Raw genomic sequence first — 397056 nt, forward strand, 5'->3', positions numbered from 1 at the left:
ACGCAAATTGAAATCATTCGATGTTTTGGGTCAGCGCCAGCATGAATTGGCCCAACAAAAGCAGGACAAATTGCTGCAAAAACAAAACGATGAGTTTTCCATGAATCAGTATTTTCGCAAACAATCGCACGAATAATCGAGGTGTCTATGGCCGCATCCCTCTTAGACAAGGTTTCCTCCCCTGCTAACCTCATGGGTAACAGCAAGGGGGCGTCGCCCTCAACCGACAGCCCCACGAGCGAATCATTTAGCCAAGTGTTTCAACAAACTCAGCAGCCCGCCCCGAGCCAGCAAAGTGATGCCCCTGCGCGTGACGTGAGCGGCCCCAGCACCGCGCAACTGAAGGGCGAGGCGCGTGACCTGAACCCGAACAAGCGCGGGGCGCAGCAAAACACGAATGCCAGCACCTCTCCCAGTGAAGAGAGAGGGCAAGCACCCACCCAAGAGCAATTGATGGGGATGGCCCCCATCGGCAAATCTGCGCAACTGGAAAAGGTGGCTATCGATCTGAATCAATTACTGGGGTTGGCTGAAGAAACGCCACGGCAAACAGATACCGGCGAGAGCGTCAACAATGAGGCCTTCACTAGCGCCTTAGCCCCTGGTGGCGCTGCAACGGCCTTGATGGCTGCCTTGTCGCCCCAAACTGTGTCGCCAACGTCATTAACAGTCTCGACAGATAAGGCTGCAACGGATACCCTGACTGCCGAGCGAGGCAATCTACGCCCTACTGTATCGACGACACTCGACTTCGCCAAGGTCAAGACTGACCCTGCGGCCAATCTGACGTTGACACCGGAAAGTGGGCTGGCGTTTCGCCTTGAACCACAAGGCAAAACAGAAACCTTAACCAACTTAGGGGCGCTGAGTGAACTGGGCAATAGTGGTAAGCCAGTGATAGAAAGTGCAGCCCCGAGCAATAATGGCACAGCAAGCACCGTCAATCCCGCAGCCTTGAACCCAGCGCTGGCAGCCCAGGCAAACGCCCCCCAACAAGGCTCTACCCCGCAATTGGCTCATTACAGCATCAGTCACCCAGTCTATAGCCCCCAATTTGCGAATGAAGCCGCACAAACCCTGCATGTAGCGATTAACACCAAGATTCAGCAGGCGGAAATTGCGGTAAATCCACCCGATATGGGTCCCATTCGCATCCAAATCCAAGTTAACGGGAATGATGTCAACCTCACCATAGCGGTCCAACAAGTTGAAGCGCGTCAGGCGATTGAAGACTCTTTACCGAAACTGCGCGAGCTGCTGGGCCAGAATGGCATGGACCTCGGTCAAACCGCCTTACAACAGCAAACAGCCGGTCAATATCGTCAGGATAATCAGCAGCCCCAATCTGGAAATGGTTGGCGTAACGCAACGGCTGAGGATAGTGCCATCGCTCCAGTAGCGGGCACGCTGTTAACGCAACGCTCGAGTAACCGAATGCTGGATTTGTTTGCATAAACTGAATTTCAACCCAAAACCGTCGTTAATTGCTTGAACGGGCGGTCAGAGACTGCTCCATACTTTGATTAACGTTACGGAGAAAAGCATGGCAAAAGAAGAAGTCACCCCTGAAGCAGGCGCAGAAGCCGCGCCCGCGCCCAAAAGCAAGAAAAAACTATTCTTGATTTTAGGCTTGGTCATCGTCCTGATTGCTGGCGGTGCCGGGGGCTTTTTATTCATGCAGAGTAAAAAAGCCAAGGAAGCGGAAGCGAAACAAGGTGCCGCCAAGCAAGATGCAGAGGGAGGAGAGGAAAAAGGGGATGGTCATGCAGCCAACGACCCGAAACATCCCCCGGTATTTGTTCAAATGGACAAGTTTGTGTTTAACCTTGCCAGTGCGCCACCAGACAAAACAGGGGTGGGCCAGGTGGAGATGCAAATTCGGGTGGAAGATGCCAAAGTCAGCGAAACGATTAAAGCTTACATGCCCTTGATTCGTAACAATATTTTATTGCTGCTCACCAGCAAGGCCTACGACGATGTAGCGACCATTGAAGGTAAAAAAATCTTACAGGAAGAGCTGATAGAGGCAATTCGCCAGCCCTTGCCCAAGCGCGCTGATAAAGGCAAGGACAAGAGTCGGGGAATACAAGCGGTAACCTTTTCAGCGTTCATTATGAACTGAATTCAGCACGTTAAAGGTGGCACATTATGGCGGGTGATTTTCTCTCACAAGACGAAGTTGATGCCCTGTTACGCGGCGTCACCGGCGAAGATGAAGGTGGCGAAGAAGCCATCAGTGAGGAAGGCGTCCGCCCGTATAACCTGGCTCGCCAGGAACGGATTGTCCGTGGTCGGATGCCGACCATGGAAATTATCAATGAACGCTTTGCCAGGCTGTTCCGCGTAGGGCTGTTTAACTTTATGCGCCGCAGCCCCGAAATCTCAGTAGGGCCAGTACGGGTACTGAAGTACAGCGAGTTTATTCGTAACCTAGTCGTCCCTACCAATCTGAATCTGGTTCAGATTAAACCCTTGCGGGGAACCTCACTGTTTATCATTGATCCGAGTCTGGTATTTGCAGTAGTGGACAATATGTTTGGAGGCGATGGTCGATTTCATACCCGTGTTGAGGGCCGCGACTTTACACCAACGGAACAACGGATTATTCAGAAAATGTTAAGCGTCATTTTTGAAGATTACGGAAAATCCTGGTCACCCGTTTATCCCATTAATTTTGAATATGTGCGCTCTGAAATGCACACTCAATTTGCCAACATTGCTACGCCGAGCGAGATTGTGTTGGCAACCAGTTTCAGCATTGAACTAGGGGCTGCCGGCGGTCAATTGCATATTTGCATTCCCTATGCCTCCGTTGAACCGATCCGCGACATTCTGTATTCCAGTATGCAGGGCGATCATATCGAACCCGATAAACGCTGGATGCGTATGTTAAGTAAGCAGGTGCAATTTGCAGATGTCGAGTTGGTTGCCAAGCTTGCCACGGCGAAGCTGACGGTCCATGATATTTTGAATATGCAAGTGGGTGATGTGATCAGTTTGAATGTGCAACCCACCATTAATGCCGAAGTGGATGGCGTACCGCTATTTGAATGTAAATATGGCGTGATGAATGGTCAGTACGCAATCAAAGTCGATAAGATGCTCGCAATTAATCAAAAAGAAAATCAGCTAGGAGAAGATCATGTCTGAAGAAAATCAAGACGCCATGGCCGATGACTGGGCTGCTGCGCTGGCGGAGCAAGCCGCTAGTGATGGTGATGATGCAGGCGGAGGCGAACCAGACCCATTTGCAGGCTCACCGAGTGCGGCGGCTTCAATTTTTGAAAATTTTGGCAGTGGGCCGTCAGTGGCCAGCAGTAATGTCCAGACTGCGAATGATATCGATATGATTTTGGATATCCCGGTTCAACTTACGGTTGAATTGGGGCGGACCAAAATCCCCATCAAGCATATTTTGCAATTAGCCCAAGGCTCAGTCGTTGAATTAGACGGGTTGGCGGGTGAACCGATGGATGTGCTCGTCAATGGCTGCTTGATTGCCCAAGGGGAAGTGGTGGTGGTGAATGATAAGTTTGGGATCCGCCTGACTGATATTATTACCCCTTCCGAACGAATCCGTAAGTTGAATCGCTAGTCACGCGACGACGACCGCTCTCGCTTTTACCGATTGATATCGCCCATGACCGTGTCCACGATTGCTGTAGTATCCCGATCCCGCCTGTTAACCCAAGTGTCGGTGCTGATCGGTTTATGGGGCCTTGCTAGCTTGCCAGCCTGGGCCGCTGGGCAACCCGCCAGCCCTGCGCCTACTTTCTCGCCACTGGCCAGTCTGGGGCAATTGATTTTTGGACTCGCGCTCGTCGTCGGCCTCATCTTTGCCGCGAGTTGGCTCATGAAAAAGGTGGGCTTACAAACAGCCCGTACCGGGGGCTTCTTCAAGCCATTGGCGCACCTGGCCGTGGGGCAACGCGAGAAAATCATGCTGATTGAAGCGGGCGAACAATGGCTGATTATCGGCGTTACCGCACAACAAATCACCCCTCTCGCAACGCTGCCAAAAGGCGATGCAACGCTCTTACAAGCTACCGCAAGCAATTCGGCAAACGCCGGAAATGCAGTGGCTTTTGCCCAGTTATTACAGAAATTCCGGCAGCGCTAGCACACTACAATCAATTCAATATCATTGAGAGTCAATGAGGTTGGTTGATGCCACAGACTATTTGGGAAGCATGCTGCAAAGCCCCGTGGGCGGGTTGGCTGAAATGGGGGAGCCTGATCCTGCTCTTTATCTTATTTGGCCAGGACACTGCCTGGGCGCAGACTAATCCGCTCGCAAACATTACCAGTACGCCCGGCGCAGGCGGCAGCACCAGTTACAGCGTATCGATTCAAACGCTACTGGCAATCTCAGCGCTCACATTTTTACCGTCGGTGTTGCTGATGATGACCAGCTTCACTCGCATTGTGATTGTGTTATCTCTGTTGCGGTTAGCGCTGGGCACCCAAAACTCACCCCCCAATCAAGTCATTATTGGCTTAGCACTGTTTTTAACGCTGTTTATTATGGGGCCAGTGTTCGATAAGGTGTACAGCGACGCCTATGCCCCGTATGCAGAAAACAAAATCAGTTTCAATGAAATGTTAGACAAAGCAACCCCGACAATTAAGGGATTCATGTTGCGGCAGACACGGGAAAATGACCTCGCCCTTTTCAGCAAGCTGGGGAACTTACCGCCCGTCAAGCAAGCCGAGGAGCTGCCTCTTAAAGTGGTGGTACCCGCTTTTGTGACCAGTGAACTAAAAACAGCATTTCAAATCGGTTTCATGATTTTTTTACCCTTCATCATTATTGACATGATCGTCGCTAGCGTCTTGATGTCGATGGGGATGATGATGTTATCGCCGGTGCTGATCTCGCTGCCATTCAAACTCATGCTGTTTGTGTTGGTGGATGGCTGGAGCCTGTTAGCCAGCTCACTGGTAGCCAGTTTTGCCGTCTAGGAGAGCCGTATCATGATGAACACCCAAGCCGTTTTATCAATGGGGCAGCAAGGCTTAGAAGTGATGCTCTTGGTCTCTGCGCCCATCTTATTGACCGCCTTGGCAGTAGGCCTGATCATCAGCATCTTTCAGGCAGCCACCCAAATTAACGAGGTCACCCTCTCCTTTGTGCCAAAAATCATTGCGATCTTTGTGGTCATGATCATTACCGGTCCGTGGATGCTCACCACCATGATTGACTACATCCAGCGCTTATTTGGGCAAATTCCCTTCATGATCGGCTAGCACCCCATGTTTCAGGCCAGCAGCGCAGAAATCAATGGCTGGGTCGTCCAGTTTGTCTGGCCATTTTTTCGCGTTCTCGCCCTATTTACGACCGCCCCCCTGCTCGGTCATCGCGCATTTCCACGTCGCGTCCGGCTCGCTTTGGCCCTGGTTATTGCCGTGTTGATTACCCCCAATATTGCCCCAGCCCCAGCTAGCTCGCTGACCAGCGCTTATGCCTTGGTGTATCTTCTGCAGCAATTCCTGGTGGGCGTCGCCATTGGTTTTTCGATGTTGCTGGTATTCGCAGCCATTGAAACAGCCGGTGAATTTATTGGGCTGAATATGGGGCTGAGTTTTGCGACATTTATCGATCCAATGAACAATCGCCCCACGCCCATTGTCGGTAGTTACCTGGGGGTGATGGCATCGCTGACGTTTTTGGCGCTGGACGGCCACCTGCTGCTCATTGCCGCGCTGCACGAAAGCTTTCAGATTGTGCCACTTGCCCTGCCCGCTGACGGCAAACTCAATCCCATGCAGGTGATTGACTTGGTAGCCTTACTCAAGGCAGCTGGCGATATTTTCCGCATTGGCCTGCAAATTTCTTTACCCGTGATGGCAGCCATCTTGATTACCAATATTGCGATGGGGTTGCTGGCCCGCACCGCACCGCAACTTAATATTTTTGCGGTGGGCTTTCCCATTACCTTACTCGTTGGCTTTGGTTGCCTATTGTTGGCGCTGCCTTATCTGCGCGTTATCTTTGAACACATCCTAAGCCACCATTTTTTACATTTGCTGCGCTCAACTTCGGGCGGCTAACGTCGTTAAACAGCCTAGTTCTATTCGCTTTCGGCCGCCTATATCTATCCCAATCATGTCTACCAGCATGCCTATGCCCCCCAGGCCAACTGTCTCACTACGCGTCTTGATTGCGGATGACAATAATTTTGGTCGCCTGATGCTGAAGGAATGCCTGGAAAAAAGTGGGCATCATGCGATTTTGGCTGAAGACGGGCAACAAGCCCTCGAGTTATTTGAAACCGAACACCCAGATGTGGTGCTACTTGATGTCGTCATGCCGCGTATGGATGGGTTTGAGGCGGCTAGAAGGATTCGCCAGCATAGTCGGGGGCAACACACCCCGTTGCTCTTTCTCTCTGCCTTGGATGACCAAGCCTCGAAAATAGAAGGGTTAACCTACGCCGATGGCTATATCGAAAAACCCATTCAATTTGACATGCTCTTGGCGCGGCTGAATTCTTTTTTTCGGCAGATTCATATCAATCGGCAATTGAATCAACAAAAAATGGCCTCCGAAGCCGCCTTGCAACAACTTGAAGAAGAAACCGAAATGGGGGCCTATGTCTTGTCGCGAATACTGGCTTCAGCACGCGCCCCAGACGACTTGGTTCAATATTTGGTCAGCCCGGCTTCGCGGTTTAGTGGCGATGTGGTTCTCTACGAACATTCGCCACAGCAAGAAATTTATATTCTACTGGCCGATGCGGTTGGACACGGCATTTCCGCTGCACTTAATGTTTTCCCGTTGTTTCAGGTCTTCATGAGCATGGTGCGCAAAGGCTTGCCATTGCTCGAGATTGTTGAGGAGATGAACCAGACCCTTTGCGCCATTATGCCGGTTGATCGCTTTGTCTCAGCGATTGTGCTGCACATCCACCCCCCCACGCGCAGCGTGACACTCTGGAACGGTGGCTGCCCACCCGTGCTACTACTCGATGAACACGGAACCATACAACGGCAAATGCCCCCTGAGTGTCCCCCGTTGCGCCTGGCAGATAGAGAAATGATTCGACATAGTATTCAGACACTGACCTTGGAAGCCAGTCAAAATCTGATTTTGTTCTCTGATGGGCTGGTTGAGATTGGCCGCCGGCCAGCCAGTGAAGGGCTCAGCCTGATCCAACAAACGCTGCATGGCTCCCGTGATGGCACGCGATTTGATAAGCTGGTCAACTATTTGCAAGCTCCTGGCGAAGGGCTGACAGCACATGACGATGTTTCCATCGTTGTCGTGCGTGGTGCGCAGCTCAATCTCAGCACTAAGTGCTGACCAAAGCCCTCTCTAGGATTTCCCACTGCCCGTTTGTGCCCGCTGCAAACGATCCCAAACTGCTGCCCACTCGCTGGTTTGTGGGGGAGCTTCAAACAGTAAACAGGTACAGGCCGTTTCATCAAACCGATGCAACACAGCGTATAGGTCATGGGCATACGCTTCGGCAGCTACAGGGGCGGCTTCCCAATGACTGGCTTCAGGCACCTGCGTGATACTCCAAACCGCCGCTTGCGCACGTTGCGGATGGGTTTGAATATCCGTAATAGGTAGGACATATAAAGGTTTGCGTGGCGCGTAATGCGCGGCCAAGTTACCAGAAACCCGCTGCGTCATCTGGCTCGGCTCGGTACACGGTAGGCCTGTTAGGGCACTAATCGCCGCCGCTGTAATCGCACCGCGACGCAGGAGTTGCGGTTGCGCTTGGGTGCAATCAATAATCGTTGATTCAATCCCAATCTCGCATGGCCCACCGTCTAGAATCAGATCGACTTTATTCCCCAAGTCATGGGCAACGTGCGCGGCCAAGGTGGGGCTGATGCGCCCAAACGTATTGGCTGATGGCGCCGCAATCCCAGCTTGTGGATTGTATTTGGCAAACGCCTGCAAGAGCCGCAGCGCGACAGGATGATTGGGGCAACGCAAACCGACAGTAGTTTGTCCGCCAGTAACCGCTAATGGCACCCAATCTTGTTTGGGCAGAATGAGCGTGAGCGGGCCAGGCCAATAGTGTGCAGCCAGTTGCTGCGCGTAGGCCGGAATGGCTTGCGCCCATTGCGTTAAATAATCCGTAGAAGGAATATGGACAATGAGGGGATGATCGGCCGGACGCCCTTTTGCAGCAAAGATTTTAGCCACGGCGGCGGGATCAGCGGCATTCGCACCGAGACCATAGACCGTCTCGGTAGGCAAAGCAACGAGCCCACCGGCTTGCAGGCATTGCGCAGCCTGCGCGATGGTGGCGTCATCGACCAACGGCAATGAACGCGGTTGACTCATCCAGCAACAGCCGCAGATTCAATACCCAGCGCCTGCGCAATTTCGAGGGCACGGGCCAAGGCCTCATCACGGGTGCTGCCAAGCACGTTGATATGCCCCATCTTACGCGCACGCCGAGCTTCGCTTTTGCCATACAGATGCAGCTTGGCTTGATTGTATTTCAGCGTTTGCGCCCAGTCAGGCTCGGTAGCTTGGGTTACCTCGCCTTTAAACCAAACGTCGCCAAGAATATTTAGCATCACTGCAGGGGTATGCAGGCGGGTACTGCCTAATGGTAAATTGGCCAGGATACGCGCTTGCTGTTCAAACTGGCTGGTCACCGCTGCATCCAGGGTGTAATGCCCGCTGTTATGGGGGCGCGGCGCCATTTCATTCACCACCAAGGAATTATCTGCCAGCACAAAAAACTCCACGCAGAGCACGCCAATGTAGTTCATGTGTTTGACGATAGTCAGTGCCGCTTGCTTAGCCTGCGCCGTCATTTCGTCACTGACCGCGGCAGGAATTAAGCTGGTGGCGAGAATGCCATGGCGATGGATGTTTTCTGCGACGGGATACACCACCATTTCGCCATTACGTGCCCGTGCCACAATCACCGACATTTCTTGTTTAAGGGGCAGGCGTTTTTCTAACACGCACGGCACCTGACCCATGCTGGCAAATGCAGCTTTGGCTTCGGTCACATCAAGAACGCGAGCCTGCCCTTTACCGTCATACCCGAGCCGACTGGCTTTGAGAATCGCCGGAAACAGGTTGGGATCGACAGCGTCAAAATCCGCAGGGGTTTGAATCACGGCATAGGGCGCGACAGGGATGCCACAGGACTGTACAAAGGATTTTTCGAGTACCCGATCTTGCGCCACCTTCACGGACTCCGCTGCTGGACTCACTAGACAATAATCGGCGAGGGTTTGCAAGGCTTGCGCCGGTACATTCTCAAATTCGGTCGTGACCGCCGCGCACAATTGCCCCAGTGTGGCAAGCGCCTCCGCATCCAAGTAGTCAGCTTGAATATGTCGATCCGCCACCGATCCAGCGGGACTATCATTGGCAGGATCCAACACCGCCACTTTGTAACCCATGCTTTGTGCAGCCATACAAAACATGCGGCCTAATTGGCCACCGCCTAATAAGCCGAGCCAAGCGCCAGGGGGGATCATTGAGGTGTTGGACTGATTCATATCATTTACAAGTTTTTAAACTATGCTGCATACCCTACCAATTCAAACGATGGCAGAGGTCATTCAGCAATCGGCAAAGTCATCGCGCGTGCAGCCTCGGTCTGCTTAGCGCGAAAGGCGTCAAGTTTTTTTGCCAACTCGTCATCTGTGGTCGCCAACATGGCAATCGCACTCAAAGCCGCATTGGCCGCCCCGGCTTCACCAATCGCAAAGGTGGCGACGGGGATGCCTTTGGGCATTTGTACAATCGAGAGTAAAGAGTCTTCACCGCGTAAATACTTGGAAGCAACGGGCACACCGAACACGGGCACAATCGTTTTTGCTGCGATCATGCCTGGCAAATGCGCCGCGCCACCTGCGCCCGCGATAATGCCGCGCAAGCCACGGGCTTTTGCGCTCTCGGCATAACGAAACATGTCATCGGGCATACGATGTGCCGAGACCACTTGTGCCTCATACGGTACGCCAAATTCTTTCAGCATATCCACCGCATGCTGCATGGTGGCCCAGTCACTGTTCGAGCCCATGACCACGCCAATAAGGGGAGTTTGAGTCATCATCGCACCGCAATTGAAGTTAAATTTGTACCACTGATTGAAATCTGTGTCGCTGCTACTGCACCCGATACCGTACTGACGTTATTAACGACATAAACCAAGGTGGAACTGGTGGCATACAAACGATCATTGGCGGTATCCAGCGCGATCCGATAAATTGCGGGAACGGGAAACGTAATCGTTTTAGCGGGGACTGCTGCGCCGTTCACCGTACTGGCATTGTTATAGACATGCACGCCGCCCGCATCACTGACATAGAGGCGGTTATTGGCAGCATCGATTGCTAGCCCGCCGTATGTATTCTGTGAAGAAAGCGTGATCGTTCGACTGGGTGCGGTTACGCCATTCATCGTCGCTGCCCCGTCGAAAACAAAAACAACATATAGCGGGCTGCTCGGCTGTGATGCAAGAACATAAGCGATATTTCTGCCCACATCAACAACCAGACTAAAAAGCGAATAACCGGTCGCGAACCCCGTAACTTGACGATTCGGGGCAGCTAGACTTGCCGTGCTGGCATTATCAAAGACTCGGATTCCTGCCGAGATATCAGCGGAATAGAGTCGGTTGTTGATCTGATCTAAAAAAACTGAGATATAACCCGTTGCGCCATTGGCGACAATCCGGCTCGGTGCAGTATTACCTGTCGCTGTACCGATATTGTTAAACACAACGATGCTTGATCCATTGGCAACGTAGAGACGATCATTTGGGCTATCCATAAACATGTCGCCCTGGTAAGACAAGAGTTGAGTCGCGGCGCCACTGAGTAAGCGATCGATAGCCAGTGTACCCACACTCGGGTTCCGATTCACCACAGAAGCAATCGTGCTAGAGGTCATGTCCCGAATAAAGACATTGCTCGCCGTCGCACCACTGCTGCTACTAGAGCCAGACGAGCTACCGCCACCTCCACCGCCACAGGCAGCAAGCACAGCCACCATGCAGGCTATAACAAATTGTCTCATCTATCACTCTCCAGTTACTTGATACGTTGTATCAAACGAGGGTCCGCCCTGTAATACGCTGTAGTGCTTCACGGTACTTATCTGCGGTTTTTTCAATAATCTCGGCAGGCAGTGCTGGCGCAGGCGCTGTTTTATTCCAGTGGCCCTGTGCGCAGACGTCTTCAAGATAATCACGCACAAACTGTTTATCGAACGATGGCGGGGAAATCCCCACTTGGTAAGAATCGGCAGGCCAATAGCGCGAGGAATCTGCGGTCAGCACTTCATCCATCAAATGCAACACGCCTTGTTCATCGAGACCAAATTCAAACTTGGTGTCGGCAATGATAATGCCATGTTGTGCGGCAAAATCGGCAGCCTTGGTGTACAGCTCAATACTGATCCGGCGAATCTGCTCAGCCAGCGGTTGACCAATGCGTGACACCATATCCGCAAGGCTGATGTTTTCATCATGTTCGCCCAAGTCGGCTTTTGCGGCAGGGGTGAAAATGGGTTCAGGTAATTTCTGGGCAAGTTGTAAACCTACAGGCAATTGAATGCCACACACGGCGCCCGTCTCTTGGTAATCTTTCCATCCTGAACCAATCAGATAGCCCCGTACTACCGCTTCGACCAAAATAGGTTTGAGCCGTTTGGCCACGACAGCACGGCCCTGCACCTGCGCAATTTCATTTGCCGCAACAACTGTTTCCGGGGCAATGCCCGTTAAGTGATTCGGGACCACCTCGGCCAATTGGGCAAACCAAAAGTTGGCCATTTGGTTGAGTACCTTACCTTTATCGGGGATGGGTTCATTCATCACCACATCAAAGGCCGATAAGCGATCGGTGGTGACAATCAAAATTTTGTCATCACCCACAGCGTAGTTATCACGGACTTTGCCACGGCCCAGCAGGGGCAAGGAGGTGAGCGTAGATTGATAGAGCGCCATATAGGGTCTTTCAAATAAAAAAGGCGTGCTGGCGATTCAGCACGCCATGGTGTAAGACAACTTAATTAACCACTTGTGCCAACTCACCTTTGGTATATTTCTCGGCAACCACGCTGAGGCCCAGGGGTTTGATTTTGCTCGCTTGGCCAGCACAGCCAAACTGCTCATAGCGCTGTTTACAAATCGCCTTGGCCGCTTGCATCGCGGGTTTGAGGTATTCGCGGGGGTCAAATTTACCAGGATGCTCAACAAAGAACTTACGAATCGCGGCGGTCATCGCCAAACGGATATCGGTGTCGATATTGATCTTACGAACCCCGTATTTGATCGCGGTTTGAATTTCTTCCACGGGTACCCCATAGGTTTCTTTCATGTCGCCACCATATTTGCGAATTTCTTCGAGCAAATCTTGCGGCACACTGGATGAACCATGCATCACCAAATGCGTATTCGGGATGCGGCGGTTAATTTCTTTAATGCGCTCAATCGCCAAAATGTCGCCTGTGGGCTTACGCGTAAATTTGTAAGCGCCGTGGGAAGTACCAATGGCAATCGCCAATGCATCCAATTGGGTTTGTTTCACAAAGTCAGCAGCTTGTTCAGGGTCCGTCAGTAACTGATCATGCGTCATGGTCGCGTCAGTCCCATGGCCATCTTCTTTGTCCCCTTTCATGGTTTCGAGTGAACCGAGACAACCCAACTCACCTTCGACGGTAACACCAATCGCGTGGGCCATCCGCACCACATCTTTGGTCACCGCGACGTTGTAGTCATAGCTCGCAATCGTTTTGCCATCGGCTTCTAAAGAACCATCCATCATCACGCTGGAAAAACCGAGGCGCATGGCTTGAATACAGACTGCGGGGGACTGTCCATGATCTTGGTGCATGACGACAGGGACGTGCGGATAGCTATCGACCGCAGCTTGAATCAGGTGCTGTAAAAAGGTTTCGCCTGCGTATTTGCGCGCACCCGCAGAGGCTTGCATGATGACCGGGGCATCCAACTCAGACGCGGCAGCCATAATGGCTTGCACTTGTTCCAAGTTGTTCACGTTGAAAGCGGGAATGCCATAGCCATTTTCAGCAGCGTGATCGAGCAATTGGCGCATGGATACTAAAGGCATAATGTTCTCCTAAACAAAAATAGTTAAATAGCTCTCATTCAAAATTAGCGATGACCCACCTGAACAATCTTCAGCGAATTGGTGCCACCAGCCTGGCCCATGGGTTCGCCCACCGTCAAGACGATGGTGTCACCGTGCGCCACTTGTTCTTTTTCCAGCAACAACAGCTCGGCTGCACGCAACACAGCATCACGATCAAAAGACTGGGATAAATTCAGTGTGCGAACATTCCGATAGAGTGCAAGCTTGCGCTGGGTTCCTACATTTGGGGTCAATGCATAGATTGGCATCGGCACATCATGGCGGCTCATCCAGAGGGCGGTTGAGCCAGATTCAGTCAAGGCCACTATCGCTTTCGCTTGTAGGTGATAAGCGGTAAACAGTGCGCCAAACGCAATCGATTGATCGATACGGGTAAAACGGGCATTCATGAAATCATTGTCGAGCACGGAAGCATAAGATTTCTCTGCTTCAAGGCAAATGGCAGCCATCGCTTCCACGGTTTCAATCGGATATTTCCCCGCCGCAGTTTCAGCCGAGAGCATCACCGCATCTGTCCCATCCAAGACCGCGTTGGCAACATCAGAGACTTCGGCACGCGTCGGCACCGCATTGACGATCATGGACTCCATCATTTGGGTTGCTGTAATCGCCAGTTTATTATTTTCACGCGCCAGTTTGATCATGCGTTTTTGCAGTGCTGGCACCGCTGCATTGCCGACCTCAACCGCCAAATCACCCCGAGCAACCATAATGCCGTCGGATGCCTGCAAAATTTCATCCAAGCGGGGAATCGCCTCAGCGCGCTCAATCTTGGCAATCAGCCCAGGCTTATGACCTGTGCCTGTCGCGGCAATCGTTGCAAGCTGCCGCGCCATTTGCATGTCAGTGGCATTTTTCGGGAAAGAAACGGCGATATAGTCGGCCCCTAAAGCCACGGCCGTTTTGATATCTTCCATGTCTTTTGCGGTCAAAGCCGGCGCAGATAAACCGCCGCCTTGTTTATTGATTCCTTTGTTGTTAGAGAGTGTGCCGCCAATTCTGACCCGGGTATGAATTTCACTGCCCTGCACTTTTTCAACCACCAGTACAATCAGGCCATCATTCAACAACAAAACATCGTTAGGAACCACGTCTCGCGGTAGCTCTTTGTAGTCTAGGCCAGCGCGAGTTTGATCGCCCAGCTCACATTGGGCATCAAGAATAAAGGCAGCCCCGGGTTCCAGCTCGACCTTGCCATCAGCAAATTTACCAACGCGGATTTTGGGCCCTTGCAGGTCAGCCATGATCGCGATTTCGCGCCCCACCACCTTGGCAGCTTCCCGCACGCGATTAGCGCGATCAATATGATCTTGCGCTTTGCCGTGCGAGAAATTCAAGCGCACCACATCGACCCCCGCCGCAACCATACGCGTGAGCATTTCCAGCGTATCGGATGCAGGCCCGAGGGTCGCTACTATTTTGGTCGCACGAGGCATGACACTCTCCTGATTAAGCTGCGGTAGCACGGCGAGCGCGGCACGCCATTACTGCGCACGCGCTTCTAAGATGGACACAGCGGGCAAGGCTTTACCTTCTAAAAACTCTAAGAATGCGCCACCGCCGGTAGAAATATAATCGACTTGCTTTTCAATGCCGAACTTGGCGATGGCCGCGAGTGTATCGCCGCCGCCCGCAATCGAAAAGGCTGAAGAGTGGGCAATCGCCGCTGCTAGCATTTTCGTGCCGCCAGCAAACTGGTCATACTCAAATACCCCAACCGGGCCATTCCAAACCACTGTGCCTGCGCCAGCGATAATGGCGGCAAGTCGGGCAGCTGTTTTGGGGCCAATATCTAAAATCATGTCATCCGCAGCGACCTCGCCCGCAGCGACTTTATTGGCCCGCGCCAACGCGGAAAATTCATTGGCAACCACCACATCTTCAGGAATCGGCACGTCTGCACCGCGTGCTTGCATGATGGCAATGATTGCTTTCGCTTCGTCAATCAAATCGGGTTCCGCCAAGGATTTACCAATCGGATGCCCAGCCGCCAGCAAAAAGGTATTGGCAATCCCGCCACCAACAATCAATTGATCCACTTTCTCTGCCAGCGACTTCAAGATAGTCAGCTTGGTGGACACTTTAGACCCCGCCACAATCGCAACGAGCGGGCGCTTCGGTGCATGCAACGCTTTCCCTAACGCATCTAATTCCGCCGCCAATAAGGGGCCAGCACAAGCAACAGGCGCATATTTGGCAATGCCATGTGTGGTGGCTTCAGCCCGATGCGCTGTCCCAAAGGCATCATTCACATACACATCGCAAAGCGTTGCCATTTTTTGAGCGAGTGCGTCATCATTTTTCTTTTCGCCTTTATTACCTCGACAATTTTCCAGCAACACCACTTCGCCGGGATTCACGGTAAACCCGCCATCCACCCAATGTTGAATCAGCGGGACTTTTTTTCCAAGCAATTCGGCAATCCGTGCTGCAATCGGCTGCAGCGAGTCTTCTAGCTTGAGCTCTCCCTCTGTTGGGCGCCCCAAGTGAGAGGTGACCATCACGGCGGCCCCGCCTTTCAACGCTAATTCAATTGCGGGTAATGAGGCCCGAATGCGGGTATCATCGGTAATCCGGCCCGCGTCATCTTGTGGCACATTTAAGTCAGAACGAATCAAAACACGTTTACCCGCGACATCTTGTTCAGCGAGACGGAGGAATTTCAACATCAGTGTTCCCTGTTTAAAATTATCGAGAATGGCAAGAATCTACGGCTAGCCGTGCAGGCAACTGCAGCCAGAGAGGGCCGTTACCTTAATCCTCAATTATACCTTGAGCCACCTAGACCATGAAGCCCGCCCTCGCCACCAGCGATGCACCAGCCAATAAGCCGAAGCGCGCACCCCAGCCACAACAGGTGCAAGCAGGCAATGGCTGTCGTTGGTTAATTTGGGGTGGGTTAGGGGTTGTGACGGTCATGGGCTATGTCTTGGATTGGCGCCCTACCCTGATTTACCGTCATGCACTACAAGATCAGTGGTGGCGCTGGATAACCGCCCATTTCACGCACTTTGACATCGATCACTTGACCCTGAATTTGGTTGGCACCGCTCTAATCGTCTGGGCCTTTGGAGCCATTGTGTCGTGCCGTGTTTATCTGTGGAGCATGACGCTTTCGCTACTGGCAGTTGACCTCAGCCTCTGGTATCACAACGCAGACTACTATGCCGGATTTTCAGGCGTCTTTTATGGTGTTCTGGCCGCTGCGGTGCTCTGCTTGGCAACCCGGCCCGAGCCACGCTTAAAAAAAACAGGCCAGCTTTTGCTTGGCCTGCTCGTTTTGCGCATGCTAGTAGAAGTGGGGTCGCTTAACCCGATTACCCACGCCTTTAGTATTTTTCATCCGGCCCATACTTGGGGGTGTCTAGGCGGCGTTATTGGCTGGCTTATGGCGCACAGGAAACACAACGGTGCCATGTAGTGCAGGCTCATCAACGCTGAGCCTGCCCCGCGAAACATCACGCTCATTCGGCGCGATAACGGCGAATCATGAACCGAACCATCGCCGCGAGCACCAGCATAGCCAGCAGAGTTTCCCATGACAAGCTGCCGCCGCCCCCACCACTGCTGCCACCGCCAGCACTCGGCGCAGGCGTGCCAGCGGGGTTGACCGTAATATTTACCGTTTGAGTCGCACTATTGGCGGTCCCATCCGTCGCGTAGTAACTCAGGGTGTAACTGCCGGCTGTCACCCCCGTGGTATTCCAGCTAAATGCCCCAGTTGTCGTGTTAAAGACCGATCCGGCAGGCTTAGCAGTGTCTACATAGGTGACCGTGTCGCCATCCACATCTGTGGCAGAAACCGTAAAACTCAGTGTATTTCCCACATTCACGGTTTGCGTAGCAGTTGCTGCTGGGCTGGGCGCAGAGTTAACCCGGACTGACGTCGTTGCCTGCGCGGTAAACCCATAACTGTCGGTCACCGTTACGCGAAAACCATAGGTTCCAGTCCCAGGGGCTGTAAAGGTTGGCGACGCAGCGGTCGTAGAACTCAAGGTCACCGCAGTGCCACTAGTCTGAGTCCATTGATAGCTGCTAATGGTTTTTCCCGCATTACCGGCACTGGCGGCCGCACTTAAGGTTACCGTGCCGCCAGGTGCGACCACCTGGTTACCCCCGGCGCTCGCGGTTGGCGGCGGCGTCAAGCTGTTCGCTTGGGTCAAACTGGCCGACGCGTCTAATAAACCACTGCCGCAGTTATTGGCATTGGCCCCACCAGGTGCGCAGAAGGTACCGGCGGGATGCGGCCGGGCATTTGATTGTAATAAGGATAGAACCTGGGCCGGACTGGCATTCGGTAACACCGACTTAATTAAGGCCGCGACACCAGCAACATGTGGTGTGGCCATACTCGTCCCCTGGTAATTGCCATAGGTGTCACCAACTGGATTAGTCGTACCACTATCGAGCGTGGAATAAACGCGGAATCCTGGCCCCAGAATGTTAGAGCCATTTCCACCGCCTGGCCCGCTGATTTTCACGGTGGTACCATAATTCGCATACGAGGCATTGTCACCATTGATTGCGTGGGCCGTAACGGCAATTACCCCATTACAAGTTGCTGGGGTTTTGACCGTGTTACCATCATTGCCCGCTGCCACGGCAATCACACGACCAGAATTTACTATGGCGGTCACTGCCGCCTGCATCGCCGCATCGCAGGTGGTACTTGAGCCACCCAGACTCATGTTCAATACTTGGGCGGGGTTGCTGTTGGCGGGCACGCCAGCAACTGAAAACCCTGCAGCCCAATACATGCCATCGATAATGTCTGCGAAGGTTCCGCCGCATTTACCCAGCACGCGCACCGGTAAAATTTTGACGTTCGGGGCGACCCCAATACCGCCGGTTGTGTTGGCTACCTCGGCGATAGTTCCTGCAACGTGCGTTCCATGCCAGCTACTATTGGTTACGGTACAGCCAGCAAAGGTACCCGCAGCGCTCTCCCCTGCTGTAATCCAGTCGCCCGGGTCAGCCGGGTTATTATCGCGGCCATCACCATCATTCGCTGTCGCCGTACTCGTAATAAAATCATAGCCAGCCAAGGTGTTGGCGACTAAGCCAGCATGCGGACGAATCCCTGTATCAAGCACCGCGACCACCACACTGGTGCTACCCAAGCTGATATCCCAAGCAGTAGGAAGATTGGCACCGCCGACGGTCGTATTCCCTGAGAAACTCGCAGTTGGGGCAAAGTAGTGCCATTGGTTGGTGGCATAAGCTGCATCCGCTGGGGTATAGGTAGGACGCGCAATCAGATTAGGAACCGCATACTCAACCTCGGGCAGTTGCGCCAGTCGTGACGCTGCAGCGACCCAGTCACTGTAGCTGAGTGTGGTTTTACTATTCCCAAACACCATTGCCCCGGCAGCCATATCACGCTCAAAGTTGAGTGCGATACCTGCCGTACTCAACAAGGCATTCATGGCAGCAGGACTGACTTGCCGTGAAGCTACGGCCTGGGTAGAGACGCTTTTGAGTTTAACTATTAGCCCTGCCGCTTCAGGACCTTCGGAGGCTAAATTTACTTTCCCTTGTGCAGTCAAGTCTGCCGCCCGTGCTACTCGCGCTGGATTGGCAAATAATTGCGTCATACTGGCTAAGCCAACGGCCATCACTAACAGGCCCGCTTGCCACTTCAATCTTTTAGTCATCTTACCCCCTGCTTTTAATTAACCTATGAGTCGAACCACCTACCACCATCCATTTATTTACTCGGCCAAGCACGGCCATTTTTCACTGCATATTCAATTCCCGGGCTTTTTGCCAATTGCGCCATCACTCCGTCTAGATCCGAGTTGGCAACCGTAATCCCGTACAAATAGTTATCCCCTGCCATTGGCCGAATCAGATAAATTTTGGCCACAATGGCTGAATCAAGATTCGCGAATAACTTCTTATCGCGTGGATTCGCTGGGTTGGTCCTAAACTTAACAATCAGCTCTTGCCCTTTATGTTGGTCATAGTCAGCGAGGGGGAGCTGGGGTAATTGATTCTGAGAGGAGTGGTCATCCCCTACAGCACTACACCCACTGACGAGCAACCCCATGACGAACATCAGCATTCCACCTCGGCGACATTGTTGCAGCAGACCTATCATGAACACTCCCCAGCTATCAACCTTACTCATCATCGTTGGCATTTCTCAGTGTCTCACTCATACACTACCGGTGAATGACAGCGACACGATCACGTTAAGACAACCCCATGCTTACATCAGTTAGCCATAGGATTGTCGCACGCATGAGACTGTTACTTAGCAGACATCAATGCAACGGTGGTATCCAACATGCGGTTGGAGAAACCCCATTCGTTGTCGTACCAGCTACCCACTTTCACCAAACGGCCAGACACTTTGGTCAGGCTCGCATCAAACGTGCTGGAAGCGGGGTTGTGGTTGAAGTCAACCGACACCAAAGGTTCTTCGGTGTAACCGAGAATACCTTTGAGCGCGCCTTCGGCAGCGGCTTTCATCAGGCCATTCACTTCTTCAGCGCTGGTGTCACGGCTGGCGATAAAGCTCAGGTCAACCAAAGACACGTTAATGGTGGGAACGCGGATCGCGTAGCCATCCAGACGGCCATTCAATTCAGGCAAGACCAAACCAACCGCAGCGGCCGCACCGGTTTTGGTCGGGATCATGGATTGGGTCGCAGAACGGGCACGACGCAGGTCTTCGTGGTACACATCGGTCAACACTTGGTCGTTGGTGTACGCATGAATGGTGGTCATCAAACCGGTTTCCAGGCCAATCGCTTTGTGCAAAGGCTGTACCAGTGGGGCCAAGCAGTTCGTAGTACAGCTCGCGTTTGAAATCACGGTATCGGTGGCTTTCAACACACCGTGGTTCACACCGTAAACAATCGTGGCATCCACATCTTTACCGCCGGGCGCAGAAATCACCACTTTTTTCGCGCCGCCTTTTAAGTGGGCAGAGGCTTTTTCTTTGCTGGTGAAGAAACCGGTACATTCCAGCACGACGTCCACACCCAAGTCACCCCATGGCAATTCGGCAGGATTGCGGTTGGCCAACACACGAATCTTGTCGCCATTCACCACCATGTATTCGCCTTCGACGCTAACGGTGCCGGGGAAAGGACCGTGGGCGGTGTCATATTTGGTCAGGTGGGCGTTGGTTTTGGGATCGCCCAAATCATTGATTGCCACGATTTCGATATCGTGTTTTTTACCCCCTTCGTAATGAGCACGCAGCACATTGCGGCCAATACGACCATAACCATTAATTGCGACACGGATTGCCATGTTTCTCTCCTAGATAAAAATAAATTAATTCGATTCTCATTTCAACACTTGTTGAGCAGTAGCCACGACATGCTCAACGGTGAAACCAAAATATTTAAACAGCACGCCAGCAGGGGCGGACTCACCGAAGGTATCAATGCCGACGACCGCCCCTTCTAAGCCCACATATTTACGCCAGAAATCGCTGACCCCGGCTTCAATCGCGACGCGTGGCACACCAGGCAGCAGAACCGCTTTTTTCCAATCGGCCGCTTGGCGGTCAAACACATTCGTACACGGCATGGAAACGACGCGCGCGGCAATCCCTTGCTCGGCGAGTTTTTCCGCTGCGCCTAAAGCTAACGCGATTTCAGAACCCGTGGCCAACAAAATCAGTTTGGGGTTAACCGCATCGCGCAGAACATAACCACCGCGCTTCACCGCGGCGATTTGCGCCGCGTCACGGCTGACAAACGGCAGATTCTGGCGCGAGAAAATCAAGGCACTGGGGCCCTCTTTCCGCTCAATCGCCTGCACCCAGCTCACCGCTGATTCCACGGTATCGCACGGACGCCACACATCAAGTTGGGGAATCAAACGCAGGCTAGATACATGCTCGACCGACTGGTGCGTCGGACCATCTTCACCCAGACCAATCGAATCATGCGTAAAGACAAAAATCGAACGCTGCTTCATCAATGCCGCCATGCGCAAGGCATTGCGACTGTAATCGGAGAAGGTCAGGAAGGTACCGCCATAAGGAATGTAGCCACCATGCAGCGTAATCCCGTTCATGATGGCACTCATGCCAAACTCACGCACACCGTAGTTGATGTGATTCCCTGCTACAAAGTCTTTACCGTCTGCAGAGGCACGCACGGCAACGGAACCGGACCAGTTGGTCAAGTTAGAGCCGGTTAAGTCAGCGGAGCCGCCCAAGAATTCGGGCAGCACCGGGCCGAGTGCTTCAATCGCGTTCTGGCTCGCCTTACGCGTTGCAATCGTTTCAGCCTTGGTATTGATGGCCGCCAAAATCGCTTCTACGCTCGCCGACCAATTGGCAGGCAGTTCGCCGCGCATACGGCGGATAAACTCGGCCGCCTCAGCGGGGAAAGCGGCTTGGTAAGCCGAGAACCGAGTATTCCATGCGCCTTCGGCATGGGCGCCGCTGCTCTTCGCATCCCACGCAGCATACACCTCCGCTGGGATTTCAAAGGGCGCATGCGGCCAGCCAATCGCGGCACGGGTTTCGGCAATCGCTTTATCGCCCAAGGGGCTACCGTGGACTTTATCGCCACCCTCTAAACCGGGAGCACCTTTACCTATTAAGGTTTTACAGCAAATCAGCGTGGGCTTGTCGCTGGCTTTCGCCTGTGCAATCGCCGCGGACACCGCGGCCACATCGTGCCCATCCACATTCGGAATCACGTGCCAGCCATAGGCTTCAAAGCGTTTCGGTGTGTTATCGGCAAACCAATACTCGACTCTGCCGTCAATCGAAATGCCGTTATCGTCGTAGAGCGCGATCAGCTTGTTCAAGCCCAAGGTGCCAGCCAAGGAACAGGCTTCGTGGGAAATCCCTTCCATCAAGCACCCATCGCCCAAAAACACATAGGTAAAGTGATCAACGATCGTGTGGCCAGGTTTATTGAACTGGGTCGCGAGGAGCTTTTCTGCCAACGCCATGCCCACCGCGTTGGTAATCCCCTGTCCCAAAGGCCCTGTCGTCGTTTCCACGCCGGGGGTAATTCCAACTTCAGGATGTCCGGGGGTTTTGGAATGCAGTTGACGGAAATTTTTAATTTCACTCATTGGCAGGTCATAGCCCGCCAAGTGCAACAAGGCATAAATCAGCATTGAGCCATGGCCATTGGAGACCACAAAACGGTCCCGATCAAACCACCCAGGATTGGCTGGGTTATGTTTCAGGTGATCGCGCCAGAGCGCAACGGCCATTTCAGCCATCCCCATCGGCATACCGGGGTGGCCCGAATTTGCGGCTTGCACCGCATCCATCGCGAGAGCACGGATCGCATTGGCCATATTACGGGTTGATTGGGGGGAGAAAACAGCAGGCGCATTTAACGCGCCGGTCGCAGCAGAGTTCATAATTGAGGAAAAGTAAGCGCTACAGACGGATTTTCATCTCTCACGGACAGCGGCTAAAAGACGCTGGACGCAGACAAAAAGCAGCGCTGTAGAGCGCATCAAACAAAGGCTGATTAAAAAACAAACACAAACGTACACAATTTTATCAGAAACCCCCTATTGAAACCGCGAATTCTGCTCTCTTCCATAGCAATTTATGCACAGCGGCTTAAAATTAACTGAACTTCACCGACTTTTACCAGTCTTGCTAGCAAGTCGCTGCGAATCATGTTGCAGCACGCTTTTGTCCGCTCACCAATTCTGAGACCTATGTTGCCTGTCAAGCTCCATCCCCACACTCAATTACCCCGATTATTCACGGTAGCGCTGTGCCTATTGCTTGGTTTGATAGTCGGCTGCGCGCAGCAAAGTAATCTCAGATACAGTGGCCCAGCCAATGCCCCAACAGAAAAGATCATCTCCCTCACTGACGATAACCAAGACGGCATGCCAGAAGGGTGGCGCAAGCTGCTGATACGGGCCGATAAAACTCGGACTGTCTTCACGCCAATCCGTAAAGACGGTATGGATGTGGTGCAGGCCGATGCTGAAAGCTCAGCCTCGGGGTTGCACTTTAACCTTCGCGTTGATTCACAAGCGTCACCTTGGATCGGCTGGCATTGGAAAGTGGCTAATCTCATTACGCAGGCGGATATTACTCAGCGCAGCAAAGAAGATTCTCCCGTACGACTGATATTGGGTTTTGATGGCGATAAAACCAAACTGCCCTTCAAAGAGCAGATGTTGCTCAATATGGGCAAAGTCATGGCGGGCCATGAAGTACCCTATGCCACGCTGGTGTATGTCTGGGATAACCAACAACCCCAAAACACCCATATTCCGCATGCCGTCACAGACCGCATCAAAATGATTGTGGTGGAATCAGGCGATAGCAAATTGGGGCAATGGCAGCACTACATGCGCAATTACGCCGCCGACTATGAAAAAGCCTATGGTGAAAAACCTGGGCCCCTGATTTCAATTGGGATCTTGAGTGACACCGACAACACCGGGGACACGGCACGCGCTTGGTACGGGCCATTGAGTATTAGCCAGCAACCGCTGCGCTCACCTCACCTGCCCTAAGCTCACCGTTGAGTTGTGCCAACGCAGCGCGAATCACCGTTAGTTGATGGCCACCAGGGGCGTTAAGGTGCAGCGCCACCAGCTATGTTGCGCGGCGGCGGCATGAATCGCCTCTAACCATGTCTGCATGGTTTCCGCCTCTGGTTCCAACAGCTCAAAACCAATACGGGGATACAAGCTCGGGGGTGTTTCAACCCAGACTGGCATTAGGGTGAACGCAATGGCAGGGCCACTCAGGTTAGCCTCAGCCTCAGCCCACACCGTTAGCCGATAACGCGCTTGATCAATAGTAGTGTCACTGGGTAATAAAACTTGCACCCCACCCCGGCTCGCATCGACCAAAATACCCGGAATCGCAGCCGAATCCGCTGCGGGCTGGAAAAACCATAACGGGAAATTTTGGTGTTCGGTATGCAGTAAAAAAAACTGAACGCGATTGTTGCGGCGCTGCTCAATCTGCCTGGAAAGTGAATCGTTACTCATCACGTCACCTGATAAAGTCGACAAGCGTATCAGCATCCCAAAAAAAGATGACTGCATCATGACAAGTCATGCTGCAGTCATTTCATCGGCGCTGGTGTCGTTTAAGCAGGCCCAGGGCAATTACTGCTCAAAAAACTCTTTCACTTTGTCAAACCAGCCTTTGCTTTGCGGGCTGTGCTTGCCGCCCCCTTCGGTCGTTAAACGCTCAAACTCGCGCAACAAGTCTTTCTGTTTTTCAGAAAGTTTAACTGGGGTCTCAACCACCACATGGCAAAACAAATCACCGGGGTAAGCTGAGCGTACGCCTTTAATCCCTTTACCACGCAAGCGAAACGTTTTACCCGTTTGCGTGCCCTCTGGCAAATCAAAGCTGGCTTTGCCATGCAAGGTAGGCACCTCAATCTGCCCCCCCAGTGCGGCAGTGGCAAAGGAAATGGGGATCTGACAATGTAAATCGTCACCATCACGCTGGAAGACTTTATGTTCTTTTAAGCGGATTTCAACATACAAATCACCGGCTGGCCCGCCATTAATACCTGGCTCGCCATTACCGGCTGACCGAATCCGCATCCCATCATCGATACCAGCAGGAATATTGACTTCGAGGGTTTTGGTTTTTTTGATGCGCCCCACGCCATCACAAGTTTGGCAGGGATCAGGAATGATCTTACCGGTACCATGACAATGCGGACAGGTTTGTTCGATTGAGAAAAACCCCTGCTGCATGCGCACCACGCCGCGACCACCACAGGTCGTACATGTGGTGGGTTTGGTGCCGGGTTTCGCCCCGCTGCCATGACAGGTGTCGCACTCTTCCCAGCTCGGCACACGAATCTGTGCTTGCTTGCCTTGCGCCGCTTCTTCTAGCGTAATTTCCATGGTGTATTTGAGGTCGGCGCCGCGATACACCTGTGGCCCGCCACGCCCACCAGCACGAGCCCCGCCCCCGAAAATATCGCCGAAGATATCGCCAAAGGCCTCTGCGAAGCCGCCCCCGCCAGCAAACCCACCCGCAGCATTGGGGTCAACGCCCGCATGGCCATAGCGGTCATAGGCTGCGCGTTTGTCTGCCTCCGAGAGCATCTCGTAGGCTTCCTTAACCTCTTTAAATTTATCTTCCGCTTCTTTATTATCGGGATTGCGATCCGGGTGATACTTCATCGCCAACTTGCGATATGCTTTTTTGATATCGTCATCGCTGGCATTTTTCGCCACGCCCAATACTTCGTAATAATCTCGTTTAGCCATGTTGTGTCCGCAAAGGCAACATTCTTAAAACAAAAACGCAGAGCAGCCTGTGGCTGCACTGCGTTTCAATCTACGACAGGGGTTACTTGTCGTTTTTCACTTCCTTGAAGTCAGCGTCAACCACGTTGTCATCGGCTGGTTTAGCCTCAGCAGTACCGGGGGCGGCACCTGCTGCTGCACCGGCCGCCGCTTGCTGCGCTTGCATTTCCGCGTAAATTTTTTCACCCAGCTTTTGTGCCGCTTTACTCAAAGCGTCGGTCTTGGCATCAATCTCTGCCTTATCGCTGCCTTTGGCCGCTTCTTCCAAGTCTTTCGTAGCCGCTTCAATCGCTTCTTTTTCGCCCGCTTCTAATTTGCTAGCGTGCTCTTCCAACGCCTTGCGCGTGGAATGTACCAGCGCTTCCGCGCCATTACGCGCTTGCACTAATTCAAGCAATTTCTTGTCTTCTTCAGCATTGGCTTCGGCATCTTTCACCATGCGTTGAATTTCCTCTTCGCTCAAGCCCGAGTTGGCCTTGATGGTGATTTTATTTTCTTTGCCAGTACCTTTGTCTTTGGCGCTGACGTGCAAAATACCGTTCGCATCAATATCAAAGGCCACTTCAATTTGCGGTACACCGCGCGGCGCGGGTGGAATCCCTTCCAGATTAAATTCGCCCAGCAACTTGTTCGCCGAGGCCATTTCGCGCTCGCCCTGGTAAACCTTCACGGTCACCGCAGGCTGGTTATCATCCGCCGTGGAATAGACTTGCGCAAACTTGGTGGGGATGGTGGTGTTTTTCTGAATCATCTTGGTCATCACGCCGCCAAGGGTTTCAATACCCAAGGAGAGGGGCGTGACATCCAGCAAGAGCACGTCTTTACGATCACCGCCCAATACCGCGCCTTGAATCGCTGCGCCGACCGCTACCGCCTCATCGGGGTTGACGTCTTTACGTGGCTCTTTACCAAAGAATTCTTTAACCTTTTCCTGCACCTTGGGCATGCGCGTCATGCCGCCGACCAGAATCACGTCGTCGATATCGCTGACTTTCACACCCGCATCTTTAATCGCAACCTTGCAAGGCTCAATCGTGCGCACAATCAGCTCTTCGACCAAAGCTTCCAACTTGGAACGGGTGAGCTTCATGTTCAAGTGCAGGGGCGCACCATTTGCCATGGCGATGTAGGGCTCGTTAATTTCGGTTTGCTGGCTGCTCGACAATTCAATCTTGGCGCGCTCAGCACCGGCTTTAATCCGCTGCAAAGCAATGGGGTCTTTGCTGAGATCGACGCCATTGGTCTTTTTGAATTCTTCAATGATGTAATCAATGATGCGTTGATCGAAGTCTTCGCCACCCAAGAAGGTATCGCCGTTGGTGGACAACACTTCAAACTGTTTTTCACCATCAACATCAGCAATTTCAATGATGGAAACGTCAAACGTTCCGCCACCTAAGTCGAATACGGCAATCTTGCGGTCACCGCTTTCCTTTTTGTCCATGCCAAACGCCAATGCAGCAGCAGTCGGTTCATTGATAATACGTTTGACTTCCAAGCCCGCAATCCGGCCCGCATCTTTGGTCGCCTGGCGTTGGGCATCATTGAAGTAAGCCGGCACCGTAATCACGGCTTCAGTCACTTCTTCGCCAAGGTAGTCTTCGGCGGTCTTTTTCATTTTGCGCAGCACTTCAGCGCTCACTTGCGGAGGCGCCAATTTTTTATCGCGCACGCCGACCCAGGCATCACCGTTATCGGCTTTAAGAATTTCGTAAGGCATCAAGTCGATGTCTTTTTGTACTTCTTTATCTTCGAAGCGGCGGCCAATCAAGCGCTTAACCGCATATAAGGTGTTTTTGGGGTTGGTCACCGCTTGGCGTTTGGCAGGCGCACCCACCAAAATCTCGCCGTCTTCCATGTAAGCAATAATCGAAGGGGTTGTACGCGCACCTTCTGAGTTTTCGATTACTTTCGTTTGATCACCTTCGAGTACCGCCACGCAAGAGTTGGTCGTACCCAAGTCAATCCCAATAATTCGTCCCATTTCACTATCCTTTCAATGCAATTTTCACTCATGCCCTTGAGGTAAGGGCACAGAACACTTTTTCAAGGCCCTGTTTAGACTAGGGTTTAAAGCCGCTTACTATGCGTGGCCGTGCTCAAGCCTGCGCCACCGTCACCAAGGCGGGACGCAACATACGCTCGGCAATCACATAACCTTTTTGGAACACGTTCACCACGTGATTGGGGGCTACGCCCTCCGGCGCAGGGACCGCGCTCACCGCCTGATGGCGATTCGGGTCAAATTTTTCACCAACCGGGTTAATTTCCTGGATTCTGCCGCGCTCGAAAGCACTGCTCAGCTGTTTCAAGGTCAGCTCGACCCCTTCACGCAGTTTGGCGGGGTCCCCAGATTGATCAGCCAATGCCGCCTCTAGGGCATCGCGCACAGGTAATAAGGCCTCTGCAAAAGATTCAATCGCGAACTTATGCGCCTTGGCCACATCTTCCGCACCACGCCGCCGAACATTCTCGGTTTCCGCTTTCGCACGCACGAACAAATCATAGTTCTCTGCGGCTTTGGCTTGCGCTTGAGCCAATTGCTCTGTCAGTGTGGGGGCCGTCGAGACAGACGCCTCAGCGCCATCAACAGCAGGCTCCAGCGACTCGGCAGGCGTCGTTAAACCGACATCAATTTCTTGCTTTTCATTCATAAATAGCTGCAGTTAGAGAATTTTAAATACAATTAACATCAAGAGCCGCCGGATTACTAGCGCTCTATTCGAGCGAGAGCAAGTATTGTTTCCGACTGTGAGGACATTTGGTGACACATACCGACTTTTCAAGCGATTATGCATAAAAAGCATGGGGTGTGGATTGTGCCTATCGGCAATTCAGGTACAGTCTGCTACCCTGCGGGTTAACCCTAGGCTCTACCGTGTTAGTTTCGCCTCAAAAAGGCCTATCTAACAGCAAACGTGTTAAACAAGCGGCTAACCATATCATTTAACACGCCCGTTTCGGTAATGAATTTTAGTTTCTTGCTGAATCCCTCAGCGCTTGAGGCGGCATGGGGAGAGCCAGAACCCCAATTATTTATGCTTTTTTTGCATCTCGATCGGCCAATTCCTGATCAGATGTTTTCTTGGAGTCATGCATGTCTGTCCAGCAGTCGAGTTTAGAACAACAAGCCTTAAGCTATCACGCCCAAAATTACCAAGTAAATAATCGTCCCGGCAAGCTCGAAATCGCCGTGACCAAGCCAGTTAACGGCCAAAGTGATTTAGCCTTGGCCTACTCCCCTGGTGTCGCTGCACCTTGTGTCGAGATTAATAAAGACCCGGCCAAAGCCTATGAATACACCGCCAAGGGTAACCTGGTTGCAGTGATTAGCAATGGCACCGCTGTTTTAGGCCTGGGCGATATTGGGGCGCTGGCGAGCAAACCCGTGATGGAAGGCAAAGCAGTATTGTTCAAAAAATTTGCTGGGGTCGATTCGTTCGACATCGAAATCGATGAAACGGACCCCGACAAGCTGGTTGAAATCATCGCCGCACTCCACCCCACTTTCGGCGGGATCAATCTAGAAGACATCAAGGCACCGGAATGTTTTTACATTGAGAAAAAACTCCGTGAGCGTCTAACGATTCCCGTGTTTCATGATGATCAGCATGGCACGGCAATTGTCGTTGCAGCCGGAATGCTCAATGCGCTCCACCTCAGCGGCAAAGCGATTGCAGAAACCAAGCTCGTTTGCTCAGGTGCTGGGGCAGCCGCGATTGCCTGCCTGGATATGCTGCTAGATGTTGGGATGAAGCGTGAAAATATCTACGTTTGCGATAGCAAGGGCGTTATTACGACCAGCCGAACCGATTTGAACGCCGAGAAACAAGCTTGGGCGAAAGACACCCCGGCCAAAACCCTCAGTGACGTGATTGAAGGGGCCGATGCCTTCCTGGGTTTATCTGGCCCTGGCTTAGTCACGCAAGCCGACATTAAAAAGATGGCAGCGAAACCGATTGTGTTTGCCCTGGCCAACCCTGAGCCTGAAATTCGGCCAGAGAAGGTGAAGGAAGTCGCCCCCGATGCAATTTGCGCCACAGGCCGTTCCGACTATCCCAACCAGGTGAATAACGCGCTGTGTTTCCCCTATTTGTTCCGGGCCGCGCTCGACACTGGCGCAACACAAATCAATCAAGCCATGAAACGCGCGACCGCCACGGCGCTGGCTGAAATGGCCCGCACTGATGGTCACTTTGGCACAGACTACATTCTGCCCACGTTGCTTGACCCCCGCTTGCTCACCGGCGTCACCACCAAAATCGCCCAAGCGGCGATTGACAGCGGGGTGGCCAAGCGGGTACTCAATCTCGCTGACTATCAGAACGCCCTTAACAGCATGGCGCTGTAACGGGAACGCGCTAGGGCGATCTTCCTACCGCCCATGAAGCCAAAACGAAGTAAATCAACCGACTGCGCCCGAATCAACAGGCGTAGTCGGCATAATCACATGCCGCATTAATCGCTGGCGCCCAACTCAAGCGCAGCAGTACGTTGTGTGCTAAGTGCGGCCATGTCTGGTGCCCCCGTATCCCAACCTTGCAAGTGCCGCTGGCAAATATCAGCCAGTGCGTTTAACCAAGCCGGGTTGTCATTCAAGCAAGGAATATAGGCGAAGTCTTTACCGCCCGCGTCAAGAAACGCTTGCTTCACCTCTAAGGCAATTTCTTCCAGTGTTTCCAAGCAATCGCTGACAAAGCCAGGGCAAATAACTTGAATATTTTTGACCCCTTGTTGCGCTAGGCTAATCACCGTCGGCTCGGTATAAGGTTGCAACCACTCCGCTTTACCAAAGCGTGACTGAAAAGTGACGACATACTCTGCTTTGCTTAATCCCAAGCGCTCGGCCAGCAATCGTGCAGTTTTATGGCATTCGCAGTGATACGGGTCGCCACGCAACAGTGTGCGTTTGGGCACGCCATGGAAACTCATCACCAACTTTTCAGCCCGACCCCGCTGCTGCCAATATTGACGGATGTGTGCCGCCAATGCGTCGATGTAACCGGGATCATCATGATAGTGCTTGACGATCCGCAATGCCGGTTGATTCCGTGTCCGCAATAGTAAGCGTGCCACTTCATCTACCGCGGTCGCGGTCGTACTACCGGCGTATTGGGGATAGAGTGGCATCAGCAAAATTCGATCACACCCCTGTTGCCGCAACTGTTGCCAAACGTCAGCAATACTCGGATCACCGTAACGCATGGCGTGCGCCACTTCCACCTGGATGCCTCGCTCGCCCAAATACCCGCGCAAGTAGCGCGCCTGTTGTTCGGTGTGATAGCGCAGGGGAGACCCATCGGGAGTCCAAATGCTGGCATATTTTGCAGCCGACTTCTGTGGCCTGACGCGCAAAATAATCCCATGCAAAATTGGCCACCAGATCAACCGTGGAATCTCGACCACGCGAGGATCAGCCAGGAACTGCGCCAGATAGCGTCGAACTGCCGCTGCTGTCGGTGCAGCCGGGGTTCCCAAGTTAACCAAAAGAATGCCAACTCGGCTCGGCTGTCCATGCTGGAAAGAAGGTTCTGTCAAAAGCGCCATATCGCAAGTTCATCGTGAAAATCGTGAAAAGGGAGATTAGAAAACCGACATTAAACCACCACTGCCTGTCGTTGAAGAAAACGGTCGAGTGACTGTCTTGCTTGCTGCCGAATGCGCCGCTGTAGCCAAGGGGTCCAGCCAGCGCAGCGACCAATCGGTCCCAAGGCCTGGGCGGCCCAACGAGCGACCGAGAAAGCATCATCATGATGCAAAATCAGTCCTTCCTTAAATGCAACCTCTGTCGTCACCTCATTCACCACCAGCCGCCCGGTCGGCCGGTAGCGGTAACGGGCGACCCATTCTAGCGTGCCGTAGCGCGCATCGCACTGCACATCGGAATAGAGCAGCATGAATTCTTCGGCACTTTGGCACAACATGTGCCACATCGCCACAACCTCGGGGGCGGACAAGGTCCCAAATATGGGGTCATGAAACTGCGCGTCAGGGTGATAACACGCGCTCATGGCAGCGGCATCACGCTGCTGAAAGGCTTGGTAAAACCGGGTTAAGAGCGCTTGATGCGCATTCACCTGAGTTTGCTCAGCTTGCCCTGCAAGGCTTGCCGCATAGGTCAATTCGCGCCATTTTGCTTTTGCTAGCGTCGTCATCTTACGCTTCTCGCATCGCCTTTAGCCCACTTGCCCTGGAGAAGATTTATGCCCAGCACCGGGATACCCCGCGAGGCTCGAATAATCCGCATAATCACTCAGGGCATGGGTCAGTAACTTAGCCGTGATATCGACAATCGGAATAACCCGTTCATACGCCATGCGCGTAGGGCCAATCACGCCCAGGGTACCCACAATCTGACCATCAACTTCATAAGGTGCGGTGATCACGGACAACTGTTCAACTGGCACCACATCTGATTCCCCACCTATAAAAATTTGCACCCCTTGGGCATTGCTACCGGATTCCAACAACTGTAGAAGCTTGGCTTTTTGCTCAAACAGGTCAAATAAACGCCGCAGACTCTCTACATTGGCCGTCAATTCGCCGACATTCAGTAAGTTACGCTCGCCTGCAATCAGGACTGTCTCTTGATGCCGATGCAAGGTTTCACTGCCAACCACCACAGCGGCCTGCATCAATTGCATCATGTCCTGACGCAGAGACATTAACTCGCCTTGGAGGCGATCGCGTATGGCTTCAAATGGCAACCCAGCAAAATGCTGATTCAAATAATTGGCGGCTTCTACCAACTGCGCCGGGCTGTATGGCTGTTCGGTCAGTAACAAGCGGTTTTGTACATCGCCCTCTGGGGTCACAATAATCAGCAAGATTCGTTTGTCTGCGATCGGCAAAAATTCAATATGCTTGAACACCGGACTTTGCCGGGTAGCAACGACCACGCCTGCGAATTGCGACAGGCTAGAGAGTAGCCCTGCTGCCTGGGCCATCACATTGTGCGGGGTATCGGGCTGTAGCGCCGGCAAATCTTGGCCTAGACGTGCCAAAATCGCTTCTGCCTGTGGGCTTTGGCGGGGGTCTACGGTTAACAAAGCATCAACGAAGAGGCGGTAGCCGCGGGCAGTTGGCACTCGCCCGGCTGACGTATGCGGGCTGGCAATCAAGCCCATCTCTTCCAGATCCGCCATGACATTCCGAATGGTCGCAGGCGATAGATCCAATCCGGAGAGTTTCGATAAACTACGTGACCCAACTGGTTGACCATCGGCAATGTAGCGTTCGATCAACGTATTTAACAAAATGCGAGCACGAGGATCAAGCATGACAGTTAAATCCAGCAACAAAAAAGATCAGCATAATAATCAGGCATTCTGAGTTGACGTGTCGCTCACCCATGCAAGCAACAGATCACGTTACCAACTTTACCAGTAAAAAGCCAAGCGGAGCCTGCCGCGTGATAAAAGTTTATGCTTTAATGGTTGCTGCATGCAAACCCCCTTTTGGAATATGATGCGACCTACTTCTTCCCTGCCAGCCCAAGCCAAGTTAGCGTTGATCGGCAAATACAGCCGCAGTCTTGCCAGCACTCCCAACGCGGGTATGCCGGACATTGCGCACCCCATTCACGAGATCGCTAGCTACTTGCAAGCAGCAGGACATCAAGTCTGGCTCGATGAGAAAACCGCCGAGCAAACCCACCTCCCCCATCTGCCGCATGCTGATTTGGTCACGCTAGGCCAAACCGTTGATGCCGCGATCGTTTTGGGGGGAGATGGCACCCTGCTTGGGATTGCCCGACAATTTGCCCCCTACGACATCCCTTTGATCGGAATCAATCAAGGACGTCTGGGGTTCATGACAGATATCCCGTTGCAAGGCTGGCAACCTGACCTGCAAGCGATTCTGGCTGGGCAAGCGATTGAAGAACGACGGGCCCTACTAGAAGCCGAAGTCTGGCGCGCGAACGAGAGCTGCTTCAAAGCGCTGGCTTTGAATGATGTGGTCGTCAGCCGGGGGGGCACTGGGGGCATGATTGAGGTCAGCGTACTGGTAGACGGCGAACCCATGACAACCCTGCGGGCAGATGGGCTGATTTTGGCGACCCCAACCGGCTCGACGGCTTACGCGCTCTCTGCGGGCGGGCCTATTTTGCACCCGCGCCTTGCTGGGATTACCCTAGTTCCCGTTGCGCCCCACTCGCTCACCAATCGCCCCATCACACTCCCCAATGATGTGGCCGTAGAAATGATTATTCGCAGTGGCCGCAACATGAGTGTCCACTTCGATATGCAATCCCTCACCGAGCTACAAGATGGCGACCGAATTACCATCAAGCGCGCTCAGCACAGTATCCGTTTACTGCACCCGCCAGGGTACGATTATTTTGGCATGCTGCGAGCCAAGCTCCATTGGAGTATCAACCCCCTGCTCGAAGGCAAGGCCAGTTAACTTATTTTCGTTACCGCTTTATGTTGCTCTCGCTCCATATTCGTGATTTTGTCCTGGTTGACCAACTCAGCCTTGATTTCCATGCCGGTTTTACGGTGCTTACCGGGGAAACGGGTGCCGGCAAGTCGATTTTGCTCGATGCCCTTGGCTTAGCACTCGGTGCTAAAGGTGAGGCAGGCATGATTCGTCAAGGCGCCGATAAAACTGAAATCAGTGCCGAGTTTCAGCCCACGCCCCAGAGCCGTGACTGGCTGCAGACACAATCCATTGACGAAGAAGAGACGCTCATTCTACGGCGCACCCTGGATCACAGCGGGCGCAGTAAGGCGTTTGTAAACGGTTCTGTCGTGACCCTAACACAACTGCGGGCACTCAGTGAGCGACTGGTTGATATCCACGGGCAACATGCCCATCAATCACTCTTGAAGCCAGAGGCACAGCGTGCCCTGCTGGATGAACACGCCCAACAAGGTATGCTGGTCAAGCAAGTGGCACAACACTACCAAACCTGGCAGCGGCTGGCACAGCAACTCCAACACGCGCAAGAAAATGCGAGCCAATTGCGACGCGAGCGAGAACAGCTCGAATGGCAAATCGCCCAAATCAGCCAACTGGATCTGGCTGAACAAGAATGGGAAACCATCCAACTTGAGCAGCAGCGGCTGGCCCATGCTGCACAACTGCTCGAAGCGGCAACACAAGCAACCGCCGTGCTGACAGAAAATGATGAAGCGGTCATTGATCAACTGCAAGCACTGATCCAGCGCCTACAGCAAGCAAGCCGTTATGACAACCGTCTGCAAGCCTCGATCGAACTGCTGGAAGCGGCCCGCATCCATGCGCAAGAGGCCAGTTACGCCTTAACCGATTACAGCCAGCAAACAGAGCTTGATCCGCAACGCTTGGTCGCGCTTGAACAGCGCATGCAAGCCATCTATGACTGCAGCCGTAAACTGCGCCTCGCCCCCGAAACGCTGTTGGCCCAACAAGCAGTCTGGCAAACCCAATTGGCAGCGCTCCATGCCAGCAGCGATCTTGACGCCCTGACGCAAGCCGTAGCTGCCGCAGAAGCCACCTACCGGCAGCACGCCCAACAGCTCTCGCAGGCACGTGCGACTGCTGCCGCCACATTGGCACAAGCGGTCACCACCGCGATGCAGACACTCAACCTCAACGGCGGGCAGTGTGCTATTCACTTAGCACCACGCAAAGAACCTGCTGCACATGGCTTGGAAGATATTGAATTTCTCTTTGCTGGCCATGCTGGCGTGGCGCCACGCCCTCTGAGCAAAGTGGCTTCTGGCGGTGAATTAGCCCGGATCAGCCTAGCGCTCTCCGTGATCACCAGCGAGGCAACACCGGTAGCTACGTTGATTTTTGATGAAGTCGATAGTGGCATTGGCGGGGCCGTCGCCGAGGTGGTTGGGCAGCGATTGGCGCAGTTGGGCGAAGTTCGACAAGTACTCTGTGTCACGCATCTGGCCCAAGTTGCGGCGCAGGGTCAGCATCACTTTATGGTCAAAAAGACCACCACAGACGGTCAAACGCGCAGTCAGATTCAGGTATTAACTCGCACAGAGCGGGTAGAAGAAATTGCCCGTATGCTAGGCGGGGTTAACATCACCCCCACCACCCGCCAACACGCGCAAGAAATGTTGCAAATTGACTAATCGCTGGTCTTCACCGCACCTGTCTAGCCAACTCGATTATAGCCAGCCTCATTTACGCCGAGGATGATGCTCACAGTCCGTTTTTTGGCAAACGCCGTAGAGCGATAGTGCATGGTCTTGCAGCGCGAAGCCGCGCTCGGTTGCGATTTTTTGTTGCCGCTTCTCGATTTGCTCGTCAAAAAATTCTTCAACGCGGCCGCAGGTCAAGCACACCAAATGATCATGGTGCTCCCCCTCATTCAGCTCGAACACCGCTTTGCCCGATTCGAAGTTGCTGCGGGTCAATAGCCCCGCTTGCTCAAACTGGGTCAACACACGGTAGACGGTCGCCAGGCCAATATCCATATTTTCTAGCAAGAGTCGTTTATAGACATCTTCCGCACTCATATGACGCTGCGTGGTCTGCTGGAAGATTTCCAAAATTTTTTGGCGGGGTAGCGTGACTTTCAAGCCACTGCTTTTAAGGTCATGTGAATGCGAATTCGGCATAGCGGACAGGGACAGTTGGGTAATCTGGCTAATCCAATCAGTGCACATGTCATATGTTAAGCCATGCACAGCGATTGGGCCAGAACGAGCAGGCAGCGGGACACTGAGTAGAATCGCCTTCAGCAACGTCCATAGTGCCTCGTATTTCCTTTATCATAACGCTTTTATCTCGCCTCTGCAGGTTTGGGCATCGCATGAATCTTTCTTCTTTTGCTTTTTTCCGGCCTCGCTGCCTTGGCTCGACGGCACTGCCTGCCGCGCCCGTGACTGAACAATCTCTCGTTCGGCGCTGCGCCCAAACAATAATGTATTCCCTCGGTGGCTTACTGATGCTAGCGGTCGGCGGCTGCAGTACGGTTGATCAGTATGTGCCGCGTTTCATGAAAACCTACCGAATTGACGTCCAACAGGGCAACATGATTTCGCAAGAGATGGTCGCCCAACTCAAACTCGGCATGACCCCTGACCAAGTGCGCTTTATCCTGGGCACCCCGCTGGTGACCGACCCTTTCCGCCCGAATCGCTGGGAATATGTGTTTCGTTTGCAGCGTGGGACCGGGCAAGTTGAGCTACGCAATTTTGCAGTCGTGTTTGAGAATGATCGGTTAACCCGCTTTGGTGGTGACACGCAACCTACCGAAAATAAAGGCCAACAAACCATTGTTACCGTTGGCCGCACCCCCCAAGACGTTAAAGTCGAGAAACTACAAAATGCGCTCGACCCACTGGCCACAGATCCGGCCAACGCCGAGCAAGCTGATACACGCCCCAAGCCTAGCATACCTGCTTATGCTGATGTCAGCGCCCGTCCACCGGCCAACGCGCCGGTGACTGCGGCAAGTGAGTCCGTACCAGAAAGCCCACCACTCCCCAGCAGCCAGGCCAGCCAAGTCATCACCACCACCACCGGAAATGCACAACAACCGCTGGCGCTGGTCTTGGATGCGGCGGATGAACGGGCTCTGCGTGAAACCTTGGAAGCTTGGCGACAAGCCTGGATCAACCGACTCCCTGGTCCGTACCTCAGTTTTTATAGTCCGAGTTATCAAGTCGGCAATATGAGCCGTGCAGAATGGGAGCGCGGCCGACGCGAACGCCTGACCAGAGCCAGCCGCGTCAATGTCACGATTAGCCAATTGACTCTGCAACTTTTGAGTCAACAACCGGACAAGCAAGCCAAGCTCGTCTTTCAACAAACCTATGAATCGGATTTACAGCGTGAGCGCGGGACAAAAACCTTGCTCATGCGAAAAGCCTCGGGTCCAGAAGGCCGCTGGTTAATCGAGTTTGAACAATTTACCCCACAATAAATCATGAGCAAATTGAAAATTGCCATCGCAGGCAGCACTGGCCGCATGGGCAAAATGTTAATTGAAACTGTGCTGAATAGCAGCGAGGCTGAATTAGTCGGGGCCTTAGACCGACCCGGCAACCCGGCGATTGGACATGATGCGGCAGCCTATCTGGGCAAAAACAGTGGCGTGCGCATTACCGATAATTTAGCGGAAGGGTTGGCGCAGGCGGATTTTCTGATTGATTTCACCCGCCCAGAGGGAACCCTCGAACACCTGGCTTACTGCCGACAACATGGAGTCAAGTTGATCATTGGCACTACCGGCTTTGATGACGCCGGGAAAGCAGCAATCGCAGCGGCGAGTCAAGAAATTGCGATTGTCTTTGCCCCCAACATGAGTGTCGGGGTCAACGCCGTCTTCAAACTACTCGACGTCGCGGCCCGCATTCTCAATGAAGGCTACGATATTGAAATTATTGAAGCGCACCATCGATATAAAGTCGATGCGCCTTCGGGCACCGCACTGGGCATGGGTGAGGTGATCGCGAACGCACTCGGGCGCGACCTCAAAACCTGTGCGGTCTATGGGCGCGAAGGAATCACCGGAGAACGTGATCCGAATACGATTGGCTTTGCGACGATTCGTGGTGGTGATGTCGTTGGCGATCACACCGTTTTATTCGCAGCGCTCGGTGAGCGTGTCGAGATCAGCCATAAATCCTCCAGCCGCGTGGGCTATGCGCATGGCTCCCTTCGCGCCGCCCGTTTCCTGCGCGACAAGCCCACCGGCCTTTACACCATGCAGGACGTGCTGGGCTTAAGTGCGGAAAGTGCCGATTAAGCAACCTGCCTCACCTTGGTTGCGGGGCGGGCAACTGCTTGTCGTTGTCTTGCTGCATGGTGGTTTACTCATTCATTTAGATCAGTGGCTGCACTTGGCTCGGCAAGCTGCGCCGCCGCCCTTGCAAGTTGTGCTCCTGCAAAATGAACCCGCGCGACTTGCCCCGTATTCCGCGCTGACGGCACCGGCTACACTACCGCCAGCCATCGCGCAGCAATCACCGCCGCCCCTTCGCTCAAATGCCAGTGCAACGCCCACTCAGCGCCCTGCGAACGCGCCTTCAATGCCAGTAACCCCCAGCACGCCAGCGCAAGCTCAGGGAGCTGAATCTGCCGCCCCAGCCAGCCCTGTGAGCAGCCCAATGAACAGCCCCATCAGCAACGCCACTGCGCCCAGCAACAGCGCGCCCGCTCTATCTGCAAACAGTAACGCAGCGATTGCGCCCCCGGTACCAAGTGGGGTTGCGAGCAACGCACCCGCAGCAGCCAAGGCTGGAGGGGCAAGCCAAGGCGTGGTATGTTTACAGGGAGAGCGACCGATTTACCCCGCGCTGGCAATCCGCAATGAACAAGAAGGGCGAGTGGTGCTCACCGTTACGGTAGGCAGTGATGGCAAAGTGCAGCCGGCGTTGACCAAAGTGCATGCCAGCAGCGGCTACGCCAGCCTTGATCGGGCGGCCCTCAACAGTATTAACGGCGGTAACTGGTTATTCAGCCCCGCCTGGCGTGATGGCGAAGCAGTCAGCGCAGTTGTCCTCATCCCCTTTCCTTTCGTGCTGAATGAGGAGGGGCAAGAGCGTCCCACCCAGGTTGGGGGCGCAAGCTGCAAACGTATGCTGAATCGGGGTTGATCGAAACAGCGCCTATTAATAAGGGAGTTCACACCTATGGATAACAATCTCGGACTGAGCCACTTCTGGCAGCAGGCGGATAGCGTTTCACACAGCGTCGCCTATTTACTGCTGATTCTCTCAATCGTCAGTTGGTACTACATTCTCGGCAAAGCCTGGCTGAGTTGGCGGGTGCGGCGGCAAAGTCAGCAAACTTTATCCCACTTTTGGGCGGCCAGTAGCATGCCTGATGCGTTACGACAAATTCAGACCAGCGATGCCGATGGTCTGTTCAGCGACTTAGCACAGGCAAGCGCACAAGCTGCACAATTGAGTCAGAGCAGTGCGCCAAGCTTGAACACCCAAATTGATCCCTCTGAATTGATCACACGTAGCTTACGACAAGCCATCAACCGCAACGCGGCGCGGCTAGAGTCAGGACAAACCTTACTGGCATCAGTCGGCAGCACAGCGCCGTTTATTGGTTTGTTTGGTACCGTCTGGGGTATCTACCATGCCCTGCTTAGTATTGCCGGTAGCGGGCAGATCATGATTGATAAAGTCGCTGGGCCTGTCGGTGAAGCCCTCATCATGACCGCAGCGGGGCTTGCTGTCGCGATTCCTGCCGTGCTTGCCTACAATGCCTTTACCCGGGTTAATCGGCTGATTCTGGCTGACCTGGATGGCTTTGCGCATGATTTGCATGCCTACTACACCACCGGCCAGCAACTCTCACGCCCGCTACGGCCTGCGCATGAGGGCGCTGATTCCCCCGCGAAAATTGGAGCGTAATTATGGCGTTCGGTGGCTTTGAATCAAATGCTGGGGGACAGCCGATGTCGGAGATCAACACCACCCCGCTGGTGGATGTGATGCTGGTTCTCTTGGTTATTTTTATCATCACGGCGCCACTCTTTACGCATGCCGTCAAGCTTGATCTGCCCGATGCCAAAGCCGCACCTGCGGCGGAGCAGCCAGAAACGATCCGGCTCTCGATTGATGCCAACGGGCTCTATTACTGGAACAATGACTCCCTCAGTCTGACTGATATTGCTGAGCGCCTACAACAAGCCAGCCGCCGCCAACCGCAACCGGAAATCCATTTGCGGGCCGATCAAGCCGTGCGCTATGAAAAAGTTGCGCAGCTCATGGCCGCCGCGCAACAAGCCGGCATGAGTAAAATCGGGTTTGTAACGGAACAAAAAACGGCCAAATAAGATGCGGTTTGCTCACTTACGTTTTTTCCTTGCCTTAAGCACTTCTTTTTGGGTGGGAAATTGGGTGGAAAAGGCGGTGGCGAGTGAGGCAACAAATGCCTTGCTGGTGTCGGCCGCGGCCAGCCTCAGCCCAGCCTTTCAGGCGCTTGCCCAGGATTTTGAACAGCAGCATCCTGGCACCCAGATTCGCTACAATTTCGCTGCCTCGGAAATTTTGATTCAGCAAATCATGCGTGGCGCACCGGTCGATGTGATCGCCACCGCCGATCAAGAATCGATGGACAAAGCACAGCAGCAAGGCCTCATTCGCCCCGCCAGCCGAGCAAACTTTGCACGCAATCAACTGGTGTTGGTGGTGCCTGCCGTTGTGCCCACCAGCAGCCCGAAGATCGAACGGCTGGCGGATTTAGCACACCCCAACGTAACCCGTATCGCCCTCGGCCAGCCCACCACAGTGCCCGCAGGGCGCTACGCCAAGCATGTGCTAGAAACCGCCCAATTATGGCCAACCCTTACCCCAAAAATCGTCTATGCCCAGCACGTCAGGCAAGCGCTGGATTACGTCGCCCGAGCGGAAGTCGACGCGGGATTCGTCTACCTCACCGATGCCTTAAGCCAGCCCAACCGGGTACGCATCCTTCATACTTGGTCGCATGATCCGCAAATCACCTACCCGATTGCCCAAGTACAGCAAAGCCAGCAAGCGTCGCTCGCCGCACGCTTTATTGCCTTTGTGCGTGGCCCCCAAGGCCAGCAGCGCTTGCAGCAGTTTGGCTTTTTAATGCCAACAGCGTCAGCTCCCTAAATCAACATGATCACGCAACTCGCGCCAGCCTTCCTGCTCTCGCTTAAAGTCGCTAGCTGGGCCTGTCTGATTGCGCTGGTAATCGGCGTACTACTCGGCTACACCCTGGCGCACTGGCGCTGGCGCGGGCAAGCCCTGCTCGACAGCCTACTGCTATTACCGATGGTCTTACCGCCCACCGTATTGGGGTACTACCTGCTGGTTGTGCTCGGGCGGCAGGGGTGGCTCGGCCAATGGCTGGAGTCCTGGTTTGGCGTGAGGCTGATTTTCACCTGGCAAGGCGCCGTGATCGCGGCCAGTGTGATCGCGTTACCACTGGTCTATAAGTCGGCGCGTGCCGCCTTTGAAAGCGTCGATACCCAATTGGAACAAACCGCACAAAGCCTGGGCTTGTCGGCGTGTGCCGTCTTTTTCCGCGTCAGCCTGCCGCTCGCCAGCCGTGGCATTCTCGCCGGTGGCTTGTTGGCCTTTACGCGTGCCTTTGGCGAGTTTGGTGCCACCCTGATGATTGCCGGGAGCATTCCTGGCCAGACTCAGACGCTCTCTATTGCAGTTTACGAAGCGGTGCAAGCCGGGCAAGATACCCTGGCGGCCTGGCTGGTCGCGCTCATGTCATTGACCTGTATTAGTCTACTGCTGCTGGCGCAGCGACTGATGCCCCGCGCGTTACGGCAAATCTGATCCCCACCGATAAATCAGCGCCATGATGTTTGAACTCACCCTAAAAAAGTCATTTCCCGCGCACGACGATAGTACGGCAGCAGGGTTTTGCCTGGACATTCACCTGACCAGTGACCAGCATCGCGTCGTGTTAACCGGCCCTTCAGGTGCAGGAAAAACAACCCTCATCAAACTTATTGCCGGCTTACTCAGCCCCGACTGCGGCAAAATTTGCCTGCGTGAACGCGTGCTCTTTGATAGCAGCAGCACCCCTGTGCTCAATCTCGCCCCCGCTGCGCGCCGACTCGGCTATGTCTCACAACACTATGGTCTTTTCCCACACCTGACCGTACAGCAAAATATTGCGTTTGGCCTCACCACGGGTTGGCGTAACCCACCTCGACACCCTTGCCCACCCGCCGTAGGCCACTGGCTTGAGGCCTTGGCCCTAACCCCCCTAGCCCAGGCTTACCCAAACCAACTTTCAGGAGGGCAACAACAACGGGTTGCGTTAGCGCGGGCCTTAGTCATACAACCAGATGCGCTACTGCTGGATGAGCCTTTTGCCGCACTCGATCATGACCTGCGCGCTCAAGCCCGTGCCGAGCTTGATCGATTACAACGCCAATTAGCTCTACCGCTGTTATTGATCAGCCATGACCCCGACGACCTCGCCCAGTTTGGAGAGGCGGTTTATCGCCTGCAACAGGGTCGGCTTCATGCCGGGTAGGCGAGGCTTGAGGGCTGATGTTATTGAGTCTCAAAGCGTGTTGGCATGGGCTCCCCACCAAACGAGGCAATATGACGGTAGGATTTATATTGACATAGTTAATGCCATGCTGATTAGCGCGCCGGCGATTAGCAACCCCAACATGGGTAAGCGCGTGCGCCAAACCAATCCGGCGCTTATCGCAGTAATGCCCCAATAAGGCCAATCGGTCTGCAGCTCGTTGTGCGCGGTCGCAATCACACAGCCCGTGGCAATCAGTAAGCCGATCACAACGGGCGTTAACCCTTGTTTGAAGGCACGCACAGCGAGGCTGTGGCTGTGGCGCTGTAGCCAGCTTGCCGTGTAGTAAGTCAGGGTCGTGCTGGGCAGCAAAATACTACCCAGGGTAAACAAGGCCCCCAGCAAGCCCCACAGAGGGCCGCCCGCATTGCTGCCTATTTGCCACCCGAGCAAGGCGACAAATAAGATGTTTGGCCCTGGTGCTGCTTGCGCCAAGGCAATGGCACTGGTGAACTGGGCATCGGTGAGCCAGGTTTGTTGATCGACCAAATAGCGGTGCATATCAGCGACGGTCGTAATCGCGCCGCCTACCGACAACAGGGACAAGCCCAAAAAATGCAGGCAGAGCCAAAGCCAGTCATGGGGGGCTAAAGTAATCGGCGTCATCATTGTCCGCGCCCGTTGCGATCGCGGCTATCGCTATCGCCTCCCGCTCGCTGGGGCCCCTGAGTCAATGGCGAGCGCGTCGCTTGCTGCTGTTGATGCAGCCGCCAATATGAGGCGATATATAACAAGCTCCCTAAGCCAAGCAACACAAAAAATAAAGGCCAACGCAGCACGGCTACAGCCAGCCATGCCAAGACCATCAGCACGCTTGCCCAGCGCCACCCTAGCGGATGCTGATGCAGCGTTGGCAGCAGTTTCAGGCCAGTGGCAATGATCAAGCCTGCGGCCACCGCCGACATGCCGCGCAAGGCGGCTGCGACCAAGGCATGTTGGGCAAATTGGGCGTAGAGGAAAGCGAGGATCAGCACCAGACAAAACGGCACGCTCAACATGCCTGCCAGCGCGGCGGCCGCCCCGCGCCAACCAAAATAGCGCCGCCCCAACACCAACGCCAGGTTAACCACGTTAGGACCGGGCAAAATCTGGGCGACCGACCATTCCTCAACAAACTCCTGCTCTGAGAGCCAGCGTTTTTCTTCCACCAAGACTCGATGGACCACCGCCAAGACCCCGCCAAAGCCTTGCAACGCGAGCCAGGTAAAGGTGACATAGACAGCCCAAATCGAGCTTGGACGTGGCGCGCCGGCAGCAGTGGGCGCGTTTGAATCAATCTGCATCAGTTGCCTGCAAGGCCAATTGAGCGGCTTGCCGATAGTGCCCCAGCGCGGTCAGTTCGTTCTCAGCCGCAGAGGGTGAGTTAGTTTTTTCTGCTAGCTGGCCGAGGGCCAAATGTAGTCTGGCCTGCACCTGGGGCAGGTGTGCCAGTTTCAGGGCATGCTCAAGATAAGACTTGGCTTTGCCCCACAGCTGCAAGGCCAGGCAAATGTGCCCCAACGCCGCCAACAGGGCTGTATCGGTCGGGTGGGTGTGTTGCCAGGTTTCTGCCTGTGCCAATAGGTGACGAATCAGGGGCGTGGTGGCTTGCGGGTGGGTAGCGCAATCGCTGTAGAGGGTTAGGAGATCGGCTTGCCAATCATGCGCGAGCGCGGTTTCTAGGGTTTCTATCGCTGCCGGAACCATTCCCTCTCGTAAAAAAGCACGCGCCGCTAACGCAGCAATAAGGGGCTGCTGGCGTTCTTGCAGCGGGAAATCTCGCCATAGAGCCAGTAAATGCTCACCATCTTGTTTAGACTCAGTCAATAGTTTGCGGCACGCATTGAGGCGCATTTGCGCGAGGGCGACAGGATGCAAGGCTTCGCGTTTGCTTAGAATGCGCAGTTGTTTCAAGACAGCGAGCCAATTTCCTGCCAGTTGCTGCGCCCGCACGGCAATCCGTAGCGCAGCAATATGGCGCGCACCGCTGCGCTGTAGGGCCGCAATCGTGTCGAGTGCGCCTTCTGCATCGCGCTGATCAAGCTGCATTTCAGCCCGGGTCATTAATATTGCGGTGCGTAAGGGCGTCGCAGGCTCCACCAGCATATTGAGTTGCTCAAGAATGTGGGTGGCGCGCGTGTATTCCTGCATCCGCTGGGCTGCGCGTGCCGCTAAAATCTGTGCCAATGGTGCCCAATCTGGTAACACGGTAGCACTTTGTGCCAAGCGCTCGGCCCGCGCAAAACGCCCTTCATAAAAGGCTTGCAAGGCCTCCCGCATGGCTTGCAAAGCTTGTTTTTGCAGGCGCGTCTGCCGCCACAAACGAGCTTGCTGTGGCCAGCGGCGGGCTGCCGCCAACATACGGAGCAGGGCATAGAGCGCTGCAAATAAAACGATCAGCAAAAGCAAAAACAGGTTCAGCGATAAATCAATACGTTGCGGTGGCACGAGCAACACCACATTGCCATGATTGCACTGGGTGAGCAGGGCCAACAGGATGGCCAAGGTTGCGAGCAGCAAAAAACGCAATAAAGGTTTCATCGCTTGCGCCTGTTATTTTTGAACCTTGGCCGGGGTCACATTGCTGCCGAGCTTACGCACCGTCGTCAGGCTGTCACTCAGGGTCGGCAATTGAATACTGAGCGTCGTACTACCGAGGCCCTGCAATTGTTGTGCGACCAGTGTCACACTTTTTTGCTGACCATCAAAGTAACGCTGCAACCAGTCTTGGGCCTGGCGAATATCGGCACGGAAGGCCTCTTCGTTACGCGACATCAGCGCCAGTCGGGCATTCAGCAAACGTAGTTTGAAATTCTCGCGCACGAAATAGGCCTGATTCGGGCTGAGTAGCAGCGCCTCTGGGGTATCCACTTCGCGCACGCGAATCAGTTCACGTAATTGTGCCCAGATTTTTGCCGCCGCCGTTATCACGGTATGCTGTAGCCGTAACCAGGCTATCTGCCAAGGGGCTTCCCCCTTGAAGGTGATCTCAGTCTCGGGCACTGGGGCTGGCGGCGCCGCCAGGGCGGCAGCGCTGTTGCTGGTCTTGCCCACCACGGGCTCAGCCACGTCATGCTGGCTATCCGCCAGTAGGGGCAGTGCATCGACCGCCAATACCAAGTTATCCAACTTGACCGCCATGCCCGCTAGATCTAACTGTGGCAAGAGTTTGAGTCGATCCATGTCTTGCGCTAAGGCTTTGCGCAGCGGTAGGTATTGCGGCCGATCAACCCGCGCCAGCCGGGTATCTGCCGTCTGCAAGGCAGCCAGTGCGCCGGCGACATTGCCACTGAGCTGTAGCTGTTGATTGGCGACTTGAAGAGTTTGCTCAATTTCCGTAAGCAACCAATCATCGCGGCTTTGTGACAGATCGCGGTAGAGCTGCTCAAGGGCTAACTGTTGGCTCTGCGACGTCGCAATCCGCTCTTCCATTTGCGCAATACGGTTCTGGATATCGCGCACTGCATTGCTGGCTTCTTTGGCAAACAAACGCGCCTCTTGCGACACCGCATCATTGTCTTGCACACGCCGGGCCAACTCACGCTGCACATGGTCAAGCGCATTGATTTGATAAATGCTGGCCCCCACCAACAGTGCCAATACGCCAAATAGCAAACGCCGACGCCAAGCGGCTGAAAAAGGCAAGCCACGGGTTTGTCGAATGATGTATGGCGCGGTCGGCGCAGCGTCCGGTGCCCGTTCGGAATCGGGGGGGGCGCTTGTGGCAGCTGAGGGAGTAGTGGAATGCGGGGAATCAGTGGAAGTCATACGATGCACAGTAAATCGAATATCACCCCATTCTAATCGCTGATCTATGCGGAATCGCGCCTGGCTTGCGCCAGAGAATCGATTAATCCGCTATCGCCTGTGCCACACAGGTGAATGTCGAGAAAACCCAACGTTTTGGCCCGTTCGGCGATGCGCGGGTGAGGCACCCAAACCGGCTGGCGCCGCGCCCAAGACAGCGAGATACCGCCCATCTCAAGCATGCTGATGAGATTACTGGCGCCCTCACTGCTGCTGAGCACCCAGGCCAGGGGCTGTTGCACCGCTTGCCACCCTCGCAGGGTGGTTTGTTGGGGGGCGGTTAATGGCGGGCAGCGACGCGCATAACAAGCGACAACATCCACCACTGCCCCTGCCGTTTGTAATTGCCGAGCAAGCCACTCACGCCCGCCCTGTCCGCGCAGGATTAACACACGCTGCGCCGCCCATTTCCCGCTCACGGTGCGCGGCAGGTAGTGCTCGTTCAGCACTTGCCAGAGCGTTTCCGAGTCATAGCGAGCGGTCTCGGCTGGCGCGTTGGAAGTTGCGCCCTGCGGGGAAAACACTGAGACAGTCGGGGCTAGGCCCTCGGTTTGTAGGGTTTGCAAGCTACCCGGCCCCAACACCGCAATCGTCGTGGTCGCCGGCCAAGTTGTGAGCAAAGTCGGGGCTGCAGTCACAGACATCAAAATCGCATTTGGGCTTACCCAAATCACCAAATCATAGGTCGGTAAAGCCGCCAAGGCTTGGGCTAGCTGTTGTTGCGCCGGCTCATCAGCCAAGCCCGTAATTTCTAGTGTCGGCAAGGCCCAGGCAGCGTAGCCAGCCGCTTGCAGTCGGGCCACACTGTGGATCGCCTGCGCCAACGGGCGGGTGACGACCAGGATCGGCAACGGCGTCAACGCGGGCAGGTGACTCATGGGATGCTGCTGGCGCTGGGCTGGGCGGTATTATCGGCCTGCAAGCAAGCCTCTAAAATTGGCGCCGCCCCACCGGCCAGCAAGGCTGCGGCCACACGTTGCCCCAAGGCGTCGGCTGCCGTCAAATGGGCCTGCCAAACCGCCTGATCAGGCAGGCAAGGCCAAGTATCCAACATCACTGACGCTTGCTCTTGAATGATGCTTTGACCAGTTGGCGCGGCCACCAAACCACGTAAGATCAGTTTCGCGCTGCCCTGACCTTGGGGCAATAGCTGTGCATAAGCGGCCAACGGAACCTGACAACTACCGCCCAACAGCCGCGCCAGTGCGCGCTCGGCAGAGGCGCACAGCGTCGTTTGGGGGTCTTGCAGCGGCGCGAGCCAACGCTGAATGTCGGTACGCTGCCGCAAACACTCGATGCCCAAGGCCCCTTGCGCGGGGGCGGGCAAACTCTGCTCGGTCGGTAAAATGGCGCGAATGCGCTGCGCCAAGCCGAGCCGCTTAAGCCCCGCCGCCGCTAACACAATCGCCTGGTATTCGCCGCGATCGAGTTTTGCCAGGCGCGTATCCAGATTGCCCCGTAAGGGCTCTATGCGTAATGCGGGAAACTGATGGGAAATTTGCGCAGCACGACGCATACTGCTGGTGCCAACAATCGCGCCCGCCGGTAGCTCGGCCAAACTGGCGTAATCGTTAGACACCAAGGCATCACGCGGATCAGCCCGTTCCAGAATCGCTGCAAGGCTAAAGTCTGGCTCTAATTGCATGGGAACATCTTTTAGCGAATGCACCGCCAGATCAGCCGCGCCCGCTGCTAAGGCCACTTCCAGCTCTTTGATAAACAAGCCTTTACCTCCAACCTTGGCCAGGCTTCGATCAAGAATCTGGTCGCCGCGCGTGGTCATGCCAAGCAACTCGACCTGACAGTCCGGATAAAGCCGCTGGAGCCGCTCGCGCACATGCTCCGCCTGCCAGAGTGCCAGCCGACTCTCACGAGTCGCAATGATCAACCGCGAGGGGGAGGCCTGTGACGCATCGGACACAGGAGAGGAAAGAGCATGCAGCGGCGTAGAGAAGGACATGATGTTGGTAGCGAAAACAGACAAACGCTAGTTTACTGGAGCTCGGCGCTATTTCTGATCGTCAACAAGGAGAATGCGGCATCAGCGAACCATCAATGGCTCTACAACTGGGCTAAGTTAGTCAACTCGATTCACTGCAATCGTATTTTTACCCGTTATCAAGGCTGTTTTAATAAGGTTTTCACTTGTGTCCATTGGCGACGGCTGATGGGTAATCGCTCACTGACGCCATTCAGGATGACTTCCCACGAGGCTTCACTGGTTCGCTCATGATCGCCCCCTTCGAGAAGGGGGGCCAGTTTTCCTTTAACCACGCCACTCATGGCGGCTTTCGCGACCAAGGCATTGCGGTGGATCCGAATAAACTGCGCTTGAAACTCCTCTTCCAGTGCGGTGAGCGATTCCTCTAGCAAATACGCTGCTTGTGCCGTACGCACCGTGACATATTTCAACTCGGCTTTGAAATAGATCACGTCGGCTATGGGCACCAGAATAAAGCGACCGCGTTGATGAATCGTTAAGTGTTGGCGGATGGTTTTTTGTAGGGCCGTTTGTAGGGCTGTCAGCTCGCTAGGCGATGTTGGGCTGGCGGTTTCTGGCTGGTCTGTCACAACCGTCATACGCGAGGCTTGAACCCGCTGCAGTGCCGTTAGCAGACGTTCGGCGCGAACCGGTTTCAATAAATAATCGAGGGCCTGTAAGTCAAACGCGGTGAGCGCATGCTGATCATAGGCAGTAATGAAAATGATCGCGGGTAAATGGGGATGATGGCCACGGGCGGCGGGCTCAGCCTGTAAGCGCCAACGATCTAGGATATGACGCGCTAATTCGAGCCCATTCATCGCCGGCATTTGAATATCTAACAACACCGCATCAACCGACTCTTGGCTCAAGCAGGTCAGGGCTGCTGCTGCAGTATTGACTGCCGCAACGACCTGAGTCGGTAGGCTGACTGCAATATCGTCGAGCATGAATTGCAGCCGTTGCAACGCAGGCTGTTCATCATCCACCAACAGTAGGCGTAATGGCTTGGTAGCAGGAGGGAGCGTGGTCATGGTTAAATCAACTCAATCACAGTGGGATACCCGCAGTCTAGGCAGCGACACTACGCGCCATGTTGGGCCGGTTTGCGCGGAATATGCCGCACGGGAAAAGTGAGTCGTACCTGAAACTGGCGACCTGATGGATCGCCACCGGCTGGCGACTCAACAATCGTCGTATTTAATACGGCCTCAACATCATAAAGCAGTGCTAGCCGCGCACGAATATTGTCCAGCGCCAGATGATTACCTTTGGAGGTATGGTCAGCATGGTAAGGATTGGTAATTTCAATGCTCAGCCGGCGCTCGTGGTGGTGAATCTGGATCAGAATCATGCCGCCGTCAATCGCCGGCTCGATGCCATGATGAACAGCATTTTCTAGCAGGGGCTGCAACAATAGGGAAGGAATCATGATGTCTGGCGACAGCGCAGTACTATCGGGCAATCGCCACTGTACTTGCAAACGTGTGCCAAGCCGTAATTGCTCGACCGCCAGATAGCGCTGGCATAAGCTGATCTCGGTGGCGAGTGGCAGCAGATCATGGCGCTCACGCATCAACTCACGGAATAAATCAGCCAGATCTTCCAGGGTTGCTTCAGCACGACGCGGGTCAGTACGAATAATCCCCAAAACAGCATTGAGGCTGTTAAACAGAAAATGGGGACGGATTCTTGCCTGCAACGCTTGCAGGCGGGCTTCGGCAATGGCCGGGGAAAAGGCCCGCGCCCGTAACTCAAAGTAATGTTGCAAGGCCAGGCCCATCAGGGCTGCAGAGAGGCCACGCCAGGCGTGCAATAGCGCGGGGGCCTCATTCAACCATAGCAGGCTTTCAATCAGAAAACCGCACCCAATCGCCAAACTGGCAGGGACAGCAAAGGCCGCCCAGCGCTGTAGCCACACATTTGCGGGAACCAAGCGCCGCACTAAACACAAACAAACCAAACTCAAAAACGTAACAGGCTGCAGCCAGACGGCCAGTTGGGTATATTGCGCCACCGAGCTATCAAACCCAAACCAGGGCCATAAGCAGGCCAAGAAAGCCAGGCCATTGACACACAGCAGTACCCGAATCACCACCCCTAAACTACACCAGTCTGGTGCATAAACATCATGCTGTTGTGGCGTTACCGGAAAGCGAAGAAGGCGAAGGGGCTGTTTTATAATCTGGTTTAGCTGCATGTCTGTTTGCCTTACGCATGTGACTGGCCGGTTGTCTCGACCCCTTGGCCGCACAACTGACACGCGATTTCATTACTCACCCATTCATTCACTGGCAGCGTCAACCCGCTGCCTGGGTAGCCCAAAGGTAGCCGAACATGACCACCACCCCTGCTGATTCCAACGCTGATTCCCAATTCAACCGCAAAGCCGAAGCATGGTCAGCCCGTTTTTCTGAGCCAGTCTCCGAGCTTGTCAAACGTTATACGGCTTCGGTCTTCTTTGACAAGCGTTTAGCCGAATTTGATATTCAAGGCTCACTGGCACATGCAGAAATGCTACACAGTGTCGGTTTATTATCGGCCCAAGACTGGGAAGCAATCCAACAAGGCATGGCCGCCATTTTGCAAGAAATCCAGCAAGGGCAATTTGAATGGCTGTTGGATCTAGAAGATGTCCACCTCAATATCGAAAAACGCTTGATCGAAAAAATTGGCGATGCAGGTAAACGCTTACATACCGCACGCTCGCGCAACGACCAAGTGGCAACCGATATTCGGCTGTATCTACGGGCACAAGTGGATGATCTGCTGTCGCTCTTGCGCGACGTTCGCACGGCCTTGTTGAATCTGGCTGAACGCCACGCTGCCACCATTTTGCCGGGCTTCACGCACCTCCAGGTCGCTCAGCCGGTCACGTTCGGCCACCACCTGTTAGCCTATGTAGAAATGTTTACGCGTGATAGTGAGCGCCTGCAAGATTGTCGCAAGCGCATCAATCGCCTCCCCTTGGGGAGTGCGGCGTTAGCCGGGACCAGTTATCCGATAGATCGCGCCCGTGTCGCGGCGACCTTGGGGTTTGCAGAAGTGTGTCGCAATTCTCTGGATGCCGTTTCCGATCGTGACTTTGCGATTGAGTTTTGTGCGGCGGCCGCGCTGATCATGACCCACATTTCCCGACTCTCCGAAGAACTGATTTTGTGGATGAGCCCACGGGTTGGGTTTATCGATTTACCCGACCGTTACTGCACCGGTAGCTCAATCATGCCGCAGAAAAAAAATCCTGATGTCCCCGAACTCGCGCGAGGCAAAACAGGTCGTGTCACCGGCCACTTGTTGGGCTTACTCACGCTCATGAAAGGCCAGCCCTTGGCTTACAACAAAGATAATCAGGAAGATAAAGAGCCCCTCTTTGATACCGTCGATACCGTGCGCGATACCTTACGCATTTTTGCCGACATGATTCCAGGTATCCAGGTGCAAACCGCCGCCATGGAAGCAGCGGCGCGGCAAGGCTATGCAACAGCAACCGACTTGGCGGATTATCTGGTCAAACAAGGTTTGGCCTTCCGTGATGCGCATGAAGCAGTTGCCCATGCCGTGAAAGTCTGTGTGCAGCGCGGGGTTGATCTCGCTGAACTGTCGCTGGCCGAACTCCAGGCCGCGAGTGGATTAGCCAACGCCGCCGCGTTGATTGATGAGCGTGTCTTCAGCGTTCTCACCCTAGCCGGCTCGGTTGCCAGCCGTGATCACGTGGGCGGCACGGCGCCGAATCAAGTCCGTCAAGCCATCACGGCTGCGCGCCATCTATTGCAACAAGAGGCTCAGTAAACCCCACCTGTACCGGAGGCTTTTGGGTGAAAGGCAAGCGACGCCAGCGACGCCCAGTGGCCGCGCTGGCATGCCACTGCGCCTACGCGCTGGGGGCGGTACGCTCGGCCAAGCCTTTGGGGAGGGGAAAGGCGACTTGTTCTTCGACGCCAGGCAATTTGCGGATACTGATCGACCCAAACTCACGCAGGCGTTGTAATACGGCTTCAACGAGCACTTCGGGCGCTGAAGCCCCGGCCGTAATACCGACCCGGCCCTTGCCCGTGACCATCTCGGCTTGGAGGGCCTCGGCATTTTCAATCAGATAGGCAGGGACTTGCAGTTTTTCCGCAACTTCGCGCAAGCGATTGCTGTTAGAGCTGTTCGGGCTGCCAATCACCAGCACCACATCTACCTGCGGGGCCATGATTTTGACGGCATCTTGGCGGTTTTGTGTGGCATAGCAGATATCTTGTTTTTTCGGCTCGGCAATCGCCGGGAAACGCGCTTTGAGTGCGGCAATGACTGCCGCGCAGTCATCCACACTCAGCGTCGTTTGGGTCACATAGGCCAGCTGTTGGGGGTCTTGCACTACGAGGCGGGCGACATCGTCGACCGTTTCGACCAAGTAAATCCCGGCCGTTGCTTGCCCCATTGTGCCCTCAACCTCCGGGTGCCCAGCGTGGCCAATCATGATGATCTCTTTCCCTGCGGCCCGCATCTTACTGACTTCAACATGTACCTTAGTCACCAGTGGACAGGTCGCGTCAAACACCGTTAACTGGCGTTGCGCTGCTTCCAGCCGAACTGCCTGCGGCACACCATGCGCGCTGAATATGAGGGTGTTACCCGGTGGCACATCGGCCAGCGCTTCAATAAAAATGGCTCCTTTGGCACGCAAATCTGCCACGACATACTGATTGTGGACGATTTCATGGCGGACATAGATCGGTGCGCCAAACTGCGCCAGTGCGCGCTCGACAATTTCAATCGCACGATCTACCCCAGCACAAAAGCCGCGTGGCTGGGCAAGCAGGACCTCGGTCAACGCATGGGTCTCAGGTTGCATTAGAGTACTCCTATGATCTTGACATCAAAACGTAAGGCTTTGCCAGCCAGGGGATGGTTAAAATCAAACAGGGCATAGTCAGGGGTTAAAGTCTTTAACACCCCCGCGTAACGGCCACCATCAGGGCGGGGGAAATCAACAATGTCACCGGGTTGGTAGTCGGTGTCGGTGGGGCTGTTGGCGGTCAAAGTCGCCCGTGAAATTTTCTGTATCAGCTCAGGATTACGCGGCCCAAACCCTTCCTCAGGGCTCAGCTCAAAACTGGCTTCATGGCTTTCAGTCAAACCCAACAAACGGGCTTCCAAGCCAGGTGACAGCTGGCCCATGCCCATTTGAATGGTGGCCGGCTTGTCGTCGAAAGTCGACACAATTTCACCGAACGCCTCTTGCTCATTCAATAACAGGCGGTAATGCAGGGTAACGTGAGAATCGGCTTGGATGGTAGACATGATGAGCTTAACCGCAAAAATAGACAAAATAGGGCTGATATTCTAAGCTAAATGCCTCTTTCCTGCGGAATCCTTCCATTATGGCAATCAAAGACTGGCCAGCCGATGAACGGCCTCGCGAAAAACTGATTCAGCATGGGGCGCAGGCCTTAAGTGATGCGGAACTGTTGGCGGTCTTTCTGAGAGTCGGGGTTAAAGGTCAAAGTGCGGTTGAATTGGCGCGCACCTGCCTGCAGCAATACGGCAGCTTGCAAGGGCTGTTTGCCGCCGATCTGCAAAGCTTGGGCCAGATTCATGGCATGGGTAGTGCGAAATATGCCCAACTACAGGCGGTGTTAGAAATGGCCAAGCGAGCGCTCGCTGAAACCCTGCGCAGCACCCCCATACTAGGCTCACCACAGCAAGTACGCGATTATTTGCGTCTGCATTTGGGGCATGCCCCACGCGAAGTGTTTGTGGGTCTTTTCTTGGATAGCAGCAATCGTTTGATTGCGTTACAGGAGCTAGCTCACGGCACCCTGAATGAAGCCACCGTTTATCCACGGGAAGTCGCCAAATATGCCCTGCAACACCATGCCGCGGCGGTGATCTTTGCGCATAACCATCCCGGCGGGCAGTTGCAAGCCAGTCGCGCCGACATCCAGTTGACGCAGACTTTGCGCGACGCTTTAGGTCTATTGGATATTCGCGTGCTGGACCATTTCATCATCACCCGCCACGGCACCCTCTCGTTGGCAGAAAACGGCCAGTTATAACGCAGAATTGGTAGGGGCGCTGGTTTTCGTTGCCAGTAGCGCCCGGGCTTGTTCGCACCAGTACGTCATCGCGGCATAGTAGCCTTCCCACACACAGCCATTGCAGCCACGACCACAACAGCTGGTTGGCTGTTCCGGCGGGTCCCGAAACGTAATACCCTGTTTAGTCAATTGAACGCTTAACTCGGCGATCCATTGCTTGGCCTGATCAGCGCTTGCGGGTAAAGGGTGATATGAGTTTTGAGTCATCTGTCATATTTTAAGGCTTAATTCCCAGTACAAGACTACACGCTGGGCACCCCCTTGCAAATGAGAATGATTATCATTATTATAAAAAGACCTCATTTATTTGGAGTTACACATGCCAATCTCTCATGACTTAATACCGCCGGACATAAATGAACACCCTCCCGAAACACTGGTGCACAATGGATTGTGTAAAGTCAGTGCATGTAGCCATTGCGGGGTGGTACAACTGATGCTTCAGTATCTGACGCTACGTTTTGACGAAGCAGCCTTCTCCCAATTGGTTGCCACCTTGGTGCTCGCTGAAAAGAAACAGGAGGCGCGCCGCCAAGCTCAGGCAGCCGGGTCAATTCAGCCCAGCAAATCAGCAGACTCAGCGCAAACTGAAGGGCTCCATACTCAACGCTTACCCACCCATCTGCACTAAACAGGCCACAGCATGAAACAAGCCACTGTCATTGAACTGCCAAGGCGACAATCAGCAGCTATTCGGTATCAACTAGCCGCAATTCCTGCACATAGAAAAAAAATCTGGGATCTCAACACGGAATCTCATGCCAACATTATTGGTAACTGTATTCCACTGGCGCAGCTTAGAAAACTTGTGAATAAAACACTGGGGGGCACCTCACTTGCGGATGACTATGAGTTACTGGTAGGAACCACGTCAGCTTGCCGCAGTAGAAACCGTATTTCCGAGTCTTTACAACAATACTTTGAGCGACAGCACAAAGAACTCGTGAAGCGCTACAAAACCCTGCAAACACCAACGCAACTATTGGCCGGATGGGCAGAGTCCATTCAAAAAAATGAAGTCATGGGTGCTATTTGGGCGATTCTTACCCACCCGAGCGCAGATACCCCAACCCAAGAAAAAATCACGCGTGATATGTTGGTCTTGCAGCACCGAGCTGCCGAGGAGCATCGCATGAATACCCAACTCTCTCAATCACTCCAAGTTGAAAATTTAATGCTCGTCAAGCAACTAGCGGAAATTCAACAACGTGTTAGCCATGATATGCAAGCTCTTCACCAAAAGCTTGAACAAGTGCGCGCCGACTGCATGAAGCTTCGTGCCGAAAACCTTGGTAAGGCGACCATGATTGCAAGCTTGCAACAAGAAATACAGACATGGAAGAGCAGCGCAATTTCTCGCAGCAGTTGGCTTAGTCAACAGGAACAATATCAAATCAAAATACGAGCCCTAGAACAGCGGCTCCATGAGCGCGCCGCTATTAAGAACAGCCAGCGCAAAGCACCAATTCCGGTCACTCTTGATGCAGCACCTGAACAGCCTACTACTTCGACAGTGGTAAAGCCTCTAAGACATTCACCCAACTTAGAACACAAACATATTTTGTGCGTAGGTGGACGTAATGGCAATATAACCAACTATCGCCAAGTGATTGAGAAAACAGGAGCATCATTCAGCCATCATGATGGCGGCCAAGAACAAGCACTCAGTGCACTCGATCACAGCCTCCAAGCAGCGGATTTAATTATTTGCCAAACTGGCTGCATCAGCCACAATGCCTATTGGCGGGTAAAAGAACATTGCAAGCGCACGGGTAAGCAATGTGTTTTTATTGAAAGTCCAAGCCCAAGCAGCCTAGAAAAAAAGCTTGAATCACTCACCCACTCTATAAAGGAAATAGTATGAAGATCACCCAAGATAGCGCACTCACTCAACGAGCCATTGACGCGCTAAATCAGATCATGGAAATTGAATTAGCCGGTGTGGTGCGTTACACCCACTACTCTCTGATGGTGTATGGCTATAACCGCATTCCGATTGTTTCTTGGTTGAAAGGAAATGCGGATGAAAGCCTTGCACATGCGCACAAGGCCGGGGAATTAGCGACACTACTCGGTGGTCATCCTTCACTCAAAATCGGCACCTTACTCGAAACCGAAAAACACGACATAGGAGACATTTTGCGCGAAAGTTTAGAGCATGAAAAAAATGCCTTGGATGCCTATTACAACTTGCTAAAAATCGTAGAGGGTCAATCCGTCTTGCTTGAAGAATTTGCGCGGGAGATGATTGTGAATGAAGAATTGCATTTAGATGAAGTAAACAAAATGCTGCGCAAGCCCGGCGATACTGCTGCATTTAATGCCTGAACAACTATGCAACGACACTGGGGCATCATTGACTTAAGTGGCGTCTAATTGGCCAATTAATAATCTCGGTTAAGTTGCATAGTTCAAAAACAATAACTGTGTTATGAACATCGTAGAAAGTCATTTATGGTTAGTGATTATGCCGTTGCAGCAAAAATAAGTAGCGTAGCCCAGTAGTAAATAGCGCTCGTTCTCTCACCCACTCACGCCACCATCACGGGTGGCTTTTTTTATGTGTGATTGGCGCCAACAAATTATTGCAAATGATAATCATTATCGTTATAATCACCCGACAAATAAAAATGAGAATCATTATCATGAATTTCAAGCTAAGGAATACAACCCGCAAAGCCTTATGCAGGCTGATGGCTACGGTTGTAATAACGGTAGGAGCAACACTCTGCCACGCGCAAGAGGCGATTAGCATCGTCATTAAAAATCACCGTTTTGAGCCAAATGTCGTCCGCGTGCCAGCAGGGCAACGAGTTCAGTTATTGATCGACAATCAAGATGACAGCGCTGAAGAGTTTGAAAGTTACAGCCTGCGGGTAGAGAAAATCATCCCAGCAAAAAGCAAAACAAAACTCAGCATTGGTCCGCTTAAACCCGGTAAATACGTTTTTTTTGGCGAGTTCAATCCGAGCACAGCCACCGGCCAATTGATTGCGGAATAATCATGCTCGCAATTGCGTTAATCCTTTTCCGAGAATCCTTAGAAGCAGCCCTCATTATCGGGATTATTGCCGCCGCCACCCAAGGACTCAATGCGCGTGCACGCTGGATAAGCGCGGGCATCGGTCTGGGTGTGCTGGGTGCATGCGTGGTGGCCTATATGGCGGAACACTTAACTCGGCTAGCGGATGGGATGGGCCAAGAAGTCTTTAACGCCCTCGTACTAACGGCTGCAGTAGTCATGCTCGCTTGGCACACTATTTGGATGAGCCAGCATGGCCGGGAACTCGCACAGCAAGCCAAGCAAATCGGTCACGCCATTCAACATCAACAGCAAGCGATGACAGCTTTACTCAGCGTCATTGGCTTGGCGGTTCTGCGTGAGGGATCTGAGGTCGTTCTATTTTTGCATGGCTTACACGCCAGCCAATCCATCGACACCGGCGCTTTGTGGCTGGGCGGTGGATTGGGTTTAATGGCTGGCAGCGTATTAGGTTGGGCGATTTACCGTGGGCTACTGGCCATTCCTCTTAGCTGGTTCTTCAAGGTCACCACCGCCTGGATCGTGCTGTTGGCCGCCGGTATGTCAGCCCAAGCCACACGCTATTTGATTCAAGCTGATTGGCTGCCAAGTCTGGCTGACCCACTCTGGGATGTGTCTGAATGGTTGTCGTTAGATAGTTTGCTGGGCCAAACTCTTCACTTACTGGTTGGTTACGACCCTCAGCCAACTGGCATGCAAATGGTTGGCTATGTGCTAACGCTCGTGCTGATCACTGCAGGAGCCGCATGGAGCCAGCATCGCGTGAACCACCTTACCTGCACTGGCTGAAAAATGTTAAAGCCAACCCTTGGTCATGATGAATCAGCCGGATCAACGCAATCAAATCGTCCGGTTTGGATTCAAATACGCGCTGGGTATGCCTGCGTAGAGGCCCGCAGTTTATTAGGTGACGCTGATGAACTCCAGATTATTCATGGCGAGCGTACTTATATCCTGCGCCGCACACGCCAAAACAAATTGATTTTAGTGGCTTAATTTTGTATCAGCAAAGCATTACATGTCTTTCTCAACCTCTTCAAAGTTACCGTTACTCGACCGATCATGGACTTGCTCTAGCCGTCTAGAAAAATGGCCGGGGGGCTTATGCTTTGCGGTTGTTCTGCATGGCCTAGCATGGGTTCTTTTTTTACAGTACCGCGCCCCACTTGCGTCACTCAATGCTGACATTCCCGTGATGGAAGTCGTGGATGCGGCACTCCCTGCGGCCCCCACTCCGCCTAGTCGCCAGCCAAAAGTTACGCCAGCCCTCAAACCCGCCCTCGCGCCTGCCTTAGTAAGTAAACCGGTGCCTGCCCAAGTATTACCGGATACGCCTAGCCCAATACCTTTAGCCAGCGCGACGCCGATAAACAGTCAAGCGAACAACGCCGCAACCGCCCCCAGCAATGCCAGCGCAAGCCATACATCGAGCAGCCAAAATCCGAGTCTTCCCAGTGTTAGCCAAGCACCTGCAGCGCAACCCAAGGTGGTAACCCAAGGTATTGCTTACTTAGTCAAGCCAGACCCGCAATACCCACCGCTCGCACGCCGTGCGGGTGAAGAAGGCACCGCATTGATTCGTGTGCTGGTGAACACCGAGGGCCGCCCAGAAGAAGCGAATGTGCAACAAAGCTCTGGCTTTAATCGTTTAGATGAGGCTGCTCGCAAGGCCGTGTTGGCGGCCCGCTTCCGTCCCCATCAAGAAAATGGGCAAGCTATTCGGGTTTGGACCCTAGTGCCGATCAGTTTTACGTTAGAAAATTAACTTGTTTAGAGGATGTTATGGAAAACGCTTTTTCAATCACTCAGCTATGGTCACAAGGCGATGGGGTTAGCCATTTTGTCGCACTCGCTCTGTTGCTGATGTCGATCCTGAGTTGGACTGTCTTATTAAGCAAAACTTGGCTATTTATGCGGGCCAATCGCCATGCCAAACAAGTCGATCAGACATTCTGGCATAGCCCAAGTTTAGCCGTAGCCCTTCAGCACCTGACCGGGCAGCGTAGTAACAATCCTTATCTGGCGCTCGCACTAGAAGGTCAACAAGCCGTTGAACATCATGCGCATGCGCAAGATGATCTACATGGAGCCTTAAGCTTGAGCGACTGGTTGACGAGTTGTTTAAAACGCAGCATTGAAGAAAGTAGTGCGCGCTTGCAAAGTGGTTTAGCGGTATTGGCGTCGATTGGCAGTACCGCACCCTTCGTTGGTTTGTTTGGCACTGTGTGGGGGATTTATCACGCGCTCATGAAAATTGGTACGAGTGGAGAAAGCAGTATTGAGAAAATCGCCGGCCCGGTTGGCGAAGCATTGGTCATGACCGCACTGGGATTAGCGGTCGCTATTCCTGCGGTCTTGGCTTATAACGCGCTGATTCGTGCGCACAAAGCCCAACAATCAAAATTGAACCACTTTGCCCATGACCTCCACGCCTATTGGATTACGGGGGCACGAGTTGTGCGCGAGGTTAAACAAGTAGTCAAAGCAGCAGGGTGAGGCAAGCATGAGTTTTCAAAGCGCATTCAACACCGAAGAGAATGAAATCGCCGAAATCAATATGACCCCGTTGGTCGATGTCATGTTGGTGTTGCTGATTATTTTTATGGTGACACTTCCCGTCATTCAGCATGCAGTGAAACTAGAGCTACCACAAGCCAGCAACCAAGCGAACCCAGTGAAACCAGAACAAATTCAATTGGCAATTGATTTGGACGGTATTGTGCATTGGCAAAGCCAAGCTGTCACGCAGACTGAGTTAGTCGCATTGATGAGCCAAGCAGCAGGGCATGAACCCTTACCTGAATTACATCTGCGGGCAGATAAAAAAGTCGCTTATGAGGCGGTCGCGCAAGTGATTAGCTTGGCACAAAACAATGGGTTACGAAAAATTGCTTTTGTTACCGCGCCATATTCACCAGCAAAATAATTCTATTCCTAGCAAATAATCCGTCGTTTATTTTTCAATAGCCAGCCACTTCCGTGTTCTTTTGCATGCGAATAGCCAGCCAATTAACCAGAGAAACATCATGGCTAAAAAGAAGTCGCGCAATCGCGCATCACAGCCCATTATTACACCCTCAAAACCTGCTGCCTTACCTATTGGGGCTATGTTGCTCGCTGGCATGATTGGCGGTGTTCAGGCACAAAATTCAGCCACGAATACCACAAAAGACAGCGAGACTACCCTCCCTAAAATCACGGTAAAAGATAAAAAAGATCGAGAGAGTAAGAGCTATCAAACTGAAAAAAGTCGGATCGGCAAAGTCAATCAAGAGGTTAAAGACATCCCTCAAAGCATTACCATCGTCCCAGAAAAGCTGATTCATGACCGCCAAGCAGATACCTTCAAAGAAGCCTTGCGTAATGTGGCTGCGATTACCTTTAACGCGGGAGAAGGTGGACGTATCGGCGACAATATCACCATTCGAGGCTACTCTGCTGTGGGCGATTTGTACTTAGATGGCATGCGTGACCTAGCCCAATATAATCGCGAGACATTTAATTTGGAACAAATTGAAGTTCTAAAAGGCGCGGCCTCTATGCTGTATGGCCGCGGCTCAACCGGCGGCTTAATTAACCAAGTCAGCAAATCACCAGTGTTTTATGACAAGAATGAAGTTAAATTCACCGTTGGGAGTAACAACTACAAGCGTTTGACAGTGGATACAAATCAGGTGATTAATGATGATGTAGCAATTCGCTTAAACGCCATGAAAACCGATACAGATAGCTTTCGCAATGGGGTTGAACAACATCGCCAAGGCATAGCACCCAGCATTAAGTGGCGAGTAGGTAACAAAAATGAGGTACAACTTTCCTATTTCTATTTAGAAGAAGACAACATTCCAGATTTTGGGGTACCTTATTTCCGAGGGGCACCGGTAAATGTGCCGGTCAGCAATTTTTATGGATTAAAAAGCGATTATGAACAAAATCGCACCAAGATTGCCACCGCCAGCTATTTACATCGTTTTAGCAACGATACTGAAGTTAAAACCATCCTACGTCAAGGTAATTATCACCGCGACTTGCGCGTGAGTGTGCCCCGGCTATCTGGCAACCCTACTGTCTTAAATGACAACACTTTAGTCGCACGTAACCGTAGCTCACGCGCCGCGAATGAAGATTATTTAACGAGCCAAACTGACTTCACCACCAAGCTCAGTGGCTTAGGTTTGAAACATCAAATTTTGGCGGGGATTGAGCTCAGCCGTGAGAAAGGCAGTCGCTGGAACAATACCAGCAGTGCGGCACAAACTCCAAATACACGACTCTATTATCCAGATAACAATCCAATATTGCCTGCCAATTTGGATGCCTCTTTCCAAGTAACTGGCGTTGTGCATTATGAATCCTTAACAACGGGGATATATGCACAAGATACGATTCAGTTTGCCAAAGATTGGAAAGTGGTACTCGGTGCGCGGTACGACAAATTTAAGGCGACCTATGATCGCCCACAACCACAAGGTGATTTGCAACGAAAAGATGGTGTATGGAGCTATCGGAGCGGGTTGCTGTATCAACCCACCGAGGCACAAACGTATTACCTCGCTTATGGCACCTCGTTTAGCCCCTCTGCCGACTTGTATTCACTTGATGATCGCGGCGCCAATACGCCCCCCGAGAAAAACCGCAATATGGAGTTGGGGGCAAAATGGGAATTACTCGAAGGGGATCTCAGCTTCCGCTCGGCCATTTTCCGCACTGAAAAAACCAATGAGCGCAATACCGATTTAGCGGTGTCGATTGAACAAAATCTATTGAGTGGCAAACGTCATACTGATGGGATTGAGTTTGAATTGAATGGCAGGATTACGCCTAAATGGGATATTTTTGCTGCCTCCGCTTTTATGCGGGCCAATATTGATGCCGCTACAGGCCAGCAAGCCAATACGCTTAACAAAACCCCCGTGAACACACCAAGTTACACCCATGCGCTATGGAGCACCTATAAGATGGGCGGGGGGTGGAAAGTCGGCTTAGGCGCGGAACGTGTTGGCAACCGTCAAGTAAACACCACCAACACAACGCAATTGCCTGCGTACACCCGCTACGACGGTTTAGTTGAATACGCCTATCAACAATACAGCGTTAAACTAAACGTCTTTAATTTACTGAATAAAGATTATTACGAAGGGCTTTACACAGGTCACACTGTGCCAGGAACCAAGCGGGCCGCACAAGTCACTTTTGGCGTTAAATTTTAAGGAAGTTCATGTTACTCGTCATCCCTCAAGTACTCAGCGCCGACCATGTGCGCGAATGTCGGCAACTGGTTGAGGCGGCTACTTGGGTGGATGGCAAAGTCACCGCCGGCACCCAATCAGGCCAGGTCAAGCACAATCAGCAACTGCCTGAAGATGACCCCAACGCCATGGCGGCACGGAATATCATTTTGCAATCACTGGGGATTTGTGCGCCCTTTATTACGGCTGCCCTGCCCCGCAAAATTTTCCCACCTTTGTTTAATCGCTACAGCGGCCAACAAAACCAATTTGGCAATCACATTGATAACGCGATTCGCACCTCAAGCAGTAATGGGCAATGGGTCCGCACCGATTTATCGGCGACCTTGTTCTTAGCGGAACCGGATGAATATGAAGGCGGTGAGCTGGTGATTGAAGACACCTATGGCAGCCAGCGCATCAAACTCGCTGCCGGAGACATGGTGCTGTATCCATCGAGTAGCGTCCATCGCGTGGAACCTGTTACCCGTGGAGCACGTCTGGCTAGCTTTTTCTGGATTGAAAGCATGGTGCGCAGTGATGAACAACGGCGTTTGCTCTATGACTTGGATATGGCAATTTTAAGCTTACGGGCACAATCCCAAGCTGGAGACAGCACAGAAGTGGTGCAGCTCACAGGTTGTTATCACAACCTACTGCGGATGTGGGCAACGACCTAATCAGCCTGCGTTGGAATCGGCTCCAAGTGTTGATAGCCAGCCAGGAAGTCCTCAATGGACTCAAACGGCCAACCTTCCCCATTAATCGCAAAAACATATTCCTGGTAGCCATTGCGGCGGCGAATGTCATGTAACTTGACCTTGTGCCGCTCGCCATTTGAAGTCGTGGCTAAAAAGCGCTTACCAACCGTCACTTGCTCGGGTTTAATCATCTGCTCCACCTTGATATTGAGTTATTGCCCATTGAGCCTCTGTGTGCTCCTTTGTACATAGTCTGCAAATTTTCGTTCGATGCAACAAGGGCCATCTGGCCCACTAAGCCAAAATGTCAGGGTGGAAAAAATCTAACCGATTAAAATCAAGGCAACTTGGGTGCCAACGTACAATATCTGTCAGGTCAGGGCAACAACTGTCTATCCGAATGGCCTTTCCGGTAAAATTGCGGGTTTCGCCATTTAAGTAAAGCACACCATCATGCTGACTTTCCAGCAAATCATTCTGCGATTACAAGAATATTGGGACAAACAAGGTTGCGCCCTACTACAACCCTATGACATGGAAGTGGGTGCGGGCACCTCCCACACCGCTACGTTCCTACGCGCCCTCGGCCCAGAACCTTGGAAAGCCGCTTACGTACAGCCGTCACGCCGCCCCAAAGATGGCCGCTATGGCGAAAACCCGAATCGTCTCCAGCACTACTACCAATATCAAGTCGTGCTCAAACCCGCGCCCGCCAACATTCTGGAGCTCTACCTCGGCTCACTGGAAGCACTGGGCTTTGACCTGAAAAAGAATGATGTGCGTTTCGTCGAAGACGACTGGGAAAACCCCACGCTCGGTGCTTGGGGCTTGGGTTGGGAAGTCTGGCTGAATGGCATGGAAGTCACCCAGTTCACCTACTTCCAGCAAGTCGGTGGCATTGACTGCAAACCCATCACAGGCGAAATCACCTACGGTTTAGAACGCCTCGCCATGTACTTACAGGGCGTAGAAAACGTGTATGACTTGAAATGGACGGACACCATCAGCTACGGCGATGTGTACCACCAAAACGAGGTCGAGCAATCGACGTATAACTTTGAGCACAGCGATGTGGACTTCCTGCTGCAAGCCTTCGGCGCGTATGAAAAACAAGCCCAGCACCTGATGCAAGCGGCGCTAGCTTTACCGGCATATGAGCAAGTACTCAAAGCCGCCCATACCTTTAACTTGCTGGATGCGCGTGGGGCCATTTCTGTGACCGAACGGGCCGCCTATATCGGCCGCATTCGTAACCTCGCGCGCAGCGTGGCGCAAAGCTACCTCGATAGCCGCGCCCGCCTTGGCTTCCCCATGGCGCCTAAAGAATGGGCTACGGAAGTCTTGCAACAACTCGAACAAAAGAAAGTTGCTTAATCGCCATGTCACAACAAGCCAATCTACTCCTTGAACTCTTTGTAGAAGAGTTGCCCCCCAAAGCCCTGTTTAAATTGGGTGAAGCCTTTGCTGGCGCCCTGAGCCAAAGCTTGCAAGCGCAGGGGCTATGCGATTTAAACGTGAGCGCGGTCACGCCGTACGCCACGCCCCGTCGCTTAGCCGTGCATATCAGCCAAGTCGCCGCGCAAGCCGCTGACAAGGCCGTGAATCAAAAGCTCATGCCCGCTACGGTTGGCTTGGATGCCAATGGTCAGCCCACGCCCGCGCTGCTGAAAAAATTAAGTGCCTTAGGTGCGGATGCCAGTGCCGTGAGTGCGCTAACCCGCGAACACGATGGCAAAGCCGAGGTGCTGTTCCTCGCTACCACCGTGAAAGGGGCCAGCTTGTTGGAAGGCTTGCAAAAAGCGCTGGATGAAGCTATTGCTAAACTACCGATTCCCAAAGTGATGAGCTATCAACTGGCAGATGGCTGGAGCAATGTGAATTTTGTCCGGCCCGTGCATGGCTTAGTGGCCCTGCATGGTGCAGAGATAGTACCTGTCCAGGCCTTCGGCTTAACGGCCAACCGTCTGACCCAAGGCCACCGCTTTGAAGCAGCGCAAGCCACGATTATCATTGAACACGCTGACAGCTATGCAGCGCAATTGCGCACCCAAGGCGCAGTGATTGCCAGCTATACCGAGCGTCGCGCAGAAATCAGCCGCCAATTACGAGCGGTGGCGAAAACGGCGGGCGCGAATTTACAGCCGATTGATGACGAAGCCCTGCTGGATGAGGTTACTGCGCTGGTCGAACGCCCCAATGTGCTACTGGGGCAGTTTGAAGCGGCATTCTTAGCCGTGCCGCAAGAGTGCTTGATTTTGACCATGAAGGCAAATCAAAAATATTTCCCGCTACTGGATGGGCAAGGCAAACTGACCAATCAATTTTTGATTGTGTCGAATATCAGCCCGGCTGACCCCAGTGCCGTGATTGGCGGCAATGAGCGCGTGGTGCGCCCGCGCCTCGCCGATGCCAAGTTTTTCTTCGACCAAGACCGTAAGAAAACCTTGCAAGCCCGCGTCACGGGTTTAGATAAAGTGGTGTATCACAACAAACTGGGCTCACAGGGTGAGCGGATTCAGCGTGTTGCGGCTATAGCTAAAGCAATTGGTGAGCAACTGGGTAGTGCCGATTTGGCGCAACAAGCCGCCCAAGCCGCTACGCTCGCCAAAGCCGATTTGCTGACCGACATGGTGGGTGAATTCCCAGAGCTGCAAGGCATTATGGGCCGCTATTACGCCCTGAATGATGGCTTGAGCACTGAGATTGCCGATGCGATTGAAGACCACTACAAACCGCGCTTTGCTGGCGATGAACTACCACGCAATCTCGTCGGCGTCTGTGTCGCACTCGCTGACAAGCTCGAAACACTGGTGGGCCTGTTTGGAATTGGGCAAATTCCTACAGGGGATAAAGATCCGTTTGCTTTGCGGCGGCATGCGTTGGGGGTGATTCGGATGTTAATGGAACGTGAACTACCGCTGGCACTGAATACCCTGTTACAGCAAGCAATGCCCGCATTTGGCAACCTCATTCAAAACAACGTCAATGAGTTAGAAAAGTTCATGGCTGATCGTTTGGCTGGCGTGTTGCGCGAACAAGGCTATAGCGCGCAAGAAGTCGATGCCGTCCTCGCCCTGCAGCCACAAGTATTGCAAGATATCCCCAAACGCTTACAAGCCGTTAGAGCATTTGCGACCATGGATGAATCCACCGCCCTCGCAGCCGCGAATAAACGGATTGGCAACATTCTGAAGAAGAGCGAAGACATTGGGAGTGTCGTGGACACAAGCTATCTCAAAGAACCCGCTGAACAACAGTTACACGGTGCTTTGCACAATGTGCAACCGCTGGTCACTAGTTTCTACAATAACGGGGAATACACGGCCGCCCTACGTGAACTGGCGGTACTGAAAGGCCCGGTCGATACGTTCTTCGATCAAGTGATGGTGAATGCCGATGATCCCGCCCTCAAGGCGAATCGTTTAGCCTTGTTACAGCAACTGTATCAAGCCATGAACCGCGTTGCCGACTTGGCAAAATTAGCGGCTTAACCGAGATTCTCCGCTGAGCCGACGCCATGTACAGCAAACTGATTATTCTTGATCGAGATGGGGTGATTAACCATGACAGCGATCAATACATTAAACACCCTGACGAGTGGGTACCGCTACCGGGTAGCTTGGAAGCAATTGCCAGACTCACCCAAGAAGGCTATCGCGTGATTGTGGCGACCAATCAATCGGGTATCGGTCGTGGCCTGTTTGATATGGCGACACTCAATGCCATGCACGACAAAATGCATCGACTGGTGCAAGGCCTTGGCGGCAAAATTGACGCAGTTTTTTTCTGCCCCCATACCAGCGAAGCGCAGTGTGTCTGTCGCAAACCCAAACCAGGCTTGTTTCAACAGATCGAGGAGCGCTATGGCGTGAGCCTCAAAGGGGTGGCGGCAGTAGGCGACTCGCTGCGGGATTTACAGGCGGCCACGGCGCTGGGATGCCGGCCCTACTTAGTTCGCACCGGGAAAGGCCGGAAGACTGAAGAGACCGGTGGGCTACCCCCGCATACCGAGGTTTATGAAGACCTGGGTAGTACGGTAGAAGCGCTTTTGCAATCGCCCCACACGCCAATTCAGGTGAAGCCATGAGAACAGCTTGGTTATTGAGCCGTTCACTGGTCTTTCTGTTGGTGCAAGCAGCCTTGACAGTGCTGTTTGGCAGCTTGGCGTTTTTGACTTGGCCATTGCCGCCAGTTTGGCGGATTCGCCTAATTGCGGTTCCCTGGACACGTTCCGTGCTTTGTGCGCTGCGGCTTATTTGCGGTATCAGGGTGCAAGTAATTGGCCGCGAGAACTTGCCCGATGCCCCTGTGATTGTGTTATCCAAACATCAGTCCGCCTGGGAAACGCTTGCTTACATGGGATATTCACCACGACCACCGTGTTTCGTATTCAAAAAGGAATTGCTGTATATCCCTTTTTTCGGTTGGGGGATAGGCTTAATGCGGATGATTGCGATTGATCGTAGCCAAGGGCGGAATGCCTTTGAACAAGTCGTTCGTGATGGTCTACAACGTTTGCAAGAAGGGCGCTGGATTATTATGTTTCCCGAAGGAACCCGGATTCCGGTCGGGCAAACAGGCAGCTATAAAACGGGGGGGGCCAGACTCGCCATTCGGACCCAAATGCCAGTCTTACCAATTGCGCATAATGCCGGAGAATGCTGGCCCAAAAACCGTTTTATCAAACAACCGGGCTGTATTACCGTCTCAATTGGTCCTTTGCTGTCAAGCCGAGATAAAACGCCTGAAATGCTTAATGCCGAGGTGGAAAGCTGGATTGAGGCAGAAATGCGTCGTTTAAACCCGGAACGTTACCCGCCTAACACGACCTTGCTCAAACAGGCGACGACCATCAGCCTGGCCACAGTCGATAAAACGACACGTGCATGACCGCGTATTGGCGCATCGTGCAATCACTGTCGTTAAAGCGTGTCCGTGACACACGAATTCCATATGCTTTCAGCTATACTGACTGCTTATTTTGACACTCACTGACCGTGCTATCACTGCTGCTCCCCTTTCTACCCAGAGCGCGTGCTGCTCGCGCCGCTACGGCGTGTGTTAAGCCGTGGCTGCTGGCCCTGCCGTCAGTTGCGCAGGTAATGCGTATGAGTATTAAACGGCGCGCATCCCGCCAAGCATTGCAGAGCGGCGCGGCGCCAACTCAAATCGCACTGCCCTTTGATGCTCCCTTGCCCATCCCTCAAGCCAATGGGCCAGAGCGTTACATACGGCTTGGGGAAGAAGTGATTGCTTATCGCATTCGTCGCGCCCGCCGCCGCTCTATTGGTTTTGTACTAGATGGAGAGGGCCTGCAGGTTAGCGCCCCCAAATGGGTCACCCTCAGTGAGATTGATGCTGCACTACAGAGTAAAGCACGCTGGATTCTCGCCAAACGGGCCGAATGGTCTGAGCGGCAACGGCGTAACCCGCTGCCAACCATCAGCTGGCAGTCTGATAGTGTCTTGCCGTTTTTAGGTGGACAAGTGCGGTTATCGCTAGGTACGGCCATGCAGGTTTGGCTTGAACCGAGTACCGCTGACCAGTTAGCCACCTTGCATTTACCCCTGGGCCGGGAAGCGAGTCAACAACAAGTGCGCGATCGGGTCCACGCTTGGTTACAACAAGAAGCACGCCGAGTCTTTGCAGAACGGATCAGCCATTACAGTGAAAAATTGGGGAGCGGCCCAATCGCCTGGACGCTCTCTTCAGCCACCATGCAATGGGGTAGCTGCACCGCCGATGGCAAAATTCGTTTGAACTGGCGCTTGGTTCACTTTCCATTAAGTGTGGTTGATTACGTCATCGCCCACGAGTTAGCGCACCTGAAAGAAATGAACCACGGCCCTGAATTTTGGCAGACCGTGGCCTCTCTTTTCCCGGCCTACGTGGAAGCCAAAGAGGCGCTTAAATATATTCAGCCTGAAACCCTCTATGAAGCTTGATACCTGTTTATGAGACTCTTGCACACGATGTTACGCGTGGGTGATCTGCCCCGCTCAATTGCGTTTTATACCCAAGTGATGGGCATGCGGCTATTGCGGACGACCGATCGTCCTGCCCAACGCTACAGCTTGGCGTTTATAGGCTACGCCGATGAAAGCGAACAAGCCGTGTTGGAGTTAACCTACAACTACGGCGTTGCGGAGTATGAGTTAGGTACCGCCTATGGTCATATCGCGATTGGGGTATCCGATGTTGTGGCAACTTGCGCACGCATTACCGCCGCTGGGGGGCAGGTCACGCGCCCACCTGGCCCTGTTCAGGGTGGCAATACCATCATTGCCTTCGTGCAAGATCCAGATGGTTATAAAATCGAGTTAATTCAAATCGAGGAGTAAGGTCGTGGGTTTATTAGACGATTTACGCCGCCAGGCCAATACCATCAATGAACAATTACAGGATGAAGAGGCCATTCGCGCGGAGCGGATTCGGCGTGTCGATAGTTGTATGGCACAGATCTATAACTACCTAGTTGACCTGGGTAAAAACCTCGACGTCATCAAACCAACCAGCGCTCAACGCCTGGAGTTTGCGCCCAGTGTTGTTTTTGCCGACATGAAGGTCAGTGATTTCTTTGTCGATAGCCGAAAAACCCGCCACCTTGAACGTGATGTCTTCAATGACATCGTCTTTGCGTTCAATTATCGGGGCACCCAGCAATTTATGGTGAAGAAAGAACTCCCCCTCGAAATTGATCGACTTAGTGATCAGCTCAAACAACTGGGGATTCGCTTTGAACGAGACGACATAAAAAATGAGCGGCGGTTACTTTCTCACTCGAATTTCAAGTTGCATGCCGACATTCGAGCAGGTGCAAAGATTTTGGCTGACTATGAACATGGCGAGGTCTTGTTTAAAGTAAAAAATTTGGAACGCCTTGGCGTCGTCGATCTCTTATTCAAAACTGAGACAATTAACGACTCTAAACTGGAAGATTTCGCCCATCTCATCCTGGGCCAACCTAATGCGTTTCGCCAGCAAACCGCGCCAATGCGCCTCAATCTGCCCAAAGGATAAAAATCTGTTTAAGCTAGCCTGGCCTGTTGCCAGGCATGGGTAACGGCAACATAGACGGGCAAACCGATTTCCTCGGCGCGCGCCTGCATATCCAAGCCACAAGCCGCATAATCGACCCCAGCTAGTAATTCTGAGAGCGTGTTTTTCAACACTTTGCGGCGCTGACTAAAGGCCTGCGTGACCAATTTGGCAAAAAGCGTGCGGTCCAGATTCTCACTACCGGGATACTCCCGGGGTTGCATCCGCACAATCGCAGAGTCGACCTGTGGCGGCGGATTAAAGCAGTGCGGCGGAACATCAAATAAGTGAGTCATGTCATAGTCAAGCTGCAGCATCACGGATAGCCGGCTATACGCTTTAGTTCCAGGCTCCGCCACCAAGCGCATCACCACTTCTTTTTGCAGCATGAAATGCTGATCAAGAATATGCGCACGGTATTGCTGCAAGTGAAATAACAAGGGGCTGGAAATGTTGTAGGGTAAATTGCCAATAACGCGTAAGCCCAGTCCGGCAGCCTGAGCCAGTTCAGCAAAATTAAAGGCCAAGGCATCGCCAGCATGAACCACCAACTGAGACGTAGGATACTGCTGGGTCAACCGAGCCACCAGATCTCGATCCAATTCAATCACATGTAAGGGCTGGATATCGGCGAGTATCCGCCGCGTGAGCGCGCCCAGCCCGGGCCCAATTTCAACCACGAGTTGCCCTTCACGAGCATCAATCGCACGGGCAATCTGGTCGATGATGCCCTGATCAACGAGGAAATTTTGCCCAAAGCGTTTACGTGCGTGGTGCCCTTGCACGGGGCGCGGCGTGGGAGTGTAGCGGTTAGCAGCGTTCATTCAGCCTGCTGGGCGAACTTGTTTTGCGCCAGTTTAAGGGCCAGCTCGGCCGCAGCCAACATACTACTGTGGTCTGCTTTACCACTGCCTGCAATGTCTAGTGCCGTGCCATGATCAACGGACGTGCGAATAATCGGTAAACCGAGCGTGATATTCACTGCTTGCCCAAAACTTGCATATTTGAGCACAGGCAATCCCTGGTCGTGATACATCGCCAAAACTGCATCACAGGTTTCTGTGTATTTGGGCGTAAACACCGTATCGGCAGGGAGTGGTCCCAACACCTGAATATCCTCTGCTTGGGCCGCTTTCACAGCAGGGCGAATCACGTCAATCTCTTCTCGCCCAAGATACCCATCTTCACCGGCATGCGGGTTAAGACCCGTAACGATAATACGTGGTTTACGCAGGGCGAACTGCTGCCGTAGGCTGTTGTGCAAGATACGCAGCGTGTCGAGAATACTGTCATAAGTCAAGGCATTAGGGACTTCTTTTAACGCCAAGTGCGTCGTCGCTAAGGCGACTTTCAATTGCTCACTGGCTAACATCATCACCACCCGCTTTACCTTGCATTGCTGCGCCAGATATTCGGTGTGGCCAGAAAACTTGATGCCGGCCTCATTGATGACACTTTTTTGAATAGGGGCCGTGACAATCGCGGAGAAACGTCCCGCTTGTGCGCCCTGAATAGCGGCATCCAGGCTTTGGAGGACATACCGTGCATTGGCAGGATTGAGTTGACCTGGCTGACATGAGGTCCCCAACGGTTGGTGCAGTACTTCGATACTCTCTAAGCTAGCAGCTTGTTGTGGCTGGTAATCACTTAAACGCAAAGACAACCCCAAGCGACGTGCGCGTACCGTTAGCATGCCACGGTCGGCGATCAACACAAATCGCACATCTGGATAGGCCGCACGTAGTACCTCGACCGCACGCAAGCTAATCTCTGGGCCGATACCTGCGGGTTCGCCACAGGTGATGGCAAGTGTCAGTGACATGACATCCCCAATTAGTTTATTTCTTCTGCTCTGAACTCAACAAAGGTTTTATCTCGCAATTGCCGTAACCACTCCTGGTACTGCTCATCACTTTTGCGCTCCCGCAAAATTTGTCGCGCAACCAAACGTAAACGGTCTGCACCCATCTGTTCCTGCTTACGTTCGAGCACCTGAATGATATGCCAACCGAAGGGGGAGCGAACAGGTTGACTTATTTCATCTACCGCCAGCTTATCCATAGCCTGCTCAAACTCTGGCACGGTATCGCCAGGATAAAGCCAACCCAACTCGCCGCCCTTGCCGGCAGTGCCATCGCCAGAGTAAAGCCGCGCTAATTCGACAAAATTAGCGCCATTCGCTAGACGATTCCGCAGTTCTTGCATGCGCCGCAATGCTTCTGTTTCGGACACCAGCTCACTGACTCGCATCAAAATGTGGCGGGCCCGCGTTTGTTGGACGGCAGGCCCATTGAGGGCGCCATCGGCCGCGCGCCGGCCTACCAGCTTCACGATGTGGAAGCCTGCCGGGCTGCGTAATAGCGAGGTCAATTGTCCGACTTGCACATTAGCAACCGCATCCACAAACAGTTGAGGAACCCGCTCGATATGTCGCCAACCGAGATTGCCACCTGTCGCCAAGCCTTCTGGACCATCGGAATAGGTTGCCGCGAGACGAGCAAAGTCCTGGCCTTGATTCAAATCGGCGATGATCTTTTCCGCCAACGCTTGCTTTGTAGCGATTTGCTCTGGGCTTGCATTGTCAGGCAAGCGAAGAAAAATCTGCGCCAGATTTAATTCACTGTTGGCTGCATTATTTTGCTCAGCGATGAAGTTATCGATTTCCCCATCGCTGATTTGGATCTTGGCATCCACTTCCCGTTCGCGTAAACGATTGAAAACGATATCTTCTCGTACCTGCTGTCGAAAAGCAGCAAAACTAAGGCCATCGGCTTCGATACGATTGCGCAATACCTGTAATGACACGTTATTTTGCTGGGCAATACGGCTAATCGTACGGTCGATGAGGGCATCTTCGGCTTGAATGCCGAGATCCTTCGCTAATTGAAGCTGCGCCTGTTCTAAAATCAGGCGTTCCAACACTTGCTGCTCGAGGGTCTTGCGATCAGGGAGACGAATCCCTTGCGTGCGCATCTGCTGTTCGTAGCCGCGCACGCGCAAATTCAATTCATTTTGCGTGATGACGCTGTTATTAACGACCGCAACGATACGATCAATCGGCTGAATCGGTGTCGCAGCATAGAGGGCAAAAGAGGCCAATGAAAGACACAAGCAGGCCAGCAACTTATTATTCATAATGGGTAAAGCGGGAAGAATTGGAGTCACGGTTGTTTAGGATACTATATCCCGGAATGTTACGACGTAAGATTTCACTCGGATTGCTGCCAAGGGCTCCAAAACCACTCAATTCCAGCTGTAAAAAGAAAGAGGTGGTTGAGGTATTCGCGGCACTGGCGAAACGCTGGCCGACGGCGCGAATGATCCAGCATCCCCCGTTATATTCAACCCCAAGCACATTTTCGACAGATTGACGATCAAGCAAAGAATAATTCACCCGGCCAACTGCATACAGACTCTCGGTTAAGGGCCACTGTCCGGCAATATCGACCTGTCGCAGTTCGGCCTCGCGATAGCGGTAGGTCGCCGCAATACTTTTTCCCCGCGCTGGAATATATCGAATACTGGTGTTATAGCGACGGGCGCTGTTATCTTGAGCATTTAACTGCAATCCGCTGTCTAAATAAGTGGTTCGGCTTAATTGGCCATAACCCGCGAAAAGTAGGTCAGATTTGCGCTCATTACTCGGTGACCCCCCGGGCAGGGTTACCACCGGTGATTGAAAATTGAAACGTTGCGCAATCGCCAACCGCAAACGCTCTTGCCCGGTACTATCCGTAATGAAACGGGTCGTCAATGCGGTGGTGAGTTGATCCGCATCGGCGACCCGATCTTGACCAGAAAATGCATTTTCAGCGAAGATCTGCGCAAAATTAATATCCGCCAATGCGCTGTCAAAGTTCGGTAAATTACTCTGATTACGGTAAGGCGCACGCAAATAAAATAAGCGGGGTTCGAGTGTTTGGCTGACTCGATTACCAAATAATGAGGTTGAACGCTCAAATATCAGGCCACTATCCAAGCTATAAATTGGTACCTCGCGCTGCGCATTGCTTTGCGCAAGATTAAGGCCCGAATTGGCATCAAGGGCATAATAAGTGGTATGGAGGCTGACTTTCGGCACCACAAACCCATAAGAGCGGGTTAACGGATAACTGAGGGACGGAATTGCCAGGTAGCGCTCACCCGTCTGTAACGTAGAGTGAGAAAAGCGGGTCGCTTCAACGGTTAAACCGGCATCCAAACCAAACCAGTCAACCCATCGCTGCTGACTGCCAACTTGAGGCAGCCGCGCATACGGTGGCGTAATCGGGGTCGAGGCATTTTGGAGCGTTTGAAAATTCGACAGCCGCAAGTAGGAAGTCCCGGTCGGATGCAAATAGCTTAAGCCAAGATCACGGGGCAAGAAACTCTGCGAACTCGCCGCCAAGGTGCGCGAGAAATCGGTGAAATAGGTGTCATCGGATACTTGATTGAAATTGCCTGTCAGCGTCAAGCGGGGCGCTAATAATTCCGCATGCTGCCAGCTGTAGCTGTAACGCGCTCGCCCCTGTTCTTGATCCTTGGGCAAGTACTCAGCACGTAACTGCCCCATGCGATTCTGCTCACCCAGATAGCGGAAATCTGCGCCCAATTGCTCACCGCGCCGGGTGTAATAGCGGGGTAATAGGGTAAGGTCACGATTCGGGGCGAGATTGATATAAAACGGCGTGGTGAGTTGAAAACCACTCCGTGAAGAACTGGAAAAATAAGGGGCTAAGAAACCCGTGCGACGCTGCTCGCCCAAACCGAAACGGTAGCGCGGCAAATACAAAATCGGCACATCTTTGAAATAGAGCGTCCCTTCTTTGCCGCTGGCCTGCTGCTCAGCGGCATCTAAGGTCAACTCCTCGGCACGCACATACCAGTCACGCTTATTGGCTGGGCAAGTGGAATACTCGGCCTGCTTCAGCTGCGTTTGCTCTTGGTTCAAAAAAGTGAGGCTGCGCGCTTGGCCACGCCCGTTATTGGCCGGCAACACAAATTCAGGGCGCTGTAACTCACCTTGGCGGGTATCCAGTTTGAGGCTGAGCTGATCCCCTGTAAAAAAATTGCCATCCCGATAGAGGCGCACTTCGCGCTCTGCGTACAGCGTATCTGTAAACGTGTTGTAACGGATTTCGGCGGCTTTTAAGACGGTTCCCGGCATCCGCATTTCAGCCTGGCCCACCGCCTGCAACTCTTGGGTTGGGGAACCGGTAATCTGCTCGGCCATCAAGAAACGGGTTGTCTCCTCAGCAGATAGCGGTGGCAATAGGGTCGTGGATAATTTCAACGATACCGAACCCACAGGTTCTGCTTGCCAAGACGCTGGGGGACTTTCGCAAGCCGTATTGTCACCCTGCGACGCCGGGGTATCCGTGATCGCGTTGCGCAACTGCGTCGGCGAGGCCGCCATGACCACGGGCACGATCATGATTCCCGCGCCCCCCGAAGACAACGTCAATCCACCCAACAGGGTCAGTTGACGCAGCATTGAACTTGGCAACAGGGAGAAAAGCGCACGTATTCGCATGCAAAGAGTCAATCAGTACAATCCTGCGCCACCCCCTGAGAGATCGGCCACAGAAATCGTATTGAGAATATAAAGCGGCTATTATATGGGCATTCAATCGCTGCTGATTCCATCATGAAGTCAATTCTCGCTCCTAACGCCGCGCCTGCTCAAAACACGCGCACTGAAACCGCCCCTGTCAGCCCTCAAACCAATCCAAACGAGTTACCCGCCATTGATCAAACGGCAAGGTTGCAACTGGTGAGAGACTGGATCAACACGCTCAGCCCGACTTATCAACTCCTTCCAGACAGCCTCACGCCCGCTTCCGCCGATGCCAGTTTTCGCCGTTACTTTCGGGTGCAGAGTCAGGCCACACCGAGCAGTTATATTGTGATGGATGCACCGCCCTCGCACGAAGATAGCCGACCCTTTATTCATGTTCGAGATTGCTTTGCCGCAACCGGTGTCTGCGTCCCTGAGATTTATGCGCAAGATCTCCACCAGGGGCTTTTGTTATTGAGCGATTTTGGTCAGACCACCTACCTGCAGGCCTTGCAATCACAGCCGGTTGAGGTTGCCCATCCCTATTACATGGCGGCAATCGATTCCCTGATTACGCTTCAGCAACACAGCCAAGTGGACCAGCTACCGAGCTATAACCGTGAGTTACTGTTGCGAGAAATGCGTCTCTTTCCGACCTGGTTTCTGAGCCAACATCACCGCTATGCACTCAGCGAACCAGAACAAAACGCCTTGGAAACCATTTTTGAAACGCTCGTCGCACAAACACTCGGACAGACCCAACGCTATGTGCATCGAGACTACCACTCACGTAATTTGATGGTTCGTAGCAATGAAACTGCGCCAGGCATACTTGATTTTCAAGATGCAGTCTACGGCCCCCTAACCTATGATCTGGTTTCCTTGCTGCGTGATGCCTACATCGCTTGGCCCGAGGAACAGGTCATTGATTGGGTCATCCGTTACTGGGAACAAGCCAAACGCGTCGGGTTGGCGGTTCCGCTCGATCCCAGTCAGTTTTACCAAGATTTTGAATGGATGGGCTTGCAGCGGCACTTAAAGGTCTTAGGGATTTTTGCCCGCCTTTACCACCGCGATGGCAAAGCGGGCTACCTGAATGATTTACCCGTGGTCTTGCGCTACGTGCGCAAAGTGGCTGAGCGCTACAGCGCTTTCTTTCCGCTGCTAAAAATCTTGGATCATCTGGAAAATGTCCAAGTCAGCTATACCTTTTAAGACCATGCTGCCAGCCATGATCTTAGCGGCAGGGCGCGGAGAACGGATGCGCCCCTTGACCGACCACAGCCCCAAACCCTTACTGGTCGCGGGAGGGAAACGCCTGATCGAGTGGCAAATTGAGCGATTGCATGCTGCCGGAATTCGCGAGATTGTGATCAACCATGCGTGGCTGGGCGCGCAAATTCCAGCAGCACTGGGGCAAGGCGAACGCTACGGCGTTGCGCTTCAATATTCCCCAGAAAATCCCGCCCTCGAAACCGCAGGCGGTATCGCTAAAGCTTTTTCGCTGATCGCCCACGATTATTTGTTGGTGACCAACGGCGATATTTACTGTGATTATCCTTATGCACAACTGATTCAGCGCCTGCCCGCGCTCGAGCATAGCCGTTTATTAGCCTGGCTGGTCTTGGTAGACAACCCGCCCCATCATCCGCGTGGTGATTTTGGCTTGAATGAAGCGCAGATTACCCTACCAGAGCGTGAACAAGCACACCCAACCAACCCCACATACACGTTCAGTGGCATTGGCTTATATCACCGCAAGCTATTCGATTCACTGGCTATCGACACACCCGCACCCTTGGCGCCGCTGTTACACATGGCCATCAAAACCAATCAGCTCGGCGGCGAGTATTACCAAGGGGTGTGGCACGACATTGGTACACCGGCGCGCCTCGCCGCACTCGATGCCCAATTGACTGGACAGCCTGACATTACCTTGCCGAATTGATGAAAGAAACCCAGGAGAAGGTCACATGCCGATGAATCCGACCCCACCGATTACCCGCTATGCCGAGCGCCGCGAACGCTTACGTCAACTGATGCTGGCGCAAACGCAAGGCAAGCCTGCGGTTGCCATCATCTTTACCGCCCCGGAGGTCATGCGTAACCGCGATGCGGATTATCCTTATCGTCACGATAGTTATTTTTACTATTTGAGTGGCTTTACTGAACCTCAAGCCTGTTTGGTGATTCGAACCCATGCGCCGGATGGTCAGCAACACCATTTGTTTTGCCGCGCTAAAAACGAAGAACGGGAAATCTGGGATGGGTATCGGTTTGGCCCTGATCAAGCCCAGCAGTCTTTTGGTCTTGACCAGGCGCACACCATTGAAACCCTGGATCAGCAACTGCCTGGCTGGCTGGCGAACCAGCAAGCCGTGTTTTATGCCTTGGGCAGTGATATCGATCTGGATCAACGGGTGCAAGGTTGGCTTGATCAAGTCCGTCAGCAGAGCCGCGCTGGCGTCTCCGCCCCGCATACCCTATTTGATGTCAGAACGCTGCTGGATGAAATGCGGCTGTTCAAGGATGCCGATGAAATCGCCTTGATGCAACGTGCGGCCGATATTTCAGTGGCAGCACATCGGCGCGCAATGGAACTCACCCGTCCCGGTTTATTTGAGTATCAAATTGAAGCAAGCTTGCTCCATACCTTTCGTTACCATGGCGCCAGTGCCCCTGCCTATGGCTCTATTGTTGCCAGTGGGGCCCATGCCTGTGTTTTGCATTACCGCAATAATGATGCCTGCCTGCAAGCGGGGGATCTGCTGCTGATTGATGCGGGCTGTGAGTTTGGTAGCTATGCGGCAGACATTACTCGGACTTTCCCGATCAACGGTCGCTTTAGCCCCGCCCAGCGTGAGCTCTACGAGATCGTACTGGCCGCACAGAGTGCAGCCATCGCCGCAACCTACCCAGGCCAACCCTTTAATGCGCCGCACGATGCCGCCCTGGAAGTGTTAATCAGCGGTCTGCTTAGCCTAGGATTATTGCAGGGCACGGTGCCGGAGATTCTTGCAAACGGGGCTTACCGTCAGTTTTATATGCACCGCACCAGCCATTGGCTCGGCATGGATGTGCATGACTGTGGCGAGTATCGCGCGGCAGCGACCGATGACCAGAGTGAGCGCCCTTGGCGCGCTCTCGCGCCTGGCATGGTGCTGACGATTGAACCCGGGCTCTATGTCCGTCCGCACCCGAATGTTCCCGAGCGTTACTGGAATATCGGCATTCGGATTGAAGATGATGTGTTGGTAACCGCCACAGGGTGCGATGTAATGACTGCCGCCGCGCCAAAAACAGTGGCCGACATTGAAAGCCTGATGCAGGCAGCGTCCACGGCTGCGGCACTCCCCTGATGGCGACCACCATACCCCCGCTCGATGGCGAACACCTAACCGCCCCCCTCTCGACGCCTGAGGTGGATATCGCGATCATCGGGGCAGGCCCTGTCGGCAGTACCCTCGCGTTACTGCTACAAGCCTTACTACCAGAGACCTGCCGGCTCGCGCTGATTGATGCGCAAGCCCCGTCGCAACGCCAGCAAGACCCTCGGACACTGGCCTTGGCTGAAGGCAGTCGCTTGATTTTGCAACAGATCAATGCCTGGCCTCATGACAAAGTGATGCCGATTCGGCAGATACACATTTCACGCGCAGGGCGGCCGGGCCGCACACATCTCAGTGCGAACGAGATGGGCGTCCCGGCACTGGGGTATGTGGTGGGGTACGGGGCTTTGCTTGAAGGCCTGCTGCGCGTGTTGCCACCGCCTCAAACTTGGGCGGAAATCAACGCTACAGCAAGCCCCTTAAGTGGTGGGCTGTATCATCTACGGCCTTATCAGTGTCGCGTCGTCAACGAAGGCGGTGCGGACCAACCCCTTACCCTTCATCTACAAATACCAGGGAGCGAAGCGCCGGGCCATACGTTACGAACCCAATGCCTGATTCAGGCTGAAGGGGGAGTGTTCAGCCCCAACACACCCGCATCCTCAGCCTCGCGCCTGCCGCGCATCAGCACCGCTGCCCTCTCGGCTTGTTTGAGCAAGCTGACGAGGGGCGCAGAAATAGCCGATGCCCCCAGACAACGCGCCTCCAATCAGCATGCCGTGCTGGCAGAGGTGGTCGCCCCAGATCTCGGTCGTGATGATAGTCGGCGTTGGCAAGCCTATGAGCGCTTCACCGCAGAGGGGCCCCTGGCGTTATTGCCAAAGCGGGCTGACACTGGCGACACGATGGCGCACTACAGCTTGGTGTGGTGTTGCCTGCCGGCGCGAGCCACGCAGCTCAAAAATATGGATACCGCTGCATTTAACCAAGCGTTAACCACCGCATTTGGGTCACGCTTAGGCCGGCTGACACTGAGCAGTACACGACATACCTATCCTCTCGGGGTCAGTTATTACCCACAAATCCAACAAGGGCGGCAAATCCGGATCGGTAACGCCGCACAGACGCTACACCCGGTCGCCGGTCAAGGGCTGAACTTAGGGTTACGCGATGCACTGGAATTGGCGCAAGCGTTACGCCAAGGATGGTCAAGCGAACCAGTCGCCCTCTGCGCTGCGCTACAACAGCTTGCCCAGCAACGCCGGGTTGATCGCCAGCTCACGCTTGGCTTGACTACCCTCATGAGTGAACTGTTTACGCTGCCAGGACTGGCTCAGCTTGGCAGCCATGGGCTGCTGTTGTTAGATCAATGGTCAGTGCTACGCCGCCCCTTCGCCGCACACATGATGTATGGACAGCGGCAATAAAAAAACCATCTGCTAGTCTAAAACCAAGGCATCGAAAAACGCCATTGGGTACCGAGGTTTATGCTTAGAGGATAAAATAGCGGCCTGTATTACGTCTGCCTATTTATGTCTACGGCTTTTGCCCCCACCTCGCACAAGGATGTGAGCTGCCCACTGCAAGTCGGGTCAGTCCAGATTCCAAACCGTTTATTTGTCGCCCCGATGGCCGGGGTGACGGATCGGCCATTCCGCCAACTCTGCAAAGAGCTCGGCGCAGGCTATGCCGTTTCTGAAATGGCGGCGAGTAATCCGCGTTTATGGGCGAGCGAAAAAACGGCCCGCCGCCTAAACCATGAGGGAGAGGTCGACCCTATCGCCGTGCAGATTGCCGGGAGCGATCCCGAGATGCTGGCAGAAGCCGCTCAATTTAACGTTGATAAGGGTGCACAGATCATTGATATCAATATGGGCTGCCCGGCTAAAAAAGTCTGCCGTGTGGCCGCAGGCTCAGCCTTACTGCGCGATGAGACGTTGGTTAAGCAAATCCTCGAAGCCGTGGTCAGTGCTGTTCCCAACACACCCGTCACCCTTAAATTCCGCACTGGTTGGGATCGCGAGCATAAAAATGCCTTGAATATCGCACGCCTGGCAGAGCAGTGTGGGATTCAAATGCTGACATTACATGGCCGTACCCGCGCCGATCTTTATACGGGATCCGCAGAATACGAGACGATTGCAGCGGTGAAGGCCGCCGTCAAGATTCCGGTCGTCGCGAATGGTGATATCACCAGCCCTGAAAAAGCGCAGGCTGTATTGGCGGCCACTCAAGCCGATGCCATCATGATTGGGCGTGCCGCCCAAGGCCGGCCCTGGATTTTTCGCGAAATCGCCTACTACTTACGCTATGGCGAGACATGCCCAGCCCCCACGATTGAAGAAGCGCGTAGCGTGCTGCTGGCCCATCTCAAGGCGCATTATCAATTTTATGGCGAGGTGCTGGGCGTACGGACCGCCCGCAAGCATATAATCTGGTACACCCAGCACTTGGTCGGTGGTCAGGCTTTTATTGATCAAATGAACAGGCTGGACACCACAGAAGAACAGGAAGCCGCCATTGATGCTTTTTTTGCAGACCAAGCTGCGGTGCGGACACGGCTGGCCTACTGTGAGTGAAGCCCGATACAGTCGCTGATGAAACCGCGTTATCGGCTGTATCGGCAAGGTGTTATCAAGATAACAATAAGGTGGATCAATCCGCCAGAGGCATGACAATAGGAAAAAGTCGGGTGAAAATGAGCAATTTATTGCTTATTTTTTGGCTATACTAGCGCCTGCACTACGGGCATACATATTTATTGGGTGAAGATATGAGTACAAACAATATTGCAACAAGCATTACCGAAGCATTGGAACAATATTTTCGTGATCTGGGTGGTGAAAAACCCCATAACGTTTACGACATGATGGTTGATGCAATGGAAAAACCGCTGCTGGAATTTATTATGGCGCGCACTCGCCACAATCAATCACAGGCCAGTATCATCCTGGGCATCAACCGCAACACGCTGCGCAAAAAATTGCAGCATCATGGCATGCTATAACTGACCCAATGTTACAGAGAGACGTGTTAGGGGAACCTGACACGTCTTTTTTATTGTCTTTCTTTTTTGTTTTTTGGATAGTCTAATGAGCCAAGTCACTGCCTTACCCCGTTCTGCTGATCTCAAATTACCAATCAAACAAGCCTTGCTCAGCGTATCGGATAAAACCGGGATCGTTGAATTCGCCCAAGCACTTCATGCACGCGGGGTTAACTTGCTATCAACCGGTGGCACGGCAAAACTGCTAGCAGAAAAAGGCATTCCCGTCACCGAGGTCGCAGATTACACCGGCTTTCCTGAAATGCTGGATGGGCGAGTCAAAACCCTGCACCCTAAAATTCATGGCGGCATTCTGGCTCGTCGCGACATCCCCGAACACATGGCGGCACTCGAAGCACATCAGATTGGTACGATTGATTTGCTGGTCGTCAATCTCTACCCCTTCCAGCAAACCGTCGCTAGAAGTGACTGCACGTTTGAGGATGCGATTGAAAATATCGATATCGGCGGCCCTACAATGCTGCGTTCCGCCGCGAAAAACCACCGTGATGTAACGGTTGTGGTAGACCCCGCTGACTACCCCACCGTACTCAACGACATGCAAGCTCACCAAGGCGCGGTTAGCAGCAGCACTAAACTCGCTCTGGCGAAAAAAGTGTTTGCCCATACGGCGGCCTATGACGGCGCGATCACCAATTACCTGACCAGCCTAGATGCAGAAAATATCAAAGGGGAATACCCGCAAGTCTTGAACTTCCAATTCCAAAAAGTGCAAGACATGCGCTATGGTGAAAACCCGCACCAGAGCGCGGCGTTTTATCGCGATAGCCAAACCATTCCCGGCGCACTCGCCAACTACACCCAACTGCAAGGGAAAGAACTCTCTTACAACAACATCGCCGATGCCGATGCAGCGTGGGAATGCGTGAAAACCTTTGATGCCCCGGCCTGCGTCATCATCAAACATGCCAACCCTTGCGGCGTGGCGGTAGGAGCCGGTTGCCTTGATGCCTACAGCAAAGCCTTTAAGACCGATCCGACCTCTGCCTTTGGCGGCATTATTGCCTTCAACCGTGCGCTGGATGGTGCCGCTGCCGAAGCGGTGGCCAAACAATTTGTCGAGGTCGTGATTGCCCCGAGCATCAGCGCCGAAGCCCGCGCGGTGTTCGCCGCTAAACAAAATGTGCGCTTGCTTGAGGTGCCGATTGAAGACGGGGCTAACCGCTTTGACCTCAAGCGCGTCGGTGGCGGTTTACTGGTGCAAACGCCGGATATCAAAAACGTCTTGCCGACTGAACTTAAAGTCGTCAGCGAGCGTCACCCCACCGCACAAGAAATGGTGGACTTGATGTTCGCTTGGCGGGTAGCGAAATATGTGAAATCGAACGCCATCGTTTTCTGCGGCAATGGCATGACCTTGGGTGTGGGTGCGGGGCAAATGAGCCGGGTCGATAGCGCCCGCATCGCCAGCATCAAAGCCCAAAACGCCGGTCTGTCTCTGGCCGGCTCGGCCGTCGCGTCGGATGCCTTCTTCCCCTTCCGCGATGGCCTGGATGTGGTGGTCGATGCTGGCGCGACTTGCGTGATTCAACCCGGTGGCTCGATGCGTGATGAAGAAGTGATCGCGGCGGCCAACGAGCGCAATGTCGTGATGCTGCTGACTGGTACGCGTCACTTCCGCCATTAAGCACGAGTAAGCGTTCTTCTTAATCCCTTTCATACAGAGTGAATGCGCCATGTTAGATACCGACTACACCCCAGGCGAAGGCTCGATTTCATTTGGCACACATCGTTATAAAGCCAATCTCGATAAAATCTCGCCAGAGAGCCGCGCCACGCTCGCGCAAAGCGCAGAAGGCTGCTTGCTAGGAGTGTCGTTAGGAAGTGCCAACTTTGAAGGCGCGCGGCTGGAAGCCTGTATCGAATGGATTAGCGAGCGCTATTCAAGTTGCGGGATTGTGGTTGGCGATACCGTATACCGCCTCACCCTGGCACTGCTAGAAGGGCTGGATGAAGAAACGGCACGGACCCGTGCCCTCGCCGCGGGACAGCAATTTTTGGAAACCTATGCCCCGCTGTTTCGGCAATATGCCGGAAAGTGTACGTTCAGCTTTATTCCTTTCTCGCAGTTAGAAAGCCACGCCAAACTCCCTGAATATCACTCAGCCCTCCTGCATATGGCTGTCGCTGACGCCAATTTTGCGGCCTCAATCGACGCCTTTGCACAGCTTTACCTGAATCGCGGCGATAAACTCGACGTTAACCCCTTTGCTGTCTCGCTAGAGCGGGCGGCCGAGATTGCCAAATCTTACTTGCTTGAGGAATCCGCACTCTTTGCCGTTCTCGCTGATATGGGCTGGCAAGTCGTCGCTTACCCAGGCTCGATTGATAGTATTGAAGGCCTGTGTGCAGGACGCTTCCAAGGCACCCCCGCCCCCCTAACCCAGCTTTCTTTTGCCGCGCTATCGTTGCGTAAACGTGGTCTCTACTTCACCGATGGCTCACAAAAGGTTGTGCGCCGCAGTGGCGATAGCTCCCTGGAAACCACACGACCAGGCATGGAGTTTTTGGCTGAATGTGACGACGCGACCTGGAACAAGCTATTCAAGCTCATGAAAATTCAAAAATTCGCCCCACGCGAAACCATTCTCGCCGCAGGTGATGAAGACCGGCGTTTATTTTTATTGGTAGAAGGGCGAGCAGAAGTCACGATTGAGCGCAGTGATGGTTCGCGTCAGCAACTGGCGATTCTCGAACAGGGTACCGTTGTCGGGGAGCAAGCCTTTTTAGATGGCTTGCCGCGCTCTGCTCAAGTGACGGCCCTGAATGAATGCGTTGCCCGCACGCTGAGCCAAAAAGATTTTCGGACCCTCAAACAGCAATCGCCTGAGCTTGCCATTGAAGTTTTAGCTGATATCGGTAAGACCATTTCCTTGCGTAGCCGTCGCTTACTCTCAGAAGTCCAGTACTTTGCCTAAGGCAGAAGACGCACGCCACAGCCCCGCTCCCTGCCGACAAAAAATAACGCCAGCCTTTTGGGCTGGCGTTACTAGCTAAAAAAATACCCGCTGATTGCGGGTATTTTTATTTGGCGTCCCCACGGGGATTCGAACCCCGGTTATCGCCGTGAAAGGGCGGTGTCCTAGGCCTCTAGACGATGGGGACAGAAACTTGTCTGTCGATACGTGATGTAAAACGTATCAGCCTATTGCGTATTTGTTTGGTGGAGGTAAGCGGGATCGAACCGCTGACCTCTTGCATGCCATGCAAGCGCTCTCCCAGCTGAGCTATACCCCCAAACGATGCTGGAACTGCAAAGAGGTGAGATTATAGAAAGTGGGGGGCGGTTTGTCAACACCCAGCCCTCATTTCAATTGCAGGCGCTGTAAGACTTCCGCCCGCCCGAACAAATGCAATACCGCATCAATCGAAGGGGTTTGCAACTGTCCCGCCACCAGCAAGCGCACCGGCATCGCCAGCTTAGGCATTTTAAGGCCATGCTTAGCCAGCACTTCTTTGAGGGCAGCGGCAATCGCGGGCACGCTCCACTCGGCGCTTTGCAGCGCAGCGGCAAAATCAGCCAGCGCCGGCTTAATCTCATCGGTGAGGTGCTGCGCCAGCAACTCTGCCGGGGCTTGGCGCGCGCCGTAAAAAAGCATGGCTTGCTGCGCAAGTTCATTGAGGTTGGCGCAGCGGTCTTTCAATAGCGCAATCGCGGCCGCTACATCTACCCCACCGTCTACCCCCGCAATGGTGCCGCCGAGCGCGGTAATGCGCGGGGCCACTAAATCGGCCAGACGCTGGTTATCGGCTTGCTTGATGTAGTGGTTATTGAGCCAGGCGAGTTTTTCATGGTCAAACTGTGAGGGCGAGCTGCTGAGATTGCCGCCATCAAACCAGCTCACAAATTGTTCGCGGCTAAACACCTCATCGTCACCATGCCCCCAACCCAAGCGCGCTAGGTAATTATTAAGGGCTTCGGGCAAGTAACCGTCTTCGGCATATTGCATAACCGAGACCGCGCCATGCCGCTTAGAGAGCTTTTGGCCATCCGAACCATGAATCATCGGCACATGGCCATAAACCGGGATGGTGGCACCCAAAGCCTGGAGGATGTTGATTTGCCGAGGCGTGTTATTCACATGGTCATCGCCGCGAATGACATGGGTGATGCGCATATCCCAGTCGTCCACCACCACGCAAAAGTTGTACGTCGGGACACCACCTTTACGGGCGATGACTAAATCATCCAGCTCTGCATTGGCGATGCGAATTTCGCCTTTCACCAAATCGTGCCAAACCACCTCGCCGTCTTGGGGGTTCTTGAAGCGCACCACGGGCTCTATACCGGCTGGCACGGGCGGTAAGGTTTTGCCGGGTTCGGGCCGCCAAGTGCCGTCATAACGGGGCTTGTCGCCGCGGGCTTTGGCCGCTTCGCGCATGGCATCCAGCTCTTCAGGGGTGGTGTAGCAGTAGTACGCGGTGCCGGCATCTAGCATATGCTGAATAACCGCTCTGTAACGGTCGAAGTGCTGGGTTTGGTAGAACGGGCCTTCGTCGTGGTTCAGCGCCAGCCAAGCCATGCCATCAAGAATGGCTTGCGTGGCTTCAGGGGTGGAGCGCTCTAAATCGGTATCTTCAATCCGCAAAATAAACTGGCCGCCAAAATGGCGGGCGTAGGCCCAAGAAAAAAGCGCGGTGCGGGCACCACCGACGTGTAAATAGCCGGTTGGGCTAGGGGCAAAACGAGTGCGGACAGTCATTGATTTTTTCGCGGGTAAAGTAAAACAATTATTTTACCGGTTTTGGCAGGCAAGCCCCGCCACTAAAACCTATAGGCAAGGGAGTAGTCCCTTAAGGACAGATTTGTGGCATAATCATGGACTTTTCCGCTTGGGGTTGGGCTTGGTGTCCTACTTCGGCTGATGAATTCTGATATGGCTAGCTGCGTGTTTTTTATTCAGCAAGACGTATCAGGCAATTAACACTCAACAGGCAAGTGGTGCAGATACGCTAAAGGCAGTGAGCAAACAGGCGCGCACTGGCTACCCAACTTAGGACTAAACATGAAAAAAGACATTCATCCAGAATACCGCGACGTGGTGTTCGTCGATTTATCGAACGATTTTAAATTTATTACGCGCTCGACCATCAATACCCGTGAAAAAATCACGTTCGAGGGTAAAGAGTATCCGCTGGTAAAACTGGACGTGACGTCTGAGTCTCATCCTTTTTACACCGGCACGCAAAAAATCGTCGATACCGCCGGTCGGGTTGAGAAATTCCGTCAGCGCTTTGGCTCACGCACAGGCGTTAAAGCCTAAGACCGGCTCTGACGACGACGCGAACGCGTCAGCAAAAGTAGAAAGGGGCACTTGGTGCCCCTTCTTATTTTGGCTTGGTGAAACCCTTATCACCATGCCGAGAACGTAAAAATAGTGAGAGTCTGCAAAGATTCTGCCCCGCCTCGCTTACTATTCTAAAATTCCGCTTGCCTGTTGCTGTTCTCATGAGACTCTTGTATGAATGCCAGTAGTTACATCACGCACTCACAAGCCAGACGGCTGCCATTCTGGGTTTTGGCCGCCTTGGTGCTCATGTATGCCGTCGCCGGATTTATTGGCCGCGACCCCTGGAAAAGTGATGATGCGGCGAGCTTTGGTGGCATGCTCACTTTGGCCGGTGGCAATGCCCTCGATTGGCTACAACCCCATGTGATGGGCGCCCCCATAGTGAATGAAGGCCCTTTCTTTTATTGGTGGGGGGCCTTTTTTATTGCGCTGTTCGACACCTGGCCCACGTCCCTGCTAGGGCTCGGGCTGGGCCCAGCCCATGCTGCACGCATCGGCAGTATTGCCTTGATTTTATTGGGGATTACCTGGATCTGGCGCAGCGCCTTTGTCTTGGCAAGGCGGCCTGAAGCACAACCGAATAATCCGTTGGGTACCGCGCCACAGCCCTTGCAATATGGGCGCATGCTGGCGGATGCAGCGGTCTTGCTACTGCTGGCGAGTATTGGCATGGTGGTCCGGTTACACGAAACCACCACGGAAGTTGGGCAATGGGCGCTCGTCTGCCTGGCGCTCTATGGCATGGCGTGTGGGCTGGAACGCCCCTGGAAAGGCGGCATTTTGTTTGGCTGTGCGCTGGCCGCCAGTATGCTGGCGCAAGGGGTTTTGGTCACCCTGTTGCTGTTGGCGATGTTGTTGTTGACCCTGCTTGTCAGCCCACGCTTGCGTTTTCATTGGCAGGGTTTAGTCGGCTTTGGTCTGCTTATTCCTGGCGTTACTGTCGCGGTGTGGGTCAGCCTGGTGTTGTTTATCGCCGATGGTGCGGCGTATCTACAGGCATGGTGGCAAGCGAGCGTACAGACCTTTCGCTGGGGTTTACAGGCCCCTGGTCAATGGAAATTTTTATTCACCAATGCTTGGCTGTTTACCTGGCCTTTATGGCCACTAGCGTATTTTGCGGTCCGTGCCTGGCGTCATGATCTGCGGCGCCCCGTCATCGCCTTACCCCTCTGTAGCGCACTGGTCGCCGCCCTGTGGCAATGTTTAGGTAATGGCCCCAGTGATGTGCAGTTACTGTGGCTGTATCCGCCACTCGCGTTGCTGGCGGCGTTTGGGATTCCTGCCCTAAGCCGCAGCACGGTCAATCTGATTGATTGGTTTGCCGCGATGACCTTCACGTGTTGCGCGATGCTGCTGTGGGTCGGCTGGAGTGCTGTTGCTTTTGGCCTGCCTGCAGCGCTGGCAAAAAGTGCGCAGCGTCTGGCACCGGATTTTCAGGGGGGCTTTGTTTGGTGGGAATTTGTTGCAGCCTGTCTGCTCACGCTCACTTGGCTCTGGATTATCGTCTGGCGAACACAACGGCGGCCCCAAGCTTTGTGGCGTGCCGTCGCCCTGAGCATGGCGGGCTTGCTCCTGGTATGGAGCCTGGCAACAACGTTGTGGTTACCCTGGGTAAATGCGACCAAAACGTATCGCGTCGTGGCGCAACAACTGGCCGCACAAATCCCTCCCCATCTTGCCGCCAGTGACGCCTGTATTAACACCGTTGGCCTGGGTTTGGCCCAGCGTGCTTCCTTTGCCTATTTCGCCGCACTCAAGTTTGCCCCGATTGATTTACAAGGTGAACAAGTCAGTTGCCGCTGGGTATTGCTACAAGATAACCCCCAAGATGGAAATGACGATACCCTGCCTGACGTGCAAGCAGGCCGCTGGAAAAAGGTCTGGGAAGGACGACGCGCATCAGACCGCCATGAGCGCTTTCGTCTGTATGAGGCGGTGCAAATGGAAACGCGGAAACAGCGCTTCCGTCGGCGTGTTTAGCGCTCGCCTGTTTGACCAAACGCCGCTAACCGTTGCCTGAGATGCCACCCCTTTCTGTCACGCACACCGCACGCCAGATCATGCACTTGGCCTGGCCGCTGTTTATCGGCCAGCTTGCGGTGATGCTCAATGGCCTGCTTGACACTGCGATGGCCGGCCACTATGCCGCCGTTGATTTGGCCGCAGTCGGCATTGGCAGCAGCATCTACATCAGCGTGTATATTGGACTCATGGGGATTCTGCAAGCCTTGGGGCCGATAGCCGCAAGGCACTACGGCGCACAAGCGCTACCGGAAATCGCGCAAGATGTCCGACAAAGTTACTGGGTTGCCTTGCTGCTGAGCGTGCTGGGTTGTGCTGCCTTGCTCACGCCTGACTGGTGGTTACAACTCATTCAGCCAGATGAGCGCGTCGCGGATAAGGTCCGGGATTATTTGTATGGCGTTGCCTATGGCTTACCTGCCGCTCTGCTGTTTCGCGTTTATTACGCGCTGAATACCGCCGTCGCCCGCCCCCGTGTGGTCATGGCCATTAATTTATGTGGCTTGGCGATCAAACCCCTGCTCAACTGGCTGTTAATGTATCAAGCAGATTTAGGTGGCCCCGGTGCGGCACTCGCCACCAGTGGCATTGCTTGGCTCTCGGTGGGCTTGTTTCTGCTCTTTGCCCGCCACGACACGATGTATCGCGAATTAGACTTATGGCGACTGAGCCGACCAGCCTGGGGACGGATTCGCGCACTGCTCGCACTCGGCATTCCGATTGGAATGAGTTATGCGATAGAGGTAACGTCATTTACCTTCATGGCTTTGTTTATCGCCCGCTTTGGGGTCGAGCAAGCAGCCGCGCATCAGATCATTGCTAACCTCTGCGGTATTTGTTACATGGTATCGCTTGCGATTGCCAACGCCAGCAGCGTGCTAGTGGCACAAGCGTTGGGAAGTCAGGAGAGCCATCAAGCACAACGCTTCATCAAAGTTGCCCTGGGCTTGGGTACGCTAGCAAGTGCAAGCTTGATCCTCACGCTGTGGCTGGCACAGGCCCCACTTGTGCAGCTTTATACCAATGCGACCATGGTGCAAGAACACGCCCTAAGCCTATTACCCTTGCTACTGCTATATCTCTGCTTCGATGGTCTGCAATGTATTTTAGGTTTCTTGTTGCGCGCCTATCGTTGTACTACCCTACCCATGTTGATTTATGGTTTCTGTTGCTGGGGGATCGGATTAGGCGGGGGCTATTTCTTGGCTTTTCATACCCAGCAGTGGTCAGGTGCTGCAGGTTTCTGGTTATCTGGCGCCATCAGTTTGCTGCTCACTGCCTTATGTTTATTTGGCGTAATGCGACGCCGTGTCTATCAACGATCTTAACCATTTATCAACCCGTCTGTAGGCCTATCAATAACCCCAGTGGCACAAAGATCAGGGAAGCAATATTCCCAATCAAAACAATTGAGGCCACTTTCTCAGGCTGCTGCTTGTAACGCTCGGCAATAATGAAGTTCAACACAGCCGGGGGTAAACTGGCAAATAAAAAGACCAACCCATGCTGAGTGGGGGTCAAGGGCAGTATCCATGCGCAGGGTAACGCGATCAATAATCCCACTAGGGGGCGTGCCACGGCGCCCAGCAGGCCAACTTTCCAGTCTTTGAAATCCCCATCGACCAGTCGTACCCCGAGCGCCAAGAGCATCAAGGGAATGGAGGCATCACCAATCATTTTGATTGGCAAATAAATCGCACTGGGCAGGGTTATGTTGAAGCTTGCGCATAACAGGCCGGCAGCCGTGGCCAGGATCATCGGGTGGGTGAGTGCGCCCCATACTGATACACCTGCATTCACCATTTTATTGCCGACGGTAAAGTGCAAGAAATTAGAAACGACAAACATGGCAACGGCTGGCCCTAAACCGATTTGACCATAGGCCAACACCGCCAAGGGCAGGCCCATGTTGCCGCAATTATTGAACATCATGGGGGGGACAAAGGTACGAATTTGCTGCCGAGTCAACAATGCAACAGGCCAAGCGAGTAGGCCAGAGCCCAATACAATGGCAAAGGCGGCTGCCAGTAACGGGAGGTTTTCCGCCAAATTAAAATCTTTGCTGGCCAACGCGCTGAACACCAGCAGAGGGCATAGCAATTGCACATTAATCAAATTGACCCAAGTCCAGCCAGCGCGATTTTCTGGCCCTACCTTTCGACCATATAACCAACCAATCACTACGATCACCAACACCGGAAAAATAATGCTGGCAATGCGCAGAAAAATGTCGGTCGCGGGTGTCATGGCCAAGTTTACTCAGCGAGGGCGAGCGGGGGAACTTTCAGGAAATGTTGGCGGTAATATTGCAATTCTTCAATCGATTCGTAAATGTCAGCCAGCGCCGTGTGCTTGGTCCGTTTGACAAACCCTTTTGCCAGTTCAGGGGTCCAACGTTTGCACAACTCTTTCAGTGTGCTGACATCGAGGTTGCGATAATGAAAATAATTTTCGAGTTCGGGCATATAACGAGCCATAAAGCGGCGATCCTGGCAGATCGAATTACCACACATCGGTGACTTACCTTTGGGAACATAGGTCTGAATGAAGGTGATCAGTTGTTGTGCCGCCTCTGCCTCACTCAACGTCGATGCCTTGACTTTCGCAATTAAGCCAGAGCGACCGTGCGTATTCTGATTCCACTCATCCATCCCCGCCAGCACGTTGTCTGATTGATGAATTACCAAAACCGGGGCTTCAGCAACCGTATTCAAATGCATATCGGTGATGACAATCGCCACCTCCAAGATGCGGTCTGTCTCTGGCTGTAAGCCGGTCATTTCCATATCCACCCAAAGTAAGTGGTTTTCGTTCGGACGTGGTTGCGCGGCGAGTGGATTCCCTGCGTGTGACATAATCTATTCCTTCTAAGAGAATGACATTGTCGCACAAAGCGAAATAGGGAAAGATGACCGATGTTGAATGCGCAGCTTTTTACGTGGATTGTGGCTTTCTTTCTGCTGAGCAGTGCGGCATGCCGAATCTGGCTGGTGACTCGCCAACTGCGTCATGTGATGCAGCATCGCGGCCAAGTGCCCACCGCCTTTCAAGCACAAATCAGTCTGGCTGATCACCAAAAGGCCGCTGACTACACCCGCGCCAAACTCAGGCTGATCTTGATCGAGCTCCCCATTGAAGTCGGTTTATTGCTTGGCCTCACTTGGTTTGGTGGCTTAGAAAGTCTGAATCAGTGGCTCATCGGGCAGTTGGGGCCTGGCATGCTCAGTGCGCTGGGCTTGTTTGTCGTTATCACTGTGCTAGCTGGGTGTGTCAGCCTGCCGCTGCAGTGGTATCGGCAATTTCACCTCGAACAAGCCTTTGGCTTTAACCGCATGACACCGATGCTGTTTGTGCGCGATCTGGGCGTCAGCAGCTTACTCACCGCTTGTTTGGGCTTGCCCTTGCTGTGGCTCTTGTTAACGCTGATGCAACGCCTTGATCAAGATTGGTGGTGGGCCGCGTGGCTGACCCTCAGTCTGTTTCAATTTTCATTATTATTGATTTACCCCCGCTGGATCGCGCCCCTCTTCAACCGCTTTACGCCGCTGAGCGATGCCGACCTCAAAGCCCGCATTGAAGCGCTGTTAGCACGCTGTCAGTTCAATCATCAGGAAATCCTAGTGATGGATGGAAGCAAACGCAGCAGTCATGGCAATGCCTACTTCACCGGTTTTGGCCGGCACAAGCGGATCGTCTTTTTCGATACACTGCTCAACCGCCTGGCGCCAGGCGAGATTGAGGCCGTTTTGGCCCACGAACTGGGCCATTATAAAAAGCGCCATCTGCATAAAGGCCTGATCGTGAGCCTGAGTTTGAGCTTGCTGTTGTTCTATGTCTTGGGCTGGTGCCTGAACCAGAGCTGGTTTTATACGGGCCTCGGGGTCACGCCCCCGTTGTTGATGGAAGAAACGACTGCGCTGAATCGATATGCATTAGCGCTGATCTTGTTTTTTCTGGTGCTGCCGGTATTCACTTTCTTTTTTAGCCCCATTTTTAGCGTGCTGTCACGGCGTCATGAATTTGAGGCCGATGCCTTTGCCTGCCAACAGGCACGCGGGGAAGATCTCATCAGTGCCCTGCTTAAGTTATACCAAGATAATGCAGCAACCCTAACGCCCGACCCGCTTTATTCGGCGGTGGTGGATTCTCACCCTCCGGCGCCAGTCAGGATTGCGCATATTCAAACCCAGCTTCGCTCGTAGCGCGCTTTTCTCGCGAGGCAGAGGGGATGAGAGGAATAAGAGGGGCTGGCCCAGGCAGCGCGATGCAGCACACCAAGCTGGTGGTCACCCCCTTGGCAACCATGAATTATTGGCAGTAGCCAACATCTCTTGGCGCGCTGTTCTACAATAAGGCCAGCCGCCGTTGAAACCTGAGACTATCTGGAGACCATCATGACCGTACCGTTGTCGAGAGCCGAACTGCTCACCCGTACCAGTACCCATCAAACCAGCCCGGCCTATTCCGTGGCTGCCATTACTGAGCAACTGGAAACGTTACCCGGTTGGTGCTACGAAGCGGGCTTTTTACAGCGAACCTATCGTTTCACCAACTATTACGAAACAATCACGTTTCTGAATGCGTTAGCGTATGTTCTTCATCGCGAAGATCATCATCCTGAGCTGCTCGTCACCTACAATAGTTGCGTTGTCCGCTTCAACACCCATTCAGTAGAGGGCATCTCGATCAATGACTTCATCTGTGCCGCAAAAGCCGATGCGGTGTTCGGACAAACCTACCGCTAACGGTGTCTGCGATGTCTCAAGGCCAAGGTCAGGTTCTGGCTTCCTATGGCCGTCATTATTTGGTTGAGCTGGATACTGGCTCAACCTTAATTTGTTATACACGCGGTAAGCGCAATGATGTCGCGGTTGGAGATCAAGTCACCGTCACGGTCAGCAATGCCTCACAAGGGGTGATTGAGGCTATCCAGCCGCGCGCAAGTTTGCTCTATCGCTCGGATGCCTTTCGCACCAAACTGTTCGCTGCGAATGTGTCGCAACTGTGGATTGTTATTGCCACAGAACCGCATTTCTCCCCTGAGCTGGTGCAACGAGCAATCTTGGCCGCGCAAGCTGCGGCTATTCCTTGTGCGATTATCCTGAATAAAATTGATTTGCCCGCACGTCTCCGTGCTACCCGGGAACAACTGCAAGAACAGGGCATCCCTGCGCTACAGATCCCGGTCTATGAAATCAGTGCCCATGACGCAAAGGCAACGCAAGAACACCTCTTGCCCAAGCTGTACGGCCAGACGACCATGCTGATGGGGCAGTCTGGCATGGGTAAATCAAGCTTACTCAATGCACTGATTCCAGATGCGCAATCACGCACGCAGGCGATCTCAACCGCGCTGCACAGCGGCCGCCACACCACCACGTTTACCCAGTTATATCGGCTTGCTAACTTTCGCTTGATTGATTCGCCGGGCTTCCAGGCATTTGGCTTGGCGCATTTGGATGATGAAGCACGCTTGGCGGCCTTCAGTGAGTTTCATGCCCACATCGCACACTGCCGCTTCTACAACTGCACACACCATGATGAGCCAGGCTGTGGGGTGCGTGCCGCCGTGACCCAAGGCGAAATTAATGCAGCGCGCTATGCCTTGTACCGTCAATTAACCGCCGAATACCAGTCAGCGATCCAGCAACGGCAAGGATGGTAGTCAACAACCCATTCGGGAAGACAACAACGCTCAGGGCGGGCTCAGGAGCTAACTCAGCAAGTGCGCCAGTGACAGTAAACCTAATAGGCAAAGCCACATCACCACCGCCCGCCAGACCAAGCCCACCCCTGTGCGCAAGCTGTAAACGGTGGGCGTAGCGCCCCGCCATACTGGCTCGGGCGGGGAATCGGCCTCACCGATCAAGGTCTCGCCAGCTTCTGCCTTGAGTAGCTGGCCACTGTCAGAAGCCAATTCCAATCCCATCGCCCCGGCCCCCGCCGCCAAGAGAATGCCCCCTGCGTGGGCATTGCTGTATACCGTCGGTGGCGTCACCTGCCCGCTGCGCGGAAAGAGCGTCTCGGCATAGCGAGCTGCTTGGCTTTTCCAGCAATACAGCGCGTCTTCGAAGTTGCCAACAATCGCAAAGGTAAACGCCGAGCTACGTGCAGGTAGCCAGTCAATCCACTCAAACGCATGTGCAGCAAACCGGCCAAATTGCGAAGGTTGCACGAGCGGGGCATGGGGGTCTAATTTCGTCATGTGCGCGCGAGTATTCCAGCGGCGCGCTAAAAACTCGGCTAAACGATACAGCACGGGGCCAATCGGGCCAGGTAACAAAAGAAAACACAACATCACGCCGAGCACGTGGCGGTGCGAGGCTAATAGCGCCTCACGCAGCGCATGGCGGGAAATTTCGTTGGCTGAAAGCATCTCCCAGTCGGATAAAGGCCGCTCCAACTGGACCAGCCAACTCTGCAACTGTTGCCGGGCTGTATCGAGGTCGCCCGCTGTGAGAGCCGTCTGGATGGCACTGTAACGATGACTAAATTGACGAAATCCGAGCGTGAAATAAAGGACAGCCAACGTCCATGCCCATGCCAGCGGAGCCCACAGCCACTCGGCGAGCAAGTAGAGACTGTATGTGGGGATTAGGATCCCGAGCATAAACCACCACCAGGCGACGCGACCATGGCGCATCAAGCCGATATCCATATGCTCTTCGAGCCAATGTGCCAGCCATTCCACACCCCGATAAATCCAGTTGCCTCGGCTGTCTGGCCGCAAGGGATGCCACTGCTCAATCACAAAAGCCAAGATCAATACGAGAAAGCTCATAATCGATCACTCATCTTGGGTCTCCGCAAAGACAACCATCCCGAAAGTAAGGGCCGGCATTATTTGCCTGCCTCACTCGCTGGGGGCCAATAAAAAACGATACAAATTGCGCAACATCGCTGCCGTTGCTCCCCAAATCTGATACTGCCGTACCTCTCCTGGAGTTGGCTGCGGCGACGTCGCTTGCCAAGGTATCACAAAATACTGCCGACTGATCCAATTTGCCGGGTCACGCGGATAGCGAAACTCGGCACGCCGCAACTGATGATGCTGTGGGTTCATGAGATAAGCCAACGGCACCGTAAAGCAATGATCAACTTCACGGGGGTCTGGTCGCAACGGGGGCAAGGTTGTGATGACACCAACAACCGGATGAACCACAAATCCCGTACCAGTGTGATGAATGGGCAACTGCCCGAGGATTTCGACTGCGCTCGCACTTAACCCAATTTCTTCTTCTGCCTCGCGCAGGGCAGCCGCCATTTCCGAGGCGTCATCCGCCTCGACTCGGCCTCCTGGGAAACTAATCTGGCCCGCATGATCGTGTAAATGACTAGCCCGCTGGGTAAAGAGCACATGCAGCCCATCGGCTTGTTGCACGAGCGGCAGTAAAACGGCAGCAGGAACTGGCTCAGCCGCGAAAGGGAGGGCGGCGGGTAAGGACAGCGCCGGTTCTGTTTGCCATAACCCTGAAAGTCGAAAACGTGCGCGTAACGACACCGCATCAAGATGGCTTGGCGCGATCGCGGGTAGCGGCATGCCATGCCTATCGTGGTTATAGTCAGCGGCGGGAATCAGGATGCCGTCACTGGGGTTAAAGAGCTCAGACATGTTTGAGGGCTAACAAACAAAAACACCCCGATTTTAGCCGGGGTGTGATTCGTAACCGTATCGAGTATCGGTTATTCAGCTGCTGCCGCTTTGGCTGCGCGCTGGGGCAGTTTTTCTTTAATACGCGCAGATTTACCAGAACGCTGACGCAGATAGTACAGCTTGGCACGGCGCACATCGCCACGGCGTTTCACTTCGATTGACGCGATTAACGGGGAATAGAGTTGGAAAGTCCGCTCCACACCCTCGCCGGAAGAAATCTTACGCACGATAAAGCTTGAATTCAGGCCACGATTACGGCGTGCAATCACAACCCCTTCATAAGCCTGAACCCGTTTGCGGTTACCTTCCACCACATTAACGTTAACCACCACAGTATCACCGGGGGCAAACTCGGGCACCGACTTGTTCAGACGTGCAATTTCTTCCTGCTCTAAAATTTGGATTAAGTCCATGTTTTCTCTCCAAAACCATCATAGTCAAGATCAGACTCTCACTTGCCAGAGGATGGGTTAACAAAATCAACCCTTACTTAAGGGTTGGGCTTTATGGCACTGCTTTGCAGCGCCAAAAATCGTTCATCCGCCTGTGTTAGCTGCCCCGCTTCACGGGCACGCGCTAAAATATCAGGTCGTTTGGACAGCGTACTGAGTAAGGCCTGCTGACGGCGCCAGCGGGCAATATCAGCATGATTCCCAGACAATAACACCGGCGGCACAGCTTGCCCTGCATAAACTTCTGGACGGGTGTAATGTGGGCAATCCAACAAGCCCCCCGTGGTTACATCGGCAAATGAATCTTGCGCAGCCGATGCGGCATCATTCAATACATCTGGCATTTGGCGAATTAGGGCGTCGAGTAACGCCATTGCCGCAATCTCACCGCCAGACAACACAAAATCGCCCAGGCTGATTTCTTCGTCGACCACCGTATTCAGCAATCGCTCATCCACCCCTTCATAGCGGCCACAGAGTAGAACCAAACTTGGTTCGGCCAACAATGACACGACACGCGCATGATCTAATCGCCGCCCTTGCGGGGATAGATAAATCACTCTTCCGGCGGGAAGGCCAGCCACACGCTGGTCGTGCTGCGCGGCGTCAATCGCCTGCGCCAAGGGTTGTGCCAGCATCACCATGCCCGGCCCACCGCCATAAGGACGATCATCAATGGTCTTATAGCGGTCGCTTGCAAACTGCCTGGGATTCCAAGTCTGTAACTGCCAGATACCTCGTTCATGAGCGCGGCGGGTGACCCCGCATGTCGTTAGCACCCCAAACATCTCTGGGAACAGCGTAATGACATCGTACCGATACGTCATTAGGCTTCCACGGCTGGTTTGCGCACACGCTGCTTGGGCTTAGGGGGCGCGCTATCAGGCTCATCCCACTCAGACTGCCAATCAACCAGCACGTCACCGGCCTGTTGATCAATCTTTACTACATACGCAGAAACAAACGGAATCATACGTTGCACAGAGCGCTGCTGATCTTGTACCACCAAGACATCATGCGCCCCGTTATCAAATACTTCTTGCACTTGGCCTAATACGACCCCTTGCAAGTTACAGACGCGCAATCCCTGCAAATCGAACAAATAGTATTCGTCTTCCGCTGGCGCGGGGAAGGTCGCACGTGACAACCAGATTTCAAGGCCACGGCAAGCTTCTGCAGCGGTTCGATCGGCTACCGTTTCCCACTGTGCAACAATCGCCCCGTTGTGCCATTTTGCTGTATTAACCGCAATGCACTTGGCTGCTTGCTCAGTTTCAGCCGGAAACTTAACCCACCATTCGGTATTGTTCAGCAACGCATCGGCATCGCTAGAGTAGGGGTGGATTTTGAGCCAACCCTTAATCCCGTATGCGGTCGAGACATGCCCAACTAATACCGCATCGCATGGCCACGCTGCCGACATACCGTCGCACCAGTTGAATTGAATTAAGCCGCTTTAGCGTTGAACTCTTTTAACAGGCGAGCCACAGCAGGCGACACTTGAGCGCCATTTTGCTGCCAGTAGGTAACACGATCCATTGCCAAACGCAGTTTCTCGGTGCCTTCTGTAGCAACAGGGTTATAAAAACCCACACGCTCAATAAACTTACCATCGCGGCGGCTGCGCGAATCGGTTGCAACAACATTAAAAAAAGGACGCTTCTTGGCGCCACCGCGTGCTAAACGCAAAATAACCATGGTTATCTCTCGAAAAAAGTCAGCATAACCGCATAATCTCAGCGGGGAACTCGCGATTATATGCTGAATCAACCCTGTTGAGCAAGAGGGGGCGGAGTGGCGCCAACCAGTCTAAGAGGTAACCCGAATAGCTAACCTTGGCCTGGCAGCCTAGGCTAACCAACTCGCGCCCGACGTTTTCGCCAAAACGGGTAACTAAATACGGCCACCAGCAACCCGATAAAAGCAGCATTGCCCCACCCAGCATAAGGAGTCCAACCGGTTCGGCCTTGAACGACTCCTTCCGCCGTAGCGGTAATAAACGGCAAGAGCTTTTTGGTCACTTGGCCATCGGCCTGAATAATCGCCGTCATCCCGGTATTGGTTGCACGTAACATGGGTTTGCGTAATTCCAGCGCACGCATTTGCGAAATCTGCAAATGCTGAGGCAAGGCATAGGTGTCACCAAACCAGGCTAGATTGCTTAAATTGAGTAAAACCGTGGCATGGCGGCCACTCAGGCGTAATTCTTCACCAAACAAATCTTCGTAACATATATTGGTCGCGATGCGCTGTTTAGCCACATTGAAAGGGGGCTGTTGTGGATCGCCACGGCCAAAATCACCCAGCGGCATTTGCATCAGATCGACAAACCAGCGGAAACCCCACGGAATAAATTCGCCAAAGGGCACCAAGTGATGTTTATCGTAGCGAGCATCAAAGCGAACCGTGCCGTTACTTGCCCCGGGGCGGAACAAGACCGCACTATTGGTGTAATACCCCGGTGGCTCTTCGAGGGGAATGCCGGTTATCAAATGACTTTGATAGGCATTGGCAAAGCGCTGCAGACGCCGTTGGTAGTCGATGGGCAAGTCTTGCCAAAACAAAGGAAAGGCAGTTTCTGGCAGCGCAATTAAATCGGCCGGTTTCTCCTCGATCAACCCAAAATAGGTGCCTAATGAAGTATTTAGCCGATCGACACGGAATTTAGTATCTTGGGGAATCCCCCCTTGCAGCAACCGTACCGTTATCGGCGATTCATGGGCTCGGGTCCAAGGAATCCAGTGCAACACGAGGCCAAGCACACCCGTGAGTAACATCATTGCCCCATACCACTGCCGACGCGGATGCGCTGCTGGGTGCTGGCGCGCTTGCCAGTAGAGAGCAAGTAGTGCCGCTAAACTGGCACTCAACCAGGCCAAACCATATACCCCCAGAATTGGGGCATAGCCGCGTAAAGGACCAACCGTGTGTGCATAGCCCGTGTTGAGCCAAGGAAACCCCGTAAACAGAGTGCCGCGTAACCACTCCGTCAGTGCCCATAGAGCACCAAATAAGAGTGCTTGATACGCCACTCCCTGTGAGCCGTGCAAGCGGGCTAAAAAACGTGACCAGAGTGCCGCAAAGAGGGCCGGATAGAGGCTTAAGTAAAGACAAAATAAGAAGGTGGCGGGGGCAGCAATCCACACCGGCATTTGTCCATAGCGGTAAAGACTGATAAAAATCCAGCTCACGCCCGCACCAAACCAAGCCAGACCAAATACCAACCCTAATAGCCAAGGGGGTGGCACAGCTGGAGCCTGATCGCGCGGCTGCAATAGCCAATACAGCCCCCCCAGGCTGAGAGCTTGCAGATACCAAGCCTCAAGCGGCGCGAAACTCGCACTGTGGAGCACCCCCAAGATCAAGGCGCACGCCAGATGAACTAAATAAGTTTGCACAAAATCCTATCGTCTAAACTTGCCTAAATGGTCAGTCAATACTGCGGACCGACGCTCACACTGGCCGTATTGTATGCGATAGCAATGCGCAGATAGACGTGGCGACTTGAGGCGATGCGGGCTTCTTATGCCAGTGGGGGCTCGTTTTCGTCATCCAAGGAGGGGGCGGACCGGGTTTTTTCAGCGAGCAAGAGATGTACTTGTCGCGCATCGGCTCGCAACACTTCAAACTGAATATTGTCGAGTAAGATTTTTTCACCACGACGCGGCACTCGCCCTAAATGATCGCTGATCAACCCACCGACAGTATCTACATCCTCATCGCTGAATTGTGTTCCAAAGGTCTCGTTGAAGTGGGTAATTTCAGTTAAAGCACGAACTCGATAGCGCCCATCACTCGCCAAAAGAATATTGTCAGCTTCTTCATCAAAATCATATTCATCTTCGATGTCGCCGACAATTTGCTCCAGGACATCTTCAATGGTCACCAAACCAGCGACCCCGCCATACTCATCAACCACCAGCGCCATGTGATTGCGGTTAATCCGAAAATCGCGCAACAGTACATTGAGGCGCTTCGACTCGGGAATGAACACTGCCGGACGTAACATACCGCGAATATCAGTCTCTTGATCGATCAGGTAACGCAACAGATCCTTCGCCAATAGAATGCCAATCACTCTATCGCGATTTCCTTCGTAAACCGGAAAGCGAGAGTGTGATGTTTCTAGCACCATCGGCAACCAAGCTTGCGGCTCAGCTTCAATATCAATCATATCCATTTGCGCACGGGGAATCATGATATCCCGTGCTGCTAAATCGGATACCTGCAACACTCCCTCCATCATCGACAGGGCATCAGCATCCAATAAATTACGTTCGTGCGCATGGTGCAAAACTTCCATGAGTTGTTGCCGGTCTTCCGGCTCGCGCATCAGGAAATCGGAAAGGCGCTCCAGTAATGAACGCGCTGCTTGAGGCTTGAGAGGTTTTACGCGACCAGGGGGCGTGGCCTGCGCGGTATCGGTTTGAGGGGTCGGCACACTGCTGTGTGCCGAACTAGGAAGAGGATCAGGCATGATGGCCAAAAAGAGTTGCGATGGCCGAAGGATACACGAAATTAAGCGGTGGCTCTATCTTGACTATCGACCAGCGAGCAACCGATATCCGCACCAACATCCTCACCTCGCATACGGATTGGCGTACCCCAAGCGCGCCAGTAGTTCCACCTCTAGCGCTTCCATGACCTTGGCTTCTTTGGGTTTGATGTGGTCGTAACCCAGGGCATGTAACACGCCATGCACCACCATGTGGGCATAGTGCGCAGCAAGCGGCTTACCTTGCTCACTCGCTTCACTTGCGATAACGGGTGCGCACAAAATAATATCTGCCGTTAAGGATTGGGTAATCGGGTCGAGACCATATTCAAAGGTCAAGACATTCGTTGCATAATTTTTCTGGCGAAAAGACTGGTTCAGACTCGCCCCTTCTTCATGATCAACAATCCGTAAAGTTAGTTCAACCGAATGAGCGCAATTTTCCAGCGCGCAGCGTGCCCAGTGACGCAAGCGAGTGGCGGCTGGCAAACCTTTGCGCGAGAGCCCATACTGCACGGCGATAGACCATGTTTGATGATGCTTGGCCCGCTGAGAAGACATCAGCCGCCTTCAGTTAGATAAATTGCTCAAGCCAGATTGCCAGGCGCTCGGCTGGCCATGGCGCTGCTGCGGTCGTAATAGACCAGGAATACCCTGACGGCTGGGCAGATAGCTGGCAATCAAGGCCGAGACGGCTCAGATAGACAAGCGCCGCAACCCAGCGGGCCTCCTCAAGCGTTGGCGCAATATCGGTTGTCTGGGTAAAAAAGACCACCAGGGCGGCTGGTGTGCGTATTTTTATGTGATTGTCCGTGACCTCAAAGTGGTTAGGGAAGAATGCCGCCAGCGCTTGTTGTAATTCGACCGGGGTTGTTGGTAAATTCTTTTGCTGTAGCGCTTGCAACTCCGCGCTAATCTGCTGTACGAAGTGGCCGCTGCGAGCGGCTTCTTGTGCTAACCAATCCGTATAATTTTGAGCATGCCAACTGGGGGCCAGGGGTTGGACACCTACCTGCTGCGTTAAGCTCAGTAACCATTCCAGCATCGCACCGGGCGTCGTCGCTGCCAGGCCCTGCAAGGTCACATATAAATCAACAATGCGATTGGCAATCAGTTGTTTTTGCTGCACCTGGAGTTTTTCACGCCGTAACAAATCATGATCACGTTGCAAGCGCGCTAAGCTCAGGGCCTGTTTTAATTCCATACGCAACGTGGCGATATCCCAGGGTTTTTGTAAATAGCGATGAATCTGCCCTTGATTCACGGCCTGAATCGTGTCGCTCAATTCAGAATATGCCGTCGTTAGAATTCTGACCTTTGCAGGATAAGCTTGCTTTGCATACTCCAGCAACTCATTGCCATAGGCACCTGGCATCCGTTGGTCACTCACAATCACCAACAGGCTATCGGCATGCGCATCGAGCAAGGTTTTCGCTTCTGCCACACTGGTGGCGGTAATCACGCCAGCTAGCGACTCAACTGCCCGCTGAAAATATTTGATTGCGGTTAATTCATCATCAACAAAGAGAATTTCAGGGAGGGTTTGAACGACGTCACTCATGGCAGCGATTCCTTAATGGCTGGGGTGCTCGGGGGAAGAAAATGAAAAAGGACCGGAAATACCTGGGCTTAAAGCGGCAAAAGCCATGGTCATAATCGTCTGTGAGGCTTTAGACTCTAGCCATAACTGACCGCCGACAGCTTCCATAATATGGCGGGCAAAAACCAAACCACGCCCATGTTCAGCGCTTTCCAGTAACGCTTGCTTGCGTTGTGTGGCTTGGTTTTGAGCGCCGCTACTCGGCACCGCAACGCCCTGTATGGCCTGCTGAAAACGCTGAATAATCGGGGCGGGAATACCTGGGCCATTGTCTTCAATACGAATGAACGGTCGATCAGAGACCCCGACCACAATCTGAATTTTGGCATCAGTCCGGCCTTCTAGGGCCCGAATCGCATTACTCAATATGGATGACACCACCATACCGACGCATTCGGGTAAGCGCAATACTGAAAAATCTTGCTCACAGCGATAATCGAGTTGCTCTCGTTGCCCAGCGGTAAAAGGAAATGCATCTAACACTGCACAGACAATCTGATCTGCAGTTTGCAAATACTGCCGATCGGGTAATTGATGGCTCTTTGCTAATGATTGCCTAAAACTTTCTAGCGTCGCCATGCAATAGCGCGCATTGAGTTCAAGTTGCTCTGCACTATCGGTTAAATTCGGCAGGCCTCCCGGGAGATTTGCCGGGATTGGCAATCCCCCCAATTTTTCAGCTTGCGAATTGAGCCAGCTTTGCCAGCGCGGCAGAGCGGCTGCGTTCAAGGCAATCGAGGCCAGTGGGGTGTTTAACTCATGCATCAGAAAAGCCAAGATCTCCTGTACCATCTGCCAGCGCTGTTGCTGCTGTCGAATTTCCTGAACATGACGTAATGCATTAATCGCGAGCGTTCGCATCGAATCCAGATGCACCGGCTTTTCCACAACGCCAAATAGCTGCGTTGAGGCCATGCATTTCAAGAGCGCCTCTTTATCGGCATAAGCGCTCACCAAAATGTAAGCAAATTGACGCGGAAAACGCCGCTCAACCTCTTGCAAAAACTCGGCGCCAGATTGCCCCGGCATCCGATAATCGGTGATGATCACGGCAAAGTCCGTTGCCCGCTGCTGCAAAATCGCCAACGCGGTTTGCCCTTGCGTAACCGTTTCGACATGGCAGATATCACTTAATAATTTTTCAAGATACTTCCCAGCCAGGGGCTCGTCGTCCAGGTAAAGTATTTTGGGCAATGCGTGCCGGTAATCTAGAGCGGTCATGCTGCCCTCAAGGTCATGGGGTTAGCTTGCGAAGGATCTGGGGACGCTTTGTCTTCAACCACGCGCAAATCAAAATACATTCGGGTCCATTGCCCTTCTTCACTCTCAACCTGTAGCGCCCCGCCATGCTGTTGAATCACGCTGTAGCTCATACTTAAGCCCAAACCCAGGCCCTTACCCACCTCCCGCGTGGTGAAGAATGGCTCGAAAATGCGAGACAGGTTTGCGGGGGCGATACCCGTTCCATTATCAATCACACTTAATTCAAATTGGCGACCCCGATAACGCCCAACGATATCCAATCGTGGGGCTTCACGCTGCGCTTTGCGAATCGCCAGCACCGCGTTACTGATTAAATTGATCAACACCCCAATCACAGCCGTTTCATCGCCATAGACCAGCACATTGTTGGGCATATCTTGCTCAACATGAATCCCTTTCAGCTCATGCCCCATCAGGCGGAGTGCGGATTGAACGCTGCGCTCCAGATAGAAATAATTTGACATGATATCGACATGCTGTGGTCGATAGGCAAAGGTTTTCAGGTCACCAACAATGTGCTGTATTCGCTGTAAACCCTCCAATGCATCCGTTAAACACTCTTTAGCGGTGGGGATGGCCTGAACTTTTTCATCTTCTAACGCCAGCGAAATCGCCATTGAAGAAAAGTTGACGGGGTTGTTTATTTCATGCAATAGCCCTGCCGAAAGCGTTCCTAAGGCTGCCATTTTTTCTTGCTGGAGAAGCTGCCCTTTAACTTCGGCTAAGTCTTTGTTCGCTTTTTCGAGCTCAGTATTCGCCGCTTGCAGCACGCGATTTTTTTCTGCTACCTCAGCGCGCAACGCAAATAGCTGTATGCGAGCACGCTCATTAAAAAAAGCACAAATTGAGCTAACCGCTGTTGTAAATGCCAGCAAAATCGTATTAACCGCAAATTCTCCGACAAACGATAAGCTATTGTCTGCATACAGACACGCCAATACATAGGCAATCAAAGAGAGCAGCCCAAAGACCAGGCTTTGCCATACCTGAAATGGCAGCGTGCCTGAGGCAATAATCGCGAGGCTGAGACCGGCATAGTAGACAGATTGATAACCTTCCGTGACGGCGATCATGCAGGCAATCATGATCTGCGGGAGATATAGCCAACCAAGGGTTAATAACTGAGGGGTATGCTGTCGAGTGGAATATTTCAACGCCACTACAAAACAAACCATTCCACAGGCTGTCAGGCATCGCCATACGGCGAAGGTCCCCATCTGTTCACGGTAAAGTGAAAAGTCCAGAGAAATTCCAAGAAGGACCAGCAGAATGCCAATGTAGGCGCAGTTGATACTAAAACTGACCCGATATTCACGAATTTCGCTGTCGTAGCTGGCTATCTGCATACGCGATCAGTTCACCGTAAATTCACCAAAGACATTAACTCCCGTGTGATCCGCATAGACTTTATGGGTATGGGTATGCTCAGGAATCAAGGTAGACATGCCTTGTTCGTCGCGATAAATGAGATACCACTCAAGCAAGCTTTCCATAACAAACACTTTTTCGGGGTTGTTGCTATGTACATTTGTAAATAAAACTTGCCCGCCAGGCACAGCGCATTTTGTGAAATAGGTCAGTAATTTGTGACACACCTTGTCAGAGAGGTAATCAAACAAACCTGCGCAATAGACAGCATCGTATTCACGTCTTAACTCATGAGGATGTGGACTGCGCTTGAGCAATTGATGAACAGACTCATGCAAGTAACTCACTTTAATTGGGCGACCTGATTTTTGCAGGATGCCAGCCATCGTACTGCGTGTCCATTTAAGCGTCTCTTCACTGAAGTCGAGTAGCTCAAAGTTAAGTAACTCAGGACGGTGATGAGTTTGGATAAAGCGCTGCACCTCAACGGCTGGGCCACACCCCACGTTAAGAATTCTGAGTGGCCGCCCATTTTGCTCTGCTCTAACCGCTAAGCGCTTCAAGAAATCGACCAGAATATCAATCCGGTTACGGTGAGCCTGCGCAACGGCGGCCTGTAAAAAAGCACTGTTGATAATTTGAAAATAGGTGTTTGGCCCCTGCCGAGGATCGGCCAGCAACTGGTTAACCATTTCATAATCACCCGCATAGCCCAGTGGCTTCGTGTAGGTGCGAAATACAAATGGTGCTCTCAGCATCAAAGGATGCAACGCTCCCTGTGAAAACGCATGATGCTGGGAAATCAGTTCTTTCGGGACCTCTCGTGCTTCACCCTCAAGGGCTGACAAAAATGCATTAGTACGTTCGATGAACGGGCTTGCGAGTTCAAAAAAGTAATCTTGTCTTAGTTGATTATTTTCTTTGGGCAAATTATTGGATAAATCAACTTGCTCGACCCAGCGGGCCATATCGCTTAGAAAGGCGCGCAGCTCATTAACAATGAGTTGATATTTAGGTCGAATCTGGAAACCCTCAGACCATTGGCCAATATACTTACGAACCTCTTTCCCCACATTTTCAGCAGACAGCTGATCATCAGCAAGCTCTTGCCATTCATCGATCAAGGTCACCGACACCACCGCGGTTAGGCCGGTGTTTACCATGCTAATGACCACCGCCCGGCCGCAATAAACGGGCTGCTCTTTGATACGGATAGTCAGCTCCGCCAGCACTTCACTCACCTGGACAATCGAGTAGGGGTTATAGACTTCCAGAACCAAGGATTTTCGTTGCAATTGCATCAAGGTCGCGCGAACCGACTCGCCTTGTGAATTGCGAAAAGTAATAAGGGAATCAACCAGCGAACGAGACATAGGAGCCAGCCTAACGAAGGAAGAAGTAAAACGATTAATAGGGTTGCCAGACGGTCGCAACCAAACGGCATAAGCATACGCCGTGGAAAATGTCGTCTCTCATTCAAATCAATTTACTGCGGGCTCTAGTTGGCACTCAATCAGTTTTAACATTTTACCCATCGTTAAGCCGATAGGCGATAGGGCATGTCTATAGGCTGTCTGATTAATGCTGCAAACCTGTCAGGAATGACAGGCCGACTGGATTTAACGGCCACTGTCTAGGCATTGGGCGAGGCTTTGTCCGATTTTTGTCCATGTGCCGCATATGCCTCAACGATACGCGCGACGAGCGGATGGCGCACCACGTCTTGGCTGGTGAATTGGGTAAAGGCAATCCCACGCACTTGGGCCAAGATTGCCTGCGCTTCGATTAACCCACTTTTCATGTGCCGAGGTAAATCAATCTGCGAGATATCGCCTGTCACCACCGCTTTAGAACCAAAGCCAATGCGGGTTAGAAACATTTTCATCTGCTCAGGGGTTGTATTTTGCGCTTCGTCTAATATGACAAAAGCATGATTCAGGGTGCGACCACGCATGTATGCCAGTGGCGCAATTTCAATCGTCTGTTTTTCAAACAGGCGTTGCACGCGGTCAAACCCGAGCAAATCATACAAGGCGTCATATAGTGGGCGTAAATAAGGGTCCACTTTCTGCGCGAGGTCGCCCGGTAGAAAGCCCAAACGCTCCCCCGCTTCTACTGCGGGGCGCGTCAAGACGATTCTTTTTACGCTATCACGCTCCAAGGCATCTACGGCACAAGCCACTGCCAAATACGTTTTACCCGTTCCGGCTGGGCCGATACCAAAAGTAATATCGTGCGCCAGTATTTGCTCAAGATAAGTGCATTGATTCGGGGTGCGCCCTTTCAAATCGGTACGACGGGTACGCAACAACGGGGCGGACGAGGCCGCCGCAGCGGTAATCTGGGGCGTCGGGGCTTCGCCATAAACACCATCAAGCGTTACTCGTACTGGTCGAATCCGCTCTGCCGCTAGGCCGTCAGCCGATAAGTCCGCCATTTGCTGGATTTCCACTAAGCCCAACTGAATATCGTCCACTTCGAGTGAATTCGGGTGCAGCGCTTCAGCGCGACGTGCAAAATAGCTTAAGACACGTTGCGCTTTTTCTGCTTTTTCGCTGGCGCCACTGCATATCACGCGGCTTCCACGACGCGCGAGCGAGACATCCAAGGCATTGGCAATTTGTTTTAAATTTTCATCCAATGGCCCGCACAGGCTTGCCATGATGGTGTTTTTACCCGCGTAACGCCATTCCAATTTAATGTCGGCGAGTAGTGCAGAGGATTTGGTTGTCGACAACGGAGACCCTTATCAAGGTTAAGACGATAGCGCTGCGGTGGCTGCAGCGGCGCTGAAATCAGTCGAATCATTTTCGGCACGCAATAACACCTCGCCGCGCAGGGTATTGGTTAAGGCTTGCGTGATTCGCATGGGCACCATCTGCCCAATCAGGCGGCGTGGGGCCACGAAATTCACGACACGGTTATTCTCTGTACGCCCAGCCAACTCTGCGGGGTTACGGCTCGACAGCCCCTCAACCAACACCCTTTCAACGGTACCGACCATCGCTTGGCTGATACGCTGGGCATTCGCATTAATGTGGGCTTGCAAGCGCTGTAAGCGGGCGAGTTTTTCTGCCGGCGGTGTGTCATCCGGCAAATCTGCAGCTGGCGTGCCAGGGCGCTTGCTGTAGACAAAGCTGAAAGATTGATCGAAATCCAACTCCGCCACGACCTGCATGGTTTTCTCGAAGTCAGCCTCTGTTTCCCCCGGAAACCCAACAATAATATCGGTTGATAATGAGAGTGTCGGGCGAATTGCCCGCAACTTGCGGATGATGCTTTTATACTCCAACACGGTATAGCCGCGTTTCATGGCGGCTAACACACGGTCAGACCCAGCCTGTAATGGCAAATGTAAATGGCCTACGAGCTGGGGAATACGTGCATAGGCGTCAATCAACCTTGGGGTAAATTCTTTTGGGTGCGAGGTCGTAAAACGAATGCGTTCGATTCCAGGCAGCGCCGCAACTAACTCTAGTAACAAGGTAAAGTCTGCTGTATCCCCTTCTGCCGTTGCGCCGAGATAAGCATTCACATTTTGGCCCAACAAGTTCACTTCCTTTACTCCTTGCTGGGTCAGTGCCGTAATCTCTGCCAATACATCTTCCAGGGGCCGCGAGACCTCTTCACCGCGGGTATAGGGCACCACACAATAGCTGCAATATTTGCTGCAACCTTCCATGATCGATACAAAAGCACTTGGCCCCTCCACCCTGGCGGGGGGCAAGTTGTCGAACTTCTCGATTTCAGGAAAGCTGATATCTACCTGCGATTTACCGCTACGGCGCTTTTGTTCGATTAGATCAGGAAGGCGGTGCAAGGTTTGCGGGCCAAACACCACGTCCACATACGGCGCGCGTTGCACGATCACCGCGCCTTCTTGGCTGGCCACGCAGCCACCCACGCCAATCACCAGATCGGGGTTGCGCTGTTTGAGGTGTTTAATGCGGCCCAAATCCGAAAACACCTTCTCTTGCGCTTTTTCGCGCACCGAGCAGGTATTAAACAAAATGAAATCGGCTTCTTCCGGGTTGTCGGTTTTTTCCAGTGGCTCGGTGGCGTTTAAGACATCCACCATTTTGTCCGAGTCGTACTCGTTCATTTGGCAACCAAAGGTTTTGATATAAAGCTTTTTCGTCACAGCAGTAGCAACCTTAAGATAAGTCTTTGAAGCAAAAGCGTATTTTACCTGCTTCATCTCTCTTGTGCTGACTCAATCGCCAGAATCCTCGCGGGAGCCTTATCAGCCACTTGCTTTATGCAGCCAGAAACGAGGCAATGTGTAAGGTCTGCCCGGTTTACTCGACCAATCGGCATCACAATCGCCCTCTGGTAAAAAAGCCCCGGCCATGCAACGCACACAACGATTACGAATTGCCGCCATGCTCATACTTGGTCACGCCTACCTGCCGGCCATAGCGCAGACGAGTGCAGCCTGTGCGAGCAGCAGCCCGCTGCAGCGTGTGCCACTGGTAGAGCTCTATACCTCAGAGGGCTGTAGCAGCTGTCCTCCAGCGGAAGCCTGGCTGGCCGAAGTAGCGCCGCGTTATCGCGGCAAGATCGTTGCGTTGGCCTGGCATGTGGATTACTGGGATCAACTGGGCTGGCGCGACCCCTATGCAAACAAGCGTTTCACCGCGCGCCAACGAGAATTGGCCCAACAGAATCGTTCGCGCTCAATATATACGCCAGGCTTATTCATCAATGGGATTGAGTTTGGCCCTGATGCCAGCCCAGAATCCTTTCACGGATTAATTCAGCGCTGGCAGACCAGAAACAGCGACTACCAACTACACCTTAGCTGGCAAACACCCCATCAAGCTACCATCAAGATTCAGCCTGTAACAACAGGGCAAATCACGCCAAGTAATCCGCCGCTGGTTCACTTAGTTTTATTTCAAAGCGACCTGCAACAAACCATTAGCCAGGGTGAGAACCGTGGCCGCACGCTTACCCATCACTATGTCGTACGACATTGGTTTGAACCACAACGCCTTGAACAGGCCACCTTAACCCGCACCATTCAACTCAATGACGCATTGTTATCGCCGTTAGCGGCAACGACCAGCCCCTATGGCTTAGCCGCGTTTTTACAAGACCCCGTGAGCGGTCAAATTCTACAAAGCTGGTCGCAAACGGTTTGCTCAAGAAAAGGAACTTAATCATGCCACCACTCACCCGTCGCGAGTACTTACAAATGCTGTTGCTAGGAGGCTTAAGCTCCAACGCTTATGCCAATCCAGCACGTCCGGTCGCCAATAAAAAAGAGCCTTATCGATTACTCGGCCAGACGCTGGAAGGAAAGCCCTGGTCACTGCAAGCCCAGCGTAATCAATTTACACTCATTACCTTTTGGGCGACCTGGTGCCCAACCTGTCGCAAAGAATTGCCCCTACTACGCAGTTTTTATGAAGACAATCAGCGCAAGGGTTTTAACCTGTTGGCGATAAGCCTGGATGAACGACGCGAAGATGTGGCCGCCTATCAACAAGTGCTGTTTCAAGTCATTCCGGCATCACAGCGCTTTCCGATTATGTGGCGCAAAGAATGGGGGCATCAAGATACGTTCGGGCCGATTACAGGCACGCCCAGTCACTTTATGTTCCGCAAAGACGGTAGCTTGTTTCGCTTTCGCCAAGGCGCTTTGCAACCGGAAGATTGGGATGATTTTTGGACAGAAATGAACAGCTAGTCAGGCAACTGTTCAGCGCTTAAGGGGTTGGCGCTTAAGGAGTTGGATTTTGGGTGGGGCACATTATCGCTTTTCGAGGAATCAGCCATGTTGAGTTCGCGTTTCTTGCAGTCAGGGGATCAGTCATGCAGGGTTCGTCTGCCGCCACAGCGGCGCATTTATCATGCGCTATTCACAGCGATTTGTTGCACACTCTTGACAACATTTGCAAGTGCGGCACCCTTCAAGACATCGCTTTCCCTCAATGATCAGGCCGTATTGGCGCAACAACAGGGTCAGCTCAAGCGTGCCCGTCTGCTGTTTGAGCGTGCCGCAGCCGCTGGTGAGGCCCTGGCTGCTTATAACTTGGCGATTATGCGCTTGCAAGGCGAGGGGGGCACCAAACAGCGTCAGCAGGGTTGGCAAATGCTGGAAGCCCTTGCTGCAACGGAATTAGGTCAACCCACGCAACTCGCTCAATTTGCCCTGGGCCGACTCTACGAAAATGGCCGCTATGGCCGACAGTCATCTCTGCAGGCGTTGGAATATTACCGACAAGCAGCACGACAAGGCCATGTTGAAGCGCAGGTGAGTGTGGCGCTATTATATTTTTCGGGTGCCCCTGCACGGGGCGAAATCCCTGGCATTCCCGAGGATCTGCGTCTGGCCGCGTATTGGTTTGAACAAGCAGCACAGCAAGGTGACGTCGCTGCCCAATATATTTTAGCCAGTATGTATGAGCATGGACATGGGGTTACCGGTAATCTCACAGCAGCCTATCGCTGGTATCATGCTGCCGCCTTGCAAGGCGATGTGGCGGCTATTGCCAAACTCCAACGCTTAGCCGTGAGTGAGCGCACAGCTTCCCATTAAGCCAGCCCCCTAAAACCCCACCGCCTGCCCATCCCGTCGGCTATCGCTTGCGGCCACATAGCCTGCTGGAGTTTTCCAGATGAACTGACCCGAACCAAAATCCATATACGGATCGACCACATCCACTACTTGATGGCCGCGTGCTTTTAAACCCGCTACCAGTTCAGCGGACATCGTATTTTCTAACTCTAGCAGGGCGTTGGGGCTGTCTTTTTGCCAGACCCCGCAGTTCACTTTCCAGCGCGGTGCATCACAAGCGGCTTGTGGGTTTTGTCCGTAATCTAACATCCGCACCAGCGTTTGCACATGGCCTTGGGGTTGCATGTTCGCACCCATCACACCAAAGCTCATCACGGGCGCGCCGTTCTGGGTTAAGAAGCCGGGAATGATGGTGTGGAAAGGCCGCTTGCCGGGGGCAACGACATTCGGGGAAGCGGCATCGAATGAAAACGCGTGGCCGCGATTTTGCAAACTCACGCCCGTACCCGGTACAACCACACCGGAGCCAAAGCCCATGTAGTTAGATTGAATCAAGCTGACCATGCGGCCCTGCTCATCCGCCGTGGTAAGATAAATCGTGCCGCCTTGCGGGGGCAAACCAGGACGATAATTTTGTGCCCGATTCACATCCAGCAATTTTGCCCGCTCAGCCAGGTAGCTGGGGTCGAGCAACTGTTGGGGGGTGATGCGCATGGCTTCCGGCGCGGCGACGTAGTGATACACGTCTTCAAAGGCCAGCTTCATCGCTTCAATCTGCAAGTGCTGGCACGCCACGCTATCTGGCGCATATTGGCGCAAATCGACATGATTCAAAATACCCAGTGCAATCAGTGCCGCGATGCCCTGCCCATTCGGTGGGATTTCGTGCACGGTGTAGCCGCGATAGTTTTGGCTAATGGGCGTGACCCATTCGGGTTGATACTGCCGCAAATCATCCACGCTTAAAGCCGCGCCATGGGCTTGGGCATGGGCCACCAGCTTCTCAGCAATTTCACCTTCGTAAAAGGCGCGGCCCTGGGTTTGGGCGATGAGCCGCAGGGTACGCCCGGCATCGGGCATGGCAAATAACTCGCCCACTTCCGGCGCACGGCCATGCGGCATGAAAGTTTGTGCAAACCCCGGCTGGTCTTGCAACAGCGGCACTTGTCCCGCCCACTTGTATTGCACGTTCGGCGAAACCGCATAGCCGCGCTCAGCCAACTCAACAGCGGGTTGCAGTAAGGTATCCAGCGGCAAACTGCCATAGCGCCCGTGCAGCGCCATCCACCCCGCCACCATGCCAGGCACCGTGACGGTATCCCAACCCCGGATCGGCTTGCGCGCAGGGTCTAGCGAGTATTTACGTTCAAAGTAGTTCAAATGCCATGCCGCTGGCGCGGTGCCGGAGGCATTGAGACCTTGCAGGGTTTGTCCATCCCACACAATCGCGAACAGATCGCTGCCTAAGCCGTTGGACACTGGCTCGGTGATGGTGATGGCCGCAGCGGCGGCAATCGCCGCATCTATCGCGTTACCGCCTTGTTGCAACATACGTAAGCCGGCTTGCGCGGCCAGTGGCTGCGAAGTTGCGACGACATTAGGCGCAAAAATCGGGGTGCGGGCAGTAGGATAGGGAAAGTGCCAGTCAAATCTCATCGGCGGCTCCTGCAATCATCGTTAAGTAGATTCATGTTGGCGATCGCCATCATCATAGCCGAAGTGTTTTCTGGGTGATATTAGGGATTATGTGTAAAAATGGCAGAAGTGTTTAACTTCTCTCGATACGCTTATGTCTCATACGCCACTGCCGGCCGCCGCCCTCGCCCAACTCTTTACTACCGCCCGCACCCATAGTCACTGGCTGGACCGCCCGGTGAGCACAGCCACGCTGGAAGCGTTATATGAACTCTGGCAGTTTGGCCCAACCAGCGCGAATTGCTCACCCGCACGGATTGTTTTTGTGCAATCTGCCGCCGCCAAAGAAAAACTGCGGCCAGCCCTGGCGCAGGGGAATGTCGAAAAAACCATGCAAGCCCCTGTCACGGCCATTATTGGCATGGATTTGCAATTTTATGAACAGCTTCCCCAGCTCTTCCCCCATGCCGATGCGCGTAGCTGGTTTACGGGTAATGATGCGATCATTCATGCCACTGCATTTCGCAATAGCAGCTTGCAAGGGGCCTATCTGATGCTGGCAGCACGGGCGCTGGGCCTAGACTGTGGCCCCATGAGTGGCTTTGACGCTGCACAGGTCGAAGCCGCCTTTTTTCCTGATCGCTCAATCAAGGTAAATTTTTTGTGTAATTTGGGTTATGGCGATGCCAGCCACTTACACGAGCGCTTGCCGAAATTATCTTTTTCTCATGTTTGCCGCATCGTTTAACGATTGGGATCAAGGCAGTCTAGCTTTACTCGGTTAACGGATTGCGCTTGTGAACCTTAACAGCGCAGCTTAGCGTTCACGTTAAAATCGTTTGATATAAGGTGCCTAGGGCTTGCCCCATATTTTCCAGTGAATACGCTTGCGCCAACTGGGCGGCGCGCAGCCCCCGGTTCGTCAAAGTATCGCGTGACAGGCTGGCTGCGAGAAATAAGGCTTGTGTTAAAGCAGCCTGATCCAGTGCCGGCACAATCCACCCGATATCTGGTGTCAGCACTTCGGCAGCACCACAGGTCTGAGTTGTAATTACCGGCAAACCACAAGCCATTGCCTCTAGCGCAGCATTGGGAAAAGGGTCATACAGAGTCGGTAACACAAAACAATCCGCCAACTGATACCAAGCACGCACATTTGCTTGCGGCCCCAGCAGATGAATTTGCGCCTGCTCACGGGCACGCTGTTGATATTGTTTGAACTGCCGATCTTGCCCTATCACAATCAAGTGTGCATGCGGCGGCAAGGCGGGCCAGACTGTCATGAGACGTCCAACGCCCTTGCGTGCGTAACCGGAACCCACAAATAAAAAGACATGCGCCTCGGGCGGGATATTGAGCGCCGTCAAGTACTGCTGTCGCAATGCCGCTTTTTGTGCAGGCGATATCGGGTAAAAAACGTTGCTGTCAATCCCGTTCCGAATCAAGGGTAATTGCGCCAAGGGCAAACCAAAACGTTGTTGAATATCGCGTTGCACGAGCTGGGAATTACAGATTACAGCGCGCAGGGTGGGATGGGTAAACAGTGCCCTCTCGGTTTTCACCAGATAATGGTGAAAGGGATTGAGCTGCTGCGACCACAGACGGCGCTTACCCGCGGCTTCCGCACAGAGCTCAAGCCAAGTGGCATGTACACCATCCCCTGCCCGATAAAGGTCAAAACCGGGAATACGCTCATGTGTTTGTACCAGTGCCGGGGGCTGGCGGTTGACGGCCGCATGAACCGCCTCAGCAAATTTTTTTTCCCGCCCAACTTTGGTCAGGTAACGCGGCTGGCACAGAACGATACGATCTGGCGTTGGCTCTTGCTTATCGACGGCTGGCGCATCAGGCGCAGGGGCCCACTCACGGGTATAGAGCGCTACCCGATGACCAATCCCATGCAAGGCCAAAATGGTCCGCTGAATGATGCGCTCTGCGCCGCCAAACGGGTTGTACCGTTGCCGGACCAAGCCGATGTAGGGCGCGTCACTTGTCGCCACTGGCCTCATGATTGGGCCAACAGGTCATCGAGCGCTCGCATCACACGTGAAACGGGCAAAGTAGCCAGACAATCACTGACTTTGCCACCACCACAACCATCAATGCCACAAGGACGACAGGCATACTCTTGACTGGTAATCAACCGGTGTGGGCTCTGCCACGGGCCCCACTCCAGTTCACCCGAAGGGCCAAATAAGACCACTGCCGGGGTTTGTACGGCTGCTGCGATGTGCATGGGCGCTGAATCAACCCCAATAAAGGCTTTCGCACGGGCAGTTAAGGCTGCCATTTCACGCAACGTCAACTGCCCACTCAAATTCAAAAAGCGTTTTTCGAGAATATGGCGTGGGGTTTCCAGCTGATCCAAGATCGCATCAATCATGGCAGATTCTTTACTATCCGGTGCGGCAGTTAAGACAATCCGCTCACCCCGTTCGAATAACTTATCCAGTAGCAAACTATTTTTTTCCACCGACCAACATTTAAAAAACCAGCGTGAAGCAGGATGGACATGGATAAATTGTTTCTCGTCAAACTGGACAGCTGCTAAGGTAGTGGTAATGACATCGGTTGCACGCTCGCCAGGAACGATTTGTAACCGGCGCAGCGGTGCTGGTTGTTCGCTTAAATTGGCCCCTAAACGGCGCAGTACATCAAGATGTTTTTCAACCGTATGACGACGGGCACCGGCTGGCCCGATGGGCTGCGGCACCAAGTGGGTAAACGTACGCTTCCAGAGCAAGGTGACATGGCCGCCCTTGTAGGTTGCCGACCAGCGTGGCTTAAGGCTGCGGACGAGCCACATACCACGATTGTTTTCCGTTAGATGCAAAATCAAGTCATAGCGCTGCTGTTTCAGGCTATGCCAGAGCTTGTACTCGCGCCGCAAACGTGTAAACCAGGGTAATTTCTTCCAGCGTTTATCGATGCCATGAATCATGCGCAAAGCGGGGTTACCCATCAACATCGGCATGGTGTCGGTATAGACCAAAGCATCAATATCAAGCTGTGGATTGAGCTGTTTTAGGCTGCTCAGCAGCGGGGTAGTCAACAAGACATCGCCGTGATGCCTGAGCTTGATCACCAGGACACGCTTGACTTTGCGCCAGTCGATGGCATCCTTAGGGTGCTGAAAATTCCAATCTGAAGTGTGCAATGACGCCATGCGTGTTATCTCAGTATTTTAATTGCACCGCATTGTCGCCCAATTTACTGCGTAAATGAAGCAGCAAATCGTCATGCGGCCGAATCCGCCAAGCCGGTCCTAGCTGGAGTTCACACAAGGCTTGTCCATTATGAAAACGAACGAGGACAGGACAGCCTTCCTCGGCATTGTTTGTCAGGGCGGCGCAGTGGGGTTGCAGCCAACTCTTTAACTGCGCGGGGGTCGTGGGGACTTTGCCCGCTGCGTCGAGTTCTAACAGCAGTCCGCGTGCATAGTTGGCACGGGCAGCAGCGACATCCATCACTTTATCCACCACGACGCGCATGCCACCACTATAGGTATCTTCACTCACCTTGCCCTGAATTACCACCAACTCGTCTTCACGCAAGTAAGCGCGGTACTTATCGTAAGCATCAGCAAAAATAGAGACTTCCAGTTGGTCGCTACCGTCATCGAGCAAGGCAAAGGCCATCTTGCCACGTTTGCCCATTTGCGTGCGCACGGTGACGACGATGCCTGCCAAAGTTTGCGGGTCGCGTGCTGGGCGAATATCGGCCAGTTTGGCCCGCGCAAAACGCCGAACTTCGGGGGCATAGGCCGAGAACAAATGGCCGCTGAGATAAAAACCGAGGGCAGTTTTTTCTTGCTGGAGTTTTTCGCGTTCACTAAAACGCGGGGCGCGGACATATTCATGGCCATTGTGGCTGGGGCCATCATCCTCGCCGCCACCATCAAACAACCCCCCCTGCCCGGCGCTGCGTTCCGCTTGCTCGGCGGCGGCCATCGCCCGCTCAACGGTCGCGAGCAAGGTGGCCCGGTCATCATTCAGCGTATCAAAGGCACCACCGCGAATGAGTGCTTCAATCGTGCGGCGATTGACTTGGCGTTTATCGACGCGAATACAAAAATCAAACAGATCGGTAAACGGTTTTTCTTCACGGGCAGCGATAATCGCATTCACCGCATTTTCACCGGTGCCTTTAATTGCCCCCAAACCATAACGAATGGTACGCGCATCGACTGGTACAAAGCGGTATTCCGAGGCATTCACATCCGGCGGTAATACAGTCAGGTCACAACTGGTGAGCGCATCTTCGACAAAGATTTTGACTTTGTCGGTGTCGTCCATATCGGATGACAACGTGGCCGCCATAAACTCCGCCGGGTGATGCGCTTTCAACCACGCGGTTTGGTAGGCCACCACCGCATAAGCGGCGGTGTGCGACTTGTTAAAACCGTATTCGGCAAACTTCTCCATCAAGTCGAATAACTTGGTGGCAAGATTAGTATCGAAACCGCCTTTTTGCGCGCCTTCGGTAAAGATGCCGCGATGCTTGGCCATCTCTTCTGGCTTTTTCTTACCCATGGCACGGCGTAGCAAATCCGCGCCGCCGAGTGTGTAGCCACCGATCACCTGCGAGATCAGCATCACCTGTTCCTGATACACGATCACGCCATAGGTGGGCTTGAGTACCGGTTCGAGCGCAGGGTGGAAATAATCGGCTTCGGCTTTGCCGTGTTTCCGCAGAATAAAGTCGTCCACCATGCCCGAGCCAAGCGGGCCGGGGCGATACAACGCGAGCACCGCGATGATGTCTTCAAACACGCTGGGCTTGAGCTTTTTGAGCAGCTCTTTCATGCCGCGCGATTCCAGCTGGAACACCGCGGTGGTATTGCCATCACTCAGCAAACGATAGGCGGCCGGATCATCAAAGCCATTCAACGCATCCAGCGTCCAATCGGTGGGCTGCGAACCGAGGCGATGGATGTAGCGCACTGCCCAATCGACAATCGTTAAGTTACGTAGACCCAAGAAGTCGAACTTGACCAAGCCAACCGCTTCGACATCGTCTTTATCGTATTGCGACACCACCGAATCGGTGCCTGGGGCGCAATACAGTGGGCAGAAATCGGTCAGCTTGCCGGGCGCAATCAACACCCCACCGGCGTGCATCCCGATATTGCGGGTGAGGCCTTCGAGGGGGCGCGCCAGTTCGACAATTTCACGGGCTTCATCTTCGGTATCAAAGCGCTCTTTGAACTGCGGCTCGTCTTTCAAGGCCCGTTCCAAATCCCACGGATCGGTCGGGCTGTGCGGGATGAGTTTGGACAAGCTATCGCAATAGCCATAGGGCAAATCCAACACACGGCCACAATCGCGAATCACCGCCTTCGCCCCAAGCGTACCAAAAGTAGCAATCTGCGAGACCGCATCGCGGCCATACGCTTCTTTCACGTAGTCAATCACGCGATCACGGCCGTCCTGACAGAAGTCAATATCAAAGTCAGGCATGGAAACACGTTCAGGGTTTAAGAAGCGCTCGAACAGCAAGTCATACGGCAGCGGATCAAGATCGGTAATGCCCAGGCTAAATGCCACGAGTGAACCCGCGCCCGAGCCACGCCCCGGCCCCACCGGCACGCCATTGCGCTTGGCCCAGTTAATAAAGTCCTGCACAATCAAAAAGTAGCCGGGGAAGCCCATTTGAATAATGGTGTCACATTCCAGCTTAAGGCGGCTTTCGTATTCTTCCCGTTTCGCTTCACGGTCGGCGGGATTGGGGTAGAGCTGTAATAAGCGTTTTTGCAAACCCTCATTGGAGAGATGACGCAAATAGTCATCCAGCGACATCCCATCTGGCGTGGGGAACAGCGGCAGCTTGGGTTTGCCCAATTCCAGCGTGAGGTTGCAGCGCTTGGCAATTTCCACGGTGTTTTGCAGGGCACTCGGCACATCCGCAAACAGGGTGGCCATTTCGGCCTGCGTCTTCACGTACTGATCGGCGGTAAAGCGTTTATTGCGACGCGGATTAGAGAGAATTTCGCCATCGGCAATACAGACCCGCGCCTCATGCGCCCGGTAATCTTCGGGCTGTAAAAACTGGATGGGATGGGTGGCCACCACGGGCAAGTGGAGTTGCGTCGCCAGCGCTACCGTATCGTGCACCGCCACTTCTGCCCCAGCTTGGCCATAGCGCTGAATTTCGAGGTAAAACGAGGCGCGGAATTGTGCGGCCCAGCGTTCGGCGGCCGCCTTCGCACCGGCTTGATTGCCCGCCGCCAAGGCCATGCCGACCTCGCCATGCTGCGCGCCGGACAGGGCGATCAGGCCCTTGCAACCCATCTCCTCAAACCAGCTAAATTTAATCTCTGCGCGGTCACGCCAGGTGTTTTCGAGAAAGGCGCGGCTTAGTAGTGCGCACAGTTGCAAGTAACCACTTTTGTTTTTGACCAGCAACAGCCCGCGAAAAGGTTTATCGCGGTCCGCTTCGTTGGTAATCCAAACATCTGCCCCCACAATCGGCTTGACGCCTTTACCACGTGCCGCACGGTAAAACTTGACCATGCCAAAGAGGTTGGACACATCCGTTAAGGCCACGGCTGGCATATTGTCAGCCGCCGCTTTTTTGACCAAATCGCCAATTCGCACAATACCGTCCACCACCGAAAACTCGGAGTGGCAGCGGAGGTGGACGAACTGGATGGGGGCGGGGGATTGAGAGGCAATCATCGTCTTATTTTACCGTTCAATTCAGGGATCGGACTGGCAATTAGGGGAAAACCGTGAAGTCGCTTAAAATACGGCCCTCTGAATCATCATCTGTTTTCTTACCGAGCCCGCCATGAGCAGTATTGTCAACATCTCCACCTACAAATTCATCACTTTGACCGATCGTCCTGAATTACGCGAACGCATTCTGGCGCAATGCCATGCGCTAGATTTGCGCGGTACGGTGTTGCTGGCGGAGGAAGGCATCAATATGTTTTTGGCGGGGTCGCGCGCGGCGATTGATGCCTTTTTCGCTTGGTTCAAACAAGATGAACGCTTTGCGGATATTCAACCCAAAGAAAGTTTGACGGACTACCAGCCCTTCAAACGGATGTTGGTGCGGCTGAAAAAAGAAATCATCACGATGAAGCACCCGCTGATCAAGCCGGAATTAGGCCGCGCGCCCAGCGTGCCCCCCGCGAAACTCAAGCAGTGGTTAGATCAAGGTCATGATGATGATGGCAAACCGGTGGTGTTGCTTGACACCCGTAACGATTACGAAGTGAGCTACGGCACCTTTGAAGCGGCCAAGGAATACAACATTAAAACCTTTGGCGAATTCCCCGACATCATTGCGCAAAACAAGGATGAGTTTGCCGATAAAACGGTGGTGAGCTTTTGCACCGGCGGCATCCGCTGCGAGAAAGCGGCGATTTACATGCATGAACTTGGGTTGACCAATACCTACCAACTCGAAGGCGGTATTTTGAAATACTTTGAAGAAGTTGGCGGAGACCACTGGAAGGGTAATTGTTTTGTGTTTGACCAGCGGGTAGCTGTGAACCCCAAATTAGAAGAAGCCGAAAAGGTCCCCTGCTTCAAGTGTGGCGCAGCACTGAATGCGGAAGAGCGCCGCTCACCGATGTATGTGGAGCATCACTATTGCCCGCATTGTTTTGATCCACAGAAACACCGGCTCTCGCACAAAAACTTGCAAGACCCTTCAACACAACGCTGACCCTATTCTTATTGGTGATGACGTATCAGTCACGAACAATCAGGCAACGTTGGGCACTCGGCTTCGTCATTGGCATTTTGTACTGTGTCGTCGGGTGCCAATCTACCAGCGAGACCACTAAGTATCTGACGACCTATGGCGTGCCACTGAATTTAGTGACGCATACCTTTCAGTTCAGTGACGGTGGACAGTCAAGCTATTATGAGATGCAGCTTGGCCCCCTGCTCGCTCAACAGCCAGTCATTTTTGTCCTCGGTGGAGCAGGTTGCGCCCGTGGAGAAAGTGCATTGCGGCACTTTTTTGATTCAGTCCAAGGATCGATTCAGGTCTGGATGCTCGAAAAGCGGGGGGTCGCCAATAGCCAAAGCCCGAACTGCAGTAACGAGTACCATCGCCAAGCGTATGCGAAACAAATCGTGGGGGATCAGATCGAGTTTATCCAAGCTCAGCTTCGTAAACTACCAACGGTTGCTTTACGTCCTGTGATCTTGCTGGGAATTTCAGAAGGCGGCATGATCGCCCCGGCAGTGGCTCAATCACTGCATGAAGTCACGCACTTGGCCCTGGTTGGCGCCGGTGGACTCCCCTTGCGCCAAGAGTTACAACTACTGGTTAATAAGCATCGTGAGTCGATTGACGTGCCAACGATTGTTAATGCGATCCAGACCCATCAGGATAACAGCACGATCTTACTGTGGGGCAACAGTGTACGCTGGTGGGGTAGCTTTCTAGATTACAGCAGCGTGCCCTATGTCGCTGCCCTCAAACAACCAATGTTAGTTGCCATGGGCGAGCTAGATACCAGTGTCCCGCTCGAATCCGCGATGTTTTTGCGCCGACAAAGCTACCGGTTAGGTAAACGGAATATTGAGTTGCTGATGTACCCACGCGCGAATCACTTTTTAGCGAGTCCTGTGCAAGACTACCGCAATGATTTCCTACGTACCCTCTTACTGTGGGTGCGGGAAGGCCGAATTACAACGCCATACGCCAAAGCGTATAGTGATCCGGTGAGTCGTTAAACTCTCTTCACTTTCCTCGTAGGATGAGTGAATCCGCATCGTTGAGACTAAACCTGAGACAGGCGACGGCGTGAGCGAAAGCGTTCACGATAATCCGTAGGGGTTAATCCCGTATGCGTCCGAAATAATTTGCGAAAAGAGCTTAAATCGCTATAGCCGACTCGCTCCATAATCAAGACATGAGATAACCCGGTACTCGCAAGCAAAGCTTTCGCTATTCGCTCATGCTGTAGATAACTCAAGGGCGTCATTCCCAAGACTTGTTTAAAGCGACGCATCAGTGTGCGGCTACTCACGGCGCATGCCGCAGCCAAGGCATCGAGATTAAATGGCTGTGCCAAATGCTTGGCCAGCCAGCGCTGCGCTTTGGCCACCACAATATCTTCAATATTACTCACTGCGGGCCGACTCATAAACGCCGCTTGCGGGGCGTCGTTGGGTGCCACTAAGAGCATGCGGCTCAGAATTGTTGCGGCCTCTGCCCCGGCAAAATGCGTCATTAACTCTAAGAACAAATTAAAAAATGCCGTGCCTGCCGCCGCTGTCCAAATGCGGTTTTCAACATGCACCAACTTTTCCAGACAAAACTGTGCGTTGGGCGTATGCCGTGCATACCAATTAGCCAACCACCAGCAACCCGTTGCTTGGGTTTGATTGAGCAATCCCGCTTGCGCCAGCAGTGTGGTGCCCGTGCAGCTGCTGGCGATGATGCTGCCCGCGGCGTGCTGCTGACAGAGCCAATCCCCGAGGGTGGCTTGCTGCTGTACGATGGTGGCGAGTTGTTTACCCGTGTCATACCAGAGTGGGGGAATAAAAATCAACGCGGGAGCCGCCCTCGGTGCCTGTAATTGCAAGCTAACGGCATGATCTGCCGCGCGAAATGGAATGTTTTTCAGGCGTGTTTCCATCCCCACCAGCCGAATATCAAACGGCCTGTATTGTGCTTGATACATAGGACTGGTTGCATCGGCAAAGAGTTGATTCGCTAGATTTAAAAAATCTTGCATCATCAGCGCCGCCGAAAAACTCACCCCTGGATAAATAAAAATATCGACCTGGCGTGCTTTAGCCGATGGCGGTTTAGGTTGCTTAGATGGCGACATGCGTGGCTCCGAGTAGCAGACAGTGCAAAGAGAGGACAAAGAGAAGGCAAATCCAGTCGATATGGCAGCAAACAGTACAGCGTTAATGTAGGAAAGGATTTCGACTCGTTAGTAATCAGCATAGTGCTTCTTGTCCGCTAAGTCGATTGGCAATAATGACATTATCAATGTCATTATTGCCACTACGCCCCTGCCCTGTAAATAGCTAATCTAAGTCCATCCGCTATTAATGAGAAAGACCGAGATGCTAAAAAGATTCGTCAAGCTTTCCTCGCGCTACATACAGCTAGCAGGTTTAAGGGTGGGCCTCAAGGCCAGCGCGGTGATCAGCCCACGCTTAGCGCAACATTGGGGCATGCGTATATTTGCGCAGCCAGCGGGGCCACGCCGGATTCGCTATGACTACAACCAATACCCCCCGTTTCATTCGCTACGCTGGTGCTTCCAGCCTCGCCATCGGCAACAGCAACAAACCCTACAGGCGTATGGCTGGGGACAAATCGACACGCGCCCCACCATTCTCCTCATTCATGGCTGGGGGGGCTGGGGATTGCAAATGGGGCCTTTTGTGAATGCGTTATTGCGTCAGGGCTTGGCCGTGATTACCGTCGATATGCCGGCGCATGGCCATAGCATGGGACGCTTGGCAACCTTACCCTTGTGGAGTGAGGCGATTGAACATCTCTTTACCTTGCAACCAAATCTCGTGGGCGCAATTTGTCATTCATTCGGTGGTGGTGCCTTAACGTATGCACTTACACACCATGCCAGATCATTAAGCAGTTTGCGGCGGATCGCCTTACTAGGCGCTCCTGCCGATATGGAATTGTCACTGATGCGCTTTGGCCAAGCCTTGGGTCTGTCAGCCAGTCATACTGCAGCGATTCAACGTGGTTGGGAAGAGAAATTGCATCTGCCTTTTTCCACCATGCGTGTTGAGGCCGCGGTCGTGCCCAAACAAGTTGCGGCATTATTGGTGTATGACGAAGATGATCCGGTCGTTGGCTTGGATGAGCTTGCACGCTATCAACGTCACTGGCCCCACGCACAATCGCTAATGACAAAAAAATTGGGTCACCAGAAAATTCTGCGTGACCCAACGGTGATTGAAGCCGTGACTCAGTTTATTTCAGGTTCCGATCCATGTACGATGATGCACACGGATGCGCATTAAGGCACGCTGATCACCCCCATGCAAACTGAGAGTGCTGCCTTTATTTGAGTTTGACGGCGGTGGTAGCCACGCGCTGCCCAAATAATTTGGCAGTTTCTAAATCGCCAGGGAGTGGCCCTTCTTCGGGACTGGAATCGGACGGAGATTGCGCCATTAGCCCCGCAAAGGAACCCAGGTAATTCACATCATTCCTTTGCGCAGCTTTACTATTGCTGGGCATGAGGCCGGTACCGACCCAAATGGCACTGTGTTGCATCGCCAGCGTAAAGAAATAGTGCAGGGTAGAGAGTTTATCGCCATTCATTGTGGCGGAGTTGGTAAAGCCCGCCATGACTTTGTCTTTCCATTTTTGTGTAAACCAGGCTTTGGAGCTGGCATCCGCAAACTTTTTGAATTGCCAGGATACCGTGCCCATGTAAGTAGGTGAACCAAAGACGATAGCATCAGCCGCATCAAGCTCAGCCCATGCCGCTTCAGGCAAATTACCCTCAGCATCAATTGCATAGAGCGTGGCTTGCGCCCCTGCTGCCGCTGCGCCAGCCTGTACGGCCTCGGCTTGTTTTTTGGTATGGCCATAGCCAGAGTGATAAACGATTGCAACTTGAGTCATTTAAAGCTCCTTTATTGAGAGACAGGTTCAACACACACACTTACCAATTTCATCACCAGCGGACGAACAAGATTGATTGCGACCAAGGCAATCGGAAAAGCTAAGAGATAGGCATGTAACCAGCGCCCAACAAACCCAGCACCCAAGCCGGTGTTGAGCGCCGTAATGGCGGCCGACATGATGAGCGCCATCAGTAAAGCCATCCAAAATGCAAAGACATAACCCGTGTACCGAGAGGGAATTTTTTTCATCGCTATTCCAAATCTATTCCAAATCAAACAGCAACACTTCAGCGGCGCGCGCCTGATCAAGCACAATGTCGGTCTCTGCCCCAATCAACAAAGCATCTCCCGCTTGAAGTGCTTGGCCATTGACGTGCAACTCACCGCGTGCCACGTGAACGTAGGCGCGCCGTCCTGCGGCTAAGGGCCGGCTGAGCATTGCGTCGCCCTCTAAATACGTACCGTACAAATAGGCTTGTGCTTGAATGGCGACGGCCCCGAGTTCCGCCGCAACCTCACGCGGTGCGGCCAGCACGCGCCACTGCCCGCTTTTTTCAGCTTGCGTAAAGTGTTTTTCTTCATAGCTAGGATCGCCGCCACGCACATTCGGCTGAATCCAGATTTGTAGCAGATGCGTTTTACGATCTTTAGCGTGATTAAACTCAGAATGCTGAATCCCGCGTCCGGCACTCATGCGCTGGACATTACCGGGGGTAATCACCGAGCCGTTACCCATGCTGTCGCGATGTGCCAGCTCGCCTTCGAGCACATAAGTGATAATTTCCATATCCCGGTGGCCATGCGTAGGAAAACCCATGCCCGGCGCAATCCAATCTTCATTGATCACCCGTAGGGCGCCAAAATGCATGTGCGCCGGATCGTAATAGTCGGCAAAGGAGAAGCTATGGTAGGACTGTAGCCAGCCATGGTCGGCATAGCCCCGTTCGGCAGATAAACGCACTCGTTGCATGTTGATTACCTCCACTTACGGTTAACGTGTTCAGCAGTATGCTACGGTATAAATTTGGGATAAAGATTAAAAACAAGCGGTATTTATCCCAAAAAATAGAATAATTTTGATGCAGACGGCGAGGGCTCAACTTGCCCCAGCGTAACCGGCAACGGATTCCCTTGTTCCACTAAGCAAAAAGTATCACCACACGATACCGGCAGGTGCACCTGTTTCTACTCTGTTTTTTTTAGTAGGCAACCCTTATAAAAATGCCGATAGTACGCACATCGACACATTATTTTGCAATTTACGCCGTGTCTCCCTGTTCGTCCTGGAGTCGATCATGAAATCCGCTTCTCAACCTGCTTCACAGTCATATCAACGCGTCGCCTTTTACCGGCTGACAATTTTGTCTTTTTTAGAGTGCATGACACCCGCTTTTGTGCAAAACCTAGCGCGCCTCTATCATGACGACGAGGCCCTCAGAAGCTGGCTATGGAACACTTGGCACGCAGAAGAAGTTGGGCATGGCAACTGGATCCGCAGCTATATTCGACAAACTTGGCCCAACTTTGATTGGGATAGCGCTTATGTCGAATTCGCTACGCAATTTGCGCTGCGCTTGCCCCAAGAAGAGAAACCATTAAGTGCCGCCAAGGAATCACTCGCCCGCTGCGGGATGGAAGCGCAAGCCAGCATCGTTTATCGCAGTCTGGCTGAAAACGTCGATGACGCACGCTTGGCAGACCTGCTGAAACGTATTGCGGATGATCATCTGCGGCATTTCAATGTATTTCGCCGTGCCTATGAGCGCTACAATCAACAAGAGTCGCTCTCGGTTTGGCAACGCGTCAGTATTTTGGTGGAGCGCACCCGTAAATTGCAACGGGTAGATCTTGCACTCGCTTTTAACGCTATTCATACCCACTGGCATGGTGCAATGCCTTTCTCAGCGCTAGCCCCCAAGGATTACTACCGCTTGAGTACCCGCGCCCTCTACCAAAACCTGGTGCGTGAAGAAACCCGTCATTTGTTGGGTAAATTCTTCCACTTGGAGAGCTGGGCCCAACGCCAAGCCTATAAATTTACCAGTTGGCGGCTGGCGCAGAGCGCCCTCGGCGCATAAGGTTGTCAGGGATTCAGCCCGCTCGCCCGCGATTAAGTCGCTACAATGCGGGCTATGTATATCGGTCGTTTTGCTCCCTCTCCGACAGGACCTTTGCATTTTGGTTCACTGGTTACTGCGGTTGCCAGCTATTTAGATGCCCGCAGTGAACAGGGGCAATGGCACCTGCGGATTGAAGACCTCGATAGCCCACGTACCCAAGCTGGGGCCAGTAGCGAGATCCTGACGACACTCTCTGCCTTCGGCATGCGCTGGGACGGCCCGGTGATCTATCAATCAGTTCGTAATACGCAACGCCCCTCCCCCTACCAGCGGGCCTTTGACACACTACAGCAGCTCGGTGTGATTTACCCTTGTGCCTGCACTCGTAAGGAAATTGCTGATTCGCAACTGGTCATGGCATCTCGTGCGCATGGTAGCCCCAACCCCATTTATCCCGGCACATGCCGAGCAGGATTAGGGGCAGGCAAAGCACCGCGCGCATGGCGATTAAAAGTCCCAGATGCCCCCATTCGTTTTACCGAGTGCGAACTCGGCTTGCAGGATGAAAACCTGACTGAAACTACTGGCGATATTGTGTTATTGCGTGCGGATGGAATTTGGGCCTATCAATTAGCAGTGGTCGTTGATGATGCTGAACTCGGGGTCACAGAGGTTGTTCGTGGCCAAGATTTACGTTGCTCCACCGCCCGCCAAGTGTATCTACAAACCCTCTTGGGGCTGCCAACGCCGCGCTATCGACATATCCCGCTGGTCTATGCCCCATCCGGGGAAAAGTTGAGCAAGCAAACGGGGGCGACTCCACTCAATCCAGTGACGCCGCTGGTACAGCTCAATCAAGCCTTGATCCATCTTGGGATGCTGCCTATTCCGGCGCTAGAACTGGCTTCACTTTCACCGGCGCGACAGCTTGCGGTCTGGTGGGAAAAAGCCATTTCCCAGTGGGGTCTGACCAAGCGTGCTCCCCGACAAAAGAGTCTTTCATCATGAATCCACACGCTCAACCCAACACTAACTTTGATCGTATTTTTACGCAATGCCGGCGGATTGCTGTGGTCGGTCTTTCTCCGAATCCCGCCCGTCCAAGTCATTACGTCAGCCGTTATTTACAGTTACAGGGATATCAACTGATTCCAGTGAATCCGGGACATCGGCTGCTATTGGGTGAAGTGAGTTACCCCGAGCTTAGCGCTATACCAGAAGCACTGGATTGGGTGCTGTGTTTTCGCCGCAGTGAAGAAATGCCCGCACTGGCGTCCGTAGCTATAGCCAAGCAAGCCCGATGCTTCTGGATGCAAGTCGGGATACAACATGACACTGCCCGCTCGAGCTGTGAACAAGCAGGCGTCTGGGTGGTTGAGAATCGCTGTGCGATGGTTGAACATCAGCGCTGGCAAGCCGGTCGTTAATTAACAAATCTTAGGCCCGTGGGCTGCGGCGTGTTTTGGTGCGTCAGTTAGGAAGGCTTTTTAGCGCTAGACCGCCCGCCCAGCCCGCCGAAAAGCGCCGCCCGTGGTTTGAGATGGGGCTCACTACCTGGGCGAGTTGCGCGCCCAGTTGCGGCAGAAGGGGGTGATTCGGTGGCAGTCTCTGGCGCAACGGTCGTGCTTGGCTGATAAGGCTGGAGAAACCAGGGATCAATCGTTGGCTGTTGGCGGCGCCGGGCAGAAGCCTGTGAAGCCGCGATACCCTCACGCGCTTCTTCACGACGACGATGCAATTGATAGGCAGAAGCCGGCAGGTTACGCCGCTCAAGCGGGCGTTTGATCAGCTTTTCAATCTCGCTCAATAACTTCTCATCATCGGGCGTGACCAAGGAAATCGCTTCACCTTCATTACCTGCCCGGCCGGTACGCCCAATCCGATGGACATAATCTTCTGGCGAGAACGGCAAATCACAGTTAATCACGCAAGGCAGCTCAGAAATATCCAAGCCACGCGCCGCGACATCGGTTGCCACCAACACCGCCACGCTACCCGCTTTAAACCCATCCAAAGCTTTCATGCGTTCGATTTGGGATTTATCGCCATGAATCGCTTCGGCTGCAATGCCCTCTCGCTGCAATTCGCGGGTTAAGCGGGATGCGCCAATTTTAGTATTCAGGAAGACAATCACTTGGGTTAGGCCAAATTCGCGAATCAAGTACGATACCGCCGCCCGTTTGTGTTCATCCCCCGGAATGTCATAGGCCATTTGCTTGACGGTATCGGCGGTGGCGTTACTGCGCGCAACCTCTATCGTGACCGGGTTTTGCAGAAATTTCTTGGAGAGTTTTTTGATCTCGTCTGAGAAGGTAGCCGAAAATAACAGGGTCTGGCGCTGCTTCGGCAGGAAGTCCAAGATGCGCTGTAAATCAGGCATGAAGCCCATGTCTAACATGCGATCGGCTTCATCCAAGACGAGCATTTGCACTTGGCTCAGATTCACATTTTTCTGCCCAACGTGGTCGAGCAAACGCCCAGGCGTCGCAATCAAAATCTCCACCCCACCGCGCAAGGCCGCCGTCTGCGGTTGCATATCCACCCCACCATATACAGCCGCGCTCCGCAGTTGGGTAAATTGACTGTATTGCCGCACATTATCGGCCACTTGATCAGCCAGTTCACGCGTGGGGGTCAAAATCAATGCCCGCACCGGATGCCGGGCTGGCGACATGCTGCTATTTTGCTGTGGCAGCAGGTTTTGAATAATCGGTAACGAAAAACTGGCGGTCTTACCCGTACCCGTTTGCGCCGCGCCCATCACATCACGCCCCTGCATCACCACGGGAATAGCTTGCGCTTGAATCGGGGTTGGTTGGGTATAACCAGCGGCACTGATGGCCTGCTGAATGCTGGCATCCAGGCTGAAATCGCTAAATAGTGGAGGGGTATTGGTGGTCATAAATGTGGGAAGTTAGATCGGCATTATCCTCTAATTTAGTCTGCATTACAAAATTTAAGCAAACCCAACTCTATAAGCTCTGCTAATACTTGGCCCTGAAAAAGCAATTTTTCTTATTTTATGGCGCCGACTAACCTTCAAGCATCCGTGGCCGTTGTGTCTAACTACTTGGAGTGATCATGTCAAATTACAGGAAAGCTCAGCGCTCTTTTTGGGTATCGGTCTGTTGTCTGGGCCTATCGAGCCTGGCTCTGGCTGGCGACAGGCTCGATCAAATCCTGGAAAAAAATGAAATTGTGATTGCTCACCGGGAAGCCTCAGTACCGCTTTCCTATTTAGATAACGGTAAACCGATAGGCTACAGCTTGGATATTTGCCATGCTGTCGTTGAGTCTCTCAAGAAACAATATAAGCGCCCGAATCTCACCATTCGTTACTTGGTTGTTACCTCACAGACCAGAATTCCTGCCATTGCCGAAGGAAAAGCGGATCTGGAATGTGGCTCGACAACCAATACTGCCGAGCGCCGACAAAAAGTTGACTTTACGATTCCTCACTTTATTTCAACAGCAAAATTTCTGGTGCGTAAAGCTGATCGTATCCAAAAGATTGAAGATTTACGGGGGAAAACGGTTGTCTCCACACAGGGAACAACCAATATCAAGACCTTACATAAACAAAATGACGAGCGGGTACTTAACCTCAATATTTTGGAATCCAAAGATCATGCTGAAGGCTTTCGTTTCCTGGTCGAGAAAAAAGTTGATGCGTTCGCCATGGATGACATTTTGCTCTATGGCTTACGGGCCAGTGCAGCGAACCCAGATGATTACGAAGTGATTGGTAAACCCATGACGATTGAACCTTACGCGATCATGCTGCCGAAAAATCAAAAGCGCCTCAAAGCCGTGGTTGATGGGGAGATCGCCCGGATGATTACCAGCTTTGAAATCTATACCTTATACAAAAAATGGTTTGAATCACCCATTCCTCCCCGTGGCATTAATTTGAATGTTCCCATGTCCTTCTTGCTCAGAGACTCGTTCAAATTTCCCACCGATAAAGTGAATGACTAATTGTTGTTGCTATTGAATCAATCTGTTCTGTTATGAGAAATACACTATCCGGTCTTGCGACACCGATTGGCATTATTGGTGGTATGGGGCCCCATGCTCACCTTGATTTTGAGAAATATTTACTCGGTACAGCCGAGCATGACCAAGATTACCCGAGTTATGTCCTCGTCAATGCCAGCTACGTTGCAGACCGAACCACTGCTTACCATGCGACCAAGGCAGGCCAGTTACTCAGTCAGGCAGATAACCCACTCTATGGTCTGCGGGGTGCGGTCATCACGCTCTTGCGCGCGGGCTGCCAGAAAATTTGTATGGTTTGTAATACCGCCCATCTTTGGTTGTCACATTTGAAGGAAGAATTCCCTTATGTCGAATTTATCTCGATCATTGACACCTCTGTGCAGGCCCTGAAAAAACTGGGCGCAGAAGAGGTGATTCTGTTAGCGACTGAAGGCACCATCCGGAGTGGCCTCTACAGCAACGCACTGAGCGCAGCAGGCATCGTGACGCACATTCCCTCAATTGAGTATCAGATAGCGATTAATGAAGGTATCTATGGCGACCCGAGCCAGCACATTGGCGGGGTAAAAACCGGCGATATTCAGGCTGCCAACACCCGTTTCACCCGTGTTGCTTACGCCATGCTCAATGAGATTGCGCAAAGAAAACATAAATCCGTGCAGGAGGTCATTGCCAGTAAGCGGGTTTATTTGGGTTTCTTTTGCACAGAAATCGGCGTTGCTATCGATGATCCCACATTACGTGCTATTGCGGTCGATTCAACCGAGGTATTGGCAGCCGCAATGCGCCAACTGGCTTTAGAAAACAAGGAGTCATAATTGAAATACATTACTGATGAAATGGTACAAAGTAGCATTTCTATGCCAGAAGCCATCACGGTGATGCGTGATTGTTTTACAGCGCTAGGACGGTGTGAGGCAACAAACTTAGACCGGCAGCGAGCCGAGAGCCAGGGACGTTACCTGTCTGTCATGGGCGGGATTTTACACAGCCAAGGTGTCATGGCCGCCAAGGTCTATCCGACAATTCGGGGGCAGTTTAATTTTGTTATTCCCCTGTTTGACAGTGAAAGTGGTGAATTATTGGCCGTGGTTGAAGGTAATGCCTTAACCGGTCTGCGCACCGCTGCAGTCACCAAAGTTGCGATTGATGCCCTCGGTGGTGCAGGCTTAACCAAACTAACGCTGTTTGGCACTGGGATACAAGCCTACGCGCATGCGCGTGCCTGTATTCCAAATAGTGCGATTGAGCAAGTCGAGGTAGTCGGGCTAGAGCACGTTGACACCTTCGCAGCACGCTTACAGCATGAGTTTAATCTCCCTGTGACCGCCGCAGAGGCGGCTACCGCTATTGCCTCTGCGGGTCTCGTTGTAACGGCAACGCGCAGTACGACGCCATTATTTAATGGCGATCATATTCAGCCAGGGACCTTGATTACTGCGATTGGCTCCTCGAAACCAAACTGCCGCGAACTTGATGACACTGCGCTCGCCAGAAGTACCGTGATTGGTGTCGAATGGGCCAGCCAAACCTTACGTGAAGCAGGCGAATTTGTCATGAGTGAGCCGGCGCAGTGGCAGAGCAAGGTCCAGGAGCTGGGGGCCTTGATTAGCCGCCCACTGCCCCCGATTCAGCATGAGATTCGGGTTTATAAATCTGTCGGTATCGGTCTTGAAGACGTTGCCCTAGCTGCCTATATCTACCGAAAATTAATGGCCTGATCACGCCATGACTGTTTGTTGTACTTAGCGGGTACCGTCCCTAACTGCTCACCCAGTGCAGCCCGCCGGCCCAGTGTTTGCTGGGCTACTTTTTAACCGAGTCTATAAGTTTTCCTAATACGAATACTAAAAAAAACGACTTTTTATATCTCGCTGGCCTCGCTATAGTCATTTCACACGGCTCTTTCGTGTCTTACTAAGTGTGGAGATGACAATGAAAAAATTTGGTTTACTAGTTGGTTTAACGGCGACGGTAAGTTTTGGCGCTCACGCCCAAGACAATAACACCCTGAAAAAAATTGAGGAACGCGGTTACATTACCGTGGCTCATCGTGAGTCCTCGATTCCATTCAGCTATCTGGCTGATGGCAAGCCCGTTGGTATTGGCGTTGATGTCACTAACAAAATCGTCGATAAAATCAAAGCCCAACTGAAAAAACCCAATCTTGAAGTCAAACTACAACCCGTGACGTCACAAAACCGTATTCCATTACTCCGTAACGGGACGATTGATATTGAGTGTGGCTCTACTACCAACAATAGCCAGCGGGGCGAGCAAGTGACATTCGCAGTCAACTACTTTTACACAGGGACTCGCTTGCTGGCCAAGAAAAGCAGCAACATCAAGTCCTTTGAAGACCTGAAAGGTAAGACCATTGCCTCCACCACAGGCACAACCAACGTGGCTGTTTTGCGGGCCTATAACCAAGATAAAAATCTCGGTATGAATGTGATTTTTGGTAAAGACCATGATGACTCCCTGCTCCTGGTTGAGAGTGGCCGCGCCGTTGCGTTTGGAATGGATGACATTCTCCTGGCTGGCCTGATTGCCAGTTCCAAAGCCCCTGCAGAGCTAGAGATCACAGGTGAGTCACTGCAAGTAGAGCCTTATGCCTGCATGGTTCGTAAAGACGATCCTGAAATGAAAAAATTGGTTGATGGCGTCATTATCGATCTCATGAAATCAGGTGAATTTGAAAAGCTCTACAAAAAATGGTTTCAATCCCCGATTCCACCCCGTGGGGCTAACCTGAACTTCCCAATGAGTAAAGAGTTACAGGAAAACCTTAAGAAGCACAGCGACAAACCTGCGACTTAACATCATTCGTCTCCTTGCGGCGGGGACTTGTGCCCCGCTTTTTTTTATGAGTTCATCCATGAAAATAGCTGTGATTGGTGGCGGTATTATTGGCCTGACAACCGCACGTGAATTAACATTGGCGGGCCATGACGTCACGCTGATCGAACAAGCATCACAAGTAGGGCAAGCCACCAGCTATGCAAATGGTGCTCAACTCAGTTACGCCTATGTTCAGCCTTTGGCAAACCCAGCCACTTTTCTCGCTATTCCACACTATTTATTCAGTGCGCATAGTCCACTACGCTTTAGTCCCAGTTTAGACTGGCGACAGTGGGCGTGGTGCCTCGAATTTCTCTGGGCTTGTCGTCCAGGCCAATCTGATCGAGCCACCTTTGCGCTACTACAAATCGCCAATCTAAGCCGGAAGGCATTCGATCAATGGCACACCGCAGGACAGGATATTCACTACCAAGCCAATGGGAAACTAGTAATTTATCCGAGTGCAGATAGTCTTGCTGGCGCCCAGAAGCAGCTCGACTTACAACGCCAACATGGGTCTGAACAAACCCTGTTGAGCAAAGCAGAGTGCTTGGAGATAGAGCCTGCTCTGGCGCCTTATCGCGACCACTTTGCTGGAGGTGTCTGGACACCAGGAGAATGCGTTGCCGATTGTTATCGCGTCTGTCAACAATTAGCCCATGAATTGAGTGCTGCCGGGGTCGCGATTCAAACGCAACAGACCGTCTCACGCCTACAATCCCGTGCCGATGGCGTATTACTTCAAATGGGGCAACACGAGCAACGCTATGACCATGTGGTACTGAGTGCAGGGCATCAAACGGTACACCTTGCACAACAGCTAGGCCACTACCTGCCGATTTACCCACTCAAAGGCTACAGCATTACCCTGCCAAGCCGGTGTTTACAACACATGCCCAAGCGCAGCGTAACTGATATCCAACGTAAAGTGGTTTTTGCACCGATTGGTGATCAATTACGTATTGCAGGCATGGCTGAGCTTTGTGGCGCAGATCGATCTATTCCAACCACGCGTATCGAAACCCTCTACGAGGCGACAGATGCGCTCTTTGGGATACGCACTCGCCCTCAAGACGATGCGCGTTGGGCTGGCTTACGGCCAGCTACCCCTACAGGCTTACCTATCATTCGGCAATTGAGTCAACGGGTTAGTGTGAATGCTGGTCATGGCGCGCTGGGCTTTACCCTGGCATTTGGTGCGGCAAGAATGTTGGCTGGCTTACTCAAAGCATAAATTAAGCAGGGGGGAGTTGCGCTAACACTTCCTCTGCTGCTGTTTGCATACACTGTGCGAAGAAACGCGATAAGGTAACATTGTTAGAATCACCGGCCATCACAGCAGATAAATGGACGGCAGGAGTAGGCACTAACGGCAATACTTTTAACGTCGGATGGTGTTTACCTGCCGCCGTAAAGACATCGACAATCGCGGGACCAAAACCATGCTCAGCCAACACCAGCGCAGTGTGATGGGTCTGTACGGTTGTACCGCCGCTAAATAAAACGTGATGGTTATCACCGAGCTCATTCAAGACTCGACCAATCGGGTCAGTGTGGTAAATACGGATGACAGGCTGTTGATGAAGATCCTCAAGTGCAATCGCTTGTTGTTGATACAGATTGGGATAGGCCTCTGGCACGGCCACCACGAGATGCCCACTCGCGATAGCCTCAACTTGAATAGCGGGATGTGAAGGCATCCCATACACAACACCAACATCCCCATCGCGCAACGCAATAGCGGTCACCACATCATTTGAATGCAGGGTACGGACATGTGTCGGGACATCAGGATAGCGCACCCGGAAACGTTTTAGGGCGATTGGCAGCAAATGGACCGCCAAAGACGGAACGATAATCACATTCAGCTCTGCATGGCGGCCTTGTTTCAGGTTACGAGCCAAACTGCGCACTGATTCTAATTGCTGGTAAAGCCGTTCGATTTCAGGATACAGCGTCCGGGCCTCATGGCTCGGGACCAATCTATTTTTGACCCGATTAAATAAGGGAAAGCCTAACTGGAGTTCTGCATGCTGGAGGGTCTGGGTAATGGCTGGCTGAGTCACATTCAAAACCCGCGCTGCGCCACTCACGGTACCGGTGACCATGATGGCATTTAGGACTTCAACATGTTTGAGCTTCATCTACAGTCTCGATTATTAGCTTTGCCCATTCTAGCCTGCCTACTTTTTTTATAGTATTAGTTTTTTAGTAGGCTATCTATAAAAAAACAATAGTCACCAATAAAAAAGGGCTTACCTTTACAGGTAAGCCCGATATCTGGTGGGCCCAGTGGGGCTCGAACCCACGACCAAAGGATTATGAGTCCTCTGCTCTAACCGACTGAGCTACAGGCCCGAAAACCGCCACGCATAGCGTGGCGGTTAATAAGCTTAATTGCCTTCGAGGAAGGATTTTAATTTATCGGAACGCGATGGATGACGCAATTTACGCAAGGCTTTCGCCTCAATCTGGCGGATGCGTTCACGTGTAACATCAAACTGCTTACCGACTTCTTCGAGAGTATGATCGGTTGACATTTCAACGCCAAAGCGCATGCGCAACACCTTAGCTTCGCGCGGCGTCAGTGAGTCCAATACCTCTTTCACGACATCACGCATCGAGGCATGTAGAGCGGCATCAGATGGCGCCAGAGTATTGCTGTCTTCAATGAAATCACCCAGATGAGAGTCATCATCATCACCAATTGGAGTTTCCATTGAAATCGGCTCTTTCGCAATTTTGAAAATCTTGCGAATCTTGTCTTCTGGCATTTCCATTTTGGCCGCCAAGGTTGCGGGATCTGGCTCTTGCCCGGTTTCCTGCAAAATCTGGCGCGAAATACGGTTCATCTTGTTGATCGTTTCGATCATATGCACCGGAATCCGAATTGTCCGTGCCTGATCGGCAATCGAGCGCGTGATCGCTTGGCGAATCCACCAGGTTGCATAGGTGGAAAACTTGTAACCGCGACGATATTCAAACTTGTCTACCGCCTTCATCAGGCCAATATTGCCCTCTTGAATCAAATCTAAAAACTGTAAACCGCGATTGGTATATTTTTTGGCAATCGAAATCACCAGTCGTAAGTTGGCTTCAGTCATCTCGCGCTTGGCTTTGCGAGCCTTGGCTTCGCCCATCGCCATTTGTTTATTGACTTCTTTTAAGTCTTGCAGTGGCAGGACGACGCGCTGCTGCAAATCGACTAATTTCTTTTGCAATTCATGGATCGCCGGCAAATTGCGCCCCAATACTGCACTGTACGATTTACCCGCACTGACAAAGCCATCAGCCCACGTCAGGTTAGTTTCATTACCCGGGAAAACACGAATAAACTCTTCTCGCGGCATGCCACATTTGTTGACCACCACGTTCAGAATCCCTTTTTCTACGGCCCGAATTTCGTCTACCTGTGAGCGTAGCAAGTCGCAGAGTTTTTCAACGTGCTTGGCCGTAAAACGGATTCCCATTAACTCATTGGAAATCGATTCTTGTGCTTTCAGATAGCCCTTCGATTTGTAGCCCTCTTTTTCATAAGCTGCGCGCATCTTGGCAAACTGGCTGGCGATGGTTGCAAATTTTTCCAACGCGCCCGCTTTCAATTCTTCGAGTTGTTTGGCGCTTAAACCTGCGCCACCGCCGCCCTCTTCGTCTTCCTCTTCTTCAACCACATCCGCTTCAGGAAAGTCTTCTTCGGCAGCAGCATCCAATTCCTCTGGCGCATTCGGATCAATCAAGCCGTCTACGATATCGTCAACGGCGACTTCGCCTTTGGCGATCTTGTCTGCCATTTCTAGGATCTCATTAATGGTCGCAGGGCAGGCCGAAATCGCCTGGATCATATGCCGCAGGCCTTCTTCGATCCGTTTTGCGATTTCAATTTCACCTTCGCGGGTAAGGAGCTCCACAGTCCCCATTTCGCGCATGTACATCCGAACCGGATCTGTCGTCCGGCCGAATTCAGAGTCAACAGTTGACAGTGCCGCTTCCGCTTCTTCTTCTGCGTCCTCTTCGCTGGCTACTGTCGGTGCGTTATCGTTCATCAATAACGTTTCAGCATCGGGGGCTTGCTCATAAACCGCAATACCCATGTCGTTAAATGTGCTGATAATCGCTTCGATAGCTTCTGCTTCAACCAAATCATCAGGCAGATGATCATTGATCTCAGCGTAGGTGAGAAAGCCACGCTCTTTGCCTAGCTTGATCAAGCTTTTCAGTTTGGAACGGCGCATCTCCAACTCTTCTTCAGAGCTGGTCGTTTTTGCACTCATTTCAAACTCTTTCATCAAGGCGCGTTCTTTGGCTTTGCGCCCGCCTTTGGGCTTCTCTGCTTTTTCGACTTTTTCGCCGCTCTCTTGCGCAGCGCGGTTCTCCGCTGCCGCATCTTCAACGACAGGGGCTGCAGATTTGGCGCTGGATTTCGCTTTAGTAACGGCAGGCGTGTTTGCTACGGTGACTTTTTTTTCTGGCATTACGACAACTTTTTTCTCTTGGGTTTTTGTCGCTGTCGCAGCGGGTTTCGCTGCAACAGCGGTTGAAAGTGATTTACTGCTGGTGTTAGGCTTGACTGCACGAGCTGTCGCAGCGGAAGAAGCCCCTTTATTCGTGCTGGCTTTGTTCGTAACGGGTGTACGTGAAGCCGTGGTTTGCGTCGACTTGGCAGCGCCAGCCGATTTCGTTGCCGTGCTGGCAGGTTTTTTGACGTCAGTTGGGCGATTGGGTTTGGCCGTCACCGCTTTAGTTACCGCTTGAGACTGTTCACCCCGCACTGATTTGGTTGTTGAGGGTTTGGCCGCTGTGGTTTTACTACTAGCGGCCTTATCATGCTTGCCGCCCACTTGCTTGCTGCCCTTGCTACTCAGTTTTGCGGTTTTACTGGTTGCCATGAGTGACCTCAGTTGATGACGAACAGGTTGAATGTGCCACGATCAAGTCAGCTCGCGGCACCAGCGGTTAAAATAGAACTCGACATTATAGCAACTCAATGCCGGCTATACCAGAGGTATCCCCAGGTGATTGCTTAAACAGCAGGCGGCGCCATGCGCTTCAACGCACTGATTTGTTGCTCCAGCTGACGAAAACGCTGGACTGCCTCGGCATCAAGCTGTTGGCTTGAGGCCAGCGCTTTCGCTAATTGCTCGCGCGCCGCTTCCAATTGCTGACGCTCTATATTTCGTAACGCCCCGCTAATTTCTGGCTCCAATTCGCTCTCAGCTAACGTATCCGCACTTGCTGCTTGCAGGAGAAAGGGCTGCCAATCTATACCTGCGGGCTGATCAGACAGATGCTGAGAAAGACTGGCTAAGGTCGGCGAAGTGGCTGACGAGAGCCCATCCACCACTGCTAATAAAGCCGCCAAAGCCGGGTCTTGCAGCATCACACTCCGTTGCGGGTGCGTCAGGCGAGCAAACCAATCGGGATGCCCCAACAGCAGCACCACGAGGCGTTCGATGTTGCTCGATACCAAACGACGACTGACTGGCTTGCTTGATCGACGGGCAGCCCCTGGACGGACGCCGTTTGGCTTAATACCAACCAGGGCTTCAATTTCAGCGGGAGCACTGTCAGTAATCTGTGCCAGATCGCGCATGACTTGTAACCGCAGGGCACCTGCTGGGAGCGCAAGTAATAAGGGTTTGGCGTCATAGAGCAGATGAGCTCGCCCTTCAGCATTACCAACATCATGCTGATTTTGTAAATGACTGACTAAAAATCGAGATAGCGGCAAAGCCTGGCTCAGTTGGGACTCAAAAGCCGCCACGCCCTCTTCACGCACATAGCTGTCCGGGTCATGCTCGGGTGGCAGAAATAGAAAACGAATCTGCTTATTATCAGCCGCATGGGGCAGGGCCGCTTCCAATGCGCGCCAAGCAGCTTTGCGCCCAGCCTGATCCCCATCAAAACTAAAAATAACCTGATCCGTCTGACGCAATAATTTTTGCACATGGATGGGCGTCGTCGCCGTTCCTAGCGTTGCAACAGCATTCGGGAACCCGAGTTGAGCAAGGGCCACCACATCCATATAGCCTTCCACGACAATCACAAATCCGCGCTCACGAATCGCTTGCCGGGCCTCAAACAAGCCATACAACTCACTGCCTTTACTAAACAGTGGCGTTTCAGGGGAATTTAAATATTTTGGCTCGCCGCCATCCAGCACGCGCCCGCCAAAACCAATCACTTGGCCACGCAGGTTACGGATCGGGAACATTACCCGCCCACGAAAACGGTCATAACGTTTGTTGTTATCACCGGCAATGACCAAGCCGGCTTCAACTAACAAGGGCTGTTCGTAATCACTAAACACTTGCGCCAAAGGCCGCCAGTCGTCCGGGGCATAGCCCAAGGCAAAGTGGGCCGCAATTTCGCCCGTAAGGCCACGCCCTTTGAGGTATTGCACGGCTGCTTGAGCGGCGCGCAACTCCTTGCGGTAAAACTGGCACGCGGCAGCCATGATTTCTAGCAAACTGGTGGACTGCGCTTTATCTACTTTGGGTCGCCCTCCTGAATCACGCTCTAGACGCACCTCAGGCACGGTCATGCCAACACTTTGGGCGAGATCCTTAACCGCCTCGACGAAACTCAGGCCCTGGTATTCCATCAAGAACCCAATGGCATTGCCATGGACGCCACAGCCAAAGCAGTGATAGAACTGTTTGGTCGGGCTGACGGTAAATGAGGGGGATTTTTCATTATGAAACGGGCACAGGCCCATGAAATTGGCACCGCCCTTTTTTAGCTGGACGTAGCGCCCCACCACATCGACAACGTCAACGCGGTTGAGCAAGTCCTGAATAAAATCAGCGGGAATCATAGGGAAACGTTAGCGATAAAGTAGCGGAGCGGCAATGCTAGCCATTACCACCCGCAATCCTAGCGCGTTTAGGCCAGTTTTTCTTTGACGAGTTTAGATACCAAGGCCATGTCTGCCTTGCCGGCCAATTTGGGTTTCAGTACCGCCATTAACTTGCCCATGTCTTGCGGACCGGCTGCGCCCGTGGCGGCAACCGCGGCACTGACTTCTTGCGCAATCTCGTCGGCACTAAGTTGTTGTGGCAAATAAGCGGAGAGCACGTCAATTTCGAACTGCTCTATCGCCGCCAATTCAGGACGGTTGGCTTGCTGATATTGCGTGAGCGAATCGCGGCGCTTTTTAATTTCTTTTTCCACCACCGCCACCACATCAGCATCAGTGAGGTCAATTCGCTTATCGACCTCGATTTGCTTCAATGCCGACTGTAACAAACGAATCGCACCTAATTTCTGCGTTTCTTTCGCACGCATTGCCTGTTTCATGTCGTCATTAATGCGGACCCGCAGGACACTTCCTACTGGTTGGGCAGTCTGGCTATCGGTCATGACCCCTCCTAGAAAAGCAATATTATAAAAAACACAAAAACCCACGTTGTTTTACCAACGCGGGTTTTTAATTCTTGATAAACCGTACTACTCAGTGAACTGGCAGCGTTTTTGCGAACACACCCCCAGACCAAGTAAGATCAATACATTTTTTTCGGCAACATTTGACTGCGGACGCGTTTCCAATGACGCTTCACAGCAGCCGCCAATTTACGTTTACGTTCAGCGGTGGGCTTTTCGTAAAACTCGCGTGCGCGCAGTTCGGTCAGCAGACCTGTTTTTTCAATGGTGCGCTTAAAGCGACGCATTGCAACTTCAAATGGCTCGTTTTCTTTCAATTTTACGAGTGGCATGAAAACTCCAGAAGGCCTAAACCTAAATACATCAAACAAATCGTTAGTCACCAGCTAAAAGCAGTCGTTGCTAAACTTTTTACTGCGATCTCTAACGGCGTGGAAAAGTCAGCCCATGAATATAGCATAAAGGTCACCGTTTATCAAACGCGATGCCTTCTACAGCACCCATCATCAAAAACCCGGATTAATTGATTAAATATCAATCAAATTTACCATGAATCGGGCGTTAGAGGTCATTTTCGGTCTGTTTTCGAGGGTTTACTCAGGTTTAATCATTCAACCCCATGGACGATACTGACGTTAACTTAGCTAAGAACCTAAGCCGTGAGCCACCCGGCCACGCCGTTCTCGATCAGGAGGTGCATCATGGAAAACGCGCTTGTAACTCTTTCCCCTTCAGCCTCTACGCCGCCAGAGCACTTGGCAATGCCGATTGCGGGCTTCAAAGAGGTGTATCGCTTGAGTGATGTCGAGAACGCCCTAATTGATCTGCCCAGCACGGCCAATGAAGGACTCCGTAGCACCTACGAGAAAATGTTAAAAGCAGGCGGAACCCGCTTTTCTGTCAAACCCGCACACATGCCGGATATGTCTTCGCTGTACCATGAACTCCCGAATTTCGAAGAGGTGCTGGATGACATCCGGAAGCAACTTAGCTTATGTATCGAGACGGATGACCCACTGGAACTCTCTCCCATGCTGTTATTGGGGGACCCTGGTATTGGAAAAACCCACTTTGCGAAACGGTTGTCACAAATTTTAGGAACTGGTTATGGCTTCGTCTCGATGAGCTCGCTCACCGCTGGTTGGATTTTGTCAGGTTCATCCTCACAATGGAAAAACGCCAAGCCCGGCAAAGTGTTTGAACAGCTCGTTCATGGCACTTACGCTAACCCCTTAATGGTCGTTGATGAAATCGATAAGGCCGCCAGTGATGGTCAGTATGATCCGCTAGGCGCGCTCTATAGCCTACTCGAACATGATACTGCCAAGGAATTTACAGATGAATACGCCGAGGTCGCCCTTGATACCAGCGATATGATCTGGGTCGCCACGGCCAATCGCCTCCATAGCATTCCCGAGCCGATTTTGAACCGCATGAACGTGTATCATATTCCAGCACCGGACCATACAGCCGCATGTGCAATTGCACAGAGTATTTATGCCGATATTCGTGGTAGCCATACCTGGGGTGAGAAATTCCCAGAGGAAATGGGCGATGGCGCGAAACACAAAGTTGCTGAATCATCCCCTCGCGAAATGCGACGGCTGATTTTAAATGCCTTTGGCAATGCCAAGATTGCTGGGCGTAATGAAATGTTGCCGGAAGATATTGAGTTTGAACGGAGCAGTAAAAAGCAACGAATTGGTTTTTAACGACGTTGGGTGGACACTGATGTCGAGTCCAAAGCCGCCACATGAAAGTGTGGCGGCTTTTATTTTGCTGTCGCACTCAGGGCTAGGGCTGCAGTGACAGCCGAGGCCCACGCCCACTGGAAGTTGTAACCACCCAGCCAGCCCGTGACATCCACTGCTTCGCCAATAAAGTACAAACCCGGCACCGTTCGCACTTCTAAGCTCTGCTGTTGTATGTCACGGGTATCGACACCGCCACGCGTCACCTCCGCTTTGCGATAACCCTCGCTCCCCTGGGGGCGAATTCGCCAATCGTTCAAAGCCGCGCCCACCGCACGCAAAAGCTTATCAGCAACATCCGCAATTTTACTCTCGGCTAAACTGGGGCTAACTTTATCTAGCCACGCCGTTGCCACGCTACGGGGCAACAATGCCCCACATTCACTCATCAGTGCATTTAAAACAGTTTGCTTGCTTTGGCGTTTGAGTTTGAGTAGCAATTCAGCCGCATCCATCTCGGGCAACAGATTGATGCTCAGATCATGGCCTGGTTGCCAATAGCTAGAGATTTGCAAAATCGCGGGGCCGCTCAGGCCACGATGTGTGAATAATAAGTCTTCACGAAACTGGCCTTTCTCTTTGCCGACGGCGGTATGCACTTCTACTTCTAAGGCTGCACCAGAAATCGCCGTAAAGGGCGCCCAGGTATGCGGATCAAACGTCAGCGGCACCAGCGCCGGACGGGTTTCCACCACGCGCAAACCGAATTGCTGTGCCAACTTAAAGGCAAAGTCGGTTGCACCGATCTTAGGAATCGATAAACCGCCGGTCGCGATGACCAAATTCGCACAGTTAAATTCGCCTAGACTGGTGCGTACCGTAAAACGCTGCCGGGCATCCCCATCGTGTTTTTGTATTTCGTCAACCGTACAGCGCTGACGCAATTGCACTTGGCCCCGTTCACACTCCGCCCACAGCATATCAATGATGTCCTGACTAGATTCATCACAGAATAGCTGACCTTTGTGCTTTTCATGGAACGGAATACGATGCTGGCCCACCAGCTGCAAAAAATCTTGTGGGGTATAGCGGCTCAAGGCCGAGCGACAGAAATGCGGATTGGCTGATAAGAAATTCTCTGGCTTGGTATGCAAGTTTGTGAAGTTGCAGCGTCCGCCACCCGAAATACGAATTTTCTCGGCCAGCGTCGCGCTGTGATCCAGCAGCGCCACGCGCAGGCCACGCTGCCCCGCCACGCCTGCACACATGAGGCCGGCCGCGCCAGCACCGATTACCACCACATCAAATTTCATCGCATTCACGCCTTATATCCGCGCCGCTTGCACAATCACTTGCACTTGTTGCTGGATAGCAAATGGCACGGGCCGCTGACCCGCCAATACTTCGTTGATCCATGCCGCCGTGACGGCCGCGCTGCGATCACTCGGTGCATCCGGCAATGTGGTTAAGGGTGCAAGATCAGCCGCGATCACTTCATTTGCTTGGCCATTCACATACAAGGTTTGCGCTTGTGGGCGACGGGGGTTGGCCACGACTTCCCCCTCGGTCGCGCGCAAAACAATCGTGCGTTCATCTGTCGGCTGATGGTTTTTAAAATAGTCGGCATGCAGCAGCGCATATTCCGGGTGGGTATAGCTCACCAAGCGCACCGCCGGCTCGGCAAAGGGTTGCAAGAGTTTGCACAGCGTATGCGAAGAATTGCGCACGCCCATTACGCGGCGGAGCGCCACTAGTTCGGCCAAGGCAGGATTCAACGTCTCTAACACGCACACCGTAAGATGCTTTTGCGCGAGATGGGTTTGAATTTCGGTATGACTCGTTGCAATCGGTGTTCCCAGTGCCTGAAAAATTTCGTAGCTGGTCGTGCGGGTTGGAAAACTCGCCACCCCATGCACCAAGGTTGGTACGCCCTGACGTGCCAGCAATAAGGCCAGCAACGGTACTAAGTTAGGTTGATGGCGCGCACCGTTATAGCTCGGCAAAATCACCGGGCGAAATTGACTGGTGGGATTGATCAACGTCCAAGATTGATTTTGCTGATGCTGGCGCAGCGCCTCCAGAAAACCCGCTAATTCTTCTACGCTCTCGCCCTTAATCCGTAAGGCAACGAGGACCGCGCCCAAATGCAGGGGACTCACCCGCTGCTGCAAGATGGCTAAGAGCAAGTCACGCGCCTGCTCACGCGACATCGCGCGTGCGCCATCTTTGCCACGAGCAATTTCTTTGAGAAGGGGGGCGCAGTCGAAAAGCGTCATGGATAGTCTAGCCAAGCCTAGCTGCAAAGTTGAAGGAAGCGACGATTATAGGCTAGCAATCATCCGCTTCAACTCGGGCACACACGAACCGCAATTCGTACCGCATTGCTTTTTGGCTTGGAGTAGGCTGAGTACTTCATCGGCAGACCCGGATAGGGTTGCCAAAGTTTGTTGAATATCGGTTTCAGACACATTAAAACAGTTGCAGACAATTTTGCCGCGCGCTTGGAAACCGGCTGGGGGTGTCGCACTGGGCAGCAACAACAAGCGCCCGAGCGTTTGTACGGATTGTTCCCCTTGCAAATATTCTTTCAACCACACTTCGGCAGAGATATCCCCCGCCAGCGCAACCGCACTGAGGATAGGCGTACCATCTACGTTGCGGCTGACTTTGATGCGACGAGTGTGACCGCGTTTACGGTCATCATATTTCATCACATCACCACCGACCAAACCGAGTTGTGCTTCGATCTCAGCCAATAGTTCGCTCGTTGCCGCTTCATACCCTGCGGCGCGTAAGAGCACGCCGGTTTGTTTTTCCCGACCAAACAGTACACAACTGGCATAAGGGAATTGGGCTAGTTTGCTGCGCAGTGCTGCTTGCACGGCCAGCGCAGCATATTGCGGCAACCACGCAAAGGCGACATAGCGCCATGGCAATTCGGCTTTGAGTAACTTCACCGCCGCATTTTTCAGTTCAGGCTGTTTGGAATAGGCATCGAACACCGGCAAGGTCAGGCTATTCACCCCCAATGCAGGTTGACCGCTGCCGGTATGTCCAGACACGAATTCCGCGCCCCAGTGCATAGCGACGAATACCTGACCGGGCTGCAACTCTGCACTGGCTTGCGCGGGCAAAATTTGCGTCCCGCGCCGCGAAGTCACTTGCAGTAAATCACCATCTTTCCAAGCACGGCGCGCCATGTCGCCGGGGGCCATTTGAATACAAGGTTCGGGCGCATGGCTATACAGTTGGCCCACGGTACCTGTGCGGCTCATGCCATGCCATTGATCGCGCAAACGCCCAGTATTCAGGCGGAAGGGGTAACGTGCATCCGCAGGCTCGGCAACCGGCTGGTATTGCGCGGGGAAGAATTTAGCTTTGCCGCTGGCCGTAGGAAACACGCCGTCTTCATACAAGCGCGCTTTACCGCTACTCTCCCCAGTAGTGAGAGGCCATTGTTGCGGACCTTGTTGTTCGAGCATGTGATACGACATACCCGTGATATCGAGATCGCGTCCCCGCGTGCTTTCGCGATGTTCGTTCCAAATACTTTCAGCATTCGGGTACGGGAACAAAGTCGGGAGGCCGGGGCGTAACTGTTGTTCTAACACATGGGCGAATTCAACGGCGATTTGCCAGTCATGCCGGGCGTCGCCAAACGCGGGGATAGCCGGACGTACACGACTAATGCGGCGTTCGGAATTTGTCACGGTGCCATCTTTTTCGGCCCAAGTGGTGGCAGGCAGCAGCACATCGGCATATTGTGCGGTCGCCGTCGTGCTATAGGCTTCCTGCACAATCACCAGCTCGGCTTTTTTCAGCGCGGCATGAATCAGGCTTTGATTCGGCATGGATTGTGCGGGGTTGGTACAGGCAATCCAGAGGATTTTGATTTCGCCTTTTTCCACCGCATCAAACATTTCCACGGCCGTCTTGCCGGGTTTTTCCGGCACGCTGGGCAAGCCCCATAACGCGGCGACTTCGGCCCGATGTTCTGGATTGGCGAGATCGCGATGCGCGGAGAGCAAATTCGCCATGCCGCCGACTTCGCGCCCGCCCATGGCATTCGGCTGGCCAGTTAGGGAGAACGGCCCCGCACCAGGTTTGCCAATTTGGCCGGTTGCGAGATGCAGGTTAATCAGTGCGGCATTTTTGGCGGTGCCAACGCTCGATTGATTGAGGCCCTGACAGTACAGGGAAAGTGAAGCCTTGGATTGCCCAAACCACAGCGCGGCTTTTTGTAAATCGCCCACGCTAATACCGCAGGTATCGGCGACAAACTGCGGCGTGTAGTCGCGCACAATCCGCTTGAGTTCGGCAAAGCCTTCAGTGTGGGATTCGATATAGGCGGTATCGACTAAATCTTCCCACAGCAGAATATGCAGCATGCCGTTGAACAATGCGACATCGGTACCGGGTTGAATGGCTAAATGCAAATCTGCTTGCTGGGCGGTATCGGTGCGGCGTGGATCGGCCACGATCATTTTCAGATTGGGATTGGCTTTGCGCGCGTCTTCGATGCGGCGAAATAAAATGGGATGGGCAAAGGCGGTGTTCGAGCCCACAATAAACAAAGTCTCGCACAGGGCCAAGTCTTCGTAGCATGCTGGCGGCGCATCCGCCCCCAGCGTTTGCTTGTAACCCGCGACGGCGGAGCTCATGCACAGGCGGGAATTGGTGTCGATATTATTCGTGCCAATGAGTCCCTTGGCAAGTTTATTGAAGACGTAATAATCTTCCGTGAGTAACTGGCCGGAGATATAAAAGCCCACGCTATCCGGACCATGCTCACGAATAGTCGCGGCAAACACATCGGCCAAGTAGGCATAGGTTTCATCCCAACTTGCTGGCTGCCGTGGCGTATCCGCACTCAGGCGGGTTTTACGCAAGCTAGGTTGTGCGACCCGTACCTGTTGTTGCAGCATGGGCTGCGCAGTGAGATGTAGGGTACTGCCTTTGGTACATAAGCGGCCAAAGTTAGCGGGGTGATCAGGGTCGCCCCGCACGCCTAGCACTTGCTGCGCATCATGTTCAATAATCACGCCGCAGCCCACGCCGCAATAGGGGCAGGTGGCTTTGGTTTCTTGCGAATGGCTAACGTTTGTCATCAGTACCTAAATGAATGGTAGGGCAAGCGCCATGAATTTGCTAACTCGCCAATTCACTCTGATCTAACAACACTTGATCGTTGTCTATTTTCACCGCAAAGGTTTTGGTTTGTCCTTCATCCGGCGCAACCGCACAACCTGATTCAAATTCAATATTCCAGTTGTGCAAGGGGCAAACCACTTTGCGACCACAAACAATCCCTTGCGACAGCGGCCCGGCTTTATGCGGGCATTTATCTAACAAGGCGAAGACTTCGTTTTCAGTATTACGAAAGACGGCTACGCTATCTAAACCGGGGCGTTCAATGACCCGCGCGCCGAGCACGGGAATGTCGTCTACTTTACAGATGGGAATCCAATTAGCCATGATTAACTTTCAATTCTTTGCACACTCAACACTGTCTTGCTTAGGCGCTCACCACAGGAATGCCCTTCAGGCTTTGGAACTGACGTAAATCGACGCCAGCCCGTTCAAAGTCCTTCCAAGGATCAGGCGCATCTTCCAAGGCAAATAACAGGCGTTCGTACAATGTTTCCCGGCCTTCTTCATCATCCAGAATCCGCTTCTTGATGTAATCTAAACCAACGCGCTGCATGTAATGGACGGTGCGTTCTAAATACCAACCTTCTTCGCGATAGAGTTGAATAAACGCGCCAGCGTATTCCATCACTTCATCATCAGTTTTGACTTTGCAGAGGAATTCGGCGACCTCGGTTTTAATCCCGCCGTTACCGCCAATATAAAGCTCGTAACCAGAGTCCACGCCGATCACGCCCACATCTTTAATCCCGGCTTCGGCACAATTACGCGGGCAGCCTGATACGGCCAGTTTTACTTTATGCGGCGACCACATCCCAAATAACATGCGCTCCAATTTCACGCCCATGTCCATGGCGAGCTGCGTGCCAAAGCGGCAATGCTCGGCCCCCACGCAAGTTTTAACGGTGCGAATCGATTTGCCGTAGGCATGGCCGGAAGGCATATCTAACTCTTTCCAGACGGCAGGCAAATCTTCTTTTTTCACACCGAGCAAATCAATCCGCTGCCCTCCCGTGACTTTGACGGTTGGAATTTTGTATTTGTCGGCGACATCGGCAATCCGGCGCAATTCGCTGGGGTTGGTTAAGCCACCCCACATGCGCGGCACGACCGAATACGTGCCATCTTTTTGAATGTTGGCATGCGCGCGTTCATTGATGAAACGTGATTGCGGATCATCCACCGCCTCTTTGGGCCAAGTAGAAAGCAGGTAGTAATTAACGGCGGGGCGGCAAGTGCTGCAACCATTCGGCGTGCGCCAGCCCATGCCTTCATACACCTCTTTATGTGTGAGATATTTTTTATCGCGAATCGCTTGCCGGACTTCTTCGTGGCTGTGGTCGGTACAGCCACACATTGCTTTTTTGCTCGGGGCAGCAGAATAATCCGTGCCCAAGGTGTTCATGAGCAATTGTTCAACCAGGCCGGTACATGAACCACAGGACGCGGAGGCTTTCGTGCACTTGCGTACTTCATCCAGCGTAAACAGCCCTTGGCCTTTAATGGCCTTCACAATCGCGCCTTTACTCACGCCATTGCAACCGCAGACTTCATCACTGTCCGCCATCGCAGCGGCTTTGTTTTGCCCTTGATGACCGACGTCGCCAATATTATTTTCGCCAAACATCAGGCGGTCGCGTAATTCTGCAACCGGCGTACCTTCGCGCAGCAGCTTGAAATACCAGCTACCGTCGGCGGTATCACCATACATGCAGGCTCCAACTAACTTGTCGTCTTTTAACACCAATTTTTTATACACGCCACCGATGGGATCGGAGAGGGTAATTTCTTCGGTGTCCTCTCCGCCCATGAAATTACCGGCGGAGAAAAGATCAATCCCGGTCACTTTGAGTTTGGTGGAGGTGACCGAGCCGGTATAGCGGCCAATCCCATATTCAGCGAGGTGATTCGCACAAACCTTGGCCTGCTCAAACAAGGGGGCGACCAAGCCATACGCAATGCCGCGATGGCTGACGCACTCGCCGACTGAATAAATACGCGGATCGTAGGTTTGCATGGTGTCATTCACCACAATCCCACGATTGCAATGCAGGCCCGCGCTTTCGGCGAGCGCAGTGTTGGGGCGAATACCAACGGCCATACACACCAAATCCGCAGGCACTTCGAGGCCATCTTTAAAACGGATGGCTTTGACACGGCCCGCGTCATTGCCAATCAGGGCCTCGGTATTTTTACCCAGCAAGAATTTAATGCCCTTAGCTTCTAAGGCTTGCTGCAACATCTTGCCGGAGGTTTCATCCAGTTGCCGCTCCATGAGCCAAGGGTGAATATGCACTACCGTCACATCCATGCCGCGAATCGCTAAGCCGTTCGCTGCCTCCAGCCCCAACAAGCCGCCACCAATCACAATGGCGTGCTTGTAGTGCTTGGCTGTTTCAATCATGGTATTGGTATCGTGAATATCGCGGTACGCAATCACGCCTTCTAAGTTATTCCCAGGAACGGGCAAGATGAATGGGTTAGAACCCGTTGCCAACAATAGGCGATCATAGGCCGCTGTCGTACCGTCTTCGGCAATGACTAAGCGATTTTTACGATCAATCTGGGTGATTTTTTTTCCTAGGTGCAGGGTGATGCCATTTTCTTCATACCAGTTCACATCATTGAGCATGATGTCTTGAATGGTTTGCTCACCCGCTAGCACCGGCGATAAGAGAATGCGGTTGTAATTGGCATAAGGCTCCGCCCCAAAGACGGTAATCTCATATTTATCGGGAGCAATTTTGAGCAGCTCTTCCAAGGTGCGCACACCCGCCATCCCATTACCCACCATCACTAAACGAGGTTTACTGGATACGTTCATGCAGCCTCCTGAGCAGGATGGGCTTGCTTGCGGTACAGGAAATCCAATACGGCGGAGCGATAGCGGGCATAGTCGGGATCTTGGGCCAAGGTGACGCGGTCACGCGGTTTGGCCAACTTGACTTCGACAATTTCGCCAATCGTCGCGGCGGGACCATTGGTGAGCATGACAATCCGGTCAGAAAGCAACACGGCTTCATCCACATCGTGCGTGACCATGACGACGGTGCTATTAGTCTTGGCCACAATTTTGAGTAACTCATCTTGCAAGTGGGCACGCGTGAGCGCATCCAGTGCGCCAAAAGGTTCATCCATCAGCAGCACTTTGGGTTCCATTGCAAGAGCACGTGCAATCCCTACGCGCTGCTTCATCCCACCCGAAATTTCGTGCGGGCGTTTGCCACTGGCATGGGCCAACCCCACCAACCCCAAGGCAGCGGTGGTGCGCTCTTTGAGTTTGGCTTTGCTCTCGGTACTGCCAAAGACGCGCTCTACACCCAAATAAATATTTTCAAAGCAAGTCAGCCAGGGCAACAAGGAATGGTTTTGGAACACCACGGCGCGCTCAGGGCCGGGGCCGGCGATCTCACGATTCGCGCACAGCAAGGCGCCTTCGCTGGGTTTGGTCAAACCGGCAATCAGATTCAGGAGCGTTGATTTGCCACAGCCCGAGTGACCAATCAGGGTGACGAACTCGCCCTTTGCCACGGTGAGGTTAATGTCGCGCAGGGCGTGGAATTTTCCTTTTTTGGTGTTGAACACCATTTCCGCTTTTTGAATTTCAATGAACTTTTCCATGCTGCACTCCTTAGTTTTTCACGTCTTCGTAACTGAAGGCTTTGGCAACCGCGATCAAGGCTTGCTCCAACACCAAGCCCACAATCCCGATAATAAAAATAGCGATAATGATGTGTTGTACATTCAGGTTGTTCCATTCATCCCAGACCCAGAAGCCAATCCCGACGCCACCGGTGAGCATTTCCGCCGCGACGATCACAAGCCAGGCGGTGCCAATCGCCAAGCGCACGCCCGTGAGCATGTAGGGCAACACCGAGGGAAATAAAATTTTTGTAATGATTTTGTATTCAGACAAATTCAGTACCCGTGCGACGTTCATGTAGTCCTGTGGCACTCTCTGCACGCCAACGGCGGTGTTGATGATCATGGGCCAGATCGAACAAATAAAAATCGTCCAGATAGCGGCGGGGTTCGCGGCTTTGAATACCAACAAACCAATCGGCAACCAGGCCAGTGGCGAAACAGGGCGCAACAAGCTGATGACAGGGTTAATCATGCGGCTGATAAATTCAGAACGGCCCAACAAGAAACCCATCGGAATACCCACCAAAGCAGCCAAACCAAAACCCATGGCCACGCGCTTGAGGGATGACAAAATATTCCAGCCTATCCCTTGATCATTCAAACTTTTTTGATAGAAAGGATCGCTAAACAATTTCACCGCAGCCTCCCACGTAACCAGCGGCGAGGGAATATCGGTGCTTTTAATTGAAACAATGGCCCAGATACCAATCAACAAGGCCATACCAAAGAAAGGAGGAAAAATCGCCATGAAAACGGTTTTGGCGCGTTCACGTTGTTGTATGCGCTTGGCTTCTCTGGCAAGCAATTCAGCTGAAGGCGTAAAGGGAGTCATACTCGGTTCCTGGCAGGGAATATTGGCAGGTTCATTCGCCAATAAGTGGGGGGTCGAAGGCGGTACAAACAGGGTTGAACGCTGTGCCTCATGATGGTCTTCATACGAACTGGTGAATGGATTTAACATGGCGCTCATGTGTTACTCCTGAAAGCGAGATGACACTCCGCCATCTTGCACCCTGCGGCTAAATTAGGCTGCGTTGATTTTGAAACTCTCTGCATATTTCTTGGGGTCTTTGCCGTCCCAAGTCACGCCATCAATCAGCTTGTGCGTGCGGAAATCGCTCTTCGGTACGCTCACCCCAGCCATGCTCGCGGCTTCCTTATAGAGTGCGGTTTGATTAACTTGCTTGGCAATCGCCAGGTAGTCCACATGATCTTTGAGCAGCCCCCAGCGTTTGTGCTGGGTCATGAACCACATACCATCTGAGAGATAGGGGTAGTTCACGGCACCATCATTAAAGAATTTCATGTGGTTCGGGTCATCCCAAGTTTTGCCAAGACCATTTTGGTAGCGGCCTAAAATGCGCTGGTTGATTGCATCTACCCCGGTGTTTACATACGCTTTATCCGCAATGGTTTCCGCCATTTTGTATTTGTTAGACAGGCTGGCGTCGATCCATTTGCCGGCTTCCAAAATGGCAGCCACCATCGCCCGCGCCGTGTTGGGATTTTTCTTCACAAAATCGAGCTGCGTGCCCAAGACTTTTTCTGGATGATCTTTCCAAATATCTTGTGTCGTCGCGGCGGTGATCCCGATGCCATCCATAATCGCGCGGTGGTTCCAGGGTTCGCCGACACAGAAACCATCCATATTGCCGACCCGCATATTGGCGACCATTTGTGGCGGCGGTACGGTAATAACCTTGGCCTCTTTCATGGGGTTAATCCCATAAGTCGCAAGCCAGTAGTAAATCCACATCGCATGGGTGCCCGTCGGAAAAGTCTGCGCAAAGGTATATTCGCGTTTGTCGGTTTGCATCAACTTCGCCAACCCCGGACCATCAATCGCGCCTTTGTCCGACATTTTTTTAGAAAGCGTAATCGCTTGGCCGTTGTTATTGAGGCTCATTAACACCGCCATGTCTTTTTTCGGTCCACCTACCCCATTTTGCACGCCGTAGATCAGGCCATACAGCACGTGTGCCGCATCCAGCTCACCGCTCACCAGCTTGTCACGCACAGCCGCCCAGGAGGCCTCTTTAGAGGGAATGATTTTGATGCCATACTTTTCGTCGATTTTCAGTACCGAGGCCATCACCACCGAAGCGCAATCGGTAAGCGGGATGAAACCAATCTTCACCTCTTTTTTCTCAGGTGCATCGGAACCCGCTGCCCACGCCACATTGCGGACCGCTTGCGGAATCATGCTTACCGTACTGGCGCCGGCTGCCAGCACCGCCGTTTGCAGCAAGGTGCGACGCTTGGGATTAAAGTCGCCAGCGGGTAAGTTAATCTGTGTGTGACGATCCGACATGATGAACCCTCCAAAAAGTAAAAAGAAAAACGGCGACCAACAACACACCCGCAAGCAGGCAAATTGTTGGACGCCGTTGTCCGTGTGTGCATCGCTGCACTGAATTCGATTGGCTGGAGATAACGCTGACTCATTGAGCCAAATCAGTTACCCAATCCACACGCATGCAGTTGATATCGCCATTGATATGCTGCTAACGCTTAGATGCTAATTAGCAATTGGCATGCCAGGTTAAAAATGATTGTTTTTGAAGGGAGAGTCGGGTCTTGAGCTTGATTGATTGGCGGATTCCGCACTGATTTGGCGCGCCGCACCAAAATGGACGATACCCAGCTGCAATAGTCCAGCCAGACAACCTCAGATCAGATCAGCCACATCAAGTATGCGCTGCGCTAATTCGGCCAAGCGCATCCCCTTTTCCATGGCCTGTTTACGCAAGCGTTGATAGGCTTGTTCTTCGGTGAGTTGGTGGCGGTTCATCAGCACCCCCTTGGCGCGCTCCACCACTTTTCGTTCCGAGAGTTTGGTTTTGGCGTCATGTAATTCTGCCAAGAGCGATTGCTCATGCTGAAAGCGCGCCATCGCGACTTCCAGTACGGGTTGCACGCGTTCGGGCTGTAAACCTGCCACCACGTAAGCGCTCACCCCGGCGGCGATGGCTTGCTGTGCTGTGGCTTGATCGTGGTCATCGGTAAACAAGACAATCGGGCGCGGTGCATCACGCGTCGCCATCACCACGTGCTCTAGCGCGTCCCGCGCATCGGACTCGGCATCCACCACAATCATATCTGGCTGTAATTGGGCAATTCGTTCCGCCACAAACGCATCTGCGGGCAAGCTGGCAATGATGTTATAGCCCGCTTGAAGCAGACCGATCCGCAGCAAGCGGGCGCGCTCCGCCTGTTCCCACGCAGCGGGATCGTTGGCGTGCTCAGGCGGCACGACAGAGTTGATAACGACGATGCGTAGGCTGTAGAGATTGGGAGTCATACCGAATTTAGCTGCAAGATTCGGGCCAACCCACTCACAGCCTAGCCATTCTTTTGGGCAAACTCGTTGAGATAGGCAACGAGGGTTTCTACCCCACTCAAAGGCATGGCGTTGTAGATAGAAGCGCGCATGCCACCGATTAAGCGGTGGCCTTTCAGCTGCACCATGCCGCGCTCTTTGGCACCTGCGAGGAAAGCTTCATCCAAGCGCGCATCGGGCAAGGTAAAGGGCACATTCATGCGTGAGCGATCGCCTTTATTCACTTTGGTGCTATAGAAAGGCAGTCGGTCCAACGCATCGTAAAGCAAGTTAGCTTTTTGAATATTGCGTTTTTCCATCTCGGCCACGCCACCTTGTTGCTTGAGCCACTGAAACACCAAGCCCGCCATATAAATGGAATAGGTCGGGGGCGTGTTCAACATGGAGTCATGATCGGCATGCACTTTGTAATTGAACATGGGCGGTGGCGTGGGCACCGCATGGCCGATTAAATCTTCCCGAACGATTACCAGTACCAAACCTGCTGGGCCAATATTTTTTTGCGCACCCGCGTAGATCAGGCCGTACTTCGATACATCGATTTGTTTCGACAAGATGTGGGATGACATATCAGCAACCAAGGGCACTTTGCCCGTATCGGGTGTCCAATGGTATTCCACACCACCTAGGGTTTCATTGGTACAAACATGCACGTAGGCCGCATCTTTTTTCAGTTTCCAATCGCTTTGCTTGGGAACAAAGGTATGTTGTCCTTTGGCGTTCGCGGAATCAGCGACGACATTCACTTGGCAAAAGGCCCGCGCCTCTTGCGCCGCCCGTTTTGACCATTCGCCGGTAATCACATAATCGGCCTTGCCTTTGCCACGCAAGAGATTGATGGGCACCATTTCAAACTGAGTAGTGCCGCCGCCTTGCAAGAATAAAATTTTGTAGCTATCCGGAATATTCAATAAGTCCCGCAAGTCTTGCTGTGCTTGGGCATGAATGCTCATGTAATCGGGGCCACGATGGCTCATTTCCATCACGGACTGGCCGGAACCACACCAATCGAGCATTTCTGCTGCCGCTTTACGCAACACGGGTTCGGGTAAGGCAGCAGGGCCAGCACTGAAGTTATACACACGCGACATAAGACATACTCAACAGACGAGATAACAATAGACATAAGTGTAGCAGCGCTATACTCTCGTCCCATGAAAATTCTTGGTATTGAATCCTCCTGCGACGAAACGGGCCTTGCCCTCTACGACACCGAACGCGGTTTGCTCGCGCATGCCTTGCACTCCCAAATCGCCATGCACCAGGCTTACGGCGGCGTGGTCCCCGAGCTAGCCTCACGCGATCATATTCAACGGGTGCTGCCGCTCTTAAATGAAGTACTCAGCAGTGCACAATGCGACAAAACCGAGATTGATGCGATTGCCTGCACCGTCGGCCCCGGCCTCGCAGGGGCCTTACTGGTAGGGACGGCCTTTGCTTATGCGCTGGGTTATGCCTTGGACAAGCCAATTATTCCAATTCACCACTTGGAAGGGCACTTGCTCTCACCCTTGCTTGCGGCCAAAACCCCGAGCGAGCGCCCCGCCTTTCCCTTCATTGCCCTCCTCGTGTCCGGCGGCCACACTCAACTGATGCAAGTGAACGGCGTGGGTGACTATGTGCTGCTGGGCGAAACGCTGGATGATGCGGCTGGCGAAGCCTTTGATAAAAGTGCCAAGCTGATGGACTTGGGTTACCCCGGTGGCCCCGCACTCTCGCGCTTAGCTGAACAGGGCACACCCGGCCGTTTCAATCTGCCGCGCCCGATGCTTCATAGCAAAGATTTAGACTTTAGCTTTAGCGGCCTCAAAACGGCTGTCTTGACGGTCGTCAAGCAGGAGTGTCAGCGAGGTGAATTGGATGAGGTCACGAAGGCGGATATTGCCCGTGCCTTTCAAGAGGCAATCGTTGAAGTACTGGTGAGTAAATGCCTGCAAGCCCTCAAACAAACCGGGCTGAAAGAATTAGTGATTGCGGGCGGCGTCGGCGCAAATAAGCAACTGCGCGCCGCCCTCAACACCGCTTGTGCCCGCCGCAAAGTGCAGGTGCACTATCCCGACTTACAATTCTGTACCGATAACGGCGCGATGATTGCCTTTGCGGGCGCGCTGCGTGTCCAAGCAGGGCTAGCAGATTTACCGTTGCATCAGGATTACCGCTTCACCGTCAAACCACGCTGGAACCTTAGCTCGCTATAATTTCAATTTTGAGTACATACCGCTAGCTGCAATGTGTCATCAGATTGATCTTCGCCGTATTTTTCTGTTGTGTCTTTACTGGCTCGGCGTCATGCCATTCATGGCGCAAGGTAATTGTGATTCGTTGTCGGTCTCACCTCCGGAAAAAGTGGCGATTGCCGCTGACACAGCGCTGCTGGTTGTTCATCCAAGTGCAACCTATGATGCTCGCTATGCGGCCAAACGTGGTGTTGATGAGGCCGTGCGTTACGCAAAAACCCACCATATCCCCATTATTTACCTGATCGATGATTCGCCACGACAGTATTACTACCCTTTAGATTGCAGTCCGGATTACGCCGTTTATTCTCAAGGGGGTGAAGTGACCTTTCCCCTGCAAGTCAATCATCTCTATGTCGCAGGTGGCCATCTAGAATTATGTCTCTCTGCCGCCTTACACGACATTCTCTTCCAATGGTCGCAACGTGAATCAACGACACACAAAATCACTTACTTTATGGATGCTATTTATTCCAATGGGCGACATGTCATCGAGGACTTACCCTACTACAAAGAGGTTGCACAATTTATGCAAGTGATTAGCTATGGTCGGCCTGCCGGAGAGCATTGGCCCAAAATTTCTTTACTCGAAACCATGGGCGCCATCATCAATCCCTTGCATGAAATAGACTATCTACAACGAGTACTGCCCCGCTGGGACACGACCTTCAAGAAAAGGGAGACGATCCATTTGCGCCTGAATACTTTTCCCCCAGTAACCTTACGCCCGGGATCCTATGCCTGGAAAACGCCCACGCTGACGTTCGAATTTATCGATTCAGCCATTAATTTATCTGGCGAAGTGATTGGCGAATAAAAAAGGCTTACGGTAAACCGTAAGCCTTTTCAAATACTGGTGGGTCGGGCGAGACTCGAACTCGCGACCAACGGATTAAAAGTCCGCTGCTCTACCGACTGAGCTACCGACCCGTCACTGCAAAGACCGATATTATACGCATTTTGCGATATGCTCGTCAAGTGACGCGCTTTTCACCGTTTGAGAGAGATTTAACGTTATGCGGGGCTTCTGAATGGCAATCATCCTTCCCAATAAAACCTATGCTGCTTGGCTTGCCATGATCACCGGCTCGTTTGGCTTACACCGATTTTATCTAGGGCTCCCCTACGGCTGGCTCTATCCATTCCCCTTACTCGTAAGCTTTCCTTTTTTACTGGGTAACTCGGCATGGTTAACGCATCCCGCCTTGCTCGCACCCGCCTGCGTTGTTTTACTGTGCCAGCTTGAAACGCTGCGGATCGCGCTAACCCCAGATGAAAAATGGGTTGCTCGTTTTTTGCCTCATGAGCGCAGCGCAAACTCACCGACGCCGACAATGCGCACAGGCTGGGGGGCGATTTGGGCGGCCATTATTGCGCTCATGCTAGGGGCTGGGCTGCTCATGGCACTCCTGGCAATTCATATCCAGCGCTGGGTCATGGGGACGGTTAACTGATCAACGTGCCGTTGATGACATAGTCTAGGCAGCGCGGCCCCAATGCCGGCCATAGCGCCAGAGCATCAAGCCCACCAGGATCATAGGAAGACTTAGCCACTGACCCATTGATAACCCGAACTGCAGTATTCCTAGATAAGCATCAGGCTCACGGGCGAACTCGGCAATAAAGCGAAATATGCCGTAGCCGGCAATAAAAAACCCTGTCACCGCCCAAGGCGCACGTGGTTTTTTAGAGTACCCCCATAGCAAAATAAACAAGAGTATTCCCTCCAGCGCAAATTGGTACAGCTGGGATGGATGGCGCGCAAGACCATCGCCAGCTTGCGGGAAAATCATGCCCCAAGGGCCTGTGGTCACCCGCCCCCACAATTCGCCATTAATGAAATTCCCCATACGGCCTGCTGCTAGGCCGAGCGGGGTAAGGGGGGCGACAAAATCACCGATCTTCGCGGGCGGCCACTGACGCTGGCGAGCAAATACCCACAGCGCGACCACCACGCCCAAAAAGCCCCCGTGAAAGGACATACCGCCCTGCCATAAGGCGAATATCTCCAGCGGATGCTGCAAGTAATAAACTGGTTTATAAAACAACACGTATCCCAAACGCCCACCCAACACGACCCCCAGCGCCCCATAAAACAAAATATCTTCCACATCACGCGCAGACAGGCCTGCACTGGCAGCGCGTCGTCGGCCTAGCCATAAGAAAAGGCCAAACGCGAGGAGATACATCAAGCCATACCAATGAATTTTTAAGGGGCCTAATGCCAAAGCGACTGGATCAAACTGTGGGTGAATAAAGGGCGAAGTCATCTTAGGAAGCGTGTTAGGAAATGTTGAATACTGATTGTAAAACGTACCGGAATGGATGATGCGAGGCTCTGTGCCATCGCTTCTCGCTCAGGGTCATTTGAAGCTTGGTACAGCGGACGGAGCTCCTCAAGCCGAGCGCTGTAAACAATAATGGCTTACGCAACCCGGATAAACTGACTACTTGCGTGATTTGGTTTTCCAAGAGTCCTTGATGCGCTTTTTACGCCCCTCTTCATATTCATCTTTCGCGTGCGCTTTTTTATCGAAGCCAAACATCGGTTCAAAGACTTCCCACCACGCAAACGCCAATCCAAACGGAATCAAGACCTGCCACCAACTCAAGTCTCGAAACCAGTCCTGCTCCAGATACTTTAATAAAGCCGTTACAATACCGATATACACAAACCACATAGGTTTCCCTTTCATGGCAAACGCTGCCTGTGCCGAGGCTAATTCGTGCTCGCGTCAGAATACCGTCAGGCAAGCAGGCTTATGATAGCCGCTAACCGTTATCGATTCTTTGTTTTATCTTAACAGGAGAACTGTATGCGTCATCTTGCTTCCCTCGTATTTCTGACTGGTGCGCTGATCGGCACTGCCCATGCCAGTGAACAACTGGCACAAAGCAAAGCCTGCTTGGCCTGCCATGCGGTTGATCAGAAAAAAGTTGGCCCTGCTTATAAAGAAGTGGCGAAAAAATATGCCAAACAAAAAGATGCGGAAGCCTATTTAGCTAAAAAGATTCGTGAAGGATCTACCGGTGTGTGGGGGCAGATTCCCATGCCAGCGAACGCCGCAGTGAACCCACAAGAAGCACAAACCCTGGCAAAGTGGATTCTTAGCTTGAAGTAAGCTAAACAGCCTCATAAAAACGCCCTGCCTCAACCAATTAAGCAACGACGGAGGCAGGGCATTTTTATGTGCGAGGCTTTAGCCCGCGAGTTGCGTTTTTACCCACTCTGGTACTGCCGCCAGCGCCTGTGGCAGATTTTCTGCTTGCGTGCCCCCAGCTTGGGCCATATCGGCGCGTCCACCGCCTTTGCCGCCAACCTGTTGCGCGACAAAGTTAACCAACTCACCCGCTTTCACTTTGGCTGTGGCATCGGCCGTCACGGCGGCAATCAGACTAACCTTGCCACCATCGACGGCCGCCAGCACCAGGGCGGCGCTGCCGAGTTTATTTTTGAGTTGATCCGCGCTTTCACGCAAAGTTTTGGCATCCGCGCCGTCTAATACGGCGGCCAAGACTTTGAGACCATTTACCTCCACCGCTTGCGCGGCCAAATCGGCACCTTGGCTGCTCGCCAGTTTAGATTTCAAACGCGCGAGTTCTTTTTCCAGCGCTTTAATCTGCTCTTGCGCATGGTTAATCTTGGCAGGCAGTTCAGCCACCGGGGCTTTGAAGGCACTGGCGGCGGCTTGCAACGTGGTTTCCATTTCCTGCACCACGGCCAAGGCACCCGTACCCGTCACCGCTTCAACACGACGAATCCCGGCAGCGACGCCACCTTCGCTAATGATTTTGAACAAACCAATATCGCCGGTACGTTTCACGTGCGTCCCGCCGCAGAGTTCACGGCTAGAACCAATATCCAGTACCCGCACTTCATCGCCATATTTCTCGCCGAAGAGCATCATCGCGCCGAGTTTCTGGGCTTCTTCAATCGGCAGGACACGGGCTTGCGTATCCGCATTCGCTAATACCTCAGCATTCACCAATGCTTCAACTTTCGCTAATTCGGCTTCGGTCAGTGGCGCGTTGTGTGCAAAGTCAAACCGCGTCCGCTCCGCAGTTACCAACGAGCCTTTTTGTTGCACATGGCTGCCCAGTACTTCGCGCAGCGCTTTGTGCATCAAGTGCGTGGCGCTGTGGTTGCGTACGGTGCGGGCGCGTTGCTCCGCATCCACTTTGGCGCTCAGCACATCACCGACTTTAATTTCGCCTTCCACGATGCGGCCATGATGGCCAAACACATCGGCTTGAATTTTTTGCGTATCTTCCACCAGCACACGGCTGGTCGCATTGCGCAGCTCACCGCTGTCACCCGCTTGACCACCGGATTCGGCGTAGAACGGGGTGTGGTCCAGCACAATCACGGCATCATCACCGGCTTTGGCACTGGCAACAGATGCGCCTTCAACATATACGGCGGTGACTTTCGCGCTGTCATGGACTAAGTGCTCGTAACCGTGGAAAGTCGTGGCGGTGCCGCTGTATTCCAAGCCTTGCGCCATTTTGAATTTACCGGCAGCACGGGCTTGTTCGCGCTGGCGATTCATCGCCGCATTGAAACCCTCTTCATCGACTTTTACGCCACGCTCCCGGCACACATCGGCGGTCAGGTCGAGGGGGAAGCCGTAGGTGTCATGTAATTTGAACGCCGTTTCGCCATCTACCACGGCGACGTTATTCGCCAGCGCACTGTCCAAAATTTCCATGCCATTCGCAATAGTTTGGAAGAAGCGTTCTTCTTCTTGTTTCAGCACCTCGGTAATCCGCTGTTCGCCTTGGCGCAGTTCGGGATAGGCTTCGCCCATTTCTTTTGCCAGCGGAGCCACCAGTTTATGGAAGAAGGGGGTACGGGCACCGAGTTTGTAGCCGTGGCGAATCGCACGGCGGGCAATCCGGCGCAGCACGTAGCCACGACCTTCGTTACCGGGAATCACGCCATCAGCCACGGTAAAGGCACAGGCACGAATATGATCGGCAATGACTTTCAGTGATGGGCTGTTGCTGTCAATGTTCTCACCGCCAGCACTTGGTGTGGCCGACGCGACCGCACTTTTCGCTGCCGCGAGCAAGTTCACAAACAAATCAATTTCGTAGTTGGCATGAACATGCTGAAGCACGGCGGCAATCCGCTCTAACCCCATGCCCGTGTCCACACTCGGTTTGGGCAGTGGGTGCATCACGCCCTGTTCATCGCGGTTGAACTGCATGAACACGTTATTCCAGATTTCAATGTAGCGGTCGCCATCTTCATTGGGGCTGCCGGGGGGGCCGCCAGCAATCTCGGGGCCATGATCGTAGAAAATTTCGGTGCAGGGGCCGCAGGGGCCGGTGTCGCCCATCATCCAGAAGTTATCGCTGGCGTAGCGTGCGCCTTTGTTGTCGCCAATCCGCACAATCCGCTCGGCGGGCACGCCGACTTCTTTGTTCCAAATCTCATAGGCTTCGTCATCTTCGGCATATACCGTGACCCAGAGTTTTTCTTCAGGCAATTTGAATTCTTTGGTCAGCAATTCCCACGCGTATTGGATGGCATCACGCTTGAAATAGTCACCAAAGCTGAAGTTGCCCAGCATTTCAAAGAAAGTGTGGTGACGCGCGGTGTAGCCGACGTTTTCCAGATCGTTATGTTTACCGCCGGCCCGGATACATTTTTGCGAGGTCGTGGCGCGAGTGTACGGACGCTTATCAAAGCCGAGAAAGACGTCTTTAAACTGATTCATCCCGGCATTGGTAAAGAGCAAGGTCGGGTCATCGCCCGGCACCACAGGGCTGGAAGACACAATCTGGTGGCCTTTGGAGGCAAAGAAATTGAGGAAGGTTTGACGGATTTCTGCAGCTTTCATGGCGCGCAATCGGATTCAATAAAGGTAAACCGTCATTATACGGGCAACCCGGTGCGCAGCATTACTCCCGCACAAAGCACAAGGCCTCGCCGAATTCAGGCGAGGCGTTGTTAGAAGCGTAGAAACGGACCGATTAATTGTGCTGGCGATCGTGTTTTTGGCGATAAATCGCACGGCTGTCGCGGTTTTCTTCGCGGCGCAATTCGCGACGCTCTTGGCGTGTGACCACCCCATCGGCTTCCGCCTTAGCCTGATGGCGATCTAGCCGTGCTTCGCGGCGCTCTAAACGCGCGGCTTCGCGATTAGTCAGGGCACCACTTTGCTCACCTTGCTGTATCCGTCGCTCCTGATTCGCTTCACGTTTATCAATGCCAGGGGTTGCAGTCTGGGCAAGAACAGCACCGGTGCATACAATAGATAACATCAAGACCTGACCCAATTGCGTAAAACCAGATACGTTCATTCTTTTCTCCTAGAGGGTGTTATTTAAGTGGCATGGCAACGCGTCGTGGGTCACCATGAGAGCACTAACGCCAAGGCCCCAGACTGGTTGGCGCAGCAGTTGTAAAGTTTTGTAATCAAGGCCGATAGTCCTGAAACAAGTCCAGCCGATCAGTACAAAATGCGTCCACCCCCCAACCTTGAATTTCACGCGCCCGCGCTGGGCGATTGACGGTGTAGCAAAACAGCCAATAGCCCGCTGCTTTGATTGCCTTGGCAAGATGCGGGGTTAAAAATTTATGATTGCAATGCAGCGCGACGCATTCCATGGTTTCGAGCTGCTGCTGCCAGTTAGCAGGGATCACATCAAATAATGCACCACGGGGTAAATGCGGCGCGGCTTGTTGCGCGGCAGAAAGTGCGAGAGATGAAAAAGAGGAGAGCAACGGTAAGGCCAGCGTATCGTGGCCAGCAACCGCTTTAGCGACCGTTTGTGCGACCACTTTACCGGTTTGCGTCTCATAACCTGGAACGGGCTTGATTTCTACATTCATCCAGATCCCCTGTTGCTGGCAATAGGCGATGACATCGACCAAGGTGGGAATCGGCTCACCCGCAAACTCAGCCGCTTTCCACGCCCCCGCATCGCGCCCCTGCAAGATAGCCCAGGGAAAATCGGCAACACAGCCTTGCCCAGCAACCGTTCGCCCCAGGAACGGATCATGCATCAAAATCGGCACCGCATCAGCCGTCAGCATGGCATCGTATTCCACCGCACGGTAGCCCAATGCATAGCCGGTTCGCATGGCTGCCAAGGTATTTTCCGGGGCCAGGGTGCCCGCGCCACGATGTGCCAGAACAACAGGATAAGGCCATGATTGAAAATGCATGCGCGTCTCTCTGGTAAGCTGAAATAACGCCGTTATACCGTGAAGCTGATTTTTTGAATAGGGCCAGATGAATAAGACAGAGTACGACATCGCCATCATCGGCGGCGGGATCAACGGGGTTGGCATTGCCCGCGATGCCGCAGGGCGCGGCCTGAAAGTGCTGCTTGCAGAGCAGCATGATCTGGCCCAGCACACCTCATCGGCCAGCACGAAACTGATTCATGGCGGCCTGCGCTATCTGGAACACATGGAATTTATGCTGGTGCGCAAAGCCTTACTGGAACGTGAGGTGATTTTACGCAGCGCCCCCCACATTACCTGGCCACTGCGTTTTGTCATGCCGCACGATCCTGCCATGCGACCAGCGTGGATGATTCGCGCCGGTATTTTTCTCTATGACCACTTAGCACCACGCGACTTACTGCCGGACTCGGAAGTGGTTAATCTGCGGCACCATGAGAGCGGTGAACCACTAAGCCAAGACTATCAACGCGGCTTTATCTACTCAGACGGTTGGGTCGATGACGCCCGCCTGGTGGTCTTGAATGCGCTCGATGCCAGAGAAATGGGGGCCGATATTCGCGTGCAAACGAGAGTCATTGGCGCAGAGCGGTATCCTGAGCATTGGACCTTAACGCTCGCCGCGGGCAGCGAACAACAGTCGATTCAGGCCCGCGCAGTGGTCAATGCTGCCGGCCCCTGGGCCGCACAACTCCTCGGGAAAACCTTACAGGTTAAGAGCCAATACCACTTACGGTTGGTGAAAGGAAGTCATATCGTTGTCCCTAAACTGTATGACCACACCTACGCTTATCTTTTTCAAAACCCCGACAAGCGGATTATTTTTGCGATTCCTTATGAGCAACAGTTCACGCTGATCGGCACGACGGATGTGGAATTTACCGGTGATCCCGCGAGTGTCCAGATCAGCCCTGCCGAGATCGACTACTTATGTGCCATGAGTAATCGCTATTTCAACAAGCAGCTCTCGCCTGCCGATATCCGCCATACCTATGCTGGTGTTCGCCCCTTACTGGAAGATGCGCAAGATGATGCCAGCGCGGTCACGCGGGACTACGCCCTGGAACTAGATACCGCAGGACCGCCACTATTGACCGTGTGGGGCGGCAAAATCACGACCTATCGTAAACTTGCCGAGCAAGCCGTGCGTCACCTTCAACCCGCGCTAGAAAATCATGCGCCGGACTGGACCCAGCAAGGGACCCTACCAGGCGGCGCCTTTGAACAGTTTGACAAATTTTGCGCTCAAACCTGGCGTCATTACCCCTGGATGGAAGATGCCCTACTACTCAGATTGTGCCGCGCCTATGGCACTCGCATTCATAAAATTTTCGCCGGTTGCGAGACTGAAGCAGCCGCCGGCCAAGTAATCGCCCGTCATGTCTACGCACGCGAACTCGATTATCTGGTCCACCACGAATTTGCGCGCACCGCTCATGACATTCTGTGGCGTCGAAGCAAGCTGGGCTTGCACTTAACCCCTACCGAGCAAGCAGCAATTGATACTTACCTGCAATCAATTCTCCCCCATTCTCAGCCTTAAGTGCTGCCCCTCAGGAGACACGGCATATGGCAACCCCCCACTTTATTGCGCTTGATCAAGGCACCACGAGTTCACGCGCGCTGCGCTTTGCCTACGACACGCAAAGCCAGCAAGTTCAGCTGCTGGCTCAGCAACAGCAAGAGTTTAATCAGTCGTTCCCGCAGAGTGGTTGGGTCGAACACGATCCGCTAGAAATTTGGTCCAGCCAGCTAGCTTGTCTGTGCCAAGTGTTAAGTAGCCACCAAGCCGAAAAAGTCGCTGCCATCGGCATCACCAATCAACGCGAAACCTTGGTTGTATGGGATAGAGCGACCAGCCAACCGATTTACCCAGCGATTGTCTGGCAAGATCGGCGGACCAGCCCTTGGTGTCAGCAACAGCGCGAATTAGGGTTAGAAGATCTGGTTCGCGCTAAAACCGGGTTGGTACTCGACCCGTATTTCAGCGCGAGCAAATTGGTGTGGATCTTAGCGCATGTGCCAAACGCACGGGCAGCCGCCAATCGAGGCGACTTAGCATGTGGCACGATAGATAGCTGGCTACTCTGGATGCTAACAGGCGGTAAAGTCCACGCAACAGATGTGACAAACGCCAGTCGCACGATGCTATTCAATATTCACACTGGAGAATGGGATCAAGATCTGCTCAAGCAGTGGCAGATTCCGGCCTCATTGCTGCCGCAAGTCCAGTACTCGGCAGCCCACTATGGCACCACAGCAACGAGCGTGGTGGGGCAAGAAATTCCCATCTGTGGGGTAGTTGGCGATCAGCAAAGCGCCCTCTTTGGGCAGCACTGTCTCGCCCCAGGTGATGTTAAAAATACCTACGGTACTGGCTGCTTTATGCTGCTACATACCGGGCCCCAAGCGCGCTACTCCAAGCATCATCTCTTAACCACCCGTGCCGCACAATGGGATGCGCAGCCACAATTCGCGCTTGAAGGCAGTGTCTTTATGGGGGGCGCGGTTGTCCAATGGCTGCGTGATGGGCTGGGTATCATTAAAGCATCCGGCGATATTGAAAAACTGGCGAATGCGGTCAGTGATAGTGGGGGCGTTGTGCTGGTTCCCGCATTTGCGGGGTTAGGAGCCCCGTATTGGGATGCTGAGGCCCGGGGGGCCGTATATGGCCTGACGCGCGGCACCACCAACGCCCACCTCGCACGAGCGGCGCTAGACGCGATTGCGTTACAGTGTGTGGACCTCATGCAAGCCATGCAGGCCGATTTGGCCGAGGGTGAAACGATTAGCGCCCTGCGAGTGGATGGTGGCGCCACCCATAATCACCTACTGATGCAGCTGCAAGCAGATTTACTCCAACTCCCGGTTTTACGGCCCACCATCAGCGAAACCACGGCGCTCGGCGCGGCGAGTCTGGCTGCGGTAGGCAGTGGTTGGCGTGCGGCGGCGACACCGTGGCAACTGACTATGGAGACCGTTACCCCCCGCCAAGACCCGCAGCGGCAGCAAGAGATGGCAACATTGCGAGCACGCTGGTCACGTGCAATTGCAGCGACTCAGGCCTTTAGCCAGACGGCTACCGGTTAGGTCGATTCCCCAACAATATCCGGATCAAAAGAAGGGCCAACGCCATTCACCCACTATTTTTGTGGCTATTACATCTCATGCGCAGTGGGATTTTTGCCCTAAAATCCGAACGTAGTTATTTGTTATTAACCCTGAGGACAACATGGAACACACCCTACCCGCATTACCTTATGCTCTGGATGCCCTGGCACCAACCATTTCAAAAGAAACGCTGGAGTTTCACTACGGCAAACATCATCAAGCCTATGTGACAAACTTAAACAACCTGATTAAAGGGACTGAGTTTGAAAATGCCAGCTTGGAAGAAATCGTTAAAAAATCGACTGGCGGTATTTTCAATAACGCTGCCCAAGTTTGGAACCATACGTTTTACTGGTTTTGCCTAGGCCCAAATGCAGGTGGCGCACCCACGGGCGCACTCGCTGAGGCGATTAACGCTAAATGGGGCAGCTTTGATGCCTTCAAAGAAGCGTTCAGCAAATCGGCTATTGGTAACTTTGGCTCTGGCTGGACTTGGCTGGTCAAAAAAGCTGATGGCAGTCTCGATATCGTCAATACCAGCAATGCAGGCACGGTACTCACCACAGCGGACAAAGCTCTCTTGACGTGTGACGTCTGGGAACACGCTTACTACGTGGATTACCGCAATGCCCGTCCTAAATACGTAGAAAGCTTCTGGGGCTTGGTGAACTGGTCTTTTGTCGCCGAGCAGTTTGCCTAAAAGAGCAGGTTGGTTAGTCAGTCAAAAAGCAGCCTATGGGCTGCTTTTTTATTTCGGAATACCTTGGACTTTCTGGCCCGCTTTGACACCTTGCTGCCGAAACCAACCCTGGTTCATTTCCAACACATAACGGACGGGTTTTTTTGAACAATGGCTGTCATCTTTCAGGGGCTGCATATCCGCCAGATTAACAATCGTGCCATCATCATCAATAAACGCCGCAGTAAGCGGTAAGAGGGTATTACGCATCCAGAAACATTGTTGTCCCTTTTCTGGAAAAATAAAAATCATTCCCTCATGCGTGCCGAGGTGCTGACGCTGCATCAAGCCAATTTGGCGCTGCAGATTTTCAGTCGCCATCTCCGCCTGAATTTGTCGCCCGCCGACAGTTAGCGTCACCTGCGGTAATGTTGGTTGCGGTATCTGCGCTGGTTGCGCCAGCACCACAGCACTTAACAGAGACAATACGGCGAAAAGCCAACGGCTGCCAACTCTGGCGAGATTCATACACAGTGGTCGCATCGATTTATTTCTGCGGTTGGGCGGGTGCGGGTGGCGGTGGTGGTACCCGATCTTTACTGCCTGCTGGGGGCGCACTCGGTGCCGCAGGTTTCACAGTGGTCGAGGTAGCGCCGCTGTTGGTCGGGTTGGCAAAAGCAGCCACACTGAGTGCGCTGGCCAGCAAAAGACATCCGAATTGACTGCCTGTTGATCGTTTCATACCGCTACTCCTTTCGTTCTAAACTGACCTCAATCTCACTGATTGACGCTGAGTGACTTCTCTATCTTAATTTTGTATCTTAATTTTCTATGTTAGCGCATCTGACGGCAATTGTACGCACACCCCTGGCTGTGGTGCCACAGCAAATAAATCGACATTACCAATCGCGACGCGGATCAACCGCAAAGTTGGCAAGCCCACAGCGGCTGTCATCCGCCGCACCTGGCGATTTTTTCCTTCGGTTAGCCGCAGCGCCAGCCAACTGGTAGGAATGCTGGCACGATAACGAATGGGTGGGTGCCGGGCCCACAGATGACTTTCTACCCAAGCTGCCTCCAGGGCTTCAACTTGTGCGGGGCGCGTTAATCCATCTTTCAGCATCACACCCTGAGCCAGTTGTTTGAGCGCCGCCGCGCTGGGCTGGCCTTCCACTTGAACCCAATACGTTTTCGGTAATTTTTGCCGGGGGTGAGTGATTTTGTGTTGCAGGGCGCCGTCATCTGTCAGTAAAAGTAAGCCTTCACTGTCAGTATCTAACCTGCCAGCAGGGTAAACAGCGGAATAAGGAATCCCACTCGCCAGCGTAAGTTGGCCCGGCGCTCCCGTGAATTGGCACAACATGCCGTAAGGTTTATTAAAGGCAATTAACATAGCCTTAAGCTACCACGCATATTGCCGAGAATGACATATCGCGCATCGTTATTTTGGTGCATAATCTCATATGTCTTATATAAGACTTAATGCTTGCCTGATTCGCTGAGCCAATCCTTGTGCCCATGAATCAAGCATGGAGAAAAGTCAGTTTTAGTGTAAAGATGCGATGTATAGCGGCATACTGGCCGCTCGCGCATTATTGTTCGATTACCAACCTTCACTGGGAGCGTTTCATGTATCAACATATTCAAGTGCCTACAAGTGGTCAGAAAATTACAGTCAATCCTGACTTCTCATTAAATGTTCCTGACCAGCCTATCATTCCCTACATTGAGGGCGATGGCACCGGTGTTGATATTACGCCGCCAATGATTGAGGTGGTCGATGCAGCAGTCGCCAAAGCTTACGGCGGCAAACGGAAAATTTCCTGGATGGAAATCTACTGTGGTGAAAAATCTACCAAAGTGTATGGCCCTGATGTTTGGCTGCCGGATGAAACCCTGCACGCACTGAAAGATTATGTCGTGTCGATCAAAGGCCCACTCACCACCCCAGTTGGCGGCGGGATTCGCTCACTCAATGTTGCCTTGCGCCAGCAACTCGATCTCTATGTCTGTATGCGACCCGTCCGCTATTTCACTGGCGTTCCTTCGCCGGTGAAAGAACCAGAAAAAACCGATATGGTGATTTTCCGTGAAAATTCAGAAGACATTTACGCGGGGATCGAGTGGGAAGCAGAATCAGAAGGGGCGAAAAAAGTCATTGATTTCCTGATCAAAGAAATGGGCGTGAAAAAAATCCGTTTCCCTGAAACATCCGGGATCGGCATCAAGCCTGTTTCACGCGAAGGCACCGAACGCTTGGTGCGCAAAGCCATTCAATATGCGATTGATAATGACAAACCCAATGTCACCATTGTCCATAAAGGCAATATCATGAAGTTCACCGAAGGGGGCTTCCGTGATTGGGCTTATGCACTGGCAAAAAATGAATTTGGTGCAGTTGAGATTGATGGCGGTCCATGGTGCAAATTTACCAACCCCAAAACCGGCAAAGAAATTATTGTCAAAGATGCGATTGCTGACGCATTTTTACAACAAATCTTATTGCGTCCCGCCGAATACAGTGTGATCGCCACCCTCAACTTGAATGGTGATTATATTTCTGATGCCCTTGCAGCCCAAGTCGGCGGGATTGGGATTGCCCCTGGAGCGAACCTCTCTGACTCCATCGCAATGTTTGAAGCAACCCACGGCACAGCACCCAAGTACGCAGGGAAAGACTACGTGAATCCTGGTTCACTGATTCTCTCGGCAGAAATGATGCTACGCCACATGGGGTGGCTAGAAGCCGCAGATTTAATCATTAAAGGCATGGATGGTGCCATTCAGTCCAAGCAAGTCACCTATGACTTTGCCCGCCTGATGGAAGGCGCCACGCAAATTGCCTGCTCGGCTTTCGGTAAGCAAGTAGTCAAATTTATGTAAGCCACCAAAAATAAACCCTGCCTGACGGCAGGGTTTAGGGCTTCGGTAATAAAAAACCCCCAATCAAAATTGGGGGTTTTTTATTGGCTTACTGCTGTGCCTGAATGTTCGTGGCTTGTTTGCCTTTGGGGCCAGTCGTGATTTCAAACGTCACTTTCTGACCTTCCTTCAGTGTACGGAAACCCGCAGACTGAATCGCGCTAAAGTGCGCGAACAAATCTTCACCGCCCTCATCGGGTGTGATGAAACCGAAACCTTTAGCGTCATTAAACCATTTGACGGTACCTGTTGCCATGCTACTACCTTCCTTCTGTTAACTAAATAATGTGTGCCAATCAGTCAGGCTTTACTCAAAAAACCTAACACCCACTAAACAACCGGCGCAATGCCGTATTACTTCAGTAGGCTTGTGACTGCAGCCCACCTCCAGGATCTTTAATAAAGCCAAATAACCTTACTGAATAGATACCTTTTGTGATTGTTCAGCGATGCGGCGACATTGTCAAGTAAAGTTTCTCGTAAATCACACTAACAGAGAGCTAGCTAGGGCCATTAGACGGATTCTGACTTGAGATTCCTCCCTATGGACCGATATTCCCCATAAGACAGGTGATTGATAGCCGACTATGGCATTGAGCACTCGCTTGCGGCTTAATTAATGTGCAGTTAGGGGAATAACCTGATGAAACAAGCGGTCCTTACGCCGCTGAGCAGAAATGAATGCGTTTAGAATGTACTGATGAATGCTGCTTACATTGAATTGCAAACCTCAACGGGTTGGGTCAATCAGGCCAGTCCTGAGCACCACCATGAGGCCGTCCTGGAAACTGAAAAAGTTGCGACACAGCCACCGCCTTTATGGCAGGTTGTGTTGTTGAATGACGACTATACGCCGATGGAGTTCGTGGTGTACGTGCTGGAGAAATTCTTTGGCAAAAGTGCGGAACAAGCCACGCAGATTATGTTGAAAGTTCACCATGAAGGAAAAGGCGTGTGTGGGGTGTATCCGAAAGACATTGCCGCAACCAAGGTAGAGCTTGTTCGCGAATACGCACAGTTGCATCACCACCCGCTGCAATGTGATATGGAAGTTGTCGATTAAGTCAGAGATAACGAAAGAAACGGAATTTATTTTCTTAAGTCTTGTCTGGTGTTTTATAACTGCACTATGTGGTGCGGTCGCAAGGGAGTAGTCATGATTTCGCAAGAACTGGAAGTAAGCCTACACATGGCTTTCGTTGAAGCCAGACAGCAACGCCACGAATACATTACCGTGGAACACCTGCTGCTGGCGCTGCTGGATAACCCCTCAGCGACCAATGTTTTGCGTGCTTGCGCGGCAAATATTGATGACTTACGCAAAAGCCTGACCAACTTCATCAAGGACAACACACCGGTGATCAGCGGTCAGGATGAAGTAGATACCCAACCGACGCTGGGCTTTCAACGTGTCATCCAGCGCGCCATCATGCACGTGCAATCGTCTGGCCAAGGCAAAAAAGAAGTTACCGGGGCCAATGTTCTGGTGGCGATTTTTGGTGAAAAAGATTCCCATGCCGTCTACTTCCTGCACCAGCAAGGCATCACCCGGCTGGACGTGGTGAACTACATTTCCCATGGCATCACCAAAATGACTGGTGGCACCCCCGCTAAGGCCGAAGGCGATGCGCCCGCTGAGCAAGAAGGGGAAGCCCCTCAAGCGACTCCGCTCGATCAATTCACCCAACACCTGAACGCCCAAGCCAAAGACGGCAAGATCGACCCGCTGATTGGCCGCGAAAGCGAAGTCGAGCGCGTGGTGCAAGTGCTCTGCCGCCGCCGCAAAAACAACCCCCTATTGGTGGGTGAAGCGGGCGTGGGTAAAACCGCGATTGCCGAGGGCTTGGCCTGGCGCATTGTGAAAGGCGATGTGCCGGATGTGCTGCTGGAAGCGCAGGTCTACGCCCTCGACATGGGTGCGTTGTTGGCCGGCACCAAATACCGGGGTGATTTTGAGCAACGCCTCAAAGCCGTGCTCAAGCAGCTCAAAGACAACCCCCATGCAATTCTGTTTATTGATGAGATTCACACCCTCATTGGCGCCGGTTCCGCATCTGGCGGCACCTTGGATGCGTCCAATCTGCTCAAACCCGCCCTCTCGTCCGGGCAAATGAAATGCATTGGCGCCACCACTTATACTGAGTTCCGTGGCATTTTTGAAAAAGACCACGCCCTCGCCCGCCGCTTCCAAAAAGTCGATGTGGTTGAGCCGACCGTGGAGCAAACCATTCAAATTCTGCGTGGCCTCAAAACCCGCTTTGAAGAGCATCACGGCATTAAATATTCGGCTGGCGCTCTCACCACCGCCGCCGAACTCGCCGCCAAATACATTACCGACCGCCACCTCCCAGACAAGGCGATTGATGTGATTGATGAAGCCGGTGCCGCGCAACGCATTCTGCCCAAATCTAAGCAGAAGAAAACCATTGGTAAAGGTGAGATTGAAGAAATCGTCGCCAAAATCGCCCGTATCCCGCCTGCCAGCGTCAATACCGATGACCGGCAGCAGCTCAAGCATTTGGAGCGCAACCTGAAAAACGTCGTGTTCGGGCAAGACCCCGCGATTGAAGTACTGGCCAGCGCCATCAAAATGGCCCGTTCTGGTTTAGGCAAGCCCGATAAACCGATTGGCGCCTTCCTCTTCTCCGGCCCTACGGGCGTGGGCAAAACCGAAGTGGCCAAGCAACTCGCCTTCATCATGGGCATTGAGCTGCTGCGCTTCGATATGAGCGAATACATGGAACGGCATGCCGTCAGCCGTCTGATTGGCGCACCTCCTGGCTATGTGGGTTACGACCAAGGCGGCCTACTCACCGAAGCCATCACCAAAAAACCGCACTGCGTCTTACTGCTCGATGAAATTGAAAAAGCCCATCCCGATATCTTCAACATCCTGCTGCAAGTGATGGATCACGGCACGCTCACCGATAACAATGGCCGCAAAGCTGACTTCCGCAATGTGATCATCGTCATGACGACCAATGCGGGTGCCGAATCGCTGACCAAGCGCGCAATTGGCTTTGCCGAGCCTTCCGTCAGCGGCGATGAAATGGTGGAGATTAAGCGCCTGTTTACGCCGGAGTTCCGTAACCGGCTGGACAGCATCATCTCCTTCAAGCCGCTCAATGAAGACATCATCCTGCGCGTGGTGGATAAATTCCTCATGCAACTGGAAGAGCAACTGCACGAGAAAAAAGTCGAAGTCATCTTCACCGATGTGCTGCGCAAATTCCTCGCCAAAAACGGCTTTGATCCCCTCATGGGTGCCCGCCCCATGCAGCGGATTATTCAAGACACCATCCGCAAAGCCTTGGCTGATGAACTGCTGTTTGGTCGCTTAACTGACGGTGGCAATGTCACCGTGGATGTGGATAAAGAAAATGGCAAAGAGGAAAAGGTCGTACTGAGGTTTGCCGAAGCAGCGTCGGCGAAGCCAGAAGAGACGGCGGATGTGTTAAGTTGAGCACAATCGAAAATCAAAAAGGCCCACATTAAATGCGGGCCTTTTTGTTATGAGAAGCTGTCTAAAATATCAATAGGGTCTGCCCCTGTTTGACAGGGCAATAGGTGAGCCCATTGGTCTTACACAAAGTGTTTTTCGCTAGATTGGCATTCTCATTAAAAGCGTGCGCAACACTCTGCCTCCCATCGGCTCGTTTTCGAACACATCTTTGGGTGTTCTTTTCTCCAATGCAGAACATGGAGAAGAAAACCAAATCGTTGCATTCTTCCCCATCTTAACAGCAAGAATTGCTGCTAACTGTTTATCAGGAATGACAGCCAAATATTGACTCTTGTCATCTTGAGCGTCCAAATTATCAGCAAAGACTGATAGATAGTTTACCCAAGCTTCATCGCCAGGATATTCGTTTTTTAAAATTGAAATAGCATCCATTAAGGTTCCTTCTTGCATATCAATGGGATCAGACATCGATTGATGTAAATTTGAGCTGCGCATTAGTAGACTCTCCCTCTGATATAAGTTAATTTTTCCCTGTACTCCCAAACCCACCCTCGCCGCGTTCACTCGCACCGAACTCATCCACCAAATTAAAGCCCACTTGCAAGACCGGCACAATCACCAGTTGCGCAATGCGCTCTAAGGGGTTGAGTTCAAAGGCCGTCTGGCCGCGATTCCACACCGAGACCATGAGTTGTCCCTGGTAATCGGAATCGATCAAGCCCACCAAGTTACCGAGCACGATGCCGTGTTTATGACCGAGACCGGAACGCGGCAAAATCATCGCTGCAAAATGCGGGTTAGCTAAGTGAATCGCCATACCGGTTGGAATGAGGTGAGTACTACCCGGCACAATCGTTAACGGCGCATCAATGCACGCCCGTAAATCCAAGCCCGCACTGCCGGGGGTGGCGTAAGCGGGAAGGTTCTCACGTAGGCGGTCATCTAAAATTTTGAGGTCAACGGTTTGCATGTCGGTTTATCCTAAGCGTTGGCTAATGGCTTCAATCAATTGCTGAGCTAGCACCTGTTTGCTGGCACGTGGCAAGCGCTGCGTGCCAGCGGCGTCACATAACAGCAATTCGTTATCGTCTGCGCCCAGCGCGGTTTGGGCAACATTGCCTACAATCAGCGGAATATTTTTCTTGGCGCGTTTGGCTTGCGCGTACTCGGCGAGGTTTTCACTTTCGGCCGCAAAGCCCACGCAGTAAGGCGGATTGGGTAACGCAGCGATGGTCGCCAAAATATCGGGGTTCTCGACAAACGCTAAGCTCGGCAAGCTGCCCGCTTGCTTTTTGATTTTTTGCGCACTCGGCTCGGCCACGCGCCAATCGGCCACGGCAGCCACGGCAATAAACACATCCGTATCGGCAATATGGGCTTGCACGGCAGCGAGCATCTGCTGCGCGGTTTGTACATCCATCCGCTGCACACCATAGGGCTCGGCAAGCGCGGTGGGGCCACTCACCAGCACCACATTTGCACCGGCTTGCTGGGCAGCTTGCGCGAGGGCATAGCCCATTTTCCCAGACGATAAATTGGTGATGCCGCGCACGGGATCAATCGGCTCAAAGGTCGGGCCAGCGGTGATGACGACGCGCTTACCGGCTAAGTGTTTGGGCGTGAAGAAAGCGGTGAGTTCGGCCAGAATTTCCGCTGGCTCAAGCATACGGCCCGCACCGACTTCGCCGCAGGCTTGTTCACCACTGGCGGGGCCAAGTACGCTAACGCCATCGGCACGTAACTGCGCCGCATTGCGCTGCGTGGCAGGGTGTTCCCACATTTGTTTATTCATGGCGGGTGCAACCAGCAGCGGGCAGGTACGGGCGAGGCAAAGCGTGGTCAGTAGATCATCCGCTAAGCCATGGGCGAGTTTGGCCATCACATCCGCACTCGCGGGGGCAATCAGCACTGCATCGGCCTCACGCGTGAGGTTGATGTGCGCCATATTGTTAGCGGGGCGCGCATCCCATTGATTGGTAAACACGGGATTACCCGAAAGCGCTTGAAATGTAATAGGAGTGACAAACTGGGTAGCGGCCTCGGTCATGACCACATGCACCGCTGCGCCTTGCTGCACCAGCAAGCGCGTCAGCTCTGCGGCTTTATAAGCAGCCACGCCGCCCGTGACGCCGAGGACGATGGTTTTACCTTGTAAGCACATTTCGCCTCCGTGTTTGTTCTGATGGTACTACCGATGGAAACTCTGGGAAATTCGGGGGCAGACTCGAATTTCTGGCGAAGAAATTGGCTCTGCCCCTGGTTTCCCAACACAAGCCCTCCACTATCTAGCTTTACGTACCCGGCTGATTTCGTCCCACACCAGCAACGCAGCGCCGACACAAATCGCGCTATCGGCCACATTGAACGCGGGCCAATGCAGATTGCCCCAGTAAAAATCCAGAAAATCGATCACATAACCAAAGCGGATGCGATCAATCACATTCCCAATCGCGCCGCCCAAGATCAGCGCCAGGGCTCCCGCAAATAGCCGCTGCGTGCTGTGCTTGTAGAGCATCCAGATAATGATCAACGACACCACCACCCCGAGTGCGGTAAAAAAATCGCGCTGCCACCCCCCAGCATTCGCCAGGAAACTGAAGGCGGCACCAGGGTTGTGCGCCAAGACCAAATTAAAAAAACTGGTGATTGGTTTGACTTCATGCAGCGTGAAAGTGCGGACGATGAGAATTTTACTGAGTTGGTCCAGCAGAATAATCAACGCCGAAATGGCTAACCAAGTGCCGAATGATGATTTACTTTTTGCCATGAGCTTGCCTATGCGAAGAAACGTTGTTCACCATCACCAAATAGATTACTGACGCAGCGTCCACACAGCGTCGGGTGTGCGGTATCGCTCCCGACATCGTCACGGTAGTGCCAGCAACGCTCACACTTGCTATGGGGGCTGGGCTGAACAGTTACCCCCTCCTCTGCTACCGTAGCCACGCCTACAACAGTGGCTGCAGAGGTAATCAGGACAAATTTCAAATCATCTTCTAGTGACTGCAAAGCGACCAGTTTATTGCCACTGGCTTTCACTTCAACCGCCGCTTGCAGCGAGGAACCAATGCTGCCAGCAACCCGCACTTCTTCGAGCTGTTTGGTGACGTCACCGCGCACTTGGCGCAACAGTTCCCACTTGGCAATCAATTCCGCGCCATTGCTGACGTCAGGCAAGGTGTAGAAGACTTCGGTGAAAATCGTTTCACTGGCATTGGGAGAAAACACTTTAAAGGCTTCTTCTGCGGTAAATGACAACACCGGGGCGAGCAAACGGAGCAGCGCGTGAGTGATGTGGTACAGCGCATTCTGCGCGGCACGGCGGGCCGGACTATTCGGCGCGCTGGTGTAGAGGCGGTCTTTGAGAATATCAAGATAGAACCCGCCTAAGTCTTCCGAGCAGAAGGTTTGCAAACGGGCGACGATGGGGTGAAATTCATAGCGGTCATAGTCACGCAACACATCCCGTTGCAATTGTGTGGTCAGGGCCACGGCATAGCGGTCGATCTCCAGCCATTCGCCCACCGGCAGCGTATGTTGTGCGGGATCAAAGTCACGGGTATTCGCCAGCAGGAAACGCAGCGTGTTACGGATACGGCGATAGGCCTCGACGACGCGTTTGAGAATTTCATCAGAAATCGCTAAGTCGCCGGAGTAATCGGTGCTGGCAACCCACAGGCGGAGAATGTCCGCGCCGTATTTGTCCGACACTTCTTGAGGTGCAATCACATTCCCGAGCGATTTACTCATTTTGCGGCCCGTGCCGTCCACGGTAAAGCCGTGCGTGAGCAGGGCTTTGTAAGGCGCACGGCCATCAATCGCACACCCCGTCAGCAAAGAAGAGTGGAACCAACCGCGATGCTGGTCGGAGCCTTCCAGATATAAATCGGCGGGATAGCTGTGACTGTGGGCATGTGAGCCGCGCATGATCGTCAGGTGCGTGGTACCAGAATCAAACCAAACATCTAGCGTATCTTTATTTTTTTCGTAGTGCTCGGCCTCTGCCCCTAATAGGGCGGTGATATCTGCTGTTTGCCAAGCTTCAATTCCCCCCTGCTCCACCAATTTGGCCACTTGCTCTAGTAACTCAGGGGTGCGCGGGTGTAACTCACCGGTGGCTTTGTGCAGGAAGAAAGGAATCGGCACACCCCATTGCCGCTGGCGTGACACACACCAGTCCGGGCGATTGGCGATCATGCTTTCCAAACGTTGCCGGCCCCAGGCGGGGTAAAACGCGGTATCGGCAATCGCTTGCAAGGCGCTTTGGCGCAGTGTGGGGGAGGCAGAGGTTTCCTGGATCGTTGGCGTCACATCCATGCCCACAAACCACTGCGACGTGGCGCGATAAATCAGCGGGGTTTTATGCCGCCAGCAATGCATGTAGCTGTGCGAAATTGTACTGCTGTGGAAAAGGGTGCCGGCAGCTTGCAATGCTTCCACGATCACGCCGTTGGCTTTCCACACATTCAAGCCGCCAAATAAAGGCAAGTTATCGCTAAAGCGACCATTTCCTTGCACGGGGGTGAGGATGTCGGCCGTCTTCATGCCATAGCGGCGGCAAGAGTCAAAGTCCTCCACCCCATAGGCAGGGGCGCTATGAACGATCCCGGTACCGGTGCCGAGTTCTACATAGTCACCCAGATACACGGGCGCAACGCGATCAAAGCCAGGATGGGCGCCCGCGAGCGGATGCTTAAACTTCACTAACTCCAGCGCCTTACCTTGGCAGGTGCCGAGCACCGTGCCGGTTAGGCCATATTTTTCCAGGCAAGCGGCGCGTAACTCAGCGGCCAAAATCAGTAACCCTTTTTCGGTTTGGACTAACTCATACACATAATCAGGGTGGATATTGAGTGCCTGGTTACCGGGGATGGTCCACGGCGTGGTGGTCCAGATTACGGCGTAACCGGTACTGCTCGGCACTGTACTCAACCCGAATGCAGCAGCAATTTTTTCAGGTTCCGCAAAAGGAAAACCAACGTCAATCGCAGGCGAGGTTTTATCTGCATATTCAACCTCAAACTCAGCCAAGGCGGAACCGCAATCAAAGCACCAATTCACCGGCTTGAGTCCGCGGAAGACGTAACCCTTTTCCAGCAACTTGCCGAGTGCGCGAATTTCATCAGCTTCGGCTTTATAGTTCATGGTTTTATAGGGGTCATCCCAATCACCCAAAACCCCAAGCCGCTTGAAATCTTTTTTCTGACGCTCGATTTGCTCCCCCGCATAAGCACGCGATTTGCGTTGTACTTCCTCGGTCGGCAAGCCTTTACCAAATTGTTTTTCAATCTGGTTTTCAATCGGCATGCCGTGGCAATCCCAGCCAGGCACATAGGGCGCATCAAACCCCGCTAACGTGCGCGATTTGACGATGATATCTTTGAGGATTTTATTGAGCGCATGGCCAATATGTAGATCGCCATTGGCATACGGTGGTCCGTCGTGCAAGGTAAACCGTGGCCGGCCCTGGCAAGCAGCACGGATTTTTTGATACACGCCCTTCTCTTCCCATTCTGCAACCCATTGCGGCTCGCGCTTGGGCAAATCACCCCGCATTGGAAAAGGGGTATCAATCAGATTCACTGGATATTTACTCGCCTCTTTACTTTCGGCTTTGTGGTTACCCGGATTTTTATTGGTTTGATTCATCATTTTCTCAATACAACAGAATTAGAGTTGAGCTGCATTTTGCGCTAACCAAGCCTGTGCCGCCGTCACATCGTTCGTAATGGCTTGTCGCAAAGTGGGTAAATCCACATATTTTTCTTCATCACGTAACTTATGCAAACACTCGACTTTGACGCAACGACCGTAAGCATCGCCCCGCCAGTTAAACAAGTGGACTTCTAGAATGTAACGCCCCGCTTCTTCCACCGTCGGGCGGCATCCTAAACTGGCTACGCCGTAGATCGGGTGCTCGCCCAGCCCCAGCACGCGCACCACTAAAATACCCTGCAACGCCGGTTGCCAATGCAGGCCCTGGACTTTCGCAGCCGACAAGCGCAAGTTTAAGGTAGGAAAACCCAGTGTACGGCCCAGTTTTTGACCATGCAATACATGACCGGAATAATAAATGGGATGCCCTAAAAAGCTTTTAGCCTGCGATAAATTGCCAATCTGGAGTGCTGTGCGTACCGCCGAACTGGAAATGCGTAGACCGTTTTCAGTCACAGTCGGTAGCGTATGCGCTGTAAAGCCGTGGTGTTGCCCCAAATGGCTGAGCAATGAATAATCCCCTTGTCGCCTAGCGCCAAAACGAAAATCATCGCCAATCCAGATTTGCTTTACATTCAATTGCTGCACTAAGATCTGCTCAACAAAGGCAGTCGCTGACATAGCCGCTAGTGCCTGATTAAAACGCAACAAGAACACCCGATCGGCACCGGCCTCCTGTAACGCCTCCAACCTGTCTCGCAAGGTCTGGATGCGATAGGGTGCAGGCTGCGTTGACGTTGACAGGATTCCCACTCCCCGTTGCGCGAAGAATTCACGCGGGTGCGGCTCAAAAGTCAGCACGTCATGGCTGACGCCAAGGACCTGTGCTTGGGCTTGCGCGGCGGCTAATAAGGCTTGGTGGCCGCGGTGAACGCCATCAAAATTACCGATACTGAGGACGCGCGGCGTCGCCGTGTTCGGCGCAGTAAGCCGATCTGACAAGTGCAAACGAATCGGTGAACGAAGAGCAGCAACCATAAAAGAGCGCGGTGCGAAACGGCTTAGTCGAGGCGAAGCCTTACATTATAGGGCTTTATGGCCACTTTCTGACAGCTAACGAGGCAAGGTCGCTTTCTACGCCAAGTCTACGCCAAGGTTAAGTCGCTGATTTACTTGAAAAAAGCTTATTTTTATGGTTATAATTGCGGTCTTCGGTTTGTGTCTACCCATATTTCTAGCATTTCATGCCTAGTAAACACCTCTCCGCAAGGCCATTGTGACGGGGCTTCTACATCAAAAAGCCATCATGAACACGGCTGGGGTTGTGAATAAAGGGTCAGGCAGTTTCGTTAATTATTTACACCAGAATTTACAAGGAGTGTGCGATGGCACGCGTCTGTCAAATAACGGGGAAAGCCCCCATGGTCGGAAACAACGTTTCCCACGCCAATAACAAAACTAAACGCCGCTTTTTGCCAAATCTGCAAAACCGTCGTTTTTGGGTCGAAAGCGAAAACCGCTGGGTTCGTTTACGCATTTCTAACGCTGGTTTGCGTTTGATTGACAAGAAAGGCATTGACGCCGTTCTCGCTGATCTGCGTGCTGCTGGTTCTATCTAAGGAGCATCTCATGCGCGACAAAATCAAACTCGAATCCACGGCAGGTACCGGTCACTTCTACACCACCACGAAAAACAAGAAGACCATGCCCGAGAAAATGTTGATCAAGAAATTTGATCCCGTTGCTCGCAAGCACGTCGATTACAAAGAAACGAAAATTAAGTAATCCACTTTTCGTTTTCCACAACCCCCAGCGATGCAAATCCTGGGGGTTTGTTATTTTCAGCCCTAAAATGCTGAATCGCACTCTCTGAAACTTCTTATACCGATAGCAACAAAAAACCCCAACCGCACAAGGCGAATGGGGTTGATGTGTCATGCGGAATCAAGCGGGGAAAGGTTAACCTTTCCCATGCCGCACATTACATAGCGTACTGTCGCAAACGCAAAGCAATATCACGCAAATAATGCTGATTGCTCTCTTCTGCCTTTTTGCACCAGGCTTGCAAGCGCTGCAGGAGTTGATCACGGTTATCGCTTGAACGCGCCCAGAGTGCATACAACTCGCGCTTCATCTCATACCAACGTTGTAGCGCTGGGCTATCGGCCAAAACAGCGCTCAAGGTACGACGCTGCCCCTCTTCGAGCTGCGATTCATCTTGATGCAACCATGCATTGAGGCTGGCGAGAACTTGTTTGTCAAATTTTGCCGAAGCTCTTAGCTTGGCGATCTCCGCCGCATAAATCGCCTTCAGAGAGTGTGCGTATCGTGTCATTAAATCGTAGCGATAAGTCAACACTGCTTGCAGGCTATCTAAATCACATACAGGTTTGGCACTGGTCAATTTAGGGGTTGGCGCAACCTTTTTCACGGTAGCTAAGCCTAGTATGGCCATGATGCGGATATACAACCAGCCAATGTCAAACTCGTACCATTTATTTGATAACTTGGCGGAAGCGGCATAGGTATGATGGTTATTATGCAGTTCTTCACCACCAATAATGATGCCCCATGGCAATAAGTTGGTGCTGGCATCTGGGCAGTCATAGTTACGATAGCCCACGTAGTGGCCCAAACCGTTGATAATGCCTGCGGCGGTAATCGGAATCCACAACATTTGAACGGCCCAGACAGTGAGCCCGAGAGGGCCAAACAAAATTACGTTCAAGATCAGCATGATCGATACCCCCAACGCACTGTGTTTTGTGTACAGATTGCGTTCGATCCAATCATCTGGCGTACCGTGCCCATAACGATCCATCGTTTCCTGATTTTTGGCTTCCGCACGGTAGAGTTCAGCGCCGCGTAACAGCACCGTCTTAATCCCACGCGTCTGTGGGCTGTGTGGATCTTCTTCTGTCTCGCATTTAGCATGGTGTTTACGGTGAATAGCGGCCCACTGTTTGGTAACCATGCCGGTCGTCATCCACAACCAGAAACGGAAGAAATGTGAGGGGATTGCATGTAATTCCAACGCCCGGTGCGCTTGGCAGCGATGTAAGAAAATGGTCACCGCCGCGATGGTGATGTGGGTCAAAACCAAAGTCACGAGCAGTACCTGCCAAGCAGATAAGTTGAGCACCCCGTGGGCGATAAAATCAGGAATCAGCATGAGACATCCAATATGAAAGAAAACAACAATTTGCAATTTTAATGCACGACGTTCTGAATGCCTAGCAATTTTCCTTGACCTAGGTCATATTCGTTATGAATGCGTAAAAACATGGCAGCCATATCAGGCCAAGAAAGGCTCGCTAGCGCGATGCCCAGGGATTCAGGGGTTTACTGGGGGTAGGTGAATTTCACGCTGTGGGTAGGGCACTTGAATGCCGCAGCGCTGGAAATCAGCCCAAATTTGCAGCGCAATCGCCGAGCGTATCGCCAGCGAGCCTTCTTCTGGATCCGCAATCCAAAAGCCGAGCTCTAGTTCAAAGCCATCCGCCGCAAAATTAACCAGATGGGCGGCAGGGGCAGGGTCGCGCAACACACGTGGCTGAGCCAGTGCCGCTTGCTCAAGCAGCGGCATCACCTGCGATAACTCACTCTGATAGGCGACCTGCAGGCGAATCGCTAACCGCACGCGCTTGTCAGTGTAGGAATGATTGAGCACAGGATTGGCAATCAACATTTCATTGGGAATGATGGCTTCGGTCCCATCCAAAGCCCGCAAGACCGTAAAACGGGTCTTGATTTGCGCCACCTGTCCATGAAATTTATCCACCGTAATCAAATCGCCAATACGCAGACTTTTTTCAAAGAGAACCACAAAACCACTGACAAAATTACTGGCAATACGCTGCAAGCCGAGGCCAAGGCCAACCCCCAAGGCGCCGCCAAAAACCGACAGGACGGTCAGATCAATGCCAGACAACGACAGCGCCAGCAACACCGCTAGCACTAATAGCAGCGCCCGCACGACGCGTGCCAGTACAACCCGTAAACTATTATCCAACTGTGCCATATGCAGCAGACGCTGCTCAATCGCTGCGCCTGCCCATAAGGCTAGCAGGAGTGTCACGATCACCGACAGCAAGCCCTGCAATAACAATAAGAGCGAGACTTTATTTTTACCTAAAGGTACGCGCAGCGCTTCGAGCCAATCGAGGACCTCTGGCAGTAAATTGCTAAGATGCAATGCAACGCCCAACCACACGAGCAGCGCTATCAATTTCTCAAAGCTTGCCAGTAAGCCACTGGGCGCAAAGGCTTTCCGAATCAAATAGACACAGAGGCGAATGACTGCGAGGGAAAATAGCAGCGGCAATGCCAAATGTAATAAGTTGACATGGTGGAATGGCTGTAAGACCAGCCGTGCAAGCCAGACCATTAACACGCCACAGAGCGGAAAGGCCAACCGTTCAGCACCCCCTGCGCCCACTCGCCAAGCCAGCGAACTCGGTGTGGTTGCCGGTAACAACCAAAAACGGATGAGTCGGCTGAGGCCAAATGCCAGCAGCAACGCCAACGCCAAGGTGGCCACCTGCCATAGAATATTTGGCTGCTGCAAATCCATCCAAAGCTCGGCGAATAGATTAGGCATAGGGCGTATTAATTTTTCTGCAGGACCGCAGCAAAGAAGGCATCCGTTGCATGCTGTTGCGGCCATAGTTGCAAATAAGGCCCGTCATCAACCGGTAACTCGATTTTTTGCTGCTTGAGAATCGGCGTCACTGGCTGCACCGTAAAACCACTGTGTGCATGCAAAAATTGCTCAACCACCGCCTGATTCTCTGCCTGCAGGACGCTACAGGTCGCGTAGACCAGCACGCCGCCGGGTTTCAATAACTTCGCCGCGGCGGCCAAGATACGCTGTTGTTTATCTTGCATTTCTTGCACCGTCTGCTCCGTTTGACGCCATTTCAAATCAGGATTCCGACGCAAAGTGCCCAGCCCGGAGCAAGGCGCATCGACCAACACTTTGTCTAGCTTCCCGGCTAAACGCTTCAAGCGCTGGTCACCCTCATGTTCAATCCGGATTGGCGTCACATTTGATAGACCGCTCCGCGCCAGTCGTGGCTTCAATTTCGCGAGACGGTTTTCAGAAATATCACAAGCGTAGAGCCGCCCAGCAGAGCGCATCAGCGCGCCCAAGGCCAATGTTTTACCGCCTGCGCCAGCGCAAAAGTCGAGGACCATTTCCCCGCGTTTGGGTGCCAATAAATGAGCCAACACTTGACTCCCGGCATCCTGGACTTCGAACCATCCTTGCTGATAAGCCTCTAGTTTTTGTAAAGCAGGCCGTCCTTGAATCCGGATCGCATCTGGTAACCATTCTAGCGCGTGCGCCGTAATACCGGCTGTCTGTAATTGGCTTAGCACACCGTCCACCTCAGCCCGCATGCGATTCACGCGGATATCTAACGGTGCCGATTGCAGGCTGGCGCGTGCATAAGCCAAGCCAACTTCACGGCCATGATCAGCTATCAAACGCTCCAATAACCATTGCGGTAGGTTAGTCTGCTGTAGCAGCGGCAATGAATCACGATTCACCGCGCTAACTCGATGTAACCAGGCGCGCTCCTGCCCTGCCAACAAGGTGTCAAACGCAGCGGGTGACGTGATTTCACATAACCCTAAGAGGGCGAAACGATGCCGCAGACTGCCGTCCATGCCATCTGAAAAATGCTGAAACAAGGTGCGCCAACGCAATACAGCGTAAGCGGCTTCGGCAAGCAAAGCGCGTTCACGGGTGCCCAGTTTGGGGTTGAGCTTAAAGTAACGGTGTACCACCGCATCGGCGGGGTATTGAAACTTAAGCAGCTCACGCAGCAACTCTTCCAGGTGAGAAACCACATAGGTTGATACCCGCACCTCCCGCACCACTGGTACTGGCGCTGGCGCCACTGCCACTTCAAGCGGTGCTGTATTGTCTTGGCTCATGCTTGCTCCTGCTTGATCAGTGAAAAGATGCCGCTCGGGCGGTCCCCGGTGTCACGGGGGAGAAGCACGACGCGGTTATCTACACGCTGTAAACGCCCTTCGATAAACCATCTGACCGCAGCCGGATACATCTGATGCTCCAGCATCAATATGCGCGCTGCCAACGTGGTGGCCTCATCATCTGGCATGACAGGTACCACGGCCTGCGCAATGATGGGGCCATGATCCAGGTCTGCCGTCACGAAATGGACGGTCGCGCCATGTACCCTGACCCCCGCTTCTAGCGCCCGCTCATGGGTATGTAAACCGGGAAACGCGGGTAACAAAGAAGGATGGATATTGAGTAGGCGATCGGCGTAATGTGCAACGAAAGCGGGGGTCAAAATTCGCATAAAACCCGCCAAGACCACAACAGCAGGGGAAAATTGGTCAATCACCCTCATCAGCGCCTGGTCAAACTGTACCCGATCTGCAAATTGGCGATGCTCAACGACTGCGGTGGGAATACCCTGCGCCTGCGCGAAGCTTAGCCCCGCCGCATCGGCTCGATTACTGATAACAGCAGCAATTTTGGCGGGCCAATTTTCTTGTTTGCAGGCCCGCACAATCGCTTCCATATTCGAGCCACGGCCCGAAATAAGAATCACAATATTTTTCATGTTGAGAGTGTAGCACTCTCTATCAGGGCTACTGAACCGACACCGAACAGTGACACAGCCCCCTCTTGCCCCGACTGCGAGGCAAAGGGAGCTATTTGCTGCTAGTTTTAATGCTGAGACGCGACGGATCTAACGTTAGGCCCCCGCGGTCAAGATCGGCCAAGTATTTTTCCCCGAGCGCCTTGGCTTCATCCTGATCCACAATGCCGCTCAGTACTAAGGAATAGTTAACGCCTTGGGTATCACGTTGGGTCGCCAGGCTAAAGGGATAGCCACGATCTTTACTCTGCTCTAGTACGGTCAGCGCCTCGCGCAAACTGGAATAAGGGCCTACCTGTAGGCGTGTGGCTCCATGTCGCTGCAAAATGCCTTTCCCGGTCTGCAGTTCCACTTCAGCCGCCCAGGTGGCCAATTGTTGGTCCGGCACGATACCAATCGGTAAGTTCGGCTTACCAACAGGCGCAATATAGAATTGGTTTTGCCCTTCAAGCGTGTGGGACTGTTTTTCACCATTAAATTCTCTGTCTACTGAAATTTTTCCTTCAATCAAGCAGACGATTTCTTTATCTGGCGCATTTTTACCCCATAAGTCGGTCCCCCTGATACCCGCTGTCACGGTAGCAAAACGGATATCCAGCTCACGCCGTGTTTTTAACTTCGCCAAACTATCTGTGGTGAAGCGAAAGGCACCTTTTAAGACCGTCACCGCCCCCTGCAACAGGGCGGGCGTAGCGGCATTGGCTGGACCCGTTTTTAACACCAAGCCCTCTAACTTTAATTCGGCTTGAGCCCCCAAGCGAACAGCACTGCCATCACTTAAACGTAGCAGTACGCGGGCATCTTGGCCAGTATGCAAGCGTTCATTGCCTTGGAGCGCCATACCCGGTTGCAAGGGTTGTTTACGACCTTCCCGTTCAACCCACGCTGGGAGCTGAATGCCTTCCACGACAGCAATTTGCTTACTGTTGGCCAGTCCAGGCTGCGCGTGACTGGGCAGACTTAGCACGCAAACGAGTAAGCTGATTGAGTAAATGCTGGATCGAACAGCCAGCGTGTTACTGAGATAATGAAACATTACCCTCTCCCTAAAATTTAGCCTGCAAAAATTGGCTGGTGGCTTATCCGGTGGGCCACATAACAGGTCCGGTTGTCACTGCACACACATTCCCAATGCATGCTTTACGATCGACAAAGCATAATGGATGTATTGTTATCTAACTGTGACCGAACACACAGCATGAACGCTATAATTTCACATCTTTGTGTGATTTATTCCCGCATCTTGCCCTGAACGCAGGAAAAGTGCAAAACAATGACGATGACGCCATGACAACTCAAGAAAAATACACGCCCGCCCAGATCGAGCAAGCCGCACAACAACACTGGGAAAACAAGCAAGCTTATCGGGCAATGAAGGATGATCCGCGCTTTCCTAAAGGCAAGTTCTATTGCGTCTCAATGCTGCCCTACCCCAGCGGCAAACTGCACATGGGCCATGTGCGTAACTACACGATCAATGATGTGATGTATCGCCAGTTGCGCATGCAGGGCTACAACGTACTGATGCCGATGGGCTGGGATGCCTTTGGTATGCCCGCCGAAAATGCAGCGATGAGCAATGGCGCACCACCCGCTGCCTGGACTTACGACAACATTGCCTACATGAAAAAGCAAATGCAGGCGATGGGCTTGGCGATTGACTGGAGCCGTGAAGTCACCACCTGTAAGCCAGACTACTACCGCTGGAACCAATGGTTATTCTTGAAGATGCTAGAAAAAGGCATCGTCTACCTCAAAACCGGTACTGTGAATTGGGACCCGATTGACCAAACCGTGTTGGCGAATGAACAAGTGATTGATGGGCGCGGCTGGCGCTCGGGTGCCTTGGTCGAAAAACGTGAAATCCCGATGTACTACATGCGCATTACCGACTATGCGCAAGAACTGCTGGATGACTTAGAAGGCTTGGGCTGGCCAGAACGCGTCAAACTCATGCAGCAAAACTGGATTGGTAAATCCGTGGGGGTTCGCTTCGCCTTTCCGCATGAGATCAAAGACAGCCAAGGTCAATTGATTCAGGACGGTAAGCTATATGTATTTACCACCCGCCCCGATACCATCATGGGCGTCACCTTCTGCGCCGTGGCGGCTGAGCATCCGCTCGCCACGCTGGCCGCACAAAACAACCCTGCCCTCGCTGCGTTCATTGAAGAATGTAAGCAAGGTGGTGTGGCCGAAGCCGATATGGCGACGATGGAGAAAAAGGGCATGCCCACCGGCTTGACCGTGACCCATCCGCTGACCGGTGACAGTGTCCCCGTCTGGGTCGGTAACTATGTACTGATGAGTTACGGCGATGGCGCGGTGATGGGCGTGCCCGCGCATGATGAACGCGACTTTGCTTTTGCAAAGAAATATGAATTGGCGATTCAGCAAGTCATTCAAGTACCGGGTGAAACCTTCTCTACCGAGGCTTGGCAGGAGTGGTATGGCGACAAAGAAAAGGGCGTATGCATTCACTCCGGCGCCCTCGATGGCAAACCCTATGCCGCCGCATTAGACCATGTGGCCGACACCCTGCAAGCAAAAGGCTTGGGCGAGAAGAAAGTCCAGTTCCGCCTGCGTGACTGGGGCATTTCACGCCAACGCTATTGGGGCACACCGATCCCCATTATTCACTGCGACGATTGCGGTGCGGTGCCGGTTCCCGAAGACCAACTCCCCGTCGTGCTGCCCGAAGATTTAATCCCCGATGGTAGTGGTAACCCCCTGAAAAAATCTGCGGCCTTCTTGAATTGCACCTGTCCAACATGTGGCAAACCGGCGCAGCGTGAAACCGACACCATGGATACCTTTGTCGATTCATCTTGGTACTTCAGTCGCTATGCCTCACCGCATGCGGCTACCATGACCGACGACGAAACCAATTACTGGATGCCGATGGATCAGTATATTGGCGGGATTGAACACGCCATTCTGCATTTACTGTATTCGCGCTTCTGGACCAAAGTGATGCATGAACTTGGTTTGGTCAATTTCAAAGAACCCGCACAAAACCTGCTCACGCAAGGCATGGTGCTGTATGACTCGTTCTACCGCGAAGCGGAGAGTGGGAAAAAGACCTGGTACAACCCGAATGAAGTGGATATTGCGCACGATGAGCGCGGCCGCATTATTGGGGCCAAACTAAAAGCGGATGGCCAGCCCGTTTCTTTAGGTGGCGTAGAGAAAATGTCCAAGTCGAAAAACAATGTGGTTGACCCCCAGTTGTTGATTGACCAATACGGCGCGGATACCGCTCGTCTGTTCACCATGTTTGCCGCACCGCCTGAGCAATCGTTAGAGTGGAATGATGCCGGCGTGGAAGGGGCGAGCCGGTATTTGCGGCGGCTGTGGGCATTTGGACAGAGCCAGCACGGGCAGCTGAACTTTGCTGCAAACGATTTTGCTGCGCTCAGCAACGAGCTTAAAACTTTCCGCCGTGAAGTGCACACCACGCTGAAACAAGCGCAGTTTGACTACGAGCGTAAGCAATACAATACGGTAGTCTCAGCAGGCATGAAGCTACTCAACGCGCTGGAATCTGCGGCGAAGCAAGCCGATGCTGCAACCTCGTCTGTCGTGACCGAAGCATTGGGGATTTTGCTGCGCGTCCTCTACCCCGTCGTCCCGCACATCACGCATACCCTTTGGCAGGACTTGGGTTATGCCCAGGCTTTCAGTTGCGAAATTCTGGATGCGCCTTGGCCGCAAGTCGACCCTACAGCCCTAGAACAAAGCGAAGTTGAACTGATGATTCAAGTCAATGGCAAGCTCCGTGGCAGCCTCACCATTGCAAAAACAGCCGATAAAGCGAGCATTGAGGCGGCGGCGTTGGCGAATGAGACGGTGCAAAAATTTACAGCGGGCCAGCCGATCAAAAAAATCGTGGTGGTTCCGGGCAAGCTCATTAACGTTGTTGTTTAAGGAATTGCATCATGCATCTTGCCCTGCCACCCTGGCGCGCTTGTCGGTTCGTCACCACTGTCGTGCTGGTGTCATCCTTGATGCTGAGCAGTTGTGGCTTTAGTCCGCGTGGCCAAAGTGCTGTGCCCTATCAAACACTGGCGCTGACAGCGTTTACCGGGTCACAGTTAATCGGTGAGCTGCGACGAAATTTGCGCAATAGCAGCCGTGTTGAGCTGCGGCCCTCGCGGGAAGAGGCAGAAGCAACACTACACATCGCCAGTGAAACGCGTGAAAAACAAATTCTCACCGTAAACCGTGATGGGCGACCACGCGAATATGTCCTGCGTTTGCGCGTTCAGTATCAGATCGTTGATGTCAAAGGTCGGCCTTATGTGCCCATGACAGAGTTGATCCAGCAGCGTGAAATCTCGTTTAACGAGGGTGCTGTGTTGGCTAAAGAGTCAGAGGAAGCGCTGTTGTTCCGTGACATGCAAAGCGATATGGTGCAGCAGTTATTGCGCCGCTTAGCCAGCGCCCCTACCCGCTTGACCTTACCAGACTAACGCCGCCACCTCGCTTATGCCAACTCTGCGCCAAGAACAACTCGGCCTCCATTTGCAACAACCGCTGGCTGGGCTGTATGTGGTGATGGGCGATGAGCCCTTATTGGCGCTTGAAGCCACAGATGCTATCCGCCAAACGGCCCGTCAACAGGGCTACAGTGAACGCGAAGTGTGGAGCGTGGAACGTGGGTTTGACTGGCAAGCGTTATGGCAGAGTTGCCGCAACCAGTCTCTGTTTGGTAATCGTAAGCTGGTGGAATGCCGCCTCCCGAATGGCAAGCCAGGCAAAGAAGGTGGACAAATCCTGGCTGCGCTGGCTGGCGAACTGGCCAGTAATCACGATAGATCGTGCTGTTTATTGATTACCCTACCGCGACTAGACAAAGCCAGCCAAGAAACGGCCTGGTTCCGGCAGTTACAGCAACAGGGCCAGCTTATTTCCCTGACGCCGCCCGATCACCGCCAGTTAATTGACTGGCTCGCGCAACGTTTGGCGCGTCAGCAGCAACATGCTAAGCGCCCCGTATTGCAATGCTTGGCTGATAAGGTCGAGGGAAATCTGTTAGCGGCGCATCAAGAGATACAGAAAATGGGGTTGTTGTTTCCTGCTGGAGAGATCACCCTCGATAACTTACAAACGGCTGTCTTAAATGTAGCCCGCTATGATGTGTTTAAACTCAGCGAAGCGATGCTCACGGGCGATCGCCCACGCATGTTGCGTATGCTTGCTGGCTTACAGGGTGAAGGTGAGGCGCCGGTCCTGGTGCATTGGGCGATGACAGAAGATATCCGGCAATTGATTCGCTTTATCCAAGGGCGGCAGCAGGGTCAAGCAGTCGCCCAACTGGCACGTGAACTCCGGTTATGGCAGGGCAAAGAGCGTTGGATGGAGCAAGCGGCCCGTCGCCTATCGATGGAACAGGCGTATGCCAGTCTGCACTATGCCGCGCAAGTGGAGAAGCTGATCAAAGGCTTGCGACCACCGGGGTTGAATCAGAACATTTGGGGCGAGCTGACCCAATTAGCGATGCGTATTGTCAATCCGGCGCTGACGCTATCGGTCTAGCGTCGTTCTGCCCTGAGTCAAAAGCAAATCGCCAAACCCTGCTACACTGCAAGTCTAATGGAATATGAGTAAGCGTTTTATTATGGATATTGACCTTTATATCAACACCCTTGGCCGCCAAGCACGGGCGGCCAGCCGTGCGATGGCCACCGCCAGCAGCGCGCAAAAGAACGCAGCCCTGCGGCATATCGCCGAGAATATCCGGCAGCAGGCAGAGGCGCTGAAAGCAGCCAACCAACAAGATTTGGCGCAAGCCCAGAAAAATGGCTTAGAGCCTGCTTTGCTTGATCGCTTGACACTCTCGGATCAAGCGATAGCGACCATGGCTGAAGGCTTGGAACAAATCGCAGCGCTACCCGACCCGATTGGTGAAATCACCCAACTGCGGCGACGCCCCAGCGGTATTCAGGTGGGGCAGATGCGCGTACCGCTGGGCGTGATCGGTATTATTTATGAAGCACGCCCAAACGTCACCGTCGATGCCGCAGGGTTATGTATTAAATCGGGCAATGCCACCATTTTACGGGGTGGCTCAGAAGCGCTCCATTGCAACCAAGCCTTAGCGTTACTCGTTAAGCAAGGCTTGGCCAGTGCCGGCTTACCGGACCATGCGGTTCAGGTGATTGAGACGACAGATCGAGCTGCCGTCGGGGCGTTGATTACGCTGACTGAGTTTGTCGATGTCATCGTTCCTCGAGGTGGAAAAGGCTTGATTGAAAGAATCAGTCGTGAAGCCCGGGTTCCCGTGATTAAACATCTGGACGGGATTTGCCATGTTTATATTGACGATAAAGCCGATTTGGACAAAGCGATTCGGATAGCCGACAATGCCAAAACCCACCGTTATGGCACCTGCAACACCATGGAAACCCTGCTGGTTCACCGCCATATTGCAACCCAGGTGTTACCCCCCCTTGCCAAGATTTATCAGGAAAAAGGGGTCGAACTACGGGGTTGCGCGGCAACGCAAGGGGTTTTAACCGGCATCAAGTCGGCCCAGGAAGCCGACTGGCATACCGAATACTTGGCGCCGATTTTATCGATCAAAATAGTTCATGATCTGGATGCGGCAATCACACATATCAATCATTACAGCAGCCAACATACGGATGCGATCGTAACGGAAGACTACACGCGGGCCTTACGCTTTCTGCGTGAAGTAGACTCGGCCTCCGTCATGGTCAACGCGTCGACTCGCTTTGCAGATGGCTTTGAGTACGGACTGGGCGCAGAAATTGGCATCTCCACCGATAAGATTCATGCCCGGGGTCCGGTTGGTTTAGAAGGGCTGACCAGCATGAAGTATGTCGTACTGGGGAATGGTGAAATCCGTCAGTAAACCCACACCAGAGTACCCCATCGCGCAGTGACGGTAGCGTAGCAGCCAAGGCGAGGTAATTCAACGATAGAAGAAAAAAAGAGCATGCGTTTGCATGCTCTTTAACGTGGTTTGTTTGCTGCTAGTAATTACGCTGTGCAGCCACAAACCTCTGTACAACGGCTTAATTGTGTAAACCGGCTCGTTCGGTTGTCCCCTAGGTTAGCACCCTCTTTTGTATTCAAATCATCCAGCTACACCTAGACAAGATATAGATTAAGTGTTTCCTTGACTACCGTGTCAAAGGTTCTTGATTGAATGGGCCAGACGGCCTAATGAAAATCGTTTAAGAAGAGAACAATGTCGCATTTCCCACATCCCAGCGGGAAAGCGTATAGCGAGCGAGTGCCTTTTGTTAAACTTGAGTAATGAGCGAAACGTCTTCTTCACAACATTCTTATGCTGAGGTTTTATTTGGTGCGTTAGAGCGCCTGCAAGACGTCACCACACCCAAAGCGCTCGCCAACTGGGTTGAGACGGAATTACGCGCCATTTTCCCGTTTGGTGCCTGCGTGATTGCGCTCGGGCGCGTTCATCCAGATATTAGCCTGTCACCGATTTGTAGCACCCCGGCATTCCCTGAAAGCTTGCTGCGCAGTTTCCGCGTTCTCACGGATGGCAGTGCTATTCCCTTGCTGCAATCTTGGTTAAGCCAGCAAAAAGCCCTGCTGTTAGATTTGACCGCAACATACGCTGGCTTTGCACCACTCTGGTTAAATGTGCTACGCCAGCACGGTTACCGTCAAACAGCCATGCAAGCCAGCTATGACTTGCGGGGCAGGCGCTTGGTCTATGTGTGTTTTCTGGATGTGGGCATCAAAAATCCTGAGGCAACGCGCCGCATTCTCAATATCATGATGCCGCATATTGCCCAAGCGGTTGGCCAAGTGTATCGCAGCATGCGCCGCAAACAGTTGGCTGCCGACAGCACTGCAGAGGTGACGCTCTCACTGCGCGAACGGGAAGTCCTCAAGTGGATTCGTGAGGGCAAAACCAATCGCGAAATTTCCGACATCATGGGCTTATCTTTCAAGACCATTAAAAACCACGTCGAAAACATCCTTGAAAAACTCGGGGTTGCTAACCGTGCTGAAGCCGTAGCCAAAGCCGTTTCTCAAGATTTCTTGGAAAGCCGGTTGGATTTGCCGACCCAAGGCCTACAGTTTCATGAGGCGACTGACGACCACGACCCTAACCCCAAAAGCGTCTGAGCCCGGTAGCCGCAGATTAACTTGCTGATTGCTGCTGCACCCGCACCGCTAGAGTGTTATCCGCAAATTGCAACTGCAGGTGGGCTTCTCCCTGCGCGGCTGCAGCGGTCGTGATCAGACGACCGCGGTCATCGTAAACCAAGACATAGCCACGTCGCAAAATATGCTGTGGGTTGAGTAGTGTTAAGGCCTGCTCTTGCTGCTGTAAACGCTGCTGATGGCGCTGCCAACCCGCCTCAATAGCCGCCTGCCATCGAGCAGTCAGCGTCTGCAGCGCTTGCCGCTGGGATTGGGGGCCTGGCACACGCTGCCAGTATTCCTGGAATCGTTGCAACCGGAATTGCTGGCGCTGGTAAGGCACGGTGAGGGCTGCGGGTAACCGTTGCTGATACGCCTGCAAGCGCCAGCGCCAACGCTCGGTAACCCGACTGATTTGCCCCAGCTCACGCTGATACCCATCTAATCGCTGCTGCCATTGCTGACACTGGCGCTCCCAACTGAGTTGTAGCTGGCGTTGCGAGGTAGTGCATTGTTGCTGAATTTCACGTAAAGCCAAGCAACATAGCTCGGCCGCCGCGGTTGGCGTTGCAGCCCGCTGGCTGGCCGCGAAATCTGCCAGCGTAAAGTCAGTCTCGTGACCAATGCCAGTGATCACTGGAATCGAACTTGCGGCCAGTTGGCGTGCCAAGTCCTCATCATTAAAGGCCCATAAATCCTCAATGCTTCCGCCCCCTCGTACCACGAGCAACACGTCGATCTCAGCGCGCTGTTGAATCGTTTTTAGCATGCTGCATAGCGCACTGGCAGCTGGCGCCCCTTGCACCGGAACAGGATAAAGCACAACGGGTAGATGCGGTGCCCGCCGCGCCAACGTACTTAACACATCGCGCAGCGCCGCTGCTTGGGGTGAGGTCATCACCCCCACTCGGCGGGGGTAGCGAGGCAACGGTTTTTTTTGCTCAGGCGCAAACAAACCCTCCGCAGCAAGCTTTTCTTTGAGGCGGATAAATTCGGCATACAAATCCCCAACACCGGCGCGCCGCATGGACTCGACACTCAATTGAAACTCGCCACGCGGCTCATACATGGTTACCGTAGCGCGAATTTCAACCCGCTCGCCATCACGCGGTACCCAATCCACCCATTGCGCCCGCCCCTTGAACATCACAGCCCGGACTTGTGCTTGCGCATCTTTTAAACTGAAATACCAATGCCCACTGCTGGCACGCGTAAAGTTAGAGAGCTCGCCGCGCACCGTCAGGAGTGGGAAGGTACGCTGCAACAGCCCAGCAACGCTGCGATTCAGTTCGCTCACGGTCAAGACGGTCGGGGGGAGTCCGGCTACAATCGAAGGGTTTTGTGTCATCATGCCAGCATTATGGCAAAACTTGGGGTCAGATACAGGTAGTCGTATGCATATCATTATTCTTGGCGCAGGTGTCATCGGCACGACGACCGCCTGGTATTTACGGCAAGCAGGGCATCATGTCACGGTGATTGAACGACAAGCTGCGCCTGCACTTGAAACCAGCTACGCGAATGGTGGCCAAATTTCAGTCTCGCACGCCGAACCCTGGGCCAACCCTTATGCGCCCTTGAAAGTATTGCAATGGCTGTGGCAACCCGCGTCTCCCCTGTTGTTTCGCCCCCGCCTAGACTTCGCGCAATGGCAGTGGATCGCCCAGTTTTTCGCGGAGTGCCGGGGGTCACGGTGGCGTCAGAATATTCAGCAACTGGTGATGCTAGGGTTGTATAGCCGCGCCTGCTTGGGTGAGTTACGCGCACACACCGGGATTCAGTATGAAGCCTTGCAGCGTGGCATTTTGCATTTTTATACCTCTCGTAACGTCTATCAGGCCAGCGCTAAAACAGCAGCGCTCATGCGTGCCGCTGGTTGCGAACGCGAACTGATTTCGGTAGCGGAAGCGATTGCGATTGAACCTGCGTTACAGACTATCGCGCAGCGGATTGTCGGGGCATCGTACACGGCGCATGACGAATCAGGCGATGCGCGGTTATTCACAGAACGCCTGGCAGCTTTAGCCGGGCAGCAGGGTGTGGTTTTTCGTTATCACACCACGTGCATTGGTTGGTTAGCCACAGAAAATCAAGGTACCCAAGAAATTAAAGGCATTCGCGTACAGACTGGCGAGCAAATTCATGACCTGCGTGCGGACGCTTATGTGCTGAGCTGCGGGAGTTATAGCCAGCAACTCGCCGCACAACTCGGTTTGGCGCTCAAGATTTACCCAGCGAAGGGCTATTCCGCGACCTTCCCGATCCTTGAATCGGCCGCCGTTCCCAGTGTGAGTCTGACTGACGATGAATACAAGATTGTCTTTTCCCGCCTGGGGAACCGACTGCGTGTTGCTGGTACCGCAGAATTTAACGGCTTTGAAACAAGTCTAAATCCACGGCGTTGTGCGCCCTTGATCGCCCGCACCCAAGAGCTGGTGGGAGCAGCCGTTGACTACCAACAAGCTGAATTTTGGACTGGCTTGCGCCCAGCAACGCCGAGTAATCTTCCCTACATCGGCCCCACCCCGATTACGGGTTTGTACCTGAATACGGGTCATGGCACCCTCGGTTGGACACATGCCTGCGGCTCAGCAGCGCTGCTCACCAGCATGATTGAACGGCAACCGTTAGCCATTCCCTGGATCGCCCCCCAATTCTGACCAACCTTAATTAGACCAGTGCAACCACACTGGCTGCCCCGTCAACAATGCTGGTGCGTAAGGCTTGGGTCTGTGGCAACAGGTGCTCTGCAAAAAAGAGGGCGCTTTGGCATTTGGCTTGTAAAAATCCTGCGTCGCCCTGCCCGGCTTGTAATTGGGTTTGCGCCGCCAGCCAGGCACGCGCCAATTGCCACCCGCCAAGCGTTAGCCCGGCTAACTTTAGATAAGGCACCGATCCGGCAAACACTGCGTTGATATCCGTTTTAACGTGACTGACAATAAACGCAACAACGTCGCGGAGTGCCAATTGCGCCTCATGCAAACGCTTCGCCAGGCGTGCCGCCTCAGGATGAGGATGGGCTTTGAGCAGCGTTAAGGTAACCTGAATTCTGGTCAATACAAGTTGGGCGACGGCGCCGCCGTCTTTCGCAGTTTTACGTCCGACCAGATCATTCGCTTGAATCGCCGTGGTGCCTTCGTAAATCGTCAAAATCCGCGCATCACGATACCACTGCGCGGCCCCCGTTTCTTCAATGAAGCCCATACCACCATGCACTTGAATACCGAGTGAGGTCACCTCTACCGACATTTCGGTACACCAGCCTTTAACAATCGGCACAAGGTATTCGTAGAGGGCCTGCTGTTCCGCTGCTAAGGCAGTATCGACCGTATGGTGGGCGACATCCGCATAGCTGGCCGTGACATACGCCAAGGCCCGCGCCGCTTCGGTTTGGGTGCGCATCAGCAACAGCATACGACGTACATCAGGATGATGAATAATCGGCCCCGCTGCAGGTAAAGAAGCATCGACCGGGCGACTTTGAATCCGGTCTTTAGCATATTGCAGCGCTTGCTGATAGGCGCGCTCCGCCACCGCTAAGCCCTGAACGCCGACGGCAAAGCGGGCGGCATTCATCATGATGAACATGTACTCCAGGCCGCGATTTTCTTCACCCAAGAGATACCCAACAGCCCCTTCCTGTTCAGTGGTGCCGCCATATTGCAGTACACAAGTGGGGCTAGATTTAATCCCGAGCTTGTGTTCGATAGAGACGCACTGCACGGCATTCCTTGCGCCGAGCGAACCGTCTGCATTCAGCAGGACTTTCGGCACAATAAAGAGTGAAATCCCTTTGACCCCCGCCGGAGCATCTGGCGTGCGGGCCAGCACAAAATGAATAATGTTTTCAGCCAGATCATGCTCGCCGTAGGTAATAAATATTTTCTGGCCGCTGAGGCGGTAGGTGCCATCCATTTGCTTGACTGCTTTACTGCGAATCAACGATAAATCCGAACCGGCCTGCGGCTCGGTGAGGTTCATCGTACCCGTCCACTCGCCATTGATAAGCTGGGGCAAATAGCGATTGCGTTGCTCTTCCGAACCCGCCGTCATGAGCGCCTCAATCGCCCCATCCGTCAGCAAGGGGCAGAGCGCAAAAGACAAGTCAGCACTGTTCAACATTTCATTGCAAGCGGTACCAACGACTTTCGGTAAGCCTTGGCCACCAAACTCCACAGGGTGTTGCAAACCTTGCCAGCCGCCCTCGGCAAATTGTTTGAAGGCTGCACGGTAGCCCTTGGCTGTCGTTACTTTGCCCTCGGCAAAAAAGCTGGGCGCTTTGTCTGCCTCACGCGCCTGCGGGGCTAACACTTCCCCCGTGAACTTGGCGCTTTCTTCGAGAATCGCTTCCACGGTATCGGGTGTGGCATCCCCATAGCCCGGTAAGCCGTTGATGGCGTTTAAGTCAGCCAATTCATTTAGAACAAACAACATGTCTTTGACGGGGGCAGCATACGCAGTCATGCACAACTCCTTGGTGGGAATAGGATCACTTAAGCGATTCCTAAACAATCATTATTATTCTTTTTAGCAGACGGGCAATAATAAAAAAGCAGACCGAAGTCTGCTTTTTTTAACGCTTACAACGCCGCGGTGAGCTGCGGCACAATCTCGAAGAGATCGCCCACAATCCCATAATCCGCCACCCCAAAAATCGGGGCTTCCGCATCTTTATTGATGGCCACGATTACTTTGGAATCTTTCATCCCGGCCAGGTGTTGAATCGCGCCGGAAATCCCAATCGCAATATAGAGCTGTGGCGCCACGATTTTGCCGGTTTGCCCCACTTGCCAATCGTTCGGGGCAAAGCCTGCATCCACCGCGGCACGGGACGCGCCCATAGCGGCGGAGAGCTTATCCGCCAAGGGTTCGAGCAGCTTGAAGTTATCGGCGGAACCCATACCCCGACCACCGGAAACGATCACTTTGGCGCTAGTGAGTTCAGGGCGATCCAGTTTCACCACTTCGCGTTGTACAAAACTGGCTTTGCCACTATCGGCTACCGCACTGATGTTCTCCACCGCAGCGCTACCGCCGCTGGCGGCCACGGCATCGAAGGCGGTGGTGCGCACCGTCATCACTTTCACCGCATCGCTGCTTTGGACGGTGGCAATCACGTTACCGGCATAGATGGGGCGCTTGAAGGTATCCGCACTTTCTACGCTGATGATGTCGGAAATTTGCGCCACATCCAGCTTCGCCGCCACGCGGGGCAAGACGTTTTTACCAGAGGTCGTGGCGGGGGCCAAAATGTGAGTAAACCCACCGGCCACGGCCAGCACTTGTGCCGCCAGGTTTTCTGCAAGCTGTTCAGCTAATGCTGGGGCATCGGCCACCAGTACTTTTGCGACACCGGCGACTTGCGCGGCGGCTTGAACCGCGCCACTGCAATTGCTCCCAGCCACCAAGACGGTAATGGGGCCACCGAGTTTTTGCGCGGCAGCAACCGTGTTCAAGGTCGCGGGTTTGAGGGTGGCGTTGTCGTGTTCTGCAATCACTAAAATAGTCATGTTCGATTCCCCCTCAGATCACTTTAGCTTCGTTTTTGAGTTTGTCGACTAAAGCGGCCACATCAGCCACTTTAATCCCGGCCTGACGTACCGGCGGCTCGCTCACACTAAGTGTTTTCAGACGTGGGGTGACATCCACCCCTAAGTCTTCCGGCTTCAAGGTATCGAGCGGTTTTTTCTTGGCCTTCATAATGTTCGGCAAGGTCACATAGCGCGGCTCATTCAGGCGCAAATCGGTTGTCACCACCGCAGGCAAGCTCAACGACAAGGTTTCCAAACCGCCATCGACTTCGCGCGTCACTTGGGCTTTGCCATCGGCCACCACCACTTTAGACGCGAAGGTGGCTTGCGGGAGATCGGCCAAGGCCGCCAACATTTGACCGGTCTGGTTGCAGTCATCATCAATCGCTTGTTTGCCGAGAATGACGAGTTGGGGTTGTTCTTTGTCCACCAAGGCTTTCAGGAGCTTGGCGACCGCGAGGGGCTGTAAGTCAGCGTCGGTTTCAACCAAGATGGCACGATCCGCGCCAATCGCCAGCGCAGTCCGCAGGGTTTCTTGTGACTGGGCCACGCCACAGCTGACGGCAATCACTTCGGTCGCCACACCGGCTTCTTTCAAACGCACCGCTTCTTCCACGGCGATTTCATCGAAGGGGTTCATCGACATTTTGACATTCGCTATATCCACGCCGGAACCGTCGCTTTTGACGCGGACCTTAACGTTGTAATCCACGACCCGTTTTACAGGTACCAAAATTTTCATACCTTGCTCCTCTGTGTTGCGCGCTTTTTCATGAAAGACATTGAGCGCACGAATAAACTCGACGACATACCAACCATAGACATTGCTTTGACAATCGCAGATCGACGATGCCCTCGATGCGCAAAAAGACACGATCAATGCAGCCATCAACATCGTCAGGGCCGTGATAACTCAATCTGTAGGCGGTTAAGCCGATATCTCTGCTTGGCTGATCATTATAGCCTTGCTGAAAAAGCCTATACTGCGTTTTTTAGCTAGGCAGCTTCTGTTCTAACGATACCCTAAGGCAGCTAATTTGGGCAGTCTGCTGCAAGAGGTCCGATTTTTACAACGCGCAACACCACGCCCCACTGGTTGGTGGCGGTATATTCTTTTTCTGAAAGCGCCGTATGCAAGCACTCTTTGAACCCGTTTTAACGCAAATTAATCAAATTGTGTTGGGTAAAGCAGAAACTGTACAACTGGCCTGTGCCTGTTTGCTGGCTGGGGGCCATCTTTTACTGGAAGATCGGCCAGGTGTCGGTAAGACGACCCTAGCACACACCCTTGCGAAAGCGTTGGGATTGGAATTTAAACGAGTTCAATTCACCAATGACTTACTGCCGGCAGACTTGCTAGGCATTTCTATCTATGAACCGCCGTCTGTTCAAGAAGGAACAAAAGGGCAATTTATTTTCCACCCTGGCCCGGCCTTTACCCAAGTCTTACTCGCGGATGAAATTAACCGGGCCACTCCAAAAACGCAATCCGCGATGCTGGAGTTGATGGAGGAGCAACAAGTCACGATTGATGGTCAGGCTCGCCCCGTACCCCAACCTTTTTTTGTCATCGCCACCCAAAATCCGCAAGACTCCGTCGGTACGTTTGCGCTCCCAGAATCACAATTGGACCGTTTCTTGATGCGACTCTCCCTCGGGTACCCTGACCGTGCCGCAGAGCGCTTGCTGTTGGCGGAACAACGCGGCCGCGAGCGTTTATCTAGCGCCACGGGCGTGCTGAGTACGGCAACGCTACTCGCGTTTCAGCAACAGGTACGGGAGCAATACGTGAGTCCAGCGATACTCGACTATGTGCAAGATTTACTAGCCGCGAGTCGCGCTCAAGCCGATTTACTACAAGGCCTCAGCCCGCGGGCGGGCCTCGCCCTGCTACAAGCTGCACGGGCCTGGAGCTGGCTGGCGGGACGTGACCATGTGCAACCAGAAGATATCCAAATGGTCTTTCCCTATGTGGCAGGACACCGCCTGCATACCCGCCAGGGGCAACAAATTTCTGCCACGCAGCTGCGCCAGCTCTGGCAAGGCGTCTCCCTTGCCTAGGTGGGCCAGAATGGCAGGATTGATCTCTCACTCTGCGACGCTACGCCAGCGACTGAGGCAACGGCTCAGCAGTATGGTGCGCGGCTGGCAGCCTGAAGACGGTCCCCTGATATTGCGCCAAAATCGGATTTACGTCCTGCCCACCCGGGTGGGCTGGCTGTTTTTATTGACCCTCATTGCATTGCTATTGGCGGCGATTAACTACAACTTGGCATTGGGCTATGCCATGACCTTTCTCTTGGCGAGCATTGGTTTAGCCAGTTTATTTCATACCTTTCGTAACCAAGTTCAACTGGAATTTTCAGCCCTCCCCCTCAACGCACCAGCGATGGCTGAACAACCGCTGAGGCTCACGCTGCGCTGCCGTAATCTGCAGGGCATCCCACGCTTTGCCATGCAAGTGCGCGTACACCAACCAGCCGCGTTGGAAGCTGCGCTCAGTCCGGTCATCCTGTCCTTACAACCCCATAGTGATAGTCTCTTTTCCCTTGCCGTTCCCGCTGGGCCGCGTGGTTATTTCCAAGCTCCGCGCTTGGTGATAGAAACACGTTATCCACTCGGCCTATGGCGAGCCTGGAGTTACTGGACACCGATTGTTGCAGGCCTGATCTACCCGCAGCCTGAAACACCCTCACCGCCCTGGCCCAATCAAGAAGCAATCCTCAGCAGTGACACGCCAGCAGGGGGCGCCAACCAATTGGGTGACAGTGATTTAAGTCACCTGCGGACCTATCAAAGCGGCGATTTACCCAGCCGCATTGACTGGAAGAGCAGCGCTCGACTGGGCTTACGGGGCAGCGATACGCCAACCTGGTATGTCAAGGTTTTGTCTGGTCAGCCCCAAGCCGAGCGATGGTTCACGTGGGAACAAACCCAAGGTTTAACGCTGGAGGCACGCTTGGCGCGCCTCACCGCGTGGGTACTGAGCAGTCAAGCCGCCCAGTGTGCGTGCGGCTTACGCTTGCCGGGCTATGAACTAGCCCCGGCAGGTAGTGCGCAACACTATCAACAGTGCCTCTCCGCCCTCGCCTGCTATGGTCTGCCCGCCAAGGAGTACCACCATGGCTAAAGAGGCTACGGCACGCAGCGCTTGGCAAAATTGGCAACTAACCTGGGCGCTACGCCCACACCGCGAACAACTGCAATTTCTACTCTTGCTGATTAGCGGCATGATTGTGCTGCCGCATCTACCCTATTTGCCGTGGTGGATCAGTCTTGGCTTTGGCGCGCTGCTGGGGCTGCGGCTATGGCAGTTGCTAACCCGGCGCGCCAGTTTTGGCCCATGGGCCAGAAGTCTGATGGTGTTGCTGGCCAGTGCGGGGATCTGGCTCACGTATCGAACCCTGATTGGCCAGGAAGCAGGAACCGCCTACTTGCTACTACTGCTGGCACTCAAACTACAAGAACAACACACTCGCTTCGGCCGAGGTAAGCGACCAACAGACTCCCTGCGCGATCTGTATCTCACGCTTTTTTTGGGTTTATTCCTGCTTTTGGCCGGCTTTTTTAATTCACAAAGTTTGCTGCTAGCGCTGTACTTATTGCTGTGTATTGTGGTGATTCTCATCATCCTGATCTACGCCCATCAACTGCCTGCCAGTGCTGAAATCAGCACCACGGTTAGCGCGAGCACGGGCCTATCGGATGTGGCGCGCCGCGCACTGGTGCTGTGTCTGCAGGCAATCCCGCTGATGATCGTTTTGTTTTTTCTGTTCCCTCGCAGTGGCGGCCCCCTGTGGGGCATCCCCCGTGATCAAGCTAGCGCCAAGACAGGCATGTCGGCCTCGATGCGGCCAGGTGATATCAACCAACTGATTCAAAATCCCAGTATCGCCCTGCGGGCGGAGTTTGTCGACGGCAGCGTGGCCATACAGGCGCAGCGTGCCCAGCTCTATTGGCGTGGCCCCGTGCTGGATAACTTCGATGGCCGCAGTTGGCGCAGCACAGAGAGCCTGGCCGCAACCACGCGTGAACTGCCAGATATTCGCCTACCCGCCAACGCAACGCGCAGCGTATCGTACCGTGTCACCCTTGAACCACAAGGGTATCAATGGCTTTTTCTGCTGGATTGGCCAGATCGCTTCCCGCGAGTGGAACGGCAGGTCGGGCAACTTGGCTTCTCCCCCAGTGGGGTCAGTCGTTTTCAGTTACAAGCCCGCGGCGGCCAGCCGCTCCCGCAAGTGGGCCTCGAACGACTGCGCTACGAAGCCAGCAGCAATCTCTCGGCACAGCTCAACGACCAGCCCGACACTACCTGGCGCGAACGCTGGCTGCAATTACCCCCTGGGTTTAATCCGCGCACCCTGGAACTGGCCCAAACCTGGAAACTTCAGGCCCTGCGACAACGCGGCGGGGATGCGCCCGGTGCAGAGGAATCTCAAGCCATCGACAGCCTGCATCACACCCTGATTCAGCAAGCCTTGCGTTATCTGCGCGAACAAGGGTTTGTTTATAGTCTCAGCCCGCCGCTGCTGGGGCAGCACAGTGTCGATGAGTTTTTATTCCAGACCCGCAGTGGTTTTTGTGAACACTACAGCAGCGCCTTTGTCGTGCTTATGCGGGCACTCGACATCCCCGCCCGCGTGGTGACTGGCTACCAAGGCGGGGAACCGAATGAAGTCGATGATACCTGGGTCGTACGCCAGAGTGATGCTCATGCTTGGACGGAAGTGTGGTTACCGCTCAGTGGTTGGACGCGGGTTGACCCTACCGCAATGGTCGCGCCAGAGCGCTTGAATATTGGCGCCAGTGCGCAACAACGCCAGCAGCAAGCCGGGTGGCGGCACTGGCCCGGGTTAAGTTGGGTGGAAGACAGTGTGCGGGCTGCAAGACTACGCTGGGAAGCCCTCAACCATCGCTGGAATCAATGGGTGTTGCAATACAACCGCGAGCAACAACAAAGTTTGCTACAACGACTGGGGCTGGCGCAGCAAGACTGGCGACGGCTCTCGGCCTATGTGTTGGTTGCACTGGCGGGGGGCATGGGCATTCTGGCGAGCTGGATTTTATTGCCATGGCGCCAGTGGTGGCAGCGTGGTGCGCACGTGATTTATTTTTATTGGGTTGTCTTTATTCTGCGGCAACCCAGCCTGATTCCGCCTGAGCGCTGGCTGGCTCGACTATACTTACGGTTTGAACAGCGGTGCTTGCATTTATTGCTGGCCCAGTCCGGCCTTCCAGTTTGGGCGTATTCGTTACGGCGCGGGCAGCGGCAACACTATCAACGGCAGGGGCATGAAGGCTGGGCCACTTGGGGGCAACGTGTACTCATTCCCTTACCTGGCCCGACTCGGGATGCGGCGCAGGCAATTTTGGCGCAGCTGTTGGCCTTGCGATACCGCCCCCTCGGCCGTCAGGCTGAATCCACCGCCGCTACAACACAGGCTTTACTCGAACTCGAAACATGCATTCATCGTTTGTCGCTCTCCTTACCACATGCCAAAGTATGACTTCTTCAACACCCTGCAAGCGGACTCGTGCTGCCTCACTAAGCCTGCACAGTGCGGGGCGCGGCTGGCTCGAAACCACCGCGAGGCAATTCAACAAAAAAGCCAAAAGAAGCGCCATGTTGTTGCTTATGCTGTGCTTGGGCACCCCATTGGCAGTGGCCAAGTCTAAGCCAGTGGTCGCACCAGTAGAGCCTGTGCGCAATTATGCGCAGCATCCCGAGGCGCAAGCCTTCATTGCCGAGATGGTACAAAAACATGGCTTTATCGCCGCCGAGCTTCAGCAACTCTTCAAGCAAGTCTATTTCGTGCCGACTGCCGCGCGGCTCATGACACCAACAGGCAGCACCAAGCCAAAAGTCTGGCGCGATTACCGAGCGCGCTTTATTGAACCGCTGCGGATACAGGCGGGCGTCAAATTTTGGCAGGAACAGGCGCCGTGGCTGAGTCGGGCCGAACAAGAGTTTGGGGTTCCTGCCAGCATCATCGTGGCGATTATCGGCGTGGAAACGATCTATGGCCGGAATCCCGGCAAATTTCGGGTGCTAGACACCTTGGCAACACTGTCCTTCGACTACCCCAGTGGGCCAACTATCAAATCCCGCGCGTCTTTTTTCCGTCAGCAACTTGAGGAATATCTCTTGCTCGTGAGCGAGGCGAATTGGGATGTCTTCAGCCTGCGTGGCTCCTACGCCGGGGCAATCGGTATTCCGCAATTCATGCCCAGCAGCTACCGCCGCTTTGGGGTTGATTATGATGGTGATGGCAAGGTGGACCTACGCAACAGCCCTGCAGATGCGATTGGTAGCGTGGGGAAATTCTTGCGTGAACACGGCTGGCAACCCGGCCAAACAATCTACAGCGGGTTAGCGCAAGCGCCTACTGCTGCCCAGCTAGACACCCTGGCGCGATTCGCGGCAAAGGGCATTGAACCCAGTTTGTCGCCACAAGAAATAGCGGCGCAAGGGTTAGAAAGCGCCCACTTACAGCCAACCCTGAATTATGCGGTGATTGATCTGCCCCAGGGAGTAGAAACCCCAGACTATGGCTATGGCGCGCGGAATTTTTATGTGATTACCCGCTATAACCGCAGTAGTTTTTATGCGCTGTCGGTGGTTGAGCTGGCAAATGCGATTGAGCGCAGCCGGACAGCCGGTAATCCCCAGAATACAACTGCAACGGCAATTAAATGAGCGCGATAACAATCGCCAAGCAGAGTAAGGTTAAAATAAGCTATGGGTATTGAAAACCGCCAACTCCCCCGTGCCAATGTTGTCTGGCGTGCTGCGTATCTGGTCGCAGTCGGGAAGTATTCGCCCTTAAAAATTATCAATATTTCTGAGGGTGGCGTCGGCGCGGTGACGGAATCCCGTTTCAATCTCGGCCAGCAAATGCAGTTGGTACTCGAAATACCGCATCCAGATGGCTCACCACGCTGGATTCATGCGCCCATCAAAGCCGTGGTCGTCCATACAATTTTAAGCGGCGAGAGTTACAAAATCGGGGTCAAATTTACCGAAATTGATATCAACCATAAAGCGGTCATCAAAACCTGGGTTAGTAAACTGAATAACCCCATGGTGTAAACACCTTACGACGCTCAGGCTGGAAACACCCCTGTTGACAGGTAGCGATCGCCACGGTCACAGACAATAAATACGATCGTTGCTTGCTCTACCTGCTCCGCAATGCGCAAGGCCACACAGAGCGCCCCTGCTGCTGACACACCGCAGAAAATGCCCTCTTCGGCAGCCATCCGACGTGCCATGATTTCGGCCTCACGCTGGCTTACAGTCAAGATCTGATCCACCCGGTCGCGCTCAAAAATAGCGGGCAAATACGCGTCTGGCCATTTGCGAATACCGGGAATCTGAGAGCCGTCCTCGGGTTGAGCGCCAATAATCTGTATCGACGGATTTTGCTCTTTAAGATAGCGCCCAGTTCCCATGATGGTGCCGGTGGTTCCCATCGCACTTACAAAATGGGTAATGGTGCCGCGTGTATCGCGCCAAATCTCTGGCCCTGTTCCCTGATAATGAGCCGCCGGATTATCGGGGTTACCAAACTGATCCAAGATCACCCCTTGGCCTTCATCACGCATTTTCTCGGCCAAATCACGGGCATATTCCATCCCGCCTTTTTCGGGGGTCAGAATAATCTCTGCACCGAAGGCGCGCATGGTCTGGCGACGCTCAATGCTTAAATGCTCGGGCATGATCAGTACCATTTTGTAGCCGCGCATGGCAGCCGCCATGGCCAGTGCGATCCCGGTGTTACCACTGGTGGCTTCAATCAAGGTATCACCCGGCTTGATCTGGCCACGCGCTTCAGCGTGCTTAATCATAGAAATCGCAGGGCGATCTTTGACCGAACCCGCCGGATTATTGCCCTCTAGTTTGCCCAAAATCAGATTGCCACGCTGTTCATTGGCAACGCCAGGAATCCGTTGCAACCGAACCAATGGCGTCTGCCCAATGGTGTCCTCTATGGTCAAATACATAAGCGGTTCATTCTTTCTCTATGAATCAACAATCAGGGCAGAGGCTGGAGTGGAATGATGGTTTCACACGCCACGCATAAGCCGGCTGCTTCCAGTTGCTGACGCGTTTTGGGGCCAATGCCTTTCACCCGCTGCGCCAGCGCTTCGATTGAATCAAAAGGCCCCTGGGCAGTACGATTCGCAATAATCCGGGCTGCCAGCGCGGGGCCAATCTGGCGTATTACTTCTAATTGTCCCTGATCGGCGGTATTCACATTCACCCGCATAACCACGCTCGTCGACACCGGCGCGCTCACGGTTTGTGCGCTAACCTGTGCTGACAGGCTGAGTGCCAATGCCAACCATACCGCACCGCGCCCATCTTTGCAGGGCTTGCGGCATCGGGCCAGCCGCATACTCATGCGGGTTGACGCGCGCACAACCATTGCACGTAACGGCTGACGCCGGCTTGAACATCGAGAAAATTAGCCTGGTAGCCACCCTCGGTACGCAGGCGAGTCATGTCCGCTTGGGTGAAACTTTGATATTTTCCTTTGAGTGCATCAGGAAAAGGGACGTACTCGATTAAGCCTTGTGCGACCAATTCGCTCAAGCTTAGCGCGGGTTTACCGACCGCAACACGTAAGCTATTGACGACTGTTTGCGCCACATCATTAAACGGCTGGGCTCGCCCAGTGCCCAAATTAAAGATACCGGAAAGATCTGGGTTATCGAGGAAATGCAGGTTGACCTTGGCGACATCTTCAACCGAAATGAAATCGCGCATTTGGCCGCCATTCACGTAGCCATCATAGCCTTCAAATAATTTCACTTTACCTTCGGCACGAAATTGATTGAAGTTATGAAAAGCGACCGAGGCCATGCGGCCTTTGTGCTGCTCACGCGGGCCATAGACATTGAAATATTTCAAACCGACGATCTGGCTCTTAGCGTGGCCAAGGTGACGCCGCACCACTTGATCAAACAAGAATTTGGAATAGCCATAGACGTTCAGCGGCTTTTCATACTGGCGATCTTCTTTGAAAATGGTGCCCGCCCCATAGGTCGCTGCTGAGGAGGCGTATAAGTAGGGGGTTTGTGTCCGCAAACAGTAGTCGAGCAGCGCATGCGAATAACGATAGTTGTTTTCCATCATGTAGCGGCCATTGGTCTCCATCGTATCCGAGCAGGCGCCTTGATGCAAAATCGCCCGAACCGCCCCAAATTGCCCCCGCTGCAAGCGCTCAAGAAAGTCCTGTTTATCCAGATAATCACTGATCTCCGCGTCAACGATATTCAAGAATTTATCTGCTCGCGTCAAATTATCAACGGCCAAGATATCGCATTCACCCCGCGCATTCAGGGCGTGTACGAGGTTACTTCCGATCAACCCGGCTGCGCCAGTCACAATAATCGTCATCGTTTGATCTTCCTTTGTCCGTTCTTGACTTACGCTAGTGCAAACAACTCGTCTGGCTGAATGACTGCTGTACCAAGCTTACCAACAACAATACCGCCCGCTTTATTTGCCCAGTGTACACTTTCCACCAAAGACACTTGGCTACCCAACATCACCGCCAAGGTCGCAATCACGGTATCACCGGCACCGGAGACATCGAACACTTCCCGCGCCTGCGCTGGCACATGCACCACACCAGCCTCACTCAAGAGCGTCATTCCCTCTTCTGAGCGGGTCACTAACAGCGCATCCAAAGTCAGCTCTTGTCGCAATTGACTTGCTTTCGCATAAAGCTCGGCCTCCGTTTTCCAGGTGCCGACCACTTGTTTTAACTCAGCACGGTTGGGCGTGAGTAACGTGGCCCCACGATAGCGCTGATAATCATCGCCCTTGGGATCAACCAAAACAATCTTGTTGGCAGCACGCGCCAGGGTGATCATGCGGGCAATATGCTGCAAGCCTCCTTTGCCATAGTCAGACAACACAACCACGTCATAGTGCGGCAGCAGCTTTTCAAATTCCGTTAGTTTGTCGAGCAAGATATCGCGACTAGGGGACTCTTCAAAATCAATCCGTAATAATTGCTGCTGTCGTCCTAGCACCCGCTGTTTAATCGTGGTGGGTAGCTCTGCATCTTGCTGCAAATAGGCTTGCACGCCAGACTCGCTCAATAACTGCTGAATCCGCTGAGCCGCTTCATCTTGCCCAACCACGCCCATCAGCGCCGTTTGCCCGCCCACCGCGTGGCTCAAGGCGGCTGCGTTGCGCGCCACGTTCGCCGCGCCACCAAGGCGATCTTCAGTACGCCTTACACGAACAACGGGGACGGGGGCCTCAGGCGAAATGCGGTCAACATCGCCAAACCAGTAGCGGTCGAGCATGATGTCGCCCACGACTAAGACGCGGGCCTGGGCGAGTTCGGGTTTATTCATACAGACAATTCGGGACAAGCGTTATCACACAGTGGAGAGATTGGCCAACAAGCACCTTCATCAACTTAGCGCCCTATCGCAAAATACGCAAACCCTTCGCCTCTGACATAAGCCGGGTCAAACAAATTACGGCCATCAAAGATCACTGGGGCTTTCAAGGCAGCTTTAATCGCAGCAAAATCGGGGCTACGGAAATGCGACCACTCGGTCATGATGACCAGCGCATCGGCGCCTTCCAGGGCTTGTTGCGCCGATTGTGCCAGGGCAATTGCGGCGCGCTGTGCGGGCTTACCGGCAAAGTCGAGTTCCAACACCCGGTTGGTTTCTTCCATCGCTACCGGATCATACGCAGTTACGCGGGCGCCACGCTCAACCAGCGCTTGTAACACCACTCGGCTTGGGGCTTCGCGCATATCATCAGTATTCGGTTTGAACGCCAGCCCCCACATGGCGAAGTGTTTGCCGCTCAAATCATTACCATAGTGTTTTTCGATTTTACGTACGAGCACACTTTTTTGCGTGTCGTTGACCTCTTCCACCGCATTCAATAGGGTTGCGGCATGGCCATGCTCTTGGGCAGTCCGAATCAAGGCTTTGACATCTTTGGGGAAGCAAGAACCGCCATAGCCCGTGCCGGGGTACAGAAAGTGATAGCCAATCCGAGGGTCAGAGCCAATCCCACGACGTACCAGCTCAATGTCTGCACCCAAGGTTTCGGCCAAATTAGCCAGCTCATTCATAAACGAGATGCGAGTCGCCAACATCGCGTTGGCCGCATATTTCGTCAGCTCCGCAGAGCGTACATCCATAAACAAAGTGCGGTCATGGTTGCGTTGAAACGGCGCATAGAGTTGTTGCATCATCGCTCTGGCGCGTTCGCCGACCTCCCCTGTGGGAATACCGACGACAATCCGGTCGGGCCGCATAAAGTCCTCGACGGCCGCACCCTCTTTGAGAAACTCAGGATTCGAGGTAACCGCAAAATCCAGCGCTGTGCCGCGTTGTGTTAACTCGTCGGCAATCGCCGCATGCACTTTATCCGCCGTGCCAACGGGCACCGTCGATTTATCAACGATCACCTTAAACCCGGTCATATGCTTACCAATATTACGGGCAGCCGCGACGACATAGCGCAAATCCGCAGAGCCGTCTTCATCCGGCGGCGTGCCCACCGCAATAAACTGAATATCGCCATGCGCCACACTGGCGGCGACATCGGTGGTAAAGCTCAGCCGGCCTGCCAAGCGGTTGCGTTGTACGATTTCGAGTAAGCCTGGCTCATGAATCGGAATACCGCCCTGATTCAAGATTTCAATCTTGCGCGCATCCAGATCCAAGCACAGCACCTGATTACCCACATCCGCCAGGCAAGCGCCCGTCACCAAACCCACGTAGCCGCTCCCAACCACTGTAACTTTCATTCGCGTTTCCTTATTTACTTGCCGTCATGACGCCAACCGGCTGAATCATGGATTTTAATCTCTGCGCCCGCTCATTGCGCTGAAGCGAGCGTATCCCAATGTTGACAACCTGGGCACTGCCAATAATGACGTACCGATTTAAACCCACAATGACTACAGACATATTGCGGTTGCCGCTGCGCTTCTTTTGCCAAGGCTTCGATGCAACGAGGCAATAACGTCGATACGGCCTCACTACCAGCCGCCGTCATGCCAGGCAATTGCGCTTGCAAAATTCGTAAGATCTGTGCAGCACTCGGCTTGCTGGCCAGCGCCGCCTGGATCAGCGCGGCCTGCTGTTCCTGTAACAGCGGGTGGCGCAACATTAAATCAAGCAATTCAACATAATGATAGGTCTGCTGCCACTCCACTAATTGCGTCGCCCAGGTGGCTTGAACTGGCGCCGCGTCAAAGCCCGGCAAACGCTGCCAGTGCTGCCACTCGCGGGGCAGCAAGGTTAAAAGCTGAGGGGTTAATTGGACCAACTTTTTCCAAGCCGCCAAGACGTCGGGCCATTGACCTTGCTCGGCTGACTGTCGCGCTTGTATCAACCAGGGACGAGCAGAATCCGGTGCCAGTTGTTGGGCCAAGGTGATTTTTTCTTGTCGCTGCGCCGGGCTCAGGGTTGCCCAAGCCTGCTCCAGCAGCTCACAGGCCAAATGACTCAAGCGTAGCTGGCTGTAACGGGGAGACTCCGGTGTTGACGCGCTGGCAGAAGCATCGCCCTGTGCCGCAATACTCAAGCCCATTTCCAAAGCCCGCGCGTAATCACGGGTGCTCTGATAAATTTGCATTAGCGCCCGTTTGGCTGGCACCGCATAGTGACTCTCTTGCAGCGCCAACATACAAGTTTCAGCGCGGTCTAATAGGCCCGCTTTGATAAAATCCTGCCCCAACTCATATTGCGCATGTTCACGCTGCAAAGCCGACAAATCGGGACGATCGAGTAAGTTTTGATGGACTCGTAAAGCGCGATCAGGCTCACCGCGCTGTCGAAATAAATTACCTAAGGCCAGATGCAGCTCCACCATTTCTGGCTTTAACTTCACCACCTCAATAAACGCATCGGCAGCTAAGTCGAATTCATTGTTTAACAAATGATTTAGGGCGCGAAAATAGGCCCGAGGCAAGGCTTCTTGCTCGCGCTGGCTATGTCGCTTATCCAAGTGACCCGCAAGCCAACCCAACAAAAACAAGAGCGGCAAAATTAATAACCACCACCACTCAAACGCCATGGGGATTCCCTTCCTGGATATCGGTGCGGGCCGCTGGCGGCACGAGGGCGGGCTCAGTGGCTGACGGTGGTACCGGCTGTTCCGCCTGCGCCTGCCATTTGCGGCTGGTGCGACGCCAGTGCCAGAGACGCGGCAGTAAAGCCAGAATACCGAGCGCAACCCCCAATACAAAAAAGCTGAATAACACTAAGGCCAGCGGTGCTTGCCAGTGCCAGATAGAAAAAAAGGTGAGCTGAACCACTTGTGTGTTTTGCAAGGCAAACACAAACAAGAGAAAAAAAGCGAGTAGTTTACTCAGCGTTAGGAACCAGCGCATGACACGCTTTCTGGACAGTGTACACAGGCCATCTGCAACTAATTGCCCCCGGCGAGCAAATCGACTTTCTCTCGCAACTCTTTACCGGGCTTGAAATGAGGAACCCGCTTGCCAGGAACGCTGACTTTTTCTCCTGACTTCGGATTACGGCCAATCCGCGGTGGCCGGTGATTAATCACAAAGCTGCCAAAGCCGCGTATCTCTACCCGTTCACCGCGTGCCAAGGCTTGTGAAATCGCTTCTAATAAGGTGCGAACGGCATCCTCCGCGTCCTTCGCCAGGAGGTGGGGATAACGTTCAGCCAATCGAGTGATTAATTCTGATTTTGTCATACTGAAAAAATACCCCCCAACCCGGCTTGTAGACCCAGATGGGGGGTAAGTCAGTTTCTTACCTTTAAGGTCAGCGTCGATTAACGCTGCGCGTTGTCCAACTTGGCTTTCAACAGTGCGCCCAGGTTAGTGGTGCCTGTGGCGGCTTGATTGTCAGCCATTTTACGCATCGCTTCACTGGTGTCTGCATTGTCTTTCGCTTTGATCGACAGATTGATCGAACGGCCTTTGCGATCAATGTTAACAATCATCGCTTCAACGCTATCGCCTTCTTTCAGGACATTACGTGCATCTTCCACACGATCGGTCGAGATTTCAGAAGCACGCAAGTAGCCTTCTACCTCGTCAGTGATCTGAATGGTTGCGCCTTTGGCATCCACCGCCTTAACGGTTCCAGTCACGAGTGCGCCTTTGTCATGCGTGGCGGCGAAGTTATTGAAAGGATCGCCTTCCAACTGTTTCACGCCGAGGGAGATACGCTCTTTCTCAACGTCAATCGCCAACACAACGGCAGTCAGCTCTTCGCCTTTCTTGAAGTTACGAATTGCCGCTTCGCCAGTGTCGTTCCAGGACAGGTCAGACAAATGGACTAAGCCATCGATACCGCCAGGCAAGCCGATAAACACGCCGAAGTCAGTAATCGACTTGATCGCGCCAGTGACTTTGTCACCTTTCTTGTGACCAGCCGCAAACTCATCCCAAGGATTAGGCTTGCACTGCTTCATGCCGAGGCTGATACGGCGACGCTCTTCATCGATCTCCAAGACCATGACTTCGACTTCATCGCCCAACTGAACGATTTTGCCGGGGGCGACATTCTTGTTAGTCCAATCCATTTCAGACACGTGTACCAAGCCCTCAATGCCTTGCTCGATTTCAACGAAGCAGCCGTAGTCGGTGAGGTTCGTGACTTTACCGAACATGCGGGTGCTCGTGGGGTAACGGCGGCCCAAACCAACCCAGGGATCATCACCCAGCTGTTTGATGCCGAGTGATACGCGGTTTTTGTCTTGATCAAACTTCAATACTTTGGCTTCGATTTCCTGACCGACTGTCAACACCTCGGAAGGGTGACGGACACGGCGCCAGGCCAAATCGGTAATGTGTAACAGACCGTCGATCCCCCCCAGATCCACGAACGCGCCGTAGTCGGTGATATTTTTAACGATCCCTTTAACCACGGTACCTTCACCGAGGTTAGCCAATAATTTCTGACGCTCTTCACCCATGCTGGCTTCAACCACAGCACGGCGTGACAGCACGACGTTGTTACGACGGCGATCGAGTTTAATCACCTTAAACTCCATCGTTTTGCCTTCATAGGGGGTCGTGTCTTTGATCGGACGCACATCCACCAGTGAACCGGGCAAGAATGCACGGATACCGTTAGTCAGAACAGTGAGGCCGCCCTTGACTTTGCCATTGACCGTGCCACTGACCAGTTCGCCTGATTCCAGCGCTTTTTCTAGGCTCAGCCATGCAGACAAACGCTTGGCTTTATCACGGGACAAAATGGTGTCGCCATAGCCGTTTTCGAGCGAATCAATCGCCACACTCACGTAATCGCCGATGTTGACATCCAACTCGCCAGCATCGTTATAAAATTCTTCTACCGGAATATAGCTTTCCGATTTCAATCCTGCATTCACCACCACAAAGTTGTGGTCAATACGCACGACTTCACCCGTAATCACTTCACCAGCGCGCATTTCTTTGCGGGCTAAGCTTTCCTCAAACAAAGCAGCAAATGATTCAGCACCAGAAACGGGGGCAGATACAACTGTAGACATAATCAGACTTTCTCTCCACTCAAGCAGGCCATCGGCTGCCGGCGGGTGTTAACAATAAAAAAGTTAAAAAACCAGCACACCATCACAACGCAATTTGCAACGCAGGAAGGGACTGGACCTTGTTTCGCACCCCGATGCCAAACGCTAGGCATCAAGCTGCGCAAACTGGGCCAGAATAAATTCGGCCGCATCTTCGGCTGACATTGCACTCGTATCTAGCAGCACCGCCCCAGGCGCCGGCACCAATGGCGCCACTGCCCGCGTGCGATCCCGCTCATCACGTTGTTGCAAGTCCAGCAAAAGGGCATCTACGTTAGCAGAAATCCCTTTATTAATCAACTGGTTATAGCGTCGCCGTGCGCGCTCTTCGACGCTTGCCGTCAAAAATACTTTCAAATCTGCTTCCGGAAAGATCACCGTACCCATATCTCGGCCATCTGCGACCAGGCCAGGCGGCTGGGCAAAAGCCCGCTGGCGGGCCACCAACGCCGCCCGCAACGGCGCATGCACGGCAATCGCCGACGCCAAATTACCGACCTGTTCAGCCCGAATCGCATCACTGACTTCTACGCCATTGAGCCAAACCCGGTAATCGGCAAACTGCACCTGCAAATTTGCCGCCAAATCAGTCAAACTCGGCACATCATCCGCAGCCACCCCTTCTTCCAAGGCCGCCAGCGCTGTAAGCCGATAGAGCGCGCCACTGTCTAAAACATGAAAGCCCAGCTTATCGGCAACCCAATGTGCCACGGTGCCCTTGCCGGAGGCCGTGGGGCCATCTATGGTAATAATCCAAGACATTCCCAAACCCTTTGCCAATCAGGCACTAACTTGCAAGTGAATACCCACTTGCTGCGCCAGCTGCGCAAACCCTGGGAATGAGGTCGCCACATGCTGACAATCATGAATCTGCATCGCCGTCTTGGCACACAGCGCCGCTACCGTAAAGGACATGGCAATCCGATGATCGCCCTGCGCGTGAATGGTGGCGCCCTGATACTTTGCTGTCCCCACCGGCTGGTTAGGTTGGCCCAAACCGACAATCCGCATCCCATCGGGCAGTGGCTCTGCCTCAACCCCCAGCGCCCGTAAGCCATCGGCCATGACCTGAATCCGGTCCGACTCTTTCACCCGCAACTCGGCGGCGCCCGTCAGGAGCGTGGTGCCAATCGCATTAGCAGCAGCGACAAACAACACCGGAAATTCATCAATCGCCAGCGGTACCAGGTGTTCGGGAATCGTTATGCCGCGCAACACCGAAGAGCGCACGCGAATATCTGCCACCGGCTCGCCGCCGACTTCACGGACATTCTCCAGGGTCAGGTCCGCACCCATGAGCTGCAAAATATCAATGACCCCGGTCCGGGTGGGGTTGATACCCACATGCTGAATCAGCACCGAGGCATTCGGCGCAATGGCAGCCGCCACCATAAAAAAGGCGGCAGAAGAAATATCGGCAGGCACATCAATTTGCGTTGCCTTGAGCTGCCCCCCGCCCTGTACGCTGATTTGCTTACCCTGGGCACTCTGCTGTTCCACGACGGCATAGCCGAAGGCCCGCAGCATCCGCTCCGTATGGTCACGCGTAGGGGCGGGCTCGGTTACGACCGTTTCCCCTTCTGCATATAAACCTGCGAGCAGCAAGGCTGACTTAACCTGCGCACTGGCCATGGGCAAAGTGTAGTGAAGCCCTTTCAACGTCGGTACTGGGCGAATTTGCAGGGGTGGGCGATCACCCTCTGCTGTGTCGATTTGCGCCCCCATCAAGCCCAGCGGCACCGTCACACGGCGCATCGGGCGCTTGCTCAAGCTGGCATCACCAATCAAGGTCACGGCCAGGTTTTGCCCGGCCAGTAAGCCTGCGAGCAGGCGCATGGCGGTACCAGCGTTGCCGCAGTCTAGCGGCTGAGTAGGTGCTTGCAGACCGTGTTTCCCCACCCCATGAATCACCACACGCCCTTGGGTTGGGCCTTCGATTGGCACGCCCATGGCGCGAAAGGCTTGCATGGTTGAAAGCGCATCTTCGCCTTCCAGAAAGCCCGTTACCTCGGTAGTGCCTTCGGCAATCGCCCCAAACATAATGGCGCGGTGAGAAATAGATTTATCGCCCGGCACGCGAAACGTCCCAGTAGCGGTGCCACCTGGCTGCACCAGATAGCTCAAATTATCGTGAGAATGCGACATAAAGCAGCCAAAAAGAGAGTCCAGCAGCCACCGCAGCGACAAATCGCGCCAGCAATGCGGTAAAACTACTGCAAAGATTGAATCAGTTCGTTATTCTAACTGTCCCGGCTGACGCTTTTTCCGTCATTCCCTTGTTTTTTGGATAATTGACCATGCCCTTTGAAGTCTTTGAGCTAACCCCAAAAGGGGAGCAATATAGCCATTCTTTAGAAGTGCGACTTGACCCGCGTTTGCGGGCTATTTTGTTACAGGTAGATGGCAAACGCACCATTGAGCAACTGAGCAGCTATGCAAAAAAGTTTGGCCTGGGGGCGGATGATATTTGGCAGCTCGAAAAAGCGGGCTTGATCGTCGAGCGAAAATTAATTCCCGACCCGACCCCCGTTGCACCATGGGGTGATTTTACCGATTCCATCATGTATGACGGTGTGGTTGAAGAAACCGGCTCAGCCGACTTTTACAACACCATCACCGATACCAGCCTGATTCATCATCCCGGCGCTCAGCAAAACACCGCAGCCAAGCAGCCCGCACCCAGCCCCGCCAAACCAGAGAAAATGGCGGGCTTGAGTATCAGCGAAAAACTCACGGACCTCGCCGAAGCCTTTTTCAACAAACTGCCTGATCACCTCAAACCGCATCACACCATCAAATTGCATCCGCGTATCTTTAATCGGATAGAGCTGATGCACCAACACGCCAAAGATACGATTGATTATCTCGACAAGCTGTTGCTGTTAACCGAAGATACTAATCGCCAAGGGTTTTCATTTAATGTGGTGATTGAGCTGACCAACCTCAAAGAGCATTTAGAAAAACACGGCAAATTTTTCTGAGTGCCAAGAGCTTTTGCATGGCAATGCCTCATACCGGCTGCACCACCCCGGCAAGCGTGGCGCAGCCGAGTGCATGAAGATTACAAATGCCAAGTGCGGCGAGCGCCGCTGATTTCGGTAAACCGTGCTTCTAAGGCAGCGCTATCGCCAGCCTGCAATAAATCGATTAGCTCACCCAAGCTGGCTTGAAAAGCCTGCGCACATTGCAATACATTCGCCCGATTCGCCAAGCTGATATCAACCCACATTTTCGGCTCACTGCCCGCAATGCGGGTGAAATCACGAAAGCCCGTGCCTGCTTGCGCCAGTAGAGTGGCGGCATTGGGCGCTTGCAAAATCTGCTGCATATAGGCATAAGCCAAAAAATGCGGAAAGTGGCTGACCTGCGCAAACACGGCGTCATGCTCATGCACCCCGAGCTCACTCACCTGTGCGCCGCAGGCTTCCCACACCGCACGGGTCAGCGCTAGCGCGGCGCCATCGGTTTCGGGGGTCGGGGTAAGAATCACCCGCCGCCCGACAAATAACCCTGCCTGGGCGGCTTGCCAGCCACTTTGTTCGCTGCCCGCAATCGGGTGGGCAGGCACAAAGCGCGGGTAACGCGCCCCAAGCGCCAAGCGGGCAGCCGCGTCCACATCTTGCTTGGTGCTGCCCGCATCACTGAGCACAACTTGCGCGGAAAACCCTGGGGCCAGCGTTTCTAGCACGGCCTGCGTGGCTGACACGGGGGCAGCCAGCAACAGAAAATCAACGTCAGTCACACTCGCAGGGCTAATCGGGCGGCAGTCATCCACCACCCTTGCCGCCTGTGCGGGGCTCAGGCGCGCTGGCTCACGGGCTAACCCAACCACCTCAAGCGTAGGCACAGCCTGCTTGATTGCCCGTGCAAATGAGCCGCCAATCAGGCCCACCCCCAACACGGCAACGCGCTGCAAGCGGGCGAGGCTCATTGCCCAGCCCCTTGCGCAATCTCTGCCAGCGCCGCCAGAAAACGGCTATTTTCCTCAGGCAAGCCAATCGAGACGCGCAGCCACTGCGGCAAGCCATAGTTAGCCACGGGCCGCACAATAATGCCGCGCTTTAACAAGGCCTGATAAACCTGCGCGCCGGCATTGGCGGCACCAGCGGCGAGGCTGTCCACATCAAACAAAATGAAGTTTGCATAGGAGCGGATATACGGCAGCCCCAACGCCGCCAAGCCGGCCCCGACTGCTTGTAACCCGGCCTGATTGAGCGCATAGCTTTGCGCTAAAAACGCCTGATCTTGCAAAGCAGCCAACGCGGCAGCCTGCGCCAAGGCATTCACATTGAAGGGCTGACGCACTCGGTTTAATAAATCGGTGATCTCTGGCTGTGCCAGGGCATAGCCAATGCGCAAACCCGCCAAGCCATAGGCTTTAGAGAGCGTGCGCGAGACGATCAGGTTTGGATATTGGCGCACCCACGCCACGGTATCAAACCGTAACTCGGGCGGCAGATACTCGGTGTACGCTTCATCCAGCACCACAATCACCGTGGGCGGCACCGCTGCCAAAAAGGCCGCCAACTCTGCGGCGGGAATAAACGTGCCAGTGGGGTTATTTGGGTTCGCAATAAACACCAGATGGGTGTGCGGGTTGTTTTTGATGGTGCGCAGCATGGCCGGTAAATCGTGCCCAAAGCGATTTGTGCCGCTGGTGAGGGCAGGCACCTCAATGCACTCTGCACCCGTGGCCTGTGTGGCCAGCGGGTAAACGGCAAAAGCATGCTGGGCATAGACCGCCGCCCGCCCCGGTGAGAGCACCGCCCGCGCGGCCAACTCCAAAATATCATTTGAGCCGTTGCCCAGGGTAATCCAGCTTTCTGGCACGGCGGTTTGCTGGCTTATCAGCGCTTTCAGTGCAAAGCCATTGGCATCCGGGTAACGTCCTAAATCATGCATGGCAGCCTGCATTGCCTGCTGCGCCTGAGGGCTCATGCCCAAGGGGTTTTCATTGGAAGCCAGCTTCACAATCTGCGCTTCATCCAGGCCATACTCCCGCGCCACTTCACTGATTGGCTTGCCGGCCTGATACGGCGCAATCGCCCGAATATAGGTTGGTGCTACATCTAAAAGCGACATCGTTAGATTCCTTTTGCCTTAGCTCAATGTTTTTACCGGATACGAACCCAGCACCTTGCAATACGCCGCCTCTTGTTGCAGCTCGGCGAGCGCTGCCTGCACCTGTGGCTGCGCTTGGTGGCCCTCTATATCCATAAAAAAGTAATACTCCCAACTGCCTGTGCGGGCTGGGCGAGATTCAAACCGTGTCATGGAGACCTGATGCTTGGCCAATGGCGCGAGCAACGCATGCACCGCACCCGCTTTATTTGCCACTGACAAAATCAGCGAGGTATGGTCTTGCCCGCTCGGCTCGGCCTGGTGCTGGCCAATCACCGCGAAGCGCGTGCGATTATGCGGATCATCTTGCACATGGCGCGCCACAAACTGCAAGTTATAGCGGGCTGCCGCTTGCTCGCCGGCAATGCCCGCGACCGTTGCATCGAGGCTGGCTAGGCGTGCGGCCTCGGCATTGCTTGCCACGGCCACCCGCTCAAGCTGCGGGTAATGCTGGTTGAGCCAACTATTACACTGCGCTAACGCCTGCTGATGCGCACAGACTTTCTGCACGCCTTGCATGGTGCCGCTCTGCGTGAGCACATTATGATGAATTGGCAAGGCGATCTCGCCGCTGATTAACAAAGGCGACTCTAGGAATAAATCCAGCGTGCGGTTCACCACGCCCTCGGTTGAGTTTTCAACTGGCACCACACCAAAATCGGCGGTGCCTGCCGCTACGGCCCGAAACACTTCATCGATGGTGGCACACGGCACCAGTTCGACCGACTGGCCGAAATGCTTAAACACCGCTTGCTCAGAAAAAGTGCCTGCGGGGCCTAAATAGGCCACAAACATCCGCTGCTCTAAGGCGCGGCAAGCCGACATAATTTCCCGAAAAATGGTTTCAATATGCTCACCGTGCAGCGGGCCAGGATTGCGCTCGCGCAAGCGGGCAATCACCTGCGCCTCACGCTCGGGGCGAAACACGGGCGCTTGTGTGGCCGCTTTATGTTGGCCGACCTGCTCAGCCACCTGCGCCCGCTGCGCCAGCAAGCGCAAAATATCTTGATCAATCGCGTCTATTTGCACGCGCAATTCAGAAAGTTTGGTTTGCCAACCATCGCTCATGGAGTGTACTCAGCGAATTAAGGAAGATAGAGGATTGTACAACCTCAAAACTAGGCCAGAAAAGACGAAAGCCGCATATAGCGGCTTTCCATTTGGTGCATCTTTCAGCTTGTTAGCGTCTAGAGCGCATATCTCAATGATTTAGAAGTTGCAATGTAAATTAGTTTTGGGTAAAAATCAAGCACACAAAAAAACAATTCATTGATTAATCTTGGGTACAACATAAAGGCAGATGTATGAAAAACAAAATGCAATACCGTTTGGCCCTTGATTTAGGCACCACCTCACTTGGCTGGGCCATGCTTCGTGTAAAACCCAATCCCGAAGGCCGTTTAGAGCCTTTTGCCGTCGTAAAAGCAGGTGTGCGAATCTTTTCAGATGGCCGCAACCCGAAAGATGGTTCCTCATTAGCCGTGACCCGCCGCGAAGCGCGTGCCATGCGCCGCCGCCGCGACCGCTTACTGAAACGCAAAGCACGTATGCTGCAACAGCTCACTGCCTTTGGCTTTTTCCCCACCGATCTGGCCGAGCGCAAAGCACTGGAAACGCTCAACCCCTACGAACTCCGCGCCAAAGGCCTAGATGAACCACTCAGCCCTTATGAGTTTGGCCGGTCGCTCTTCCACATTAACCAACGCCGTGGCTTTAAAAGTAACCGCAAAACCGACAAAAAAGAAAACGATAGCAGCGCCCTCAAAGCCGCCATTCGGCGTGTGGCGAGCGAAATCGACGGCAATCAGGCGCGTACCGTCGGCGAATGGCTCTACAAGCGGATGCTCAATGGTCAGCCCGTAAGAGGTCGGTATCGCGAAACCAAGGTACAAAAAGAAGACGGCAAAACCAAAATCGATAAAAGCTACGATCTCTACATCGACCGCGCCATGGTAGAGGCCGAATTTGAAGCGCTCTGGGCCAAGCAAGCCTCGCTAAATCCCGCCGTCTACAGCGAGCAAGCCAAGGCCACGCTAAAAGATGTTTTACTGTTCCAACGCAATTTGCGCCCAGTTAAACCTGGCCGCTGCACACTGATTCCCACTGAAGAACGTGCGCCACTGGCCCTACCGAGTACGCAACGCTTTCGGATTTATCAAGAAGTAAATAACCTGCGCATACTACGTGAAGGTTTAAAAGACGAAGCACTTACACTGGTGCAGCGTGATGCGCTCGTCACCGCGCTGGAACAGAACAACAAGCGGACTTTTGCTCAAATTAAAAAATTGCTCGGTCTTGATGGGCAAACCCAATTTAATTTTGAAGACCCCAAACGCCAAGAACTCAAAGGCAATACCACCAGCGCTATTCTGAGCCACCCCAAACATTTTGGTGACGCTTGGTTTGGTTTTGATGAAGCCAAGCAAGACGGGATTGTGTGTCAGCTTCTCAACGAAGAAAACGAAAGCGCGCTGATTCGCTGGCTGATGGATCACACAGGGGTGGATGAGGCCCATGCCGAAGCTATTGCCAATGCGGCACTCCCCGAAGGCTATGGCTCGCTCAGCCGCGCTGCCCTCGCCAAGATTCTGCCCGAGCTCCGCAAAGCGGTGATTACCTATGACAAAGCGGCGCAAGCCGCCGGGTTTGACCACCACAGCCACATTAGCCCCAGTACCACCGGCGAAATTTTGCCCGAACTTCCCTATTACGGCGAGGCGCTGCAACGCCATGTGGGCTTTGGCACGGGCAACCCCGATGATGTGCCTGAAAAACGCTACGGCAAAATCGCCAACCCCACCGTACACATTGGTTTAAACCAAGTGCGCAAGGTGGTGAATGCGCTCATTAAACGCTATGGGCACCCCAGCGAGGTGATTGTAGAAGTGGCACGCGACCTCAAGCAAAGCAAAAAGCAGCGCGATGAAGAAAACAAACGCCAGGCCGAAAACCAAAAACGTAATGAGCGGATTCGTCAAGATATTGCCGCCATGCGTCCTGATAGAAGTGAAGAGCGCGTGACCCGTACAGATATTCAAAAATGGATCTTATGGGAAGAGCTAAGCTTTGATCCAGCGAATCGATGCTGTCCCTACTCGGGCGTACAAATCAGCGCTGAAATGCTAATGAGTGATGCGGTGGAAATCGAACACATCTTGCCCTTCTCTCGCACCTTGGATGACAGCCTGAATAACAAAACGGTGTCCATGCGCCAAGCCAACCGCATTAAAGGCAACCAAACACCCTTTGAGGCCTTTGGTAAAGACAATGCTCTGGGCGTGAACTACAGCGACATTCTGATGCGCGCGCAGCAGATGCCCAAAGCCAAGCGCAAACGTTTCGCTGAAAATGCTTTGGAAGAATGGCTGCAAAATGAAAAAAATTTTCTTGCCCGCGCGCTGAACGACACCCGCTACCTCAGCCGCGTGGCACGCGAATACGTCAGCCTGATTTGCCCACAAGCCACACGCGTGATTCCGGGACAAATGACGGCACAGCTCCGCGCCAAATTTGGCCTGAATGACATACTCGGTTTAGATGGCGAAAAGAACCGCAACGATCACCGCCACCATGCCGTTGATGCCTGCGTGATTGGCGTCACCGACCAAGGCTTGCTCCAGCGATTTGCCTATGCCAGCGCCAGCGCCCGCGCAAATGGACTAGCGCGTTTGGTAGACACCATGCCTGACCCTTGGCCCAGCTACCGCCAGCACGTACAACGGGCGGTACAAAATATTTATGTCAGCCACAAACCCGACCACAGCCATGAAGGCGCAATGTTTGACGAAACCATCTACAGCGCCACTGGGAAAAGTCGCAGCGCAGCTAAAGATCGCACAGTCATTCCTTTTATTGCTAAAAATTGGAGCCATCCTGACGACCACAACAAACAGCGTCCGTTCAAGGGCTTGATAACAGATGTTTCTCAACGGCATCAAAACAAACCCTACAAAGGATTACTATCAAACAGCAATTACTGCATCGAAATTTATTCGGATGAAGCAGGCTGGGGTGGGCATGTACTCAAAACTTTTGATGCCTATCAAATCGTCAGGGCACACAAAAATGCTAGTGAGGGTATGCAAGCGCTACGTAATAAACATAGCAGCCAGAATGGGCACCCACTAGTTATGCGTTTGATGATCGGGGACTACATTCGCGCAGAAATAGATGGTTTCTTATTGCTGCTCCAAGTACTTAAAATCAATAGTTCAGGCTCGATCACCTTCATTAAGCCGAATGAAACCAATATCAGCGCACGGTACTTAGCAAAGCTAGCAGCACAAAAAGCTCAAAAAGAAGGTAAGCCATTCGATGACATTGCGCTGAATGATGTTTTCTTTCAGAAAGCAATATCTGCCGATAGTTTACGGTTATTTAAAGCTAGGCCTGTCACCCTCTCCCCCATCGGTGAGCTACGCGACCCCGGCTTTAAAGGCTAAAGGCCTGCGCCATGATAGGCCGCATTGTTGAAGTGGCTGATGATCGTCGGCATTTGTTTATGTCGCGCGGTTTTATGGTGGTGCAAGAAACCGAAGGGGAACGCAAAGAACTCGGCCAAGTCCCGCTAGATGATATTGCCGCTGTGATTGCCAATGCACACGGCCTGAGCTACACCAATAACCTCTTGGTGGCGCTCGCCGAGCGCGGGGCGCCCTTTGTGCTGTGCGCCGCCAACCACAATGCGGTCGGCATGCTGTTGCCCATACAAGGCAACCACTATCAAGCCAAACGGATTGAAGCACAAATTGCCGCCAGCCAGCCCACACATAAACGCTTATGGGCGGCACTGGTACGGAGCAAACTCGAACAACAAGCCGCCGCGCTTGAAGCCGCAGGCCGCCCCACCGCACCACTCAATCAGCTTGCAGGCAAAGTAAAAAGTGGCGACCCTGAAAACCTTGAAGCGCATGGCGCACGCAAATACTGGGGACTACTGTTTGGCGAAGATTTCCGGCGCGATCAAGAAGCCACAGGTGCGCATAGCGGCCTGAATAGCTTGCTCAATTACGGCTATACAGTGTTACGTGCCGCCACCGCCCGCGCCGTGGTCGCGGCAGGTTTGCACCCCAGCATCGGGCTACACCACAGCAACGACAGCAATGCCATGCGTCTGGTGGATGATGTGATGGAACCCTTCCGCCCCGTGATTGATTTAAAAGTATGGCAGCTACACAGCCAAGGCGAAAGCTACATCACCCCTGACACTAAGCGGGCACTGGTGCGCACCCTGTATGACGATATGCAAACGCCCAGCGGGGCCACGCCCGTGATGGTGTGTTTACAAAAACTGGCAGTCTCCATTGCCCAAGTGTATTTAGGCGAAAAAGAAAAGCCCGACCTGCCCCTGCAAGGCCTACCGCTGATGCTGGCCAGTAGCTTGCGGGATGATTAACCATGCTAACGGGGTATCGACTCATGTGGATGGTGGTGATGTTTGATTTACCCGTTATCACCAAGGCTGAACGCAAAGCCGCTACCGACTTCAGAAACACCCTGCTCGATTTGGGTTTTGAAATGAGCCAGTTCAGCGTATACATGCGCTTTTGCACCAGCTACGCCCAAGTAGATACCTATTGCAGACAGGTGGAAATGGCCTTGCCAGAAGGTGGAAAAGTCAACATACTGCAATTTACCGATAAACAGTATGAGCGGATTGTGACTTTTCACGGTAAAGCTAAACAACCCGCCAAAAAATCCCCCGATCAATTTGACCTTTTCTAAATATGCCGCTCATTTTCATGGCCCATAAAGCGAAAAACCCCTTGAATAATCAAGGGGTTATCGCACTGCGAGTTTAAATCATTGAGATATGCGCACTAGCCGGAACCGGCGCGTAGCTTGGGTGCGCGATGTACAAAGTTTAAATCATTGAGATATGCGCACTAGCCGGAACCATCCAGACCCGCACGTCGTCAGAAGTTGTAGTTTAAATCATTGAGATATGCGCACTAGCCGGAACTGGTTTGATGCGATACTTATTGACTTTATGAGTTTAAATCATTGAGATATGCGCACTAGCCGGAACACAAAAAAATCAAAGTGGCAAATCTGCATAAGTTTAAATCATTGAGATATGCGCACTAGCCGGAACCAAAATCCACGGCTGGGTAATACTCAGGGGAGTTTAAATCATTGAGATATGCGCACTAGCCGGAACCGGAACTCGCTAAGGAACTCGACCTGTCTCAGTTTAAATCATTGAGATATGCGCACTAGCCGGAACGCATTCGGGCATTGCCTCCAGCTTGACTACAGTTTAAATCATTGAGATATGCGCACTAGCCGGAACTTATATCTGTTTGTGAGCAGTTAGCTTTAAAGTTTAAATCATTGAGATATGCGCACTAGCCGGAACATACTCTCTTTACTCTCGACTTTAATCTTGAGTTTAAATCATTGAGATATGCGCACTAGCCGGAACCGACGTGTTTGATGTGTACGCAAACCGTCAAGTTTAAATCATTGAGATATGCGCACTAGCCGGAACTGCAAGCTGGTTAACAATATTTGCAATTTGAGTTTAAATCATTGAGATATGCGCACTAGCCGGAACCGCTGACTATGGAACAAGTTGCAGGTAAGCAGTTTAAATCATTGAGATATGCGCACTAGCCGGAACCAGTCAAGCAACGAGGTTGCTGGAAATACCAGTTTAAATCATTGAGATATGCGCACTAGCCGGAACCAATGCTGAAGCCATTACAGCAGATAAATCAGTTTAAATCATTGAGATATGCGCACTAGCCGGAACTTAGCTCAAGCAATTGCGACTTATACAGAAAGTTTAAATCATTGAGATATGCGCACTAGCCGGAACTCTGGCATGTCTGACGTGGCAATTGGTTGAAGTTTAAATCATTGAGATATGCGCACTAGCCGGAACTGGTTTGATGCGATACTCATTGACTTTATGAGTTTAAATCATTGAGATATGCGCACTAGCCGGAACTTTCCTGTATGCAATCCACCGCCTCCGCCCAGTTTAAATCATTGAGATATGCGCACTAGCCGGAACACAAGTCACCGATGTACGCACGATTACCCAAGTTTAAATCATTGAGATATGCGCACTAGCCGGAACTAATCGTCTTTAATGTAAGGCGTTAAAACGAGTTTAAATCATTGAGATATGCGCACTAGCCGGAACGACTGGATTAAATTGGTTACGCTTGGCCACAGTTTAAATCATTGAGATATGCGCACTAGCCGGAACAGTGAACATTGTCACTGGAATGTGGGCTGAAGTTTAAATCATTGAGATATGCGCACTAGCCGGAACGATGCATCTACGGACAACTGGGACAAGTGGAGTTTAAATCATTGAGATATGCGCACTAGCCGGAACAAATGTATGCGCCGTACCGCTATTGATGCCAGTTTAAATCATTGAGATATGCGCACTAGCCGGAACCTTACCCGCCCGCAAGACAATCTTTCTTTGAGTTTAAATCATTGAGATATGCGCACTAGCCGGAACCTAATCCCGCCATTTAACGCCTCATCCAGAAGTTTAAATCATTGAGATATGCGCACTAGCCGGAACTGTAAATCCCGCATGCTCAAAAGCAGCTAAAGTTTAAATCATTGAGATATGCGCACTAGCCGGAACGGGCGCTTTGGATAAGCCGCTAAAGTCACTAGTTTAAATCATTGAGATATGCGCACTAGCCGGAACGGTATGCCTGAAATTCCTAATTTGTTTTGCAGTTTAAATCATTGAGATATGCGCACTAGCCGGAACTATCAATAGATGGTGTTTTACCGACGCTTGAGTTTAAATCATTGAGATATGCGCACTAGCCGGAACCGCAACGAAATGATGAACATTCACACTGAGAGTTTAAATCATTGAGATATGCGCACTAGCCGGAACTCAAAGGAGACGAGAAAGGCGCTTTCGGACAGTTTAAATCATTGAGATATGCGCACTAGCCGGAACGCTTGAGGTCCTGGAACGACAAAGCGTTTTAGTTTAAATCATTGAGATATGCGCACTAGCCGGAACAGATAAAGCTAAACCGTACTTTTCAATGCAGTTTAAATCATTGAGATATGCGCACTAGCCGGAACACTCTAGTTTCGGTTCTGGTTCTGGTTCTGGAGTTTAAATCATTGAGATATGCGCACTCATCAAGCGAATTTAAGCCTGATCACTTTTCTTGATCAACCCTGCCAATAGCTTATTGACGGGTTTATTTTTTTGGGTGCCGTTTCCTTTGCTATCGCGGGCGCTGGCTTGTTTTTGCTGGTTTTCAATTTTCTTGCCGCGCTGCTTTTGCATGTCGGTAAATTTCATGGCGGGTTCCTAGTCTGTCTTTGGCTGATCAGCCTTTATTGTACTGGATGGGGGCGCTGCGGCCGCTGTCGGCAAGCGCTGAATCTCTTGTCGCAGGGCGGCGATTTCGGCGTGCAGGGTACGCATGTTGTGGTGCAGCTCACGCTGGAGCTTTTTTTCATCTTCGCCAATCAGCAAAGCGGCGAAATAGGCAGTAACGACCGATAAAAACGTAAAGCCCGAAAGCACGGTAAACACAGCCAGCAAGCGCGCCGCATGGCTGGTAGGCACAATGTCGCCATAGCCCACTGTTGAGCCAGTGACAAAGGCGAGCCAGAGTCCATCCAGGTAGCTGGTTGCGGTTGGCTCTAGCCAATAAAAACCCAAGCCGGCGAGCAGCATGCCTGCTACGGCAAGTAACAAGATCAGGCTAATGCCACGCTGGGCCAACAGTTGCCGCACACACTGTAAGAGCGCCACAAACACGAGTAGCGAGTAAAGCACCCGAGCAGGCCAAAGCAAGCTATCGGGCAGGGGTAGCCAAAGCAGGGCCACCATGCCGCATGCGCCCAGCCAAAGCAGCCAGTTTAGGCCGTGCTGTTGCCACCAGCGATGCTGCCCCTGCGGCCAGTAGCCAGGGTAGAGTAAGCCTGTCCAGAGCAGGGCTTGCAGGCCATATAGGCTGGCGCCCAACAGTTCCAAGCGGGGGCTGGGTGGCGCGAGTAACAGATAAAACGCGGGCGTGGCTAATAGCAAGGCCAGTAAACGCGTTGCGATGTGTAACGGGGTGTGCTGGCTTGTCATAGGCGGTCAGGGTTGATCTAGCGCAATAGCATGCATGATGACGCGCAACCACCCGCTGTCCTTTGCGGTATATCAAATCCAAGCCTTACCCGGCAGCTAGCATGTAAGGGCACGATCTTGATAAGGAGCAGACCATGTTTAAGAAAATCTTAGTGCCCACCGATGGGTCCGAGCTGGCCGAAAAAGCCGTGCAAGGGGCAATTGCCTTTGCCCAAAGCACAGGCGCTGAAGTGGTGGGCTTAACGGTGATTGACCCTTACCCAACGCAAGGGGCGATTGAGTATGTGCCGGTGCAATCGTTTGATGTGTATTTGGCAAAAATGGAAGATGTCGCGCAAACACGCTTGCTTGCCGTAACCCAGCGTGCCCAAGCGGCACAGGTTAAAGCAACCACGGTGGTGAAAAAAACCTTCAGCCCCTATGAGGCGATTATTGAAACCGCCGAAGCGGAAGGCTGCGATGTGATCTTTATGGCCTCGCACGGGCGCTCTGGCGTCGGGGCGTTGTTACTGGGCAGTGAAACTCAAAAGGTGCTAGCGCATACCTCGCTGCCGGTGCTGGTTTACCGCTAGGGGGTGGCGTTGCCCGCAAGGCGCTGTTGGCAGCGTAAAATGCGGGCATGCATACTTATTTAATTGGTGATCTGCAAGGGTGTTGTGGCGATCTACAGCGCCTGCTCGACACCCTGACCTTTACAGCACAAGATTCGCTCTGGTGTGTGGGCGATTTGGTGAACCGTGGCCCCGCGTCACTGGCGACGCTGCGCCTGCTCAAAAGCTTGGGCGGCAGGGTGCAATGCGTGCTGGGTAACCATGACTTGCACTTACTGGCGGTGGCCGCGGGCGTGCGCCCGGCGAATGCGAGTGATACCTTGCAAGCGATTTTATCGGCACCCGACCGCGACGAGCTGCTCACATGGCTACGCCACCAGCCGCTTGCCCACTTGGGCGAGTGCTACGGCGAACGGTTGCTCATGGTGCATGCCGGGGTGTTGCCCAGTTGGTCGGTTGCCGACACCTTGGGCTATGCCGCCGAGGTCGCCAGCCTCTTGCGCGGGCCAGACTATGTCGATTTTTTGCGAGAAATGTATGGCAATACGCCAGCGCAATGGCAGCCTGATTTACGCGGTGCGGCACGCTGGCGAGCGATAGTCAATGCGCTAACCCGCTTGCGCTTTTGTCGGCCAACTGGCGAAATGGATTTCGCCACCAAAGAAGGCGCAGGCAGTGCTCCAGCGGGCTTCCTGCCTTGGTTTGAAGTCCCAGGGCGGGCCAGCGCGGACACTACAATCGTTTTCGGGCATTGGTCAACCCTGGGTCTGCGCAATGTGCCAGGCTTAATCGCGCTCGATACGGGCTGCGTTTGGGGGGGGCAGCTTACGGCTTGCCGCCCTAATGGCGATGTCACCAAACGACACTTTTTTCAGGTTTCGTGCGCCCAACATCAACGCCCGAGTTAGCCTAAAATAGGGCCAGCCCGTTTGCTGTGGGCACACTTACTATTTTTGGAGTTTAACTATGGCCAGCCTACCCTCGACCTTGAGTTTCCCCCGCCTGCACACCGCTACCGCGCTGAAGTATGCCGGCATCAGTTTTATTGCGGGGGCAGTTAACCACGGTTTCTTTTCGGAAAGCCGCTCCTTTGTCACCGCCGCCATCGGTATGGTGGCCTTTGTGTTGGGCACTTGGCTTGATCATCAGCATGGGGAAGAAAACGCCCGCTCGCTATTCCAGCAAATTTTGATTGGGGCGCTATTTTCAATCGGGCTTGGCTTTTTTACCGGCGGCTTGCAACATTTTCCTGACTCGCCAGGGCGCAGTCTGTGGGTCGTGCCCTTGGGCTTCACTGTCTCTATTTTTGCTTTGGCACAAATCCAGCAAATCCGCTGGCAGCGCCGCGCTTGGCTGTATGCCGTGCTGGCAAGTGCGGTGGTGTTGGCTGGCTCTTATGCAACGTATCGGGTCTATGCTGGCCACGCAGACGACCACAGCCACAGCCTGATTGGCGAGCCAGGGCAGGCCGCGAATGTGACGCATACGATGTCGATGGACATGAACGACACCATGCGTTTCAGCCACGATGACATTGAGGTTACGCAGGGCGATACGATCCGCTTTGTGATCCGCAACACAGGTAAATTGCCGCATGAGTTTGTGTTGGGCACGCGTGAGGAGCTTGCTGCCCACGCAAAAGAAATGGCTGAGCACGCGGCTCAAGGGCACGCTATGCCGCACGATGAACCGAATATGCTGAGTGTTGCGCCGGGCGAAACGAAAACGCTCATTTGGCAATTTACCCAACCCGGGGTGGTTGATTTCGCTTGTTTGATTGCAGGCCATTTCGAAGCCGGCATGAAAGGGCGCGTGGTGGTCAGAGCCAATCCTGCGCTACAGGCCAGCGGCGGGCATAGCCACGGTGGGCATAGCCACTAAAGCCTTATGCGTGGGGTTTGGTAGGCTCGTGGACGACGAAACCCGTTTGCGCCACAATCGCTTCCTGCGCAGCATGAGCCAGCTCATGGCGTGAGCTGGCGCTGGCAAAGGGGGGCAGCACATCCAGCCGTGCCGTCAGGCCCCCTTGGCTGGCCGCGCCCCACATGGCGCACATGGTTTGCCACATGGTGATTTGGCCGGAATAATCCACCGCCTTGGCGAGCTGGCCCTGTGCGTTGAAGTAGCGCAGGGCCACAGGCACCAGCGGCACGCCAGCATCAAGTGCGGGTTGTAGCAAGTTGGCATGGAAGGGTAAGAGGTGCATGCCGTTCGTGGTGGTTCCCTCTGGAAAACAGGCAATCCGCGCCCCTTGCTGCAATAGGTGACGGGTTTTCTCATTCACTGCCCGCACCGCATGTCGTTTACCCCGTTCTATAAAAATGGTGCCGGTGCGGGCACAGAGATAGCCAATCACTGGCCAGCGCGCAATGTCGGCTTTGGCAATGAAGTAAACCGGCCGGAAGCTGTTCAGGACGTAAATATCAATCCAGGAAATATGATTGAGCACCAGCAATGCGCCGCCGGGCGGCAATGCTTCGGGGTGATTAACCTGCAAGCGGATGCTGAAGATTCGCAAAATATGCCGCGACCACCAACGCACAAGGCTAAGCCGGGCTGACTCTGGGAGCAGGGGGAAGCCAAAGGTCACCAGAAATAAACCTAGCATCAATAACCCGAGTAGCTGTGTTAAACCAGACAAGCGCCGGAGGAAAATACGCATTGGGTTGGCCTCGGGTTAGTGCTGCTTGCGCTGAAACACGATTCGACCTTCTACCAGCGTATGGGTGACACGGCCCTGCAATTCGTAACCCAAAAATGGCGTATTACGCCCCTGGCTGACAAGCTCACTGGGCTGCACGGTCCAACTGGCGTGGGGATCAAAAATACAAATATCAGCCCGTGCCCCAAGTTGCAAAGTGCCCGCAGGCAAACCGAGTATGCGCGCTGCCTGATGGGTAATGGGTGCGAGGGCAGTGGCCCAGGCAGCCGGGCCTTGCTGCGCTTGGCTGCCCCACTTCAGGCTAAGCGGCAGGAGCAGCTCTAACCCCGTGGCGCCCGCTTCGGCTTCGCCAAAAGGCAGGGCTTTTTGGTCGTCATCTACGGGGGTGTGGTCGGAGCAAATGGCATCAATGGTGCCATCGCGCAGACCGGCATGAATGGCATCACGATCCCGCTGTTCGCGCAGTGGTGGCATGAGCTTGGCTTGGGGGTCAAAGTAGCCAATATCCATATCGGTCAAATGCACATGGTGAATGCCAACATCGGCGGTGACGGGCAGGCCTTCGGCCTTAGCCCGGCGCACGAGCTCAATGCCAGCGGCCGATGATAAACGGCATAAGTGAACACGCGCCTGGGTTTGCCGAATCAGCTCAAACAAGGTGTGCAGGGCAATCGTTTCAGCGCTAACTGGAATGCCCGACAAGCCCATGCGGCTGGCAAGCGCGCCGGCGTGGGCGACCCCGCCGTGTGCTAGGGTGGCTTCTTGGGGCCTGAGCCAAACCGGGTAGTCGAAGGTTTTGGCATATTGCAGCGCGCGTTGCAACACTTGTAAATCACCCAGGGGCGCATCGGCATGCGAAAACGCTTTACAACCGGCTTCGGTGAGCTCGGCCATTTCGGTGAGTTGTTTGCCTTGCAACCCAACAGTGAGCGCCCCCACCGGGTAAACCTGCGCTTGCGCCAGCTGTTGGGTGCGGTGTTTGAGCATTTCAACCAAGCCGGGTTCATCGAGTACGGGATCAGTATCAGGGGGGCAAGCCAGGCTGGTCACACCACCGGCGACGGCGGCTTGCATTTCGGATTCGAGGGTAGCGCGATATTCTTGCCCAGGCTCACGCAAGCGGGCCGCCAAGTCAACCAAGCCAGGGGCGACCACTTGGCCTTGCGCATCGATCACGAGGTCAGCGTGAAAGCCGGCTGGCGCCGCGCCATGTGCGGCAATTTTACCGTTGGCCAGATAGAGATCATGTTGCGCACAGAGGGGTTGCGAGGGATCAATGACCCAGCCATTTTTAATCTGAACATTCATCTTGTCTGTCTCCACGCTTCTAGCGGCAAGTGTTGGTCTTGAGAGGCTTTAAGTATTGGTATTGCCCGCCAAAATGCTCATTACCGCCATGCGGCAGGCAATGCCAAACGTGACTTGCGGCAAAATCACGGATTGCGGGCCATCGGCCACCGCCGAGTCGATCTCAACCCCACGATTCATCGGGCCAGGGTGCATCACGATTGCGTCTGGTTTGGCGAGGGCGAGTTTTTCGGGGGTGAGGCCATAGTGTTTGAAATATTCGCCCGCCGAGGGCAGCAAGGCACCGCGCATGCGTTCGTGTTGTAGCCGCAGCATGATGATTACATCAACATCGCGCAGCCCAGCGGCCATGTCGGTGTAGAGGTGAACCCCCATGCTGGTTAGGGTACTCGGCACCAGGGTACGCGGGCCAATCGCGCGGATTTCCGGCACCCCGAGCGTGGTTAAGGCATGAATATCAGAGCGCGCCACCCGAGAATGCAGAATGTCGCCGACAATCGCCACGCGCAGTTGAGTGAAGTCTTTTTTGTAGTGGCGTATGGTGTACATGTCGAGCAAACCTTGCGTGGGGTGCGCGTGCCGCCCATCGCCTGCATTGATAACATGAATATGCTGCTGGCCGGTTTTATTGAGATGCTGAGCGATCATGAATGGCGCGCCACTCTGGCTATGCCGAACCACAAAGGTATCGGCTTGCATGGCCGCCAGGTTATCAATGGTGTCGAGTAGGGATTCACCTTTCGCGGTGCTAGAGGTGCTGACATCGAGATTCACCACATCGGCCGACAGGCGCTTGGCCGCGATTTCAAAGGTGGTGCGGGTGCGCGTGGAGTTCTCGAAAAAGAGGTTAAACACCGATTGCCCGCGCAACAGCGGAACATTTTTAACTTCACGCTGGTTAACCGTCAGGAAGGAAGCCGCGGTATCGAGTATCTGTAGCAGAATCCTTTTGGGTAGCCCTTCTAGGGTGAGCAGGTGCGTCAACTCGCCAGCTTGATTGAGTTGGGGGTGTTTCATGCGGCATCCTCTAAGGTGAGGGTGAAAGTGTATTCAGGTGAGCGCGCCAGCACCAGGCTCTGCTGGGGTTGCAAGGCCATCCGCGCACCAGCCAATTCGGCGTGGATAGGGAGCTGATGGCCGCCACGATCGACCAGTACCGCTAGGGTGACAGAGGCGGGACGACCGTAATCAAAAATTTCATTCAAAACACCACGCACCGTCCGCCCGGTGTAGAGCACGTCATCAATCAGAATCAGGTGTTTGTCCGCAGTGCTAAATGGGAGATACGAGGGCTGAACATTCGGCCTTAAGCCACGGGCTTTGAGGTCATCGCGGTAAAAGGCACTGTCAATTTTACCGATCTCGGCATCAAGCGGGAAGCTTGCGCGTAGGTCTTGATGAAGCCGTTCTGCCAACCACACGCCACCCGTATGGATCCCAATCAGCCCGATCTGCTGATGTGCCTGATCTTCTCTGCTAGGCATGCTCTCCAGGCGCGCCTGGAGGTTGTGGCTAAGCTGGGTTTTCAGATTGTCGTATAGCGATTCGGCATCAAGTAAGGTGACGTTTTTCATGGAAAAATTGTTCCAGTAGTAAACAGGCAGCATGAGCATCAACATGCTTGGCGGTGGTGTCGGCACAGACCGAGCTGTAGCGTTCATCGACACAACTCACCGGTAAGCCAAAACGACCCGACAGTTGGCGGGCAAATTTGTCTGCGCGTGCAGTCATTTCGTGAGCAGTTCCATCCGGGTAGAGCGGCCGGCCAACGATCAAGTGGTTGGGCTGCCACTCGCGGAGCAAGGCTTCGATGCGCGCGAATCGGACCTGATTGGCCTCGGTGGCAATAATTTCTAAGGGCTGGGCACTGTGAGTCAGGCTGTTGCCCACTGCGACGCCAATCCGGGCAGTGCCAAAATCAAATGCCAGGTAAGTCTGTGCGACTGGCGCAGCGCGCTCACTGGAAGCAGGTATGGCCACATCGCCAATCGCCATTAGGCGTGCCCCGCTTGGCTAGAGAGCATCAGTGGGTCAATGCCTAGCAGCCGGTAAGCGGCTGCCAAACGCTGTTCGGTGGAGGTCGCAAAAAGTAACTGGCTGGCTTGCTCAGCATTCACGGGCACGGTAAGCCAGGCGTTTTGCGCAATTTCAGCTTCCAGTTGCCCCGCGCTCCAACCGGCATAACCGAGGGTGACCAGCATTTCTTCTGGGCCATACCCTGTGGGTAAGGCTTCTAATATATCTTTTGAGGTGGTCAGCCCAATATCGTCGTCAATCACCAGGGTCGAGCTCCAGCGCCCAACCGGACGATGCAGGACAAACCCACGCTCAGACTGCACGGGCCCACCGATCAATACTGGCGTATCACGCAAAGGCGCGATCTCCAGTTTCAAACCGATTTTGTCGAATAACGTCCCCAGTTTTAGGTCGCCGGGGTGGTTAATCATGACCCCTAATGCGCCACGCGCATCATGCTCACACAAGTAGATGACACTGCCTGCAAACTGTGAGTCTTGCATGTCTGGCATCGCAATCAAGAGGTGGCGACTGAAGGAGCTGAAAGGAACCTCCGGCTGGTCAAGATCCGGACGCGGTAAATCAAATGAGGGAGAGGTAAGGAACTTGGTATTCATAAGGCTTATTTTAACCATTCTGGCTCCCGCTATTGTCTGCCAGCAATAAAAAAGCGCCACAGAAAGGGCGCTTTTTTAGGGTGGGCGTGCCGAACTGTTTAGGCATGGACGACTTTGGGTTTACGGTCTCCCACAAATTCGCCAATGTGTTGCAACAGCTCGGGCTCCTGGTAAGGCTTACCCAGGTAAACATTCACCCCAATAGATAGGGCATAGTTACGATGCTTCTCGGCGGTGCGCGAGGTAATCATGATGATAGGCACATTTTTCAGGCGCTCATCACTGCGAATGTTACGGGTTAGGTCAAAGCCATCCATACGCGGCATTTCAATGTCCACCAACATGACATCGGGCGTACTCTCTTGAACTTGCTGTAGCGCGTCCACCCCGTCTTTGGCTAACAGGACTTGATAGCCCTCACGCTGTAAGAGTCGCTGTGTGACGCGACGAACGGTGAGAGAATCATCGACAACCATGATGGTAGGAACGGTGTTGAGCCCCTGCACTTTGGTCGTCGCACTATTCTGCTGTACCTCTGCAATCGCGCCGGGCGCGGCCACGGAACCATCGGGTTGAACCTGCAGTAAGGTCGGGTTGACGGCGTGTGCCTGACTACGCTCCGCAAGTTGCACCGGGTTGAGAATCAAGACAATTTCTCCAGACCCCATGACGGTCGCGCCGGCAACCCCTGGCACGCGGGCCACTTGTGGGCCAATATTTTTCACCACCGCTTCTTGGTTACCGACGATTTCATCGACATGCAAGGCAAGGCGCTGGATGCCGGAACGCAGAATAATCAGGGGAGAGTAACGCTGCGCCATGGGATGTTGGGCTAAGTCACCCAACAGCGTGGCTAGATAACGTACCGCGACTTTTTCACCCAGCCATTCAACGACGCCGGCGTTATAGGCATTTGCCAATGCTTGTGGCTTGAGCTGTTGAACCTGCTCGACGAGCACGGAAGGCAGCGCATAGACTTTTTCACCCACACGCACGAGCACCACTTGAGTGACCGCGAGCGTGAGTGGCAAGTGAATCGTAAAGCGGGCGCCAGCCCCGACGGTGAAATCGAGGCCAACCCGACCACCGAGTTCTGCAGCTTCAAATTTGACGACATCCATCCCCACGCCACGACCTGCGAGTTCGGTGACTTCGCTGGCGGTTGAGAACCCGGGCGTGAAAATGAAATCGGCGGCTTCACGGTCAGTAATGTCGCGCTCTTCGGTGAGCAAGCCCAGTGTAAGAGCGCGTTCGCGAATTCTGCCTACATTGAGACCAGCCCCGTCGTCGATGAAGGTGAGCACCACTTCGCCACCTTCTTGACGCACTTCGATTTGCAATTCGCCGGTTTCTGCTTTCCCTGCTGCGACGCGATCAGCGCGGCTTTCAATGCCATGCACCACCGCATTACGCAAGAGATGCTCAAAGGGGCCAACCATGCGTTCCAGCACCCCACGATCCAATTCAACGTTACCGCCACGAATATCGAGGTTTACGCGCTTATCAAGTTCTTTCGCCGCTTGCCGAACCACACGATACAAACGCTCAGCAATCGAGCCGAATTGCACCATGCGAACGCTCATCAGGTCTTGCTGGAGTTCACGCGCATTGCGGGCTTGCACTAACAGGCCTTCTTGCGCTTTATCGACCCCTTTAACCAAGTTTTGCTGAATCGTCGCGACGTCATTCACGGATTCGGCCATCATCCGCGTTAACTCTTGGAAGCGGGTGAAGCGATCAAACTCCAAGGGGTCGAATTGGCCTTCACGCTCGCGCACGAAACTCAATTGTGATTGCATTTGAGATTCGGCTTGAATCTCAATTTCACGCAATTGACTGCGCAAGCGGCTGACGTTTTCGGTCAAGTCAGTTAAGGCACCGCGTAAGGTATTGACTTCGTTTTCAACCCGCGAGCGAGCAATACTGACCTCACCCGCCTGGTTCACCAGCCGATCAAGCAGATCAGCGCGCACCCGCACTTGGGGTTGTAATGCAGTACCAGCGGTTGCAGCAACGGGCGCACGCGCGGCAGGTGTCAGACCAGCAAAGCTCTGCGGCGATAGGACCGGCGTGAGTGCAACGGTTTCTGCTGTGAGTGGCGACACATTTGCATCATTCGCCGCAACTGGGGCTACGGGTGCATCAAGCTCTATAAGGTCTGCGAGTGGCGCAGCTTGCTCTTGTGTCACTGTGTTCGTTGCAGCGGGATGTTGGAGCTGCTCAAACAAATGTAGGGTTTGATCGTGCGCGCTCAGCAAGTCGTCAATGATACCCGGGGGGATGTTCGCTAAACCAGATACAGATTCAACGCGGGTTTCGATATCATGGATGAGTTGCCCCAGGCGCATCGCGCCTGCCATGCGGGCGCTGCCTTTGACGGTGTGTAATTGACGCAAGAGTGACTGAGGATATTGGCCTTGATTAGGCTGTGCCTGCCATGCGCGCAGCGTCGCACCGATCTCTGGCAGGTAGTCGTTGGCTTCCTCCACAAACACGACCAACAACTCTGGATCTATATCATCTTGAATTTCGTCAGGCAGTTTGATTTCTGCCAATGTCGCCGCAGCAGGTAGTGGTGCGCTGAGCGCTGGCTCACTAAGGCTTTCTGCGGTATCGGGTTCGGGCGTAGACGCAGTCGACACACTTTCAACACCCGGCGCAGGCAGCGGAGCAGTCTGCTCAAGATGGGCCGCCGCTAATAGATCAATGGCGGATTCACCGCTGTCGACCACTACCGCACTGATTTCATCAGCTGCTTGGGCCGACTCTTCAGCCCGGCGTGCTGCCGATTTCTCTATTTCAGCCTGCAGGCTATTGGTTTTTTGGCTTGCTTGCTCATGTAATTCGGTGCGCCACTGCCGCAAAGATTCCAGCAAGGCGACAGGCGTTGGGGGAAGCACCCCGGCAGAAAACTGTTGCAGCATGGCCCGGATTTCATCGAGGATCACCGCATAGCGTTGATGCTCTGTGGGTGTAGGTCGCAGGTCTTGCTGCGCAACAAGTGCCAAGCAATCTTCAAAGGTTGCAGCAACACTGCGTAGGTCTTTGAAACCCACTGTTGCAGCGATCCCCGCCAGGGAGTGAACACTGCGCTGCGCGAGGAACGAGGGGCTGCGGTCTTCGTGGCGCCACTCAGCAAAATCGCGCTCAATCTGACGAACCAAGTCATCGGCTTCAGTCAGGAAAATATTGTAGAGCGGCGCACTAACGGGCATGTCACCCACATAAACCGTATCATCTTTCGGCACAGACGCAGGCTCAGGCGGGACGAGAGAAATAATCTCAGCCACTGGAGGAGGCACGGTCTCAGCAGGCAGATCCGCCGGCTCGGACTCGGTTTCCGTAGAATCCAGGCTGGGCACAGTGGCATCAAGCAAGGGGTCTTCGGCGTGGGGCTCGACAGTCTCCAGTGCGCCCAGTGCTAAGGCCTCTAGGGGTTCCTCAAGCAGGGGGAGCGCTAGATTGGCAGCGCTATCTTGCTCCGCGAGCGTGGGCAGTGTCGCTTCTAGCGGGATGTCAAAACGAATTTCTTCTACGACGGCTTCCGGCACCAAGGGGTCTAGCGCTAAGACATCTATCTCTTGGCTCTCTGCTGGGCTGTCTGCTGTGGCTAACACGGTAGCGGATTGCGCTAATGGCTCCCCGGCACGGACACGGCGGGCCAATTCAATCAGGGCATCCGGTGTTTGTGCAGACTGGCCATTGTGTTGCTGCAAATCCCGCACCCAATCTGCCAGTGCTTGCTGAGCTTGACTGATCATCGCCAACAAATCTGGGGTTGCTGCGCGACGATCGGCCAACCAGGCATTCATTGTTTGCTCTAACGCCCATGCTGCTTCGCCAAAAGGATTTAACCCCACCATCCGGCTCGACCCCTTGAGGGTATGAAAACCACGCCGAATCAGGATGAGTTGCTCCTGATCCGTCGGCGTCTTCTCACACACTTGATGGGCCTGAGAAATGGTTTCTAACACCTCCTCTGCCTCACCCAGAAAGATTTCTAGCAGTTCAGCATCGATTTCAGTTTGTGAGGTGGGAATGCTGGGCATAGGGACTGCATGGGCAACACTGGATTCAATGACTCCAACCAAACCTTTTGGGGTAATCGTCGGTGGTGGCGACGCTTGCGTAAGGGTAAGCAGCGCATCGGTGATTGCTGCGGTTGACTCGGCAATGTCAGCAACGAGCGGCGTGATATCAGCCGGTGGCGCAACCTGAACGGGACTATCGGCGACGAACGCGAGTTCGTCATCCGAAGCTGACACCGCGCCCGCAGACGATGTCAGTGAGTCAAAAGGGACAGGATTGGCTGGTAGGGTAAACTTGTAGCGGGCAGAATCATATTCGTAGGCTTGATTCACCGACTCAGGATGATGCAGGATACTTTCAGTCAGGAAGCCGAGTGCGCCGTATGCTTGCGCAAAGTTTTCTAATACGGCTTGCGGTGGCACCTCGGCTTGCTCGACGAATCCCTGCAATTGTTGTTGTAACTGGCGGGCTAAATCGACCGCTGCGGGTTGACCGAGCACACTGAACGCACCAATCACTTGGTTTAGGCCATTCTGGCATTGGCTAAGGGGGTCACGCTGCGTTGTATCGCGGAAGTAGTTGTCGATGAGCTTCTCGTTTTCACTCAAAGCATGTTGAATCTCGCGGGCGACGCCAATCAATGACACGCGCTCCTGAGCGCGTCGCGAAATGTCGCTCAACCATTCCAGCTCATCGGCCACGGGCTGACCCGCAGCAACAGCCTGAACATGCTGCGCCAATTTCTCTGCCCGTGTATCCAACTGTGGATCGTGTTGCGTGGCCGCTGTCTCGAGAAATAATAAGGCAGTCGCCACATCCAGGCCGAGCGCATCAGAAGGGCTGCTGTGCGCCTGCAAGAGCTGAGTTGCAACGTTCTGCAGGGTTTCGGTAAGTTGAGCAACACCAGGATGTTGCATAGTTTGGGCCACTTTTTGCAAGCCAGTCATCTCATCGCCAAAGGCTTTGATTTCTGCTTGACCGCCCCCAACCACACGATTCCATGTTTGTTTCGCGGTTTCTAAGCGATCATGAAACTGGCTGGCAAGCTGCGCATCTGTCTTGCTATAACGCACATTCTCGAAATCTTCTGGAACGATGCCTTGTAGCCGATACATCGCTTTAACCTCGTCAACCAGTGGGTGACGGGCATTAGAACGCGCAACAAAAAATAAGGTGTCTTTCAGCAGACGCTCGGCTACGGGTGCAGCCTCGTCCAAGAGACGCCGCATCTGTAAATTAATGCGGGCACACAGACGCTGTACATTCAGATCAGTAGGGAGCGCATTTTCCTGCAGCGCTTGCAGGAAGGCTTTGGTGACCCACCAGAAAGTGCGCTGCGCTGAAGCCCGTTGCGTTTCTTCGATCGCGCTCACGGCCGCGAGCATCTGCTCAATCGCCTCCGTATTGTGCTTGTCGCGTAAAAAGTGCAGTAGCGCACGCTCGAATAACGCGCGCTCACGCGCTAACAAATCAGGGGTGAGTGAAACACCGCCCTCTTGCTTCGGGGGGCGCAAACTCAAATCAGGGAAAAACAAATCGGCGGGGTGAATCCGATCTGCTCCACGCGCAACCAGCAAGTCCCGAAAATAGGGAAACAAACGTAGCGGGTGGTGACTGCCCCCATGCTGTAATTCATCCAGATAATCCAAAATCGCGGCAAAGGCTTGCTCGATAGCCTGTTGCGCAGCATCGGTGCAGCTTTCTGGGTTGGTTTCAAATTGCTCGTATAGGTGTTCTACCTCTTCGGTGAGAATCGATACGCCGTCAACGCCAACAATTTGCAAAGCCCCATGCGCCTGGTGCAATCCTGTACGCGCAACGCGTAACTGCGCGGTATCGCCTTGTGCCCGAAAAGCCTGCAATGCTTGGCTGGAATGGCTCAGACATTGGCGTATCTCACCTAACACCCATCCTAATGAGCTAGTATCAATGCTGGAACTCATGGTATTGCTGCCGTATTGTTCGGTCATTGTTTTTTCCTTTGCTGGTCAGGCGCATGCTGACCAGCTGCTTAAGGGGGTCATTCACCAAGATAGCATGACGACCCGATTACGCCACAGCACGTGTTGTCAGTTCAGAGTGACAGCGCTCGCAAAATCAGGAAACGCGGAAACGCGCCACCGAGCTTTTAAGCTGTTGCGCCAATTCCGCCAGCTGACGAATCGCGCCCGCAGTTTGCTGTGTCCCCTCGGTGGTTTGCTCATTAACCGACAAAATGTGTTCAATCGACTGTGCAACCCCACTGGCAGAAACGGCCTGCTGCGAGGTATTGGCAGAAATATTTTCAATCAGCTCGGCGAGCTGACGGGATACTCGACCGATCTCTCCAAGCGCCTGGCCTGCCGCATCAGACAATTTCGCCCCTTCAACCACCCCTTGCGTGCTTTTTTCCATCGCAGAAACCGCATCTTGGGTATCGGTTTGAATGGTACGAACCAAGGCCGCGATTTGCTTCGTTGCCTCCCCAGAGCGCTCCGCCAGCCGCTGCACTTCCTCTGCCACCACCGAGAAGCCGCGCCCAGCTTCACCAGCGGAAGCCGCTTGAATCGCCGCATTCAGCGCCAAGACGTTGGTTTGTTCGGTAATGTCAGAAATCAGTTCGATAATCTCACCCACCTCTTGTGAAGACTCGCCCAAGCGTTTGATACGCTTCGAGGTTTCCTGAATCTGCTCGCGGATTTCGTTCATGCCGGTAATGGCGTTCTGTACCGCACGCGTTCCTTCCTCGGCAGCTGCCAGAGACTGTCGGGCAACGTTTGCAGATTCAGCAGCGGAAGCAGAAACGTCATTAATTTGCTGCGCCATTTTCAATACCGCTTCACCGGTATCACGAATCTCCCGCGACTGCTGATCGGCAGCATCTAAGAGTCGGGTTGAGTTTTCTTGGGCCAGCGTTGTCGCTTCAGACACCTGCTCAGTCGCACGGTTAATACGATCCACCAGGTTACGCAACTCCTCCACCGTGTAATTCACCGAGTCAGCAATCGCCCCGGTAATGTCTTCCGACACCGTTGCCTGAACCGTTAAGTCACCGTCAGCCACTTCTTGCAATTCGTTCATCAAACGCAAAATCGCGGCCTGGTTTTGATCATTGGTTCGCTTTGCCTCCTCTTCACGACTCGACGCTTCTTGGCGTTGACGCTCCGACTCTTCCGCACGCAAACGTGAATCCTGGAGATATAACTTAGCAATAAATAGGGCGGAGAGAATCGCCAGCACCCCGCAGAGGGCAATCAAAAGACGGCGCAATACCCCTTGCCGCTGAGCGGTAAACGCTTCCTGCAATTCATCAATCGTTTTACGCAGAGACTCACTTTCACGGAAAACCTGTTGCTCGGCTTGCTTGGCAGTCACAATCTTGGGCAAATTATTCAAAATCAGCCCGATCGAACCCTGCAGTTCCTCAAAGCTTTTGCGCAATTCATCCAAACGCTCTTTGGTTTCTCCCTGTGCGGCGGAGAGCCGGAGCGTTTCCGACCCGGCACTCAAGCCTTCAATCAAGTCACGGAAAGTGTTGGTATCTTTACCCAACAAAAAAGCCGTCTCTGGACTAACGCCCTCGCCCGCCAGCAACTCGTTGGCATTTTTAGCCAAACGCTGCGTTAACATGACAAGCTGCGCTGAGGCAGAAATTTCACGGGGCCCTGCACCACCTTGTAACTTCAAGGCCGCGACCTGTTCGGTCAATTCCAGTAATTGCGGATTGGTTTCGTTAAGGGTTTTGAGTGTGCTGCCGAATTTCGTGAGCACCTGCTCTTGGTCCAAGACTAAGGAAGCATTTTTCTCAGTGCGTTTCCATTCCTCGTTTAACTTCTCAAGAATTTGGGCTGGCGCACCACCAGCAGCCGGCACCGAGGTATTTTGATAATTACCGCCGACTGTTAGCGCTTGCAAATGACTGGCCAGTTGATCCCGGCTTTCACGCAATTGCTTAAACGCGTCAGGGTTACCCTGAACGGCGGTTGGCACCGCTTTCGCTAGGCGCTGTGAGTGCATGAGAGACTCACCGGTGATCTGCGCGTAGATCGCGCTATTACCAGAGACAATCAAGTCATAGACAACCAGCGCGCCACCTAGCAGCAGCGCACCCAAAAACGCAAATGACAGCGTACGTAACTGAACGTTAATCGGCTTTTTACCCAACAGCGGGATTTCCATCACCGTCAAACGCTCCATGCCCTTCATGATCAAGGTGGCATTGGGGTCTTGCGCTGGCATGGGATTCTGGGTATCCATTTGGGTGTGGCTGGGCAAGGCAAGCGACACCGGATCTAGCTCAGCACCCGTGGCTTTTTTTTGCCATGGCATCTTTAAGCCTTTTAAGTTGAATGCCATTCTTGTCTCCTTCTTACCTGATGTAGGTTACCAATCAAATTGATATATCAATCAATATCCAGTGCGTGGATATTCGCTTAAGATCACGCTGCAACCGCTAAAAAACGTTCATCATGAATCAGCTGTTGTAGCAACAATTCAGTCCACTGATTACCGTCACCGTCTTCATAGACATTGCCAAGCCAAGGCAGCTCAGCGGGGGCGACCGTAATCGCTGTTAATTTTTCCACACTGCGCAAACCCAACATTCGCGTCACCAGAATTGCCGCATTACACTGCAAACGGTCATTCAAAGCCAAGACTCGACTGTTTTTATCCAGCGGCGTCGGGTCCCCGCCCATGAAATGAGCTAGGTCGATCATGGTATAGAGACTCCCCCGCGCACTAAACAAGCCTTTGAACCAAGGCTGCGTCATGGGCACTGGAGTCGGCTCTGGCACGCTTGAAATTTCTCCTGACTCGGACAAATCCAGTAAGTAACGCTGTGCGCCAATGAGCACGCCCAAACGAGAATTGACCTGGGGGGTGGTTGCCGCAACACGCAAGCGCTCTGCTAGGTTAGCCTGAAACTCCCGTAATCGAGTCTGGCGGAGCGCATTGCGATTGCGCTGTAGCGCTTTGTTTTGCCCAGAATCTACCACCATCACCCCCCAATTTATCGACTGTTCGCGCCGCTAGCCCAGCTTAGCTAGCCAATAAAGTCTTGATTTTCTTGATCAGCTCGTCAGGCTCAACAGGTTTGACAAGGTAGTCCCGCGCGCCTTGGCGCAACCCCCAAATTTTGTCTGTCTCTTGAGATTTACTGGTACACATGATGACCGGAATGTTCTCTGTTTCAGGATCTTTAGTGATAGCCCGTGTCGTTTGAAAACCATTTTGGCCTGGCATGACAACATCCATAACGATCAAGTCCGGCATCTCTTGCTTGACTTTGGCAAGCGCCTCTTCACCAGTCTCAACAGCCACGACATTAAAGCCATTTTTGGTCAGGAGATCCATCATGAAATATCGCTGAGTTGGGGAATCATCCACCACCATAATTTTTTTGACTGCCATACGCTAACTCTCGCCAATGAAATAAGAACTAAAAATTACCCGGCTCGCTCAGGCTGCCCGGGCGTGCCCTCGCACCGTCGCCAATAGACTGTCTTTGGTAAACGGCTTGGTTAAATATTCATCTGACCCCACCAACCGACCACGCGCCTTATCAAACAACCCGTCTTTGCTTGATAGCATAATCACAGGGATAGCTTGAAACTTTGCATTTTTTTTAATCAGAGCGCAAGTCTGATACCCGTCTAGCCGAGGCATCAAAATATCGCAAAAAATGATGTCAGGTTCATGATCGGTAATCTTTGCCAGTGCATCAAAGCCATCTTCAGCCAAGATAACCTTGCAACCCGCCTGCGTCAAAAAAATCTCTGCGCTACGGCGAATCGTGTTGCTGTCGTCAATGACCATGACCTTTAAACCGGCAATTTCTGGCACAACTGCCATGAGAACCTCTTTACTTGAGAGACCACAATTGTTAGATATGCTTGGAGTGTATAACTAGCGTCAGCAAAAAACAAACCATGACCGGCATTAAGCGGGTCATGACAATGTTCCACGATAGTCTGTGGCATTGTAACCACGGCTTTTCAATGCGGTCAAAGATTGTCGGTCGGCCCTGTTGTGATTCCGTCGGTCTAGCCGTACTGCTAGACCGATATGCAGCCTTGGCACGAGCGTAAGTCGCTGCCCAGGCAAGTCAGTCAGAGAAACAGGGCGCTCAAATTTCGACCATTTCAAAGTCTTCCTTGCGCGCGCCACACTCGGGGCAAGTCCAGTTTGGCGGCACATCTTCCCAGCGTGTGCCGGCGGGGATACCTTCTTCGGGAGAGCCCTGCGCTTCATCATAAATCCAACCACAAATTAAACACATCCAAGTTTTCATGCTCACTCATTCCATTCATTTTTAGTCGATCTCACGCGCAACAGTCCGAATTACCGGCATCTCTGGCTGCTGCGTGTACAATCGGATGATACCTCAGATGTTCCTATTACCGCCCTCAGTTTGGTTTCCGTTTCCTATGCAAAGTTTACCCCGCCCCCCCGTTGTGATGACCTTTTCCGCGAGTGACCCAACCGCTGGCGCGGGCCTGCAAGCCGATCTGCTAGCCTGTGTCAGCATGGGATGCCACGCCGTTACCGTGGTCACCGGGGTTACGGTGCAAGACACGGCGGGCGTTGAAAGCGTTGAAGCGATTGACGCTGAGCTATTAGAAGACCAGGCGCGCCTGCTACTGGAAGACACGGTTGTCGATTGCTTTAAAGTGGGATTGCTGTGTCATGTCGAGAATATTCAGGCCGTGGCTGAAATTGCTGCCGATTATCCCGACACCCCCATGGTGCTTGACCCCGTGCTCGCCTCCGGTCGTGGCGACAATATCACCAATGAAGATCAACGCGCCGCCTTGTGTGAACTCCTACTGCCACAAACTACCGTGCTCACGCCCAATAGCTTGGAGGCTCGCCAGCTTGCGCACCAGCTGCTCGAAAATGCCCAGGTCAGTATGGAAAGAGCTCAGCAGACACTGACCGAGGAGGCCTTTAGCACGCTACCGCTGGCGGTCTGTGCTGAAGCGATTTTGGCGAGTGGCTGTGAGTATGTCTTGATCACCGGCACGCACGAGCCTGGCCAAGAAGTGATTAATACGCTCTATGGCCCGGCAGGATTGGTCCAAGAATTCCGTTACCAGCGCTTACCAGCCAGCTATCATGGTTCCGGTTGCACCCTGGCGAGCGCGCTTGCTGCCCTGTTAGCCGCTGGCTTGGCCATTCCTGATGCCGTCAAAGAAGCTCAGGAATACACTTGGCAAACCCTGTCGCATGGTTTCCAACTGGGTATGGGTCAGCCTATTCCCGATCGTCTGTTTTGGGCGCGACAACGACCAGCAAGCCATCCTGCAAACTAATTAATTCCTATGCGTCAATTTCAAGCAACCGCTATTCAAGGCCTCTATGCCATCACCCCAGACATAGCGACAGCCGCAGACGCTGATGTCCTGTTCGCCCATCTGGACGCCTACCTCACGGCTGGAGGGCGGCTTTTACAGTGGCGCAACAAACAGCTCCCCCCCCTGCGCCAGGAACAACTGGCGCGGGAGTGCCAGCGTCTATGCCAAGCGCACCACGCATGTTTTATCATCAATGACAATCTGGCGCTGGCGCAAAAGCTAAATGCCGATGGCTTGCATGTCGGCCAAACAGATGGGGATCTGCCCACCATTCGCCGCGCTTGGTCAGGGTTGTTAGGGATCTCATGCTATGACTCGCTCCCCTTGGCGCAAGAAGCTGTTCAACTTGGCGCCGACTACATTGCCTTTGGGGCCGTCTATGCTTCCCCCACCAAGCCCCTCGCCAAAACTGCAGCGCTCAGCCTATTTCAAGCCAGTGCCAACCTAGGGGTCCCGCGTGTCGCGATTGGGGGCATTACCCACGCTCACCTGCCTGCCCTACGAGGAGCGGGCGCCGATGCCACTGCAGTGATCAGCGCCCTGTTTGATTTAAGCGCCCCGCCAACGCATACCGCCGCACAAACGCGGGCATGGTGCGCGGCGTGGGACAATTGCCACGAACCCAAACAATCTGTTCCCACGCGCCCCCTGGATTGAGTCTTATCGCTCGCTTAATCCAGCTAAAAATCAATTTCTGGAAGTGCGCTTCACTTATAATGACGTTTAGGTTACAAAAACCGGGGAGGTGACACATCCCACTCGCTTTCCCATCCTGGCTTGCGCCTCCCTTTATTCATACTCGATTTAGACGAAACCGCATGACTTCCCGTAATCATCAGCTGTTTGAACGTGCCCAGCAAACTATCCCGGGTGGCGTTAACTCACCCGTCCGCGCCTTTCGTGCTGTCGGCGGCACCCCGCGGTTTATTACGCGTGCTGCCGGCCCCTATTTCTGGGATGCTGATGATAAAAAATACATTGATTACATAGGCTCTTGGGGGCCAATGATCCTCGGCCACAGCCATCCAGCAGTAGTTGCTGCGGTCCAAGCTGCGGCGGCGACGGGGATGAGCTATGGCGCACCAACCGAAGCGGAAATCGAGATGGCTGAACTGCTGTGCGCTTGCCTGCCAAGTCTCGAGATGGTTCGCTTAGTCAGCTCTGGTACCGAAGCGACAATGAGCGCTATTCGCCTCGCACGTGGTTTTACCGGACGCCATGCAATCGTGAAATTCGAAGGTTGCTATCACGGTCATGCCGATAGCTTGCTGGTGAAAGCGGGCTCAGGGTTACTCACTTTCGGTAACCCAACCTCTGCTGGCGTGCCCCCTGAATTTGCGCAGCACACCCGGGTCCTGGCCTACAACGACCCGACCCAACTCGAGACCTTATTTGCAGAACAGGGCAACCAGCTCGCTTGCGTGATTATTGAGCCGATCGCCGGCAACATGAATTTAATTCGCCCCAACCCTGACTACATGCAACGCTTACGCGCTTTGTGTGATGAGTACGGGGTCGTGTTAATTTTTGACGAGGTGATGACTGGCTTTCGGGTTGGTCCGCAGGGCGCACAGGGGCATTATGGTATTCGCCCAGATCTAACCACACTCGGTAAAATTATTGGTGGAGGCATGCCAGTCGGCGCGTTCGGCGGGCGGGCCGATATCATGCAGGCGATCGCTCCGCTGGGTAGTGTGTACCAAGCCGGCACCTTATCGGGTAACCCGGTTGCAGTGGCAGCGGGCCTCACCACCCTCAAGTTATTACAAGCGCCCGGATTTTATGCCCAACTGAGTCAGCAAACCCAGAGCCTCATCAATGGCTTACAAAGCCTGGCTGGCAAGTACGGTATCGCCTTTTCTGCTGATGCAGTAGGCGGGATGTTTGGGCTCTATTTCAGTGCGCAAATCCCGACTACCCTAGCAGCCGTGCAAGCGAGCGATATTGCCCGCTTCAATCGCTTTTTCCACCTGATGCTAGATGGTGGCGTGTATTTCGCGCCCTCGGCCTACGAGGCAGGATTCGTCTCAATCCAACATGATGAAGCAGTGATTGCGCAGACCCTGACTCTTGCTGAGCAAGCATTTGCGACCCTTGCCAGCGCGTGAGATACCGTCTTTAATGTTTTATCTGTGATACCCACCTAAATCATGCTTTATCAGCCCGTTCCGCCGCGTGTGACCTCTGACCAACCAACTCAACAGGGTGAAATAGGGCCGGCAACACCGCAACAAACAGCCCAACAGATGGCACCGTGCGCCCAAGCGATCAAGCTTGAAATTCGCCCGGCAACGGTTTTTGATACGGAGATTCTGGTTGATCTGGTTAAGCAATTGGCGCAATATGAAAAACTAGAACACCAACTTGAGATCTCTGTTCCTAAGCTCGCCGCAGAGATGTTTGGCTCACGCCCCGCTGCTGAAGCCGTGATCGCCTGGGAATGCCAGGATTGCCAAGGCAAGCCCCAAGAAACAGCGGTTGGTTTCGCCATGTATTTCACTAACTTCTCCACTTTCTTATCACGACGCGGCTTATTTTTAGAAGATTTGTTCGTTGTCCCGAGCCGCCGAGGTCTGGGTTATGGTAAAGCCCTGATTCAAACCGTGGCTAAAATCGCTCAACAGCGCAATGCGGGGCGTTTTGAATGGATTGTATTGGACTGGAATGAGTCGGCGATTCAGTTTTATGCGTCGCTGGGCGCCCAGGTCTTGCCTGAATGGCGGATTATCCGAGTTACGGGCGATGCCATCCGCCAGATTGCAGAATCCTGATTGTTTCGACACACCCTCTCACTAAGGAAATTTGATGAATTCCCTGTTGGCCGCCGACATCTTACGCACCACACCGTTGCATACCCTACATCTCAACCTGGGCGCCAAAATGGTCAACTTTGCAGGCTACGAGATGCCGGTGCAGTATCCCGCCGGGATTTTGAAAGAACACCACCACACCCGCCATGCGGCAGGCTTATTTGATGTTTCCCACATGGGTCAGATTCAACTCCGGCCGCAGCCTGGTGCCACACTAGAAAGTGTGGCACTTGCCTTGGAAACCTTGCTGCCCATCGACGTACTCGGCTTACAGGTTATGCAGCAGCGCTATGCGCTCTTTACCAATGAGCAAGGGGGAATCCTGGATGACCTGATGGTCACACGGGCACTCGATCATTTTTTCCTGGTCGTTAACGCGGCGTGTAAAGCGGCAGATATCGAACATTTGCAGACACATTTGCACGGGGTCGAGATCGAGGTCCTGGAGGAGCATGCTCTACTCGCGCTGCAAGGTCCTCAAGCAGCGGCAGTCCTGGCCCGGCTCTGCCCAGACACCCCATTCCAAGACTGGTACTTTATGACAGCCCGCGTGCTTACCCTTGCGGGAGAATCCTGTTTTGTGACCCGCTCTGGCTACACTGGGGAAGACGGTTTCGAGATTTCGATACCCGCGCCAGCAGCCATGGCTTTGGCGATGACCTTGTTAGCTCAACCTGAGGTGGCGCCCATTGGGCTAGGCGCACGGGACTCGCTGCGTCTAGAAGCGGGGCTCTGCCTGTACGGACACGATTTGAGCCCTGAGACAACCCCGACCAGTGCCGCACTGAGCTGGGCATTGTCGCCAGCCCGCCGCGCAAACGGCAGTCGGCCGGGCGGATACCCCGGTGCCGCAGTGATTATGCAAGAACTGGCGCAACCAACACAGATTCAAGAGAAACGGGTTGGCCTACTCGCCCAAGAAAAAACCCCCGTCCGCGAAGGAACCCTATTGTTGAATGCCCAGCAGGAGGTGATTGGGCGCGTGACCAGCGGCGGTGTTAGCCCGAGCCTGGCTGAAACGGCAGGACATGCCGTGCCAATCGCGCTAGCCTATGTGCAACAACCCATGGCGAGCGTCGGACAGACCCTCTATGCGCAAGTACGTGGCAAACTTGTGCCCATGCAAGTCTGCAAAACTCCCTTTGTACCACAGCGTTACTATCGGGCTCCATAAGCGTTACGCGCCCAGGGGTGACGAGCGCGTCGCTCGGGCGACAACCACGCTCAATGCAGGCGGGACGATCAACCCAGCGCTACGTTTAGCTCTCGTCGCCTGCATCGAAAGCGGGGGTGCGCAATACGCGGCGGACGGTATCCTGCGTAAAGCCACGCCTCAGCAAAAAAAGAGAGTGTCGTTGATATTCTTGCGGCGTCGCTGGTGGTTGGCCAAAACGCTTGAGCCAAACTTGCCGCGCACGCGTGATCTCGCTTTGGGCCAGCGTGGCTAATTCTGCCTGCACCAAGGCAGGGGCAATCCCAGCCTGCGTCAATTCGAAAGCAATGCGGCGGGCCCCATAGCGAGGGGCACGAGTATGGCTGCGCTGGGCCACATAACGCTGATCTGACTGCCACTGCTGTGCTGCCAGCGCTGCTAACACTTGCTCAAGTTCAGCCGGGTTCGCCGCATGCGGGCCGAGCTTTTGCCGTAATTCTGCTTGGCTATACTCGCGCCGAGCCAGCAGCCTTACGGCCCGTGCTTTTAAAGACAGCGTTGCCATAGAAATTGATGCTCAGTGGAAAAAATAGCCACTGGTCTTAGTCTGCACAGATTACAGCTCAGGGCCAGCCTTTAGCGCTTTGTCATTCTTTTCTGACTTAGCTGGCTTGGCTGCGGCATCTTCACTGGCGCTTTGAGCCAGCGCCCGCACCCCATAGTGTTGGCGAATCAGGTTTTCAATTTCTTGTGCCAAGGCGGGGTTTTCGCGCAGAAACTCGCGTGAGTTGTCTTTGCCCTGGCCAATCTTTTCGCCTTTGTAGCTATACCAGGCACCCGATTTTTCGATCACCCCGCAAGCCGCGCCCAGATCAACAATTTCGCCTTGGCGAGAAATCCCTTCGCCATACAAAATATCAAAGTCAGCTTGTTTGAATGGTGGAGAAACTTTGTTTTTAACCACTTTGACTTTGGTTTCGTTACCCACCACCTCTTCGCCCTTTTTAATAGAACCCGTCCGACGAATATCTAAACGGACTGACGCATAGAACTTCAGGGCGTTACCGCCGGTCGTGGTTTCTGGGCTACCAAACATAACCCCGATTTTCATTCGGATCTGGTTAATAAAAATCACCAGGCAATTGGTACGCTTAATGGTTGCGGTTAATTTACGCAGCGCCTGCGACATCAAGCGCGCTTGCAGGCCCGGTAGCGAATCCCCCATATCGCCTTCAATTTCAGCACGCGGCGTTAACGCCGCGACCGAATCCACCACGATCATGTCGACGGATCCAGAACGCACCAATGCGTCGGCAATCTCCAACGCCTGCTCGCCGGTATCAGGTTGAGAAATCAAGAGATCGGACAACTTCACACCCAGTTTCTGCGCATATTGAACATCAAGCGCGTGCTCGGCATCAATAAACGCACAAGTGCCACCCAGTTTTTGCATTTCGGCAATCACTTGTAAGGTCAAGGTTGTTTTACCTGATGACTCGGGGCCATAAATTTCTACCACTCGCCCACGTGGCAAGCCCCCTACGCCGAGCGCGATATCCAACCCGAGTGACCCTGTCGACACAACCTGAATATCTTCCGGGCTTTCATTTTCACCCATTCGCATGACTGAGCCTTTGCCAAATTGCTTCTCGATTTGCGCAAGCGCAGCGGCAAGGGCTTTGGCTTTTTCGGATGTATTGACGCTGGCTTTTTCCATGATTTCCTCAGTCAGTGAATAAACAATTTCTGCATCTTAATTCAAAATACTGTACAAAACAACAGTTATTTTATGGGCGAGGGTGGCGCTGAAGATGATGCGACAACATCGCACAATGACCTAGGCACCGCCTAGTCAATGGCTCATTGATGGGCGCGGTTGAGTAGGGTCAACCCTAAATTAAGGGCCGCCAAGACGGCGGCATGACGAATTTGCGTGCGGTTTCCCGGGAAATGATGCTGCTCTACCTGCAAGAAATCCCTGGGGGTTGCATCTGGCGCAGAGCGCGGCAAGTAGTACGCAGCCATCCAAACCGTGCCCACTGGTTTGCCGGGTGTGCCACCATCCGGGCCCGCGATCCCGCTGATCGCCAAACCAAGTTGGGCCCGTGCCTGCTGGCAGGCCCCACGCGCCATCGCTTCCACCACGGCCCCGGAAACCACCCCATTCTCACTGATTAGGGTGGCGGTAACCCCTAATTCCTGCTGTTTGGCCCAATTGGCATAGGCCACCCATCCACACGCAAACCATTGGCTGGCACCAGGAACCTCCGTCAGTGCCGCGGCCAATAATCCGCCGGTACATGATTCCGCCACGGTAATTTCCTCGCCCAAGGACTGCAACGTATGGCCCAAGGCTGCGCTCACACTGGTGCTGTCGCTAGACGCATAGGGCGGAATGACGAGCGCAGTCATGCGAACAAGCCAAACCGTTGCAACACGGCCAAAAGTAGCAGAGCGTAGCCAGCGGCCACAATGTCATCCCACATCACGCCGAGCCCCCCGGACCAGTGTTGGTCATAGTATCGAATCGGTGGGGGCTTGAGAATATCGAATAAACGAAAGGCAAGGAAACCCCAGGCCTGAGACATTAAATCGCGGGGCAGAAACAAGAGAACCAGCCAGATGGCGACAATTTCATCCCAAACGATACCGCCATGATCCTTAACTTGCAGGTGATGGCTCGTGGTGCGACACAACCAAATTCCGCAGAAAAAGGCCGCAAGAATCAAGCCGAACCAGTGCGGGGTAGTGAGGAATGGGTCAATCAGGACAAAGACCGCCCATCCCAATAGAGTGCCCCATGTGCCCGGCGCCGGACGGATCAAACCAGCGCCAGCACCAAAGGCCAGCCAGCGTGCTGGATGCTGACAAATCCAGCGCCATGTGGGTCGAATGGCAGCCATGATTGCTAGACGATAGGATTGCGGCTAGGCAAAATGGTCATAGGCTTGCAGGGAGAAATTGGCTGGGTTGCCGTCTTTATCCAGCAACATCAAGCCGGCCTCGGGAACAATTTCACCAATCCGCGTGAGGCGTAAACCCAGGGACAAGGAAAGTTGATCTATCGCTTCGCGGCGCTCAGGGCTGGCGGTGAAACAGAGTTCGTAATCATCTCCGCCTGCAAGGGCGCAGCGATATTGCAAGGTGCCTGATTGGGCAGCCAAGGCGGTCGAAACGGGAATAGCACCCACATCAATCCGCGCACCCACACCGGAGGCGGTCAAGATATGACCGAGATCGCCGACTAAACCATCAGAAATATCAATCGCGCTACTGGCGATTGGCCTGAGGGCTAAACCGAGGGAAATACGCGGTTGTGGGGTTTCGAGCTTTTGCCGCACACGGGTGAATTCGCTCTCGCTGAGCTTGGCTTTTTTCTGAAAAAACCGTAAGGCCAACGCGGCATCGCCCAACTCACCCGAGACCCATATATCATCGCCCGCTTTCGCACCGGAACGTAATAAGGCAAAAGGCCGACGAGATTCCCCAATCACGGTAATCGAGATCGTTAGCGCCCCCTTGGTCGTATCGCCACCGATTAACTCGCAAGAATAGGCTTCCGCCAACTCAAACAGTCCCGTACTAAAACTCTCAAGCCAAACGTCATCAGCTTTGGGCAACGCTAGCGACAAGGTGAAATAGCGCGGCACAGCGCCCATCGCGGCCAAATCGGATAAATTGACCGCCAGCGCTTTATGGCCGAGCTTGCGCGGATCCATAAACGGGAAAAAGTGCCGACCCGATACCAGCATATCGGTCGAAATCGCCAAATCCATATCGAGCATGGGCGCGATCAACGCACAATCATCTCCCACGCCCAGCCGTGCTCGGCGCACCTTGCGCGTGAAATAGCGTTTAATTAAATCAAATTCCCCCATGTCTTCCTCGATTGATACAGTTCATCTCTTTGTGGGTTATATCTGCTCAAGCAGATTGAGTTATTGAGTATCGGCACGATTCGGGTAGACTCAAGAGAAGAAGCGCCTGGTTATTTACGAAACTCAAGCGGGCGAACTTGGGCGGCAACTTGATCTAACACCCCATTCACGTACTTGAAGCCATCCGTGCCGCCAAACTGCTTAGCGACTTCAACCGCTTCATTAATCACAACTTTGTACGGGATTTCTGCGCAATTGACAAGTTCATAAGTCGCAAACAACAGAATTGCATGCTCGACAGGACTCAATTCTGTTACCGGGCGATCAATAAAGGGGCCAAACAGCTCGCGCAAGGTTTCCGCTTGATTGATGGCGCCGCTTAAAAGTAGGTCAAAGTGTCCACTATCGGCTTTCTCGAACCCCACTGTGCTACGAATGTGGGCGTTCACCACCCCACTTTCTTCCTGCGAGAGCAGCCATTGATAAAGCCCTTGCAGGGCATACTCGCGTGCCCGACGACGTGCGCTTTTTTGACTCATTGCTGCCCCTCATCCGTTGGTGTTAGCTCTTGAATCGCCAGGGTCAAGTTCGCCATTTCTACAGCGACACGGGCAGCCTCAGCCCCTTTTTCGTGCATCCGGGCCTCAGCTTGTGCATCGGTTTCACAAGTCAAAACGGCATTCGCAACCGGCAGCTGCAAATCAAGGGTGACGCGCTGAATCCCCGCCGCACTTTCATTGGACACCACTTCAAAATGGTAGGTTTCGCCGCGAATCACTGCCCCCAGTGCAATCAAGGCATCAAATTCGCCCGTCTCACCCAATGTTTGCAATGCCAGGGGCAGCTCGAGTGCGCCCGGCACACTAACGACGACAATATCATCAGGATTAACCCCCAGTCGCTGCAACTGATCCAGGCAGGATTCCCGCAAGGCAGTCCCGACATACTCATTGAAACGGGCTTGCGCAATGCCGATGCGTAAGCCTTCCCCAGCCAGATCGGGCGGTAGTGTAATTGGCATATTTATTCCTTATCAGTCGTAGTCTGCTGTGGTGGTTGTGATAACCAATCGTCGTAGCACAGAAATCCGGTCACTTGCAGATCAAAGCCAAGCATGCTGGGCATTTTACGTGGGTGCGCTAATAAACGCATTTGGCGTACCTGTAAATCACGCAAAATCTGCGCACCAATACCATAAGTCCGTAGTGCGGCATTGGGGGTCTGCGGGGCAGTCGCCTGGGTGGCAGCAAGGTAGCGAAACTGCTCTTGTAAAAAGGCATCTCCGGGATTGCAATTCAGTAAGATCAAGACCCCTGCCGCATGATGCTGCAAACATTGCGCTGCCGCGCGAATCGACCAAGAGTGTGTGCTTTCTTGCTGCTCTAATAAATCTAGCAAGCTGGTAGGTTCATGCACGCGCACCCAAGTCTCTTGATCCGGGCGTGGTTGTCCGTGAATCAGCGCGAGATGGGTAGCACCGCTGGGTGTGTCACGATACATGCGACTGCGAAACGTACCATAAGGGGCGGTCAGGGTTCGCTCACCAATGCATTCGATCAGGGATTCATGGGTGCTGCGATAGTGAATCAGATCGGCAATGGTCCCAATTTTTAGCTCATGCTGGGCAGCAAAAAGCTGTAAATCGGGCAACCGCGCCATGGTGCCATCTTCTTTCAAGATCTCACAAATGACGGCGGCCGGCATGAGCCCCGCCAGCGCGGCCAGATCACAGCCGGCCTCAGTATGACCAGCACGCATGAGCACCCCACCGGGCTGGGCGCGCAACGGGAAAATATGCCCAGGCTGCACAATGTCGGTCGGTTTGGCATCACGCGCCACGGCAACCCGGATGGTGTGGGCCCGGTCAGCCGCCGAAATACCTGTCGTCACGCCCTGCGCGGCTTCAATCGAGACGGTGAAATTGGTGCCATGTTGGGCTTGGTTATTGCTCACCATCGGGCGCAGGTTTAATTGCGCACATTTTTCTGCGGTTAACGTCAAACAAATCAGACCACGACCATATTTGGCCATGAAGTTAATCGCTTCCGGGGTCACGAACTCTGCCGCCATGACCAGATCACCTTCGTTCTCGCGGTCTTCTTCATCGACCAAAATGACCATGCGCCCTTGACGCAAATCAGCAATAATTTCTTGCACGGCGGCAATGGCAGTTGATGGCATTATCGTTCCACACAGACAAAAATGAGATTGTAGCAGTCAGGCGCGAGCAACACCCGCAATTGGACCAAGTAGCGCTAAGCGATATCCTGCCAAGGATCAATATCGAGCAGAATATCCACCGACTGGGTGGGCATAGGTGGCGGAATCAGTTGTTTTGTACTGGCTGGCTGGCCATTAAGTTGCAAGCGACGAATTTCATTGAGTTGAATGAATAGATTGTCTGCCGCCCGTTCGATTAATGTGCCTTCGGCCAGCAGGCGCGCAGCCCCATGCTGCAATTTGTGGGCAAACTCAGAAGGGGTTAGCAACATCCCCTGTAAACCTTGCCGACTGGCCAGATAAAGTCGAGTATGCCCCTCGCTGATCCAGGCCAATGTCATGCGCTCCAGTTGGCCATCCTCATGCAGCACCTCATACCATGACCCCAAATGCAATGTCGCTAGCCAGGCATCCCGATCGGCGATTTCACGTTGCCGCAGCGTGCTGTCTGGCAAGAAATGTGCAATCGGTTGGGCGACCTCCTCCGCCGCAACGGGTTGTCCGCGTAGGGCCCGCATATGCTCTTGTTCAAGCCATTGCAACAGTTCTTGGCGCAATGCCCCTGTATATGAAATTGCATCCAAGCCGCGACTAAAGCGGCGAAGCATTTCAGGCAATTCATTGGCGAGTACTTTTCGTTCGTCGTAAGTATATTTTGGTTGCACACTCCACAAAACCATTTCAGCGCTGTGGACTGCGCGACGCCATTTATCCTCACGCGCCAGCCCAAAACCAACAATCTGGCCGCGCACAAAAACGACCCAATACTCGCGAAGGAACGCCGCCAGACGCAGGGGGCATGGCAAGCGTTGGATCAATAGCTCCAATTCGGCCTGCGCCACTTTGTGAGCAGCAAGCTGTTTTTCATCTTCAGCAATAATTTGGGTCACTTGCTGCAAGCGCTGCTGAATGCGAATTTTTTTGACTTGCTGCCAAGCATCGACCAAGCCCTGGGCCTGACGCAGACGTACGAGCACCGCTTCGGTTTCTAGCACTTGTATCGCCAGTTCAGTCAAGCCTTCTTGTAAATGCTGCAGGGTTGTATCTTCAGCGAACTCGCCGGCCAGTAAGGCTAAGCCGATTTCGCCGAGTTGGTTCATGAGCTGTCGGGCCACATGATGATCATGGGTTAAAAAATCGGGATCGGACAGCGCCACTTGCAGGAGTGGGAACTGTAATAAATAAAACAGGTCCCGTACTGGTTGGCATAGGCCTGGTACTGCCGCCAGATAATCATAAAGCAACGCCATGGTCTGACTCGCACCATAGGCAACGGTTGAATTCAACTGTGCCAGCGCAGTCGGCGGAAAGTTGTCTAACACATCATTTAATAAGGCCTTCAGCACAGGCCCTTGGCTCGGATCAAAACCAAGCGCAGGAAGCCCGCCAGTGCGGGTGTCAGCAAACGCCATCGTGTGGGTTTGCAGTGCTTTTAGAATCGCTTGCTGCAGGGTTTGATTCGCCTCAGAGTGATCGTTCATGTTCACTCTGGGTAATGTCAATGGGGCATCGGGCTGTAAACTCGCGGTATCTAGGCTACCCACGGCCGTCGCGGCCCCCACCAAGGTATTTGCCTGCAAGAGCTCTTGATTCAGCGCGCCCAGCACTTCCGCCCGTGCGGCGGGCGACTCCGCGACGCGGAACAAATCACGTTGACTCACCCAGCCTTGGGCTTCCAGTTCACGATCAAACTCTGCATAAATCGTATGCAACGCACGTCCATGCAGAACCTCATAGGCCTCGGTAAAGACCCGCGCCAAGAGTTGCCAATGCGTCTCACCCCACCCCAGAACCAGGGTTGCCTGCAATAGGCCACGAAAGAACAACAGAGGCCGGAAAGGGTCGCTGTCTGGGCTGACCTCTTCGCGCTGCAAGATTGTTGCCAGACGCCCACGGTAGCTACTGACAATCGCACGCAAGTAGCCTTCAACGGCATTGGCCAACCGTGCCGCAGAAACTTCTTCTTGCATGACTTGATCTTCGACCAAGCCTAAATTCATCGTTTCAAGACTCAGGCTGGTTAAATCAACCCCGACGGGGCTTTGCAATAGCTGCCAGGAGTCCTGAATCAGGGTGGTTAGGTGCTGCCCCCATAGGTGCTGTAACTTTTGTTGATGCTCGCGTAGCTCCTGCATCATCATATGCAGCCGCCGCCGCTCTTGCTGTGGTAGCTTGGGTAACAGGGACTCCCCGGCGTCCAGCCAGTCTTGCCACATGTACCGCTGTTGCTGGCCCAATAATCGCAAGAAAAAATCTGGTAAGCCCGCCAGCCAGGTTGCCAGTTGGGCTGGCGTGGTCGTGGCCGCCCACTCTGACCCCAAATATTGGGGGGTCAGATAGGGGTTATCACTGGGATTTCCCGGTGGAGGGTTAGAGGAAGATGACATACAGACATCATCGCATAGGCAACACCCACTCGCCAATCTCTGCCCAGTAGGAATAGGGTCGCTCAGCCAATTTGGCTGCTGAAGCGTTGCATTCGAGATGCATTCAAGAAACAAATCAATAAGCCATAGACCTGATCGATCAGACCTACAGCACGAGCGAGAAACGCCGTTAAGTAACCAATAGACTTTATTTTGTTTTCAGTCGCAGGAACCGGTATGGCAGATAACCCATTCAGTGGTGGTGGCAATATGACCCCACTCAAAGGCAAAAAAGTCCTGATCGCTGATCGGCAGGCCAGTACCCGCATGGCTCTGCGTGACATGGTACAAGAGCTGGGCGTTTCCAATGTCTTGAATGCGGGCAGCGCTGGCGATGTCATCCGCATGGTCAAGAATGGCTATATCGATATCATTCTTTGCGAATACAAACTCGATGAAGTTCGTGATGGCCAACAGCTACTGGAAGAACTGCGGCATGAGCGGCTGATTCCTTTATCCACTATGTTCATGATGATCACCAACGAACGCGGATACCAACAGGTTGTGGCCGTTGCCGAATTTGCACCAGATGACTATCTACTCAAGCCCTTTACCCCAGAGCAACTCTACCAACGCCTGCTCCGGGCAAATCAGAAAAAAGATATTTTCATGGGGGCGTATAGCTGTGTTGAAGACGGCAAGATTGAGCAAGCCCTGCAAGAGTGCGATTTGGTTATTCAGGCGCATCCCAAATTCATTATGGATGCGCTGCGCCTGAAAATTGATATTTTAACCACCGTCGGCCGCACTGAAGAAGCGGAAAAGCTGCTCGAGACAGTGCTCGCCAGTCGCGCCAGCCCATGGGCACAAATGGGCTTAGCACAAGTACGCTATCGGCAAGATCGGCTGGAAGATGCCGAACAAATCTGTGAATCTTTGCTCTCTGAAAAAGGAGAGTTTTTAGCTGCTTATGATTTCCTGGCAAAGGTCAAACAAGAAATGGGCAAAGATGAAGAAGCCCTTGGGGTACTGGAAAAAGCCGCCAGTTATTCCAGTTTTAATGTGCGGCGTATGCGCAAAACCGCTGAAGTCGCCGAGAAAACGGGTGATTTAGAAAAAGCGACCAGACTCTACAACAAGGTGATTGATCGGGTCCGCGACTCATCCTTAATTCGCAGTGAAGACTTCGCCAAACTCTCCAATGTTTACATTCAGCAGGGCCGCTTTGATGATGCAGACCGGGTGAGTGCAGATTTAAAGCGGACGATGAAAGCGACGGATGAGATGGAAGTGGCTTCCTGTTTTATTGCTTATCAAAAATGGCTCAAGCAAGGCGATAAACAAAAAGCCGTCGCGGCGCTCGATAAAACCGTCACCGCCTACAAGACCGCCAACAGCGAACTCGAGGCGAATATGGAAGCCGATTTGGCTGAAGCCTGCTTTCGTAACGAGCGCACGGATGATGGCTTTAACATTGCCCGCAAAATTGCGCTACGAACCGGGGTGGACCGCCCCGTACTCAACCGGATTCGGAATTTGCTGTCGGAATTCAAGAAAAAACCGGCGACAGCGAAACCTGGGAAAGTGACCTTCACCGCAAAAGATTTGGTAACGAATTTAAGCAAACTCGATCAGGAAGGTTGGGATGAAGAGATAGGCAATCAATGCCGGGATAGTTTGAGCTTTTGGGCCAAACATGAACCAAACAACCCCAATGTTGCGGTAGCAAAAAATTTGCTGGCAGGCTTGATGCGCAAGTATGGGATTGCCGCCACGGTTGAGGAAATCGAAATGGGCCGGATTCCCGATCGCGATACGCCGCTCTAACCTCAAAACCGAGCAAACAACTCGGCGTGGCTAGCGCGCTGCAACGGCTTGCATCCGTGCCACATATCGAGCGATTAAATCAATTTCCAGATTCACAGCAGCACCCACTTGCAAATCGCGCAAGGTGGTGACCGCCACGGTATGCGGAATCAAATTGATATGGCAACGACTGCCAGGCGTGCTGCTTTCCCAGTCATCGTCCACTTGGTTGATGGTCAAAGATACGCCATTCACGGTCAATGACCCCTTATACGCCACATACGCTGATAACGCCTGCGGGACCCAAATCACCAAATGCCAGGATTCATGGACTGGCGCATAGTGCAATACTCGCCCAATCCCATCGACATGCCCTGTCACCAAATGTCCGCCCAGTCGATCCTGCAAACGAATCGCTTTTTCTAAATTCACTTCATGCAGTTGATCCAGGCCAACTGTACAGCGCAAACTCTCGGCAGAGACATCGACGGCAAAGGTATCAGCATCATAGGCCACGACTGTCATGCACGCACCATTGATGGCAATGCTATCGCCTAGCTGAACATCGCTTAAATCAAGGCCACCCGCTGCAATACGCAGGCGAACCCCTGCAGGATTTGCACTCTCTACGCCCTCTGGGGTGGCCTTTGGCGGCAAAGCCTCAATCGCCATGATTTTCCCCACAGCGGCAACTATTCCTGTAAACATGGCTTATTTCTCCTGGCTAAGCACGTGCTGACGCTGGTAGCGGATCCGCACATCTCCGCCCAGTTGCACGACATCAATACAATCAAACTGCGGCGCGGCGGCTAGCTGAGTGGGCGCTGCCTGGCCAAACTCAAACGCGGGCTTACCCGGCCCCAAAATCTTCGGTGCTTGATAATGCAGAATTTCATCGACTAACGCTGCCGCCAGCAGCCGGCCATTCAAATGACTCCCTGCCTCCACATGCAGTTCATTAATTTCGTGCCGGGCAAATTCCGCTAATAGCGCCACCAATGAGACGTGTCCCTCTGCGTCGGCAGGTAAACACCACACCGTGATTCCACGTGCTTGCCATGCCGCCATCAAGTCTGGAAAAGCCTGTGCTGACTGCACTGTCGTGATTAAGGTCGCGGGGGTAGCAGCATCAACGGCAAAAATCCGTGCCGTCGGACTCAAGGTTAAGCGACTGTCCAAAACATAACGCAGCGGCTGCCGTGTAGTCGCCACTGCCCGCACCGACAGTTGCGGATTGTCCGCCCGCACGGTGCCACTGCCCGTCAAAATCGCGCAAGCGCGAGCACGCCAGTGATGACCATCGTCGCGGGCTTGCTGGCCAGTAATCCATTGACTCTCGCCACTCGCCAGCGCAATTTGACCATCTAGACTGGTCGCAACCTTGAGGCGCACCCACGGCCGTCCGTGCCGCATCCGCTGGATAAACCCGGGATTAAGCGCTGCGGCCTGCGCCGCCAGCAAGCCGCAACGGACCTCGATACCAGCGGCACGTAAGCGTGCCAAACCGGCCCCAGCGACCAGAGGATTGGGGTCAGTCATTGCCACCACAACACGTCCTACCTTGGCGGCGATTAAAGCCTCGACACACGGTGGCGTGCGGCCATGATGTGAACAGGGCTCGAGCGTGACATAGACGGTTGCGCCGGTAACGTCGATGCCTTGCGCTTGGGCAGCTTGCAAGGCCCGCACTTCGGCATGCCCCTGCCCGGCTTGCTCATGCCAGCCCTCTGCCAGAACACGGTAAAGATTGGAATCCGCCGCCGCAATCACGCAGCCGACACGAGGATTGGGCGTGGTTGAGTAGAGGCCACGCGCGGCTAACTCAAGCGCGCGTGCCATGTATGCGTGGTCATTGTGATTGTACATAGCCAGATTGTAACGTCTCGGCAGTGACGCCATCCGGACGAAAAGACGGAAAGACTGAGTAGTGCCTGCCTTATAGACGCAGGGTTACCCGCAGATTGGCTCGGGGAAACAGTGATTAAGCAGAACTCGCCATAAATTGAATCCCTTCCACTTTTTCCGCCAACCACTCATGCATGGCCACATAAGTTTTATTGCTAATGCCTAAGTTGGCGAGTAAATCCGGCAAATCTGCGCTTTCTTGCTGCAGATTGATGCCCTGTGGGGGGAAAATATCGAGGGTAATTGCGTGCCCAAGCTGTACCGCACCAATCACACTCTGTACAGGGGTGTCGATATCTAGCACCGACTGATTATGCAGCGCCACTATTTGCGCCACATCCTCCGGTAAGCCCCAGAGCTTGGCTAACTCGCCGCCTATCAGATCGTGGTTCGCCAAACCGAATTTTGCTTCCATGCCACGCGCATAGCCTTGCTCAGGGTTTTGCATCATGCCCAGCATATCGTGGGCTTTGCGGGGCTCTAAGGCGAGAATGGCAATGTAACCAATGTCATGGAGAAAGCCGCCAAGGAACGCTAAGTCGGGGTCACAATTTGGCACATCACTGGCAGAAGCAACCTCCCGCGAACAAATGCCGACCGCATAGGAATGGGCCCATAGCGTTTGTTTTGCCCCGCGCAACACGGGGTCGATCGTTACCGCACTGCCCAGAACAAAACTCAGCGAAATCTGCCACGCTTGCTGATACCCCAATCGCATCAGCGCCTCATAGACGTTATACGCAGAACGCCCCCCGCGGCTGTAATAGACCGAATTGGCGAGGCCAATCAAGCGCGCCGACAAGCCCGGGTCGGACTCGATAATCTTTTGCAAGGCGGTTAAATCGACCTCGTCATTCGCCTTTAAACGCATCAATTTCGGGACTAGCGGCGAGATCGGGGGTAACTTGCGCAGCGCTGCAGAGAGCGACAGAGCTAATTCAAGGGGATCAGTACCAGCAGCGAGTGAGGACATAAGCCATCCTGTTAAGCATCTCGATCAAAAAAAGCCAGTAACACCGTTGGCAGGGGCATCTTTATTGGCTAACTCAATTGGCTTTATATCGGCAAAGTCGTCCTGAATTTGAAGCCCTTTTCAGGAATCTTCTCACTTAGAGGATCAGGTTTTTATCAACGCACATAAACCACGGTGGGTAAATTGGATTCTGCTTGAGCAGGCCCTTCCGAAAACTCAGGAAAGGTCGGGTCATGCTGAATTTTGATGCGATATTCCACTTTCTCTATCGCGGTTTTATAGACGTGGTCGCTGAGCTTGATATAGAGGGTTCCACTTTCTTTAATTTGCCAGCGCCCGACCTGCTTAACCACTTCATCAGCATAACGGCGCTCACGGCTAAACACCCTTAACTCGCCGTTGGGGTCAAACTCGAGCGTATGGTTAATGATAGGGCTTTTATCTAGTGGCTGCCCTGAAACTTCGTAGGCATTCCAGCGCCCTAAAACAAAGTGGGCACTCGCATTTTTGTCGTGGCAAGCACTCAATAAGGCCGCCAAGAATACCACTGTGAGTATGCCTGCACCCCGTTTTAAGACCGATCCAAATACGTTTCTACCAATTTGATCCAACATGCAGCCCCCAGCGGAATCAGGTCGTCGTTAAAGTCATAGCTCGGGTTGTGCAACATGCAGGGGCCAAGGCCATGGCCCGCCGCCCGATGCAAACCATCGCCATTACCAATCCAGATATAGGCCCCTGGCTTGGCCTGTAACATAAAGCTAAAATCTTCAGCGCCCATTGAGGGGTCGATTTGGGTAAGAACGTGCTGCTCGCCCACCAATCCCGCCAACACCTCTGCCACCCAGGCTGCTTGGGCTGGATGGTTAATCGTGGGGGGGTAATTGCGTTTAAAGCATAACGTCGCCTGTGCACCATATGCCTGGGCAGTATGGTCTACGATTCGGGCCATTTGCGACTCAATCAGATCAATGACCTCATCTTGATATCCACGTGCGGTACCAGCGATGCGCGCTTGATTAGGAATGATATTGGTTGCATCACCAGCATGAATCTGGGTGACAGACAAGACGCCAGCATCGATTGGTCGCTTGTTACGGGTAATAATGCTCTGCAAACCCAATACAATCTGACACGCAACAAATAAAGGGTCTATACCCAAATTGGGCATTGCGGCATGAGCCCCTTTGCCCTCAACAATGATCTCAAATTCATTGCTCGATGCCATCATCGGCCCTGGATTAACCGCAAACTGCCCGACCGGTAACCCAGGCCAATTGTGCATAGCATAAACCGCATCGCTGGGAAAACGCTCAAATAGCCCATCTGCCAGCATTGCTGGCGCCCCCCCTTTGCCTTCTTCCGCAGGCTGGAAGATGAAGTGGACGGTGCCATCAAATTGTTTTGTTTGGCTCAAATAGTCAGCAGCGGCTAACAACATCGCAACATGGCCGTCATGTCCACAAGCATGCATGCGGCCGGTAAATACCGAGCGGTGGGGGAATTGGTTCGCTTCTTCTAATGGCAGCGCATCCATATCGGCACGCAGGGCAATGGCCTTATTGCTTTCCCCACAACGCAGGCGGCCGACTACGCCTGTCTGACCGATACCAGTAAAGACCTCAATCCCCATTGCTTGTAATCGTCTTGCGACTAAAGCGGCCGTTTGGTGCTCGGCAAAAGCAAGTTCCGGATGAGCGTGAATCTGGCGGCGGTCCTGCCGCGCCTGGGCGGCAGCGCGCGCCAATATGTCGCGGTCAACGAGAGTTTGATCAATCATCATTCGCCCATTGTGGCGAGGATTGAACAAAATAACAAGGGGCGTCTGAGGCTAAGTCCCATCGATAACAGTCACGCCCCCAACCCTTGTGCTCAATTCAAAAGCGGTAATTCAGCTGTGCCCCTAAGATGTGTACGTGCTGTTGAAACGTACCGTTCAAAGTCCCTGAACGTGTGCCAGTCGGGTCATTGTCTTCGCGACGATTATTGAGATCTGCCTTTTGCACCATCACATAGGTATAACCCAGATTAAGATTGAATTGCGAGGTCAGTTTATATTCAACCCCACTGGATAACCAAATACGATTATTGTCAGGCAAACGCGCTGTACGGTACTGTGCTGGAATCGGGCTTTCATCATAGGCAAGCCCTGCTCGCAGTTTCCATTGCGATGCGAGCTGATAGTTCGCTCCAACTGAATAACGGAAAGTATCTTTCCAGTTATAAGCCGTTGTAGACAGGATACCACCCTGTGCGCGTTCGAACTCAAGCTTGGGCACGGTGCTCCACTGCGTCCACATCAAATCTGCCATGAAGTCCCAGCGTGGCCCCAGCTTCTTTAACCCCGATAAATGGGCCATCGCCGGGACCGTAATATTTGCCGTCACGCCCCCATCAGCTAGGTTGCTGGCCAGGCTGGCATTAATTGCTGGGATCGATGAATTCGGCCGTTCAAACTTGACATCGCCGGTTAAATGGAAATGAATCGCCGAACGATAATGTAAACCCACGGCGCTCTTATCATCAATCGCCCAATGCGCCCCTAAGTTATATCCCCAAGAGGCATCACTCCCTTCAATTTTGGTGAGGCTTTCACGAAAGCTGAGACTGGCTGCTGCCCCCCCCACCAGGGCGGCATAGTTTTGCATCTGCGTTAGTTCTGCGTCTAATTTTTGCCAATTAATCCCCGCTGCGACGCTAAATTGCGGGGTCAGTCGATAGGCAGCGGTCCCACTCACATTCAAGGTACGAATGTCTGACCCAACCCCTTGATAACGACCCAGCCAATCTTTGTTGTATTCCGTCTTCAGGCCAAACGGCGTGTTCAGCGCCAGCCCAATATGGGTTTTCGGGTTGAGTTGATGCACCAAAAATAAATTGGGCACCAGTGAGATCTGCGACATCTTGGCCCCCGCGCCTAAACCAACATTACCGCCGCTTGCGGTAGAGCCTTTATCTTGCCACTCCCGATTGTTATTGATGGCGTAACCAGCAACGGCAAAATGCGTCCCTGATAATCGTGACATTGCCGCCGGGTTGTACCAGACAACGGCGGCATCTTCAGCCACCGCAGCTCCACCCGCATAAGCATTGCCTAACCCACTACCACTCTGGGTTTGCGAGGCAAACCCGGCAGCCCAACAATGAGTAGCTGCAATTAGAATAGAGAAGCCCAAGGCAAAAACGACAGGCTGGTCGCGCAACAATCGATTCATGCTTTTTCTCCTAAAGAAAATGCTTTATGGCATCGTAGCCTTTTGCCACACCAGCGCAAGCATTTGCCTTAGAGCACCTGCTCAATCAGAAGACTTTCTAGTTTTCCGTTGCCATCTACCGACACATCTTCATAACGAAATACGAAACAACCAAAGACAAAAAGGAGCCGTAGCTCCTTTTTGTTATTTCTAAACCTTCGCGTGCTAAGCACGCTGAGAATTAGAAGTTGTGACGCATACCGATACCGAAGGTATTGATACGGGTGCTATCCATAGCAGTGACTTGACCAGTAGTCAACGTTACTTTGTCGTTGGCAGCCGTGTTGTTATCAAGAGACTGGTAGAAAGCATACACACGTGAACGAGCGCTCAGGTTGTAGTGGTAACCCAATTGCCATACACGGCGCTGGCCTAAGCCAGTGTTATATGCAACGGCTGGACCGCCAGCGTCGTTGTCAATGGTAGTACCGTTTTGCACTTGTTGCTGACCATAGTTAGCAACGAGAGCATGTTTGCCGAGAGGCACTGCAACTGACACGCCAAACTCAGTTTGTTTTTTGCGTGAGTTGTTGATGGTAGGCGCGCTGGCAGAACCGTTACCGAAGGCGTTGTCGTAAGAGTTACGGGCCAAGATTGCACCAACTTTAACCACTTTCGCGTCGTAACCGAATACACCCTGAATACGGTTTTTGAACTGGTTACGGTTAGCGGCAATGCCGTAGATGTCATTGTTACCGTTAGAGCCAGCAGCTGGAACGGTACCGTTGTTAGCATTGCCGTCGTTGTAGCTGCGGAATTCCAAGCCTAAACCAGCGACCAATGGGCCTTTGGCGTAAGTACCAGCGATCTGCAGAGCACGAATATCGCTTTCCAAGCTATTATTTGCTGAAACTGGTGGTGTAGCAAAGTTTGGATTCAGCGTTGTCGTGGTGTTTTCTGGGCCTAACAATGCGTAACGAGCAGTGATATCAAAACCACCCCAAACTGGGCTGGCGTAACCAATCGCGTTAGAAGCGCGGCTGGTTGTTGCGAAAGTTGTCATGAACGTTGTACCAGTATCGTGGTTAACGTCATTCCATGCGCGACCCCACTGGGAATACAGAGGCGAACCAGCACGATTAGGAACTGATGGATCCAAACGGCCGATTACAACGGTACCAACACCGCTTTGCAAACCGACATAAGAACTACGCAGTTGACCGCCTAAGCCGTTAACACCGCTGTCTGAATCAAATTGTGTTTCGATACCGAACAGAGCGCGGGTACCGCCACCGAGGTCTTCCACACCACGCACGCCCAAGCGTGAGTTATTGTTACGATAAGCCAAGCCATTGCGGTGAGAGCCGTCTTGAGCATCACGCTCAATAGAAGTGTTAACGCGACCATACAGGGTCACGTTGCTTTGTGCCATTGCTGCGCCAGCAAATGCTGCGCCCAATGCTAAAACGAGTGCCGTCTTTTTCATCGACTATATCTCCAAAAGAAAGTTAACTTGCCGTTGGGCAATGTATTTTGTGTCGAGCAAAACACACTGCATCAACTCCCCCGGGTATTCCCGTCTGAGTTAGGCTGTAGTGTGACCAAATTCAGCCCGAGGGGCAAAGCCTATCGTTGCCTTTTGTTAAATAACAACGATTTTCTCCTGTTTTTTAAGCAAAACTGTTTAATTAGCGCAACATAATTTGGGCGAGAATACTGGCCAGCCGCACAAGCGCGAAAACAAAACTGATATAAATCAATGGGTTACAATATGTTACAAGATCAATGCGCTATGATTGCGTGTAATGCTGCCGCTATAAACAGATTCTGCCATTTCATTCAGCCCATTTATGCAACTGACTCGACACTCAACGCCCCTCGATCAAAGCCTAAGCCTCTTTGATAATTTTCTGCAAACTGCCCTACGCCCTACCGGGTCAGCTGCAGCCGCATTTTCCATCCCCAATGCTCATTCGGCTCAGACCTCTGCGGTCGAGAAAGTGACCCGCGAAACTGTGGCGCTGATGCGTGTGAACCACGTAGGCGAAGTCTGCGCCCAAGCTTTGTATCAGGGCCATGCTCTTGGTAGCAAGAATACTGCGTTGCAGCAATTCTTTCTGCAAGCCGCTGAAGAAGAAAAAGTCCATCTTGAATGGACAGAAAACCGGATTGGCGAACTTGGCGGGCGGACCAGTTTGCTCACCCCACTCTGGTATCTCGGTGCTTTTGGGATCGGCTTACTATCGACACGCTTTGGCGAAGCCCATAGCTTGGGCTTTATGGCAGAAACAGAGCGGCAAGTCGAAGCCCACTTGCAAGATCACTTGCGTCGGATTCCTGAGGCTGATCTCGAATCTCGTCGAGTCGTTAGCCAAATGCGCGCCGATGAAGCTGCCCATGCCGAACAAGCCCTGGCCCACGGAGCGACTGCAATGCCGCCGCTCATTAAGAGGCTGATGCGGAGCAGCGCGAAGGTAATGACGACCATCGCCCACTACGTATAGCCATAATCGCAGCAGCCTTCGCGACTCGGTAAAACTACATATCTGGGCGATAAATCAGCGATAATCTAGCCCCGCCAGACTTTTGGTTATTGTTACCGCATTTTCACTGCGGCTCTCGCTCGCCACCCCGCATGCAACTGATTACCTTTGGGCTTAACCACGCAACCGCTCCGCTCGCCCTACGCGAGCAGTTGGCGTTCGGTGATGCTCAAGTGCCCGACACCTTGCAACAACTACGAGATAGTCTGGGCGAGCAAGTGACCGAAGTGGCCTTGCTTTCCACCTGCAATCGCACCGAGTTTTATTGCGTGACGGACAAGCCGCACCAGCTCGCCGAAACCTTGCCGCAGTGGCTAGCCCAGCAGCGACAGTTAGTCACTAACGATCTGTCCGGGCATGTGTATCAGCACACCCAAGGCAGCGCCGCACAGCATGCATTCCGTGTCGCTAGTGGATTGGATTCGATGGTGCTGGGCGAACCCCAAATTTTGGGGCAGATGAAACAAGCAGAGCGCCTTGCCCGCGAGGCGGGGTGTTTAGGTACGCTGCTCAATCAACTCTTTCAGCGGAGTTTTGCCACCGCGAAAGAAGTCCGCAGCCAAACCGAGATTGGCGCACATTCGGTATCTATGGCGGCGGCGGGGGTGCGACTGGCGGAGCGCATTTTTGAACGTTTAGCCGATTGCGCCATCCTGTTTGTCGGTGCCGGCGAAATGATCGAACTTTGCGCTACCCACTTCGCAGCACAGCAGCCCAAACGGATGGTGATTGCCAACCGCACGCGCGAACGCGCACAAACCCTCGCAGGTAAAGTAGGGGCCAGTGTGATGTCCCTGAATGAACTACCTGAGCACTTTGCCCAATTCGATATTGTGGTGTCTTGCACGGCCAGCAGCTTGCCCATTATTGGCCTGGGGATGGTGGAGCGTGCCCTCAAAACCCGCAAGCACAAGCCCATGTTCATGATGGACTTGGCGGTGCCGCGTGATATTGAAAGCGATGTTGCGCAACTGGATGATGTTTTTCTTTACACGGTGGATGATCTGGCCAGCGTCGTGCAAGAGGGCATGGAGCAACGGCAAGCCGCTGTGGGTGACGCCGAGCGGATTATTCAGCAACGGGTGCAAGACTTTATGCACTGGCTAGAAGGCCGCAGCGCGCTCCCCGTCATTCAAGAGATGCGGCAACACGCCGAACAATTGCGCCAAGCTGAATTGAGTAAAGCACAAAAAGCCTTACAAAAAGCGCTGGCGCAGGGCACCGACCCAATGCAGGCGCTGGAGCAGCTCAGTCACGGTCTGACAAATAAATTTTTGCACGCCCCGCTCCAAGCGCTGCAACAAGCCGATGAACACACCCGCCCGCATTGGCTGGCTTTGTTGGGGGAGTTGTATGGCGCATCATCCACCCGTACCGACTCGTCCTTAACTAATAAACTGACTAATAAAGAAGAAGAGTAATGAAACCCAGTATGCGCACCAAGCTCGCGCAGCTTGACACCCGCTTAAACGAACTTGACCACCTGCTCGCGCAAGGGGATGTCACGAAAGATCTCGATCAATACCGCAAACTCACGCGCGAACATGCGGAGCTAGGGCCAGTCGTCACCGCCTGGAAAGACTTTCTCGCCGCCGAACAGGACGAAACCGCTGCACAAGAACTCCAAAGCGATCCCGACATGAAAGAGTTTGCGCAGGAAGAGATTAAAGCCGCCCGCGCGCGCATGGAGCAACTTGAGCTTGAGTTGCAAAAACGCCTGCTTCCACGCGACCCTAATGATGAGCGCAATGTGTATTTAGAAATTCGCGCTGGGACAGGTGGGGATGAATCGGCTCTCTTCGCCGGCGACCTGCTGCGCATGTATAGCCGCTATGCCGAACGGAATCGCTGGCAAGTCGAGATTGTCTCCGCAGCCGAATCCGATCTGGGCGGCTACAAAGAAGTCATCGTCAAACTGATTGGCGTAGGTGCGTACTCTAAGCTTAAGTTTGAATCTGGCGGCCACCGTGTACAGCGCGTCCCAGCCACCGAAACACAAGGTCGCATCCACACCTCAGCGTGTACTGTGGCGGTGATGCCCGAAGCTGACGAAGTGAGCGATGTGGTGATTCGCCCCGATGAAATTCGCATTGACGTGTTCCGTGCCTCAGGGGCCGGCGGACAGCACGTTAACAAAACTGAATCCGCCGTGCGCATTACCCACTTCCCCACCGGCATCGTCGCCGAATGCCAAGATGGCCGATCACAACATCAAAACAAGGAAAGCGCCATGCGCGTGCTAGCGGCACGGATTAAAGACAAGCAAGTCCGAGAACAACAAGCTAAAGAGGCGGCGACCCGTAAATCTCTGATTGGTAGCGGCGACCGTTCTGAGCGGATTCGCACCTACAATTTCCCACAAGGGCGCATGACCGATCACCGCATCAACCTCACGCTATACAAACTCGAATACCTCATGGACGGCGACTTAGAAGAACTGACCCAAGCACTAATGAGCGAACACCAGGCCGAACAATTGGCGGCACTGGGTGAGGATAATGCGTGAGTACAACGCCTAAGATGGCTCAGCAATAAATTGACTCTGACCCCATTTTTAACTATCCGCAGCGCTTTAATGCAGGCGCGCCAGCAAGGCCTGCCGGCGCTAGAGGCACGGATGCTGATGGAATGCGTACTCAAGCAAACGCCCGCCTGGTTAGTGGCGCACGATAACGAAGCCCTGAGCGAAGCGGAAGCCACCGCCTATCAAACGCTCTGCCAGCGGCGCTTGGGCGGTGAACCCCTCGCCTATATTCTCGGCTGGCGTGAATTTTATGGTCGGCAATTTAAAGTAAACCCCGCCGTGTTGATTCCACGCCCGGAAACCGAGCTATTAGTTGATTTGGCGCTGGAAAAACTCACCGCCAAGTTTAGAAGTGCTCAACCCTTTCATGTGCTCGACTTAGGCACCGGCAGCGGGGCGATTGCGATTACCCTAGCCCTTGAAGCAGCCGCACGGAATCTACCAGTGGTTGTTTCCGCCAGCGATATCTCGGCATCCGCACTGGCGGTGGCCCGACAAAACGCGATGACGCTCGGGGCAAACATCAATTTTATTGAGAGTCATTGGTGGCAAGCCATTCCCAAGCAAAGCTTCGACCTGATTCTGAGTAACCCGCCCTACATTGAGGCGAACGATCCACACCTCAATCAGGGTGATTTACGCTTTGAACCCGCCCATGCGCTGACTGATCAGGCAGACGGGCTCAGCGCCTATCGGGCCTTATGTGCCGGGCTGGGTGCTTACCTCGCCCCTGGCGGCTGGGTTTTATTTGAACACGGCTACGATCAGGCGGCCGCCGTCCAAGCTTTATTACAAGCGCAAAATTTGCAGTCCGTCCAAACCTGGCCCGATCTCGCAGGCATTCCCCGCATCAGTGGCGGGCAGTCGGCCTGCGAATGACGCGTTACCCCAATCTAAAACGGTGTAGCTACAATCCGCTACAATTCGTAGTTAATCAATTTGTGCAGGAGTAATTCATGGAAGCCCAAGCCTTTATTCAAAAAACCGTGACTGAAAACCCCATCGTTTTATTCATGAAGGGCTCAGCCCAATTCCCGATGTGCGGTTTTTCCGGCAAAGCCATTCAACTGCTGAAAGCTTGCGGCGCGAAAAGCGTCGTCACCGTCAATGTGCTGGAAGATGACAGCATTCGCCAAGGCATTAAAGAGTATGCAAACTGGCCCACGATTCCCCAGCTTTATGTCAACGGCGAATTCATTGGGGGTTCTGACATCATGGCCGAGATGTATGCGAGTGGCGAATTGCAAACCTTAATTGCGGGTATTGCACAGTAACACAATGACTCAGCGACGCGTCATTGTCGGTATCAGCGGGGCTTCGGGCGCGGTGTATGGCGTGCGTCTGCTGGCCCATTTGCGGGCCGCACAGGTCGAAACCCATTTAGTCGTAACCCAAGCCGGTTGGCTCACTGTGCAGCACGAGCTGGGCTTGAGCCGCCGCGAATTGGAAGCGCAAGCCGATGTAGTCCATGGCCTAAAAGAAGTCGGCGCGTGTATTGCCAGCGGCTCGTTTAAAGCCGACGGCATGGTGGTGGCGCCGTGCTCCATGAAAACCCTAGCCGCCATTGCGCATGGCATGGCGGATAACTTACTCACCCGCAGCGCCGATGTCATGCTTAAAGAGCGTCGCAAGCTGCTGTTACTGGTACGTGAAACCCCGTTTAATCTGGCCCACTTGCGCAACATGGTGGCCGTCACCGAAATGGGGGGACTGATTTGCCCACCACTCCCCGCGTTTTACCAAAAGCCCGAGAGTATTACGCAGATGGTCGATCATTCGCTCGCTCGCGTATTAGACTGGCTCGATCTCCCACAAACCCTCGCCCCTGCCTGGGCGGGCTTGAAAGCACCGCATGAACCGCAAGACTGAGCGCATTTGGCACCGTGCCGATGGCTCGGTGATTGCCTGCACCGAAAAAATTAAAGTCCTGAACGACAACCTCGCCGAGTTACGCCAACTCGCACAAGATGCGCTGGATGATGCCCTACTCCTCGAAGGCACTGAGGCCGAAGTTAAAGCAGCGTTTATTGAAACCATTGAAAATCTGATAGCCAGTTACCCCGAACGCCAATAACCCCACACAGGAACCACCATGCGCGCAGATAACATTCTTCAAACCATTGGAAATACCCCGCACATCCGCATCAATCGCTTATTTGGCCAACAACATCAGGTGTGGATTAAATCCGAACGCGCCAACCCAGGCGGCTCCATTAAAGACCGGATTGCCCTCAACATGATTGAAGCCGCCGAACAAGCTGGTGCGCTCAAACCTGGCAGTGTGATTATTGAACCCACCTCCGGCAATACGGGCGTCGGCTTGGCCATGGTCGCGGCGGTTAAGGGCTACAAATTGGTTTTAGTGATGCCAGAAAGTATGTCGGTTGAACGTCGTCGGCTGATGCTGGCCTATGGCGCGGAGTTTGTGCTCACGCCCCGCGAAAAAGGCATGAAAGGCGCGATTGAAAAGGCACAAGAACTGATTGCGGCCACCCCAGGAGCCTGGATGCCGCAGCAATTTGAAAACCCCGCGAATATCGATGTGCATGTACAAACCACGGCCCAAGAGATTTTGCGCGACTTCCCCGAAGGGCTGGACTACCTCATTACTGGGGTGGGCACGGGCGGCCACTTGACCGGCTGCGCGCAAGTCCTCAAAGCAGCGTGGCCCAAACTCAAAGTCTTTGCGGTCGAGCCTACGCTATCACCGGTCATTTCCGGTGGCGCGCCCTCACCGCACCCGATTCAAGGCATTGGCGCCGGCTTTATCCCCAAAAACTTGAACACAGCCTTATTGGATGGCGTGATTCAGGTCGATGCCGAAGAGGCGCGAGAAATGGCCCGCCGCGCCGCTCGCGAAGAGGGGATGCTGATTGGCATTTCTTCAGGCGCGACGCTGAATGCGATTGCGCAGAAACTCAAAGAGATTCCCGCCGGTGCGACGATCTTGGGATTTAACTACGATACGGGCGAGCGTTATTTGTCGATTGAGGGTTTTCTACCCGCTTAAATTCAGCGTACCGGACCACAACCAAGCAAGGGAACCCCTCTCCTCGCGGGCGGTTCCCGCGCTGACCACAAACGTCAGCGTGCTGGTTTCATTGCAGTCATCCGCTGGAATTTCTCCATATACAAATAGACCACAGGCGTGAGGTAGAGCGTCAGGAACTGTGAAACGATCAGCCCGCCTACCACCGCCAAGCCGAGTGGCTGGCGAATTTCAGCCCCCGCACCAATGCCCAGCGCTATCGGTAGCGTGCCCACCAGGGCGGCGAAGGTTGTCATCATGATTGGGCGAAAGCGAACCAAGCAGGCATTGAAAATAGCCTGACTGGCTGCCAGCCCCGATTCACGCTGCGCTTCTAACGCAAAGTCGATCATCATGATCGCATTCTTTTTGACGATGCCAATCAGCATAATCACGCCCACAAATGCATATAGGGTTAAATCCACTTTGAATACCAACAGGGTCAGTAAGGCACCCAAGCCTGCTGAAGGTAAGCCCGAGAGAATCGTGAGAGGATGGATGAAACTTTCATACAAGATCCCCAATACTAAATACACCACGAGAACAGCAACCAGAAGCAGCATCCCCAGCCCTTGTAACGAGGCCTGAAATGCCTGGGCGGTACCCTGTAAGCTGGTCGTGAGCGACGAGGGCAATGTCACCTCTTTTTCTACCTTGGCAATGGCCGTCACGGCTTCACCCAGAGACATGCCAGGAATTAAGTTGAATGAAATCGTTACGGCGGGGAGTTGGCCAAGATAATTCACCGTGAGCGCCTGCGTTTTACGGGTAACTTTGGCAATCGCATCAAGCGGGATCAATTTTCCAGCCGTATTGCGAACGTAGAGCCGAGAAAGCATGGTGGGCTCGACTTGGAAAGCGGGATCAACCTCAAGGATGACTTGATATTGATTCGTCGGGGCGTAGATGGTCGAAATTTGTCGACTGCTAAATGCACTTTGCAGGGTGTCTTCGACTTGGGCAAAGCGTAGCCCCAGCGCCGCTAACTTATCGCGGTCAATGTCAAGCTGAACAACCGGGCTTTTATTATTGAGGTTGGTATTTACATCAATAAAGCCCGGTAACTCACGCAGTTTCTTACTGAGGGTATCCGTCCAACCATACAGCTCACTCAAGTCACTGCTCTGCAACGTATATTGGTATTGACCACTGGTGACTTGACCACCGATTCGGATCACCGGTGGGTTTTGAATGAATGCTTTGATGCCCGGAACCGCGGCTAGTTTGGGTCGCAGTTGTTGAATGATTTCATCGGGTTTTAATTGCCGCTCATGGGCAGGCTTGAGCACTATAAACAGCAGGCCATTGTTGGTCGTCGCACGCGAACCACCAGCCCCAACCGTTGACATAAACGACGCGATATTCGGATCTTTGGCGACAATGGCCGCCAGTTGGCGCTGCTGCTCTACCATCGCTTGAAATGAGGCATCGGGTGCGCCTTCTGTATTGATAATGAGCTGTCCGCTATCGCCACTGGGCAGAAAATCTTTCGGGACCTGGCCGAATAGCCAGACAGTCATCGCAATCGTGCCAAAAAAACTTGCCAAGACCCAACGAGGATGCGCCATGCTCCAGCTCAATGTGGTGCGGTAACCTTCACTTAAGAGCGCAAAGGCCCGCTCGAAGAGATTGAAAATCGCACCATGTTTTTCTTGATGTGAGGCTTTGAGATAGCGGCTGCATAGCATCGGCGTGAGGGTGAGGGAAACAAACCCAGAAACCAGAATGGCGACACAAATCGTTACCGCGAATTCATTCAGGAGTCGCCCAACGATGCCTTTCATGTAGAGCACGGGAATAAAAACGGCAATCAGCGAAATGGTCATGGAGATAATCGTAAAACCAATTTCACGCGCCCCTTTGATCGCGGCCTCAAAGGGGGGGTCGCCTGCTTCGAGATGCCGGACAATGTTCTCCAGCATCACAATCGCATCATCGACCACAAAGCCCACCGCGAGGGTTAAGGCCAGCAAGGTCAGGTTATTAATGCTGTAGCCGAGCAAATGCATCACTGCAAAAGTACCAATCACGGAAAGGGGTAACGCCAATGCGGGAATCGCGGTTGCGGATGCATTACGCAGAAACATCAAAATAACCAAGACCACCAGTACACCGGCCAGGATCAGGGTAAATTGCACATCGGCAATGCCTTCCCGAATCGATAAGCTGCGATCAAATAAGGTGCGCATCTCAATCGCAGCAGGCAGCTTCTCTTGAAACGCGGGTAAAACCCGTTTGATCGCGTCAACCGTCTCAATCGTATTCGCACCCGGTTGCCGCAAGATCGCTAAAACAATCGCGCGACGGTCTACATTCCAGCTCGCAATGCGACTGTTCTCGACGCTGTCAATCGCGCTTGCCACCTCTTCCAGCCGAACTGGCGCGCCATTGCGCCAAGCCACAATCAAGGGCCGATAGGCAGCCGCCTGCATCAGCTGGCCATTGTCTTTAATCGAAAAACTCTGGCGCGGTCCATCAATCAACCCCACCGGTTGATTCACGTTATTTTGAGCAATCGCTTGCTGTAACTCATCCAAACCGATCCCTTTCGCGGCCAATTTGTCGGGATTGGCTTGGATTCGCACGGCAAACTTTTGGGACCCAAAAACCTGCACTTGGGCGACCCCTTTAATGGTCGATAAGCGTTGCCCGAGTTGGGTTTCGGCATACTCGTTGACCGTGGTTAACGGTAATGACGGGGAAGAAAGTGCAATGTAAAAAATCGGAGAATCGGCCGGATTCACCTTACGAAAAGACGGCGGTGTGGGCATGCTTGGGGGCAATCGCCGTAATGCCGCGGCAATGGCAGACTGAACATCTTGAGCGGCCGCATCAATATTGCGCTCAAGCGAAAATTGCAGGGTGATGGAGGTGGTTCCTTGCGCACTGGTCGAGTTCATCGAATCCAGCCCAGGAATCGTAGAAAACTGGGCTTGCAGTGGCTGAGCCACAGCAGACGCCATGGTCTCTGGCGAGGCGCCGGGAAGGTTGGCCGTGACACTGATCGTTGGAAAATCAATACTGGGTAGTTCGGCTACCGGCAGGGCCCGATAGGCAAGCACCCCAAAGGCGACAATCGCGACCATCAGAAGTGTGGTCATCACAGGGCGGCGGATACAAAGCTCAGGTAGTTGCATAGCCAATTCAATCTCCATCAACAAGCCGGTGTCGGCTTATCTGTGCGGTGTCGTGCTGCCACAGGGGTCGCAAAGGAATTAGCGACGGGGTTCGGGGGGTGTCGGTGTTGTCGGTGTTGCCCCAGGCCCTGGCTCTTTTTTAGGTGCTTTTAAGACCGCCTGAGCCCCCGGGAAGAGGCGTAACTGACCCGTGGTCACGACAGTTTCGCCAACCGAAAGACCTTTTTTAACCGCTGTCATGCCTTGGCGGCTGGTCAAAACTTCAATCTTCCGTATGCTGGCCTTACGCTCTGCATCGAGCACGTAAACAAAGTTGCCCTCGGGTCCTTGCTGTATGGCTTCATTCGGGACCACGAGGGCATCAGGTACCTCATCCAGTTGCAAGCTTAATTGAATGAACTGACCAGCCGCCAAGCTCTGATCCGCGTTGGGCAATACCGCCTTTAATAAAATCGTGCCACTGGTGCTGTCTACGGTGTTATCCATAAACTTAACCTGCCCCGTCTGTTTCGTGCCACCGGGTAGGCGGGCTTCAACCGTTAACCTCCCCCGGCCGAGTAACTCTCGAACCCGCCCGACATGCTGTTCTGGCAAGGTAAAGGTCGCAAAGAGCGGTTGCACCCGATTGATCACCGCCAGCGCAGTATCGTTGATCTTGATGGTCGCCCCTGGATAGGCAAGCTTGCTACCTATAACCCCCTGTATCGGCGCACGGATGACGGTATAACTGGCTTGCAAGCGAGCCAACTCTAAAGCGGCCTGATCCGCTTTAATCGTAGCAGCGACAGCACTCTCATTGGTGCGATATTCATTCAACTTTTCTTCCGATACAAAGCCTTGCTTCACCAGTGCCGTATACCGTTCCAGATCCGCTTTAGCCTTGGCCAATAGAACCTGATCTCGCGCCAGCGTCGCCTCCGCCTGCTTGACCCGGGCGTCGAAATCATTACTGTCTAGTCGAGCCAAGATATCACCAGGTTTGACAACTTGCCCTTCATTGAAAAATAGCTGCGCGAGCTGACCATCAACACGGGATTTCACGGTGACCGTCTCATAAGGTTCAGTCCGTCCGACCACGTCTAACATCACGGGCATCAGTTGCTGACTGACCTGAGCCACAACGACAGGCACAGGGGCGGCATTTTTCTTTTTCGGTTCTGCCTGCTGTTTTTGGCTGTAGCCATACACAGCTACTGCAACCAATGCGATGACGATTAAGAGAAAAAACCAAGCTGCTTTTTTACTGCCAGTACTGGTTGGGCCAGACACTGCGGTGTCTGAGCGGGTCTCGAGCGGGGGCATACAACCTCGTTTCTTATATTGAATTAAGATTGTAAATAAAAAAAACCCGCCTGTCTGGCGGGTTTAGCAATCTGGTGCCGGCTAACGGATTCGAACTGTTGACCTTCGCATTACAAGTGCGCTGCTCTACCAACTGAGCTAAGCCGGCAATATAAGTATTTTATCAGACTTTTTCTGCTTCTCATGCTCCCGCACTTATTTCACCACAGTGAGTTTTGGCTTGCCAGCAGGCTTACTCGAATCTTTTGTGGGCAGCGGCTCGGCGGGGGCTGTCGTTATCGGATCGTCAACGCGCACTTGGGGTTCGTCTGCGGCTGGTGTGTCTGCAGACAACGCGGGAAAGGCCATGCCCTGACCGGTCTCACGCGCATAAATCGCACTGATGTTTTCCAGTGGAATATAAATGTCTCGCGCAACGCCACCAAAGCGGGCTTGAAAGGCAATGTGATCATTTTGAATCACCAATTGGTTGGTTGCCAAAGCGCTAATGTTCATGACAATCTCGCCATCACGCACAAACTCCAAAGGCACGCGCGCTTGCTCATTGACAACCACTGAAATGTGCGGGGTATAGCCATTGTCCATGCACCACTCATAGAGCGCACGAATAAAATAAGGCTTGGTTGAAATTTCTTGCATTGGCGCAATTCCCCTCGTCGTTGTGATACCGCTGCGCAACCAATCCATGGCAACGCAGGGTGTCTGTATTTTAGCGCCGCATCACCTTCTCGGAAGGAGTGAGCGCTTCAATGTACGCTGGACGCGAGAAAATCCGCTCTGCATATTTCATTAAAGGCGCTGCGTTTTTACCCAGCTCAATACCATAGTGATCCAAGCGCCACAGCAATGGGATCAAGGCCACATCCAGCATGGAAAACTCTTCACCCAGCACAAACTTATTTTTCAAAAATAAAGGGGCGAGTTGAGTTAAGTTTTCACGAATGGCCTGCCGGGCCGCATCATGTGCGCCAACATTATTCGATTCTAGGGTACTCACATGAACAAACATTTCACGCTCAAAATTGAGTAGCATCAGGCGAGTGCGAGCGCGCTGAACCGGGTCTGCGGGCATTAACTGAGGATGCGGGAAACGCTCATCAATATACTCATTGATGATATTTGATTCATAGAGAATTAAATCGCGCTCTACCAAGATAGGTACTTGGCCATACGGATTCATGACATTGATATCTTCCGGTTTATTAAAGAGATCGATATCACGAATTTCAAAATCCATCCCTTTTTCAAAGAGAACAAAGCGGCAGCGCTGTGAAAATGGGCACGTGGTACCTGAGTAAAGAACCATCATGGTGGTAATTCCTTTGTAATTGGGCTGATTTAGAGAAACAAAAGGGTGAGCCTACGCTCACCCCAAGATACAGCCAGATGTCTTACTTGATATCTTTCCAGTAAGCGGCATTTAAGCGAGTGGCGAAGAAGAGTAATACCAACAGCAAAATCATCACGCCAACACCGAGTTGTTTGCGGAAGTTTTGCTGTGGCTCCCCCATCCATTGCAGGTAAGCGACCAAATCAGCGATTGCATTGTCATAATCGACCGAGCTCAATTTGCCGGGCGTCACCTGCTCCAATTTATCGAATTGATGTGTGGTGCTGCCAGGATGATGAGGATCGGCGACTTCAACAAAATTGGCTTTACGCACGCCTTGCAACTCCCACAGCACATGCGGCATGCCAACGTTGGGGAAAGCCAAGTTATTCCAGCCTGTCGGGCGGGTGTCGTCCTTGTAGAAGGTGCGCATATAGGTGTACAGCCAATCAGTCCCTCGGGCACGCGCAATCACGGATAAGTCTGGTGGGGTTGCGCCAAACCATTCTTTGGCATCTTTAGCGCTCATATTGACGCGCATCATTTCCCCAACCTTGTCGGCGGTAAACAGCAGATTGTCACGAATTTGATCTTCCGTCAGGCCGATATCCCGCAAGCGGTTATATCGCATCATGGAGGCGCCATGACAATTCAAGCAGTAGTTTACAAATAGCTGGGCGCCACGCTGCAAGGCAGCCATGTCAGTACTGCGATCGGGGGCATGGTCGAGCGGAAAGGATGGCCCGCCACCCGCGTGTGCGGTTAGTCCGATCAGCATGCTGGCCAACCAGGCACTGCACAGTTTGAGCATCTGTTTTTTCATCATTATTCCTTTGTGTTTTTCGCAATATTGGCGACGCGATGCTTAGTGCGCCGCAAAAGTCACGCGCTCAGGCACAGGTTTGCAAGTCCCAAGTTTGCTCCAAACCGGCATCGCTAAAAAGAAGCCAAAGTAGATCAGGGTGCCGATAATCGAAACAATGTTACCCACGGGCGAGGGAGGTTGAATCCCTAGGTAACCGAGGACCACAAATGTCACCACAAAAACGGCGTAAACCCAACGATGCCAATTAGGACGATAGCGAATCGACTTCACCGGGCAATGATCTAGCCAAGGCAGGAAGAACAGAATAATCACGGCTGCGCCCATTACCACAACGCCCCAGAATTTTGCCTCAAGGTATAACCAAGGCACCGCGAATGCAGCCATTGCCGCCAAAATCCCGCTCACACAGACAGGTACGCCGGTAAAGCCAGAGAGCACGGTGGTGGTAACCAACACAGCAATCGCCAACCAACCAGGCAAGCCAAACCAAATAAAGGCAACCAATAAAGCCAGCGTAACAATGCCGGCAAGAATGGCTTTGGGCCGGGTCGCCAATTTATCAGCCAGCGCAAGCCAGACACTGCCGCCCGCCAACAAGGCCAGCACAATCAAAATGAACATGTCCGTTGTTGCTCGCAACATCGAATAAAACGGCGTGAAATACCAAACCGGCGCAATGTGCGGAGGGGTTTTCAAGGGATCGGCAGGGATGAAGTTATTAAACTCCAAGAAGTAGCCGCCCATTTCGGGTTTGAAAAACACCACAAAACTAAACAGAATCAGAAACCCTGCGACCCCAACAATGTCATGGACCGAGTAGTAAGGATGGAAAGGAATACCATCGACAGGTTTACCATTCGCATCCAAGTTTTCTTTGATTTCAACGCCATCAGGGTTGTTTGACCCCACCTCATGCAGCGCAATAATGTGCGCAGCGACCAAACCCAGTAGCACCAGCGGCACGGCGATGACATGGAGTGAGAAGAAGCGATTCAATGTCGCATCACCCACCACATAATCACCCCGGATCCACACTGATAAGTCTGGACCGATTAGAGGAATGGCAGAAAAGAGGTTGACGATAACCTGGGCGCCCCAGTATGACATTTGCCCCCAAGGCAGCAAGTAGCCCATGAAAGCCTCGGCCATCAGGCACAAGAAAATCAAACAACCAAAGATCCAGACCAGTTCACGAGGTTTGCGATAGGAGCCATACAGCAGGCCGCGGAACATATGCAGGTAAACAACGACAAAGAATGCCGATGCGCCAGTCGAGTGCATGTAACGCACCAACCAGCCCCAGGGGACCTCACGCATGATGTATTCCACTGAAGCAAACGCAACAGGAACGCCATCGGCATTCAGGGAAGCATCGGGTTTGTAGTGCATGACCAGGAAGATCCCGGTCACAATCTGGATCACCAACACCAAGAGCGCCAGTGAGCCAAAAAAGTACCAGAAATTAAAATTCTTTGGTGCGTAGTATTCGGAAAGATGATCTTTCCATAATTGCATCAGGGGAAAGCGCTGGTCAATCCAACCCAATACGCCAGTTTCTTCGGTATGTTTCAGCCCCATTACGCTTCTCCTTTTTCATCTTTACCGAGAACCAGCTTGGTTTCCGACAAATACATATAGCGTGGCACATCGAGATTTTTAGGTGCGGGTTTATTCTTAAACACGCGGCCAGCCAAATCGAAGGTAGAGCCATGACAAGGACAGACAAACCCAGCATTATTTTCGAGCGCCACATTGGCCCCGACCGCAAAAGGGCCAGAGGGTGAGCAGCCCAAATGCGAACAAATACCGACCATCACCAAAACGTCTTCTTTGCGACTACGGGTCTTGTTTTGGCAATATTCGGGTAAAGGCATGGTGTAGGGATTTTTCGACTCTGGGTCGGCCAGCTCGCTGGAATTGACCTTATCGAGTTCCTTTTTCATGTCGTCAGTCAGTTTGATTACCCACACTGGGTTACCCCGCCACTCGGCAATTTTTCGGTCGCCCGGCTTCAAGTCAGATAAATCGACTTCGACCGGCGCACCGGCCGCTTTGGCCCGCTCTGAGGGCGCAAAGGTACTGACGAACGCGCCGCCAGCGCCAAGGCCGAGAGTGCCACCAACGGCACCCGTTGCAATCATCCAATTGCGTCGGCTGTTATCAACAGACTGATCACTCATGAAAAAACCCCGCTAAAAGAAAACCTGGATCATGTGAGGCTTTGCGTCTTTACAAAACAAACGAAGCATAAACAAAGGAGTTTGGCCTCTAGGCCCATTGTTTAGCTTAATTTGCGAGCAAAAATGCAAGGATAGAAAATTCAACCTGAAATTATAGCGAATCAGCCCCCCCAATTAAAGCACCTGGCGCAGTTTTCTGCGGATAAATAGACGTGATTTGCTGCTCATGCAGCAGCACCCCGCAAGAAAGGGGCGTCATAAGTTCACAATTTGTCGCTATTCAAGCCTGCCAAGCTAGGCTACATTAGCGCTTGGGTGCAGCCATCATTAGGCCATTGCTCGACCCAATTCTATTATTTACTGATTACTAAAAATGGAGAGGCACATGAGTTTAGTTCGGGAATTTCGCGAGTTTGCTGTCAAAGGCAATGTCATTGATTTAGCCGTAGGGGTGATTATTGGGGCGGCATTCGGCAAAATTGTGGACTCGCTGGTGAGCGATGTGATCATGCCCATCGTTGGCCTGGTATTTGGCAAGCTCGACTTCTCCAATCTCTTTTTGGTGCTAGGCGAGGCACCTGCTGGTACTGCCATGACCCTGGATGCCCTGCGCAAGGCTGGGGTGCCCGTCTTGGCCTATGGCAGCTTTTTAACGATTGTGGTGAATTTTATTATTTTGGCCTTCATCATTTTCATGATGGTAAAACAAGTCAACCGCCTCAAGCGCGAAGAACCTGCTGCTGCCCCAGCCGCACCCGCACCCACCCCAGAAGACATTGTTTTATTGCGGGAGATTCGCGATAGCCTGAAAAAAGGTTAAACCGGATTATCCAGATCAATAAATTGGTACGCTAAGCTAAATTCCTCAGCCAAGTGCGTCCCCAGGGCCTGAATGCCATAGCGCTCGGTGGCATGATGGCCCGCCGCAATATAAGCGACACCGGCCTCGCGCGCGAGGTGAACAGTCTGCTCAGAAATTTCGCCACTCACATAACAATCCGCGCCCGCATCAATGGCGGCTTGCAGATAGCCCTGTGCCGCGCCAGTACACCATGCAAGATGCCGCACAGGACGAGTGGATTCGCCAACCAGCAACGCCTGACGCCCGAGCACAGCGGTAATCTGCGCCTGTAGTGTCGCTGCAGTAACTGTCTGGGTAGGCTGTCCCAACCAACCCATTTCTCCCTCGCCAAAACGGCCCGTCGCTTGCCAACCCATACGCTGCGCCAGTTGTGCATTGTTGCCGAGGGTCGGATGACTGTCTAACGGCAAATGATACGCAAAGAGGTTGATATCATGCGCCAACAACACAGCGAGGCGACGACGTTTGGTGTGAATGACCCTGGGGTCCTCCCCTTTCCAAAAGTAGCCATGATGAACCAAAACAGCATCGGCCTGGCAGGCGATTGCCTGCTCAAGCAAACTTAAGCTGGCGGTTACCCCCGTTACAATACGGTGAATCTCAGATTTTCCTTCTACTTGCAGGCCGTTTGGGCAATAATCCCGAAACTGACCAACAGCCAGCAGGTCATCCATATATTGACGTAACGTTTCGCGCTGCATTAATAACTATGCTCCATCGTATTTGGTTAATTTTCGCTCAAGCCGTGACTATATTGGTCGCGGCTCTTTTTGTCGTTAGCACATTCAAGCCGGCATGGCTGAATCGAACCTCACAGACAACCGCCAGTGGCGTCGCCATCATACAAGCCCCGAGCGAGGATGAGAAACTGATTTCCACCCCAAGTGCGATCAGCAGCTTCCGCCAGGGTGCCCAAGCGGCGATGCCAACTGTCGTCAATGTTTATACCAGCAAAAAGGTGCGTACGCCACAGCACCCTTTCGCCAATGACCCCATTTTTCGGCATTTCTTTGGCGATCGCTTCGGGTCGGGAGATAGCCAACGTCAAGAAAGCATGAGCCTAGGCTCGGGCGTGATTGTCAGTCCTCAGGGGTATGTCCTCACCAACCATCATGTTATTGAAGCGGCGGATGAAATTGAATTAGCCCTGGCCGACGGCCGGAAGGCGCAGGCCAAAGTGGTGGGAGTTGATCCAGATACGGATCTTGCTGTCCTGAAAATTGAATTACCAAACTTACAAGCCATTACGTTTGCAGACGTAAATCAAGTGAAAGTAGGCGATGTGGTGCTCGCAATTGGCAACCCATTTGGGGTTGGGCAAACAGTCACCTCGGGGATTGTGAGCGCGCTGGGCCGAAGCCACCTGGGAATCAATACCTTTGAGAATTTCATTCAAACCGATGCTGCGATCAATCCGGGGAATTCCGGTGGAGCCTTGGTTGACTCCCAAGGCCGATTGTTGGGTATCAACACCGCCATTTACTCCCGCAGTGGCGGCTCACTCGGTATCGGGTTTGCCATCCCTGTCAGTATTGCCAAGCAGGTTTTAGATGACATCGTGAGCAAAGGCGCGGTCACCCGGGGTTACATTGGGGTGGAACCGAAAGACCTAACGAGCGAATTGGCTGAGACGCTTGGCTTGAAAGCGAGTGATGGGGTGTTGATCGCAGGGGTTATTCGCAATGGCCCGGCAGACAGTGCGGGAGTCCAGCCAGGCGATGTCTTGGTCGCCATTAATGGCACGCGGATAGACGATACCAGCGGGATGTTAAACCACGTGGCGCAGCTGACCCCTGGTAGTAAAGCCGAGCTGCAGCTCGTTCGCAAACAACAGTCGACCCGTCTCCAGGTCACCGTCGGTAAGCGCCCAAAACCGAAATTACGGGCAGAATAATCAGCCGATAAGGCCTACGGTAATCGGTTTACTCGCTGACTGCTGCAGGGCGTTGCCGCTCCAGCAGCACAGCGACCAGAATTCCCAGTTCATACAACAGCCACATGGGCAAACCCAGCGCAATTTGCGAAAAAACGTCTGGGGGAGTGACAACTGCGGCAATCACAGTAATACCAATCACGACATAGCCACGAATTTCGCGCAGTTTTGCCACTGTCGTGATACCCAGTAACACCAGCACGATGACGACTACTGGCACCTCAAATGCCAGCCCAAAGGCAATGAACATCGACATCACAAAATCTAAATACGCTTCAATATCAGGTGCCGCAGTAATACTTTGCGGGGCCATTTTGGCGATAAAGACGAAAAATTGCTTAAATATCAAAAAATAACAAAAAGCGACGCCCAGATAAAACAATACCGTTGCAGAGACCAAGATCGGTAAGGCGATCATTTTTTCATGCTGATACAGTCCTGGGGCCACAAAACGCCATGCCTGATATAGCACCACGGGTAAGGCCAGCATAAATCCGGCCAAGAGAGTCACTTTGAGCGGGGTTAAAAAAGGAGAAATGACGCTCGTGGCAATCATTTTGGTGCCGGCAGGCAAGGTCGAAATCATTGGCTCAGCCAGAAAATCATAAACGGCGCCCATGCCAGGCCACACCAGTAACCCACCCGTCACGAAGAGTACCGCCAGGAGCGACCACAATACCCGATTACGCAATTCCAACAGATGCGACATAAAGGTGTCGCTACCATTGGCGGCAGCGGGCGTCTCAGGCTGGGGGGGCGGGCTCGAATCTGCCATCCGCTCTCCTTGTATTTTTAGTGTTTATGGCGCTGCATCCGCGCGGCGCCACTGAGTAGCTTGGTACGAGGTTGCTGCATCTGCTTGTACCATTTGGGAATAACATAGCGCTTGTGTGCCATTTTCTTACGCCGCGGACGCCAGCTATACATCGTCTGCGGCCGCTGCTCATTTAAGTGATATGGATCAGCAGACACGTCTACTTGCAGGGGCGGGACAATCTCGTTTTCGAGGGTGGATAAATCCCGTTCCACTTCTTGAACCCCACTACGCAGCTCTTGCGCCGCATTTTGCAAGGTTTCGCGCATGTTTTTCAGCTCGCCAGCCGCGATTTCACGATTAATCTGGCCTTTGACTTCACTGACATAGCGCTGCGCCTTACCGACCCATTCTCCCGCCGCTTTAGCCACCTTGGGTAACTTTTCAGGGCCGAGCACCAATAGGGCAACGGTCCCGACAATCGCCAGTTCGGAAAAACTAACATCAAACATGGCGCAAAGGACTCAGTCGTAAAAAGAGGGAGGAAACCGTCATGGCCATGCGTGGCGTCGTATCAATAGACTCAATCAATAATCAGACTTTGTCTTTCTCTTTGGCTTCAACATCAATGGTTTTATGGGCGAGGGCGGGATCAGCTGCCGCCTTATTCTCAGCCGTGCCATCTTTCATCCCGTCCTTAAAGCCTTTGACTGCGGCACCTAAGTCTTGCCCCACGTTGCGTAATTTCTTGGTGCCAAAAACCAGCATCACCACAACCAGCACGATAACCCAATGCCAAATACTGAACGAACCCATGACAGCTCCTGATTAAAGAAGGGGGAAGCGATTAATAATTACCAACCATAGCGGCAAATAGACTATGTCTTAATTGCCAATCAAACATTGATTGTAGCAGTCTTGTATGACAAATCCTGTGCAGATAAACCCTGAGCCTCGTGCGCATTAATGCGTCGCGCGCGCGATGCGGCGTCATCCAACCCTATTGACGCCAAGGCCGAGGGCCGCCCATCACGTGCATGTGCAAATGATAGACCTCTTGCCCACCATCAGGCCCGGTATTGATCACCGTACGAAAGCCATTTTCACACCCCAGCTCATGGGCTAATTTAGGTGCCAATAGCAACATCTTACCTAGCAGAGCCTCATCACTGAGCTGGGTATCGGCCAGCGTCTCGATATGCGCTTTGGGGATGATTAAGAAATGAACCGGTGCAGCAGGATTAATATCATGAAACGCTAATAAGCAGTCATCTTCATAAATGATTTTGCTGGGCACCTCATGCCGCACAATGCGGCAAAAAATACAGTTCTCCGCCATCGTTTTCTCCTGCATGGCAATTAATCGGCTTGATTTTCGGTACGCTGGGCTTTTTCAACCAAGCCAGACAACCCTTCACGACGGGCCAGTTCATTCAATACATCTTGGGGATGTCGATCATGTTGAGCCAGCAAGATGAGGCAATGAAACCATAAGTCCGCCACCTCATAAACCACCTGATCGGGATTCGCATCTTTCGCCGCCATGACGGTTTCAGTAGCTTCTTCACCAATTTTTTTTAAAACTGCATCGGGGCCTTTGGTCAGCAGCTTGGCAACATAGGATTGATTAGGATCGCCACCATGAGCGGGGTGACGGGCGGCAATTGTCGCCGCAACGCGATCTAGAATCGTACTCATGAGCGATAGATCTCATCTGGATTTTTCAACACCGGATCAACGGTGACCCACACCGGCGTGGCATCCTCTTGCGCCTCCAAGCGCTGAAAGAAGCAGTGCCGCCGCCCGGTATGGCATGCTACCCCGCCAACCTGATTCACCCGCAAAATAATGACGTCGTTGTCGCAATCCAGGCGGATCTCTTCAACATGTTGCAAGTGGCCCGATTCTTCACCCTTGAACCAGAGTTTTTTACGCGAACGCGACCAATACACAGCACGGCGCAATTCATGGGTTTTTTGCAGCGCTTCGCGATTCATCCAAGCAAACATCAAGACGGTATTGTCTTGCGCATCTTGCGCAATGACTGGAATAAGCCCTTGCTCATCCCATTTCACCTGATTAAGCCAGGATACCGCAGGGGCAACACGGGTTTCTTTACGCCGCTCCGGGCCTAAATAACTGGGCTGCTCAATGACAATGCTCATGTACTCATACCCTTAAAGGAACGTGCCTACAGACGCACGCAAATACCGCGCTCGGCCATAAAAGCTTTCGCTTCTTGGATGGTGTGTTGTCCGTAATGAAAAATACTCGCTGCCAGCACTGCATCGGCATACCCTGAGGTAATCCCATCTGCCAGATCAGCGAGCCCACCAACGCCCCCACTGGCAATCACCGGCACGCTGACAGCATTGCTGACCGCCCGCGTCAAAGCAAGATCAAAACCGCTGCGCGTGCCATCCCGATCCATGCTGGTAAGCAAAATCTCCCCCGCGCCCAAGGTCGCCATCTGCTGGGCCCAAGCGACGGCATCTAGGCCGGTTGCATTACGCCCACCATGAGTAAAGACCTGCCATTGATCAGGGCCAGTTTGTTTGGCATCGACAGCAACCACGATACATTGCGAACCAAATTTGCTCGCCGCCTCAGCAACCAGTTGGGGATTTTGAACTGCTGCCGTGTTAATAGAAATTTTATCCGCACCGGCATTCAGCAAGCGTCGGACATCCTCAACCTTACGCACCCCACCGCCGACGGTCAGCGGAATAAACACTTGGCTCGCCACGGCTTCAATCACATGCAAAATAATATCGCGCTGATCACTGGAAGCGGTGATATCAAGAAAGGTTAGTTCGTCAGCGCCTTGCTCGTCATAGCGACGGGCGATTTCTACTGGGTCCCCAGCGTCACGCAGCTCGACGAAATTAATACCTTTGACGACTCGCCCAGCGGTCACGTCTAAACAGGGAATAATCCGCTTGGCTAACATATCAGGCTGACGTACCGGCTTGCGCCGCTTGCGTTAACGCATCTGCCCGCGCTTGTCCCGCCGCGAAATCCAAGGTGCCCTCATAGATTGAGCGGCCACAAATAGCCCCTTCAATGCCTTCCTCTTGAACCCCACAGAGTTTTTCCACATCAACCACGGAAGTCATGCCGCCACTGGCGATAATTGGGATCGTGACCGATTGTGCCAATTTAACCGTCGCGTCGATATTGACGCCACTGAGCATCCCATCGCGCCCGATATCCGTATAAACAATCGAGGCCACCCCATAATCCTCAAACTTTTTCGCCAGATCAATTACATCATGGCGCGTTAACTTGCTCCAGCCATCGGTCGCGACCTTACCGTCTTTCGCATCTATCCCCACAATGATCTGCCCTGGAAAGGCGCTACAGGCATCATGCAAAAAGCCCGGGTTCTTGACGGCGGCGGTACCAATAATGATGTAACTGAGGCCATCATCCAAATAGCGCTCAATCGTATCGAGATCACGAATGCCACCGCCTAGCTGTACGGGAATATCGTCTCCCACCGCGGCGACAATCGCTTTAATCGCGCCCTCATTTTTGGGCTTGCCTGCAAAGGCCCCATTCAGATCAACCAAGTGCAAGCGGCGGGCACCCTGTGCAACCCAATGCTTTGCCATGGCTGCTGGGTCTTCGGAAAAAACAGTAACGGCGTTCATATCGCCTTGCTTCAGACGCACACAGTGGCCATCTTTCAGATCGATTGCAGGGATCAGCAGCATGATAGTGTCAGGTTAGAACAAAAAATTAAAAATTAGGGTTGCCAACGCGTGAAGTTACGGTACAGCGTCAATCCGTGCGTCGCACTTTTTTCAGGGTGAAACTGCGTCGCAAAAATGTTAGCGCGTTGTACCGCGCAGGTAAAGCGCTGACCGTACTCACTATAGGCCGCAATATCAGCGGGGTTATCCGGCACCACATAGTAGCTGTGTACGAAGTAAAACCGCGCACCATCAGGAATACCAGCCCAGAGCGGGTGCGAGCCTACTTGCCAAACTTCGTTCCAGCCCATGTGCGGTACTTTCAAGCGTTGCCCGTCGGTCGCCCCTGGCGCTGGCATATTGTCCGCAAATTTGACGACGCGGCCCGGAAGTCGTTGCAGACAAGTGACCTCCCCTTCAGCGCTCCAATCAAACAGCATTTGCTCGCCCACACAAACACCAAGCAGCGGCGTGCTCTCAGCAACGCGCAGCACCACCTCCAACAGCCCGGACTCGCGCAAGTTACGCATGCAGTCTGGAATCGCGCCCTGGCCCGGCAAAACCACCCGATTGGCACGACGAATCACAGCAGGATCAGCGCTTATCTCGATAGTTGCAGAGGGGGCCACGGCTTGCAGCGCATTGGCGACAGAGCGCACGTTCCCCATTCCGTAATCAACAATTGCAATGGTATTCATGATTTAAAACTCAGCGGTCTGACTGCAGATCGGCAGGTTAACGTGGGTGCGCCGCCGACAGAGGCAGGCCTAGCACGCGACGATTGCCCGAAAGTCACACCGATAACGTTCCTTTCGTCGAAGGAATGGCATTTCCTTGGCGTGCATCGAACTCAATCGCCATGCGTAAAGCGCGACCAAACGCTTTAAAGACCGTCTCACATTGATGGTGTGCATTGTGGCCCCGCAGATTATCCACATGGAGGGTCACCAAAGCATGATTCACAAAACCTTGAAAAAACTCATGGGTGAGATCAACATCGAAAGTGCCAATCATCGCGCGGGTAAAGGGCACCTCAAACGTCAACCCGGGGCGTCCCGATAAATCAATCACCACACGCGAGAGCGCTTCATCCAATGGCACATAAGCATGGCCATAGCGCCGAACACCTTTTTTGTCGCCAATTGCTTTCGCAAAAGCCTGGCCCAGCGTAATCCCGATATCTTCAACGGTATGGTGCGCGTCAATGTGCAAATCACCTTGCGCGTCGATTTCCAGATCAATCAAGCCATGCCGGGCAATTTGATCCAACATGTGATCTAAAAAAGGCACCCCCGTCTGAATCGACTGCAAACCCGATCCATCCAGATTTAACTTAACCCGAATTTGGGTTTCCAGGGTATTACGGACAACCTCGGCCTGACGCGGAGGAATGGGCGAAGCGACAGCAGTCATGATGAATGTGGCGTCATAAAGACTAAAAGAAGATTTTAACCTGCATGATACCATTGCAGGCTGTGAGAAATTAGCTTAAACCATGCGATGAGTCAATTCTGGAACCCTCTTGTACACGATCTAGTGCCCTACGTACCCGGTGAGCAGCCCAAGGTCAGCAACCTGATCAAACTCAACACCAATGAAAGCCCTTACGGCCCATCACCACGGGCGTTGGCGGCCATACAGGCAGCGCTGGATGACAAACTGCGACTCTATCCAGACCCAAACAGTGACGCCCTGAAACAGGCGATTGCCGACTTTCATCATAGCGCCCAACTCACCCCTGACCAAGTTTTTGTTGGCAATGGGTCTGACGAGGTATTAGCCCACGTATTTCTCGGCTTACTCAAGCACCCCGGTCGGCCACTGCTATTCCCAGACATTACCTACAGCTTCTACCCGGTTTACTGCCAACTTTATGGCATCAGCTACCAAACGGTCCCACTCCAAGCCTCATTTAAATTGGTCTTGGCGGACTACGCGGCCATCAGCCCAGCATGCGGCGTGATTTTCCCCAACCCCAACGCCCCTACCGGGCGCGCCCTCGCCGGCGAAGAGATTGCAGCATTGGCTGCTCAACAGCCCGACCGATTGGTGGTGGTAGACGAGGCCTATGTTGATTACGGCGCAACCAGCGCGGCCAGCTTAGTGAATCAATACCCCAATTTATTGGTGATTCACACCCTCTCCAAATCGCGAGCACTCGCCGGATTACGTGTTGGCTATGCCCTAGGCCAACGGCATTTGATTGAAGGCCTGGAACGCGTAAAAAATAGTTTTAATTCCTACCCACTGGGCCGCCTGGCACAGGCAGGCGCAATCGCCGCAATGCAAGATCGCGACTACCTTAACCAAACGTGCCAAGCCGTCATCACCACCCGCGAACGAACTGTTGCAGCGCTCAGTCAACTCGGCTTTGAAATTATTCCCTCAGCGGCTAACTTTATTTTTATTCACCACCCCCAACACGCAGCCGCCACCCTCGCCCAAAAGCTCCGTGAACGCCACATTATTGTTCGTCATTTCAAGCAACAACGAATCGAGCAATACCTGCGCGTCACCATTGGCACCGAGGCACAAATGGCAAGCTTTATCAGCGAAATAGAAAACATACTGGCGGGTTAGGGCCTCTAACAGCTGAGGGTTGTGGGATAGCCGTTACGCAAGACAAAGATGAACCTGGAAGGATTTAGCCTGTTTATTTCATCTCTCCCAAATGTAATAAAGAGGCCAAGCACGGCCCTTCGGTACCCGATCACCGCAACTGATGCGCGCTACAGGTAGACACTTTGGACTGACTTAAACGGTCTTGTGAAGAAAATTGTGGTACGTCCACTATTTTTGTCCCCTATTTTTCGCTGGGGTTGTCGTTGAGCGCGCGGGCCATGCAGACTGGAAAATTTCTCAAGGGTACCAGTAAAAATCGTCATTTAATGAATATCCAATGGACTTTTCATAACCAATTCTGTGAACAGCAATACGGATTATTTTTCCTTGCTTATCGCCGCTAAAAGTAAATGTGATCCCTTCATTTTTGACGATCCAATCGAATCTATTATGGCCACGTGGAATTAGAGAGTAGTGGTCCTCATAACCATCTGAAAAAGCAGTTGATACATCATCAAAACTTGATAAAACAGAGATTCGATTACACGTAGAAAATGTATCTGAATTTAGATGAATATCTGAAACTAATTTTGCTTGATCATAAACAACAAACAAAAAATTTTTTCTATTTGAGGACATCCAAATAGAAATAGTATGTTTCTGTCTTAGTAACTTTTTTGTTGGTTTTCCAAGGATGATCTCCACATCTTTAAATGCCATATTTAAACAAATTTTACCCACGCAGTGACCCGGAATGATTTGATTTTTCTCTAGTGAACTACAATTGGATCCACTTCCAAAAGTAGCGGATACATGAAATAAAAGCCATATAGTTAAAATAATTTTTGATTTCATTGCTTCACCAATTCTTTCCTTTGATGTACAAATAAATCGGCCACGCTCCATAATTTTTGTCAGGAATATAAAATAATCGTGGTCTGTCCCCTATTTCCTGCTAGGGCGAGCGGCAGCATCATCGCCATTCGCTTGATCCTGATGGGTGTCTGGCGCGATTCGTCGCAGCCATATGTTGAAGAAACGGACGTGAACGGTTAAGGCAAATCAGGTAAATAGTTTTACAATTGGCGGCTCATGCCGCCATGGCTTCGCTTACTCGCTTGACAGCCTCCAGCTAATGGGTGTCCCCTATTTTAATCGTTGCATCAAGTCGGCTTTAATTTTCTCCAAAAGAGATTGGTCATCAATCCCATCCTCTCTCAAGAAATAATTGCCAATTTGGCTATCGTGATATACCGAAATAGGAACATCGTTTGAACGAAGTACCCAGCGTCTCGAGTAAATCGAATCACTTGATTCATTCACCTCTGCTTGCCAATGTTTTTGTAAATACTGTACAAATGAATCAAGGCCATCCCATTCGGAATCGACTTCAATATGATATTCAACTGCACCATCTTTGTTTTTGCATGTCCTAATTGGAGGAAGTTTAGTATTCATCATTAATCCAATCCATATTGCTTATTTACTGAAGCACGTGTTTTTTGTGCGCTATTCAAAATGCTGTGATAAATATCGTCACCAGAATAGCCACGTGCAGCCTTGGATTCAATCATTTGCTGCCATGTCATGTTTGGCTCTTCTCGAATCAGTCTATCAGCACTAACTCTGTCAGACATAAATTCACGAGCATCGGTACGATTGGCATTTCTAAAGTCAAACGCTTGTTTGGCTTGAGTCTCAAGTGAAGCAGATGAATCAATTCTTCCAAGTATTTTTGCATCTTCTGACAAGTACCACTGGCGCGCTTCAAGATTGGACATAGTGCCACGAACCGGATTGGTTCCATATTGACTGTAAAAATCCGCGCTTCTTAAATTCACCAAATCTGGATTGTATGCATTTCCCTCCAAAGTAGGCATGCCACCTGAGAATGACCTTGCACTACTACCCCTCACTCTCCCGAACGACAACGGTAGCGGATTCGCATTCAGCGTACCATACTCAAAAGGCCGTGGGGTAATCTTCCAATCCGGCACACCCCAATTACGCAGAGTTTGTGCCGAACCTTGAATGCCGCTTGTTAAACCCTCTTCCAAGGCGTAAACAGCACGCCCCGCCTTTACCCAACCCAGCGGACTCAGGGTTTCACCAAGCAAGCCTCCTACTTGGCCTGCCATGCCCGGACTGTAGTTGAACGGCCGTAAATTAAATTGGCCATCAATTTGACTAACAAGGCGTCCACCATTGAACGCTTGGTCATAAAGCATCATATAACCTTTAGTCACATCACTAACGAAACCGATTGGCCCTTGTACTAAGCCAATTCCCACATTGGCAGCCCCCGTTCGTAAACCTAAACCAATGTTACGCATCTGTTCGCGATAAGGCATGGTGCTGGGGCCACCACTGGTTGAGGTGCTATAGCCAATCGGATTACCCAAGGCGTCGTATTCGACGCTGCTGGGGGCCTCAGGGCCTACTTTGACTTCCGGCCTGCCAGCGCGTGCTAGGCGGGCGTCTTCAGCTGCGCTTTGGTTGGGGATGGCAGCGAGTTGGCTCGCAAGAGAGGCGCGATAGTCAGCCGCTGTATCGGGGTATCCAAATTTATCCAGCATTTGAATGAGCCGGAGTTTTTCGTTGATGGGTAACGCTTCACCGGGCAATGACAATTGCAATCGATCTCGCCCACCCCCACCATCCGTCATCGTAAACCGCGGGTCTTGGGAGGCATAGGCATTTTGCGCGAGAGTAAGGCGCCCAGCGTCTGGGTTAAACGGATCAAACCCCTCACTCAACAGCGGTGCCGCACCAGGCTCCTGAGGCAACAGCCCCAGCCCTGCCCCCCAGCCACTGGGGCGCAGGCCGCTGAGTAAGCTGAGGGTCTCGGGGCGCATAACCGGTGCCAGCGCCGGGCGGTTACCCCAGCCGTAATAGTCGCTATCACTGGCTTGGTTGCTGGCGTTGAGCAAGGCGCGGTTGTCGATGCTGTCAACCGGGTCAGACGACGACACTGGCCAGGCCGCGCCGCCCGTGTCCTTATGCTATTGATGACAGTACTTCATCTACCTTAACCCTTTTCTCTGCGTCGGAAAGCGCACTCCATCTAGTATGGGTAACTACTGGTACAACTTTCTCCACAAATTGTGGTGGTTCCGTTTCTTCCCAATATTCCATTTCTTGACTATTGCAAAAAGGACATTTTGGGAATATTCCTATTTGAAAAGGATTGCCTGCACTATCTGGATCACAAGCAATCGCACCATAGTTTTTTCGAAGGATATCTGCAAGCAGATTAGACTTCTTACCGATCATTCTCGGATTCGCCTTCAGCAACCTATCAACCTCTTCATAGGTTTTGTCTTGAAAAGCGTCTAAGTAGGCTTCTTCAGCATTTCCAACACTACGGAGTAGAAACTCTCCATACGAATCAAAAACTATCTCAGGAGCTTTAAATTCTCCATCACATTTTGCGCATTTAAATTTAATAAGTTGTAGTTTCATGGTTTTACCGGCGTAACAGAAACCGGTCTCAAAATTTCATTGAAGTTATCAAGAACAGCATTATTAATGCCACCATTCGCTCGCTCAGAATAGAAGCGGATAACATTAGAGCCTTGCTCATGTGCCTGCAAACCAATATTTGCGTCGAAGAACTAATTGCAACAATAGGGGACGCACCATGAATAATACGAATACGCGAATAATTGTGAAATAAATGCAGTCTACCCCAATTAGAGCCTTTTTCTTCCTATTATTCATTCCGCCCAAGCTGGCGACACCCTCAACAGCATGGCCCAACGCTACTACGGCAACTGCGACTACTGGTACCGTCTGGACGTATCTGCTACCAGCGGCACCGGTCGAAGCGCACCTTCGCTAGGTGCTTGCGGGGGCATGGCGCTGCCGGTTTCTGGCAATACCATTCATGGTGCCACGCAGCATGATTTTTTTCAGGGTTTGACGCATTATTATGTGATTGCGCCGCGTGATTCACTTACACGGCTCACCACCGCAGCCACATCTCACCAGTCTGATGCGCCCCTTACCAGGAGATTGCTATGAATGACATCCTCAACGTCCCCACCACACCCAATCTGGAACCGAGTTTGCCAACTGCGCAAGAGATAGCTCCCTTGGCTGCTATCGGTTGGTTGCGCTCCGGTTGGCAAGACCTCCTGGCGACGCGTGGCGTTGGGGTTTTTTATGGTGCCCTCTTCACGTTGATGGGTTATGCCATTCAAGGAATTTATGCGACACGCTGGCAGCTGACGATGGCGCTCACTGCAGGTTTTTTTCTGCTGGGCCCATTTCTCTGTGCGGGCGTGTATGAGCTTTCCCGGCAGCGCGAGCGGGGTGAAAGGGTTAATTTGTTAAGTTCATTGCTGTGCTGGCGGCGGAATCTGCCTGCCTTGGCTTTCTTCGCGGTGATATTAACGTTTGTGATGATCGTCTGGGCGCGTATTTCTGTGGTTATTTTTGCGCTTTTTTCAAATACCGACTTTCCAACCTTACAAAGCTTAATTGGTCAAATCATCTCACTTGATAATCTTGAGTTTATCGGTGTCTGGACAGCCGTCGGCGCAGTGATTGCAACTTTGGTCTTTGCGATTTCAGTGGTCACTGTTCCACTGTTACTCGATCGGCAAAGCGATACGCTGATTGCGATGTTTGCCAGTGCCCGCGCGCTATGGCAAAACCTATTGGCGCTGTATGTGTGGGCGGTGCTTATCGTGCTACTGATTGGCTTTAGCCTGGTTTACTTTTTACCGGCATTGTTGGTCACCGCGCCACTCGTTGGGCATGCGACTTGGCATGCCTATCGGGCCTTGCTTGCACAGTGAGCGCATCATGGAAACCATTTTAGTTTATGGCGATTCGCTGGCTTGGGGCATTATTCCAGACACCCGACAGCGTCTCCCTTTCGAGCAACGCTGGCCAGGGGTGCTGGAACTGCGTTTACATGGCTATCGCATTAAAGCACGCGTCGTAGAGGATTGTCTGAATGGCCGGAGAACGGTTTGGGCTGACCCTTTCAAGCCAGGGCGTCAAGGCATCAACGAATTGGCGCAACGGATTGAAATTCACTCCCCTCTGGCGCTCGTTATCTTAGCGCTTGGAACCAATGATTTTCAAGCCACCCACCAACATGATGCTTGGTTGTCAGCGCAAGGCATTGCCGCTTGTATCCAGGCAATCCAGCAAGCGCCTATTGAGCCGGGTATGCCTAGGCCACCAATCTTGGTGGTTGCCCCACCCCCCATCACTCAACCGAGGGGGGCCATTGCGGGTAAATTCAAAGATGCGGAGAAACGTTGTCTAGGCGCAGCCGACGCGTATCGACGTGTGTGTGGGCAATTCGACCAAGTGGCGTTTTTTGATGCGGCTGATGTGGCGGTTACCAGCCCGATTGATGGGGTTCATCTGGATGCGGCAGAGCATCAAAAATTAGGCTTGGCCTTGGCAGAAGTTGTCGCCCCGTTGCTCAGTCAAGCGCGGCGATCAATCGGCTGACGGGGTGTTGGGTCTGTCTGGCTGTTTATCGAGATAATGCATGGCGGCCGCGTAAATAATAATGAGTAGCAGGTAAAGGCATAAGATGCCCTGTGCCGCCATGAAAAAGGAACCAGACAACCCAAAAATCTGCCATTGTGCGAGGGGTTCTGCAAACCAAGCAAAGACAAAAGTGAGGATGAACCAACTGAGCAACAGGCTCAGTGTCAGTAACAAGACGCGCCGACGATAGCGGGCGTCAACCTCTATTTTCAAATCGACGTTGGGCGATGGGGTCATTTATCGGAAGGGATAGGCACGTGCAATCGCGCGAAAACGGGCAACCAGTAACGGCGATCCTGCATTAAAGCTTTTTAGAAACCCCATGGCGCCGCCATTTTTTAATCTCACGACCAACCGTTGTGCGCCTGGAATGCCGATGAATTTTGCATATTCAATTTGGTTCCAACTCACCGTCTTGGGAAATAACCAATCTTGGTGGATTCCCGCTTGGTCAATCCGTACCCGCGCTGTCCAGAGATAATACACGGTGATCATCACAATCAAGTTTGCGCCGAGCACCAAGCCCCAACCTAACAGCGGTAGCGCAGGCAGATCGGCCATGACAATCAATGAGAGTGAGCGCAGTGCCACCAGCGCGCCTAACACCCCGCCCAAGTAGCGGAGTAACGATGAAAAAGCCGGACCTTCTGCATAAAAATCAGTTTCTTGCATACATGCTTTCTGGTTTTTCTCTGGTTCAATCCTAAGCCTCGGCCATGCGGCGGGGGCGATAAGCACGTTAAGCGCGTTAGCGCATTACCCCTCGTTATCAGCGCGCTTACAACGACGATTTCAAGGGCGCAGAAACGGCAGACTGATGACAGGGGTGTTGCGCACGGTCAGTGAGCTGTAACCAGATTTGCTGCCGCTGTGACTCACTGGCACTGCCCCACGCGGCAATTTCAGCCAAACTGCGTAAGCAGCCCACACACCACCCGGTATCGGGATGAATATCACAGATTTGACGACAAGGAGAAGCGATCATTTGCTTAGCCTGATTGATAACGGTAAGACGAATTCCTGTTTAGTGTGCCATCAGGGCGCGTCCTGCTCGGCTCTGATTGGGCCTGCCAATGATGCCAGAAATCCACGCTCCCGTCGCGGCTAATTCACTTAGGGCTATCCCGCCCTCCAGAATCCGATTGCCAGTCTGGTCAACAATCGGCATACCCAGCCCATGCAGGAGATAAACCACTTCCTCAGTGGCGACATTGCCAGTCGCCCCACGGGCATAGGGGCAGCCACCCAGACCGGCGATAGAGGAATGGAAAATACGGATATCAGATTCCAAAGCGGCATAGATGTTCACCAGGGCTTGACCATAGGTGTCATGAAAATGCCCGGCTAACTGTGTTGCTGGCACCAGCTGCTGCGCCGCTGCAAACACTGCTTTGACGGCATTTGGCGTGGCGACCCCAATCGTGTCGGCAATATCAAATTCGGTGATCCCGAGCGGGATAAGCTGCTCAACCACGCGCACAACTTGGCTGGGGGCGATCGCCCCCGCATAGGGGCACCCAAAGGCGCAAGAAATGCTGGCGCGTAATCGCACGGCCTTGTGGGGGGGCTGCGCTTGGTTATGCTCAGCCAGACGAGCCACAATCGGTTCAAAACGGCGAATGCTTTCTTCAATCGAACAATTAATATTCTTTTGCGCAAAAGCCTCGGATGCCGCAGTGAATATCACCAATTCCTGCGCCCCAGCGTCAATGGCTACTTGTGCCCCCTGGAGGTTAGGGGTTAGGGCGCTAAAGCGGGCCTGTGCAGCGGCAGACTGGCTGGCCTGCAGTGCCACCAGGCGCGTCATCAATGCGTGATGGTCTGACATTTGTGGCACCCATTTTGGGGACACAAACGCCGTCGCTTCAATTTCGCGCAATCCCACTTGCAACAGGCGTTCAATCAACTGCAACTTAATGGTCGTATCAATAGGGGTCTTTTCATTTTGCAGGCCATCGCGCGGGCCTACTTCAATGACCCGCACTGCATCGCTCACCGGAAGACGTGGCGATTGATCCCCAGTTGGAGGAGAAACGGAATTATTCGTTGCAACATTTGAATGCATCATGCTTCCTCCGCCAAAGGGGTATGTTCGTTGACTGGACTCGTGGCAGCAGCGCTAAAGCGCAGGAGCTGCGCCCCATCTGCCACTTGCTCTCCCACCGCGCAGAGCCATTCATCCACTTGACCTGCGGTGGCGGCCCGTAGGGTATGTTCCATTTTCATCGCTTCCAGGACGAGTAATGGCGCTCCCGCTGCGACCGGTTGACCAATCGCCGCCAACAATGCCACGACCTTGCCTGGCATTGGGGCGCGTAAATTTTGCTCGCCAGCATGCCCCGCCTCTGCGCCTGCCTGAACGGCGCGGGGATCGAGATAGCGCAACGTGACGCCATCTTGTTCAGGATTGCCGGCGAGGTTGATTTTCCAGCCAGTCGCCGTCACAAAGAGTTGTGCTGTCACGGCTATCTCACCCCACTGCAATTGAATTTCCCAACCAGCAGGGTCCGTGTGCGTTGCCCCATAGAGCGGCTGAGTTTGATAATGCACGGCATGGCTAACCCCCGCGACCGCCATCTGAGGCAACCCAGCAATGGCAGGGTGCTGCCAAGCGGGGGCGGGGGCTAAGTAATCGACCTGGATTACTGGCCCGTCATTGTTCCCTTTTTGAACGCTGGCAAACTGCAGCGAACGCCATGCGGGACCTTGTATCCGCCATGCGGTTTTAGCGGCATACGGGCTGCGCGACGCTGTCTGCAAAGCATTGACGGCGCTTTCGGCTGACGCTTCATGAGTGAGCTGGGCGATGGTGGCCAATAGCCCATGCACAGTAGTCGCAACGGGTAGGCTCAAAAGATCGGCGGCATGGCGGGCAATAAAACCGGTATCAAGCTCGGCCTGGATAAACGCTGGGTGAGCGATCACACGACGTAAAAAGCGAGCATTTGTCTGCACCCCCACAACGTGCGTGTGCTTGAGCAGCACGGCGAGATTGGCCAGCGCCATCTCACGTGTTTCACCCCAGGCGATCAGCTTGGCAATCATGGGATCATAGAGTGGGGTAATGTCATTCCCGGCCTGCACCCCACTATCCACCCGCAACGCATAGTGATGCGTAAACTCCCCAACCGCCAACCCGCAGACAGCCGTGCTGGGTAATTGACAGTAAGTTAAATGCCCGATTGAGGGCAAAAAGTCGTGTTCAGGCTGCTCGGCATACAAGCGAGCCTCAATCGCGTGGCCGCGAATCGCCAACTGTGCCTGCTGACGCGGCAGCGGTTCACCCGCAGCGACCCGGAATTGCCACTCGACCAAGTCTAAACCCGTGATCATTTCTGTCACTGGGTGCTCGACTTGTAAACGGGTGTTCATTTCCATGAAATAAAATTCACCGCTTGGGGCGTAGATAAACTCGACGGTTCCTGCCCCAACGTAATTGACCGCTTTGGCCGCCGCCACCGCTGCTTGGCCCATGGCTTGCCGAATTGGCTCAGACAGATGGGGCGCGGGGGCTTCTTCCAACACCTTTTGGTGCCGCCGCTGAAGTGAGCAGTCGCGCTCGAACAAATACACGGCATTGCCTTGCTGGTCAGCGAAAACCTGGATTTCAATGTGGCGTGGCTTAACAATGTATTTTTCGATCAGTACTTTGTCATTGCCAAACGCATTTTTTGCCTCGCGCTGACAACTGGCAAGCGCAGCGGCAAAGTCAGCCGCGTTGTCAACAATGCGCATCCCTTTGCCACCGCCGCCTGCACTGGCTTTGATCAAAACGGGGTAGCCGATTTGCGCCGCTTCCCGCGCCAGTAAATCAGGGTCTTGCACTGCACCGTGATAGCCCGGCACTAAGGGAACCCCAGCCTGTGCCATTGTCGTTTTCGCCGCAGATTTGTCGCCCATTGCACGCATCGCCGCCGGCGATGGACCGATCAAGATCAGTCCGGCAGCCTGACAGGCTTCGGCAAAGTCAGGATTCTCAGACAAAAACCCATAGCCAGGGTGAATCGCCTGCGCGCCATAAGCGCGTGCAGCGGCAAGAATTTTTTCAGGCCGCAAGTAGCTGTCAGCAGGGCTCTCACCACCTAGGGGATAAGCGTCATCACACAGACGCACATGCCGCGCTTGACGATCTGCGTCTGAGAACACTGCCACCGTGCGCAAGCCAAGCCGCTTTGCTGTCTTAGCAATGCGGCAAGCAATCTCGCCGCGGTTAGCAATTAATACAGTGTGAAAAGTTGGCATCATCAAGAACCCAGTTTGTCAGTCATACAAGCAAGTATCAGCGCGTCATTCCAACTGCGCAGCGTGAATTAGGGTGCGCTGGCTTCTTTACCCGGTAATTTTCGGTACCCAGCTCGGTTTACGTTTTTCCAAAAACGCCCGGATTCCTTCTTGCGCTTCTGGCCCTCGGCGAATTTGCGCAATATGCTGTGCGGTCTCTGCACGCAGGGTGTCATCCAGCTCACGGCCACGTTGCATTTGAATTAATTGCTTCGCTTGGGCAACGGCATGGGGGCCATTCAACAAAATATGATTGAGCAAACTATCAATCGCATCATCTAGCTCTTCGGCACTGGTGACCGCATGGACCAATTGGATACGATGCGCTTCACTGGCGCTGAATCTTTCTGCGGTCAGAAAATAACGGTGCGCCATCCGGGGGCCTATCGCATTGATCACATAAGGGCTAATGGTGGCCGGAATCAGCCCTAGTTTTGCTTCACTCAGCGCAAACAGCAAACCATCCTGTGCCACCGCGATATCGCAAGCCGCAACCAAGCCAACGCCGCCCCCAAAGGTATGCCCATGCACACGGGCAATCACAGGCTTGGGGCAGATATAAATTGCATGCAGCATATCCGCCAGAGCCTGCGCATCTTGGCGATTGGTTTCTTCGTCGGCATCGGCCATGCGGCGCATCCAAGCCAGATCGGCCCCCGCACAAAAGGCATCGCCTTTGGCCGCCAAGACCACGGCACGAACCCGCTGATCGGCCTGCATCCCCAGTATTGCTTGATGTAAGTCTGCAATCATCTGGTCATTAAAGGCATTCTTCTGTTCTGGCCGATTCAACCAGATCACGCCGATTTCTTGAATGTGTTCAACCAATAACGTGGCGAAGTTAGACTGTCCCATTATTTACCTCCCCCTTCTTGGGGTGTGCTCGTTTTTGGTGGAGTCCAGACAATATTGTTATCAACCGCGTACAACACGCAATCACTGGCATTACGCGCGCAACTGGCCATGGCTCGGGCTTGCGCATTCTCGCCGGTCGCCCATCCCCAGGCACCGTTCTGACCAAGCGCAAAAGCACGCGGCGTCGGTTTAGATAAAAACTCTTGATACCCTTGCCGCCCAGAGTCACGGATAAACGGAACGGCGCTGATATTCGCTAATTGATTGACTGGTTTAGCCGTTGGCACCAAAGGTAAGGGTTGCACAACGCGTTTTTGCGCTGAGAAGTTTTTACCCGGTGCAATTAATTGCTGTGCCCATTCAATCACACCCTGTTTCTGCAAGTCGTCTTGCGTAAAATTTGTTGATAACCCGAAGGAAGAGAGCGGAACAAAGAACTCTATTCGCCCAAAATCACCTTGCTGGTGATTAGAGTATCCAATCAGGATAAACTCATTGGGTAAATCTATGTTTTTGGATTTAACCCAAGACATAAGTGATTTACCACTGGCACTATTCTCAAAGTCATTGGCCCGGAAAGTGCTGATATAGAGACATTCGGGAAAGCGATAATGCCAAACAGCGTTAGCTAGCCGCTGATAGTAAACAGCTTGTTTACTTGCAGGTGTACAGCTACTAATTGATTCATTGACATCCCATACCGTTGAATGACTCCCTTCAATTAATAAAATCGCGGCAATCCCATTTGTCTCGGTCGGTTTGGCGGCGAGCCCTAAAATACTCTCTGCTGTATAAAATCGAGCAGTTTTAACCACGCGCTCCTGGCCGGCGATCACCCAGCCGGAATCTACTTCGACGGGTTTTCTGCCTGCGCGAATTACGTTATCAGAAACGGATTGACCTACCGTACTGCGATGTAAATCTGTCGCACCTACATACTGTATGAACAATAAGATTCCTATACCCAAGCAATGCTTAAATATTTTTTTTACTGGTCCGGTAATCGCTCGCATTTTCAACTCCCTCTCTATTTTTGATTACTCAATATTTACATTCTAAAAACGCCGAAACTTGTCTCTGCTATCGGTGCGTGAGCACAAGCGGCTAAGCTCATCGCCAAGACTTGGCGGGTATCAGCAGGGTCAATAATGCCATCATCCCACAGTCTTGCACTGGCATAATAGCTGTGCGATTGCTCGGCAAACTGCTGGCGAATGGGGGCTTTGAAGTCGGCTTCCTCTTGTGGGCTCATGGCTTTACCCTGTTTCTGCAAGATCTCCTGACGTACCGTTGCCAAGACACTGGCAGCTTGTTCACCGCCCATTACACTGATTCTGGCATTCGGCCACATCCAGACAAAACGCGGGTTGTAGGCGCGCCCACACATCCCATAATTACCCGCGCCAAATGAGCCGCCGATAATCACGGTAATTTTTGGCACTTGCGCACAGGCAACCGCATGCACCATCTTGGCACCGTGCTTGGCAATACCTTCATTTTCGTATTTCTTGCCGACCATAAAGCCAGTAATATTTTGCAGAAATATGAGGGGGATTTTTCGTTGGCAACATAGCTCAATAAAATGAGCGCCTTTGAGTGCTGATTCGGAAAATAAAATACCGTTATTGCCAATAATGCCTACTGGCATCCCCTCAATATGGGCAAAGCCACAGACAAGGGTGGTGCCATAGCGCGCCTTGAATTCATCAAACTCACTGGCATCGACAATCCGTGCGATGACTTCGCGAATATCAAATGGCTGCTTGGTATCCGCCGGAATAATGCCGTACAGCTCCTCAGCGGGGTACAGTGGTGAGCGTGGGGCGCGCAGCGACTGCTGGGGAATCGCCTGTGCCGAACGGTAATGGAGACTCGCTACCGCTTGGCGTGCTAGCGCCAAGGCATGGGTATCATCTTCAGCCAAGTAGTCAACCACCCCAGAGAGGCGGGTGTGTACATCGCCCCCTCCCAATGCCTCTGCGGTAACGACCTCGCCGGTTGCCGCATGCACCAGCGGGGGGCCGCCTAAAAATATGGTTCCTTGTTCTTTGACAATAATTGACACATCACTCATGGCGGGGACATAGGCACCACCTGCAGTGCAAGAGCCCATCACCACGGCAATCTGTGGAATGCCTTGGGCACTCATATTGGCCATGTTGAAAAAAATCCGGCCAAAATGTTCTTTATCCGGAAATACCTCGTCTTGCATTGGTAAATTCGCCCCCCCTGAATCCACCAGATACAAACATGGCAAACGATTTTGAGCAGCAATTTCCTGCGCCCGTAAATGTTTTTTAACCGTTAGGGGATAGTAGCTGCCCCCCTTCACAGTGGCGTCATTGGCGACGATCATACAGTCGATACCTGCAATACGTCCGACCCCCCCAACCGTACCGGCACACGGGGCATCATTGCCATAGACGTTATACGCAGCCATGCTGCCAATTTCGAGGAAAGGTGCGCCAGGGTCCAGCAATTGCATGATTCTGTCGCGCACCAAGAGCTTGCCGCGTGCCAGGTGCTTTTCTCGCGCCACCTGACCGCCGCCTTGGCTGATTTCCTGAACAATACGCCGCCAGTCCGAAACCTGCGCCATTAGCGCGCTGTAGTTTTCTTGGTAAGCTGCACTGCGTGGATTTATTTGGGTCGTTAACTGCATACAATCCTCGTAAGAAATAGGGGGCAACAAGCGATCAAAAGCGTCTTACCATGACAGTGAATGGCCCAAGTGGTTTTTGTAGCAACCACTATCTGCGAGGCTTAATCCTGCAATGACTTGACGCAACCCTTGCACACTGTCAGCCACCTCAAGCGTTGCCTGAGGCCCACCCATGTCGGTTTTCACCCAACCAGGGCAGAGCGCCGCAAACGTGACTGCAGGATAATCAAACGCGGCACTGCGAATGGCCATATTGAGCGCCGCTTTACTGACGCGATACAGCCAATTCGCACTACTCTGGGCCTCGGCAATTGAGCCCATGCCGCTGGAAATCGCTATCCATTTACCATGCTGATTCGCTAATTTCGGCGCCAGGCAGGGCAGTAACTGCATCATGCCCAGCACATTCGTATGCATGACCAGATCGAACTCTGCCTGCGTCGGCACTGCTGTTGCTGGACCACGACTGAGGATACCGGCCACATAAATCACGAGATCATATTGCTCACCCGCAAGCACCCATTCCATACTCATAATGCTGCTGGGGAGTGTGACGTCTAATTTCAGTGGCTTTGCCCCAAGGCTTTGTAACTGCGGTAAGTCGGCCTCACGCCGAGCGGTCGCAGTGACATGCCAACCATCGGCTAAATAGCGTTGCGTTAAACCCAAACCGATTCCCCGGGTAGCGCCGATGATCAGTGCTCGCATGCGGTTATCTCTCTTTCTGGTCAGGGTTAAGCAGCGGGGAGTAATTCAAGCGCAATGGCGGTTGCCTCACCGCCGCCGATACAGAGGCTGGCAATGCCGCGCTTCAAACCACGTTGTTGAAGCGCATGAATTAAGGTGACTAAAATACGGGCGCCGCTTGCCCCAATCGGGTGCCCTAAAGCACAGGCCCCACCCCACACATTGACTTGCTCATCGGCCAGGCCGAAATGTGTTTGCGCCGCCATCGTCACTACCGCGAACGCCTCATTAATCTCATATAAATCAACTTCATGCGCAGCCCAACCCGCGCGGGCTAGTACCGCCTGGATAGCCCCAATCGGTGCCGTAGTGAATTTTTCTGGCGCTTGTGCGTAAGTCGCATGAGCAACTATCCGTGCTAAGCCAACCTGCCCTAATGCACGCGCTTGCGCCGCCGACAATAACCAGAGCGCGGCTGCACCATCAGAGATAGATGAGGCATTGGCGGCGGTAATCGTGCCATTGGCACGAAAGGCTGGGCGTAACTGCGATACTTTATCGAGCTTTGCACGCCGTGGTCCTTCATCCGTTGCAATCGTTTCAGGGCCAGCGCCTGGTGGTATCAATGGAATAATTTCTGGCGCAAACCAACCTGACTGAGTGGCGGTTTGCGCCCGTGTGGTGGAGCGTATGGCGAAGTGATCTTGCTGTGCACGGGTAAAGCCAAATTCATCCGCGCACTGCTCTGCGAACCAGCCCATCAGGTAGCGATTCCCTTGCTCGTCACGCGCATAGGCATCTTCCAAGCCATCAAAGAATAGATGATCAATCAACTGACTATGCCCTAAACGTAACCCCTGTCTGGCCTTAGGGGTCAGGTAAGGGGCCTGACTCATGCTTTCCATGCCACCAGCCAGCGCACTGTTTAGGCTCCCTGCACGAATTTGGTCATGCGCCAGAATCACCGCCTGCATCCCAGAACCACACATTTTATTGATCGTGGTGCAAGCCACATGCTGCCCCAACCCCGCCGCCAAAGCGGCTTGGCGGGCAGGGGCTTGACCAAGGCCCGCCGGCAACACGCAACCCAGCGTTACCTGCTGCACTGAGTGAGTCAAGGGTGGCGCGGCCGAGATCATGCCCGCTATTGCCTGCGCGGCGAGCTCTGGCGCACGATACCTTGCCAACTCGCCCTGAAAAGCCCCAATCGGGGTGCGCTTGGCAGCGGCAATCCAGACCTCATTTAGCATAGTGGCTCCTGATTAACGGGCTGCGCAAATTGATGTTTGAAGCGCAACTCGCGCGGATAGGGAAAAATGTTCGGCATGTGTCCTTGCAAAATCGCGCGCTGGCGGGCAGTCCAGTAATCGGCATCTAATAAATCAGCATGATGGCGCATAAAGAGACGACGAATCTTCGGGTCACCGAGCAGGAAGGCTGCAAACTCTTCCGGGAAAATATCGTTTGGCCCAACCGCGTACCAGGGCTCGCTGGCCATTTCAGCCTCTGGGTTTGGCGCTGGGGGGATGCGACGAAATTGGCACTCAGTCATGTACTGGATCTCGTCATAGTCATAAAAGACGACCCGTTCTAATGGTGTGACGCCAAAGTTTTTCCACAACATATCGCCCGGAAAAATATTAGCGGCGGCCAGTTCTTTGATCGCTAAGCCGTATTCCAATACGGCACGCTCACGTTCTTGCTCGTTTGCATGCTGCAGGTAAAGATTGAGCGGTACCATGCGCCGTTCGATATAGACATGGGCTAAATGAACCGCATCACCCTCCACCGTGACGGTACCCGGCACATCGCGTAAAAGCTCCTCGATCAGCGCTGGCGCAAAACGCTCACGCGGCAGGGCCACATGCGAGTATTCCCAAGTATCAGCCATCCGACCAACGCGGTCGTGTTGCTTAACGAGTTGATATTTCCCTTTGATGTGTGCCGTGCTGACGTCTTTACGTCGTTGTACCCCCTCTTTGATCAATTTAAATACATAGGGGTAAGAAGGGAGGGTGAATACCGCCATCACCAGACCACGGATGCCGGGAGCGGTCATAAACTGATCTGTGGAGTGGCGGAGGTGATAGAGCAAATCGCGGTAAAAGAGGCTCTTACCATGCTTTTGTAAACCCAGCATCGAATAGAGCTCTGCCTTGGGCTTGGTTGGCAGCAGTTGCTGTAAAAATTCAACATAAGCACTCGGCACTTGCATATCCACTAAAAAATAGGCCCGTGCGAAACTGAATAAACGCGCTAACTGTTCGGACTCCATCAGGAGCGTATCGATATATATTTGGCCGCGCTGATCGCACAAGAGCGGCACTGCAAACGGCCACACTTGATGACCATTCACAAAACGGCCAATCAGGTATGCGCCTTTGTTCCGAAAAAAGAGGCTGGATAAGACTTGTAACTGGCAATCTTGATCCAGATGAAACGGTCGAGGTAAATAGTACCTGGCCGCCTTAATCAGGCGTTGAATATCGCGCTCGACATCGACAAAGGGGCAAGCCAGCCCGCAATCAATCAGTAACTGCCGTAGGGTGCGACGCCATCCCTGCGTCAGCGGGTAGTAACTCCTATAAGCCGGTGGCTCAGCGTCCAAGTGTTCAGTCGATACGGCAGGCCGGACAAAGATGTAGTCATTATTAAAATAATTACGGTGCAAAATCCGGCAGGTCACCGAATTAAAAAACGTTTCCGCACACTCTGGCTGCTTATGGGCTTGCAATAACCCGACATAGTGCTGCTTGACATCTTGCCAATCTGCGTCATCCAACTGTTCGGCATTAAAGTCCGCAAGGATGTTTGCCACCGCTTCTTGTACCCGCAGATCATAGTAAGCAATCCGTTCACTCGATAGTCGCCGTAGCCCAACCCAGTCGCCAGCCTCAAAGCGCGCCTTGGCGAGCTGCGCTGCGTAACGGAATAGGCCGTAGTGACGATCAAAGCCCGCGAGTATGGCGCGGGCGATTTGGTGGGTAAAGGAATGCCGGCTGGTCATCAGGGGTGGATTTCGCTTAGCGGGTTTCCGCAAACAGCTCGCGGCCAATCAGCATGCGACGAATCTCGCTCGTGCCAGCCCCAATTTCATATAGCTTGGCATCACGCCACAAACGCCCTGTCGGGTATTCGTTAATATACCCATTACCGCCCAAAATCTGGATGGCTTCACCGGCCATCCAAGTGGCCTTTTCAGCAGCATAGAGAATTGCGCCAGCACAGTCCTTTCGCAAACGCCGTAATACCGCTGGCTGACCGCTACTGGCCGCCTTATCGCAAGCCTTGCCAACCTGATAGACATACGCACTACAGGCCATTTGGGTTGTATACATATCGGCCAATTTTCCCTGGATCAATTGAAATTCGCCTATCGCTTGCCCAAACTGCTCGCGGCTGTGTACATACGGTAGCACCACATCCATACAGGCCGCCATAATGCCCAGCGGGCCTGCAGAGAGAACGGCCCGCTCGAAATCGAGGCCAGACATCAGTACCCGCACGCCACCCCCGACTTCACCCAAGACATTTTCTAACGGTACTCGGCAATCTTGGAACACCAATTCACCGGTGTGCGAACCTCGCATCCCTAATTTATCGAGCTTTTGCGCGACACTAAAGCCTGGGAAGCTTTTCTCAATGATGAAGGCAGTAATACCCTGGGCCCCTGCACTAGGGTCGGTTTTGGCATAAACAATCAACACATCAGCATCCGGGCCGTTGGTGATCCACATTTTGCTGCCATTGAGTAGGTAATGATCGGCTTTTTTATCCGCCCGTAACCGCATCGAAACGACATCCGATCCGGCATTTGGCTCACTCATCGCCAACGCGCCAATATGTTCCCCACTGATCAGTTTTGGTAGATAGCGGGTTTTCTGACTCGCACTACCGTTGCGGCGCAATTGGTTCACACATAAATTCGAATGTGCGCCGTATGACAAGCCAACCGCGGCAGAAGCACGAGAAATTTCTTCTAGGGCGATCATATGGGCCAAATACCCTAAACCCGTACCCCCCCATTCTTCCTCTACGGTAATTCCCAGTAACCCCAACGCCCCTAATTTGGGCCATAAGTCCATTGGAAATTGATCGGTATGATCTATCTGCGCAGCTCGGGGAGCAATTTCTTCCTGGGCGAATTGGCGCACACTGTCGCGCAACATCACGAGTGTCTCATCCCATTCGAAATCGAGCCCGGGTAACGGCATAGACATAATTTTCTCCTCTATTGGCGATCTAAGGATCGCCTGATGCAGCGCGATTTAACAATATCCCAGATTACACGGGCTCTACAGCATGGCGAAATAAGTCACAGAAAAGGGGATTGCTTAACAGCTCTTTAAGTTTACGTTTGCGTAAACGTAAAGTCAACATCAATGGTAACTTATCGACGCTTTTGTCGTTGCGACAGAAGACGTTCGCATTCCGCTTGCATCGTTTGTATCTCACTTAAGGTTGCTTGTAGATCACTGAGCTGTGCACTCAACGCTTGCGCCTGCTGTTGCAGCACAACCTGCAAACGTTTTAATTGCGGCAAGGTATCTTTAGGCGACTCATACATGTCAATGAGTTCGCGAATTTGCCCCAACGACAACCCCAACCGCTTGCCACGCAGCGTTAATTTCAAACGCGCCCGATCGCGGACGCTGTAGAGCCGTCGCGTGCCCTCTCGCTGCGGCGCAACAATGCCGTGGTCTTCATAAAAACGCAGGGCACGCGGGGTCAGGTCAAATTCAGCGGCTAGTTGGGAGATGCTGAAAATACTGGATTGCTCGTGTGTCTCAGCGCCGACTGTGTGTGCGCCTTGTTTAGTTTTACGTGTTGGAGGTATGCTCGCCGAAGTCGGCTTTTTACGGCGTGCGCTGGGGTTGAATGCGGTCATTATCGACACTTTCTATCAACAAGAAGTCAGTCAACGTATATTATGTTTGAAGCCCTTGTTAATGCAACAGTACTCGACTGCGATGAATCCACTCTTGGCAATTCCTGAGACTATCCCCGAGATGAGTGATCGGGCTTTACATTATCCTGATATCGCCCCGCCCAGCTCGGGCGAGTGGAGCGCCATTGCGCCAGGATTCTATTGGCTCAGAATGCCGTTACCGTTTGCTTTAAACCACATTAATTTATGGCTGATTCGTGATCACTACGACGGGCGAGAGGGTTACACCCTGATTGATACCGGCATTCATGATGCAACGACTCAACAATGCTGGGAAGGATTGATTGCGCAACGCTTAGAGGGACTCCCAATCATTCGGGTTATTTGTACTCACCTCCACCCTGATCATATCGGTCTCGCGGCTTGGTTGTGTGAGCGATTTAATTGTCCCCTATGGATGAGTGCCAGTGAGTATGGACTGGGCAGGCTGCTGTCGCTGGGCGTACCGGGCACCGATACAGCAAGCCTTTGCCAACATTTTGCCCGTCATGGTATGCAAGCACCCGCCAGGCAAGCTGAGCTGCAGGCGCGTGGCGAACACTTTCAGCGCTATGTCCCGACCCTACCAACTAGCTATATTCGGATTGAGGCTGGGCAGCGCCTGGTAATCGGCGGACATCATTGGCGTGTGCTGATTGGACGCGGTCACTCGCCAGAGCATGTCAGCCTCTATTGCGAGGACTTGGCGCTGTTAATTGCAGGAGATATGTTGCTTCCTCGAATTTCTACCAATCTCAGTGTCTTTGCACTGGAACCAGAAGCCAATCCAATCCCTCAATTTCTCGATTCCATCGCCCATTACTCCGAGCTACCCGCGACAACACTGGTGTTACCCGCACATGGATTACCGTTTCAAGGAATGCATACACGGATTGAACAACTCAAGATCCATCATGCCTTACGATTACGCGAAGTACTGGCCGAGTGCGCCACGCCGCAATCGGCATACAGCATTACGGCAAGTATGTTTAAGCGCCCACTGGATGCACATCAACTCACTTTTGCGATTGGCGAGGCGCTCGCTCACCTGCACTGTTTGTGGCAACTCGGCGCCTTAAGGCGCGAGCAAGATCAGCACGGTCAGATACGCTTTGTCTGTCAATAACGGTCCCAACGGCAACAAGCCCTCTGCCACGTTGAAACAGGGCTAACTCTGAATCAATTTCCGATGCCGATGGATGCTCATCAAAATGCCAGCCCCCAAGCCCAGCGTCACAAACGCGGTTCCACCATAACTGATAAGGGGTAGTGGCACCCCAACAACTGGCAAAATGCCGCTCACCATCCCCATGTTGACAAAGGCATAGGCAAAGAAAATCAATGCGATGGCGCCCGCTAGTAAGCGGGTAAAGAGTGTCGGCGCACTGGCGGCAATCATCAATGCCCGCGCCACGAACATGGTGTAAAAGAGAAGTAATAGCAAGCAGCCCACCAAGCCAAGCTCTTCGGCATAGACCGCAAAGATAAAGTCAGTCGTGCGCTCAGGAATGAACTCCAAGTGGGTTTGCGTACCTTTCATCAGCCCTTTTCCGGCCATGCCGCCCGAGCCTACCGCAATGGTCGATTGAATCGTATGAAACCCTTTGCCACGAGGATCCGTCGTTGGGTCCAAGAGCGTACAGACCCGGTGTTTCTGATAATCGTGCAAAACATACCAGGCCACATCAGGCTGACAGATTTTTTCTTTACTAACGATCAGGGCGGTAATCCCAATCGCCATGCCGAGTACTACCACGACGATTAAGCGCCAACTTAACCCGGCAAAATAAATCACGGCAAGGCCAGCCGCAGCAACCAACAATGCGGTGCCTAAATCGGGCTGTTTGGCAATTAACGCGGTAGGAACCAACAAAATGACAGCAGCAATGATGAAATCCCACCAATGCGTCATGGATTCGCGCTTATGAAAATACCAAGCCAACATCAAGGGCATCGCAATTTTCATGATCTCGGAAGGTTGGATGCGGGTGACCCCAATATGCAACCAGCGCCGTGCGCCCTTGGAAATGTCGCCAAACAGCGCAACAGCAATCAGCAGCAGCAAGCCGATTAAGTAAATCGGTACGGCAGAACGCATCAACATAATGGGGGTGACATTCGCCACGACCCACATAACCGCAACGGCGATCAATAAGTTTCTTAAAACGTCGGCATAGCGCCCAGGAAAATCATAGGAAGCAGAATATTGAATGATTAATCCCGCGCCCGCAATAAGAGCAAGGCAGGTTAGCAAAGGCAAATCAAATACATTGATATAGGGCATGACCCGTTGCCAGATTGGTAGTTTAGTCACCACTCACCTCCACGACCGGCGCGGCAGCTGCCTTGCCATTAGCCACCGCCGGTGGTTTCTTGCCCAGCAACCAATAATCAAAGACTTGACGAGCGATCGGTGCCGCAGCCTGCGCCCCAAACCCGCCGTTTTCGACGATGACAGCCAGGGCAATTTTAGGCTCATCGGCCGGCGCGAAAGCCATATACAACGCATGATCATGGAAGTGTGAAGCAATTTTCTTGGCATCATATTTTTCACCCTGCTTGATCGCAATCACCTGCGCGGTTCCCGTCTTCCCGGCTGACACGTATTCTGTCCCGGCAAAGGCACGGGCCGAAGTTCCTTCGCGCGTCACGCCAATCAGCGCCTTACGAATAACCTCTAGATTTTCTTCTTTGAGCGGAATCCGGTAACTTTCTTTGGGCACCGTTAATTGCTTTTCACCCGTACGGATATTCTCAATCATCTTGACTAAATGCGGTTTCATCACGATGCCACTGTTGGCCAGTGTGGACGTCGCGTGCGCCAACTGCAAAATCGTAAACGCGTTGTAACCCTGCCCAATGCCAACACTGATGGTCTCGCCATCGTACCAGCGCTGTTGTTCTTTGCGTTTATAGGCTTTCCGTTTCCATTCCGGCGATGGCAAGATACCGCGCTTTTCGCCATCCAGGTCAATCCCCGTAATCTGCCCAAAACCGAAGGGCTGCATAAAATCATGAATCGCCTGTATCCCCATATCGCGGGCTAGCAAGTAATAGTAAGTGTCGCAAGAAACCACGATTGATTTATACATATCAACGTAGCCATGCCCACCCTCTTTATCATCGCGGAAACGGTGATTCCCAAACTGAAAAAAGCCAGGGTCGGCAATCGCCTGACTGGCGGTGCGCTTACCCAGCTCAAGTGCAGCCAGGGCCATAAAAGGTTTGTAGGTGGACCCAATTGGGTAGGTTCCTGACAACGGTCGATTTAGCAAAGGTCGATCTGGTGACTCATTCAGGGCTTTCCAGTTTTCTACATCAATGCCATCAACAAACAGATTGGGATCAAAGGTTGGCTTCGATACAAACGCCAGAATATCCCCCGTTTTTGGTTCAATCGCTACCAAGGCCCCTTTGCGGTCGCCAAACGCCTGCTCGGCAAGCTCTTGTAAGCGCACATCAATCGACAAAATCAGGTTGTTTCCTGGCTGCGCCGGCGAGCGTGAGAGCGTTCGAATGGCCCGCCCCCCCGCGCTGACCTCCACTTCTTCGTATCCGGTCAGGCCATGCAACTCCTTCTCGTAACGTTTCTCCAGCCCCTCTTTACCGATATATTCGGTTCCCGCATAGTTCTCTGCATCTTCCCACTCTTCTATGCGCTGTTTGTCTTTTTGTGAAATGCGCCCAATGTAGCCAATCACGTGAGACGCGATTTCTCCCAAGGGATAATCGCGAAAGAGACGCGCTTTGATATCTACGCCAGGAAACCGATAGCGGTGCGCAGCAAAGCGGGCGACTTCCTCATCGCTTAATCGCGTTCGAATCGGTAAGCTTTCAAAGCTCTTGGATTCCTCAAGCATTTTTTTGAAACGCTTGCGATCTCGCGCTTGGATTTCGATAATCTTGGCGAGTTCATCAATCACATATTCGAGCTCATCGGCTAGCTTGGACGGCGTAATCTCAAGGGTATAGGCAGAATAATTACGGGCCAACACGACGCCGTTACGATCCAAAATTAAGCCACGATTGGGCGTAATGGGTACGATTGAAATACGGTTATCTTCCGCTTGTGCTTTGTAATCTTCATATCGAACCACTTGCAAATAAACAAAGCGGGCGATGAGTAATGAAAAACAAAAACAAACGAAACCCAGCGCCACCAGTGCGCGAAACCGAAAGCGCTGGAGTTGTTCGGCAAGCTGCCCTAGATCAGTCATTGCCCTTGCCCGGAAAGAGAATCAGATTGGACGAACATCGTCTTTATCTACGGCACGCCGCTGGGGTGCCAACAACAACCAAGTCGCAATGGGCCAGAGAATACATTCTGCTAAGCCCTGCATAAAGAACCACCAGCCAGGTAAGCCATCGCCATGTAGAACGTGAATCAGCAAGACCACTGCCTGCGCCAGCAGGAACAATGGCAGTACATGCAGCGATTGGGTCGGCAGCGAAAACCACACGATGCGCCGATGCAAGCTGATAGCGGCGTAAGAGAGTAAGGTGTAAGCCAGCGCATGCTGGCCGAGCAAGACGCCTTGATGTACGTCCATCACCAGTCCAAATAAAAAGGCCCCGCTCATGCCAACCTTGCGGGGTTGGTGAACATTCCAAAACACCAGCGCGACTGCGAGAAAATCAGGAACGCCGGGCCAACGCCCCCAGGGCAACAAATTCAACAGTAACGCGATCACCAGCGAAAACCAGATGAAGGCGCTATTGGCGGGTAACAGGATGTACTCGGGCTCGGCCCAGGCTGTACGCTGTTGTCTGTGCTGGTTCATTCCTCAGCTCCCCGCTCAGATTGACGATGGCGCGACTTTTGCTGACGAATCACCTCGGGGTAACGCCCGCTGGGAGCGGGAAAGTCATTTTTAACTTGCAACACCAGTAAGTGACGATGCTTTGATACCCCGCCAATCGGGGCACAGCTAATGCGTGCGAAAGATTGGGCCGCACTGCGCTCAATGTGGACAATCTTAGCCACAGGTAAGCCTGCAGGATAGAGCCCATCAATGCCGGAGGTCACAATCAAATCTCCTTGCTGAACATCCGCATTGCTTGCCAGAAAACGCAAGTCCAGCAACCCAGGGGTTTCACTGCCATAGGCCACAGAGCGCAAACCATTCCGCACAATTTGTACAGGAATCGCTTGGTCGCGATCAGGTAACAGGGTGATTTCTGCTGTTTTAACAAAACTGCGGGTGACTTGGCCAACAACGCCTTGATCATCGATAACAGGTTGACCCGGCTGAATGCCATCAATTAACCCTTTGTCCACCATCAGCTTGCGGGTAAATGGGTCTTGCATTTCATACAAAATCTCCACCAGCGCACTTGGAGACTTGAGCCCTTCGCGTGCGCCCAGCAGGCGCCGTAGCTGCCCATTTTCCTCGGTTAACTGCTGATTAGTTTGGGCTTGCTGGGCCTGCTGCAATAATTGCTGACGCAATTGCTGGTTTTCTTGCTGGGCTACTTCCAGCGCACGAAAATACTGCCCAACACCACGCACTCCATCACGGGGCAATAGGACAGCATGCTGAATAGGGTATAGCAACACAGCGACGCCTTGCCGCACCTGTTTGAGCCAGCCTGAGCGGGCATCCAAGACCAACAGCACCAACGCGAGCAAGGCAAACACGCACAACCGCATGTGGGCTGATGGCCCTTGCTTGAAGAATGGGGGTGGCGTGTGGTTCATCATAGCGAGGCATCATCAAACGGGCCTAGCCGGCCCCGTTACAGTTAACTAGCGCCAACTGAAAATCAGTTACTCGTTGGTAAAGATTGAACCTAGCTTCTCCATGCGCTCAAGTGCCATACCACAGCCCCGAACCACGCAAGTGAGCGGATCTTCTGCAACATGGACGGGCAATCCCGTTTCTTCCATCAGCAAGCGGTCCAGATCGCGCAACAACGCCCCGCCGCCCGTTAGCATCATGCCGCGTTCGGCAATGTCAGCGCCGAGTTCAGGCGGGGTTTGTTCGAGCGCTGATTTGACTGCGGAGACGATTTGATTCAACGGTTCGGTCAATGCTTCGAGAATTTCGTTGCTAGAAATCGTGAAGCTACGTGGAATCCCTTCGGAAAGGTTACGTCCTTTCACTTCCATTTCGCGGACTTCGCTACCCGGGAAGGCTGACCCGATATTTTTCTTGATTGCCTCCGCCGTTGGCTCACCAATCAACATGCCATAGTTGCGGCGAATGTAGTTGATGATGGCTTCATCAAATTTGTCGCCGCCGACACGCACGCTGCCTTTGTACACCATGCCACCCAGGGAGATCACGCCGACTTCGGTGGTGCCGCCACCGATGTCAACCACCATCGAGCCAGACGCTTCTGCCACGGGTAAGCCCGCGCCAATTGCGGCGGCCATCGGTTCCTCAATCAAATAGACTTGTGAGGCGCCCGCACCGAGGGCAGACTCACGAATCGCACGGCGTTCTACTTGGGTCGAACCGCAAGGTACGCAAATGATAATGCGGGGGCTAGGAGCGATCAGACGGGAGGTGTGCACCATCTTGATGAACTGCTTGAGCATTTGCTCGGTCACAGTAAAGTCGGCAATCACGCCGTCTTTCATCGGTCGAATGGCTTCGATATTGCCGGGCACTTTACCCAGCATTTGCTTGGCGGAATGCCCGACTGCTTGAATCGTTTTCTTACCGTTTGGGCCACCCTCTTGGCGAATCGCCACCACGGAAGGCTCGTCCAACACAATCCCTTTACCACGCACATAAATCAGGGTATTGGCTGTCCCCAAGTCAATAGCTAAATCATTAGAAAAATAACCGCGTAAAAATCCGAACATGCTCGTCGTCCTGTCTATTCTGTCTGTTTATTGCGTTTGTCTGGCTTAAATAACCTTAATTGCAGCGAAATGCACGGTTAATGTTAACCAATAATGATACCGTATAATTTGCACTAAACCATGCCTTTATCCGCTGTCTTGTGTTGTAACCCAAGACTTAGCAGCGACGTTGCATGACGAATATCGCCCGGCTATAGGCGACTGTTCTCTTTTCACGAATTACCTAAAATACGAGCACCCATGAGCATTTCTCTCTCCGATGTGCAACGCATTGCCCATCTTGCCCGGCTGGATTTGCCGGAACCCCAAGCCACGGCCACGCAAGCCAGTCTGAATGCCATTTTTGGCCTGATTGAGCAGCTCCAAGCGGTGGATACCCAGGGCATCGAACCACTGACCCACCCCGTGGCCTACATTCAGGAAGTCGCGCAACGTCTGCGCCCCGATGCCGTGACGGAAACCAACCAGCGCGAGGCCAACCAGCAATCCGCTCCGGCGGTGCAAGACGGCCTGTTTCTAGTGCCTAAAGTGATTGAGTGAGGGTGTAATGTCAAACCAAAATCAAACCCTGACTCTCTCAGCGCTACAACAGCGCTTACAAAGCGGCCAAACTTCCGCCGTTGAATTGGCGCAGGATTACCTGAGCAAGATCAAACAAAGCGACCTGAATGCGTTTATTGATGTGCAACCTGACATCACACTCGCCCAAGCCAAAGCGGCTGATGCCTTGCGCGCCAGCGGCCAAGCCGGGCCATTAACGGGCCTACCGATTGCGCACAAAGATATTTTTGTCACCAAAGATTTTCGCAGCACCGCCGGCTCGCACATGCTGGAAAACTATCGCAGCCCCTTCGATGCCACGGTGGTAGAACGCCTTGACCAAGCCGGGATGGTGACGCTGGGCAAACTGAATTGCGATGAATTCGCGATGGGTTCCAGCAACGAAAATTCCTACTTTGGCGCGGTGAAAAACCCCTGGGATAAGCAAGCAGTTGCGGGGGGGTCTTCCGGTGGTTCGGCTGCTGCGGTGGCCGCAGGCCTAGCTCCCGCCGCCACCGGCACTGATACCGGTGGCTCAATTCGCCAACCCGCTGCTTTCTGCGGCATTACGGGGATTAAGCCCACCTACGGCAAGGTATCGCGCTACGGCATGATTGCGTATGCTTCCAGCCTTGATCAAGGTGGCCCGATGGCGCATACCGCGGCTGACTGTGCTTTGCTCTTGAACGCGATGGCAGGGTTTGATGCCAAAGACTCCACCAGCTTGGAGCGCGCCAATGAAGACTACACTGCGCAACTCAACCAACCCTTGGCCGGATTGCGTTTAGGCGTACCCAAAGAATTTTTTGGCGCGGGCCTGAGTGAAGAAGTCGGCGCAGCCATTGAAACCGCTGTGCAAGCGCTGGAAAAACTCGGTGCGGTGCGGGTGGAAGTATCGTTGCCACGCACTGAATTAGCGATCCCTGCTTACTATGTGATTGCCCCCGCCGAAGCCTCTAGTAACCTCTCACGCTTTGATGGCGCACGCTATGGTTACCGTGCCCCCGAATACCGCGATTTGTTGGATATGTATAAACAATCGCGGGCACAAGGCTTTGGGGCCGAAGTGCAGCGCCGCATCATGGTGGGCACCTATGTGCTCTCACATGGTTACTACGACGCCTACTACTTGCAAGCGCAAAAAATTCGTCGCCTGATCGCCCAAGATTTTGCGCAAGCCTTTACACAATGCGATGTCATCGTTGGCCCCGTCGCGCCAACCGTGGCGTGGAATATTGGTGAGAAAGCCAATGACCCCGTGGCGAACTATCTGGCCGATATCTATACCCTCGCGGTGAACTTAGCAGGTCTGCCCGGTATGTCCATGCCCGTGGGTTTTGGCACGCAAGCGCATACCAAAACACGCCCCGTCGGTATGCAACTGATCGGCAATTACTTTGCGGAAAGTCGCGTGCTGAACGTGGCGCACCAATACCAACAAGCCACCGATTGGCACACCAAAACACCGGAGGGTCTGTAATATGCAATGGGAAGTCGTGATCGGGTTGGAAACCCATGCCCAGCTCTCTACCGTTTCTAAAATTTTCTCTGGCGCGAGCACTCAGTTTGGAGCCGAAGCTAACACGCAAGCTTGCGCGGTGGATTTGGCGCTGCCGGGTGTGTTGCCGGTATTGAATCGCGGTGCGGTGGAGCGAGCGATTCAATTTGGCTTGGCGGTGAACGCCCATGTCGCGCCCCGCAGTATTTTTGCGCGCAAAAATTACTTTTATCCTGATCTGCCAAAAGGCTATCAAATCAGCCAATTTGAAATTCCAGTCGTGCAGAGCGGTGAGCTGCGCTTCTTTGTGGGTGAAACGGAAAAGACCGTGCGTCTAACGCGCGCCCACTTGGAAGAAGATGCAGGCAAATCGCTGCATGAAGATTTTGCGGGCATGACCGGCATTGACTTAAACCGTGCCGGTACACCCTTGCTCGAGATTGTGTCCGAACCAGATATGCGTTCCAGCGCGGAAGCGGTTGCCTATGCTAAAGCCTTGCACAGTCTCGTCGTATGGCTGGGTATTTGCGATGGCAACATGCAAGAAGGCTCTTTCCGTTGCGATGCCAATGTGTCCGTGCGTCCCAAGGGTCAAGAAAAGTTTGGTACGCGTCGCGAAATCAAAAACCTCAACAGCTTCCGTTTCTTGCAGCAAGCGATTGATTATGAAGTGCGCTGGCAAATTGAAACGCTCGAAGATGGTGGCAAGATTGAACAAGCGACGGTCCTCTTTGATCCCGATACGGGTGAAACCCGCGCCATGCGCAGCAAAGAAGATGCGATGGATTACCGCTACTTCCCCGACCCCGATTTGCTGCCCTTGGTGATTCCAGCGCATTGGGTGGAAGAAGTGAAAGCCACCCTGCCCGAGCTACCCGCTGCGATGGCGACCCGCTTTGAGCAAGCGTATGGCGTGACGGCCTATGATGCGAATGTGCTCACCGCAAACCGTGCGGTGGCACAGTACTTTGAACAAGTTGCGACTAGCCTACCTGCGGGCCAGTGCAAAATCGCCGCAAACTGGGTGATTGGCGAAGTAAGTGCGCAACTCAATCGCGCAGAACGAGACATCACCCAATGCCCGGTGCAAGCAGCGCAACTCGGCACCTTGCTGCAGCGGATTGCGGACAACACGATTTCCAACAAAATCGCCAAAGATATTTTCCAGATCATGTGGGAAAGTCCGAACAGCGAAGCCAACTACGCCGATCGCATTATTGAAGATCGTGGCCTGAAACAAATCACCGATACCGGCGCAATTGAGGCCTTGATTGATGAGGTGCTCAACGCCAATGCGGCGATGGTGGCGGAGTTTAAGGCGGGTAAGGAAAAAGCCTTTAATGCTCTGGTTGGGCAGTGTATGAAAGCGACGAAGGGCAAGGCTAATCCACAACAAGTCAATACCATTCTGAAACAAAAACTCAGCTAAGGCCTCTGCCATGAATGCTACCTCCCCTACCGCGCCGCCTAGCCCACCAGGGTCAAGTTATGACTATGACATTACCGTTGTCGGCACGGGTCTGATTGGCCTCGCCGCCGCACTCGGCTTGGCGCAGCAAGGTTGGCGGGTCGGGCTGATTGGCCCAGCCGTTAACGTTGGGCTAAACCATACAGACACAGACTGGGATAACCGAGTTTATGCCTTTAGCCCCGCCACCCAACAACTGCTCACAACATTGCGGGTTTGGCAGCAGCTTCCGATTGGCCCTGATGACGCGCAGGCGCGCATCCAGGCTGTGCGCGAGATGCGTGTTTATGGTCAATCTGCCGAGGCCCTCAGCGTGGACCCTGGTTTACTGAGCGATAGCGTTACATTCAGCGCTTATGCCGCTTGTGTCAGTGAATTAGCCTGGATCGCCGAAAGCCGCGTTGTGCAGCAGGCACTGGCAACCGCGTGCCGCTTTCAACCGCAGCTCCACTGGCATACCAGCCAAGCCACGGATTACCATGAAACCCCGGCCGGTCTGCGGCTGCAACTGGCGAATCAGGAAGTACTCCACAGCCAGATTTTGCTTGGCGCTGATGGTGCCTACTCCTGGGTGCGCCAGCATGCTGGCATCGATCTCGAAGAACAAGATTACCCGCAAACGGCGATAGTGGCCAATTTTGCCTGCAGCCAAAAACATGCCGATACCGCCTGGCAATGGTTCCGTCCCGACGGGATTCTGGCGCTTTTGCCGCTACCCGGCCAACGGGTGTCGATGGTCTGGTCAACGACGCCGAGTCAAGCCGAGACACTACTCAAGCTTGATGCAACCACTTTGGCGGACCAACTTACGGCAGCCAGTGCGCAGACGCTCGGCACACTCACGCCATTAACCCCAGCCGCCGGTTTTCCACTTAAGCGCCAACTGGCGCGTACCATGGTCACGCAACGTATTGGCTTACTCGGTGATGCAGCCCACGTCGTTCACCCCTTGGCGGGGCAGGGCATGAATCTCGGGATGGGCGATGTGCGTGAACTTCTCGATGTTTTTGCCCATCGCGAATCCTATCGCACGCTGAGCGACGGTCGCTTACTGGCCCGCTATGCACGCCGCCGTGCCGCGCCAATCCAAGCGATGCGGGCTGTCACACATGGGCTTTATCAGCTTTTTGCTCACCCGAACCCGACGCTGCAAGCCGCCCGCCGCCAATTCATGCATGCGATTAATCACACCCCGTTACAAAGTTTTGTCACACCGATCAAGCGTAAACTGATTCAGCACGCTCTATACTCTTGAGATTGTTTTGTTTTTGCCTGGAATTTTATGTCTGCGCCCTCCACCGCCTCCGCTCTGCCTCGTTACTTCCTGTGCACACTACTCTGCTTAAGCAGTGGGCTGGGGTGGGCGCAAAGTCCCACGCAGGCAAATGCCGCCAGTAACGCCACCAATGAGCGCGCACCGACGCCCACCCCAGCGGTCACATTAGGCCCGGTCGAAGCCCGCTTAAAAAAAACCTTTGAAGAGCGCGACAACTTCAAAGTTGAAAGCGTCATCAAAACCCCTTATTTGGGCTTGTATGAGGTGCGTGTTGGTAATGAGATTTTCTACACCGACGACAAAGGGGAGCAGTTCATTATTGGCGAAATCATTGATGCTAAGCGCCGTGTGAACTTAACCCAGCAGCGCATTGCCGAATTACAGCGGATTAAATTCAGTGATTTGCCGCTTGAGCTCGCCGTTAAAAATGTGCGCGGCAATGGCAAACAAGTGATTGCCGTTTTTGAAGATCCCAATTGCGGCTACTGTAAACGCTTTCAGAAAACACTGAGTAAACTCGATAACTTGACGGTTTACACGTTCCTGATTGGTATTCTTGCGCCTGATTCACGCGATAAAGCGCAAAGTATTTTGTGCGCCAAAGACCGGAATAAAGTGCATTTAGCCTGGATGCTCGACGGCACAACGCCCCCGGCTACAAAATGTGAAGGGGCCTTTACCAAAAGTATGGAGTTGGCCCGCAAACTCGGCGTTGAAAGCACGCCGACCCTTTACTTTGCCGATGGTCGGCGTGTGGCTGGTGCCATCCCGCAAAATGAACTAGAAAAAATACTGGCTGAACTCAAATAGCGTTTGCAGATACCCTGTACTAAGACGGTTCACTGCGAATGAACTGGATTGCTGGCTCACGGGCGCTCAGTCTTCGGTACCAACCAATATAGCTCACCCGCTTGGCGCATCTTGCCGGCTTGCTCACCCGCCGCGGGGCCAGTCCCCCAAAAGTAATCTGCGCGAATGGCGCCACGAATTGCGCCGCCGGTATCTTGCGCAAGCATCAGCCGTTGCAGTGGCTTCTGGGTCGCGGGTAACGTCGTATTCACAAATAACAGCGCCCCGAGTGGAATAAAGCTGGGGTCGATAGCAACGCTGCGCTGTGCCACCAGCGGCACACCGAGGGAACCTAACGGCCCTTGCTCAGGCTTTAGTGTGGTTAGCTCACGAAAAAAAACCAGGCTCGGGTTGGCATTCAGTAATTCCTGGCGACGTCCGGGGTAGCGCGCCGCCCAATCACGAATCCCTTGCGCTGTGGCTTGCTCTAGGTTGAGTTCACCTTGCTCAACCAACCAACGTCCAATCGATTTGTAGGGGTGGCCATTCTGCTCAGCGTAGCCAACCCGGAGTATTTTTCCATCGGGCAAGCGCACCCGCCCAGAACCTTGAACTTCGATAAAAAAAGCATCCACCGGGTCCAGCCATACCAGTTCTCGGCCCGCATACGGGGGAGCATGGCGACGCGCTGCAAACTCCGCACGACTGAAATAAGGGACAAGCTGCTGCCGGCCATTGGGCAGTGTCAGCAACCGGCCTCGCACACGTTGACCTTTCAGGGCGGGATAGACGGTGCTCAATTCAACCTGTATCAGATCGGGAGGAACGCCATAGAGCGCCGTGCTGTGACTGGCCGTCGGCTGTAGGCTGCCTTGATACAAGGGTTCATAATAACCAGTGATCAAGCCTTGAGTTTGTTTTTCTGGCGTTGCACTACCGCTCTCAGTAGTCGTCACCAACTCGACTCGTTGCGGTGTGAAATGAGTTTCAATAAATTGTCGCCAGCGGGATCCATCGCTTGTGGCATTGAGCCCCTGGCTGCGTGCCAGTTCGCATAGCCGCCGCCAGTCGGGTGTAGCAAAACGGCCTTCGCGCTGGCCGACAACCGCGCACTGCGCCTCCCAAGCAGAGGCAAACTCACTCAGGTCATCATCTTGCCAACCGGGTAACGCTGCCCAGGAAATGGGAACCAGTTGGCGCTGCGGTGTTCCAAGTACAGGTGCCGTCCCGGTCTGACTGCTGACGGCAGGCGCAGTTGGGGTTGAGGTCGGCGGGGCAGAAGGAGGGGGGGCAACGCCCGCACAGCCTGCGAGTATGCCTATCGTCGCGAGTAACCCTTGCCTTGCGAAGCGGCAAGATGAGCTGACTGCACGCAACCAGGGAAGTAAGGTATGCTTGATTGGGGAGAGTTCCCCTGTAACCGAGAGGGAAGATGGCATGTGGCTCATTTTGCTTGAAGCATTCATTGCATTGCTGCTGTTAGTGGCGATTGTCTGGTGGACGATGTTCCATGGTCGCGGCGATAGCCCTGCGGACAGGGCTATCGACAGCAATCCCTCGAAACACGACGACAATATTCATTAATGCAGTGCGCGAGGCATCGCCAGGCTGAATTCTGTAATGGGAACGTCAAATCGGGTACCGTCTTCAGCCACGCAAAAATAGCTGCCACGCATACTCCCAGTCGGGGTCGCTAAGGGACAGCCGCTGGTATATTCGAAGTGTTCGCCGGGTCGCAAAAGCGGCTGATGGCCCACCACCCCCAATCCATTCACTTCCTCAACATGCCCATGCGCATCACTGATTACCCAGTGACGACTGATAATCTGGGCGGGGACCGTTCCCGTATTCAAAATATGTACGGTGTAAGCGAATAAGTATTGCCCCTGATCTGGCGCAGACTGCTCAGGTAAAAACTGGCTTTGCACTCGCACACGCATACTGTAATTTGACATGGCATCCTCGACGCGGTTTATCTGCGGTTTCACTCAGAGGAGAAACACAAACATGATTCTAGTGTAGCTTGACACCCGATAGCGGTGGCAAACTCGAACAACCTTATAATACTGTGATATCCAATCTACCTGCTCGAAAGATGATAATGCCCTACCGTATTGCGCCTAGTTTATTATCCGCTGACTTCGCTCGGCTTGGTGAAGAAGTGCGTGCAGTGATTGCTGCTGGCGCTGACCTGATCCACTTTGATGTGATGGACAATCACTATGTACCCAATCTCACCATCGGTCCCTTGGTCTGTGACGCCATTCGACCACACAGCAGCGTGCCGATTGATGTTCACCTGATGGTTGAACCAGTAGACCGGCTGATTCCAGATTTTGCCAAAGCTGGCGCGAATATCATTACCTTCCATCCAGAAGCCAGTCAGCATATTGACCGCACATTAGGGTTGATTCGTGATCAGGGTTGTCAGGCAGGACTGGTATTCAACCCCGCTACCCCCTTGCATTATCTGGATTACGTCATGGATAAGCTGGATATGGTGTTGCTGATGTCTGTCAACCCAGGGTTCGGGGGGCAATCATTTATTCCCGGCACGTTAGAAAAAATTCGCCAAGTGCGTCAACGCCTTGATGCCCATACCGCACGGGGTGGACAAGCGATTGCCCTCGAAGTCGATGGTGGCATCAAAATTGACAATATCCGTGCCGTTGCCGCGGCTGGCGCCGATACGTTTGTTGCAGGCTCAGCGATTTTTGGGCAGCCGGATTATGTCAGTATCATCCAAGCAATGCGGACTGAGCTCGAACAAGCCAAACGCTAGCCCCCTCACACTAGCAAGCACAGCGTTCACTAACTCTGCAGGAGAGGCGACCATGCTACACCATTTGAAAAATGCGATTCAGCGGGCGCTAGGCCAGACACAAGGTCTGAGTTTGCGCTTGCCAACACCGCTCTATGCACAGGCTGTCCTACTTGATTTAGATGGAACCTTAGTGGACTCCGCCCCCGATTTGGTTGCTGCCGCCAATAGTGTACGAATCGAACTAGGCCTGCCAACGCTGCCCTTTGACACCGTGGTGAATTATGTGGGTAAAGGCGCAGAAAGTTTATTGCACCGAACCCTCACCGGGGACCTCGCTGGACGTGCCGAACCCGCTCTATTGGCACGTGGCATGGCCATTTTTGCCCGTGTTTACAGTGAAATCAATGGCGATCAGACTACAGTCTATCCGGGTGTTCGTGCTGGCTTAGATGCCCTACTAGCAGAGGGCCTCAAACTGGCACTGGTGACCAATAAGCCCGCGCAATTTACAGAGCCTCTGCTATTGAAAAAAAGTTTGTTGAACTATTTCGATGTGATTGTGACGGGCAATAGCTGTGCCCACAAAAAACCGCACCCAGAGCCACTCTTGTTTGCCTGCCAAGAATTGGGGGTCGCCCCAACAGCGGCGATTGCGATTGGGGATTCATTAAACGATGCGCAAGCCGCTCGCGCCGCCAACATGCGGGTGCTAGCCGTCCCCTATGGTTACAATGAAGGGCAGGACACGCGCCAATTGGATGTCGATGGTATCGTCCCGAATTTGTTGCAGGCAGCGCAAGTGATCCGCTTGGGCGGCTAGGCAAGCCGCTCGAAATGCGTTATCGTTGTTGTATGTCTCGTTTATTCATGCCCCTCACCCTCTTCGCTTGGCGTTAATCGCCACAGCCCCCTCATGCCAGCTTAGGCGCTGGCTTCGCACAATACAAACCGACTATACTGGGCTGCATTATTTGCACCCGTCTTGCAGGAAGCATCATGACTGAAATTGAATTCAATGCCTTGGCACAACAGGGTTACAACCGCATCCCGCTGGTGGCGGAACTTTATGCTGATCTTGATACCCCGCTCTCACTGTATCTGAAGCTGGCACATGGCCCACATTCTTTCCTGCTCGAGTCCGTGGTGGGGGGGGAGCGTTTTGGCCGCTACTCGTTTATTGGGCTACCCGCGCATACCCGCGTTCAGGCACGTGGCCATCACGTCGAGGTCATCCGCGACAATCAAGTCATCGAAACTTGGCATGGTAACCCCCTTGATTTTATTGCGACCTATCAACAGCGTTTCAAAGTCGCCAGCCGGGCGGGTTTTCCGCGCTTTTGCGGGGGTTTGGCGGGCTATTTCGGCTATGACACCGTCCGTTACATCGAACCACGCTTGGGCCTGAGTCAACAACGTGATGATGTCGATGTCCCCGACATTCTGCTTTTATTGTGCGAAGAGCTCGCCGTGGTCGATAACCTCTCCGGCAAACTTTATCTGATGGTTTACGCGGATCCCACACAGCCTGAAGCCTTTCAGCGTGCCAGTCAGCGACTGGCAGATTTACGCCACAAGCTACGCCAACCCATCGACATTCCCTACAGCGCGCCAACGGTTCGCACTGAGACGCACCGCAGCTTCGCCAAGCCGGATTTCCTAGCGGCCGTCAATCAAGTGAAAGATTACATTCTGGCTGGTGATTGCATGCAAGTGGTGATTGGCCAGCGGCTAGAAAAGCCCTTTCGCGACTCACCCTTAACGCTGTATCGAGCCTTGCGATCGCTCAATCCTTCGCCGTATATGTATTACTACAACTTTGGTGAGTTTCAGGTAGTCGGCGCCTCCCCAGAAATTCTGGTGCGCCAAGAGCATACTGCTGCCGGGGTCAAAGTGATCGTTCGTCCGATTGCCGGAACCCGGCCGCGCGGGACAACGCCCGAGCAAGATTTAGCGCTCGAAAAAGAGTTGCTCGCAGACCCCAAAGAAATCGCTGAACACGTGATGTTAATTGACTTGGCCCGTAACGACATTGGTCGCATCGCCCAAACTGGCAGCGTCAACGTGACTGAAAAAATGGTTATCGAACGCTATTCCCATGTCATGCATATCGTGTCGAATGTCGAAGGGATCTTACGCCCGAATCTGAATGCCTTAGATGTACTCAAGGCCACCTTCCCCGCCGGAACGCTCTCTGGAGCACCGAAAGTGCGGGCGATGGAAATCATCGATGAAATCGAGCCAACCAAACGCGGGGTCTATGGCGGGGCTTGTGGTTACCTGAGTTTTCAGGGCGATATGGATGTCGCGATTGCGATTCGGACCGGTGTCATCAAAAATGGCACACTCTATGTCCAGGCAGGTGCGGGGATTGTGGCGGACTCCGTTCCCGAAAGTGAATGGCAAGAAACCGAGAATAAAGCGCGAGCCGTGTTGCGTGCTGCCGAGCAAGTCCAAGATGGGCTAGACCGGGTGCTATGACCCAGATCAGATGGCGGCGAGGGCGCACGACTAGCGCCCAAGCAAGCTCGCCAAGACAATCAAGCTGACGGCCAGCATGACCCAAGCATTTGGCAAACCGCCACTGCTCAAGATTAAGCAGAGGGTTGAGAGTACCGGTGTGGCGTAAGAGAGCACCCCGATCTGGCGCGGATCACCTTGCTTTAAGGCGGCATCCCACAAGTAAAAAGCAGCCCCCATTGGCCCCAGGCCTAATACCAGCAAATATGCCCAATCGCGCTGTGTTAAGCGCACACTCGGTTCCAATAATGCATGGCAGGTTAACGCTAATAGCCCGGAAACCAAACAGAAGCCGCCGATCGCCCAGCTAGAAAAGTAGGGCAAGCGCTTACACAGCAAAGAATAAACTGCCCAAGTGATGGCTGAGCCTGCTGCTAGCAAGTACCCTAACCATGCCTGTTGCCACCGAGGGGGCGTTCCACTGATCGTGTCGATACCGTGATTGGCCAATATCGCAATCACAGCACCGACCAAGCCCAGACAGGCAGCAAGCAGATGCCGTCGGCTCAGCGGGCAATTGGGCAAAATCGCCGGTGCCAGCACGACAATTAATAATGGCCAAAGATAATTGATTAGATTCGCAGCAATTGGTGGCGCCAGCCGCAAGGCAAGAAATAAGAAGAAGTGAAAGCCAAAAATCCCGCCAACCCCAACTAGCCAGGTATTAACACTGACACGCCAACTGGACCAGCGGCGATAAGCCAAGACTGCTGGCAAACTTCCTAGGCACAACGCCAGTCCTGTTAGTAAAAACGGGGGCAAATGACTTAACTGCACTCCCAATGTCGCCAAACTCGCCCACAGCAAGATGGCGAGGATAGCTTTAACTATCGATGGATCAATTTTTTCAATAAACGCCATGTTAATGCATCGCCCGTTTTCAGGTCACCTTCTCGCTTAAGTGCGTAGGGGAAAACAGATACCAGTTTAAAAATCATTAATCTGCTTGATATCGCCATCTTGTCGTTTGCAATAGTCCTGCTACAGCGAACAGGGTCAACAAGGCAGCAGTGGTGATGACTTGCCAACTTGTAGCCATGCGAGCAGGATACAACAGCATGAATATCGCAAACCCAATGCCATTCCCCCCCAATACCAATAATGAAGCGGCATAGTCATGAAAGCGGCGGGCCTGGTTAGCATTGATTGCCCATGCTGGTTCGGTGTTGTAACTAGGTAAGCGCAGATGCGCGTCATCTAGCATCTCTAGCTTGCCAAGAAATTGCCGCAGATTGGTAATGGCGCGCTCACTTTTGTAATTGAGGAAGGTAAACGCTAACGCGGCAATGGCTAATCCCAGTACCAGCCATTCCACCGGCGCTTGCACGGCATGGGTGCCGGATGATAACGCCACCATGGCCGCGAGTAAGCTCACCAATAAAGAAACATAGAGCGTTAGCGCTTGTTGGCGCTGGGCGATGCGGGCATTGACTTCCTGCGCCGCCGCAATGTAACGATAATTTGCATCAACAAATGATTGAGCCATAGTGAGTACCAAAAAAAACGGCCAATGAAGCAACTTCACTGGCCGCTGGGTGATGTTTAGAAAAACTAGCGTCGTACAGCCGAGAGGCGGCGAATAACCGCGATGAAGCGATCTACTTCCTCACAGGTATTGTAAAACACTAGAGAGGGACGCACGGTGGCTTCTAATCGAAAACGGCGCAAAATCGGTTGCGCGCAGTGATGGCCTAGACTCCAATGCTCCAGCAGGCGCTCTTGAACAAACTGCCAGGTAGCATCGTCAACCTGCTTGGCATTGACCGCGCGGCATTAGTCTGAAAGGCGTTGCGCCTGCTTTGGGCGATAGCCTCGCCGGCTTTGGTTGCGGCTTAGCTCTCGGCAAATAGTGGATGGGTGGCGCTCAAGCACGTGGGCAATCTCAGTTGGGTTGTGTCCCGCTTTCTTCAAAGCGTAAATCTGATATCGTTCTTCTTGGGTGAGGTGTGTGTAGTTCATCTTGGCAATTTCGACTGGCAGTCAAAAAGGCTCGGATGCTACCGCATGCCGCCCACCTGGCCAGCGTTACTCAAAATTGCACTACATTCTTGAATCCGCGCTTCAAGAAAGAGAGCGGGCCAACCCTGATCTTATCGTTCAACTGAGAGCAGACGAATCAGTTTTGTACAAACATGTCGCAAAAACCATGGCAATCATTGAACGGTCTGGCATCAGCAAACTTGCTGTCGTCACCATCAATTAAGGCTTGGTCGGGTTGGCCGAGCCTTAATGGGGTCTGACCGCTAGTTGATCAAGCAAATCCTGCTTGATGTGCCTGCTGGTCAGCGTGGTAGCTGGAACGGACCATCGCGCCGACGGCCGCATGCGTGAAGCCCATTTTGTAGGCTTCTTCTTCAAACATTTTGAAGGTATCGGGGTGCACGTAGCGGCGTACCGGTAAGTGTGAATCGCTCGGGGCGAGGTATTGGCCGATCGTCAACATATCAATGTTATGCGCCCGCATGTCACGCATGACGTCTAAAATTTCTTCATCGGTTTCACCCAAGCCCACCATCAAGCCGCTCTTGGTGGGCACACCGGGCACGCGCTCTTTGAACTGCTTGAGTAATTCTAAGGAGTGGTGGTAATCCGAACCGGGGCGCGCTTCTTTGTACAAGCGCGGAATGGTTTCGAGGTTATGGTTCATTACATCGGGCGGGGCGGCTTCTAAAATTTCTAGCGCCCGCTCTAAACGGCCACGGAAGTCTGGCACCAATACTTCGATTTTGGTATTGGGAGAAAGCTCGCGAGTTTTTTCAATGCACTCAACGTAATGGGCAGCGCCACCATCGCGCAGATCATCCCGGTCCACACTGGTGATCACTACATACGTTAAACGCAGCGCAGCGATAGTTTTGGCTAAGTTAAGCGGTTCATTGACATCCAGTGGATCAGGACGGCCATGACCCACATCACAGAAGGGGCAGCGGCGCGTACATTTATCGCCCATGATCATGAAGGTAGCCGTGCCTTTCCCAAAGCATTCGCCAATGTTGGGGCAACTCGCTTCTTCGCATACCGTGTGCAGATTATGCTCACGCAAAATCTGTTTGATCTCATAAAAACGGGTTGAGGGCGAACCTGCTTTAACCCGGATCCAATCCGGCTTTTTCAGTTTTTCGGCAGGCACAATTTTGATCGGGATACGCGCTGTTTTCGCTGCCGCTTTTTGCTTGGCAGCGGCATTGTAGTTCTCGGCAGAAGCGGCTTCGCGAGTCACTTCGCGGGCTAGTTCGGGGTTAACAGGCGGGGCAGGACGATCAACAGAGTGGCTCATAAGAATACTCGTAACAAACCCATCCGAGGTAACCGGCAGTGAGGAACAAGCCAGGTCGCCCCGCGCGGGCAAATCAACAAACCCCCTATTTTACGCGCTCAGACCAAACCTTGCTGAGCTAATTCCAACAACAGCCGCTGCGCCACGGCTTCCCTCGTGGCCGTTACCCCGCATTGGCGCATATCGACGGTTTGCAAGCCCGCATAGCCACAAGGGTTAATCAACGTGAATGGCTGTAAATCCATGGCGATATTGAGTGCCAAACCGTGATAAGTACACTGGTTGCGGACTTTAATCCCCAGGGCGGCAATTTTAGCCAACTCTCCCTGCCACGGGACATAGACTCCCGGCGCGCCGGCTTTACGTTCGGCAGCCAGGCCGTAGGCTGCAAGGCAATCCAACAACGCCTGCTCCATACGCCAGACCAGATCACGCACGAACAAGCGCCGCCGTCGCAGATCAAGCAAGAGATAAATCACCAACTGCCCTGGGCCGTGATAGGTGATTTGCCCCCCTCGATCTACCTGCACCAACGGAATCTCCGTGGTTTGCAGTAAATGGGCAGGATTACCAGCCAAGCCCAAGGTAAAAACGGGGGGGTGTTCGACCACCCAGATTTCATCAGGTGTGTCGGCCTGCCGCGCTGCGGTAAAGGCCTGCATGCGCTCGAAACAGTCGGCATAAGGCTGTAAGCCAAGCCAGTAAACGCGGGTCGAGGGCAGAGAATTAGGGGGAGTACTCAATTCAAGTTCTTGAATAAATCAATCAGACGTTCCAGCATAACGCAAAAACCACAGTCTGCTTATTGTCGTAGGCCATTCAGCACTTGACGCTTGCTGGTAATAAAGGCAATTTCTCTCTGACCGCTACTTCAGAAACATGATGGCTACAGACACTTCCGCCGTACTTCGCAAACCCGCTTGGCATAAGCTGCTCAAGCTGCTGGGCCCACGTGCGTTGGCGTTTCATTCACTCCGTCTGAGTCTGGCGACAACCAGTCGCCTGTGGCCCGAGATGGGCGTGCAATGGGCGATGCAATTATTTGCCACGCCGATGCCCGCGCTCCGTCGTCATGCCTATCAGCCCATCCCTGCCGCATTGGCTTGGGACCGTGAAATCACTTGGCAGATACAGCCTCATCAACCCCACCCGCATCATGGCAAAACCGTGCACGGCTATATTTGGGGCGACCCCCAACAGCAGCCCACGGTCTTATTGGTACACGGCTGGAGTGGCTATGCGCTGCAACTCCGTGAATTTGTCACGCCCCTGCGGGCAGCGGGATACGCAGTGGTCGCCGTTGATATGCCAGCCCATGGCCGCAGTAGTGGACGACGGGCCCACTTCTTTTCTTGGCATCAAGCCTTGGTAGAAATGGCGGCCCAGTTGCCACGCCTCGATACGATTATTGGCCATTCATTGGGCGGTGCCACACTAGGTTATGCCCTCTCACAAGGATTACAGGTTCCGCGCGCCGTGATGATCGCCGCCCCCGCTGACTTACTCGCCGAACTCCATAAATTCAGCCAGTTTTTATGGTTGCCACGGGGCTTCGGTCAGCGCATCGCTCAGGGTTGGACACGGCGATTGGGCCGAGATGTGAGCGCCGTTAACCCTGAACAAGGGGCGATTCCTGGTCGAGTCAAGGGCTTGTTAGTCCACGATAAACAAGATCGGCATGTTGCGATCAGCGACATGTATCGTTATCAGCGGGTTTGGCCAGGCTGTAAGACGATGGTGACCGACGGCTTGGGTCACACACGCATTTTGCAAGATCGGCCCACGGTCGAGCGGATCGTCACCTGGCTAACCCAAGCTTAATTATTGCTGCCAGGGTATAACAGCGCGGGACATCAACCCAACTGCGGCACGGAAGTTCGCCCGAGCTGCGCGGTACACCGGGTTAAGCAAACTCAGTTGGTAAATAGCCGCATCAGCTATCCAGCCCGCACTCACTTCAAAATAATCGCGTAAGGCAGCCCGGCCATCGCTGCGGCCAAAGCCATCGGTGCCGAGCGTGGTGTAGCTCGCCCCGGTGGGCAAATAAGCACGCAGCATTTCCGGTAAGGCACGTTGATAATCCGTGACCGCAATAATCGGCTGTCCCGCATAGCCCTGTGCTACCAGGGCTTGCTGAATGTAGGGGACGGTTTCATCTAAGCCCAAGCGCTGCGCACGCTCGCACGCCGCACCGTCGCGGGCCAGTTCGGTATAGCTGGTAATGCTCCAGATGGCCGCGCGAATCCCCTGCTCAGCCAGCAACGCTTGCGCGGCCAGCACTTCCGGCATGAGCGCGCCAGAGCCAAAAAGAATCACATCGGCTTCAGCGTCGCTAGCCAAACAATACGCCCCACGAATCACGCCCTCGTGATGCGCGGCATCGAGCGAGGCTTGCGCGTAGTTGGCATTGCCGACGGTGAGGTAGTAAAACGCATCTTCCTGCGCTACCAGCATGCGCTGTAAACCATGCTGAATAATCACCGCCAATTCACCCGCGTAGGCAGGGTCGTAAGCGCGGCAATTCGGTACAGTGGCGGCGATTAAATGGCTGTGCCCATCCTGATGCTGTAGCCCTTCACCGCCCAATGTCGTGCGCCCAGCAGTGGCCCCCAACAAGAAGCCCCGTGGCCGTTGATCGGCAGCGGCCCAAATCAAATCTCCCACGCGCTGGAAGCCGAACATGGAGTAAAAAATATAGAAGGGCAACAGCGGTTGGCCGTGGACGGAGTACGCGGTAGCCGCCGCTGTCCAGGAAGCCAGCGCGCCCGCTTCGGAAATACCTTCTTCCAGAATTTGGCCATTTTGCGCTTCGCGGTAGCTGGTTAAGCTGCCCGCGTCTTCTGGCTCGTAGCGTTGGCCGTGGGGTGAATAAATTCCGATTTGGCGGAACAAATTCGCCATGCCAAAGGTGCGCGCTTCATCCGCCACAATCGGCACCACACGCGGCCCGAGCGTCGGGTCTTTGAGCAAATTACCCAGCAAGCGAACAAAGGCCATGGTGGTGGACATTTCCTTGCCATTGGCCTGCAACGCAAAGTTTGCCAAGGTGTCAACGGCAGGCACCGCCAGCGTCGGGCAGGTGCTGCTGCGCGCTGGCAAATAGCCGCCCAAGGCTTGCCGACGGGCGTGCAGATATTGCATCTCGGCACTCTCGGCGGGCGGCTGGTAGAAATCCAGTGCCTCCACTTGCGCATCGCTCAAGGGCAGGGCAAAGCGGTTACGGAAGGCGAATAAATCATCTAAATCGAGTTTCTTTTGTTGGTGGGTGGTCATGCGGCCTTGCGCTACTTCGCCCATGCCATAACCCTTCATGGTTTTAGCCAACACGACCGTGGGTTGGCCGCGATGGGCGCGGGCGGCAGAATAGGCGGCGTGGATTTTCACAAAATCATGGCCGCCGCGCCGCAAGCGGTCGATCTCGGCATCGCTCATGCCCGCCACCAATTGCTGTAAGGCGGGGTTTTGCCCGAAGAAACGCTCGCGATTAAAGCGCCCGTCATTCGCCGAAAAGGTTTGGAACTGCCCATCCACGGTCTGCGCAAAGGCTTTAAGCAAAGCTTGCTCTTTATCGCGGGCAAACAAGCCATCCCAGTCCGAGCCCCATAGCACTTTAATCACATGCCACCCCGCACCCGTGAACAAGGCTTCAAGCTCATCAATCACGCGGCCATTGCCGCGTACGGGGCCATCCAAACGCTGCAAGTTGCAGTTAATGACGAAGATCAAGTTGTCTAACTGTTCGCGTGCCGCTAAGGACAGAGCAGCGAGAGATTCGGGTTCGTCCATCTCGCCATCGCCAAAAAATCCCCAGACTTTGCGAGATACATGTTGCCCCGCATGTTGATACAGTTGCCGATGTTCCAAATAGCGCATGAAGCGTGCTTGATAAATCGCGGAAAGCGGGCCAATCCCCATTGAACCAGTGGGAAACTGCCAAAAATCGGGCTGCAACCACGGGTGCGGATAGGAACTGAGGCCGCGCAAACCCTGCTGCTGCGCCACCACCTCGCGCCGATAATGCTCTAAGGCACTCGCGGGCAAGCGCCCTTCGAGAAAGGCCCGCGCATACACGCCAGGCGCAGAGTGGGGCTGAAAGAAAACGAGATCGCCGAGTTGCGCATTTGGGTCGGTATTTTGGTCATGCTCTTGGCGGGCTTGGAAGAAATGATTAAACCCCACCTCAAATAAATCCGCCGCCGAGGCATAGCTGGCAATGTGGCCGCCCAGTTCCGCTTGCAGGCGATTCGCCCGTACCACCATCACCATCGCATTCCAGCGCATGATGGCGGCAAGCCGTTGCTCAAGATCCAAGTCGCCGGGGTAAGGCGCTTGTTCGTTGGCGGCAATCGTATTGCAATAGGGCGTGACCAAATTCGGGTGCCAGTGCCCACCTTGGCGCTGAAAGTGTTGGTGCAGGGTATCTAACAAATAGCGCACCCGCTCCGGGCCGGCGTGTTCTAGCACGCCTTCTAAACCCGCCAACCATTCGGCGGTTTCTTGGGGATCACCATCATTCGGGAGCATGGCGCACCTTCTTTCTGCATTTGCAAATCATGCTCAAAGGATAGTAGAAGCGCCGCCCAATAAGGTGCTTAATAATTTACAAAAACCAGCTTATTCAGCATAAAATGTTGTTTAAATAAATTTATTAGCTAATTATGCTGGATGTAAAGCTCGACACCGTTGATTTACGCATTCTGCAAGCCTTGCAGGAAGATGCCACGCTCTCGAATGTGGCCCTGGCTAAGCGCGTGCATTTGTCGCCCTCGCCGTGTTTGGCGCGGGTGAAAGCGCTGCACAAAAGCGGCGTCATTCAGCAAGTGGTGGCGCTGGCCAATCCGCACGCGCTTGGCCTGCATTTGAATGTGTTTATTTCGGTGAGCTTGGAAAAACAGGAACGCGTGGTATTGGAACGTTTTGAAGCGGCGATTCAGGCGCGTTCGGAAGTCATGGAATGTTATTTGATGTCGGGCGATGCTGATTATTTGCTGCGCGTACTGGTGCCAGATTTAGCCCGCTTGGAGCGCTTTATTCTCGACCAGCTGGCGGTCGTACCCGGTATTAAAAACATCCGTTCTAGTTTTGCGCTAAAGCAGGTGAAATATAAAACCGCCTTACCGATTAACAGCATCGCCAGCCCAGCCAGTTAATTTCATGCATGCCGCCGCTCCATTTTCTTGCGATATTTTTTGCCGCGTCATTGATAACTATGGCGATATTGGCGTCTGTTGGCGCTTGGCCCGGCAATTGGTCGACGAGTATCAGTGGGCCGTCAGGCTGCTGGTCGATGATCTACAGAGCCTGGCCAAACTCGTGCCAACGGTCGATCCGACACTGGCTCAACAGCGTATCGCTGGGCTAGTGATCTGGCAATGGGAGCAGGCACCATCTGCCACCCCGGCGCAGATGGTGGTGGAGGCCTTTGCCTGCGATCCCCCAGTGACTTACCTGCAGCGCATGGCCCAGCAAACCCCACCACCAGCATGGGTGAATCTTGAATACCTGAGTGCTGAAACCTGGGTCGAAGATTGTCATGGCCTGGTCTCGCGCCACCCCCAATTAGGCTTGGAAAAGGTGTTTGTTTTCCCAGGTTTTAGTCCGAGAACAGGTGGTTTACTGCGCGAAAAAGGGTTATTGGCAGCAGCCTCCGCGTTCAATCTATCGCCCGCTGCCGCTGACCAATTTTGGACAACGCAAGGGCTAACACTGCGTGCGCAGGCGCCGCGGCTGTTCTTCTTTACCTACGCGAGCCCGCATATTCCGGCCTTGCTGGATGCGTGGCTCAGCCACGGCCAAGCCCTGGAGATTTTGCTCCCCCCGACCCCCGCTACGCCACAAGTCGAAGCCTGGCTGGCAGCCCACCCAAACCAAACGCTGCTCCGGGTTCATCCCTTGCCTTTTTTACCGCAGGCCGAGTTTGACCGGCTGCTGTGGGCCAGTGACCTGCTCTTTGTGCGTGGGGAAGACAGCTTGGTGCGAGCGCAATGGGCGGCAAAGCCCATGATTTGGCATATTTACCCGCAAGCCGAGCAGGCCCATTTACCGAAGTTGGCGGCGTTTTATAGCCACTATAGCCAAGGCCTAACGGCCAGCGCCCTAGCGGCACAAACAGCCTTAAACCAGGCCTGGTGCGATACGAATCGCGCGGTTGATTTTGCGCCTCTGTGGGCTAACTGGCGGCAGCATCTGCCTGAAATCCAGTCACATGCCCTATCCTGGCGAGCCGAACTCAGTCAACAACCCGATCTCGCCACGGTTTTAGTCAGCCAAGCCTATAAAAAGTGGGGCCAATAGGCTAAAATGCCGGGCTGAATAAATTCGAGACAAACGCAAGCTGTCTGTCTCCCCGCTGATCGCCCCCATACACCCTGTCATCACTGTAGCGGGCACTTTTTTGAATCCTAGTCTGGTGAATTATGAAAATCGCACAAGAACTCCGCTCTGGTAACGTCTTTATGGTTGGCAACGACGCCATGGTCGTCATCAAATCTGAATACAACAAATCTGGCCGTAATGCCGCCGTGGTCAAAATGAAAATGAAAAACCTGTTAACCGGCGCGGTCTCTGAAACCGTGTACAAAGCCGACGACAAGTTTGAAGTGATGGTACTGGACCGCAAAGAAGTGACCTACTCTTACTTTGCTGACCCACTCTATGTTTTCATGGATGCGGACTACAACCAATACGAAGTGGAAGCCGAATTCATGCAAGACGCCCTCCCATACCTCGAAGATGGCATGCCCTGCGAAGTGGTGTTTTTCCAAGAAAAAGCGATTTCGGTTGAACTCCCCACCACCGTGGTCCGTGAAGTGGAATACACCGAGCCAGCTGTGCGTGGCGACACCTCTGGCAAGGTAATGAAACCAGCCCGCATCAAACCCAGCGGACATGAAATTCAAGTTGCCGCTTTTGTTGAAATTGGCGACAAAATCGAAATCGACACTCGCACCAACGAATACAAACGCCGCGTATAAACGAATCACGGATAAAAAAGCCATCCTGCGGGATGGCTTTTTTTCGTCCGAACTCGGCTGATTTAACCAGCGGCTGGGGCGGGAGGCATGGGCCGGGCTTGGCCTTGAGGCCCTGCACCCTCATGACGTGGGCCGCCAGAGCGGCGGGCTTGGCGCATTTTTTCATGATGTGCGCGCATCTCTTCACGCGTCACTTTGCCATCCTGATTGGTATCAAGCGCTGCGAAATGTTGTTGCAAGTGCGGTAAAGCCGTAGCTTCGCTGAGCGAGATCGCGCCGTCGCCATCTTTATCCGCCTCTTTGAGCCGCGCCCGCATTTTTTCCATGCGCTCATGCCGGTCATGCCGGTCATGCCGCTCATGGTTGGCATGGTGGGCTGGGCGTTCTGCACGGGAAGCGGCTGGCGCTGGGTTGGTGGCGGCCTCAGGCGGGGTGTCTGCAGCGTGTGCCAAGCCCATCATGGCGCTACTCAACAAAGCAGCGAAGACCAGGGCAATACGACCAGAAGAGGGCTGCATGGTAGCGGGTATAGTAAGCGGTGTCATCGTTATCTCCCAAAAATGCGGTAAATGAATTGAATCGGCTTATTCACAAGATCAAACTTGTGAGCCTCATTACAGCACAGGGCGACAGCGTCACATACCGGGGGTTACCAGTCGTTACGCTTGTTGCAGTTGTAACAACTTGGGGCCAAGACCACTCAATAGTCAATGGCTTGCCAACCCAGTTTCGGCAAGAGGCTGGCAAAGTCATTGCTCAAGGGCGCTCTTACCTGACAAGGCTGCGCGGTGAGAGGATGAATGAAAGCTATCTTCACGCAAGCTAACAGCAAGCGCCCGCAATCATAGGTTTGCTTGAAGTAACGATTATGAATCCCCTTGCCATGCGTGGCATCGCCAATAATCGGATGCGCAATGTGCTTCATGTGGCGACGCAGTTGGTGCCGCCGACCCGTTTCGGGATGCAAGCGCATCAGGGCATAGCGCGAAGTCGGGTAGCGTTCTACCATCACCGGCAACGTCACCGTCGCCAAGCGTTGGTAGTGGGTCACGGCAGGCTGTGGTGCCAGCTCTCGCTGCATACCACTCGGTAAGTATTCAGCTGCATCTGGCTGGCGACTCAGCGGGTAATCAATCGTACCGCGTTCGGGGGGATGGCCGCGCACTATCGCTAAATACGTTTTCTCAACCGTTTGCGCTTCAAACTGCTTGCCCAGCAAGCTTGCTACTTCGCGATTCAGGGCAAACAATAAAACGCCGGAAGTACCACGATCCAAGCGATGCACAGGGTAAACATGCTGACAAATCTGGTCGCGCAGCATTTGTACCGCGAATTGGGTTTCGTGCTTATCCACCATCGAGCGGTGAACGAGTAGGCCGGCGGGTTTGTTGATGGCGATGAGTGCGCTATCTTGATAAATAATTGGCAATAATGCAGATTGGCTCAATCGCTGCGCATCAGTCAAACAGCCACCTTTGACAACATGTTCCTAACGATCAATTTGTGCAAGGGGGCGACGGGCAGCATATATAACTTACCCAACCAGTTATGCGTATGCACCACGGTGCTGATCGTGAACTCGCTGCTGTTAGCCGAGGATTGATAGACAGAAATCACCACATCTAAATGCTTGTCTTGGTCGGTGAGCAACAACTCTTCTGGACGATTGCTCACCACGGTAAAGATTCCTAAGCGTTCGCCAGGTTGGTAATCTCGCCGCTGTGTCAAACCATCTTTACTCAGCACACCTAAATTTTTAAGCCCCAGCTTCGATACGATACGATTGCGCAATGCCATCAAAAAATCAACCCATGGTGGCGTGGCTTTAACCACCGCTAGAAAAGCCTCTAGCGCAGTAGCCGACGGTATACGTGTTGAAACACGCCAAGCATCGTAAAAATCTGCGTTATGTAAGCGAGGAAACACAGCGCAGTTCGGCGGCACCGGCACTTCAACGACTTGGCTCATATCATCCCCTTTTTGCTTGATCCCGCAGACAAAGCAGCGAAGCAGGCTAATTCTTCAACCGCCACTCAGCACTCTGTGCGTGCGCTTGCAAACCTTCGCCATAGGCCAATGTCGCCGCAACCTTACCTAACGTTTGTGCGCCCGCTGGTGAAACGTGAATAATGCTGGAACGCTTTTGGAAATCGTACACACCAAGCGGTGAGGAGAAGCGTGCAGTACGCATGGTGGGCAGTACGTGGTTGGGACCAGCGCAATAATCCCCCAATGATTCGGAGCTGTAGGGGCCAAGGAACATCGCGCCGGCGTGGCGGATTTTGGCGGCGAGTTCGGTGGCGTTTTGCGTGGAAATTTCTAAGTGTTCAGCGGCGATGTTGTTCGCAATCTCGCACGCTTCATCTAAATCGCGCACTTGAATCAACGCGCCCCGATCCGCGAGTGAGGTACGAATGGTCTCCGCACGCGGCATAGTTGGGAGCTGTTTGGCAATGCTGGCTTCTACCGCCTCAATAAATGCAACATCCGGACAGAGCAGAATGGCCTGCGCCATTTCGTCGTGCTCGGCTTGCGAGAACAAGTCCATCGCAATCCAATCGGGGTTGGTATGAGCATCGCAAATAATTAAAATTTCCGAAGGGCCGGCAATCATGTCGATACCGACCAAGCCAAACACGCGGCGCTTGGCAGCGGCCACATAGGCATTACCGGGGCCAACAATTTTATCAACCGGTGGTACAGTAGCCGTGCCATACGCCAATGCGCCGACGGCTTGCGCCCCACCGATGGTGAAGACACGTGTGACGCCAGCAATGTGGGCTGCTGCGAGGACGAGCGGATTTTTTACGCCATCGGGCGTGGGCACGACCATGATAATTTCTTGCACGCCCGCCACCTTAGCAGGCATGGCATTCATGAGCACCGAAGAGGGGTAGGCCGCTTTACCGCCAGGCACATAAATGCCGACGCGATCCAGTGGCGTGATTTTTTGACCAAGCACCGTGCCATCGGCTTCGGTGTATTGCCAAGAATCTTGCTTTTGCTTTTCGTGATAGCTGCGCACACGGGCGGCGGCGGCCTCGAGCGCGGTGCGCTGCTCAGTAGATAAGCCATCAAACGCAGCTTTGAGTTCGCTGGCGGGTAGTTCGAGCTGCGCCATGCTGTGTGCAGGTACCCGATCAAAGCGCTGGGTGTATTCCAGTACCGCCGCATCACCCCGCTTTTTAACGTCGACCAGAATCTCAGTGACGGCATTTTCAATCCGTGTATCGTCTTCCGCTTCGTAGGCCAACAAGGTTTTGAGTTGTTCGGCAAAATCGGCTTGGGTGGAATTGAGTTTACGAATCAGCATGGGTATCTCAACAAAGGCAATGTTTGGCCAACTATTTTTGGCTAGCTTGTTCAAAGGCGGCCAACAAAGGCTGTAAGGCGGTGTGCTTCATTTTGAGGGCGGCTTGGTTCACTACCAAGCGTGAAGAAATTGTCATGATCTCTTCAACTTCCACCAAGTTATTTGCGCGCAGCGTGCCGCCGGTGGAGACCAAATCCACAATCACGTCGGCCAAGCCCACTAAGGGGGCCAGTTCCATTGAGCCATACAGCTTGATGATATCGACGTGCACGCCTTTGGCGGCAAAGTGTTCACGGGCGGTTTTTACATATTTGGTCGCCACACGTAAACGTGCGCCTTGCTTGACGGCATTGGCGTAATCAAAGTCTTTGGCGGTGGCCACGCTCATGCGGCATTTGGCAATTTGCAAATCAATCGGCTGATAGAGGCCTTCGCCGCCGTGTTCGAGCAGCACATCTTTACCGGCAATACCAAAGTCGGCGGCGCCATATTGCACATAGGTCGGCACATCGCTAGCGCGCACAATCAGCAGACGCAGATTGGGATCGCTGGTGGGCAAAATCAGCTTGCGCGAACTTTCTGGTTTTTCAGCGCAATGCACCCCCGCCGCTTCGAGCAGGGGTTGGGTTTCTTCAAAAATACGGCCTTTAGAAAGGGCAAGGGTCAACATGATGGCTGGCCAACTGGGGCATAAATGGGTTGCATATTATTGAACACGTTGGATGTCAGCACCCAACGCCGTGAGTTTGGCTTCCATCTTATCGTAACCACGATCCAAGTGGTAAATCCGCTCAATCGTGGTTTGGCCTTGCGCGACCAAGCCCGCAATCACCAAGCTGGCAGAAGCGCGCAGGTCGGTTGCCATAACAGTGGCACCGGATAAATTGGGAACCCCTTTAATGACCGCTGTGTGGCCATCGATTTCGATGTCAGCGCCAAGACGACGTAATTCCTGCACATGCATAAAACGATTTTCAAAGATCGTCTCATGAATCACACTGGTTCCTTGCGCAATGGTATTCACCGCCATGAGCTGGGCTTGCATGTCTGTGGCAAACGCGGGATAAGGCGCGGTTCTCGCGCCAATCGCGGTGGGCCGCTGGGCCGCGACAAGACGAATCCAATCATCGCCCGTAGTGATCTGTGCGCCCATTTCACGCAATTTTTCGAGGGTTGCTTCCATGCTGGCAGGATCGGCCTGTGTCAAGGTGACCTCTCCACCGGTTGCCAACACCGCGCACAAAAAGCTACCCGCCTCGATACGGTCTGGCATGATGCTGTGGCTGCCCCCCTGCAGTGCGCTCACTCCCTGCACGACTAAGCGGTCGGTGCCAATACCGTCGATCTTGGCGCCCATGCTGACCAGCAAATTGGCTAGATCGTTGACCTCTGGCTCACGGGCCGCATTTTCAAACACGGTTTCACCCTCTGCCAGCACCGCTGCCATCAATAAATTTTCCGTGCCGGTGACCGTAATCATATCGGTCAAAATGCGTGCGCCCCGCAGGCGTTTGGCTTGGGCATGGATATAGCCATGTTCAACGTGAATCTCCGCCCCCATTAACTGCAAGCCTTTGATATGCTGATCAACCGGACGCTGACCAATGGCACACCCCCCAGGCAGGGAAACTTTGGCCTCACCAAAGCGGGCGAGCAACGGCCCGAGAACCAGAATAGCGGCACGCATGGTTTTGACCAATTCATAGGGAGCGACCGGGGTAATGTCTGCAGGCGTGGCGAGGCTCATTCGTCCTCCACCATGCAGCTCTATATGCGTTCCGATCTGCCGCAATAACTTGTTCATCGTGCGGATATCTTGCAACTCGGGCACGTTGTTCAGGTAGAGCGTGTCGGCGGTCAGTAAGCTGGCGCAAAGAATAGGTAACGCCGCATTTTTAGCGCCGGAGACGGCGACTTCACCCTGCAAACGCTGTCCACCACGAATAATCAGTTTGTCCATAATTTTCTTGAATCATCACCCATACAATAAAAGCCTGCTGCAACCGATGCGCAATTGCAGCCCACGTTTCTTATTATTGAGTTTGCTGGTTTTCCCACTCACTGGGGGTTAATGTTTTCATTGATAAAGCGTGAATCTCTTCACGCATGCGTTCGCCCAAACCGGCATAGACTTTTTGGTGGCGCTGCACGGCGCGCAAGCCTTCGAAGGCCGTTGAAACGATCGTCGCATAAAAGTGGCGGCCATCGCCTTCTACTTGCAAATGCGCACAAGGTAGAGCAGCGGCAATATAATCGCGCACATTCTCTGGGGTTGGGTTTTCCATCATCATCTCTTATTCAATCAATGCCGTAGTTTATAGCCACGCCGCAGCATGCTCAGCGCCACTGTCGCCACCACCGCAAAACTTATCAAGACCACGCTCAGGCTGTGCCACGGGGACACATCGGAGACGCCGAAGAAGCCATAACGGAAGCCATCAATCATGTAAAAGAAAGGATTGAAGTGCGACACTGTGTACCAAAATGCGGGCAACGAATGCACCGAATAAAACACGCCCGATAAAAAGGTCGCGGGCATGATTAAAAAGTTTTGGAAAGCGGCAAGCTGATCAAATTTTTCAGCCCAAATCCCCGCAATCAAGCCCAACGTGCCGAGCAAGGCGCTGCCGAGCACTGCAAAAATCAGAATCCACCCCGGCGCGACAAAACTGAGTTTGGCGGCCCACGCGGTCACAATAAACACACCCAACCCAACCGATACGCCGCGCACCATCGCCGCCAACACATAGGCGCTAAACAGGGTTAATGCTGAGAGCGGGGGCAACAAAATAAACACGATGTTGCCCGTGATTTTGGACTGGATGAGTGAGGATGAAGTATTGGCAAACGCATTTTGCAAAACCGACATCATCACCAAGCCGGGCACCAAAAAGCTGGTGTAGCTCACACTGTCGTACACCCGCACATGGTCTTCCAGCACATGGCCGAAAATCAGCAAGTACAACACGGCGGTGAGCACGGGCGCGGCAATCGTCTGGAAACTCACTTTCCAGAACCGCAGCGTTTCTTTGTACAGCAAGGTACGAAAGCCGTTCATGTTGCTGATGCCACTCATGCCGCCACCTTGCTGTTGTTTTGCATAAGCTGCACAAAGACATCTTCTAAATCAGCGCGCTCCACTTGCACGTCATCTAATTGCACCCCCGCCTCACGACATGCGCACAAAATAGATTCAAGCTCGTTATAACTGGTCATGCGCAGACGAATGCGATTGTTTATTCGAGTTGCCGCTTGTTCAATTTGCTTTTCCAACACGCTTGCGGGTAGCGTACCTTGATAAGAGAGGCGCAAGCTCAGTCCCGCAAAGCGCTTGAGCAAATCATCGGTTTTTTCCAGCGCCACCACGCGGCCACTCTTGAGCATGGCCAAGCGCGTACAGAGTTGCTCCGCCTCTTCCAGGTAATGCGTGGTCAGCACAATCGTGTGGCCCTGCTGATTCAGCTGAGCAATGAATTTCCACAGGGTTTGCCGCAGCTCTACATCCACCCCCGCCGTCGGCTCATCCAGAATAATCACGGGCGGCTTATGCACCAAAGCTTGCGCCACCAGCACCCGCCGCTTCATGCCGCCGGACAAGGCGCGCATATTGCTATCGGCTTTTTGAGTGAGGTCGAGATGGGCAAGGATTTCGTCAATCCAATCATCATTCTTGCGCAGGCCGTAATAGCCCGACTGCAAGCGCAGCGTTTCGCGCACGGTAAAGAAAGGGTCAAACACCAGCTCTTGCGGCACCACGCCCAGCATACGCCGGGCTTGCTGGTAGTCCGTCACCACATCATGGCCGTGAATCTGCGCCGAGCCGCCCGTTGCGCGGGTCAACCCCGCCAAAATACTAATCAGCGTCGTCTTGCCCGCCCCATTCGGGCCAAGCAGGCCAAAAAACTCGCCCTGCTCAACGGAAAACGAGACCGAATCCAAGGCCTGCAAGCCTTTGTAAGCTTTGCTGAGTTGGTGAATATGGAGGGCGGGAGGCATGAGGCAAAGAGATAAAACTAAAGAGCTCATTATAAATGAGCATCGATCAAGATAGATGTCATGCAACGAAACAGTCCCGCCAACATAGCGGGACTGTCTCATCCTCTTTTTGCAGAAATGCGGCCAATCAAATCAAACAACGGAAGCCAGCTTACTCGCTAAAGCCGCCGCCAGTGTCTTATCATCCCGCTGCTGCGCGTAGCGCTGCGGCCTTTACCTCTCTTTTGGCTCCAGCTGCTCTCGCTTAACTTGCGATGCAAGCTAGCCTACGCCGAAAAACCGCAAAGCACTATCCCAGGGTGTTACAACCCTGCAGCAGCACGCAGTGCAGCTGCCTTATCGGTTCGTTCCCAGCTGAATTCCGGCTCTTCGCGGCCAAAGTGGCCGTAGGCGGCGGTTTTGCTATAGATCGGGCGCAGAAGATCCAGCATTTGAATAATGCCTTTGGGGCGTAGATCAAAATGCTCATTCACCAGAGCGGCGAGTTTTTCATCGCTCACCACACCCGTGCCTTCGGTGTACACGGTGATGTTGATGGGTTTCGCGACACCAATCGCGTAGCTCACCTGAATCTGGCATTGTTTTGCCAAACCAGCAGCCACGATGTTTTTCGCCACATAGCGGGCGGCGTAGGCAGCGGAACGATCCACCTTGGTGGGGTCTTTGCCGGAGAACGCGCCACCGCCGTGCGGGCAGGCACCGCCGTAGGTATCCACAATGATTTTACGGCCTGTTAAGCCGCAATCGCCTTGCGGGCCGCCAATCACAAAACGGCCAGTGGGGTTAACCAAGTATTTGGTGTCTTGCAGGAAGTGGCTGGGCAGCGCAGGCTTGATGATTTCTTCAATCACAGCCTCACGGATTTGCTCTTGGGTGATATCCGGCGCATGCTGGGTCGAGAGCACCACGGTATCAATGCTGACGGGTTTGCCATCGACATAACGGAAGGTCACTTGGGACTTCGCATCGGGGCGCAGCCAAGGCAGGCGGCCATCTTTACGCAAGAGTGACTGACGCTCCACCAGGCGGTGAGCGTAGTAAATGGGGGCCGGCATCAATTCGGGCGTTTCATCACAGGCATAACCAAACATCAAGCCCTGGTCACCCGCGCCGGTGTTCAGGTAGTCATCCGAAGCATGATCCACGCCTTGGGCGATATCGGGCGACTGTTTGTCGTAAGCGACCAAAACCGCACAGCCTTTGTAATCAATGCCGTAATCGGTATTGTCGTAGCCGATGCGTTTGATGGTGTCACGGGCCACCTGGATGTAATCCACATTCGCGGTGGTGGTAATTTCACCGGCCAACACGACCAAACCGGTATTACAAAGTGTCTCAGCGGCGACGCGGGCATATTTGTCCTGTGCGAAAATAGCGTCAATCACCGCATCGGAGATTTGGTCGGCTACTTTATCGGGATGGCCTTCCGACACGGACTCGGAAGTAAAGAGAAAATCGTTTGACATAGCACACTCCTAAACATATACAGGGTTGGTTGGCGCTGCCAACTCACTTGTACTTAGTGGAGCGGCGAACGCTTTAGCAGTATTTGGAATCGCCCTGCAAGTTGTTCACGGTCATCTGGCGATGAGCTTAACTCGGCGATAGCGCATTATAGCGGTTTTATATATTTAACGTGAGTGGCGCGGTTTGGATACATTTTTAGGAAACTTCTTGCTAGGGGCTTGGCGCTTGTTAGGCTGCCTGCCGCTGCGTACGTTACATATGCTGGGCGGGCTGGGTGGCCAGTTAGCCACTTGGTTCAGCGCCGCGCTCACCGCACGTATTCAAGCCAACCTAGGCCAAGCGGGTCTGCTCGCGCACACCACCCCGAAGCAAGTATTACGCGAACTGGGCAAAGGCGCACTGGAACTAGCCGCAGTCTGGTTTCGCCCGCCCCTTACGCGTGCGGTTGAGGTGCGCGGCTGGGAACACGCGCAAGCGGCGGCGCAAGCGGGTAAAGGCATTTTGTACCTCACCCCCCACCTCGGTTGTTTTGAAATTACCGCCCGTTGGCTGGGCACACAGGCTCCGATTACTGTGATGTACCGTCCCCCACGTAAGGCGTGGCTACGCCCCCTGGCCGAAGACGCGCGGGGTACGGCCGCCGTCAAGCTGGCCAGCGCTGATTTGAGTGGGGTTCGTAAATTGGTGCGCGCACTCAAGAATGGCGAGACCATTGGTCTACTACCCGACCAAGTCCCCGGTAATGGCGAAGGCGTGTGGGTGCCATTTTTTGGTCGGCCTGCCTACACCATGACCTTACCCGCCCGGCTGCATGAACTCACGGACGCAACCATTTTGCTGACTTGGGGCGAACGCTTACCCAAAGGACGGGGTTACATCATGCACATTGAACCCCTGCCCGCTCCGCTACAGGGGTCACTCGAAGAACAAACCGCCCAGATCAATGCGGCCATGGAAATGCTGATTCGCCGCTGCCCCAGCCAATATTTGTGGACGTATAACCGCTACAAAACACCGAAAGGCGCGCCTCCCGCAAGCGGCGCAAATTCAACCGATGAGGCTAAGGACACACATGAAGCAAAAGCTTAACGCCCTGCTGACGTGGTTTGGGATTGGCTGCTTCGTGCTGCTCGGTTGCTTACCGCTGCCCGTGCTGCGTGGTCTCGGCTGGTTGATCGCGCAACTCGCCTATCCGTTTGCGCGAGAACGGCGGCATGTGATTGCCACGAATTTACAGCTATGCTTTCCAGACCTCAGCGAGCAGCAGCGCCAGCGCCTACTCAAGCGTCATCTCGTTGCTTTTGTACAGAGTTTTTTGGATCGCAGCATTCTGTGGTGCCAACCCGCTTGGCGGGTGCGGCGCTTGGTGCGCTTAAGCGGGCTGGAACATGCTGCCGCCTTAGGAGATCAAGCGTTTTTCTTCTTAGGTGCGCATTTTGTAGGGCTGGATGCGGCCTGGACGCGCATTTCGATGGAGCACAAACTCATTGGCATGTACATCCGCCAAAAGAATCGGGTATTTGATCAATGGATGCGCGACCGCCGCGACCGCTTTGGCGAAAATCTCGGGCTAACGCGACAAGACGGGATTCGTCCCGCGCTGCGGGCACTCAAGCAAGGCTTTCATTTTCTGTATTTCCCCGACATGGATTACGGCCCAGAAGATGCGATTTTTGTTCCCTTCTTTGGTATTCCGGCTGCCACCATCACCGCCACCTCACGCATGGCCAAGGCGGCTGGGGCTGCCATATTGCCTGTGACCATTCGCATGACTTGGCGTGGTTATGAAGTTGCCATCTTGCCGCCGTGGCCGAATTACCCATCCGGGGACGATGCTGCCGATGCCCGCCAACTGAATGCCTGGATTGAATCCCTCGTCCCCAGCATGCCAGAGCAATATTTTTGGGTACACAAACGGTTTAAGACCCGCCCGCCGGGTGTGGCTAAGGTTTACTGAGTTTTCTTGCATAATGCGCTTATGAAAATCAAATTTACTAAGATGCACGGCGCTGGCAATGACTTTGTAGTCATTGACGGCATCCATCAATCCATTCAATTCACGCCCGCACAGTGGCAGGCAATCGCGCACCGCCAGTTCGGCATTGGCGCCGACCAGATGCTCTTGGTAGAGCGCAGCGCCCTGCCCGGGATTGATTTCAAATACCGCATCATGAATGCCGATGGCAACGAAGTGGAGCACTGTGGCAATGGCTCGCGTTGTTTTGTGCGCTTTGTGCATGACCAGGGGTTAACTGATAAAACCACCATCAAGGTTGAAACCCTCAGCGGTATTCTGACCTTGCAATTACATGAGGCTGGGCGTGTGACGGTGCAAATGGGCGTCCCGCGTTTTACCGCAAGCGATATTCCGTTTGACGCCACCGGCTTAAGCACGACCGAGGTTGGCAACACCACGCAATACACCCACCCACAGTATGCCGATACGCCTTTTTGCGTAGCGTCGATGGGTAACCCCCATGCGGTGATTGAGGTTGCAGATGTTGAAACCGCCTCCGTGCAAACAATTGGCCCCAGCTTGCAGGCACTACCCAATTTCCCTAAAAGTGTGAACGTTGGGTTTATGCAAGTGCTCGACCCACATCACGTGAAATTGCGCGTGTATGAACGTGGTGCTGGCGAAACCCTCGCTTGCGGCACGGGGGCCTGTGCCGCCGTCGTCACTGGCATTCAACGCGGGGAACTACAAAGCCCGGTGCAAGTGCAAGCCCGTGGCGGTATTTTAGAAATTGCCTGGGCTGGGCCAGGTGAACAAGTCGCCATGACCGGCCCGACCGCCAACGTGTTTAGTGGCGAGTTTGAAACTGACGCCTTATTCAACAACAATTTCAATAACAATTAATCATTTACCGAGAGACAGGCTTACTATGACAACGCTCACCGATCAAGCGGTTACCGATTATCTACTCGCCCACCCTGATTTTTTCACGCAACACCATGAGCTTTTGGCAACCCTCACTGTACCGGGCCCACACGCGGGCAAAGCCATTTCATTGGTGGAGCGCCAGAATCTAACCTTGCGAGAAAAAAATAAACAACTGGAGCTCAAACTCAGTCAGCTATTACACTTTGGCCGGGAAAATGACCAAACCGCTGACAAACTGCATCGCTGGACCCATGCGATTGTCCGCGTACAGGATAACGCCCATATCCCCATGGTCGTCGCACAAGAATTAATTAAACTCTTTGCCTTACCGGACGTTGCGTTACGGTTATGGGGTGTGCAGGAAAACTATGCGCATCTCGACTGCGCTGCGCCAGTCGCGGTTGATACCATTTTGTTTGCTAATGCCCTTTCCACACCGTATTGCGGCATCGTGGAAAATAATACTGATGTTGAAAAACTGGGGGTGGCGCAATGGCTGCCGGGGGGCGAAAATGCGCCAGCGCCGAAATCTCTAGCGTTATTAGCCCTGCGCCAACCCGATGCGGCAGAGTCATTTGGCCTGATCGTGCTGGCCTCGCAAGACCCCGAGCGCTTTGCGGATGAAATGGGCACCTTGTATTTACAGCGCATTGCCGAGTTGGCCAGTGCGGTGCTCTCGCGCCTGATTGACTGACCCTCTCAATGCACTATCACCAACACGACGTGATTAAAGTATGGGAGCGCTTCCCCTACGAGACATTGGGGGACGCGCAAAAAAGCCTGGACTATCTCGACACGGTGATTCAGGCGGGCGCAGCCCATCGCGACACCCTCGCGCAATATCCCACGGTGCGCGCCGAGCCACTGGATGAGTATTACCGCCTGAAATTATTTCAAACCATTGCCTCAAATGAGCTGCTGCGTGACATCGCGGTCACCATTGATGACTGGCGTGGTGGTTTGTTCATGGCCTGGCTGGTCTTGCTCAAACCCGAACCCGCCTTGCTGGCACATCGGGAGGCGATTGCAGCCTTACTCTTGCCCGAGCATGCTTGGCTAAAGACTTGGCTGCACCAAGCTGAACAACCTACAGCAACAGAAGCGCAACCGCACCATAGCCGCCTAGCCACCATCAAGGCACAACTCGCTGCGATGCCCACGCCAGCAAGCTTGCAGCTCAAGCCGGCTGTCGCGCTGGATGCCGAAAAACTCAACGCCCTCAAGCAAGCCTATTTGCAGCAAGGGGCAGCCGGGTTTCATAGCGTACTGAATCAAAAATAACGATCCAACACACCTCCTACTAACAACCGCTTGTATTTCCCTTGCCACCAATTCGCGATACGTATATATTTAAAGTATATACAAGGAGGTGGTAATGAATTATGCAAAGGTATTTATCTCGGGCAATAGTCAAGCCGTGCGCTTGCCCAAAGAATTTCGGCTCAATAGCGAACAAGTAGAGATTTTTAGGCGAGGGAATGAGCTTGTATTGCGCGAACGCCCCGCCAATGCCGCAGCGGCGTTTGATGCACTGAGCGCACTCGCGGACGCCATTCCAGATGACTTCCTCGCAACCCAACGTAACGATAGCGCACCGCAAAACCGAGAGGCGCTGTAAATATGCCAGCTAGTCGCGCCTTACCCAAAACAAACAAAGCGCGCGCAGTGAGAGAAAGTCAGGCAACTTACCTCAGTAGCGAACCTCCTAAGCAACTGCGCTATTTACTGGACACCAATATTTGCATCTACATCGCCAAGCATGCTCCTGTCAGCGTGAGAGAACGCTTTGCCGAACATACTGCCGCAGAGCTTGCCATGTCCGTTATCACTTACGGCGAACTCTGTTTTGGTGTGCAAAAAAGTGTGGCTAAGAGTAAGGCACAGCATTTACTCGCACAGCTTAATCAAACAATTGAGGTTTGCCCTCTACCCGATCATGCGGGAGAACACTACGGTGATATCCGCGCGCACCTTGAGAAAAAAGGGCAAGTTATTGGCAACAATGATTTATGGATAGCCGCCCATGCCCGTGCGAACGGCTGGATACTCGTCACCAATAACGAAAAAGAATTTAAGCGGGTTCCCAAGCTACAGATTGAAAACTGGGTGTAGACATGGATACCTCACTACCCCCCGCTGCTGCCCCCAACCCCAACTCACCCACACCTGCGCGCTACCTCACGCATCTCCGCGTGGAGCGCCGCTTATCACCCCGCACCTTGGCTAATTACACGCGCGACCTCGGCCTCTTAGAAGCCAAAGCCGCTGACAGGGCGTGGCACGATATCACCCAGCACGACATTCGGCTGTGGGCCAGCAAACGCCATGCAGAAGGCGCAGATGGTAAAACCATTGCGGCAATGCTCTCCTGCTGGCGTGGCTTTTTCACCTGGCTGTGCGAACAAGGCTTATGCACGCACAACCCCGTGCAAGGCGTGCGCGCACCCAAAACCGGGCAACGCTTACCCAAGGCCCTGAGCGCCGATATGGCGCAGCAACTCCTTAATTCACCCACTCATCTGCCCACCCGCTCACCCTCGCCGCAAGCCCTTAGCGAGCAGGAGGTAGAAGGTGTGGAGACAGTAGAGGATGATCACTCAGTGCTGTGCCGCGACCAAGCGATGATGGAACTGCTCTACAGCGCGGGCTTACGGATTAGTGAGTTGGTAGGGCTAGACGTGCAGCCGATTCAAACTCGCGACTATCAATCGCTCGGCTATGTGGATATGCCTGCCGCCTTAGTCACGGTCGTCGGGAAGGGGCAAAAACGGCGCACCGTACCCGTAGGCAGTGTGGCCCTCGCGGCATTAGAAAAATGGCTCAGCGCCCGCGCCCAATGGCCGCACGTTGTCTGCCAGGAAGCCTTATTTCTAAGTGCGCGGGGCTTGCGGATTTCGCCGGTCGTGGTACGCCAGCGATTGGCCTTGATGGCACAGCGTGCGGGCTTACCCACCCATGTCCACCCGCACATGCTGCGGCACTCGTTTGCCTCACACATTTTGCAATCCAGTGGCGATTTGCGTGCCGTGCAAGAATTGCTCGGCCATGCGAATATCAGCACCACACAGATATATACTCGGCTAGATTGGCAGCACTTAGCTAAAGCCTACGATGCGGCGCACCCACGCGCCAAAAAACAAGATTAACTTTTGCAGCCGGTTGCGCTGCCTTTGTCACTCATCATGAACGCATCCCAAACCATCACGCCCACGCTCACGCTCAAGCCCGGCAAAGAAAAATCGCTCAAACGCCGTCACCCTTGGATTTACAGCCAAGGGATTGCCAGCATCAAAGGCATACCCAACAAAGGTGAGCCTGACAGCGGCCAAACTGTAAAAGTATGTGCGGCAGACGGCAGTTTTTTAGCCTGGGCGGCCTACAGCCCACACTCGCAAATTCGCGCACGGGTCTGGAGTTTTGACCCCAAGGCCACGATTGATGCTACGTGGTTACACACCCAACTCGCTGCTGCCATTGGTCGCCGTGCCCACCTACGTCACCGGAGCAGTGCCCTACGCTTAGTATTTGGTGAAGCCGATGGCCTGCCCGGTTTAGTGGTCGATCAATACGGCGATTGGCTATCCATCCAACTCCTCGCGGCCGGTGTCGATGCTTGGCGCGCTGAGATTGTGCAAGCCTTAGTCGCCATCACCGGCTGCGCGCAAGTCTACGAACGCTCGGATGCCGCCGTGCGCCAGCGCGAAGGCTTGCCCAGCATTAAAGGCGTTTTGCATGGAGACCTAGACGCCACGCCCACCGCCGTGGCCGTGCAAGAAGATGGCGTCCAGTACGAAGTGGATATTGTGAACGGCCATAAAACCGGCTTTTATGTGGACCAACGCGACAACCGCAAACTAGTGGCCGATTTGGTCAAACGGATTGGCCCCAGCGCCACCGTGCTCAATTGCTTCTGTTACACCGGCGGCTTTTCACTTGCTGCACTCAAAGCAGGCGCCACTCAAGTGATTTCGGTGGACTCCTCTGGCGATGCGCTGGCGATTGCAGCAAAACAAGCCGCGCTCAATGGCATTCCAGAAGCGCATGCGGAATGGCGCTGCGCCGATGTGTTTGAACAGCTCAAACAACTGCAAGCTGAAGGCACGCAATTTGATATCGTGATTCTCGACCCACCCAAGTTCGCCCCCTCCAGCCATCACGTCGAAAAAGCGGCGCGAGCCTACAAGGAAATCAACCTCAAAGGCTTGCGTTTGGTGAAGCCGGGGGGTTACTTGCTGACTTACTCCTGCTCCGGCGCGATTGATGTGGATTTGTTCCAGAAAATTGTCGCGGGTGCCGTGGTGGATAGTTACCAAGATGCGCTGCTGGTGCAACGCCTCGCCGCCGGGGAAGACCACCCCATGCGGATGACGCATCCTGAAGGGGAATATCTCAAGGGCTTGCTTTTGCAAAAAGTGTAACCATATGTAGACAATTATAGAAATACAAAATTTCGGGATGAAGTGCTAGGAGCCGCGGAGCGAAAGGCGAGATAGTACGTAGAGGTACAGCGAGACTTGAGCGAGCATGTGACAACGCAATTCGCCCGAAAAATGAATTTATATAAATGTTCTTGTCTTTTTATTTTGAACGGAATCATTATGTCAGAAGCTAACCTCGTCCCCGTCACCGTCCTCACTGGTTTTCTTGGTGCGGGTAAAACCACACTGCTCAATCGGATTTTGAAAGAACAACACGGCCAGCGCATTGCCGTGATCGAGAACGAGTTCGGCGAAGAAGGAATTGATAATGATTTGCTCACACAAGAAAGCAATGAGCAGATTATTGAAATGAACAATGGCTGTATTTGCTGCAATGTGCGCGGCGATTTGATTCGCACCTTGAAAGAATTACACGCCAAGCGTCAAAAAGGCGAGATCAAATTTGACCGGGTGCTGATTGAAACCACCGGCCTAGCGAACCCCGCGCCCGTCTGCCAAACCTTTTTTATGGATGACGAAATTGGCGAAGCCTACATGCTAGATGGCGTGCTAACCGTGGTGGATGCCAAACATGCCATGCAACAGCTAGATGAACATAGCGAGGCGCGTGAACAAGTGGCCTTTGCGGATCGGCTCTTGCTCTCCAAAACCGATTTGATTGATGGCCACGCTCAAACCCATTTGCGCCAGCGCCTAGCCCGCATGAATCCCCGCGCGCCGATGAAAGCCGTGCATTTTGGGGAAACGCCCGTGAATGAGATTTTGGATATTCGCGGCTTTAATCTGAATGCGATTTTGGAAATCAGCCCAGAGTTTTTGCGGGCCGAGGAACACGCCCATGACCATAATCATGACCACGACCATGCTGATTGCGATCATGAGCACGGGCATTGCGAACACGGTCACGAACATGATCATGCACACACCCATGCCGCAGATGCTGGTGACCATAGCCACTGCGACCACGAACATGGCCATTGCAGCCATGAGCATCATGATCACAACCATGCCCATACACACCTAGACGACATTCAGTCCTTTGTTTTTCAGTCCGACCGTGCTTTTAACCCCATGCTGCTTGAAGAGTTCATGGGTGGGCTGGTGAACGTCTATGGTGAAAAAATGATGCGCTATAAAGGGGTGTTGTATATGGACGGCACCGAGCGCCGCATGCTGTTTCAAGGTGTGCACATGCTGATGGGCGCGGATTTAGGGCGCGCTTGGCAGGCTGATGAAAAAAGATACAGCAAATTGGTGTTTATTGGCCGCGACCTGCCTAAGGAAATTTTCATCAAGGGCTTGGAACAATGTCTGGTCTAGGTCATAATGCCCCGCTTCTGGTGTGCGCGAGTCGCCAGAGACTTATCGAGATTGACGCGTGGGAGATGACATGGCCGGTACTAAAAAAATCAAAGACATTACAGAAGCAGAGCTGCTGAAAATGCCGGAAAAGGACTACATGAATGAAGTCCAACTGGAGTTTTTCCGCAAACGGCTGCAGCAAATGGAAGCCGAATTGCGCCAAAATGCCGATGAAACCACCGAGCATTTGCGTGAAACGGTGATCGTTCCTGACCCCGCCGACCGCGCCACCATTGAAGAAGAGCATGCTTTAGAGTTGCGTACTCGCGACCGCGAACGCAAGCTGTTAAAGAAAGTTCAGCAAGCACTGGCGCGGGTCCAGTCCGGAGACTATGGCTATTGTGAGGAAACGGGCGACCCGATTGGCATCCCACGCTTGCTAGCACGGCCTACCGCGACCCTATCGCTGGAAGCCCAGCAGCGACGCGAGCTTAAACAGAAAATGTACGGGGACTGAGCTCTTCTCCTGATTCGCTGAAAGCAACACGCTGTCAGCCGGTTTCCCAAGCAGCATGCTCGGTCTAAAACACCGCCCTCCCTGGTCTTTGTGTAATCAGCGCCACCACTTGCCATTGTGGCTCGGAGTGGTGTTGTTCGCCCTATTTGCCCTGCAGTGGCAAACACTGACGCACAAAATCGCGCATGGAGTAAAGTTTGCGCACGCCGTCACGCATCAATCTGCTGCCGCACTTGAGACCCATTCCCATGGCGATGACCACCTGCCAACGCCAGAAACCGAGCATTCCTGTGCAGCCCTTGATGCACTTACCAGCGATTATTCGCCACCGCTGGATACCCGGCTTTTTATCGGCACCGCCGCCCTGTCAGCTTGCCCTGGCAAACCTGCGGCAACAGTCGTAACCCAAGCCCCAATCTGGCAGCCGCCAGCCCGCGCACCGCCCTCCTTTTCCTAACAACACCTTCCGTATTACCGCACCGGGGAATACCTCGTGCGGGTTTTCTGTGTGTTTAGCAAAGGAATTGTATGTTTTCATCGCACTGGGCGAGCGTCAGGGCGCGGTCGTCGACTTCTATCGTAATTGGCCCGTCTCATCTCCCCTTAAACCCTGCCCTCATCGCACTCGCTGCTGCGCTCAGCCTGCCGCTGTGGTCAAGCCTGGCACAAGCAGAAGAGCCCGCTGCGCTGGGTGATATTGTGGTAAGTGCCAGCCCATTGAACAATAAAGCGAATGCCTTGGCTGCCCCGGTAACGGTGCTAAGTGGTCAAAAGTTAGCGGCTGAGCGGCAATCCAGCCTGGGTGAAACCCTGGCCCGTGAAGTCGGTGTCAGCAGCAGCTATTTTGGCCCGAATGCCAGCCGGCCCGTTATTCGTGGGCTCGACGGCGAACGCCTGCGGATTCTGAGTAACGGCATGGGGTCGAATGACGCCTCGGGCGCCAGCCAAGACCATGCCGTCACACTGGAGCCATTATTGTATGAGCGGGTTGAAATTCTCCGTGGCCCGGCGGCACTGCAATATGGCGGCGGGGCGATAGGTGGCGTCGTGAATGTGTTGGATGGGCGTATTCCCACCGAGAAAAATCTCGGGCTGGCAGGCGCGTATAGCACCCGCTATGGTGGTGCCGAGCGTGAGCGTAGCCAAGTGCTGCGGCTGGATAGCAGCAATGCTAGGGTCGGGCTGCATGCTGATGTCTATGATCGTCAAACAGCCGATCTGAAAATTCCGGGTTATGTGCGCTCGGCAGCGCGGCGCATGAATGCCCCGCTGGCGGCGGGCGAAGAAGAGCGACGCGGCTCTCTCCCCAACAGTAGTTCTCATACGCGAGGTGGCGCGCTCGGGGCAACGGCCTTTTTTGACAAAGGCTATTTGGGGACCAGTGTTAGCGAATATCAGAGTAACTATGGCACCGTCGCTGAAGAATCTGTTAGGATTGGGGTGCATCAATCGCGGCAAGACATCGTGGGGGAGTGGCGTGGCGATAGCTGGTTCGAGCGCTTACGCTTTAAGCACAGTGAGAATGATTACCGCCATACTGAGTATGAAGACAACACGCCGGGGACCTATTTCAAAAATCGCGGGCGTGAGACACGACTCGACATTCAACATGCCCCTATTGGTCGATTACGTGGCAGTTTTGGGATTTCACAGCAGCGCTTCTCCTTTTCTGCGCTGGGGGAAGAAGCCTACTTACCCACCACCCGCAACGAAAATCAAGCACTCTATCTTTACGAAGAATGGACTTTGGGTGCGCTGAAACTCCACGGAGGGCTGCGACAAGAGTATTCCCGGGTGCGCAGTGAAAGCAGTGAAAACCCGAACTTTGGGGCGGGGGAAAGTCGAAATTTCAAGCCATTTAGCCAAGCAGTGGGCGCCAACTGGCAAGTGATTCCAGGCTATATACTCACCAGCAATTATGCGATAAGCCAGCGTGCGCCAAATTACCAAGAGCTGTTTGCGAATGGTCCTCACGTCGCCACCAATGCTTGGGAAATCGGCAACCGACAACTGGGTATCGAGCGTGGGCGCGCCTGGGATCTGGGCTTGCGAAAAACCCAAGGAGTCGTTACCGGCAGTGTGACTGTATTTGAACAACGATTCGATCAATATATCGCGTTGATCGGGAATGGCAATGTCAACCTCTCGGGGCCTGACCCCCTGGATGAGTTCGTTTACCAGGGCGTTCGTGCCCGTTTCCGTGGGGCCGAACTAGAAAGCCGCTGGCGTATCTTGAACCGGCAACCGACCACGCTCGACCTGGAATGGCGTGCCGATACAGTGAAAGCGACCAATACAAGCAGCGGCGAACCCCTGCCTCGTATCGCCCCCAGCCGGCAGATGGTTAGCGTGGTGTATCGTGGAATACCTTATAGCAGCCGTCTGGATATTCAGAAAGTGCAAGGGCAGGGGCAAATCGCGCCCAATGAACTGCCCACCGCAGGCTATTGGCTGGTGAATGCTTACAGCAGCTACCGCACCTCGATCAATGGCCTGGATTGGGAGTGGTTTATTCGTTTTAACAACCTCCTGAATCAGGATATTCGTTACCACAGCGCGTTTCTGAAGGACCAAGCGCCATTAGGTAAGCGCAGTGCCTTAATCGGCGGGACGATCCGCTTTTAACCCGAAAGGATGCGCATGGGTCAGCTAAAGCTTGGTGCAAACACCACATCTGCAGCAATCCCATGCGCCTGGCACGGGTAATTCACCTGGTCGCTTAAGCTTTTGCTGTCTCAAGCCGTATAATAGCTAGGTAGAAATGCTATTGATTTGTCGGATTGCAGCCAAGCAATAGAACAAGACAACTGGAGACTAGGGTGATTTTTTCGTTATTCGGTAAGTCAAGTAAACCTGACGCATCGAAAAATGAGGTTCCAGGCAAAGCGGAAGCCAATTCAAAAACCTCAGACCGCCGCGATAAACCGTTACCGAGCCATGGTAGCGAGGGGCGTGCGCAAGAAAAACGCAGCATTCGCAGCCCGGAGAGTGCCAGCCGCAGTAGCACAAGCAGCAGCAACCGCAGCAGCAGCAGTAGCGCCAGTGGCAGCAGTTCGAAACGAACCAGACCCAGCGTCAGCCCGGAAGTACAGCGCGAGCTAGCACTCGCAACGAAAGCGAAAATCGATGCCATTGAATCGGAAATGGCCTTGGATTTCGGTGCCGCCCCACCGCCGCCACCAAAAACCCCTGCCCCACTGACTCCGCCAGTGAAGAATGCTGGCAAAGAGGGCGTTTTGGCGATGCCAACAAAGAAAGATATTAATGCGGTCAAGCTAGAACACTCCTCGACCCTGCCGCCGCTTGATGCGACCACTTCCATTATTTTGGGCGATGAAACCGGCGCGCTGTCGGTAGAAATTAGCACCACTGAAGTGGCTCCTATTGTTGAAGAGGTCGCCATTCTGTATGCGAACGGCCAGTCACTGGCTGCGTCAATGGCCTTGGCGGGTGCCCTTAAACAAGACGATATCGGGCCGTCGACCATGCAGGCCTGGTTTATGTTGTTTGATCTCTATCACCTGATGGGGAAGCGGGCTGACTTTGAAGGTCTTGCGATCGATTTTGTCAGCAAATTTGAAATCTCGCCGCCCGCCTGGGATGCCGGCAGTGCCGTTACCGAAACACCCGTCACCCCTGGCCCTGTGGTCAAGCCGGGGCAAGCCGTCGTTATCGCCGCGCTGGACGAGAAAATTGATACCGTGGTCAGCCAACTCGTGTCCCTCGCCGAGAAGCAGCCGCAACAGACACTCGATTTTTCGCAGCTTGGGAATGTGACCTTTGAAGGATGTCAGTCACTCTTGGGCTTTCTGCGGCAAGTGGCTAAAAATGGGCGTCCTGAATTGCAGTTACTGGGGCTGCCCGCGCTCTTAGCGAAGTTATTAGAAACGGTTGAGACTGGACGCCGTGACCCCCTCGAATCAGGGTGGATGTTGCTGCTTGAGGTCTATCGTATTCTCAATCAACAAGCCGAATTTGAAGAAGCGAGTATTAACTATTGCATCACCTACGAGGTTTCTCCTCCATCTTGGGAAACCCCAGTCGGACACATTCGGGTTGGTCAAGGGGCGGCAGCAAGTCAAGCAGAACCCGCCGCTACGCCCGCCAATGAAACCGCGCCTGAGGCAGCCGCGCCCACTAAATGGGGCCAGAGTTTTAGCTTGAGTGGCGAATTAGAAGGCAATGCAGAGGTAGAGCTATCCGGCCTGATGACCTACGCAGAAACCAATGCACGTGTCTCGATTGATTGCCGCAACCTGCGGCGGGTTGACTTTACCGCCGCCGGTGCGCTGTTAAATGCCCTCGTCGGCTTGCAAGCCAGTGGCCGAAAAGTTGAGTTTTTTGACTTGAATCATCTGGTAGCGGCCCTATTTATCGTGATGGGCATCCATCAATTCGCTGCGCTTAATCTGCGCAAGCTTTAATGCGAACACATTAAGTCCGCCTGATTGCTGCCCAAGCCGCAATCCACTCATCGACTCAGCATAGGAAACATCATGGAACAGTATCACGGCACGACGATTTTGTCGGTCCGACGTGGCCAGCAAGTTGCGCTGGGGGGAGATGGCCAGGTAACGCTTGGGCATATCGTCGTTAAAGCCACCGCACGCAAAGTGAGGCGGCTTTACCAGGACAAAGTGTTGGCAGGATTCGCGGGTGGAACGGCGGATGCTTTTACCTTATTTGAACGCTTCGAGGCCAAACTGGATAAGCACCAAGGGCATTTATTGCGCAGCGCGGTTGAGTTAGCCAAAGATTGGCGCACGGATCGTTTATTGCGGCGCTTAGAGGCCATGCTGGCGGTGGCTGATCGGCAGTATTCGCTGATCATTACGGGGAATGGCGATGTCTTGGAGCCCGAACAAGGGCTGGTGGCGATTGGTAGTGGCGGCGCCTATGCCCAAGCCGCAGCCCGCGCCTTGCTGGAAGAAACCACGCTCAGCCCCGCCGAGATTATCAAAAAGTCACTCACGATTGCCGGTGATTTGTGTATCTACACCAATCAGCAGCATTTAATCGAAACGCTGGATTAATCGCACTGACAGATCAACCGGGTGCGCCGCACGCGCCGCGCCCCTCACCAACGACCAGACAATGACACAATTAACCCCGCACGAGATTGTTTCAGAACTCGACAAACACATTATTGGCCAAACACGAGCAAAACAAGCTGTGGCAATTGCCCTACGCAATCGCTGGCGGCGACAGCAGGTTGCCGAACCCTTACGCCACGAAATCACCCCAAAAAATATTCTGATGATTGGTCCAACCGGGGTTGGGAAAACGGAAATCGCCCGGCGCTTAGCGAAACTGTCGCATGCCCCTTTCATCAAGGTTGAGGCAACCAAATTTACCGAGGTTGGGTATGTTGGCCGTGATGTCGATACGATTATTCGCGACCTCGCGGAGATTGCGATCAAACAAGCCCGCGAACAGGCTATCAAGCGTGTTCGGAGCCTGGCGGAAGACGCCGCTGAGGACAGAATTTTAGATGTGCTGGTGCCACCGCCAGTGCGCAATAGCGGGTTTGGCTTTGCTCATGACACCGACAACGCCACAAGCCCGGACACAAAAGACAACACAGCGCGCCAAGTGTTTCGCAAAAAGCTGCGCGAGGGCGCACTGGATGACAAGGAGATCGATATCGAGGTCGCTGCCCCTGTCGCGCAAATGGAAGTACTAGCCCCACCGGGCATGGAAGAATTGACACAGCAAATTCAAGGCCTATTTCATCAAATTGGCCAAGGTAAAACCAAGACCCGTAAACTCAAGATCCGTGAGGCCTTGAAACAATTGATTGATGAGGAGGCGAGTAAACTCATTAATGATGAGGAAGTGAAACTCGCTGCTCTACAAAGCGTCGAGCAGAACGGGATCGTCTTTATTGATGAGTTTGACAAAATTACCAGCCGCCACGAGCAAGGTGCCGAAGTTTCTCGCCAGGGGGTGCAACGTGATTTGTTACCTTTGGTTGAGGGAACGGCGGTCAACACCAAATACGGGGTGATCAAAACCGACCATATTCTGTTTATTGCGAGTGGGGCGTTTCACCTCGCCAAACCCAGCGATTTGATCCCCGAGTTGCAGGGGCGCTTCCCAATCCGCGTGGAACTGGATTCACTATCAATTGAAGATTTTCAACACATTCTGACCAAAACAGATGCCTGTCTCACCAAACAGTATGCGGCCCTGCTTGCGACTGAAGGCGTAACGCTCACGTTTACTCCTTCAGGGGTGGCGCAACTGGCCGAGATTGCCCATAGCGTCAATGAAAAAACCGAGAACATTGGCGCACGGCGGCTATATACCGTGATGGAAAAGCTGCTCGAGGCGGTGTCGTTCAGTGCCGAACAGCACACCGGCACGACCTATGAGATTGATGCTGACTTCGTGCGTGGGCGTTTGGCAGACCTGGTCCAAAACGAGGACTTATCGCGCTATGTTCTGTAAGCACTGGGCAGGCTAGGCCCGCCCAAGCGCTTATTGTTGATCGCCCGTGGATGGCCCTGCCGCTGCTTGCGGCGAACCAGCGTTGGCCGCTGCATGGTGCAAAGAAGCCGTAGGGTGGGCATAGTGATGGTGATGCAAGGGATGGTGTGGCGGCTTTGAATGCGCTGCAATCCACTGCGGTAATAACGACCCAAGCACCATACCGAGGATGGCGACGGCTAACCCAATGAGCTGGGGCAGCCAAATATCGCTAGGTTGAAACACCTCACACAGGATCCAGGTTAAGAGGCCGCCCACAATGCCCATCAGCGCGCCCTGTGTAGTCGCCCGCTTCCAGTACAAACCGCACAACAACGGAATAAATGCCGCAACCAGGGTGACCTTATAGGCACTCTCAACCATTTTATGGATAGAGGAATCGGTGTGCAGGGCAAACGCCAGGACACACAAGGTAAAGATCACCAATGTCCCACGCATCACCCGCAAGAACGTTTATCCCGCATGTTTGGGAAAAATCCTTTGATGATGTTCTCCGAAAACGTGACGGAGGGCGCTAACAGCGTGGCCGACGAGCAGCTCATGATGGCAGAGAGCAAGGCCCCAAAGAAAATAATTTGCGCATAGACAGGCGTGTGTTCGAGAATCAGCACCGGCAGGACCTTCTGTGAATCTTCCTGCACCAACACCCCAAATTTAACAGGATCAATCAAGATCGCGGAAAATGCCAGCAACATGGGAACAAAAGCAAACAGAAAATATAAAGAGCCGCCCAGCACAGAGCCGCGCACAGCCGTATCTTCATCTTTCGCCGACGTCATCCGTTGAAATACATCTTGCTGTGGAATGGAACCCAGCATCATCGTCAGCCACACCCCAATAAAGGGCACCCACAGTTCCCATCCGCCGCTCGGCCAGAAATCAAACTTCCCTTGTGCCGCAGCCTGCGCCAGGACGTTACCCATGCCGCCGGTCTGATCGCTGATCAAGATGGCGATAAATCCCATCCCCAGCATGATCACAATCATTTGCACAAAATCCAGCGCCGCGACCGACAACATACCGCCAAAGGTGGTGTAGGTTAGAACAATCGCGGCACCAATAATCATGCCTAGCTCTTGTGACACTGCCTCTTCGGTAATAATGTTAAAGACGAGCCCCAGGGCTTTGATCTGCGCGGAGACCCAACCCAAATAAGAAATCACAATACAAATGGTGCAGAGGATTTCAACTCCCCGGTTGTAACGCAAACGGAAATAGTCGCCAATCGTTAACAGATTGAGTCGATAGAGTTTCCGCGCAAAAAAGAGGCCCGCCAAAATCAAGCACATACTGGCACCGAAGGGATCTGATGCGGTGCCATGCAAGCCCTCTTTGACAAAAGTAGCAGAAACACCCAACACCGTCTCCGCCCCAAACCAAGTTGCAAAGACCGTTGCGGTGACCACCGGCAAGGGTAAATGGCGGCCAGCAACCGCAAAATCTTTGGTATTTTTTACCCGTGTGGCGGCGGCCAGGCCAATCCCGACCGAGATCAATAAATATAAAATTACGAACCAAATTAACATAGCGACGCTCTATCTTAGAAAAAGAGACTACGGCATCGTAGCCAAATAAGAGAGAAGACGAACCACCCCATACGTTGCAACCGCAAGCACCAAGGTCAAACTAACAACGCTACCAATCAACGCCAGAGTGAGCCGCCGATTGCGCCGTTGCTCTTTCAGTACCTGCCGCAGCAATAGGTCTTGTGATGACGCTGCGGTAGCGGGCTGCAAGGCCTGATGCAGTAAGCGAGGTAACTGCGGCAATAATTTGCTCCAGTACGCTGACTCATGGCGGATACGCTGGGAAAACCCGCGCCAGCCGATCTGTTCATTCATCCAACGCTCCAGAAACGGCTTGGCCGTTTTCCATAAATCCAGATCGGGGTCGAGCTGTCGCCCCAACCCCTCAATATTTAGCAAGGTTTTTTGGAGCAGAACCAATTGCGGCTGAATCTCAACATTAAACCGACGTGAAGTTTGAAATAAACGCAAAAGGACCTGACCAAAGGAAATCTCTTTTAGCGGACGATCAAAAATAGGCTCGCAACATGCACGAACGGCTGCTTCCAGTTCATCAACACGGGTATCGGCAGGCACCCAGCCGGATTCAATGTGGGCTTCGGCAACACGCTTGTAGTCGCGCCGAAAAAAAGCCAGAAAATTTTGCGCCAGGTAATCTTTATCAAATTCGGTGAGCGTTCCGACAATACCAAAATCAAGCGCAATATAACGCCCTCGATGCGGGCCACGATCCGCGACATAGATATTGCCAGGATGCATATCTGCATGAAAAAAACCATCTCGAAACACCTGCGTAAAAAAGATCTCAACGCCATCTCGTGACAACCGCTGTAAATCAATCCCTTCACTGCGTAAGCGCTCAATCTGACCGATTGGAATCCCATGCATGCGCTCCATCGTGAGCACTTCGCTGGTGGTGTAATCCCAGAATATTTCAGGCACTTGCAATAAATCAGCGCCTTGAAAATTACGTCTGAGTTGGCTGGCATTGGCGGCCTCCCGCACCAAATCCAATTCATCATGGAGATGTTTATCAAATTCAGCGACCACTTCACGCGGCTTCAAGCGCTTGCCATCCGCCCAGATCTTTTCAATCAAACGCGCGGCGACTTTGAGTAAGGCCAAGTCATGCTCAATGATCTGCAACATGCCTGGGCGCAGCACTTTGATGGCGACATCGCGGCCTGCATTTGGCCCATGCTTGATGCGGCCAAAATGAACCTGCGCGATCGAGGCACTGGCGACTGGCGTCGGATCAAAATCGGCAAATAAGGTCTCTGGTGGTTGGCCGAGTGCCCGTTCGATTTGGGCCACGGCAAGCGAGCTGGCAAAGGGCGGTACCTGATCTTGTAAACGGGCCAATTCATCGGCGATATCAGGCGGCAGTAAATCTCGGCGGGTTGAAAGGACTTGGCCAAACTTCACAAAAATAGGGCCTAAACTTTCCAGTGCGAGCCTTAAGCGTTGGCCTCTTGGGCCGCACTGGTTCTGCCAATATCCCAACACAGCCAACCCCCGACGCAACCAGCTTGGTCGGGTTTGTGCAGCAACGAATTCCAACAGACCAAAACGCAGCAAGGTCGTTAAAATTTTGCTGAGCCGTAAGGCGTTACCAAGCCACTCTTTCACGCGGCCCCCGCGATCGTGGTGTGAGGACTCTGCCGAGACTCTTGCCGAACAACCCGCTTTTCGAGGCGATCCAGCCGTTCGCGTAGATCTTGTAGCTGTGCTGGTAAAGCGTGGAATTGTTGCCGAGTCAATAGCGTCCCTTGTTCATGCGCCACATAGTCTTGGACAGTTTCAAACGATCGTTGCCAACTCAACCTAACCTCGGTCGCCCCTTTGCGCAAAGTAGCCAATGCGGGCGTCAACCACGGCAAAAGAGGCGCACCCAATGGGCCTAACCGGCTCAACCACTGCGCCAGATCGTGTTCAATATCCCAACGCAAGGTTTGTACCAGTTTGCCAATCAGTTGCGCTAACTCGGCATCTCCGTCCAGCACGACCAGCCGCATTAATTGGGGCGTTTGTGGCGCGGCAGCGGCCGCCAACCAAGCACTTAAATCTTGCTCGCGCAGCCGCAAACTCAGCGTCGGGGCACGCTCAGTCGGTAATTGCGCTGGCTCAAGCAAACCCTGCGCACTGATGCAAAAACAGACACACATCGCCCGTGGGAGCGTCAATTGAATTATCTTGCCTGCATGCGCTTGTAGCGCCACTGTCGCCCAGGGCTCCTGTTGTAACACGTGATTGACCAAACGCAGTGCAATGGCAGCCCCCCCTTGCAGCATGGATGCAGTCATTTGGGCCGGGTCAACGCCCGGTAGCTTGCCAAGGATAGCGTCAAGGGACATAAATTGATCCATGTAGGTATCGAGGGTGGGCTTGAGAATAGCCCTTTATTGGCCGAATAAAAATCGCAACGGTATCTATTTTGACAGAGAAACTGGGTATCGCTCTTACACAGCACTTGATTTCTCTTTGGTCGCTCGCTTTCCATCAGCAGTCCGCTAACAGTAAAAAACAAAGCTGGGAAAATCCCAGCTCTGTTAACAAGGTCTCGCTAGACTAGTTGAGCTTACTCAGCTTGCTGAATCCCTGCTAAGACCCAGCCAGCGTCGCCCTTCACGGGTTTACTAAAGTGCCACACTTCATTGATGGCTGTCGCGGGGGCCTCTTTGTCTTCCCGCACCAGCCCGCCGAATTTAACACTGGCGGTATACTCACCCCCGAACTTTTCCAAACCTAAAAAGACGGCATTGAGCTGCAAGATATCGGTTTGATTAGCTTTACCTTGACGTTCTTGTATCTCGGCATAGAGCGCAGTAAACATTTCAGCCGTGGTGAATTCACGCAAGGCATCGTAGTCTGCTTTGTCGTACGCTGCCTGCAAGCGAGTGAAATAGCGTTTGGCGTGCTCAACAAACGCGGCTTCGTCGAGTTGCTCATCTGCAGCCACTGGCGCACCACCCTGATATTGCATGGGTTGCTCAACATCAGTCATCGCGCGGCGCTCAAACTGACCAGCAGGGCCTTGTGGGTTTAAGGCAGGCTGCATGCGGCGACGCATAATGAAGCCGATCACAGCAAAAATAATGATGCCAATCAATGCCATAAGCATCATGCTGGCCAGCTCTTCACCAAACCCAAAATGCGAAGCCAGCGCAGCCAAGCCAAGGCCGGCAGCCAAGCCAGCCACTGGACCGAGCCAACGATTACGTTGCGGTTGTGCCGCCGCAGGGTTCGCGGCAGGTGCCGCTTGCTGCGCACCTGGCTGGCGAGCAGGTTCTGCTTGGCGCTGTGTCACATTAGACTGTTTGCCTACCGATTTCCCACCACCCATCCGCTTGGCTTGGGCTTCTTGCAACCCGAGGCCGAGCGTCAATACAATCACTGACAGCATTAAGCAAAACTGTTTCATACGATTCCTCTCTTCGTTTATTCCTTAGCAGTACCGCCCTAACCATTGTCTAGAACCTGTCTAGGCAAATTGCTCGGGTTTGACTAGTCAAGTTTTGTTCCCTCGTGTAATGCGACAACACCCGCACTGAGATTGAAATATTCGACCAGAGAAAAGCCGACTTGTTCCATCATTTTTTTTAATTCTTCTTGTTTGGGGTGCATTCGAATCGATTCAGCCAAGTACTGGTAACTGGCGCTATCGGCCGCAATTTTTTGCCCCAGCCAGGGTAAAACTTTGAATGAATAGGCATCATAGGGTTTTTGGAGTGCCGCCCAGACTTGCGAAAACTCCAGAACCAAGAGCTTGCCGCCCGGCTTCAAAACCCGATACATTTCGGCCAGCGCCGCGTCTTTATGCGTCATGTTGCGCAAACCAAAAGCAACGCTCACGCGGTCAAAGTAAGCCGAGGGAAAAGGCAGATTCTCAGCATCGCAGCGTGTTACAGGATTTAGTTTACCCTCATCCAAAAGACGGTCCCGCCCCACCCGCAGCATTGATTCATTAATGTCAGTGAGCCACACCTCGCCTCGCCCCTTTAATTGCTGGCTGAACGCACGGGCCAAATCCCCCGTGCCCCCCGCAATGTCCAACACACGCATCCCCGGGCGCAAGTTAGCCCGCCCAACAGTAAAGGCCTTCCAGAGCCGGTGTAAGCCAAAGGACATCACATCATTCATGACGTCATATTTCTGCGCAACGGCATGAAAAACCTCGGCAACTTTGCTGGCTTTTTCTTCGGTAGAGACGGTTTTGAACCCGAAATGGGTTTGTGATTCACTCATACATATCCTTATTGCGTGGTGCTATGACAAGTCACGACTCGCACCGACCCGGTCGAGACGTTGCAAATAGTCTTGCCAACGTGCCTCTTGTTGGTGACCCAATTTATACAGATAAGGCCAAGTATATAGCCCGGTGTCATGGCCATCCGAGAAAATCAACTTTAGCGCGTAATGCCCTACCGGCTCTATTGCGGTGATCTTGACCTGGCGTTTGCCTGTCTGCAAGATCGCCTGCTCGGGACTATGGCCCTGGACCTCTGCAGAGGGCGAGTAAACCCGTAAATATTCTGCAGGGAGTCGGTAGCGAAGGGGTTGCCCTTCAATCGAGGATTGAAAGGTAATTTCAAGGACTTGTGACTGAGTATGCAGCACAATATCAATCGGTTGTAACATTTCCGTCATGATTATTTAATAAACTCGCGATTCATTATTGCCAAATGTATAGATCAAGCCATGCCTAGTACGATACTCGTTGTGGAAGATGAACCCGCGATTGCGGAGTTAATCGCCGTTAATCTTAGCTTCGCCGGCCATAAAGTCCTGCGCGCAACGGATGCTGAGCAAGCCACCATTCTGGTTCGCGCAGAGCTGCCCGATCTGGTGCTACTGGACTGGATGCTCCCTGGTCAGAGCGGAGTCCATTTTGCCCGTCATTTGCGGCAAGATGAGCGGACCCGAGGGGTGCCCATTATCATGCTCACCGCTCGTACCAGTGAACAAGATAAGGTGGATGGGCTGGAAGCCGGCGCCGACGACTATATTACCAAACCGTTTTCACCTAAAGAGTTACTGGCTCGGATCAAAGCGGTGTTGCGACGACGCGCCCCCCAGCTCACGGATGATACGGTTGAAGTTGCCGGCTTACGGCTTGATCCGATTACCCATCGAGTGCAAGGCAATGGCCAAGTACTAGAGATTGGCCCCACAGAATTCAGATTGCTTCATTTTTTTATGACCCATCCAGAGCGCGTTCATTCGCGCAATCAACTCCTGGATCAAGTCTGGGGGGATCATGTCTTTGTCGAGGAGCGGACAGTTGACGTTCATATTCGTCGCCTGCGCCAATCGCTGTCACCCAGCGGCCACGATAGCTTGATCGAGACTGTGCGCGGCAGTGGCTATCGGCTCAGTGCAACCTCCGCTACCCCAAGCGTCTAAGGCAATAGATTGAGCGCTAAACGCACTCAAAGCTAAACAATGGGTGGCAAGGGCGGTGAGCGGCTGTGCGGATTAGCAGCGTAACATCACACCTGCATGGCTAAAATTTAACAATAAGTGCGCCATGGGCTTTGTAGGCCCCATTACGCAAATCTGGGGTGTTATCTACCGTATAAGCCCCTTGAGTGACCGTTCCGTAATCAAGCGACAAAGACACATCCTGACGTAACGTCCAACGCAAACCCAAGCCCACGCTTTGCATCGATTCGTTCGTCCGTTGTGGGGCGACTGCTGGTTGCCGACGCAACTGTGCCATATCAATAAACGCAAGAAAACGCAGCCGATTTTTCCAATATGCTGGTGTGTATAACTCGAACGATGTAGTGACACCACGATCACCACTCAGCACCCGCTCATCCACCCCACGCAGAGACGTCACTCCACCAACACCGAATTGTTCGCCGGCAATTAAGGCGTCCGGCGAGTACTGACCACGCAGACGGTTGGCGAGCATCCACCCCTTGGGCAAGAGAAAATTGATATCCGCGCCAACGCGATATGCTTCCCATTTCTGGCCACTGGTTGCCCCGCGGGCCGCACTATAGGCTGCATCGGTGTTCGACGCCCCGCCACCAGAAAGGTTTTGCACCCAATCCGTATTAAATAACCAGCTGGTCGACGCCGACTCATAGCGGCCTTGATAGCTCAGCGTGAGAGGGCGGGCACGCACATCAGGACTTAGTTCAATCCCAAACAACTCAATTCGGCGGAAATATTTCTCTTCAATGGTCAAGCTCAGGTTGGAGCGATAAGGCCCTTTGGGGACGAATTGCTGAGTGTAGCCGAGGCTGGTGATCGTCCCTCGGCCCGTAATATTCAGGCCCGATCCGAGTGCGCCACTGTCAGTGGATGAATAGCTATGGGCTGCATTCAAGCTCCCTCCGAGACTATAGAGCGGCATGCGATATTGCGCCGCATACTGAATCACGTTTTGACCTTTTTCTGGCGACGAAGCGTAGCTGAGGGTCAAGCTATGGTCGCGATTAAATAAATTGTGGTGTTGCAGCGCCGTGGTGATGCGGGTGCGACCGGTTTCGCGTGTTCCCGTATTGTTGGCGACGATAACCGCATTCCAAGGGCGCTGATCTTTCACTTGCACGACCGCATCAACCGTGTCAGGTTGCTCGCCTTCCTGTAAATTGATCGCAGCTTGTTTCGCCGCATTTTCATTGGCCAGCGCCAATTCACGCGATAGATTGAGTAGGTTTGGACTACTATTCGCCTGCAGCGTGGGTAGGCTGGCGCGGATATTCTTTTCGTCAAAGAAACGACTGCCACGCACGGCAATTGTCCCAATTTTAAATGTCACGACACGCAAACGAACGACCCCCGCCGTGCTCTGCGGAGGCAAAACTACCCGATGAAGGGTATAGCCAGCACTCAACAAGGCCTTTTCCAGTGCTTGGGTTGCGGCATCCAGCCGCTCTAGTCCGACATGCTCGCCAGTGTACGGCTGCAATATCGCTTGAGTCCGGGCAGCATCAAGAGGATTCGCCCCTTCTACTTCAAAGCGCTGTACCATGAATCGAATTTCTGCTGGCTGAGCGAGTAGGGTAGGCGTGCTTTGTGCCAAGCTGAAACTGCCATACAACACGACAAAAGAAAACACCGGGAGTCGGCAGAGGAAAGTGGTTTTGCTCATCATAATTACTGACAGTTTACGGGAAAATGCCCGCTGGTTCGGGCCACTTCCCCACGCGATGGGGCTTGCATCTGTTGATATTTAGGCAAAGATTTCGCCACACGTTCAACTTGTTGCAATCCCGCCATACCTCGATCTGGATCGACAAACCCCATTCCAGAAAGAGACTCGGTAGCAGGCATGCCGCCACCCAAAAAATCAGGAGGCATCTGTGACAGCCCAGGCGCAGCGGGGGCGCCTGGGCCACCACTAGCGTATCCATGTTGCCCGTAGCGAGGTACGCAAGGGGGCCCGACACTTGACATATTGACCGGGACGCCATCTGGTCGAGGAGTGCTAAATTGGAGCACGCGGGGCAAGGGGATAATTTGCGGCGGCATATTTGGCCGATTGTAATTTGCGCTTTGTCCTTGCAAGATTAACAGTGCTGGATAAGTCGCTGCTGGCTCCAAAGTAATGCTGCCCAGCCAGACGTGAGCAGACAAACCTGCCCCCTCTTCAGGATCATCGTCATCACTTACATAATCTGGGTCTGCACAACGCTTTGTACAACTCAGATCAAAGCCCGTACCCCGAATACCAATGGTGGCGGTCGGTGTTGTAATCCGAACATTCTGGGGTCGAGCTTTGGCAATCAATCCAGTCAGCATACGCAATCCACCGCGGAATAGCTCCGTTACGAACTGTCCATTTTTCGGCTGCTTAGCCAAATAATTCAGCACTTGCAACTTAAGGACAGATTCTGGTTGCAGAGTCACTTTCGTTTCATCTTCAAATACTAATACGGCGTAGGCGCCCTCGTCCCCTGTTTCAACCAGCTCTTCTTGATAGAGAGGGCTACCCACTTTGAGCTCTCGAGATACCTTGTTCTTATCCCAAGCCAGTACTTCGCCATACACTCGAACTACCCACGCCACAGGCTTCGATTCAGCTGCAGAACGCGTAGTTTTAGATTGCGCAGACACTTGCCCGCCAACAGGGCATAAGACCCCCAAAAATAACGGCAAGATAAACCGAGCAAACATAATGCTCAACGGCATTCTCGTCGTGGGCCAAGCACCTTATCCATAACCTCTTGCAGACGAATATTGCGTCCCAGCGTTTGATTCGGTTGCGGGATACGGTCAAACTCTAAAAAGACAGGAATGCGGTCAGGGCGCAAAGGAACACGACCATCCCCTACATACCCAATTTCTCCTTTACCTAAGTCAACAGTCTGCTCCCCTTGCGTTAATACGACGTGCCCATCTCGCACGACCACATAGAGCCCAGGTCGATTTTGATCATGTTGCTGCAGTCCAAATAATTGCTGCAGGTTGACCGGTAAGGTATCCGGGCGTGGCGCCTGTCCGCCGCCTAGTGGCGCTGGCAACAACTGCGGCTGCCCGAAGCTGGGTTGCCACTGCGCTGTCTGACCTTGGCTAATGGTGAAGGGTTGGAACTGGTTTTCGCGCGGCTGCAAGACCACGCTACCCAGCCAAACATGGGTGGTTAAGCCCTCTGGCGTTCCGTTGTTAGGAGGGGTATCCGCATCCGCCGCGCAGCTGCCTTGGCAATCCACGTCGAAACCTGTGCCGCGAATACCAATGGTTGCGGTACGTGTTTGTATCGCGACTTGATTCGGATTCGCGCGTGCAATCAAGCCCGTTAATGCCCGCAAGCCACCGCGCAGCAAATTCACCAAAAACCGACCTTCCGCCGGTTGCGCCTGGTCGTACACATATTGCTCTAATCGCAAGCGGGTATTGGGCTGAATGCTCAAGCGGCTGTCGTCACGAAAAGCCAAAACGACATAGGACTCCCGCCCACGGGTTTCAACCAGATCGCCCACATACAACGGACCGCCTAAAGCGAGTTTTCTAGCCTCGCCCTGGGGCGATGTCACCATGACCTCGCCAACGAGTTGGACCACGCGGGCACTGACCTGCTGCGAGACTTTTTCACTGGTTTGAGCTAATTGGGTATTTTCACGCGCACAGTCCTGTTGACACAGCCGCGCATCAAAATCCGTACCCCGTATGCCGATTGTGGCGGTTGGGGTTTCAATGCGAGCCGCACCGCTTGCTTGTTTGGGCAACAGTCCCGTAATTGTTCGCAAGCCCCCTTTTAGCAATTGCAGAACCATGCTGCTGGCCCCAGCGTCGCTGGATGTCTGCGCTCCATTTTTGCTGGTACTGGTACTGGTAGCCATGCTCTCCTGAAAGCGAAAAGTTTTCACTCGCAGGCTGCTATCTGGCCGAACCGTCATGCGTGTACCATCGTTCAATTTCAGCACGGCAAAACTTGTCGGCCCGGTGGAAATAACATCCCCCTCCACCACGGTTAACCCTTTTGATAGCAACCGTGGCGCTGCATTGTCGAATTGTGCCACGCCACTGCCACGCACGTACTCAATCTCACCCACCGGATTAGCGTGTAGCCACTGTGTCGAGAGGGCGAGAAACGCGGCGGCGAAGAAACGAACGCAGGGATGATTAACGGCACTCGGCATCACTATCCCCTACTTTGATCGGCGCACGACTCTGCTTTTTCTCTTCAGCATTCTGCTCGCCGTTTAAGCTGCCTTTCGATAAGCTGCTGGTGCGATTCTCAATGAGCTGCGCCAACTGCTGTTGTTGTTGCGAAGTCAGCAAGCCACTCACTTGCAGCCATCCCATTTGCGCAACCCCGTCGTTAGTTAAGCGATCAGGGTGGGTTGCCTGAAATATAGGGTAGTTTGCCGGCTGGCCGGTAATGCTGGACGCTAAAGTACCGGTCAGTCGATCGCGTTGCGTGACAATCAATGCATCACTCCCGTTGCTGCGAAGCGTTAAGGATTGAGCGTTTAACTCAAGCGTACCGAGCCCTAGTGGAAAACCTAAATCTGAATCAATAAATGATCCGATTGCAGCATGAGCACGGTTACCGCTGCCGCCAGATAGGGTGATCCCGCCCGCAGCAATTGTCACCCGGCCGCCGCGATCGGAGCCAATCACCGCGCTACTGCCTGCAGAATTCCCGCCGTTGACGCTGACCTGCCCGCCATTACGCGCAACGATCTTGACGCTATTTTTTCCTGAAATGGATACCGCACCCTCTCGACCCGCAGTGCCTGCGCCAACCTCAATATTTGCCGCAGAGATATCAATATCGCGTGCAAAAATACCGCTGGTGATGGTGGTGGTTAAGTTGCTTTGCTGATTCGCATTGCCATACACATACAGTGAGCCGGTACCCTCCGTTTCAATCGTGACCAGCTTCGGTGCGACCACTTGCGCAGAAGAACCCGCTTCACCAATGTAAATATTCCCGCCAGCGGTTTTCAAGGTCACTTCATTGCCTTGGACTTTTTGGGTTACGTTCAAGGTACCAGTACTTATATTTTTTGCAAAGAGGGTGCCGTCAGCCTGCAGCGATTCACCATTACTCCCCCCCAGCGTCATTGCCCCAGCCGTATTGCCTTGAATAGATAGATCTCGAGTAGCTTTACCATAGACTCGCACGCCATCCACCCCCCGTAAATCAGCGATACTCGCGCTCCCGACAACATCGATCTGCAACTCACCCGCGTCGATTCGTGATGCCGTGACATCACCTGCGGTTGTCTTCAACAGCACCTTGCCATTATTCGCCTGTAAGTTACCACTTGAGCTAATGCCGTTTTTTGCTTCCAGGGAAATCGCGGTACTCACTTGTGTCGATGTGTTCGGTTGAGCGCCGCCATAAGCAGTAATGATCGCAGGCTCATTCGCAGTGATACTGGCTTGGCTTTCTACGATCAAGGATCTGTCAGCCTTCAACTGCACGGTGCTATTAGTGATAACAGCACCTTTCACATTAATATCTGCGCCATTGACCGTACTAACATTAATCGCACCAGTTGCTTTAACCTGTCTCGCCGAAGCCGTCGCGTCTCCCAGCGCAATATCTACTTGGCTACGTAAGGTGATATCGCCACCAACACTGCCCTGGGTCAGAGTTTGATAAGCCAAATCCTTGGTCATCGTGCTGAATTGCTTGATCTTATTATCGTCACGACTGAAACTCACATTGCCACTGCCCGTGTGGGCATAGAGGTTGTCTGTTTTAAGCGTGCCAGCCCCTGTAATATTGCCCGTATTCGTTTTCAGGTAAACATTGCGCGCGCTGACATCGCCCACTGTGATGTCAGCGTTGCGCACCGACGCACTCGTAGCTAAAGCTAGCCAGCCATTCGCGCTACTTGAACTATCAACAACCCTTGTCGTGGTGAGGTTAATCCCCTGTGAGCCCGTCCCAGTACCCGAGCCATAGGTTGATAGGGTCAGTCCGTTGCCTTGCAAATCAATCGCCACATTACCGTTTGAATAAATATAATCCGAGGCCGACTGGCTAACATTGGTCATGGCCAGATTGGTGTTGAGCGTACTCTGTAATAACTCTGTTTCGCCGGCATTGCACGTTCCCGCACTCGCGGCTAAGCAAAGGATAGTCGGATCGATCAACCAAGTCCCTGCGCCTGCAGGTCCCCGAGTGTCGACCCGCCCCGCGATTGTCATGGTTTTCCCCGAGGTTTCAACCTGGCCACCACGCCCTAATGCGCCAGCGCCGCGTGCTTCGATTTGCCCTAGAAAATCGGTTTGCCCGGTTGACCACACGACAACTTTACCGCCATTACCAGTACCCGTGGCATTCGCCAACAAACGAGTCTGAGCGCCTATGTTTACTCGTTCAGCTTGCTGAATCTGCGTATTCTGCCCCTGCCAATCTCCGCCTACTAAAATGGTACCGCCACCGAGCGCTCCGCTGGCGTCTAGAGTGGCCTGATCAGCCAGGGTAATGTCTTGACCTAGCACATGAATAACCCCACCTTGCTGCTGACTATTCCGCGCCAGCACCTCACCCGTAACAGTCACGCTGCCCGCTGGGCCAGCATGCAGCACCACCTGACCATTGGCATCTTGGGAAATGCCGGTGGCGCGAATCTGCCCAGAATGCTGCAGGGATCCCGCAAATAACCCCGCCGCACCCGCCTCTATCGAACCAAGGTTGCGAACCTGATTTTCTCTATTTTGCAGTTTGAAGATAATGTTATTTAAACCACTACCGGTAATCTCAATTTGCTCACCCGCCGCTAAGATTGCTTTGCCCTGTGGCGCCTGCAGTGCCCCCCGGTTTTCAATGGTGCGGCCGAGTAAATAGATATCTCCGTTACGCGCACGGATCTGGCCCAGCACCAACACATCTGCCGCCTGCGAGCTGCCAGTGAAACGCCCGCGGCCCGCCAAAATATCGGCATCACTTTGATTCAACGTGCTAGCGGTAAAACTCGCCACATCAATGCTGCCCCCTTGGCTGATGGTCAAGCCATTGGGGTTGATGAGTAGCACCCGGCCATTGGACCACAGCGCACCATCGATCATGCTGCGACTGGCGCCGACGACACGGTTAACAGACAGATCGCCCGCTGACCCTTGATATATATTGACGCGCTCTCCTGCCCCTATATTGAAATTCTGCCAGTTGATAATCGATAAAGGGCTTTGACTGTGAATGTTTAAGGTAGTGCCATTTTGCGAAAAGCCGACATTGCCATGAACCACCTGTGCACCGCTTGGATTCGCCAATACAGACCCGATGCTCAAACCATACACGGCGGCAAACACACCCAAGCTACGGCGCAAACTTAGCTTGTTTGAAATAGGTAAAGATTTCATTTACTTCCCCTCATTACCGGTATTCGCAAAACGACTACCTCTTAACAACATTCATCAGACCTCATCAGGCGCTGAAGCGTACTAGATTTTATCGCCGAGGTCTGTGATATTCCTCAATCATTCTAATGATTAGTCCGATGGCTAGATTCTCACAAACACGACGCTAGAGCGTGATTTCTTATGAGTGTCATCGTCGAATGCTATCCTACGCATCTTTCTTGCTCGTGACAATCTTTGCTATCCGGATGCTGAGGAATGTATTCGCTTAAAAAAACAGTCGCTATCGCCCTACTTATCTTACTCGGCTGGCGGATACAGCAACTCACGCCATGCCTATTGTTCGCCGTCATCTTGCAGAGTTACTGGTTATACCGCGACGCCGCATCGCTTAAAAAATTCACGGATTGGGTAAAACGCGACTTAAGCCGGCCGCTACCCCGCCTGCCCCAGTCGTGGGAAGAGCTGATCGGACTCATGTACCGTTCAAGCAAGCTGCGTGCCCGCCAGCAGCACACCTTGACCCAGGCTTTGCTCAGTTTCCGTAGCGCTGCGCAAGCGATGCCAGACGGGGTGATTACCCTCGATGCCAACAATCATATCGAATGGCTTAATGCCACAGCAGAGTCACAGTTTTCGCTTCAAGGAAATCGAGACCTGCAGCAACCGCTATTTAACTTTGTTCGCCAGCCGGAAGTGGCCGATCTGTTGAATGCACAGCAATGGGGCAAGGTTGCCCATATCCGTAACCACCGCGGCCAGACGCTGGCTGTGCAGTTTGTCACTTTCGGCGCGGGCCAAAAAATGCTGTTAGCCCGTGACATTACACAGTTAGAGAAACTGGAAACCATGCGCCGGGATTTCGTGGCCAATGTCTCACATGAGCTGAAGACCCCCTTAACCGTGCTTGCAGGCTTTCTCGAAACGTTACAAGAACATCAAGACCTCCCGGCGAGCCAGCAATCTCATTACATTCACTTAATGAACGATCAGGCGCAGCGCATGCGCCGTTTGGTTGAAGATTTATTGACCCTTTCCGCCCTAGAGGCCAGCGCCGGCGCCAGCGATGAGAGATGGCTGAACTTAACAGAATTAACGAATGCGATAACCGAAGATGCGTACGTTTTAAGCCAACAACAACACCAAATCCAGCTTTCGCCCCCGCCCGCTTATTTAATACTGGGCAATGAAAGCGAACTTCGCAGCGCGCTCGGAAACTTGGTGAGCAATGCCGTGCGCTATACGCCGCCGGGGGGCACCATTTCTCTTTCTTGGCAAGAAACCCAAGATCAACTGGCGTTCCATGTTGCCGACACGGGATTAGGGATCGAAGCCCAGCATTTGCCTCGACTGACCGAACGATTTTACCGGGTAGATCGTGCGCGCTCACACGCAACGGGGGGGACCGGTCTTGGGTTAGCGATAGTTAAGCATGCGCTCACTCACCACCAAGCCCGCTTAGATGTTGAGAGCGAATTAGGAAAGGGCAGTACATTTAAGGCTGTTTTCCCACTCGCTAGGTTCCGCCCGGTCAATTAGGGCGGCCGCCGAAAAAAGCCTGACGTTACTGTCAACCGAACACACGCTACCACGTTAATTGATCTCAAAGACAACTTAATTCTGCGGTGGAGATCAAGATGACCAACAAATTAACTCACGATCAATCAGAGAATCCTGCCCCACAGGCCTTTATCGACGAACTCAAGGCTGCGGGTGTGGCCATTAAAAACGAACCTGTTTTGCGCCAGCGTCTGGCAGAAGTGAATCGCTGGAAGTATGCATTCATGACCCTGGCTGCGAATGGTCAAGCCATTGGCATTCGATTCCTGCAGCGTGGCAATCAGTGCGACAGTGCCAAACTGCACGCCGCATTCGATCACTACGCGCTGCCAGCAAAGGCCGAAACGCTATTCAAAGCACACTTAGCCACCGTATAAACGCCCCAGGCCTAGCCTAGGGCGGTCAAGCGCAGGCGTAATTCCTGCCAATATTGCCCCAAAATCGGCGAAATATCATTCTTTGTCAGCGATTCTGATGGTTTTTGTTTAGCCTCAGAAACAAAACTTAGGCCGCTCAAAGGTTTGTCATTAGGCGCTGCCCAGACTGGGTTTGGCCAATGCGCATCGCCCTCATAGCGGGGAATGATGTGCCAATGCAAGTGCGGCACGACATTACCAAAGCTAGCGACATTCACCTTAGTTGGCTGAAGTACTTCTCGCTGCACCTGCTCTACGACCCACACCACCGCCATCAGTTGCTCACGCTCAGCAGGGCACAGATCGGTCATCTCTTTAACATGAGCTTGCCAAATGACCCGCGTGAAAGCTGGGTGGTCTTGGGCAAAACTGTCTACCACCCGCACCACACGAAGCTGTGAGTTTTGCCAAATTAATTCCCCACCGGGTTGGCTGCAAAGCGGGCAGTCAGTCATTACACCCATTACACCAACACCCGCTCAATCCCGCCCGCATTGGCGGCAGCCACGTATTCGGGCATCCAGCTTTCACCCAGAATCTGACGCGCCATTTCCACCACGATGTAGTCGGCTTCAAGTAAACCATTTTGCAGGTCGCCTTCGTAGCGGCTCAGACCCTGCAAGCAGGCCGGGCAGGAGGTGAGGATTTTGACGTTCTCAGTTTCGCTGCCATTGGTTTTAGCCAGAACACGTACTGCTTGCTCGCCTTGGCGGATTTCTTCTTCCTTGCGGAAACGCACTTGGGTCGCAATATCGGGGCGGGCAATGCCAAACGTGCCAGATTCGCCGCAGCAGCGCTCGCTCTTGACAACGCTTTCGCCCACCAAGGCTTTGACCGTTTTCATCGGGTCTTGCAATTTCATCGGTGTATGGCAGGGGTCGTGATACAAGTACGCGCCCTGGTTTTGTTCGAGCTTGATGTCTTTCTCCAGCAAGAACTCATGGATATCAATAATCCGGCAGCCGGGGAAAATTTTGTCGAACTGGTAGCCCTGCAATTGATCGTAGCAAGTGCCGCAGCTCACCACCACGGTTTTGATATCGAGGTAGTTGAGGGTATTCGCCACACGGTGGAAGAGCACACGGTTATCCGTGATCATCTTCTCGGCTTTATCAAACTGTCCCGCGCCGCGCTGCGGATAGCCACAGCAGAGGTAGCCGGGCGGCAAGACGGTTTGCACATTGGCGTGATACAGCATGGCTTGCGTGGCCAAACCCACTTGTGAGAACAAGCGCTCCGAACCGCAACCGGGGAAGTAGAATACCGCTTCGCTTTCGCTGTTGGTGGTTTTCGGGTTGCGAATGATCGGCACGATGTTCGGATCTTCAATATCCAGCAAGCCACGCGCGGTTTTCTTGGGGAGATTGCCGGGCAGCTTTTTGTTAATGAAATGAATCACCTGCGCTTTGATTTCGGGCTTGCCCACTGTTGCCGGTGGTTTGGCCGTTTGTTTTTTGGCGAAGCCTTTTAAGAGCTGATTCGCCAAGCGTTGGGCTTTGAAGCCGACGCTGGTCATACCCGCCCGCAGCATAGCAATGGTGCGCGGGTCTTTGGCATTGAGGAAGAACATCGCAAACGCGCTACTGGGGTTGAACGACTTTTTCCCCATTTTGCGCAGCAGGTTGCGCATGTTCATGCTGACATCGCCAAAGTCGATATCGACCGGGCACGGTTTTTCACATTTGTGGCAAACCGTGCAGTGGTCAGCAACATCTTCAAATTCGGCCCAGTGCTTGATCGATACGCCCCGGCGGGTTTGCTCTTCGTACAGGAAGGCTTCGATCAACAGAGAGGTAGCCAGAATTTTATTGCGCGGCGAATACAGCAAGTTCGCACGCGGTACGTGCGTGGCGCACACGGGCTTGCACTTGCCGCAACGCAAGCAATCTTTTACTGAATTGGCGATGGAGCCAATATCGCTCTGCTGCATGATCAGCGATTCATGCCCCATCAAGCCAAAGCTGGGCGTGTAGGCATTCCGCAGATCACCGCCGGGCAAGAGCTTGCCTTTGTTGAAGTGGCCGTTCGGGTCGATCCGCTGCTTGTAGTCGGCAAACGGCTTCAACTCGGCTTCGGTCAAGAACTCTAGCTTGGTAATGCCAATGCCATGCTCGCCAGAAATTACGCCATCCAAAGCGCGCGCCACTTGCATGATACGCGCCACGGCTGCATTAGCTTCTTGCAGCATGTCGTAGTCATCGGAGTTGACCGGGATATTGGTATGCACATTGCCATCGCCGGCGTGCATATGCAGGGCGACGAATACTCGGCCACGCAATACTTTCTGGTGGCGCTGTTTGAATTCGGCATGCAAAGGGGCAAAGACCGCGCCACTGAAAATCTGCTCAAGTGGCTGGCGAATTTCAGTTTTCCAAGAAGCGCGCAGGGTATGGTCTTGCACCACGCTAAACACAGTCGCCTCCGGCTGGCGCACCACGCGCTCATCCAGATGGCCACCCCAGGCATTCGCGCCTAGCCTAGTCAACTCGGCTTTCGCCGTCGTAAGGGGTTGGTCCAGTTGCGTCAGCAAATAGGTCCAGCGCGCTTGCACGTCGTCGAGCAAACTCAGGGCGCGTTCGACGCGATCACCCAGTACATCGGCTTTGGATAATTTATCCAAGTCAGCATCACCACTCTTGGCCAGCGGCAAATCGCTCTGCTGCAAAAACTCACGCAGGCTGTTCACCAGCTTGAGTTTGTTTTTGATCGAGAGTTCGATATTAATCCGCTCAATCGCATCGGTGTATTCACCCATGCGGTGCAGTGGGATAACGACGTCTTCGTTAATCTTGAAAGCATTGGTGTGCTTAGAAATCGCTGCCGTACGCGCCCGATCAAGCCAGAATTTTTTGCGGACTTCAGCGCTCACCGCCACAAAGCCTTCGCCATGGCGGGTATTGGAGAGGCGAATCACTTCCGAAGCGGCACGCGCCACAGCTTCTTCATCATCCCCTACAATGTCGCCCACCAGCACCATCTTCGGCAACACGCCGCGCTTGGATTTGGTGCTGTAACCGACGGCGCGCAAGTAGCGTTCATCCAAATGCTCTAGGCCCGCAAGGATGGCGCCACCAAGCTTGGTCTGCGCATCCAGATAATCTTTAATTTCAACAATGCTGGGAATCGCATCACGGGCTTGGCCGAAAAACTCTAAGCACACGGTGCGGATATGTTTTGGCATGCGATGCACAACCCAACGTGCCGAGGTAATCAAACCATCGGTGCCTTCTTTCTGAATCCCCGGCAAGCCCGCCAAGAATTTATCCGTGACGTCCTTACCCAAGCCGACTTTACGGAACTGCCGGCCTGGTACGCGCAGCGTTTCACGTTTGAGTTCTTTGGCTTTATCGGGATGACTGGTGCCATCTTTCCACACCAGTTCAAACACCGCCTCATCGACATCGTGGATTTTGCCGAGGTTGTGATTGATGCGGGTAATTTCCAGCCAGTTCCCTTGCGGATCAACCATGCGCCACCAAGCGAGGTTATCCAGCGCGGTGCCCCAGAGCACGGCTTTTTTACCGCCCGCGTTCATGGCGACGTTGCCGCCAATGCAAGACGCATCAATGGAGGTGGGATCGACCGCAAACACAAACCCGCCGCGCTCGGCGGCATCGGCCACCCGGCGCGTCACCACGCCCGCTTCGGAAAATACCGTTGCCACAGGTTCTGCTAAACCGGGCAGGCTGACCATTTCCACTTCGGTCATGGCTTCGAGTTTTTCAGTATTAATGACTACCGATTTCCAGGTGAGCGGTACTGCGCCACCGGTATAGCCCGTACCACCGCCACGCGGGATAATCGTGAGGCCCAGCTCAATACACGCCCGCACCAGCGCCGCGGTTTCGGCTTCGGTATCGGGGCACAACACCACAAAGGGATATTCCACACGCCAGTCGGTGGCGTCCGTCACATGCGAGACGCGGGAGAGGCCGTCGAATTTAATATTGTCATGCGCAGTCAGTTTGCCGAGTTTTTTCGCCACCGCTTTACGCAGCGCACTTGCCTCATCAAATGTTTGTGCAAAATAGGCGACCGCTTGCGTTGCCAAAGTCAACAGCTCGGCTACTTTGCCATCACGCTGGGCCGCCTGGTGATCAGTCGGCACCAAGGGGCGGCGCTTCGCCACTTCGCGCAGGCGGTGCTGAAGCGCTTCGATCAGTTGCTGACGGCGCTTGGGGTTATCCAGCAAATCATCTTGCAGATAAGGGTTCCGCTGCACCACCCAAATATCACCCAACACTTCGTACAGCATTCGCGCCGAACGTCCGGTTTTACGCTCTTGCCGCAGCTCTTGCACAATTGCCCACGCCCCTTCGCCCAGCAAACGAATCACAATTTCACGGTCGGAAAATGAGGTGTAGTTGTAGGGGATTTCGCGCAAGCGATCCGGCTCAATGGCGTCCGAGGTCACGGCCTTGAGTAGATTGGAAGGCAAATTGGGGGGCAACGGTGCATTCATGAGGAGGATGACTCACACGGAGTCGCAAGCCTGAATAAGGTTGTATTTTACTCTAGCCGGCTGTTTGCGTTGAGGATACCCCCGTAATCTCTCGGGCCATTGCCATGTAAGGCAGATAACAAAACTAATTGATCAGAAATCCACCCGTTTTATTTTTTGGCAGTCAGGCCGCTTACAGCAAGGCCGCCCCCCACACCAACAGCACATAACGCGCACCTTTGCCGAGAGCAATCCACCCCATACAACTATAAAACCGTAAACGCAACCAGCCCGCTACCGCCACCAAGGCATCGCCCAACACAGGCACCCAACTCAACAGCAAGCTGGGCGGCCCCCAGCGCGCCACCAGTCGCAGCGCAGTCGGTCCAAGCTGGCTTGGACGAGGCCGGTGAGCGACAAAATGATCATGCAACCGCCGGCCTAGCCAATAAGTCGTCGCACTGCCGAGACTATTCCCCAGTGTTGCCACCGCGACCAGCAGCCAACGCCACTCGGGATACAACAAAGCTGCGACCACCAGCCATGCCTCCGACGCTAAAGGTAAGACGGTAGCCGCCAAAAACGCGCAGACAAACAACAGCAACACTGTGAGAATCAGACCAAATTCTGCATTTGGCGTGAGAAACCGCATAAAATCTGGCATAAGAACGCCCAAGTTGATATTACATTTATTTATTTCCTGCAAGATTAACCCTCATCCTACTCGAATCTAACGTTATGAAGTCAACCCCTTCCACACCGGATTACCTCCGTCGCATTCTCAATGCGCGTGTCTATGACGTCGCCAGTGAAACCCCGTTGGAAATCGCCCGCAGTACGTCAAGCCGGATTGGTAATGGTGTTTTCCTCAAGCGCGAAGATACCCAGCCGGTCTTCTCTTTCAAGTTGCGAGGGGCGTACAACAAAATGGCGCACCTTACGCCAGCACAACTCAAGCGTGGGGTGATTTGCGCCTCTGCGGGGAACCATGCGCAAGGCGTAGCGTACTCCGCTGCCCGCCTGGGTTGCCGCGCCAAAATTGTGATGCCCACGACCACCCCACAGGTCAAGATTGATGCAGTGGCGAAATTTGGCGGCGAGAATGTCGAGATTGTGCTGCATGGCCAGAGTTACAGCGATGCCTATTTACAGGCACAGAAACTCGAGCAAAAAGAAAAGCTGACCTTTGTGCATCCCTTCGACGACCCAGATGTGATCGCTGGCCAAGGGACAATTGGCATGGAAATTTTGCGGCAATTTCATGAGCCGAGCCACGGCCCCATTCATGCGATTTTTGTGGCGATTGGCGGCGGTGGTTTGGCAGCAGGGGTCGCTGCCTATGTCAAACAAGTACGGCCGAATGTCAAAATAATTGGTGTACAGACCACCGACTCTCACGCGATGGCTGCCTCGCTCAAAGCGGGCAAACGGGTGCAACTGCACGATGTCGGGTTATTTGCAGACGGCACCGCCGTGAAGCTGGTGGGGGAAGAAACCTATCGGGTCTGCAAGCAATATCTTGATGAGGTTGTGATTGTCGATACCGACGCAATTTGTGCCGCCATCAAAGACATTTACCAAGATACACGGGCCATCATGGAACCCTCTGGCGCGATGGCTTTGGCGGGTGCCAAACACTATGCCGCCCAGCACAAGCTTAAGAATAAAAACTTGGTCGTTGTTTCTTGTGGTGCCAACATGAATTTCGACCGCCTACGCTTTGTCGCTGAACGTGCCGAAGTCGGCGAACACAAAGAAGCCCTATTTGCGGTGACTGTGCCCGAGGAGCGCGGTAGCTTCCGCCGTTTTTGCAGCATTATTGGCCCCCGCAATGTGACCGAATTTAACTACCGGATTGCCGATGCCAAGGCGGCGCATGTCTTTGTCGGCCTACAAATTCAAGATCAAACTGACACCAAGCGGATTGCGGCTAATTTCAAAAAGCACGGCTTTCCTGCCACTGATTTGACGGAGAATGAATTAGCCAAAACGCATATACGTTACTTGGTTGGGGGCCATTCACCGCTGGCGCAAGACGAACTGATTTACCGCTTTGAGTTTCCTGAGCGCCCTGGGGCCTTGATGCGCTTTTTAGAAAGCATGCATCCCAACTGGAATATCAGCCTCTTTCACTACCGGAATCACGGCGCAGACTCGGGCCGTATTCTGGTCGGGATTCAAGTACCGCCAAAGGAGATGACCGCCTTCAAGAAATTTTTACTGACGCTGGGTTACCCCTATTGGGATGAAAGCAATAACCCTGCTTACCGCATGTTTCTTGGTTAAGGGAGGCCTATGCTGCCCGCCGAAAAATTGCCCCACCCCAAGCTTGGCTTACCCGGTCTGGATGGTTATTACAGCGAGCTAATCCAGGGCGGCATCTACGCGCTCGACAGCCCAGACAATTTGGGGCAACCAGACAAAATTCGCTTGCAATTACTTCTGCAGACCATTCAAACCAATTTGCTGCGTGGTTTGGATTGCGTGTTGTGCAGCCCCCTGGCGGCACCCGCCTTAGCAAAAGAAATAGACCATCTCGGGTTAGAGGTGATTCGCAAAGCCTGGGATGGCGCGCCCAACCGACCTACTTTCCGTGCTATCCGCTATCTCGACTTTAGCTCACAGCAGCGGGATCAGGCAGGCGTTGCCCGACTCTTGGCAGAGCTTCCAAAACAAGGGGTGCCACTGCAAGGGGTGATTCTGTTTGATCATGCAGAACGGCTCTTTAATCTCAGCCAGCCAGGGCAACTGATTGAACAAGCCCGACACTATGCCGATTACTTCCATGGATACGGGGTAACGGGAATTTTTGCCTTTGCCAACGCCGAGACGGCTGGCGTCTTTCCATTGCTGATTGATCATTTCAATGGCTTGGCCAGCAGCGTTGATCCGCAGCCAGCGATCCCCGCCAGCCCGTCGCTCCTACTGCAGAACTGGCAAACCCCAGCAGGCACCTACGAATCGGTGCAGCGCCCACTGCAATTGCTGGAATCCGGCTGGCTGGCGGTGCAAGAAGGTCCAACGACCACACTGGCCCGAGAGCAAGATTATGTTTTTTATTTTTCCCCTGCGCTGAATTATGCGGCTGCCCTGCAATCCGGCAACGGCGAAAGCCAACCGACGTGGCAGCGCCTCGATAGTGTGGACGACCTGATCCGCCTCACTGACCCGAGCGATAGTGCTGTTTTATTTGCCTACAACAAAGCAACCCCGCTGCGCGAGCTGGCGCTGGACATCCATCATTTACGCAGCATTGCCGGGTATCGGACTCGTCTCGCTGTTCGTGAGCTAGACAGCACGATTCGTATTGTTGATCGCCATCTCTTGCTGGGCTTGGGGGCAGATTTGATCATCGATCGCAACGCCCCTAATGCAAAAATCAACCTGATGCTCGCCAATCTCTCGCCCAATCCCGAACGCCCTTGGCGTATTGATTACGAAGATGCGGTGCGGGTACTCAGCAGTGCGTTACCGCACACCCATGTGCAGCCCCATGATTTCGTCACTGCGGTCGAAATCCGCCTAACGCGCACGCGGACCTTGTCGATTCCGCACAGCATGGCGTGTTTGCGCTACCGCAGCGAGATCGATGCGGCTGATGATGAGCAACATTTAGCCCAAGCGGGCCGCCTGCGGCAAGGCGACCTCTGCTGTCGCCAAGGCAAGATGATTTACGTATTTCTCTACGGCTGCGCCGAAGAGCGGGTCAGCGCCATCTTGCAAAGGCTGTTACAAACCGCAGACCGCCCATTACAAGCGCAAGTTGATTTCTTCCTTGAGCCTACTGAAATTGAAGCCGCTTGCCAACAACTTAGCCAAACCGACACCATGCCGGATGATGCGCTGAGTAATCCGTCGCCAGCCCCCCGTTTAATTACCCCCACAAACACAGTACAAACAGCGGCAGAGTTGATCGAGACCACCCCGCCCGCAGAGCCAAGCCCAACCGTCTTGCCCGCTGCCGACCCTGCGCCCGAAGCAAGGCCTGCTAGCCCTATCGGGCAGCAACCTGTAGCACGTGCATCCTTACCCGCGTCCACCTCTGCGCCCTCCCTTGCGCCCGTTATTGCCTGGGCTACGCCGTCGCACGGCTTAGCCAGTGCCAGCCAGCCTTTACCAGTGAAAAACGAGGTCTCGCTCCCGGCTTTAGCCGCACCAGCCAGTGTGCAAGCGAATCCAGCGCCATCGGGATCAACGCCGGCATCGACCGAAGTAACTGGCATCTTTCAGAAGCTGGTGCGGCAGCCACCCGCCCAGACCACGCATCCATCGTCCACGGAGCCCTAATATGAGCATCAGCGCTTTTATGATTGGCATCGCAGCACTGGCAACGTTCTATTGGGCCTTGCGCTATGGCTGGCGCTGGTGGCGGCAACGCCCGCCAGCAACGCCCCCGCTGGCCGCCCCGCCAGTATCGGTATCAGCGACGGCCTTTGGCGCGCACGCGGCGGAGCCCAGCTTGGTGGCCACACCGTCGCATGGGCTCGCAAGCCCGCCAGCGCGCGTCGCGCCGCCCTTACCCACGGTTGATCACCTGTCTTTCTTTCGCCGTGAACCCCCACCCACACCGTGAGCCCATGATGGTTTGGTTGCCGCATAATCGTAGAGGTTCGTCATCATGAAAATTGTTATTGTCTCTGGGCAATCCGGGTCAGGAAAATCGGTTGTGATGCGGGTGTTGGAAGACGCCGGCTACTGTTGCGTCGATAACCTCCCCGCCAGCTTTGTGCCTCAACTCATTACCAAATGGACAGCAGCCGGGGAAACCCACTTGGCAATCAGCTGTGATACCCGCTCGGCGACGGCGCTACAAGCCTTACCCACAACCCTGGATCAACTGCGGGCGCAAGGGCACGATGTCAAGGCCCTCTTTCTAACCACCAACAACGCCACCTTGATTCAACGGTATTCCGAATCGCGTCGTCGTCATCCACTCGCGACTCAGCCGCAGTCGGCGCAGATGACCCTGCTGGAATGCATTCAACAAGAACGGGATATCCTCGCCCCCATCGCCGCCATTTCCCATGTGGTCGATACCTCAGGGCTGGCGGTTCAAACGTTGCGCGCCTGGGTGATCGATTTTGTCTCGGCCGATCGAGCGCCGCTCACCTTATTGTTCGAGTCTTTTGCCTTCAAACAAGCGATTCCCCTTGATGCTGATTTGGTCTTTGATGTGCGCTGTCTGCCGAACCCCTACTACGATCTCGCGCTGCGCCCTCTCAGTGGGCTGGATGCGCCGGTCGCCCAATATCTTGGTGGGATTGAAACCGTCCGCGACATGATTGGCGATATCACCCGCTTTGTGAGTAAATGGCTGCCCCATTATCTGCATGACAATCGCAGCTACCTAACAGTGGCGGTTGGTTGCACTGGGGGGCAACATCGTTCTGTTTACTGCGTGCAAGAAATTGCAAAACACTTTGCCGCACGCGAACAGGTGTTAGTCCGTCATCGGGCGCTCGCAAAATGACCTCGACGACCCTACCACTGCTGCCCCTCAATGCGGTGTTATTCCCAGGGGGGCGCTTGCGGGTGCGGATACTGGACCGCCACTACCTGGATAAATTATTGGCACGGATCAGCACGACACCCACTTTTGGGGTATGCCTGTTGAAACGCGTCAGTGCCAATCAAGCTGATAGCCCATTACCTGCGCTTGAAAGCATTGGCTGCCAAGCGCAATTTGTGAACGAGGTCGGGCTGGCAGAGGAGGCATCAGGCTCCACCTTGCAATTACAGCTGCTGGGTGGGCAACGCTTTCAACTAGATGCCTTGCAACAAAGCGCGACAGGAGTGTACGAAGCCGCCGTGCGCTGGCTGGGGGCCGACCCCGTGATGACGCTCCCCGCACGCTACCTGCCTTGCGCCAATCTTCTCAAACGGATCGTGCTTGATTTGGAAAAACAGCCCGGTCAAGCGCCGCTGCAATCCCCCTATCAATTCGACGACGCCAGTTGGGTCAGCAATCGCTTGTGCGAGCTCCTAACCTTGCCCAACCCGGCACGACAAAAACTCATGGAACTCAACGATCCGCTAGTGCGCTTGTCGCTGTTAGACCAATACCTTCATCAACATCAGATCTTGTCATCATGATTGGTTCTTTATTGACCTGCACCACCCGCACTCGCCCCCAGCCGGTAATCTTGCTGTGCTTCCTGTTCGGCTTGATGAGCGCAAGCTGGGCACAAGATAAATTATCCACAACCTTATCCACGCACTTGCTCCGCGACTCTTCCACAAGCTTACCCACAGCCTTATCCCCATCCGTCGCTAACGCCGCACCCCGCCCACCGGAACGGCGCGGCTATCAGGGCGACGTCGGTGTGGGCTACTTCAGTAGCCAGGCCCAATTCAAACAAACAGATAGCCCCGGCTTTCTTTTTCCTTATCTGTATGGCGACTACCAAAAACTCTATGCACGGGTCGATACCTTTGGGGTCAAAACACGAACACTCGGGTATGGCCATTTAGAAATCAGCACCAAGCTCTTGTTTGATGGCATCCGTGCCGCCGACAGCCCAGCGCTGCGCGGGATTCGCACCCGGCAAGATAGCCTGCCGATTGGCTTGGGAACTTTTCAGGAAACGCCAGTCGGCGGTTTTTTTGTCTATGCCCTGCATGATGTTCGTACCTCGCGCGGCAATCTCATTGATTTCACCTATGCAGCCAAGTTTCGTGTCGGCCAGACAGACATTTACCCGCTGCTCGGGCTAGATTACCGGGATCGGCGCTACAACCAATATTTTTACGGCGTACAAACCGAAGAAATGGCCGCGAACCCCAGCCTACAGCGCTATCAGCCCGCAGCCAGTGTCACCCCATGGCTTGGTGCGTGGCTTGATATTCCGCTGCAAGGGCCGTGGACTCTACAACTCAATGTGCGACAAAAATGGTTACCGGCGGCTGTTAAAGCCAGCCCCTTGATTGATGCCCGCACCCAAACCAGTGGTTTTGCTGCGCTGGCGTGTCGTTTCAATTAAATCAGCCGCTGCATCATGCTAATGTAACGAATCAAAACACTGGCCTAAACATGTCATCCCGGCTAAGCGCTTATTCCAATCGCTCTCGCCTACTCAAGTGGGCGAACTCAAACGGCAACAAACCCCTGCTGCACCAGCTTGCTGGTGCGATTACCCAATTAAGAGCGCAATCGACAAACAACAACAAAGGAAATAAGAATGAATGGCTCTTTTAAATCTTGGCAACGACTGTTCTTAGTCTGTTGGTTTTATTGGTCGTTGGCACTGATAGCTGGCATGATTATTTTATTTTCAGTAGGCCACCCCGTCCTCTTCTGGCTCTTTACAGGGACCTGGGAATGGTTGCCGGTGCAAAAATGGCTACATGCGGGATTAATTTGTATTCCAGGAGCGATGTCTGCTGCATTGCTATTCATATTTGGCAATTGGCTTGATTACGGTGGGGCCACAGTAGCTAAAAAGATCGGGGTTGGGTTACTGGTTTTTGGTGCCAGTTTCGGCATCATATTTATCGGCAGAAAAATCGTCAGCTATATTGTGCTGATTAGTTTTGGAATATCAACCTAATGGATCAGCCATCAACAGATAAAACCCGAACTGCGATATTGGTATTATTAGCAAATGAAATAAATGTGGTCTGTCCCCTATTTTACGCCGGTAAACCCAAGCCGATTGATACCTCTAAAATTATTTTACCGAAACGCAATCTGTCAGGAGCGCAAGAATGATTCGCGCACCGATGGGAGATCAGGCGTATTGGGATAAATGGGTACTGCATAGCAATGGTCGCACAAAAAAAATGTTGGACGCGTTGGCTTTGCCAAGTAAGAACCCAATGTATGACCCACAATATGCCTATGATGCATCAATAGAGTATTTGAGGCTGATTTTTGAACGCTACTCCCGTGGCGACGCCATTAGCGAACTGGGACAGCACTTTCTCGGTTTGTTAGATGCATGGGAGTTATCGAATAAGCTTGCTGCTGAACTCAATGCGCAACTTCAACCCGGGCATGGGTGGGATCATCGACGTTTACTGGGTGCGCCACAAGTTAGCGACGATAGTCGTAGTCACAATGATCCGCGTAGCTGGGTGTTTGACTTGACCAACCTCAACCACTACAACTGGTGCTTCTGGCTAG

Annotated in this window: 379 protein-coding genes, 5 tRNA genes, 4 pseudogenes and 1 CRISPR repeat array (1 of these 389 cut by a window edge); of the genes and pseudogenes, 164 read left to right on the top strand and 224 right to left on the bottom strand. The window is 53.3% G+C overall.

The genetic code is table 11. From position 1 onward, the window contains the following. On the top strand, positions 1-136 hold the final stretch of the coding sequence (gene fliJ / locus DU000_RS05725; protein ID WP_114402402.1) for a flagellar export protein FliJ. Its footprint begins 317 nt before the window's first position; the window shows 136 of its 453 coding nt (coding positions 318-453); its start codon lies beyond the left edge, outside the window; it ends in the stop codon at positions 134-136. Between the two features lie 488 nt (positions 137-624). Continuing rightward, positions 625-1305 (top strand): annotated as a pseudogene (locus DU000_RS13150) (flagellar hook-length control protein FliK); the annotation flags it as partial. Here DU000_RS13150 and DU000_RS13155 read toward each other — a convergent pair. Beyond that, positions 1187-1453, bottom strand: coding sequence for a DUF3322 domain-containing protein (locus DU000_RS13155; protein WP_420812123.1), 267 nt, complete (start codon positions 1451-1453; stop codon positions 1187-1189). The pseudogene DU000_RS13150 and the gene DU000_RS13155 sit on opposite strands and share 119 nt — an antisense overlap. A gap of 90 nt (positions 1454-1543) precedes the next feature. On the opposite strand from DU000_RS13155, the gene DU000_RS05735 reads away from it, so the two are divergent. The 8 genes from DU000_RS05735 to DU000_RS05770 all read left to right on the top strand — a co-directional run bounded on the left by DU000_RS05735 (position 1544) and on the right by DU000_RS05770 (position 7303). Next, on the top strand, positions 1544-2122 hold the full coding sequence (locus DU000_RS05735) for a flagellar basal body-associated FliL family protein (protein ID WP_114402404.1): 579 nt from the start codon (positions 1544-1546) through the stop codon (positions 2120-2122). Between the two features lie 26 nt (positions 2123-2148). After that, positions 2149-3150 (top strand): flagellar motor switch protein FliM, encoded by a 1002-nt coding sequence (gene fliM / locus DU000_RS05740; RefSeq protein ID WP_114402405.1) that lies wholly within the window; start codon positions 2149-2151, stop codon positions 3148-3150. Further along, a complete protein-coding gene (fliN, locus tag DU000_RS05745; RefSeq protein ID WP_114402406.1) occupies positions 3143-3595 on the top strand; it encodes a flagellar motor switch protein FliN in 453 nt (150 codons plus the stop codon). The genes fliM and fliN overlap by 8 nt, the downstream gene beginning before the upstream one ends. A gap of 45 nt (positions 3596-3640) precedes the next feature. Continuing rightward, positions 3641-4120: a flagellar biosynthetic protein FliO gene (fliO, locus tag DU000_RS05750; RefSeq protein ID WP_114402407.1), complete on the top strand. Its 480-nt coding sequence runs from the start codon at positions 3641-3643 to the stop codon at positions 4118-4120. 47 nt (positions 4121-4167) lie between these two features. Next, positions 4168-4962: a flagellar type III secretion system pore protein FliP gene (fliP, locus tag DU000_RS05755; RefSeq protein WP_114402408.1), complete on the top strand. Its 795-nt coding sequence runs from the start codon at positions 4168-4170 to the stop codon at positions 4960-4962. 15 nt (positions 4963-4977) lie between these two features. Beyond that, positions 4978-5247: a flagellar biosynthesis protein FliQ gene (gene fliQ, locus DU000_RS05760; RefSeq protein ID WP_114402783.1), complete on the top strand. Its 270-nt coding sequence runs from the start codon at positions 4978-4980 to the stop codon at positions 5245-5247. A 6-nt stretch (positions 5248-5253) separates the two neighbouring features. Further along, the gene (fliR, locus tag DU000_RS05765) at positions 5254-6051 is read left to right on the top strand and encodes a flagellar biosynthetic protein FliR (protein ID WP_114402409.1); all 798 of its coding nucleotides are present in this window, start codon (positions 5254-5256) and stop codon (positions 6049-6051) included. Positions 6052-6118: 67 nt separating this feature from the next. Further along, complete coding sequence (locus DU000_RS05770) at positions 6119-7303, top strand: SpoIIE family protein phosphatase (RefSeq protein WP_158529644.1); 1185 nt, start codon at positions 6119-6121, stop codon at positions 7301-7303. Between the two features lie 12 nt (positions 7304-7315). On the opposite strand, the gene DU000_RS05775 is transcribed toward DU000_RS05770, so the two are convergent. The 8 genes from DU000_RS05775 to DU000_RS05810 all read right to left on the bottom strand — a co-directional run bounded on the left by DU000_RS05775 (position 7316) and on the right by DU000_RS05810 (position 15776). Beyond that, positions 7316-8302: an L-threonylcarbamoyladenylate synthase gene (locus DU000_RS05775; RefSeq protein WP_114402411.1), complete on the bottom strand. Its 987-nt coding sequence runs from the start codon at positions 8300-8302 to the stop codon at positions 7316-7318. Beyond that, positions 8299-9483, bottom strand: a complete 1185-nt coding sequence (locus tag DU000_RS05780; protein ID WP_114402412.1) for a 5-(carboxyamino)imidazole ribonucleotide synthase — start codon at positions 9481-9483, stop codon at positions 8299-8301. Before DU000_RS05780 ends, DU000_RS05775 begins: the two co-directional genes overlap by 4 nt. Before the next feature lie 59 nt (positions 9484-9542). Next, positions 9543-10043, bottom strand: coding sequence for a 5-(carboxyamino)imidazole ribonucleotide mutase (gene purE / locus DU000_RS05785; RefSeq protein WP_114402413.1), 501 nt, complete (start codon positions 10041-10043; stop codon positions 9543-9545). Then, entirely contained in the window at positions 10040-11008 is a 969-nt protein-coding gene (locus DU000_RS05790; RefSeq protein ID WP_147266968.1) for a YncE family protein, read from the bottom strand. Before DU000_RS05790 ends, purE begins: the two co-directional genes overlap by 4 nt. Before the next feature lie 31 nt (positions 11009-11039). Next, entirely contained in the window at positions 11040-11939 is a 900-nt protein-coding gene (locus DU000_RS05795) for a phosphoribosylaminoimidazolesuccinocarboxamide synthase (protein WP_114402415.1), read from the bottom strand. Positions 11940-12000: 61 nt separating this feature from the next. Continuing rightward, on the bottom strand, positions 12001-13065 hold the full coding sequence (fba, locus tag DU000_RS05800; RefSeq protein WP_114402416.1) for a class II fructose-bisphosphate aldolase: 1065 nt from the start codon (positions 13063-13065) through the stop codon (positions 12001-12003). Positions 13066-13109: 44 nt separating this feature from the next. After that, on the bottom strand, positions 13110-14543 hold the full coding sequence (gene pyk, locus DU000_RS05805; protein WP_114402417.1) for a pyruvate kinase: 1434 nt from the start codon (positions 14541-14543) through the stop codon (positions 13110-13112). A gap of 48 nt (positions 14544-14591) precedes the next feature. Then, positions 14592-15776, bottom strand: coding sequence for a phosphoglycerate kinase (locus DU000_RS05810; protein ID WP_205074020.1), 1185 nt, complete (start codon positions 15774-15776; stop codon positions 14592-14594). A 119-nt stretch (positions 15777-15895) separates the two neighbouring features. On the opposite strand from DU000_RS05810, the gene DU000_RS05815 reads away from it, so the two are divergent. Continuing rightward, positions 15896-16528 (top strand): rhomboid family intramembrane serine protease, encoded by a 633-nt coding sequence (locus DU000_RS05815; RefSeq protein ID WP_114402418.1) that lies wholly within the window; start codon positions 15896-15898, stop codon positions 16526-16528. A 43-nt stretch (positions 16529-16571) separates the two neighbouring features. Here the strand turns inward: DU000_RS05815 and DU000_RS05820 are convergent, their stop codons facing one another. The 4 genes from DU000_RS05820 to tkt all read right to left on the bottom strand — a co-directional run bounded on the left by DU000_RS05820 (position 16572) and on the right by tkt (position 22458). Further along, complete coding sequence (locus DU000_RS05820; RefSeq protein ID WP_114402419.1) at positions 16572-18761, bottom strand: S8 family peptidase; 2190 nt, start codon at positions 18759-18761, stop codon at positions 16572-16574. A 53-nt stretch (positions 18762-18814) separates the two neighbouring features. After that, positions 18815-19207 (bottom strand): hypothetical protein, encoded by a 393-nt coding sequence (locus DU000_RS05825; RefSeq protein WP_147266969.1) that lies wholly within the window; start codon positions 19205-19207, stop codon positions 18815-18817. A 152-nt stretch (positions 19208-19359) separates the two neighbouring features. Beyond that, positions 19360-20370 (bottom strand): type I glyceraldehyde-3-phosphate dehydrogenase, encoded by a 1011-nt coding sequence (gap, locus tag DU000_RS05830; RefSeq protein ID WP_114402421.1) that lies wholly within the window; start codon positions 20368-20370, stop codon positions 19360-19362. Positions 20371-20406: 36 nt separating this feature from the next. Beyond that, positions 20407-22458, bottom strand: coding sequence for a transketolase (tkt, locus tag DU000_RS05835; protein WP_114402422.1), 2052 nt, complete (start codon positions 22456-22458; stop codon positions 20407-20409). A 309-nt stretch (positions 22459-22767) separates the two neighbouring features. Between tkt and DU000_RS05840 the strand changes: the two genes are divergently transcribed. Next, the gene (locus tag DU000_RS05840; protein ID WP_158529645.1) at positions 22768-23583 is read left to right on the top strand and encodes a DUF3047 domain-containing protein; all 816 of its coding nucleotides are present in this window, start codon (positions 22768-22770) and stop codon (positions 23581-23583) included. Between the two features lie 39 nt (positions 23584-23622). Here the strand turns inward: DU000_RS05840 and DU000_RS05845 are convergent, their stop codons facing one another. The 4 genes from DU000_RS05845 to grpE form a co-directional block, all read right to left on the bottom strand. Continuing rightward, a complete protein-coding gene (locus tag DU000_RS05845; RefSeq protein WP_147266970.1) occupies positions 23623-24066 on the bottom strand; it encodes a hypothetical protein in 444 nt (147 codons plus the stop codon). A gap of 120 nt (positions 24067-24186) precedes the next feature. Then, on the bottom strand, positions 24187-25314 hold the full coding sequence (dnaJ, locus tag DU000_RS05850; RefSeq protein ID WP_114402425.1) for a molecular chaperone DnaJ: 1128 nt from the start codon (positions 25312-25314) through the stop codon (positions 24187-24189). 82 nt (positions 25315-25396) lie between these two features. Next, on the bottom strand, positions 25397-27337 hold the full coding sequence (gene dnaK / locus DU000_RS05855; protein ID WP_114402426.1) for a molecular chaperone DnaK: 1941 nt from the start codon (positions 27335-27337) through the stop codon (positions 25397-25399). Between the two features lie 115 nt (positions 27338-27452). After that, entirely contained in the window at positions 27453-28007 is a 555-nt protein-coding gene (gene grpE, locus DU000_RS05860) for a nucleotide exchange factor GrpE (RefSeq protein WP_114402427.1), read from the bottom strand. Positions 28008-28450: 443 nt separating this feature from the next. On the opposite strand from grpE, the pseudogene DU000_RS05865 reads away from it, so the two are divergent. Then, positions 28451-29671: pseudogene (locus DU000_RS05865) on the top strand (malic enzyme-like NAD(P)-binding protein); the annotation flags it as partial. A gap of 140 nt (positions 29672-29811) precedes the next feature. On the opposite strand, the gene hemH reads toward DU000_RS05865, so the two are convergent. Genes hemH through hrcA form a run of 3 tightly spaced genes read right to left on the bottom strand, consistent with a single transcriptional unit; the run spans position 29812 to position 32633 of the window. Beyond that, the gene (gene hemH / locus DU000_RS05870) at positions 29812-30900 is read right to left on the bottom strand and encodes a ferrochelatase (RefSeq protein WP_114402429.1); all 1089 of its coding nucleotides are present in this window, start codon (positions 30898-30900) and stop codon (positions 29812-29814) included. 50 nt (positions 30901-30950) lie between these two features. Next, positions 30951-31508 carry a nuclear transport factor 2 family protein gene (locus DU000_RS05875; protein WP_114402430.1) on the bottom strand — a complete coding sequence of 186 codons (558 nt, stop codon included), beginning with the start codon at positions 31506-31508 and terminating at the stop codon, positions 30951-30953. 21 nt (positions 31509-31529) lie between these two features. Then, positions 31530-32633 carry a heat-inducible transcriptional repressor HrcA gene (hrcA, locus tag DU000_RS05880; protein ID WP_114402431.1) on the bottom strand — a complete coding sequence of 368 codons (1104 nt, stop codon included), beginning with the start codon at positions 32631-32633 and terminating at the stop codon, positions 31530-31532. 163 nt (positions 32634-32796) lie between these two features. Here hrcA and DU000_RS05885 point away from each other — a divergent pair, with 163 nt between their 5' ends. Together DU000_RS05885 and recN are read left to right on the top strand one after the other, a co-directional pair. Further along, positions 32797-33759, top strand: coding sequence for an NAD kinase (locus DU000_RS05885; protein ID WP_240001817.1), 963 nt, complete (start codon positions 32797-32799; stop codon positions 33757-33759). Positions 33760-33779: 20 nt separating this feature from the next. Then, positions 33780-35429: a DNA repair protein RecN gene (recN, locus tag DU000_RS05890; protein ID WP_114402432.1), complete on the top strand. Its 1650-nt coding sequence runs from the start codon at positions 33780-33782 to the stop codon at positions 35427-35429. Positions 35430-35477: 48 nt separating this feature from the next. Here recN and fur read toward each other — a convergent pair whose 3' ends face one another. Continuing rightward, the gene (gene fur / locus DU000_RS05895) at positions 35478-35918 is read right to left on the bottom strand and encodes a ferric iron uptake transcriptional regulator (protein ID WP_114402433.1); all 441 of its coding nucleotides are present in this window, start codon (positions 35916-35918) and stop codon (positions 35478-35480) included. Between the two features lie 194 nt (positions 35919-36112). Here fur and bamE point away from each other — a divergent pair, with 194 nt between their 5' ends. From bamE to DU000_RS05935, 8 genes are read left to right on the top strand one after another with little or no spacing between them, the layout of a single operon-like run. Further along, on the top strand, positions 36113-37228 hold the full coding sequence (gene bamE / locus DU000_RS05900; protein ID WP_114402434.1) for an outer membrane protein assembly factor BamE domain-containing protein: 1116 nt from the start codon (positions 36113-36115) through the stop codon (positions 37226-37228). 3 nt (positions 37229-37231) lie between these two features. Then, positions 37232-38053, top strand: a complete 822-nt coding sequence (gene dapB / locus DU000_RS05905) for a 4-hydroxy-tetrahydrodipicolinate reductase (protein ID WP_114402435.1) — start codon at positions 37232-37234, stop codon at positions 38051-38053. Next, positions 38043-38903, top strand: coding sequence for an energy transducer TonB (locus DU000_RS05910; protein ID WP_114402436.1), 861 nt, complete (start codon positions 38043-38045; stop codon positions 38901-38903). Before dapB ends, DU000_RS05910 begins: the two co-directional genes overlap by 11 nt. 36 nt (positions 38904-38939) lie before the next feature. Further along, positions 38940-39674 carry a MotA/TolQ/ExbB proton channel family protein gene (locus DU000_RS05915; protein WP_114402437.1) on the top strand — a complete coding sequence of 245 codons (735 nt, stop codon included), beginning with the start codon at positions 38940-38942 and terminating at the stop codon, positions 39672-39674. 2 nt (positions 39675-39676) lie between these two features. Then, a complete protein-coding gene (locus DU000_RS05920) occupies positions 39677-40099 on the top strand; it encodes an ExbD/TolR family protein (protein ID WP_114402438.1) in 423 nt (140 codons plus the stop codon). A 1-nt stretch (position 40100) separates the two neighbouring features. Next, on the top strand, positions 40101-40904 hold the full coding sequence (modA, locus tag DU000_RS05925) for a molybdate ABC transporter substrate-binding protein (protein ID WP_114402439.1): 804 nt from the start codon (positions 40101-40103) through the stop codon (positions 40902-40904). Between the two features lie 6 nt (positions 40905-40910). Continuing rightward, a complete protein-coding gene (modB, locus tag DU000_RS05930; protein WP_114402440.1) occupies positions 40911-41585 on the top strand; it encodes a molybdate ABC transporter permease subunit in 675 nt (224 codons plus the stop codon). Between the two features lie 22 nt (positions 41586-41607). Next, positions 41608-42294 (top strand): ABC transporter ATP-binding protein, encoded by a 687-nt coding sequence (locus tag DU000_RS05935; RefSeq protein ID WP_114402441.1) that lies wholly within the window; start codon positions 41608-41610, stop codon positions 42292-42294. An 84-nt stretch (positions 42295-42378) separates the two neighbouring features. Here the strand turns inward: DU000_RS05935 and DU000_RS05940 are convergent, their stop codons facing one another. From DU000_RS05940 to DU000_RS05975, 8 genes are all read right to left on the bottom strand, one after another. After that, the gene (locus DU000_RS05940) at positions 42379-42960 is read right to left on the bottom strand and encodes a chromate transporter (protein ID WP_114402786.1); all 582 of its coding nucleotides are present in this window, start codon (positions 42958-42960) and stop codon (positions 42379-42381) included. Further along, a complete protein-coding gene (locus DU000_RS05945) occupies positions 42960-43637 on the bottom strand; it encodes a chromate transporter (protein WP_114402442.1) in 678 nt (225 codons plus the stop codon). The genes DU000_RS05940 and DU000_RS05945 overlap by 1 nt, the downstream gene beginning before the upstream one ends. Next, on the bottom strand, positions 43627-44874 hold the full coding sequence (locus DU000_RS05950) for a heme biosynthesis HemY N-terminal domain-containing protein (RefSeq protein ID WP_114402443.1): 1248 nt from the start codon (positions 44872-44874) through the stop codon (positions 43627-43629). The genes DU000_RS05945 and DU000_RS05950 overlap by 11 nt, the downstream gene beginning before the upstream one ends. Before the next feature lie 12 nt (positions 44875-44886). Next, positions 44887-46101 carry a uroporphyrinogen-III C-methyltransferase gene (locus DU000_RS05955; protein WP_114402444.1) on the bottom strand — a complete coding sequence of 405 codons (1215 nt, stop codon included), beginning with the start codon at positions 46099-46101 and terminating at the stop codon, positions 44887-44889. 44 nt (positions 46102-46145) lie between these two features. Next, positions 46146-47018, bottom strand: a complete 873-nt coding sequence (locus DU000_RS05960) for a uroporphyrinogen-III synthase (protein WP_114402445.1) — start codon at positions 47016-47018, stop codon at positions 46146-46148. Then, the gene (gene hemC, locus DU000_RS05965) at positions 47015-48100 is read right to left on the bottom strand and encodes a hydroxymethylbilane synthase (RefSeq protein ID WP_114402446.1); all 1086 of its coding nucleotides are present in this window, start codon (positions 48098-48100) and stop codon (positions 47015-47017) included. Before hemC ends, DU000_RS05960 begins: the two co-directional genes overlap by 4 nt. Before the next feature lie 158 nt (positions 48101-48258). Further along, on the bottom strand, positions 48259-49155 hold the full coding sequence (locus DU000_RS05970; RefSeq protein ID WP_114402447.1) for a LytR/AlgR family response regulator transcription factor: 897 nt from the start codon (positions 49153-49155) through the stop codon (positions 48259-48261). 50 nt (positions 49156-49205) lie between these two features. Then, a complete protein-coding gene (locus tag DU000_RS05975; RefSeq protein ID WP_114402448.1) occupies positions 49206-50321 on the bottom strand; it encodes a sensor histidine kinase in 1116 nt (371 codons plus the stop codon). 137 nt (positions 50322-50458) lie between these two features. Between DU000_RS05975 and argH the strand changes: the two genes are divergently transcribed. Then, complete coding sequence (argH, locus tag DU000_RS05980; RefSeq protein ID WP_114402449.1) at positions 50459-51910, top strand: argininosuccinate lyase; 1452 nt, start codon at positions 50459-50461, stop codon at positions 51908-51910. Between the two features lie 82 nt (positions 51911-51992). Here argH and ispH read toward each other — a convergent pair whose 3' ends face one another. Next, on the bottom strand, positions 51993-52958 hold the full coding sequence (ispH, locus tag DU000_RS05985; protein ID WP_114402450.1) for a 4-hydroxy-3-methylbut-2-enyl diphosphate reductase: 966 nt from the start codon (positions 52956-52958) through the stop codon (positions 51993-51995). Continuing rightward, positions 52958-53407, bottom strand: coding sequence for an FKBP-type peptidyl-prolyl cis-trans isomerase (locus DU000_RS05990; protein ID WP_114402787.1), 450 nt, complete (start codon positions 53405-53407; stop codon positions 52958-52960). The genes ispH and DU000_RS05990 overlap by 1 nt, the downstream gene beginning before the upstream one ends. Before the next feature lie 80 nt (positions 53408-53487). Between DU000_RS05990 and radC the strand changes: the two genes are divergently transcribed. Beyond that, complete coding sequence (gene radC, locus DU000_RS05995) at positions 53488-54162, top strand: RadC family protein (RefSeq protein WP_114402451.1); 675 nt, start codon at positions 53488-53490, stop codon at positions 54160-54162. On the opposite strand, the gene DU000_RS06000 is transcribed toward radC, so the two are convergent. Next, positions 54157-54411, bottom strand: coding sequence for an oxidoreductase-like domain-containing protein (locus DU000_RS06000; protein ID WP_114402452.1), 255 nt, complete (start codon positions 54409-54411; stop codon positions 54157-54159). The genes radC and DU000_RS06000 overlap by 6 nt on opposite strands. A 112-nt stretch (positions 54412-54523) precedes the next feature. Between DU000_RS06000 and DU000_RS06005 the strand changes: the two genes are divergently transcribed. The 11 genes from DU000_RS06005 to DU000_RS06055 all read left to right on the top strand — a co-directional run bounded on the left by DU000_RS06005 (position 54524) and on the right by DU000_RS06055 (position 63155). Continuing rightward, complete coding sequence (locus DU000_RS06005; RefSeq protein ID WP_114402453.1) at positions 54524-54835, top strand: hypothetical protein; 312 nt, start codon at positions 54524-54526, stop codon at positions 54833-54835. Between the two features lie 12 nt (positions 54836-54847). After that, positions 54848-56068: a DUF2325 domain-containing protein gene (locus DU000_RS06010; protein ID WP_114402454.1), complete on the top strand. Its 1221-nt coding sequence runs from the start codon at positions 54848-54850 to the stop codon at positions 56066-56068. Next, positions 56065-56532, top strand: a complete 468-nt coding sequence (locus DU000_RS06015; RefSeq protein WP_114402455.1) for a ferritin-like domain-containing protein — start codon at positions 56065-56067, stop codon at positions 56530-56532. Before DU000_RS06010 ends, DU000_RS06015 begins: the two co-directional genes overlap by 4 nt. Positions 56533-56768: 236 nt before the next feature. Continuing rightward, positions 56769-57206 (top strand): cupredoxin domain-containing protein, encoded by a 438-nt coding sequence (locus DU000_RS06020; protein ID WP_205074021.1) that lies wholly within the window; start codon positions 56769-56771, stop codon positions 57204-57206. A 2-nt stretch (positions 57207-57208) separates the two neighbouring features. Then, positions 57209-58036 (top strand): FTR1 family iron permease, encoded by an 828-nt coding sequence (locus DU000_RS06025; RefSeq protein WP_114402457.1) that lies wholly within the window; start codon positions 57209-57211, stop codon positions 58034-58036. Positions 58037-58039: 3 nt separating this feature from the next. After that, positions 58040-58243, top strand: a complete 204-nt coding sequence (gene hemP / locus DU000_RS06030) for a hemin uptake protein HemP (protein ID WP_114402458.1) — start codon at positions 58040-58042, stop codon at positions 58241-58243. Between the two features lie 22 nt (positions 58244-58265). Beyond that, positions 58266-59012 (top strand): energy transducer TonB, encoded by a 747-nt coding sequence (locus tag DU000_RS06035; protein ID WP_114402459.1) that lies wholly within the window; start codon positions 58266-58268, stop codon positions 59010-59012. A 17-nt stretch (positions 59013-59029) separates the two neighbouring features. Further along, positions 59030-59743, top strand: coding sequence for a MotA/TolQ/ExbB proton channel family protein (locus tag DU000_RS06040; protein WP_114402460.1), 714 nt, complete (start codon positions 59030-59032; stop codon positions 59741-59743). Between the two features lie 7 nt (positions 59744-59750). Continuing rightward, positions 59751-60173 (top strand): ExbD/TolR family protein, encoded by a 423-nt coding sequence (locus tag DU000_RS06045; RefSeq protein ID WP_114402461.1) that lies wholly within the window; start codon positions 59751-59753, stop codon positions 60171-60173. Between the two features lie 100 nt (positions 60174-60273). Continuing rightward, positions 60274-62457 carry a TonB-dependent receptor gene (locus DU000_RS06050; protein ID WP_205074022.1) on the top strand — a complete coding sequence of 728 codons (2184 nt, stop codon included), beginning with the start codon at positions 60274-60276 and terminating at the stop codon, positions 62455-62457. Positions 62458-62465: 8 nt separating this feature from the next. Continuing rightward, positions 62466-63155 carry a Fe2+-dependent dioxygenase gene (locus DU000_RS06055; RefSeq protein WP_114402462.1) on the top strand — a complete coding sequence of 230 codons (690 nt, stop codon included), beginning with the start codon at positions 62466-62468 and terminating at the stop codon, positions 63153-63155. On the opposite strand, the gene DU000_RS06060 is transcribed toward DU000_RS06055, so the two are convergent. Next, positions 63152-63367 (bottom strand): hypothetical protein, encoded by a 216-nt coding sequence (locus DU000_RS06060; protein WP_114402463.1) that lies wholly within the window; start codon positions 63365-63367, stop codon positions 63152-63154. The genes DU000_RS06055 and DU000_RS06060 overlap by 4 nt on opposite strands. Positions 63368-63629: 262 nt before the next feature. Here DU000_RS06060 and glyQ point away from each other — a divergent pair, with 262 nt between their 5' ends. From glyQ to DU000_RS06095, 7 genes are all read left to right on the top strand, one after another. Beyond that, positions 63630-64550: a glycine--tRNA ligase subunit alpha gene (gene glyQ, locus DU000_RS06065; protein ID WP_114402464.1), complete on the top strand. Its 921-nt coding sequence runs from the start codon at positions 63630-63632 to the stop codon at positions 64548-64550. A gap of 5 nt (positions 64551-64555) precedes the next feature. Beyond that, positions 64556-66667, top strand: coding sequence for a glycine--tRNA ligase subunit beta (gene glyS, locus DU000_RS06070; protein WP_114402465.1), 2112 nt, complete (start codon positions 64556-64558; stop codon positions 66665-66667). Positions 66668-66693: 26 nt separating this feature from the next. Next, a complete protein-coding gene (gmhB, locus tag DU000_RS06075; RefSeq protein ID WP_114402466.1) occupies positions 66694-67263 on the top strand; it encodes a D-glycero-beta-D-manno-heptose 1,7-bisphosphate 7-phosphatase in 570 nt (189 codons plus the stop codon). Further along, complete coding sequence (locus DU000_RS06080; protein ID WP_114402467.1) at positions 67260-68066, top strand: lysophospholipid acyltransferase family protein; 807 nt, start codon at positions 67260-67262, stop codon at positions 68064-68066. The genes gmhB and DU000_RS06080 overlap by 4 nt, the downstream gene beginning before the upstream one ends. Positions 68067-68284: 218 nt before the next feature. Then, positions 68285-69121: a M48 family metallopeptidase gene (locus DU000_RS06085; protein ID WP_114402468.1), complete on the top strand. Its 837-nt coding sequence runs from the start codon at positions 68285-68287 to the stop codon at positions 69119-69121. A 9-nt stretch (positions 69122-69130) separates the two neighbouring features. Next, positions 69131-69517, top strand: a complete 387-nt coding sequence (gene gloA, locus DU000_RS06090; RefSeq protein ID WP_114402469.1) for a lactoylglutathione lyase — start codon at positions 69131-69133, stop codon at positions 69515-69517. A 4-nt stretch (positions 69518-69521) separates the two neighbouring features. Further along, the gene (locus DU000_RS06095) at positions 69522-70196 is read left to right on the top strand and encodes a hypothetical protein (RefSeq protein ID WP_114402470.1); all 675 of its coding nucleotides are present in this window, start codon (positions 69522-69524) and stop codon (positions 70194-70196) included. Positions 70197-70204: 8 nt separating this feature from the next. Here the strand turns inward: DU000_RS06095 and rsmA are convergent, their stop codons facing one another. The 4 genes from rsmA to DU000_RS06115 are packed head-to-tail and all read right to left on the bottom strand — an operon-like array spanning position 70205 to position 75687. Further along, the gene (gene rsmA, locus DU000_RS06100; RefSeq protein WP_114402471.1) at positions 70205-71038 is read right to left on the bottom strand and encodes a 16S rRNA (adenine(1518)-N(6)/adenine(1519)-N(6))-dimethyltransferase RsmA; all 834 of its coding nucleotides are present in this window, start codon (positions 71036-71038) and stop codon (positions 70205-70207) included. Next, complete coding sequence (pdxA, locus tag DU000_RS06105; RefSeq protein WP_114402472.1) at positions 71035-72036, bottom strand: 4-hydroxythreonine-4-phosphate dehydrogenase PdxA; 1002 nt, start codon at positions 72034-72036, stop codon at positions 71035-71037. The genes rsmA and pdxA overlap by 4 nt, the downstream gene beginning before the upstream one ends. An 11-nt stretch (positions 72037-72047) precedes the next feature. Continuing rightward, entirely contained in the window at positions 72048-73349 is a 1302-nt protein-coding gene (locus DU000_RS06110; protein WP_114402473.1) for a peptidylprolyl isomerase, read from the bottom strand. Beyond that, positions 73342-75687: an LPS-assembly protein LptD gene (locus tag DU000_RS06115; protein WP_205074023.1), complete on the bottom strand. Its 2346-nt coding sequence runs from the start codon at positions 75685-75687 to the stop codon at positions 73342-73344. Before DU000_RS06115 ends, DU000_RS06110 begins: the two co-directional genes overlap by 8 nt. A gap of 153 nt (positions 75688-75840) precedes the next feature. Here DU000_RS06115 and DU000_RS06120 point away from each other — a divergent pair, with 153 nt between their 5' ends. The 8 genes from DU000_RS06120 (at position 75841) to DU000_RS06155 (ending at position 85064) form a co-directional block, all read left to right on the top strand. Continuing rightward, complete coding sequence (locus DU000_RS06120; protein WP_114402475.1) at positions 75841-76965, top strand: aminoglycoside phosphotransferase family protein; 1125 nt, start codon at positions 75841-75843, stop codon at positions 76963-76965. A 7-nt stretch (positions 76966-76972) separates the two neighbouring features. Next, positions 76973-77698: an N-acetylmuramate alpha-1-phosphate uridylyltransferase MurU gene (gene murU, locus DU000_RS06125; RefSeq protein ID WP_114402789.1), complete on the top strand. Its 726-nt coding sequence runs from the start codon at positions 76973-76975 to the stop codon at positions 77696-77698. Positions 77699-77723: 25 nt separating this feature from the next. Then, the gene (gene pepP, locus DU000_RS06130) at positions 77724-79109 is read left to right on the top strand and encodes a Xaa-Pro aminopeptidase (protein ID WP_420812113.1); all 1386 of its coding nucleotides are present in this window, start codon (positions 77724-77726) and stop codon (positions 79107-79109) included. After that, complete coding sequence (locus DU000_RS06135; RefSeq protein WP_114402476.1) at positions 79109-80506, top strand: FAD-dependent monooxygenase; 1398 nt, start codon at positions 79109-79111, stop codon at positions 80504-80506. Before pepP ends, DU000_RS06135 begins: the two co-directional genes overlap by 1 nt. 105 nt (positions 80507-80611) lie before the next feature. Then, complete coding sequence (gene dusB / locus DU000_RS06140) at positions 80612-81658, top strand: tRNA dihydrouridine synthase DusB (RefSeq protein WP_114402477.1); 1047 nt, start codon at positions 80612-80614, stop codon at positions 81656-81658. 194 nt (positions 81659-81852) lie between these two features. After that, positions 81853-82086 (top strand): helix-turn-helix domain-containing protein, encoded by a 234-nt coding sequence (locus DU000_RS06145; RefSeq protein ID WP_114402478.1) that lies wholly within the window; start codon positions 81853-81855, stop codon positions 82084-82086. Between the two features lie 85 nt (positions 82087-82171). Next, complete coding sequence (gene purH / locus DU000_RS06150) at positions 82172-83773, top strand: bifunctional phosphoribosylaminoimidazolecarboxamide formyltransferase/IMP cyclohydrolase (RefSeq protein ID WP_114402479.1); 1602 nt, start codon at positions 82172-82174, stop codon at positions 83771-83773. A gap of 49 nt (positions 83774-83822) precedes the next feature. Beyond that, positions 83823-85064 (top strand): tRNA-dependent cyclodipeptide synthase, encoded by a 1242-nt coding sequence (locus DU000_RS06155; RefSeq protein WP_114402480.1) that lies wholly within the window; start codon positions 83823-83825, stop codon positions 85062-85064. 111 nt (positions 85065-85175) lie between these two features. On the opposite strand, the gene DU000_RS06160 is transcribed toward DU000_RS06155, so the two are convergent. From DU000_RS06160 to gltX, 3 genes are all read right to left on the bottom strand, one after another. Continuing rightward, positions 85176-85251: transfer RNA gene (locus tag DU000_RS06160), tRNA-Glu, on the bottom strand. A gap of 56 nt (positions 85252-85307) precedes the next feature. Beyond that, a tRNA-Ala gene (locus DU000_RS06165) sits at positions 85308-85383 on the bottom strand. Positions 85384-85451: 68 nt separating this feature from the next. Further along, positions 85452-86849, bottom strand: a complete 1398-nt coding sequence (gene gltX / locus DU000_RS06170; protein WP_114402481.1) for a glutamate--tRNA ligase — start codon at positions 86847-86849, stop codon at positions 85452-85454. 303 nt (positions 86850-87152) lie between these two features. On the opposite strand from gltX, the gene DU000_RS06175 reads away from it, so the two are divergent. The 3 genes from DU000_RS06175 (at position 87153) to DU000_RS06185 (ending at position 90787) form a co-directional block, all read left to right on the top strand. After that, a complete protein-coding gene (locus DU000_RS06175; RefSeq protein WP_114402482.1) occupies positions 87153-87410 on the top strand; it encodes a type B 50S ribosomal protein L31 in 258 nt (85 codons plus the stop codon). A gap of 198 nt (positions 87411-87608) precedes the next feature. Continuing rightward, a complete protein-coding gene (locus DU000_RS06180; RefSeq protein ID WP_114402483.1) occupies positions 87609-89417 on the top strand; it encodes a glycosyltransferase in 1809 nt (602 codons plus the stop codon). A gap of 41 nt (positions 89418-89458) precedes the next feature. Then, positions 89459-90787 carry an MATE family efflux transporter gene (locus tag DU000_RS06185; RefSeq protein ID WP_114402484.1) on the top strand — a complete coding sequence of 443 codons (1329 nt, stop codon included), beginning with the start codon at positions 89459-89461 and terminating at the stop codon, positions 90785-90787. Positions 90788-90794: 7 nt separating this feature from the next. Here the strand turns inward: DU000_RS06185 and DU000_RS06190 are convergent, their stop codons facing one another. Together DU000_RS06190 and orn are read right to left on the bottom strand one after the other, a co-directional pair. Next, entirely contained in the window at positions 90795-91688 is an 894-nt protein-coding gene (locus DU000_RS06190; RefSeq protein ID WP_114402791.1) for an AEC family transporter, read from the bottom strand. Positions 91689-91714: 26 nt separating this feature from the next. After that, the gene (orn, locus tag DU000_RS06195) at positions 91715-92314 is read right to left on the bottom strand and encodes an oligoribonuclease (RefSeq protein ID WP_114402485.1); all 600 of its coding nucleotides are present in this window, start codon (positions 92312-92314) and stop codon (positions 91715-91717) included. Between the two features lie 60 nt (positions 92315-92374). Here orn and DU000_RS06200 point away from each other — a divergent pair, with 60 nt between their 5' ends. The 3 genes from DU000_RS06200 to rsgA all read left to right on the top strand — a co-directional run bounded on the left by DU000_RS06200 (position 92375) and on the right by rsgA (position 95124). After that, the gene (locus DU000_RS06200; RefSeq protein WP_114402486.1) at positions 92375-93661 is read left to right on the top strand and encodes a M48 family metallopeptidase; all 1287 of its coding nucleotides are present in this window, start codon (positions 92375-92377) and stop codon (positions 93659-93661) included. A 192-nt stretch (positions 93662-93853) separates the two neighbouring features. Beyond that, a complete protein-coding gene (locus tag DU000_RS06205) occupies positions 93854-94204 on the top strand; it encodes a 4a-hydroxytetrahydrobiopterin dehydratase (RefSeq protein ID WP_114402487.1) in 351 nt (116 codons plus the stop codon). Between the two features lie 11 nt (positions 94205-94215). Further along, complete coding sequence (gene rsgA / locus DU000_RS06210; RefSeq protein ID WP_114402488.1) at positions 94216-95124, top strand: ribosome small subunit-dependent GTPase A; 909 nt, start codon at positions 94216-94218, stop codon at positions 95122-95124. A 48-nt stretch (positions 95125-95172) separates the two neighbouring features. Here rsgA and DU000_RS06215 read toward each other — a convergent pair whose 3' ends face one another. The 15 genes from DU000_RS06215 to miaB all read right to left on the bottom strand — a co-directional run bounded on the left by DU000_RS06215 (position 95173) and on the right by miaB (position 110432). Continuing rightward, the gene (locus DU000_RS06215; RefSeq protein WP_114402489.1) at positions 95173-96240 is read right to left on the bottom strand and encodes a cobalamin biosynthesis protein; all 1068 of its coding nucleotides are present in this window, start codon (positions 96238-96240) and stop codon (positions 95173-95175) included. Between the two features lie 72 nt (positions 96241-96312). Further along, a complete protein-coding gene (locus tag DU000_RS06220) occupies positions 96313-97071 on the bottom strand; it encodes an NUDIX hydrolase (RefSeq protein ID WP_240001818.1) in 759 nt (252 codons plus the stop codon). A 71-nt stretch (positions 97072-97142) separates the two neighbouring features. Continuing rightward, positions 97143-97526 (bottom strand): 50S ribosomal protein L19, encoded by a 384-nt coding sequence (gene rplS, locus DU000_RS06225; protein ID WP_114402490.1) that lies wholly within the window; start codon positions 97524-97526, stop codon positions 97143-97145. 77 nt (positions 97527-97603) lie between these two features. Continuing rightward, positions 97604-98392 carry a tRNA (guanosine(37)-N1)-methyltransferase TrmD gene (gene trmD / locus DU000_RS06230; protein WP_114402491.1) on the bottom strand — a complete coding sequence of 263 codons (789 nt, stop codon included), beginning with the start codon at positions 98390-98392 and terminating at the stop codon, positions 97604-97606. Beyond that, on the bottom strand, positions 98392-98988 hold the full coding sequence (gene rimM, locus DU000_RS06235; protein ID WP_114402492.1) for a ribosome maturation factor RimM: 597 nt from the start codon (positions 98986-98988) through the stop codon (positions 98392-98394). The genes trmD and rimM overlap by 1 nt, the downstream gene beginning before the upstream one ends. 23 nt (positions 98989-99011) lie before the next feature. Then, a complete protein-coding gene (gene rpsP, locus DU000_RS06240) occupies positions 99012-99263 on the bottom strand; it encodes a 30S ribosomal protein S16 (protein ID WP_114402493.1) in 252 nt (83 codons plus the stop codon). A gap of 155 nt (positions 99264-99418) precedes the next feature. Continuing rightward, positions 99419-100963, bottom strand: a complete 1545-nt coding sequence (gene lnt / locus DU000_RS06245) for an apolipoprotein N-acyltransferase (protein WP_114402494.1) — start codon at positions 100961-100963, stop codon at positions 99419-99421. A 125-nt stretch (positions 100964-101088) separates the two neighbouring features. After that, positions 101089-102042, bottom strand: a complete 954-nt coding sequence (locus DU000_RS06250; RefSeq protein ID WP_114402495.1) for an HlyC/CorC family transporter — start codon at positions 102040-102042, stop codon at positions 101089-101091. A gap of 102 nt (positions 102043-102144) precedes the next feature. Further along, positions 102145-102621, bottom strand: coding sequence for an rRNA maturation RNase YbeY (ybeY, locus tag DU000_RS06255; RefSeq protein ID WP_114402496.1), 477 nt, complete (start codon positions 102619-102621; stop codon positions 102145-102147). A 13-nt stretch (positions 102622-102634) separates the two neighbouring features. Next, on the bottom strand, positions 102635-103621 hold the full coding sequence (locus tag DU000_RS06260; RefSeq protein WP_114402497.1) for a response regulator: 987 nt from the start codon (positions 103619-103621) through the stop codon (positions 102635-102637). Positions 103622-103633: 12 nt separating this feature from the next. Beyond that, entirely contained in the window at positions 103634-104881 is a 1248-nt protein-coding gene (locus DU000_RS06265) for a hybrid sensor histidine kinase/response regulator (RefSeq protein ID WP_114402498.1), read from the bottom strand. Further along, complete coding sequence (locus tag DU000_RS06270) at positions 104878-106269, bottom strand: sensor histidine kinase (RefSeq protein WP_114402499.1); 1392 nt, start codon at positions 106267-106269, stop codon at positions 104878-104880. The genes DU000_RS06265 and DU000_RS06270 overlap by 4 nt, the downstream gene beginning before the upstream one ends. A gap of 6 nt (positions 106270-106275) precedes the next feature. After that, positions 106276-107664, bottom strand: coding sequence for a class I SAM-dependent methyltransferase (locus DU000_RS06275; RefSeq protein ID WP_114402500.1), 1389 nt, complete (start codon positions 107662-107664; stop codon positions 106276-106278). A gap of 260 nt (positions 107665-107924) precedes the next feature. Then, positions 107925-109028, bottom strand: a complete 1104-nt coding sequence (locus DU000_RS06280; RefSeq protein ID WP_240001819.1) for a PhoH family protein — start codon at positions 109026-109028, stop codon at positions 107925-107927. 18 nt (positions 109029-109046) lie between these two features. Next, complete coding sequence (miaB, locus tag DU000_RS06285) at positions 109047-110432, bottom strand: tRNA (N6-isopentenyl adenosine(37)-C2)-methylthiotransferase MiaB (protein ID WP_114402794.1); 1386 nt, start codon at positions 110430-110432, stop codon at positions 109047-109049. Between the two features lie 208 nt (positions 110433-110640). On the opposite strand from miaB, the gene DU000_RS06290 reads away from it, so the two are divergent. From DU000_RS06290 to DU000_RS06300, 3 genes are all read left to right on the top strand, one after another. Beyond that, a complete protein-coding gene (locus tag DU000_RS06290; protein ID WP_114402501.1) occupies positions 110641-111453 on the top strand; it encodes a DUF1223 domain-containing protein in 813 nt (270 codons plus the stop codon). Between the two features lie 2 nt (positions 111454-111455). After that, entirely contained in the window at positions 111456-111983 is a 528-nt protein-coding gene (locus DU000_RS06295) for a TlpA family protein disulfide reductase (RefSeq protein WP_114402502.1), read from the top strand. A gap of 195 nt (positions 111984-112178) precedes the next feature. Then, entirely contained in the window at positions 112179-112835 is a 657-nt protein-coding gene (locus tag DU000_RS06300) for a tetratricopeptide repeat protein (RefSeq protein ID WP_158529646.1), read from the top strand. 9 nt (positions 112836-112844) lie between these two features. On the opposite strand, the gene DU000_RS06305 is transcribed toward DU000_RS06300, so the two are convergent. Next, positions 112845-114470 carry a gamma-glutamyltransferase family protein gene (locus DU000_RS06305; RefSeq protein WP_114402504.1) on the bottom strand — a complete coding sequence of 542 codons (1626 nt, stop codon included), beginning with the start codon at positions 114468-114470 and terminating at the stop codon, positions 112845-112847. A gap of 133 nt (positions 114471-114603) precedes the next feature. Here DU000_RS06305 and DU000_RS06310 point away from each other — a divergent pair, with 133 nt between their 5' ends. Further along, a complete protein-coding gene (locus DU000_RS06310) occupies positions 114604-115197 on the top strand; it encodes a malonic semialdehyde reductase (protein ID WP_114402505.1) in 594 nt (197 codons plus the stop codon). 76 nt (positions 115198-115273) lie between these two features. Here DU000_RS06310 and DU000_RS06315 read toward each other — a convergent pair whose 3' ends face one another. From DU000_RS06315 to dnaE, 3 genes are read right to left on the bottom strand one after another with little or no spacing between them, the layout of a single operon-like run. Next, positions 115274-116449, bottom strand: a complete 1176-nt coding sequence (locus DU000_RS06315) for a glycosyltransferase family 4 protein (RefSeq protein ID WP_158529647.1) — start codon at positions 116447-116449, stop codon at positions 115274-115276. A 5-nt stretch (positions 116450-116454) separates the two neighbouring features. Next, a complete protein-coding gene (gene rfaQ / locus DU000_RS06320) occupies positions 116455-117615 on the bottom strand; it encodes a putative lipopolysaccharide heptosyltransferase III (RefSeq protein WP_114402507.1) in 1161 nt (386 codons plus the stop codon). Between the two features lie 10 nt (positions 117616-117625). Continuing rightward, on the bottom strand, positions 117626-121126 hold the full coding sequence (gene dnaE / locus DU000_RS06325) for a DNA polymerase III subunit alpha (RefSeq protein ID WP_114402508.1): 3501 nt from the start codon (positions 121124-121126) through the stop codon (positions 117626-117628). 112 nt (positions 121127-121238) lie between these two features. Between dnaE and DU000_RS06330 the strand changes: the two genes are divergently transcribed. Together DU000_RS06330 and DU000_RS06335 are read left to right on the top strand one after the other, a co-directional pair. Beyond that, positions 121239-122123: a sulfurtransferase gene (locus DU000_RS06330; RefSeq protein WP_114402509.1), complete on the top strand. Its 885-nt coding sequence runs from the start codon at positions 121239-121241 to the stop codon at positions 122121-122123. A 17-nt stretch (positions 122124-122140) separates the two neighbouring features. Continuing rightward, complete coding sequence (locus DU000_RS06335; RefSeq protein WP_114402510.1) at positions 122141-123145, top strand: alpha/beta fold hydrolase; 1005 nt, start codon at positions 122141-122143, stop codon at positions 123143-123145. Positions 123146-123192: 47 nt separating this feature from the next. On the opposite strand, the gene DU000_RS06340 is transcribed toward DU000_RS06335, so the two are convergent. Next, the gene (locus tag DU000_RS06340; protein WP_114402511.1) at positions 123193-124248 is read right to left on the bottom strand and encodes a GlxA family transcriptional regulator; all 1056 of its coding nucleotides are present in this window, start codon (positions 124246-124248) and stop codon (positions 123193-123195) included. A 244-nt stretch (positions 124249-124492) separates the two neighbouring features. On the opposite strand from DU000_RS06340, the gene DU000_RS06345 reads away from it, so the two are divergent. After that, a complete protein-coding gene (locus DU000_RS06345; RefSeq protein ID WP_158529648.1) occupies positions 124493-125422 on the top strand; it encodes an alpha/beta fold hydrolase in 930 nt (309 codons plus the stop codon). A 40-nt stretch (positions 125423-125462) separates the two neighbouring features. Here DU000_RS06345 and DU000_RS06350 read toward each other — a convergent pair whose 3' ends face one another. The 3 genes from DU000_RS06350 to DU000_RS06360 are packed head-to-tail and all read right to left on the bottom strand — an operon-like array spanning position 125463 to position 127004. After that, positions 125463-126032 (bottom strand): flavodoxin family protein, encoded by a 570-nt coding sequence (locus tag DU000_RS06350; protein ID WP_114402513.1) that lies wholly within the window; start codon positions 126030-126032, stop codon positions 125463-125465. Positions 126033-126043: 11 nt separating this feature from the next. After that, entirely contained in the window at positions 126044-126283 is a 240-nt protein-coding gene (locus tag DU000_RS06355) for a DUF2798 domain-containing protein (RefSeq protein WP_114402514.1), read from the bottom strand. 13 nt (positions 126284-126296) lie between these two features. Then, positions 126297-127004: a pirin family protein gene (locus tag DU000_RS06360; protein ID WP_114402515.1), complete on the bottom strand. Its 708-nt coding sequence runs from the start codon at positions 127002-127004 to the stop codon at positions 126297-126299. A gap of 325 nt (positions 127005-127329) precedes the next feature. Here DU000_RS06360 and DU000_RS06365 point away from each other — a divergent pair, with 325 nt between their 5' ends. From DU000_RS06365 to DU000_RS06375, 3 genes are read left to right on the top strand one after another with little or no spacing between them, the layout of a single operon-like run. Beyond that, the gene (locus DU000_RS06365) at positions 127330-128112 is read left to right on the top strand and encodes a ferritin family protein (protein WP_114402516.1); all 783 of its coding nucleotides are present in this window, start codon (positions 127330-127332) and stop codon (positions 128110-128112) included. Positions 128113-128157: 45 nt separating this feature from the next. Then, a complete protein-coding gene (gluQRS, locus tag DU000_RS06370; RefSeq protein WP_114402517.1) occupies positions 128158-129102 on the top strand; it encodes a tRNA glutamyl-Q(34) synthetase GluQRS in 945 nt (314 codons plus the stop codon). Next, a complete protein-coding gene (locus DU000_RS06375; RefSeq protein WP_114402518.1) occupies positions 129099-129521 on the top strand; it encodes a CoA-binding protein in 423 nt (140 codons plus the stop codon). The genes gluQRS and DU000_RS06375 overlap by 4 nt, the downstream gene beginning before the upstream one ends. A 47-nt stretch (positions 129522-129568) precedes the next feature. On the opposite strand, the gene DU000_RS06380 is transcribed toward DU000_RS06375, so the two are convergent. Beyond that, a complete protein-coding gene (locus DU000_RS06380; protein ID WP_114402519.1) occupies positions 129569-130996 on the bottom strand; it encodes a DEAD/DEAH box helicase in 1428 nt (475 codons plus the stop codon). Positions 130997-131175: 179 nt separating this feature from the next. On the opposite strand from DU000_RS06380, the gene DU000_RS06385 reads away from it, so the two are divergent. From DU000_RS06385 to DU000_RS06410, 5 genes are all read left to right on the top strand, one after another. Continuing rightward, positions 131176-132072, top strand: coding sequence for an amino acid ABC transporter substrate-binding protein (locus DU000_RS06385; protein WP_114402520.1), 897 nt, complete (start codon positions 131176-131178; stop codon positions 132070-132072). Between the two features lie 32 nt (positions 132073-132104). Continuing rightward, positions 132105-132911: an aspartate/glutamate racemase family protein gene (locus DU000_RS06390; RefSeq protein WP_114402521.1), complete on the top strand. Its 807-nt coding sequence runs from the start codon at positions 132105-132107 to the stop codon at positions 132909-132911. Further along, positions 132912-133814, top strand: a complete 903-nt coding sequence (locus DU000_RS06395) for an ornithine cyclodeaminase family protein (RefSeq protein ID WP_114402522.1) — start codon at positions 132912-132914, stop codon at positions 133812-133814. A gap of 214 nt (positions 133815-134028) precedes the next feature. Next, positions 134029-134913, top strand: coding sequence for a transporter substrate-binding domain-containing protein (locus tag DU000_RS06405; RefSeq protein ID WP_114402524.1), 885 nt, complete (start codon positions 134029-134031; stop codon positions 134911-134913). Positions 134914-134971: 58 nt separating this feature from the next. After that, positions 134972-136168: an FAD-dependent oxidoreductase gene (locus DU000_RS06410; protein WP_114402525.1), complete on the top strand. Its 1197-nt coding sequence runs from the start codon at positions 134972-134974 to the stop codon at positions 136166-136168. Between the two features lies 1 nt (position 136169). Here DU000_RS06410 and DU000_RS06415 read toward each other — a convergent pair whose 3' ends face one another. From DU000_RS06415 to rpsU, 6 genes are all read right to left on the bottom strand, one after another. Further along, positions 136170-137078 carry a LysR family transcriptional regulator gene (locus tag DU000_RS06415; RefSeq protein ID WP_114402526.1) on the bottom strand — a complete coding sequence of 303 codons (909 nt, stop codon included), beginning with the start codon at positions 137076-137078 and terminating at the stop codon, positions 136170-136172. 137 nt (positions 137079-137215) lie between these two features. Then, positions 137216-137292: transfer RNA gene (locus DU000_RS06420), tRNA-Ile, on the bottom strand. A gap of 35 nt (positions 137293-137327) precedes the next feature. After that, positions 137328-139820, bottom strand: a complete 2493-nt coding sequence (rpoD, locus tag DU000_RS06425; RefSeq protein WP_114402527.1) for an RNA polymerase sigma factor RpoD — start codon at positions 139818-139820, stop codon at positions 137328-137330. Between the two features lie 134 nt (positions 139821-139954). Then, positions 139955-141748: a DNA primase gene (gene dnaG / locus DU000_RS06430; protein ID WP_114402528.1), complete on the bottom strand. Its 1794-nt coding sequence runs from the start codon at positions 141746-141748 to the stop codon at positions 139955-139957. 68 nt (positions 141749-141816) lie between these two features. Then, positions 141817-142293, bottom strand: a complete 477-nt coding sequence (locus tag DU000_RS06435) for a GatB/YqeY domain-containing protein (RefSeq protein ID WP_114402529.1) — start codon at positions 142291-142293, stop codon at positions 141817-141819. A 140-nt stretch (positions 142294-142433) separates the two neighbouring features. Continuing rightward, complete coding sequence (gene rpsU / locus DU000_RS06440; protein WP_114402530.1) at positions 142434-142646, bottom strand: 30S ribosomal protein S21; 213 nt, start codon at positions 142644-142646, stop codon at positions 142434-142436. A gap of 429 nt (positions 142647-143075) precedes the next feature. On the opposite strand from rpsU, the gene DU000_RS06445 reads away from it, so the two are divergent. Further along, positions 143076-144026 (top strand): AAA family ATPase, encoded by a 951-nt coding sequence (locus DU000_RS06445; RefSeq protein ID WP_192878451.1) that lies wholly within the window; start codon positions 143076-143078, stop codon positions 144024-144026. Between the two features lie 59 nt (positions 144027-144085). Here the strand turns inward: DU000_RS06445 and DU000_RS06450 are convergent, their stop codons facing one another. From DU000_RS06450 to serC, 10 genes are all read right to left on the bottom strand, one after another. Further along, positions 144086-145318, bottom strand: a complete 1233-nt coding sequence (locus DU000_RS06450) for a BaiN/RdsA family NAD(P)/FAD-dependent oxidoreductase (RefSeq protein WP_114402532.1) — start codon at positions 145316-145318, stop codon at positions 144086-144088. A 12-nt stretch (positions 145319-145330) separates the two neighbouring features. Then, a complete protein-coding gene (ybiB, locus tag DU000_RS06455; RefSeq protein ID WP_114402533.1) occupies positions 145331-146281 on the bottom strand; it encodes a DNA-binding protein YbiB in 951 nt (316 codons plus the stop codon). Positions 146282-146326: 45 nt separating this feature from the next. Next, complete coding sequence (locus DU000_RS06460) at positions 146327-149113, bottom strand: nitrate reductase (RefSeq protein WP_114402534.1); 2787 nt, start codon at positions 149111-149113, stop codon at positions 146327-146329. 40 nt (positions 149114-149153) lie between these two features. Further along, positions 149154-149480, bottom strand: coding sequence for a nitrite reductase small subunit NirD (nirD, locus tag DU000_RS06465; protein WP_114402535.1), 327 nt, complete (start codon positions 149478-149480; stop codon positions 149154-149156). Between the two features lie 40 nt (positions 149481-149520). Then, positions 149521-151977: a nitrite reductase large subunit NirB gene (gene nirB, locus DU000_RS06470; protein ID WP_114402536.1), complete on the bottom strand. Its 2457-nt coding sequence runs from the start codon at positions 151975-151977 to the stop codon at positions 149521-149523. Next, positions 151974-152774 (bottom strand): ABC transporter ATP-binding protein, encoded by an 801-nt coding sequence (locus tag DU000_RS06475; protein WP_114402537.1) that lies wholly within the window; start codon positions 152772-152774, stop codon positions 151974-151976. Before DU000_RS06475 ends, nirB begins: the two co-directional genes overlap by 4 nt. Before the next feature lie 10 nt (positions 152775-152784). Next, complete coding sequence (gene ntrB, locus DU000_RS06480; protein ID WP_114402795.1) at positions 152785-153630, bottom strand: nitrate ABC transporter permease; 846 nt, start codon at positions 153628-153630, stop codon at positions 152785-152787. Positions 153631-153822: 192 nt separating this feature from the next. Next, positions 153823-155109, bottom strand: coding sequence for a CmpA/NrtA family ABC transporter substrate-binding protein (locus tag DU000_RS06485; protein WP_114402538.1), 1287 nt, complete (start codon positions 155107-155109; stop codon positions 153823-153825). Positions 155110-155466: 357 nt separating this feature from the next. After that, entirely contained in the window at positions 155467-156099 is a 633-nt protein-coding gene (locus DU000_RS06490) for an ANTAR domain-containing response regulator (RefSeq protein ID WP_114402539.1), read from the bottom strand. A 41-nt stretch (positions 156100-156140) separates the two neighbouring features. Next, positions 156141-157229, bottom strand: a complete 1089-nt coding sequence (serC, locus tag DU000_RS06495; protein ID WP_114402540.1) for a 3-phosphoserine/phosphohydroxythreonine transaminase — start codon at positions 157227-157229, stop codon at positions 156141-156143. Positions 157230-157292: 63 nt separating this feature from the next. Here serC and tsaD point away from each other — a divergent pair, with 63 nt between their 5' ends. Next, on the top strand, positions 157293-158336 hold the full coding sequence (tsaD, locus tag DU000_RS06500; RefSeq protein ID WP_114402541.1) for a tRNA (adenosine(37)-N6)-threonylcarbamoyltransferase complex transferase subunit TsaD: 1044 nt from the start codon (positions 157293-157295) through the stop codon (positions 158334-158336). Between the two features lie 31 nt (positions 158337-158367). Beyond that, a complete protein-coding gene (locus DU000_RS06505) occupies positions 158368-159192 on the top strand; it encodes a hypothetical protein (RefSeq protein WP_114402542.1) in 825 nt (274 codons plus the stop codon). Between the two features lie 37 nt (positions 159193-159229). On the opposite strand, the gene DU000_RS06510 is transcribed toward DU000_RS06505, so the two are convergent. Continuing rightward, a tRNA-Lys gene (locus DU000_RS06510) sits at positions 159230-159305 on the bottom strand. Positions 159306-159406: 101 nt separating this feature from the next. On the opposite strand from DU000_RS06510, the gene DU000_RS06515 reads away from it, so the two are divergent. Beyond that, complete coding sequence (locus DU000_RS06515; protein ID WP_114402543.1) at positions 159407-159829, top strand: TM2 domain-containing protein; 423 nt, start codon at positions 159407-159409, stop codon at positions 159827-159829. 24 nt (positions 159830-159853) lie between these two features. Here DU000_RS06515 and lgt read toward each other — a convergent pair whose 3' ends face one another. Both lgt and DU000_RS06525 read right to left on the bottom strand, forming a co-directional pair. After that, on the bottom strand, positions 159854-160645 hold the full coding sequence (lgt, locus tag DU000_RS06520) for a prolipoprotein diacylglyceryl transferase (RefSeq protein WP_114402544.1): 792 nt from the start codon (positions 160643-160645) through the stop codon (positions 159854-159856). A 177-nt stretch (positions 160646-160822) separates the two neighbouring features. Further along, complete coding sequence (locus tag DU000_RS06525; RefSeq protein ID WP_114402545.1) at positions 160823-161071, bottom strand: TIGR04438 family Trp-rich protein; 249 nt, start codon at positions 161069-161071, stop codon at positions 160823-160825. Between the two features lie 120 nt (positions 161072-161191). Here DU000_RS06525 and DU000_RS06530 point away from each other — a divergent pair, with 120 nt between their 5' ends. Then, the gene (locus DU000_RS06530; protein ID WP_114402546.1) at positions 161192-161497 is read left to right on the top strand and encodes a c-type cytochrome; all 306 of its coding nucleotides are present in this window, start codon (positions 161192-161194) and stop codon (positions 161495-161497) included. A 78-nt stretch (positions 161498-161575) separates the two neighbouring features. Here the strand turns inward: DU000_RS06530 and alaS are convergent, their stop codons facing one another. The 3 genes from alaS to ugpQ form a co-directional block, all read right to left on the bottom strand. Beyond that, positions 161576-164221: an alanine--tRNA ligase gene (gene alaS, locus DU000_RS06535; protein ID WP_114402547.1), complete on the bottom strand. Its 2646-nt coding sequence runs from the start codon at positions 164219-164221 to the stop codon at positions 161576-161578. 133 nt (positions 164222-164354) lie between these two features. After that, positions 164355-164684 (bottom strand): hypothetical protein, encoded by a 330-nt coding sequence (locus tag DU000_RS06540; RefSeq protein WP_205074024.1) that lies wholly within the window; start codon positions 164682-164684, stop codon positions 164355-164357. Positions 164685-164799: 115 nt separating this feature from the next. Beyond that, entirely contained in the window at positions 164800-165552 is a 753-nt protein-coding gene (gene ugpQ / locus DU000_RS06545; RefSeq protein ID WP_114402548.1) for a glycerophosphodiester phosphodiesterase, read from the bottom strand. Between the two features lie 67 nt (positions 165553-165619). Between ugpQ and glpD the strand changes: the two genes are divergently transcribed. From glpD to sodB, 3 genes are all read left to right on the top strand, one after another. Next, on the top strand, positions 165620-167116 hold the full coding sequence (gene glpD, locus DU000_RS06550) for a glycerol-3-phosphate dehydrogenase (protein WP_114402549.1): 1497 nt from the start codon (positions 165620-165622) through the stop codon (positions 167114-167116). A 26-nt stretch (positions 167117-167142) separates the two neighbouring features. Continuing rightward, positions 167143-168663 (top strand): glycerol kinase GlpK, encoded by a 1521-nt coding sequence (glpK, locus tag DU000_RS06555; protein WP_114402550.1) that lies wholly within the window; start codon positions 167143-167145, stop codon positions 168661-168663. A 142-nt stretch (positions 168664-168805) separates the two neighbouring features. Further along, positions 168806-169384 carry a superoxide dismutase [Fe] gene (sodB, locus tag DU000_RS06560; protein ID WP_114402551.1) on the top strand — a complete coding sequence of 193 codons (579 nt, stop codon included), beginning with the start codon at positions 168806-168808 and terminating at the stop codon, positions 169382-169384. Between the two features lie 48 nt (positions 169385-169432). Here the strand turns inward: sodB and DU000_RS06565 are convergent, their stop codons facing one another. The 3 genes from DU000_RS06565 to DU000_RS06575 form a co-directional block, all read right to left on the bottom strand. Continuing rightward, positions 169433-169891 (bottom strand): DUF192 domain-containing protein, encoded by a 459-nt coding sequence (locus DU000_RS06565; protein WP_240001820.1) that lies wholly within the window; start codon positions 169889-169891, stop codon positions 169433-169435. Between the two features lie 19 nt (positions 169892-169910). After that, positions 169911-170105: a hypothetical protein gene (locus DU000_RS12570; RefSeq protein ID WP_147266971.1), complete on the bottom strand. Its 195-nt coding sequence runs from the start codon at positions 170103-170105 to the stop codon at positions 169911-169913. A gap of 87 nt (positions 170106-170192) precedes the next feature. After that, on the bottom strand, positions 170193-170756 hold the full coding sequence (locus DU000_RS06575) for a pseudouridine synthase (RefSeq protein WP_114402554.1): 564 nt from the start codon (positions 170754-170756) through the stop codon (positions 170193-170195). 236 nt (positions 170757-170992) lie between these two features. Here DU000_RS06575 and icd point away from each other — a divergent pair, with 236 nt between their 5' ends. Next, complete coding sequence (gene icd / locus DU000_RS06580; protein WP_114402555.1) at positions 170993-172246, top strand: NADP-dependent isocitrate dehydrogenase; 1254 nt, start codon at positions 170993-170995, stop codon at positions 172244-172246. Between the two features lie 88 nt (positions 172247-172334). Here icd and DU000_RS06585 read toward each other — a convergent pair whose 3' ends face one another. Continuing rightward, positions 172335-172541 (bottom strand): cold-shock protein, encoded by a 207-nt coding sequence (locus DU000_RS06585; RefSeq protein ID WP_114402556.1) that lies wholly within the window; start codon positions 172539-172541, stop codon positions 172335-172337. A gap of 444 nt (positions 172542-172985) precedes the next feature. Between DU000_RS06585 and clpS the strand changes: the two genes are divergently transcribed. Then, positions 172986-173348: an ATP-dependent Clp protease adapter ClpS gene (gene clpS / locus DU000_RS06590; RefSeq protein ID WP_114402557.1), complete on the top strand. Its 363-nt coding sequence runs from the start codon at positions 172986-172988 to the stop codon at positions 173346-173348. Between the two features lie 93 nt (positions 173349-173441). After that, on the top strand, positions 173442-175748 hold the full coding sequence (clpA, locus tag DU000_RS06595; RefSeq protein WP_114402558.1) for an ATP-dependent Clp protease ATP-binding subunit ClpA: 2307 nt from the start codon (positions 173442-173444) through the stop codon (positions 175746-175748). 138 nt (positions 175749-175886) lie between these two features. Here the strand turns inward: clpA and DU000_RS06600 are convergent, their stop codons facing one another. The 6 genes from DU000_RS06600 to DU000_RS06625 form a co-directional block, all read right to left on the bottom strand. Next, entirely contained in the window at positions 175887-176216 is a 330-nt protein-coding gene (locus DU000_RS06600) for a hypothetical protein (protein ID WP_147266972.1), read from the bottom strand. Positions 176217-176268: 52 nt separating this feature from the next. Then, the gene (gene dut, locus DU000_RS06605) at positions 176269-176718 is read right to left on the bottom strand and encodes a dUTP diphosphatase (protein ID WP_114402560.1); all 450 of its coding nucleotides are present in this window, start codon (positions 176716-176718) and stop codon (positions 176269-176271) included. 6 nt (positions 176719-176724) lie between these two features. After that, positions 176725-177909: a bifunctional phosphopantothenoylcysteine decarboxylase/phosphopantothenate--cysteine ligase CoaBC gene (coaBC, locus tag DU000_RS06610; protein WP_114402561.1), complete on the bottom strand. Its 1185-nt coding sequence runs from the start codon at positions 177907-177909 to the stop codon at positions 176725-176727. A gap of 120 nt (positions 177910-178029) precedes the next feature. After that, on the bottom strand, positions 178030-178515 hold the full coding sequence (gene lspA / locus DU000_RS06615; RefSeq protein WP_114402562.1) for a signal peptidase II: 486 nt from the start codon (positions 178513-178515) through the stop codon (positions 178030-178032). An 8-nt stretch (positions 178516-178523) separates the two neighbouring features. Continuing rightward, the gene (gene ileS, locus DU000_RS06620) at positions 178524-181397 is read right to left on the bottom strand and encodes an isoleucine--tRNA ligase (RefSeq protein WP_114402563.1); all 2874 of its coding nucleotides are present in this window, start codon (positions 181395-181397) and stop codon (positions 178524-178526) included. A gap of 21 nt (positions 181398-181418) precedes the next feature. Then, positions 181419-182441 carry a bifunctional riboflavin kinase/FAD synthetase gene (locus DU000_RS06625; RefSeq protein ID WP_114402564.1) on the bottom strand — a complete coding sequence of 341 codons (1023 nt, stop codon included), beginning with the start codon at positions 182439-182441 and terminating at the stop codon, positions 181419-181421. 347 nt (positions 182442-182788) lie between these two features. Here DU000_RS06625 and rpmB point away from each other — a divergent pair, with 347 nt between their 5' ends. Further along, entirely contained in the window at positions 182789-183022 is a 234-nt protein-coding gene (gene rpmB, locus DU000_RS06630) for a 50S ribosomal protein L28 (protein ID WP_114402565.1), read from the top strand. Between the two features lie 10 nt (positions 183023-183032). Continuing rightward, positions 183033-183188: a 50S ribosomal protein L33 gene (rpmG, locus tag DU000_RS06635; protein ID WP_114402566.1), complete on the top strand. Its 156-nt coding sequence runs from the start codon at positions 183033-183035 to the stop codon at positions 183186-183188. A gap of 196 nt (positions 183189-183384) precedes the next feature. Here rpmG and DU000_RS06640 read toward each other — a convergent pair whose 3' ends face one another. From DU000_RS06640 to DU000_RS06660, 5 genes are all read right to left on the bottom strand, one after another. Next, positions 183385-184575, bottom strand: a complete 1191-nt coding sequence (locus DU000_RS06640; protein WP_114402567.1) for a DesA family fatty acid desaturase — start codon at positions 184573-184575, stop codon at positions 183385-183387. Between the two features lie 162 nt (positions 184576-184737). Next, positions 184738-186003 (bottom strand): mechanosensitive ion channel family protein, encoded by a 1266-nt coding sequence (locus DU000_RS06645; RefSeq protein ID WP_205074025.1) that lies wholly within the window; start codon positions 186001-186003, stop codon positions 184738-184740. 8 nt (positions 186004-186011) lie between these two features. Then, a complete protein-coding gene (locus tag DU000_RS06650; RefSeq protein ID WP_114402798.1) occupies positions 186012-187274 on the bottom strand; it encodes an RsmB/NOP family class I SAM-dependent RNA methyltransferase in 1263 nt (420 codons plus the stop codon). A gap of 65 nt (positions 187275-187339) precedes the next feature. Continuing rightward, positions 187340-188002, bottom strand: coding sequence for a phosphoribosylglycinamide formyltransferase (gene purN / locus DU000_RS06655; protein WP_114402568.1), 663 nt, complete (start codon positions 188000-188002; stop codon positions 187340-187342). A gap of 91 nt (positions 188003-188093) precedes the next feature. Next, on the bottom strand, positions 188094-189077 hold the full coding sequence (locus tag DU000_RS06660) for a FecR family protein (protein WP_114402569.1): 984 nt from the start codon (positions 189075-189077) through the stop codon (positions 188094-188096). Positions 189078-189328: 251 nt separating this feature from the next. On the opposite strand from DU000_RS06660, the gene leuS reads away from it, so the two are divergent. The 5 genes from leuS to DU000_RS06685 all read left to right on the top strand — a co-directional run bounded on the left by leuS (position 189329) and on the right by DU000_RS06685 (position 196168). Then, positions 189329-191968: a leucine--tRNA ligase gene (gene leuS / locus DU000_RS06665; RefSeq protein WP_114402570.1), complete on the top strand. Its 2640-nt coding sequence runs from the start codon at positions 189329-189331 to the stop codon at positions 191966-191968. 11 nt (positions 191969-191979) lie between these two features. Further along, positions 191980-192513, top strand: coding sequence for an LPS-assembly lipoprotein LptE (locus tag DU000_RS06670; protein WP_114402571.1), 534 nt, complete (start codon positions 191980-191982; stop codon positions 192511-192513). A 16-nt stretch (positions 192514-192529) separates the two neighbouring features. After that, positions 192530-193579 (top strand): DNA polymerase III subunit delta, encoded by a 1050-nt coding sequence (holA, locus tag DU000_RS06675; RefSeq protein ID WP_114402572.1) that lies wholly within the window; start codon positions 192530-192532, stop codon positions 193577-193579. An 82-nt stretch (positions 193580-193661) separates the two neighbouring features. Then, the gene (locus DU000_RS06680) at positions 193662-194918 is read left to right on the top strand and encodes a glutamate-5-semialdehyde dehydrogenase (protein ID WP_114402573.1); all 1257 of its coding nucleotides are present in this window, start codon (positions 193662-193664) and stop codon (positions 194916-194918) included. A 407-nt stretch (positions 194919-195325) separates the two neighbouring features. Beyond that, positions 195326-196168, top strand: a complete 843-nt coding sequence (locus DU000_RS06685) for a helix-turn-helix transcriptional regulator (RefSeq protein WP_114402574.1) — start codon at positions 195326-195328, stop codon at positions 196166-196168. A 16-nt stretch (positions 196169-196184) separates the two neighbouring features. On the opposite strand, the gene xseA is transcribed toward DU000_RS06685, so the two are convergent. Beyond that, positions 196185-197537 carry an exodeoxyribonuclease VII large subunit gene (gene xseA, locus DU000_RS06690; RefSeq protein WP_114402575.1) on the bottom strand — a complete coding sequence of 451 codons (1353 nt, stop codon included), beginning with the start codon at positions 197535-197537 and terminating at the stop codon, positions 196185-196187. A 43-nt stretch (positions 197538-197580) separates the two neighbouring features. Between xseA and DU000_RS06695 the strand changes: the two genes are divergently transcribed. Continuing rightward, positions 197581-198846, top strand: coding sequence for a D-amino acid dehydrogenase (locus DU000_RS06695; RefSeq protein ID WP_114402799.1), 1266 nt, complete (start codon positions 197581-197583; stop codon positions 198844-198846). Between the two features lie 10 nt (positions 198847-198856). Here DU000_RS06695 and DU000_RS06700 read toward each other — a convergent pair whose 3' ends face one another. The 3 genes from DU000_RS06700 to DU000_RS06710 all read right to left on the bottom strand — a co-directional run bounded on the left by DU000_RS06700 (position 198857) and on the right by DU000_RS06710 (position 202459). Then, the gene (locus DU000_RS06700; protein WP_114402576.1) at positions 198857-200650 is read right to left on the bottom strand and encodes an acyl-CoA dehydrogenase; all 1794 of its coding nucleotides are present in this window, start codon (positions 200648-200650) and stop codon (positions 198857-198859) included. 116 nt (positions 200651-200766) lie between these two features. Continuing rightward, positions 200767-201696, bottom strand: coding sequence for an electron transfer flavoprotein subunit alpha/FixB family protein (locus DU000_RS06705; RefSeq protein WP_114402577.1), 930 nt, complete (start codon positions 201694-201696; stop codon positions 200767-200769). 13 nt (positions 201697-201709) lie between these two features. Then, positions 201710-202459, bottom strand: coding sequence for an electron transfer flavoprotein subunit beta/FixA family protein (locus tag DU000_RS06710; RefSeq protein ID WP_114402800.1), 750 nt, complete (start codon positions 202457-202459; stop codon positions 201710-201712). A 389-nt stretch (positions 202460-202848) separates the two neighbouring features. Between DU000_RS06710 and DU000_RS06715 the strand changes: the two genes are divergently transcribed. The 5 genes from DU000_RS06715 to DU000_RS06735 are packed head-to-tail and all read left to right on the top strand — an operon-like array spanning position 202849 to position 208810. Then, the gene (locus DU000_RS06715) at positions 202849-203778 is read left to right on the top strand and encodes an AAA family ATPase (protein ID WP_114402578.1); all 930 of its coding nucleotides are present in this window, start codon (positions 202849-202851) and stop codon (positions 203776-203778) included. Positions 203779-203788: 10 nt separating this feature from the next. Continuing rightward, positions 203789-204847, top strand: coding sequence for a DUF58 domain-containing protein (locus DU000_RS06720; protein ID WP_158529649.1), 1059 nt, complete (start codon positions 203789-203791; stop codon positions 204845-204847). Beyond that, positions 204840-207227: a transglutaminase TgpA family protein gene (locus DU000_RS06725; protein ID WP_158529650.1), complete on the top strand. Its 2388-nt coding sequence runs from the start codon at positions 204840-204842 to the stop codon at positions 207225-207227. The genes DU000_RS06720 and DU000_RS06725 overlap by 8 nt, the downstream gene beginning before the upstream one ends. Continuing rightward, the gene (gene mltB, locus DU000_RS06730; protein WP_114402581.1) at positions 207224-208417 is read left to right on the top strand and encodes a lytic murein transglycosylase B; all 1194 of its coding nucleotides are present in this window, start codon (positions 207224-207226) and stop codon (positions 208415-208417) included. The genes DU000_RS06725 and mltB overlap by 4 nt, the downstream gene beginning before the upstream one ends. Before the next feature lie 42 nt (positions 208418-208459). Next, complete coding sequence (locus DU000_RS06735) at positions 208460-208810, top strand: PilZ domain-containing protein (RefSeq protein WP_114402582.1); 351 nt, start codon at positions 208460-208462, stop codon at positions 208808-208810. Positions 208811-208824: 14 nt separating this feature from the next. On the opposite strand, the gene cysM is transcribed toward DU000_RS06735, so the two are convergent. The 11 genes from cysM to aroA form a co-directional block, all read right to left on the bottom strand. Continuing rightward, positions 208825-209724, bottom strand: a complete 900-nt coding sequence (gene cysM, locus DU000_RS06740) for a cysteine synthase CysM (RefSeq protein WP_114402583.1) — start codon at positions 209722-209724, stop codon at positions 208825-208827. Between the two features lie 32 nt (positions 209725-209756). Further along, on the bottom strand, positions 209757-210143 hold the full coding sequence (locus DU000_RS06745) for a ComEA family DNA-binding protein (RefSeq protein ID WP_158529651.1): 387 nt from the start codon (positions 210141-210143) through the stop codon (positions 209757-209759). After that, on the bottom strand, positions 210122-211123 hold the full coding sequence (gene rfaD, locus DU000_RS06750; RefSeq protein ID WP_114402585.1) for an ADP-glyceromanno-heptose 6-epimerase: 1002 nt from the start codon (positions 211121-211123) through the stop codon (positions 210122-210124). The genes DU000_RS06745 and rfaD overlap by 22 nt, the downstream gene beginning before the upstream one ends. Before the next feature lie 29 nt (positions 211124-211152). Then, positions 211153-212094 carry a D-glycero-beta-D-manno-heptose-7-phosphate kinase gene (gene rfaE1 / locus DU000_RS06755; RefSeq protein ID WP_114402586.1) on the bottom strand — a complete coding sequence of 314 codons (942 nt, stop codon included), beginning with the start codon at positions 212092-212094 and terminating at the stop codon, positions 211153-211155. A gap of 65 nt (positions 212095-212159) precedes the next feature. Next, positions 212160-213515, bottom strand: coding sequence for a UDP-glucose dehydrogenase family protein (locus tag DU000_RS06760; protein WP_114402587.1), 1356 nt, complete (start codon positions 213513-213515; stop codon positions 212160-212162). A gap of 71 nt (positions 213516-213586) precedes the next feature. Next, entirely contained in the window at positions 213587-214789 is a 1203-nt protein-coding gene (locus tag DU000_RS06765) for a hypothetical protein (protein ID WP_114402588.1), read from the bottom strand. After that, positions 214779-215105, bottom strand: a complete 327-nt coding sequence (locus DU000_RS06770; protein ID WP_114402589.1) for a LapA family protein — start codon at positions 215103-215105, stop codon at positions 214779-214781. Before DU000_RS06770 ends, DU000_RS06765 begins: the two co-directional genes overlap by 11 nt. Positions 215106-215143: 38 nt before the next feature. Next, the gene (locus tag DU000_RS06775) at positions 215144-215437 is read right to left on the bottom strand and encodes an integration host factor subunit beta (RefSeq protein WP_114402590.1); all 294 of its coding nucleotides are present in this window, start codon (positions 215435-215437) and stop codon (positions 215144-215146) included. Positions 215438-215517: 80 nt separating this feature from the next. Beyond that, positions 215518-217227, bottom strand: coding sequence for a 30S ribosomal protein S1 (gene rpsA, locus DU000_RS06780; protein WP_114402591.1), 1710 nt, complete (start codon positions 217225-217227; stop codon positions 215518-215520). A 144-nt stretch (positions 217228-217371) separates the two neighbouring features. Then, a complete protein-coding gene (gene cmk, locus DU000_RS06785; RefSeq protein ID WP_192878439.1) occupies positions 217372-218028 on the bottom strand; it encodes a (d)CMP kinase in 657 nt (218 codons plus the stop codon). An 18-nt stretch (positions 218029-218046) separates the two neighbouring features. Next, positions 218047-219411, bottom strand: a complete 1365-nt coding sequence (aroA, locus tag DU000_RS06790; RefSeq protein WP_114402593.1) for a 3-phosphoshikimate 1-carboxyvinyltransferase — start codon at positions 219409-219411, stop codon at positions 218047-218049. A gap of 152 nt (positions 219412-219563) precedes the next feature. Between aroA and DU000_RS06795 the strand changes: the two genes are divergently transcribed. Continuing rightward, a complete protein-coding gene (locus DU000_RS06795) occupies positions 219564-220247 on the top strand; it encodes a hypothetical protein (protein WP_114402594.1) in 684 nt (227 codons plus the stop codon). Positions 220248-220327: 80 nt separating this feature from the next. On the opposite strand, the gene DU000_RS06800 is transcribed toward DU000_RS06795, so the two are convergent. Genes DU000_RS06800 through pheA form a run of 3 tightly spaced genes read right to left on the bottom strand, consistent with a single transcriptional unit; the run spans position 220328 to position 223455 of the window. After that, a complete protein-coding gene (locus DU000_RS06800; RefSeq protein ID WP_114402595.1) occupies positions 220328-221197 on the bottom strand; it encodes a prephenate dehydrogenase in 870 nt (289 codons plus the stop codon). Continuing rightward, positions 221194-222348, bottom strand: coding sequence for a histidinol-phosphate transaminase (gene hisC / locus DU000_RS06805; RefSeq protein ID WP_114402596.1), 1155 nt, complete (start codon positions 222346-222348; stop codon positions 221194-221196). Before hisC (DU000_RS06805) ends, DU000_RS06800 begins: the two co-directional genes overlap by 4 nt. An 18-nt stretch (positions 222349-222366) precedes the next feature. Next, on the bottom strand, positions 222367-223455 hold the full coding sequence (gene pheA, locus DU000_RS06810) for a prephenate dehydratase (RefSeq protein WP_114402597.1): 1089 nt from the start codon (positions 223453-223455) through the stop codon (positions 222367-222369). A 236-nt stretch (positions 223456-223691) separates the two neighbouring features. On the opposite strand from pheA, the gene cas9 reads away from it, so the two are divergent. From cas9 to cas2, 3 genes are read left to right on the top strand one after another with little or no spacing between them, the layout of a single operon-like run. Further along, complete coding sequence (cas9, locus tag DU000_RS06815; protein ID WP_114402598.1) at positions 223692-226829, top strand: type II CRISPR RNA-guided endonuclease Cas9; 3138 nt, start codon at positions 223692-223694, stop codon at positions 226827-226829. An 11-nt stretch (positions 226830-226840) separates the two neighbouring features. Then, entirely contained in the window at positions 226841-227782 is a 942-nt protein-coding gene (gene cas1 / locus DU000_RS06820; RefSeq protein WP_114402599.1) for a type II CRISPR-associated endonuclease Cas1, read from the top strand. A gap of 2 nt (positions 227783-227784) precedes the next feature. Beyond that, complete coding sequence (gene cas2, locus DU000_RS06825) at positions 227785-228111, top strand: CRISPR-associated endonuclease Cas2 (protein WP_114402600.1); 327 nt, start codon at positions 227785-227787, stop codon at positions 228109-228111. Positions 228112-228181: 70 nt separating this feature from the next. After that, positions 228182-230460: direct repeats of the CRISPR family, unit length 36 nt; unit sequence AGTTTAAATCATTGAGATATGCGCACTAGCCGGAAC. Positions 230461-230530: 70 nt separating this feature from the next. Here cas2 and DU000_RS12720 read toward each other — a convergent pair. Further along, positions 230531-230686: a hypothetical protein gene (locus tag DU000_RS12720; RefSeq protein WP_158529652.1), complete on the bottom strand. Its 156-nt coding sequence runs from the start codon at positions 230684-230686 to the stop codon at positions 230531-230533. 9 nt (positions 230687-230695) lie between these two features. Beyond that, positions 230696-231469 (bottom strand): potassium channel family protein, encoded by a 774-nt coding sequence (locus tag DU000_RS12955; protein ID WP_240001821.1) that lies wholly within the window; start codon positions 231467-231469, stop codon positions 230696-230698. Positions 231470-231603: 134 nt separating this feature from the next. Here DU000_RS12955 and DU000_RS06835 point away from each other — a divergent pair, with 134 nt between their 5' ends. From DU000_RS06835 to DU000_RS06845, 3 genes are read left to right on the top strand one after another with little or no spacing between them, the layout of a single operon-like run. Then, the gene (locus DU000_RS06835; protein ID WP_114402601.1) at positions 231604-232041 is read left to right on the top strand and encodes a universal stress protein; all 438 of its coding nucleotides are present in this window, start codon (positions 231604-231606) and stop codon (positions 232039-232041) included. 47 nt (positions 232042-232088) lie between these two features. Beyond that, positions 232089-232928 (top strand): symmetrical bis(5'-nucleosyl)-tetraphosphatase, encoded by an 840-nt coding sequence (locus DU000_RS06840; RefSeq protein WP_114402602.1) that lies wholly within the window; start codon positions 232089-232091, stop codon positions 232926-232928. A 58-nt stretch (positions 232929-232986) separates the two neighbouring features. Further along, the gene (locus DU000_RS06845) at positions 232987-233901 is read left to right on the top strand and encodes a cupredoxin domain-containing protein (RefSeq protein ID WP_205074026.1); all 915 of its coding nucleotides are present in this window, start codon (positions 232987-232989) and stop codon (positions 233899-233901) included. A 4-nt stretch (positions 233902-233905) separates the two neighbouring features. On the opposite strand, the gene DU000_RS06850 is transcribed toward DU000_RS06845, so the two are convergent. The 12 genes from DU000_RS06850 to DU000_RS06905 all read right to left on the bottom strand — a co-directional run bounded on the left by DU000_RS06850 (position 233906) and on the right by DU000_RS06905 (position 248929). Continuing rightward, entirely contained in the window at positions 233906-234682 is a 777-nt protein-coding gene (locus tag DU000_RS06850) for a lysophospholipid acyltransferase family protein (RefSeq protein WP_114402603.1), read from the bottom strand. Between the two features lie 15 nt (positions 234683-234697). After that, positions 234698-235990 (bottom strand): dihydroorotase, encoded by a 1293-nt coding sequence (locus DU000_RS06855; RefSeq protein WP_114402604.1) that lies wholly within the window; start codon positions 235988-235990, stop codon positions 234698-234700. Positions 235991-236038: 48 nt separating this feature from the next. After that, the gene (locus DU000_RS06860; protein WP_114402605.1) at positions 236039-237007 is read right to left on the bottom strand and encodes an aspartate carbamoyltransferase catalytic subunit; all 969 of its coding nucleotides are present in this window, start codon (positions 237005-237007) and stop codon (positions 236039-236041) included. Continuing rightward, complete coding sequence (gene pyrR, locus DU000_RS06865) at positions 237004-237564, bottom strand: bifunctional pyr operon transcriptional regulator/uracil phosphoribosyltransferase PyrR (RefSeq protein ID WP_114402606.1); 561 nt, start codon at positions 237562-237564, stop codon at positions 237004-237006. The genes DU000_RS06860 and pyrR overlap by 4 nt, the downstream gene beginning before the upstream one ends. Then, positions 237542-237985 (bottom strand): Holliday junction resolvase RuvX, encoded by a 444-nt coding sequence (ruvX, locus tag DU000_RS06870; protein WP_114402607.1) that lies wholly within the window; start codon positions 237983-237985, stop codon positions 237542-237544. Before ruvX ends, pyrR begins: the two co-directional genes overlap by 23 nt. After that, positions 237985-238623 (bottom strand): YqgE/AlgH family protein, encoded by a 639-nt coding sequence (locus DU000_RS06875; RefSeq protein ID WP_114402608.1) that lies wholly within the window; start codon positions 238621-238623, stop codon positions 237985-237987. The genes ruvX and DU000_RS06875 overlap by 1 nt, the downstream gene beginning before the upstream one ends. A 98-nt stretch (positions 238624-238721) precedes the next feature. Next, on the bottom strand, positions 238722-244622 hold the full coding sequence (locus DU000_RS06880; RefSeq protein ID WP_114402609.1) for a hybrid sensor histidine kinase/response regulator: 5901 nt from the start codon (positions 244620-244622) through the stop codon (positions 238722-238724). A gap of 127 nt (positions 244623-244749) precedes the next feature. Beyond that, positions 244750-246837, bottom strand: coding sequence for a methyl-accepting chemotaxis protein (locus DU000_RS06885; protein WP_420812125.1), 2088 nt, complete (start codon positions 246835-246837; stop codon positions 244750-244752). 233 nt (positions 246838-247070) lie between these two features. Further along, positions 247071-247631, bottom strand: a complete 561-nt coding sequence (locus DU000_RS06890; RefSeq protein ID WP_114402610.1) for a chemotaxis protein CheW — start codon at positions 247629-247631, stop codon at positions 247071-247073. Between the two features lie 40 nt (positions 247632-247671). Continuing rightward, positions 247672-248043: a response regulator transcription factor gene (locus DU000_RS06895; RefSeq protein WP_114402611.1), complete on the bottom strand. Its 372-nt coding sequence runs from the start codon at positions 248041-248043 to the stop codon at positions 247672-247674. A 48-nt stretch (positions 248044-248091) separates the two neighbouring features. Then, on the bottom strand, positions 248092-248484 hold the full coding sequence (locus DU000_RS06900; RefSeq protein WP_114402612.1) for a response regulator: 393 nt from the start codon (positions 248482-248484) through the stop codon (positions 248092-248094). A gap of 274 nt (positions 248485-248758) precedes the next feature. Continuing rightward, positions 248759-248929: a rubredoxin gene (locus tag DU000_RS06905; RefSeq protein ID WP_192878441.1), complete on the bottom strand. Its 171-nt coding sequence runs from the start codon at positions 248927-248929 to the stop codon at positions 248759-248761. A 91-nt stretch (positions 248930-249020) separates the two neighbouring features. Here DU000_RS06905 and thiD point away from each other — a divergent pair, with 91 nt between their 5' ends. The 5 genes from thiD (at position 249021) to gcvT (ending at position 253970) form a co-directional block, all read left to right on the top strand. After that, positions 249021-249944: a bifunctional hydroxymethylpyrimidine kinase/phosphomethylpyrimidine kinase gene (thiD, locus tag DU000_RS06910; protein WP_205074027.1), complete on the top strand. Its 924-nt coding sequence runs from the start codon at positions 249021-249023 to the stop codon at positions 249942-249944. A gap of 9 nt (positions 249945-249953) precedes the next feature. Then, entirely contained in the window at positions 249954-250643 is a 690-nt protein-coding gene (locus DU000_RS06915; protein WP_114402615.1) for a thiamine phosphate synthase, read from the top strand. A gap of 161 nt (positions 250644-250804) precedes the next feature. Continuing rightward, positions 250805-252094, top strand: coding sequence for a glutamate-1-semialdehyde 2,1-aminomutase (gene hemL, locus DU000_RS06920; RefSeq protein ID WP_114402616.1), 1290 nt, complete (start codon positions 250805-250807; stop codon positions 252092-252094). A gap of 69 nt (positions 252095-252163) precedes the next feature. Further along, positions 252164-252757, top strand: coding sequence for a GNAT family N-acetyltransferase (locus tag DU000_RS06925; protein ID WP_338049457.1), 594 nt, complete (start codon positions 252164-252166; stop codon positions 252755-252757). Positions 252758-252791: 34 nt separating this feature from the next. Continuing rightward, the gene (gene gcvT / locus DU000_RS06930) at positions 252792-253970 is read left to right on the top strand and encodes a glycine cleavage system aminomethyltransferase GcvT (RefSeq protein ID WP_114402617.1); all 1179 of its coding nucleotides are present in this window, start codon (positions 252792-252794) and stop codon (positions 253968-253970) included. Positions 253971-254055: 85 nt separating this feature from the next. Here gcvT and recX read toward each other — a convergent pair whose 3' ends face one another. The 9 genes from recX to DU000_RS06975 all read right to left on the bottom strand — a co-directional run bounded on the left by recX (position 254056) and on the right by DU000_RS06975 (position 262434). Continuing rightward, positions 254056-254514 carry a recombination regulator RecX gene (gene recX, locus DU000_RS06935; protein WP_114402618.1) on the bottom strand — a complete coding sequence of 153 codons (459 nt, stop codon included), beginning with the start codon at positions 254512-254514 and terminating at the stop codon, positions 254056-254058. Between the two features lie 51 nt (positions 254515-254565). Then, positions 254566-255666 carry a recombinase RecA gene (gene recA / locus DU000_RS06940; RefSeq protein ID WP_114402619.1) on the bottom strand — a complete coding sequence of 367 codons (1101 nt, stop codon included), beginning with the start codon at positions 255664-255666 and terminating at the stop codon, positions 254566-254568. Between the two features lie 143 nt (positions 255667-255809). Next, a complete protein-coding gene (locus tag DU000_RS06945; protein ID WP_114402620.1) occupies positions 255810-256361 on the bottom strand; it encodes a CinA family protein in 552 nt (183 codons plus the stop codon). Beyond that, a complete protein-coding gene (locus DU000_RS06950; protein ID WP_114402621.1) occupies positions 256358-256852 on the bottom strand; it encodes a phosphatidylglycerophosphatase A family protein in 495 nt (164 codons plus the stop codon). The genes DU000_RS06945 and DU000_RS06950 overlap by 4 nt, the downstream gene beginning before the upstream one ends. Before the next feature lie 24 nt (positions 256853-256876). Then, positions 256877-257827, bottom strand: a complete 951-nt coding sequence (gene thiL, locus DU000_RS06955) for a thiamine-phosphate kinase (RefSeq protein WP_114402622.1) — start codon at positions 257825-257827, stop codon at positions 256877-256879. Between the two features lie 110 nt (positions 257828-257937). Beyond that, positions 257938-258366: a transcription antitermination factor NusB gene (gene nusB, locus DU000_RS06960; protein ID WP_114402623.1), complete on the bottom strand. Its 429-nt coding sequence runs from the start codon at positions 258364-258366 to the stop codon at positions 257938-257940. Beyond that, entirely contained in the window at positions 258363-258848 is a 486-nt protein-coding gene (ribH, locus tag DU000_RS06965; RefSeq protein ID WP_114402624.1) for a 6,7-dimethyl-8-ribityllumazine synthase, read from the bottom strand. The genes nusB and ribH overlap by 4 nt, the downstream gene beginning before the upstream one ends. Before the next feature lie 2 nt (positions 258849-258850). Next, the gene (gene ribBA, locus DU000_RS06970; RefSeq protein ID WP_114402625.1) at positions 258851-260008 is read right to left on the bottom strand and encodes a bifunctional 3,4-dihydroxy-2-butanone-4-phosphate synthase/GTP cyclohydrolase II; all 1158 of its coding nucleotides are present in this window, start codon (positions 260006-260008) and stop codon (positions 258851-258853) included. Positions 260009-260082: 74 nt separating this feature from the next. Continuing rightward, positions 260083-262434 carry a DUF1631 family protein gene (locus DU000_RS06975; RefSeq protein WP_114402626.1) on the bottom strand — a complete coding sequence of 784 codons (2352 nt, stop codon included), beginning with the start codon at positions 262432-262434 and terminating at the stop codon, positions 260083-260085. Positions 262435-262650: 216 nt separating this feature from the next. Between DU000_RS06975 and DU000_RS06980 the strand changes: the two genes are divergently transcribed. After that, positions 262651-264240, top strand: a complete 1590-nt coding sequence (locus DU000_RS06980) for a tetratricopeptide repeat-containing response regulator (protein ID WP_114402627.1) — start codon at positions 262651-262653, stop codon at positions 264238-264240. 30 nt (positions 264241-264270) lie between these two features. Here DU000_RS06980 and DU000_RS06985 read toward each other — a convergent pair whose 3' ends face one another. From DU000_RS06985 to DU000_RS07015, 7 genes are all read right to left on the bottom strand, one after another. Next, positions 264271-264927: a riboflavin synthase gene (locus tag DU000_RS06985; protein ID WP_114402628.1), complete on the bottom strand. Its 657-nt coding sequence runs from the start codon at positions 264925-264927 to the stop codon at positions 264271-264273. A 3-nt stretch (positions 264928-264930) separates the two neighbouring features. After that, on the bottom strand, positions 264931-266085 hold the full coding sequence (gene ribD / locus DU000_RS06990) for a bifunctional diaminohydroxyphosphoribosylaminopyrimidine deaminase/5-amino-6-(5-phosphoribosylamino)uracil reductase RibD (protein ID WP_114402629.1): 1155 nt from the start codon (positions 266083-266085) through the stop codon (positions 264931-264933). Between the two features lie 115 nt (positions 266086-266200). Then, positions 266201-267097: an HDOD domain-containing protein gene (locus tag DU000_RS06995; protein ID WP_114402630.1), complete on the bottom strand. Its 897-nt coding sequence runs from the start codon at positions 267095-267097 to the stop codon at positions 266201-266203. 155 nt (positions 267098-267252) lie between these two features. Beyond that, positions 267253-267711, bottom strand: coding sequence for a hypothetical protein (locus DU000_RS07000; RefSeq protein WP_147266974.1), 459 nt, complete (start codon positions 267709-267711; stop codon positions 267253-267255). Further along, a complete protein-coding gene (locus DU000_RS07005; protein WP_114402632.1) occupies positions 267669-268877 on the bottom strand; it encodes a M20 aminoacylase family protein in 1209 nt (402 codons plus the stop codon). The genes DU000_RS07000 and DU000_RS07005 overlap by 43 nt, the downstream gene beginning before the upstream one ends. Before the next feature lie 97 nt (positions 268878-268974). After that, positions 268975-270312: an OmpP1/FadL family transporter gene (locus DU000_RS07010; protein WP_114402633.1), complete on the bottom strand. Its 1338-nt coding sequence runs from the start codon at positions 270310-270312 to the stop codon at positions 268975-268977. Between the two features lie 220 nt (positions 270313-270532). After that, positions 270533-271777: a porin gene (locus tag DU000_RS07015; RefSeq protein WP_114402634.1), complete on the bottom strand. Its 1245-nt coding sequence runs from the start codon at positions 271775-271777 to the stop codon at positions 270533-270535. Positions 271778-272141: 364 nt separating this feature from the next. Between DU000_RS07015 and coq7 the strand changes: the two genes are divergently transcribed. The 8 genes from coq7 to cysK all read left to right on the top strand — a co-directional run bounded on the left by coq7 (position 272142) and on the right by cysK (position 278368). Continuing rightward, positions 272142-272795, top strand: a complete 654-nt coding sequence (gene coq7, locus DU000_RS07020) for a 2-polyprenyl-3-methyl-6-methoxy-1,4-benzoquinone monooxygenase (protein WP_114402635.1) — start codon at positions 272142-272144, stop codon at positions 272793-272795. A 131-nt stretch (positions 272796-272926) separates the two neighbouring features. Continuing rightward, the gene (gene hemA / locus DU000_RS07025; RefSeq protein WP_114402636.1) at positions 272927-274255 is read left to right on the top strand and encodes a glutamyl-tRNA reductase; all 1329 of its coding nucleotides are present in this window, start codon (positions 272927-272929) and stop codon (positions 274253-274255) included. Then, positions 274255-275340, top strand: coding sequence for a peptide chain release factor 1 (prfA, locus tag DU000_RS07030; RefSeq protein WP_114402637.1), 1086 nt, complete (start codon positions 274255-274257; stop codon positions 275338-275340). The genes hemA and prfA overlap by 1 nt, the downstream gene beginning before the upstream one ends. Before the next feature lie 30 nt (positions 275341-275370). Further along, positions 275371-276237 carry a peptide chain release factor N(5)-glutamine methyltransferase gene (gene prmC, locus DU000_RS07035; protein WP_338049458.1) on the top strand — a complete coding sequence of 289 codons (867 nt, stop codon included), beginning with the start codon at positions 275371-275373 and terminating at the stop codon, positions 276235-276237. Positions 276238-276314: 77 nt separating this feature from the next. Beyond that, positions 276315-276632, top strand: a complete 318-nt coding sequence (gene grxD / locus DU000_RS07040) for a Grx4 family monothiol glutaredoxin (RefSeq protein ID WP_114402639.1) — start codon at positions 276315-276317, stop codon at positions 276630-276632. Between the two features lie 4 nt (positions 276633-276636). Beyond that, on the top strand, positions 276637-277227 hold the full coding sequence (locus DU000_RS07045; protein ID WP_114402640.1) for a UbiX family flavin prenyltransferase: 591 nt from the start codon (positions 276637-276639) through the stop codon (positions 277225-277227). Next, positions 277211-277432 (top strand): hypothetical protein, encoded by a 222-nt coding sequence (locus DU000_RS07050; RefSeq protein WP_114402641.1) that lies wholly within the window; start codon positions 277211-277213, stop codon positions 277430-277432. Before DU000_RS07045 ends, DU000_RS07050 begins: the two co-directional genes overlap by 17 nt. A gap of 18 nt (positions 277433-277450) precedes the next feature. Then, positions 277451-278368, top strand: coding sequence for a cysteine synthase A (cysK, locus tag DU000_RS07055; protein WP_114402642.1), 918 nt, complete (start codon positions 277451-277453; stop codon positions 278366-278368). A 74-nt stretch (positions 278369-278442) separates the two neighbouring features. On the opposite strand, the gene DU000_RS07060 is transcribed toward cysK, so the two are convergent. The 8 genes from DU000_RS07060 to petA all read right to left on the bottom strand — a co-directional run bounded on the left by DU000_RS07060 (position 278443) and on the right by petA (position 287161). Further along, a complete protein-coding gene (locus DU000_RS07060) occupies positions 278443-281523 on the bottom strand; it encodes an efflux RND transporter permease subunit (protein WP_114402805.1) in 3081 nt (1026 codons plus the stop codon). Positions 281524-281601: 78 nt separating this feature from the next. Further along, entirely contained in the window at positions 281602-282825 is a 1224-nt protein-coding gene (locus tag DU000_RS07065) for an efflux RND transporter periplasmic adaptor subunit (RefSeq protein ID WP_114402643.1), read from the bottom strand. Positions 282826-282897: 72 nt separating this feature from the next. Beyond that, positions 282898-282973: transfer RNA gene (locus tag DU000_RS07070), tRNA-Thr, on the bottom strand. Positions 282974-283020: 47 nt separating this feature from the next. After that, a complete protein-coding gene (locus DU000_RS07075; RefSeq protein ID WP_114402644.1) occupies positions 283021-283464 on the bottom strand; it encodes a ClpXP protease specificity-enhancing factor in 444 nt (147 codons plus the stop codon). 70 nt (positions 283465-283534) lie between these two features. Beyond that, positions 283535-284134: a glutathione S-transferase N-terminal domain-containing protein gene (locus DU000_RS07080; protein ID WP_114402645.1), complete on the bottom strand. Its 600-nt coding sequence runs from the start codon at positions 284132-284134 to the stop codon at positions 283535-283537. Positions 284135-284216: 82 nt separating this feature from the next. Continuing rightward, a complete protein-coding gene (locus tag DU000_RS07085; RefSeq protein WP_420812126.1) occupies positions 284217-284966 on the bottom strand; it encodes a cytochrome c1 in 750 nt (249 codons plus the stop codon). A gap of 54 nt (positions 284967-285020) precedes the next feature. Continuing rightward, positions 285021-286559, bottom strand: a complete 1539-nt coding sequence (locus DU000_RS07090; protein ID WP_114402647.1) for a cytochrome b — start codon at positions 286557-286559, stop codon at positions 285021-285023. After that, the gene (petA, locus tag DU000_RS07095; protein WP_114402648.1) at positions 286559-287161 is read right to left on the bottom strand and encodes a ubiquinol-cytochrome c reductase iron-sulfur subunit; all 603 of its coding nucleotides are present in this window, start codon (positions 287159-287161) and stop codon (positions 286559-286561) included. Before petA ends, DU000_RS07090 begins: the two co-directional genes overlap by 1 nt. 385 nt (positions 287162-287546) lie before the next feature. Here petA and mscL point away from each other — a divergent pair, with 385 nt between their 5' ends. After that, entirely contained in the window at positions 287547-287981 is a 435-nt protein-coding gene (gene mscL, locus DU000_RS07100; RefSeq protein ID WP_114402649.1) for a large conductance mechanosensitive channel protein MscL, read from the top strand. Here the strand turns inward: mscL and DU000_RS07105 are convergent. Further along, positions 287978-288724: a Nif3-like dinuclear metal center hexameric protein gene (locus DU000_RS07105; RefSeq protein WP_114402650.1), complete on the bottom strand. Its 747-nt coding sequence runs from the start codon at positions 288722-288724 to the stop codon at positions 287978-287980. The genes mscL and DU000_RS07105 overlap by 4 nt on opposite strands. An 8-nt stretch (positions 288725-288732) precedes the next feature. On the opposite strand from DU000_RS07105, the gene DU000_RS07110 reads away from it, so the two are divergent. After that, positions 288733-289917 carry a Do family serine endopeptidase gene (locus DU000_RS07110; protein WP_114402651.1) on the top strand — a complete coding sequence of 395 codons (1185 nt, stop codon included), beginning with the start codon at positions 288733-288735 and terminating at the stop codon, positions 289915-289917. 28 nt (positions 289918-289945) lie between these two features. Here DU000_RS07110 and tatC read toward each other — a convergent pair whose 3' ends face one another. From tatC to hisB, 10 genes are all read right to left on the bottom strand, one after another. Continuing rightward, the gene (gene tatC, locus DU000_RS07115; protein ID WP_114402652.1) at positions 289946-290731 is read right to left on the bottom strand and encodes a twin-arginine translocase subunit TatC; all 786 of its coding nucleotides are present in this window, start codon (positions 290729-290731) and stop codon (positions 289946-289948) included. 17 nt (positions 290732-290748) lie between these two features. Next, complete coding sequence (gene tatB / locus DU000_RS07120) at positions 290749-291222, bottom strand: Sec-independent protein translocase protein TatB (protein WP_114402653.1); 474 nt, start codon at positions 291220-291222, stop codon at positions 290749-290751. 82 nt (positions 291223-291304) lie between these two features. After that, positions 291305-291526 carry a Sec-independent protein translocase subunit TatA gene (gene tatA, locus DU000_RS07125; RefSeq protein ID WP_114402654.1) on the bottom strand — a complete coding sequence of 74 codons (222 nt, stop codon included), beginning with the start codon at positions 291524-291526 and terminating at the stop codon, positions 291305-291307. A gap of 184 nt (positions 291527-291710) precedes the next feature. Continuing rightward, the gene (locus tag DU000_RS07130) at positions 291711-292049 is read right to left on the bottom strand and encodes a histidine triad nucleotide-binding protein (RefSeq protein WP_114402655.1); all 339 of its coding nucleotides are present in this window, start codon (positions 292047-292049) and stop codon (positions 291711-291713) included. A gap of 20 nt (positions 292050-292069) precedes the next feature. Continuing rightward, entirely contained in the window at positions 292070-292408 is a 339-nt protein-coding gene (locus DU000_RS07135; RefSeq protein ID WP_114402656.1) for a phosphoribosyl-ATP diphosphatase, read from the bottom strand. Then, entirely contained in the window at positions 292405-292875 is a 471-nt protein-coding gene (gene hisI, locus DU000_RS07140) for a phosphoribosyl-AMP cyclohydrolase (protein WP_114402657.1), read from the bottom strand. The genes DU000_RS07135 and hisI overlap by 4 nt, the downstream gene beginning before the upstream one ends. 26 nt (positions 292876-292901) lie before the next feature. Continuing rightward, entirely contained in the window at positions 292902-293660 is a 759-nt protein-coding gene (gene hisF, locus DU000_RS07145) for an imidazole glycerol phosphate synthase subunit HisF (RefSeq protein ID WP_114402658.1), read from the bottom strand. A 1-nt stretch (position 293661) separates the two neighbouring features. Further along, positions 293662-294426 (bottom strand): 1-(5-phosphoribosyl)-5-[(5-phosphoribosylamino)methylideneamino]imidazole-4-carboxamide isomerase, encoded by a 765-nt coding sequence (gene hisA, locus DU000_RS07150; protein WP_114402659.1) that lies wholly within the window; start codon positions 294424-294426, stop codon positions 293662-293664. 32 nt (positions 294427-294458) lie between these two features. Then, positions 294459-295103, bottom strand: coding sequence for an imidazole glycerol phosphate synthase subunit HisH (gene hisH / locus DU000_RS07155; RefSeq protein ID WP_114402660.1), 645 nt, complete (start codon positions 295101-295103; stop codon positions 294459-294461). 94 nt (positions 295104-295197) lie between these two features. Beyond that, the gene (gene hisB / locus DU000_RS07160) at positions 295198-295818 is read right to left on the bottom strand and encodes an imidazoleglycerol-phosphate dehydratase HisB (RefSeq protein ID WP_114402661.1); all 621 of its coding nucleotides are present in this window, start codon (positions 295816-295818) and stop codon (positions 295198-295200) included. A gap of 87 nt (positions 295819-295905) precedes the next feature. Between hisB and hisC (DU000_RS07165) the strand changes: the two genes are divergently transcribed. Beyond that, positions 295906-296985: a histidinol-phosphate transaminase gene (gene hisC, locus DU000_RS07165; RefSeq protein ID WP_114402662.1), complete on the top strand. Its 1080-nt coding sequence runs from the start codon at positions 295906-295908 to the stop codon at positions 296983-296985. Between the two features lie 279 nt (positions 296986-297264). Here hisC (DU000_RS07165) and DU000_RS12575 read toward each other — a convergent pair whose 3' ends face one another. From DU000_RS12575 to DU000_RS07180, 4 genes are all read right to left on the bottom strand, one after another. After that, positions 297265-297822 (bottom strand): hypothetical protein, encoded by a 558-nt coding sequence (locus DU000_RS12575; RefSeq protein WP_147266975.1) that lies wholly within the window; start codon positions 297820-297822, stop codon positions 297265-297267. 291 nt (positions 297823-298113) lie between these two features. Continuing rightward, complete coding sequence (locus tag DU000_RS07170; protein WP_114402663.1) at positions 298114-298425, bottom strand: hypothetical protein; 312 nt, start codon at positions 298423-298425, stop codon at positions 298114-298116. A gap of 2 nt (positions 298426-298427) precedes the next feature. Then, the gene (locus DU000_RS07175; RefSeq protein ID WP_114402664.1) at positions 298428-299939 is read right to left on the bottom strand and encodes a hypothetical protein; all 1512 of its coding nucleotides are present in this window, start codon (positions 299937-299939) and stop codon (positions 298428-298430) included. Between the two features lie 25 nt (positions 299940-299964). Beyond that, positions 299965-300429 (bottom strand): hypothetical protein, encoded by a 465-nt coding sequence (locus DU000_RS07180; RefSeq protein ID WP_114402665.1) that lies wholly within the window; start codon positions 300427-300429, stop codon positions 299965-299967. A gap of 557 nt (positions 300430-300986) precedes the next feature. Here DU000_RS07180 and DU000_RS07190 point away from each other — a divergent pair. Then, positions 300987-301769: a DUF2189 domain-containing protein gene (locus tag DU000_RS07190; RefSeq protein ID WP_114402667.1), complete on the top strand. Its 783-nt coding sequence runs from the start codon at positions 300987-300989 to the stop codon at positions 301767-301769. A gap of 7 nt (positions 301770-301776) precedes the next feature. After that, positions 301777-302439, top strand: a complete 663-nt coding sequence (locus tag DU000_RS07195) for an SGNH/GDSL hydrolase family protein (protein WP_114402668.1) — start codon at positions 301777-301779, stop codon at positions 302437-302439. On the opposite strand, the gene DU000_RS07200 is transcribed toward DU000_RS07195, so the two are convergent. The 13 genes from DU000_RS07200 to DU000_RS07260 form a co-directional block, all read right to left on the bottom strand. After that, positions 302428-302718, bottom strand: a complete 291-nt coding sequence (locus DU000_RS07200; RefSeq protein WP_114402669.1) for a sodium/substrate symporter small subunit — start codon at positions 302716-302718, stop codon at positions 302428-302430. The two genes, DU000_RS07195 and DU000_RS07200, sit on opposite strands and share 12 nt — an antisense overlap. After that, positions 302719-303153: a hypothetical protein gene (locus DU000_RS07205; RefSeq protein WP_114402670.1), complete on the bottom strand. Its 435-nt coding sequence runs from the start codon at positions 303151-303153 to the stop codon at positions 302719-302721. Positions 303154-303259: 106 nt separating this feature from the next. Next, a complete protein-coding gene (locus DU000_RS07210; protein ID WP_114402671.1) occupies positions 303260-303466 on the bottom strand; it encodes a DUF1289 domain-containing protein in 207 nt (68 codons plus the stop codon). Between the two features lie 39 nt (positions 303467-303505). Further along, positions 303506-304549 (bottom strand): hydroxymethylglutaryl-CoA lyase, encoded by a 1044-nt coding sequence (locus tag DU000_RS07215; protein ID WP_240001823.1) that lies wholly within the window; start codon positions 304547-304549, stop codon positions 303506-303508. Further along, positions 304546-306726: an acetyl/propionyl/methylcrotonyl-CoA carboxylase subunit alpha gene (locus DU000_RS07220; protein ID WP_205074028.1), complete on the bottom strand. Its 2181-nt coding sequence runs from the start codon at positions 306724-306726 to the stop codon at positions 304546-304548. The genes DU000_RS07215 and DU000_RS07220 overlap by 4 nt, the downstream gene beginning before the upstream one ends. Before the next feature lie 84 nt (positions 306727-306810). After that, positions 306811-307617 carry an enoyl-CoA hydratase/isomerase family protein gene (locus tag DU000_RS07225; RefSeq protein ID WP_114402672.1) on the bottom strand — a complete coding sequence of 269 codons (807 nt, stop codon included), beginning with the start codon at positions 307615-307617 and terminating at the stop codon, positions 306811-306813. Next, entirely contained in the window at positions 307617-308567 is a 951-nt protein-coding gene (locus DU000_RS07230) for a hypothetical protein (RefSeq protein ID WP_147266976.1), read from the bottom strand. Before DU000_RS07230 ends, DU000_RS07225 begins: the two co-directional genes overlap by 1 nt. A gap of 98 nt (positions 308568-308665) precedes the next feature. Beyond that, on the bottom strand, positions 308666-310279 hold the full coding sequence (locus DU000_RS07235; protein WP_114402674.1) for a carboxyl transferase domain-containing protein: 1614 nt from the start codon (positions 310277-310279) through the stop codon (positions 308666-308668). Between the two features lie 45 nt (positions 310280-310324). Continuing rightward, positions 310325-310987: an SDR family oxidoreductase gene (locus DU000_RS07240; RefSeq protein ID WP_114402675.1), complete on the bottom strand. Its 663-nt coding sequence runs from the start codon at positions 310985-310987 to the stop codon at positions 310325-310327. 26 nt (positions 310988-311013) lie between these two features. After that, positions 311014-312216 (bottom strand): acetyl-CoA C-acyltransferase, encoded by a 1203-nt coding sequence (locus tag DU000_RS07245; protein ID WP_114402676.1) that lies wholly within the window; start codon positions 312214-312216, stop codon positions 311014-311016. Beyond that, positions 312210-313973, bottom strand: coding sequence for a bifunctional isocitrate dehydrogenase kinase/phosphatase (aceK, locus tag DU000_RS07250; RefSeq protein ID WP_114402677.1), 1764 nt, complete (start codon positions 313971-313973; stop codon positions 312210-312212). Before aceK ends, DU000_RS07245 begins: the two co-directional genes overlap by 7 nt. Positions 313974-313989: 16 nt before the next feature. Next, entirely contained in the window at positions 313990-315180 is a 1191-nt protein-coding gene (locus DU000_RS07255; protein ID WP_114402808.1) for an isovaleryl-CoA dehydrogenase, read from the bottom strand. A gap of 176 nt (positions 315181-315356) precedes the next feature. After that, positions 315357-315854 (bottom strand): MerR family transcriptional regulator, encoded by a 498-nt coding sequence (locus tag DU000_RS07260; protein WP_114402678.1) that lies wholly within the window; start codon positions 315852-315854, stop codon positions 315357-315359. 121 nt (positions 315855-315975) lie between these two features. Between DU000_RS07260 and DU000_RS07265 the strand changes: the two genes are divergently transcribed. Next, on the top strand, positions 315976-317019 hold the full coding sequence (locus tag DU000_RS07265) for an MBL fold metallo-hydrolase (RefSeq protein ID WP_420812127.1): 1044 nt from the start codon (positions 315976-315978) through the stop codon (positions 317017-317019). 42 nt (positions 317020-317061) lie between these two features. On the opposite strand, the gene rodA is transcribed toward DU000_RS07265, so the two are convergent. From rodA to DU000_RS07290, 5 genes are all read right to left on the bottom strand, one after another. Continuing rightward, complete coding sequence (gene rodA / locus DU000_RS07270; protein WP_114402680.1) at positions 317062-318177, bottom strand: rod shape-determining protein RodA; 1116 nt, start codon at positions 318175-318177, stop codon at positions 317062-317064. A 22-nt stretch (positions 318178-318199) separates the two neighbouring features. Next, entirely contained in the window at positions 318200-320110 is a 1911-nt protein-coding gene (mrdA, locus tag DU000_RS07275; RefSeq protein ID WP_114402681.1) for a penicillin-binding protein 2, read from the bottom strand. 21 nt (positions 320111-320131) lie between these two features. Then, positions 320132-320674, bottom strand: coding sequence for a rod shape-determining protein MreD (gene mreD / locus DU000_RS07280; RefSeq protein ID WP_114402682.1), 543 nt, complete (start codon positions 320672-320674; stop codon positions 320132-320134). Next, positions 320671-321594, bottom strand: coding sequence for a rod shape-determining protein MreC (gene mreC / locus DU000_RS07285; RefSeq protein WP_114402683.1), 924 nt, complete (start codon positions 321592-321594; stop codon positions 320671-320673). The genes mreD and mreC overlap by 4 nt, the downstream gene beginning before the upstream one ends. A 66-nt stretch (positions 321595-321660) precedes the next feature. Continuing rightward, on the bottom strand, positions 321661-322704 hold the full coding sequence (locus tag DU000_RS07290) for a rod shape-determining protein (protein ID WP_114402684.1): 1044 nt from the start codon (positions 322702-322704) through the stop codon (positions 321661-321663). Between the two features lie 240 nt (positions 322705-322944). Here DU000_RS07290 and gatC point away from each other — a divergent pair, with 240 nt between their 5' ends. The 5 genes from gatC to DU000_RS07315 are packed head-to-tail and all read left to right on the top strand — an operon-like array spanning position 322945 to position 328296. Further along, positions 322945-323244, top strand: a complete 300-nt coding sequence (gene gatC, locus DU000_RS07295) for an Asp-tRNA(Asn)/Glu-tRNA(Gln) amidotransferase subunit GatC (RefSeq protein WP_114402685.1) — start codon at positions 322945-322947, stop codon at positions 323242-323244. Between the two features lie 7 nt (positions 323245-323251). Next, complete coding sequence (gene gatA, locus DU000_RS07300; RefSeq protein ID WP_114402686.1) at positions 323252-324724, top strand: Asp-tRNA(Asn)/Glu-tRNA(Gln) amidotransferase subunit GatA; 1473 nt, start codon at positions 323252-323254, stop codon at positions 324722-324724. 1 nt (position 324725) lies between these two features. Next, complete coding sequence (gene gatB, locus DU000_RS07305) at positions 324726-326171, top strand: Asp-tRNA(Asn)/Glu-tRNA(Gln) amidotransferase subunit GatB (protein WP_114402687.1); 1446 nt, start codon at positions 324726-324728, stop codon at positions 326169-326171. Between the two features lie 10 nt (positions 326172-326181). Next, positions 326182-327465, top strand: a complete 1284-nt coding sequence (locus tag DU000_RS07310) for an FAD-dependent monooxygenase (RefSeq protein ID WP_114402688.1) — start codon at positions 326182-326184, stop codon at positions 327463-327465. Positions 327466-327492: 27 nt separating this feature from the next. Next, positions 327493-328296, top strand: a complete 804-nt coding sequence (locus DU000_RS07315; protein ID WP_114402689.1) for a DsbC family protein — start codon at positions 327493-327495, stop codon at positions 328294-328296. A gap of 56 nt (positions 328297-328352) precedes the next feature. Here the strand turns inward: DU000_RS07315 and mltA are convergent, their stop codons facing one another. Beyond that, a complete protein-coding gene (mltA, locus tag DU000_RS07320) occupies positions 328353-329714 on the bottom strand; it encodes a murein transglycosylase A (RefSeq protein WP_114402690.1) in 1362 nt (453 codons plus the stop codon). On the opposite strand from mltA, the gene DU000_RS12810 reads away from it, so the two are divergent. Then, on the top strand, positions 329713-329859 hold the full coding sequence (locus DU000_RS12810) for a hypothetical protein (protein WP_192878443.1): 147 nt from the start codon (positions 329713-329715) through the stop codon (positions 329857-329859). The two genes, mltA and DU000_RS12810, sit on opposite strands and share 2 nt — an antisense overlap. Here DU000_RS12810 and apaG read toward each other — a convergent pair. Beyond that, the gene (apaG, locus tag DU000_RS07325) at positions 329856-330230 is read right to left on the bottom strand and encodes a Co2+/Mg2+ efflux protein ApaG (protein ID WP_114402691.1); all 375 of its coding nucleotides are present in this window, start codon (positions 330228-330230) and stop codon (positions 329856-329858) included. The two genes, DU000_RS12810 and apaG, sit on opposite strands and share 4 nt — an antisense overlap. A 143-nt stretch (positions 330231-330373) precedes the next feature. On the opposite strand from apaG, the gene rpe reads away from it, so the two are divergent. The 3 genes from rpe (at position 330374) to trpE (ending at position 333517) form a co-directional block, all read left to right on the top strand. Continuing rightward, positions 330374-331057 (top strand): ribulose-phosphate 3-epimerase, encoded by a 684-nt coding sequence (gene rpe / locus DU000_RS07330; protein WP_420812128.1) that lies wholly within the window; start codon positions 330374-330376, stop codon positions 331055-331057. Positions 331058-331109: 52 nt separating this feature from the next. Next, positions 331110-331859 (top strand): phosphoglycolate phosphatase, encoded by a 750-nt coding sequence (locus DU000_RS07335; protein ID WP_114402693.1) that lies wholly within the window; start codon positions 331110-331112, stop codon positions 331857-331859. 176 nt (positions 331860-332035) lie between these two features. Beyond that, the gene (gene trpE / locus DU000_RS07340; RefSeq protein WP_114402694.1) at positions 332036-333517 is read left to right on the top strand and encodes an anthranilate synthase component I; all 1482 of its coding nucleotides are present in this window, start codon (positions 332036-332038) and stop codon (positions 333515-333517) included. 30 nt (positions 333518-333547) lie between these two features. Here trpE and DU000_RS07345 read toward each other — a convergent pair whose 3' ends face one another. The 4 genes and pseudogenes from DU000_RS07345 to DU000_RS13160 all read right to left on the bottom strand — a co-directional run bounded on the left by DU000_RS07345 (position 333548) and on the right by DU000_RS13160 (position 335515). After that, entirely contained in the window at positions 333548-334417 is an 870-nt protein-coding gene (locus tag DU000_RS07345) for a DMT family transporter (RefSeq protein WP_114402695.1), read from the bottom strand. Positions 334418-334493: 76 nt separating this feature from the next. Continuing rightward, positions 334494-335042 carry a hypothetical protein gene (locus tag DU000_RS07350; RefSeq protein WP_114402696.1) on the bottom strand — a complete coding sequence of 183 codons (549 nt, stop codon included), beginning with the start codon at positions 335040-335042 and terminating at the stop codon, positions 334494-334496. A gap of 65 nt (positions 335043-335107) precedes the next feature. Then, positions 335108-335248 (bottom strand): annotated as a pseudogene (locus DU000_RS07355) (aminotransferase class V-fold PLP-dependent enzyme); the annotation flags it as partial. 81 nt (positions 335249-335329) lie between these two features. Continuing rightward, complete coding sequence (locus DU000_RS13160) at positions 335330-335515, bottom strand: helix-turn-helix domain-containing protein (protein ID WP_114402697.1); 186 nt, start codon at positions 335513-335515, stop codon at positions 335330-335332. A 1-nt stretch (position 335516) separates the two neighbouring features. On the opposite strand from DU000_RS13160, the gene DU000_RS07365 reads away from it, so the two are divergent. Then, a complete protein-coding gene (locus tag DU000_RS07365) occupies positions 335517-335759 on the top strand; it encodes an ExbD/TolR family protein (RefSeq protein ID WP_114402698.1) in 243 nt (80 codons plus the stop codon). 48 nt (positions 335760-335807) lie between these two features. Here the strand turns inward: DU000_RS07365 and lipA are convergent, their stop codons facing one another. Next, positions 335808-336833: a lipoyl synthase gene (gene lipA / locus DU000_RS07370; protein ID WP_114402699.1), complete on the bottom strand. Its 1026-nt coding sequence runs from the start codon at positions 336831-336833 to the stop codon at positions 335808-335810. A 98-nt stretch (positions 336834-336931) separates the two neighbouring features. Continuing rightward, positions 336932-337576 (bottom strand): lipoyl(octanoyl) transferase LipB, encoded by a 645-nt coding sequence (gene lipB, locus DU000_RS07375; protein ID WP_240001824.1) that lies wholly within the window; start codon positions 337574-337576, stop codon positions 336932-336934. A 139-nt stretch (positions 337577-337715) separates the two neighbouring features. Here lipB and DU000_RS07380 point away from each other — a divergent pair, with 139 nt between their 5' ends. Beyond that, positions 337716-338654, top strand: a complete 939-nt coding sequence (locus DU000_RS07380) for an alpha/beta hydrolase (protein ID WP_205074029.1) — start codon at positions 337716-337718, stop codon at positions 338652-338654. Here DU000_RS07380 and mdeB read toward each other — a convergent pair whose 3' ends face one another. After that, entirely contained in the window at positions 338655-341357 is a 2703-nt protein-coding gene (gene mdeB / locus DU000_RS07385) for an alpha-ketoglutarate dehydrogenase (RefSeq protein ID WP_114402702.1), read from the bottom strand. A gap of 134 nt (positions 341358-341491) precedes the next feature. On the opposite strand from mdeB, the gene DU000_RS07390 reads away from it, so the two are divergent. The 3 genes from DU000_RS07390 (at position 341492) to efp (ending at position 343807) form a co-directional block, all read left to right on the top strand. Next, the gene (locus DU000_RS07390; RefSeq protein WP_114402703.1) at positions 341492-341983 is read left to right on the top strand and encodes an Lrp/AsnC family transcriptional regulator; all 492 of its coding nucleotides are present in this window, start codon (positions 341492-341494) and stop codon (positions 341981-341983) included. A gap of 4 nt (positions 341984-341987) precedes the next feature. Next, positions 341988-343127, top strand: a complete 1140-nt coding sequence (gene earP / locus DU000_RS07395) for an elongation factor P maturation arginine rhamnosyltransferase EarP (RefSeq protein ID WP_114402704.1) — start codon at positions 341988-341990, stop codon at positions 343125-343127. 122 nt (positions 343128-343249) lie between these two features. After that, positions 343250-343807: an elongation factor P gene (gene efp / locus DU000_RS07400; RefSeq protein WP_114402705.1), complete on the top strand. Its 558-nt coding sequence runs from the start codon at positions 343250-343252 to the stop codon at positions 343805-343807. 62 nt (positions 343808-343869) lie between these two features. Here the strand turns inward: efp and DU000_RS12845 are convergent, their stop codons facing one another. The 10 genes from DU000_RS12845 to metK form a co-directional block, all read right to left on the bottom strand. Next, positions 343870-344352 carry an EF-hand domain-containing protein gene (locus DU000_RS12845; protein ID WP_205074030.1) on the bottom strand — a complete coding sequence of 161 codons (483 nt, stop codon included), beginning with the start codon at positions 344350-344352 and terminating at the stop codon, positions 343870-343872. A 155-nt stretch (positions 344353-344507) separates the two neighbouring features. Next, on the bottom strand, positions 344508-345254 hold the full coding sequence (locus tag DU000_RS07410) for a tRNA pseudouridine(65) synthase TruC (RefSeq protein ID WP_205074031.1): 747 nt from the start codon (positions 345252-345254) through the stop codon (positions 344508-344510). Between the two features lie 14 nt (positions 345255-345268). Continuing rightward, a complete protein-coding gene (locus DU000_RS07415) occupies positions 345269-345775 on the bottom strand; it encodes a DUF2867 domain-containing protein (protein ID WP_114402706.1) in 507 nt (168 codons plus the stop codon). Positions 345776-345821: 46 nt separating this feature from the next. Beyond that, a complete protein-coding gene (hisD, locus tag DU000_RS07420; protein ID WP_192878445.1) occupies positions 345822-347120 on the bottom strand; it encodes a histidinol dehydrogenase in 1299 nt (432 codons plus the stop codon). A gap of 31 nt (positions 347121-347151) precedes the next feature. Next, on the bottom strand, positions 347152-347790 hold the full coding sequence (gene hisG / locus DU000_RS07425) for an ATP phosphoribosyltransferase (protein WP_114402707.1): 639 nt from the start codon (positions 347788-347790) through the stop codon (positions 347152-347154). A gap of 36 nt (positions 347791-347826) precedes the next feature. Next, on the bottom strand, positions 347827-349080 hold the full coding sequence (murA, locus tag DU000_RS07430; RefSeq protein ID WP_114402708.1) for a UDP-N-acetylglucosamine 1-carboxyvinyltransferase: 1254 nt from the start codon (positions 349078-349080) through the stop codon (positions 347827-347829). Positions 349081-349153: 73 nt separating this feature from the next. Next, entirely contained in the window at positions 349154-349405 is a 252-nt protein-coding gene (locus tag DU000_RS07435; protein WP_114402812.1) for a BolA family protein, read from the bottom strand. A 17-nt stretch (positions 349406-349422) separates the two neighbouring features. Next, on the bottom strand, positions 349423-350196 hold the full coding sequence (locus DU000_RS07440) for an ABC transporter permease (protein ID WP_240001825.1): 774 nt from the start codon (positions 350194-350196) through the stop codon (positions 349423-349425). Continuing rightward, entirely contained in the window at positions 350193-351116 is a 924-nt protein-coding gene (locus tag DU000_RS07445; RefSeq protein ID WP_114402709.1) for an ABC transporter ATP-binding protein, read from the bottom strand. The genes DU000_RS07440 and DU000_RS07445 overlap by 4 nt, the downstream gene beginning before the upstream one ends. A gap of 302 nt (positions 351117-351418) precedes the next feature. After that, complete coding sequence (gene metK / locus DU000_RS07450; RefSeq protein ID WP_114402710.1) at positions 351419-352582, bottom strand: methionine adenosyltransferase; 1164 nt, start codon at positions 352580-352582, stop codon at positions 351419-351421. A gap of 184 nt (positions 352583-352766) precedes the next feature. Here metK and DU000_RS07455 point away from each other — a divergent pair, with 184 nt between their 5' ends. The 16 genes from DU000_RS07455 (at position 352767) to hslU (ending at position 368175) form a co-directional block, all read left to right on the top strand. Further along, on the top strand, positions 352767-353672 hold the full coding sequence (locus DU000_RS07455; RefSeq protein WP_240001826.1) for a lysophospholipid acyltransferase family protein: 906 nt from the start codon (positions 352767-352769) through the stop codon (positions 353670-353672). Then, positions 353656-354540 (top strand): LpxL/LpxP family acyltransferase, encoded by an 885-nt coding sequence (locus DU000_RS07460; RefSeq protein WP_114402712.1) that lies wholly within the window; start codon positions 353656-353658, stop codon positions 354538-354540. The genes DU000_RS07455 and DU000_RS07460 overlap by 17 nt, the downstream gene beginning before the upstream one ends. A gap of 21 nt (positions 354541-354561) precedes the next feature. After that, positions 354562-355443, top strand: a complete 882-nt coding sequence (gene dapF / locus DU000_RS07465) for a diaminopimelate epimerase (RefSeq protein ID WP_114402713.1) — start codon at positions 354562-354564, stop codon at positions 355441-355443. A 25-nt stretch (positions 355444-355468) separates the two neighbouring features. Beyond that, positions 355469-356161, top strand: a complete 693-nt coding sequence (locus DU000_RS07470) for a DUF484 family protein (RefSeq protein WP_114402714.1) — start codon at positions 355469-355471, stop codon at positions 356159-356161. A gap of 8 nt (positions 356162-356169) precedes the next feature. Continuing rightward, complete coding sequence (locus DU000_RS07475) at positions 356170-356748, top strand: hypothetical protein (RefSeq protein ID WP_114402715.1); 579 nt, start codon at positions 356170-356172, stop codon at positions 356746-356748. Between the two features lie 94 nt (positions 356749-356842). Next, positions 356843-357085, top strand: a complete 243-nt coding sequence (locus DU000_RS07480; RefSeq protein ID WP_114402716.1) for an antitoxin — start codon at positions 356843-356845, stop codon at positions 357083-357085. Between the two features lie 2 nt (positions 357086-357087). Next, complete coding sequence (gene vapC / locus DU000_RS07485) at positions 357088-357579, top strand: type II toxin-antitoxin system tRNA(fMet)-specific endonuclease VapC (protein WP_114402717.1); 492 nt, start codon at positions 357088-357090, stop codon at positions 357577-357579. A gap of 2 nt (positions 357580-357581) precedes the next feature. Beyond that, complete coding sequence (locus DU000_RS07490) at positions 357582-358613, top strand: tyrosine recombinase XerC (RefSeq protein ID WP_114402718.1); 1032 nt, start codon at positions 357582-357584, stop codon at positions 358611-358613. A 36-nt stretch (positions 358614-358649) separates the two neighbouring features. Next, positions 358650-359885, top strand: coding sequence for a class I SAM-dependent rRNA methyltransferase (locus DU000_RS07495; protein WP_114402814.1), 1236 nt, complete (start codon positions 358650-358652; stop codon positions 359883-359885). 180 nt (positions 359886-360065) lie between these two features. After that, the gene (locus DU000_RS07500; RefSeq protein ID WP_114402719.1) at positions 360066-361226 is read left to right on the top strand and encodes a CobW family GTP-binding protein; all 1161 of its coding nucleotides are present in this window, start codon (positions 360066-360068) and stop codon (positions 361224-361226) included. Positions 361227-361296: 70 nt separating this feature from the next. Further along, entirely contained in the window at positions 361297-361725 is a 429-nt protein-coding gene (gene dksA, locus DU000_RS07505; RefSeq protein WP_114402720.1) for an RNA polymerase-binding protein DksA, read from the top strand. 133 nt (positions 361726-361858) lie between these two features. Beyond that, positions 361859-362182, top strand: coding sequence for a hypothetical protein (locus tag DU000_RS07510; protein ID WP_147266977.1), 324 nt, complete (start codon positions 361859-361861; stop codon positions 362180-362182). A gap of 71 nt (positions 362183-362253) precedes the next feature. Next, on the top strand, positions 362254-364350 hold the full coding sequence (locus DU000_RS07515) for a TonB-dependent receptor (protein ID WP_114402722.1): 2097 nt from the start codon (positions 362254-362256) through the stop codon (positions 364348-364350). A gap of 194 nt (positions 364351-364544) precedes the next feature. Next, a complete protein-coding gene (locus tag DU000_RS07520; RefSeq protein WP_114402723.1) occupies positions 364545-366149 on the top strand; it encodes an STAS domain-containing protein in 1605 nt (534 codons plus the stop codon). Between the two features lie 72 nt (positions 366150-366221). Further along, positions 366222-366758: an ATP-dependent protease subunit HslV gene (gene hslV / locus DU000_RS07525; protein WP_114402724.1), complete on the top strand. Its 537-nt coding sequence runs from the start codon at positions 366222-366224 to the stop codon at positions 366756-366758. A gap of 61 nt (positions 366759-366819) precedes the next feature. Further along, positions 366820-368175, top strand: a complete 1356-nt coding sequence (hslU, locus tag DU000_RS07530; RefSeq protein ID WP_114402725.1) for an ATP-dependent protease ATPase subunit HslU — start codon at positions 366820-366822, stop codon at positions 368173-368175. A gap of 168 nt (positions 368176-368343) precedes the next feature. Here the strand turns inward: hslU and DU000_RS07535 are convergent. The 6 genes and pseudogenes from DU000_RS07535 to DU000_RS07560 form a co-directional block, all read right to left on the bottom strand. Further along, positions 368344-369740, bottom strand: a pseudogene (locus DU000_RS07535) (high affinity choline transporter 1); the annotation flags it as partial. Positions 369741-369767: 27 nt separating this feature from the next. Further along, on the bottom strand, positions 369768-371369 hold the full coding sequence (ubiB, locus tag DU000_RS07540) for a ubiquinone biosynthesis regulatory protein kinase UbiB (RefSeq protein WP_114402726.1): 1602 nt from the start codon (positions 371367-371369) through the stop codon (positions 369768-369770). Further along, positions 371366-372094: a ubiquinone biosynthesis accessory factor UbiJ gene (locus DU000_RS07545; protein ID WP_158529655.1), complete on the bottom strand. Its 729-nt coding sequence runs from the start codon at positions 372092-372094 to the stop codon at positions 371366-371368. Before DU000_RS07545 ends, ubiB begins: the two co-directional genes overlap by 4 nt. Before the next feature lie 224 nt (positions 372095-372318). Next, on the bottom strand, positions 372319-373161 hold the full coding sequence (locus DU000_RS07550) for a Tim44 domain-containing protein (RefSeq protein WP_114402728.1): 843 nt from the start codon (positions 373159-373161) through the stop codon (positions 372319-372321). Between the two features lie 83 nt (positions 373162-373244). After that, a complete protein-coding gene (gene ubiE, locus DU000_RS07555; RefSeq protein ID WP_114402729.1) occupies positions 373245-373985 on the bottom strand; it encodes a bifunctional demethylmenaquinone methyltransferase/2-methoxy-6-polyprenyl-1,4-benzoquinol methylase UbiE in 741 nt (246 codons plus the stop codon). A gap of 21 nt (positions 373986-374006) precedes the next feature. Beyond that, positions 374007-374387 (bottom strand): gamma-butyrobetaine hydroxylase family protein, encoded by a 381-nt coding sequence (locus tag DU000_RS07560; RefSeq protein ID WP_114402730.1) that lies wholly within the window; start codon positions 374385-374387, stop codon positions 374007-374009. 51 nt (positions 374388-374438) lie between these two features. Between DU000_RS07560 and phoB the strand changes: the two genes are divergently transcribed. Next, positions 374439-375143, top strand: coding sequence for a phosphate regulon transcriptional regulator PhoB (gene phoB, locus DU000_RS07565; protein ID WP_114402731.1), 705 nt, complete (start codon positions 374439-374441; stop codon positions 375141-375143). Between the two features lie 100 nt (positions 375144-375243). On the opposite strand, the gene DU000_RS07570 is transcribed toward phoB, so the two are convergent. Genes DU000_RS07570 through DU000_RS07585 form a run of 4 tightly spaced genes read right to left on the bottom strand, consistent with a single transcriptional unit; the run spans position 375244 to position 382520 of the window. Further along, entirely contained in the window at positions 375244-376848 is a 1605-nt protein-coding gene (locus DU000_RS07570; RefSeq protein WP_114402732.1) for a ShlB/FhaC/HecB family hemolysin secretion/activation protein, read from the bottom strand. Between the two features lie 2 nt (positions 376849-376850). After that, positions 376851-377870 (bottom strand): FecR family protein, encoded by a 1020-nt coding sequence (locus DU000_RS07575; protein WP_158529656.1) that lies wholly within the window; start codon positions 377868-377870, stop codon positions 376851-376853. Positions 377871-377875: 5 nt separating this feature from the next. Continuing rightward, the gene (locus DU000_RS07580) at positions 377876-379336 is read right to left on the bottom strand and encodes a FecR family protein (protein ID WP_114402734.1); all 1461 of its coding nucleotides are present in this window, start codon (positions 379334-379336) and stop codon (positions 377876-377878) included. Next, a complete protein-coding gene (locus DU000_RS07585; protein ID WP_114402735.1) occupies positions 379320-382520 on the bottom strand; it encodes a two-partner secretion domain-containing protein in 3201 nt (1066 codons plus the stop codon). The genes DU000_RS07580 and DU000_RS07585 overlap by 17 nt, the downstream gene beginning before the upstream one ends. 255 nt (positions 382521-382775) lie before the next feature. Here DU000_RS07585 and phoR point away from each other — a divergent pair, with 255 nt between their 5' ends. Both phoR and DU000_RS07595 read left to right on the top strand, forming a co-directional pair. After that, entirely contained in the window at positions 382776-384056 is a 1281-nt protein-coding gene (gene phoR, locus DU000_RS07590; protein ID WP_114402736.1) for a phosphate regulon sensor histidine kinase PhoR, read from the top strand. A 98-nt stretch (positions 384057-384154) separates the two neighbouring features. Then, positions 384155-384454, top strand: coding sequence for a hypothetical protein (locus DU000_RS07595; protein WP_114402737.1), 300 nt, complete (start codon positions 384155-384157; stop codon positions 384452-384454). Between the two features lie 11 nt (positions 384455-384465). On the opposite strand, the gene DU000_RS07600 is transcribed toward DU000_RS07595, so the two are convergent. From DU000_RS07600 to DU000_RS07610, 3 genes are all read right to left on the bottom strand, one after another. Further along, the gene (locus DU000_RS07600; protein WP_240001827.1) at positions 384466-384957 is read right to left on the bottom strand and encodes an HIT family protein; all 492 of its coding nucleotides are present in this window, start codon (positions 384955-384957) and stop codon (positions 384466-384468) included. Next, positions 384957-388955 (bottom strand): DUF3683 domain-containing protein, encoded by a 3999-nt coding sequence (locus tag DU000_RS07605; protein ID WP_114402738.1) that lies wholly within the window; start codon positions 388953-388955, stop codon positions 384957-384959. The genes DU000_RS07600 and DU000_RS07605 overlap by 1 nt, the downstream gene beginning before the upstream one ends. Before the next feature lie 172 nt (positions 388956-389127). Then, positions 389128-389598, bottom strand: coding sequence for a YqaA family protein (locus tag DU000_RS07610; RefSeq protein WP_205074032.1), 471 nt, complete (start codon positions 389596-389598; stop codon positions 389128-389130). Between the two features lie 74 nt (positions 389599-389672). Here DU000_RS07610 and ilvA point away from each other — a divergent pair, with 74 nt between their 5' ends. From ilvA to DU000_RS07650, 8 genes are all read left to right on the top strand, one after another. Next, a complete protein-coding gene (gene ilvA, locus DU000_RS07615; RefSeq protein ID WP_114402739.1) occupies positions 389673-391220 on the top strand; it encodes a threonine ammonia-lyase, biosynthetic in 1548 nt (515 codons plus the stop codon). Between the two features lie 9 nt (positions 391221-391229). After that, positions 391230-393221 (top strand): BcsE family c-di-GMP-binding protein, encoded by a 1992-nt coding sequence (locus DU000_RS07620; RefSeq protein WP_114402740.1) that lies wholly within the window; start codon positions 391230-391232, stop codon positions 393219-393221. Between the two features lies 1 nt (position 393222). Further along, complete coding sequence (locus DU000_RS07625) at positions 393223-393507, top strand: hypothetical protein (protein WP_114402741.1); 285 nt, start codon at positions 393223-393225, stop codon at positions 393505-393507. Between the two features lie 45 nt (positions 393508-393552). Further along, on the top strand, positions 393553-394404 hold the full coding sequence (gene rapZ, locus DU000_RS07630) for an RNase adapter RapZ (RefSeq protein ID WP_114402742.1): 852 nt from the start codon (positions 393553-393555) through the stop codon (positions 394402-394404). Further along, positions 394401-395027, top strand: coding sequence for an LON peptidase substrate-binding domain-containing protein (locus DU000_RS07635; RefSeq protein ID WP_114402743.1), 627 nt, complete (start codon positions 394401-394403; stop codon positions 395025-395027). Before rapZ ends, DU000_RS07635 begins: the two co-directional genes overlap by 4 nt. Beyond that, the gene (locus tag DU000_RS07640; RefSeq protein ID WP_114402744.1) at positions 395024-395914 is read left to right on the top strand and encodes a MipA/OmpV family protein; all 891 of its coding nucleotides are present in this window, start codon (positions 395024-395026) and stop codon (positions 395912-395914) included. Before DU000_RS07635 ends, DU000_RS07640 begins: the two co-directional genes overlap by 4 nt. Positions 395915-396190: 276 nt before the next feature. Continuing rightward, a complete protein-coding gene (locus tag DU000_RS07645) occupies positions 396191-396481 on the top strand; it encodes a hypothetical protein (RefSeq protein WP_147266978.1) in 291 nt (96 codons plus the stop codon). A 157-nt stretch (positions 396482-396638) separates the two neighbouring features. Further along, positions 396639-397056, top strand: a 418-nt coding sequence (locus DU000_RS07650) for a PoNe immunity protein domain-containing protein (protein WP_114402746.1), incomplete at its 3' end; no start/stop codon positions are given.

It is taken from the genome of Parvibium lacunae, from assembly GCF_003335215.1.
Taxonomy (GTDB): domain Bacteria; phylum Pseudomonadota; class Gammaproteobacteria; order Burkholderiales; family Burkholderiaceae_D; genus Parvibium; species Parvibium lacunae.

What these genes read in the sequence shown, in the direction of transcription:
- DU000_RS13155 (WP_420812123.1), bottom strand. Translation starts at nt 1,453, where the DNA reads ATGCAAACAAATCCAGCATTCGGTTACTCGAGCGTTGCGTTAACAGCG.
- DU000_RS05735 (WP_114402404.1), top strand. Translation starts at nt 1,544, where the DNA reads ATGGCAAAAGAAGAAGTCACCCCTGAAGCAGGCGCAGAAGCCGCGCCC.
- fliM (WP_114402405.1), top strand. Translation starts at nt 2,149, where the DNA reads ATGGCGGGTGATTTTCTCTCACAAGACGAAGTTGATGCCCTGTTACGC.
- fliN (WP_114402406.1), top strand. Translation starts at nt 3,143, where the DNA reads ATGTCTGAAGAAAATCAAGACGCCATGGCCGATGACTGGGCTGCTGCG.
- fliO (WP_114402407.1), top strand. Translation starts at nt 3,641, where the DNA reads ATGACCGTGTCCACGATTGCTGTAGTATCCCGATCCCGCCTGTTAACC.
- fliP (WP_114402408.1), top strand. Translation starts at nt 4,168, where the DNA reads ATGCCACAGACTATTTGGGAAGCATGCTGCAAAGCCCCGTGGGCGGGT.
- fliQ (WP_114402783.1), top strand. Translation starts at nt 4,978, where the DNA reads ATGAACACCCAAGCCGTTTTATCAATGGGGCAGCAAGGCTTAGAAGTG.
- fliR (WP_114402409.1), top strand. Translation starts at nt 5,254, where the DNA reads ATGTTTCAGGCCAGCAGCGCAGAAATCAATGGCTGGGTCGTCCAGTTT.
- DU000_RS05770 (WP_158529644.1), top strand. Translation starts at nt 6,119, where the DNA reads ATGCCTATGCCCCCCAGGCCAACTGTCTCACTACGCGTCTTGATTGCG.
- DU000_RS05775 (WP_114402411.1), bottom strand. Translation starts at nt 8,302, where the DNA reads ATGAGTCAACCGCGTTCATTGCCGTTGGTCGATGACGCCACCATCGCG.
- DU000_RS05780 (WP_114402412.1), bottom strand. Translation starts at nt 9,483, where the DNA reads ATGAATCAGTCCAACACCTCAATGATCCCCCCTGGCGCTTGGCTCGGC.
- purE (WP_114402413.1), bottom strand. Translation starts at nt 10,043, where the DNA reads ATGATGACTCAAACTCCCCTTATTGGCGTGGTCATGGGCTCGAACAGT.
- DU000_RS05790 (WP_147266968.1), bottom strand. Translation starts at nt 11,008, where the DNA reads ATGAGACAATTTGTTATAGCCTGCATGGTGGCTGTGCTTGCTGCCTGT.
- DU000_RS05795 (WP_114402415.1), bottom strand. Translation starts at nt 11,939, where the DNA reads ATGGCGCTCTATCAATCTACGCTCACCTCCTTGCCCCTGCTGGGCCGT.
- fba (WP_114402416.1), bottom strand. Translation starts at nt 13,065, where the DNA reads ATGCCTTTAGTATCCATGCGCCAATTGCTCGATCACGCTGCTGAAAAT.
- pyk (WP_114402417.1), bottom strand. Translation starts at nt 14,543, where the DNA reads ATGCCTCGTGCGACCAAAATAGTAGCGACCCTCGGGCCTGCATCCGAT.
- DU000_RS05810 (WP_205074020.1), bottom strand. Translation starts at nt 15,776, where the DNA reads ATGTTGAAATTCCTCCGTCTCGCTGAACAAGATGTCGCGGGTAAACGT.
- DU000_RS05815 (WP_114402418.1), top strand. Translation starts at nt 15,896, where the DNA reads ATGAAGCCCGCCCTCGCCACCAGCGATGCACCAGCCAATAAGCCGAAG.
- DU000_RS05820 (WP_114402419.1), bottom strand. Translation starts at nt 18,761, where the DNA reads ATGACTAAAAGATTGAAGTGGCAAGCGGGCCTGTTAGTGATGGCCGTT.
- DU000_RS05825 (WP_147266969.1), bottom strand. Translation starts at nt 19,207, where the DNA reads ATGATAGGTCTGCTGCAACAATGTCGCCGAGGTGGAATGCTGATGTTC.
- gap (WP_114402421.1), bottom strand. Translation starts at nt 20,370, where the DNA reads ATGGCAATCCGTGTCGCAATTAATGGTTATGGTCGTATTGGCCGCAAT.
- tkt (WP_114402422.1), bottom strand. Translation starts at nt 22,458, where the DNA reads ATGAACTCTGCTGCGACCGGCGCGTTAAATGCGCCTGCTGTTTTCTCC.
- DU000_RS05840 (WP_158529645.1), top strand. Translation starts at nt 22,768, where the DNA reads ATGTTGCCTGTCAAGCTCCATCCCCACACTCAATTACCCCGATTATTC.
- DU000_RS05845 (WP_147266970.1), bottom strand. Translation starts at nt 24,066, where the DNA reads ATGAGTAACGATTCACTTTCCAGGCAGATTGAGCAGCGCCGCAACAAT.
- dnaJ (WP_114402425.1), bottom strand. Translation starts at nt 25,314, where the DNA reads ATGGCTAAACGAGATTATTACGAAGTATTGGGCGTGGCGAAAAATGCC.
- dnaK (WP_114402426.1), bottom strand. Translation starts at nt 27,337, where the DNA reads ATGGGACGAATTATTGGGATTGACTTGGGTACGACCAACTCTTGCGTG.
- grpE (WP_114402427.1), bottom strand. Translation starts at nt 28,007, where the DNA reads ATGAATGAAAAGCAAGAAATTGATGTCGGTTTAACGACGCCTGCCGAG.
- hemH (WP_114402429.1), bottom strand. Translation starts at nt 30,900, where the DNA reads ATGGCGCTTTTGACAGAACCTTCTTTCCAGCATGGACAGCCGAGCCGA.
- DU000_RS05875 (WP_114402430.1), bottom strand. Translation starts at nt 31,508, where the DNA reads ATGACGACGCTAGCAAAAGCAAAATGGCGCGAATTGACCTATGCGGCA.
- hrcA (WP_114402431.1), bottom strand. Translation starts at nt 32,633, where the DNA reads ATGCTTGATCCTCGTGCTCGCATTTTGTTAAATACGTTGATCGAACGC.
- DU000_RS05885 (WP_240001817.1), top strand. Translation starts at nt 32,797, where the DNA reads ATGCAAACCCCCTTTTGGAATATGATGCGACCTACTTCTTCCCTGCCA.
- recN (WP_114402432.1), top strand. Translation starts at nt 33,780, where the DNA reads ATGTTGCTCTCGCTCCATATTCGTGATTTTGTCCTGGTTGACCAACTC.
- fur (WP_114402433.1), bottom strand. Translation starts at nt 35,918, where the DNA reads ATGCCGAATTCGCATTCACATGACCTTAAAAGCAGTGGCTTGAAAGTC.
- bamE (WP_114402434.1), top strand. Translation starts at nt 36,113, where the DNA reads ATGAATCTTTCTTCTTTTGCTTTTTTCCGGCCTCGCTGCCTTGGCTCG.
- dapB (WP_114402435.1), top strand. Translation starts at nt 37,232, where the DNA reads ATGAGCAAATTGAAAATTGCCATCGCAGGCAGCACTGGCCGCATGGGC.
- DU000_RS05915 (WP_114402437.1), top strand. Translation starts at nt 38,940, where the DNA reads ATGGATAACAATCTCGGACTGAGCCACTTCTGGCAGCAGGCGGATAGC.
- DU000_RS05920 (WP_114402438.1), top strand. Translation starts at nt 39,677, where the DNA reads ATGGCGTTCGGTGGCTTTGAATCAAATGCTGGGGGACAGCCGATGTCG.
- modA (WP_114402439.1), top strand. Translation starts at nt 40,101, where the DNA reads ATGCGGTTTGCTCACTTACGTTTTTTCCTTGCCTTAAGCACTTCTTTT.
- modB (WP_114402440.1), top strand. Translation starts at nt 40,911, where the DNA reads ATGATCACGCAACTCGCGCCAGCCTTCCTGCTCTCGCTTAAAGTCGCT.
- DU000_RS05935 (WP_114402441.1), top strand. Translation starts at nt 41,608, where the DNA reads ATGATGTTTGAACTCACCCTAAAAAAGTCATTTCCCGCGCACGACGAT.
- DU000_RS05940 (WP_114402786.1), bottom strand. Translation starts at nt 42,960, where the DNA reads ATGACGCCGATTACTTTAGCCCCCCATGACTGGCTTTGGCTCTGCCTG.
- DU000_RS05945 (WP_114402442.1), bottom strand. Translation starts at nt 43,637, where the DNA reads ATGCAGATTGATTCAAACGCGCCCACTGCTGCCGGCGCGCCACGTCCA.
- DU000_RS05950 (WP_114402443.1), bottom strand. Translation starts at nt 44,874, where the DNA reads ATGAAACCTTTATTGCGTTTTTTGCTGCTCGCAACCTTGGCCATCCTG.
- DU000_RS05955 (WP_114402444.1), bottom strand. Translation starts at nt 46,101, where the DNA reads ATGACTTCCACTGATTCCCCGCATTCCACTACTCCCTCAGCTGCCACA.
- DU000_RS05960 (WP_114402445.1), bottom strand. Translation starts at nt 47,018, where the DNA reads ATGAGTCACCTGCCCGCGTTGACGCCGTTGCCGATCCTGGTCGTCACC.
- hemC (WP_114402446.1), bottom strand. Translation starts at nt 48,100, where the DNA reads ATGTCCTTCTCTACGCCGCTGCATGCTCTTTCCTCTCCTGTGTCCGAT.
- DU000_RS05970 (WP_114402447.1), bottom strand. Translation starts at nt 49,155, where the DNA reads ATGACCACGCTCCCTCCTGCTACCAAGCCATTACGCCTACTGTTGGTG.
- DU000_RS05975 (WP_114402448.1), bottom strand. Translation starts at nt 50,321, where the DNA reads ATGCAGCTAAACCAGATTATAAAACAGCCCCTTCGCCTTCTTCGCTTT.
- argH (WP_114402449.1), top strand. Translation starts at nt 50,459, where the DNA reads ATGACCACCACCCCTGCTGATTCCAACGCTGATTCCCAATTCAACCGC.
- ispH (WP_114402450.1), bottom strand. Translation starts at nt 52,958, where the DNA reads ATGCAACCTGAGACCCATGCGTTGACCGAGGTCCTGCTTGCCCAGCCA.
- DU000_RS05990 (WP_114402787.1), bottom strand. Translation starts at nt 53,407, where the DNA reads ATGTCTACCATCCAAGCCGATTCTCACGTTACCCTGCATTACCGCCTG.
- radC (WP_114402451.1), top strand. Translation starts at nt 53,488, where the DNA reads ATGGCAATCAAAGACTGGCCAGCCGATGAACGGCCTCGCGAAAAACTG.
- DU000_RS06000 (WP_114402452.1), bottom strand. Translation starts at nt 54,411, where the DNA reads ATGACTCAAAACTCATATCACCCTTTACCCGCAAGCGCTGATCAGGCC.
- DU000_RS06005 (WP_114402453.1), top strand. Translation starts at nt 54,524, where the DNA reads ATGCCAATCTCTCATGACTTAATACCGCCGGACATAAATGAACACCCT.
- DU000_RS06010 (WP_114402454.1), top strand. Translation starts at nt 54,848, where the DNA reads ATGAAACAAGCCACTGTCATTGAACTGCCAAGGCGACAATCAGCAGCT.
- DU000_RS06015 (WP_114402455.1), top strand. Translation starts at nt 56,065, where the DNA reads ATGAAGATCACCCAAGATAGCGCACTCACTCAACGAGCCATTGACGCG.
- DU000_RS06025 (WP_114402457.1), top strand. Translation starts at nt 57,209, where the DNA reads ATGCTCGCAATTGCGTTAATCCTTTTCCGAGAATCCTTAGAAGCAGCC.
- hemP (WP_114402458.1), top strand. Translation starts at nt 58,040, where the DNA reads ATGTTAAAGCCAACCCTTGGTCATGATGAATCAGCCGGATCAACGCAA.
- DU000_RS06035 (WP_114402459.1), top strand. Translation starts at nt 58,266, where the DNA reads ATGTCTTTCTCAACCTCTTCAAAGTTACCGTTACTCGACCGATCATGG.
- DU000_RS06040 (WP_114402460.1), top strand. Translation starts at nt 59,030, where the DNA reads ATGGAAAACGCTTTTTCAATCACTCAGCTATGGTCACAAGGCGATGGG.
- DU000_RS06045 (WP_114402461.1), top strand. Translation starts at nt 59,751, where the DNA reads ATGAGTTTTCAAAGCGCATTCAACACCGAAGAGAATGAAATCGCCGAA.
- DU000_RS06050 (WP_205074022.1), top strand. Translation starts at nt 60,274, where the DNA reads ATGGCTAAAAAGAAGTCGCGCAATCGCGCATCACAGCCCATTATTACA.
- DU000_RS06055 (WP_114402462.1), top strand. Translation starts at nt 62,466, where the DNA reads ATGTTACTCGTCATCCCTCAAGTACTCAGCGCCGACCATGTGCGCGAA.
- DU000_RS06060 (WP_114402463.1), bottom strand. Translation starts at nt 63,367, where the DNA reads ATGATTAAACCCGAGCAAGTGACGGTTGGTAAGCGCTTTTTAGCCACG.
- glyQ (WP_114402464.1), top strand. Translation starts at nt 63,630, where the DNA reads ATGCTGACTTTCCAGCAAATCATTCTGCGATTACAAGAATATTGGGAC.
- glyS (WP_114402465.1), top strand. Translation starts at nt 64,556, where the DNA reads ATGTCACAACAAGCCAATCTACTCCTTGAACTCTTTGTAGAAGAGTTG.
- gmhB (WP_114402466.1), top strand. Translation starts at nt 66,694, where the DNA reads ATGTACAGCAAACTGATTATTCTTGATCGAGATGGGGTGATTAACCAT.
- DU000_RS06080 (WP_114402467.1), top strand. Translation starts at nt 67,260, where the DNA reads ATGAGAACAGCTTGGTTATTGAGCCGTTCACTGGTCTTTCTGTTGGTG.
- DU000_RS06085 (WP_114402468.1), top strand. Translation starts at nt 68,285, where the DNA reads ATGAGTATTAAACGGCGCGCATCCCGCCAAGCATTGCAGAGCGGCGCG.
- gloA (WP_114402469.1), top strand. Translation starts at nt 69,131, where the DNA reads ATGAGACTCTTGCACACGATGTTACGCGTGGGTGATCTGCCCCGCTCA.
- rsmA (WP_114402471.1), bottom strand. Translation starts at nt 71,038, where the DNA reads ATGAACGCTGCTAACCGCTACACTCCCACGCCGCGCCCCGTGCAAGGG.
- pdxA (WP_114402472.1), bottom strand. Translation starts at nt 72,036, where the DNA reads ATGTCACTGACACTTGCCATCACCTGTGGCGAACCCGCAGGTATCGGC.
- DU000_RS06110 (WP_114402473.1), bottom strand. Translation starts at nt 73,349, where the DNA reads ATGAATAATAAGTTGCTGGCCTGCTTGTGTCTTTCATTGGCCTCTTTT.
- DU000_RS06115 (WP_205074023.1), bottom strand. Translation starts at nt 75,687, where the DNA reads ATGCTGCGTCAACTGACCCTGTTGGGTGGATTGACGTTGTCTTCGGGG.
- DU000_RS06120 (WP_114402475.1), top strand. Translation starts at nt 75,841, where the DNA reads ATGAAGTCAATTCTCGCTCCTAACGCCGCGCCTGCTCAAAACACGCGC.
- pepP (WP_420812113.1), top strand. Translation starts at nt 77,724, where the DNA reads ATGCCGATGAATCCGACCCCACCGATTACCCGCTATGCCGAGCGCCGC.
- DU000_RS06135 (WP_114402476.1), top strand. Translation starts at nt 79,109, where the DNA reads ATGGCGACCACCATACCCCCGCTCGATGGCGAACACCTAACCGCCCCC.
- dusB (WP_114402477.1), top strand. Translation starts at nt 80,612, where the DNA reads ATGTCTACGGCTTTTGCCCCCACCTCGCACAAGGATGTGAGCTGCCCA.
- DU000_RS06145 (WP_114402478.1), top strand. Translation starts at nt 81,853, where the DNA reads ATGAGTACAAACAATATTGCAACAAGCATTACCGAAGCATTGGAACAA.
- purH (WP_114402479.1), top strand. Translation starts at nt 82,172, where the DNA reads ATGAGCCAAGTCACTGCCTTACCCCGTTCTGCTGATCTCAAATTACCA.
- DU000_RS06155 (WP_114402480.1), top strand. Translation starts at nt 83,823, where the DNA reads ATGTTAGATACCGACTACACCCCAGGCGAAGGCTCGATTTCATTTGGC.
- gltX (WP_114402481.1), bottom strand. Translation starts at nt 86,849, where the DNA reads ATGACTGTCCGCACTCGTTTTGCCCCTAGCCCAACCGGCTATTTACAC.
- DU000_RS06175 (WP_114402482.1), top strand. Translation starts at nt 87,153, where the DNA reads ATGAAAAAAGACATTCATCCAGAATACCGCGACGTGGTGTTCGTCGAT.
- DU000_RS06180 (WP_114402483.1), top strand. Translation starts at nt 87,609, where the DNA reads ATGAATGCCAGTAGTTACATCACGCACTCACAAGCCAGACGGCTGCCA.
- DU000_RS06185 (WP_114402484.1), top strand. Translation starts at nt 89,459, where the DNA reads ATGCCACCCCTTTCTGTCACGCACACCGCACGCCAGATCATGCACTTG.
- orn (WP_114402485.1), bottom strand. Translation starts at nt 92,314, where the DNA reads ATGTCACACGCAGGGAATCCACTCGCCGCGCAACCACGTCCGAACGAA.
- DU000_RS06200 (WP_114402486.1), top strand. Translation starts at nt 92,375, where the DNA reads ATGTTGAATGCGCAGCTTTTTACGTGGATTGTGGCTTTCTTTCTGCTG.
- DU000_RS06205 (WP_114402487.1), top strand. Translation starts at nt 93,854, where the DNA reads ATGACCGTACCGTTGTCGAGAGCCGAACTGCTCACCCGTACCAGTACC.
- rsgA (WP_114402488.1), top strand. Translation starts at nt 94,216, where the DNA reads ATGTCTCAAGGCCAAGGTCAGGTTCTGGCTTCCTATGGCCGTCATTAT.
- DU000_RS06215 (WP_114402489.1), bottom strand. Translation starts at nt 96,240, where the DNA reads ATGAGCTTTCTCGTATTGATCTTGGCTTTTGTGATTGAGCAGTGGCAT.
- DU000_RS06220 (WP_240001818.1), bottom strand. Translation starts at nt 97,071, where the DNA reads ATGTCTGAGCTCTTTAACCCCAGTGACGGCATCCTGATTCCCGCCGCT.
- rplS (WP_114402490.1), bottom strand. Translation starts at nt 97,526, where the DNA reads ATGGACTTAATCCAAATTTTAGAGCAGGAAGAAATTGCACGTCTGAAC.
- trmD (WP_114402491.1), bottom strand. Translation starts at nt 98,392, where the DNA reads ATGACGTATCGGTACGATGTCATTACGCTGTTCCCAGAGATGTTTGGG.
- rimM (WP_114402492.1), bottom strand. Translation starts at nt 98,988, where the DNA reads ATGTCGGCAGCGTGGCCATGCGATGCGGTATTAGTTGGGCATGTCTCG.
- rpsP (WP_114402493.1), bottom strand. Translation starts at nt 99,263, where the DNA reads ATGGTTATTTTGCGTTTAGCACGCGGTGGCGCCAAGAAGCGTCCTTTT.
- DU000_RS06250 (WP_114402495.1), bottom strand. Translation starts at nt 102,042, where the DNA reads ATGCCTGATCCTCTTCCTAGTTCGGCACACAGCAGTGTGCCGACCCCT.
- ybeY (WP_114402496.1), bottom strand. Translation starts at nt 102,621, where the DNA reads ATGTCTTCTCAGCGGGCCAAGCATCATCAAACATGGTCTATCGCCGTG.
- DU000_RS06260 (WP_114402497.1), bottom strand. Translation starts at nt 103,621, where the DNA reads ATGAGTGACGTCGTTCAAACCCTCCCTGAAATTCTCTTTGTTGATGAT.
- DU000_RS06265 (WP_114402498.1), bottom strand. Translation starts at nt 104,881, where the DNA reads ATGACCGCTCTAGATTACCGGCACGCATTGCCCAAAATACTTTACCTG.
- DU000_RS06270 (WP_114402499.1), bottom strand. Translation starts at nt 106,269, where the DNA reads ATGCAGATAGCCAGCTACGACAGCGAAATTCGTGAATATCGGGTCAGT.
- DU000_RS06275 (WP_114402500.1), bottom strand. Translation starts at nt 107,664, where the DNA reads ATGTCTCGTTCGCTGGTTGATTCCCTTATTACTTTTCGCAATTCACAA.
- DU000_RS06290 (WP_114402501.1), top strand. Translation starts at nt 110,641, where the DNA reads ATGCAACGCACACAACGATTACGAATTGCCGCCATGCTCATACTTGGT.
- DU000_RS06295 (WP_114402502.1), top strand. Translation starts at nt 111,456, where the DNA reads ATGCCACCACTCACCCGTCGCGAGTACTTACAAATGCTGTTGCTAGGA.
- DU000_RS06305 (WP_114402504.1), bottom strand. Translation starts at nt 114,470, where the DNA reads ATGAGATTTGACTGGCACTTTCCCTATCCTACTGCCCGCACCCCGATT.
- DU000_RS06310 (WP_114402505.1), top strand. Translation starts at nt 114,604, where the DNA reads ATGTCTCATACGCCACTGCCGGCCGCCGCCCTCGCCCAACTCTTTACT.
- rfaQ (WP_114402507.1), bottom strand. Translation starts at nt 117,615, where the DNA reads ATGGCGTCATTGCACACTTCAGATTGGAATTTTCAGCACCCTAAGGAT.
- dnaE (WP_114402508.1), bottom strand. Translation starts at nt 121,126, where the DNA reads ATGATTGCCTCTCAATCCCCCGCCCCCATCCAGTTCGTCCACCTCCGC.
- DU000_RS06330 (WP_114402509.1), top strand. Translation starts at nt 121,239, where the DNA reads ATGAGCAGTATTGTCAACATCTCCACCTACAAATTCATCACTTTGACC.
- DU000_RS06335 (WP_114402510.1), top strand. Translation starts at nt 122,141, where the DNA reads ATGACGTATCAGTCACGAACAATCAGGCAACGTTGGGCACTCGGCTTC.
- DU000_RS06340 (WP_114402511.1), bottom strand. Translation starts at nt 124,248, where the DNA reads ATGTCGCCATCTAAGCAACCTAAACCGCCATCGGCTAAAGCACGCCAG.
- DU000_RS06345 (WP_158529648.1), top strand. Translation starts at nt 124,493, where the DNA reads ATGCTAAAAAGATTCGTCAAGCTTTCCTCGCGCTACATACAGCTAGCA.
- DU000_RS06350 (WP_114402513.1), bottom strand. Translation starts at nt 126,032, where the DNA reads ATGACTCAAGTTGCAATCGTTTATCACTCTGGCTATGGCCATACCAAA.
- DU000_RS06355 (WP_114402514.1), bottom strand. Translation starts at nt 126,283, where the DNA reads ATGAAAAAAATTCCCTCTCGGTACACGGGTTATGTCTTTGCATTTTGG.
- DU000_RS06360 (WP_114402515.1), bottom strand. Translation starts at nt 127,004, where the DNA reads ATGCAACGAGTGCGTTTATCTGCCGAACGGGGCTATGCCGACCATGGC.
- DU000_RS06365 (WP_114402516.1), top strand. Translation starts at nt 127,330, where the DNA reads ATGAAATCCGCTTCTCAACCTGCTTCACAGTCATATCAACGCGTCGCC.
- gluQRS (WP_114402517.1), top strand. Translation starts at nt 128,158, where the DNA reads ATGCGGGCTATGTATATCGGTCGTTTTGCTCCCTCTCCGACAGGACCT.
- DU000_RS06375 (WP_114402518.1), top strand. Translation starts at nt 129,099, where the DNA reads ATGAATCCACACGCTCAACCCAACACTAACTTTGATCGTATTTTTACG.
- DU000_RS06380 (WP_114402519.1), bottom strand. Translation starts at nt 130,996, where the DNA reads ATGACCACCAATACCCCTCCACTATTTAGCGATTTCAGCCTGGATGCC.
- DU000_RS06385 (WP_114402520.1), top strand. Translation starts at nt 131,176, where the DNA reads ATGTCAAATTACAGGAAAGCTCAGCGCTCTTTTTGGGTATCGGTCTGT.
- DU000_RS06390 (WP_114402521.1), top strand. Translation starts at nt 132,105, where the DNA reads ATGAGAAATACACTATCCGGTCTTGCGACACCGATTGGCATTATTGGT.
- DU000_RS06405 (WP_114402524.1), top strand. Translation starts at nt 134,029, where the DNA reads ATGAAAAAATTTGGTTTACTAGTTGGTTTAACGGCGACGGTAAGTTTT.
- DU000_RS06410 (WP_114402525.1), top strand. Translation starts at nt 134,972, where the DNA reads ATGAAAATAGCTGTGATTGGTGGCGGTATTATTGGCCTGACAACCGCA.
- DU000_RS06415 (WP_114402526.1), bottom strand. Translation starts at nt 137,078, where the DNA reads ATGAAGCTCAAACATGTTGAAGTCCTAAATGCCATCATGGTCACCGGT.
- rpoD (WP_114402527.1), bottom strand. Translation starts at nt 139,820, where the DNA reads ATGGCAACCAGTAAAACCGCAAAACTGAGTAGCAAGGGCAGCAAGCAA.
- dnaG (WP_114402528.1), bottom strand. Translation starts at nt 141,748, where the DNA reads ATGATTCCCGCTGATTTTATTCAGGACTTGCTCAACCGCGTTGACGTT.
- DU000_RS06435 (WP_114402529.1), bottom strand. Translation starts at nt 142,293, where the DNA reads ATGACCGATAGCCAGACTGCCCAACCAGTAGGAAGTGTCCTGCGGGTC.
- rpsU (WP_114402530.1), bottom strand. Translation starts at nt 142,646, where the DNA reads ATGCCACTCGTAAAATTGAAAGAAAACGAGCCATTTGAAGTTGCAATG.
- DU000_RS06445 (WP_192878451.1), top strand. Translation starts at nt 143,076, where the DNA reads ATGCCGATTGCGGGCTTCAAAGAGGTGTATCGCTTGAGTGATGTCGAG.
- DU000_RS06450 (WP_114402532.1), bottom strand. Translation starts at nt 145,318, where the DNA reads ATGAAATTTGATGTGGTGGTAATCGGTGCTGGCGCGGCCGGCCTCATG.
- ybiB (WP_114402533.1), bottom strand. Translation starts at nt 146,281, where the DNA reads ATGACGCTTTTCGACTGCGCCCCCCTTCTCAAAGAAATTGCTCGTGGC.
- DU000_RS06460 (WP_114402534.1), bottom strand. Translation starts at nt 149,113, where the DNA reads ATGACAAACGTTAGCCATTCGCAAGAAACCAAAGCCACCTGCCCCTAT.
- nirD (WP_114402535.1), bottom strand. Translation starts at nt 149,480, where the DNA reads ATGGCTAATTGGATTCCCATCTGTAAAGTAGACGACATTCCCGTGCTC.
- nirB (WP_114402536.1), bottom strand. Translation starts at nt 151,977, where the DNA reads ATGAACGTATCCAGTAAACCTCGTTTAGTGATGGTGGGTAATGGGATG.
- DU000_RS06475 (WP_114402537.1), bottom strand. Translation starts at nt 152,774, where the DNA reads ATGGAAAAGTTCATTGAAATTCAAAAAGCGGAAATGGTGTTCAACACC.
- ntrB (WP_114402795.1), bottom strand. Translation starts at nt 153,630, where the DNA reads ATGACTCCCTTTACGCCTTCAGCTGAATTGCTTGCCAGAGAAGCCAAG.
- DU000_RS06485 (WP_114402538.1), bottom strand. Translation starts at nt 155,109, where the DNA reads ATGTCGGATCGTCACACACAGATTAACTTACCCGCTGGCGACTTTAAT.
- DU000_RS06490 (WP_114402539.1), bottom strand. Translation starts at nt 156,099, where the DNA reads ATGACTCCCAATCTCTACAGCCTACGCATCGTCGTTATCAACTCTGTC.
- serC (WP_114402540.1), bottom strand. Translation starts at nt 157,229, where the DNA reads ATGTCGCGTGTGTATAACTTCAGTGCTGGCCCTGCTGCCTTACCCGAA.
- tsaD (WP_114402541.1), top strand. Translation starts at nt 157,293, where the DNA reads ATGAAAATTCTTGGTATTGAATCCTCCTGCGACGAAACGGGCCTTGCC.
- DU000_RS06505 (WP_114402542.1), top strand. Translation starts at nt 158,368, where the DNA reads ATGTGTCATCAGATTGATCTTCGCCGTATTTTTCTGTTGTGTCTTTAC.
- DU000_RS06515 (WP_114402543.1), top strand. Translation starts at nt 159,407, where the DNA reads ATGGCAATCATCCTTCCCAATAAAACCTATGCTGCTTGGCTTGCCATG.
- lgt (WP_114402544.1), bottom strand. Translation starts at nt 160,645, where the DNA reads ATGACTTCGCCCTTTATTCACCCACAGTTTGATCCAGTCGCTTTGGCA.
- DU000_RS06525 (WP_114402545.1), bottom strand. Translation starts at nt 161,071, where the DNA reads ATGAAAGGGAAACCTATGTGGTTTGTGTATATCGGTATTGTAACGGCT.
- DU000_RS06530 (WP_114402546.1), top strand. Translation starts at nt 161,192, where the DNA reads ATGCGTCATCTTGCTTCCCTCGTATTTCTGACTGGTGCGCTGATCGGC.
- alaS (WP_114402547.1), bottom strand. Translation starts at nt 164,221, where the DNA reads ATGAAAGCTGCAGAAATCCGTCAAACCTTCCTCAATTTCTTTGCCTCC.
- DU000_RS06540 (WP_205074024.1), bottom strand. Translation starts at nt 164,684, where the DNA reads ATGAACGTATCTGGTTTTACGCAATTGGGTCAGGTCTTGATGTTATCT.
- ugpQ (WP_114402548.1), bottom strand. Translation starts at nt 165,552, where the DNA reads ATGCATTTTCAATCATGGCCTTATCCTGTTGTTCTGGCACATCGTGGC.
- glpD (WP_114402549.1), top strand. Translation starts at nt 165,620, where the DNA reads ATGAATAAGACAGAGTACGACATCGCCATCATCGGCGGCGGGATCAAC.
- glpK (WP_114402550.1), top strand. Translation starts at nt 167,143, where the DNA reads ATGGCAACCCCCCACTTTATTGCGCTTGATCAAGGCACCACGAGTTCA.
- sodB (WP_114402551.1), top strand. Translation starts at nt 168,806, where the DNA reads ATGGAACACACCCTACCCGCATTACCTTATGCTCTGGATGCCCTGGCA.
- DU000_RS06565 (WP_240001820.1), bottom strand. Translation starts at nt 169,891, where the DNA reads ATGAATCTCGCCAGAGTTGGCAGCCGTTGGCTTTTCGCCGTATTGTCT.
- DU000_RS12570 (WP_147266971.1), bottom strand. Translation starts at nt 170,105, where the DNA reads ATGAAACGATCAACAGGCAGTCAATTCGGATGTCTTTTGCTGGCCAGC.
- DU000_RS06575 (WP_114402554.1), bottom strand. Translation starts at nt 170,756, where the DNA reads ATGTTAATTGCCTTTAATAAACCTTACGGCATGTTGTGCCAATTCACG.
- icd (WP_114402555.1), top strand. Translation starts at nt 170,993, where the DNA reads ATGTATCAACATATTCAAGTGCCTACAAGTGGTCAGAAAATTACAGTC.
- DU000_RS06585 (WP_114402556.1), bottom strand. Translation starts at nt 172,541, where the DNA reads ATGGCAACAGGTACCGTCAAATGGTTTAATGACGCTAAAGGTTTCGGT.
- clpS (WP_114402557.1), top strand. Translation starts at nt 172,986, where the DNA reads ATGAATGCTGCTTACATTGAATTGCAAACCTCAACGGGTTGGGTCAAT.
- clpA (WP_114402558.1), top strand. Translation starts at nt 173,442, where the DNA reads ATGATTTCGCAAGAACTGGAAGTAAGCCTACACATGGCTTTCGTTGAA.
- DU000_RS06600 (WP_147266972.1), bottom strand. Translation starts at nt 176,216, where the DNA reads ATGTCTGATCCCATTGATATGCAAGAAGGAACCTTAATGGATGCTATT.
- dut (WP_114402560.1), bottom strand. Translation starts at nt 176,718, where the DNA reads ATGCAAACCGTTGACCTCAAAATTTTAGATGACCGCCTACGTGAGAAC.
- coaBC (WP_114402561.1), bottom strand. Translation starts at nt 177,909, where the DNA reads ATGTGCTTACAAGGTAAAACCATCGTCCTCGGCGTCACGGGCGGCGTG.
- lspA (WP_114402562.1), bottom strand. Translation starts at nt 178,515, where the DNA reads ATGGCAAAAAGTAAATCATCATTCGGCACTTGGTTAGCCATTTCGGCG.
- ileS (WP_114402563.1), bottom strand. Translation starts at nt 181,397, where the DNA reads ATGAATCAAACCAATAAAAATCCGGGTAACCACAAAGCCGAAAGTAAA.
- DU000_RS06625 (WP_114402564.1), bottom strand. Translation starts at nt 182,441, where the DNA reads ATGGTTGCTGCTCTTCGTTCACCGATTCGTTTGCACTTGTCAGATCGG.
- rpmB (WP_114402565.1), top strand. Translation starts at nt 182,789, where the DNA reads ATGGCACGCGTCTGTCAAATAACGGGGAAAGCCCCCATGGTCGGAAAC.
- rpmG (WP_114402566.1), top strand. Translation starts at nt 183,033, where the DNA reads ATGCGCGACAAAATCAAACTCGAATCCACGGCAGGTACCGGTCACTTC.
- DU000_RS06640 (WP_114402567.1), bottom strand. Translation starts at nt 184,575, where the DNA reads ATGCTGATTCCTGATTTTATCGCCCACGGGGTGCTCAACTTATCTGCT.
- DU000_RS06645 (WP_205074025.1), bottom strand. Translation starts at nt 186,003, where the DNA reads ATGCCTAATCTATTCGCCGAGCTTTGGATGGATTTGCAGCAGCCAAAT.
- purN (WP_114402568.1), bottom strand. Translation starts at nt 188,002, where the DNA reads ATGAAAAATATTGTGATTCTTATTTCGGGCCGTGGCTCGAATATGGAA.
- DU000_RS06660 (WP_114402569.1), bottom strand. Translation starts at nt 189,077, where the DNA reads ATGTTTCATTATCTCAGTAACACGCTGGCTGTTCGATCCAGCATTTAC.
- leuS (WP_114402570.1), top strand. Translation starts at nt 189,329, where the DNA reads ATGACAACTCAAGAAAAATACACGCCCGCCCAGATCGAGCAAGCCGCA.
- DU000_RS06670 (WP_114402571.1), top strand. Translation starts at nt 191,980, where the DNA reads ATGCATCTTGCCCTGCCACCCTGGCGCGCTTGTCGGTTCGTCACCACT.
- holA (WP_114402572.1), top strand. Translation starts at nt 192,530, where the DNA reads ATGCCAACTCTGCGCCAAGAACAACTCGGCCTCCATTTGCAACAACCG.
- DU000_RS06680 (WP_114402573.1), top strand. Translation starts at nt 193,662, where the DNA reads ATGGATATTGACCTTTATATCAACACCCTTGGCCGCCAAGCACGGGCG.
- DU000_RS06685 (WP_114402574.1), top strand. Translation starts at nt 195,326, where the DNA reads ATGAGCGAAACGTCTTCTTCACAACATTCTTATGCTGAGGTTTTATTT.
- xseA (WP_114402575.1), bottom strand. Translation starts at nt 197,537, where the DNA reads ATGATGACACAAAACCCTTCGATTGTAGCCGGACTCCCCCCGACCGTC.
- DU000_RS06695 (WP_114402799.1), top strand. Translation starts at nt 197,581, where the DNA reads ATGCATATCATTATTCTTGGCGCAGGTGTCATCGGCACGACGACCGCC.
- DU000_RS06700 (WP_114402576.1), bottom strand. Translation starts at nt 200,650, where the DNA reads ATGACTGCGTATGCTGCCCCCGTCAAAGACATGTTGTTTGTTCTAAAT.
- DU000_RS06705 (WP_114402577.1), bottom strand. Translation starts at nt 201,696, where the DNA reads ATGACTATTTTAGTGATTGCAGAACACGACAACGCCACCCTCAAACCC.
- DU000_RS06710 (WP_114402800.1), bottom strand. Translation starts at nt 202,459, where the DNA reads ATGAAAATTTTGGTACCTGTAAAACGGGTCGTGGATTACAACGTTAAG.
- DU000_RS06715 (WP_114402578.1), top strand. Translation starts at nt 202,849, where the DNA reads ATGCAAGCACTCTTTGAACCCGTTTTAACGCAAATTAATCAAATTGTG.
- DU000_RS06720 (WP_158529649.1), top strand. Translation starts at nt 203,789, where the DNA reads ATGGCAGGATTGATCTCTCACTCTGCGACGCTACGCCAGCGACTGAGG.
- DU000_RS06725 (WP_158529650.1), top strand. Translation starts at nt 204,840, where the DNA reads ATGGCTAAAGAGGCTACGGCACGCAGCGCTTGGCAAAATTGGCAACTA.
- mltB (WP_114402581.1), top strand. Translation starts at nt 207,224, where the DNA reads ATGACTTCTTCAACACCCTGCAAGCGGACTCGTGCTGCCTCACTAAGC.
- DU000_RS06735 (WP_114402582.1), top strand. Translation starts at nt 208,460, where the DNA reads ATGGGTATTGAAAACCGCCAACTCCCCCGTGCCAATGTTGTCTGGCGT.
- cysM (WP_114402583.1), bottom strand. Translation starts at nt 209,724, where the DNA reads ATGTATTTGACCATAGAGGACACCATTGGGCAGACGCCATTGGTTCGG.
- rfaD (WP_114402585.1), bottom strand. Translation starts at nt 211,123, where the DNA reads ATGACGATTATTGTGACTGGCGCAGCCGGGTTGATCGGAAGTAACCTC.
- rfaE1 (WP_114402586.1), bottom strand. Translation starts at nt 212,094, where the DNA reads ATGAATAAACCCGAACTCGCCCAGGCCCGCGTCTTAGTCGTGGGCGAC.
- DU000_RS06760 (WP_114402587.1), bottom strand. Translation starts at nt 213,515, where the DNA reads ATGAAAGTTACAGTGGTTGGGAGCGGCTACGTGGGTTTGGTGACGGGC.
- DU000_RS06765 (WP_114402588.1), bottom strand. Translation starts at nt 214,789, where the DNA reads ATGGCGTTTGAGTGGTGGTGGTTATTAATTTTGCCGCTCTTGTTTTTG.
- DU000_RS06770 (WP_114402589.1), bottom strand. Translation starts at nt 215,105, where the DNA reads ATGCGCTGGTTCCTAACGCTGAGTAAACTACTCGCTTTTTTTCTCTTG.
- DU000_RS06775 (WP_114402590.1), bottom strand. Translation starts at nt 215,437, where the DNA reads ATGACAAAATCAGAATTAATCACTCGATTGGCTGAACGTTATCCCCAC.
- rpsA (WP_114402591.1), bottom strand. Translation starts at nt 217,227, where the DNA reads ATGTCTACAGTTGTATCTGCCCCCGTTTCTGGTGCTGAATCATTTGCT.
- cmk (WP_192878439.1), bottom strand. Translation starts at nt 218,028, where the DNA reads ATGTCTTGGATTATTACCATAGATGGCCCCACGGCCTCCGGCAAGGGC.
- aroA (WP_114402593.1), bottom strand. Translation starts at nt 219,411, where the DNA reads ATGTCGCATTCTCACGATAATTTGAGCTATCTGGTGCAGCCAGGTGGC.
- DU000_RS06795 (WP_114402594.1), top strand. Translation starts at nt 219,564, where the DNA reads ATGCCCTTTGAAGTCTTTGAGCTAACCCCAAAAGGGGAGCAATATAGC.
- DU000_RS06800 (WP_114402595.1), bottom strand. Translation starts at nt 221,197, where the DNA reads ATGAGCCTCGCCCGCTTGCAGCGCGTTGCCGTGTTGGGGGTGGGCCTG.
- hisC (WP_114402596.1), bottom strand. Translation starts at nt 222,348, where the DNA reads ATGTCGCTTTTAGATGTAGCACCAACCTATATTCGGGCGATTGCGCCG.
- pheA (WP_114402597.1), bottom strand. Translation starts at nt 223,455, where the DNA reads ATGAGCGATGGTTGGCAAACCAAACTTTCTGAATTGCGCGTGCAAATA.
- cas9 (WP_114402598.1), top strand. Translation starts at nt 223,692, where the DNA reads ATGAAAAACAAAATGCAATACCGTTTGGCCCTTGATTTAGGCACCACC.
- cas1 (WP_114402599.1), top strand. Translation starts at nt 226,841, where the DNA reads ATGATAGGCCGCATTGTTGAAGTGGCTGATGATCGTCGGCATTTGTTT.
- cas2 (WP_114402600.1), top strand. Translation starts at nt 227,785, where the DNA reads ATGCTAACGGGGTATCGACTCATGTGGATGGTGGTGATGTTTGATTTA.
- DU000_RS12720 (WP_158529652.1), bottom strand. Translation starts at nt 230,686, where the DNA reads ATGAAATTTACCGACATGCAAAAGCAGCGCGGCAAGAAAATTGAAAAC.
- DU000_RS12955 (WP_240001821.1), bottom strand. Translation starts at nt 231,469, where the DNA reads ATGACAAGCCAGCACACCCCGTTACACATCGCAACGCGTTTACTGGCC.
- DU000_RS06835 (WP_114402601.1), top strand. Translation starts at nt 231,604, where the DNA reads ATGTTTAAGAAAATCTTAGTGCCCACCGATGGGTCCGAGCTGGCCGAA.
- DU000_RS06840 (WP_114402602.1), top strand. Translation starts at nt 232,089, where the DNA reads ATGCATACTTATTTAATTGGTGATCTGCAAGGGTGTTGTGGCGATCTA.
- DU000_RS06845 (WP_205074026.1), top strand. Translation starts at nt 232,987, where the DNA reads ATGGCCAGCCTACCCTCGACCTTGAGTTTCCCCCGCCTGCACACCGCT.
- DU000_RS06850 (WP_114402603.1), bottom strand. Translation starts at nt 234,682, where the DNA reads ATGCGTATTTTCCTCCGGCGCTTGTCTGGTTTAACACAGCTACTCGGG.
- DU000_RS06855 (WP_114402604.1), bottom strand. Translation starts at nt 235,990, where the DNA reads ATGAATGTTCAGATTAAAAATGGCTGGGTCATTGATCCCTCGCAACCC.
- DU000_RS06860 (WP_114402605.1), bottom strand. Translation starts at nt 237,007, where the DNA reads ATGAAACACCCCCAACTCAATCAAGCTGGCGAGTTGACGCACCTGCTC.
- pyrR (WP_114402606.1), bottom strand. Translation starts at nt 237,564, where the DNA reads ATGAAAAACGTCACCTTACTTGATGCCGAATCGCTATACGACAATCTG.
- ruvX (WP_114402607.1), bottom strand. Translation starts at nt 237,985, where the DNA reads ATGGCGATTGGCGATGTGGCCATACCTGCTTCCAGTGAGCGCGCTGCG.
- DU000_RS06875 (WP_114402608.1), bottom strand. Translation starts at nt 238,623, where the DNA reads ATGAATACCAAGTTCCTTACCTCTCCCTCATTTGATTTACCGCGTCCG.
- DU000_RS06880 (WP_114402609.1), bottom strand. Translation starts at nt 244,622, where the DNA reads ATGACCGAACAATACGGCAGCAATACCATGAGTTCCAGCATTGATACT.
- DU000_RS06885 (WP_420812125.1), bottom strand. Translation starts at nt 246,837, where the DNA reads ATGAAGGGCATGGAGCGTTTGACGGTGATGGAAATCCCGCTGTTGGGT.
- DU000_RS06890 (WP_114402610.1), bottom strand. Translation starts at nt 247,631, where the DNA reads ATGGTGGTAGATTCTGGGCAAAACAAAGCGCTACAGCGCAATCGCAAT.
- DU000_RS06895 (WP_114402611.1), bottom strand. Translation starts at nt 248,043, where the DNA reads ATGGCAGTCAAAAAAATTATGGTGGTGGATGATTCCCCAACTCAGCGA.
- DU000_RS06900 (WP_114402612.1), bottom strand. Translation starts at nt 248,484, where the DNA reads ATGGCAGTTGTGCCAGAAATTGCCGGTTTAAAGGTCATGGTCATTGAC.
- thiD (WP_205074027.1), top strand. Translation starts at nt 249,021, where the DNA reads ATGTTCCTATTACCGCCCTCAGTTTGGTTTCCGTTTCCTATGCAAAGT.
- DU000_RS06915 (WP_114402615.1), top strand. Translation starts at nt 249,954, where the DNA reads ATGCGTCAATTTCAAGCAACCGCTATTCAAGGCCTCTATGCCATCACC.
- hemL (WP_114402616.1), top strand. Translation starts at nt 250,805, where the DNA reads ATGACTTCCCGTAATCATCAGCTGTTTGAACGTGCCCAGCAAACTATC.
- gcvT (WP_114402617.1), top strand. Translation starts at nt 252,792, where the DNA reads ATGAATTCCCTGTTGGCCGCCGACATCTTACGCACCACACCGTTGCAT.
- recX (WP_114402618.1), bottom strand. Translation starts at nt 254,514, where the DNA reads ATGGCAACGCTGTCTTTAAAAGCACGGGCCGTAAGGCTGCTGGCTCGG.
- recA (WP_114402619.1), bottom strand. Translation starts at nt 255,666, where the DNA reads ATGGAAAAAGCCAGCGTCAATACATCCGAAAAAGCCAAAGCCCTTGCC.
- DU000_RS06945 (WP_114402620.1), bottom strand. Translation starts at nt 256,361, where the DNA reads ATGACTGCGCTCGTCATTCCGCCCTATGCGTCTAGCGACAGCACCAGT.
- DU000_RS06950 (WP_114402621.1), bottom strand. Translation starts at nt 256,852, where the DNA reads ATGGCTGCCATTCGACCCACATGGCGCTGGATTTGTCAGCATCCAGCA.
- thiL (WP_114402622.1), bottom strand. Translation starts at nt 257,827, where the DNA reads ATGGGGGAATTTGATTTAATTAAACGCTATTTCACGCGCAAGGTGCGC.
- nusB (WP_114402623.1), bottom strand. Translation starts at nt 258,366, where the DNA reads ATGAGTCAAAAAAGCGCACGTCGTCGGGCACGCGAGTATGCCCTGCAA.
- ribH (WP_114402624.1), bottom strand. Translation starts at nt 258,848, where the DNA reads ATGCCAATTACACTACCGCCCGATCTGGCTGGGGAAGGCTTACGCATC.
- ribBA (WP_114402625.1), bottom strand. Translation starts at nt 260,008, where the DNA reads ATGCCATCAACTGCCATTGCCGCCGTGCAAGAAATTATTGCTGATTTG.
- DU000_RS06975 (WP_114402626.1), bottom strand. Translation starts at nt 262,434, where the DNA reads ATGTCATCTTCCTCTAACCCTCCACCGGGAAATCCCAGTGATAACCCC.
- DU000_RS06980 (WP_114402627.1), top strand. Translation starts at nt 262,651, where the DNA reads ATGGCAGATAACCCATTCAGTGGTGGTGGCAATATGACCCCACTCAAA.
- DU000_RS06985 (WP_114402628.1), bottom strand. Translation starts at nt 264,927, where the DNA reads ATGTTTACAGGAATAGTTGCCGCTGTGGGGAAAATCATGGCGATTGAG.
- ribD (WP_114402629.1), bottom strand. Translation starts at nt 266,085, where the DNA reads ATGTACAATCACAATGACCACGCATACATGGCACGCGCGCTTGAGTTA.
- DU000_RS06995 (WP_114402630.1), bottom strand. Translation starts at nt 267,097, where the DNA reads ATGTCCTCACTCGCTGCTGGTACTGATCCCCTTGAATTAGCTCTGTCG.
- DU000_RS07000 (WP_147266974.1), bottom strand. Translation starts at nt 267,711, where the DNA reads ATGTTGGATCAAATTGGTAGAAACGTATTTGGATCGGTCTTAAAACGG.
- DU000_RS07005 (WP_114402632.1), bottom strand. Translation starts at nt 268,877, where the DNA reads ATGATTGATCAAACTCTCGTTGACCGCGACATATTGGCGCGCGCTGCC.
- DU000_RS07010 (WP_114402633.1), bottom strand. Translation starts at nt 270,312, where the DNA reads ATGAATCGATTGTTGCGCGACCAGCCTGTCGTTTTTGCCTTGGGCTTC.
- DU000_RS07015 (WP_114402634.1), bottom strand. Translation starts at nt 271,777, where the DNA reads ATGAAAAAGACGGCACTCGTTTTAGCATTGGGCGCAGCATTTGCTGGC.
- coq7 (WP_114402635.1), top strand. Translation starts at nt 272,142, where the DNA reads ATGCAACTGACTCGACACTCAACGCCCCTCGATCAAAGCCTAAGCCTC.
- hemA (WP_114402636.1), top strand. Translation starts at nt 272,927, where the DNA reads ATGCAACTGATTACCTTTGGGCTTAACCACGCAACCGCTCCGCTCGCC.
- prfA (WP_114402637.1), top strand. Translation starts at nt 274,255, where the DNA reads ATGAAACCCAGTATGCGCACCAAGCTCGCGCAGCTTGACACCCGCTTA.
- grxD (WP_114402639.1), top strand. Translation starts at nt 276,315, where the DNA reads ATGGAAGCCCAAGCCTTTATTCAAAAAACCGTGACTGAAAACCCCATC.
- DU000_RS07045 (WP_114402640.1), top strand. Translation starts at nt 276,637, where the DNA reads ATGACTCAGCGACGCGTCATTGTCGGTATCAGCGGGGCTTCGGGCGCG.
- DU000_RS07050 (WP_114402641.1), top strand. Translation starts at nt 277,211, where the DNA reads ATGAACCGCAAGACTGAGCGCATTTGGCACCGTGCCGATGGCTCGGTG.
- cysK (WP_114402642.1), top strand. Translation starts at nt 277,451, where the DNA reads ATGCGCGCAGATAACATTCTTCAAACCATTGGAAATACCCCGCACATC.
- DU000_RS07060 (WP_114402805.1), bottom strand. Translation starts at nt 281,523, where the DNA reads ATGCAACTACCTGAGCTTTGTATCCGCCGCCCTGTGATGACCACACTT.
- DU000_RS07065 (WP_114402643.1), bottom strand. Translation starts at nt 282,825, where the DNA reads ATGCCCCCGCTCGAGACCCGCTCAGACACCGCAGTGTCTGGCCCAACC.
- DU000_RS07075 (WP_114402644.1), bottom strand. Translation starts at nt 283,464, where the DNA reads ATGCAAGAAATTTCAACCAAGCCTTATTTTATTCGTGCGCTCTATGAG.
- DU000_RS07080 (WP_114402645.1), bottom strand. Translation starts at nt 284,134, where the DNA reads ATGATGGTTCTTTACTCAGGTACCACGTGCCCATTTTCACAGCGCTGC.
- DU000_RS07085 (WP_420812126.1), bottom strand. Translation starts at nt 284,966, where the DNA reads ATGCTCAAACTGTGCAGTGCCTGGTTGGCCAGCATGCTGATCGGACTA.
- DU000_RS07090 (WP_114402647.1), bottom strand. Translation starts at nt 286,559, where the DNA reads ATGGGGCTGAAACATACCGAAGAAACTGGCGTATTGGGTTGGATTGAC.
- petA (WP_114402648.1), bottom strand. Translation starts at nt 287,161, where the DNA reads ATGAGTGATCAGTCTGTTGATAACAGCCGACGCAATTGGATGATTGCA.
- mscL (WP_114402649.1), top strand. Translation starts at nt 287,547, where the DNA reads ATGAGTTTAGTTCGGGAATTTCGCGAGTTTGCTGTCAAAGGCAATGTC.
- DU000_RS07105 (WP_114402650.1), bottom strand. Translation starts at nt 288,724, where the DNA reads ATGCAGCGCGAAACGTTACGTCAATATATGGATGACCTGCTGGCTGTT.
- DU000_RS07110 (WP_114402651.1), top strand. Translation starts at nt 288,733, where the DNA reads ATGCTCCATCGTATTTGGTTAATTTTCGCTCAAGCCGTGACTATATTG.
- tatC (WP_114402652.1), bottom strand. Translation starts at nt 290,731, where the DNA reads ATGGCAGATTCGAGCCCGCCCCCCCAGCCTGAGACGCCCGCTGCCGCC.
- tatB (WP_114402653.1), bottom strand. Translation starts at nt 291,222, where the DNA reads ATGTTTGATGTTAGTTTTTCCGAACTGGCGATTGTCGGGACCGTTGCC.
- tatA (WP_114402654.1), bottom strand. Translation starts at nt 291,526, where the DNA reads ATGGGTTCGTTCAGTATTTGGCATTGGGTTATCGTGCTGGTTGTGGTG.
- DU000_RS07130 (WP_114402655.1), bottom strand. Translation starts at nt 292,049, where the DNA reads ATGGCGGAGAACTGTATTTTTTGCCGCATTGTGCGGCATGAGGTGCCC.
- DU000_RS07135 (WP_114402656.1), bottom strand. Translation starts at nt 292,408, where the DNA reads ATGAGTACGATTCTAGATCGCGTTGCGGCGACAATTGCCGCCCGTCAC.
- hisI (WP_114402657.1), bottom strand. Translation starts at nt 292,875, where the DNA reads ATGAGCATTGTCATTGAGCAGCCCAGTTATTTAGGCCCGGAGCGGCGT.
- hisF (WP_114402658.1), bottom strand. Translation starts at nt 293,660, where the DNA reads ATGTTAGCCAAGCGGATTATTCCCTGTTTAGACGTGACCGCTGGGCGA.
- hisA (WP_114402659.1), bottom strand. Translation starts at nt 294,426, where the DNA reads ATGCTGCTGATCCCTGCAATCGATCTGAAAGATGGCCACTGTGTGCGT.
- hisH (WP_114402660.1), bottom strand. Translation starts at nt 295,103, where the DNA reads ATGAATACCATTGCAATTGTTGATTACGGAATGGGGAACGTGCGCTCT.
- hisB (WP_114402661.1), bottom strand. Translation starts at nt 295,818, where the DNA reads ATGACTGCTGTCGCTTCGCCCATTCCTCCGCGTCAGGCCGAGGTTGTC.
- hisC (WP_114402662.1), top strand. Translation starts at nt 295,906, where the DNA reads ATGAGTCAATTCTGGAACCCTCTTGTACACGATCTAGTGCCCTACGTA.
- DU000_RS12575 (WP_147266975.1), bottom strand. Translation starts at nt 297,822, where the DNA reads ATGAAATCAAAAATTATTTTAACTATATGGCTTTTATTTCATGTATCC.
- DU000_RS07170 (WP_114402663.1), bottom strand. Translation starts at nt 298,425, where the DNA reads ATGAATACTAAACTTCCTCCAATTAGGACATGCAAAAACAAAGATGGT.
- DU000_RS07180 (WP_114402665.1), bottom strand. Translation starts at nt 300,429, where the DNA reads ATGAAACTACAACTTATTAAATTTAAATGCGCAAAATGTGATGGAGAA.
- DU000_RS07190 (WP_114402667.1), top strand. Translation starts at nt 300,987, where the DNA reads ATGAATGACATCCTCAACGTCCCCACCACACCCAATCTGGAACCGAGT.
- DU000_RS07195 (WP_114402668.1), top strand. Translation starts at nt 301,777, where the DNA reads ATGGAAACCATTTTAGTTTATGGCGATTCGCTGGCTTGGGGCATTATT.
- DU000_RS07200 (WP_114402669.1), bottom strand. Translation starts at nt 302,718, where the DNA reads ATGACCCCATCGCCCAACGTCGATTTGAAAATAGAGGTTGACGCCCGC.
- DU000_RS07205 (WP_114402670.1), bottom strand. Translation starts at nt 303,153, where the DNA reads ATGCAAGAAACTGATTTTTATGCAGAAGGTCCGGCTTTTTCATCGTTA.
- DU000_RS07210 (WP_114402671.1), bottom strand. Translation starts at nt 303,466, where the DNA reads ATGATCGCTTCTCCTTGTCGTCAAATCTGTGATATTCATCCCGATACC.
- DU000_RS07215 (WP_240001823.1), bottom strand. Translation starts at nt 304,549, where the DNA reads ATGATGCATTCAAATGTTGCAACGAATAATTCCGTTTCTCCTCCAACT.
- DU000_RS07220 (WP_205074028.1), bottom strand. Translation starts at nt 306,726, where the DNA reads ATGATGCCAACTTTTCACACTGTATTAATTGCTAACCGCGGCGAGATT.
- DU000_RS07225 (WP_114402672.1), bottom strand. Translation starts at nt 307,617, where the DNA reads ATGGGACAGTCTAACTTCGCCACGTTATTGGTTGAACACATTCAAGAA.
- DU000_RS07235 (WP_114402674.1), bottom strand. Translation starts at nt 310,279, where the DNA reads ATGCAGTTAACGACCCAAATAAATCCACGCAGTGCAGCTTACCAAGAA.
- DU000_RS07240 (WP_114402675.1), bottom strand. Translation starts at nt 310,987, where the DNA reads ATGCGAGCACTGATCATCGGCGCTACCCGGGGAATCGGTTTGGGTTTA.
- DU000_RS07245 (WP_114402676.1), bottom strand. Translation starts at nt 312,216, where the DNA reads ATGCTAAATGAGGTCTGGATTGCCGCTGCCAAGCGCACCCCGATTGGG.
- aceK (WP_114402677.1), bottom strand. Translation starts at nt 313,973, where the DNA reads ATGACCAGCCGGCATTCCTTTACCCACCAAATCGCCCGCGCCATACTC.
- DU000_RS07255 (WP_114402808.1), bottom strand. Translation starts at nt 315,180, where the DNA reads ATGCCGTTACCCGGGCTCGATTTCGAATGGGATGAGACACTCGTGATG.
- DU000_RS07260 (WP_114402678.1), bottom strand. Translation starts at nt 315,854, where the DNA reads ATGACCGCATTCAACCCCAGCGCACGCCGTAAAAAGCCGACTTCGGCG.
- DU000_RS07265 (WP_420812127.1), top strand. Translation starts at nt 315,976, where the DNA reads ATGAGTGATCGGGCTTTACATTATCCTGATATCGCCCCGCCCAGCTCG.
- rodA (WP_114402680.1), bottom strand. Translation starts at nt 318,177, where the DNA reads ATGCCCTATATCAATGTATTTGATTTGCCTTTGCTAACCTGCCTTGCT.
- mrdA (WP_114402681.1), bottom strand. Translation starts at nt 320,110, where the DNA reads ATGACTGATCTAGGGCAGCTTGCCGAACAACTCCAGCGCTTTCGGTTT.
- mreD (WP_114402682.1), bottom strand. Translation starts at nt 320,674, where the DNA reads ATGAACCAGCACAGACAACAGCGTACAGCCTGGGCCGAGCCCGAGTAC.
- mreC (WP_114402683.1), bottom strand. Translation starts at nt 321,594, where the DNA reads ATGATGAACCACACGCCACCCCCATTCTTCAAGCAAGGGCCATCAGCC.
- DU000_RS07290 (WP_114402684.1), bottom strand. Translation starts at nt 322,704, where the DNA reads ATGTTCGGATTTTTACGCGGTTATTTTTCTAATGATTTAGCTATTGAC.
- gatC (WP_114402685.1), top strand. Translation starts at nt 322,945, where the DNA reads ATGAGCATTTCTCTCTCCGATGTGCAACGCATTGCCCATCTTGCCCGG.
- gatA (WP_114402686.1), top strand. Translation starts at nt 323,252, where the DNA reads ATGTCAAACCAAAATCAAACCCTGACTCTCTCAGCGCTACAACAGCGC.
- gatB (WP_114402687.1), top strand. Translation starts at nt 324,726, where the DNA reads ATGCAATGGGAAGTCGTGATCGGGTTGGAAACCCATGCCCAGCTCTCT.
- DU000_RS07310 (WP_114402688.1), top strand. Translation starts at nt 326,182, where the DNA reads ATGAATGCTACCTCCCCTACCGCGCCGCCTAGCCCACCAGGGTCAAGT.
- DU000_RS07315 (WP_114402689.1), top strand. Translation starts at nt 327,493, where the DNA reads ATGTCTGCGCCCTCCACCGCCTCCGCTCTGCCTCGTTACTTCCTGTGC.
- DU000_RS12810 (WP_192878443.1), top strand. Translation starts at nt 329,713, where the DNA reads ATGTGGCTCATTTTGCTTGAAGCATTCATTGCATTGCTGCTGTTAGTG.
- mltA (WP_114402690.1), bottom strand. Translation starts at nt 329,714, where the DNA reads ATGCCATCTTCCCTCTCGGTTACAGGGGAACTCTCCCCAATCAAGCAT.
- apaG (WP_114402691.1), bottom strand. Translation starts at nt 330,230, where the DNA reads ATGTCAAATTACAGTATGCGTGTGCGAGTGCAAAGCCAGTTTTTACCT.
- DU000_RS07335 (WP_114402693.1), top strand. Translation starts at nt 331,110, where the DNA reads ATGCTACACCATTTGAAAAATGCGATTCAGCGGGCGCTAGGCCAGACA.
- trpE (WP_114402694.1), top strand. Translation starts at nt 332,036, where the DNA reads ATGACTGAAATTGAATTCAATGCCTTGGCACAACAGGGTTACAACCGC.
- DU000_RS07345 (WP_114402695.1), bottom strand. Translation starts at nt 334,417, where the DNA reads ATGGCGTTTATTGAAAAAATTGATCCATCGATAGTTAAAGCTATCCTC.
- DU000_RS07350 (WP_114402696.1), bottom strand. Translation starts at nt 335,042, where the DNA reads ATGGCTCAATCATTTGTTGATGCAAATTATCGTTACATTGCGGCGGCG.
- DU000_RS13160 (WP_114402697.1), bottom strand. Translation starts at nt 335,515, where the DNA reads ATGAACTACACACACCTCACCCAAGAAGAACGATATCAGATTTACGCT.
- lipA (WP_114402699.1), bottom strand. Translation starts at nt 336,833, where the DNA reads ATGAGCCACTCTGTTGATCGTCCTGCCCCGCCTGTTAACCCCGAACTA.
- DU000_RS07380 (WP_205074029.1), top strand. Translation starts at nt 337,716, where the DNA reads ATGGCTACAGACACTTCCGCCGTACTTCGCAAACCCGCTTGGCATAAG.
- mdeB (WP_114402702.1), bottom strand. Translation starts at nt 341,357, where the DNA reads ATGCTCCCGAATGATGGTGATCCCCAAGAAACCGCCGAATGGTTGGCG.
- DU000_RS07390 (WP_114402703.1), top strand. Translation starts at nt 341,492, where the DNA reads ATGCTGGATGTAAAGCTCGACACCGTTGATTTACGCATTCTGCAAGCC.
- earP (WP_114402704.1), top strand. Translation starts at nt 341,988, where the DNA reads ATGCATGCCGCCGCTCCATTTTCTTGCGATATTTTTTGCCGCGTCATT.
- efp (WP_114402705.1), top strand. Translation starts at nt 343,250, where the DNA reads ATGAAAATCGCACAAGAACTCCGCTCTGGTAACGTCTTTATGGTTGGC.
- DU000_RS12845 (WP_205074030.1), bottom strand. Translation starts at nt 344,352, where the DNA reads ATGACACCGCTTACTATACCCGCTACCATGCAGCCCTCTTCTGGTCGT.
- DU000_RS07415 (WP_114402706.1), bottom strand. Translation starts at nt 345,775, where the DNA reads ATGAGCCAAGTCGTTGAAGTGCCGGTGCCGCCGAACTGCGCTGTGTTT.
- hisD (WP_192878445.1), bottom strand. Translation starts at nt 347,120, where the DNA reads ATGCTGATTCGTAAACTCAATTCCACCCAAGCCGATTTTGCCGAACAA.
- hisG (WP_114402707.1), bottom strand. Translation starts at nt 347,790, where the DNA reads ATGTTGACCCTTGCCCTTTCTAAAGGCCGTATTTTTGAAGAAACCCAA.
- murA (WP_114402708.1), bottom strand. Translation starts at nt 349,080, where the DNA reads ATGGACAAACTGATTATTCGTGGTGGACAGCGTTTGCAGGGTGAAGTC.
- DU000_RS07435 (WP_114402812.1), bottom strand. Translation starts at nt 349,405, where the DNA reads ATGGAAAACCCAACCCCAGAGAATGTGCGCGATTATATTGCCGCTGCT.
- DU000_RS07440 (WP_240001825.1), bottom strand. Translation starts at nt 350,196, where the DNA reads ATGAGTGGCATCAGCAACATGAACGGCTTTCGTACCTTGCTGTACAAA.
- DU000_RS07445 (WP_114402709.1), bottom strand. Translation starts at nt 351,116, where the DNA reads ATGCCTCCCGCCCTCCATATTCACCAACTCAGCAAAGCTTACAAAGGC.
- metK (WP_114402710.1), bottom strand. Translation starts at nt 352,582, where the DNA reads ATGTCAAACGATTTTCTCTTTACTTCCGAGTCCGTGTCGGAAGGCCAT.
- DU000_RS07460 (WP_114402712.1), top strand. Translation starts at nt 353,656, where the DNA reads ATGAAGCAAAAGCTTAACGCCCTGCTGACGTGGTTTGGGATTGGCTGC.
- dapF (WP_114402713.1), top strand. Translation starts at nt 354,562, where the DNA reads ATGAAAATCAAATTTACTAAGATGCACGGCGCTGGCAATGACTTTGTA.
- DU000_RS07470 (WP_114402714.1), top strand. Translation starts at nt 355,469, where the DNA reads ATGACAACGCTCACCGATCAAGCGGTTACCGATTATCTACTCGCCCAC.
- DU000_RS07475 (WP_114402715.1), top strand. Translation starts at nt 356,170, where the DNA reads ATGCACTATCACCAACACGACGTGATTAAAGTATGGGAGCGCTTCCCC.
- DU000_RS07480 (WP_114402716.1), top strand. Translation starts at nt 356,843, where the DNA reads ATGAATTATGCAAAGGTATTTATCTCGGGCAATAGTCAAGCCGTGCGC.
- vapC (WP_114402717.1), top strand. Translation starts at nt 357,088, where the DNA reads ATGCCAGCTAGTCGCGCCTTACCCAAAACAAACAAAGCGCGCGCAGTG.
- DU000_RS07490 (WP_114402718.1), top strand. Translation starts at nt 357,582, where the DNA reads ATGGATACCTCACTACCCCCCGCTGCTGCCCCCAACCCCAACTCACCC.
- DU000_RS07495 (WP_114402814.1), top strand. Translation starts at nt 358,650, where the DNA reads ATGAACGCATCCCAAACCATCACGCCCACGCTCACGCTCAAGCCCGGC.
- DU000_RS07500 (WP_114402719.1), top strand. Translation starts at nt 360,066, where the DNA reads ATGTCAGAAGCTAACCTCGTCCCCGTCACCGTCCTCACTGGTTTTCTT.
- dksA (WP_114402720.1), top strand. Translation starts at nt 361,297, where the DNA reads ATGGCCGGTACTAAAAAAATCAAAGACATTACAGAAGCAGAGCTGCTG.
- DU000_RS07515 (WP_114402722.1), top strand. Translation starts at nt 362,254, where the DNA reads ATGTTTTCATCGCACTGGGCGAGCGTCAGGGCGCGGTCGTCGACTTCT.
- hslV (WP_114402724.1), top strand. Translation starts at nt 366,222, where the DNA reads ATGGAACAGTATCACGGCACGACGATTTTGTCGGTCCGACGTGGCCAG.
- hslU (WP_114402725.1), top strand. Translation starts at nt 366,820, where the DNA reads ATGACACAATTAACCCCGCACGAGATTGTTTCAGAACTCGACAAACAC.
- DU000_RS07545 (WP_158529655.1), bottom strand. Translation starts at nt 372,094, where the DNA reads ATGTCCCTTGACGCTATCCTTGGCAAGCTACCGGGCGTTGACCCGGCC.
- DU000_RS07550 (WP_114402728.1), bottom strand. Translation starts at nt 373,161, where the DNA reads ATGAAACAGTTTTGCTTAATGCTGTCAGTGATTGTATTGACGCTCGGC.
- ubiE (WP_114402729.1), bottom strand. Translation starts at nt 373,985, where the DNA reads ATGAGTGAATCACAAACCCATTTCGGGTTCAAAACCGTCTCTACCGAA.
- DU000_RS07560 (WP_114402730.1), bottom strand. Translation starts at nt 374,387, where the DNA reads ATGACGGAAATGTTACAACCGATTGATATTGTGCTGCATACTCAGTCA.
- phoB (WP_114402731.1), top strand. Translation starts at nt 374,439, where the DNA reads ATGCCTAGTACGATACTCGTTGTGGAAGATGAACCCGCGATTGCGGAG.
- DU000_RS07570 (WP_114402732.1), bottom strand. Translation starts at nt 376,848, where the DNA reads ATGATGAGCAAAACCACTTTCCTCTGCCGACTCCCGGTGTTTTCTTTT.
- DU000_RS07575 (WP_158529656.1), bottom strand. Translation starts at nt 377,870, where the DNA reads ATGTTTGCTCGGTTTATCTTGCCGTTATTTTTGGGGGTCTTATGCCCT.
- DU000_RS07580 (WP_114402734.1), bottom strand. Translation starts at nt 379,336, where the DNA reads ATGCCGAGTGCCGTTAATCATCCCTGCGTTCGTTTCTTCGCCGCCGCG.
- DU000_RS07585 (WP_114402735.1), bottom strand. Translation starts at nt 382,520, where the DNA reads ATGAAATCTTTACCTATTTCAAACAAGCTAAGTTTGCGCCGTAGCTTG.
- phoR (WP_114402736.1), top strand. Translation starts at nt 382,776, where the DNA reads ATGTATTCGCTTAAAAAAACAGTCGCTATCGCCCTACTTATCTTACTC.
- DU000_RS07595 (WP_114402737.1), top strand. Translation starts at nt 384,155, where the DNA reads ATGACCAACAAATTAACTCACGATCAATCAGAGAATCCTGCCCCACAG.
- DU000_RS07600 (WP_240001827.1), bottom strand. Translation starts at nt 384,957, where the DNA reads ATGGGTGTAATGACTGACTGCCCGCTTTGCAGCCAACCCGGTGGGGAA.
- DU000_RS07605 (WP_114402738.1), bottom strand. Translation starts at nt 388,955, where the DNA reads ATGAATGCACCGTTGCCCCCCAATTTGCCTTCCAATCTACTCAAGGCC.
- DU000_RS07610 (WP_205074032.1), bottom strand. Translation starts at nt 389,598, where the DNA reads ATGCCAGATTTTATGCGGTTTCTCACGCCAAATGCAGAATTTGGTCTG.
- ilvA (WP_114402739.1), top strand. Translation starts at nt 389,673, where the DNA reads ATGAAGTCAACCCCTTCCACACCGGATTACCTCCGTCGCATTCTCAAT.
- DU000_RS07620 (WP_114402740.1), top strand. Translation starts at nt 391,230, where the DNA reads ATGCTGCCCGCCGAAAAATTGCCCCACCCCAAGCTTGGCTTACCCGGT.
- DU000_RS07625 (WP_114402741.1), top strand. Translation starts at nt 393,223, where the DNA reads ATGAGCATCAGCGCTTTTATGATTGGCATCGCAGCACTGGCAACGTTC.
- rapZ (WP_114402742.1), top strand. Translation starts at nt 393,553, where the DNA reads ATGAAAATTGTTATTGTCTCTGGGCAATCCGGGTCAGGAAAATCGGTT.
- DU000_RS07635 (WP_114402743.1), top strand. Translation starts at nt 394,401, where the DNA reads ATGACCTCGACGACCCTACCACTGCTGCCCCTCAATGCGGTGTTATTC.
- DU000_RS07640 (WP_114402744.1), top strand. Translation starts at nt 395,024, where the DNA reads ATGATTGGTTCTTTATTGACCTGCACCACCCGCACTCGCCCCCAGCCG.
- DU000_RS07645 (WP_147266978.1), top strand. Translation starts at nt 396,191, where the DNA reads ATGATTATTTTATTTTCAGTAGGCCACCCCGTCCTCTTCTGGCTCTTT.